The organism is Bradyrhizobium sp. CB82 (assembly GCF_029714405.1).
Taxonomy (GTDB): domain Bacteria; phylum Pseudomonadota; class Alphaproteobacteria; order Rhizobiales; family Xanthobacteraceae; genus Bradyrhizobium.
This window is the reverse complement of sequence record NZ_CP121650.1, coordinates 5,403,697-5,858,124: the sequence shown is the minus strand read 5'-3', so window position 1 is coordinate 5,858,124 and position 454,428 is coordinate 5,403,697. Positions and strand designations below refer to the sequence as shown.

The following is a 454,428-nucleotide window of genomic DNA, read 5'->3' as shown; positions in this document are numbered from 1 at the left end:
TATAGCGCCAGCAAGGAAGAGCGCGGCTATTATTTTGAGTATGCTCATGGTCACCTCCACTCGTGAAAGTACATTTTGACCGGACAACCCTGCGGAACGTGCGCGGTTGCTCAGCTTCTTGGAAATTTTTCCCGACTGCGGGAACGATCATGATGATCCCAGCGCGGGAACCTGTGGCTCGGCGCGTCGCAATGGCGGCACCCCGCGAGGCGGCATGGCCAGCGCGTTCGAGGTTTCGGTATATGCGCACCACCGGGGGCGGACAGTTCGGAATCGTGCTGGGCATTGGCTGCAACCAGCCGGTCACGTGTGCGCTACTCCGCAAGACACGGCGAACAATCGCATCCGCGAAGGTGTGGGCGATGTCAGAATCGCTTCGCCGTCTCGGCGAGGCGGCGATGGGCGGCCTCGCGCGCGGTGCGGATCGACTCGACCGGTCCCGCCGTCGGGCCGATCGGCACGAAGCGCACGTCGTTCACGCCGATGAAGCGCAGCGCTTCGCGCAGATAGGGTGTCGCCATGTCGATGCAGCCGCGGTTCATGCCGGTCGCATAGTCGCTGCCGCTCGCCAGGATCACCAGCGTCGGCCGGTCATTCAGCAGCGGAAAATAACCCTGCGACGGATCGAAGCGGAAGGTCAGGCCGGGCTGGATGATGATGTCGAACCATTGCTTCAGCTTGTAGGGGATGGAAAAATTCCACATCGGCGTCGAGATCAGCACGCGCTCGGCGAGCGAGAAGCGTAGCGCCATCCGCTCGGCCTCGGCAAAGCTGTCGCGTTGCGCGTCGTTGAAGGCCTGCGCCTTCATGCGCGCATACTTGGCCTCGACGATCGGGCCGACGAACTCGGGCATGCGCTCCCGCCAGAGGTCCATCACATCGATGTCCCAATCCGGGTGCGCCTGGCGGAAGCCCTCAAGGAAGACATGCGCGCCGGCGCTCGATTCGGAGTCGGCGCGCGGCGAGCTGGACAGGTGCAGGAGCTTCGCCACCGCTCATCCCAGCGCTCTGATGATGGTCTCGGCCTTGGTGACGACGGCGACGTTCTGCATGGCGAAGTTGATGGAGGCGTTGTGCCAGTCGGCGTTCATGGTCGAGCAGCAATCCTCCGGCACGATCATGAAATAGCCCTTGTCCGCACCGGTGCGGGCGGTGTGTTCAACCGACATGTTGGTCCAGGCGCCGGTGTTGATGATCATGTCGCGCCCCGTCGCCTTGAGGATCGTCTCGAGCTTCGTGCCTTCCCATGCGCTCATGCGCATCTTCTCGACCACGAAATCGCCGGGCCGCGGCTCGAGGCCTGATACGGGCGCGGCGCCCCAGCTCCCGCGCACCATCGCCTTGCTGTCGACCAGCCCCTCGAACAGCGGCGCGTTCATCGTGACGCCGGGCGCGCCCGGCTCAACCACGAACCAGACATGGATGATGACAACGCCACGGGTGCGCGCGGCTTCCGCGAGCCGACGCACGTTTTCGATCACGTTCTGCTGACGTGCATGAACGGGGGCGCCGGACTCGGCAAAGGCGCCGCCATCCATGACGACGTCATTCTGAAGATCCTGGATGATCATGGCGCAGCGCTGTGGGTCAAGCCGCAGCTCGCCGTCGGTCAGGATCGGCGCGGCTGCGGAAGAACTCGCGCCTGGGCCGCCGCGCTTGCCGCTCATATAGGGCTCGTGTCGCGGCCCCGTCTTGGTCGGGATCGCGTAGACCGAATGCGTTGCGGTCAGATAGAGCGTGCGGAAATCCGGCCCGCCCCAGGCGAGATTGGCAACGAGCTCGGGTACGCGGACCTTGCCGAGCAGCTCCCCCCTCGGCGAGTAGGCCCAGATGCCGCCGGGCGCGGTGACCCAAACATTGCCATGCTGGTCGCACTTCATGCCGTCGGGTACGCCGGGTTCGAGCTCCGACTTGATGCCACTCGCAAACACGCGTGGATTGCCGAGCGATCCGTCGGCGCTAACGTCGAACACGCGGATCAGCGCCTGCACTGTGTCGTTGACGTAGAGCAGCTTCTCGTCCGGCGAGAAGCACAGCCCGTTCGGCTGGTCGAACAGGGTGCGCTCGACCACGAGCTGCGGCTCGCCGCCAGGCACGAGGCGATAGACGCCCTGGAAGCCGAGCTGCCGCGGCCGCTCGACGCCGTAGACGGGCATGCGCCCATACCAGGGGTCGCTGAAATAGATCGCACTTGAGGAGTGCACGCAGACGTCGTTGGGGCTGTTGAGCTCCTGACCCCCAAAATGCGAGGCGAGCACCTCGCGCCGGCCATCAGGCCGTTCGCGAATGAGCGAGGACGTCGCGTGCTCGCAGACGATCAGGTTCAGCTCGGCATCATAGGTCATGCCGTTGCATTTGTTCGCGGGGCGTCTGACCTCGACGACGCCGCGCCGCGCGTCCCAGCGGCGGCGCACATCGCCCGGCATGTCCGAAAACAGCAGGTAATGATCGACCGGATGCCAGATCGGCCCTTCCGTGAAGTCAAAACCCGTGGCGACCTGGCCGACCGGCGCATAGGGGTCGATCAGGGTTTCGAATTCGCTGCGCAAGGTGACGTGGGTCATCGCTTGATCCTCGTTTCATCAGGCCGGAAACCAGTTGCGCTGCGGCAGCGACTGCACGATCGGACCGGGCACCTGATCGTGCAGCCGTCCCACGACATTGCCGCCCTCGATCTTGGCGGGCCGGTCGTGTACCGGCAGCAGATAGCGCGAACTACTCAGGAGTTTCTTGATTGCAGCCTTCTCGGCGCGCTTGGTCGTGCCGTGATTGCCGGTCGTGCGCGGCTCCCAGTCGTGGATTTCGCGAAAGGGCGTGACGATCTGGTCGTTGAAATCATAGATCACGTCGCCGCAGATGGTCGCGATGCCGTCGGCAGTGTGGACGATGATGTTCATCGAACCTTCGGTGTGCGCGTTCGCGGCGTCGCAATAGACGCCGGGCATCAGCTCGATGGGACCGGTGATTTCGAGGTCGAGGAAGCGCAGCGCGCTCTTGGTGTGCAGGCGGTCGATCAGGTGCTTGATGTCGGGGGCCGGGTATTGCGGATGCATCAGGCCGGACACCGAATATTCGAGCTCGCGGCGGTTGACGACCACCGTCGTGTTCATCGGGAACAGGTCGTCCTTGCCGGCATGGTCGATGTGCAGATGGGTATGACAGACGAAGCGGACGTCGCCCATGCGCACGCCGTGGCGCGCGAGCTGGTTCTCGATCATGTGCTCGTGATACTGCAAGCCCCGCATGCCCAGCGTTTCCATGATCTGGTTGGAGCGGTAACCGGTGTCGACGACGACCGGGTACGGGCCTCCGAGGATCAGGAAGCCGAGGGTGAGGACGCGGCGGGTGCGGCCGCAGTCGCGGCCGAGCACCAGAAAGCTCGATTCCAGCTCGATATCGCCATAGTCGAGGATCTTGATCTCCAGCGGCATTCGTTCCCCTCCCTGTCTCTGTTCGTTGCGTCGCCTCTGCGCTCAGAGCCGATAGACGCGCACGGCGGTTGTCTCGAAGATTGCGTCACGTTGCCCGGCGTTCAGCGACGCCGCGGCAGCGCGGAAGACGTCGATCAGCTCGCGATAGCTGGTCCACAATTTCTCGATCGGGAAATTCGATCCGAACAGGCAGCGCTCGGCGCCGAAGATCGCGACCGTGTCGGTCAGCACCGCCGCAATATGCGCGGCATCGTTGCGGTGAATGAAGGTGCCGAGCCCGGAGAGCTTCGTTACCGCGTTCGGACATGCGGCGAGGCGCGCCATTCCCGCGCGCCAGGCGGCGCGGCCGGCCGGCGAAAGATCCTCCAGCATGCCCGCGTGCTGGAGGATGAAAGTCACGTTCGGGCAGGTCTCGACGAGCTTGGCTGCATCCGGCATCTGCGGTGTGAACACCTGGAGATCGAAGCTCCAGCCATAATCGGCGAGATATCCGATGTTGCGCCGGATCATGGGGTCGAGACAGAGATCGGGCCGGGCCGCAAAGCGGTAGAGCGGGTTCTCGTGCCAGTGCAGCTGCATGCGCACGCCGCGCACCAGCGGATAGCGCTTCAGGCGGTCGAGCTGCGGGCGGATGTCGTCTGCGGCGAAGTTGGCATAGGCGACGATGGCATGCGGCCAGCCGTGTTCATCGGCGGTGTGCTGCACCCACTTCGTCTCGTCCTCAAAGCGATCAATGGCCCAGTTGGTCTGGACATAGACCGAGCGGGTGACGCCGGTGCCTTTGAGATCCTCGAGATATTCTTGAATTGGATAGTCGCGCCGGATTGGCTCGTAGGCGCCGAAGATGCGCGGCTGCATCGGGCCCGTCAGCCACGGCAGATCAGCCTGGCGCCAGATGTGATGATGGCCGTCGACGATACCGGTCACGCCGCTCTCCTTCGTCCGAACGCCAACACATGCGCGACGATCGACGCGCTCGAACCACCATCGACGAGATCGTCGACGAAGCGTTCGATGGCGACCAGGGCCTCGGTCTGCGGGCGAAACCCGGCACCTGTTGCGAGCGGCGTCAGCCAGCTCACCCGCCAGGCACGCCGCGACAATTTCGCAACGGCGTCGCGCAGCGCGTCGGGCTCGCCGCGCTCCAGCCCATCGGAGACGATGACGACCGCGGCACCACGGGCATAGCCGCCGAAACGTGGCACGGCGAGGAAGGCTTGCAGCGCGTCACCGATTCGCGTGCCGCCGTCCCAGTCGCTGACGAGATGCGCGGCGGCATTGAGCGCCTGCTCCCGGCGCTTGATGCGCAATGCGCGGGTCACGCGGGTCAGCCGCGTGCCGAAGGTGAAGACCTCGATAGTAGGCGCGGCCTGCACCAGCGCGTGCGCGAGCTTCATGTTCTCCTCGGTGCGGGCCTTCATCGAGCCGGAGACGTCGATCAGGAGCAGGAATTTGCGCGGGCGCTGCCGCCGTTTGAGGTGTCCGAGCCGCAAAATCTCGCCATCGCTGCGGACGGTGTCGCGCAACGTGCGGCGCAGGTCCGCAAAGGGCCCGCGGCGCGCGCGCATGCGGCGATGGCCGCGCCGCTTCGGCAGGCGCCTCGGCGCCTCGCGCGCCAAGTGGCGCAGTGCATCGCTGCTCGAGGTGACCGCGAACCGCCGCTCGACCAGGGCCTCGGCGCGTGTGGCGGTCAGCCCGGACTCGCTGGCTTCATCGGACAGCAGCGGTTCCTCGTCGCCGCGGCCTTCCTCTTGCAGCCGCACGCTCTCGTCGTCCTCACCCTCGTCCGTGCGCTCGATCGCCTCGCTGCTGCGGAAGTGCAGATCGAACAGCCGGTCGAATGTCGCACGGCGTTCGGGCGGCGGCGCCAGAGTCGCGAGGGCGGCCTGCCGGATGTCGTCGAGGCTGCGCGGGCCGAGCAGCTCGATCGCGGCGAGGAAAGACGTGGTCTGTTCCGGCGCAACGGCAAAACCGTTGGCGCGCAGAAGCGCCACGAAGGAGATGAAGACACGCACAGCGCGCGGCAATTGCGGTTCGGTGCTCATGCGGAAGCCTCCGCAAGCAGGGCGTCGAGCCGCGGCGAGATGAAGTGCAAATCTTCCTCGTCCTTGAGCGCCACGCCGATCGAGCGCCTGAACGCGTCCGGCCAGCGCGCGCCGCCCTTGTGAAGGAGCGTCGCGGCCTCGGCCCAGTCGACGGCCTCGGCGATTCCCGGCGCCTTGCTCAGCGGCTCGCGCCGAAGCTTGCCGACAGCGGCAACGACCGCACGGGCCGTTGCCTCGGCGACGCTCGAGGCCCGCATCATCACGATGCGCGCCTCGCGCTCGGAGGTCGGATAGTCGATCCAGTGATAGACGCAGCGGCGGCGCAAGGCTTCATGCAGGTCACGCGTGCGGTTCGAGGTGAGCACCACGACGGGCCGCTCGGCCGCGCGCACCGTGCCGCGCTCGGGAATGGAAATCTGGAAATCGGACAGGAATTCGAGCAGGAACGCCTCGAACTCCTGGTCGGCGCGATCGATTTCGTCGATCAGCAGCACGGTGGAATCAGGCGCACGCAGCGCGGCGAGCATGGGACGTTCGATCAAAAACGTCTCGCCATAGATGTCGATGCTCTCGTCGCCGGCCTGACGGATCGCGAGCATCTGGCGCGGATAGTTCCACTCGTAGAGCGCGGCGGACGCGTCGATGCCCTCATAGCATTGCAGGCGGATCAGGCGGCGCCCAAGCACGGCGGCGATCGCTTTCGCCGCCTCGGTCTTGCCGACGCCCGGCGCGCCTTCGAGCAGCAATGGCTTGCCGAGCGCAAGGCCGAGATAGGCCGCGGTCGCGAGCCCCTCGTCGGCGAGGTAATAGGCGGCGCGCAGCGCTTTCTCGAGCGCTTCGGGGCTGTCGATGCCGACGATGGTGCTGCGAACCGCCACGGCAAACCTCAGCGCCGCGCCTGCGGCCGCGCGCCGCCCTGGGCCTTGATCGCGCGCAGCACCTTTTCAGGCGTGATTGGCAGGTCGTCGATGCGCACGCCGACGGCATTGAAGATCGCGTTGGCAATGGCCGGCAGCACCGGATTGGCGCACATCTCGCCGGGGCCCTTGGCGCCGAACGGGCCATCGGGAGCGGGGCGCTCCAGCACGGCGATGTCGTGCGGGCAGATGTCACCGGGCCCGGGCATCAGATATTCGACGAAGTCGCGCGGGCCGTGCACGGGATCGGGATAATAAGGCTCTGGCGTTTCGTAGAGCGCATGGCTGACGCCCATCCAGGCGCCGCCGACGAGCTGCTGCTCGACCAGGCGCGGGTTGAGCGCGCGGCCGAGCTCATAGGCAGAATCCATGCGCAACATCGCGACCTCGCCGGTCTCGTCGTCGACCTCGACCTCGGCCACGAGGCAAGCGTGAGCGTAGCAGGTCGCAGGCGACATCTCGCCGGTCTCCGGGTCGACGCCGGAGAGCGGCACCAGAAAAATGCCGCGGCCGGAGATGGTCTTGCCCTGCCTGAACTGTGCCGCGATGGCGACGTCCTTGGTCGAGATCGAGCGGTGCGGCGCGCCCTTGACGTGGATGTTGCCGCGCCCGTCGGTCTCTAGATCGGCGGCGTTGACCTCGAGCTCCTCGGCGGCGGCCTCCATCATCACGCCTCGCGCCTCGCGGGCGGCGGCCATCACTGCATTGCCGACGCGGTGGGTGCCGCGCGAGGCGAACGAGCCCATGCAATGTGGGCCGGTATCTGAATCAGCCGTGTCAACATAGACGTCCTCAACCGGCACGCCTAACGTCTCCGCGCAGATCTGGCGGGTCACGGACTTCATCCCTTGGCCAAGGTCGATCGAGGACAGCGCCACCGTGAACTTGCCGCTGGGGTTGGAATGGACCAGCGCCTGGCTCGGATCGCCGCCGAGATTCATGCCGATGGGATAGTTGATCGACGCCATGCCGCGTCCACGATGTCGGGTCATCTAGCGCCTCCTGGTGCCGAAGACGGAGGAGAAGCGGGTTGCCCCATGCGAGGGCGCTGTCGGCCGCGGCGAGGGCGGCGGCGGTGTCGGTGGCGGCGGCTCACGCGGCGGTTCGCGGGTGACGGTGGGCGGAAGCCGGTCATAGGTCGTGCGCTGTTGAACCGGGGCTGCCGGTCGCGTGCGCGAATCCGCCGGCGTCGGCGGAATGATGGCGCGGCTGCCGCCGCCGTCCTTACGCGAGGAGGCGCGCCTGAACTCCTCGCGGATCGGCCATTTCGCCTTCTCGGCGGCGACCTGCACGCATTCGATCAGCGCCGTGTTCTTGGCCTCGCGCCGATGCGCCTTCATGTCGCCGTCACGATAGGCGTTGAGGATGCGGAACTCCATCGGATCCATGCCGACGAGATTTGCAAGCTTATCCATCTGGCATTCGATGGCAAAATCCATCGCGGTGACGCCGAAGCCGCGCATCGCGGTTGCCGGCGTGCGGTTGGTGAAGACGCAATAGACGTCGCCATAAACGTTCGGAATGGTGTAGGGCCCCGGCAGATGCGCGGCGCACTTCACGGCAGCATAGCTGGACAGCCGTGTATAGGCACCGCTGTCGAAATAGGCGCGGATTTTTCGCGCGACGATGCGGCCGTCGCGCATCACGCCGTCCTTGATGTAGATGCGCTCGGCGCCGCGCGGCGGGCCATATTGCATCTCCTCCTCGCGCCCGAACACGTAGCGCACGGGGCGCCCGGTCAGCATCGCGCCGAGGATGGCGAGCGGTTCGGTCAACGTATCCACCTTGCCGCCAAAGCCGCCGCCGACGGTGCCGCCGATGAAGTGGAAGGTGTTGGACGGCACATCCAGGATCTTGGCGCATGTATCGACCGAGAAGAACAGCGCCTGGGTTGAGGTGTAGACGATGTAGCGTCCGTTGGTGTCGGGCGCCGCGATCGCGCCGTTGGTCTCAGTTGGCGCATGCTCGATCGGCGACATCTGGTAGCGCTGTTCGAGCACGTGATCGGCGGTGGCGAGCGTTGAATCAGCGTCGCCGAAGCGGAGCCTCTGGTGATCGTAGACGTCGTGGTAAATGAAGGCGTTCTTCGGATAGGTCTCGTTGACCACGGGCGCGCCGGGCTTCAGCGCGTCCTCGACGTCGAATACGGTCGGCAGCGGCTCGTAGTCGATCCGCACCTTGGCAATCGCCTCAAAGGCCTCACGTTCGCTGCCGGCGACGATGGCGACGATCGGCTCGCCCTTGTAGCGGACCTTGTCGACGGCCAGCGAGGGCTCGTCGTCCTTGCCGAAATTGATCAGGCTCAAAAGTGTATTGAGATTGCGCGGCACGTCGGCGCCGCGGATGATCCGGCGCACGCCGGCGGAGCGTTCGGCGTCGGTCGTATCGATGCGGCGGATTCGCGCATGCGCCTGCGTTGACCGGACCACCTTCAAATGCAGCAGGCCCTGGAGCTTGTGGTCGCCGAAATAGGTCGAGGTGCCCGTCACATGGCCGAGCATGTCCTGGCGCTGCGTGCCCTTGCCGATCTCCTTGAGATTGTCGTCGCGCTCGTCGGCGAAGATATCCTTGCGCAATTCCAGCATGACAGATGTCCTCAGGCGCTGGCCCGGCCGCCCGAGGCGGCGAGGATGGCATTGATGATCGGCTCGTAGCCGGTGCAGCGGCAGATGTTGCCGGAGATGGCCTCCACGATTTCGGCGCGGCTCGGCTGCGGATTACGGTCGAGCAGGGCCTTTGCGGCCATCAGCATGCCCGGCGTGCAATAGCCGCATTGGGCGGCGAAATTATCCGCGAAGGCGCGCTGGAGCGGATGCAGGTTCGGTCCCTGTTTCAGGCTGTCGAGTGTCTCGACGGAGCGGCCGGCGACGGTCTCCGCCAGCGTCAGGCATGAGAGATGAAGCTCGCCGTCAACCAGCACGCTGCACGTGCCGCAGCCGCCCTGGCCGCAACCGAATTTCGGCGTCATGTCGCCGATCAGCTCACGCAGCGCCACGAGCAGATTGGTGCCGCCATCGACGAAGATCGCGACGTCGCGGCCGTTATGACGAAATTGCAGGGGCGTCTTGGACATGGCGGTCTATTCCTGACCCGAGAGAAGGCGGCGCAGATGCACGCCGACGATCTCTCGGCGATACCAGGCGCTGCCGAGCGCATTGTCGGACGGTGACGTCCCTTCGCTCGCCGCCGAGGCTGCGGCTGCGATGGTGGCGGCGTCGAGGATGCGTCCCTCCAGTGCGCGCTCGGCAGCGCGCGCCCGGATCTGCGTCGGTGCCATCGATCCCAGCGCGATGCGGGCGCCGGCGATGCGGCCGCCGCTAATGGGCAGATGCGCGGCGAGCGTGATGACGGAGCCGCCCTTGGGCTTGATGCGGGCGATCTTGCGATAGCGAAAGGCGTCAGCGCCGGCGGGCCGGGTGCAGGAAACGGACAGCACCAGCGTGCCGGCCTGCCGCTCGCGCGATTGCAGGAATTCTTCGATCGGGATATCGCGCGCGCCAAAGCCGCCTTGCACGGCCACAGTGGCATCGAGCGCGAGGAGGGCGACCGTGAAATCGCCATAGGGATTGGGCGCGAAGAGATTGCCGCCGACCGTTCCCATGTTGCGCACCGCAGGTCCGCCGATCGAGCGGGCAGGGGTATGCAGGAAGGCAAGTTCGCGCTCGCTCAGAATCCCGGCGAAAGTTACCCCGGCACCTATCGTGATTCGCGGGCCGGATGCGTCGATCCGGGACAACGCCTGGTCGCTCGCGCGCACGACGGTGGAGATTGAAACATCGCCTTCGTTCAATGCGCGCATGACCAGCGTGCCGCCGCCGAGATAACGCGCGCCGCGGTCGGATGACAGTGCGGCCGCTGCCTCGCTGCAATTCGTGAAAGTCTTGACAGTCACAGACATGATTACGCGGCCTCCTTCAGATGCCGGCGGATGGCCTCGAAGCCGGCCTGGTAAATGTCTTCGGCGACCATGTGGGTGATGCGGGCCGCGTCCTCCGGCTTCGTCGTGAAACGCGACTCCCAATGCCAGAACGTGCGGTCGCCGTCGGTGACCGGCAGCAGGCGGACATGGGCGACGTAGTTGAACATGGGAATGGGAGTATCGAGCAGGCAGTAGCTGAAAGTCTGTTCGAGATCGGAGAGCGCCAGCAATTGCTCGCGCAGCTCCGATCCGTCTTGCAGCTTGAACCGCCTGATGCAGCCGATCTTGTCGGAGGGGTGTGCGCGCTCGATCGTCGAGGTCGCGACCGCCGGATGCCAGCGATCGTGGCCGTTGAAATCGCGCAGCACAGCCCAGGCTGCGTCGGTCGGCGCGTTCAGGATCGTGCTTTTGACGATGTGCGGCATGCCGCTAGCCCCCGAACACGCGCTTGAGCGCATCGAACCCGCCCTGGAACACGCCGCCGCCGATATTGTTGACGAGCTCGGTCTCCCGCTCGGGCGCGCAGTCGAATTCGGCAGTCCATTCCATAAAGGTCTGGTCGCCGTCGGTGACTGGCGTAAGGCGCAGCGTCGCGACATAGTTCTCGACGCCCATGGGGGATTCCAGGATCGCGTAGGTACAGAACATGTCGAAGTCGGAGAGGCCGAGCAGCTTCTCGCGGATGCGGTCGCCGTTGCGCAGGCGGAAATCCCTGACGCAGCCGATCTTGTCCGAGGGCTCGCCGCCCTCGATGCGGCTCTCGGCGATTGCCGGATGCCAGTTCGGCATGCCATTGAAGTCGCGCACCCGCGCCCAGACGCGGTCGTTGCGCGCATTGACGACGGTGGAGACATAGACGCGGGCCATGGTCTAGACCTCAGCTCTTCTTCCGCGGGCCGCGCTCGGCCGGCGGCTCGCCTTCAGAGGGCGCAGGCGAGGCGGCCGGTTTGTCGCCGCCTCCACCACTCGCGCCCTTGCGCGAGGAGTCGCGGATGCCCTGCATGTCGCGGGCTTCGCGGATCAGGCCCGGCATTTTTGCGAGGCTGCCGCCTTCGACGCCGATGTCCGACAGGATCGAGTCGATCAGCGGCGCCTGGACGCGGTAGCGCAGCGCCGAGTCGATCACCTCGTCGGTGGCGCTGCGGCCGCCATTGCCGCCGCCATGGCCGTTGCCGTTGAGGCCGTCGACCTGAAGGATACGAATGCCCTCGATTTTCTCCATCGGCTTGACGCTCTCGCGCACGATGCCCTCGATCCGATCGAGCAGCTTGCGACGGAACAGCGAGTAGCGCGCCTGATCGGTCAGTACGTTCTCGGCTTCGTTGAGCATCCGCTGCGCCTCAGCCTCGACGGCCGCACGGACACGTTCGGCCTCGGCGGCAATGCGCGTCTCCTCGGCCTGCTTCTCGGCGAGCAGGACCTCGACCGTCTTGCGCCGCTTGGCGATCTCGCTCTCCCGCGCCGTAACGACGCGTTCGGCGGCTTCGGTCGCCCGCACGCGGGCCTCCTCGGCGGCGGCCCGCGCAGCCGACTCTTCCAGCGACTTCTGATGGATGGCGATCGCCTTGTCCATCAGGACGGTTTCGACCTCCTTCTCACGGTTGACTTCCAGCTTGCGCAGCTCGCGCTCGCGGCCGATGCGGGCCTCGTCCAGGCCACGGTCGGAGGCAATGCGGGCGCGCTCGACTTCCTCGCGGGAGGAAATCTCGGCTTCCTGCAAGGATTGCACGCGGGCGACTTCGAGCTGCTCGATCGCGCGACGCCGCTCGATACGGGCCGCCTCTAGCGCCTGCTCGCGCGAAACATCCGTGGTTTCGACCTCCTTGCGCGCGACGATCTCGGCCTGCCTCACCTGGCGGTCGGCATCGATGCGCTCCGACTTTTTGGTTGAGAGCGCGATGACGCGGTCTTCGTCGGCGATCTCGATTGCTTTCTTCTGCTCGATGTTGAGCACCTCGCGCTTCTTGGATGAGTTGATGCGCTCGGCTTCGAGCGCAAGGTCGACGCCGATGCGCTGGCGCTCGATGGCGTCGCGCCGCTTCAGTTCGGCCGCCTCCAATATGCCGGTCCGCTCGATTTCGAGCGCGCGGGTCTCGCGCTCGGCCTGAATACGCTCGGCAGCAACGGTCTTCTCTTGCGCGATGCGTGCGGCCTCGATCGCCTCGCGGGAGGCGATGTCGGCTTCCTCGACAGCGCGGTTGCGGGCGATCTCGAGCGACCGGACGCGCTCCTCCTGGGCGATACGGGCAGCTTCCGTCGCCTCGCGCGCGGTGACGCCGGCGATATCCAAGGTCTGGTTGCGATCGATCTCCAATTGTCGCGTGTTTTGCTCGGCCGCAATGCGCTCGGCGGCAAGCGTCCGTTCGCGGGCGATGCGGGCGGCCTCGATCGCGCGCTGCGCCTCGATCTCGGCCTCCTGGATGGTGCGCACCTGCTGGATCTCCAGCGCGCGGGTTCGTTCGTCGGAGGAGATGCGCTCCACATTGACCGTCATGGTCTGGGCGATGCGGGCCTTTTCCGTGGCCTCACGTGCCGCGATCTCGGCCTCGTCCACGGCGCGCGTGCGCTCGATCTCACGGCGCCTTGTCTCTTCCTCGTTGGCGATGCGGGCGTCGGTCACGACGCGATCCTGCTGGATGCGGGCCTTTTCGATCGCCTCGCGCGCGGCGATCTCGGCCTCCTCGATAGTGCGCATCCGTTCGATCTCGCGCTGGCGCACCTCGCGTTCGGAGGCGATGCGCGTGGTGTCGATCGAGCGCTGGTTGGCGATCCGGGTCTTCTCGACCTCCTCGCGGGCGAGCAACTCCTTCTCTTCGATGGTCCGGGTCCGCTCGATCTCCTTCTGGCGTGTCTCGCGCTCGGAGGCGATGCGGGCCTCCGCAATCGCCTGATCGTTGGCGATGCGGGCCTTCTCGATGGCCTCACGCGCCGCGATCTGAGCCTGCTCGGCCTCGGTCTCGCGCAGCGCGCGCTCGCGGGCGACCTCGGTGCGCTGAAGCGCGCGGCGCATCTCGATGTCGCGTTCCTGCTCGAGGCGCGCGGTCTCGCTTTCGCGCTCGATCTCGAGTGCCTGCCGCTCGGCCTCGAGATTGCGCGAGCGGATCTTGATCATCGAGTCCTGCTCGATGTCGTTGCGCAGCTTGCGTCTGGCCTCGATGTCCTCCATCAGCCGGGTCAGACCTTCGGCGTCGAAGCGGTTCGAGGGGTTGAAGAATTCGAGGTCAGTCTGGTCGAGATCGGTGATCGCGACCGACTCGAGTTCGAGGCCGTTCTGAGCGAGGGCTTCGGCGGCATTGGTCTTGACGCGCGCGACGTAGTCGCCGCGCCTCTCGTGCATCTCCTCCATGGTCATCTCGGAAGCAACCGAGCGGATCGCGGAGATGAACTTGCCGGCCAGCAGCGTGTGGAGCTGCTCCGGCTCCATGGTGCGGCGGCCGAGCGTGGCGGCCGCGATCGAGACGGCTTCGCGGGTCGGCTGCACGCGGACGTAGAAGTCGGCCTCGATGTCGACGCGCATGCGGTCGCGAGTGATCACGGCGTCCTGCCTTGAACGTACGATCCCCATCGGCAGCACGTTCATGTTGACCGGCGTATAGTCGTGGATGAAAGGCAGCACGAAAGCGCCGCCATTGATCACTACGCGCTCGCCGAGGAAGCCGGTCCGGACGAACGAGACCTCCTTGGATGAGCGATGATACAGCCAGTTCACGATGTAGACGCCAACCACGATCACGATGATCGCGACGATCAGCCAGAGGATCAATTCACCGACCAAAATCCCCGACATCTTTCCCTCCCTCGAACGTTTCGGCGTTAGCGCGCGCCGATCGCCTTGAATTTGCGTACCTGGTCCGTCAGTGCCCGTTCCACGGGCAGGCGCTCCATCGAGGAGGCTCCGTAAAAGCCGTGGCAGTAGCGGGTGTTCTTCATGATGAAATCGGCGTCCGCGGGATCCGCGATCGGACCGCCATGGGCGAGCACCAGAATATCCGGGTTGACGCTGAGCGCGGCGGAGGCCCAGGTGTCGATGTGCGCCGGGCAATCGCCGAGCTTCTGCGCGGTCTGCGCGCCGATCGTACCGCCAGTCGTGAGCCCCAGGTGGCAGACGATGATGTCGGCGCCCGCGATCGCCATCGCGGCCGCCTCCTTTTCGCTGAAGACGTAAGGCGTCGTCAGCATGTCCTTCTCGCGCGCCTTGGCGATCATGTCGATCTCCAGTGCGTAGGACATGCCGGTCTCCTCCAGATTGGCGCGGAAGGTCCCATCGATCAGCCCCACGGTCGGAAAGTTCTGCACGCCGGCAAAGCCGAGTGCCTTGAGCTGGTCGAGGAACACGTCCATGTCGCGGAACGGATCGGTGCCGTTGACGCCGGCGAGCACCGGCGTCTTGCTGACGACGGGCAGCACTTCGCCGGCCATCTCGAGCACGATGGCGTTGGCATCGCCGTAAGCCATCAGGCCCGCGAGCGATCCGCGACCGGCCATGCGATAGCGGCCGGAATTGTAGATGACGATGAGATCGACCCCGCCGGCCTCTTCGCACTTGGCGGAGAGACCCGTGCCGGCCCCGCCGCCGACGATCGGCTCGCCGCGCTTTGCCATCTCGCGAAATCGCTTCAGCAGTGCAGCCCGTTCAAACCTGGCCATCGGTCACCTCGCCATTCTCCGGCGCGCCCCGGTGCGTCCGAACAGGGTTTTGAACGCACTGACGATCGTGGAGGCGAACTCGGAATCGTTGATGTTGTTCTTGACGCGGATGAGCTGGCGATTGCTCGTCTGCCGCACCGTGCGTTCGAGCGCACGGAAGAGCGTGGCATCGGCTTCGGGATCCCAGAACGGCTGTCCCTGCCTATCGAGCGCGGAGACGCCGCCCTCGGATATGAAGAACCGCACCGGCCCGTCCATCTGATTGAGCCGCTCGCCGATCCATCGCCCCATACGCTCGTTCTCGTCCACCGTGGTTCGCATCAGGGTGACCTGTGGGTTGTGGACGTGGAATTTACGGCCGCGATAGCGCTCGGGGATGGTGTCGGGCGCCCCGAAATTGACCATGTCGAGCGCACCCACGGAGCCGACATAGGGCACTCGGCTGCGGATGATCGCACCGAAGCGATCTTCGGTCGCTGGAAATACGCCGCCCATAAGGAGGTCGCAGACTTCCGTGGTCGTGAGATCGATTACGCCGGCAAGCTGGCCGGAGTCGACCAGCTTCTCCATCGAGCGCCCGCCGACGCCGGTGGCGTGGAAGACGAGGCATTCGAAATCATCGCGCAGATCGGTTGTGATCTTCTGCACCGCGGGCGTGGTCACGCCGAACATGGTGATGCCGATTGCGGGCAGGCTTGCGTCCACGGCGCGCTCTTTTGCCTCGCGCTGATCGAGACGTGCCTTGACCATGCCGGCGAGCGCGTTGGCACCGTTGGCGAGCACCGCGCGGGAGATCGAGTTGAGGCCCTGCACGTCAGTGACCGAATACATCATGGTGATGTCGGCCGGCCCGACATAGGGGCCGACATCGCCGGAAGCGACCGAGGAGATGATCAGCTTCGGCACGCCGACGGGAAGGGCGCGCATGCCGGGTGCAACGAGCGAGGCCGCGCCGGAGCCGCCGGCCGAGATGACACCTGCGACGTTACCCTGGCGGCGGAGCCAGTTGGCGAAGGCATCGGCCATCGCGGTCACGGCAGCGCCGCGGTCGGAGCCGAACACGGCTGATCCGCCACGGCCATGGTTCAGCGCGATTTCCTGGGCAGAGACGTCGCAGCTCGTGGGCCTGCCGCTGGTCGAGACATCAACGAGCCGCGTGCGCAAACCGCTTTCTGCGATGACGTCGCGAATGAAGCGCAGCTCCGTGCCCTTGGTGTCGAGCGTGCCGACGACGAGCACGACGGGCGGTCCGGCGGTCTGAGTCGTGACCGGCTCGCGCCTGCGCCGCGCGGTCTCGTCGAGACGCGCCACTTGCGTCGAGAGCGTGCGAGCTGCGGCCTCGATGCGCGCGATCGGAACCGGCTGCGACCAGCGCGTCGGCGGGGTCGGGTTGGAGATGTAGATGCGGATCGGGCCGCTCGGGCGCGCAGGCTGCTGCGCTGGTCTTGTCTCAGCGCCGGCCGCGGGTACATCGACATCAGGCTCGAGCCCGGCGTGCAGCCCGACGCCGAGCAGGCGCTGCTGCAAGTCGCGGTCGGCGGCGAGGCGAACGGAATCGATGATGCGGTTGATGCGACCGTTGACCATGATCGCGACGTTGCGCGAGACCGCGGTGGCAACGCCGATGTTCTGCTCGATGACGAGCACCGACATGTCGCCGTCCTCGCCAAGGCGAAGCAGCATCTCCTCGACCTGGGCGACGATAACGGGCGCAAGGCCCTCGGTCGGCTCGTCCATGATCAAGAGCTGGGGATTGGTGAGAAGCGCGCGCGAGATGGCGAGCATCTGCTGCTCGCCGCCGGAGAGCTGGCCGCCACCATGGCCCTTGCGCTCTGCGAGACGCGGAAAAGTGTCGTAGACGCGCTCGACGGTCCAGGCGCCGCTGCGGATACCGCCGGCAAGCCGCAGATGCTCGTCGACGCTGAGCGAGCGCCAAAGGCGGCGTCCCTGCGGCACATAGCCGACGCCGAGACGCGCGATATGTGCCGGCGGCCGCCTCGTGATGTCTTCGCCCCGAATGCGGATCGAGCCGCCGCTCACCCGCACGAGCCCCATGATGGCCTTGCACAGCGTTGTCTTGCCCATGCCGTTGCGGCCGACGACGGAGAACACGCCCGCGTCGAGCGAGAGTTCGACGCCTTGCAGCGCGTGCGAATGGCCGTAATAGACGTCGAGGCCTTTCACCTCGAGTGCGGCGGCGGTGCGGCGGACCTCATTCATGGCCGCCTCCGAGATAGAGCTCCTGCACCTCGGGGTCGGACTGGATCTCCTGCGGCAGGCCCTCCTTGAAGATGCGCCCGTTGTGCATCATCGTGACGCTCTCGACGACGCGCAGCGCGACATCCATGTCGTGCTCGATGATGATGTAGCCGATATGGGCGGGTAGGGAAGTCAGGATCTCGATCAGCTCCAGCCGCTCGGCGGGCGAGAGGCCCGCGGCCGGCTCGTCGAACAGCACGAAGCGTGGGGCGCCGGCCAGCGCCAGCGCGATTTCGAGCTGACGCTGCTGGCCATGCGCGAGCTCGGCAACGCGCTGGTCCTTCACCGTCGTCAGATGGACGGCTTGCACGAGATTGTCGGCGGCGTGCATCAATGCATCATTCGGGCCAGCGCGCAGGAGCGAGAAGCGCCCGCGCGAGACGCCGCGACAGGCCAGATAGACGTTGTCCTGCACGGTGAGGCCCGGGAAGAGCGCCGAGATCTGGTAGGTGCGCCTCAGGCCGCGGCGGATGCGCTCATAGGGCGGGAAATGCGTGATGTCCTCGCCGAAGAAGCGGATGGTGCCGGAGGAGGGCGGGAAGTCGCCGGTGATGCAATTGAAGAGCGTGGTCTTGCCGGCGCCGTTGGAGCCGAGCACTGCGCGCCGCTCGCCAGGCCGCACGGTGATGGTGACGTCGGTCAGCGCAGCGAGCGCGCCGAACAGCCGCGTCACGCCGCGCAGCTCGAGCGCTGCGCCGGCGCCGACGGCCGAGAGACGATGAGCGACGCTATCCATGACCGCTGCGTCCGCTTGAACGTGGTGCGCCGGTGCGCTGGCGCCAGCGCTGCCAGAGTCCGATGACGCCATCCGACGACCAGAATACGATGGCGAGGAAGCCGAGCCCGATCAGCAGCCGGAAACGATTGCCGTCGAGCCCGATCTTGACCAGAAAGTCGAGCGCAAAGGTGCGCAGCAGCACGAAGATCAGTGCGCCGATGTAAGGGCCGATCGGCCGCGTGATGCCGCCGACGATCGCAATGATGAGAATGTCGATGCAGGCGCCGACGCTGACCGAGCCGGGCGATATCTGCCGGTAGTTCCAGACCTGCAGCACGCCGGCCAGCGCCGCGACGAAAGACGCAAACGCGTAGGCCGCGACGCGATGGGCGTTGACGTTGAAGCCGAGCGCCGCCATGCGGCGCGGATTGTCGCGCACGCCTTGCAAGGCAAGGCCGAATGGCGCCCGCGAGATGTATTCGACCGCGAAATAGCACAGCGCGGCGACGCCGAGCACGACGTAGTAGAAGGGAATGTCGGCGCGCCAGTTGACGCCCCAGAAACGCGGCGTGCCGACGTTGTTGATGCCGGTGTGGCCGTTGAAGATCGCCCAGTTCTGGTTGGTGAAGTAGTAGAAGGCGGCGCCGATCGCGAGCGTGATCATGATGGTGTAGATGCCCTCGGTCCGCACCGCGAGTGCGCCACCGAGCGTGCCGAAGGCGGTGGCGAGTGCGAGCGCCATCGGGACTGCAAGCCACCACGGCCAGCCCAGGCTGATATTGGCGTTGTCGCTGGTGCCGAACACCGCGACCATGTAGGCGGCGAAGCCCCCGATGGTGAGCTGCATCAGGCTGACCATGCCGCCATAACCGGCGAGGAACATCAGGCTCAGCGCGATGGTGCCGAGGATCAGCGTCGTGGCAAAGATCTCGATCAGGAAGAAGCCGTTGGCGATGAGCGGCATGATCAAGAGAATGATGGCGACGATCCAGGTGGCGGGATTGTCGATCTCCGGCCAGCCACGTATCGCCGGTCGCTGCACGCCGGAAGCGGTGCGGACGGGAACGCGTGCGTCGTGGGTGACGGACATGTCAGCGCCTCGCGAGCAGGCCTTGCGGCCGGAGCGCCAGGACCAGCACCATGATCAGGAAGGTCACGACGATCGCATAGGTCGGGATGTAGACCGAACCGAGCTGCTCGGCGAGGCCGATGATCAGCGCGCCGAGGGCGGCGCCGGGGATTGAGCCCATGCCGCCGACGATCACGACCACGAGCGAGGCGAGCAGGAAGCGGATATCCTCGCCCGGCGAGAGCGATTGAAACGTGCCGCCGACGACCCCGGCGATGCCGGCAAGTCCGGCGCCGAGCGCAAAGACGAGCACGAACACGATCTGGATCCGCACGCCGGTTGCGGCGAGGATGTCGCGGTCATCGACGCCGGCGCGGATGATCATGCCGATCCGTGTGCGGTTGAGCGCGAGCCACATCGCGATCCCGATCACCACGGAGGCAGCGAAGATCACGAGCCGCACCAGCGGATAGCGGAGATAGACCGGCTCGCCCGAGGATTTGAGCGCCGTGATCAGCGGCAGCTCGACGGGGCCGATGAGCCAGCTCGGGGTCTGGATCTGGTAGAAGTCGCCGCCGGCTGCCCACAGCATGAGGTCGGCGAACACGATCGAGAGCCCGATCGTCACCATGGTCTGCCGCAGATCCTGGCCTTCCATGCGGCGGAAGACGACGACCTGGAGCAGGATGCCGACCAGCGCCGTCAGAATGAAGGCGACGATGAAGCTCAGGATCCACGAACCGGTTGAGGCGCTGATGGCGTAGCCGACATAGCCGCCGAACAAATAGAGCGAACCGTGCGCAAGGTTGACGTTGCGCATCAGGCCGAAGATCAGCGTGAAGCCGCTCGCGACCAGGAAGTAGAGCCCGCCGAGCGTGACGCCGTTGAAGACGGCGTTGAGGAACACCCGCTTGCGACCGATCGCCTCTTCCAGCCCAGGCGGCCAGACCGCGAAGATCAGCCAGAGCGCGAGCGCAATCGCGATGATGACGACAAGCGCCCAGGCAGGATGGCGTTCGACAAAGCGGGTCATAGCGATCGCTCCACCGCGGAGGCGCCGCGCCGACCATCATCCCGATGCAGGTCAGACAGCCCCGAGCAGGCTGCGTACCACGCCATGGACGTGCATCTCCCTGGGCTCGCGATCCTCTGGCGGGATCGCGTTCCGCGCATCCTAGCGAGGACACAAGGGTGGTGTTTGATCGTCAGTATCTTTTCGCGCGCGGCTTTACGCGCGCAAGACCTTGGCGGCGCGACGATAATCCGTCGGGGCCATGCCGACATTGGCAGCGAAGAAGCGGGTGAAACCGCTCTGCGAGGAGAAGCCGAGATCGAAGCCGATATCGGCGATCGGCGCTTCGCTCGCCACCAGCGCCTCCAGCGCCTGCTCCATGATCAGCGTGTTGAGATAGAGATGCGGGGTGACTCCGGTCTGGGTGCGGAACAGGCGGTAGAAATGCGGTCGCGACAGGCCGGATTCACGTGCGATGGTGTCGAGCTCCATCTCGGCGCCCGGGCTTTCCGACATCAGCTTGATGCATTTGCGAACACGGAAGTCGGTGACGGCGCCGGCTGCGCGGGCGTCGCGCGCAATCTCGGCCTGCTGCCAGCTTTCGTCGTAGCAGATGTCGATCAGCCGCCGCAGCTCCGAGTCGAGGCTCGAGAGCGAGGGGGCGCCGCACACCAGCGCTGCCGTCCTGCGGATGTGCTTGTCGAGCGCTGGCGTGCGCTTGAATTGGGTGCGGCCGAAACGCAGCCGGTCGGCGCCTGGCGCATCGGGCGCGAACCAATCGGCGTTGACGTAGAGCACGAAGAAGATCGCGCCGGCCTCGAGATCGGAGGGCAGGAAATTGTGCGGTTCCCAGGGGTTGACGGCGACGACGGAGGTTTCGTCGAGCTGGAAGCGGTGGTCACAGACATCGATGCATGCCGGCATGCCGCCGACGTGGAAGATCAGATGACCCTCGCGATGCGCATGGATGTTGAAAGGGCGGTTCAATTGATAAACCGTTGCGCGACCGAACCGGCCATGGAAGATGGCGAGCGCCCGGCTCATGCCTTTCCCTCCCGATGTTCTCTTGTTTTGCCGTTAGCGTTCAACAACCGGGGAGAGATTGCAAGGGCGGTGACCTCCGCGCCTCGCAAATCGCTCCCCGGTCGCAGTTGCGAACGTGATTGCGTCAGTACTTCTTACATTCCGGTACTGTACGGCTCGGCAGTCCGATCTTGGCGAACACCGCCGGGTCGTAGCCGAGGGTCTGGTTCACGTTCGGGATCACCTTCACGACCTTCGAGAACAGTGCGCCCTTGCCGTCATCGACGACCTCGGTCACGAAGTTGGTGCCGATCGCCTGGCGGTTGGAGTCGAGCTTGATCTTGCCGTTCGGCGCATCGATCTCGATCTTCGCCAGTGCGGCCTTGAGCTTCGACTGATTGTCGCTGAGATCGCCATTGACCTGGCGCAGCGCGAGAATCAGCGCCATGGTCGAGCCGTAGTAGTTGGTCGCGAGCAGCGACGGGCTCGGGAAGCGCTTGTTCGGCGGGAAGGCGTCCTGATAGTCCTTCACGAATTTCTGCCAGCCTGGATCCTCCCAGGTGTCGGCCTGGCCGCTCGCCGCGATTGTGCCGATCAGAGCGTTTTTGGCGTTGCCTTTGGAGGACAGGATGGTCTGGTCGATCATGATCGAGCCGCCCATCAGATGCGCCTTGCCTCCGGCCTGCTGGTACTGGTTGAGGAAGTTGACAGCGTCGGCGCCGCCGAGGCCGAGATAGATCGCATCGACATCGTCGGGCAGCGCGGCGATCACCGAGGCAAAGTCCTTGGTGCCGAGCGGCACCCATTGCCGGTTGGTGACCTGTCCGCCCATGCCGCAGAAGTCGAGCACGAGACCGAACACCTGGGTGTAGATGAAAGAGTAATCCTCGCCGACCGTCGCGATCTTGCGATAGCCTTTGGTTTCATAGGCGTATTTGCCGAGGCCCACCTGCCACTGCGCGCCGTCCATGTTGTAGCGGAAGAAGTTCGGCGCCGGATCGACGTAAGTGGTTTCCTGCGCGCCGGAGGCCGCGTTGACGAAGGTCAGCTCGGGATGGGTCTTCGCAAAGTTCTTCACTGCGATGCCCTCGTCACCGGAGAGCGGTGAGAGCAGGATTTGCACCTTGTCCTGCTCGATCAGCTTGCGCACGGCGCGCACCGCGGAGTCAGGCGTTGCGTCGGTTGAGGCGACGATGAATTCGAGTTCCTTGTCGCCGACCTTCTTGCCGAGCACGTTGAGTGCCGTCTGGTGACCGCGCATGCCGTCCTCACCGAGCACGGTGTAGGTGCCTTCGAGCGTTGCGGTGACGCCGACCTTGATCTTCTCCTGAGCCAGCGCCGCGCCCGAAAGCAACAGGCTGCTCAGCGCGATAAGTCCCACACTGCCTTTCAACATTGCTCTCCTCCCTGGGGTCGTCATTATTTGCCGTCATTCTTCGCCGGTAGCTCGTTGGCACGAGGCATACGGTTCTTGAAACGAAGGCTAACCGAACTCGGATGCAGCGCACGCGTCGGAGGCATGCGTGGCTTAACGGGCAGTCTCATTTTGAATGTTGCGTCGCAAATGGTTCCGCGGTGCAATAGGCGACAGCGCGCGATCTGGTTGAATCGCGTTTGTCCAGTGGCGGAGCGCCCGCAAATGGTGTTCTTGGTGCTGGCGAGCGGCGCGTCTGTCGCGCCAGGGGACGGATGACAACGAATGAGAAAAGGACCGATGCAATGAATTCGGAAACGGCCAGGATGATACTGACGGCGAAGGACGTTTTGCCTGAGGACGGGACGCGCGGCACGCTGGTCGGTCGCGTCTGGCTGCCGCGGGTCAACGGTCCTGCCGTGGTCGCGGTGCGCAGCGACGGCGTATTCGACATCACGGCGCGGTTTCCGACCGTCAGCGCGCTGTGCGAGGAGGGCGATCCGGCAAAGGCGGTGCGCGAGACCAAGGGCGAGCGCATCGGCGATCTCGAGGCGATTGCGGCCAACACGCCGTCCGATCAGCGCGACCGGCAAAAGCCCTGGCTGCTCGCGCCGCTCGACCTTCAAACCTTGAAGGCCGCCGGCGTGACCTTTGCCATCTCCATGCTGGAGCGCGTGATCGAGGAGCGGGCGAAGGGCAATCCGGCCTCGGCCGAAGCCATCCGCAAGGAGGTGACGCGGCTCATCGGTGACGATCTGTCGAAGCTCAAGCCGGGCTCGGAGCAGGCGATGCGGCTGAAGCAGATCCTGATCGAGCAGAACGCCTGGAGCCAGTATCTGGAGGTCGGCATCGGGCCCGATGCGGAGGTGTTCACCAAGGCGCCCGTACTGTCGTCGGTCGGCGCCGGGATGGATGCCGGGCTGCACCCGAAATCGACCTGGAACAATCCGGAGCCGGAGCTGGTGCTGTTCGTCTCGAGTCGCGGCAAGATCGTCGGTGGTGCGCTCGGCAATGACGTGAACCTGCGCGACTTCGAGGGGCGCTCGGCGTTGCTGTTGTCGAAGGCCAAGGACAACAACGCCTCTTGTGCCATCGGCCCGCTGCTGCGGCTGTTCGACGACACTTTCTCCCTCGATGACGCGCGCAAGCTGGACATCAGCCTCAACGTGAAGGGGCAGGACGGATTTGTGCTCAACGGCCATTCCTCGATCAGCAAGATCAGCCGCGACCCCACCGATCTCGTCGCGCAGACGATCGGCACCGTCCATCAATATCCTGACGGCTTCGTGCTGTTCCTCGGCACGATGTTCGCGCCGGTCGAGGATCGCGATTCGCCGGGGCAGGGGTTCACCCACAAGCGCGACGACATCGTCACGATCGCAGCCCCCGAGCTCGGCAAGCTCACCAACCGCATGCGCACAAGCGACGAGTGCGAGCCCTGGAGCTTCGGCATCGGCGCGCTGATGAAGAACCTCGCGCAGCGCAAGCTGCTGTAGTGCCTGGGGCCGGCATCGGGAAAGACCACGTTCGAAACCGATGTTGGCCTTTGCTTGCACAAAAATATCGAAAACAACCCCATGCAAAGGAGTGCCGCGGATGCTTTGCGAGAAATTTTTGTGATCAGTCATATAGTCAAATAATATGACTATACGGGCCCGAACTTCCGTGAAATAGTGCCTCCCGCCGCCCCAAGGGGCGGACTAGTTGGTGCCATAATACCAATTGGCATCCGAGATAAATATTTTGGGAGACACGCCTGATGATCCTCAAAGCTCTCTTTGCGGCCACCGCCTCGGCCGCGCTGCTGCTTTCGCTGCCGGCCAATGCCGGCCAGCTCACAATCGGTTTTTCGCAGATCGGATCGGAATCCGGATGGCGCGCCGCGGAGACCTCGGTCTCCAAGCAGGAAGCGGCCAAGCGCCAGGTCAACCTGAAGATCGCCGACGCCCAGCAGAAGCAGGAGAATCAGATCAAGGCGATCCGGTCCTTCATTGCGCAGAACGTCGACGCGATCTTCCTTGCGCCGGTGGTCTCGACCGGATGGGACGCGGTGCTGAAGGAGGCCAAGGAAGCCAAGATCCCGGTCGTGCTGCTCGACCGCGACATCGATCCGTCGGGCAAGGACCTCTATCTGACCGCGGTCACCTCGGACAGCGTGCACGAAGGCGCCGTCGCCGGCGAGTGGCTCGCCAAGACGGTCGGCGAGAAGGCCTGCAACGTCGTGGAATTGCAGGGCACGGTCGGCGCCAGCGTCGCCACCAACCGCAAGAAGGGCTTTGACTCAGTCGTCGCCAAGCATCCGAACCTGAAGGTGGTGCGCAGCCAGACCGGCGACTTCACCCGCGCCAAGGGCAAGGAAGTGATGGAGAGCTTCATCAAGGCCGAAGGCGGCGGCAAGTCGATCTGCGCGGTCTATGCGCATAATGACGACATGATGGTCGGCGCGATCCAGGCCATGAAGGAAGCCGGCCTCAAGCCCGGCAAGGACGTCCTGACCGTCTCGATCGACGCGGTTCCCGACATCTTCAAGGCGATGGCCGCTGGCGAAGCCAATGCCACGGTCGAGCTGACGCCGAACATGGCCGGGCCCGCGCTCGACGTCATCGCCGCCTTCAAGGACAAGGGCACCGCTCCGCCGAAATGGATCCAGACGGAATCGAAGCTCTACACCGCCTCCGACGATCCGCAGAAGGTCTACGACAGCAAGAAGGGTCTCGGTTACTGAGGCCTCCCGTGCGCTACCGCGGCTGATGCACCTGCGGTGGCGCGCACCTCTTCGAAACTGCTAAGCGTGGTGAATTGGCTGGACGTCCGCAACCCTACAAGCGGACGCCAGCGGGAGTGACGTCGCAATGGAGACCGGCCCGGATTCTACCCCTTGTCTGCTGGAGGTGCGTGGGATCAGCAAGAGTTTTGGCGCTGTGCGGGCGTTGCAGGACGTCGATTTCATGCTTCGTGCCGGCGAGATCCATGCCCTGCTCGGCGAGAACGGCGCCGGCAAGTCCACGCTGATCAAGGTGGTCACCGGCGTATTCCCGCGCGATGCCGGAATCGTTCGGCTCGGCGGCGCCGAGGTCGCCCCGCGATCGTCGAAGGCGGCGCTGGAAGCCGGGATTGCCACCGTCTATCAGGAAGTAAATTTGTTGCCCAATCTGTCGGTGGCGCAGAATCTTTTTCTCGACCGGCAGCCGATGCGCTTCGGTATCGTCCGCGAAGGCGAGATGCGCCGGCGGGCAAAGGCGTTGCTGGCCGAGTTCGGCCTCGACATCGACGTGGCGGCGCCGCTCGGCAGCTACTCCGTCGCAATCCAGCACGTCACGGCGATTGCCCGGGCTGTCGATCTGTCGGCGCGCGTTCTCATTCTCGACGAGCCGACCGCGAGCCTCGACCGCCACGAGGTCGAGATTCTCTTCAAGATCATGCGCCAGCTTGCCGGCCGCGGCATCGGCATCGTCTTCGTCAGCCACTTCCTCGACCAGGTCTATGAAATCTCCGACCGCATCACCGTCTTGCGCAACGGCCGGCTGGTCGGCGAGCGCGAGACGGCATCGCTGCCGCGGCTCGAACTGATTCGGATGATGCTCGGCCGCGAGCTTGCCGAGACCACCAGCGCCCGCGCGTCCACGAGCGCGCGTCAGGAGCGCGAGGTTTGCGCGAGCTTCGAGGGGTACGGCAAGGCCGGCTACGTCGCGCCGTTCGATCTCGAGCTGCGCCATGGCGAGGTCGTCGGCCTTGCCGGCCTGCTCGGCTCGGGCCGAACCGAGACCGCGCGGCTGGTATTCGGCGCCGAGCGTTCCGATCATGGCCAGGCGAAAGTGGAGGGCGCAGCCGTGCGGCTGCAAACACCGCGCGACGGCGTCCGCCACGGTTTCGGCTATTGCCCAGAGGAGCGCAAGACCGAAGGCATCGTGGCCGAGCTTACGGTGCGCGAGAACATCGTCTTGGCACTCCAGGCCAAGCGCGGCCTGCACCGGCCGCTGTCGCGCCGCGAGCAGGACGAGATCGCATCGCGTTTCGTCAAGCTGCTCGACATCCGCCCGCCCGATCCGGAACGTCCGGTCGGCCTGTTGTCGGGCGGCAATCAGCAAAAGGTGCTGCTGGCGCGCTGGCTTGCAACCTCGCCGCGACTCCTCGTGCTGGACGAGCCGACTCGCGGCATCGACGTCGGGGCGCATGCCGAGATCATTCGCCTGATCCGCGAGCTCTGCGACGACGGTCTGTCACTGCTCGTGATCTCCTCCGAGCTCGACGAGATCGTCACCTATTCGGATCGCGTCGTCGTGCTGCGCGACCGTGCCCATGTCGAAGAGTTGCAGGGCGAAGCGGTCGACGTCTCCAATGTTCTGGCGGCGATCGCCGCCGACGGCAGTGGCGCGGCGCAGGAGGGCAGGCCATGACCGCTCTGCTGCCGCGCCGGGGCCTTGCCCAGATCTTTGCGCTGATCATCATCCTGATGGTCGACCGCGCCGTCTCGCCGCAATTCTTCGATCTGCGCCTGCAGGACGGGCGACTGTTCGGCAGCATGATCGACGTGCTCAACCGCGGCACCCCGGTGGCGCTGCTCTCGCTCGGCATGGTGCTGGTGATTGCGACGCGCGGCATCGACCTCTCGGTCGGCGCCGTCATGGCGATCTCGGGCGCCATCGCGGCGAGCCTCGCCGACAGCCACGGCCTGCCGGTGGTGCTGGCGGCCGCGCTCGGCGCCGGCCTCGTCTGCGGCCTCTGGAATGGTTTTCTGGTCGGCATCCTCGGCATGCAGCCGATCGTGGCGACGCTGATCCTGATGGTCGCCGGCCGCGGCATCGCCCAGCTCATCACCGCGGGGCGCATCGTCACCTTCACCTCGCCCGATCTGGTCTGGCTCGGCAACGGTGCCATCCTCGGCGTTCCCGTGCCGGTCGCGATTGCCCTGGGCATGCTGATCCTCACCGGCGCCGTGGTGCGCGGCTCGGCGCTCGGGCTTTTGATCGAGGCAACCGGCGGCAATGCGCGGGCAAGCGAACTCGCCGGCGTCGGCACGCGCGCCATGATTTTGGCGGTCTATGTCTGGTGCGGCGTCTGTGCGGCGCTTGCGGGCGTGATCGCCGCGGCCGACATCATGGGGGCTGATGCCAACAATGCCGGGCTTTGGCTCGAACTCGACGCGATCCTGGCCGTCGTGATCGGCGGAACCTCGCTGTTCGGCGGCCGCTTCAGCCTCTTGCTCGCCGTGCTCGGCGCGCTCATCATCCAGACGATGAACACGGGCATTCTCTTGTCGGGCTATCCCCCGGAATTCAACCTCCTGGTCAAGGCCGTGGTGGTGCTGGCGGTGCTGCTGTTGCAATCGCCGAAGCTGACAGACCTGTCCGGAATCGTGGCGCGTATCCGGGGGACGAAAGCATGAAGGGCCTGCCGCCCGTCCTCATTACGGCCATCGTGCTCGTTGCCGGCTTTGTGCTTTGCGCGCTGCAATTTCCCAACATTGCCTCGACCCGCGTGGTCTGCAATCTCCTGACCGACAACGCCTTCCTCGGCATCGTCGCGACCGGCATGACCTTCGTGATCATCTCGGGCGGCATCGACCTGTCGGTCGGCTCGGTGATCGGCTTCACCACTGTTTTCGTCGCGCTCGCGATCGAGCGCTGGGGCATGCCGCCGCTGGCCGCGTTCGTGGCGATCCTGGCGCTGTCCGCGGCCTTCGGCGCGGCGATGGGCGCCGTCATCCATCTGTTCGACCTGCCGCCGTTCATCGTCACGCTGGCCGGCATGTTCCTCGCGCGCGGCGCAAGCTTCCTGCTCTCGACGGAATCGGTGCCGATCACCGCGCCGATCTATTCGACGGTCTCGGACTTTGCGCTGCGACTACCGGGCGGCGGGCGGCTGACGGCGGTTGCGATCATCATGCTGGTCATCGTGATCGGCGGAGCGCTGCTGCTGCAGCTCACCCGCTTCGGCGCCAATGTCTACGCGCTCGGCGGCAGCCGCGTCACGGCGAGCCTGATGGGTGTCGCCGTCGGCAAAATGACGATCCGCATCTACATGCTGTCGAGCCTGCTCGCGGGCATCGCCGGCATCGTCTTCTCCTTCTACACCGGCGCCGGCTATTCGCTCTCGGCCGTCGGCGTCGAGCTCGACACCATCGCGGCGGTCGTGATCGGCGGCACGCTGCTCACGGGCGGGCAGGGCTCGGTGGTCGGAACGTTCATCGGCGTCCTCATTCAGGGCCTGATCCAGACCTACATCAATTTCGACGGGACACTGTCGAGCTGGTGGACCAAGATCGCGACCGGCGTTCTGCTGTTCGCATTCATCGTCCTGCAGCAGGTCATGATCGCAATCGCGCGCCGGCCGGCCGTGAGACCCGCGGGAGCCACGTCATGACCTCGCGCATAGTCGTCATCCCGACACGGCGGGCCCATTCCAACCATGCGGAAGTGTCCCGCTCGATCGGGGTCGACATCATCGCAGGTCGCTATGCCGAAGGCACACGGCTGCCTGGTGATGCCGAGCTGACCTCGATGTTCGGCGTCTCGCGACCGGTGCTTCGCGAGAGCGTGAAGACCCTTGTTGCAAAAGGTCTGCTCACCACCAAGGCGCGGGTTGGCACCGTCGTGCGCGAGCGCGGCGCCTGGAACATGTTCGACGCCGACGTGCTGGCCTGGCATCTCGACGCAGGCATCGACAGGCGCTTCCTCAACGATCTCGCCGAGATACGTCTTGCGGTCGAGCCGCGCGCGGCGGCGCTCGCGGCCAAGCGTCGTTCGGAGGAGGACATCGCCGAGCTTCAGCGCAGCATGGACCGCATGCGGCGCGAGGCGTCCGAGTCCGTCGACTTTGCCGAAGCCGACCTCGCCGTGCACCTTGCGGTGGCGCGAGCGTCGGGCAATCCGTTCATGCGCTCCGTCGGTCATGTGATCGAGGCTGCCTTGCGTGCGGCTTTCATGCTCAGTGCACCGGCCGGGTCGGAAGACCGCGAGACTGCTTTGCTCTGGCACCAAAAGATCGTCGATTCGATCGCAGCCAGCGATCCCGATGCCGCGGCCGAAGCCATGGCGTTCGTCATTCACAACGGCATGCGCCGGCATAAGGCAGCGGCGGTCGAAACAGCCCCGGCGGAATCTGCAGGATCTGGAGAAAGTCTGTGACTGAACTTCGTATCGCCATCGTCGGCTTCGGGAAGATCGCGCGCGACCAGCACGTCGCGGCGATCGCGGCGACACCGGGCGCAACACTTGCCGCCATCGCGAGCCGCAACGCCTCGCTGCCGGACCTGCCGCATTTCGCCACCATCGAGGAGCTGCTCGCAAAGGGCCCGCCGATCGATGCTGTGTCGCTGTGCACGCCGCCGCAGGTGCGGCGCGCGCAGGCCTTTGCGGCGATTGCCGCCGGCAAGCATGTGATGCTTGAAAAGCCGCCGGGTCTCAGCGTCAGCGAACTCGATCCACTGGTCGCGATGGCGAAAGATGCGAAGCGGACGCTGTTTGCGACCTGGCACTCGCGCTTTGCCCCCGCCGTCGGCCCGGCGCGGCAATGGCTTTCCGCGCGCCGGATCAAGTCCCTGCACATAAGCTGGAAGGAAGACGTCCGCGTCTGGCATCCCGGGCAGGGCTGGATCTGGGAGCCGGGCGGGCTCGGCGTATTCGATCCCGGCATCAATGCGCTTTCGATCCTGACGCGCATCCTGCCACGCCAGGTTTTCGTGACCGCGGCCGAGCTGTCCTTCCCCGCCAATCGCGACGCGCCGATTGCGGCGAATTTGATGCTCACCGATGCCGGCGGCCTGCCGATCACGGCCGAATTCGACTTCCGACAGACCGGCCCGCAGAGCTGGGACATCGTGGCGGAGACCGATCAGGGCCGGATGATACTGTCGGGCGGCGGCGCCCGCATGGCCGTCGATGGCAAAGTGCTTGCGGAAGAGCCGGAAGCCGAATATCGCGGGCTCTACCGGCGTTTCGTCGAGCTTGCGGCGACGGGGGAGAGCGACGTCGATCTGACGCCGTTCCGTCTCGTTGCCGACGCCTTCATGCTTGGCAAGCGCAACGTCGTCGAACCGTTCGTGGAATGATCATGGCAGGCAGCCGCATCACAAAGGATGTCTTCGGAACGCTGCCGGATGGTCGCGCCGTCGAGCGCGTGGTGCTGCGCGGGCAGGGCGGTTTCGAAGCCCGCATCATCACGCATGGTGCGGTGATTCAGGCGCTGATCGCCCCGGATGCCAAGGGCGCACCCGACGACGTCGTGCTCGGCTTTGACGATTTCGCGGGCTATCTCGCCGAGCGGAAGTTTTTCGGCGCAACGGTCGGGCGCTATGCCAACCGTATCGCTGACGCGCGCTTCGTGCTCGATGACGAGACGGTGCAACTCGCCGCCAACAACGGCCCGAACGCGTTGCACGGTGGTCTGGACGGCTTTGACCGCAAGCTCTGGCAGATCGCCGACCTCGCTGACGGCGCGGAGCCTGCGGTCACGCTCACTTATGCAAGCGAGCACGGCGAGGAGGGGTACCCGGGTCGGCTCGACGTTCGTCTCACCTATCGGGTGATCGGCCCTGCCGAATTGTCGGTCAGCATGGAGGCGCGGAGCGATCGTCCAACCATCGTCAATCTCACCAACCACAGCTTCTTCAACCTCGAAGGCGCGACCTCGGGGACGGCGATCCTCGATCACAAGCTCATGGTCGCGGCCGATCATTTCCTGGCGATCGATCCGGCGGCGATCCCGCTGACCGGGTCGCCGTACGCGGTTGCCGGCACGCCCTTCGACTTCCGTGAGGCCACTCCGATCGGCGCGCGGATACGGCAAAACGATCAGCAATTGCGCAACGGCAAGGGCTATGACCACACGTTCTGCCTTCCGCGGGACGGCAGCTTGCGTCTTGCCGCGCGCCTGGAGGCGCCGCGCTCGGGACGCGTCATGGAGCTGTTCACGGATCAGCCGGGCTTGCAGGTCTATTCCGGCAACTACCTCGACGGCTCGGTGGCGGGCAAAGGCGGCCGGCTGTACCGGCAGTCCGACGCGCTCTGCCTGGAGCCGCACATCTGGCCGAATTCGCCGAACCGGCCGGATTTCCCGAGCCCGCGTCTTGCGCCGGGAAGCGTTTACCAGCACCACACGGTCTATCGCTTCGGAGTGAATTCGCCATGACCGAGCATGTGCCGACCTCTGTCCTTTGCGCCGAGCATTGCCATCTCGGCGAGGGCCCGACCTATGACGTCACCACCGATACCGCGTGGTGGTTCGACATCCGCGAAGGTCGCCTTTACGAAGCCCATCTCGGCCGCGGCAGTATCAGCGTCCACGCGCTCGGCCGGATGGCGAGCGCGCTCGGCCGCATCGACGCCGAGCGGCAGCTGATCGTGGCCGAGGACGGCCTCTACGTCCGCAAGCTCGCTGATGGCGCGATGACGCTCTATCGTGCGCTGGAAGCCGACAACCCGGCGACGCGGTCGAACGACGCGCGCGTGCATCAATCCGGCACGTTCTGGATCGGCACCATGGGCCGCAACGCGGAAGCGGGCGCCGGCGCGATCTACGCGCTCCATCGCGGCAAGATCTCGACGCTGTTTCCCGGCATCAGCATTCCGAACTCGATCTGCTTCTCGCCGGACGGCGCGATCGGATACTTCGCCGACACCGCGCGTCACGTGCTCTATCGCATTCCGCTCAATCCGGCGACCGGATTGCCGCGCGGCGAGCCGGAGGTGCTGGTGCGCCACACCGGCGTCGGCGGTCTCGACGGTTCGGTGGTCGATGCCGACGGATTGATCTGGAACGCGCGCTGGGGCGGCGCCTGCGTCGACGTCTATAGTCCCGAAGGCGAGCGCTTGCGCTCGCTTGCGGTGCCGGCGCAGCAGTCGAGCTGCCCCGCCTTCATCGGGCCCGATCTGTCACGCCTTCTTGTCACTTCTGCATGGCAGGATATGGATGCGGCGGCACGCGCCGCCGATCCGCAGGCCGGCTGCACCTTCATCCTCGAGGCTGCTGCGCGCGGTCGCGCGGAGCCCGACGTCAAGCTTGAATAGGAGACACAAGGCGCACCAACACACCGAGTTCTACTGCAACGACGAAACGTTCCAACCCCCAAGGGAGTGAAGCATGCTGAAACTGAAGACGACCGTACTCGCGCTCGCATTCGCGGGCGCCGCCGCCATGGCCTCATCCGGGCCAGCGATGGCCCAGGACAAGGCAACCGTCGGCATCGCGATGCCGACCAAATCCTCGGCGCGCTGGATCGATGACGGCAACAACATGGTCAAGGTGCTGAAGGAGCGCGGTTACAACACCGACCTGCAATACGCCGAAGACGACATTCCGAACCAGCTCTCGCAGGTCGAGAACATGGTGACGAAGGGCGCCAAGGCGCTGGTGATTGCCGCGATCGACGGCACCACGCTGTCGGACGTGCTCAAGCAGGCCAAGGCCAAGGGCATCACCGTCATCGCCTATGATCGCCTGATCCGCGGCACGCCGAACGTCGACTATTACGCGACCTTCGACAATTTCCAGGTCGGCGTTCTCCAGGCGCAGTCAATTGAAAAGGGCCTCGGCCTGAAGGAGGGCAAGGGTCCGTTCAACATCGAGCTGTTCGGTGGCTCGCCCGACGACAACAACGCCTACTTCTTCTACAACGGCGCGATGTCGGTGCTGCAGCCCTACATCGACAGCAAGAAGCTCGTCGTCGTGTCCGGCCAGATGGGCATGGACAAGGTCGCGACCTTGCGCTGGGACGGCGCCACGGCGCAGGCCCGCATGGACAACCTGCTCAGCGCCTACTACGGCAACAAGAAGGTCAACGCGGTGCTGTCGCCCTATGACGGCCTCTCGATCGGCATCATCTCGTCGCTGAAGGGCGTGGGCTATGGCAGTGCCGACCAGCCGATGCCGATCATCAGCGGCCAGGATGCCGAGGTACCCTCGATCAAGGCGATGCTGCGCGGTGATCAGTACTCGACCATCTTCAAGGACACCCGCGACCTCGCCAAGGTGACCGCCGACATGGTCGACGCGGCGCTGGCCGGCAAGCAGGTCACGGTCAACGACACCAAGACCTATGAGAACGGCGCCAAGACCGTGCCGTCCTACCTGCTCAAGCCGGTCGTGGTCTACAAGGACAATTGGGAGAAGGTCCTGGTTGACAGCGGCTACTACAAGAAGTCGCAATTCCAGTAAGCTGCGCCTGCTCCCTCTCCGCGTTCTTGCGGGGAGAGGGAGCATAGGCGGCCCTTGGGCCGCCGTTATAAAAAGATTGGGGTGAGGGGAAGTCTCCACGGGGCGGTGAGAGCTGCTCTTGCGGAAGCTCCCCTCATTCGATCGCTTCGCGCATAGCCGAGGCTTTGCTTCGGCGTTAAGACGGCCGCCAAAGGCGGCCTATGCTCTCCCCGCAAGCGGGGCGAGGTGGGTTAAAAGACGGGACACGAAGCCATGGCGGCAATGTTGGAAATGCGCGGCGTCAGCAAGAGCTTTGCGGGCGTGCAGGCGCTGCGCGACGTCAATTTCTCGGTTCAGGCCGGGCAGATCCATGCTCTGGTGGGCGAGAACGGCGCCGGAAAATCGACCCTGATGAAGGTGTTGAGCGGGGTCTATCCCCACGGCAGCTATGAGGGAACCATCGTCTTCGACGGCGAGGAGCGCCGCTTCCGCGACATCAACGATTCGGAGGCGCTCGGCATCATCATCATCCACCAGGAGCTGGCGCTGATTCCGTTGATGTCGATCGCGGAGAATATCTTCCTCTCGCATCCGCCCTCGCAGCTCGGTGTCATCGACCGCGACGAGGTCTACCGCCGGACGCGCGAACTCCTGGCCCAGGTCGGCCTCAAGGAATCGCCGGACACGCTGATCACCGACCTCGGCGTCGGCAAGCAGCAGCTCGTCGAGATCGCCAAGGCGCTGTCCAAGCGCGTGCGCATGCTGATTCTGGACGAGCCGACCGCCAGCCTCAACGAGGCCGACAGCGCCGCGCTGCTCGAGCGCCTGATGAAATTCCGCGAGCAGGGCATCGGCTCGATCCTGATCTCCCACAAGCTGAACGAGGTCGCCAAGGTTGCCGACCACATCACGGTGTTGCGCGACGGCCGCACCGTGGATGGCATCGACTGCCGGAGCGAACCGGTCCAGGAGGACCGCATCATCCGCAGCATGGTCAATCGCGATCTCGCCCATCGCTTCCCCGAGCGGGTTGCGAAGATCGGAGACCCCGTGCTCGCCGTCGAGAACTGGTCGGTCTACCATCCGATCCATCCAGAGCGGCAGGTCATCAAGAACGTCAATTTCGGTGTGCGGCGCGGCGAGGTCGTCGGGATCGCCGGGCTGATGGGTGCAGGCCGCACCGAATTCGCCATGAGCCTGTTCGGCCACTCCTGGGGCACCAATATCAGCGGCCGTATCCGGCTCGAGGGCAACGAGATCGTCCTGCCGAGGGTGGCGGCGGCGATCGATGCCGGTCTTGCCTATGTCACCGAGGACCGCAAGCAGCTCGGACTGATCCTGGCCGACGACGTCCGCAAGAATATCACGCTTGCGAGCCTCGACCAGGTCGCCCCCGGCAAGGTGATCGACGACATCGCCGAGCTGAAGGTGGCAAGCGATTACCGCAACCGCATGCGCATCCGCTGCTCCGACGTCTACCAGGAGACTGGCCAGCTCTCGGGCGGCAACCAGCAGAAGGTCGTGCTGTCGAAATGGCTGATGACCGACCCCAAGGTTTTGATTCTGGACGAACCGACGAGGGGTATCGACGTCGGTGCGAAATATGAGATTTACTGTATCATCAACGAGCTGGCGGAGGCCGGGCGGGGCGTCGTGGTGATCTCCTCGGAGATGCCGGAACTGCTCGGCATCTGCGACCGCATCTGTGTCATGAACGACGGTGCTTTCGTCGGCGAGTTCGCCGGCCATGAGGCGACGCAGGAGAAGATCATGCGCGCCATCATGCGCAATGAGAGAAACAATAGGAACGGCGTGCCTGAGGCCGCGGAGATGGGAGGATTGCAGCCATGACCGACAAGACGGTTTCGCTGCCTGAGGAGCGCCGGCATACGGGCTTCATCAAGAACAATTTGCGCAACTACGGCATGCTGATCTCGCTGATCGCGATCATGCTGTTCTTCCAGATCGTGACCGGCGGCACGCTGCTCCAGCCGCTCAACCTCACCAATCTGGTGCTGCAGAACAGCTACATCGTCATCATGGCGCTGGGCATGCTGCTCGTCATCGTCACCGGCCATATCGATCTCTCGGTCGGCTCGGTCGCGGGGTTCGTCGGCGCCGTGGCCGCGCTGCTCATGGTAACGTACAAGGTCGACTACACGGTTGCCTTCATTGCCTGCCTCATCGTCGGCGCGGCCATCGGTGCGGCGCAGGGCTACTGGGTCGCCTATTTCGGCATTCCGTCCTTCATCGTGACGCTCGCCGGCATGCTCGTGTTCAAGGGCCTCGCGCTGGCAGTGTTGCAGGGCCAGTCGCTCGGGCCGTTCCCGCCGACCTTCCAGAAACTGTCGTCCGGCTTCATTCCGGAGTTCTTGCCTGAAGCCGGAACACTGCATCCGACCTCGCTGCTGATCGGTGCCGTGCTGGCGCTCGGGCTGGTCTATGCCAGCGCCAAGAGCCGCTCGCGCGAGCAGTCGCACGGCATCGAGGTCGAGCCTTACGCGTTCTTCCTGGGGAAAAGCGTCGTCTTGGCCTGCGCGGTGCTTTATTTCACCTATTTGATCGCGACCTATCGGGGCCTGCCGAACGTGCTGGTGATCATGAGCGCCTTGATCGCGCTCTATGGCTTCGTCACGCGTCGTACCGTGGTCGGCCGCCAGATCTACGCGGTCGGCGGCAACGCCAAGGCCGCAAAGCTGTCGGGCATCAAGACCGAGCGGCTGACCTTCTTCACCTTCGTCAACATGGGCGTGCTGGCAGCCCTTGCCGGCCTCGTCTTCGCCGCGCGACTCAACACCGCAACGCCGAAGGCGGGCCTTGGCTTCGAGCTCGACGTCATCGCCGCCTGCTTCATCGGCGGTGCCTCGGCCTATGGCGGCGTGGGCCGCGTCGGCGGTGCGGTGGTCGGCGCCATGATCATGGGCGTGATGAACAACGGCATGTCCATCCTCGGCATCGGCATCGACTACCAGCAGGTCATCAAGGGCCTGGTTCTACTCGGTGCGGTCTGCATCGACGTGTACAATCAGCGGCGGTGAGGGGCGCGATCGCGCGTGGAGTGGGCACAGGCGCGTCAGCGCCGTGCCCGTGACTTTCCTCAATCTCGCGCAGGGTCGAGGGCATGCCAACGGGCACGGGCTGGAGCGACTGGTTCGCTATGTCAGGCTGATCCGATAGAGGACTGCTTCATTTTCGCTCTCGCGAAGCGGCTCTGGATTCGGCACCCGCTTCGTCGAAGGCGACAATGGAGCTTTCCCGGAATGGCGCAAAGGCAGGTTGCGGCGCCGACAATTCCTGACAATACATCCGATCGATGTTGCGCTGCATGAGCCCATAGCATTCGCACGCGACCCTCTCCAGCCGCGCTCGGTGGATCTCTACGGAGCCGCGCCGGTCGGACGGGATGGCGCCCGCCGCGCGAAGCTTGCTCATCGTCAGAGTCACGGTCGTCCGCCGCACCCCAAGCAATTGCGCAAGTGCCTCCTGCGTCACGGGAAGAAGATCATCGGGAACGCGGTCATGCAGTTGCAGAAGCCACCGCGCCATGCGGCCATCCACCCGATGCAGCGCGTTGCAGGCGGCCACGTGCTGGAGCTGTAACAACAGTGCGCGGGCGTGGACCTGCACGACATGCCTGATGGCCGCGCTCCGCGCGTAGGCAGCCCGGAACTTCGCCGCTGAAATCAGCGATGCCGTGCCGGCCAAGCGAGCAGTCGCCGTGACGGATGAAAGCGACGGACCGAGCACGGAGAACGAGGCCAAAGCGCCTTCCCGTCCCATCAACGTGGTTGCCACCGTTTGCCCGTCCGGCATATCGAGCATGAAGGCGATCGCGCCGCTATGGGGGAAATAAACCGGGTCGAGTTCATCGCCCGACCGCACCAGGACGGCATCGGGTTCGAACGAGACCTTCTGGAAGTGGGGCGCGAGCAAGGCCAAATCCTCGGGCGGCAAGGCCGCCAGAAGCCGATTCCCAAAGCCGGTGCGGTGAATGGTCACGATGCCTCTTGATGAATGAGCAATCGAGGAACGACGGTGACTAGCATCCATGAAAGTGATTTCGAGTCAACGCAGCGCGCGACGGTCTGGACGTCTTCACGTGCGCGGCAGCCCCGAAACGGAACCCACGGAGCGGTCGAGACAGAGGCAATCAAGAACGCAGCATACAACATTTCGATTGCGTAAAATTCGATTATCCGAAATTTGAAGTGCCGAACCGAATCCATCCAAACAGAGCCGTTGCTGGAGATCAAGCACGGACAATTGCGGGGACCTGTCGCGTCCTCGCCGAGCAAACGCGAGCTTGCGCACTCTGGCCGTTAACCAGGGGGCCGCGGCACGCGGGCCGTCTCCTGTGGGATGGACCGTGCCTGCATCGCCTGGACTGGTCTATTGCGTCGTGACCAGCACCACCGCGATCGCGACCGACAGACAGACCGCAGATATCGTTGCCGCCGTCGACAGCACGCCCATCCGCCGGAGGGCTGCGGCGAACAGGATGATGAGGGGGTTGCGGTCATCAGACCAAGTTGCGTCTCACTCATGGTTGGCCTTCGCGACAATGTTGGAACCTCGACAGTCACCCTACCGACTGCCGCCATCACGGTCGTTGCTGTCGATGTTCAATAATTCGCTGATTGGATCGCGGTGGTCTTGGTAGCCGCAAAGGCTTTGGGAGTATGTCCTGCCAAGGCCTGATGGGGTCTGTGGTTGTTGTAGTAGACGAGGTATTCGATACGCGCATCGGCGCGGCGGTGCGCCATGCTGCGGCTGGCCTCGGCAGCCAGCCGCAGCAGCGCAAGAAGCTGCTGCTCGTTCTGACCGACGGCAAGCCGAACGACGTCGACCACTATGAGGGGCGCTTTGCAATCGAGGACACGCGTAAATCGGTGCAGGAGGCGCCCACCTCGGCATCGCAGTGTTCGGCGTAACGGTCGACGCAACGGCGCAATGCTATTTTCCGACCCTGTTCGGGCGCGGCGGTTACGCGATCGTCGGCAACATCCGACGGCTGCCTGCGGCACTGCCGGCGATCTACCGGCAGGTGGCGCATTAAGATCCAGGAAAGCCCGCCACGCCGTGTTCCAGCCTGAGCTATTGCTCATGCGTTGGGTATATGATCGAATGGCCGGATGCAGAACGGCCGCCCAAAGCCTGATCTGATCATCTTCGACTGCGACGGCGTGCTCGTCGACAGCGAGCTCTTGAGCTGCCGCTGCCTCTCCGAGGTGATGTCCGAATTCGGCATTGCGCTGAGCGCGGAGCAGGCGCTCGAGCTGTTCCTCGGGCGCAGCACGAAGGCGATCGAGCAACATTATCGCGACCTTGGTCGGGTCGTGCCGGATGGCTTCCTGCCTCGCTTCAAGTCCAGGGTGCTGAGCACCTTAGCAGGTGCATTGCAGCCGATCCCTGGGATCGGCGCGGTGGTATCGGAGTTGAACAGGCCGTTTTGCGTCGCCTCGTCGAGCGACATCGACCGCGTCTCGCTCTCCCTCGATGTCACCGGGCTCAGGCCGCATTTCGGCGACCGGCTCTACACGGCGCAGATGGTCAGGTACGGCAAGCCGGCGCCCGACCTGTTCCTCTATGCCGCTGAGAAGATGCGCATCGATCCGGTGCGGGCGCTGGTGATCGAAGACAGCGTCAGCGGCGTGCAGGCGGCAAAGGCCGCTGGCATGACCGTCTGGGGATTTGTCGGCGGTAGCCATTATCGCGGCCGCGACGGCCGCGCTATATTGACCGCCGCCGGAGCCGATCGGGTCTTCGCGCAGATGACCGATTTCTGGAAGGACTCGTGACGCCGGCCATGGCGATGGAGAACGAAAAATCCAGGCTTGACGATGCCGCGCGCGCCGGCTGGCTCTACTTCATTGCCGGTCACACGCAAGACGAGATCGCCAAGATGCTCCAGGTCTCGCGTGCCTCGGCGCAGCGGCTGGTCTCGCTGTGCCTTGCCGAGCGCCTGATCACATTCCGGCTCGAACATCCGATCGCCGCCTGCATGGAATTGGCCGCGCGGCTGAAGGAACGCTTCGAGCTTGCCCATTGCGAGGTGGTGCCGACAGATCCCGCGGCGCCACAGTCGACCGCGGGCATTGCCGAGCGCTGCGCAAACCTTCTGGACTCGACGCTGCGTTCCGAAACGCCTGTCATCGTCGCGCTCGGCACCGGGCGCGCGGTCCGCGCAGCGGTCGAGCGCGTCACCCCGATCGAGCGGCCGAATCACCAGATCGTCTCGCTGGTCGGCAACATCTCCGCCGACGGATCGGCGAGCTTCTACGATACCGTCGGCCGGCTCGCCGACCGCACCGGGGCGCGGCACTATCCGATGCCGCTGCCGTTCCTGATGTCCTCGGAGGACGAGCGCAACAGGATGGGTCGGATCGAGCCGATCGCAAAGGTGAAGGCGATCGCGACCAGGGCCGACCTGCGGCTCGTCGGCATCGGCCAGATGGACCAAAAGGCGCAGGTTCACGTCGACGGTTTCGTCACCCGCGATGAACTGTTCGAAATGATGCGGCTCGGTGCCATCGGCGAGATCACCGGCTGGGCCTATGATGCCAGGGGCCGCCTGCTCAAAGGCGGCACCAACAAGCGCCTCACCAGCATCCCGCCCGAGGTGCCGGTCAAGACCACGACGATCGGGGCGGCGGTCGGCGCGGCCAAAGTGCCGGCGATCGCGGCGGCGCTGAACGGCCGCCTGATCAACGGCTTGATCACCGACGAAGCGACCGCGCGCGCGATCCTTGAGCGGTAGGCAGCTCGTTTTCCAGCATTCTCGCGAGGCGGGCGGTCTCTCCCCGCACAACACCGTCATCATCCGCGAAGGCAGATGATCCAAGTGCGCCGCGGCGTGGCCTGGGGCAAACCAACTTGCCTCACGGCGTTTTTGGATGGCCCCGTCTTCGCGGGGTACATGGCAGCGAGGGTCATGCAAGAGCGCTCGCTGCCGCACCGCAGCACTCAGAAGTTGCTGAAACGCGCGCGGGTCTGCTTGACAAAGCTCCGGCCTTGGGTTGAACATACGCCCAACGCGTGGGCATATGCTCAAAACGCGAGTTTTAGGGAGGTCACCGTGAAAAAGGTTCTAGGCGCCGTCTGCGGCGTGTCTGCACTGCTGCTGTCCGTTCCCTCGATGGCCGAAACGACCCTGACGATCGCCACCGTCAACAACGGTGACATGATCCGCATGCAGGGACTGACCAGCGAATTCACCGCGAAGAACCCCGACATCAACGTGAAGTGGGTGACGCTCGAGGAGAACGTGCTGCGCCAGCGCGTCACCACAGATATCGCCACCAAGGGCGGACAGTTCGATATTCTCACCATCGGCACCTATGAGGTGCCGATCTGGGCCAAGAAGAGCTGGCTGGTGCCACTCGCCAATCTCGGCGCCGATTACGACGTCGGCGACCTGCTGCCGAAGATCAAGGACGCGGTCTCCGTCGACGGCAAGCTCTATGCGGCGCCGTTCTACGGCGAGAGCTCGATGGTGATGTATCGCACCGATCTGTTCGAGAAGGCCGGCCTGAAGATGCCGGAAAGCCCGACCTGGGATTTCGTGATCGACGCGGCCAAGAAACTCACCGACAAGAATGCCGGCGTCTACGGCATCTGTCTGCGCGGCAAGGCCGGCTGGGGCGAGAACATGGCGTTCCTCACCGCCATGTCCAATTCCTACGGCGCGCGCTGGTTCGACGAGAAGTGGGAGCCGCAGTTCAACACGCCGGAATGGAAGAATACGCTCACGACCTATGTCAATCTGATGAAGGAAGCCGGCCCTCCGGGCGCGAGCTCGAACGGCTTCAACGAGAATCTGGCGCTGTTCAACGCCGGCAAGTGCGCAATGTGGATCGACGCGACGGTTGCGGCGTCCTTCGTCACCAATCCGAAGGAGTCGACGGTTGCCGACAAGGTCGGCTTTGCGCTGGCGCCCAATACCGGGCTTGGCAAGAATGCGAACTGGCTGTGGGCCTGGAGTCTGGCGATCCCGGCCGGCTCGAAGAAGACGGACGCCGCCGAGAAGTTCATCGCCTGGGCGACGAGCAAGGACTACACCAAGCTCGTGGCCTCGAAGGAGGGCTGGGCCAACGTGCCGCCGGGCACGCGGACCTCGCTCTACCAGAATCCCGAGTATCTGAAGGTCGCTCCTTTCGCCAAGCCGACGCTGGCCTCGATCGATGCGGCCGATCCGAACCACCCGACCGTGAAGCCGGTGCCCTATGTCGGCGTGCAATATGCAGCGATCCCCGAGTTCCAGGGCCTCGGCACGCAGGTGGGGCAGCAGTTCTCCGCTGCACTGTCGGGATCGACCACCGTCGATGCTGCGCTGTCGGCGGCGCAATCCACGACCGAGCGCGAGATGAAGCGCGCCGGCTATATCAAGTAAGCACCAGGCTCACCCTCCTGAGAGCCTAAACTAGCGGCCATCCAATCCACCTCATAGGAGGGATGGCCGCCTTCTTCCCGGGAGAGGAGAAGCGAGGATGGCAACCAAGCAAACGCAATATCTTGCGCGGTCGCTGCTGACCCCGGCCGTCGGGCTGCTGTTCATCTGGATGATCGTTCCGCTGGCGCTGACTCTCTATTTCTCGACGCTGCACTACAGCCTGCTCGATCCCGGCTCCGAAGTGTTCGTGGGCCTGGAGAACTTCCGCTATTTCCTCACCGATCCCGCGTTTATCGCCTCGCTCGAGAACACGCTGGTGTTGGTCGGCTCGGTGCTTGCGCTGACCATTTTGCTTGGCATTCCCCTGGCGATTCTGCTCGATCAGCCGGTGGTCGGCCGCAACATCGTGCGGCTGATGGTGATCGCGCCGTTCTTCGTGATGCCAACGGTGAGCGCGCTGGTCTGGAAGAACCTGTTGATGCATCCGGTCTCCGGCCTGTTCGCCTGGATCACCACGCGCTTCGGTCTGACGCCGGTCGACTGGTTCAACGACGTGCCGATGTTCGCGATCATCCTGATCGTGGCCTGGCAATGGCTGCCCTTCGCGACCCTCATCCTTCTGACCGCACTGCAATCGCTCGACGAGGAGCAGAAGGAAGCCGCCGAGATGGACGGCGCCAGCGCGCTTTCGACCTTTATCTACATCACGCTGCCGCATCTCGCGCGCCCGATCACCGTGGTGATCCTGATCGAGACCATCTTCCTGCTCACGGTCTTTGCCGAGATCTTCGTGACAACCGGCGGCGGCCCGGGACTACAGACCACCAACATCGCCTTCCTGATCTATTCGCAGGCGCTGATCCAGTTCGACGTCGGCAGTGCATCGGCCGGCGGCCTGGTCGCGGTGGTGATCGCCAACATCGTCGCCTTCTTCCTCGTCCGCATCGTCGGCCGCAACCTGGAGGCTTGAAAAATGGCGCGCATGGCAACGACACGGCGGGTGGCGGTATCGACGGCAGGAGCCTGGCTGGCTGGCTTTCTCATCTTCTTCCCGATCCTCTGGATGATGCTGGCGAGCTTCAAGACCGAGCTCGAGGCCTTCGCCATTCCGCCCTCGTTCCTGTTCTTCCACTGGACACTGGAAAACTACGCGACCGTGCAGGAGCGCAGCGACTACATCCACCACGCGATGAACTCGATCATCATCGCCGGCGGCTCGACGCTGATTGCGCTCCTGATCGCCATCCCCGCGGCCTGGTCGATGGCGTTCTCGCCGACCAAGCGCACCAAAGACATCCTGCTCTGGATGCTCTCGACCAAGATGATGCCGCCGGTCGGTGTGCTCGTGCCGATCTACCTGATCTTCAGGTCCGTCGGCCTGCTCGATTCCCGCATCGGTCTCGTCTTCATCCTGTGCCTCGGCAATCTGCCGATCGTGATCTGGATGCTCTTCACCTATTTCAAGGAGATTCCGCGCGACATCCTGGAAGCGGCGCGGATGGACGGCGCCACCGTCGGCCGCGAGCTCGTCTATGTGCTGACGCCGATGGCGATTCCGGGTCTGGCGTCGACCTTGCTGCTCAACCTCATCCTTGCCTGGAATGAGGCGTTCTGGACGCTCAATCTGTCTACTTCGGAGGCTGCACCGCTCACCGTCTTCATCGCCTCCTATTCGAGTCCGGAAGGGCTCTTCTGGGCAAAATTGTCGGCGGCATCCACGCTGGCGATCGCGCCCATTCTCGTCCTCGGTTGGTTCAGCCAGAAGCAGCTCGTCCGCGGGCTCACCTTTGGCGCGGTCAAGTAACAAAAGGCGCTGTCATGGGTCAGATCACACTTCAGGGCGTACAAAAAGCCTTCGGTCCGGTTCACATCATCAAGGGCGCCGACCTCGATATCGCGGACGGCTCCTTCGTGGTGTTCGTCGGCCCGTCCGGCTGCGGCAAGACCACGCTGCTGCGGCTGATCGCGGGTCTGGAAGACGTTACCGATGGACGCATCCTGATCGACGGCAAGAACGTCGTCGCCGTGCCGCCCGCCAAGCGCGGCCTGTCGATGGTGTTCCAGTCCTACGCCCTCTATCCGCATATGAGCGTGCGCGGCAATATCGGCTTCGGGTTGAAGATGGCCGGCCTGCCCAAGGACGAGATCAACCGCAAGGTCGAGGCGGCTGCCGCGACGCTCAATCTCACCCCCTATCTCGACCGCAAGCCACGCGAGCTCTCCGGCGGCCAGCGCCAGCGCGTCGCGATCGGGCGCGCGATCGTCCGCGAGCCCAAGGGTTTCCTGTTCGACGAGCCGCTGTCCAATCTCGACGCCGCGCTGCGCGTGCAGATGCGGATCGAGGTCACGCGGCTGCAGAAGCAGCTCGGCACCACCGCGATCTACGTGACCCACGACCAGGTCGAGGCCATGACCATGGCCGACAAGATCGTGGTGCTCAACGCCGGCAAGATCGAGCAATATGGCTCACCGCTCGAGCTCTATGAGAAGCCCGCCAACCTTTTCGTCGCCGGCTTCATCGGCTCGCCGAAAATGAACTTCGTCACGGGCGAGTCGGCTCTTCAGCGCGGTGCGGCGACGATCGGCGTGCGGCCCGAGCACCTCAAGATCGAGCGCAACGGCGCCGACGGCTGGCCGGGCACGATCGCGGTCGCCGAGCATCTTGGCAGCGACACTTTCCTTTATGTCGATGCCGGCCAGCTCGGCATGCTCACCGCGCGCTATATCGGCGAGCTGAGCCTGCACGCCGGCGACCGCGTGTCGCTGGTGCCGGACCCTGCGCGCATCCACCGCTTCAACGAGGGCGGCAACGCCATTCGGGGCTGATAAGAAACGGGAAGACCAACATGTACCTGGAAAAATTCAAGCTGGGCGGCAAGACCGCGTTCATCACCGGCGGTGGGCAGGGCATTGGGCTCGCCTGCGCGGAGGCGCTGGCAGAAGCCGGTGCCAGGGTCGTCATCGGCGACCGCGACACCAAGGTCGCCGACAGCGCCAAGGCCAGCCTGAAGGCGAAGGGGTACGACATCGAGACCGCCATTATGGATGTCACCGACACCAAGCGCGTGGCCGAGGTTGCGAACGACCTCGTCGCCCGCCACGGCAAGGTCGACATCCTCGTCAACAATGCCGGCATTGCCCGCAGCGAGACCCCGGCGGAAACCGTGACCGACGAGCACTGGCTTAACGTCATCGATGTCAATCTCAATGGCACCTTCTGGTGTTGCCGCGAATTCGGCAAGCACATGCTGACGGCGAAGAGTGGAACCATCGTCAACGTCGGCTCGATGTCCGGCTTCATCGTCAACAAGCCGCAGGAGCAGTGCTTCTACAACGCCTCCAAGGCCGCGGTGCACCACCTGACCAAGTCGCTTGCCGCTGAATGGGGCGCGCGGGGCATCCGCGTCAACGCGGTGGCGCCGACCTATATCGAGACGCCGCTGAATGCCTTCGTGAAGAGCAATCCCAAAATGTATGACGCCTGGATTGGTGGAACTCCGATGGCGCGGATGGGGCAGGTGGAGGAGATCGCCTCGGTCGTGCTGTTTCTGAGCTCCGAGGCCGCGAGCCTGATGACGGGCAGCATCGTGCTAGTGGATGGCGGTTACACTTGCTGGTAGGCTTGCGTCAAAATTGACGGGAGCGACAATGCCGCAGGCGTATATCGGTGTCGATGTCGGGACGACCAGCACGCGGGCAGGGGTTTTTGACGAGGCCGGCAATCTGCTGGCAACCGCGCGGCATCCGATCAGGATCTGGCATGAGGCCGGCGATATCGTCGAGCAGTCGTCGTCGGACATCTGGGACGCCTGCGCCAAATCCGTCCGCGCGGCCATGGCTGAGGCGGGGGTAGCGCCTGATACCGTGAGAGGCATCGGCTTCGATGCCACCTGCTCGTTGGTCGTGCTCGGTAAGGACGGCGAGCCGGTCACGGTCAGCGCCTCCGGCGACAGCCAGCGGAACGTGATCGTCTGGATGGATCATCGCGCCACGACCGAGGCGCGTCTGATCAATGAGACGCAGGATGACGTGCTGCGCTATGTCGGGGGCTCGATCTCGCCCGAGATGGAGATGCCAAAACTGTTGTGGCTGAAGCGGCATCTGCGCCAGAGTTTCGATGCCGCCGGCCACTTTTTCGACCTTGCGGACTATCTGACCTGGCGCGCGACCGGCTCGCTCCAGCGTTCGACCTGCACGGTGACCTGCAAATGGAACTATCTGGCGCATGATGATGGCGGCGGCTGGAGCGCGCCGTTCTTCCGGCGGATCGGGCTGTCGGACTTCGTCGGAGAAAACTATGCCCGGATCGGCACCGAGATCGTCGCGCCCGGCACGCGGCTAGACTCCGGCCTGACCCGCGCGGCGGCGGCGGATTTGGGATTGAGTGTGGGCACGCCGGTCGGCGCATCGCTGATCGATGCCCATGCCGGCGGCATCGGCGCGATCGGCGGACGTGACGGCTCGGGCGGCACCGCCGATGTCTGCGACCGTCTCGCCTACATCATGGGGACCTCCGCCTGCATCATGGCCACGACCACGCAGCCGTGCTTCGTTCCCGGCGTATGGGGTCCCTATTACTCCGGCATGGTGCCGAATTTCTGGTTGAACGAGGGCGGGCAGTCGGCTGCGGGAGCCGCAATCGACCATCTTCTGAGGTCGCATGCGGGATATGCCGAGGCGAGCACGGCCGCGCGCAAGGACGGGCTCGATATCATCGACTTCCTGGAGAAGCGCATCATCGCGCGCGCGGGCGATGTGAGCCGTGCGGCGCTGCTGGCGCGCGACGTCCACGTGCTGCCGGAGTTCATCGGTAACCGTTCGCCTTACGCCGATCCCGATACGCGCGCGGTGATCGCGGGCCTCGATCTCGATACCGACATCGGCGCGATGGAGCGCCTGTTCGTGGCCGGGCTCTGCGGCCTTGCCTACGGTCTTGCCGAGGTGATCGAGGCCTTTGCCGCGCACGGCGTTCACTCCAGCATCATGATCATGGGCGGTGGGGCGAGCCGCAGTCCGCTGGTGCGGCAGATCATGGCGGACACCACGGGGCTGACCGTCGCCTTGCCGCAGACCAGGGAGCCGGTGCTGCTGGGGGCTGCGATGCTCGGCGCGGTCGCCGGCGGCGCCTTTGCCTCGATCGGCGAGACCATGGCAAAAATGTCGGCGCTCGGCCGCCTCAGCGAGCCGACGGCGCCGGGCATGGCCGAGTTTCACAGCCGCAAGCGAAAGGCCTATAAGATGCTGCGCGAAGTCGACCGCGGCAGCCGCGAGGCGATGGCCGGCTTCGAACTGATGCTGCCGGGATAAGGGCGAGACAAGGGTACGGGTAATGCTGCTCAGTTGTGGCGATGCGCTGATCGATTTCGTGCCAACGCGCGCGGCCGATGGCCGCGAGGCCGTGATGCCCGCGGTCGGCGGCTCCTGTCTCAACGTCGCGATCGGCATGGCGCGGCTGGGCGCGCCGACCGGTTTCGTCGGCGGCGTCTCGACCGACATGTTCGGGCAGATGATCGCGGCGCATGCGCAAGCGTCCGAGGTCGAGCTGCGTTACGCCACACGCAGCGATCGTCAGACCACGCTCGCTTTCGTGCGCATCGTTGCCGGCGAGTCGCATTACGCCTTCTACGACGCCGAGACCGCGACGCGGAACTGGACCTATCGGCGCGGGTCCATTCCGTTCGAGACCATCGAAGCGGTCCATGTCGGCTCGACCACACTGGTCAACGACACCGGTGCGGCCGAGACCCAGGCGCTGATCGCGGACGCGCGGATGTCCTCGACCATCTCGTTCGACCCGAACTGCCGGCCCAACCTCGTCAAGGACAAGCCGTCCTATGTCGCACGCATGGCCGATTTCGCTGCGAATGCCGATATCGTCCGCATGTCCGATGTCGATTTCAGCTATCTCTATGGTGACGAGCCGTACGACAAGAGGGCCGATGCATTGCTTGGACAAGGCGTGAGCCTCGTCGTCATCACCCGTGGCATCGACGGCGCGGTCGCCTGGCACAAGACGACGGGGAAGATTGAAGTCGCCGCGCCCAAGGTGACGGTTGCCGATACGATCGGCGCCGGCGACAGCTTCCAGGCGGCGCTGCTGTTCGCCCTTCACAAGCAGGAGCGCCTTCGCCGGCAACCGCTTGGGGAAATCGGCGCCGATGAGCTGCGCCGGGCGCTGTCCTTCGCGGCCAATTGCGCCGGCTTCACCTGCACCCGCCCCGGCGCCGATCCGCCGCGCCTGAGCGAGATCAACTGGCGCTGGTAGGACCCGCGACCTCGGCGTCGGAGAATGTCCGTCGGCACTGCGGCCATGCGTTCGCGGAAATGGACAGGGAGACCGCAGGCTGGCAAGTTCCGCGTCGCCTTGATGCGAATGTGCCTCCCATGAGCGAAGACCTCTGTTTTCTGTCGGCCGCAGAACTCCGCGCGCGCATTGGGCGCAAGGAGCTATCTCCGGTCGAGGTGACGCGTGCGGTGCTTGCCCGCGCCGAAGGATTGCAACCGAAGCTGAACTGTTTCATCACGCTGTGCGGCGACGAAGCGCTTGCCCAGGCGCGCGAGGCGGAACGCCAGGTGATGGCGGGCGAGCCGCCCGGCCTGCTTCACGGCATTCCCGTTACCATCAAGGACATCGTCAACACCAAAGGGGTGAAAACCACCTTCGGCGCCGTTCCCTACAGGGACAACGTGCCCGGCGAGGATGCCGTTGCCGTGGCGCGGCTGCGCGCCCATGGTGCGATCCTGATCGGCAAGACCACGACGCCGGAATTCGGATCGAAATGCCTGACCGACTCGCCGCTGTTTGGTCGCACCCGCAACGCCTGGAGCGCCGAGCGCTCCTCCGGCGGCTCCAGCGGCGGCGCGGCGGTGGCAGTTGCGAGCGGCATCGCGCCGCTGGCGATTGCGACCGATGGCGGCGGCTCGACCCGGATTCCCGCCGCCTGCAACGGCGTCGTCGGCCTGAAGCAAAGCAACGGCGTGATCCCACATAGCCAGGCGCAGGATGCCTTCGGCAACCAGACCTATGTCACGCCGACCACGCGTACCGTCAGCGACACCGCGTTGATGATGCAGGTCATGGCGGGAGAAGATGCCTGCGATCCCTGGTCGATTGGCATTCCCGCGCCCGATTTCATCGACACGGCCGCGTCGCGCGGCGATCTGCGCGGACAGAAGGTCATGTATTGCCTGTCGCCGCCCGGGCGGCCGGTCTCGGCCGATGTCGCCAGTGCCTTCAAGGCAAGCCTCGAGCGGCTGGCGGGTCTCGGCGCGGAGCTCGAAGAGTTCTCCGGCGAAGGGTTCGACATCGAGCCGATCTGGCGCGCGATCAACCACACCGTCTGGCGGACGCGTTTCTCCAAGCTCGCGGCCGACCACAAGGACGAGTTGAGCGAGGCCTTTCTCAAGCAGCTCGCGCTCGCCACGAAGGTGAGCGGCGTCGACTACCAGGAGGCGATGTTCGCACGCACGGCGTTATTCCGCCGCGTGCAATCGCTGCTCGCGCGGGGCCATCTCCTGGCCATGCCAACCCTGACCCGGACGGCATTGCCGATCGACCAGGACCTGTTCGGCACCATCGAGATCGACGGCAGGAGTTTTGACAGCGTCCGGCCGCACTGGTTCCCCTGGACCATGCTGTTCAACATGACCGGCCACCCTGCGATCAGCCTGCCATGCGGATTCGGCCGGGACGGTCTGCCGATCGGCCTTCAGCTCGTCGGCCGATTCCGCGGTGATGCCGAGCTGTTGCGTGTGAGCGCGCTGTTCGAGGCCTCGCACGATCTCTTGTCCCGCTGGCCCGGCTGAGGTCGGGCACATGCAGCAAGGGGCTTGCGTCCGGCGCCGGGACATGTTGATCGTGCCAAGGGAAGGGAAGCCTGACACCGTGAGCCCTGAACCCGAGAGCACATGAGCGTATTTGTCCTGCGACGGCTTGTGACCTTGCTGGCGACGCTGGTCGGCGCGTCCCTGATTATTTTCCTGGTGCTGGACGCGCTTCCCGGCAACGCCGCGCAGATGCTGATGGGCGCGGATGCTTCGCCGGATGCGGTGCGGGCTCTGACCATCAAGCTCGGCCTCGATCAGCCGCTGACGCTGCGCTATCTGCAATGGGTCAAGGGCATGGCGGTGGGCGACCTCGGCAACAGCTATGTCTACGGCACGCCCGTCGCCGGCCTGATCGCGGAGCGGCTGGTGCTGACCATTCCGCTCGCGATCATGTCCATGGCGATCACGGTGACGCTCGCGCTCGCCGCCGGCATCTACACTGCCGCCAACCACAACAGGCTCGGCGATGTCGGCGTGATGTCGCTGACCCAGGTCGGCATCGCACTGCCGAACTTCTGGTTCGCCATTCTGCTGATCCTGCTGTTCTCGGTGAAGCTGCAATGGCTTTCGGCCGGCGGCTTCGCCGGCTGGGACGATGGCATCTGGCCGGGCGTCAAGTCGCTGCTGCTGCCGGCGATCTCGCTCGCCGTGGTGCAGGCCGCGATCCTCGCGCGCGTCACGCGCTCGGCGGTGCTGGAAGTCCTGCGCGAAGATTTCGTCCGCACCGCGCGGGCCAAGGGGCTCGGCAAGCGCGAGGTGCTCTGGAGCCACGTGTTGCGCAACGCGATGATTCCCGTGATGACCGTGATGGGCCTGCAATTCGCCAATCTGCTCGCCGGCACCATCGTGATCGAGAACGTCTTTATATCTGCCTGGCCTGGGCCGGCTGATCTTCCAGTCGATTGCCAATCGCGACCTGATCGTGGTGCGCAATTGCGTGATGCTGCTGGCGGGCATGGTCGTCATCGTCAATTTCGTGGTCGATGTGCTCTATGCCTTCATCGATCCCCGCATCAAGGTGCATGACCTGTGAGCGACCCGCTGACCGCCGCCGTCGGCCTGCCGACGACATCAGCGCCGTCGCGGCCCGCGACGGGATTCTGGCGCCGCGCGCTGCGTCATCGCAGTTTCGTGCTCGGCAGCGCGCTGGTTTGCCTGGTGATCGGCTCGGCGCTGCTTTCGCTGGTGTGGACGCCCTGGTCGGCTTACGACATCGATATCGCCTCGAAGCTCAAGCCGCCGTCGTTTTCACACTGGCTCGGCACCGACTCCTTCGGCCGCGACATCGTCTCGCTGCTGCTGGTCGGTGCGCGCTCGACCATCCTGGTCGGCATCATCGCGGTCGGCATCGGCCTCACCTTCGGGGTATGCTTGGGCTTGCTCGCGGCTGCGCGAAAAGGCTGGACGGAAGAGCTCATCATGCGCATGAGCGATTTCACCTTTGCCTTTCCCGCCGTGCTGTCGGCAATCATGCTCGCCGCGGTGGTCGGTCCCGGCATGCTGACCTCGATCACCGCGATCGGCATCTTCCAGATCCCGATCTTCGTTCGCGTCACCCGCGGTTCGGCCAACGCGATCTGGGCGCGCGAGTTCGTGCTGGCGGCGCGCGCGTCGGGGAAGGGGGCTTTTCGCATCACCGTCGAGCATGTGCTGCCCAACATCCTGTCGATCCTGATCGTGCAGGCGACGATCCAGTTCGCGCTCGCGATCCTGGCCGAAGCCGCGCTATCGTATCTGGGGCTCGGCACGCAGCCGCCGCAGCCGTCCTGGGGCCGCATGCTGAACGACGCGCAGACGCTGCTGTTCCAGTCGCCGATGCTTGCGGTCTATCCGGGGGCGGCGATCGCGGTCGCCGTGCTCGGCCTCAATCTCCTCGGCGACGGATTGCGCGATCTGCTCGATCCGAGACTGGCGCGGGAGCGGTGACGATGGGCGATCCCGCAAATGCGCCGCTGATCGACGTCGACAATCTCAGCGTCCGTCTCAACACCAGCCGTGGCCCGGCGCAGGCGGTTCGCGGCGTGAGTTTCTCGCTGAAGCGCGGCGAGACGCTGGGGCTGGTCGGCGAATCCGGCTGCGGAAAATCGATCACTGCGCTGGCGCTGATGGGCCTTTTGCCTGATAGCGCCGTCCTCAGCGGCAGCGTCCGCCTGGACGGCCGCGAGCTCATCAAACTCTCCGATGCGGATTACTGCAGGCTGCGCGGCAACCGCATCAGCATGATCTTCCAGGAGCCGATGACCGCGCTCAATCCGATGCACACGATCGGGCATCAGATTGCCGAGCCGCTTCGGCGCCACAAGAATTACCCCGCAAGCCGGGCGCGCGCCGAGGCGATCGCCCTGCTCGACCGCGTCGGGCTCCCGGATGCGGCCAAGCGCGTCGATGCCTATCCGCACCAATTCTCCGGCGGCCAGCGCCAGCGCGTCACCATCGCCATGGCGCTCGCCTGTGAGCCCGACCTGCTGATCGCGGACGAGCCGACCACCGCGCTGGACGTTACCATCCAGGGGCAGATCCTCGACCTCATCGCCGATCTCGTCGAGGAGCGGGGCCTGTCGATGATTTTGATCTCGCACGATCTCGGCGTCATCGCCGAGAACGTCGAGCGCATGATGGTGATGTATGGCGGCACCGTGGTCGAGAACGGACCGACCGACGAGGTGTTCCGCCGTATGGGCCATCCCTACACGCAGGGCCTGTTCCGCGCCCGGCCGCAACTCGGCGCGCGGAAGGGGACGCGGCTGAAGACCATCGCCGGCACGGTGCCCGAGCTCGCCGATCTGCCGTCCGGCTGTATGTTTGCCGATCGCTGCCCGCTCGTGATCGATCGCTGTCGCGCCGCGCTTCCACCGATGGTGGAGATCGGACACGGCCATGGCGTGCGCTGCATCAGGACGGATGTGTCGCTGGCAGAACGCGTCGGGGCGGTGTCCGCATGACCGCCACCGCGCAACCGCTCCTTGACGTGAGCGACCTCGTGCAGCGCTACGCGTTGCCGCGCGAAAGCCTGTTTCGTCCGCCGGGCCATGTGCTGGCGCTCAACGGCGTCAGCGCGCGGATCGAGGCGGGGAAGAGTCTCGGCGTGGTCGGCGAATCCGGCTCGGGCAAGTCGACCTTTGCCCGCGTGGTGATGGCGCTGGAGCGGCCGACGTCGGGGCGGGTGGAGCTGCTCGGCCGCGACCTCAATCAATTGCCCGCCGATGAGCTCCGCCGCGTGCGCCGCGATTTTCAGATGGTGTTCCAGGATCCGTACGGATCGCTCGATCCGCGCCAGACGATCGCGCGCATCGTCGCCGAGCCGCTCACGGCACTGGAGCGCACCGATCGCGCGACGCTGCGTGCGCGGGTCTCTGCGGTGCTGCGGCAGGTCGGCCTGCGCGATGCGGACATGGACAAATATCCGCATGAGTTCTCGGGCGGTCAGCGTCAGCGCATAGCGATCGCGCGCGCGCTGATCACCCAACCGAAACTGATCGTCGCCGACGAACCGGTGTCCGCGCTCGACGTCTCCGTGCAGGCGCAGGTCTTGAACCTGATGCAAGACCTTCAGGAGCAGTTCGGCCTGAGCTACGTCCTGATCAGCCATGACCTCGCGGTCGTGGACTATCTCTGCGACGAGGTCGCGGTAATGTATCTCGGCCGGATCGTCGAGCAGGGCGGACCGGAGGACCTGTTCGCGCATTGCGCCCATCCCTACACGCGCGCGCTGCTGGAGGCCGTGCCGCGCGCTCGCGCCGGGCGTGTGCGCCGCCGCCGCGGCGCGCAGGCGATCGCCTCGCAGTCATCAGCTGCGACCGGATGTCCCTACGTTTCGCGATGTCCGCTGGCCGACCAGCATTGCCGCGAGGCCGCCCCTGCGCTACGCAGGGTTGGAGAGGCACATCTTGCGGCCTGCCACAAGGCCGAGGAGGTCATGGCGCTGCCGGCCGTGGCCGCGGAACCGGGTTAGCACGGGACCGCGGAGTGGCGTAGATTGGTCGGGTGAATGGCCGCGGAGAAGAAAGACATGTTCAAGAAGCTTACCATCGTCGCGCTGACTGCCGCTTTTGCCGCGGCGTCGATGCCGGCTCTGGCGCAGAGCAAGAAGGATAGCGTCGTCATGGGTATGACGCTGGAGCCGCCGGGGCTCGATCCCACCAACGCGGCTGCATCGGCGATTGGCGAAGTCACGCTCTACAACATCTACGAGACGCTGACCAAGATCAACGAGGACGGCTCTGTGTCGCCCCTGCTCGCCGAGAGCTGGACGGCGTCGCCTGACCTGAAGACCTATACGTTCAAGCTGCGCAAGGGCGTCAAATTCCACAATGGCGAGCCGTTCGATTCCGCGGCGGTGAAGTTTTCGTTCGAGCGCAATGCGGCGGCGAACAGCACCAATAAGGACAAGAGCCTGTTCCAGAGCTTCGAGTCCGTGACGGCGCCCGATGCCGACACGATCGTCATCGCGCTGAAATATTCCGAGCCGAACCTGCCGTTCCTGCTCGGGCAGGCGAGCGCCTCGATCGTCGAGCCGAAGAGCGCGCCGACCAACGTGACCCAGCCGGTCGGCACCGGGCCGTACCAGCTCGGCGCCTGGGTCAAGGGCTCCTCGATCACGCTCAACAAATGGGCCGACTATCGCAACGCCTCTGCGATCAAGCTGTCCAAGGTGACGATCCGCTTCATCGGCGATCCCGCGGCGCAAATTGCAGCCCTGCTATCCGGTGACGTCGATGCGTTTCCGCGCGTCACGCCCCGCGGCGTCGCTCAGTTCAAGGGCGATCCGCGCTTCACGGTGCTGGTTGGCGGCTCCAAGGCCAAGACCATCGTCGCCATCAATGAGAAGAAGAAGCCGCTTGACGACGTCCGTGTTCGTCGCGCGATCCTCGCCGCGATCGATCGCAAGGCGATGATTGACGGCGCCGTCGAGGGTTTCGGCACGCCGATCGGCAGCTTCTACACGCCGGGTTCGCTCGGTTACATCGACACCACCGGCATCAATCCTTTCGATCCCGGAAAGGCGAAGAAGCTGCTGGCGGAAGCTGGCGTCACCTCGCCGCTCGAAATCAGCCTGAAGCTGCCGCCGACGCCCTATGCGCGGCAGGGCGGCGAGATTCTCGCGGCCCAGCTCGCCAAGGTCGGCATCACCGCCAAGATCGAGAACGTCGAATGGGCACAGTGGCTGTCGCAGGTGTTTGCTCCCAACGGCCCGCACAATTTCGACCTCACCATCGTCTCCCATGTCGAACCGTTCGACCTCGTCAAGCTGACCGAGCCCGACTATTACCTCGGCTACAACAACGAAGCGTTCAACGCGCTCTACAAGCAGATCGTGACGACGCCGGATGAAGCCGGCCGTGCCAAACTGCTCGGCGATGCCCAGCGCATGTTGGCAACGGACGCCGTCGCCGGATTCCTGTTCCAGCCGCAATGGCCCACCATCGTCAACAAGAAGCTCAAGGGCGTCTGGAAGGAAGTCCCGCAGTTCGAGAACGATTTCTCGGCCTGGTCCTGGGAGTAGGCACCGCGGGTCGATTTAGCGCATAAGGCTTCATGTCGTGACGGCCGGGTTCGAGCCGGCCGTCGTCGCCCTTCGTCAGCCTTTGAACGTCGGCTGGCGCGGATGCACAACATCCTTGAAGTCGGCAAAGTCCTTCCACTTCGGCTCGGGCGCGGCGCATCCGGCCTGCGGCGTATAGATCGAGGGCTCGGCGAGTTGCATCGTCGGAATGTAGCGCGGACAGTTCGGGAAGATCGCGCGCGCGGTAACCCGAACGATGAGCTGCGCGCCGACGGTTTCGGCCAGCAGCGGATCGGAGTCGCTGACTTTCGCCGTGCCGTTGACGCGCAGGCGCTGCGGCTTGCCGTGCATGGCGATGAAGAGCAGGCCGACATCGGCATTGACGACGATGTTGCCGAGACTCTTGAACATGCCGTTGCCGTCATAGTCCGGAAAAGCAATCTCTGACGGCCCGGTCACGCGCATGAAGCCGGGCGGACCGCCCTTGAACGAGCAATCCGGCCGCCCCTTCGCATCCGCCGTCGCCAGGAAGAAATAGGGTAGGCTCTCGATGAACAGCTTGTCGTCTTCGGAAAACTCCCCGCGCGTGAGCTTCTCCTCCAGCCGGTCCGAAATCCGCCGGCTGTCGAACCGGTCCTGCAACTGCCGATTTCCGTCGTGATACATCACGCTCTCTGGCATGTGATCCTCCAGCTCGCGATTACGGCCCGATCGGACTGGCCCACAGGGAGCTTACGCCTTCCACGTCATTTCGGATATGGTCGATCGCGCTCGTACAAGCTGCGTTCAGTCCATTGCCGGAGGCCAACATGCTGCAGCTCTATGGAAATACCAGATCGCGCGCCACGCGCTGTCTTTGGATGCTCGAGGAGATCGGGCAGCCCTATGAGCTGATCGAGAGGAGCACCCGTGCCGATGACCTGCAAACGCCGGACTATCTCCGGCTCAATCCGAATGCACGGATCCCGACGCTCGTCGATGGCGATCTCGTGCTTTGGGAATCGATGGCGATCAATCTCTATCTCGCGCAGAAATTCGACGGGCCGATGCATTGCGGACCAGAGGTTGCGGGGCTCGCCTTTTTTGACGGCAGCGGCACGTTTTCGGGCAAGCAGACCTCGAACGTCAGACGAACAGCCCGGCGCAGGAGAATCTCCAGGGTACGTACACCATCAACGCGGATTGCAGCGGCGCGATGGTCATGGACGGCCAGCCCGGCGGCACCGCGCATCGGGACATTTTTGTCAGCTCCGACGGCAAAAAGGGCCGCATGATCCGCACCGATGCGGGCATCCACGGCGTCCGCACTTTCGAGCAGTGAGAACTGCCGCTGGTGAGGCGGCTTTGCGCGCACGAAACGCCTGAGCTATGAAGAGCCTAGGCGGAGGTGTTGCGCATGGCCGACCATCAGAAGGATTTGCGGGTCGCGATCGCGGGATTGGGCTCGATCGGCGCCAAGATCGCAGCTGAGCTCGATCGCGGCCTCGAGGGCCTTGTGCTGTCGGCGATCGCGGCGCGCGAGCCGGACAGGCATCGCAGCTTCCTGAGCGGCCTGCGCCATTCGCCGGCCATACTGCCGATCGAACAGCTTTCCGAGGCGGCTGACATCGTCGTCGAATGTGCGCCGAGCGGTGTGCTGCGGAGTATCGTCGAACCCGTGCTGAGGCGAGGGAAGGCGGCGGTCGTCGTCAGCGTCGGCGCGCTTTTGGACAATTCCGACCTCATCGATCTCGCCAAGGCCCATGGCGGCCGCATCATCGTGCCGACCGGCGCGCTGATCGGGCTGGACGCGGTGAACGCGGCAGCCGTCGGCACCATCCATTCCGTCAAGATGGTCACGCGCAAGCCGATCGACGGACTGAAGGGCGCGCCGTTCATCGTGCAGAACGGCATCGACATCGACAATTTGCGCGAGCCGCTCATGCTGTTCGCGGGCACCGCGCGCGAAGCGGCCAAGGGCTTTCCAGCCAATCTCAACGTCGCGGTCGCGCTGTCGCTGGCGGGCATCGGCCCCGATCGCACCATCGTTGAGATCTGGGCGGATCCGACGGTGACGCGCAACGTCCACCGCATCGAGGTGGAGGCCGATTCCGCGCGCTTCTCGATGGGAATCGAGAACATCCCCTCCGAGAACCCGAAGACCGGCATGATCACGGCATTGTCCGTGATCGCCTTGTTGCGCAAGCAGCGCGCCACGCTCAGCATCGGGACGTGAGCGCGCTTACGCGCCGGTCACGCGCCAGATGACGTTGCCGACGTCGTCGGCCACCAGCAGCGAGCCGTCAGGCCCGAGCGCGACGCCGACCGGACGGCCGTAGGACTCCTTCTCGTCGGGCGCGAGGAATCCGGACAGGATGTCTCGCGCAGGACCAGAGGGTTTGCCGTTCTCGAACGGCACGAACACCACCTTGTAGCCGCTCAGCGTCGAGCGGTTCCAGGAGCCGTGCTGGCCGATCACCATGCCGTCGGGGAAGCCGGGCAGGCTGCCGGCCGGCATCCAGCAGAGGCCGAGCGAGGCCGTGTGTCCGCCGAGCGCATAGTCCGGCGTGATCGCCTTTGCCACCATCGCGGCATCCTGCGGCACGCGGTCGTCGACCGTCTGGCCCCAGTAGCAATAGGGCCAGCCGTAGAAGCCGCCATCGCGCACCGAGGTCAGGTAGTCGGGCGGCGTCTCGTCACCGAGCCCGTCGCGCTCGTTGACGACGGTCCAGAGCACGCCCGTGTTCGGCTCGAAGGCAAGGCCGACGGGATTGCGCAGGCCGCCGGCGAAGATGCGGCTCGTGCCGTTCACGAGATCGAGCTCGTAGACCGCGGCGCGCCCTTCCTCGACCTCCATGCCCATCTCGGCGATGTTGCTCAGCGAGCCGACGCCCGCATACAGTTTCTTGCCGTCCGCGCTCGGCAGCAGGCTACGGGTCCAGTGTCCGTCCGGCTTGAAAGCGACGAGCTTGCGTCCCGAAGCCTTGATGCTTTCCGCGCCAGCGACATAGGGGAATGCGACCACGCCGTCGGTGTTGCCGACATAGAAGGTGTCGCCGATCAGCGCCATGCCGAACGGCTGGCTCAGTCCTTCCACGAACGTCCCGCGCTGCTCGGCGACGCCGTCGCCGTCCGCATCGCGCAGCCGCGTGATGCGGTTGGCGCTGATGCCGAGGGCCGCGGCGCGTCGCATCGTTGCCTGCATCGCGTAGTGAAACACGCTCCTCGGCGCGCCCGCGATCTGCGTTGCCTCGGCGATCAGCACGTCGCCATTCGGCATCACGTTGATCCAGCGCGGGTGGTCCAGCCCGGTCGCGAACGCGTTGACCTTCAGTCCGGGCGCGGCGACCGGCTCCTCGCCATTGCGCCAGCCCCGCGCGGTCGGCATCTTCAGCGTCGGGATGGCGCCTTGGGGCTTGGCTTCCGGAATCTGGGGCGCGCCGCCCCAGGCCGGTTGTGGCTGGGTCTCCGACATCCGCCGCCAGACGAGCGCAGCTCCGCCAATCAGCGCGACGACGCGCGCGAACACGCTGGAAAAACTCATGAAAATCCCCTGTTGAGCCCGCGGAACCGATCCGGCCTGCGTGGCTGTCGCGATGGTCCTGCGGCCGGCTCGGCTAGCAGCAAGGCAAGACGCAGATGACAGTAGTTATACGATCTTACTGTTTCCAATCGAATCACCGAGATTGCATAGTGCTCCCTTGTCAGGGCGCTTCCTCCCTTAAAAATCCTGCCGCCCTGGTTGGCGGGCCTCTTTTTGGGCCGCCGGGACTCCGGCGCTGTCGCGTGCCTCTCTTCGGAGCGGATGAGCGGTGTGCGCAGCTCATGGCTGACGACGGCCAGGAAGCGCGACTTGGACTCGTTGGCCTGCACGGCGGCGCTGCGCGCGCGTTCGGCGGCATCGTGCTCGGCGAGCGCATGATCGCGGGCCTTTTCGAGCTCGGCCGTACGTTCGGCAACCTTGCGCTCCAGCGTCGCGTAGGACTCGCGTAAGTGAGCGGCCATCACGTTGAACTGGTCGCCGAGCGCCTCCAGCTCGTCATTGGTCTTGATGGCAAGCCGCAGGGAGAGATCGCCGCTGCCGATCCGCTTTGCGCCCTGCGTCAGCATCTGGATGGGGACAGTCATGCGCCGGCTGAGCAGGAACGCCGCCGGAACGGCCAATGCGAGCATGGCGAGCAGCAAGAACGTCGAGCGCCCGATAGAGGCGTAAATCGGCGCATAGGCTTCGTCGATCGGCAGCGCTGATTTGCCTGGCCCGATCGAAGGGAGCCGGGCCCTCGGTTGCACGCCCGGCGGGTTTCTGGTACGTTTGAGGTGCGTGCCTCATTTTTCTTCCTGCAGGCTGAAGTCGGCGGCGCCGCGATCTCCTTGATCCCGGAGCGGGGCTTCGTTGCTTGGGTGGGCGAGAAAACGGGGCGTTTGCTCAATGCCATGAAGAGTCGGCCGCGATCGACGGCCAACCGCTTAAAAGGGAGGGGTATATGCAGCGTCTCTTGGTTGCAGGTGTGTCCGTTGCGTTCGCGGTCGCGTTGGGTCTCGGTTCGGCCAATGCGGCGGACAAGAAGGTTTTGGCCTTCGTCGTCAACGGCGCGTCCGACTTCTGGAAGATCGCCGAAGCCGGCGTGAAGAAGGCGCAGGGCGAACTGCCCAATTACGAGCTTCAGTTCAAATATCCGGAACAGGCCGCAGCCGCCGTGCAGCAGCGCGTGATGGACGACCTCGTCGCGGCGGGTGCCGCCGGCATCATGGTCAGCGCCGTCGATCCGAAGAACCAGACCGAGCAATTGAACAAGGTCGCCTCGCAAACAGTGCTGTTCACCACCGACAGCGATGCGCCGGCCTCGAAGCGCGTCGCCTATATCGGCTCGTCGAACACCGATCTCGGCAAGGAAGCCGGCAAGCTGATGCTGAAGGCGCTGCCGAACGGCGGCAAGTGCGTCGGTTTCGTCGGTCTGCCCGGCGCCGACAACGCCCGCGAGCGCATCGAGGGTGTGAAGGAGACGATCAAGGGCTCGAAGGTCGAGCTCGTCGACGTCCGCGGCGACGAAATCGATCAGACGCGCGCCAAGCGCAACGTCGAGGATATCCTCGCCGCCATGCCCGACGTGAGCTGCCTGGTCGGCTTCTATTCCTACAACACGCCGCGCATCTACGAGGTGCTCAAGGAGGCCGGCAAGCTCGACAAGATCAAGATCATCGGCTTCGACGAGGATCCGATCACGCTCGGCGGCGTCAAGGAAGGCAGTATCGTCGGAACTGTCGTGCAGCAGCCGTTCGAGTGGGGCTATCAGGGCATGAAGCTGATGGCCAGCTATATCGGCGGCGACAAGTCGGGCATCCCGGCGAACGGCATCATCATCGTTCCCGGCAAGGTCATCGACAAGGCGAATGTCGACGACTTCATGGCGTCGATGAAAGCAATGCTCAAGAAGTAGGGGTGTCAGCGCTGCTCGCAGCCGCCAATGCCTGAGCCGTTCCTCGAACTGGTCGACATCAGCAAGACCTATCCCGGCGTGGTCGCCCTCGACCACGTCGACCTCAAGGTCGCGCCGGGCGAGGTGATCGCGCTGATCGGCGAGAACGGCGCCGGCAAGTCGACCCTGATGCGCGTGCTCGGCGGCGTGGTCGAGCCGAGCGGCGGCCTCATCCGGGTCGACGGCGTCGAGCGGGGTTCGCTCAGCGTGACGGAGGCGATCCAGGCCGGTATCGCCTTCGTTCACCAGGAACTCAACCTCTTCGATAATCTCGATGTTGCCGGCAATGTCTTCATCGGGCGCGAGCCTGTGCATAGCGGGCCGTTGCGGCTGATCGACCGCAAGGCACTCTATGCGAAGGTACGTCCGTTGCTCGAACGGCTCGGCGCCGATTTCGAACCCGGCGCGCCGCTCGCCGAATTGTCACTCGCCCAGCGCCAGCTCGCCGAGATCATGAAGGCGCTCTCGCTCGACGCGCGCCTCGTCATCATGGACGAGCCGACCTCGAGCTTGACCTTGACCGAGACGGACCGCCTGATGCGGGTCATCGAGGGGCTCAAGGCCGACGGCGTCAGCATCATCTTCATCACGCACCGCCTCAACGAGGTGATGCAATGTGCCGATCGCGCGGTTGTGCTGCGCGATGGGCGCATGGTCGGCGCGCTGACCCGCGCCGAGCTCTCGCCGGCGGCGATGATCCGACTGATGATCGGGCGCGACCTCAAATCGCTGTATGTTCCGCCGGCAGCTCCTCCCGGCGAGGCCGTGCTCGACATCGTCGAAGCCGTCACCGACACCTATCCGGAGCGCACTGTCAGCCTGTCGGTGCGTCGCGGCGAGATTTTGGGGCTTGCCGGCCTGGTCGGCTCAGGGCGCACGGAGCTGGCGCGGGCCATCTTCGGCGTCGATCCCTTGCGCGGCGGCGCGATCAGGCTCGACGGTGCGCCGATCCGGATCGCCAGCCCGCGCGCCGCGATCGAGCACGGTATTTACCTGGTCCCGGAGGACCGCAAGAGTTCGGGTCTCCTGCTCGACGTCTCGATCGCCGAAAACATCTCGCTGCCGGATTTGTCGTCCTACCTGCGCCTCTGGCTCGTGAACACCGCGCGAGAGACCGAGAACGCCCGACGCCAGCGCGAGCGCCTCAAGATCCGTGCGCCCGACGTCGAAACCGCCGTCGGCTCCTTGTCCGGCGGTAACCAGCAGAAGGTCGTGCTCGCAAAATGGTTGTCGATGCGGCCGAAGGTCTTGATCTTCGACGAGCCGACGCGCGGTATCGACGTGGGCGCCAAGCAGGAGATCTACGACATGTTACGCCGCCTGACCGATGCGGGCGTCGCGGTCCTGATGATCTCCAGCGACATGGAGGAGGTGATCGGGGTGAGCGACCGCATCGCGGTGATGCACGAAGGGGCGATCTCGGGTTTCCTTGATCGCAGCCAGTTCAGCGAGCACAATGTGCTGCAACTGGCCGTCGGCCACACAATTTGAGGCGAGGGGACCTTGAACAAGAAAGATCTGAGCCTCCTGGTCCTGATCCTCGTGGTTGGCGCGGTCGTCACCTTCATCAACCCGCGCTTCCTCCTGGTCGGCAATCTCTCCAACACCGCCAACCAGGTCGGGATGTTCGGCATCTTCTCGATCGCGGAAGCCTTCGTCATCATCATCGGCGGGATCGAGCTTTCGGTCGGCTCTGTCATCGCGCTGCTCGGCGTGCTCTTCATCGACCTCATCGTCAATCACGACGTCAACTGGATGCTCGCCTTTGCCGCGATCATCGCCGGCGGGCTAGCAATCGGGGTGGTCCACGGCACGCTCGTCACCAGGATGCACATCCAACCCTTCGTGGTGACGCTGTGCGGACTTTTGATCTATCGCGGCGCGGCGCGCTACTACACCGAGGATGCCACTGCCGGCTTCGGCTTCGGCGCGAGCTTTCCGACGCTGGAATGGTTGACCGCGGGGCGCACCAATGTGCTCGGCTTTCCCTTGCCACACAGCGTGGTCGCGCTTGCCATCGTCGCCACGATTGCCTGGGTGCTGCTGCATCGCTCCGTGTTCGGCCGTTATCTCTACGCCGTCGGCAAGAACGAGGAGGCGGCGCGCTATTCCGGCATCCGTTCCGATCGCGTCGTGATCTCCGCCTACATCGTCTGCGGCGGGTTGACCGCGTTCGCTGCGATCCTGATCGCGATGTACACCCGCTCGATCTCGCCGGCGGTGCACGGCTCCTTCTACGAGCTCTACGCGATTGCCGCTGCCGTGCTCGGCGGCTGCTCCCTGCGTGGCGGTGAGGGATCGATCATCGGTGTCGTGCTCGGCACCGTGCTACTCCAGGTGCTGCAGAATCTCGTCAATCTCCTGGGCATTCCGAGCTCGTTGAATTTCGCCGTCATGGGTACGGTGATCCTGATCGGCGTGCTCGGCGACCAGTATCTGGTGCAGCGCCGCCGCGCGACGACGGCAATAATGCGGCGGCAGGCTAACGTTGCAGCAGCGCCCCTGGAGCGCGCGAACGCGGAGTGAGGTTGACGCCGCGGCGCGTCAGACCCAGGCGCCATCGACGACGTAGCGTGCCGCGACGGCGCTGCGCGCGTTAAGCGATTCAGCGCGACCCTAGCGATTGCGGTCGTCACGTTTATAACAAAAGGTGAGGCATTTTGAGGGGCGCACCTCAGTCGTGCCACGAAGGAATGGCTTTAGCGGCGGATCGTGACTTCGGTCGAGGGCCGCCGATGTTCCCAGTCGGCCCGCTCGAGCTCGGGACGATCGAAATCAGCCTCGGGATAGCCGACGCAGAGATAGCCGATGAATTTCCAGCTGACGGGCACGTCGAGAATCTCGCGGATGCGGAGCGGGTTGAGGATCGACACCCAGCCGATCCCGATGCCGTCCGCGCGCGCGGCGAGCCAGGCCGAGACGATCGCCGCGACGACCGAATAGTCGAGGGTCTCCGGCATCGTCGCGCGGCCGAGGCCGTGCCCGGTCTCGCAGGCTTTTTCCGCGAACACCGCCAGATGTCCGGGCGCCTCTTCGAGGCCGGCCAGCTTGAACGTGGCATAGCGCGCGGCGCGCTCGCCGGAATAGGCTTTGAGCGCGTCGGCATTGCAGAGCTTGAAGTCGTCGATCACAGCACGCCGACGCGTCTCGTCCTCGACGATCACGAAGCGCCAGGGCTGGCTCAGCCCGACCGATGGCGACAGGCATGCGATGTCGATCAGCCGCTCCAGCGTGCCCTCGGGCAGCGGATCGGTCCGAAAGCGTCGCACGTCGCGGCGCCAGACGAAGAGCTCGCGCAACTGCCGGCGGAAATCGTCGTCAAATGACACCATCAGGAAGCCGCATGAAAGAGCGAGGCGGCCATCAGCAGGATGGCGGTCTCGGCGACTTGCTCGTAAGCACCGAGTATATCACCGGTCTGTCCGCCGAGCTGCCTGATCGCGAACCAGGCCGTCAGCAGTCCGATGAAGGCGAGCAGGATCACGGCAAGGATTGCCTTGCCCGGCCCGAAGCCGATCGCGAGCAGGATGGCACCAAGGCCGAGCGCGATGGCGGCGTTCGGCCCTGCCGGCCGGCCGGCGCCGGCGGACAATCCATCCGTCCGCGCCGGCGGCACCAGCGCCATGAACAGCGGCAGGCCCGCGCGCGCTGCGACATGCGCGAGCAGAAGCGCGATCAGGACCGAGCGCGGCGCGGCGATGGCGGCGAGCGCGCTCCAGCGCAGGCCCAGCGACACGACGAGCGCGCACACGCCAAAACTGCCGATGCGGCTGTCCCGCATGATCTCGAGCTTTCGCGCGCGCGTGCCGCCGCCGAGGCCGTCGGCGGCGTCGGAGAGGCCATCCTCATGCAGTGCGCCGGTAATGATGATCGTGCTCGCAAGCCCCAGCATCGCGGCGGGGCCGGGCGTCACACCGAGCGCAAAAGCGAGAGCATAGACGGCGGCACCGAGGAGGCCGACCAGCAATCCCGCCACCGGCAGCGTCCAGCCCGCACGCGCAATGTCGCCGTCGCCGACCGGCGTCGAAGGGCCGAGCGGAAGTATCGTGGCGAGCGACAGGCCGATGCGCAAATCGGTGACGATGACGGTGAGTTGCATGCGGCTGGTCATGGTCTCACTTGACTTTCATCGGCAGGCCCGCGACCACGAACTCGACCTCGTCGGCGACTTCGGCGATGACTTGGTTCAGCAGGCCGGCGGCATCGCGAAAACTGCGCGCCAGCGCATTGTCGGGCACGATGCCGAGGCCGACCTCGTTGGTCACGAGGATCACCGGGCTCTGTTGCCTGCGAAGTGCAGCAGCGAGCAGGGCCGCTTCCTTCGACCAGTCGCGTCCGGCATGGAGCAGGTTCGAGAGCCACAGCGTCAGGCAGTCGACCAGCCGCGCGCCGCCGCCGTCGGTCGCATCGAGTGCCGCCACGAGATCGAGCGGCGTCTCGCGCTCGATCCAATCGTCGCCGCGGCGGGCGCGGTGGTGCGCGATCCGCTCCGCCATCTCCGCATCAAGCGCCTCTGCGGTCGCGATGTAGACGGGAGGTCCGGGAAAGCTGCGGGCGCGCGCCTCCGCGCGCCGGCTTTTCCCGGACCTCGCCCCTCCCGTGATCAGGACAACCGCCATGAAACCTCCGTTCTGACCCGCACTAACCACCAATCGGGCGCAAAGACAAAGCCGAAATCGGCGGGCAGGGGGCTTGCGCTGCGCCCCAATTCTTGCGCATCAGGGCTGGCGAGAAGGAGATGTGACGTGGGCTTTGCCGGCGCGATGGCGGTAGCGATGACGGTGGACGCGGTCTGGGGATGGCCCGGCGCGCTGTTCACGCGCATCGGTCATCCCGTGACCTGGATTGGCAGGCTGATTGCTCTGCTTGATCGCAACTGGAACAGACCGGCGGATGCGCCGGCCGCGCGGCGTATCGCTGGCGTTGCCGCCGCGTTGCTGGTGATCGCGCTGTGCGCTGGCGTCGGCTGGTTGGTGCAGGGCTGGCTCGTTCCCGGTTGGAGCCGCACCGTCCTGCTCGGGATTTTTGCCTGGCCGCTGGTCGCGCTGCGCTCGCTGCATGATCACGTCGCCGCCGTCGCGCAGCCGTTGCAGTCGGGCGACATCGACGCGGCGCGGCTGGCGGTGGCAGAGATCGTCGGCCGCGATCCCGCGTCGCTCGACGAGGCCGGGATTTCGCGCGCGGCGCTCGAGAGCCTGGCGGAGAACGCATCCGACGGCATCGTGGCGCCCCTGTTTTGGGGCGCGCTGCTCGGCCTGCCCGGAATTTTCGGCTACAAGGCGATCAACACGCTGGATTCCATGATCGGCCATCGCTCTGAGCGTCACCTCTGGTTCGGCTGGGCGGCCGCGCGCATCGACGACGTCGCCAATTTGATTCCGGCGCGGCTGACGGGCCTGTTGTTCGCGGTGGTGACAGCGCACCCTTCAGCGGCCTTGTCCTGCATGTCGCGCGATGCAAATCGCCATCGCTCGCCCAATGCCGGCTGGCCGGAAGCGGCAATGGCCGGTGCGCTCGGCGTGCGCCTGAGCGGCCCGCGCAGCTATCATGGCGCCCTGACCGAGGAGCCCTGGCTGAACGCGGGCGGGCGCGATCCGCTCGCCGCCGATATCGGCCGGGGATTGCGGCTCTATATTCGCGCGATGCTGCTGCTCGGTGGCTTGCTCGCGGCACTGGCGTTGATCTAACGAGGCGGCGATGCGCGAGCATGGTGGCAATCTCGACACTGCGATGCAGCGGTTCGGCGGGCGCATCGAGGACTGGATCGATCTGTCGACCGGCATCAACCGGCAGCCTTATCCGGTGGGCGTGATCGAACAGAGTGCATGGACCGCGCTGCCGTCGCGATCCGAAATCGAAGAGCTGCACGAGGCCGCGCGGCAGACCTATGCAACCCAAGCGCCGCTGCTCGCCATGGCCGGCGCGCAGGCGGCCATCCAGTGTCTGCCGAGTTTGTCGCGTAAGGGCCGGGCGCGCATTCTCGCGCCGACCTACAACGAATACGCCGGGGTGCTTTCTTCCGCTGGCTGGGATGTTGCCGAGGTCACCAATCTCGACGCGCTCGCAGGCGCCGATCTTGCCATCGTCGTCAATCCCAACAATCCCGACGGCCGGCGCCATGAGCGGGCTGACCTCCTAGCACTGCTGCCATGCGTCGGCCGCCTTATCATCGACGAGAGCTTTGCAGATGCGCTGACGCAGCTGTCGCTCGCGCCAGAGGCGGCGGGGCGAGGCGGTCTCCTCGTCCTGCGCTCGTTCGGCAAGTTCTATGGGTTGGCCGGTTTGCGTCTTGGCTTCGTGCTCGGCGCGGAAGGGGACATTGCTACGCTCTCGGCGATGGCAGGGCCGTGGCCGGTTTCGGGTGCTGCTATCGCCGTCGGTCGGCGTGCGCTGCTCGATCGCGAATGGGCCAGCGCAACGACGGCGCGGCTCGGCCACGACTGCGTACGGCTCGACGCCCAGGCGACGGCACAAGGATGGCGGCTGATCGGTGGCACGCCGCTGTTCCGGCTCTACGATGTCGGTGATGCACTTGCTGCACAGGACAAGCTCGCGCGCGGCCGGATCTGGTCGCGCGTCTTCAGCGGGCAGCCGGGGTGGTTGCGTCTGGGTCTGCCGGGCGATGAGGCGGAATGGTCGCGCCTTGCATCGGCGCTCGCCCGCTGACGCTCAGCGCGCCAGCGCGAGCAGGCCTTCGACATCAAGATGGGTCTCGATGTGATCGGCGAGCGCGTCGAGCGCACTCTCGACCCTGGCGCCGTATGGCTGGTCCGTCGCGGGAATGTCGAGCTGCGCGAGGAAGGCCCTGCGAAAACCGTCCGACGTGAACAGGCCGTGCAGATAGCTGCCATGCACACGGCCATCGCTGGAGATCGCGCCTTCCGGCGCGCCGTCGAGCATCGCGAAGGGACGCGCGCGATCCGGTCCATCGGTGTGGCCGATGTGAATTTCGTAAGCGTCGATTGCTTCGCTGGTCCCGCCATGGCGCGCCGTCACGCGCGTGAGCGTTTTCTTGGGCGACATCACCGTCGTCACATCCAGAAGGCCGAGGCCGGCTGTCTCTCCGGCCGGCCCCTCGATGCCCTTGGGATCATCCACACTGCGACCGAGCATCTGATAGCCGCCGCAGACGCCCAGCACATGACCGCCGCGACGGTGGTGTGCGAGGAGATCGATGTCCCACCCTTGCGTGCGCAAGAAGGTGAGGTCGCCGCGCGTCGATTTCGAGCCGGGGATGATGACGAGCCGTGCGTCGCCGGGGATCGCCTCGCCCGGGCGGACCATCACGAGGTCAACATTTGGCTCGAGCTTGAGCGGGTCGAGATCGTCGAAATTGGCGATCCGCGACAGCGCCAGAAACGCGATCTTGCATCGGCCGGGCTTTCGCGCCTCGCCCAGTCCCAGTGCATCCTCGGCCGGCAATTCGCCGGCGCGGGTAAACCAGGGTAGCACGCCAAAACCGCGCCAGGATGTCTTGTCCTGGATCAGCCGGTAGCCGTCATCGAACAGCGCGGGATCGCCGCGGAACTTGTTGATGACAAAACCATGGATCATCGCGGCATCGTCAGGATCGATCACGGTCTTGATGCCGACCAGTTGCGCGATAACGCCGCCGCGGTCGATGTCGCCGATCAGCACGACGGGAACGTCGGCCTTGCGGGCAAAGCCCATATTGGCGATGTCGGCCCGGCGCAAATTGACTTCGGCAGGGCTGCCGGCGCCTTCGACCAGGACGAGGTCGGAACGCGCCTTCAACCGTTCAAAACTTTCGATCACTGCGCCCATCAGTGAAGGTTTCATTGCCGCATAGTCGCGGGCGCGTGCCGTCGCGAGGCGTTTGCCCTGCACGATGACTTGCGCTCCGACATCGGTCTCGGGCTTGAGCAGAACCGGATTCATGTCGGTGTGCGGCTCGACGCCGGCGGCGACCGCCTGGAGCGCCTGCGCACGGCCGATCTCGCCGCCATCGACGGTCACGGCCGCATTGTTCGACATGTTCTGCGGCTTGAAGGGGAGCACGCGCAGGCGCCGGCGCCTCGCAGCGCGCGCAAGGCCCGCAACGACGAGCGACTTGCCCACGTCCGAGCCCGTTCCCTGAATCATCAATGCGCGCGCCATCCGAACTCTCAGAACTCGACGCCGGCTTGCGCCTTGATGCCGGAGCGGAACGGATGTTTTACCAGCGTCATCTCGGTGACGAGGTCGGCGATCTCGATCAGCTCGTCCTTGGCGTTGCGCCCGGTGAGGACGACATGCGTCAGCGGCGGCTTCTGCAATTTCAGAAAGTCAACGACCTCGGTGATATCGAGATAGTCGTAGCGCAGCGCGATGTTGATCTCATCGAGCACGACCATGCGCAGGCGTTCATCCGATATCAGCTCTTTCGCCTTCTCCCAGCCCGCCTTGGCCGCAGCGATGTCGCGGGCGCGGTCCTGCGTCTCCCAGGTAAAACCTTCACCCATGGCGTGGAACTGGCAGAGGTCGCCAAAGTGCCCGGTGAGCAGGCGGCGCTCGCCGGTATCCCAGGCACCCTTGATGAACTGGACCACCGCGCAGGGCAGGCCATGCGCGACACACCGAACGATCATGCCGAAGGCGGAGGAGGATTTGCCCTTGCCCGCGCCGGTATGGACGATGATCAGGCCCTTTTCGCCGCTCTTGGTCGCCATGATCTTGTCGCGGGCGACCTTCTTCTTCGCCATCTTCGCGGCGTGCCGGGCGTCGGTTTCCTCCACCGCTGGGGTATCCGGTTCAGGCGTCATCTGACGTGGTCCTTCGGCTTGACAAGTGGCGGCCATGGGCAAATGGTGGGCCAGCGTTGGTTCCTGTCCTACGACAGGCGAAGAGGGAATGCGATAGGGCTCGAATCGGAAAGATTCGTGTTCGAAAAGCAGCCGCCCCCGCGACCGTGACCGGAGAGATGCCCGAAGCCACTGATCCCCCTTGGGGATCGGGAAGGCGGGGATCGAAGGGAAAAACCCTGCTCCGCAAGCCGGGAGACCTGCCAGCGCGCACGTTTTGGACCGGCGGACGGGGTGTTCCGCGACGGGGAAACGGATCCTCTCCTCGAGCGGTTCGTGCGCCTCATCGCCTCCCGCAGATATCCTGGAAGGGGCGATGGCCGTCACACTTCACGTTTGCATCACCTGCCGCGCTGGCCAGACGCTCGGCGAAGGCGAAACCACGCCCGGCGCGCGGCTGCATGCCGCCATCCTCGACGTCGGTGTGCCCCAGGGCGTCAACCTGGTTCCCGTCGAATGCCTGTCGGCCTGTAGCCAGGGCTGCTCGGTTGCACTCAGTGCGCCCGGTCGATGGTCCTATGTCTACGGGCGCCTGTCCGATGCCAATGCGAGCGACGTCATCGCAGGCGCTTCGGCTTACGCGGCCGCGCCCGACGGCATCGTGCCATGGCGCAGCCGTCCCGAAATCTTCCGCAAGCAATCGCTTGCCCGCATTCCCCCGATTCCCGTCGTGCCGGAGGCCGCCGAATGAACACGCTCGCAAAAGTCCCGGTCACGGTCGTCACGGGCTTTCTGGGATCAGGCAAGACGACACTGATCCAGCATCTGATCACCAATGCCAACGGCAAGAAGCTCGCGGTGCTCGTCAACGAATTCGGCAGCGAAGGTGTCGATGGCGAGATCCTGAAATCCTGTGCGGATGCCAATTGTCCTGAGGAGAACATCGTCGAGCTCGCCAATGGCTGCATCTGCTGCACCGTGGCCGACGATTTCATTCCGGCGATGGAGCAGCTGCTCGCACGTCGGGTGAGGCCGGACCATATCCTGATCGAGACCTCGGGACTGGCCTTGCCGAAGCCGCTGCTTAAAGCGTTCGACTGGCCGGAGATCCGCTCACGGATTACGGTCGATGGCGTGATTGCGCTGGCAGATGCCGAGGCGGTCGCAGCCGGACGCTTTGCGCCGGACCCGGATGCGGTGGAAGCACAGCGCGCGGCGGATGAGAATCTCGATCACGAGACGCCGCTGTCGGAGGTGTTCGAGGACCAGATCGCCTGCGCCGATATCGTGCTCTTGACCAAGGCCGATCTTGCAGGCGCGGCGGGGCTCGAAGCAGCCAGGGCGGCGATCGCCGCGGAGATCCCGCGTCCGGTGCCGATGCTGCCTGTCGTCGACGGCGCAGTCGATCTGCGCGTGATCCTCGGCCTTGAAGCGGCGGCCGAAGACGATCTCGCTGCCCGCCCCTCGCATCATGACGGTGAGGACGAGCACGAGCACAATGATTTCAACTCCGTCGTGATCGATCTGCCTGAGGTCGTCGACGTCGAGGCGCTGATCGCCTCAGTGCAGCGGCTGGCACGAGAGCAGAACGTGCTGCGGGCCAAAGGCTATATCGCCGTCAAGGGCAAGCCGATGCGGCTGTTGCTGCAATCGGTCGGCGAGCGCGTGCGGCACCAGTTCGATCGGCCCTGGGGCGCGCGCCCCCGGCAATCCAAGCTGGTCGTGATCGGAGAGCAGGGCGACATCGACGAGGCCGCGATCAAGGCAGGGCTTGGAATGTCAGGGCTTGGGATCTGATGCACGTCGTCTTCCGCGAGAGCCGCGGTCTGGAGGAGACCGCGACGCCCAGGGACATCGGCCAGGACCCGGCCGATCTCGTGGTACTCTCGTTCTCGGATTCCGATCTCGTCGCGTTCGCGGCCGGATGGCGGCGGGGGCGCGCCGCGCTGCCGTCGCTGCGGCTCGCTAATCTCGCCGAGCTGCGCCACCCGCTGTCGGTCGACACCTATATCGAGCGAACGCTGTCGCGAGCGCGCGGCATTTTGGTCCGCCTGATCGGCGGCGAGTCCTATTGGGCCTATGGGCTCGCGGCCCTCCAGCGACTGGCGAAGGAGCGCGGCATCGCGCTCGCCGTGTTGCCGGCGGATGGCCGCGACGATGAACGGCTCGATGCGTTCTCGACCTTGCCGGTCTCGACGCTCAGACGGCTGAAAGTGCTCTGCGACAAGGGCGGACCGGTCGCCGCACAAGCCGCGATCGCGCAGCTTGCGCTGGCCTCGGGTCTCTATGCGGGGCCCGTGGTTGGTGAGATCGAGGTCCCCGAGATCGGTTTCTACGAGCCGGTGCGCGGTGTTGTCTGGGCGCTGCCCGACCCCGACGGAAGACCTCGCGCACTCGTTACCTTTTACCGCTCTTATCTCACGGCCGCCGATACTGCGCCGGTCGATGCGCTAATCGCAGCGCTCCGCGAGAGAGGCTTCGATGCCTGGGGCGTGTTCGTCACGTCACTGAAGGCGCCCGGCGTCGCCGATTGGCTGCGCGCGCACCTTGCGCAATATCCGCCCGCGGCCATCGTCAATGCGACCGCGTTCTCTGCAGTTGGCGACGACGGCGCGACGCCGTTCGATGCCGCATCGTGTCCGGTCTTCCAGGTCGCGCTCTCCACGGCACGCCGCGAAGACTGGGCCGAATCGGTCCGCGGCCTCTCGCCGGGCGATCTTGCGATGCATGTCGTGCTGCCGGAGGTCGACGGACGCGTGTTTGCGGGCGTGGTGAGCTTCAAATCGGCAGGCGAACGTGATCCTGATCTGCAGTTCGCGCATCTTTCACACCGGCCCGACGATGAGCGTGTCGCCGCCGTCGTTGCGCGCGTGGCGGCATGGCAGCGGCTCGCGCAAAAGCCGGCGGGCGAGAAGCGGCTGGCGATCGTGCTCTCCAACTATCCCGGTCGGCCGCACCAGATCGCCCATGCGGTCGGGCTCGATGCACTCGCCTCTGTTGAAGCGCTGCTCTCTGATCTCAGCGAAGCCGGCTTCATCGTCGAGCCGCAGAGTGCGCTCGGCGATGTCTTGCTGAAACAGGAGTTGACATGGAGTGTCGCCGACTATCGTGGGGCTCTCTCGCGGCTTCCCCGCGCATTGCAAGATGATCTGGCACGCGCCTGGGGGGCGCCGGAGGTCGACCCGAGCTGTCGTGGCGGCGAATTTCACTTCGCGGCGATTCGAAGCGGCAACGCGATCGTCGCGGTGCAGCCGGAACGCGGTGAGGTCAGTCACCGCGACGCTGACTATCACGATCTTTCGCGCACGCCGCGCCATGCCTATGTCGCGTTCTATCTCTGGCTCCGGCAGCAGGGCGTTGACGCTGTCGTGCACGTGGGCGCGCACGGAACGCTGGAATGGTTGCCCGGAAAATCCGTTGCGCTGTCGCCGTCCTGCTGGCCGGAGGCGCTGGCCGGCGAGTTGCCGCTGGTCTATCCGTTCATTGTCAACGATCCCGGCGAGGCGGCACAAGCCAAGCGGCGGACCGGCGCGGTCACGATCGGCCATCTGCCGCCGCCGCTGACCAAGTCCGCCGTGCCTGAGGGCCTGCACAGGCTCGAGCAACTGCTTGACGAATATTCGACCGCCGACGGCCTCGATCCCGCGCGCCGGCAGCGCCTGATTGCCGCCATTCGCGACGAAGCGCGCGCAGCCGGTCTCGACGCCGATCTCGGCCTTGCCGCATCGGCTGCACCCGCGGAAGCGATTCCACGCATCGACCGCTTCGTCTGCGATCTCAAGGAAAGCCAGTTCGGCGACGGCCTGCATGTGTTCGGCCGCGGCAATTGCGGCGAGTCGGAGAGGACGGCGCTCATCGCGGCGTTGTTCGGCCGCCGCGTCGCGCCTGGGCCTGCCGGCTCGCCCTATCGCGGGCGCCAGGACGTCCTGCCTACCGGGCGAAATCTGTTTGCCGTCGATCCCCGCGCCGTGCCGACGCCGTCCGCGCATGCACAAGGCATCAAGCTCGCCGAAGAATTGTTGCGCCGTCACTTGCAGGATCATGGCGACTGGCCGAAGGGGCTGGTGGTCGACCTCTGGGGCTCCGCGACCATGCGTACCGCCGGCGAGGAGTTCGCGATGGCGCTGCATCTCGCAGGTCTCGCGCCGCGCTGGGATCACAGCTCGGGACGCGTGACCGGCTACGACATCATCTCTCCGGCCGAGCTCGGCCGTCCTCGCATCGACGTCACGCTGCGCGTGTCCGGCCTGTTCCGCGATGTCTTCTCGGGTCTCGCACAATTGTTCGATGCGGCCAGCGAAGCGCTGTCGATGCGCGAGACTGAAGGCGACGAAAATCCCTATCGCATACGCCTCGCGCGCGTGTTCGGGCCGCGTCCCGGACAATATGGCGTCGGGCTCTCCTCGATACCGGATGTGTTCACGGCGGACACACGTGAGGCGGCCGGCGAGGCCTGGCTGTCGGCCTCATCCTGGGCGTTGTCGTCCGACGGCGAGATGCGCTCCGATCGCGCCGGCATCGAGACGAGGCTCGCCGCTGCCGACGCTTTCGTCCATGTGCAGGATCTGCCCGAGACGGATTTGCTGCTCGCCGCCGATTATGCCGCGCATGAAGCAGGCGTCGCAGCCGCAGCGGCGAAGCTAGGCGCGGCCGCGCCGTCGCTCTATCACCTCGATGCGACGCGGCCCGACCAACCCCATGCGCGCGTGTTGACGGAGGAGATCTCGCGCGTCGTCCGCGCCCGCGCCGCCAATCCCGACTGGATCGCCGGCATGATGCGCCACGGTTTTCGCGGCGCGGCGGAGATCACCGCGACGCTCGAGCACCTGGCTGCGTTCGCGCATCTGGCGGGCGCCGTGCCGCCGCATCTGTTCGATCTCTATTATGACGCGACCGTCGGCAACGACGATGTCCGGGCCTTCATGGCGCGGGAAAATCCAGCCGCATTGGCAGCGATGGAAACCTGCTTCACCCGACTGCACGAAGCCGCCCTCTGGAAGACGCGCCGCAATTCGATTGCAGCAGCGCTGAAGGAGGCCTCATGAGCGCAATCGCGGTCAAGGGCTGGTGCCCGGGCGCGTTGCGCCCGATGTTGTCGGGCGATGGGCTCGTGGTGCGCGTGCGCCCGCATGGCGGACGGCTGGCGGCGCAGCAGGCGGCCGGCATTGCCGAGCTTGCCGCGCGTCATGGCAATGGTTTGATCGACGTCACCAGCCGGGCCAATCTCCAGATCAGGGGCGTAACCGACGCGGCGCATCTGCCTCTCCTCGACGGCCTCGCGCAGTTGGGCCTGCTCGATTCCGATCCCGAGACGGAATCGCGGCGCAATATTCTGGTGACGCCATTCTGGACCGCTGGCGATGACACCTGCTTGCTCGCCGACGAGTTCGAGCGGGCCCTTGCCGACAGCACGCTCGATCTTCCGACCAAGTTCGGCTTTGCTATCGACGTTGGACAGGAGCGCGTGCTATCCGGCGCGTCCGCGGATATCCGGATTGAACGTCATCGCGCAGGCGGCCTCTTGGTGCGGGCCGACGGCGCGAAACTCGGTCGCGCAGTTTCGCGCCAAGCAGCCGTAACGGCCGCGTTCGCGCTGGCAGAGTGGTTCGTGGCGTCAGGTGGGGCCAAGAACGGGCGAGGGCGGATGGCGGCGCATATCGTTGCCGGCGCGAAATTGCCGGATGCTTTGCGCGGCGACGTTGAGCCTGCCGCCGCGGCGGTTGCGGCCCGTCCTGGTCTTTATCCGCAAGGCGCGATGATGGGTGTGGCCTTTGGGCAGCTGCCGCATTCGGCGCTCACTCATCTTGCCTCCTGCGCGCCAGCGCTGCGGATGACGCCGTGGCGGATGATTTTGGTCGAGGGCATGCACGAGATGCCGAGTGGTGAAGACCTCATCACCGAGGCCGATGATCCGGCGCTGCGCGTGATCGCCTGCAGCGGTGCGCCGCGGTGCCGCGAGGCGCATGCCGATACGCGCGCGCTTGCGTCTGCGCTCGCGCCGCACATTGCACCCGATGCACGGCTTCACGTTTCTGGTTGCGCCAAGGGCTGTGCGCATTCGGGACCGGCAACGCTCACGCTTGTTGCGACCCGCGAAGGATTCGATCTCGTTCGCTTCGGCTCGACGCGCGATATGCCGGTGCTGCGCGGACTGAGCAGCACCGAGATCGTCAAACATCCCTCCCTGCTGATGGGAGGACGCTGATGCCGCACGTGTACGAGACCGACGGCGCGACGATATATCGGCAATCCTTTGCGACCATACGTGCCGAGGCGGATCTCGCGCGCTTCACGGCCGACGAGGAGCAGGTCGCCGTGCGCATGATCCACGCCGCCGGGATGGTGGGGCTCGAGGCGCATATCCGCTTCACGCCGGGTATGGCGCGTGCCGCGCGTGCGGCGCTTCAGAACGGCGCGCCGATCCTGTGCGATGCGCGCATGGTGTCTGAAGGAATCACGCGCGCGCGGTTGCTGGCCAGCAATGCCGTCATCTGCACGCTCGGCGATCCGGCCGTTGCCGCGCTGGCGCAGTCCATGCGCAACACGCGCTCGGCGGCGGCGCTCGAGCTCTGGCGGCCGCATCTGAACGGCGCTATCGTCGCGATCGGCAATGCGCCGACCGCACTGTTTCATCTGCTCAACATGCTGGAGGATCGCGATTGCCCGAGGCCGGCGGCAATCATCGGCTGTCCGGTCGGCTTCGTCGGCGCGGCCGAATCGAAGGCCGCCTTGATGGCGAAGCCGCCGGCGCCGGCATTGACCGTCGAGGGCCGCCTCGGCGGCTCAGCGATCACCGTTGCCGCCGTGAATGCGCTGGCGAGCCGGAGCGAATAGTGATGGGGCGTATCATCTGCTGCGGCCTTGGGCCTGGCGATCCCGACCTGATGAGCGTCCGCTCCGATCGCGAGGTGCGCGCGGCCAGGCATATTGCCTATTTTCGCAAGAAAGGCCGTCCGGGTCAGGCGCGGCGCATCGTCGAGGGCATGCTGGCGGCGGATGTGACCGAATATCCGATGGAATATCCGGTCACGACCGAGATCGCCTTCGACAGCCTGGAATACATGCGGCTGCTCGCCGGCTTCTACGACGAGTGGGCGGAGCGGCTGGCGCGTCTGGCACGCGCGGTCGACGTCGTCGTGCTCTGCGAGGGCGATCCTTACTTCTACGGCTCCTTCATGCATTTGCACGCACGATTGCAGGGGCGTGTCGAGATCGAGGTGATCGCCGGCATTCCGGGCATGGCCGGCTGCTGGAACGCGGTCGGTCAGCCGATTGCGCTCGGCGACGATGTGACGACGGTCCTGATGGGAACGCTCGCCGAGGACGAGCTCGAACGGCGTATGCGCAGCTCCGATGCGCTCGTCATCATGAAGACCGGGCGCAATTTGCAGAAGGTGCGCCGTGCGCTCGCCTCCGCCGGCAGGCTCGACGATGCCTGGCTGGTCGAGCGCGGCACGATGCCGAGCGAGCGCGTTGCGCGGCTCGCCGAGACGGACGAATCCGACTGTCCCTATTTTGCGATCGTGCTCGTGCACGGGCGGGGGCGCCGTATGGACGCGGGCCAATGACGGGAACGCTGACCATTGCCGGACTTGGGCCCGGCGACGATGCGCTGGTGACGCCGGAGGTCTCTGTCGCGCTTGCTGCTGCGACGGATGTGGTTGGCTATGCGCCCTATGTCGCGCGGGTTGCTCCCCGCGACGGGCTCACGCTGCATCCGTCGGACAATCGCGTCGAGTTGCAGCGTGCGAGCGAGGCGCTGCGGCTTGCGGCCGAAGGCCGGCAAGTCGTCGTGGTGTCCTCCGGCGACCCCGGTGTGTTTGCGATGGCCTCTGCGGTGTTCGAGGCGCTCGAAGGCGCGCCGCAATGGCAGAAGCTTCCGATCCGTGTGCTGCCCGGCGTGACCGCGATGCTGGCGGCGGCTGCGCGCGCAGGCGCGCCGCTCGGCCATGATTTCTGCGCGATCAACCTCTCCGACAATCTGAAACCGTGGGCGGCGATCGAGAAGCGCCTTCGGCTCGCAGCGGAGGCCGATTTCGCGATCGCGCTCTATAACCCGCGCTCGGCGAGCCGCCCGGAAGGCTTCGGCCGCGCGCTCGCGGTGTTGAGGGAAGCGGCTCGCGGTGACCGTCTGGTGATCTTCGCCCGCGCGATCAGTGCGCCGGACGAGCGGATCGAGACGGTGACGCTGGACGAGGCGAGGCCCGAGATGGCGGACATGCGCACGCTCGTCATCGTCGGCAATTCGCAGACGCGCCGCGTTGGTCGCTGGGTCTATGCGCCGAGGCAGGTCCGATGACCGAGCCAGGCCAGGACCTCGGCCACACTCTCCACACGCAGTCGCTCGGGCAGTTGCGGCCGCGCGATCATGATGACGGGCAGGCCGAGCGCGCGGCTCGCGTCGATCTTGGCGCGCGCGCCATCGCCGCCGGAATTGCGGGCGACGATCCATGCGATGCCGCGCGATCGCAGCGTGTCAACTTCGCCCTCGAACGTGAATGGACCGCGCGACACGATGACGTCTGCCTTGAACGGCAGCGCTCCTTCGGGCGGATCGACGAATCGCAGCGTGTAGGCATGCTGCGGCTTCTCCCCGAATGGGGCGATATGCTGCCGGCCGATCGCGAGGAAGACGCGCGACGGCGTCTCGGGCAGCGCCACAACGGCGGCTGCGAGATCCGGCACCTCGATCCAGCGATCACCGGGCACTCTGACCCATGGCGCGCGTTCGAGCGCGACCAGCGGCGTTTGGGTGTCCGCGCAGGCCGCGACCGCATTGCGGCTCATCTCCGCTGCAAAGGGATGGGTGGCGTCGATGACATGCGTGATGCCTTCTTGCCGGATATAATCCGCAAGTCCGCTGACGCCGCCAAAGCCACCGCTGCGGGTCGGCAGCGGCTGACCCGTGGGCGCGCGGGTGCGGCCGCCATAGGAATAGATCGCATCGACGCCGGCGCGCGCGATCTTCGCGGCGAGCAAATTCGCATCACTCGTTCCGCCCAGAATGAGCGCGCGCGTCATGGCTGATCCCTGGCTGACGATCATCGGTATCGGCGAAGATGGCCTTGCTGGCCTCTCCGAGGCAAGCCGAAAGGCGCTTGCCGGGGCCGAGACCGTGTTCGGCGGCGAGCGCCATCTTGCGCTCGCAGGCATAGCCGATCGCGGCCGCCCGTGGCCAGTGCCGTTCGATGCCGGCGTTGTGCTGAGCTGTCGCGGCCGACCCACCGCGGTGCTCGCCTCGGGCGATCCGTTCTGGCACGGCGCCGGCGCAAGCCTCGCCGAGCAGCTGGAAGCAGGTGAATGGATCGCGCATCCGGCGCCGTCGACGTTCTCGCTCGCCGCGGCGAGGCTGGGCTGGCGGCTGGAGAGTGTTGTCTGTCTCGGACTGCATGCCGCGCCGTTCGAACGCCTGGTGCCGCATCTCGCACCTAATGCGAGAATCGTCTGCCTCGTGCGCGACGGCAAGGCGGCCGGCGATCTCGCGAAGTGGCTGACGGCGCGAGGCTGGGGCGCCTCAGCACTGTGGACTCTCACCGCGCTCGGCGGCCCGCGCGAAAACGTCAGGGCGCATCGCGCAGACAGCTTCGCGGCGGAAGCTGGCGACATCCTGGTCGCCGTCGCGCTGGAGGCGAGGGGATCACAGGGCATTCCGCGCAGCTCGGGTCTTGCGGACGATCTCTTCGTGAATGACGGCCAGATCACCAAACGCCCGATGCGCGCGCTGGCCTTGTCCGCGCTGGCGCCACGTCCGGGTGAACGGCTCTGGGACATCGGCGCAGGCTCGGGCTCAATCTCGGTCGAATGGGCCTTGTGCCGCGGCGCGGCGATTGCGATCGAGGCGCGTGAGGATCGTGCCGTGAACATCCGCAGCAATGCCGCGGCTTTCGGACTGGCGCATCGGATCGCCGTGATCGTGGGAACTGCACCCGGCGCATTGGCGGGCCTGGAGACACCTGATGCCGTGTTCATCGGCGGCGGCTTCGACGCCGCGATGTTTGATGCCGTCTGGTCTCGCATTGTCCCGGGCACGCGGCTGGTGGCCCATGCCGTGACGCTGGAGACCGAAACTTTGCTGGTCGAGCTAAACCAGCGCCATGGCGGCGAATTGATGCGGGTCGAGATCGCGCATGCGGAGCCGCTTGGCCGCTATCGCTCCTGGGAGGCGGCGCGGCCGGTCGTGCAATGGAGCGTGGTGCGATGAAGGTCGCAGGGCTTGGCTTTAAGCACGACGCCACGCTCGCCGCACTGCGCGAGGCACTTCTCGCCGCCGGCGGTGTGGAAGGTCTCGCGGCTGTTGCAACCGTCAGCGACAAGGCGAACAGCGCAGCGCTGAAGTTGCTGGCGGGCGAATTGAACGTGCCGATCAAGGCGATTTCCGCCGACATGCTCGCCGGCATCGCGACTCCGACCCAGTCAAAACTCATCAAGGACAAGTTCGGCACGGGATCGGTGGCGGAAGCCGTCGCGCTCGCGGCTGCGGGCCGTGACGCGCGGCTGATTGCGACCCGCGTGGTCTCGCAGGACCGGACCGCGACCGCGGCGATAGCGGAAGGAGACGGCGAATGACCGTGCATTTCATTGGGGCAGGGCCGGGCGCCGCCGATCTCCTCACTCTGCGCGGGCGCGATCTGATCGCGGCCTCGCCGGTGTGCCTCTATGCGGGCTCGCTCGTGCCTGAGGGCGTGCTGGCGCACTGCCCGAAGGGCGCGCGGATCGTCAACACGGCGCCGCTGTCGCTCGACGAGATCGTCGTCGAGATCGCCAACGCGCATGCGGAAGGCAAGGATGTCGCGCGGCTACATTCGGGCGACCTCTCGATCTGGTCGGCGATGGGCGAGCAATTGCGCCGCCTGCGCGCGCTCGACATTCCCTTCACCGTTACGCCGGGCGTGCCGTCGTTCTCCGCTGCTGCCGCAGCGCTCGAGGCTGAACTGACTTTGCCGGGGCTTGCGCAATCGGTGGTGCTGACGCGCACGCCGGGGCGGGCGAGCGCAATGCCGGAGGGTGAGAAGCTTGCTGCGTTCGCCGCGACCGGAGCGGTGCTCGCGATCCATCTCTCGATCCATCTGCTCGACAAGGTCGTCGCCGAGCTGACGCCGCATTATGGCTCCGATTGTCCGGTCGCGATCGTCTGGCGCGCGAGCTGGCCCGACCAGCGCATCGTCCGCGCGACGCTCGCCACGCTTGATGCGGCCGTCGGTGCCGAGCTCGAACGCACCGCGCTCATCCTGGTCGGCAGGACTCTCGGCTCGGAGGAATTTTCCGAGAGCCGCCTTTACGCCGCCGACTACGATCGCCGCTACCGGCCGTTCGGTCCTGCGCCGCGCTTTCCGGAGGTGTCGTGATGGCGGCGGGGCTCGTCATCTCGGCGCCGGCCTCCGGCGTCGGCAAGACGACGCTGACGCTGGCGCTCGCCCGCGCCTATCGCGATCGCGGCCTCAAGGTGCAGTGCTTCAAAAGCGGCCCCGACTACATCGATCCGGCCTTTCATGCCGCGGCTACGGGGCGCGCCTCCGTCAACGTCGATAGCTGGGCGATGGATCGCACGACGATCGAACATCTCGTCAGCCGGGGTGCGACCGCAGATCTCGTGCTGGCGGAGGGCTCGATGGGCCTGTTCGACGGTGTCGCCGCGCGCGGCGTCTCGGGCACCGGCGCCACCGCAGACATCGCCGCGATGATGGGCTGGCCGGTGCTGCTCGTGATCGATCCGTCCGGCCAGGCCCAGACGGCCGCCGCGATTGCGACCGGCTTGCGGGATTTCCGTAGCGGCGTGCGCCTTGCCGGCGTCGTGCTCAACCGCGTCGCGAGCCCGCGGCATCAGGATCTCGTACGGCGGGCTTTGGCCGATGCAGGCATTGCCGTGTTCGGCGCGCTGCCGCGCCATGCCGAGATCAGCCTGCCGAAGCGGCATCTCGGCCTGGTCCAGGCGGAAGAGCAGGCGGAGATCGGCGGCCTGATCGCGGAGGCTGCGCGCTTCGTCAGCGAGCACGTCGATCTCGACGCCGTGCTGGGCGCAGCCTGTGCATGGCCGGCGCAACCTGCCCCGAACGGGCTCAACGTCAGGCCGCCGGGCCAGCGCATCGCGCTGGCGCGCGACGCCGCGTTTTCCTTCGTCTATCCGCATATGCTGGAGGCCTGGCATGCAGCCGGTGCGGAGATCCTGCCTTTCGCGCCGCTCGCCGACGAGGGACCAGATGCAACCGCCGACGTGTGCTGGCTGCCTGGCGGCTATCCGGAACTGCATGCCGGCCGGCTCGCGGCGAATACGCGCTTTCGCGAGCGCTTGGGCGCCTTTGCCGAGACGCGGCCGGTCCATGGCGAATGTGGCGGCTACATGGTGATGGGCGCCGCCTTGACCGATGCCGAGGGCGCGCGGCACGAGATGCTTGGCCTCTTGGGCCTTGAGACGAGCTTTGCCAAACGTCGCATGCATCTCGGCTACCGTCTTGCCGAGCTCGCCGCCCCGATGCCGGGACATCAGCCTGGCGTGCGCCTGCGCGGCCATGAATTCCACTATTCGACGATCATTGCGCAGCCCGATACGCCGCTCGCGGTCGTGCACGATGCGACCGGCGCGGTCGTTGCCGAGACCGGATCGCGCCGCGGGCGTGCAACGGGTACTTTCTTTCATCTGATTGCGGAGGACCGGTGAGCGGCTTCGTCTCCTTCGTCTCCGCCGGTCCCGGCGATCCCGAGCTTTTGACGCTCAAAGGCGCCGCGCGGCTGCGCGAGGCCGACGTGGTGCTCTATGACGATCTTGCATCCGGTGCGATCCTCGAGCTCGCCCGGCCCGGCGCCAATCTCGTGGCGGTCGGCAAACGCGCCGGAAGGCCCTCGACCAAGCAGCAGCACGTCAACCGCCTGCTGGTCGATTACGCGGCGACCGGCGCGCGCGTGGTGCGGCTGAAATCCGGCGATGCCGGAATCTTCGGCAGGCTGGAAGAGGAGATCGAAACGCTGCGGGTGGCCGGGATCGGCTACGAGATCGTGCCCGGCGTTACCTCGGCCTGCGTCGCGGCAGCGCAAGCCGGCATCCCCCTGACCCGTCGGAACACAGCGCGCCGGGTACAGTTCGTGACCGGAGCCGATGTGACCGGGCAGTTGCCGCAAAATCTGAACTGGGCGGCGCTGGCCGACCCCGATGCGACGACGGTCGTCTATATGGGCCGGCGCACGTTCCCGGATCTTGCCGCGAAGCTGATCGCGCAGGGGCTTGCTCCGGAGACGCCGGCGCTGTTTGCGGAATCACTTGGCCGCGCCGATGAGCGGCTCGTCCGCACCACGATCGCCAAGCTCGCCGAAGAGCTCGCGCAGGCCGTGCCCGCGGCCACAGCCGCCGTTATCCTGTTTGGCGCACTGGCGGGAGAATCGTCATGATGATGCCCGTTGCAGCCGTTCTGCCCTTGACGCCCGGCTTGCGAAAGAGGCACACAAGAGGGGCATGGTGCTCGATGCGGCGCAAAGCGCCGGAGCATAATCGGGAATGGGGGTGGGCGGACCCAGTTGCGGCGCCCCAAACCCCAGCCGCCCCCGCGACTGTAAGCGGTGAGGGGCTCCGATCCGCCACTGGGCCGCAAGGCTCGGGAAGGCCGGAGATCCCCTTCGATCCGCGAGCCAGGAGACCGGCCCTGCACGTTTGGACGCCAAGGCCGTCGGGTGTGACGGCAGGAAGGACTTGAACCATGCATATCGAACCGGGAATCGTGACGGGCGCCAAGCTCGTGTTGAGTTACGCAACCAGCATCGCCGCCGGCGGCGTTGCGCTGAAGCTCGCGGCCGAGACCGTGCGCGAGCAGGGCATCAGCTCGTTCGCTCTACGGTCGGCTGCAACGACCGCGCTGGTCTTCACCTTCTTCGAGATCCTGCCGCACTTCCCGGTCGGCGTCTCCGAGGTGCACTTCATCCTCGGCTCGACCTTGTTCCTGCTGTTCGGCGCGGCACCGGCGGCCTTTGGTCTCGCGCTCGGCCTCTTGCTGCAAGGCCTGTTCTTCGTGCCGACCGACCTACCGCAATATGGCATGAACGTCACCACGCTGCTGGTGCCGCTGTTCGCCATCCAAGCGCTCGCTACCCGCATCATTCCTCGCAACACCGCCTATGTCGACCTGCAGTATCGCCAGGCGCTGGCGCTCTCGACGGCGTATCAGTCCGGCATCATCGCCTGGGTTGCGTTCTGGGCGATCTATGGCGCGGGCTTTGGCGCTGCGAACCTTGCCAACATCGCAACCTTTGCCGCGTCCTATGCGCTGGTGATCGTGATCGAGCCGCTCGCCGATCTCGCGGTGCTGGCGCTGGCAAAGTCGCTGCGTGGCGTCACCGCGCCCGGTCTCGTCACCCCGCGCCTGCACGACGCAGCGTAGGGATGATTTGAAGGGCGGCCGTCATGGTCGCCCTTCACACTCGTGATGGTCACGCTTTCCCTGATAGGCATCGGTTGCGGCGATCCCGAGCAGCTCACGCTCGCAGCGATCCGTGCCATCAACGCGGCCGATCTCGTTTTGATCCCGCGCAAAGGAACGCAGAAGTCCGATCTTGCCGAACTACGGCGGACGATTTGCGCTGATTTGCTCACCAACAAGCAGACACGTATCGCGGAGTTCGACTTGCCGGTGCGTGACGCCGGCGAGGCTGATTACCGCAAGGGGGTCGATGACTGGCATGATGCGGTCGCCGCGACGTGGTCGCGGGCGATCTCGAGCCATCTCGGACATGATGGCCGCGTTGCGCTGCTGATCTGGGGCGACCCGTCGCTCTATGACTCGTCTTTGAGGATCGCGCGGCGGCTTGATCCTTTGCCCGCGATCGAGGTCATTCCTGGCATCACCTCGATCCAGGCGCTGTGCGCGGCGCATGCGCTGCCGCTGAACGATATCGGCGAGCCTTTCTTGGTGACGACAGGGCGGCGACTGCGCGAGGGCGGCTGGCCCGACCGCGTCGACACCGTGGTGGTGATGCTCGATGGCGGCACGGCGTTTCAGTCACTCGATCCGGAAGGGCTGCAGATCTGGTGGGGCGCCTATCTCGGCATGCCCGATCAGATCGTCATGTCGGGTGCATTGGCCGAGATCGGCCCACGCATCGTCGCGGTACGGCGCGAGGCGCGCGAACGGCACGGCTGGATCATGGACAGCTACATTCTCAAACGCAGTACGTGACACCAGCGCTGTCGCATGAACGGAGGCAGGACGACATGCTCCCCAATTGGGTCTACGAGAAATGCCCGGGTATCTCTGCCGCGCACCGCGAGGCGGCGATGGCGCGGCAGGCGCAACTGACCAAGCCGACAGGCGCGCTCGGCCGGCTCGAGCAGGTCGCGATCGATCTCGCGGGCCTGCAAGAGACGGAGCAGCCGCGCGCCGCGCGCGTGCCGATCATCGTCTTTGCCGGCGATCACGGCATCGTCGCCCAGGGCGTGTCCGCCTATCCCCAGGAAGTCACGATCGCGATGATGTCGAATTTCGCCGCGGGCGGCGCTGCGATCGCGGTCCTCGCGCGTGAATTGGGCTCAAGTCTCGAGGTCGTCGATGCCGGCTCGCTGGCGCAGTCGCCGGTGCCGGGGATCGTCGCGGACAAGCCGCGCTGCGGCACGCGCGATTTCAGTGTGGAGGCTGCGCTGGAACCGGCGGAGCTGGCTTTTGCGTTCGACTGTGGACGGCGTGCAGTCGCACGTGCGGCGGTCGAACAACCTGATCTTCTGATTCTCGGCGAGATGGGCATCGGCAACACCACGACCTCGGCGGCGATCGCGGCGAGCCTGCTCGGCGTGAGCGCCGACGAAATCGCAGGCAGCGGCACCGGTGTCGATGCTGCGGGTCGCGCGCGCAAGGCGCGCGTGATCGACGAAGCGCTCGCCCGGCATGGCCTGACGAAAGCCGGCACATCGCCCGAGCAAACGCTCCGCACGGTCGGCGGCCTCGAAATCGCTGCGATCTGCGGGGCGATCATCGCGGCTGCGCAGCGGCGCATTCCGACCTTGATCGACGGCTTCATCGTGTCGGTCGCCGCGCTGGCGGCCGCGCGCCTCAATCCGTCATGTCAGCCGTTCCTGCTGCCGTCGCATCAGTCGGCGGAGCAGGGCCATCGTCTTGTGCTTCGCGCCCTCAACGTTCAGCCGCTGGTCAGCCTCGATCTCAGGCTCGGAGAGGGATCGGGCGCGGCGATCGCGCTGCCGCTGGTGCGGCTCGCCTGCGCCCTGCACAATGGCATGGCGACGTTTGCGCAGGCCAATGTTCCGGATCGCCCGGCCTAAAACGCGATGAGATTGGATGAATCGTCATCGCGTTTCAGGTTGTTGTTTGCGCATGATCTCCGCGCAAACGCTCCGCGTTTATCGCGAGGGGAAACCGCTTCACAGCTTCATGCTTTGCAACTCAAGCGATCGTCTGATTGACTGAGACGACGCGCCAGCCATTCGCCAGCCGGTCGACGCGGGTGAGGGAGAGCGGATCAATCGCAAAGCGCAAGGCCGCCTGTGGTGCGAGGTCGAGCGCGACGCACAGCGCAGCGCGGATGGTGCCGGAATGGACGACGAGGATCGCTGATCCTCCTTCGATACGATGAAGGCCTTCACGGGTTCTGGCGATTTGATCTTCAAAGCTTTCGCCGCCCGGGGGCTTGGAGCCCGCCGGATCGGCCCAGAATTCGGCGTAGGCGTCTCCACCCGCGGCGGCGAGATCATCGTGACGCCGCCCGGTCCATTCGCCAAAATCCTGCTCGCTGAAGGCGGGCACGAGGATCGGATCAAGCCCGAGCGCGCGCGCGGTGCCGACGGTCCGTCGGGCCGGGCTCGCGTAGCTCGCCGCGCGTCGCGGCAAATGCCGCCGCAGCGCGTCCAATCGCATCCGGTCGCTGAGATCGGCCGGTGCATCTGCGGCGTGGATCGTCCCCGAGACGCCGTCGACGACCGCATGCCTGACCAGCCAGAGGAAGGCGTCCCCTTCCATTCAACATCTCCAAAGACGTTTGCACCGCTGCGACAAAAACGCCGCACCACTTCACATTGACTCCGTCCCGGACTTAATCCTAGATGCTCGTGACGGTTTCCCCATCCGGGGATGAAAAGGGAATGCGGTGCGGGGATTTTCCCAATGCCGCAGCTGCCCCCGCAACTGTAAGCGGAGAATCCTTCGTCACAAGCCACTGGGCTCTCGGTCCCGGGAAGGCGGCGAAGAGGTCACGACCCGCGAGCCAGGAGACCTGCCGTCAGCCGTGGTCACACGCGAATATGTCGGTCGGGGAGTACAGACATTTGGCTTTGCTTGAGGCGCAAGCGCGCTGAGGGTTGAGACTTGGTTCGCTGTGACGTGCCACTGACGTCATACCGAGGTCCGAAACCATGTCTTCCGCCCGTGCTGGCTGCCCGCGCGAATTTTTGCTCGCGTCCAGCATCCTTACGTCATTTGTCTTCGTCGATATCCCCGCAGCCTTGGCGCAAGCGGCTCGCGAACAATTGCCGCCTATCGAGGTCACCCCGCAGGTCGATCAGAACCGCAAGCCGGCTAGCATCCGTGATGGACGGGGGGCCCGCCGTGCGGCACCGAAGAGAGCAGCAGCGGTCGCGACGGCACAGAAGCCGGTCGCGCAAATCGCGGGCCAGACGCCGCTCAACAGCAATGCGGTAGCCGCAAGCGCCTCGCGCCTGGGGCTGACCGCGCGTGAGGTGCCCGCGACTGTCGAGGTGATCTCGGCCGAAACGATCCGCGAGCAGGGTTATCGGACCGTTTCGGACGTGGCCCAAGGCGCGGTCGGCGTGACCGCCGGTGGCAATCCGGCGGAGCCCTCGGCCTTCTCGATGCGCGGCTTCATCAACAGCCAGATCAATACCCTCTACAACGGCATCAAGATTGGTCCGCAGAACATGACGTCGCGCATCATGGACACGGCCAATCTTGAGGCCGTGGAGTTCCTGAAGGGCCCAGCCTCGCTGATGTCGGGCGAGGGGGCCGCCGGCGGCTCGATCAATTTAGTGACCAAGCAGCCGCACACCGGGCCGGTCCAGAACGAGGCATTATTTTCGTACGACTCGCTGAACTCGATCCGCAGCTATTACGGCTCCGGCGGCAGCACCGATGTGCAGGGCCTCGACTACCGGTTCGACGTCAGCCGCTCCTCGCTCAACGGCTTCGCCGATGACGCCAGCACCAAGACGCTCGACGTGTCGAGCCAGCTCAACTACCGCGTCTCGGATAGTCTCAAGCTCTGGGGTGCGATCGAATACCGGGAAGACCGCTCCAAGGCCTATTGGGGCGTGCCGCTGGTGCCGATCGCCTATAGCGGGTCGCACGCGACGATCGGCATCGTCTCCGGCAGCTACGTCTCGAACTACAATGGGTCGAATCTTGGCCCCGTCACGATCGACGACCGCACCTTCAACACCAACTACAATGTGCTCGATAATCGCAATGTGGCGCAGGAGGTGTGGCTGCGCGGCGGCTTCGAGCTCAAGCTCGCGCCCGGCCTGACCCTGAAGAGCCAGGCCTATGGCTATGGCGCGGAACGCAGTTGGTTCAACAACGAGGTCGAGGCGTTCAACGCCAATTCGAACCTGGTCGATCGCGAGCGCTTCTATGTGGTGCACAGCCAGCGTCTCGCCGGCAACATCACCGATCTGACCTGGGATGCGACTGTTGCAGGTTTCGACAATCGCCTGGTGACGACCTTCGCCGCGAGCGATCTCGATTTCGTCCGGCCGGGCGCGGCCAATTTCCCGCACGATCTCGTCACGCTTGTCGATCCTGCGCGCGGTTATTACGGCCTGCTGACGACGCAGCAGCAGACGGCGCGGATCGACAACGAGGCGCTGTCGTTCGAGGACAGGCTGAAGATCGCGCGAAACGTCGCGCTGATCGGCGGGCTTCGCGTCGAGCATATCGGGCTCGACCGCAATTCGACTGACGTGAATGGCGTGGAGAAGCCAAACTTCCCCTTCTCGAAATCCTGGGCGCCGGTGACCGGCCGCATCGGCTACACCTGGGAAGCCGTGCCGGGCCTGACCCTTTATAGCCAGTACGCGACCGGCGCCGATGTCTCGGCCAACAACATCTTCCTGCTCGCGCCCACCCAACCGCTCGACCTGACGACCTCGCGCACCTACGAGACCGGCGTCAAGCACCTTTTCTGGGACAACCGGGCAGAGTGGTCGTTCTCGGCCTATGACATCCTGCGCAAGAACGTCTACGCGGCCGCCGGGGGCATGCAGCTCAACATCGCCGGGCGGCAGGAGTCCAAGGGCGTGGAGCTCGCTGGTGCCGTGCGCGTGACGGACGCCATCCGGTTGTGGGGCAATATCGCCTACGTCGATGCGCGCTATGCCGACTACAACTTCGCCGGCGGTTCGTTCTCCGGCAATACGCCGCCGAACGTGCCGCGCATCGTCGCCAATGCCGGCGCATCCTACCGGTTGTTCACGCCCTGGCCGGTGGAGCTCGGTGTCGTCGGACGTCACGTCGGCGATCGCTACAATACCGATGCGAACACCGTGACTCTGAACGCCTACACGATCGCGGACGTCTACGCCTTCGTCGATGTCCCGAAGTCGGTGTTCTCCGCCGTCGAGCAGACGCGCCTGACGTTCCGCGTGCGCAACATCACCGACAAGCGCTATGCGATCTGGGGCGATCCGTTCTATCCCGATCAGGTCCTGCTGGGCGCTCCGCGCACCTACGAAATCTCCGCCGCATTCAAATGGTGAGGCGCTATAGCATGATGGGCGCGATGATCCTGCTGCACCGCTGGCTCGGGATTGCGTTCTGCCTCCTGTTTGCGATGTGGTTCGCAAGCGGGATCGTGATGCACTTCGTTCCGTTTCCCTCGCTCGGCGAGGCCGAACGTTTTGCAGGTCTCGCGTCGTTGGCACCAGCACGTGAGGCGATCGGTCCGTCGGACGCCGTCGCGGCGAGCGGACTATCCGACGCCGCGCGCGTGCGGCTGATCCGGCGGAGCGACGGTCCCGTCTACGTCGTCGTGGGGCCTTCGCGGTCGCGTGCGATCCGTACAACGGATGGTACTGACGCCGCCGTGACATCGCCTGAGGTTGCACTTGCCATCGCGACCGATCATGCGCGCCGGCGCGGGTTTGATGTTGCCCGCGCGTCAGTCGTTATGCTTGCCGAGCACGATCAATGGAGCGTGCCGAACGGCTTCGATCGGCATCGGCCGCTGTTCCGCGTGGGACTCGCCGACGCTGATGGGACGGAGCTCTACGTGTCGTCGGTCACAGGCGAGATCGTCCTGGATACGACGCGGCGCGAGCGCGGGTGGAATCTCGTCGGTAGCGTCGTGCATTGGATCTATCCGACGGTGCTGAGGCGCAACTGGTCGCTGTGGGACGGGGTGGTCTGGAGCCTCTCGCTGCTCGCATCGATCGCAGCCGTGCTTGGCGCGGCGCTGGGCATCGTGCGGATCAGGGTTCGCAAAGGACGAATGCGCTCGCCCTATCGCCACTGGCATGCCCTGCATCACGTCCTCGGATTGCTGGCGACGACTTTTGTCGTGACCTGGATCTTCAGCGGCTGGCTATCCATGGACCATGGACGCCTGTTCTCGCGCGGACAGTTGACGCAGGCCGAGGCGGACGTCGCCGCTGCCGTGCCTGACTGGCGCACGCTGGCAGCGGTGAACTGGCCGCCGATCGCGCCGTCCGCTCGCGAGGTCGAATGGTTCGCCTTCAATGGGAGATCCTATCGACGCGATCGCGTCGGTCTCGACCAGCAGATCCTGTTCAGGGCAGGGGACGTCGCATCGGATGACCCGTCGGCATTTCTGAGCCCAAGCGATATCGCCGGATTGACGGAGCGCCTTGGGACCGGGTGCGGTCTTCCATCGCTCGTTCATGCAGACGATGACTACCCGGCATCATCTGCGGTACCGAGTGGTCCCGTCTATCGCACGAGATGCGGCGACGTCTGGTTCGACGTCGACGGGTCGAACGGGGTGGTGCTGCAACGACTGGATCGGTCGCGCCGCGCCTATCGCTGGCTGTACAGCGCGCTCCATACGCTGGATTTTCCGATCCTGATGGAGCATCCGTACGTGCGCCGCGCCTCGATCGTCGGCCTGTGTGCACTAGGCTTATTGTTCTCGCTCACCGGCATCGTCATCGGCTGGCGCCGACTGCGGATGACAATCGGCGCCTAGTCGCATTTTGCCTCGCGCTCAGCCTCAGGCATCCGCGGTCTGATTGCGATGCGAGTCTCCAGTCAACGCCTGCTCCGCCAGCCACTCGCGCGCCAGATTGACGTCAAGTTGGGAGAGTTGATGGCCAACCGGCAAGACGCGGCCCTCCACTCGCGCGCCCGATGCGGCGAGCGTCTTGGCAAGGCCCTCGACATTGCCGGGCGGAACGATCGGATCATGCTGGCCGGAGAGCAGCAGCACCGACTTGGCCGCAAGGTCGGCCTGCGGAGGCTTTGCCAAGGGCGCCATCGCGCGCAGCAGCACGGCGCCGCCCAAGGCTTGCGGCCGAAGCAGCAGCATGGCAGCCGCGATGTTGGCGCCATTGGAATAGCCGAGCGCCACTGGTGCTGAGATCCCGTACTCCTTGCGCGCGGCATCGATGAAGTCGGCGAGCTCATGCGCGCGGCGCACCACGTCGGCCTCGTCGAACACGCCCTCGGCAAGACGCCGGAAGAAGCGCGGCGCGCCGCCTTCCAGCACCTGGCCACGCACCGACAGCAGCGCGCGGTCGGGGGCGACCATGCGGCCGAGCGGGATCAGGTCGTTCTCGTCGCCGCCGGTGCCGTGCAGGAGCAGCAGCGGCGCGAGATCGCGCCGCGTGCCCTTCTCGAAGCGGTGGATGAAAGACAGCTTGCTCATCACGCGGCCTCTGCATCGTCCAGCGGGGCCAGCACGCCTTCGATGTCCTTGCGGTGCGGCTCCAGGAAGGACGGCAGCTTCAACGCCTCGCCCAGCGTTGCGAGCGGCTCGTCCACGGCAAAGCCGGGAGTGTCGGTCGCGATCTCGAACAGGATGCCGCCGGGCTCGCGGAAGTAGATCGAGCGGAAATAGTTGCGGTCCTTCTGCTCGGTCGGCTGCATGCCGTGCTCGCTCACGAGCTTACGCGCCATCGCCGCTTCGGTCGCATCGTCGGCGGCACGGAACGCGATATGGTGCACGGAGCCGCGACCCATGCGTCCGGGCAGGAAGCCCTTGGCCTCGTAGATGTCGACGACGCCGCCGACTGCGTTCGGCGAACGGTAGCGGCTGATCGAACCTTCGCGGCCGGCGGCCTCGAAGCCGAGCACATCCGTCAGGATGGCGCCCGTCCTGCCGGCATCATCGAGCAGCAGCGTCACGCCGTGAAAGCCGCGGATCGCATGCTCGGCCGGGACGTCATTATTGCTCCAGGCGGGCTCATTCTCGGCACCGGGCACTCCGACCAAAGCGAGGCTCATGCCGTCGGGATCGGTGAAGGACAGCACGCTCTCGCCAAAGCGCTTCTCCAGCGCCTCGTGGGCAACACCCTTCTCGATGAAGCGATGAGTCCAGTAGCCGATCGAGCGCGCCGGCACGCGGAAGGCGGTCTGCTGGGTCTGGCCGACGCCGCCCCGGCCCGGTGCCGCGTGCTCCCAGGGGAAGAAGGTGAGGATGGTGCCGGGCGTGCCGCTCTCGTCGCCATAATAGAGGTGATAGGTGCCGGGATCGTCGAAATTCACGGTCTTCTTGACCAGCCGCAGGCCTAGGAGCTCCCTGTAGAACTTCAAATTCCTCAGCGGGTTACCGGAGATTGCGGTGACGTGATGAAGGCCGGCCATGATTGTCTCCATTGCATATGAGCCTGTGGGCTCGTCATGCCGGAATATCGTTCTGCCCAATTCTAAAGACAATCTGGCCTTTCATGGCATCACTGTCTATGAATTGGAGACAATTGGACGGGTGCTGAAATGGACAAGCTGGCAAGCCTGCGGGCCTTCGCGAAGGTGGTCGAGCTCGGCAGCTTTTCCGAAGCGGGCCGGGCGCTGCGGCTGTCGCGGTCCGCGGTCAGCAAATATGTCGGTGAGCTCGAGGACGAACTCGGCGTGCAGCTGTTGAATCGCACCACGCGCCGCGTCAGCCCGACCGAAAACGGCCAGGCCTATTTCGAGCGCGTGCTCGGCATCATCGGCGAGCTCGAGGCGGCGGATCAGGCCGTCACCCAATCGCAGGCGGCACCGCGCGGATTGCTGCGGGTCAATGCGCCGATGTCGTTCGGCACGCTGCGGCTCGGGCCGGCGATCGCCGAGTTCATGCAGCGCTATCCCGAGCTTCGGATCCAGCTCGTGCTGAGCGACGAGAATGTCGATCCGCTCCAGGACGGTCTCGATGTCACGTTGCGCATTGCCGATCTGGAATCCTCGAGTCTGATCGCGCGCAAGATCGTGCCGATCGCCCGTGTGATCTGCGCCTCACCGGATTACTTCCAGGGGCATGGCGTGCCGTCGCACCCCAACGATTTGCGTGATCACAACTGCCTCACTTACGGATTCCTCTCCACCGGCAACCAGTGGAAGCTGTCGGGCAAGAACGGCGACCACTGGATCCAGCCGGCCTGGACGCTCTGCGTCAACAATGCCGAAGTACTGCGCGATGCCGCGGTGGCTGGGCGGGGAATCGCCTTGCTTCCTGTCTTCATCGGCGAGGATGCATTGCAGACGGGGCGGCTGCGGACCTGTCTCGATGACTATCATGCGCCGCCGCTGGCGCTATACGCGCTCTATCCGCCGACACGCCATCTCGCACTCAAGGTGCGTCTGTTCATCGATTTTCTGGTGGAACGGTTCGAGAGCTGATACGCCGGACGGGTTTCGATGCAACGCAGCAGGTGATGGCTCGTAGCAGAGCGGCGGCCGTGCGCTAACGTTTGCTTAACGAGTGTTGACGTTCTCCCGCTCGGCACCTCCAAAGGGGCGCCCCTTGAGGCGGGCTACACGCCGGCGAGCAGGACGATCGCGGCCATCAGCATCGTAACGCCGAGCGCCGGGAAGACGAGTGATATGGTTTCGTTGCTCATGCCACTAACTTACTGAATTCGTTTCGCTTCGCCAGCTATACGAAGGCATAGCCGAGCGTACTGAATGGTTCGTCTACTCACCGGAAGATCGGGGATGGATGGCCACCCGGTCTGATCGAGCGCTTCCCTCGTCTTGGGGTGCCCGCTACACTCCACGGTCGAAGCACGTGTCAGGGTGCGCTCGTGGCGGAGCCTGAGGACAAAGATCAACCCGCGACAGTGGTCGTGATCGACGACGATCCGAGCATAAGGCAATCGCTTGGCAATCTGTTGCGGTCGGCGGGATTCCGGGTCAGCCTGATGGGTTCGGTCAGCGAGTTTCTGGATGCGGGGCGGCCGGAAGGACCGACCTGCCTGGTGCTCGATGTACGTCTCCCGGGACAGAGTGGACTCGAACTGCAGCGCGAACTCGGCAGCGGCAAGCGGCAGTTGCCGATCATTTTCATCACCGGCCATGCCGACATCCCGATGTCCGTTCAGGCGATGAAGGGCGGCGCAATCGAATTCCTGACAAAGCCATTTCGCGAGCAGGACCTGCTCGATGCGATCCAGCTTGGCCTCGCCCGCGACCGGGCATGGCTCGAACAGGAGAAGATCGCCGCCGAGCTCAAGGCCCGCTTCGAAACGTTGACGCCGCGGGAGCGCGAAGTCATGACGCTGGTGGTGAGCGGCCGGCTGAACAAGCAGATCGCAGCGGACCTCGGCCTCAGCGAGATCACCGTCAAGGTTCATCGCGGCCAGGTGATGCGAAAGATGCATGCGAAGTCGCTGCCCGAACTGTCGCGCATGGCCGACCGGGTTTTTCTCGCACTGGGAAAATCGAACGGCGGCAAGGTGGCCTGACGGTCACCGGCCTGCTCGAGCCAGGGCGTTACGAATGGCGCCCAGCAGCTCGTCTTCGTTGAACGGTTTGGTGAGCAGGCAATGCACGCCACTCTGCTGTGCGCGAGCCCGCACATTGTCGCTGGGGTAGGCGGTTATGACGACGGTGGGGATCGAATTTCCCCGGCCGCGCAGGGTCTGGTGCAGATCAAGTCCGCTCATGTTCGGCATATTGGCGTCGACGACCAAGCAACTAACCTGATCCATCTTCGCGGAGCGCAGAAAATCCTCCGCAGATGCAAAGACCTCTGCAGGAACACCAACGGAGCGCAGCAGCCCGCCAACTGCGGTACGAACCGAGTTGTCGTCGTCTACGATCGCGACGAGTCGTCCTGCATGTTGCACTTGCACGATCCGTAATCCCGAAAACGGGCAATCGCACGACAATGATGATCCCGTCGACGAGAGCTTAGGTCCAACGGCAAACCGCAGCGAGTATACAAACGTATACTCGGCCGGCGACGGCTTGCCGCGCTCCGCGCGCGCAGGAATCGCTAGTCTAAGGCGCTAGCCGGGCCAGCGTGCCGGCTTGCGCCGCGACGACGGCATCGGCTGCATCCTCGGGAAGGAGCAGGCGGTCGTCGACCATGCGCGCGGTTGCTGCCTTGACCGCGGCAACATAGGCGTCCGGCGTGGGATAGAGCTCCTCGATCGACGGACGGGGATCGCCGGCGGCAAGGCGCTCTGCGCGCGTACCGGCGAAGGCCAGCGTGCCGCCCATCTGGGTACATAGCGTCTGCGCGCCGTCTGCCCCGGCGATCGCATTCCACCCCGTGTAGGTCGCGCGGGCCGCAGCAAGCAATGGCAGCCGGACCCCGGCCAGCGCGTTGCCATCAGCGCCGGCGCGCGGCAAATAGAGCGGGTATTCCCCGCGCACCTTCGGCAAGGGAGCTGCCTGTTCGATCGCCTCTGCGCGCGCATATTGGGCGCGATAACCGAGGCCGGGGATCGGCACTGGATAGACATCGCCGGCTGCTACAAGCGTGTTCTGCGCGAGCGTCGGGTAGCGGCTTGCCGGCGGCGGCACGTCTTCGGTGATCCACGCGCGCAAATCGGTCAGCAGCGCACGAAAGGCGGGGCCGCCATAGACCGGATTGAGCGGGAGCGTGCAGGTTGGCCTATGGGTAACGACGGCGCTCGCGACGTTGCCGTGCGGGCTGCCTGCGACCATGTAGAGCCGCACCTCGGGCGGCGGCTCCAGATTGCGCCCGCGCGTGTCGGTGACGAGCAGACTCGCTTCAGACCCCCAGAACTCGAACTCGGAATCGATCTGCATGATGCGCGGACAGGAGTTGGTCAGGCCGCAACGGAGCAACAGCCCGTCGCGACGGCCCGTGTAGGCATCCTCCGTGACGGCATAGGTGAAGGGGAAACGCAGCACGGGATAGAGCCGGTCGAACTCCGGGCCAGGATTGCGGCCAGGCTCTGCGAAGCGGTCATTGGTGAAGCTGCGCCGCGCGCCGGGGATGATCGGCATCATCGCCTCGAACACCAACCGCCCGGCTTCATCCTCGTTCATTCCAAAATAAAGCACGTCGCGAAGCACGCGGCCGGACTGCGAAATTCCGAGACCAATCGCCCGCGAGATGCCGCTCTGGCCGTCAGCCGCGAGCGGATTGGCCGGGCCACCCTCGCGCCGCAGGAAGGCGGTGACGTCGCGGATCGCGGCAAGTCCCACGCCGGTCACTTTCGGGTCGCGCGCCGTGTAGGTCAGCTCGTACAGCGCATCCGGGATCAGCCCGGGTGGGCGCGTGATTTCGACCGTCGTATCGTCGACGAAGGTGAACTCGAGCTCCGGCGGAGTTTGCCGTTGATCGTCGGCGCGGGCGCGCACTGACAATTGCGCGCTTGCCCGGTCCGCGACGGGATAGCTCAGCGTCGCACGATGCGGGCTGGTCGTGTCGCCAAAGCTCCACTCCTCGCGCACAGGTCCGGTGATGCCGGCAACCACCGGCACCTGGATCCGCAGCATGCCGGTGCCTGTGGGCGCATCCGCCTGCCAGCCGGCCCAGACCAGCGTGTAGCCCTGCGACAGCAGGAAGCCGCGACCTGCATCATCGGCCTGATCGAGACGGACGCTTCCCGGGATCGAGCTGTTGTCGAACCAGGCCGATATCAGCCTGCGCCCGCGGTTCGGTACTTCGAACAGCAGAATGCCGTTCGGATGGGCGGGACGGAGGATGATGACGTCGCTGGTGGCCTCGACCTTGCCGTCGGCATTGCGCGGCGCGCGATCGAGATCGGCGATGACGGCGTTGCGGGGATTGGCCGGATCGAGCGCGATGGTGGCGCTCGCAGTGATCTTCTCGACCTGACCGGCGGGACCGAAGCTGCGGCCGTCAAGGGCGGAGGTGGTGCGATCGAGGACGTTGAAGCGTGTGACCTCTGCACCGGCGGGTGCAGAGCAGGCGAAGGCGATTAGCCCGCTCAACAGAGCGGCGTGGCGAATCATGTCGCGTCTCCTCCCAGAGTCAGGACATGATGAGTAGAGCGTGGCCGGATCGAACTGGCAAGCCGCGCGCGAGCGTCGCGTTCGGAGCGAGCTGCCGCTGCAGATCACGAGTTGCTGCCCGGTGATTGCGCCTGCATCCGCCGAGAGCAGGAACGCCACGCTGGCGGCGACTTCCTCGGGGCGAATGAAGCGGCCGATCGGCGGCAGTTTGGGTACCACATCAGCGCGCGTCGGGTGCTTCAGCATCGGCGTTTCGGTCGCCGCGGGCGCAACGACGTTGACGGTGATGCCGCGGCATGCAAGCTCCTTGGCCCAGGACCGCGCCAACGCGACCAGCGCAGCTTTCGTCGCAGCATATTGTCCCCGGTTGTCTGCGCTCGGCGTACCCGCGGAATGACCTTGGTGCGATGGCCGACGAGGCCCACGCCATCCGCCGCCTTCTCGACAACAATCCGCGCGAGCTTGGTCGCGACGCGATCCTGAAAATGTACCAGGCCGCGTTTTGATTGTTCCTTTGCAAGGTGAGGCGGCGCGGGATATTTGCTGCCTCGCACAACACTAAGTCTCGCGTCCAGCCAGCGACGGCTTGACAGTCGAAACGCTCAGCGCGCACATTCTTACACTAAGTAAGAATGACGATAGGGATGGAAATGTCGGAGCAGCCGAGAAGTCGGCGGCAGACGCGTGCGGCCATTCTTGGGCATCTGCTCAAGTCGGGCGGCATGTTTCGGCCTCCTCTGGCGAGGGCGGTGCGCCTCTCCGAGGCGAGCCTGTCGCGCATCCTGTTTGACCTGAAGGCGGAAGGCCTGATCGAGGAAGTGAGGCGACCTGCGCCTTACTTCGGTGGTCCGACCGGCCTGGTGTCACTCGACAAGTCCGTGGCATTGGCCGCCCTCGAGCTGACCACACAGCGACTGAGCGTCGGCGTCGGCGCGCTTTCAGGCGAGCTGAGCTTCGTCGAGCGTATGCCATTGCCGAATGCGCTCTCCGTCGAATCCGTCGGCGCGGTCTTTCGCGACGCGGGGCAGTTGCTCCGGAGCTGGACGCGACGGCGCGGGGTCGAGCTTGCGCAGATCGGTATTTCGGTTCCGGGGCTCGGCCGGTCGAGCGATAATCCGATCATTCCCTGTGACGTCGCGCTCGTTCGCAACATGTTTGGTGAGATGTTCGCGGACGCGCCGGTCGAGTTCACCAATTCGGTCGTGGCGCATGCCATGTTTCATCGCTGCCGCACCGAAGATTATCCGTCTACGGGCGCCCATCTCTTCGTTTTCGTCGGCCAGGGGGTGGCAGGCGCCTGGGTGGACGACGCGATCGAAGCCACGGCCTTGGTGCCGGTCGAACTCGGCCACATGGTGTTCGGCGAGGGCGGTCCGCGATGCCGCTGCGGCCATCATGGCTGCGTCGAAGCCTATACGTCGCTTCCTGCGCTGGCCGAGCTTCTCGGCGTTGGTGAAACGGATTTGCTCCAGCTCGGCGACGATTGGATAAATGCAATCCCGATTCCGTCGCGCGTGCGCCAGGAGTTGCGACGCCGGCTGTTCCGGCTCGGCCTTGCGATCGGCAATACGCTGAACGTGAAGCCAAGTCCTGGCGTCGTCATCAGTGGCTGGCCGTCCCTTCTCGCCGAGGACGACCGAAAGGCTGTGGTCGAAGGCATCGATGCCAGCCTGCTCGGCGGGCGCAAGCTCGCCGAGGTCTCGCTCGCTTTCGTGCCGCCTTCGAACGGTAACGATCCGAACGCGGCGCTTGCCTTTGCAGCCTGTTGCCTGGTGTGCCGCGGCGGCATGCCCGCCGCATCGACGGAGGCTGCCTGAAATGCCCTGAGCCGTGGCTCGCTCGTGCCAAAAAAGTTCACACCCGGGAGGAACTTGCTATGCCGATTACAACAACAAGGCGTCGTCTGCTCGCTGGATCCGCGGCCACGCTTGCGCTCCCGGCATTCGCTCGCGCGCAAAGCGCGGTCAAGCCGCGGCTGACCGTCATCTCGCAATGGTCCGCAGGCAGCGATGGCGCGGCCATCACGGCGCTCGGCAAGAAATTCGAGGAGAAGGGCGGAGTTTGGCAGCACTCACCCGTCCCCGGGTTCACCACCGAGATGATGAACAAGCTACGTGCCCAGATCATAGCCGGCGATCCGCCGGCCTGCTCGCAACTCAAGGGTCCCGAGATTGCGGCCTGGTCGAAGATTGCTCCGACTGTCAATCTCGACGCCCTTGTTGCTGCTGCCGGCTACGAAAAGGTCGTCGCCCCAGACCTTGCACGATTGCATAAGCCAGGGGGCAAGTGGATTTCGCTGCCGTTGCAAATCTACAGCACCAACATGCTGTTTCTCTCCAAACGCGCGATGGACAAAGCCAAGGCCGACAAGATCCCCGTCACCTGGGCTGACTTCAACGATCTTGCCGAGAAGATGAAAGCGGGCGGTATGGCATATCCCATCGCCAACGGCGGCACCCGCCCCGACGATGGGCAGAAATTCGAGGCCTCTTTCGCCGGCATCAGTCCCGCTGCATACCGCGCCGCGATCATGAATCTCGACGAGAAGACCTTGAAGGGCCCCGAGATAAAGGCTGCCTTCGCACAGGTGCGCAAGATCGCCGACTGGATGGATCCCAATGTCGGCGCCCAACCCTATGCCACCAACCTGAAGCGTTTCGTCGACGGCGACATGGGCATGATGATCCAGGGCGGGTGGGCACAGGGCGTGTTACGCAACGCCGGTTTCAAGTTCGACGACTTCATCATCGCCCCGGGCCCCAGCGACAACACCAAACCGGTATTCCTGTTGAATGCCGATGCCTTCATATTCTGGCAGCGCAGTGAGCCCGATCTGCAGGCCGGTCAGACACTGATGGCCCAGCTCGTCATGGATCCGGCGATCCAGACAATGTATTCGCAGATCACGGGATCGATACCCGTGCGCACCGATGTCGACCTCTCCGGTGCCGGCTGGTCGGACGGCCAGCGGCGAACCGCAAGCGCGCTCAAGGACGCTGTCGCCAACAATCAGACCGTCCTGAGCCTCGCGCACAACATGGCGCAGGAAAACGGCCTGACGGCGGCGATGATCGACGTGATCACGGAGTACGTGAAGAACAAGACGATCAAGCCGGAGCAGGCGGTCACCCGCCTCGCCGAGGCCGTCGAGGGGGCGCGTTGACCTACGCCGTCGCTGCAGCACCGCGAACAGGGCGGCTGACGAAAACCGGCCTGGTGCGCCGGCTGCCCGAGTACCTGATGATCTGGGTGCCGTTGCTATTGTCGGCCGCGCATCTCGTTTCGTTTTCGCTGTGGACGATCTGGATTTCGTTCACGCCATCCACTCTTGTTCCGGTCTCGGGCTGGGTGGGTTTGCGCAACTACACGGCGGTCATCGCGTCGCGGAACTGGCAGATCGCCTTCGACAATCTGCTGCTGTTTGGCAGCGCTTTCGTGCTGCTGAGCCTGGTGACCGGCTTCATGCTTGCGATCCTGCTCGATCAGCGCATTCGCGGCGAGAACGTGCTGCGATCCATCTTCCTCTACCCCCTGGCGGTGTCGTTCGTCGTCACCGGCACAGTCTGGAGTTGGCTGCTCAATCCTGGCATTGGGATCGAGAAGCTCGTCCACGACCTCGGCTGGACCTCCTTCCGGTTCGACTGGCTGGTCGATCGCGACATGGCAATCTGGACGATTGTCATCGCTGCGATCTGGCAATCCTCGGGCTTCGCCATGGCGCTCTTCCTTGCCGGCCTCCGGTCAGTCGACGCCGACATTATCAAGGCCGCGCAGATCGACGGCGCGGGACCGTTCCGAATGTACGGGCGCGTCATTCTGCCGACGCTTTGGCCGATCACCATAACCGTCGTCGTCGTCCAGCTGCAGTTCGCGATTTCAGCCTTCGACCTCGTCCGCGCGCTCACCAACGGCGGGCCGGGAATCGCGACCCAGCTGCCGGCCCTTGTCGTCTACGACCTCATGTTCCAGCGCGGCCTGCTCGGCCGGGGTGCGGCGGCGGCGGTGCTCATGTTGCTTATTCTTCTCGCGGTGTTGCTGCCGTACGCAGCGTGGCGTTATGTCCAGCAACGGCGGGCGACCCATGCGTGACCGAGCCTTCGCGCCGAGCCGAATTTTCATCTATCTCCTCGTTTCATCGATCGCTGCAGCCTATCTCGCGCCACTGGTCGTTGTCGTGCTGAACTCGCTCCGTACCAACGAGGAGATCGCGCAGGCCTCGATGATCGGCTGGCCGAAACATTGGGCCTGGAGTAACTACATCGCTGCCTGGAGCGGTTTCTGCGTCGCTGAGACCTGCGCCGGCATTCGGCCGTACATGCTGAACTCCGCGCTCGTCACGATTCCAGCGACGATTTTCTCGACCATGCTCGGTGCGATCGCCGGCTACGCCGTCTCGCTCTGGCGTTTTCGCGGTGATAGCTGGATCTACGGCATCGTGACCCTTGGCCTCTTCCTTCCCCAGCAGATGCGCCTGCTTCCCTGGACCGTCGTGCTGCGGGACACCGGTCTCATCAACACGCTGACGGGCCTCGTGCTGATTCACACGATCCAGGGGCTCTCGTTCACCACACTGTTCTGCCGAAACTACTATATCGCCATTCCACATGAGCTGATCAGGGCCGCGCGCATCGATGGTGCCGGGTTCTTTCGTATTTTCTGGCGCATCATTCTGCCGCTCTCGTCGCCCATCCTGATCGTCACCGTGATCTGGCAGTTCACGCACATCTGGAATGAGTTTCTCTATGGCGTGACATTCACGACCGGCCAGCAGCAGCCCGTCACGGCGGCTCTCATCGCGTTATCTGCCGCAATCGCAGATATCCCGCAGCATGGCGTGCAGAGCGCCGCGGTGATCATCGCGGCACTGCCTACTTTGTTGATCTATCTCTTCGGCGGCAGGTACTTCGTGCGCGGCCTGACCGCCGGCGCAATAAAATGATGGGGTTGTCATGGCAGCACTGAGCATTCGCGCCCTGTCCAAGCGTTACGCGAATCTGGAGGTGCTGAAGGGGATCGATCTCGACATCGAGAGCGGTGAGTTCACCGTGCTGGTCGGACCGTCCGGTTGCGGAAAGTCCACGCTGCTCAATATCGTTGCCGGACTCGATCGCCCTAGTGCGGGAACGATCGAAATTGGTGGCCGGGTCGTCAACGACGTCCCACCGAAGGACCGCGACATCGCCATGGTGTTCCAGTCCTATGCGCTCTATCCGTCGATGACGGTGCGCCAGAATATCACCTTCGGCATGGAGTGCCGCCACGTCTCGCGGGCTGAGCAGGAGAAAGCGCTTGCCAACGTCGCGCGCCTCTTGCAGATCGAGCCGCTGCTCGGCCGCAAGCCGTCGCAACTGTCCGGCGGTCAGCGGCAGCGCGTGGCGATGGGTCGCGCGCTGGTGCGCGATCCCCTGCTGTTCCTGTTCGACGAGCCGCTCTCCAATCTCGATGCCAAGTTGCGCGTCGAGATGCGGATGGAGATCAAGCGGTTGCATCAGCGCATCGGCGCCACCATCGTCTACGTCACCCATGACCAGATCGAGGCGATGACGATGGCAACGCGGATCGCCGTCATGCACCACGGTGAGGTGCAGCAGTTCGCCGATCCCGACACCGTGTACCGTTATCCGGCCAACCTGTTCGTCGCGCGCTTCATGGGCTCGCCGCCGATGAACACGATGAAGGCGCGGCTCGAAGCGGAGGATGGTGGGCCGGTCGTCGTCATCGGCGCGGGGCGGCCGGATGAGGCCCGCCTGCGGCTGCAAGGATATGACGCGGCCGCCTCCTTTGTCGGCCGCGACATTGTGGTCGGGATCAGGCCGGAATGCATCGCCGAGGGAAGCCGCGGCTTCTCCGGCGCTTCCGGAGCGCCCGTCGTCGTCAATGCGCCGGTCGAGATGGTCGAGCCGACCGGTGCGGAGACCATCGTGTTGTTGCGGCTCGGCGGCGAGTCCGCTTTGGCCCGGATCGCGCCGGACATCCGGCCGGTGCCCGGCGAGCGCGCGGCCTTCGCGCTCGACACGCGTCGCATCTGCCTGTTCGACCCCCAGACGGAACGGCTGATCGCATGACCGAGACGAGTTATCCCTGCCTCGCGGGCCAGGTGGTGTTGATCACCGGAGGCGCCAGCGGCATTGGCGCGGCCTTCGTGCGCGCGTTCGCGGCCCAAAAGGCCCGCATCGCCTTCTTCGATATCGACACGGATGCCGGTGAAGCCTTGGTGCGGGAGGTGACAGACGCAGGCGGCGCGGCGCCGCTCTTCGTGCCGTGCGACTTGCTCGACATCGACGCTCTGCGCGCGGCGTTGGCGCGGGTCCACGGCACGCTTGGCGATGCTGCGGTGCTGGTCAATAATGCTGCCAACGACCAGCGCCAGGTGCTGTCTGAGGTGACACCGGCAGAATTCGACTGGGTGATCGGCGTCAACCTCAAGCACGTCTTTTTCGCGGCGCAAGCCGTCGTGCCGCAGATGCAGGCGCGGGGCGGTGGTTCGATCATCAACATGTCGTCGATCGCATGGATGCGTGGCGCGCCGGCGCTGCCGGTATACGCCGCAGCCAAGGCCGCGATCGTCGGCTTCACAAACTCGCTCGCCCGGCTGGTCGGCCCGGACCGCATTCGCGTCAACGCGATTGCGCCCGGCATGGTGATCACGGAGCGTCAGCGTCGGCTCTGGTATCCCGACGAGCAAAAGATTACCGAGCTTCGCACGCGGCAAGCCATTCCGGACGCAGTGACGCCGGAGGATATTGCGCGGATGGCACTGTTTCTGGCGTCCGACGACAGCAAACGCGTGACGCGCCAGTGCTTCCAGGTCGACGCTGGGCTCGGTTAGAAAAGAACAGCACGCCCGAACTCGGACTGACGACGTTGCCTTCGGTGACCGACGTGCGTCCGATCTTGCCGTCGATCGCTGCGCTGATCACGGTGCGCTCGCTCGCCGCAAGCCGGAGCTGGATGCCGGTATCTACGCCTATGCAAAGGCCGGGTTCGGAGATTACATCGGCTTTGCCTCGGCAGCCGTCGTCTCAAGTCGCTCCATGTGCGCACGGAAGTGCTGATCCTGACGATGCACGAGAATGAGGAACTGTTGACCGAAGCCATCCTGGCGGGAGTGCGCGGTTTCCTGTTCAAGTCGGACGCCAGGAACCACCTGATTTCCGCCATCGAGGCGCTGCTCGACGGCAGGCCTTACTTCACGAGCCTCCTGCTGGAGAAGCTGCTCCACGACTATCAGCTCAACAAGAACAAGTCGGCCACGTTGCTCACGTCGCGCGAGCAGAGCGTGGTTCAGCTCATTGCCGAAGGACATACCAACAGGTCCATCAGCACCATCCTGAAGCTGAGCGTGAAGACGGTCGAGACCCATCGTGCATCGGCGATGCGCAAGCTTGGGATGTCGTCGACGGCTGAGCTGGTCCGCTATGCCATCCGCAAGAGATTGGTGGCGCCGTGAACGGCCGACGTATCGTTCGGGTTGTCCCCGAGACGACCAATTTGGCGGCCTCTGCGGCGCGAAAACTGATATTGCTTCCCGGTTCCAGGCGAATTAGCCATTGACCTGCCTGCCACTTCAGTTCGATCAAAGAGCCATCGCGCGCGGCCGAACCCAACCGCCGCGCCATCCAGATCAACGCCGACCTCGGAAAGCCTGTCATGTCCGTCAAAACCGCCCCTCAGACTCAAGCTCACACCGCCGATCTTGCCGCTGAGGCCGACAGGCTCCTCACCGACCTCGGCGTGAGCCGTGCGAGCTACACGGAGGGCACGCTCGCCGTGCAGACGCCGATCACCGGCAAGATCATCGGGAGGGTCAGGGAAGTCAGCGCGGCTGATGCCGCCGCGCTGATTGCGAAGGCTCATGCGGCGTTCCAGGTCTGGCGGCTCGTGCCGGCGCCGAAGCGCGGTGAGCTGGTCCGGCTGTTCGGCGAGGAGCTGCGCGCCAACAAGCAGGCTTTGGGCCGGCTGGTGTCGATCGAAGTCGGCAAGATCGTGTCCGAGGGTCTCGGTGAGGTCCAGGAGATGATCGATATCTGCGACTTCGCCGTCGGGCTGTCCCGCCAGCTCTATGGCCTGACCATCGCCACCGAGCGCGGCGAGCACAGAATGATGGAGAGCTGGCATCCGCTTGGCGTGACCGGCATCATCTCCGCCTTCAATTTCCCGGTGGCGGTCTGGGCGTGGAACGCGGCGCTGGCACTCGTCTGCGGCAACAGCATCGTCTGGAAGCCGTCCGAGAAAACCCCGCTGACTGCGCTGGCGACGCAGGCGCTGTTCGACCGCGCACTGACGCGCTTTGCGAAGGAAGGCGGCAGCGCACCCGCAGGCCTCGCGGCGGTGCTGATTGGCGGCCGCGACCTCGGCGAGGTGCTTGTCGATCATGCGAAGGTTCCGCTGGTATCGGCCACGGGCTCGACCGCGATGGGCCGGGCCGTGGGGCCGCGGCTCGCCAAGCGGTTCGCGCGCGCAATCCTCGAATTGGGCGGCAACAATGCGGCCATCGTCGCGCCGACGGCCGACCTCGACCTGACGCTGCGTGGCGTTGCCTTTGCCGCGATGGGAACCGCCGGCCAGCGTTGCACGACGCTTCGGCGTCTCTTCGTCCATGAAAGCGTGTATGACGGCTTTGTCCCGCGACTGAAGCGGGCCTACGCATCTGTTACGGTCGGCAATCCCCTGGAGGCCGGCACGCTGGTTGGTCCGTTGATCGACGGCGCGGCCTATCGTGCGATGCAGGGTGCTCTCGAGGCCGCCAAGGCGGCAGGCGCTGCCATTCACGGTGGCGAGCGGGTTGTCGTCGAGGGGGCCGCTGACGCGCACTACGTTCGCCCGGCGCTGGTCGAGATTGCGGCTCAGAAGGGACCCGTCGAGCAGGAGACCTTCGCACCAATCCTCTATGTGATCAAATACAGCAATTTCGATTCCGTCCTCGAACTGCACAATGCCGTTCCGCAAGGCCTCTCCTCGTCGATCTTCACCAATGATTTGCGCGAAGCCGAGACCTTCCTGTCGGCGCGCGGCTCCGATTGCGGGATCGCCAACGTCAATATCGGTCCGTCCGGAGCGGAGATCGGCGGCGCGTTTGGCGGCGAGAAGGAGACCGGCGGCGGACGCGAGTCCGGGTCCGATGCGTGGAAGGCCTATATGCGACGGGCCACGAACACCATCAATTATGGCCGGACGCTGCCGCTGGCCCAGGGCGTCAAGTTCGACGTGGTGTGAGAAGGCACTCGCGTGAACGCTTCCCCGCAATGCAGTCATCGAGCGACGCCCGATGCAGGATGATCCCCGATCGCACGGTCTTTGGGCGCTGACGGCGCCGGCCGCGCCCAAGACCAGGACGCTCGTGAGCGAGCTGGATGTCGACGTCGTCGTCATCGGCGGCGGATATACCGGCATGTCCTCTGCGCTTCATCTCGCGGAGGGCGGCGCGCGCGTCGCCGTGCTCGAAGCGTGCGAAATCGGGTTCGGCGGCTCCGGACGCAATGTCGGTCTCGTCAATGCAGGCATGTGGGTCATGCCTGATGCTCTGACCTCGACGCTGGGGCAGACCTTTGGCGAGCGCCTGATCGATCTTCTCGGTCACGGACCGCAGAAGGTGTTCGACCTCATCGAAAAGCACGGCATCGATTGCGAGCCGGAGCGCGTGGGCACGCTGCATTGCGCCGTCGGAAGCAAGGGCCTGGCCGAGATCGAGGCACGCGCGGAGCAATGGCAGCGGCGCGGTGCCCCCGTCGAAGTGCTCAACGCGGAAGAGGCGCGCCGGAAGATCGGCGGCGGCGACTACGCCGGCGCGCTGCTGGACAAGCGCGCCGGCACCATTCAGCCGCTTGCCTATGTCCGCGGCCTGGCGCGTGTCGCGCTCGGGGCGGGCGCGAAGATCTTTACCCAAAGTCCCGTTCTCGCCGCGCGTGAGGAAGGCGCCAGCTGGAAGATCGACACGAAATCGGGATCGGTCCGCGCGGATTGGGTGATCGTTGCCACCGATGCCTACGCGCAAGGTCCGTGGTCGCAGGTTCGGCAGGAGCAGATTCATCTGCCTTATTTCAATTTTGCCACCGAGCCTTTGTCGGACAATCTGAAGGCGTCGATCCTCCCCGAGCGGCAGGGAGCCTGGGACACCAAGCAGGTGCTCTCGTCGTTCCGTTTCGACCGTGCCGGCCGACTTGTGTTCGGCAGCGTCGGTGCGCTCGAGGGAAGCGGCGCCGCGATCCACAGAGCGTGGGCCATTCGTTCGTTGCGAAAATTGTTTCCGCAGCTTGCCGACATCACCTTCGAGGCCGGCTGGTTCGGGATGATCGGCATGACCTCGGACAATCTGCCGCGGTTTCACAAGCTCGACCGCAACGTCATAGCCTTCAGCGGCTACAACGGCCGGGGCATCGCGCCGGGCACGGTGTTTGGCGGCGTGCTGGCATCCTACGTGCTCGGCCACGTCGCTGAAAAAGACCTTCCGCTACCCGTCGCAGCTTGCGAGGAGCCGCGCTTTCGCTCCGCACAGGAGGCTCTCTATCGCGCCGGGTCCCAGCTCGTACATCTGACCGAAGCACGGCTGTGAATTCGATGTACCATAGATGAAATGAGGGACTCTTGCTACGCTACTACACCGCCGCCGAGGTCGAGGCCGGCCTCGACTATGTCAGACTGATCGACGCGCTGGCCGAATCCTTCCGGCGAGGCGGCGAGGCGATGCCGGTTCGGCAGAGTTACGACGTCGGAACGCCCGACAAGCCCGGCCATCTCCTGACTATGCCGGCCTGGGAACGAGGCAAGGCGCTTGGGGTGAAGCTCGTGACGGTATTCCCCGCGAACGCGTCGCGTGGCCCCGGCGCCGTGTCGTCGCTCTACACGCTGTTCGACGGCACGACCGGCCAGCCGCGTGCGATGATCGACGGCGAGGCGCTGACCAACCGGCGGACGGTTGCAGCTTCCGCGCTTGCCTCGCGCTATCTCTCGCGCCCGAACAGCAAGACTTTGCTCATCATTGGCACGGGTCGCATCGCGGCCTGCCTTCCCGCAGCGCATCGCGCATCGCGGCCGATCGAGCGCGTGCTCGTTTGGGGCCGCAATCTGCAGCGTGCGCAGACCTCTGCGGGCGCGTTCTCCGGGCAGGGTTCGCCACTGAAGCGGTTGCCGATCTGCCCGCGGCGTTGGCCGAGGCAGACATCGTCAGTTGCGCGACGACATCGGTCGAGCCCATCGTCCTGGGCCGATATTTGAGGCCAGGCACTCATCTCGATCTCGTCGGCGCGTTCACGCCCAAGATGCGCGAGAGCGACGACGAGGCCGTCTGCCGTAGCCGCGTTTTTGTCGACACCTACGGCGGCGCGCTCGCGGAAGCCGGCGATCTGCTCCAGCCGATCGCCGCCGGACGCTGGGACGCCGCCCGGATCTGTGGTGATCTGCATGAACTGACCAGCGGCGCGCGGCCCGGTCGTCTGGGGGAGAGCGAGATCACCCTGTTCAAGTCAGTCGGGGCGGCCTCCGAGGATCTCGCGGCCGCGTCCCTCCTCGTCGGCGGATGGGATTCCGGGATTCGCAAGACGGCTTCATAAGCCGATCGTCGTCGAAAGGGAGAGGCGGTGGCAACGGTCGAAAAGCAGCGCTTCTGCACATTGTGCCGGTCGCGCTGCGGCACCGTGAACGTCATCGAGAATGACCGGCTCGCTGCAGTCATCTGGGCCTGGCATGATTCCGCGCCAAGGCGAGGCGCGCTCGGACATGTGGATCGTTTTCCCGCTGGCGAAGCGCCTGGGGCTCGGCGAGCTGTTCTTCGACGGCGACGTCGAACAGGGCTTTGCGCATCTGCTTGCGCCCCTTGGCCTCACCCTAGAGGCCTTGCGCGACAGGCCGGGGGGCATCCGGGTGCCGCTGAAGCACCATCGCAAATATCGCAGTGGCGGATTTGCGACGCAAACCGGCAAGGCCGAGCTCTATTCGGAGCTGTTGCACCGGCATGGCTATCCGGCCGTGCCCCGCTTTGTCGAACCCGCGGAGCGACGGAGCGATCGCTTTCCGCTCACGCTGTTCTCGGCCAATAGAAGAAGGACTCTGTCTAACCTGTCAGGCCATTCCTCTAACCGACGTCGTTCTCGACGCCTGACCGCGTCAGCGATCGGCGGTCAATTGCTGGCGATAGCGCTCGGCGTCCCAGCTCAGCAACGCATGCTCATTCTCCTCGGAAAGATAGCGGACCTCGGCCGTCAGAGGCAAACGGCAGGTCACCAGTCCGAGACAGGTCAGCATCGCTTCGGCGCCATCGCTTGCATCCTTGCGAATGACGCAGCCGAGGCCGGGAACGAGGAGTGCGACCGGAGACGGCAGCCGGTCCGCCTGGGCTCGCAAGGTCAGGGCGCGCAGATCTTCGTCATGTTCCAGGACAGGCAGGCCGCGACCGAGAAAAACGACGTGGTCCGGATAGAGCGAGCCGCTGGTCGCAACGGCACGACTGAAGCGGTCGATCGCGACGCTGTGGCAGAGCGGGTCCTTTGGCGAACGATAGTCTGTGCCTGCGCAGATTGAGCGCAGGGCCTCATCATCGGCAGGGATCGTACTGCGCGGGGCGAGTGCCAGCCGTCTCTCGACCTCGTCCACCAGCGCCTCTGCCGCCGCACAGTTGTCAGCGCCAACCACCAGCCCATGGTTGCCGAGGATCAGGATATCCACGACATCCTGCGCCAGAATATCATTCACGGCCTTTGCCAGCGGCAGTCCCGGATGGTGATAGTCGAGCCAGCGCCAGGCCAAGCCGTCGAGGCGCCTGGCAAGCTCCTCACGCGCGTCGGACCGCACCGCCCAGGCGATCGTGTTGACCGAATGAACGTGCAGCACGACCGGATGCGGCATGAGCGCGTGGAGCGAGGTCTCGATCGAGGCGCGCAGCGTCGTGTTGGCGTCGGGGGCGAGAGGCACCTTTTCGTCGCCTTGCATGAGCGCGGCGCGTGCCGCGCCAAGCGACACCGGCACGAAGATGTCCTTGGCTTCCGCATCCGCAAGCCAGGTGCCGGAAGCCTTCACCCAGAGCACGTCGCCATCCTTGATCGAGGAGTTGCCGCCCGCACCCTGCACCAGCAGGATGTTGTGGCCGACGCGGGCCGACATGTGGCGGAGATCATCGAGTTGTGCAGGCTCCCGCATCGAAAGGCCTCACCAGGTCAAATGAGTCATCAGCCAATCGGGTGTCATCGCTTGCGATCCCGCCAGCATGCGGATCGCCGCCGGCAGATCGGGGGCGCCTGCGAGCGCGTCCCTGTGCACGCCCGCGCCGAGGAGCAGGGTCAGCATTCCCTTGGCCCGCGCGCCGGCGACGTCGTGATCGAGGGAGTCGCCGATCATCAGGACTTGCCTCGGATCGGGATGGCCGAGTTGCTCCAGCGCCGCCTCGAAGATCGGCGCGTGCGGCTTGCCGACGAACGCCACGCCGCCGCCCAGCCTCTCGTAGAACCGCGCCAGGGCGCCCGGCGCCGGGATCAATCCGTTCGCGCCGAACATGGTGTGGTCAGGATTGGCGCACAGCATCGGCAACCGCCGCGCTGCCGCCGTGGCGAAGCGTGCGCGCCAGTGCTCGGGCTCGGCAACGTCGTCGTCGAGCCCGGCAAGCAGAATGAAATCGGCTTCTTCAATCCCGGTCACGATCGAGAGGCCGAGACCATCGACGACGGAATGATCGCCGCCGCGCGTGATGAGAAAACATGATTGGCCGAGATCGGTGAACGGGGTGCGTGAGCGTTGCCGCAAGCCTGCCCAGGTCACCTCGCCTGAGGTCAGGACTCCGTCATAGGCCGTCGGCGGCAGGCCAAGCCTTGCAAGCCGCTCTTCATTGCTGCGCGCGCGCTTGCCGGAGTTCGACAGCACAAGCACGCGCTTGCCCGCGGTCTTGAGCTTCGCCACGCAGTCCCGCGCGGCGGGGAAGACGGCAACGCCTTCATGAAGCGTGCCCCATTGGTCGAGCAGCACGTGATCAAACCGGTCGGCGATCGCGCTCAGCGTATCGATTTCGATGGTGCTGGCTCTCATGACGGGCTGCCCTGCAAGGCCAGCAGCGCCGCACCGTAGCTTGCCTCGGTTTGCTCGGCCGTCGTGACGTCAACACCAAGCGTGCGGCGCCGGATCTCAGTCCATGCCGCGTTCTTCGCACCCCCGCCGATGCTGACGACGCGGCGCAGGGGCGGTGCTCCGAGCGCGGCGAGACGCTGATAGGCGAGGGCTTCAACCGATGCGATGCCTTCGAGCAGCGCCTGGAAGAAGCGATGATCTTCCGCCGGGCGCGGCGTGATGCGTGCGGCCAGTGTCGGATCGGCGATCGGAAAGCGCTCGCCGGGTTTTGGCAAAGGATAGTAGTCGAGCCCGGTTGGTTCTTCGGGCCGCAGTTGCGGTGTCAGCCGTTCCATGTCCGCGGCCGAGAAATGCGCGAGCAGCGCGCCGCCGCCGGAATTGGAGGCGCCGCCGGCGAGCCAGCGCTCGCCAAGCCGGTGCGAATAGACGCCCTGGTCCGCGGCGAAGATCGGCTGCGTCGCAAGCAGCTTGACGACCAGCGTCGTTCCGAGCGAGGTCACGGCATCGCCGGGCGCATCGGCGCGCGTCGCGATGAAAGCGGCGACGCCGTCGGTGGTGCCGGACGTGATGCGCGTCGTTTTCGACAGGCCGAGCTCTGAGGCAATCCCTGGATCGATCTCGGCAAACGGCGTTCCCGGCACCAACACGCGCGGCAGGAGCGAGTGGGGTACGCCGAGCTGATCGAGCCAGGCCGGCCAGCTGCGCGCGACCGGATCGTAGCCGAGCTTGAGAACGTTGTTCTCGTCGCTGACGCCGTGGGTCCCGGCAAGCCGGCCGGCAATCCAATCGGCCTGATGCACGGCAAAGCGCGCGCCTCTCGCTTCGCCGTGGCCTAGCAAATGAAGCAGTTTCGCCAATGCGCTGCTCGCGCCGTGTGCGCCGCTTTCCTTCGGCGCGACCGTTGCAATGCGTCCGGCTTCCTGCGCCGCGCGTGCATCGTTGTACATCACTCCCGGCGTGCAGGGCCGGCCGGCCGCGTCGATCAAGAGCAGTGTGCCGGACGTGCCGTCGACGCAAACGCGCTCGACGGCTTCGAGATCGACGCTGCGTCCAAGCTTGCTGATCGCAATCACCGTCGCGTGCCACCAGGACTCCGGATCCTGATCGATCGCATCACCGTCCTGCCGCGGCGGGGGTAGGGCGGCTGATTCCGTTCCCTGAATGTCGCCGCGCGCATCGACGGCGCAGGCGCGGACCCCGCCGGTTCCGACGTCGATGCCGAGGAAGATACCCGTCATGCACTCTCACCTTCCTTTTCACATTCTAACGCTACCCCGCGATTGCACCGCAGCATGTTTAGGGGATTGACGTCGCGGCCGGCCTCTGCAATTTTTTGCAAGACGTGAAGAAATTTGCAAGCAGGCTTTTTCGCCGTGGTGATGCAACCGGACAGGCTGGCGACGATTGACGGCGAAGCGTCGCTCGCGACCCGCGCGGCCTGGCTCTATTTCGCCGCCGGACTGACCCAGTCGGAGGTCGCCGACCGCCTCAACATCCAGAGCACCAAGGCGCACCGGTTGATCGCGCGCGCCAGCCGCGAGGGCATGATTCGTGTCTTCGTGGAGGGACCGGTCGCCGAATGCGTGGCGCTGGAGAACTCGCTGGCCGATCGCTACGGGCTCTCGTTCTGCCGCGTCGCGCCCGATCTTGGCGAGGACGACCTTCCTCTGAAGGCGCTGGCGCTCGAAGGGGCGAGCCACCTGCGCCAGATCCTCGAGCGCGGGGAGCACAAGATCATCGGTGTCGGCCATGGCCGCACGCTCGCCGCGATGGTGGAACAATTGCCGCAGACGCCGGCGCGCGGCGCGCAATTCGTATCGCTGCTTGGCGGACTGACGCGGAAATTCGCCGCCAATCCGTTCGACGTGATCCATCGGCTCGCCGAACGCACCGGTGCGGAGGCCTATCTTCTGCCGGTCCCCGTGTTCGCCAACTCCGTCGCCGACCGCGCGGTGCTGATGCAGCAATACGGCATCGCCGACGTGTTCGCGCTCGCCCGCAAGGCCTCGCTGCTGTTCGTCGGCATCGGCCAGATCCACGCAGACGGCTTCCTGGTGTCGAGCGGCATGATCAAGCCGGACGAGGTCGTCGAGCTGAAGCGCGCGGGCGCCTGCGCCGACCTGCTGGGCCATTTCTTCAATGCCGAGGGGCAGGTGCTCGATATCGACCTCTCGGCGCGAGCCACCTCGATGGAGGTGGCCGACTTACGGAAACACCGTATCGTCGCCATCGGCGGCGGATTGGCCAAGGTCACGGCGCTGCGCGCAGTGTTGCGTAGCGGCCTCCTGCACGGCCTCATCATCGATGAGGTGACGGCGCAGGCACTCGTTACCGACAAGCCGGAGGCAACATCCGGCAAACCCGGAAACAAGGGTCGGAAGGGAAAGTAAACGCGCACCATGGGAGGTTACTATGTACGACCGCGAGAAGAATCTGTTCGATTCCTACGCCGGCAAACGCATCAGCCGGCGTGATCTACTGGACGGAGCCGCCAAGCTCGGCATCGCCGGCGTGGCGGCCAACGCAGCCTTCGCCTCCGCGATGTCGCGGGCGATGGCCGCGGACTTCAACTGGAAGGCCTATAGCGGCAAATCCGTCAAGCTGCTGCTGAACAAGCATCCCTACGTCGATGCCATGATCGGCGACCTCGAAGCGTTCAAGGCGCTGACGGGCATGAACGTCACCTATGACATCTTCCCGGAGGACGTCTATTTCGACAAGGTGACGGCGGCGCTATCCTCGAAGTCGGATCAGTACGACGCCTTCATGACCGGTGCCTACATGACCTGGACCTACGGTCCGGCCGGCTGGATCGAGGACCTCAACACCTACATCAAGGATCCCGCGAAGACCAACCCAGCCTTTGCCTGGGACGATGTGCTGCCGGGCCTGCGCGCCTCGACCGCTTGGGACGGTGTGGCTGGCTCCGAACTCGGTTCGGGCAAGGCCAAGCAGTGGTGCATCCCCTGGGGCTATGAGCTCAACAATATCACTTATAATCGCAACATATTTGACAAGGTCGGCGTCAAGCCGCCGAAAAACCTCGACGAGATGCTCGAGGTGGCCGCGAAGATCACCAAGGACGCGGGTGGGCCTTACGGCGTCGGCGTGCGCGGCTCGCGTTCCTGGGCGACCATTCATCCCGGCTTCCTCTCGGCCTATTCGAACTTCGGCCAGAAGGACTTTGTGATGGAGGGCGGCAAGCTGAAGGCCGCGATGAACACCAAGGCTTCAAAGGACTTTCACGAAAAATGGGTCAAGATGATCCAGACCTCGGGGCCGAAGAACTGGTCGACCTACACCTGGTACCAGGTCGGCACCGACCTCGGCGCCGGCGCGTCCGGCATGATCTTCGACGCCGACATTCTCGGCTACTTCATGAACGGCGGCGATAACAAGGAGAAGGGCAATCTCGGCTATGCCCCCTTCGCTGCGAACCCGGCCGCCAAGGCGCCGACGCCGAACGTCTGGATCTGGTCGCTCGCGATGTCGAGCTTCTCCAAGCAGAAGGATGCGGCCTGGATGTTCATGCAATGGGCGGCCTCCGTCGAGCACGACCTGTTCGGCGCCCGCAAGATGGACTTCGTCAATCCGGTGCGCGCCTCGGTCTGGAAGGACTCGGAGTTCCGTGACCGCATCGCGAAATCCTATCCCGGCTATCTGGAGCAGCATGACGTCTCGGCCCCGGGCGCCAAGATCTACTTCACGGCGCAGCCGCTGTTCTTCGACCTGACCACCGAATGGGCGGCATCGCTCCAGAAGATGGTCGCCAAGGAGATCACCGTCGACGAAGGCCTCGACAAGCTCGCCGACAGCATCAACCGTCAGCTCAAGCAGGCAGGTCTTGGTTGAAACCTGTCTCGGTTGACGCCCTTCGTGGTGCCTTTATTCCTCCGCGCCACGACAACCCGCCGGTTCGAAACGCCTACCCTCCGTTCCGGGCCGGCGGTGTTGCAGTGAATGTGTGATCCCGTATCATCATGAGCATGGTTCAACTCCTTCAGACCTCCGCGCTTCCGCGCCGCACCACGAGGCTGCGCGGGCGCATGTTGCCCTACCTGCTGAGCCTGCCGGCTCTGCTCGTCTGCATCGCCATCCTCGTGCCGTTCGTGACGGCCGCAGTCTATTCGCTCCAGCGTTACCGGCTGAACCTGCCATACTTGCGCGGCTTCATCGGGGTCGACAACTACATCGACTTCCTCTCCGATCCCGCATTCTGGAATACGCTGCGCATCTCGCTCGTCTATACCGCCTTGACCGTGGTGCTCGAGCTCCTGCTCGGCCTCGGCATCGCGTTGCTCCTGCGGCGGCCGACGCGCTTCCACAACGCGGTGTCGATCGTGCTCCTGCTGCCGCTGATGACGGCACCCGCGATCGCCGCGCTGATGTGGAAGCTGATGACCAATCCGGGCTTCGGTATCCTGTCCTATCTGGTAAGCCTGTTCGGCGTGCACGACTTCAAATGGGCGTCGGACCCGTCGAGCGCGCTGTTCACGGTCGTGCTGGTCGACGTCTGGGTCTACACGCCCTTCATCATGATCCTGTTGCTCGCCGGCCTGCGCTCGCTGCCGCGTCAACCGTTCGAGGCCGCGGCGCTCGACGGCGTTCCGGCAAGCTTCGTGTTCTTCCGCATCACGCTGCCGATGCTCGCGCCCTACATCATCACGGCCTCGCTGTTCCGCCTGCTCGACTCCATCCAGCAGTTCGACATCATCTATGCGATGACGCAAGGCGGGCCTGGCGACCGGCTGATGGTGTTCCAGGTCCAGGCCTATCTCGAATTCTTCCAGTACACCAATGTCGGACGCTCGGCAGCGCTGCTGATGATCCTCTGGCTGATCACCAACATCCTGTCGAACATCTTCATCAAGAACTGGCTGCGGCTGCGCGCGCGCGCCCATGGTCACGCGTAAGGGGCGGGGAGGCGGCGATGGATCATTCCAGTCTCTCAGGTCGCATCTTCCGGGGCGTGGCGCTGGCGCTGGTGCTCGTCTTCTTCATGTTCCCGATCGTCTGGATCCTCATGATGTCGTTCCAGACGAATGAACAGATCCTGCGGATTCCGCCGCACATCCTGTTCGAGCCGACGCTCGCAAACTACCAGGCGCTGATCTCGGGCCAGCTCCGCACGACGGCCGGCAATCTCGAGATCTCATTCATGCGCAACCTCATGAACAGTTTTGTGCTGTCGAGTGCCGCCGTGCTGCTCGCGCTTTTGCTCGGCGTGCCCGCGGCCTATGCCTTCGCGCGGTTCAAGTTCCGCCTGGGCGAGAGCATCGCGTTCACGCTGCTGTCGTTCCGCTTCGCGCCGCCTCTGCTCGTGCTGCTGCCGTTGTCGCTCTACTATCAGCAACTCGGACTCAGCGACACCTATTTCGGCATCGTCTGGGTCTATCAGCTCATCGCGCTGCCCCTGATCCTGTGGATCGTGCGCGGCTATTTCGAGGACATCAGCCCGGATATCGAGCACGCCTATCGGCTCGCCGGACATTCCTGGCGCGAGGCCTTTACCCGCATCGCCGTGCCGCTCGCCGGTCCCGGCATCGCGGCGGCGGGCCTTTTATCCTTCATCTTCTGCTGGAACAATTTCGTCTTCGCGCTGATCCTGGCCTCAGCCGACAAGCAGCCGGTGACGGTCGGCGCGCTCGCCTTCGTGACGGCATCCGGCATCCAGTACGGCCAGATCGCAGCCGCCATCGTGCTCTCGGTGACGCCGACGCTGCTGCTCGCGCTCTATGCGCAGCGCTATCTGGTCGAGGGTCTGTCGCTCGGCGCGGTGAAAGGCTGACACATGGCGCGTCTCGAACTCAATTCCGTCGGCAAGGCTTTCGGCGCGGTGCGCCCTGCCGACAACCTGTCGCTCATCGTCGAGCCCGGCGAGATCGTCGCGGTGTTCGGGCCTTCGGGCAGCGGCAAGACCGTGCTGCTCCGCATGATCGCGGGCATGTTCGAGCCCGATGAGGGCGATATCCTGGTCGGCGGCCGTTCCATCGTCGGCGCACCGCCGGAGCGGCGCGGCATCGGCATGGCCTTTCAGAACTTTGCGCTATTCCCGCACATGAGCGCGCAGGACAACATTGCGAGCGGTCTGCGGGCGAAGGCGGCAGGCGGTGAGGTGACTTCGCGGGTTACGTCGATCAGCCGGCTGCTGAAGATCGAGCACGTGCTCGGCCACATGCCGCGCGAATTGTCGAACGGGCAGAAGCAGCGCACGGCGCTGGCGCGTGCGCTGATCGGCAATCCGGAGGTGCTGCTGCTGGACGATCCCTTGCGCAATGTCGACGCCAAGCTCCGCTACGAGATGCGCCTGGAGCTGCCGAGCCTGTTGCGCCGCAGCTCCGCCGCGGTGCTCTACGTCACCCAGGACTATCGTGAAGCCATGGCGATCGCGGACCGCATCGCGGTGCTGATCGAGGGCCGTCTCGTCCAGGTCGCGCGTCCCGAAGAGATCTACGCCAGGCCGGCGTCGGTTGCGGTGGCGCGCCTGTTCGGCGATCCCAGCATCAACCTCGCCGAGGTCACACCACACGCCGAACAGGGCGCGCTGACGGCCGAAGTGGCCGGTACGCGTGTGCGCCTCGAGTCCCCCGACCGGCAACCGGCCGATTATGGCGCCTGCTGGCTCGGCGTCCGTCCGGACGATCTCACGGTCGCGCGTACCGTCAGCGAGGGCGCGATTCCGGCGCGGATCGTCGCGGTCACGCCGATGCATGAGCGGGCTGTGCTGCTGCTGCGTTTTGCCGACGGCACCGAATGGCTCGCCGCTCTGCCGCCAGACGCTGCGGTGGGAAGTGCCGAAGACAGCGTCTTCGTCCGCTTTGCGCCGGAGTCGGCGCTCCTGTTCGATCGTGCGAGCGGCTTGCGCATCGGCCTGCCGCAACGGCGGCAGGCGGCGTGAGGGGAGCGGACGACCATGGCCATGCTCGAAATCCAGAATGTCGACAAGATCTACCGTAGCCGCGGCAAGGCGCCGGTGCATGCCGTGCGGGCGCTTGATATGGACGTGAAGAAGGGCGAGATCGTTGCGCTGCTGGGATCGTCGGGCTGCGGCAAGACCTCGACCTTGCGGATGATCGCGGGCTTCGAGAGCGTGACTTCGGGCGTGATCGCGCTGTCACAGCGGCGGATCGACGAGCTGCCGCCGGCGAAGCGCAAAGTGGCGATGGCGTTCGAAGGTTATTCCCTTTATCCGCCGCTGACGGTTCGCGAGAACATTGCCTTCGCGCTGAAGGCGCAGCAGCTATCGCGTAGCGAAATCGCGCGCCGGGTCGAAGCGATCGCGCGACTGGTCGAGATCGAAGATATTCTCGACAGCTTTCCACGCGCCATTTCGGGCGGGCAGCAGCAGCGCGTCTCGCTCGCCCGCGCACTGGTGCGCAACGCCGACCTTTATCTGCTCGACGAGCCCATGGGACAGCTCGAACCGCAACTGCGTGCGGTGCTGCGCGGCCGGATCAAGGGCCTGCTGGCCGAACGCGGCATGACGGCGATCTTCGTCACCCATGACCAGACGGAGGCGAGCGCGCTCGCCGATCGCATTGCGGTGATGGAGGATGGCGTCCTTCAGCAATTTGCGAGCGAGAAGGAGTTGAAGAACCGCCCGGCCAATCTGTTCGTCGCCAGCTTCATCGGCGAGCCGCCGATGAATTTGCTGGGGACGGAGGTTGCACCCGCCGATGGCGGCTTCCGCCTGTCGGTCGGCTCCGACATCGCTTTCGCCATTCCAGGCGAAACGCTCGATCAAGTGGCACGGCAGGCGCTTGCGCAGACCAGGCGTGTCCGGGTTGGCATCCGCCCGCAGAAGATCGCTGTCGGGGCGGGCGATGTTCGCGTGCGGGTCGTGTCCAATCAATGGCTCGGCGACCAGTCGCATGTCGCAGGCGAATGCGCCGGCCATCTCCTGATCGCGGTGACGCCGAACCGGATCGCGGCGCGGCCGGGCGACGTCATCGCGTTCGCGCTGGAACCGCGCCACCTCCATATCTTCGGGGCCGACGGCACCTGCATTCGCCATGCAGAGGGAGGCTGACCATGCAGGCCTCGCCGCAGCGCGACGTGATCATCGGCATCGATGCCGGCACGTCTCTGATCAAGACCGTGGCGTTCACGCGCGACGGGCGGCAGCTCGGCGATTTCTCTCTGCCCAATACATACGCGACCTCGCCCGGCGGCCATGTCGAGCAGGACATGTCGCGGACCTGGACCGACACGGTTGCCGCGTTGCGCGGGCTGGTGGCGGCCGTGCCGGATATTTCCACGCGCCTCGCGGCCATTGCCGTCACAGGACAAGGCGACGGCACCTGGCTCATCGACGATGACGGCCGCCCGGTCGCGCCGGCGCTGCTGTGGCTGGATTCCCGCGCCGCCGGCCTCGTGGAAGTGATCCGCTCCAGCGAGCGCAATGCCGCACTCTACCGCCGCACCGGCTCCGGACTCAACGCTTGCCAGCAGGGGCCGCAACTCGCGTGGCTGCAGGCGCATGCGCCAGGGACGCTGTCGCGGGCCAGGACAGCCTTTCACTGCAAGGACTGGCTCTACTTCCTGCTCACCGGCCAGCGCGCGACAGATCCGTCGGAATCGACCTTCACCTGCGGCGATTTCCGCAAGCGCCGTTTCGATGCGGAGACTGCGCGCCTGATCGGCATCGCCGATTGCGCGGCCCTGTTTCCCGAGGTCGTCGACGGGGTCACGACGACACATCCGCTGAGTGCGCCTGCCGCCATCGAGACCGGACTGCCCGAGGGCGTGCCGGTCTCGCTCGGCTATGTCGATGTGGTCTGCAATGCGCTCGGCGCGGGGCTCTACGATCCGGCTCCCGATGTCGGCTGCACCATCATCGGGTCGACCGGTATGCATATGAGGCTCGCGACCAGCGCCGATGCGGTCACGCTGAACGCGGAGGCAACCGGCTACACCATGCCGTTCCCGGTTGCCGGTCACTATACTCAGATGCAGTCCAACATGGCGGCGACGCTCAACATCGACTGGCTGCTCGATCTGGCGCGCGATCTCCTGGCCGCCGAGGGCGTCGCGCGCTCGCGCGCCGATCTGATCCGCCGTCTCGATGAAAGGGTGTTGGCGGCAAAAGCCGGCGAGCTCTTGTTTCATCCCTTCATCTCCGATGCCGGCGAGCGCGGGCCCTTCGTTGCGCATGAGGCTTGTGCCCAACTGATCGGTCTGCGGTCGCGCCACGGCTATTGGGACCTGATGCGCGCCGTGATGGAAGGGCTCGCCTTCGCCGCGCGCGATTGCTATGCCGCGATGGGCGCGTTGCCGGGCGAGGTGCGGATCACCGGCGGCGCTGCGCGCAGCCGCGCGCTCGGGGTCATCCTTGGCGCTTCGCTCGAGTGTGATGTGCGCGTCTGTAGCCGCGGCGAGGCCGGGGCTGGTGGGGCTGCGATGATCGCAGCCGTCGCAATCGGACTTTATCCGGATATGACGGCCTGCGCGGAGGATTGGGTGAGACCGTATTTGAACGAGCTGCAAACGCCGGATCCGGCGTTGGCCGCGCGCTACGCCAAGATGTTCCCGGCCTATCTGGAGGCGAGGCTCGCGGCGCGGCCGGTCTGGAAGCAGCTTGCAGCGTTGCGTGCAGGAGCCGGTCATGTCTAGCATCGCCATCGTCGGTGATCGCTTCATGCTGCCCTCGGTGTTCGCCGAGAAGATCACGGCTGCCTGCGGCAACGGTGTCGACATCCGCCTTCTGGAGCAGCCCTGGCCGGACGAACCGATGGAGCATGGCTATGCCGGCTCGAAGCTCGACGGCCTGAAGGAGTTCATGGGTGATCCGGACGAGGTCGCCAATTTCATCGGCGACGCAGCGCTGCTCGTGACGCACCTCGCGCCGATCTCGCGGTCGATGCTGGAGCGCTTGCCGAACCTGAAATTCATTGCTGTCTCGCGCGGCGGTCCCGTCAATATCGACATGCAGGCGACGCGCGATCACGGAGTGATCGTGGTCAACACCCCCGGTCGCAACGCGAGCGCGGTCGCCGAGTTCACCATCGGCGCGATCCTCGCCGAGACCCGCCTGATCCGTTGCGGGCACGAATCGCTGCGCGGTGGCGAATGGCGCGGCGATCTCTATCGCGCCGACCGTACCGGTCGCGAGCTCGGCGAGATGACGGTCGGGATCGTCGGCTATGGTGCGATCGGCACCCGCGTGGTCAAGCTGCTCAAGGCGTTCGGCTGCAAGATCCTGGTCGCCGATCCCTACGTCCAGCTCAGTGCGCAGGATCGCAATGACGGGGTCGAGCACGTCGGCCTTGCGGACCTTCTGGCGCGCGCCGACGTCATCAGCCTGCATGCCCGGGTCACCAGTGAGACGGCGGGCTTCATCGATCGCGCAGCGCTCGCGCTGGTCAAGCCCGGGGCGTTGCTGATCAACACGGCGCGCGGTCCGCTGGTCGACTACAAGGCGCTTTTCGAGGTGTTGTCTTCGGGCCGCCTTGGTGGCGCCATGCTCGACACGTTTGCGGTCGAGCCGGTGCCGCCGGACTGGCCGCTGCTGAAACTGCCGAACGTCACGCTGACGCCGCACATCGCCGGCGCCTCCTTGCGCACCGTCACCATTGCTGCCGATCAGGCCGCGGAAGAGGTTCGCCGCTATCTCGCCGGCGAGCCGCCGCTCAACCCTTGCTGAAGACGAAAGGTGTTTTGACATGACCCGTGAGGAGCGACAGTTACGCGAAGCGATCATCGCCAAATGCCGGTGGATGAACGCCTCGGGTCTGAACCAGGGGACATCAGGGAATATCTCCGCCCGCTACAAGGACCGGATGCTGATCACGCCGTCGGCGACGCCGTATGACGCGATGAAGCCGGAGATGATCGCCGCAATGCCGCTCGAAGGCGAATATGGCACCTGGGAAGGACCGCTGCAGCCGTCCACCGAATGGCGGTTTCATCTCGATATCATGCGCGGGCGGCCGGATGTCGGCGGCGTCGTCCACACACACTCGACCTACGCAACCGTGCTCGCCATCGCTCGCAAATCGATTCCCGCCTGCCACTACATGATGGCGGCGTTCGGCGGCAACGACATCCGCTGCGCGGGTTATGCGCGGTACGGTACTGCCGAGCTATCCGAACTCGCTCTGCAAGCGCTCGAAGGCCGCAACGGCTGCTTGCTCGCCAATCACGGCATGATCGCGGTGGGTGCCAGTCTCGACAAGGCGATGTGGCTCGCCGTCGAGCTCGAGACCATCGCGCGGCAATACTATCTCTCGCTCGCGCTCGGCGCGCCGCACATTCTGAGCGAGGCGGAGATTGCGGAGACGGCGAAGGGATTCTCGACTTACGGATTGCAGGCGCCCAAGCCCAAATCCAACGCCAAGTCGAGTCCAAAGCCTGCCAAGGCGCGCCCAGCGAAGGCGGCAGCACGGCAACGGGTCGAGAAGAAGCACAGCGGAAAGCGATGACGGGCGCTGCGCCTGACGCGGGCAGGGATCACGGGCTTGTCGACATCGCCATCATCGGCGGCGGCATCAATGGCGCCGGCATCGCCCGCGATGCGGCGGGACGCGGGCTGAAGGTTCTGTTGTGCGAGAAGGACGATTTCGCCGAAGGCACCTCGTCGCGCTCCGGCAAGCTCGTGCATGGCGGGCTGCGCTATCTCGAATACTACGAGTTTCGCCTGGTCCGTGAGGCCCTGATCGAGCGCGAGGTGCTGCTCGCATCCGCCCCGCACATCATCTGGCCGATGCGCTTCGTGCTGCCGCACTCCCCGGAGCAGCGGCCGGCTTGGCTGGTCCGCACCGGTCTGTTCCTCTACGACCATCTCGGCGGCCGCAAGCGCCTGCCTCCGAGCCGCGGGCTCGACCTCGCGCATGCGCCGGAGGGCGCGCCGTTGCGCGCCGAATTTCGCCGCGGTTTTGAATATTCGGATTGCTGGGTCGACGATGCCCGGCTCGTGATCCTCAACCTGATCGATGCCGCAAGCAACGGCGCCAGAATCCTGCCGCGCACCCGCGCGGTGAGCGCGCGCCGGGAAGGGGACGTCTGGCGTCTGGACATGCAGAGCGAGGACGGCGGCTCGCAGATCGTCCGGGGACGCGCGCTCGTCAATGCGGCAGGCCCGTGGGTGCAGGACGTCGTGCAGGGCGTCGCCGGCCTCAACTCCTCCCACAGTGTGCGGCTGGTCAAGGGAAGCCATGTGGTGGTGCGGAAATTCTGGAGCGGGCCGCAGGCCTATCTGCTCCAGAACGAGGATCGCCGCGTCATCTTCGTCAACCCCTATGAGGACGATCTCGCGCTGATCGGCACCACGGACATTCCTTACGATGGCCGCGCCGAGGACGTCGCGATCGACGAGAACGAGATCGACTATCTGCTCAAGATTCTGGGCCGTTACTTCCGGGCTCCGCCGCGGGCCAACGAAGTGGTCCATGCCTTCTCGGGCGTCCGACCGCTCTATGACGACAACGCGGACAATCCGTCCGCCGTGACGCGCGACTATGTTTTCGAGGTTCACGGCACGCCGGACACCCCGCCGCTGCTGTCGATCTTCGGCGGCAAGATCACGACCTATCGCAAGCTCGCCGAGCATGCGCTCGGGCGTCTGGAGGTCTGGCTTCCCAAAATGTCTCCGGCATGGACAGCGCGGGCGCCGCTGCCTGGCGGCGACCTCGGCGGTCCCTTCGATGATTTCGTCGTCAACCTTGCGCGCGAATATCCGGACCTTCCGCGCAAGCTGATTCATCACTATGCGCGCCTTTATGGGACGCGTGCCCATCAGCTCCTGGGCTCGGCACGCATTTCCGCCGATCTCGGACGTCATTTCGGCGGCGACTTCTATGAGCGGGAAGCCGCGTTTCTGCGCGAGACAGAGTGGGCGGAAAGCCCTGCCGACTTCCTGGACCGACGCACCAAGCATGGCCTGCATCTGACGCCGGCCCAGCGGGCCGCGTTCGAGAGCTACATCTAAGCTTGCCCCCTTGTATGATGGTTCGATAGAAAGATCATACCGGGAGTGCGCTGGATGGAGCAGGTCGCGTGACGAAGTGGTCTTGGCAGGAGAACAAATCCGGCACCCTGTTGCTGTTCGCAGCAGGGCTTATCCTCGCCAACATCGCCGCATGGATCTGGGCCTTTGCACGGTTTTCCGACCGGCCCGCGGTGATGGCGACCGCGCTGCTTGCCTGGGTGTTCGGCCTGCGCCACGCCGTCGATGCCGATCACATCGCGGCCATCGACAATGTCGTGCGCAAGCTGATGCATGCAGGCGATGCGCCGAACAGCGCCGGCCTCTATTTCGCGCTCGGCCATTCCACAGTGGTGGTCGTTGCCACGCTGCTGCTCTGGCTCGGCGTGGCAAGCCTCGGCGGCGACGGCCTGCTCAAGACTGTCGGCGGCCTGATCGGCACCTCGGTGTCGGCGCTTTTCCTGTTCCTGATTGCCGCGGTCAATCTCGCCATCTTCATCGGCCTCTGGCGGACGCTGCGCGCAATCCGCCATGGCACCCATGATGCCGAAGGCATCGATGCGCTGCTGGCCGGCCACGGTTTCCTGGCGCGGCTGCTCGCGCCGATGTTCCGTATGGTGTCGAAATCCCAGCACATGTTTCCGCTCGGTTTCCTGTTTGGGCTCGGCTTCGATACCGCGAGCGAGATCGGGCTCTTGAGCATTTCCGTCACGGAAGCCGCGCGCGGCGCATCGCTGTCCGATGTGCTGGTGTTTCCTGCGCTGTTCGCCGCCGGCATGGCGCTGGTCGACACCGCCGATTCGATGCTGATGGTAAGCGCCTATCGCTGGGCCTTCGTCGATCCCATGCGCAAGCTTTGGTACAACCTCACCATCACCGGCGCCTCCGTGCTGGTCGCGCTGTTCATCGGCGGTGTCGAGGCGCTCGGGCTGATCGGCCAGCGTTTCGGCCTCGACGGCGCGCTGTGGACGCTGGTCGAAGGCCTCAACGGCTCGCTTGCCAATTTCGGCCTCGCGGTGATCGCGCTGTTCGTGATCGCCTGGGTCGTTTCCATCGTCAGCTATCGCGTTGCGTTCGCCCGCGCCGGGCCCGGCGTCCTGAAGTGCGTCGATGCCGTCGAGGTGGCCTGAGTTTTTCTCCCCTATACGAGGTTGCCGGGAACCTCGTTCGCCGGAGCGGCGATCATTGATCTGGGTCAACAGGGCCATGCGAGGCCGATCGATATCTTTGCGAAGGCTGCCTTGAGATGAGTGTCCGCCGTGAAGACGCTTCGTCAGCTCTTGTCCGCAGAAGATATCATCCAGCTCCTGATCCGGCTGGGCCTGCTGGCCCTGCTGATCATCTGGACGTTCGTCATCATCCGTCCCTTCGTGTCGATTCTGACCTGGAGCGCCGTCATGGCGGTGGCGTTCTATCCTGCCTTCAGCTGGCTCGCCAAACTGCTCGGCGGGCGTCCCCGGACGGCGGCGGCCATCCTCACGCTCATCGCGTTCGGCATCGTCGTCGGCCCGGCCGCCTGGCTCGGCGTGAGCGCGGTGGAGGGCGTGAAGGATCTGGCAAGCCAGCTCGGCTCCGGCGAGCTCGTGCTTCAGCCGGCGCCGCAGCAGGTCAAGACGTGGCCGTTGATCGGCCCACAGCTCTATGAACTCTGGGATCAGGCCTACACCAACGTGCGGGCGGTGGCGCGCGAGATCGCGCCCTATCTGAAGCCGCTTGCGGGGCCGCTGCTGTCGTTCGCAGGCGATGCCGGTCTCGGCACGCTGCAGTTCCTGGTATCCGTCCTCGTGTCCGGCATTCTCCTTCCCTTCGGACCGCAGCTCGTGGCGGTGACCCGAGGTTTCCTGATCCGGATCGTGCCGGAGCAGAGCGAGCACTTTCTGGAGCTGGCGGGAGCGACGATCCGCGCGGTGGCGCAGGGCGTGATCGGCGTCGCGATCGTTCAGGCGTTGCTGGCTGGCATCGGCTTCAAGCTGGCCGATGTTCCAAGCGCAGGCCTTCTGGCTTTCGTGGTCCTGCTGCTGTCGATCGTGCAGATCGGCCCCCTCATCGTTCTCCTGCCCGTGATCATCTGGATCTGGGTGGACAAGGACGTGACGACGGCGTTGCTCCTGACGGTGTTTCTCGTCCTTGTCGGCTTCCTCGACAACATCCTGAAGCCGCTCGTGATGGGGCGGGGGCTGACCACGCCGACGCTTGTGATCCTGATCGGCGTGATCGGAGGAACGCTCGCGCACGGCATCATCGGGCTCTTCATCGGGCCGATCATCCTGTCAGTGGCCTGGGAGCTCGCCGCGGCGTGGATTCGCATCGACAGCGGGGTGCCGGTGGGAAAGCCGACGAGCGACTGAACCCTAGCCGAACTCAAGGACAAGATGGACCGTCTGCGGGTCTCGGCGCGCGGCCGGCCTGAAGCCGGACCTTTCGAACACGCGTAGCATCGCCGCGTTCTCGGGCAAGACCTCGGCCGTCAACTCCCGCAATCCGCCATCGCGCGCGATCCTGATGAGGTGCTGCATCAGGAGCGAGCCGAGTCCGCGTCCCTGGAACGCGTCGACCACGACGAAGGCCATCTCCGCACGTCCGGGCTCGAACACGATGTATCGGCCACCTCCGACAATCATCTCTCCGTCGCCTCCACGGACAAATGCAGCGAGCGCGACGTGATCCTTGAAGTCGACCTGCATGAAGAAGGCGCGCTCCTTGTCCGAGAAGTGGCGCTTCATGGCAAAGAAGCGACGCTGCAACGATTGCGGGCTGGTCCGCTCGATCGCGGCCAGCATATCCGCCTCGTCCTCGGGACGCAGCGCCCGGATCTCGACCGGGCTCCCATCCTTCAGAAACTCCTGAGCTGAATAGTTCGCCGCCTCTGCCATGGGGTTCCGATACCGCCTCGGCCATGATCGCTGCCGAGCTCCCTATTTCGAGATCGCTTCAAAGGGCCCCCGACGTTGACCTAGATCAACGTTCGCCGCCGGCCGCGCACCTTGAATGACACAGTGCGACAGCGAGGTCGGAACATGTCCATGGACAAAGCACAGCTCCCCGGTGGTCCCATGTCTGGGCTGGTTGCGTCGGCCGTCGAATATCTGGTGGATGCGGGCCAGCGCAGCGTCCTGTTCCTGGACATCATGCGTCAGCGCGGTGACCAGTATCGGGAACATGTCGCGCAGACCGCGCCGCATGTCCTGCACTACGCCGCCGAATTGATCATGGACGGCCGCAAGCTGGACGAACCGGTCAATTATGCGCTGGTGCGCATCATTCCGCCCAAGGGCGTCGACATCGATATGAAGCGGCGGCCGTTCGTCGTGGTCGATCCCCGCGCGGGCCATGGGCCGGGCATCGGCGGCTTCAAGGCCGACAGCGAGATCGGCGTCGCAATGAAAGCGGGCCATCCCTGCTACTTCATCGGCTTCCTTCCGGAGCCGATGCCGGGACAAACCATCGAGCGCATTGCCCGCGCCGAAGCGCTGTTCATCGAGAAGGTGATCAGCCGTCATCCCGAAGCGGACGGCAAGCCCTGTGTGATCGGCAATTGCCAGGCCGGATGGGCGGTCATGATCCTGGCGTCGCTGCGGCCGGAACTGTTCGGACCGCTGATCATTGCCGGCGCGCCGCTCGCTTATTGGGCAGGTGTGCACGGTCAATACCCGATGCGCTATTCGGGCGGGCTGCTCGGCGGAAGCTGGCTGACGGCGCTTGCGAGCGATCTCGGCGGTGGCAAGTTCGATGGCGCCTGGCTGGTGCAGAACTTCGAGAACCAGAATCCCTCGAACACGCTCTGGACCAAGCAATATAACGTCTATTCCAAGGTCGACACCGAGGCGGATCGCTACCTCGAGTTCGAGCGCTGGTGGGGTGGGCACGTCAACCTCAACGCCGAGGAGATCCAGTTCATCGTCGACGAGCTGTTCGTCGGCAACAATCTCGCGGCCGGCAAGATCGAGATGTCCGACGGCCAGAAGGTGGATCTGCGCAACATCCGCTCGCCGATCGTGGTGTTCTGCTCCAAGGGCGACAACATCACCCCGCCACAGCAGGCGTTGCATTGGATCCTCGACTGCTATGCCGATGTCGATGAGATCAGGGCCTATGGGCAGACGATCGTCTATACCGTGCACGAAAGCGTCGGCCATCTCGGCATCTTCGTGTCCGGCGGCGTCGCCAAGAAGGAGCACGCGGAATTCTCCGGCAATATCGATCTGATCGACGTGCTGCCGCCCGGGCTCTATGAAGCGACGTTCGAGGTGAGGGGCTCTGATACCCTCAATGCCGATCTCGCGGCCGGCCAATGGATCATGCGCTGCGAGGCGCGGACGCTGGACGATATCCGCGCCATGGGCGGCAATTCGCCCGAGGATGAGCGGCGGTTTGCCGCCGCCAAACGCGTTTCGGAACTCAATCTTGCGGCCTATCAAAAGTACGTTCAGCCCTGGATCAAGGGCATGGTGACGCCGCAAATGGCGGAATGGGCGCGCAACATGCATCCGCTGCGGCTGCAATATGAGGCCTTCAGCAGCCAGAATCCGTGGATGTCGGTGGTGAAATCGGCCGCCGACGAGGTCGAGGACAAGCGCAAGCCGGTCTCGAACGACAATCCATTCCTGGCGTTCCAGGAACAGATGTCCAAGCAGATCGTTCACGCGCTGGATAGCTGGCGGGATTCGCAGGAGGCGCTGAGCGAAGCCATCTTCCTCAATGTCTACGGCTCGCCGGCCTTGCAGGCGGCGGTCGGAGTGGATCCGAACGCCGCGCCGTCGAGCAGGCGGGAGATGACGGCCGAACACCGAGCGATGCTGGATCGGCGGATCGCCGAGCTGAAGTCGAAGATCGGCGAAGGCGGCCTTCGGGAGGCAGCCATTCGAGCGCTGCTCTATGTCGGTTCCGCCCGCGGCATGGTCGACGAGCGCAGCATCGAGGCCTTGCGCCAGGTTCGGCGCGACCATTCCGGACCCCGGTTGACGCTGGCTGAGTTCAAGATGCTGGTTCGCGAGCAATTCTTCATGTTGCTGCTCGATCGGGACGGAGCCCTGGCTGCGATTCCGAAAATGCTGCCTGACGACGTCAATCAGCGGCGCGCAGCTTTCGCGGCGATGCGCCACGTGCTGTCGGCCGCCGAAGAAATCACGGGCGAGCGGGCAAAGCGCCTGAAGCAGGTCGCTGAGCTCTTCGCTGTAGGTGAGGCAGCGGAGCCCGTGTCGAACGTCGCCCCTTTCGATCCCCAGGCAAGGGCGTCGTAACGCGCATTGACAGGTTTGGGAGTGACATCATGTCGGCTGAAACGACGCAAACGCATGCGGGCAGCAAATACGACCGTTTGATCGCGGCCGCCAAGGCCGTACCGCCCACGCCGACGATCGTGGTCCACCCCTGTGACGAGACATCGCTGCGCGGCGCCATCGACAGCGCGAGCGCGGGCATCATCCGGCCACTGCTGGTCGGTCCGGAGCGGAGAATAAGGGAGACCGCGAGCAGGTTTGGCCTCGACATCGCCGGGTATGAGATCGTCGATGCGCCACATAGCGACGCGGCCGCGGCCAAGGGCGTCGAACTGATCCACGAAGCCCGCGGCGAATTGTTGATGAAGGGCAGCCTGCACACCGACGAGCTGATGCGCGCTGTAACCGCCAAGGTCGGCGGGCTGCGCACCGACCGGCGCATCAGCCACGTGTTCATCATGGACGTGCCTGCCTATGCCGAGACCATTTTTGTGACAGATGCGGCCATCAACATCTTTCCCGATCTCGACGCCAAACGCGACATCATCCAGAACGCGATCGACCTCTACAATCTTGCCGGCTTCGGCAAGACGCCGCGGGTGGCGATTCTGTCGGCTGTCGAGACGGTGACCTCCAAGATTCCCTCGACGATCGAAGCTGCCGCGCTCTGCAAGATGGCCGATCGCGGCCAGATCACCGGCGGCCTGCTCGACGGTCCGTTGGCGTTCGACAATGCCATCGATGTCGAGGCGGCGCGGATCAAGGGCATCAAGTCCGAGGTGGCCGGCCGGGCGCAGATCCTGGTGGTGCCTGATCTGGAGGCCGGCAACATGCTGGCGAAGAATCTCGCCTACTTCGCCAAGGCCGATAGCGCCGGGATCGTGCTTGGTGCCCGCGTGCCGGTGGTGCTGACGTCGCGGGCCGACAGCCCGCGGGCGCGGATGGCGTCCTGCGCCGTGGCCGCGCTCTATGCCTACGCACGGCGCCAAAAGGCGCCGACAGTTGCCGCGTGACCGCCATGGATACCATCCTCGTCATCAACGCCGGCTCCTCGAGCGTCAAGTTCCAGGTCTACTCGATCGACGGCGAGGGCACGCTTCGTCGGCAGATCAAGGGGCAGATGGACGGCATCGGCAGCCGGCCGCGCCTGCGGGCGAGCGGGGCAGGCGGCGATCCCCTGGCCGATCGTGCCTATCCGATCGAGGCGATCCCGGACGTTCCGGCCGCGATGCAGGTCGCGGGCGAGTGGCTGAGAGAAGAGGTTCGTATCCATCCCCTGGCTGTCGGGCATCGTGTCGTGCACGGCGGGCCGGAATTTGAGCGGCCCGTCCTGATCGATCATGGCGTGGTGGCGCGCCTGGAGCGTTTCGTCCCGCTGGCGCCGCTGCATCAGCCGCATAATCTGGCGCCGATCCGTTCGATCCTTGCGAACTTCCCCGCGCTTCCGCAGGTTGCTTGTTTCGACACTGCGTTTCACCGCAGCCATGGGTCGCTTGCCGATCACTACGCGATCCCGCATCAGCTCCATGCCGAAGGCGTGCGGCGCTATGGCTTTCATGGCCTGTCCTACGAATACATCTCGAAGACCTTGCCGCAAATCGCACCCGAGATCGCCAAGAGCCGGGTGATCGTTGCGCATCTCGGCAGCGGCGCCTCGATGTGCGCGATGAAGGGCGGGCGGAGCGTCGAAAGCACCATGGGCTTTACGGCACTCGACGGCCTGCCGATGGGGACGCGCCCCGGCCAGCTCGATCCCGGCGTCGTGCTCTATCTGATCTCCGAGAAGGGCATGTCGGCGGCGAAAGTGCAGGACTTCCTCTACCGCGATTGCGGACTGAAGGGCCTGTCCGGCGTCAGCAACGACATGCGGGAACTGGAAGCGAGCTCGGATCCACGCGCAAAGCTTGCGATCGATTACTTCGTCTATCGGATCGGCCTCAGCGCCGGGATGCTCGCGGCCGCCTTGCAGGGCCTCGACGCCTTCGTCTTCACCGCCGGCATCGGTGAGAACTCGGCCAGCATTCGCGCGCGCGTCGCCGAGCAACTCGGCTGGCTTGGCGTCGTGCTCGATGCGACCGAGAACGCGCGCAACTCGCGGCTGGTTTCGCGACCGAACAGTCTCATTCCCGTCTACGTCGTGCCGACCGACGAGGAACTGATGATCGCGCAGCACACGTTGGCGCTGCTGATGAACGGAAAATCGCAAAACGCCAGATCTGAGAGGGTGTCATGATTCCCGTGTATCCGGAGACGAAGGTTGCGCTGAAGGGAAAGAAAGGCCTCGTTGTTGGCATTGCCAACGATCAGTCGATCGCTTGGGGCTGCGCACGGGCGTTTCGCGCGCTCGGCGCCGAGCTCGCCGTGACCTATCTGAACGATCGCGCCAAGAAGCACGTCGAGCCGCTGGCGCAGGCGCTGGAGGCGCCGATCTTCATGCCGATGGACGTGATGGTCGAGGGCCAGACAGAGCAGGTGTTCGAGCGCATCGCGAAGGAGTGGGGCCAGCTCGATTTCCTGCTGCATTCGATCGCCTTCTCGCCGAAGGAGGCGCTGCATGGGCGCGTGGTCGACGTCGGCCGCGAGGGCTTTCTCAAGACCATGGAGGTCTCCTGCTGGTCGTTCCTGCGCATGGCCCATCTGGCGGAGCCGCTGATGAAGAACGGCGGCACCCTATTCACCATGACCTATTACGGCAGTCAGATGGTCGTGGAGAACTACAACATCATGGGCGTGGCGAAAGCGGCGCTGGAATCGGCCGTCCGCTATGCCGCGGCGGAGCTCGGGCCGAAGGGCATCCGTGTGCACGCGATCTCGCCGGGACCGCTGGCGACCCGCGCGGCGTCAGGCATTCCGGAGTTCGACGAGCTCATGGACAAGGCGCAGTCGAAAGCGCCCTCGCGCAGTCTCGTCAGTATCGATGACGTCGGCAATGCCACCGCGTTCCTGGCGCTCGACGGCGCAAAGCTGATGACCGGCGGCGTGCTCTATATCGATGGCGGCTACCACATCATCGACTGAGGCTTGCCGCTTAGCGGTAGTGCAGGGCGATCAGCTCGGCGACGCAGGCGGGCTTCTTGCCACCTTCGATCTCGATGACGAGATGATAGTTCACGCGCAGGCCGTCCGGCGGCACGTCCTCGGCTTCGGCGACCGTGACGCGGCCGCGCAGCTTTGAGCCGGCCGGGACCGGAGCCAGATAGCGTATCCGGTCTGCACCGTAGTTGAGCGTGTTGCGCAGGCCCTTCAGGCCGATCACAGAGCGGATGAAGAGCGGGGCGAGCGCCAGCGACAACAGCCCGTGCGCGATGGTCTTGCCGCCCGGCATCTCCTTGCTCGCGCGCTCCTGGTCGACATGGATCCACTGCTCGTCGCAAGTCGCCTCGGCGAACTGGTTGATGCGGTCCTGGGTGATCTCGATCCAGTCGCTGGCGCCGATCTCGGTGCCGACCGCGGATTTGATCTCTTTGAAATCGCTGAATATCCGCATGGCCCGGCCTCGTCAGATCTTCATTTCCGGCACGTCGTCGGGAACGGTCAGCTCGGCGTCCGTGACGGCCATGATCTCGCCGATACTGACGCCCGGCGCGGTCTCGAGCAGCGTCGCCTTGCCGTCGGGAAAGCCGATCACGGCCATGTCGGTAACGACCAGGCTCACCGGCCGCGCCGAGGTCAGCGGCAGTGTGCACTTGGCGACGATCTTCGACTTGCCCTTGGCCGCGTGCTGCATGGCGACGATGACGCGCTTGGCGCCGCTGACGAGATCCATCGCCCCGCCCATGCCCGGCACCATCTTGCCGGGGATCATCCAGTTGGCGAGGTGGCCGTGCGCATCGACCTGGAGGCCGCCGAGCACGGTGACGTCGACATGGCCGCCGCGGATCAGCCCGAACGACATCGCGCTGTCGAAGGTGGCGGCGCCGGGCAGGGCGCTGATCGGGCGACCGCCGGCATCCGTCAGCGTCGGATGAGCCATGCCTTGCTCCGGGATCGGCCCGGTGCCGATGAGGCCGTTCTCCGATTGAAAGAACACCTTCAGATCGGGCGGAACGAAGTTCGCGACCAGCGTCGGAATGCCGATGCCGAGATTGACGAGGTCGCCGCTCCTGAGCTCCTTGGCGACGCGCCGGGCGATGATGGTCTGTGCATCCATGATCTCACCCGTTGGTGATGAGGAAATCGACGAGCGGCGCCGGCGTCACGACGTGATCGGGCGCGATGACGCCGACCGGCACGATGTTGTCCGCCGTGACGATGACGGTGTCGGCGGCCATCGCCATCACGGGATTGAAGTTGCGGGAGGTCAGGGCGTAGGCGAGGTTGCCGAGATAGTCGGCGAGAAAGGCATGGACCAGCGCGAACTGCGCCCGCAGCGCGGTCTCGAGCAGGAACGGCTTGCCGTCGACCTCGATCTGTCGCTTGCCTTCGGCGACCAGCGTGCCGACGCCGGTCGGGGTCAGAACGCCGCCGAGACCGCATCCGCCCGCGCGAATGCGCTCGACGAACGTGCCTTGCGGAATGAGATCGACGGCGATCTGGTCCGCCAGCATCTGCTGCTGCGCCTTCGGATTGAGGCCGATGTGGGTTGCGGTGAGACGCGATACCAGCGCGGCATCGAACAGCTTGCCGACGCCTTTGCCGGGCGTGGCTGCGTCATTGCAGATGAGCGAAAGCCTACCCTTCTGCTGCCGGACGACTTCATCGAGCAGGCGCTCCGGTGTTCCGACACCCATGAACCCGCCGACCATGACGCTCGCGCCCGCCGGGATCATTGCAACGGCTTCTTCGACGGAAACGGCCTTCATGGCGGCAACTCCGATGAAACGCGAGGACAGCAGCGAGCGGATGTTTGCCTTCTGTCATCGCCCTCCCTTGATTTGCATCAAGGCTTTTCATCATTTGAATCGCCGACGGCGATGCCGACGCTTTGCAGCATGTCGCGCCACAGCTTACGCACCTCGGCGTGACGCCGTTCGAGGGCCGGGTTGACGGCATCGCGATAGGGAACGAGGCTGGAGCCCTTCAAGAGCAGGATTTGCGCCTGAAGCAGACGGCCGCTTTCGAACTCGATGCGGCGCAGCGCCATCACAAAGGGATCCTCGGGATTTGCTTCCACCGGCAAGAGCGCCGCCGGCCGGATGCCGGCGTGCACGGCATGGGCGAGCGCTGCAAGTCCGGCCGCCACCGCCAGGTGCCAGTCCGAGATCTCATGGATCGGCACCGGATACCACGCGCTTTCCCAGGTCACGGCCATATAGCCCAGGCCCGGATCCGGCACCCAACTGGTCGCGCGCAGCAACAGCGACACGAGTTCGGTCTCGCGGTAAAACTGCGCGTTCAGCTCGGTCTGCCAGGCGGAGTCGAGCGTTGCGGGCAAGGTATACGCGAACTGTCGCGCCAGCGCCCCGTGGGCCGACATGAGAAACGCGGCGACGCGCGTCTGCTGGTGTGGTGGCACGCGGCCATCGGCATCGAGTGGACCGAAGAATTCACTCATGTCGGCGTCCTCAGCACGGGAATCGCACGCAGATGGTCGTAGCCTGCCGGAAACGGCGTGAGCTCGCCACCGGGCTCTTCCGGTGCGACCAAGACCGCCTTGTTGCCCTGCCAGCGTCCGGCGAGCACGTCTTGGGCGAAGCGCGCCAGCAGATCGGCGGTGAGGGCGCCCTTCTCGAGCGTGAAGGCATGATAGGCCCGCGGGATGATCACCAGCGAGTTGTTGGGGATTTCGAGCCGCAGGGTTTCGTGCAGTGCGCGCGGCGTCAGAAAGTCGAACTCGCCATTGAGAATCATGGTCGGGACTGTAATCGACGAGAGCTTCGGCGTCAGCGGCTGGAAGTCGAGAAAGGACTCCATCAGGTTCTGGAGCGCGTAGACGTCATTGACGAGCCAGCCCTGCCGCTTGACGCTGTCGAGCTTGTCCAGGAGCGGCTTCAGCCACTGGTCCGACAGGTTCATCGGCAGCAGCAGATCCTGAAGATAGCCGGTGCCGCCCAGGATCAGGCCGGTGCGCAAGGCGTTGCCGATCAGGAGCAGTTGTGGGGTGAGCTCCGCAAAGCAGCTCATCGGCACCAGGCCGGACAGCCGCTTGCCGTGCTCAATCGCGTAGCGCAGTGCAATGACTCCGCCGAAGCTGATGCCGCTGAGGAAGATCGGTCCATCGCCAAGCTGGCCGATCAGGCGATGAAGCGCGGTAACCTGGTCGTCCTGATTGATGTACAGGGCCGGCTTGTCTGAGCCGCCCTGGCCGAGCAGATCGAAGGTCGCGACGCGGAAATGCCGCGCGACCAGAGCCTCGCGATAGGCGCCCCAGAGCTCGGCATATTGCGTGAGGCCATTCACCAGGACATAGGCGGGGGCGTCCGGCGGCCCTTCGAGCTCATAGCGTATCCGGTATGAGCCGTGATTGAGGAAGGGCATTGCGACGACCGGCTGCCGTTTCTGACGGCTGCGATGTTCAATCTCTGGTCGGAGATTCCATTGAGCTAAATCAAAGCTTCTCCGAGCAACGATCTCTAGCGTTTTCGCAAAACACCGCCAGGAGGAATCCGCCATGACCGGGAGAGACGTCCTCAAACGTTGCTTCGTCAGCCTGATCCTGTTGCTGGTCGGCACAGCGCTCGCTGTCGCGCAACCCTTCACCCGCCGCTCGTCGCAGATGCAGCATGATGGGCTGAAGAAGACCTACGAGATCGCCAACTTCCGCCTCGGCGGCAAATACGATCTGTCCGATCCATCGAAATGGGAGAATGGCGGCGAGGGCGGCGTGACGCTGGAATCGCTCGGCGCCGGCAAGCTGCGCGCCTCGTACATCGCCGTCGGCAAGGCGCGGCGCAATGCCAATGACGAGATCACCAACGCCGTGGTCATCAACTCCTACTATTCGGGCGACTCCACCGACATGTTCGAGCAGTGGGTCAACGGGGCTGCCCTGTCAGGCGGCGTGCCCATCATCGGGCCGGGCCGGCCGATCGACACCGATCGCTATTTCGTCATCATGGTCGATCCGCTCGGCACCTGGGGCGCCAGCAAGCCATCCGACGGACTAGGCGTGAAATTCCCGCAATACAGCTACTTCGACATGGTGCAGGCGAACTACCGCCTGCTGCGCGATCATCTGAAGGTCGCGCGCGTGGCGCTCGTCACCGGCGTCTCCATGGGCGGCACGCAGACCTATGTCTGGGGCGTGATGCATCCGGAATATGTCAGCGCGATCATGCCGATCGGCGGCACCACGCAGTCCGATGCCGGCGACCCCGTCGGCAACTGGACCTTCCAGATGATGACGGCCGCGATCGAGTCCGACCCCGTGTGGCAATCCACGCACGGCGATTACTACAAGCTGCCCAAGGAGGAGCATCCGGTGCCGGGCGTTGCGTTCGGCTGGTCCATCCTTGGAATGACCGGGTACGACTTTGGCTATCGCACGACGCAGAATTTCACCGCGGTCCAGCCCGAGATCTTCTACTGGGATCCGCCAAATGCGAAGGCTGGGTTGAACGTCACCAACCGCGCCAAGCTCTATGATGCCGTCGATCTCGTCTGGCGCAACCGGGTCGGGGAAAAGCACAACATCAATGCCGATCTCGGCCGTATCCAGGCGCGCACGCTGGTGATGCACATCACCAATGACCTCTGGCTGAACTTCAAGCTCGCCCAGAAGGCGGTCGATCGTGTGCCCGGCGCAGACCTCATCGCCGAGGAAAGCCCGGTTGCCCATTATGGCGTCTTCCCGCTCATCAACAACCGCAAGAACGATCCGAAGTTCGTCGCCTTCATGGACGACGTCGCGAGCCTCGATCGTGCGCAACAGTTCGTCGACAAGAACTATCGCGTGCCGGGTGTCGCCGAGAATATCGATCTCAAGAAATCCTTCTGGAAGGAGTTCGTGACCTATCCCTACCCGGTCAAGTTCGCCAACGCCAAGGACAAGAGCGGCAACGCCTGGCAGATCGGCTACATGGATGAATATGCCGGCGCCGCCAAGGATCCGAAGGTTCTCGTCATCATCCATGGCAAGGGCGCGTTCGGCGGGCACTACGGTAACGTCATGCAGTATGCCTTGCGCAGCGGCTTGCGCGTGATCGTGCCCGACCTGCCGCATTATGGCATGTCCGGCCCTGGTAACCTCGACAAGAGCCCAGCCCGCACCATGCAGGACATGCGCGAGGTCATCTACGACCTCGTCGTCAACCAGCTCGGCGTCAAGAAGGCCTATTATCTCGGCCATTCGCTCGGCGGTCAGTTCGTCATGGGCTACGCCCTGACCTGGCCGGATGCGGTGCAGGGGCTCGCGCTAGAGGCGCCGTCCGGCCTCGAGGAATATCCGCGCGACATCACCATCGCCAAGGACAAGAAGGCCCGCCTGTTCGATCAGGCCTTCGACCACGACTTCGACAAGTGGAAGGCGACCTGGGACCAGACCGGTATTCTGGCCGCGGAGAAGGCGCGCGATGAGCAGAACATCCGCGACTTCTTCTATTTCAAGAAGCGTGATCCGAACACCGGCGCGGTGTCCGCGGCCAAGAGCGGGTATTTCTTCAGCGACAGCGAATATGCCCGCTTCCATACCGAGCAGCGCGTCGGGCTGACCAAGGGCAATCCCAAGGAGCTCGAGCAATGGTGCAACGTCTTCATCTACGACATCTACACGATCGGCTCTGAGCTCCAGCAGGATGACCCGAAGAACCTCTACGAGCGGCTCACCCAGATCAAGGCGCCGATCTTCCTCGCGTTTGGCGACAAGGAGCCCTTCATTCCGACGCCTGCCTTCAACGGGCTGACGGATCTGGGACGCGACGTCATCACGCCGTTCATGACGCGGATGACCAACGCCGGCAACCGGCCGATGCTCAAGATCTATCCGGAGACCGGGCACTTCATCCACACGGACAACCCGGTGGAATATTCTGCTGACGTCGTCGACTTCGTGACCAAGGGAACGGTCGACACCTCGTCGCCGCTCGGCACCGATCGCATGATCAAGGGGGCCGTGGTATCGGCCCTGCCGGTGGCGCCGACCCCGGCAGGTGCTGCGCCGACGGCCGGCCTGAACAAATAGGGCCGCTCATGCCAAGGGTGCAGGCGGGAGAGGTTCAGTTGAGCTGGCGAGAATGGGGAGAAGGCAACCTCACCGTCGTCTTCATCCACGGCAATCTCGCCAGCAAGGACTGGATCGAGCTCGCCGCGCCGATGTTTCCCTCTGGCCTGCGCGTGATCGGCATCGACTGGCGTGGCTGCGGCGACAGCGACCGGCCGAAACCTGCGGCCGATTATTCGAACTACTCGATGCAGCAGCATGCGCGGGACATGCTGGCGGCGCTCGATGCGCTGGGCGTCGGCTATTGCCACCTCGCCACGCATTCGACCGGCGGCATCATCGCCGCGCGCATGCTCCTGATGCAGCCGCAACGCTTCGGACGCGTGTTCGCGCTCGATCCGGTAACGCCGCTCGGCATGGCCTTCAATGCCGATCAGATCGGGCTTTTCCGCGCGATGATGGCGAGCAAGGAGCTGACGCGGACGGTGATGGCGACCGCTGCCTCCTCGCTGTTCGTGCCGGAGAGCATGGCGCCAAACGAAGTTCCCCGATTCCGCGACGGCGTAGAGGAAATCAAGGCGCTGTTCGACCGCATCGTCGAGCAGACCTTTGGCGTCTCCGAAGGCATCTGGATCGGGACGCCCGTCAATCTGACCCGGGAAAAGGAGAGCCGGGAGCTGGAGCGACGCATGGGCGAGATCCGGCATCCGCATCTGGTGCTGTGGGGCGAATGGGACGGCTGGATTCCGACCGCCGACCTGCGCGCCATGGCCGAGGCGATGCCGGACTGCCGGCTGGTCGTGGTGCCCCGCGTCGGGCATTCGATGAATCTCGAGCTGCCGGCCCTGTACGCCGGCTATTTCGGCGCCTGGTTTGGGGGACTTGCCGCATAATTGGAAACGAGCACGGGAGCAGAGCCATGGCTGAGATCAATCCGTCCGCCGAGAAATTCCGCACGATGCTGGGCGAAGCGCTCGGACGTCTGCGCAAGGCCAATGCAGAATATTTTGAGCTGCTGGAGAAAGGCCTGAGCTCCTCGCCGCTGCCGATCGCGAGCCAGGCCAAGGAGTTCTGCGATCATATGCAGCGCAACGTCAACGCGACGTTCGATCTCGGCGACAAGCTCATCCAGGCCAAGGATATGCAGGACGCACTCAAGATCCAGTCCGAGTTCTTCCAGGACCAGATGCGCTCGCTGACCGACCAGGCCAGGAACATGGGCGAGTCCGCGATGAAGGCGGCGAGCGGCATGTTCCCGAAGGCATAGATGAAGTCTCTTGCGGCGGAGGCCGGACCCTCCGCCACTTGCCGAAACGGGACAGGATGATGGCGCTTCAATTCCTGGTCGGCACCGTCATCAGCCTCGTCAACATCATGATTCACGCGCTCGTGACCGTCGCCGCCATCGGCATCGCACGCGCGGCGGGGCTACGGCACACGGCGCGGCCGCGATCGCATCTGATGGCCGTGATGGTGGCGACGGCGGCCGCCCTGATGGTGGCCCACACGCTCGAGATTCTCGTCTGGGCGCTCGCTTACCGGTTGGTCGGCGCGGCGCCAGCTGGCAGCGAGCTGCTCTATTTCGCCTTCGTCAACTACACCACGCTCGGCTATGGCGACATCACCCCGGTTCCGCAATGGCGGCTGGTCGGCCCGATGACCGCGATGAACGGCATCCTGCTTTTCGGCTGGTCGACCGCCGTCCTGTTCGAGGTGCTGCGCAAGACCCTGGAGCACCTCGCGGCGCTCAAGGCCAAAGGTTTCAGTTCTGAAGATCGAGGCTAGCGAGTTGCTGGCGGTCCAGGAGAACGATCTGGCGCTGGGTGTTGCCGACGAAGCCGAGGATGCCAAGCCCGTGCAGATGCGATATGGCGCGCGAGACGGTCTCCAGCGTCAGTCCGAGATAGTCGGCGATATCGCGCCGCGACATCGGCAACGCCAGGACGCCTGCGGCAGTTAGCCGCGTATCCATCTCGATCAGGAAGGCGGCGACCCGCTCCAGCGACGTCTTGCGGCCGAGCAGCAGCATATGATCTTCCGCATGCTGTAAATTGGTCGTGGTCATGCGGAGTAGGTTCTTGGCTACCACGACATCGCTCTCGGCCACGGTCTCCAGGCTCTGCCGCTTGATCAGGCGGACGGTGGTGTCGATGACGGCTTCCGCGGTGAAGCGATGGGAGCTGCCGTTCTCCAGCCCGAAGACATCGCCGGCGAGGTGAAAGGCGCCGATCTGACGGCGTCCGTCCGACAGCAGCTTGTAGCTTCGCACCGCGCCGGATTTGACCTGATAGATGTACTCGGCCGGCTCTTTCTCGCCGTAGATTTCATTGCCTTTCTTGTAGGTAAATTCGTTTAAACTGACCAGCGGATTTGAATCGCTTGTCATTCCGAGGTCGCTAAGTGAATGGGGGCGGGGCAGCGGATCAGTCGTGATGCGCACAAACATAGCCAACTCCTCAATCCATTCGCTGAATTGGTCTCAGGCGATCGCTTGCGAGGAATGCGCCGCGCTATCTCACTCCCGCTTGGGTTGAGATACGACGAAGGATGCATTTCCAGCTATTGGCACAAGGGCCATTGTACCAAAGGACAGGCACGGCAATATCTTGCACGGAATGAGAAATAGTGATTGTCGCAAGGTGCATTTTTGAGACTTTCCGCTCTGGCGGTGGGTTGTGGGTAATGCCCGCTATCATCCATATGGATGAGTTCGTCGCCGATTGACCTTGCGCTTCAACGCAACAGAATGCCCAATCGCGATCGTTGCGGCTAAGAGGTGAAATTGCCCGGGCTGGTTCATGTGGTGGATGATGATGCGTCGTTTCGGACGGCGATCGAACGCCGGCTGAAGCTTGCTGGCTACGAGGTCGTGACCTATGCCTCTGCACAAGAGCTGCTGGATCGTTTGCCTGATCCTGACAGGCTGGGATGCGTTCTGCTCGACGTGCAGATCCCGGGACTGAGTGGTCCGGAGCTGCAAACCCGACTCATCGAGCTGGGCTCGACGCTGCCGATCGTCTTCCTCACCGGACACGCCGATACGGCAACGACGGTACGGGCCATCAAGGCCGGCGCCGAGGATTTCCTGACCAAGCCGGTGCCATCGGAGCAGTTGATCGACGCCATCGAACGCGCCATAGCTCGCCATGAAGCCGCGCGCAGCCAGCGCAGCAGACGGGAGTCACTCAGGGCGCTCGTCGCTGCGCTGACGCCGCGCGAGCGGCAGGTGTTCGATCTGATCGTGCGCGGCAAGATCAACAAACAGGTTGCCTACGAGCTCGGAACTACCGAGCGCACCGTGAAGGCGCACCGCCATCAAGTGATGGAAAAGATGCAGGTTCGTTCACTTGCGGAACTGGTCGCGATTGCGGAGCGGCTCGGCGTGCTCGATCCCAAGGGTGGCCCGCGCGGGTAACCGTGATTACGGCAGCGCGCTTATACTCAGGAACAATATGAAATGTGAATGACGGCGTGCTCTATGGAGTGCGTAACTGGCTCTGTTTGGCTTTTCCTCCGGATCATCAGAGGGCCGACCATCTTGTCCATGCGCGCGCCCGTTTTCGTTGTCGATGACGATTTGTCGATGCGCATCAGCATCAAACGCCTGCTGCGCGAACATGGCTTCATGACTTTGCTCTTCGAGTCGGGGGCTGCGCTGTTCGATCACTCCGATCTCCACAACGCCATCTGCATCATCATCGATATCGATCTGAACAACGAATCCGGCATCGACCTGCGGCGGCGGCTCACCGACGAGGGCGTCAGGACGCCGGTCGTCTACATCACCGGTAACGACAATGCGGCCAATCGGTCGGCCGCGATCGAGTCAGGATGTCTTGCCTATCTGACGAAACCGTTCTCGGCCTGGTCGCTCATCGACCCGGTGGAACGCGCCCGGCTGGCGCGGGCTAGCTAGCGCCCCAATCATGGCATTATGCCGGTGATTTGCCCGACGTGTCAAACCATTTCGTAAAATCCGCAAAGCGTCGCGCCGACCATCGTGACTCCTTTGCATGGGGTTGTTTTCGATATTTTGCTACTCGTCGATGTCCTGCTCCAGCGTCTTTGCCGGTGCCCCCTTGTGAACGGCGGCGAATTGCGTCAGCGGCATCGAGGTCGTGAGTGCCAGAAGGTTGGAATCGACGACCTCCAGGACCAGCGTCTCTCCTGCTTCCATCTCCTTGATAATTTTGGGATCTGCGACGTCGGCCGCGATGCAGGCATTGGTGAGGCACCAGCTGTAGGGCAGCTGGTAGGAGCTGCCCTGGTCGACGGTCAGCTTGGCGGGGTGTTGCAGGTACATGCCGACAGGCACGAACAATTGCAGCCGTGCCGTTCGATCGCCTTCGCGCTCGATCAGGTCGAGGCGCACCGCCGTTTGCCCGGTCGGAAACTTGCCGGTGATCGAGGTCCGGCACAGCGTCGGCGTCCCGCCTGCCTTGAAGCAGAGCTTTTGCCAATCTCCGTAGGTGATGTCCTTGGCCTCGCGCTGGCCCCGCGTTGCGGCTTCGGCGGGCTTGTCGATTTTCGCGTTCTGCCGTGCGGCGGCGTCAGGAGTGGTCGTGACGACAGCGATGGCGGCGACCAGAACACCCGCGAGACAATGACGAGCCTTGACCATGGTTTTCGCCTCCCTCGGATCCTTCCGATCATTTCTGTGCGTCAAGAAACTTCGTCACCAGCGGCGACCAGATCGGGACCGCGGCGGGCGAGCCGATGAAGAAGTGTCCTTCGGTGCCGAAGGGTGGCATCAGATGGTACTCGGCCTTGCCGCCGGCGGCGACGAAAGCCTCGTGCATGCGCCTGGCCAGAACCGGGCCGAAATACGTATCGTTCTCGATGTAGATCCACAGCATCGGCACGCGCGCGGTGCGGCCGAATTCACCGGTCTGTGCGACGAGCTTGTCGGGCGCGCAATTGTGGTTCGGCTTGCCGCCGACCCGGCCGCCCCGGCCGCCGGCAAAAACGATCATGGCTTTCACCTGAGACGGGTTCAGGCTCGACAACGCGATCGCGGCCCAGCCACCGGCGGATTGGCCGACGACAATGACGTCCTTCGGCACGATGCGTTTTTCAGCGGCCATATAGTCAATGATCCAGAGATCGACCTGTGCAACGGCGAGCCCGGGATCGCGGAAGTTCGGATTGGTGCATTTGCCGACCTTGGAAAAGAACGGGCCGTAGATCCCGCGTTCGGGGGTATCGATGGCCGAGGCGCCATATCCGGTGCCGACGGGCGCCACCACGAGATAGCCGCTTCGCGCAAACCATTTGGCGGCGTCGCGGAACTCCACCAATGGAAAGAAGCTGCGATCGACCGGGTTGAGCGAGACGCCGTGATTCATGATCGCGAGCGGGAACGGGCCATCCCCAACCGGGCGCACGACATAGGCGAACATCGGAAGCGGCAAAGGGAGGGCCCAGATCTCTTCCTGGATGCGAACCTCGTCCGCGGCACGCGCCGGCACAACGAAAGCGGTGAGAAAGAGCAGGGTTGCCGCAAAATGCCTGATAGTCGCGCCAGCGAGCAGTCGCATCCCGATCTCCCTCAGCCTGCAAAAGTGGCGGCCACGATGATTGGCCCGAGCGGACGCGGTGCCGATGACAGAGGACTGCGTTAGCGCACCGGCGGCTATGCCGGAAGCCGTGCCGGGAGCAAGCTTAAAGCTGAAAGCGAACGCCAGCACGATGATGAGCCCGGTCCCGCCGAGTGTTCATGGACGCATTTCCCGCGGCACGTTTGCCGCGATCTCATGCTCGAAATCCGGGAATTGCTTGATCCAGATCAAACCTCGCCGATGGTAAGGCGCTGCCTATGCGACCATGTGCGAGCTGCGACAGGCGACATCCCGGACATGAGCTCAGTGAACATCGCCGCCGGTTCGTCGATTCGCCGCGATGAAACGGTCGAGATCGTGCTGCTGCTCGCGTTCGCCGGCGGCTATATCGACGCCTATACCTGGACTATCCATGGCGTGATGGCCAACGCCCAGACCGCCAACCTGATCTTCCTCTGGGTCTACGGCATCGCCGGCGATTGGCAAAGAGCGGTTCACTTCGTTCCGCCGATACTGGCCTTTGCGGTCGGGATGGTGATCGCAGCATGGTTGCGGCGCGCCACGGAGGAGCGGGCAAGCGCGATCAGCACGTTGATCGAGATCCTGCTGCTGATCGCGATCGGCATTCTGCACAACAGATTGCCGGATCTTGCCGGCACCCTCGGCATCTCTTTCGTTGCTGCTATGCAGGCCGCGATGTTCACCAAGGTCGAAGGTGTGGTTTGCAGCACGGTGATGATCACCGGCAATATGCGGCAGGGGATCGAGGCGGTGTTTGCCGCGGTTTCAGGCGGCGCACCGCTCGGGACGTTGCGTCGCTCGGGTATATTCGGCGCCTTGTGTGCCGTTTTCGGCTTCGGAGCCGCCGTCGGCGCCTTTGCCACCAAGACGATGCCCAATCTCGCGCTCGCCATTCCCGTGATCGCGCTGTTGGTCGTGCTGCTCCGCTGCGAGGCCGGGCAACCGGAGGCATGCGCATGAATGGACGGGCCGAGCCGCGCGCGGGCAGGATGCGGTTCTTTCCGCCGTCCGGCTGGCTCAAAGCCTATAGCGGCGAGTGGCTCGCCTCGGACGCGATCGCTGGCGTCACGCTCGCCGCCTACGCCATTCCGGTCTCGCTCGCCTATGCTGCATTGGCCGGCCTGGCGCCGCAGGTCGGCGTCTACGGCTATCTGCTCGGCGGCATCGGCTATGCGCTGCTCGGCTCGTCGCGGCAGCTCGCGGTCGGCCCGACCTCGGCGATCTCGTTGATGATCGCCGGCACCGTCGGCGCGCTCGCCGGCGGCGACGCCGTGCGATACGCGCAGATTGCGAGCCTCGCAGCCTTCGCGGTGGCGGTGTTGTGCTTTGTCGCCTGGCTGTTCAAGCTCAGCGTTCTCGTCCGCCTGGTCAGCGACAGCATTTTGGTCGGTTTCAAGGCCGGTGCCGGGCTTACCATCATCATGAGCCAGTTGCCGAGCCTGTTCGGCGTCGCCGGCGGCGGCCACAACTTTTTTGACCGTACCATCAAGCTTGCTGGCCAGCTTGGCGAGATCAATCTCCTCATCCTGGCGATCGGCGCGGTCGCGCTCGTGCTCCTCCTGCTTGGCGAGCGGTTTTTGCCGGGGAGGCCCGTGGGCATTACGGTCGTCGCGCTGTCGATCATCGTGGCGACGCTCCTGGGCTTTCCGTCCCATGGTGTCCCGGTCACGGGCAAGATTCCCGAAGGGCTGCCTGCGATTGGGCTGCCGACATTTGGTCTTCTCGAATTCGACGACCTGTTTCCGCTTGCGGCAGGATGCGTGCTGCTGGCCTACATTGAAGGCGTTTCGGCGGCGCGGAGCTTCGCCGCCAAGTACGGCTATGGCCTCGACGTGCGACAGGAGTTTCTGGGGCTGGGCGCCGCGAACCTCGCTGCCGCCTTCGGGCACGGCTACCCCGTTGCCGGCGGCCTGTCGCAATCCGCGGTCAATGACAGCGCCGGCGCGCGGACGCCATTGGCGCTGGTCATCTGCTCGGTGACGCTCGGGCTGTGCCTGCTGTTCTTCACTGGGCTGCTGACCAACCTGCCCAAGGCGGTGCTCGCGGCCATCGTCTTGGCGGCCGTCTACAAGTTGGTGGACGTCCGCGCGCTCCTGCGGATGTGGCAAGTCAGCCGTATCGACTTCTATGCCGCTGCGATCGCGCTGGTGTCGGTGCTGCTGCTCGGTATCCTGCAAGGCATCCTGCTGGCCTCGATTGCCTCGATCTTCCTGCTGCTGGCGCGCGCGTCGCAGCCGAACGTGGCGTTCCTCGGCCGGCTGCCCGGCAGCGGCCGTTACTCCGACAGCGCGAGACACCAAGGCGTCGAGCCGCTGGTCGGCGTCATCGCGTTCCGGCCCGAAGCCTCGCTGCTTTACATCAATGCCGAGACGATCCTGGATACGGTCCTTATCGCGCTCGAGAGGTCGCCGGACATCCGGCTCGTCGCATGCGATCTCTCGGCGTCGCCCTATATTGATCTCGCCGGGGCGCGCATGTTGCACGATCTCTATGACGAGCTCGCGACCCGCCGCGTCGCCTTCTGCATCGTCGGTGCGCATGCGCAGCTGCGCGATCTGTTGCGCGCCGAAGGGCTCGCGGAGAAGACTGATAGCGGCCAGTGGCTGCGCTCGCTCGACAGCGTTCTTGGCGAAACCAACGCCGCTCAAAGCACGATCTGATCTCGCGACCTGCCTTCCATCGATCACGGCCCCGTGTTGCATCGCGAAGCAAGTTCATGCATCGCCTCCCTCGTGTGCGACCGTTGACTTGGATCAATGGCGCAACCGGCGCTGCTCTCACGATCCGGCGACGCCTTTGTCCTGGGCGATAGAGAGAGATTGTCGCGATGACCTGGCTCAATAGTTTGAGGTCAAACCAAAGGGGAACGAAAGTCATGAGAAAATGTGCCATCCGCGCCGCTCTGGTCGCCGTGCTCGCAGGCGTTGCCGGTTTCAGCACGCCGTCGCGCGCCGAGACAGGCCAGGTCGCCGTCGTTTTCACCAAGGGCGGACTGATCATCGGGGTCGGCGGCGGCGAGGGTGTGCTGACTTTGCGAGGCAAGCACTATCCGTTTACGGTCTCTGGCATGAGCGTTGGCTTCACGGTCGGGGCATCGACGACCAAGTTTGTCGGCCGCGCTCTCAACCTGAAGGGGCCGCAGTCCATCGAAGGCTCCTACGCGGTGGGCGGAGCAGGGGGCGCCGTTGCCGCGGGCGCCGGAGCGGTTCAGCTGCAAAATGCCAACGGCGTGATCCTGCAACTCAGCGGCCCGAAAGTAGGCGCGGAGGTTTCGGCCGCAGTCGGTGGCGTCACGATCCGGTTGAAATAGACGTTGAGGATCCGGCCGCGGATGCGCGGCCGGATCTCGCGCGCATCCGACCGATCAGTCGCGCGGTTCAAAAGCTCCGGTTCCGTTGATTTAGTTAGGTCAAGCCTGAACGGGAAGGGCGCTCGACGCTACCGTCGGGTGCCAATCGCAGTCGCGCGGCATCACCGAAGAGCGAATGACGGCACCCCAATCAATGGAGGAGATGCCATGCTTCGTTATCTTCTTGCTGCTCTTGCTGTCTTCGTTGTTGTCACCGCCAGTCTCATTCCCGACGATGCTCTCGCTCGCCGCGGCGGAGGCGGTGGCGGCTTCCGCGGTGGCGGCGGCTTCCATGGCGGTGGAATGCGTGCGGGCGGCTTTCACGGCGGAGGTTATCGGGGCGGCGCCGTCCATGCGGGTCGTATCCACGGCGGTCGCGGCTATCGCGTCGCCGGAGGTCCGCGGCCGAGTCATCCGATAGCCGGTCGTCCGGGCCGCCCGATCGCGGGCCGGCCAGGTCGTCCGATTGCCGGCTATCCAGGACGTCCGGTCGCAGGCTACCCCGGATATCGTCCCGGCTATGGTTGGGGCGCTGCCGCCGTTGGAGCCGCAGCAGCGGGCGCTTACGGCGCTTACGGCTATTACAACAACAACGGCTGCTATCAGGACGGCTACGGGAACTGGGTCTGCCCGCAGCAATATCCCTATGGCTATTGAGGCACAGGACCTACAGCCTCATCAATCATGTCATCAGGCCGCCTGTTCGGCGGCCTGATCGCCTCAATATCGCTCCGCAACGAAATTCATGCCCTTCAGGCTGGCCTGATCGTTGTAGCGTCCCTTGTTGGAGCGCCTCGGCAGCTTGACCTTGTCTTTCTTGACGCGCTTGTAGGGGATGGCGCTCAGGAGGTGGGCGATGCAATTCAGCCGCGCCCGTCGCTTGTCGTCGGAACGGATGATGTACCAGGGAGCGTGCTCCGTGCTCGTGGCCTTCAGCATGAGGTCGCGCGCCCGCGAATAATCGTACCAGCGACTGTACGAGTGCAGATCCATCGGGCTCAGCTTCCATTGCCGCACGGGATCGTCGATGCGGGCCCTGAAGCGGCGCTCCTGCTCGTCCATCCCGACCTCGAGCCAGATCTTGATCAGGATGATGCCGCCGTCGATGACGTATTGCTCCATCTGCGGGCAGAGCGAAAGGAAGCGCCGGTGCTCGGCAGGGGTGCAGAAGCCCATCACATATTCGACGCCGGCGCGGTTGTACCAGCTCCGGTCGAAGATCGCGATCTCGCCGCCGGCGGGGAACTGCTCCATGTAGCGCTGGAAGAAGAGTTGCGTCTTTTCGCGATCCGACGGGGCCGGCAGCGCAACGACGCGGAAGACACGCGGACTGACCTTCTCGGTGATCGCCTTGATCGTGCCGCCTTTGCCGGCAGCATCGCGGCCTTCGAACAGGACGATGACCCGGAGCTTGTTCGCCCTCACATAGTCTTGGAGATGACACAGCTCGACTTGGAGCTTCTCCAGCTGCTTCTCATAGTCCTTGCGCTTCATTCGTTCCGCAGGTTCGTCCTTGGCCATGCCTGTCCTCTCGCTGCTTCAGCCCCGACGCGGCCAAACGGCCGTCAATCGTCCCCCCAGGAGATGGTGACACCGATGTCGCCGGGGACGCCGCCGGGGAAATCGATGATCTGGTAGGCGATGCGATAGCCGCGCGGCTTCAGATGGTCGGTCCAGAGCTGGAAGATTTCCTTGGGGATGCCGGTCAGGGTGTTTTCCCAACCCTTTTCCCGCTGGTTGATGGCGCGGCCCTTGTCGGTGCACAGCGTGTTGGGAAAGCGATAGACCTGCACTTCGGTCAGGCCGTTTCGTACCGCACGCTGGATGATGGTCGAGGCGAGCTTGATCTTCTCCTCCTCGGTCTTGCCGGACGGCTTGCCAAGCCGCTCGATCAGGGCGCGTTTCTCCGTTTCGGCGGCGGCGGCGAGGCGGGCATACTCCTCGGCCTTCTCGGCTTCCTTGAGGGCGGCTTCCTTGCGGATCTGCGTGGCACTGGGAATGAGATCATCGAGGCCGGGCATGGCGGACGTCTCCTGGATGGTTGCTTGCACGTCGACGTTCGCGGAAGGCTAGGCCGGGCGGGGGGCGTTCCCTTGATTCAAATCAAGCAAAGTCGCATCCTGCTACCCACACTGTCGCACGAGCTCTGCTTCAGGCGGGGCTCCTGACCGGGAGAGACCATTGAGCGACCAGCTGCATCCGATGGCCCCGCACCATCTGCCGTTCTTTCTCGCGCCTGGAAGCGGTGTCGACCCGCTGATGGTGGTGATGGGCATCTTCCTCATTGGTACCATCCTCTGGGTGGGCACGCTGTACTGGAAGCTGCACAGCCTGCCTGAGCGGATGGCGCACAAGTCGCAGAAGCTGCAATTCGAATTCGTTGCAGTGCTCGGCCTGATCTCGCTGTTCACACACATGCATATCTTCTGGGTGGCGGGACTGTTGCTTGCGTTGATCGATATCCCCGACTTTGGCACGCCGCTGCGGAGCATCGCCGATTCCGTCGAGAAGATCGCAGATGCGACGCCGGGCGAAGCCGGCGAGGCGACATCGACCGCACGAGCGGGCGATGCAGTCAGCCTACCGCCGGCAGACAAGTCTGGCGTCGCGAAGGAGAAGGAGCACAGCCATGTTTGAGCTCATGTTCTGTTCGCTCCTGACCATCGTGCCGGACTATCTTTACCGCCGCTACGTCCAGGGCAAGCGCTTCGGCAAGGAGATCACCTTCTTCTCGGTCTGGTATGAGCTGCGCTGGGGCATCACGGGTTGTCTGATGCTCACGGTGTCGCTGATCACCATGATCTTCTATTTCCATCCGGCGACCGACTCGGCAACGCTCTATTTCCGGACCGTGCCGATCCTGCCCGAAGGATCGGGACGGGTTGCGGAGGTCAAGGTCGGCTTCAGCCAGGAGGTGAAGAAGGGCGACGTGCTGTTCACGCTGGACAGCTCCAAGCAACAGGCCGCCTATGAGACCGCCAGGCGGAAGGTCGCCGAGGTCGATGCGGCAATGACCTCGGCGCAGTCGGATGTCGTCAAGGCCGAAGCCCAGATCCAGGAAGCCAAGGCCAATTGGCAGCAGGCCAAGGACGAGCTCGACACCAAGTCCGAATTGCAGCGCCGCAACCCCGGCATCGTGCCGCAACGTGACATCGAGAAGCTCCAGGTGCTGGTCGATCAACGACAGGCCGGGATCGATGCGGCGACCGCCGCAAAGGAGTCGGCGGCCTTACAGGTGTCGACGCTGCTGCCGGCGCAGAAGGCGAGCGCTCAAGCCGCTCTCGAGCAGGCGCAGGTCGATCTCGACAAGACCATCATCCGAGCGGGCGTCGACGGCCGGGTCGAGCAGTTCCTGATTCGCGTGGGCGACGTCGTCAACCAGCTGATGCGGCCGGCGGGCGTCCTTATTCCGGAGGGTGCCGGCAGGAAAGTCCTTCAGGCCGGCTTCGGCCAGATCGAGGCGGGCGTGATGAAGGAAGGCATGGTGGCGGAAGCGACCTGCATATCCAGACCTTGGGTCATCATCCCGATGGTGGTCACGACGGTGCAGGACTACATTGCCGCAGGACAGTTCCAGGCCGGACAGCAACTGCTCGAGGCACAGAACGGTCCAAAACCCGGCACGATCCTCGTATTCCTGGAGCCGCTCTACAAGGGCGGGCTCGAGGGCGTGACGCCGGGGAGCAGCTGCATCGTCAATGCCTACATCAGCAGTCACGAGGAGATTTCTGCCGAACATACCAGCACCGGCCGCGCCATCGCGCTGCACGTCGTCGACGGCGTGGGTCTCGTGCACGCGCTGCTGTTGCGGATCCAGGCACTGCTGCTGCCGATCAAGACTCTGGTGCTAAGCGGCCACTGACGTCGAGGGAGCCCTCGGCAAAGCCGTTGGCCGCTCCCCGTTTTGCGCTAGAATGAGACGAAGGTGCAGCCGATCGAAGCTGCTGAGGAAGAGGATGGGCGGGCGCATCCCCATCATTGCTGCGGTCAGGCGGGGCGGGCCGACTGCGGCCGCGTTGCTCTGGCTGTGCGTGCTGGTCGTGGCCTATGCTGGGCTTGGGCGGGCGTACGCTGCCGATCAGAACGAGCCCAAGCGGGTACTTCTGCTGCATTCCTTCGGACGGGAATTTCGTCCATGGAGCGAATTCGCCCGGGCCATCAAGGCTGATCTCGAGCAGCAGTCGCCGTGGCCGCTGGATATTCAAGAGCACACGCTGTTGACGGCACGGTTCAACAACCCAGGTCCGGAAGAGCCCTTCGTCGACTATCTGCGCTCGCTCTACGAGAGCTGCCCGCCCGATATCGTCCTGAGCATCGGTGCGCCGGCGGCACGATTCGCGCAAAAATATCGCAAACAGCTTTTTCCGGACGCACCGATGGTCTTGACCGCGGTCGAGCAGCGTCTGGTCGATCGCATGGGCCTGACTGATAACGACACCGTCATCTCGGTCCACAACGACTTTCACACTTCTTTCGCCAGCATCCTCCAGGTCTTGCCCGACACGAAGACAATCGCCGTCGTGCTCGGCGCTTCGGCCCTGGAAAAGTTCTGGCTCGAGGAGGTCAAGAGGGACGCGAAGCCTTTCGAGAACAGGGTCTCGTTCGATTGGTATTCGGGGCTTTCGTTCCAGGACATCCTCAAGCGGGCATCAGCGCTGCCGCCGCACACCGTCTTGTTCTGGGGCCTGATGTCGGTCGACGGTGCAGGTGTCGCGCATGAAGGTAACGTCGCCTTGCGCCAACTGCGAGCTGTCGCCAATGCGCCGATCTTTTCCTATCAGGATGCTTTCTTTGATGGCCTGACCGTTGGCGGTCCCATGCATTCAACGGCGGAATCCAGTCGAAAGACCGTCAGTGCGGCTATCCGTATTCTCGGCGGCGAAAAGCCTGGCAATATCCAGATCGAGCCGCTCCAGTTTGCGCCGCCGCGCTATGACTGGCGCGAAATGCAGCGTTGGGGCATCAGCGAGAGCAATCTGCCCCCTGGCAGTGAGGTCCTGTTTCGCGAGCCGAGCGTCTGGCAGGTCTACCGCTGGCAGATGGTGCTGATTGCGGCCGTGATGCTGATGCAGGCCGGCCTGATCAGCCGCCTGCTTCACGAGCGCATGCGTCGCCGCGTCGCGGAGGTCGAATCCCGGCAGCGCCTGGCCGAACTCGCGCATGTCAACCGCTACGCGGCAGCCGGCGAGCTGACGACGTCGATCGCGCACGAATTGAACCAGCCGCTCGGCTCGATCCTGACCAACGCCGAGACCGCCGAGCTCATGCTGAAGGGGGCTTCACCCAATCTTGACGAGATCAGGGAGATCCTTGCCGACATCAGGCGCGACGATCAGCGGGCGAGTGAAGTGATCCGCCGGCTGCGCAGCGTGCTGAAGAAGACGCCGTTCGAGATCGCCGATATCGATCTGAACGAGACGGTCGGCGAGGCGATCGGATTCCTGACCGCCGTGACCGACCGGCACAAGATCGCCCTGAAGTTCACACCCGCCGCGAGCGCGCTGCGCGTCAGAGGCGATCCGGTGCAGCTTCAGCAGGTCATTCTCAACCTGATCATCAATGCGATCGACGCGATCTCGGAGGCGGAGGCGAAGTTGCGGGAGGTGACCGTCACGACGGCGCCGTCCGGCTCCTTCGCAGAAATCAGGATCGGCGACAGTGGACCCGGCATAGCCGCGGGCGATCTCAAGAACGTCTTCAATCCCTTCTTCACCACCAAGCCGCAAGGCATGGGTATGGGACTCGCCATCGCTCGAACCATCATCGAAGCCCATCGCGGACAGATCGTAGCGGAGAACAGGCTGTCGGGCGGCGCGCTGCTTACGATCAAGCTGCCGCTCACGCGTTAGAAGACAATCTCCGCAACGGATTGTCGCGCCGCAGCAACTCGGCAACCGCGTTCTTTGATCTCTGTCAAAGAACGCATCCGCCTCGGCCCGATGCTCCCTGGCGAAATGCCAAGGGAGGGTGTGCAATGTTTCGCTGCGGCAAGACCCTGATCGCGCTCGCGCTGATGATGGCGATGCCCGTCGCCGTTTCGGCGCAGACCCCGGCCGCCCCGAGCACGTCGGCGCAGCCGGCAACCCAGGCACCGCCGGCCGCGGAACTGTTGAAGCCGGAGCAGCTCGAGGCGCTGGTCGCGCCGATTGCGCTTTATCCGGATGAGTTGCTTGCCAACGTGCTGGCGGCCTCGACCTATCCGCTGGAGATCGTGCAGGCCGATCGCTGGCTGAAGGAGCGCAAAAGCCTGAAGGGCGTTGCGCTCAAGGCCGAGGTCGAGAAGCAGTCCTGGGACGACAGTATCAAGGCTCTGGCGAGCACGGCGGATGTCCTGACGATGATGAGCGACAAGCTCGAATGGACCAAGAATCTCGGCGACGCCTTCCTCGCGCAGCAACCGGATGTGATGGACGCGATCCAGCGGTTGCGCAACAAGGCCTATGACAACAAGAGACTGGTGACGACGAAGCAGCAGAAAGTCAGTGTGCAGACGCAGGACAACAAGCAGGTGGTCGTCATCCAGCAGGCCGATCCCGAGACGATGTACGTGCCGTACTACGATCCCGCCACGGTCTATGGCACCTGGCCCTATGCCGACTATCCGCCATACTATTTCGGCTATCCGTCTTATATCGGTGCAGGCGTGGTGGCGGCGGGCCTTGCGTTCGGCACGGCCTGGGCGATCGGTCGCTGGGGGAATTATTGGGGCGGCGGCTGTAACTGGGGCAACCGCAACGTCTACGTCAATCACCGGACCACGAACATCGCAAACGGCTGGCAGCACAATCCGGCGCATCGCCAGGGTGTGCGCTACAACAACACCAATGTGCAGCAGCGCTTCGGCAACAACAACATCAAGGCCGGCGCCGCGGACCGGATGGATTTCCGCGGCCGCGACGGTCAGCAGGTGCTGCGTCCCAATCAGGGCGCTGGAGATCGCGCGGGCGACCGTGCAGGAGATCGTGCCGGTGATCGAGCGGGAGATCGTGTAGGGGCAGGTGATCGCGCTGGAGATCGCGGCGGCGCGCGGGATCGGCCCGGCGGTGGCGATCGGGCAGGGGCCGGCGATCGCGCCAAGGGCGGCGGCGATCGTACCAAGGGCGGTGGTGATCGCGCGAAGGCTGCCAACCGCGGCGGCGCCGGTGCGGGCAATCGGGCCGCCAATGTCAACCGTGGTGGCGGCGGAGCCAGTCGCGGTGGTGCCATGAATGTCTCGTCCGGCCGGGCGGCGGCCGCGGCATCGGCACGCGGCCGCTCGAGCATGGCGAGCATGCCTCGTGGCGGCGGTGGCGCGAGCTTCGCCGGGCGCGGCGGCGGCGGAATGGCGATGCGCGGTGGTGGAGGTGGAGGCTTTGGGGGAGGCGGGCGCGGTGGCGGCGGCGGCCGGCGTTCCGACATCGCGTTGAAGCACGACATCGTCCTGCTCGGCCATCTCGCGAGCGGCCTCGGCTACTACCGCTTCAGCTATCTCGGCAGCCACAAGGCCTATGTCGGTGTCATGGCGCAGGAGGTCGAGAATGTAATGCCGGACGCGGTGACTCGCGGCAGCGACGGATACCTGCGGGTCTATTACGAAAAGCTCGGTCTCAAGTTCCGCACGTACAGCGATTGGCTCGCGGGCGGCGCAAGAATTCCTGAGGAGATGACGCCATGATCGGCCTGAAGTCGCTTCAACGCGCAACCCTGCCGGCCGTCGTGGCGCTCGCGCTGTTCTGCTTGCCATCGCAAGCGCAGCAATCGTATCCGACGCCGGAGGATGCGGCCGCAGCGCTCGCCGCGGCCGTGAAGAGCGGACCTGGCGATATCTTGAAGGTGCTCGGCAGGAACGCCGACGACATCGTCTTCTCCGGCGACGAGGTCGCCGACTCCGATATTCGTCAACGCTTCACCTCGATGTACGACGTCAAGCATGCGATCAAGGTGGAAGGCAACAAGAAGGCCACGCTGATGCTCGGCCCGGACGATTTTCCGTTCCCGATTCCTTTGGTCAATTCCAAGACTGGCTGGCAATTCGACGTGGATGAGGGGCGGATCGAGGTGCTTTATCGCCGCATCGGCCGCAATGAGCTCGATGCGATCCAGGCCGCGCTCGCCTATGTCGATGCCCAGAATGAATATGCCGACAAGGACCGTGGCGAAGGTGTCGGTGTCTACGCGCAGCGCATCGTCTCGACGCCGGGCAAGAAGGACGGGCTGTTCTGGCGCGACGATAGCGATCCAAGTCCGCTCGGCGAATTTGTGGCGGAAGCATCGCGCGAGGGCTACAAGGTGGACGGGCAGGCCGCGCCCTATCACGGCTACTACTTCAGGATACTCAAGGGACAGGGTCCCAACGCCCCGGGCGGAACTCTCGATTACGTCGTCAAAGGCAAGATGATCGGCGGCTATGCGTTGGTCGCCTATCCCGCCGAGTACGGCAATTCCGGCGTCATGACCTTCGTTGTCAATCACGGCGGCACCGTCTATCAGAAGGATCTCGGTCCGCGCACCGAAAACATTGCCAGCCGCATGATCTTGTTCAACCCGGACCAGACCTGGAAGAAAGTCGATGCCGCAAAGCAATGAGACAATAGCGCGGCGCTCCTTTGTCATGTGTCTGGCGGCAATGACGTTGCTCGCCGTCGTCGTCCCAGTGACGCCGTCGTTCGCTCAGGCAGCCGGCCACGTCCGCATCAAGTTCGTGAAAGCGGGCCTCTTGGTCGGCGGCGGCACCGGCAGCGGCGTGCTGACCTGGCGTGGCCGCAACTATCCGTTCAGCGTGTCAGGCCTGAGCTTGGGAATCACGGCCGGCGCAAGTATCGTCAGGCTCGACGGCTGGGCGTCGGACATCCGCGAGGTCGGCGATTTTGCCGGCACCTATAGCTCGGTCGGCGGCGGCTTCGCCCTGGTCGGCGGCATCAACGGCGTCCATTTGCGCAATGAGAAAGGCGTGACGATCGTGCTGCAGGGGCCGAAGGCAGGCCTGGAAGTTGCCGCCAATCTCAGCGCGATCACGATCTCCATGAGATGAGCCCGGACTGAAGACGCCCCAAGACGCCCCATCCGGACTCCATTGAAGCATCCTGCTCGCCAAAGCGCCTCCGACTCTTCCGCATCGTGATGCGCGTTTGCCCGATCCGCGCGCCGGATCCCGCCGATGGCACGTGCGCAATCGACATCGACCGGACCGGCCTCTGGCGCGTTCCCCTCAGAGCGGCATCTCCCCCGCCAATAACATGATGTTAGGTTTATCGCACAACTGGATAATTGTGTTAGTTCCCCGAAAGCGTAATGTGGCACCGATGAAGCCCGTTCACGGGACGCCAGCAAAATGGGTGAGGAAACCTGCAAATGACCACGGCTCGATCGATCCATGACATGGGTCAGTCCAAGAAGGCTGCTGCGAGCGGCTGGATTGGATCGGCGCTCGAATATTATGACTTCTTTATCTACGCGACTGCAGCGTCGCTGATCTTCCCGCAGATCTTCTTCCCGTCTGACAATCCCACCGTTGCCATTGTCGCGTCGCTGGCGACTTACGGCGTCGGATATGTGGCCCGGCCGATCGGCGCCTTCGTTCTCGGCCACTGGGGCGATACCCATGGCCGCAAGACAGTTCTCATCATCTGCATGTTCCTGATGGGCATCTCGACGATGGCCGTCGGCATCCTGCCGACGTACCAGCAGGTCGGCGTCTGGGCGCCAATCCTTCTCGTCGCTCTGCGTCTCGTGCAGGGATTTGCCGTTGCCGGCGAGATCTCCGGCGCAAGTTCGATGATTTTGGAGCATGCCCCATTCGGGCGGCGCGGATTCTATGCGAGCTTCACGCTCCAGGGCGTGCAGGCCGGACAGATTCTCGCGGCGGCCGTCTTTCTGCCGCTGGCGCACTACATGCCCACAGAAGCCTTCAACAGCTGGGGGTGGCGGATACCCTTCCTGCTCAGCTTCTTCGTCATCGTCGCGGGCTACATCATCCGCCGCGAGGTTGACGAGACGCCCGCCTTTACCAGGGAGGATGAGCGCGGAGAAACCCCGCGTGCTCCGATCATCCAGGCCATCAAGCTAAACTGGAAGGACATGCTCAGGGTCATCTGCATGGCGCTGATGAATGTCATCCCGGTCGTCGCGACAATTTTCGGCGCAGCCTATGCCGTCCAGTCTGCCTACGGAATCGGATTCGCGAAGGATGTCTACCTCTGGATTCCGGTCCTCGGAAACATGCTGGCGGTGTTCGTCATTCCCTTCGTCGGCAACCTGTCCGACAAGGTCGGTCGCAAGCCTCCGATCATCGTCGGCTCGCTCTGCTCCGGCCTGCTCGCCTTCGGCTATCTCTATGCAATCAGCATCAAGAATGTGCCCTTGGCGATCCTGTTGTCGCTGCTGATGTGGGGGGTCGTCTATCAGGGCTACAACGCGATCTTCCCGAGCTTCTATCCCGAGCTGTTTCCGACGCGCACCCGGGTTTCGGCCATGGCGATCTCGCAGAATATCGGAACGACGATCACGGCGCTGCTGCCCGCTCTGTTTGCGACGGTAGCGCCTCCCGGCTCGGCCAACATTCCGCTCACGGTGGGGGCAATCGCCTTCGGCATCACGGTCATTGCGGCGCTTGCAGCTGTGACTGCCAGGGAGACATACCGGATCAGCATTGACGATCTCGGCAATCCGGATGCTGTGCCGATGCCAAGGGCGGACTACGAGCGGAGGCGCGGAGGCGACGGGCGGGGCCGCCGCGGCTCTGAGCTGACGGCCGCGGGAGGCGGAGCTCAACGTCACAGCGGTGCATGATCTCGGATGTTGCCGCCGTCCCGCAAATGAAGGAAAGAGCTGCCGCTGCGGCCAAGCCGGCCAGCAGCGGCAGAGCTCCCGGCGATCGCCGAGCCGCATATTGGCTTCCAAGGAGTTGAGAAATGAATCCCGTTGTTGTTGCCGTCGCGATCACCGGTTCCGTTCCGCGCAAGAAGGACAATCCCGCGGTCCCGATCGTGCCGTCGGAGCAGATCGAATCGACGCACGCGGCTTTCGAGGCCGGCGCGACCCTTGCGCATATTCACGTTCGCAACGACGACGAAACACCATCCTCCGATCCGCAGCGTTTCGCGGAGGTGCAGGAGGGCATCAAGAAGCATTGTCCGGGGATGATCGTTCAGTTCTCGACCGGAGGGCGCGGCCGCGATCCGTCGGCGCGCGGCTCGGCGCTCTATCTGAAGCCGGACATGGCGTCTCTTTCGACCGGATCGGTGAACTTTCCGACGATCGTCTATGAGAACAGCGCCGCCCTGGTCGAGCATCTCGCCACCGGCATGAAGGCGGGCGGCATCCGTCCCGAAATCGAGATCTTCGATTTGTCGCACCTGCATGGCGCGCGCCGCCTGATCGAGGCGGGACTGATCGACGAGCATCCCCACGTGCAGTTCGTCATGGGCGTCAAGAACGCAATGCCGGCAGACGAGCATGTGCTCGATATTCTTCTGGCGGAGCTCAAGCGGCTGATGCCGAAGTCGACGTGGACCGCGGCTGGGATCGGGCGTCATCAGGCCGAAGTCATGGGCTGGGCGCTGTCGCGGGGCGCCGATGCAGTTCGCACCGGGCTCGAGGACAACATCAGGATCGACAAAAATCGTCTGGCCAAAAGCAACGCTGAGCTCGTTGCCATTGCCTGCGAGGCGGTCGCGCGCCACGGCCGACGCGTCGCCACGCCAGTGGAGGCAAGATCGGCGCTGAGGATCGCGAGGTAGATCACACGATCAGCCGTCCCCGTCGCGCCGCAATTCCGATCGTCACCTCGGCGCCGGCGTTGAACTCCAGCCGGTCGGCCTCGATGCCGTCGCTGAAGATGACGCCGTTTTCCGGCATCAGCGAGCGGATGCGCAATTGTTCTGCGGAGGTGAGGCGGCCGCAGACGAGACCCACTTGCGAGTTGCGGCTGGGAAAGGGCTCGCGCACCGCGAAGCGCAGCTCGGGCGCGTCCCAGGGCAGGGCGTCGTAGCTGGCAAACGCCGGCGGCTGGCCAAACCGGCCTGCGATCGCAAGCGAGCCGGTGACGATGCTCTTGAACCAGGCGGTCGAGCCGAGCCCCGTCGACACGATCAGTCCGCTCGAAGACTGCCGCTCCGTTGCCCCACCGGTTGCGATCTCGTAGATCGCGGAGACATGCGTGCGCGCGCCGATGAAAAGGTCGTTCACGGCATGAAGCACTTGGCCGTCGGAAAGCCGCGCCTCTGCCATCGTTACTGCCTGACTGTTGCGCTTCCCAGCGGCGACCTCCGGCAGAAGCTTTGCGAGATCGCGCGGCGCGAAGGGCAGGAGGATGCCGTCATAGCGCGACGGGTCCGGGTTGAGTCCGATCAGCGGGTGGCCATCGAGATATTTCATGGTGTTGGCGACGACGCCGTCCTGGCCGAGCGCGACCACGATGTCGGAGGGCGCGAAGATGAAGTTCGGCAAGAAGCTGCGCTCGATCACCTGGTAGCGGCCCCATGGCTCCAGCACCTGCACAATCACGTGCTGCTGCGCGCGATAGATCTCGTGCTCGCGCTCATAGTCGGAGAAGTCGGCGCCGAGATGCTCGACATAGAAGCGCGCCTGCGCCGCGGTCAGGTAACGCGCGATCAGGTCCTCCAGCCTGGTCTTGCGCGTCACCAGCACGATCTTGCGGTCATTGCCGGCGGGCATTGGCGGCCTCCGCCATCTTGGGCTTCTCGATCAACTGGCTGAGCAGGTCCGGCGAGACGTTGAGCTGGCCGATCTTCTCGGCCTTCTCGGCAATGCCGGTGAAGGCCTGCGCGATGAGTTGGCCCGGTTGCATGCCGGCAGCGGCGAGCGCCTGGATCACACGTGTGTCGACGCCCTCGAAAATCTTCATCAGCGCTCCGACACGATAGGCCTCGGCATCCGCGAGCGTGCGGGTGTTCTCGGCGTTGAGCTCGACGAAATCCTTGCGCTTGCCTTCGAGGGCGATGTCCGCCACCATGCCGGCCTGGCGCAATTCGTGGCGCTTGCCGGCGACGCTGGCCTCCGCGTCCATCTGCGTCTCCCGGATCGAGCGCTTCTTCTGCTCGACCGCGATCTCGGTGTCGAGCTCGCTCTCGCGGATGGCGCGCTCCTGCTCGACTGCAAAGTTGCGGCGGGCGAAGATCGCTTCGTCCGCGTTCTTCAGAATCGCTTCGCGTGCTTCCGCCTCCAGCGCTTTCGCGGTGTCCGGCGTCGGCTTGATGCCGCGGATGGAGACGCCGAGGATTTCAAGGCCGAGCGAGGCGATGTCGGCGCGGGCCCGCAGGCCGGTCGCAATGATGTCGGCGATACGGTCGGAGGCCTGCAAGGCTTCCTTCAGCGTCAGCTCCTTCACCGCCTGCTGGGCCAGCACCTCGACCGTGCCGAGGATGCGCTGTGGCAGCTTCTCCGGGTCATCGGTTTCATAGGTCTTGCCGTCGGACTTCAGCGTGAAGTCGAGCATCGAGGCGGCCTTCTTCGGCTCGCTGACGCGATAAGTGACGTGACCCTGGACGGTAAGGGTCTGAAAGTCGCGCGCGATCTGCTGGAAGATGAACGAGGCATCGCGGCTGCCGATGGGCACGGCCACGAGCGAGGTCACCGGTGCGTAATAGAAGGCGGAGAGCCCTGCACCCTCGGCGACGACTGCGCCGGCGCGATACTTCAAGAGGTAGGTGGTGGGCTGGGCTTTGATGAATCTGACACCAAACATGGTCTTCTCCGAATAAGTTGGTCTAGGCAACTAAGTAAGTTGCACTGTACAACTAAGCGGGCTACTGTCAAGCCGCAAATCGGGGAGGTCGCTATGGCGCCGAAAGATCAAGCCCAAGGCAGTGAAAATTCGGGACAGTTGGATTTCCCGCGACCGCTGGCCACGGTCGATGTGGTGATCTTTGCGATCCGGAAGGAGGACCTCCACGTCCTCCTGGTGCAGCGGCCAGCCGGCGCAGGCGAGCCGTTCCCGCTGACCTGGGCACTGCCGGGCGGCTTCGTCGATGTCGCCAAGGACCGCGATCTTGCGGCCTGCGCGGTGCGCAAGCTGAAGGAGAAGACCGGTGTGATCAGCCCCTATCTTGAGCAGCTCGGAAGCTGGGGTAGCGCTGTGCGCGACCCGCGTGGTTGGTCGGCGACGCACGCTTATTTCGCACTGATGCCGGAAGAGGCGGGCCGGGCCGCACTCGCACCCGACGCGCAGTGGTTTCCAGTCTCGGCCGGCAAGATCAAGCCGAAGCTCGCCTTCGACCACGGCGAGATCCTCACGGCTGCCGTCGAGCGCCTGCGCAACAAGGTCGAATACACTTCGCTGCCGGCCTATCTGATGCCGGCGGAATTCACGCTGCCCGATCTTCAGCGGGTCTACGAGATCGTGCTCGATCGTCCGCTGGAAAAGAGCGCCTTCCGTACGCGGATCCTCTCCGCCGACATGATCGAGCCGATCGCCAAGATGCGGCGCGGTCCGAACCGGCCGGCGCAGCTCTATCGCCTGAAGAAGGGCAAGGAGCCGGTGTATTTCGTGCGCACATTCAATCCGCCGGAGTGAGGCGCCGGCTCAAGAAAAAAGCCGACCTGGCGTCGTGACGTCAGGCCGGCAGCAGTTAGGTCGTTTGGCAGTTAGTCGCAGATGCGCCTGCGGACGATCACGTCCTCGCCAAAGCGGTTGATCCGATGGTCAACGACGACCCGGCAGTTTCTGTAGTACTCATTGTAGGCCCCGTAGTAATCGTGGCGGTGCGGACCCACATAGACCCCGCCCGGACCCACGTCGAACTCCAAGGCTCTTGCTGGCGCCACCGCTCCCGCGGTCAGCGTCAACAACGCGGCGAGTGCCAGGATAATTCGCTTCATGATGTACCTCCTCGGGAAGTGACACCTGCTGGCCAACGGCTTGCGTAGGATTTGGTTTCCCATTTTGGCGGTTGCGAGCAGGGGAGGTTCCGCTGTTCCGCGAGGCAACACCGCCGTGAAATCGGTTTCGCCAATATGCGTCAACGGACGACCGGTTCCGGCGTTTGAACCTAGGCGGCACGATCCGGCGCCTGTTGGCGATCTCAGCCGATCGGGGGTCCTGCAAATGGGCGTTGTTTCTGCGGCTCCGGCGGGTCGACGACAAACCCTTCGCAGACGATGAGGCCGTCGATCAGCTTGAACTCGAGCCTGTCGTAGCCGGGCATGCTCTCGCCGGGCTTCGGCGGCAGCAGGGCGATGCGACCCTGAATGCACAGCACGGAGTGCCCGGCGCCATGCATCCTGGGATTCCACATCCTGATCCCGGTCTCCTTCCAGCGCCGGCGAATGAGTGTCTCGCGATCGCAGAGGTCGTCGGATTTCGTGACGGCGGCCGGGGCTATGTCGGCGTTGACCGTGACCGTCTCGACCGGGGCCATTTCGACGGTGTCGGCCTCGACGAGGTCGAGCTCCACCACGTCGGTTTCGACAGCAGTGGCTGCGAAGGTTTCCGCGGCATCGGGATTAACCTCATCGCTCTCGAAAGTTTCGATCAGAGCGGGGGCCGCCTCGACTGCCTCGGGCTCAATCGCATCGGGCTGGCCGGCCTCGCTCTCGGTCTTGATTTCAAAAGGCGCCGTCTCAATCGCAATCGCATCGACCTCGATCATGGCCGTCTCGGCGGACCCGGGCGGGAGAGTATCAGTCTCGGCAACAACAGCCTCGGATGAATCCTCGAGCGGTGCGACGTGAGCCGTAACGTCGTCGGCGCCAAGCGCGACGGTTTCGATTGTCTCGGCCTGTGCCGCGCCGTCCTCGGCGCTTTCGATTGTGACGAGAGGCGTCTGAGCAGACTCGATTTCAGCTATCTCAGTCTCAACCGGAAGATCATCGCTTTCAGTTGTCTCAGTCTCAGGCCGGGAGAGATCGTCGGAGGCCATTGCCGGGGGAACAACATCGCATACGCGTGTCGTGACCGGCTCATCTGCATCGATCTCGGCAGCTCCAGTCTCCGCGGTCGTGGTTTCGGCGACGTCCGTCGCGGCAGCCTCCGTCTCCTCGTCTTCGACAGTGTCAGGTTCGACCGGCTCGGCCGCAGCGGCACCGGTTCCATCGCGAGCCGCCTGCACGGTGTCGGGTTCAACCGTGTCCGCCTCGACCGCACCGCGCGCAACATCGTCCCTCGTGACGTCCGCAGCCGGTGCCTGAAACTCGCTGACAGCCGGTTCGTCATTCGTTCGACCGCGCAGCAGCGACTTGAATTTCGCGTACGCAAATTCGACCACCGGAATCCGGCGCAGCGCTATCGCCAGTCTCGTGAGGACTGGGAGCTGTTTGGGACCATACTCGGCGTGAGACATCAGTGATTCTCGAAACGAGCAAGAGTTGCCCGCGACGCGTGGAGCTGTCAAATCGCGCGCCGATGGCCCGTCGTCGTCATGTCAATGCCATTGTGAGGGTAGCGTCATGCCGCGTTCGCAGTGCAGCGCCGATTGGAGACGGTGTATCCGGGAATGGCCGGATCGATCGGGTCCGGGCTGGGGCGGAATGCGTCACTTGAAATTCGATACGAAGCTGATCGGCGTCATGGCGGTGCTCGCCGTCACCCAACTCCTCGGATGGGGGACGATCGGGCTTCCCGCCATCGTCGGCCGCGATCTCGCAGCCGATCTCAATATGAGCCTTCCGGCGGTATTCGCGGGTACGTCGGTTCTGTACGTCGCCATGGGGCTGTGCGCGCCCTGGCTCGCAAAGTCCTTCACACGTCATGGCGCGCGCCGTGTGATGATGGCGGGCACGGTCGTGACCGCGCCGGGCTTTGTGCTGCTGTCCTTCGCGCAGGAGCCGATGCTTTATTTCGCGGCCTGGATCGTCCTCGGTGTGGCCGGCAGCGCCACGCTCTCGACCGGTGCCTACATCATGCTGAACGAGGCCGCCGGACAGCGCGCGAAGAGCGCGATCGGCGCGCTCATGCTGGTGACCGGCCTTTCCAACAGCATCTTCTGGCCGGCGACGTCGTTCTTGAGCAGCCTCGCCGGCTGGCGCGGAACGTGTCTGATCTACGCGGCCATGATGATCGTCGTCTGCCTGCCGCTCCTGGCCTTCGGTGCACCGCGCCGGCGCAAGGCGAGTGAGGAAGCCGCCGCGAAGGTGCGGGACGTGCCGGCGTCTCAAGTCCGCAGGAGCACCTTCCGCCTCGTGATGTCCGCGGTCGCGCTCAACGCCTTCGTGAACTTCGGCTTGAGTGCCGTCTTCATCGAGCTCCTGAAGGCCGAGGGGTTGTCGCCGGCAGAAGCGGTCGGCTTCGGCTCCATGCTGGGCGTCATCCAGGTCAGCGCGCGCGGCATCGATTTCCTCGGCGGCGGACGCTGGGACGGGATCACGACCGGGCTGGTCGCGGGCACTGCGCTGCCGCTTGCCATGCTGCTCTTGATGGCGGGCAACGGCGCATATTGGGTCGTTGCGCTGTTCATCCTGCTCTATGGCCTCGGCAGCGGCGCGATGGCGGTGGCGCGGGCGACGATCCCGCTCGTCTTCTACGACCAGACCGAATTCGCCAGGGCGATGTCGATGATCGCGCTGCCGGTCAATCTCGCCGCAGCCGTCTCGCCGCCGGTTCTCGCAGCCCTGCTGGTGCATTTCGGCAGCCGCGGCCTGCTCGGTCTGACCATGCTTTGCTCATGCGCAACGGTTTTGATTCTGATTGCACTTGGCCGCCGCCGCCCGCGGGCCGCGACAGCCGCAGCGGCGTGACGTCGAATCCACGAGCGGCCGGCGGATAGCGGCATGCCGCCAGTGCAAGGCTCGCAGGTCCAAAATAGTGTATCGGCAGAGGCGCGCCGCGGCTTTGGCCGCCGCGCCAATACCAGTTCCCGGAGGAAACCTTATGTCGGCCCTGCCGCTCTCAGGCATCAAGATCCTTGACCTCACGCGCGTGCTCGCCGGGCCGTTGTCGGCCCAGATGCTCGGCGACCTCGGCGCGGAGGTGATCAAGATCGAGCGGCCGGGAACGGGCGACGACGCGCGCGCCTTCGGCCCACCTTACCTCACCGACCCCGACGGCAAGGAGAACAACAACAACTCGTTCTACCTCTGCGCCAACCGCAACAAGAAGTCGGTCACCGTCAACATCGCCAAGCCCGAAGGGCAGGAGATCATCCGGCAGCTTGCGAAGCACGTCGACGTCTTCATGGAGAACTACAAGGTCGGCGATCTCAAGCGCTACGGGCTTGACTACCAGACGATCAAGGCGATCAACCCCGGCATCATCTATTGCTCGGTGACCGGCTTTGGCCAGACCGGTCCGTACGCGCCGCGCGCCGGCTATGACGCCATTCTGCAGGCGATGGGCGGCCTGATGAGCGTCACCGGGCATATCGACGGCGAGCCTGGCGAGGGCCCGATGAAGGTCGGCCCGTCGATCGTCGACTACATGACCGGCATGAACACCTCGATCGGGATTCTCTCGGCACTCTACCATCGCGACGCCAATGGCGGAGAAGGACAGCACATCGACGTCTGCCTGTTCGATACCGTCATCGCATCGTTGTCGCACTGGCTACAGATCTACCTCGTCAACGGCAAGACACCGCCGCGCCGCGGCACCTGGGGCAATGGCGGCATGCCGGCCGGCGTGTTCCGCTGCACCGATGGCGAACTGATGCTGGTGGTCGGCAATGACGGCCAGTTCCAGCGCACCTGCACCGTGCTCGGCGAGCCCGAGCTTGCGAGCGACAAGCGCTTCATCAAGAACAACGACCGCGTCGTGCACGGCAAGGAGATCATGGCGATCTTCGCCGGCCTGTTCCTGAAGAAGCCGGTGGCCTACTGGCTGGAAAAGCTGGAGGAGGCCGGCGTGCCGTCAGGTCCGATCAACAATTTCGAGCAAGTGTTCAGCGATCCGCACGTCCAGCAGCGCGGCATGCGGGTGAAGGTCAACCACAAGTTCGAGCCCGAATTGTCTCTGATCCGGAACCCGCTGACGTTCTCGGAAACGCCTGTGACCGACTATCGCGCGCCGCCGCTGCTTGGGGAGCACACCCAGGAGGTGCTCGGCGGACAGCTCGGCTATGATGCGCAGAAGATCGAGACGTTGAAGAAGCAGGGCGCGATTTAGCTTCATCTTATGCTCTCCCCTTGCTGTGGCAGCGGGTGTCATACGCGGCCTTCGACCGCTGTCCTTGATGCGACGGTCGCGAGCTCGGACGAGACGCGCGCCATGCTCGGGCTCGCCCGCCGCCAGCCCCGCTGCTCCCGCCACACGCACTTTGCCGCCTCGCGGAGGTGGCGCGCCAGCCTCCGAACCAGCGTCGGAACTCCTGGCGCACTTCACCGGCGAATTCGCCAATGGCAGCCAGCTACGCCGGTGCGGGGAACATTCCGGCCGAGGCCGGTGAGTGACAGCGAGTGGGGCGATGGGCGGTGTTCCCTTGTCCACAGATCATCCGTAGTTGCCCCGGCTTTCGTCGCAATCCGGACTCGTATTCGATCTCATCATCTGACGAAACTAGAGTTCGGCAGGGAGGGAACGAAAATGTCCTACACGATCGGGTATCAAGTACGGAACCAAAAAGCGGTTCTGGCGACCGAGGCGGCGACGGCCAACCAGGCTGTCGCGATCGTCGCGGCGCTGCAAAAGGCGGCCGACGAAATCAAGTTCATCCGCTCGCCGCAGGAGGGCGACATGGGCATCGAGATGCTGCTGTTGCTGGCGAAGGAAGAGGCCGAGGAGATGCCGCAGAGGATGTAACCAGCAGGGCTCTCGCGAGCACACTTCGATCTTTAGCGAAACGTCGTAGCCTTGAGATGAGGTAGGCTGCCGCCGTTACGTTTACACTCGAGGTGTCTCGTGGAACGCGAAGCGCTGCGCGTCGAACCCATCTCGACCTTCCTCGACCGCTGGAAGGCGCCGACGTCGCCGGCGACGCGCGCCGGCAACATGATCTTCGTCGCCGGCCTGCCGCCATTCGATCCTGACACCGGCGAGATCGCATCCGCGCCGATCGAGCGGCAGAGCGAGATCATCATGGAGCAGATGAAGCTTTGCCTGGAGGCCGCGGGCGCCAGCCTCGACAACGTCATGAAGTGCAACGTCTATTGCATCTCGACCAAGCACTTCGCCGCGTCCGCGGTCTATGCGCGCTACTTCCCCAACGATCCGCCGGCGCGGATCTTCGTCTGCACGCCCGAATGGTTCGGCCCGTTCGATGTCGAGATTGATTGCATCGCAATGATGTGACGGGGGTTCAGCGCGCGGCGACCTTCGCCGGCCTCTTGCCCTCCGCCTTGCCGGCGGACAGCCCCATCACCGCCATCCCCACCACGCGCTCGATGATATCGTCGACGTCGTCGAGGTCACATTGCCCGTCCGACAGCTTGGTCAGCCGTTCGCTCTCGCGGATGGTGTGGTGCGCCATGGCGAGCGCGAAGTGCAGGCCCCAATAGATCTCCTCGTCGCTGCGGTCGGGCAGCGCGCGGCGCATCGCGGCGGCGAATTTCCGCAAGTGGTCGATCTCGCGATTCTTGATGCGGCGGATCGGCGGCACGGATTCGATGGAGGCCCGGATCATGAAGCGCGCCGCGGTGGAACGCTGGTTCGCAGGGCCAAGGCAGCCGCGCAGGGTCGGGCCGACGAGGGCGCGCAGGATCACGTCAATCGGCGCGCGGCCGCCGCCTTGTTCTTCCGCAGCCTTGAGCTCCGCCAGGCGCTCGCGGTTGAGTGCGATGCTCCGCGTCACGAACAGCTCGGCGATCAATTCGTCCTTCGAGCCGAAATGATAATTCACGGCCGCAAGGTTGACGTTGGCCTCGGCGACGATGTCGCGCAGCGTCACGTCGCCAAAACCGCGATCGGCGTAGAGCCGCTCGGCGGCGGCGAGAATGGCAGATCTGGTCTGATCGCTGGCCATGATGGCCTCAAGGACGGAGTTGCAATTCAAACATTTGTATGAAACTATCGTTTGAAGGCCGGGAAAAGTCAATCCGCAATCGGGACCCGTTCGCAGCTGCGACGCCGGGTTCCCGAACGGTTCGCAAGCCCCGCTGTCGCGGCTTGCAGGCCGCGCGAGGCGGGAGGACAGTCCGGCACAAAAGATTGATCAAAGAGAGAGAGAGAGAGAGACGAGGAGCGTCCCATGGATTTCGACATGTCCCCCAAGCAGAAGGAATGGCTCGAACGGGTGCAGTCCTTCATGACCAAGCACGTGCGCCCCGCTGTTCCCATCTATAATCAGCAGGATCACAGCGGCGAGCGCTGGAAAGTCATTCCGGTGCTGGAGGATCTGAAGAAGAAGGCCAAGGCCGAGGGCCTCTGGAACATGTTCTTGCCGCCGTCCAAGGAGCATGACGACGACGAATTCCACGGCGCGGGATTGAGCAATCTCGAATACGCGCTGCTCTCGGAGCAGATGGGGCGTATCTCCTGGGCCTCGGAAGTCTTCAATTGCTCAGCGCCCGACACCGGCAACATGGAAGTCTTGTTCCGCTACGGCACCAAGGAGCAGAAGCGCAAATGGCTGCGTCCGCTGATGGACGGCGAGATCCGCTCCGCTTTCCTGATGACGGAGCCGGCGGTGGCTTCGTCCGATGCCACCAACATCGAGACCCGCATCGAGCGCGACGGCGATCATTACGTCATCAACGGCCGCAAATGGTGGTCGTCCGGAGTCGGCGACCCCCGCTGCAAGATCGCGATCCTGATGGGCAAGACCGATTTCAACGCCGCCAAGCACCAGCAGCAGTCGCAGATCCTTGTGCCGCTCGACACGCCCGGCATCAAGGTCGAGAAGATGCTGCCGGTGTTCGGCTTCGACGATGCGCCGCATGGCCACGCGCAGGTGCTCTTGGAGAACGTTCGCGTTCCCGCATCGAATCTCCTGCTCGGCGAAGGCCGCGGCTTCGAGATCGCGCAGGGCCGTCTTGGTCCCGGCCGCATCCATCACTGCATGCGCACCATCGGCAAGGCCGAGGAAGCACTGGAGAAGATGGTGAAGCGTCTGATGTCGCGCACCGCGTTCGGCAAGAAGATCGTCGAGCATTCGGTGTGGGAGCAGCGCATCGGCGAGGCTCGCACCGACATCGAGATGAACCGCCTGCTGTGCCTGAAGGCTGCCGACATGATGGACAAGGTCGGCAACAAGACCGCGCAGCTCGAGATCGCCATGATCAAGGTCGCAGCCCCCAACATGGCGCTGAGGATCATCGACCAGGCGATCCAGGCCTTCGGTGGCGCCGGCGTCTCCGACGAAGCTGGTCTTGCCAAGGACTATGCGGGCATCCGCACGCTCCGTCTCGCCGATGGTCCGGACGAGGTGCACAATCGCGCCATTGCCAGACTTGAAATCCGGAAGTATGCAAACTCTCCCAAACACTAAAAGGGAGGGCCTGATGGCGCTCCCGAAAAAATGGAGCTTGGTCCCGGAAAAGTGGACACCGGTTTTCCGATAAGGATCATGCTCACTAAAAAGAGAGGGAGCGTTATCGTGGCTGACGGCGTCAGGAAAGACGAGGAGTTCTCGGGCACCAAGCCCGTCGAGGAGCGGCATCGCTTCGACGAGCTGCGGCTCGAGAACTGGATGCGCGAGAACGTCGAAGGCTATCAGGGCCCGCTGGTCGTCCTGCAATTCAAGGGCGGCCAGTCCAATCCGACCTACCGGCTCGACACGCCGGGCCGTTCCTACGTGATGCGACGAAAACCGTTCGGCAAATTGCTGCCGTCGGCGCATGCGGTCGATCGCGAATATCGCGTGATCGCAGCGCTCGGGAAGCAGGGCTTTCCGGTTGCGAAAGCCTATGCGCTTTGCCAGGACGACAGCGTCATCGGCGCTGCCTTCTATATCATGTCGATGGAGGAGGGTCGGGTGTTCTGGGATCCGACGCTGCCGAGCCAGACGGGCGAGGCGCGCCGACAAATCTTCATCAGCAAGATCGAGACGCTGGCGAAACTCCACATGTTCGATCCCGCCGCGATCGGCCTTGGCGATTTCGGCAAGCCCGGCAATTATTTTGCGCGGCAGATCGACCGCTGGACCAAGCAGTATCGGGCATCGGAGACGCAGCACATTCCCGAGTTCGAGAAGGTTGCCGAATGGCTGCCGCGCACCGTGCCGGAGCAGGCGCGCGTCTCGATCGTCCATGGTGACTACCGGCTCGACAACATGATTTTCCACGCGACGGAACCGCGCGTGCAGGCCGTGCTGGATTGGGAGCTGTCCACGCTCGGCGATCCCATGGCCGACTTCACTTATCTGTTGATGCAGTGGATCATGCCGGGGCTGGAAGGCGCCGACCTCAAGGCGCTGAACATCCCGAGCCTCGAAGAGGCGGCGCAGATCTACTGCAACGCGACCGGGATGAGCGTGCCCGATCTCAACTGGTACTTCTCCTACAACCTCTTCCGTCTCGCCGGCATCACGCAAGGAATCGCGGGCCGGATCCGCGACGGCACCGCGGCCAACGCCAAGGCGCTCGAATCCGCCAAGCGCACCGTGCCGCTGTCGAAGGCATCATGGGAGTACGCGCAGAAGGCGGGCGCGGTGTGAACGAGACGAAGGCGCGGCCGATGACCGCGCCTTTTGTGTGTGAGCAGTGCCGACTATGGCTTGCACCAAAAATGGCTTGCACCAAAATGCCAAATGGTCCGCTCGGCGCGAACTTCTCCAGCGGATCCGCATCAGGAGTATATAGAAATCTGAGCAACCCACCCTGCGTGTCAGCTGTTCGCGCAATGCGCGATCAGCTTTGCCACGAAGTCACCGCACTTCTCCAGTTCCGACATCTCCACGAACTCGTCCGGCGTGTGGGCCTGCGCGATTGCGCCGGGACCGATCACGACCGACGGGATATCGGCCATGCTGGCAAACAGGCTCGCTTCGGTACCGAAGGCGACCTTGGCGTGGTCGTTGCGGCCGGCAAGCTTTTTGGCGAGCGTGACGATCGCGTGGTCGGCCCGGGTGTCGAGCGCGGGATAGTCGAGGATCTCCTCGAAGGTGATGCGGCAATCGGGGTGGCGCTTCTTCATTGCGGGCTCGATCTCGGCCTTGGCCCAGGCGACGATAGCGTCCGTCACCTCTCGCGACTCGGTGATCCCGATCCCGCGGCATTCGAACTCGACCGTGCAGGTATCCGGCACGATGTTGAGTGCGGCGCCGCCATGCACGATGCTGGTCAGCAGGGTGGAGTGCGGGACGTCGTAGAGGCCGTCCTGTGATCTCTTCGCCGCAAGCCGCACGGCCCGGCGGCGGATCTCGGTAATCAGCTCGGCCGCATATTCGATGGCGTTGACGCCGTCGGGCGCGATCGAAGAGTGGCGGGCGAGACCCCTGAAGGTCGCGCGCACGCCGTGCTTGCCCTTGTGGCCGATGATGACCTTCATCTCGGTCGGCTCGCCGACGAAGCAGCCGAGCGGCTTGACCTGCTTCTTGGCGACCTCACGCAGCATCGGCCGCACGCCGACGCAGCCGATCTCCTCGTCATAGGAGATCGCGAGGTGAATTGGGGTCTTCAGCACGGCCTCGATCATGTCCGGAACCATGGCGAGGCAAACCGCCACAAAGCCTTTCATGTCGGTGGTGCCGCGTCCGTAGAGGCGGCCGTCGCGCTCGATCAGCTTGAACGGATCGTGGGTCCATGTCTGGCCCGCGACGGGCACGACGTCGGTATGCCCCGACAGCACGAAGCCGGGACGGTCGTTCGGGCCAATGGTGACCCAGAGCGAGGCCTTCTGCCCGGTCTCGTCGATGATTCGCTGTCCACTGATGCCGAGTGATGCGAGATAGCTTTCGATGTAGGCGATCAGGGCAAGGTTCGAGCGATCGCTGACGGTATCGAAGGCAACGAGGTCGGCGAGCAGTTTGCGGATGCGGTCGGGTCTTTGGCTTGGCATTGTCGGGTTCTTGGGAGGGAGGGGGCGGCTCTGCCGCGTGCACGAACCATACCAACGGCGGCGCCCGTTGGGCAAATCACCCCATCGGTCGCCCCGATGGAGCGCAGCGCAATTCGAGCCCGGTTCACGGCGCGATTCCCCCTTTGCATGGGGTTGTTTTTCGAAAAAAAGGGCAAATCACCGTTACGATTTTGCCTGGTCTGGATTGTTCCGGCTCGGCAGCGCATTGCTCTCGCGCCGCGCTGCGTCCGGGGCGAGAGAGCTAAACCGGCTTGCCCGTATACGGCATCGACGCGGTGAGGCCGCCATCGACCGGGAACGCCTGACCATTGACATAAGACGCCTCGTCGCTCGCCAGGAATAAACCCATTGCCGCGAGCTCGTGCGGTTGTCCGGGGCGCTTGAGCGGATTGAGCTGGCCGATCTTGTCGGCGGTGCCACGCTCCTTGGCGCGGTCGAAGATCGGCTTGGTCATGCCGGTTTCGATCAGCCCGGGGCACACCGCGTTGATGCGCACGCCTGTGCCGGAAAGCGAATAGGCCGTGGTCTGCACAAGGCTGATCACGCCGGCCTTGCTCGCGGCGTAGGGATGGCCGCTGGCACCAGCCTTGAGGCCCGCAACCGACGCCGTCAGCACGATCGCGCCCGATTGCTGCTGCACCATGTGCGGCATCGCGTATTTCACCGCGAGGAAGGGGCCGATCAGGTTGACGCGCAACACCTCCTGCCAATGCTCGACCGTCTGCTCGGCGAGCGGCACGAGGCCGCCGGAGACACCGGCATTGGCCCAGATCACGTCGAGCCGACCATGCGTCTTCACCGCCTTGTCGATGACGGCCATGACGTCCATCTCGGAACCCGCGTCGGCCATCACGGCCTCTGCGGTGCCGCCGGCGCGCTTGATCTCCTCGACCGTCTCCTTCACGCCCTCGGTGCGATCGACAGCGATCAGTCTTGCGCCTTCTTTCGTGAACAGCAGCGAGGCGGCACGGCCGATGCCGCTGCCCGCACCGGTGATGATGACGGATTTGCCTTGCAGACGGCCCATACGTTTCTCTCCTCATGTTCGCGCCCGACGCTTGCCGTGCGACGGAATTTCAAACAAGATTTCAAACACGCTGAAGTCTTGAGACGCGTTCGCTCCTGACGTACAGCGACATCAAACGGGATGGAAGGGTTTCGATTGTCCGATACCGACAAGCCAAAAGTCGTCACGACGCGGTGGTGGTGGGTCCGTCACGCGCCGGTGCGCAATGACGGCGGCAACATCTACGGTCAGAAGGATCTCGCCTGCGACACCAGCGACCTGGAGGTATTCGAGGCGGTCGCAAAAATCCTGCCGCGCAATGCGGTCTGGTATTCGAGCAATCTGATGCGCACGCATCAGACGGCGGAAGCGATCTGGGCGGCCGGCTTTCCAAAGCCCGCGACCATGATCTGGGAAGCGGACTTCGCCGAGCAGAATCTCGGGCAGTGGCAAGGTATGAACCGCGCCGCGTTCATCGCGAGCCGTCCCGCGGGCTCGAGCTGGTTTGCCGACATCAACGAGCCCGCGCCCGGCGGCGAAAGCTTCATGGACCTCTACAACCGCACCTGCCGCACCATCGCGCGGATCAACCGCGAGCAGGCGGGACAGGACGTGATCGCGGTCACCCATGGCGGCACGATCAAGGCCGCGCTGGGGCTCGCGCTCGGCGGCGAGCCGGAGAAGGGGTTGTCGTTCGACATCGACAACTGCTCGGTGACGCGGCTCGATCTTTTCGAGACGCCAGAGCGCGCCGTCTGGCGCTTGCCGATGGTGAACCAGCAGCCGTGGATCGCGGACGACAGGCACAACGCGATGCATCAACCGGCAGGGCCGGAAGTCAAGAAGCTCGCGTGAGCCGTTGCCGCCGAGCGCGGCCGCGGCTCAAGCTTGCGATCAAATCAACGTCGTCAAATCTGGGAGAGAAACATGACCTTGTTCGACATGAAGGGAAAAGTCGCCGTCATCACGGGATCGACGCGCGGCATCGGGCTTGCGATCGCCGAACGCATGGCCGAGCACGGCGCCAAGGTCGTGATCTCCTCGCGCAAGGCCGACGTCTGCGAGGAGGTGGCAAAGGGGATCAACGACAGGTTCGGCAAGGGCACGGCGGTCGCGATTGCGGCCAACATCTCCTCGAAGGAAAATCTGCAAAACCTCGTCGACGAGAGCAACCGCGCCTTCGGCAAGATCGACGTGCTGGTTTGCAACGCCGCCTCGAACCCGTACTACGGCCCGCTCGCCGGCATCTCTGACGATCAGTTCCGCAAGATCCTCGACAACAACATCGTCGCCAACAACTGGCTGATCTCGATGGTGGTGCCGCAGATGATCGAGCGCAAGGACGGCTCGGTCATCATCATCTCTTCGATCGGCGGCCTCAAGGGCTCGACCATTCTCGGCGCCTACGCGATCTCGAAGGCCGCCGACATGCAACTCGCGCGGAACCTCGCCTGCGAATACGGCAAGCACAATATCCGCGTGAACTGCATTGCGCCCGGCCTGATCAAGACCGATTTCGCCAAGGCGCTGTGGGACAATCCGGAGAACCTGAAGGCCTCGACCTCGCGCTCGCCACTCCTGCGCATCGGCATCCCCGATGAGATCGCGGGCGCCGCCGTGTTCCTCGGTTCGAAGGCCGGCGACTTCATGACCGGCCAGACCATGGTGATCGACGGCGGCGCGACGATTAGTTGAGACCTCTCGTGTCCCGGACGCGGCGCGGCATGAAATGACGCGACGCTGAGCCGGGACCCAGGAGTCCATGAAGGCATGGGCCCCGGCTCTGCGCCGCAGCGTTTCACGCTGCGTCGCGTCCGGGGCACGGAAGCTCAATCCACCGCCGCGTACACCAGATTCCGCACCAAGGTTCGCGTGTAGTCGCGCTGTCCCGGACCCTGGCTCATGAACACCGCGACCAGATCCTCCTTCGGGTCGATCCAGAAGAAGGTGCCGGCGATCCCGCTCCAGAAGAATTGGCCGACGCTGCCCGGGAACGGCGCGATACCGGGCTCGGTGCGTACGGCAAAGCCAAGGCCGAAGCCGTGGCCCGGGGCGAGCAGCGTGCCGTTGGTCGTCACGTTCGGACCGAGGTGATCAGAGGCCATCAGTTCCAGCGTCTTGCGGCCGATGATGCGCGCGCCGTCGAGCGTGCCGCCATTGCGCAGCATCAGTGCGAAGCGGGCGTAGTCCATGGTGGTCGAGACCAGACCGCCGCCGCCGGATTCCATCACAGGGCGCTCCAGCATGTTGAAGAGGGCGATCTTGTCGCCGGTCCAGGGATCGGCGGGGAAGGGCTCGGCGAGGCGGGCGGCATTGGCCTCGCTGGTCGAGAAGCCGGTCTCGGTCATCTGAAGGGGGCCGAGGACGCGCTCGCTTAGGAAGGCGCCCAGTGACTTGCCGCTGACGACCTCGATGATGCGACCAAGAATGTCGGTCGAGCGGCTGTAGTTGAACTCCGCGCCGGGCTGGCAGACCAGCGGGAAGCTCGCGACCAGGGCGGCGTGCTCGGCGTTGGTGATCTTGCGGCTGCGGACGCGGGACTCCTGATAGAGCTTGTGCACGGGGCCATCGCCCTGATGCTCGTAGGTGATGCCAGAGGTGTGGCGGAGCAGGTCCTGGACCGTGATCGGACGGTACGCCGGAACCAGTTCGAGCTTGCCACCCCTGACGGCGCCTACTTTTGGGTTGGCGAATTCAGGGATGTACTTGGCGAGCGGATCGCCGAGCAGGACGTGGCCGTCCTCGACCAGCGACATGATGCCAACCGACACGATCGGTTTGGTCATCGAGAAGATGCGGAAGATCGAATCATGAGCCATCGGCACCGGAGCCGCCGGGCTCTGCCGGCCCAGCGCCTCGAACCAGCCGACCTGACCGCGGCGCGCCACCAGCAAGATCACGCCGGGAACGGTTCCCTTGTCAATCTCACGCTTGAAGGCGTCCGACATCGCCTGCAGGCGGGGACGCGACAGTCCCAACGTTTCGGGCCGGGCCTCAGGCAAAGGCGGGGTCTGCGTCGGGGTTTGGGGCTTTGAGGCGGTTTGAGCGCTCATGGTCACTTCCGGGTTCTTCTTCTGGTTCAGGATGAACTGTGACCCGGAAGCCGCGGTGTGAACAAGCGCCTCGCTTGCGCTTCTCCCTTGCAAACCGGCCGCCCCTTGTGCTTGAAAGCGGCCTGACCCGTGGCGACGCAGGTCCCGTAGGAGTGTAGCTCAATTGGTAGAGCACCGGTCTCCAAAACCGGGGGTCGCAGGTTCGAGCCCTGCCACTCCTGCCAGCTAATATCGACAGCCAGAACAGGGTCAGAAGCAGGGCGAAGCTCGGCTCGCGCTTCATGCCAGTCCGATAAGCCCTTGATCCGGATCGGGTCTGCGGGAGGCAGCCGTGGCGATCCGATCCGATGCGGCGTGCCGATATCTTGACCTTTGCCCCCATCCGCAGTAGATACCCGCCACCTGCAGCCGGCCCGTTAGACGCGGATCTCCGGCGCGGCCTTGAAATCCCCGAACAATCGAGCCCGGTTTCCGGCTCATCCTTCAAGCGAAGAGGGTTGGGCAGACGGCGGCTGTTCGGATCCCTTTAAATCCTTTCTCGTCTCACGACGGACGTTGGACATCAACGATGGCAGTCAGCCCGTTCAAGTTCTTGCAGGAAGTGCGCTCGGAGACCGCGAAGGTCACCTGGCCGACCCGTCGCGAGACGACGATCACCACGATCATGGTGTTCGTCATGGTTGCCCTGGCGTCGATCTTCTTCTTCGCCGCCGACCAGATCATCCGTTACCTCGTCACCCTTCTTTTGGGCATTCACTGATGGCAACAGCAGCCGCAGCAACTCAATCGTCCGACAAGCGCTGGTACATCGTCCACGCGTACTCGAACTTCGAGAAGAAGGTCGCCGAGTCGATCCGCGAGCAGGCCAAGCAGCGCGGCCTCGAGGAGCTCTTCGAGCAGGTGCTGGTCCCGACCGAGAAGGTCACGGAGGTACGCCGCGGCCGCAAGATCGACGCCGAGCGCAAGTTCTTCCCGGGCTACGTGCTGGTGAAGATGAAGCTGACCGACGAGGCGTTTCATCTGATCAAGAACACCCCGAAGGTCACGGGCTTCCTCGGCGCGGAAAACAAGCCGATGCCGATCTCGGAAGCCGAGGCGATGCGCATCCTGCACCAGGTGCAGGAGGGCGTGGAGCGGCCGAAGGCGTCGGTGTCGTTCGAGATCGGCGAGAACGTGCGCGTGGCCGATGGCCCGTTTGCATCGTTCTCCGGTGTTGTCGAGGAAATCGACGAGGCGCGCTCGCGCGTGAAGGTCGCGGTGTCGATCTTCGGCCGCGCAACGCCCGTCGAGCTGGAATTCGGTCAGGTCGAGAAGGTCTGACCGGGTACGCGTGAGGCCGGTGGCTTCGCGCGAAATGAGGCCGTGGGAGGAGAGGGGCGGTCGCCAGCCGCACCTGATCCCGACCACGAACCTGAAACCGCTGGTCTTCGGGCCGGCACAACAGGAGTGATACATGGCAAAGAAAGTGACCGGATACCTGAAGCTTCAGGTCCCGGCCGGTGCGGCGAACCCTTCGCCCCCGATCGGTCCCGCGCTTGGTCAGCGTGGTCTCAACATCATGGAGTTCTGCAAGGCGTTCAACGCCCAGACCCAGAAGGAAGAGAAGAACACCCCGATCCCGGTGATCATCACCATCTATGCGGACCGTTCCTTCACCTTTGAGATGAAGACGCCGCCGATGTCCTACTTCCTCAAGCAGGCAGCAAAAATCCAGTCCGGCTCGAAGGCGCCGGGCCGTGACAAGGCCGGCAAGGTGACCAAGGCGCAGGTGCGCGAGATCGCCGAGAAGAAGATGAAGGACCTGAATTGCGACACCATTGAATCGGCCATGAAAATGGTCGAGGGCTCAGCCCGTTCGATGGGTCTGGAAGTTGCGGGGTAAGCGGCCATGGCAATCGGAAAGCGTTTGAAGAAGGCCCGCGAGGGAGTTGATCGCGAGAAGCTCTATCCGCTCGCGGACGCCATCAAGATGGTCAAGGAGCGCGCCAAGTCGAAGTTCGACGAGACGATCGAAATCGCGATCAATCTCGGTGTCGATCCCCGTCACGCCGACCAGATGGTCCGTGGCGTCGTGAACCTGCCGAACGGCACCGGCCGCACCCTGCGCGTCGGCGTGTTCGCGCGCGGCGCCAAGGCGGACGAAGCCAAGGCCGCCGGTGCCGACGTCGTCGGCGCCGAGGACCTGGTCGAGAAGGTGCAGAATGGCTCGATCGACTTCGACCGCTGTATTGCGACTCCCGACATGATGCCGCTGGTCGGCCGTCTCGGTAAGGTGCTCGGCCCGCGCGGCCTGATGCCGAATCCGAAGATCGGCACCGTGACCATGGACGTCACCAACGCAGTGAAGGGCGCCAAGGGCGGTTCGGTCGAGTTCCGCGTCGAGAAGGCCGGCATCGTGCAGGCCGGCGTCGGCAAGGCCTCGTTCTCCGAGGAGAAGCTGGTCGAGAACGTCAAGGCGCTGGCCGATGCCGTCGCCAAGGCGAAGCCGGCAGGCTCCAAGGGCACCTACATCCAGCGCGTCGCGGTGTCCTCGACCATGGGGCCGGGCGTGAAGGTCGAGCCGGGCACGATCCTCGGCTAAGGCAAAAGATCAGGATATGCGGGCAGGGGCGGAATTGGGCAACCGGTTCCGCCCCTTCCATTTGTGGGGCGTCGTTCGCGGGAAACAATAACAATGGCTGACAAGGTCCTGATCTACTCGCGCTTCCCGAAGACGATGATGGCGCGTTTCGCCGAGTGGTTTGAATTGCTCGACACCGCCGGCAAGCCGGCGCAGGAGGTGTTTTCGAGCGACGTATTAGGTGGCATCCGCGCGCTGCTCACGGCCGGTGGTACGCCGCTCGGCGGCGGCGAAATGGATCTCTTTCCGAAGCTGGGTGCAATCGTCTGCTACGGCACCGGTTATGACGGGATCGACCTGAAGGCGGCGGCCGCCCGTGCGATCGCGGTCGGCCACAGCCCCGGCGCCAATGCGGCCTCCGTTGCCGATATCGCGATGACCTTGATGCTCGCCGCCACCCGTCGGATCCTGGTCGCAGATCAATACGTCCGCAGCGGCGATTGGGCCGCGTCAAAACCCTCGCCGATGATGCGGCCGCAGGCCGGCATGCCTGGTCGCCGCATCGGCGTCTATGGCATGGGCGAGATCGGGCGCAAGATCGCGGCACGCTGCGCGGCGTTCGAGAGCGAGGTCGGCTATTGCAGTCGCACTCGCCACGACGTGCCCTATCAATATTTCTCCTCGCTCGAGGCGCTTGCCGACTGGTGCAGCGTACTCATGATCGCCGTGCGCGCCGGCGTCGAGACGCATCACGTCGTCAACGCCGACCTCCTTAAGCGGCTGGGCGAGGATGGCTATGTCGTCAACATTTCCCGCGGCTCGGTGATCGATGAGAAGGCCCTCGTGGCGGCGCTGACCGACAAGACGATCGCCGGCGCCGGGCTCGACGTCTATGCGAACGAGCCGCACGCGCCCGATGCGCTGACTGCGCTGCCCAATGTGGTGCTGGCCCCGCATATTGGCGGCCATACCCTTGATTCGCACGTCGCGATGCAGGATTGCGTGCTGGCGAACCTCACCGCGTTCTTTGAAGGGAGGCCGCTGCCTTACGCGGTCAAGCCGGCCTGAATCGACCCTTTTCTTGTCACGGTAGGGGCCAGCGCCGATCGGTTGGAATTTGGTGCGAATTTTGCTCTTGGCAAGGCCGTCAAGAGCGGTTAAACAATCGGCTCCGGACGTGCTGGCCGTAGCTGGCGCGTTCGTGCACGCATTCCGAAATCCCGATAAGATAGGAGATCATTCCTTCTCAGGACGTCCGCAAGGATTTGCCCGAAAAGGAAGGAGGCCTCATCAAGTTGGTGGAATGCGGGCAAAGGTCAACCGGCGTGCCGGCTGGCCTTATCCTGTCCAAGACTGCAGGCGCCCGCGGGAAATCTAGATTTCCCAACGGCTTAATCGCATGGCCTGCATAGACGGGTGAAGACCGGATTTCACTTCGCAGCCACTCCTTGGGTGGTTCGGAATGGGTCTGGTTCGGACCTCGACACCCCGTGGGCCCGACATGGGTTCCGGGAGGGCAGGCTTTGAATTGTCGTCTTGCCCGGCGTGTCCGAAGGGTTTTTGGCCCAGAGGTTCAGGTTTTGGGTGGGACGATGGGTGCAACCCGGCGGTCCCGCTTTTTGCGCGACGACCGCCAACCGGAGAGAGCTTGCTGTGGAACGAGCGGCAAAAAAGGAAGCGGTCGAACAGCTCAATGAGGTCTTCAAGACCACGAGCGTCGCGGTCGTTGCTCAATATTCCGGCCTCACCGTTGCCCAGATGCAGAAGCTGCGCCAGCAGATGAAGCAGGCGGGTGCTTCGGTGAAGGTCTCGAAGAACCGTCTCGCCAAAATTGCTCTTGAAGGCACTGACGTCGTTGCCATCGGCCCCATGCTGAAGGGACCGACCGTGATCGCGACTTCGAACGATCCGGTAGCGGCGCCAAAGGTCGCCATCGATTTCGCCAAGGCGAACGAGAAGTTCGTCATCATCGGCGGCTCGATGGGCAAGACCGTCCTGAATGTCGACGGCGTGAAGGCGCTTGCCTCGCTGCCGTCGCTCGACGAACTGCGCGGCAAGATCGTCGGCCTCATCGTGGCTCCGGCGACCAAGCTCGCCCAGCTCGCGAACGCGCCGGCGGGCAAGCTCGCACGCGTCATTCAGGCTCATGCCTCAAAGGGCGAGGCGGCCTGACGCCCTTCGCAAAACTCAAACCCGAACCAGACTTACACTTAAGGAAACAGAACAATGGCTGACTTGCAGAAGATCGTTGACGACCTCTCGAGCCTCACCGTGCTCGAAGCCGCTGAACTCGCCAAGCTCCTCGAAGAGAAGTGGGGCGTGTCCGCCGCTGCCGCCGTCGCGGTGGCCGGCCCGGCTGCCGGTGGCGCTGCCGCCGCTCCGGCCGAAGAGAAGACCGAGTTCACGGTCGTTCTCGCCGCCGCCGGCGACAAGAAGATCGAGGTCATCAAGGAAGTCCGCGCCATCACCGGCCTGGGCCTGAAGGAAGCGAAGGACCTCGTCGAGGGCGCTCCGAAGCCGCTGAAGGAAGGCGTGAACAAGGAAGAAGCCGACAAGATCAAGGCCCAGCTCGAGAAGGCTGGCGCGAAGGTCGAGCTCAAGTAAGCGCAGGCTACTTGCGCGAGATCCCGGGCGAGCGAATGCGAGACCCGGGATCTTGGCCCGCGAGGTCGATGACCGGTTCCGGTCGCGGCGTACGGGTCGGATGCAAAAGGCGTGCGACGGGACATCCCGACGCAGGCCGAACACGAAAAAGTGTGGGGATTTGAGGGCTTACCCATCGAATCTCCACTATTGTCGCCCCATATCGGGTCGACAGCACGAAAGCACGGTCGGCGTGGAAGGCGCAGTTTCCCGCAAGCCGTTGGGAGAGCAGGCTATTTCGGGCTTTTGCAGTCCGTGAAGACAATCGTTGTGACGGGCGGGTGCGCCTTTGCGCCCCGCGCGTCGTTTTGCGTTTTGAAGGTCTGAAGAACAGTTCAGGACTTTGACAGTCCGAAACTGGATTTCCGATCCTCAAAACGGGTTCGAAAAATTCAACCCGGAAGCGGTGGCAGCCGTGTCCCGGAAGGCGCGCCCAGGGCGGGCGCCGAAATGAGAGGCCACGATGGCGCAGCAGACATTCACCGGTCGCAAACGCGTTCGCAAGTTTTTCGGACATATCAAGGAAGTCGCCGAGATGCCGAACCTCATCGAGGTTCAGAAGGCGTCCTATGACCAGTTCCTGATGGTCGACGAACCCATGGGCGGGCGGCCGGATGAGGGCTTGCAGGCGGTGTTCCGCTCGGTGTTCCCGATCTCGGACTTCTCCGGCACCTCGATGCTCGAATTCGTCCGCTACGAGTTCGAGCCGCCGAAATATGATGTGGATGAGTGTCGCCAGCGCGGCATGACCTTCGCTGCACCCCTCAAGGTGACGCTGCGCCTCATCGTGTTCGATATCGATGAGGAAACCGGCGCGAAGTCGGTCAAGGATATCAAGGAGCAGGACGTCTACATGGGCGACATCCCGCTCATGACGATGAACGGCACCTTCATCGTCAACGGAACCGAGCGCGTCATCGTCTCCCAGATGCACCGTTCGCCCGGCGTGTTCTTCGACCATGACAAGGGCAAGACCCACTCCTCGGGCAAGCTGTTGTTCGCCGCTCGCGTGATCCCGTATCGTGGCTCCTGGCTCGACATCGAGTTCGACGCCAAGGATATCGTCTATGCGCGTATCGATCGTCGCCGCAAGATTCCGGTGACGTCGCTGATGTTCGCGCTCGGGCTCGACGGCGAGGAGATTCTCAACACTTTCTACAAGCGCATCCTCTACAAGCGGACCAAGGAAGGCTGGCGGGTTCCGTTCGACGCCAACCGTTTCCGCGGCTATTCCACGACGAGCGACCTGATCGACGCCGACACCGGCAAGGTCGTGCTCGAGGCGGGCAAGAAGCTCACCGTGCGCGCCGCCCGCCAGCTCCAGGAAAAGGGGCTGAAGGCGCTGCGCATGGCCGATGAGGAGTTGGTCGGCAACTACGTCGCCGAGGACCTCGTCAATCCGAAGACCGGCGAGATCCATGCGGAGGCCGGTGAGGAAATCACCGACAAGCTGATGAAGGGCCTCAACGAGCACGGCTACAAGGAGCTGCCGCTGCTCGACATCGACCACGTCAATGTCGGCGCCTACATCCGCAACACGCTCTCGGCCGACAAGAACATGACGCGCGAGGACGCGCTGTTCGACATCTACCGCGTGATGCGTCCGGGCGAACCGCCGACGCTGGAATCTGCGCAGGCGATGTTCCAGTCGCTGTTCTTCGACGCCGAGCGCTACGACCTCTCGGCGGTCGGCCGCGTCAAGATGAACATGCGCCTCGACCTCGATGCGCCCGATACCCAGCGCACGCTGCGCAAGGAAGACATCCTCTCCGTCATCAAGACGCTGGTGGACCTGCGCGACGGCAAGGGCGAGATCGACGACATCGACCACCTCGGCAACCGCCGTGTGCGCTCGGTCGGCGAACTCATGGAGAACCAGTACCGCATCGGCCTGCTCCGCATGGAGCGCGCGATCAAGGAGCGCATGTCCTCGGTCGACATCGACACGGTCATGCCGCAGGACCTGATCAACGCGAAGCCCGCGGCCGCCGCGGTGCGCGAGTTCTTCGGCTCCTCGCAGCTGTCGCAGTTCATGGACCAGACCAACCCGCTGTCGGAGATCACCCACAAGCGTCGTCTCTCGGCGCTTGGACCGGGCGGTCTGACCCGTGAGCGCGCCGGCTTCGAGGTGCGCGACGTGCATCCGACGCATTATGGCCGCATCTGCCCGATCGAGACGCCGGAAGGTCCGAACATCGGCCTGATCAATTCGCTCGCGACCTTCGCGCGCGTCAACAAGTACGGCTTTGTCGAGACGCCTTATCGGAAGGTGAAGGACGGCCGCGTCACCGACGAGGTCGTGTATCTCTCGGCGATGGAGGAGGGCCGCTATACCGTCGCGCAGGCCAACGTGCCGCTCGACGCCAAGGGCCGCTTCACCGAGGACCTCGTGGTCTGTCGTCACGCCGGCGAAGTTCTGCCGGTGACGCCGGACAAGGTCGACTACATGGACGTGTCGCCGAAGCAGCTCGTTTCGGTCGCGGCGGCCCTGATTCCGTTCCTCGAGAACGACGACGCCAACCGTGCGCTGATGGGCTCGAACATGCAGCGCCAGGCGGTGCCGCTGGTTCGCGCCGAGGCACCTTTCGTCGGCACCGGCATGGAAGGCGTGGTTGCGCGTGACTCGGGCGCTGCGATCGCAGCGCGCCGTTCAGGCGTGATCGACCAGATCGACGCGACCCGCGTCGTCATCCGCGCGACGGAAGATCTCGATCCGACCAAGTCGGGCGTCGATATCTACCGTCTGATGAAGTACCAGCGCTCCAACCAGTCGACCTGCATCAACCAGCGTCCGCTGGTGAAGGTCGGTGACATCGTCAAGAAGGGCGACATCATCGCCGACGGTCCGTCGACCGATCTCGGCGAACTCGCTCTGGGCCGCAACGTTCTGGTCGCGTTCATGCCGTGGAACGGCTACAACTTCGAAGACTCGATCCTGCTCTCCGAGCGGATCGTGAAGGACGACGTCTTCACCTCGATCCACATCGAGGAGTTCGAGGTGATGGCCCGCGACACCAAGCTCGGTCCTGAGGAAATCACCCGCGACATTCCGAACGTCTCGGAAGAAGCGCTGAAGAACCTCGACGAAGCCGGCATCGTCTATATCGGCGCCGAGGTGCGCGCCGGCGACATCCTGGTCGGCAAGATCACGCCGAAGGGCGAGAGCCCGATGACGCCGGAAGAAAAGCTCTTGCGCGCCATCTTCGGCGAGAAGGCCTCCGACGTCCGCGATACCTCGCTCCGCGTGCCCCCGGGCGTGCAGGGCACGATCGTGGAAGTGCGCGTGTTCAACCGCCACGGCGTCGACAAGGACGAGCGTGCGCTGGCGATCGAGCGCGAGGAGATCGAGCGTCTCGCCAAGGACCGCGACGACGAGCAGGCGATCCTCGACCGCAACGTCTACAGCCGTCTTGCGGACCTTCTCGAAGGACGGCAGGGCATCGCGGGCCCCAAGGGCTTCAAGAAGGACACCAAGATCACCCGTGCGGTGCTCGAGGAGTATCCGAAGTCGCAGTGGTGGCTGTTCGCCTCGCCCAACGACAAGCTGATGGCCGAGATCGAGGCCATGCGGAAGCAGTACGACGAGTCGAAGAAGGGGCTTGAACAGCGCTTCCTCGACAAGGTCGAGAAGCTGCAGCGCGGCGACGAGCTGCCGCCCGGCGTGATGAAGATGGTCAAGGTCTTCGTCGCGGTGAAGCGCAAGATCCAGCCAGGCGACAAGATGGCCGGTCGCCACGGCAACAAGGGCGTGGTGTCGAAGATCGTGCCGATCGAGGACATGCCGTTCCTCGAGGACGGCACCCATGCCGACATCGTGCTCAATCCGCTCGGCGTGCCTTCGCGCATGAACGTCGGGCAGATTCTCGAGACGCATCTCGGCTGGGCTTGCGCCGGCCTCGGCAAGCGCATCGGCCAGACGGTCGACGCCTATCTGTCGAAGCAGGACGTGAAGCCGCTGAAGGAGACCTTGAAGAAGATCTACGGCGAGGACGAGACGATCAAGACGCTCAATGACAATGAGCTGCTTGAGCTCGGCCGCAATTTGAGCCACGGCGTGCCGATTGCGACGCCGGTGTTCGACGGCGCCAAGGAAGCCGACATCGAGGAGATGCTGAAGCTCGCCGGTCTCGACGCTTCGGGCCAGTCGACCGTCTATGACGGCCGTACCGGCGATCCCTTCGATCGCAAGGTCACGGTGGGCTACATCTACATGCTCAAGCTGCACCACCTCGTCGACGACAAGATCCACGCGCGTTCGATAGGTCCGTACTCGCTCGTCACTCAGCAGCCGCTGGGCGGTAAGGCGCAGTTCGGCGGCCAGCGTTTCGGCGAAATGGAGGTGTGGGCACTCGAAGCTTACGGCGCGGCCTACACGCTCCAGGAAATGCTGACCGTGAAGTCGGACGACGTCGCCGGCCGTACCAAGGTGTACGAGGCGATCGTGCGCGGCGACGACACGTTCGAGGCCGGTATTCCGGAGTCCTTCAACGTCCTGGTCAAGGAAATGCGCTCGCTCGGCCTCAACGTCGACCTGCACAATTCCAAGATGGGACCGGCGCCGACCTCCGAGGCGGCCGAGTAACGCGACTCTTCATGCCCGGCCGCAAAGGCCGGGCATCGGCGCCTTGTCCCGCGCGGTGAGGGCAGGGCGCTCCGCGATGTGAGATTTTCGAATTTGCTGCCGGCCTCGACCGGCACGCGAGGAGAAGACGATGAACCAAGAGATTATGAATCTTTTTAACCCGACGACGCCGGCTCAGGTCTTCGACCAGATCCGGATCTCGATCGCGTCTCCCGAGAAGATTCTGTCCTGGTCCTACGGCGAGATCAAGAAGCCGGAGACCATCAACTACCGGACGTTCAAACCCGAGCGCGACGGCCTTTTCTGCGCGCGCATCTTCGGGCCGATCAAGGACTACGAGTGCTTGTGCGGCAAGTACAAGCGCATGAAGTACAAGGGCATCATCTGCGAGAAGTGCTCGGTCGAGGTCACGTTGTCGCGCGTCCGGCGCGAGCGCATGGGCCACATCGAGCTCGCCGCGCCCGTCGCCCACATCTGGTTCCTGAAATCGCTGCCCTCGCGCATCGGCCTCTTGCTCGACATGACGCTGAAGGATCTCGAGCGGATCCTCTACTTCGAATACTACGTTGTGCTGGAGCCCGGCCTCACCGCGCTGAAGGACCGTCAGCTCCTGTCGGAGGACGAGTATCTGAAGGCCCAGGACGAGTACGGCCAGGATTCCTTCACCGCCATGATCGGCGCCGAGGCGATCCGCGAACTGCTCAAGGGCATGGACCTCGAGAAGCTCGAGGTGAGCTTGCGTGCCGAGATGCAGGAGACCGACTCCGACATCAAGCACAAGAAGCTCGCCAAGCGCCTGAAGATCGTGGAGGCGTTCCGCCACTCCGGCAACAAGCCGGAATGGATGATCCTCACCGTCGTTCCGGTGATCCCGCCGGACCTTCGTCCGCTGGTGCCGCTCGACGGCGGCCGCTTCGCGACCTCCGACCTCAACGACCTCTACCGCCGCGTCATCAACCGCAACAACCGCCTGAAGCGGCTGATGGAGCTGCGCGCGCCGGACATCATCATCCGCAACGAAAAGCGCATGCTTCAGGAGGCCGTCGACGCGCTGTTCGACAACGGCCGCCGCGGCCGCGTCATCACGGGAGCCAACAAGCGTCCGCTGAAGTCGCTCGCCGACATGCTCAAGGGCAAGCAGGGCCGCTTCCGCCAGAACCTGCTCGGCAAGCGCGTCGACTATTCGGGCCGTTCGGTGATCGTGGTCGGTCCCGAGTTGCGCCTGCATCAGTGCGGCCTGCCGAAGAAGATGGCGCTCGAGCTGTTCAAGCCGTTCATCTATTCGCGGCTTGACGCCAAGGGCCTGTCCACCACCGTCAAGCAGGCGAAGAAGCTGGTCGAGAAGGAGCGGCCCGAGGTCTGGGACATTCTGGACGAGGTGATCCGCGAGCATCCGGTGCTGCTCAACCGCGCGCCGACGCTGCACCGCCTCGGCATCCAGGCGTTCGAGCCCGTGCTGATCGAGGGCAAGGCGATCCAGCTCCACCCGCTGGTCTGCGCCGCGTTCAACGCGGACTTCGACGGCGACCAGATGGCCGTCCACGTTCCGCTGTCGCTGGAAGCGCAGCTCGAAGCGCGCGTCCTGATGATGTCGACCAACAACATCCTGCATCCTGCGAACGGCCAGCCGATCATCGTGCCGTCGCAGGACATCGTGCTCGGTCTCTATTACCTGTCGATCCTGCGCGAAGGCATGCCCGGCGAGGGCAAGGTGTTCGGCGAAATGGCCGAGCTCGAGCACGCGCTGCATTCGAAGGTCATCCACCTCCACACCAAGATCAAGTACCGGTGGGAAGGCATTGGCGAGGACGGCAAGCCGGCCCGCCGCTGGATCGAGACCACGCCCGGCCGCATCATGCTCGGCAACGTGCTGCCGAAGAGCCCGAAGATCTCGTACGACATCATCAACAAGCTGATGACCAAGCGCGAGATCTCCGGCGTCATCGACCAGGTCTACCGCCACTGCGGCCAGAAGGAGACGGTGATCTTCTGCGACCGCATCATGGCGCTCGGCTTCTACAACGCGTTCAAGGCCGGCATCTCGTTCGGCAAGGACGACATGGTCGTGCCGCACGGCAAGTGGAAGATCGTCGACACCACCCGTACGCTCGCGAAGGATTTCGAGCAGCAGTACAATGACGGACTGATCACCCATGGCGAGAAGTACAACAAGGTCGTTGACGCCTGGTCGAAGGCTACGGAAGAAATCGCCAAGGCGATGATGAAGGAGATCTCCGCGACCAAGAAGACGGCCAGCGGTGCGGATGCCGACATCAACTCGATCTACATGATGGCGCACTCGGGCGCGCGTGGCTCGCCGGCCCAGATGCGCCAGCTCGCCGGCATGCGCGGCCTGATGGCCAAGCCCTCGGGCGAGATCATCGAGACGCCGATCATCTCGAACTTCAAGGAAGGCCTCTCGGTGCTCGAGTACTTCAACTCGACCCACGGCGCCCGCAAGGGCCTCGCGGACACTGCGTTGAAGACGGCGAACTCCGGCTACCTGACCCGCCGTCTGGTCGACGTCGCGCAGGACTGCATCATCACGCAGGACGACTGCGGCACCAAGCTGGGCATCAAGATGCGCGCCATCGTCGATGCCGGCACCGTGGTGGCCTCGCTCGGCTCGCGCATCCTGGGCCGCGTGGCCTGCGATGACGTGCGCGACGGCTCGGGCAAGGTGATCATCAAGCGCGGTACGCTGATGGAAGAGAGCCACGTGGATGCGATCCAGCAGGGTGGCGTCCAGGAGGTGAAGATCCGCTCGGCGCTAACCTGCGAGCTCGTCAACGGCATTTGCGGCAAGTGCTACGGCCGCGACCTCGCCCGCGGCACGCCGGTCAACCACGGCGAAGCGGTCGGCGTCATCGCGGCGCAGTCGATCGGCGAGCCGGGCACCCAGCTCACCATGCGCACCTTCCACATCGGCGGTGCGGCACAGCTCAACGAGCAGTCGTTCGTCGAATCCAACTTCGACGGCAAGATCGTGATCAAGAACAAGGCCATCGCCCGCAACAGCGAAGGCCACCTGGTCGCGATGGTGCGCAACATGGTGGTGGCGATCGTCGATGCCGATGGCACCGAGCGTGCGACGCACCGTATCCAGTACGGCTCGCGCCTGCACGTCGACGAGGGCGACATGGTCAAGCGCGGCCAGCGCATCGCCGAGTGGGATCCGTACACCCGTCCGGTTCTCACCGAGGTGGAAGGCACCATCGGCTTCGAGGATCTGGTCGAGGGGCAGTCGATCTCGGAAACGCTCGACGAATCCACCGGTATCGCCAAGCGCGTCGTCATCGACTGGCGCTCGACCCGCGGCGGTGCGGACCTGCGTCCGGCCATCGTGATCAAGGGGAAGGACGGCAAGGTGCTCAAGCTCGCCCGTGGCGGCGATGCCCGCTACATGCTGTCCGTCGACGCCATCCTCTCGGTCGACATCGGAGCCAAGGTCCAGCCGGGCGACATTCTCGCCCGTATCTCGACCGAAAGCGCCAAGACGCGTGACATCACGGGCGGTCTGCCGCGCGTGGCGGAACTGTTCGAGGCACGGCGTCCGAAGGATGCCGCGATCATCGCCGAGATCGCGGGTACCATCCGCTTCGGCCGCGACTACAAGAACAAGCGTCGCATCTCGATCGAACCGATGGACAAGACCGAGGAGGCGCGCGAGTACCTGATCCCGAAGGGCAAGCACATCCACCTTCAGGACGGTGACGTCGTCGAAAAGGGCGACTTCATCGTGGAAGGCAACCCGGCACCGCACGACATCTTGGCGATCAAGGGCATCGAGGAACTCGCGGCCTATCTGGTCAACGAGATCCAGGAGGTCTACCGGCTCCAGGGCGTGCTCATCAACGACAAGCACATCGAGGTGATTGTCCGTCAGATGCTCCAGAAGGTGGAAATCACCGACCAGGGCGAGACCGACATGATCTCCGGCGAGCAGGTCGACAAGATCGAGTTCGACGCGCTCAACGAGAAGGCCAAGGAAGAGGGCAAGAAGCCCGCCACGGGAACGCCGGTCCTGCTCGGCATCACCAAGGCGAGCCTCCAGACCCGCTCGTTCTTCTCGGCGGCCTCGTTCCAGGAGACCACCCGCGTCCTCACGGAGGCGGCGGTCAACGGCAAGATCGACCCGCTCGAGGGTCTCAAGGAGAACGTCATCGTCGGCCGGCTGATCCCGGCGGGCACCGGCGCCTCCATGGCCAAGATCCGCGAAGTCGCCATGAAGCGCGACAAGCTGATCCTCGACGAGCGCGAGAAGCAGGCCTCGATCGTCTCTCCGGCGCCGGAAGCGGAGCCGGTGGCGCTCCCGCCTGCGGAATGATGGTTCATCCGTACGATTACTGAGGACAATGAAAAGGCCGGCTTTTGCCGGCCTTTTTGCTGCTTTGTTTCCTTGCTGCGGTGCAGGGACGACGTTTGTTCATCTTTCCTTCAGCCTGAAAAGCGCTTCTGTTAAGAGAGCTTAGACCGGTGGTCCCGACACGGGGGGCGGCCGGAGACCACGGAACTGACATGCTTGACCTCGCAATCGTAGGCGGCGGCCCCGGCGGGCTGATGAGCGCCTGGTATCTGAAGCGCAAACTCGGCGATCTCTGCCGCGTCACCATCTTCGAGGCATCCGACCGGCTCGGGGGCAAGGTTGTCACGCGCAAATTCGACTCGGCGCCCGCGATGTACGAGGCCGGCGTTGCCGAGATTTACGACTACTCGATGACGGGGCCCGATCCCCTGCGCGAACTGATCCAGCATTTCGGGCTCCAGACCATTCCGATGGATGCCGAGCAGGTCCAGTTCGGCGGCGAGCTCCTGAATGACGTGCCCGGCATGCGCCGCAAATACGGCGCCAAGACCGCGGCCGCCATCGAATCTTTCCGCAAGCGCTGCTCCGATCTGATGTCGCCGATCGAATATTACGAGGGCGTCGGCGCGCACGACAACGAGCATCCCTGGGCCTTCAAGACCGCCGAGCAGGTGCTGGACGAGGAGGTCGACGACGCGACCGCCAAGCGCTTCTTCAAGGTGATGGCGCGCTCCGACATCGCGACCGAGAGCCACAACACCAACGGGCTCAACGCGCTCAAGAACTACCTGATGGATATCGACGGCTATATCGGCCTCTATTCAATCCAGAACGGCAACGAGCAGCTCGTCGAATGCCTGCAGTCGGAGGTCGATGCCGACATCCAGCTCAATCACCGCGTGTTCGCCGTCGGCAAGGCGCCGACCGGGCGCTACCAGCTCAAGATGATGAACGGCAAGGGGCCGGAGACGCGCGACTTCGACCTCGTGCTGGTCTGCCTGCCGCATTCCTGGCTCGCCACGCTCGGCTGGGAAGGTGAGCGGCTCCGCAAGTCGATGGTCAAGCACGTCTCCTATTTCGACCGCCCCGCGCATTACCTGCGCGTCTCGATCCTGTTCGACACGCCGTTCTGGGGCAACAAGATCCCGGGCGCCTGGTTCATGTCGGAAGCTTTCGGAGGCTGCTGCGTCTACAACGAGGGCGCCCGCCACGACGTCGGCAAGCACGGCGTGTTGAACTGGCTCATTCCGGGCTCCGATGCGCTGGCCTTCGCCAATCTGTCCGACCAGGAGCTGATCGACGCAGCGCTGAAATCGCTGCCGGCCTCGTTCGGCGACGCGCGTGCGCATTTCTTGGAAGGCAAAATCCACCGCTGGCTGTCTTCGGTGAACGCGTTACCGGGCGGCTTGCCCGTACGCGACGTCATGACCAATCATCGGCCCGAGCCGAAGGAGCATCCCGGCATCGTCGTGGTCGGCGATTATCTGTTCGATTCGACGCTGAACGGTCTGCTCGATTCCTCGGACGCTGCGACCGACATCATCCTGACCGAGATGATGCGCCTGCGCCGCGCGCGCAGCCAGAACGAGACAACGCTGTCCGACAAGATCGACCGCGACTATTTCGACAACTACCGCGGTCAGGGTCCCTACGGCGAAGCGTGGCGCCAGTTCACCGATCCCGACTACCTGATGAAGCTCATCGGCATCGTCTGGGGCAGCGCGAAAGGCGCCAAGCTGCTGGTCGCGGGCTCTGCCAGCGGCGAGCTCGTCGGCGCGCTGCGCGAGCGCGGGATCGACGCCTTCGGCATCGAGAACAACCGCACCATCCACGCCAGGACGCCGAAAGCGCTGAGGCAGTACAACAAGCTCGGATCGATCGTGGACATGCCGTTCAAGGACGGTGCGTTCGATTTCGTGTTCGAGACCAGCCTCTGCCACGTCTCCGAGAAGCAGGTCGTCCGCGCGATCAGGGAATTGAACCGCGTGGTCAGGACGGGCCTCGTGTTCGGCTCGATCACCTCCGACATGGCGCCTGGCCTGATCGACCGCTACGACCTCCTGCGCGGGGTCAAGAAGCTCGGCACCTGGTGGGAATGGTCGGAGTTGTTCTTCGGCAACGGGTTCGACCTGTCGATGCACCGCAATGACTGCACCGATGCGCTGTGGGCAGCGACGCTGGCCGCCAACAAGGGGCCGGGGCAGTGGTACGCCGACGCCGACAGCTTGCGCTATTCCTTTTTCGACAAGGTCGAGGACGACGATTAAAGCACGATCCGGAAAAAGTGTGCAGCGGTGTTCCGAAATGGTCGTGCGTAGAGCTAAGGCGCGATGACGATTCGCTTGAGCGTCATCGTGCTTGAAGACAGACGAATTCGCCAATTGTTTTGCCGAATTCATTCTGATCGCATAGAATCGCGGGCATAGCGGCTCCCGCTATTTCCCCTCGATTTCTCTGCGGTCATGCCGGCCGTCAGCATCGGTTGGTTTCATGGCGCAAAGGCCTCTCTCGTCGGACAAACCCAAGCTCGCGGCTGCGGATGACGCGGGCGAGCTCAAGAACAAGCTTGCGCCCGCCGGCAAGCCCGACCTCGAGGTGGATGACGACGAAGACGACGAGGAAGACGAGGACGAGCTGTTGGAACTCGACGACGATGAGGACGAGGACCTCGTCGTTTTTACTGCACGTGAAGCCGCGGGCGCCCTTGCCACCATCTGGGGTTTCGTCAAACCTCACCTCGCGAACTACAAGAGAATAGTGGCCTTCGTGTCGTTCGGCGTCCTGATCGAGACGCTGTTCAATGTCATCATGCCGCTCAGCCTGAAGTTCCTGATCGACGACGCGCTCGGCGAGGAGGATTTCCAGGCGCTCTACAAGATCCTGGGCGTGCTCGCCGTCGCCGGCATCTTCACCTCGATCGTCGCGGTCTGGTACGAGCGCTGGGACGCTCGGCTCGCGGCCTGCATCATCTCCGACGTGCGCAAGCGGCTGTTCGATCACGTGCAGGACCTGCCGGCGGCGTATTTCGGCCGCACCAAGCGCGGCGAGATCCTGTCGCGCTTCTCCGTCGATCTCTCGGCCTTCGAAGGCTCGGTCAAGACCTTCGTCAACAGCGCGGCGCTTCCATTCCTGGAGTTGATCGCCGGCATCATCCTGATGCTGTTCTTGAACTGGCAGCTCGCGGTGGTCGCGCTGCTGGTGTTTCCGATCACGCTGATCGGGCCGCGCATTCTCACCCCGAAGGCGGTGCAGGCGAATTACGAGCAGAAGCTCAACGAGAGCGCGCTGCTCGGCATGGTGCAGGAGAACGTGGCGGCACAGGCCGTGATCAAGGCATTCAGCCTGCAGCGCAAGATGTTCGGCTTCTTCGCGTTCCGCAACGACGAGACCCGCAACAGGATCGCGTCGGCCGCGTTCCTGTCGACCATGGTGGAGCGGACGGTCACGATCTCGGTCCTGCTCCTGCACCTCGTGGTGCTCGCGATCGGCGCGTATCTCGCCACCAAGGGGCAGATCACCATCGGTACCTTCGTCACTTTCGAGAGCGCGTTCTGGGAGGTCTCCTACAACATTGCCCACGTGATGCACTTCATCCCGGTGTCAATCTCCTCGGCCGCCGCCGTGCGCCATATCCAGGAGCTGCTGGACGAGCCGACGCGGGGGGGCGATCGCCCGGGCGCGCCGGATCTGCCGCGGATCACCAACGACATCACCTTCGACCATGTCACCTTCCAGTACGAAGGCAGCCAGACGCCGGTGCTGGACAATCTCAGCCTCAAGCTCAACGTCGGCAAGAGCATCGCGATCGTCGGGCCCAGCGGTTCGGGCAAGAGCACGCTGCTCAATCTGATCCTGCGCCTCTACGTACCGGACGAAGGCCGCGTCACCATCGACGGTGTCGATGTGCGGAAAGTGACGCTGGATTCGCTGCGCCGGAGCATGGCCGTGGTGTTCCAGGAGAACATGCTGTTCAACATGTCGATCCGCGAGAACATCCGGCTCGGCAAGGAGGGCGCCACCGACGATGAGGTGGTGGAGGCCGCGAAGAAGGCCGAGATCCACCGCTACATCATGAGCCTGCCGCAGAAATACGACACGCCAGTTGGCGAGCGCGGCGATACGCTGTCGGGCGGCCAGCGCCAGCGCATCGCAATCGCGCGCGCGATCGTCCGCAATCCGTCGGTGCTGCTCTTGGACGAAGCGACCTCGGCGCTCGACCAGACGACTGAGGCTGCGATCAATCGCACCCTGCTTAAGGTCGCCAAGGGGCGCACCATGATCTGGTCGACCCACCGTCTGACCTCTGTCGTCGAGATGGACGAGATCATCGTGATTTCAGGCGGCCGCGCCATCGAGCGCGGCTCGCATGCCGAGCTGCTCGCCAAGAACGGCACCTATCGCAAGCTGTGGGACGACCAGATCCACAAGCCGCGTGGCGAGGCGGCTCAGGTCGATGACGACGACAGCGACGATGATGATGATGACGAGGACGACGAGGAGGATGGCGAGGAGGAGTGACCGAGGAAGTTCGGCTCCAGGTGAACCAGTCGCGCCGCCCGCCGCACCGCACCTTGGGCGAACCAGGCTGCGAAGCGCGCCCAGCGCTGTGCCCTCCAGTAGGGGCTCCTTGCGAGCGACACTTCACGGAAGTCGAATGCCTCGGCCACAGACCAGGCATCGCAGGCGCGCTTGACCGGGTCGTCATAGAAGGCGGCGATCTTGTCCTCGTCCATGCCCTCGGTCGCAAGCCAGGCCGGGATGTGCACCCCGCAGAGCCGTTCGACATCGGTGAACACCTTGTCGGTGCCGGTGCCGGCGACGGGGCAGGAAGTTGCGAAGGCATCGCCGACCAGCACGATGCCGGCCTGGCGGCAGGCCCGGTGCACATATAGATCGACGGGACGAATCTTGATCTCGCTCGCGACGTCGAAGGCGCCGGCAATGCGCGATAGGCGCGGCAGCGCGGCATTGAGGGTCGCGACCGGCGCCTGCCGCAAGTCGCGCAGCCAGGGATCGTCGAAGGCGCGGTAGACGAACAGGTTTGCCCGCATCCGCGTGCCGATCGGGAACAGCGAGATGTAGGGGATGCGGTCGCTCGGTCGTTCGGAGAAATATGTCATTGCCGGAAAATCGAACGCGGTGCGCCCGACCGGCACGACGTCGAATCCGATCGAGATCGAATGGCAGGCGCTGACGACCTCGCGTTCGATGCCGAGTTGATGGCGCAGGCCGACGTTCAATCCATTGGCGAGCACGACGAGGCGGTCGGAGACGACCTCGTGATCGGAGAGCGTGATCCTCTGCCGGTCGGGGCTCGTCGCGATCGACAGCGCCTTGGCGCAGACCCGCGCGACCGCTTCGGGAATTTCCGCGCGGATCGCGTTGACGAAGGACTCGTAGCGGAAGCTGAATTGCCGGCTCGGCGCCTTATCGAGCAGGTGGCCGAATCGCGCGATCCAGTTCTCGCCGCAAAACGTCGCGCGGCGGAGCACTGATTCTGCGATTCCGGTCCGCCAGAAGCGCTCGAGCTGGGCACGACCGCTGATTTTCTCGACCCGGAAGTCGGTGGGTAATCGGTGTGGGGGTCAATGAGGACGGCCTGGATACCGGCGCGACCCAGCATTGCGGCGGCGGCGGAGCCGGCGATCCCTCCGCCGATGATCGCAATGTCGGTGTACCGCGTTGGTGTTTCTCCGCCCGGCGTGGCACCTTGACGCATGAACAGGAAAAAAACCTTAGCGCACGTCACAAAAGTATATTTTACCCGGCTATAAATAGCTTTTCGCCCTGGCGGAGCGCTGGTCCGGAACCTAGATCGGCGAGGGGGCGAGAGGGCCGAACGAGCTAATTCTTTAAGCGCGAGAAGCCCTTCTCTTGCTGTGGTTTCGCCTTGACTCAGGTGATTCCCACTTATAGAAAGCGCGTCACTTAACGACAGGCGGTGAGCATCGCCAACGTCGGAACGGGCCACCCGCCTGATCCTTTTGGGATCGTCAAGTGGGCACCAACCTCGACGAATGCCGCTCAAACGCTGTCGATCATAGCTAGGCAATGCCAGTGCGAATTTAGTTCTCTAGAGCTCGTTCTCTTGAGATCAAACTCGGATGCATGACCTCGGTACACGGCCGTCGGCTTTACGCTGATCGGCCCCAAGACTGCGGTCCTCTGTGGCGTCGAAGCGCTTTCCGCTCGGTAATGGAGCGGTTGGCGCAATTTCGCTTTGCACGGATTGTTCCGGGCAGGGCGGCTCCATCGGGCGGGTAGTCCGAAAGAAGAATTTGCGGGCTCGAAAGGGACCGCGGCAGAAAAAGGGTGAAGGCCAGGATGCCGACGATCAACCAGCTGATCGCACAACCGCGTGAAGTGCAGAAGTCGCGCAAGAAGGTGCCGGCGCTGCAGCAGTCGCCGCAGAAGCGCGGCGTGTGCACGCGCGTCTACACCACGACGCCGAAGAAGCCGAACTCGGCGCTTCGTAAGGTCGCCAAGGTGCGTCTGACCAACGGCTTCGAGGTGATCGGCTACATCCCCGGTGAGGGCCATAACCTCCAGGAACACTCGGTGGTCATGATCCGCGGCGGCCGCGTCAAGGACTTGCCCGGCGTGCGCTACCACATCCTCCGCGGCGTGCTGGATACCCAGGGCGTCAAGAACCGTAAGCAGCGTCGTTCGAAGTACGGCGCAAAGCGTCCGAAGTAAGCGGGAACCTCTTCCATGTCTCGTCGCCACTCAGCGGAAAAGCGCGAAGTTCTGCCGGATCCCAAGTTCGGGAACATCGTGATCACGAAGTTCATGAACTCGGTGATGTACGCCGGCAAGAAGTCGGTCGCCGAAGGTATCGTCTACGGTGCGCTCGGCATCATCGAAACCAAGACCAAGCAGAACCCGCTCGGCGTGTTCGAGCAGGCGCTCGAGAACGTGATGCCCACGATCGAAGTGCGCTCCCGCCGCGTCGGCGGCGCGACCTACCAGGTTCCGGTCGAGGTCCGCTCGACCCGCCGGCAGGCGCTGGGCATCCGCTGGCTGATCGCCGCTGCCCGTGAGCGCAACGAGAAGACGATGACCGAGCGGCTCTCGGCAGAGCTCTTGGACGCATCGAACAACCGGGGGAACGCCGTCAAGAAGCGTGAAGACGTGCACAGGATGGCCGAAGCCAACCGTGCCTTCTCGCATTATCGCTGGTAACGGCGACACCTAACGGACTCGCAAGGAACGACCCATGCCCCGCCAACATGCCATCGAGGACTACCGTAACTTCGGTATCATGGCGCATATCGACGCCGGCAAGACCACGACGACCGAGCGCATCCTCTATTACACCGGCAAGAGCCACAAGATCGGCGAAGTGCACGAAGGTGCCGCGACGATGGACTGGATGGAGCAGGAGCAGGAGCGTGGCATTACGATCACCTCGGCTGCGACCACCGCGTTCTGGGCCGGCAAGCGCCTGAACATCATCGACACGCCCGGCCACGTCGACTTCACCATCGAGGTGGAGCGTTCGCTCCGCGTGCTCGACGGCGCCGTCTGCGTGCTCGACTCGAACCAGGGCGTCGAGCCCCAGACCGAGACGGTCTGGCGCCAGGGCGACAAGTACAAGGTTCCGCGCATCGTCTTCGCCAACAAGATGGACAAGATCGGTGCGGACTTCTTCAAGTGTCTGTCCGATATCGTCGATCGCCTTGGCGCCAAGCCCGTTGCGATCCAGCTTCCGATCGGTGCCGAGAACAACTTCAAGGGTCTCGTCGACCTCGTGAAGATGAAGGGCGTCGTCTGGAACGATGAATCGCTCGGCGCGAAGTTCGACTATGTCGACATTCCGGAAGACCTCGTCGACCAGGCCAAGGAATACCGCGAGAAGATGGTGGAAGCCGCCGTCGAGCTCGACGACGATGCCATGGCCGCCTATCTCGACGGCAAGGAGCCGGACGAGGCGACGCTGAAGAGGCTGATCCGCAAGGCGGTCTTGACCGGTGCGTTCTATCCCGTGCTGTGCGGCTCGGCCTTCAAGAACAAGGGTGTGCAGCCGCTGCTCGACGCCGTCGTCGACTACCTGCCGTCGCCGCTCGACGTGCCCGCTATCAAGGGCACCGACGACAAGGGCAACGAAGTCGTGCGCAAGGCGGACGACAAGGAGCCGCTCGCGCTGCTTGCGTTCAAGATCATGGACGACCCGTTCGTCGGCACCATCACCTTCTGCCGCATCTATTCGGGCATTCTGTCGTCGGGCACCGGCGTCGTGAACTCGACCCGCGAGAAGAAGGAGCGGATCGGGCGCATGCTGCTGATGCATGCGAACAACCGCGAAGACATCAAGGAAGCCTATGCCGGCGACATCGTCGCTCTGGCCGGCCTGAAGGAAGCGCGCACCGGCGACACGCTGTGCGATCCCGACAAGCAGGTGATCCTCGAGAAGATGGAATTCCCCGAGCCGGTCATCGAGATCGCGATCGAGCCGAAGTCGAAGGCCGACCAGGAGAAGCTGGGCGTGGCACTCGCCAAGCTCGCCGCCGAGGATCCGTCCTTCCGCGTGTCGACCGACCACGAGTCCGGCCAGACCATCCTCAAGGGCATGGGCGAACTCCATCTCGACATCAAGGTCGACATCCTCAAGCGCACCTACAAGGTCGACGCCAACATCGGCGCGCCGCAGGTGGCGTTCCGTGAGCGCATCACCAAGCGGGTGGAGCACAGCTACACCCACAAGAAGCAGACCGGCGGTACCGGCCAGTTCGCGGCCGTGTCGTTCATCGTCGAGCCCAACGAAGCCGGCAAGGGCTTCGAGTTCGAATCGAAGATCGTCGGCGGCGCGGTGCCGAAGGAATACATCCCCGGCGTCGAGAAGGGTCTCGAGAGCGTGCTCTCCTCCGGCGTGGTCGCGGGCTTCCCCGTGGTCGACGTCAAGGTGCAACTCGTCGACGGTAAGTACCACGACGTCGACTCGTCGGCGCTCGCCTTCGAAATCGCTTCGCGCGCCTGCTTCCGTGAAGCGCTGCAGATGGGTAAATCCGTACTGCTCGAGCCGATCATGAAGGTCGAGGTGGTGACGCCGGAAGACTACACCGGCTCGGTCATCGGCGACCTGAATTCCCGGCGCGGTCAGATTCAGGGTCAAGACATGCGCGGCAACGCCAACGTCATCAACGCGATGGTGCCGCTCATGAACATGTTCGGTTACGTGAATAACCTGCGCTCGATGAGCCAGGGGCGCGCAACCTTCACCATGCAGTTCGACCACTACGCAGAAGCGCCGGCCAACGTGTCGGCAGAAGTCCAGAAGAAGTTTGCCTGATTGTCGTCGGTCTCGAGCTGACGATTGAACGGAGAGTCAAATGGCCAAAGCAAAGTTTGAACGTACCAAGCCCCACTGCAACATCGGCACCATCGGTCACGTCGACCATGGCAAGACGTCGCTGACCGCGGCGATCACCAAGATCCTCGCTGAAACCGGTGGTGCGACGTTCACGGCGTACGACCAGATCGACAAGGCGCCGGAAGAGAAGGCGCGCGGCATCACCATCTCGACCGCACACGTCGAGTACGAGACCAAGAACCGTCACTACGCGCACGTCGACTGCCCCGGCCACGCCGACTACGTGAAGAACATGATCACTGGCGCTGCCCAGATGGACGGCGCGATCCTGGTCGTGTCGGCCGCTGACGGCCCGATGCCGCAGACCCGTGAGCACATCCTGCTCGCCCGCCAGGTCGGCGTGCCCGCGCTCGTCGTGTTCCTCAACAAGTGCGACATGGTCGACGATCCGGAGCTGCTCGAGCTCGTCGAGCTCGAAGTCCGCGAGCTGCTCTCGAAGTACGAATTCCCCGGCGACAAGATCCCGATCATCAAGGGCTCGGCGCTGGCCGCTCTCGAAGACTCCGACAAGAAGCTCGGCCACGAGGCCATCCTCGAGCTGATGCGCAACGTCGACGAGTACATCCCGCAGCCGGAGCGCCCGATCGACCAGCCGTTCCTGATGCCGGTCGAAGACGTGTTCTCGATCTCGGGCCGCGGCACCGTGGTGACCGGCCGTGTCGAGCGCGGCATCGTCAAGGTCGGCGACGAAATCGAGATCGTCGGTCTGCGTGCGACGACCAAGACCACCGTCACCGGCGTCGAAATGTTCCGTAAGCTGCTCGACCAGGGTCAGGCCGGCGACAACATCGGCGCGCTGCTCCGCGGCACCAAGCGCGAGGAAGTCGAGCGCGGCCAGGTGCTCTGCAAACCGGGTTCGGTCAAGCCGCACACCAAGTTCAAGGCTGAGGCCTACATCCTCACCAAGGACGAAGGCGGCCGCCACACCCCGTTCTTCACCAACTACCGTCCGCAGTTCTACTTCCGCACCACCGACGTGACCGGTGTCGTGCACCTGCCGGAAGGCACCGAGATGGTGATGCCGGGCGACAACATCGCGATGGAAGTGCACCTGATCGTGCCGATCGCGATGGAAGAGAAGCTCCGCTTCGCGATCCGCGAAGGCGGCCGCACCGTCGGCGCCGGCGTCGTCGCCTCGATCATCGAGTAATTACGAGACTAGAGATTGGCGAGTAGCGGATGGCAGCATTCGCTATTCGCTATTCGCCACTCTGATTGAAGAAAGACCACGGCAATGAACGGCCAAAATATTCGCATCCGTCTCAAGGCGTTCGACCATCGTATCCTCGATACGTCGACCCGTGAGATCGTGAATACGGCGAAGCGCACCGGCGCGCAGGTTCGCGGACCCATTCCGCTGCCGACCCGCATCGAGAAGTTCACCGTCAACCGTTCGCCGCACGTCGACAAGAAGAGCCGCGAACAGTTCGAGATGCGCACCCACAAGCGTCTGCTCGACATCGTCGATCCGACCCCGCAGACGGTCGATGCTCTGATGAAGCTCGACCTGGCCGCCGGTGTCGACGTCGAGATCAAGCTCTAAGATTTTTGGATCCCGTTCGCGAAAGCGGACAGAAAGAACAGGAAGCAAGCCGATGCGCTCCGGAGTGATCGCACAAAAGGTCGGGATGACGCGGGTCTTCACGGAGACCGGCGAACATATCCCCGTGACCGTGCTGAAGCTCGGCAATTGCCAGGTCGTAGGCCACCGCACCGAAGAGAAGAACGGTTATGTCGCGCTCCAGCTTGGCGCCGGCACCCGCAAGACCGTGTACATGCCCAAGGCTGAGCGCGGCCAGTTCGCGGTCGCCAAGGTCGAGCCGAAGCGGCAGGTCGAGGAATTCCGCGTCTCCGCGGATGCCATGATCCCGGTCGGCGCCGAGATCCTGGCCGATCATTTCGTCGTCGGCCAATTCGTCGACGTCACCGGCACCTCGGTCGGTAAGGGCTTTGCCGGCGGTATGAAGCGCTGGAACTTCGGCGGTCTGCGCGCCACGCACGGTGTGTCGATCTCGCACCGCTCGATCGGTTCGACCGGCGGCCGTCAGGATCCCGGCAAGACCTGGAAGAACAAGAAGATGCCCGGCCACATGGGTGTCGACCGCATCACCACGCTCAACCTTCGCGTCGTCCAGACCGACGTCGAGCGCGGCCTGATCCTCGTCGAAGGCGCCGTTCCCGGCTCCAAGGGCGGCTGGATCCGCGTGCGCGACGCCGTCAAGAAGCCGCTGCCGAAGGAAGCTCCGAAGCCCGGCAAGTTCAAGGTTGCCGGCGGCGAAGCCGAGGCTGCGGCCCAGCAGGAGGGTGCGTGAGATGGAACTGAAAGTCACGACCCTTGAAGGTAAGGAAGCCGGCTCGGTCCAGCTCTCCGACGCCATTTTCGGCCTCGAGCCGCGCGAGGACATCATCGCGCGCTGCGTGAAGTGGCAGCTCGACAAGCGTCAGGCCGGCACCCACAAGGCCAAGGGCCGCGCCGAGATCTGGCGCACTGGCAAGAAGATGTACAAGCAGAAGGGCACCGGCGGGGCTCGTCACGGCTCGGCCCGCGTGCCGCAGTTCCGCGGCGGTGGCCGTGCCTTCGGTCCGGTGGTGCGCTCGCACGCCACCGACCTGCCGAAGAAGGTCCGCGCGCTCGCGCTGAAGCATGCGCTGTCGGCCAAGGCAAAGGACGGTGATCTCGTCGTGATCGAGAAGGCCGCGCTCGAGGCTGCCAAGACCAAGGCGCTGCTTGGCCACTTCTCGGGGCTCGGCCTGACCAACGCGCTGATCATCGACGGCGCCGAGCTCAACCAGGGCTTCGCCGCGGCTGCCCGCAACATCCCGAACATGGACGTGCTGCCCATCCAGGGCATCAACGTCTACGACATCCTGCGCCGTCAGAAGCTCGTTCTGACCAAGGCCGCCATCGATGCGCTGGAGGCGCGCTTCAAATGACGAAGAACATCGAGGCTCGCCACTACGACGTGATCCTGTCGCCGGTCGTGACCGAGAAGGCGACGATTGCCTCGGAGCACAACAAGGTTCTGTTCAAGGTGGCTGCCAAGGCGACCAAGCCGCAGATCAAGGAAGCGATCGAGAAGCTGTTCGACGTCAAGGTGAAGAGCGTCAACACGCTGGTCCGCAAGGGTAAGATCAAGGCCTTCCGCGGCAATCTCGGCTCGCAGTCGAACACCAAGCGCGCGATCGTGACCCTCGAAGAGGGCCACCGGATCGACGTGACCACAGGTCTGTAAGGTCCTACGACGATGGCACTGAAGACATTCAATCCCACGACGCCGGGCCAGCGCCAGCTGGTGATGGTCGATCGCTCGGCCCTCTACAAGGGCAAGCCGCTCAAGGCGCTCACCGAGGGCAAGCTGTCCAAGGGCGGCCGCAACAACACCGGTCGCATCACCGTGCGCTTCCGTGGCGGTGGTCACAAGAAGACTCTGCGCACCATCGACTTCAAGCGCGAGAAGATCGACGTTCCTGCGACCGTGGAGCGGCTGGAGTATGATCCGAACCGCACCGGCTTCATCGCGCTGATCAAGTACCAGGACGGTGAGCAGGCCTACATCCTGGCGCCGCAGCGCCTGGCCGTGGGTGACACCATCATCGCTGGCAACTATGTCGACGTGAAGCCGGGCAATGTCATGCCGCTCGGCAACATGCCGGTCGGCACGATCATTCACAACATCGAGACCAAGATCGGCAAGGGCGGCCAGCTCGCGCGTTCGGCCGGCACCTACGCCCAGCTCGTCGGTCGCGATCAGGACTACGTGATCATCCGCCTGAACTCGGGCGAGCAGCGACTGGTGCACGGCCGTTGCCGCGGCACGATCGGTGCGGTCTCGAACCCCGATCACATGAACACCTCGATCGGCAAGGCCGGTCGTAAGCGCTGGATGGGCCGTCGCCCGCACAACCGCGGCGTTGCCATGAACCCGATCGACCATCCGCACGGCGGTGGTGAAGGTCGTACCTCGGGCGGTCGCCACCCGGTCACCCCGTGGGGCAAGCCGACCAAGGGCAAGAAGACCCGTACCAACAAGTCGACCAACAAATTCATTCTCCTAAGCCGCCACAAGCGGAAGAAGTAAGGAACGCCGGACATGGTTCGTTCAGTCTGGAAAGGCCCGTTCGTCGAGGCGTCGCTGCTCAAGAAGGCAGATGCGGCGCGTGCGTCCGGCCGTCACGACGTCATCAAGATCTGGAGCCGTCGCTCGACCATCCTGCCGCAATTCGTCGGCCTGACCTTCGGCGTCTACAACGGTCAGAAGCACGTGCCGGTGGCGGTCAACGAGGAAATGGTCGGTCACAAGTTCGGCGAGTTCTCGCCGACCCGGACCTTCCATGGCCACTCCGGCGACAAGAAAGCCAAGAAGGCTTGAGGATTAAGTCATGAGCAAACCTAAGCGCGAACGGAGCCTCGCCGACAACGAGGCCAAGGCGGTCGCCCGGATGCTGCGGGTGAGCCCGCAGAAGCTCAACCTGGTGGCCCAGCTCATTCGCGGCCGCAAGGCGTCTGCTGCGCTCGCCGATCTGCAGTTCTCGCGCAAGCGGATCGCGGTCGACGTGAAGAAGTGCCTGGAATCGGCTATCGCCAACGCCGAGAACAACCACGACCTCGACGTCGACGATCTCGTCGTGGCGCAGGCCTTCGTCGGCAACGGGCTCGTGATGAAGCGCTTTGCCGCCCGCGGCCGTGGTCGCTCGGGCCGTGTCTACAAACCATTTTCGCAGCTGACGATCATCGTTCGTCAGGTCGAAGCCGAAGCGGCCGCTTAAGGGACGCAGGAGAAAACGATGGGTCAAAAGATCAATCCGATCGGTCTGCGTCTCGGCATCAACCGGACCTGGGATTCCCGCTGGTTCGCCGGCAAGCAGGAATACGGCAAGCTGCTGCACGAGGACGTCAAGATCCGCGAGATCCTGCACAAGGAGCTCAAGCAGGCGGCCGTCGCCCGCATCGTGATCGAGCGTCCGCACAAGAAGTGCCGCGTCACCATCCACTCGGCCCGTCCGGGCGTGGTGATCGGCAAGAAGGGCGCCGACATCGACAAGCTGCGCAAGAAGGTGGCCGACATCACCTCGTCGGACGTCGTGATCAACATCGTCGAGATCCGCAAGCCTGAGCTCGACGCGACGCTGGTCGCCGAATCGATCGCGCAGCAGCTCGAGCGCCGCGTTGCGTTCCGCCGCGCCATGAAGCGCGCCGTGCAGTCGGCCATGCGTCTCGGCGCCGAAGGCATCCGCATCAACTGCTCGGGTCGTCTGGGCGGTGCGGAAATCGCGCGCATGGAGTGGTACCGCGAAGGTCGCGTGCCGTTGCACACGCTGCGCGCCGACATCGACTATGGCGTTGCGACCGCGTTCACGACCTTCGGCACCTGCGGCGTCAAGGTCTGGATCTTCAAGGGCGAGATCCTCGAGCACGATCCGATGGCCCAGGACAAGAGAATGGCCGAAGGCGAGGGTGGTGGCAGCGGTGGCGGCCGGCAGCGTCGCGACGCTGCGGCCTGAGCCAGCACAGGAATTTGAGGGCTTAAAGCCATGATGCAACCTAAGAAAACGAAGTTCCGGAAGGCGCATAAGGGCCGCATCCACGGCGTTGCGTCTTCGGGCGCGACGTTGGCGTTCGGCCAGTTCGGCCTGAAAGCGACCGAGCCTGAGCGCGTCACCGCGCGCCAGATCGAGGCCGCCCGCCGCGCGCTGACCCGCCACATGAAGCGCGCCGGCCGCGTCTGGATCCGTGTATTCCCCGACGTTCCGGTGTCGAAGAAGCCAGCCGAAGTCCGCATGGGCTCCGGCAAGGGCTCACCGGAATTGTGGGTCGTCCGCGTCAAGCCGGGCCGGGTGCTGTTCGAGATCGACGGCGTCAATAATCAGACCGCGCGCGAGGCGCTGACCTTGGCTGCCGCCAAGCTGCCGATCAAGACGCGCTTCGTCGAGCGCATTGCGGAGTAATGGCCATGGCCCAGATGAAGATCGAAGACATCCGCGCGATGAGCCCCGACCAGCAGGATGATGCCGTCCTGAACCTGAAGAAGGAGCGCTTCAACCTGCGCTTCCAGCGTGCCACCGGGCAGCTCGAGAACACCTCGCGCCTGCGCGAGGCCCGCCGTGACATCGCCCGGATCAAGACCGTCGCCGCGCAGCAGCGCGCGAAGAAGAAGTAAGAGGCTTACGAAGATGCCGAAACGTACTTTGCAGGGCGTGGTCGTCAGCGACAAGCAAGCCAAGACCATCGTGGTGCGCGTCGATCGCCGCTTCACGCACCCGATCTACAAGAAGACGATCCGCCGTTCGAAGAACTATCACGCGCACGACGAGAACAACCAGTTCAAGCCGGGCGACGTGGTGTGGATCGAGGAATCGAAGCCGATTTCGAAGTTGAAGCGCTGGGTCGTGATCCGGGGCGAACACAAGAAAAGCGCCTGAGCTGCCGGCACTTAGCCGACTGACTTCAGGGAAATGTTGAGCGCTGGCCAGGCTGGCGCAAAAGAGAAAGAGGACGAGGTGCATCAATGATTCAGATGCAGACCAACCTCGACGTGGCCGACAATTCTGGCGCACGCCGTGTCATGTGTATCAAGGTGCTCGGAGGCTCCAAGCGCCGCTACGCCACCATCGGCGACATCATCGTCGTGTCGATCAAGGAAGCGATTCCGCGTGGCAAGGTGAAAAAGGGCGACGTGATGAAGGCCGTCGTGGTGCGTGTCCGCAAGGACATCCGCCGTCCCGACGGGTCGGTCATCCGTTTCGACCGCAACGCCGCCGTCCTGATCAACAACCAGGCCGAGCCGGTCGGTACCCGTATCTTCGGGCCCGTGCCGCGCGAGCTGCGCGCCAAGAACCACATGAAGATCATTTCGCTCGCGCCGGAGGTGCTGTGATGGCTGCGAAGATCCGCAAGGGCGACAAGGTCGTCGTGCTGACCGGCCGTGACAAGGGCCGCACCGGCGAGGTGTTCGAGGTGCGCCCAGACGCCGGCACGGCTCTGGTGCGTGGCATCAACATGGTGAAGCGCCACCAGAAGCAGACCCAGAACCAGGAGGGCGGCATCATCTCGAAAGAGGCGCCGATCCAACTGTCCAACATCGCGTATCTCGGCAAGGACGGAAAGCCGACGCGCATCGGATTCAAGATTCAGGCGGACGGCAAGAAGGTCCGCATCGCCAAGAGCTCGGGAGCTGAGATCGATGGCTGACACAGCTTACGTGCCGCGCCTGCGCGCGGAATATGACGCGAAGATCCGCGTCGCGATGACCGAGAAGTTCGGTTACGAGAACGTCATGGAAGTTCCGCGTCTGGACAAGGTCGTGCTGAACATGGGCGTTGGCGATTCCGTCAACGACCGCAAGAAGGCCGAGACCGCAGCCGCCGAATTGACCCAGATCGCCGGCCAGAAGGCGATTGTGACCTATTCGCGTATCGCGATCGCGACCTTCAAGCTGCGTGAGAATCAGCCGATCGGCTGCAAGGTCACGCTGCGCAAGGCCCGCATGTACGAGTTCATCGATCGCCTGGTGACGGTCGCGCTGCCGCGCGTCCGCGACTTCCGCGGTTTGAACCCGAAGAGCTTCGACGGCCGGGGCAACTACTCGCTCGGCATCAAGGAGCACATCATTTTCCCCGAGATCGACTTCGACAAGGTCACGGAAGCTCGCGGTATGGACATCACCGTCTGCACCACGGCCAAGACCGACGAAGAGGCGAGGGCCTTGTTGACCGCTTTCAATTTCCCGTTCCGGCAGTGAGACGCTGACCTAAAGCCTCTCAAACGCGGATACCCAGGAGCCAAGCATGGCAAAGAAGAGTTCAATCGAGAAGAACAACCGGCGCAAGCGGATGGTGAAGAACGCCGCCGCCAAGCGCGAGCGGTTGAAGGCGATCATCGCCGACAAGAAGCTCCCGATGGAGGAGCGCTTCGCTGCGACGTTGAAGCTGGCCGAAATGCCGCGCAACTCGTCGGCGACCCGCATCCGTATGCGTTGCGAGCTGTCGGGCCGCCCGCGCTCGAACTACCGCAAGAACAAGCTGTCCCGTATCGCGCTGCGTGAACTTGGCTCCAAGGGCATGGTCCCGGGCCTCGTGAAGTCGAGCTGGTAAGGAGGGTCGTTTAGATGTCTACGCACGATCCAATCAGCGATCTGATCACCCGCATCCGCAACGCGCAGATGCGCTCCAAGACCAAGGTCTCGACGCCTGGCTCGAAGATGCGCGAGAACGTTCTCGAGGTGCTGAAGAGCGAGGGCTACATCCGCGGCTACGCCACGGTCGAGCATTCCTCGGGCCGCAGCGAGATCGAGATCGAGCTGAAGTATTTCGACGGCGAGCCCGTCATCCGCGAGATCGAACGTGTCTCCAAGCCCGGGCGTCGCGTTTACGCCTCGGTGAAGAACCTGCCGCGGGTCAACAACGGGCTCGGCATTTCGGTGTTGTCGACGCCGAAGGGGATCATGGCCGACCACAGCGCGCGCGACGCGAATGTGGGCGGTGAAGTCCTCTTCACGGTGTTCTGAGAAGGATTTTTGATCCATGTCACGTGTTGGCAAAAAGCCTGTCCCGGTGCCGTCGGGCGTTACCGCGACCGTCGATGGGCAGACCGTCAAGATGAAGGGGCCGAAGGGCCAGCTTCAGTTCGTCGTCCATGACGACGTCGAGGTGAAGCTCGAGAGCGGCCAGGTCAAGGTGAAGCCGCGGGTCGAGACCAACCGCGCGCGGGCGCTGTACGGCACCGCACGCGCCCAGGTCGCGAACCTCGTCGAAGGCGTCACCAAGGGCTTCGAGAAGAAGCTCGAAATCACCGGCGTCGGTTACCGCGCCGCGATGCAGGGCAAGAACCTGCAGCTCGCGCTCGGCTACAGCCACGACGTGATCTATCCGATCCCGGAAGGGATCACGATCACCGTGCCGAAGCCGACCGAGATCACGGTGACCGGCAGCGACATCCAGCGCGTCGGCCAGGTTGCGGCTGAGATCCGCGCCTATCGTCCGCCGGAGCCCTACAAGGGCAAGGGCGTGAAGTACGTCGACGAATTCATCTTCCGCAAGGAAGGCAAGAAGAAGTAACGGAGCCGGTCATGTCGAAAGCCAAGGTTACGAATGCCCGGCGCAAGCGGAGTGTGCGGCTGAAGCTGCGCCGCTCCGGTGGCGGCCGTCCGCGCCTGTCGGTGTTCCGCTCGTCCAAGCACATCTACGCCCAGGTCATCGACGACCTGAAGGGCGAGACGCTGGCCTCTGCCTCATCGCTCGAGAAGTCGATGCGCGATGGTGGCAAGACCGGCGCCGACATCGATGCGGCGAAGGCGGTCGGCAAGCTGCTGGCTCAGCGCGCCGCGGAGAAGGGCGTCAAGGAAGTCGTGTTCGATCGCGGCAGCTATCTCTATCACGGGCGCGTCAAGGCACTGGCCGACGCGGCGCGTGAGAGCGGGCTGAGCTTCTAACGGATTTTGAGGATTGAGGCGTAAGCCTTTGAAGGATTGGAAAAACCATGGCAGGTGAACGCGAACACCGCGGCGGACGTGAACGCAAGGAGCGCGAGGAGCGCGACAGCGAGTTCGTCGACAAGCTCGTCCACATCAACCGCGTGGCGAAGGTCGTCAAGGGCGGCAAGCGCTTCGGTTTCGCAGCGCTGGTCGTGATCGGCGACCAAAAGGGCCGTGCCGGCTTCGGTCACGGCAAGGCGCGCGAAGTGCCTGAGGCGATCCGCAAGGCGACCGAATCCGCCAAGCGCAACCTGACCCGTGTGTCGCTGCGCGAGGGCCGCACGCTCCATCACGACATCGCCGGCCGTCATGGCGCGGGCCGTGTCTACCTGCGTGCCGCTCCGGCCGGTACCGGCATCATCGCCGGCGGTCCGATGCGCGCCGTGTTCGAGACGCTCGGCGTCCAGGACGTGGTGGCCAAGTCGATCGGCTCGTCGAACCCGTACAACATGGTGCGCGCGACCTTCGACGCGCTGAAGCACCAGGATTCGCCGCGCTCGGTCGCAGCCCGCCGCAACATCAAGGTGTCCACCCTGCAGTCCCGTCGTATCGGCGGCGATGCCGAGGCGGCTGCCGACTAACGGAAGCTTTTCGGAGTTTAAAAAATGGCCAAGGCCGCCAAGACGATCAAGGTCGAGCAGATCGGCAGCGCGATCCGCCGCCATCACTCGCAGCGCTCGACGCTGATCGGGCTCAAGCTCAACAAGATCGGCCGCGTCGCCGAACTGCCGGACACCCCGGCCGTTCGCGGCATGATCGAGAAGGTTCACCATCTCGTCCGCATCGTCGACGGGAAGTAAGAGAAGGGCGTATGATCCCGAAAACCGGGTAGCGTTTTTCGGGCCAGATCATGCGCAAGAAACAAGGAGAAGGGCGATGAAGCTCAGCGATATCGCCGACAACCCCGGCTCGCGCAAGAAGCGCATGCGCGTCGGCCGCGGCATCGGTTCGGGCAAGGGCAAGCAGTCCGGCCGCGGCGGCAAGGGCCAGACCGCGCGTTCGGGCGTGCGCATCAAGGGTTTTGAAGGCGGCCAGATGCCGATGCATCGCCGTCTGCCCAAGCGCGGCTTCAACAACATCTTCCGCGTTGAGTTCGCCGAGATCAATCTCGACCGGCTCCAGGACGCCGTCGATGCCAAGAAGCTCGATACCGGCAGCGTCGTGAACGCCGAGGCGCTGGTGAAGGCCGGTGTGCTGCGCCGCTCCAAGGCCGGCGTCCGGTTGCTCGGCCGCGGCGAGCTCAAGGCCAAGCTCAACATCGAAGTGCACGGCGCCTCGAAGTCCGCGATCGCGGCGGTCGAAAAGGCAGGCGGCTCGGTGAAGATCCTCGCGCCCGCCACCGAGGAAGGCGAGGCGGCGTAACATCTGCGTCATTGGCCCGCTGCGCGCGGGCCTTTACGCATGCGGGACGATGGACTTATCGAAGCCGTGCACCAGATAATGTCCGGCGTCCGCCCAAGTAGCCCGGCCGCGGGCATGACGGCGCAGTAGGCGGCGGGAGAAAGCCCAACATGGTCTCAGCAGCGGAACAACTGGCAGCCAATCTCAACTTCGGCGCGCTTGCCAAGGCCGACGAACTGAAGAAGCGGATCTGGTTCACCCTTGGGGCGCTGCTCGTTTATCGGCTCGGCACCTACATCCCGCTGCCCGGTATCGATCCCAACATCTGGGAACAGGTGTTCCGCTCGCAGGCGGGCGGCATCCTCGGCATGTTCAACATGTTCGCCGGCGGCGGCATCCACCGTATGGCGATCTTCGCGCTGAACATCATGCCGTACATCTCGGCCTCGATCATCATCCAGCTCCTCACCACCGTCTCGCCGCAGCTCGAGGCGCTGAAGAAGGAAGGCGAGGCGGGCCGCAAGACGCTGAACCAGTACACCCGCTACCTCACCGTGATCCTGGCCGCTTTCCAGTCCTACGGCATTGCCGTCGGCCTGGAAGGCGCCGGCAACGTCGTCAGCGATCCGGGCCTGTTCTTCCGTCTCTCTACCGCGATCACGCTCACCGGCGGCACCATGTTCCTGATGTGGCTGGGCGAGCAGGTGACCTCCCGGGGCATCGGCAACGGTATCTCGCTGATCATTCTCTCCGGCATCGTCGCCGAACTGCCCTCGGCGCTCGCCAATATGCTCGAGCTCGGCCGTCAGGGCGCGATGTCGACCGGCCTGATCCTGATCGTCATCATCATGGCGGTCGCCGTGATCGCCTTCATCGTGTTCATGGAGCGCGCGCAGCGCCGCCTCCTGATCCAATATCCGAAGCGCCAGGTCGGCAACAAGATGTTCGAGGGACAGTCCTCGCATCTGCCGCTCAAGCTTAACACCTCGGGCGTCATCCCGCCGATCTTCGCGTCCTCGCTGCTCCTGCTGCCGACGACCGTTGCGAACTTCAACGCGGGCAAGGGGCCGGAATGGTTCCAGTGGCTCACGACGCAGCTCGGCCACGGCCGGCCGCTGTTCCTGATCATGTATCTCGCGCTGATCGTGTTCTTCGCGTTCTTCTACACGGCAATCGTGTTCAACCCGACCGAGACCGCGGACAACCTGAAGAAGCACGGCGGCTTCATCCCGGGCATCCGTCCCGGCGAGCGAACCGCCGAATACATCGACTACGTGCTGTCGCGCGTCACCGTGATCGGCGCGATTTACCTCGCGATTGTCTGTTTGATCCCGGAAATTCTGATTTCCTACGCCTCGGTGCCCTTCTACTTTGGTGGCACGTCGCTGTTGATCGTGGTCAGTGTCACCATGGATACGGTGGCTCAGGTTCAAGGCTATCTGCTTGCCCATCAGTATGAAGGGCTCATCAGGAAATCGAAGCTGAGGGGCCGCCGTAGATGAACCAGGAGCTCGCGCGCCGAATCGCTGTGACGATTGGCGCGCTGCTCCTTTTCCTTCTCGGCACCCACGTCCCTGTCACGGGCATGTGGACGTCGAACGCCCGATGCCCCAAGGCGCGGTGGTTCGCCTGTCGGTCTTCTCTCTCCGCCTCATTCCGTTTTTGAGTGCAGCGATTGTCATTCGACTGCTGTCGGCCGTGTGGCGTGGACTCGGCGCGCTCGAAGGTTCAGGCCACCGCCTACGTCTTCGATCCAGAGCGCACAGCCGATTCGCTTGCCACGCGTGGCGGCGTCATCCCCGGCGTCGCGCCGGGCGAACCCACAGCGGATTACCTCGATCGCGTGGTGTCGTTGACGACGGTGGTCGGAGCCGTCTACCTGACGGTGCTGCAGCTGATTCCGGAGGCCTTCGTGGCCTACGGCAATGCGCTGCCGTATAATATGGGTGGTGGTGCGGCGCTGATTGTGGTTTGCACTATTCTCGATCTTCAAACACAGGTGCGCGACCTATCGCTCACCGATCCGGGGGGCAACGCCAATGAGAATTATCCTTCTGGGACCGCCGGGGTCAGGCAAGGGGACCCAGGCGCAACGGCTGATTGAGCGCTACGGAATCGTGCAGCTCTCCACCGGTGAGATGCTTCGCGCTGCGGTTGCGGCGGGAACGCCGGTCGGACTGAAGGCGAAAGAGATCATGGCGGGCGGCGGCCTCGTGCCTGACGACGTCGTGGTCGGAATCATCGCCGATCGGATCGAGCAGCCCGATGCCAAGAAGGGTTTCATCCTTGACGGCTTCCCGCGCACCGTGCCGCAGGCCGAGGCGCTCGACGAGCTGCTGAAGCACCGGCGCCTCAAGCTCGACGCAGTGATCGAGCTCAGAGTCAACGAGAGCGCGCTGCTCGATCGTGTCGAGACGCGTGTCGCCCAGATGCGGGAGCGCGGCGAGGAAATCCGGGTCGACGACACCCCGGAGGTCCTGACCAAGCGGCTTGCCAGCTACCGCAGCCAGACGGAACCGCTGATTCACTACTACTCCGAGCGGCGCAAGCTTTCGACGGTCGATGGCATGATGACCATCGATGAGGTCACCCGCGCCATCCACCGCCTGCTCCTCGCGCTGGGGGCGGTCGAGCCCAAAAACCACGCTAAGTCGGCCCAGGCCAAGTTCAAGGATAAGACGGCGGCCAAGGCGGGTCCAGCCAAGCCGGGCGCAAAAAAGGCTGCCAAAACGGCCAAAAACTCCGCTAAAGCGGCCAAAAAGTCCGGCAAGGCCAAGAAGGCCAGCGGAGGCGCCAAAAAGGCTGCCAAGAAGACCGTCAGAAGGATCGCCAAAAAGGGTCCGAAGAAGGGTCCAAAAAAGGTCACGAAAAAGCGAGCTAAGCGCTAGCAGCGGTTGACGAAACCCCCCGGAATCCCTTAATAAGCCCCGCATCCAAGTCGGATAGTTTCAGACGATGCCGGGCCCCAGGAAGACCGGGGGTGGGCGTCGTGTTCGCGTTTGTGAACACCTGCCCGAGAAAGCAAGCACTTAAAGCCCGATTCCTGACGAGGGATCGGCAACAGGAGAGAAGGCCGTGGCCCGTATTGCCGGCGTAAACATTCCCACCAACAAGCGCGTGCTGATCGCGCTCCAGTACATCCATGGCATCGGCCCGAAGATCGCCGGTGACATCATGGAGAAGGTGAAGATCCCCGAGGATCGTCGCGTCAATCAGCTCAGCGACCAGGAAGTGCTCCAGATCCGCGAAGTGATCGACCGCGACTATCTCGTCGAGGGCGACCTGCGCCGCGAGGTCGGCATCAACATCAAGCGTCTGATGGACCTCGGCTGCTATCGCGGCCTGCGCCATCGTCGCGGTCTGCCGGTGCGCGGTCAGCGCACCCACACCAATGCGCGCACGCGCAAGGGCCCGGCCAAGGCGATCGCCGGCAAGAAGAAGTAAGTTTTCGAATTCAGTCGCGGCGTGTGGCGAAGCGGGATAGCCCGTTCGCCGCGCGCCTTTCGTTCCACAGGTGTAGCCGCTGGCACTACGGCGGCGTTTGAGATCTCCAGGAAAGGTACTCTATGGGCAAGGAAGCCACCCGCGTTCGCCGTCGTGAGCGCAAGAACATCGCCTCCGGCGTTGCGCACGTTAACTCGTCGTTCAACAACACGACGATCACCATCACGGACGCGCAGGGCAACACGATCGCGTGGTCGTCGGCGGGAACCATGGGTTTCAAGGGATCGCGCAAGTCGACCCCGTATGCAGCGCAGGTCGCTGCGGAGGACGTTTCCAAGAAGGCGCAAGAGCATGGCATGCGCACGCTGGAAGTCGAGGTCGCCGGTCCTGGTTCGGGCCGCGAATCGGCGCTCCGCGCGTTGCAGGCTGCGGGCTTCACCGTCACCTCGATCCGCGACGTGACCACGATCCCGCACAATGGTTGCCGCCCGCGCAAGCGTCGGCGCGTTTGATACGAGGTCGCGGACGCCGTCGTCGTCCGCGATGACTTTGTTTTGCGAAGCCGCAAGCGCGACTTGCGGTCTTTCTCCAACGCCAGTGTCCGCAATGGCAGACTGACTGGCCTGTATGGGTGAAACAGTGACGATCCAGAAAAATTGGCAAGAACTGATTCGGCCGAACAAGCTCCAGGTAACCCCGGGTAGCGATCCGGCCCGCTTGGCGACCATCGTCGCCGAGCCGCTCGAGCGTGGCTTCGGCCAGACGCTCGGCAACGCACTGCGCCGCATCCTGTTGTCTTCGCTGCAGGGCGCCGCGGTGCAGTCGGTGCACATCGACGGCGTGCTGCACGAGTTCTCCTCGATCGCGGGCGTCCGTGAGGATGTCACCGACATCGTGCTGAACATCAAGGACATCTCGATCAAGATGCAGGGCGAAGGCCCCAAGCGTATGGTCGTGAAGAAGCAGGGCCCAGGCGTCGTCACCGCCGGCGACATCCAGACCGTCGGCGACGTCACCGTGCTCAACCCGGACCTCCAGATCTGCACGCTCGACGAGGGCGCCGAGATCCGCATGGAGTTCACGGTCTCGACCGGCAAGGGCTACGTGCCCGCCGAGCGCAACCGTCCCGAGGACGCGCCGATCGGCCTGATCCCGGTCGACAGCCTCTATTCGCCGGTCCGCAAGGTCTCCTACAAGGTCGAGAACACCCGCGAGGGCCAGATCCTCGACTACGACAAGCTGACCATGACGATCGAGACCAACGGCGCGATCACGCCGGATGACTCCGTGGCCTACGCCGCGCGCATCCTGCAGGATCAGCTCAACGTGTTCGTCAACTTCGAAGAGCCGCGCAAGGAAGTCGCCCAGGAGATCATCCCGGACCTCGCCTTCAACCCGGCCTTCCTCAAGAAGGTGGACGAGCTCGAGCTGTCGGTGCGTTCGGCAAACTGCCTGAAGAACGACAACATCGTCTACATCGGCGACCTCGTGCAGAAGAGCGAAGCGGAAATGCTCCGCACCCCGAACTTCGGCCGCAAGTCGCTGAACGAAATCAAGGAAGTGCTGGCCCAGATGGGCCTGCACCTTGGCATGGAAGTGCCGGGCTGGCCGCCGGAGAACATCGACGAGCTCGCCAAGCGCTTCGAGGATCATTACTAAGCGAGTGGCGAGTAGCGAATGGGAATCCATCCTCCATTCGCTACTCGCATCACTGGGCGAACGCAGGCAGCCCACCTGAGCAACATGTCCGACGAACCGTCGCGGCAGTTTGGAAAGTAAGGAATAGACTATGCGTCACGGCAAGGTTCACCGGAAGCTCAACCGCACGGCGGAGCATCGCAAGGCGATGTTCGCCAACATGGCGGCCTCGCTGATCAAGCACGAGCAGATCGTCACCACGCTACCGAAGGCGAAGGAACTTCGTCCGATCGTCGAGAAGCTCGTCACCCTCGGCAAGAAGGGCGGTCTGTCGCTTCGTCGTCAGGCCATCTCGGAGCTGCGCGACGTCGACATGGTCAAGAAGCTCTTCGACACGCTCGCGACCCGCTACAAGGACCGCCAGGGCGGCTACACCCGCATCATCAAGGCCGGCTTCCGCTACGGCGACAATGCCGCGATGGCCGTGATCGAGTTCGTCGATCGCGACGTCGAGGCCAAGGGCCAGGACTCCGGTCCGTCCCAGGCCAAGGAAGCCGAGGCGGCGTAAGCCGGTTCGCATATCGGGTTTGATAAGGCGGCGCTCTCGAGCGCCGCTTTTTCTTTCGGCCGTAGGGTGGGCAAAGCGAGGCGTACCCACCACCTGCGCGCCGTGCGAGAAATGGCGGGCACGGCGCTTGCGCGTCTTTGGCCACCCTACAGCCTAGGGCTCACGCATCGGTGAGGGCCGATTGCGGCTCCTCGTGTCGCGCCCGATATCTCCATCAACATCAATGGAGATATTGCATGAAGATCGACCTTTCCGGAAAGAGCGCCCTTGTCACCGGCTCGACCGCCGGCATCGGCCATGCCATCGCCAAGGGCCTTGCGGCCGCCGGCGCGAGCGTCGTCATCAACGGGCGCAGTCGGGACAAGGTCGATGCGGCCGTCAAGAAGCTGGAAGAAGCGGGCGGCAAGGTGCGTGGCATCGCGGGTGACGTCTCGACGGATGCGGGCTGCAAGGCGCTCGTCGCAGCGCTGCCCGAGGTCGACATCCTCATCAACAATGCCGGTATCTTCGAGCCGAAGGACTTTTTCGAGATCCCGGATGCGGACTGGAGCCGCTTCTTCGAGGTCAACGTGATGAGCGGCGTGCGGCTGTCGCGCGCGTATCTTTCGGGCATGCTCAAGCGCAATTGGGGCCGCATCGTTTTCATCTCATCGGAGTCCGCGCTCAACATCCCCGTCGAGATGATCCACTACGGCATGACCAAGACCGCGCAGCTCTCGGTCGCACGCGGGCTCGCGCAATTGACGCGCGGCACCGGCGTCACGGTGAATTCAGTGCTGCCCGGCCCAACGATGTCGGAGGGCGTCGAAACCTTCGTGAAGGATCTCGCCGAGCAGAACGGCCAATCGGTCGATGAAGCCGCGGCCAATTTCGTCAAGCAGCATCGCCCGACTTCGCTGTTGCAGCGCTTTGCGAGCGTCGATGAGATCGCCAACATGGTGGTCTTCGTCGCCTCGAAGGAGGCATCCGCCACCAACGGCGCGGCGCTGCGCGCCGAGGGCGGCATCGTCAATACCATCGCTTGAGGCTGCGCATGCCGGCCTATGTCATCTCCGAGGTCGAGGTCCGCGATAAGAGTGCGATGGAGGCCTATCGGACGCTCGCCGCAAAGACGATCGCGCAATATGGCGGCCGCTACCTGGCGCGCGGCGGCACGGCCGAGGTCGCGGAGGGCGGACCTTCGCCGAAGACCATCATCATCGTCGAGTTTCCCACGATGGCGCGCCTGCGCGAATGGTATGCCTCGGTCGAATACGCCGAAGCGCTGAAGCTGCGGCGCAACGCGCTGGAACGCCGGCTGATGTTTGTCGAGGGTGTCGAGAACGCCTGACCTCGTCATTTCGAGGAGCTCGCGACAAAAAGCAAAGCAATTTTGCGCTGAAGCGACGAAGCAATCCAGACTGCTCCAGCGGAAAGACTCTGGATTGCTTCGCTTCGCTCGCAATGACGGAGGACTTGGCTGACCGCTTACCACCCCTCCAGCACGATCTTGCCGCGCGACTTCCCGCTCTCCAGCAGCGCATGTGCGCGCTTGAGGTTGGTCGCGTTGATCGTGCCGAAGCTCTGATCGAGCGTGGTGCGAAGCACGCCCTTGTCGATGAGATCGGCGACGTCGTTGAGAAGGTGATGCTGCGCGATCATGTCAGGCGTCTGAAACGAGGAGCGCGTGAACATCGATTCCCAATGCACAGAGATCGCCTTGCCCTTGAACACACTCATGGTGAATTCTGCCGGATCGTCGATCAGGCCGAACCTGCCCTGCGGCGCCATGAAGTCTGCGATCGCCTTGTAGTGCTGGTCGGTGAAGGTGAGGCTCGCCACCAGCGCGACCGGCGGCAGCTTGAGCTTCTCGATCTGCTCCTTCATCGGCTTGCCGTGATCGATCACCGCGTGTGCGCCGAGATCGAGGCACCATTTCCGCGACTCCGGCCGCGTCGCGGTCGCGAGCACCGTGAGGCCGGTGAGACGGCGCGCAAGCTGGACCAGGATCGAGCCGACGCCGCCTGCGGCGCCCGTGATCAGGAGCGTGCGCGGATCGATGCTCTTGCCGGGCACGGCGCCGAGCCGATCGAACAGCAATTCCCAGGCGGTGATGGAGGTGAGGGGAAGCGCGGCGCCTTGCGCGAATGAGAGCGATTTTGGCTTGCGGCCAACGATGCGTTCGTCGACCAGATGGAATTCGGCATTGGTGCCTTGGCGCAGGATCGAGCCGGCGTAGAACACCTCATCGCCCGGCTTGAACAGCGTGACATCAGGCCCGACCGCATCGACCACGCCGGCCGCGTCATAGCCCAAAATCTTGACCTCGCCCTCGGGCGGTGCGGCGCGTTTGCGCACCTTGTAATCGACCGGATTGGCCGAGATCGCCTTCACCGCGACGCGGATGTCACGTCCCTTCGCCTCAGGCTTTGCGGTTTCGAAATCGATCAGGGACTCCTGATCCTCGATCGGAAGCGATTTTTTGTAGCCGACGGCCTTCATGTCTCAAGTCTCCATCAGGTGGTGAGATCGCCTGCCGGGTTAAGTGTCCGGGTAGCTCCGATTTTGCAAGTACTGTAAAAACGGGGATATAGTCCCTGTTTGGATACTATTGGGGGAAACACGCATGAAACGGCGAAATTTTGCCCGTCGTCCGGGCTGCTCGGTCGAGGCCACGCTGGACCTGATCGACGGCAAATGGAAGGGCGTGATCCTCTATCACCTTCAGAGCGGCACGCAGCGCTTCGGCGAATTGCGCCGCCTGATGCCCGGCATCACCCAGCGCATGCTGACAAAACAGCTTCGCGCGCTGGAGGAGGACAAGCTCGTCATCCGCAAGGTCTACGCGGAAGTGCCGCCGCGGGTGGAATATTGTCTCTCTGAGCTCGGCGAGAGCCTGCGGCCGGTGATCGACATCCTGAAAGCCTGGGGCGAGAGCCACCAGGAGCGCCTGTCCTGCGCGCCACCGCCGGTAGTCGTGAGGAAGAAGCGCGCGGCTTGAGAGAAGTCCGGGGGCGGCCGCGCCGCTCCCGGGACGGTTCGCGTCAGAACGCGAACTGCGTACGCATGGCGACCGCGTCGAACTTCGAGCCGACGTCCGCCGTCGAGACCGGCGAGGCCTGCTTGGACACCGTCCCGTGCAGGTAGTCGAGCATGAAGCGGACATTGCCATTGACGTACCAGTTGAGTGCCAGCGTGTAGACGGTCTGCCGACCGCCCGAGATGCCCGTTGCAGTCGCAAGCTGATTGTTGAGGTCGATCGTCGAGAAGCGGCCGGCGACTTCCCACGCACCCCAGCCGCCGCCGTCGAGCGAGAACGGGTGCGCCGGCTTGATGCCGCCATAGGAGGCGGTCGAGGGATTGTAGGCGTGGTTCTCACCGGTCAAGACGTAACCGGCCTGCGCATAGCCGCCCTGGAAATGCAGGCTCGGCGCGCCGATCGGCGGCAGACCCGTGTTGGCGCTGCGATCGACGTTGTACCAGAAATATTCGCCCTGGAGGATCAGCGGTCCATAGGTCGCCGCGGCCTCCATGCTGTAAACCTGCGCGCCCGAGGCATTGGCGATCGCTCCGGTCGAAATCAGTGTCGTCGGATCGATGCGCAGCTCGGGTCGATCGCTCAGCGTCAGCGTCTGGGCGCCCGTGATCATGTTGCGCGGCGGCTGGATCAGCCACTGCGCATCGGCGCCGAGATGCACCGAGTAATCCCTGCCGCTGACGAGCTGGCCCGCGACGCGTGCGACGGCGCCATATTGCTCGCTCGTGCCGGGCGGGTTCACGCTCGATGCGGAGTGGATCGCACCCGTGGCGGGACCGGTGACATAGGCGCCGGCCCAGAACACGTCGTTCCACCAGCGGGTGCCCACGGTGGAGCGGAAGTCGCCGGCGGCGATATTGGTCGCGATGACGCCGGACGAGGCGCGCTCCATGAACAGGATGTCGTTGGAGCTCGTGGCTTCATCGAGCGTGTAGGGGATGTCCATGATGCCGCCCTCGACCGCCATCTTGCCGCCGAAGGGCTTCAGTCCGGTGTAGCTCAGATAGGCATTCTCGATGCCGGACACGCCACCGCCCGGGTCAGATCCCGGCGCTGACCCGCCGAAGCCGTCGGCCGAGCCGCCGAAGTCGTAGACCAGGGCGAAATTCCAGTCGTTGAAGAACTTGCCGGCGACTCCGATGCGCGCGCGGCGGACATTTTCGCCGCTGTCGAGTTTTTGCGGCACCGTCGCCGCGGTGTTGGGACGATAGTCGTAGCCACCGACGTCCCAGTGCACCCGGCTCGTGATCGCGACGCAGTTCTGTTCGTCCGCCGTGCAGATCGTCGGGCGGTTGTTCGGCATGGTCACGACGACGCCGGATGGAGCCACCGGGCCCTTGACTGGAATGGCGGCGTTGGCGTTGGCGATCGCGGCCTTTGCCTCCGACCGCGCCTCGGCCTTGGCTTCCGCCTTGGCGCTTGCGGTCGCGGCGGTGTTGGCGGCCGTCTGCTTCTGAAGCTTGTCGAGCTTCTGTTCGAGAAGCTTCAATTGCTGCTTCAGAAGCGCGATCTCCTGTTCGCTGCTGTTTGCCGATTGGGCATGGCCTTGCGAGGCCACGAGCGCGCCGGCGAGGCCGAGCGCGGCCCTCGCAAATCTTGTCCTGCTCACGTCATCCACTCCTTGCTGATCAACATCCCCACTCACCACGGAGAATCGTAAGAGCGCTTGATGACTGCCCCGCGACGATACGCGTTACGGTTGCCGGTTCCCACTGATGTAAATTCGCTGCAACCGAATCGTGCAAGCGTCCACTCTGGAGGATGATGGACGTCATGCCAATCCCGCGGCGGCGCAAAATGGCGGTTCCTCGCGCAGGACTTGCATGCCGGCGCGGGGAAAAAAGGGGGCGAATAATGGCGGCTGCCGCCCTTCTATTGAGGGGCGAACATGCCTATATTCCGGCGTCTTTTCCGTGAGGTAGGAATGTTTCGATTGATCCGTGCCACCCTTATTGCCGTAAGCTGCGTGACCCTGCTGGGCAGTGTCGATCCCGCGGTCGCGCAGGACCGTCGCGTCCCGTCGTCTCCGGCGGAGCTGAAGCTGTCCTATGCGCCGATCGTGCAGCGGGTTCAGCCGGCAGTGGTCAACGTCTATGCCGCCAAGGTGGTGCAGAACCGCAATCCGCTGCTCGATGACCCGATCTTCCGCCGCTTCTTCGGCGTGCCGGGCCAGCAGCCCGAGCAGATGCAGCGTTCGCTCGGCTCCGGAGTCATCGTCGATCCCTCCGGCCTCGTCGTCACCAACGTCCATGTCATCGAGGGCGCCGACCAGGTAAAGGTGTCACTCTCGGACAAGCGGGAGTTCGAGGCCGAAATCCTGCTGAAGGATTCCCGCACCGATCTCGCAGTGCTGCGTCTGAAGGACGCGAAGGAGAAATTCCCCACCCTCGACTTGACCAATTCCGATGAGCTGATGGTCGGCGACGTCGTGCTCGCGATCGGCAACCCCTTCGGCGTCGGCCAGACCGTGACCCACGGCATCATCTCGGCACTTGCGCGCACGCAGGTCGGCATCACCGACTATCAGTTCTTCATCCAAACCGATGCGGCGATCAATCCGGGCAATTCCGGCGGTGCGCTGGTCGACATGAACGGCAAGCTCGCCGGCATCAACACCGCTATCTACTCGCGCTCCGGCGGCTCGCAAGGAATCGGCTTTGCGATCCCTGCCAACATGGTGCGCGTCGTCGTTGCATCCGCCAAGAGCGGCGGTAAGGCGGTGAAGCGGCCGTGGCTCGGCGCGCGGCTCCAGGCGGTGACGCCCGACATCGCGGAGAGCCTGGGCCTGCGCTCGCCGACCGGCGCGCTGGTCGCCAGCGTCGTGCCGAATGGGCCAGCGGCGAAAGCCGGCTTGAAATCTTCCGACTTGATCATCGCGATCGACGGACAGTCGGTCGATGATCTCAACGCGTTCGACTATCGTCTCGCGACCCGTCCGCTCGGCGGTACGGCGCAGCTCGATGTGCAGCGCGCCGGCAAGCCGGTCAAGCTCACGGTGCAGCTCGAGACCGCTCCTGACACCGGCCGAAACGAGATCGTGATCACCGCGCGCTCGCCGTTCCAGGGCGCAAAAGTCTCGACCATCACGCCTGCAGTCGCCGACGAATTGCATCTCGATGCCGACACAGAAGGCGTCGTGATCACCGAGATCGGCGACGATACGACGGCCGCGGGCGTCGGCTTCCAGAAGGGCGACATCGTCCTCTCCGTCAACAACCAGAAGATCGGCAAGACCGCCGACCTGGAGAAGGTGGCGGGCGCGTCGTCGCGGCTCTGGCGCATCACGCTGGTGCGGGGCGGCCAGCAGATCAACGTCACGCTCGGCGGATGAGCGCGAAGCGACAACAGGAGACGCCAACGCTCTTTGCCGCGGCGGGGCTCGATCACGATGCCCCGCATCCGCTGCCGGATCGCCTGCGCCCGCGTGCGCTGTCGGAGGTCGTCGGTCAGGATCACATCCTCGGCCCCGACGGCGCGCTGACGCGCATGCTGGAGACGCGCACGCTCGGCTCGCTGGTGTTCTGGGGCCCGCCAGGCACCGGCAAGACCACCGTGGCGCGGCTGCTCGCGGATGCCACCGACCTGCATTTCGAGCAGATTTCTGCGGTGTTTTCCGGCGTCGCTGACCTGAAAAAGGCCTTCGACGCTGCGCGCGCCCGCCGCGAAATGGGCAAGGGCACGCTGCTGTTCGTGGACGAGGTGCATCGCTTCAACCGCGCGCAGCAGGATTCCTTCCTGCCAGTGATGGAAGACGGCACGGTGGTGCTGGTCGGCGCCACCACCGAAAACCCGTCCTTCGAGCTCAACGCGGCGTTGCTGTCGCGTGCCCGCGTCCTGGTGTTCCATTCGCTCGACGCCGCCGCGATCGAAAAGCTGTTCGCGCATGCCGAGGCGGTCGAAGGCAAGAAGCTGCCGCTGGACGCGGAGGCGCGTGCCGCGCTCGCACGCATGGCTGATGGCGATGGCCGCGCCGCGCTGACGCTGGTCGAGGAAGTCTGGCGCTCGGCGCGGCCAGGCGAGATCTTCAACGCCGCGCAGTTGCAGGACATTTTGCAGCGCCGTGCGCCGATCTACGACAAGTCCGCCGACGGCCACTACAACTTGATCTCGGCGCTCCATAAATCCGTGCGCGGCTCCGATCCGGACGCTGCGCTTTATTATCTCGCGCGCATGCTGGACGCTGGCGAGGACCCGTTGTTCCTGGCGCGGCGTGTGGTGCGCATGGCGGTCGAGGACATCGGTCTTGCCGATCCGCAGGCGCTCGTGATCGCAAACGCGGCGAAGGATGCCTTCGATTTTCTCGGCCATCCCGAAGGCGAGCTCGCAATCGCCCAAGCCGTCGTCTATCTCGCCACCGCGCCGAAATCGAACGCGGTCTACACCGCCTTCGGTGCGGCGATGCAGACCGCAAAACAGGCCGGTTCGCTGCTGCCGCCGAAGCACATCCTCAACGCCCCGACCGGTTTGATGAAGTCGGAAGGCTATGGCGCGGCTTACGAGTACGACCACGACGCACCCGATGCCTTCTCCGGCCAGGACTACTTTCCGGAAGCCCTGGGGCGCCAGACCTTCTACGACCCGCCCGAGCGCGGCTTCGAGCGGGAGATCAGGAAGCGGCTGGAATACTGGGCGAAGCTGCGGAAGGAGCGTGGCGGCTCGCGCTAAAATCGGCCATTTCGTCGTGACGCAAGGCCGCTTTTGGGCTAGGCAGGCAACCATGAGCCGTCGCATCAAGAGAACCAACCCCAAGCCCCGCTTACGCGTCGAGCGCAAGGAGCCGCGTCCGTTCAAGGCGCGCAGCGCGCATAAAGCGGGACCGCGGCCCGGCGGCAAGCCGGGTGCGAAGCCGCGGGGCTTTGCGTCCGAGCGCGCCGAGCGGCGTGAGCCCGTTCCCGCGCCCAGCAAGCCCGTCGAGGCGTTGCTGCCGACCAAGGTGCAGACCGTCACAGTGACGGCTGACGAGAACAACATGCGCGTCGACCGGTTTCTGGAAGCGCGTTTCCCGGGGCTGTCTTTCTCTCACATCCAGCGCGTCGTGCGCAAAGGCGAGCTGCGCGTCGACGGCAAGCGCGTCGACAGCAAGGACCGGCTGGAGGAGGGGCAGAGCGTCCGCATTCCGCCGTTGAAGCTGGATGCGCCGAAAGCTCCCGGCGCGCTCTCCGAAGCCGCTCAAAAGACACTTCAAGCGCTCAAGGAGATGACGCTCTACGAGGACGACGACGTCCTCGTCCTCAACAAGCCGGCCGGCCTTGCCGTTCAAGGCGGCTCCGGCACCACGCGGCATATCGACCAGATGCTGGAGGTTATGCGCGACGCCAAGGGGCAGAAGCCGCGCCTGGTGCATCGCATCGACAAGGACACGTCGGGCTGCCTGTTGATCGCGAAGACGCGGTTTGCGGCGACCCATCTCACCGGCGCCTTCCGCTCACGTTCGGCGCGCAAGATCTATTGGGCACTGGTGCCGGGTCTGCCGAAGCCGAAGCAGGGCCGCATCTCGACCTTCCTCGCGAAAGAGGAGAGCGAGGACGATACCATCATGCGCATCGCCCAACATGGCGACGAGGGCGCGAGCCACGCGGTGACCTACTATGCGGTGGTCGAGACCGCCGGCAACAAGCTGACCTGGGTGTCGTTGAAGCCGGTGACGGGGCGCACGCACCAGCTTCGCGCCCACATGGCCCATATCGGACATCCCATCATCGGCGATCCCAAATATTTCAACATCGAGAACTGGGAATTGCCGGGCGGCCTGCAAAACCGGCTGCATCTGCTCGCGCGCCGCATCGTGATCCCGCACCCGCGCGGCGGGGTAATCGACGCCAGCGCCCCGTTGCCGCCGCACATGCAGCAGTCGTGGAACCTGCTCGGCCTGGACGCAACAAGATTTGATCCGATCGAGAACGCGCCGGAAGAGTAGTCAGGTTGCGAGACTATCGGGGGCGAACGACATGTCCTCCATGAAGGCTCCGCTGTCCATCCTGGTGGTTCTCGCCACGCTCTCGGTGGGGCAGGGCAGCTTCGCGCAGACGCTGTTGCCGGGCACCTCGCTGCTGTTGCTGCCGCCACCGCCTCCTCCGCCACCACCGCCGAAGATCGAGATACCAAAAGTCCCGCAACTCGATGCACGGCCGAGCTACAATTACAGGCCGGCGCCACGGGCCTCGTTCGGCGACCGCGTCAGCAGATGCCTCGAGGACGCCGCTGGGGCAGGCCTGAGCCCCGCCGATCGTGGCACGTATTCACGCATGTGTGCGAACCAGTAGGGCGCCTCGCGACACTCTCAGCCGTCATCGCCCGGCTTGACCGGGCGATCCAGTACTCCGAGACGGTCGTGATTGAATCGTTAGGCCACGGTGACTGGATGCCCCGGTCGAGCGGGGGCATGACAGCGGCGAGTGCGATAGGGTCGCCGCGCTTCAACTAGTTCCTGAACTGCTCCAGAAACATCCGCAGGCTGTCATGTGGGCTCTCGACGTCGGTGATCAGCCAGCCTTCCGGCCCGTTGACCAGGATGAAGTTCAGCGTCACCCGGCGGCCGTTATTGTCGAACAGCGCGGCGACATAGGTCTTGTCATATTGCTTGCGGAGCACCGAGATCGCGACCGGGCCGAGCGTCCACGTCGGGCTCTGTACCAGGAAATCGTAAGGGTCGCTGCGGAGGCTGCTCCAGGCCTTGCGCAGGCTGGGATCGAAAAACTGGCGCGCGGTGGCGGCATCCCGCGGCAGGCCTTTCGAGAGTTCCGGCGCACCCCGCCCGTAATAGGCATAGACGTTGCGCACCAGCGATTCCGGCGAGCGAAAACCGGCCTCCGCCGCGGCCAGCCAAAACCCGGCGAACAGGGCCAAAATGCCCGTGACTTCCTTCATGCCTGCCGCTCGCTTTATCGGCTGCCGGACTTATCTTAGAAGCCTAGGGCATGATCCGGAAAAGTGTGTAGCGGTTTTCCGAACCAGATCATGCCCAAACAATAGCCCAAAGCGGGATGCTGTATCGCGCTTTGGTGGGATCAGGGTCGAAAACCGAATGCGCGAATTGTTTGACGAGGTTGCGGGGCAGTCCCCGCCCGATCCGCGGGAAGCCGCGCGGGCTGGCTCCCGTGCGCCCCTGCGCAAGCGTTTTTATGCGGAGGCGGGCGTCGCGGAGGCCGAGGGCGGCTTCGCCATCACGCTCGACGGCAAGCCGATCAAGACGCCCTCCGGCCGCCAGATCGTCATCCCCGCGCAGCCGCTCGCCGACGCGGTCGCCGCGGAATGGGCCGGTCAGATGGAGACGATCGATCCCGTGACCATGCCGCTGACGCGGCTCGCCAACAGTGTGATTGAGGGCGTGGTCGATCGCGTCGATCTCGTCAGCGACGACCTCGCAAAGTACCTCCAGTCCGACCTGTTGTTCTATCGCGCCGGCCATCCCGAGGGCCTGGTGGCGCGCGAGGCCGCGCACTGGGACCCCGTGCTGTTCTGGGCGGCCGAGACGCTTGGCGCGCATTTCATCCTGTCCGAGGGCATCATGCATGTCACCCAGCCGGAGCAGGCGATCGCGGCCGCGCGGGCGGCTCTGCCCAAGGATCCCTGGTCGGTCGCGGCGTTGCATGTGATCACGACGCTGACGGGCTCGGCGCTGCTGGCGCTCGCCCTGGCCCACCGGGTGCGTGATGCCGACCAGGTCTGGGCCGCCGCCCATGTTGACGAGGACTGGAACGCCGATCAGTGGGGGGTGGACGAGGAGGCGGCCGGCCGCCGCGCCGCCCGGCTGAAGGATTTTGCGGCGGCGGTGACGGTCCTTGATGCCGTGAACGAGCACCCGACGCAAGGTCCTTAACGGGAGGTTTACGACGGATGGCTAGGGTCGATCGCGTTCCGCGGGCCCTTAAAACATGCCGACGCCGATAAGCTCGATCGTTTCCGTCAGTGCCGCCACCTCCGTGACTGACGCGGCGACGCCCGAGCTCGTGCTCCAGGCAGGCTCCGTCGTCGACGCCAAGGTCATCAGCGTGATAGCCGACAATCTCGTGCGCATCGCGATCGCCAACCTCTCGATCGACGTGATGTCGGAGGTGGCGCTGTCGCCGGGCCAAAACCTCCAGCTCGCGGTGTCACAGAACGATGGCACGGTGCGGCTTGCGATCGTCAACGGGGCAAGCGGGGCGGCGACCGATCAGGTCACGCTGACGCCAGGTGCGCTCGCGCTCACCGATGCGCCCACGCTCGCCCCGTCCGCGACCGCTGGGCGCAATCTCCTGACGCCGCTCGAGCAGATCGCCGTTTCGGTGGCCTCGACTGAGGCCGTGACCAAGCAGGGCAGCCAGGCGCCGCTGTTTGCCAATCTTGCCTCGGTCGTCGCCAGTGACCTGCCGGCCGGGCTGAAGCAGGCCGTGCTGGACGTGCTGGCGCAGCAGACGCCGCTCAGTCCGCAGCTCGACGGTGGCGATATCGAGTCCGCGTTCCAGAAATCGGGGCTCTTCCTGGAGGCCTCGCTGTCGTCGGGGCTGGCGCCTGCAAGCGGCAGCATTCCTGATCTGAAGGCGGCGCTGCTGGTGCTGCGCCAGACGCTGGCGGCGAGCTCGGGCGCGCTTGAAACCACCGTGCCGCAAGTGGCCGCACCGGCGACCGCGCTTCCCGCCGCGCCTGCGGCCGTCGCGCAGGCCGTGACGTCGCTCGAGCAGATCGCAGGCGAAGCCCTCCAGGCGCCGCCGCTGTCACCTGAAGCAGGCCCGCGGCAGACGCTGCAAGTGCCGCATGGTGCCAATATCGCGGCTGCCGCGCTCGCCGAAGCCGTGACCGAAGGCCCGCTGCCGCGCACAATGTCGCCCGGCGTCGCGCTGAGCCTGCTCCAGGAAGCCGTGCAGGAGCTTCCGCGTGCGATGGGCGCCGCCTTCACCACGCCCAAAGCCGCGGTGCCGGACGCGCACAGCCTCGACACGATGCCGCGTGCGGCGACCGCGCCGCCGCCATTCCGCGGCGCGCTGCCATCGCCGCAGGCCATCGCAACGACCTCGCTCGCATCGGATGCGCCGCTGAGTCAGACCGTGCACCGCCTGCTCGACGACACCGACGCCGCGATCGCGCGGCAGACCCTGTTGCAGGTCGCATCGCTTCCGGACCGTGTCGATGCCAGCGGCCATCCTGTTGATCCCTCGGTGCCGCAGTGGAGTTTCGAAATTCCCTTCGCGACGCCGCAAGGCACTGCGATGGCGCAGTTCGAGATTTCGCGCGACAGCGGCGGCAGCGGGGCCGATCCAGCGAAGAAGGCCTGGCGCGCGCGCTTCTCGCTCAACGTCGAGCCGGCCGGCCCCGTGCACGCGCTGATCACGCTCAATGGCGACAAGACCTTTGTGCGGATGTGGGCGGAACGCCCCATCACCGCGCAGCAATTGCGCGAGGGTGCCGGCGAGCTCAGCCAGGCGCTGGCCAAGGCCGATCTCAAGCCCGGCGACATTGTGATCCGCGATGGCACGCCGCCGCAGCCTCAACCGGCCCGCGCCGGACACTTTCTGGATCGTGCGACATGAGCGAGGAGAACAAGCTTGCCATCGCGCTGCACTACGAGACGGGCAGTGGTGCGCCGCGGGTCGTCGCGAAAGGCAAGGGCACGATCGGCGCCAGGATCGTGGAACTGGCCAAGGCCCACGACATCCCGATCGAGGAGAACGAGGTGCTGGCCGGGGCGTTGTCCAAAGTCGAGCTCGGCGACGAGATCCCGCCGGACCTCTACAAGGCCGTCGCCGAAGTCTTGGTGTTCGTGCTGCGGCTCTCGGGCCGGGTGCGCTAAAACCGCGGTGAATGCTGTCATGGTTTCACCACGAAATCGGCTGCACTGTCGCTTCCAGATCATCGAACGGATATCGCCTTTGCTGAACCGTCGCTCCACTCTCGGCCTTCTCGCGGCTAGCGCCATCCTGCCGTCGCGTGCGCTCGCCAATATCGCGCCGCCGCTCAGCGAAGTCCGCGACAGCCTTGCGAGGCGCTTTGCGGATGCCGGCACGGCCGGGACCTTCGTCGGCTACAAGGTGGACGACTACATGATCATCCTGAGCGACAAGGATCGCTCCGCCGAGCCGCGGTTGCCGGCCTCGACCTTCAAGATCCCGAATTCGTTGATCGCACTGGAAACGGGCGTGGTGCAGGACCCCGACAAGGACATCTTCCCCTGGGACGGCGTGAAGCGCGACATCGAGGCCTGGAACAGGGATCACACGCTGCGCAGCGCCATCGCGGTGAGCGCGGTACCGGTTTATCAGGAGATCGCGCGCCGCATCGGCCAGGAGCAGATGCAAAAGTATGTCGACCTCTTCGAATACGGCAATCGCGACATTGGCGGCGGTATCGACCAGTTCTGGCTGACCGGAAACCTGCGCATCGATCCGATGGACCAGATCGACTTCGTCGACCGGCTGCGTCGCCGCGCGCTGCCGATCTCGAAACGCAGCCAGGATCTCGTCTGCGATATCCTGCCGGTAACGAAAGTCGGCACCTCCATCATCCGTGCCAAGTCGGGGTTGACCGGGAAAGAGCAGGGCTCGCTCGGTTGGATGGTCGGCTGGGCCGAGAAGGACGACGCGCGCACCGTGTTCGCGCTCAACATGGATTGCCGCGAGCCGCGCCATATCGCCGACCGGATGACGTTGACGCAAGCCTGTCTTGCCGATATCGGCGCAATTTGACGTAGCAACTCTGGCGTCTGTCGCGCCACTCGACTAGCATCGCTCCCCGCGAATGGGCGCGGCCGCCGCATCGTCGCGACCTATGGGCGTTCGGGGGCGGCCAACGATCGCGCGCTGGATGCCGACACTGTCTTCGAGATCGGCTCGATCACAAAAGTCTTCATCGCCCTGCTGCTGGCCGAGATGGTCGGGCGGGGCGAGGTAGCGCTGGATGATCCCGCGGCCAAATTCTGCCTGAGCGGGTGAGGATGTCGGAGTATCAGGGCGTGCCGATCACGTTGCTGGATCTTGCGACCTACACCTCCGGCTTGCCGCGCGTGCCCGACAATTTTGCGCCGAAGGATCCCACCAATCCGTATGCCGACTACACCGCCGATCGGCTCTACGATTTCCTGTCGAACCACAAGCTTGGCTTTACGCCGGGCAAACACTACGAATACGCCAATCTCGGCTTCGGCCTGCTCGGGCACGTGCTGAGCTTGCTGACGCTGCACCAGAACGGCAAGGACATGCGTGGGCGGGAGGGTCAAACGCCCGGAAACGCGCGGCCGAAGCCAGCCGTTCACGCTTTCCCCATGCGTCCGATCCGCCCCAGATGGGTGAAGCCGAAGCCGGCCTGATATTTAAGCCCGTAGCCCAGCGCCCGGTCGAGGCCGATATGGGCGAGCCAGATCATGGCGATGGAGAGCAGGAGCGGCCATTCCAGCGCAAAACCCACCGTGAGCAGCGCCACGGCGACCATGTAGCTGTGCGCGGCATTGTAGACGATCGCGCCCGACCGGCTGTCGGCGAGGTATGCCAGGAAACTCAGATCGGGCGCCAGGAAGAGCAGGGCGAAGACGGCCCAAGACCCACCCCAGACTACATAGAGCAGCACCATGCCGGTAAACAGCGTCAGCCCCTCCAGCCGGAGCAGGATCTTGATGCCGCCGGTCACCTCGCCGGTCGTTGTGACTGCATCATGCATCTTAATCGCCTCCGATAGGCCCCTGTAATTCCTTGAGCTTTTAGCCGCCTTGGGCGCGGCGGGCATGCGCAAAGCCGCTTCCCGGCCCGCAAAATGCCGTGTTAGAACCGCCGGCAATCGCACCTTAATAACTGGCGGGAGCAAATGAAACATATCCTGGACGCCCTTGAAGAACGTCGCGCCGGCGCCAAGCTCGGCGGTGGCGAGAAGCGCATCGAGGCGCAGCACGCCCGCGGCAAGCTGACCGCGCGCGAGCGCATCGAGCTCTTGCTCGACAAGGGATCGTTCGAGGAATTCGACATGTTCGTCGAGCATCGCTCCATCGAGTTCGGCATGGAGAAGAACAAGGTGCCGGGCGATGGGGTCGTGACCGGCTGGGGCACCGTCAACGGCCGCAAGACCTTCGTGTTCGCCAAGGATTTCACCGTGTTCGGCGGCTCGCTATCGGAGACGCATGCGCTGAAGATCACCAAGCTCCAGGACATGGCGATGAAGGCGAGGGCGCCCATCATCGGTCTCTATGACGCCGGCGGCGCGCGCATCCAGGAGGGCGTCGCGGCGCTCGCGGGCTATTCCTACGTCTTCCGCCGCAACGTCATCGCTTCCGGCGTGATCCCGCAGATCTCCGTGATCATGGGCCCCTGCGCCGGCGGCGACGTCTATTCGCCGGCGATGACCGACTTCATCTTCATGGTGAAGAACACCAGCTACATGTTCGTCACCGGCCCTGATGTGGTGAAGACCGTGACCAACGAGGTCGTCACCGCCGAAGAGCTGGGCGGCGCCTCGGTGCACACCACGCGCTCCTCGATCTCCGACGGCGCGTTCGAGAACGACGTCGAGGCGATCCTCCAGATGCGCCGCCTGATCGACTTCCTGCCTGCTAACAACACCGACGGCGTGCCGGAATGGCCGAGCTTCGATTCCATCGAGCGCATCGACATGTCCTTGGACACGCTGATCCCCGACAATCCGAACAAGCCCTACGACATGAAGGAATTGATCCTGAAGGTCGTGGACGAGGGCGACTTCTTCGAGATCTCAGAGGCCTTTGCCAAGAACATCATCACGGGCTTTGGCCGCATCGCCGGCCGCACCGTCGGCTTCGTCGCCAACCAGCCGATGGTGCTCGCCGGCGTGCTCGACAGCGATGCGTCACGGAAAGCGGCGCGTTTCGTTCGTTTCTGCGACGCCTTCAACATCCCGATCGTCACCTTCGTCGACGTGCCCGGCTTCCTGCCGGGCACCGCACAGGAATATGGCGGCCTGATCAAGCACGGCGCCAAGCTCCTGTTCGCGTATTCGCAATGCACCGTGCCGCTGGTGACCATCATCACCCGCAAGGCCTATGGCGGCGCCTTCGACGTCATGGCGTCCAAGGAGATTGGCGCCGACATGAACTACGCCTGGCCGACCGCCCAGATCGCCGTGATGGGCGCCAAGGGCGCGGTCGAAATCATCTTCCGCTCAGACATCGGCGATCCCGACAAGATCGCGGCAAGAACCAAGGAATACGAGGACCGCTTCCTGTCGCCCTTCATCGCGGCCGAGCGCGGCTATATCGACGATGTCATCATGCCGCATTCGACCAGGCGCCGGATCGCGCGGGCGCTGGCGATGTTGAAGGACAAGAAGACGGAAATGCCGGCCAAGAAGCACGACAATTTGCCGTTGTGAGGCGATGTCGTAGGGTGGGTTAGGCGAAGCCGTAACCCGCCGACACCACCCACCTCGCATCGAGAATTCGGTGGGTTACGCTGCGCTAACCCACCCTACGGACGACGGGCACGATCTCACATCCAATGACCGAAGACGATCCGACCGACGAGATTTCAGACATTGAAGCGCGGATCGAGGCGCTCGCCGAGATCGCGGAACGATGCCGGAAGTTCATTCTGGCTTCGAAGGTCGCCATCGGCGGCGGGGCTGCGCTGTTGTTGATCGCGATCCTCGGGCTATTCGGGGCCGGTCAAACCGCCGCACTCGGATCGATTGCCTTGGTGCTCGGTGGAATCGTATCGCTCGGCTCGAACGTCAGTACGTTGCGACAGACCGACGCCGCCATCAGCGCCGCGGAGGCGCTTCGATCTCAACTGATCAACAGGATCGATCTTCGCGTGGTCGCTGATGCGCCAATGAAGCTGATGTGACGTGGCACTGACTCAGCACGGTTAGCGAAAGGTAGCCCACTATTTTGCCTACATGCGATGGCGGATTACGCTTCGCTAATCCGCCCTGCGAGCTCTGTCCGGGGAAATCCAGCCATGTCCACGCTCTTCGCCGTCCTCCATCATCTCTGCGCCTTCACGCTGGTCTCGGCCGTCGCGATCGAGTTCACGCTGATCCGGCAGGAGATCACGGCCGCCATCGCGCGGCGGCTTCAGGTTAAATTCGCGCTCTTCATCATCATCGGGCTGTTGTCGATCATTCCGACCCGCGAGTTCCTGTCGTGGAATGCGGCGCTGAAGGCGGGGCAGGTGCCGGTGATCGACGCGAAGCGGAAGAGGCTGGTGACGTCGATCATCCACGGCGAGCTTGCCGCCATCGTCATCATCGTGCTCAGCGCGGCCATCATGGCGCGAGGAGGGTGGGTCTAGCGCGCGGGGCCGGCTGTGGGCGAAGCCGTAACCGCCATCCACCTCAGGCCGCTTGCAATCGCCTTCCAGTGGCCTACCATGACTTGCGTGTCTACCTTGAAGGAGCGCAGCCATGGAACTCACCGTGGTGCCCATCATCAAGCCGGACGCCGCCAACTTCATCTTTGGCCAGTCGCATTTCATCAAGACCGTGGAAGACCTCCACGAGACGCTGGTGGGCGCCGTCCCGGGTATCCGCTTCGGGCTGGCCTTCTGCGAGGCCTCCGGCAAGCGGCTGGTGCGCTGGTCGGGTAATGACGAAGCCTCACTCGCCCTGGCGCGCAACAACGCATTGACCATCGGCGCCGGCCACACTTTCCTGATCTTCCTGGGCGACGGATTCTTTCCCGTCAACGTACTGGCTGCGGTGCGCGCCGTGCCTGAAGTCTGCCGCATCTACTGCGCAACGGCCAACCCGACCGAGGTGATCGTCGTGCAAACGGAGCTGGGCCGCGGCGTGCTCGGCGTCGTCGATGGCGCCTCACCGCTGGGCGTCGAAACCGACGCGGACATTGCGTGGCGGAAAGATCTGCTGCGAAAGATAGGCTACAAGCTGTAGTGGCTGGATGCAGCCGAAGTGACGGACCTGCAGCGATATACAGTCGAACCCACAATCGCGAGACGGCCGGCAGGTTCACCGGCGCTCTCAGCTCCAGACCCGAGGAGCAACAACATGAAGCAAAATACCCCCGAAGAATTTTTCACCGGCGTGGTGGATTGGAATAGCTTGGTGTCCACGAGCGGCGCAATACCGCCCCGGGATCCTGATGACGAAGACGAGGACGAGGAGGGAGAAGAGGACGAGGACGACGAGGACGAGGAGGACGACGAACCGGCGGTCGTGCGCGAGCCGGACGAAGACTAGAAAAGTGGATGGCAGTTGGCGTACAATGTCTTCCATGAGTTGGGATGCGAAAGACGTAGCGCTGCTCAAGAAGCTCTGGGTCCAGGGACAGAGTGCCGCGCAGATCGCGCGCCGTCTCGGGTGTAGCCGCAACGCTGTCTGCGGCATGCTCACCCGCTTGGGCCTGAAGCGTGGCCACAAGCCGCCAACGGCAAAGCCCAAGATAAGGTCGGTCCGGAAGCAAGAGCCGGCGTTGTTGGTTGCCTGCGCCCAGCCGGCAGCAAAGAAGGTGTCGCGGAAGACGACAGACAAGCAGCCCAAGGAATTCAGCAAGCGCCAGCTCTACGCCATGCTGGCTGAAGCGGTCAGGAATACGGGCTAGCCGGCTGGCGCGACGTCGTTGTGGTGCGAGCCCAGTCCGACCGCGTTGGGGAGGGGCAATGGGCCATTGGACCCGCTGGTTACCAGGTCTTGACACCCTTCGTCGATATCAAAGGAAGTGGCTCTCGCACGATATCTTCGCTGGGGTCGTACTGGCGACAATGCTGGTCCCGGTTGGCATTGCCTATGCGGAGGCGTCGGGCTTGCCCGGCATCTACGGTCTATACGCAACAATTACACCGCTCCTCGCTTACGCGCTGTTCGGTCCAAGCCGCATCCTCGTCCTGGGACCGGACTCGGCTCTGGCGGCCATTATCGTGGGAGTGGTCGGTCCTTTGTCGGGTGGCGATCCGATGCGCGCCATAACCTTGGCCGGAATGATGGCAATCGTTTCTGGCACGGTATGTATTCTGGCGGGCATTCTACGCCTGGGCGTTGTAACCGAACTTCTCTCCAAGCCGATACGCTACGGTTACATGAACGGAATTGCATTGACCGTATTGATCAGTCAACTGCCAAAGCTGTTCGGCTTTTCGATCGAAAGCGAAGGACCTCTGCGGAGCCTGTTGGCGATCGCCGGTGCAATCCTTGAAGGAAAGACAAACTGGGTCGCCTTTGGGCTTGGGCTCGGCACGCTGACGGTGATCCTTCTGCTCGAGAGCAACAAGCGGCTGCCAGGCATTCTGATTGCCGTCGTCGGGGCAACAGCCGTCGCGGGCGCGCTGGATCTTGGGGCGCGTTACGGCGTGAAGGTTCTGGGGCCTCTTCCCCAGGGCCTGCCGGGTTTCGCCCTTCCCTGGATCGGTGCCGGAGATATCGTCGAGGTGCTGATCGGCGGTTGCGCAATCGCGCTGGTGTCATTCGCCGACACCAGCGTCCTTTCGCGCGCCTATGCTGCGCGATTGGGCGCTCAGGTCGATCCCAACCAGGAGATGGTGGGGCTTGGCGCCGCCAATCTGGCGGCCGGCCTTTTTCAGGGCTTTCCGATCAGCAGCAGCGGTTCGCGCACGCCTGTGGCCGAAGCCGCCGGCGCGTGCACCCAACTCACGAGCGTCATTGGCGCGCTTGCCATCGCCTTCCTTCTGCTGGTGGCACCAAACCTCCTTCAGCATTTGCCCAATGCTGCATTGGCCGCCGTCGTCATCGCCGCCGCCATTGGCTTGATCGAACTCGCCGACCTCAAACGGATCTACCGCATTCAGCAGTGGGAGTTCTGGCTATCGATCGTCTGTTTTGTCGGCGTGGCCGTGCTGGGAGTAATTCCGGGGATAGGTCTGGCCATCGCCATCGCCATCGCCGAGTTTCTATGGGACGGGTGGCGCCCGCACTTCGCCGTATTGGGCCGGGCCCACGGTGTCAAAGGCTATCACGACATCACGAGATATCCGGATGCACGCCAGATCCCCGGGCTGGTGCTGTTGCGGTGGGATGCGCCTCTGTTTTTCGCCAACGCTGAATTCTTCAAGGAGCGCGCTCTGGATGCTGTGGCGAACTCGCCAACGCCGGTGCGCTGGCTGGTCGTTGCGGCCGAGCCGGTCACCAGCGTGGACGTCACCGCCGGCGATACGCTCGCCGAATTGGACGAGGCGTTGCACGCGCGGGATATCGAGCTTTGTTTTGCCGAACTGAAGGATCCCGTAAAGGACAAGCTGAAGAAATTCGGATTGTTGGCCCAGCTTGGCGAGAGCAATTTTTTCCCCACCATCGGCGTGGCCGTTTCCCACTACCTGGAAATCCATGATGTCGAGTGGGAGGACTGGGAGGACGAAGCCAGAACTTAGTCGCGATGGGCCTTGGTGCGCCCTGCGATCGTGGGCGTCCTTTCAGGGCCGATATCGTGCTAGGCTCGACTGCAGCAGGGAGCACCTGCTTCCTGCTTCATAGCGAACGGGAGAACGACATGCCTGAGAGCGTCTACAAGGTTATAGAACTGGTCGGCACCAGCAGCGATTCCTGGGAAAAGGCCGCCGCCAACGCGGTCGAGCAAGCCGCGAAATCTCTTCGGGACCTTCGCGTCGCAGAGGTCGTCAAGCTCGATATGCAGCTGGACGCCAAGGGAAAAGTAGAGGCCTATCGCGCCAAACTCAACGTGTCGTTCAAGTTCGAGGGCACCTGAGCCAAAGCAAAGCCTCGCCTCGCTTGCGGGGCGAGGTCGGATCTTACGCGCAGGGAGCGCGCTCAAGCGGTCGCCGTGAATTGTGTCCCTCTTGGAGGGGGCTCGATCATGAAGGTCTTGCTGCTGCTCGTGTTCGCCATGGGTGTCGTCGCGTGGGAAGCGACCGCACAGGATGCGCCTCAGGACGTACAATGCGTCCGCGAACGCGCCGCCATGGTCGAGACCATCCGGGCCTACGCCCGGTCCGCCGCCGGTGTTTTGGGACAGCAAGGCCTGTCGGAGAGGGTCCTTGAGGCCATGGCGCAAACGAAACGCCATCTGTTCATCCCCGAGCGAACCTGCTCTGTCGCATACGCGGATACGCCGGTGCCGATCGGCCTCGGCCAGACCATATCGCAGCCGTACATCGTGGCCTTGATGACCCAGTTGGCCGAGGTCGCGCCCGATCACACCGTGCTCGAAGTCGGTACGGGTTCCGGCTACCAGGCCGCCATCCTTGCGCACCTGGCGCGAAAGGTCTGCACCATCGAGATCATTCCGCAATTGGCCGAGACCGCCGCGAAAACGCTAAGAGACCTCGCGTATGACAACGTGAGCGTCAGGCTTGGCGATGGCTACGATGGCTGGCCCGAATGTGGTCCTTTTGACGCAGTCGTCGTGACTGCCGCGCTCGGGGAGCCACCGCCGCCGCTGATTGAGCAGCTTAAAGTAGGTGGCCGGCTTGTCATGCCCGTGGGACCCGGTTACAGCACCCAGCAGCTCACGGTCGTCGAAAAAATCGCTCCTGGCAAGACGATGACGCGCGCCGTCGCCCTCGTGCGCTTTGTCCCGTTCACGCGTTCACAGAACTAACGGCCCGCAATGATCCAGTGGATCAGGCGGGTCAGGCGAAGCCATAACCCGCCGCTTCTGTGATTGACCGATCGGGGATTAACTAGTCTAGCGCCAATCCACCCTCCGGGGGCCTACGCTGCCTTGTTTTGCTGCTTCATGGCCGCGGCCGCGCGCTTCTTCAACTCAGCCGGCGATACGTCCTCGATGTGGGTGCCGATGTGCCAGCGGTTGCCAGCCGGATCCTTCACGCCGCCGCTGCGGTCGCCATAGAATTGGTCCGTTGGCTCCATCAATGACGTGCCGCCAGCCTTGATCGCCTTCTGATAGACCGCATCGACGTTGGGCACGTACAGATACAGCATGGTAGATGTGGCTTGTGCGCGCTCCGAGGAGTCCGAAATCATCACGATGGAGTTTCCGATTTTGAACTCCGCATGTCCGACCTTGCCATCGGGGCGCATCAACGGCTCGAAGACCGGTTGGGCACCGAAAGCCTCTTTCATGAAGCGGATGATCTTCTCGGCGCCATCGACGACGAGATAGGGCGTGACGGTGTGGTAGCCCTCGGGAACCGGTTTTACCTGTGTTGCCATGGTTGTCTCCTCTGGTTTGATGGACTCCATGCAGGACGGCCCTACGCGCCCCCGTTTTGTTCGGAATGTTCGATCTTTTCTTTGGACAAAGTATGACCGCCGTTGTGCCATTGCGGCTGCGCGCGTGCAGTGTCAACTGCGCGCAACCTACCTGAACGATAGGTTCAGCCTGAGTTCATTTCGTCGGCTCGACACTTCCTTCGCATCATTCAACGCTGATTGAAGAGGAAGACATCATGGAGCGGCGGGATTTTTTGAAATTCGCGTTCGGTGTTGCGGCAGGTAGCGCCGCGCTGGGGGCCGGTGTACAGGCCGCACCGCTGGCACCACAGCCCATCGAAGGCCCGGTCAACCTGCCGCTCGGCAATCCCGAGGTCCATCCCGCGGTTACCAGCAGCGAGGAGGCCGGCCGGCTCAAGCCCGAGCAGGTGCGCTGGCACGGCCATCACTGGGGCTGGCACCACCACCGTCATTGGGGCTGGCGCCGCCGGCACTGGGGTTGGCATCACCGACACTGGGGCTGGCGGCATCGCTGGCACCGCCGGCGCTGGCGTCATTGGTAGGGCGTGCTGCAAGCCGCCAGTCGAATCAAAAAGGGGATCGCGGTGGCGATCCCCTTTTTCTGGCCGACGATAGCGGCAGGCGTTCAAAAAAAAGATGGCCGCGCGGTGGAGCGCGCGGCCACGCGGCTAGGCAAAATCAGATCAGACAGGGCGGCAGCGGCCGGCCCACCAGCGGAAGCCCCACGGGCAGACGCGCGGGCGAGCGACAACGACCGGAGGGGCCACCACGACCGGCGCTGGCGCCACCATGACCGCACGGCCCATCGGTCGGCAGCCGCCATGGGGGCCGCGATACAAGCCGGGTCCGCAACCGCCGGCAGCACTGGCTGCTTCGCAACCTCTTCGTGCAGATCTCCCGGGCATCCAGGTGCGAGCCGCAATAAACGCGTGGATGGCCGGGTCAAGTCCGGCAAGGACGGGAGCCTTCGTTCACACGCGATTGTGTAACTACTCGTGCCCGTTGCCGAACAGCGCGGCGAACTGCTTCTCGCCGGTACGGGTGAATTTCACCACGCGGCTGCCGGGCGCGGCATCGCGCGCCGCCCATTTCAATTCGGTGAAGCGCTTCATCATGGCCGCGCCCAGCGTGCCGGCGAGGTGATGTCGCCGCTCGCTCCAGTCGAGGCACGCCTTGCACACCGGCCGGCGCGGATGGGCGAGCATATCGGGCGAAATCTGCAAATGCTTGGCAAGGAAGCGTTCGCCCTCGACCGTGAGTGCGATGTCCTGCTTCTTCTGCTTTATAAGGCGCCGCTCGCGCAGGCTGTCGAGCATTTGCACACCGAAGTCGCCGGCGAGATGGTCGTAGCAGATCCGCGCCCGCCGCAGCGCCGGATCCTTGGGCCCGGTGCGCACGCGCATGTGGCCGGCGCGGGCGGCAAGTCCCGCAAGCCCTTCGAGCACGCCGGCAACATCCGGATCGGTGAGGCGATAATAACGGTGCCGGCCTTGTTTCTCCGGCTCGATCAGCCCGCCGGCCTCCAGCTTTGAAAGATGCGAGCTCGCGGTCTGCGGCGTGATCCCGGCCTCCTGCGCGAGCTCGCTTGCGGTCAGCGCGCGGCCGTTCATCAGCGCCGTTAGCATATTGGCGCGGGCGGGGTCGCCGACGAGCGAAGCGACCATGGCGATGTCAGGTCCTGCTTTCATGCTTCGATGATAGCCGAAGCATTGCGGTCGAGCAAGGGCGTAGGCTGTTGCCACGAACACGTCATTGCGAGCGAAGCAATCCAGACTGCTAGCGCGGCGACAGTCTGGATTGTTTCGTCGCTTCGCTCCTCGCAATGACAGTGTGGAAACAGAGGAACCCGCATGTCCATCACCGTCTTCATCCGCTATCAGCTCGATCCCTTCAAGCGCGCGCAGTTCGAGGAGTATTCGAAGCGCTGGCTCACGATCATCCCGAAATGCGGCGGCGATCTGATTGGGTACTTCATGCCGCATGAGGGAACCAACAACATCGCCTTTGCGCTGATCACCTTCGAAAGCCTGGCGGCCTATGAGGCCTATCGCGCGCGGCTGCGCCAGGACGCCGAGGGGATGGCGAACTTCCACTTCGCCGAGGAGAACAGGTTTATTCTCGCTGAGGAGCGGACGTTCTTGCGCAAGGTGGTATTGTAGGCGCAAACCAAAACAAGGGAGGCGCCCATGATCGCCGTGATCTTCGAGGTCTGGCCGAAGCCGGAGCACCGGCAGCACTATTTCGATCTCGCGGCCGATTTGAAGCCGATCCTGCAGACCATCGACGGCTTCATCTCCGTCGAACGCTTCGAAAGCCTAACCGAGAAAGGCAAGATACTGTCGGTCTCGTTCTGGCGCGACGAGGCGGCCGTGGAGGCCTGGCGCAAAACGATGGAGCACCGCCGCGCGCAGGCCAAGGGCCGCGGAGGCTTCTTTGCCGATTATCGCCTGCGCATTGCCAGCGTCGTTCGCGACTACGGCATGACCGATCGCGACGAGGCGCCAAAGGATAGCCGCGCCGTGCACGACGCGCACTAACGCATCCGAGGGCGCGCCACTGGCGCCGCCCTGGGAGAGCGCCTATGTCTGCGCGGCCAACATGGGAGAGAAACATGCACGTCACGACCGCTGACAAGCGCGCGACATTTCGGAAGATGCACGAGAGCGGCTGCTTCATCCTGCCCAATCCGTTCGATGTCGGCAGCGCCAAGGCCTTGCAGCATCTCGGCTTCAAGGCCATTGCCTCCTCGAGCGCCGGCTTTGCCTGGACCATCGGGCGCGCCGACAACCGCGTCACCGTGGACGATGTCTGTCAGCATCTGGCAGCATTGTGCTCGGCGGTCGACATCCCCGTGAATGCGGATTTCGAGGGCGGCTTCGCGGTTGAGCCGGACAAGGTCGCGGAAAATGTCGAACGCGGCGTGCGGACGGGCGTTGCCGGGCTGTCGATCGAGGATTCCACCGGCGACAAGGACAAGCCGCTCTACGATCGCGCGCTCGCAGTCGAGCGCATCCAGTCGGCGCGCAAGGCGATCGGTGATAGCGGCACGCTGCTGGTTGGTCGCTGCGAGGCCTATCTATGGGGCGTCAGCGACCTCAAGCTTGTCATCGACCGGCTCACGGCCTACGCCGATGCTGGTGCCGATTGCCTTTATGCACCGGGCCTGAAGACGCGCGAGGACATCGCTGCCGTCGTGAAGGCGGTGCATCCAAGGCCGTTCAATCTCCTGATCGGCGCCTCCGGCCTGTCGCTGCAAGAGGCCGCCGATCTCGGCGTGCGTCGGATCAGCGTCGGCGGCTCGCTTGCTCGCGTCGCCTGGGGCGGTTTCATGCGCGCGGCAAAGGAGATGGCGGAGAAGGGCACGTTCGCCGAGCTCGGGAGCGGCTATCCCGGCGGCGAGTTGAACAAGTTGTTCGGCTAACGGGTGACAAAAGCGGCGGGACGTTATCGTCCCGCCGCTTTCATGTTTCGCGAGCGTTACTGCGCCTTGCCGGCGTCAGACGGTGCAGCCGGAGCCGGCTGGCTCGGCGCCGCACCCGTGGTCACGCCCGGGGAGGTATTGTTGCGCGGCGTCACGTCGCGCATGCCCGGAGGAGCGGCCGGATTGGCAGGCGTGGTCTGCGCGGTCTTTGCCGGCGGCTCGGTCGTTGCCTGGTTCACGCTGGTATTGTTCAAGCCGTAGAACACTGCGCCGAGCACCACCGCGATCGCGACCGCAAACAGCGCGATCCTGCCGCTGGAGGCGGGGCCTTCGCCGAGCTCGGGATCCGCCTGGAGGTCGGCATCCCGCCGCGCCGCGCGGAGATACTCATCCTCACCGATGGGGCGATAGGGGTCATTCGGAAAACGGTCGTCGGCCATCGCTTGATCTCCTCGAATGGACTGACGAGACAACCCGGGGACGCGAAGTTCGGTTCCGGCGGACCTCATGCTTTCGTCGCATGTTGCCGCGTGCGCGGGAATCGGGAACCTGTCAATTGCGGAACTGCGGACCTAAGTTCCACCCTTAAAACAGGATGACGTCCGATGTGGAGCCTCCCTCCGAGCGACAGCGTGCTGCATTTCCTTTCTCTCGTTGCGGTTGCGGCGCAGGGGATGACGGCGGCGCTTGCCGCAGGCCGGCGCAGCATGGACTGGCTCGGCGTTTGCTTCCTCGGCTGCATCACGGCCCTTGGCGGTGGCACGCTGCGCGATCTCTTCCTCGGCCATTATCCGCTCTCCTGGGTGCAAAACCCCGTCTATCTTGCGCTGAGTGGCGGTGCCGCTTTCATCACGATTCTGTTCGCGCGCCTCGTGCACCGGCTCAAGCTGGCCTTCATCGTGCTCGACGCGATCGGGCTCGTGGTCTTCACCATGGCGGGCTGCGACGTCGCCTGGCAGATGGATGCATCGCTCCCCATCGTGATTGTCTCCGGCATGGTGACGGGCTGCGCCGGCGGCGTGTTGCGCGATATCCTCTGTAACGACGTGCCGCTGCTGTTTCGCTCGGAGCTCTACGCCAGCGTCTCGGTGGTGACGGGCCTGTTCTATGCCACCGCGTTCGGACTTCAGCTCAACGCAGAGCTCTGGACAATTCTCACCTTCGTGCTCGGCATCAGCTTCCGCCTTCTCGCGGTCCGCTACAAATGGGAGATGCCGAAGTTCGTGTTCACGGGCGACGAGCAGTAATTTCACCTCGCCCCGCTTGCGGGGAGAGGTCTGATCGCATCGTCAGATGCGATCCGGGTGAGGTGGATTCTCCGCGCGTCTCTCTGACATGATCTTTGCGGAAGCAGCTCCTCATCCCCAACCCTCTCCCCGGAAGAACGACGGAAGAACGGGGAGAGGGGGTTTTACTGCTACGGTCCCTGGCTCCGCGCCTTCCCGACCTGCGCGGCCGTGACCAGCGGCGCGGCATTGCCCCAGGAGTTGCGGATATAGTTCGTTACCGCTGCGATCTGCTCGTCCGACAATTGCTTGGCATAGGCCGGCATCTCGCCGGTATTGGGGGCGCGCGGCGTCGTCACGGTGTGCGCACCGTCGAGGATCACGCGGAGCGTGGATGACGGATTGTCCGATTGAAGCAGCGCATTGCCGGGCAGCGGCGGATAGATGCGCGGCGCGCCGGAGCCGTCGGCTTCATGGCAGGCGATGCAAAAGCGCGCATAGACGGCCTGGCCCGCCTTCATCTCGCCTTCCGATGGCGGCGTTGCCGTGGGCTCGCTCGGTCCTGGCGGCAGCCCCTTCAGATAGACCGCCATGGCGCGCACGTCGGCATCGCTCATCTTCGAGGTCGAGTTGACGATGACCTCGGCCATCAGCCCGTCGGCATTGCTCTTGGCATTGCGCCCGCTTTGCAGATATTCAGCGATGTCGTCCACACTCCACGATTTCAGCCCGCTTCTCGCGGCGCTATCGAGCCGTGGCGCGAACCAGCCGTCGACCTCGTTGCCCGAGAACGCCAGCTCGCGCTTGTCGGCGCCAAAATAGTTCTTCGGCGTGTGGCAAGCGCCGCAATGGCCGAGCCCGGTCACGAGATAGCCGCCGCGATTCCAGGCGGCGGTCTTGAACTGGTCGGGCTCGAACAGGCCGGGCTTGAAGAACAGCCAGTTCCAGGCGCGCATCAGGGTTCGATAGCCAAACGGCCAGCGCAGCTCCGGCGATTTAACGCGGTTCGCAACAGGCGCCTGCGTGGAAAGATACGCGCGGATCGCGAGCGTGTCGTCCCTGGTCATCCTGGTGAAATAGGGGTAGGGGAACGCCGGATAATAATAGGAGCCATCCGGCGCGATGCCGAAGCGCAGCGCGCGGGTGAAATCGGCCTCCGTCCAGCCGCCGATGCCGGTGTCGCGATCAGGCGTCAGGTTCGGCGCATAGACCCCGCCAAACGGCGTATCGATGCGCTTGCCGCCCGCGAACGGTTTTGCGGGATCGGCGGTGTGGCAACTTGCGCAGTCGCCCGCTTCCACCAGCGCCTTGCCGTGGGCGATTACCTCCGGCGAAGGCTCGCTGGCGGTCGCTGCGACCGCACTGCACAACGTGAGCCCTGACACCAGAGATGCCAGAATCGTCCGCATTCCCGGCCTCCCCCCGCGACCAATCGCCTGGGACGCATTATAGACGTGTTACGTCGTTTCGCGACGCCCCGGGTATGCTGACACAAATTGAAAAGGGCGGGCGGACTTGCCGCCACGAAGTTGCGATTTTCGTGGGTAGCCCGCTTTGGTCCAGATTTGTGATGCGGAGGCTTAAAATTCCGACATAGAGTGGCGCGGGCACCCGGGGCGCCCTAGCTAAAAACAGCGGGTACGCCAACGACTTAAGAGGGCGAAGAGGACAAGAATGGGCATCAACCAGGGTCCGATCAGTCTCGATCAGAAATACACTCAATCCACCGGACACGTCTTCACCACGGGAATCCAGGCGCTGGTCCGCCTGCCCATGGCCCAGATCCGGCGCGACCGCGCCGCAGGGCTGAACACCGCTGGCTTCATCTCCGGCTACCGCGGCTCGCCGCTCGGCGGCTATGACCAGCAACTCTTCGCCGCCCGAAAGCATCTCGAGCAGTACAACATCAAGTTCCAGCCTGGCGTGAACGAGGACCTGGCCGCGACCGCGATCTGGGGCTCGCAGCAGCTCAACCTCTCACCCGGTGCCAAGTACGACGGCGTGGTCGGCATCTGGTACGGCAAGGGTCCCGGCGTCGACCGCTGCGGCGATGTCTTCCGGCACGGCAATGCGGCGGGCTCGGCCAAGAACGGCGGCGTGCTCTGCCTTGCCGGCGATGACCACGGGGCAAAATCCTCGACCGTTCCGCATCAGTCCGACCACGCCTTCATCTCGGCGCTGATGCCGTATCTCTATCCCTCCAGCATCCACGAGATGATCGAGATGGGTCTGCTCGGCATTGCGATGTCGCGCTACTCGGGCTGCTGGATCGGCATGAAGGTGATCACGGAGACGGTGGAGACCACCGCCGAGATCGATCTCACCGACGAGATGAAGCCCTTCATCATCCCCTCGGATTTCGAGCTGCCGCCCGGCGGCCTCAATCTGCGCTGGCCCGACGATCGCTTCGAGCAGGACCGGCGCCTCCAGGACTACAAGGGCTATGCGGCGATCGCCTTTGCCCGCGCCAACAAGGTCAACCGCGTCACGATGGACTCGCCGAACGCCCGCTACGGCATCATGGCGTCGGGCAAGAGCTATGAGGACGTGCGGCAAGCGCTGCGCGAGCTCGGCGTCACCGAGGAGGTCGCAGCAAAGATTGGCCTTCGCCTCTACAAGATCGGTATGCCCTGGCCGCTGGAGCCTGAAGGCGTGCGCCAATTCGCCGTCGGCCTCGAGGAAATCTTCATCATCGAGGAACGCCGCGAGATCGTCGAGAACCAGGTCAAGCAGGAGCTGTTCAACTGGCGCGACGACGTCCGCCCGCGCATCATCGGCAAGATGGACGACCACGACAAGCGCTTCCTCACCTTTGCCGCCGAGCTCAGCGTCGCTTCCCTTGCGAGCTCGATTACCGAACGGCTCCTTCGACTTAATCTCAATCCTGAAATCGCCGACATGCTCCGCGCCAAGGCCGACTGGTTCAACGGCCGCCAGGCAACCCAGATGCAGGCCACCGCGCCCGTTTCCCGTACCCCTTATTTCTGCTCCGGCTGCCCCCACAACACATCAACGAAGGTCCCCGAAGGCAGCCGCGCGCTTGCCGGCATCGGATGCCACTTCATGGCGCTGTGGATGGACCGCTCGACCGAGACGTTTACGCATATGGGCGGCGAGGGCGTGCCGTGGGTCGGCATCGCACCCTTCACCAACGAGAATCACATCTTCGCCAATCTCGGCGACGGCACCTATTTCCACTCCGGCATCCTGGCGATCCGCCAGTCGATCGCCTCCAAGGCCAACATCACCTACAAGATTCTCTACAACGATGCGGTGGCCATGACCGGCGGCCAGCGCCATGACGGTGACCTCTCGCCGCAGCAGATCACCTTCCAGCTCCACGCCGAAGGCATCCGGGAGCTCTATCTCGTCTCGGAAAATCCGGACGCCTATCCCGCTGATACCATCGCGCCCGGCGTGAAGAAGTATCATCGCGACGAGCTCGAGAACGTCATGAAGATGTGCCGCGAGTACAAGGGCACGTCCGCGATCGTCTTCGTGCAGACCTGCGCCGCCGAAAAGCGCCGTCGCCGCAAGCGCGGCCTGATGGAGGATCCGCCGCGCCGCGTGATGATCAACCCGGCGGTCTGCGAGGGCTGCGGCGACTGCTCGGTGCAGTCGAACTGTATCTCGGTCGAGCCGCTGGAGACCGAGTTCGGCCGCAAGCGCACCATCAACCAGTCGTCCTGCAACAAGGACTATTCGTGTCTCAAGGGCTTCTGTCCGTCCTTCGTCACGATCGACGGCGGCGCGCCGCGCCACCGTGCGCCAGCGGAGCCTGTCGATATCGGCGAGCTGCCGGCGCCCGCGTCGCAGCCCTCGCTGGACAAGCCCTACAATATCGCCGTCGGCGGCGTCGGCGGCACCGGCGTGCTCACGATCGGCGCGCTGCTCGGCATGGCCGCCCATATCGAGGGCAAGGCCTCGATGATCCTCGACATGTCGGGCCTCGCACAAAAGGGCGGGGCGGTGCTGAGCCACGTCCGTCTGTCGGATCATCCGGCGGAGGTCACGTGCTCGCGCATCGTCACCGGCACGGCCGATCTCGTGCTCGCTGCGGACGAGGTCGTCGCAGTTGCCAAGGACACGATCTCGCTCTGTGACAGCAGCCGCACGCGCGGGATCATTAACAGCCACGTCATCCCCACCGCCGACTTCATCCTCAATCGCGATTTCAACTTCCAGACCCGTAAATTGAATGCGGTGCTCGAAACCGCGCTGCACAAAGACTCCAGCTTCTTCGACTTCACCAAGCCCGCCGAGCAGCTCCTTGGCGATGCCATCGCCACCAACATGATGATGATGGGCTACGCCTATCAGAAGGGCCTCCTGCCGGTTGGCGCCGAGGCGATCGAGCAGGCGATCGAGGTCAACGGCGTCTCGATCAAGATGAACAAGGAAGCCTTCCGCCTCGGTCGCCTCGCGGTGGCCGATCCCAAGCGGCTCCAGGACATGCTGAAGGGCCAGGACGAGGTGGTCGCGCCGAAGAGCCTTGAAGCGATGACCCTCGACGAGATCATCGAGCATCGCGCCAAGCATCTCACTTCCTACCAGAATGGCCGCCTCGCAAAACGCTATCGCAAGCTGGTCGACCAGGTCCGCGACGCCGCGGTGAAGGGTGGCTATGGCGATGCGCTGCCGCGCGCGGTGGCGATCAACTACGCAAAGCTGCTCGCCTACAAGGACGAGTACGAGGTCGCACGTCTCTTCACAGACGGCCAGTTCGAGCAGCAGCTTCGCGACCAGTTCGAAGGCGACTTCAAGTTCAGCTTCAACCTCGCGCCGCCGATCTTGGCGTCAGGCATTGACGCGCAGGGACGCCCGAAGAAGCGCGCCTTCGGCCCGTGGATGCTGGGCGTGTTCCGTTGGCTGGCAAAATTCCGCTTCCTGCGCGGCACCCCGCTCGACATTTTTGGCTACTCGGCCGACCGTAAGCTCGACCGCGACCTGATCGCCGGCTACGAGAAGGACGTCGCCACCGTGCTCGGCCTCTTGTCGCTGGTCACGCACGACACAGCGGTGGAGCTGTTGTCGCTGCCCGACCGCATCCGCGGCTACGGCCCGGTGAAGGACAAGGCGGTGCAGGCCGCGAAAGCCCGCTACGCCCAGCTCGCCGCCGACCTCGCGAGCCCGCCAGCTGCGCCGCGGCAGATCGCGGCGGAGTAGCTCCATCCCCTCATGGTGAGGAGGCGCGAAGCGCCGTCTCGAACCATGCAGGCCCGGCTCTCACCCGCGGCCAGCCTTCGAGACGACCGCTGCGCGGTCTCCTCAGGATGAGTATTGTGTGTTGCCGATGCTTAGGTGGGCAAAGTCACGAAGCGCCGTGCTCACCATCTCATCCGAACTGCGTGAGAAGAGGTGGGCAGGCTTCCGCCTTCGCTCTTCGAGCTACGGCGGACACGCCGCTTGGCCCATCCTGCAACCCACAACCCATTGTGTTGCCCGACGGGCAAAATGCACTATTGCTGCTTTGCATGGGGTTGATTTCGAAAAAAAAGAAAATCGCTTGTGCCGTCGGGCAAATCACGTTTATGATCTTGCAGATTGCCGATCGCGAATGCGAGTGACTGCCCGGACATCGATTTGAGTCTAGCCGCTACCCTCTCGCCCGACGGAATATTTCCGCGCTTGCCAATACCGGCACGGCGCGTCAGAAAACCAGAGCAAGAAGAAACGCCAGCGGAGACTCGACTTGACCATCAAGGGCAAGGCCTACATTGCCGGGATCTATGAGCACCCGACCCGGCATGCGCCGGACAAATCCACCGCACAGCTTCACGCCGAGGTCGCCAAGGGCGCGATCGAGGATGCGGGGCTCAGCAAGGACGACGTTGACGGCTATTTTTGCGCGGGCGATGCGCCCGGCGGCGCCTGGCCGATGGTCGATTATCTCGGCCTGAATACGAAGAAGCTGCGCCACGTCGATTCCACCGAGACCGGCGGCTGTTCCTACATCATCCATCTCGGCCATGCGGCAGAAGCGATCGCCGCGGGCAAATGCTCGATCGCGCTGATCACGCTCGCAGGCAAGCCGCGCACCGGTCCGATGCCGCCGCGGGCGGCCGGCGCGGAAGCCGATTTCGAGGCTGTGTATGGCGCGACCACTCACAATGCCTATGGCATGTGTGCCATGCGCCACATGCACGACTATGGCACCACCTCCGAGCAGCTCGCCTGGATCAAGGTCGCGGCTTCGCATCACGCCCAATACAATCCGCATGCGATGCTCAAGGACGTCGTCACAGTCGAGGACGTCCTGAACTCGCCGATGATCTCCGATCCGCTGCATCGCATGGATTGCTGCGTCGTCTCCGATGGCGGCGGCGCGCTGATCGTGACGACGCCGGACATTGCCAAGAGCCTGAAGAAGCCGCAGGTGCGCCTGATCGGCCATGGCGAAGCCATGAAGGGGCCGCGCGGCGGCAAGGATCTCGATCTCACTTACTCCGCAGGTGTCTGGTCCGGCCCGCGCGCCTTCGAAGAAGCGGGCATCACGCCCAAGGACATCAAATACGCCTCGATTTACGACAGCTTCACCATCACCGTCTTGATGCAACTCGAGGACCTCGGCTTTTGCAGGAAAGGCGAGGGCGGAAAGTTCGTCGCCGATGGTAACCTGATCTCGGGCGTCGGCAAGCTGCCTTTCAATACTGATGGCGGTGGTCTGTGCAGCAACCATCCCGTCAACCGCGGCGGCATGACCAAGATCATCGAGGCCGTCAGGCAGCTGCGCGGCGAGGCGCATCCGAAGGTCCAGGTCAAGAATTGCGATCTTGCCATCGCCCACGGCACCGGCGGATTGTTGGGCGTCCGCCATGCTGCCTCGACGGCCATTCTGGAGCGCGTGTGATGGTAGATGCAAAAAAATATCCGGCCCCGGTGACCAATGCCGAGACTGCGCCATTCTGGGACGCGGCTCGCCAGGGCAAGTTCATGATCAAGCGCTGCACGTCTTGCGGTGACGCGCACTACTTCCCGCGCGCGATCTGTCCGTTCTGCTTCTCCGACAAGACAGTGTGGGAGGAGAGTTCGGGCGAGGGCACGATCTACACCTACAGCTTGATGCGGAAGTCTCCGACGGGGCCCTATGCGATCGGCTACGTCACGCTGAAGGAAGGCCCGTCGCTGCAAACCAATTTCGTCGACTGCGATCTGACAACGCTGAAGATCGGCCAGAAGGTAAAGGTGGTGTTCAAGCCGACGGATGGCGCACCATTGCCGTTCTTCACGGTCGCCTGACGCGAAGCAAGATGTAACCCTCTCCCCTTGTGGGAGAGGGTGGCAGCCGAAGGCTGCCGGGTGAGGGGTCTCTCTCCACACGAAAAGAGTCATCGCGGAGCCAACCCCTCACCCGAGTGAGTTTGTTGCGAGAGCGGTGCTGCCCTCTCCCACAAGGGGAGAGGGCACATTGACGGGCGCCGCTGCTGGCTGAGAAGAATGCCGGGAGGAAACCAGAAAAATGTCCGCCAGATACGACGAACTGAAGGGCCTGAAAAACCTCGGACAGAGATACGCCTACACCGACCGCGAGGTGATGCTCTACGCCTATGGTATCGGGCTCGGCTCCGATCCCATGGACGAGAAGGAACTCGCCTTCGTCAACGAGGGCACGCTGACGCCGCGGCCGCTCAAGGTGGTGCCGACGTTTGCCTCCGTTGCGGCCTGGGGTTCGGGCCCAGGCGAGATGAATCTGAATCGCGTCATGGTGGTCGACGGTGAGCGCGACATCACGTTCCACCAGCCATTGCCGGCCGCGGCCCACATCACCGCCGACTCCTCGGTGCTCGAGGTCTACGACAAGGGCAAGGACAAGGGCGTGGTGATCAGCCACCAGACGGTTCTCAAGAACGAGAAGGGCGAGAAGCTCGCGACCCTCGTCGCCTCGCGCTTTGCCCGCGGCGATGGCGGTTTCGGCGGGCCGAACCTGACGCAGCCCGACCCGCACAAGATCCCGTCGCGCAACCCCGACAGGACGATCGACATCTCCACGCGCCCCGACCAGGCGCTGGTCTATCGTCTCTGCGGCGATCGCAATCCGCTGCACTCCGATCCCGAGTTCGCGAAGAAGGCAGGCTTTCCGCGTCCGATCCTGCACGGCATGTGCACCTACGGCATCACCTGTCGCGGCGTGCTCCAGACCTATGCCGACTACGATCCAGGTGCCTTCCGCCAGCACATCGCGCGGTTCTCATCACCCGTCTATCCCGGCGAGACCGTGACTATGGACCTCTGGAAGGACGGCAACGTGATCTCCTTCGAGGCGAAGGTGAAGTCGCGCGGCGTCACCGTGATCAAGAACGGCAAGACGCTGCTCGCGTAGCTCTCGTGCCCGGACGCAGCGCAGCGTTTCACGCTGCATCGCGTCCGGGATACGACAAAACAAAAAAGGGAGAAGCCACGATGGGACTACTCGACGGCAAGGTTGCGCTGATCACCGGCGCGGGCGGCGGGCTCGGTGAGGCCTACGCAAAACTGTTCGCGCGGGAAGGGGCAGCGGTCGTCGTCAACGACCTCGGTGGTCCCCGCGACGGCTCCGCCGCCGACAAGTCGATGGCCGAGCATGTGGTCGACGCGATCAAGGCCGAAGGCGGCCGCGCGGTCGCCAACAGCGCCGACATCTCCACCATGGAGGGCGGCCAGTCCGTGTTCGACGATGCTATCAGGCACTTTGGCCGCGCCGACATTCTCGTCAACAATGCCGGCATCTTGCGCGACCAGACTTTTGCCAAGGCCGCGGAAGCCGACTGGGACAGGGTGATCAAGGTGCACCTCAAGGGCACCTTCTGCTGCACATTGCCGGTGTTTCGCTGGATGCGGGAAAATGGCGGCGGCGTCATCGTCAACACCTCCTCAACCTCCGGCCTCATCGGCAATTTCGGCCAGACCAACTACGGCGCGGCCAAGGGCGGCATCTGGGGCCTGTCCAACGTGCTGGCGATCGAGGGCCGCAAATACAACATCCGGATCTGGACGCTGGCGCCGGGCGCGCTGACCCGCATGACCGCAGATCTGCCCCGCTATAAAGAGAACCCCGGTGCGGCGCTCGGGCCGGACGGCATTGCGCCGGCCGTGCTATACATGGTTAGTGATTTGTCGGGCGATCAGACGGGCAAGGTGCTGGGCGTATCCGGGCCCCGCGGCGTGCGCGAAATGCGGATGATGGAGATGGAAGGCTGGAAACCGCCGCACACGGGCTGGAAGGCCCAGGACATCGTCGATCACGCCAAGGAGATTTTCTTCTCCGAGGAGGAGATCAAGAAGTCGGCGCGGCGCTTTTAGCCGAACTGTCATTTCGGGGCACGCGAAGCGTGAGCCCGGAATCCATAACCACCATCGGGGTTATATTCCGGGCCTCGCCCTTCGGGCCATCCTGGAATGACGAAAGAGAGATAGACAAGGACGGAAGATGAAACTCACCGCCGAAGCCAAGGGCACCTTCGCGATCGCGCCGACGCCGTTCCATGATGACGGCCGGATCGACGAGCGCTCGATCGACCGCCTGACCGATTTCTACGAGCAAGTCGGCTGCGACGGCGTGACCGTGCTCGGCATCCTCGGCGAGGCGCCGAAGCTCGATGCCGCCGAGGCCGAGCAGGTGGCGGTGCGCTTCGTCAAGCGCGCCAAGAAGATGCAGGTGATCGTCGGCGTGTCCGCGCCGGGCTTTGCCACGATGCGCTCACTCGCGAAGGCTTCGATGGATGCAGGCGCAGCCGGCGTGATGATCGCCCCGCCGCCCACCTTGCGCACCGACGATCAGATAGTCGGCTATTTCAAGCAGGCTGCCGAAGCGATCGGCCCCGACGTGCCGTGGGTGCTTCAGGATTATCCGCTCACGCTCTCCGTCGTGTTCACTCCCGCGGTGATCCGCAAGATCGTCACCGACAATCCGAGCTGCGTGATGCTCAAGCACGAGGATTGGCCGGGGCTGGAGAAGATCTCGACGCTGCGCAGCTTCCAGAAGGACGGCTCGCTGCGACCCCTCTCGATCCTCTGCGGCAATGGCGGCATGTTCCTCGACTTCGAAATGGAGCGCGGCGCCGACGGCGCGATGACCGGCTATGCCTTCCCCGAGCTGCTGATCGATGTCGTGCGTCTCTCCAAGGACGGCAAGCGCGATGCTGCGCACGATCTGTTCGATGCCCATCTGCCTCTAATGCGCTACGAGCAGCAGCCCGGCGCCGGCCTCGCGGTGCGCAAATACGTGCTCCAGAAGCGCGGCATCATCGCCTCCAGCGCGCAGCGCAAGCCCGGCGCGACCATCACGCCGGCGGCGAAAGCGGAGGTCGAATACCTGCTGTCGCGCGTGGCCCGCGTCGACAAGCGCGCCAATCTCCAACCGCAATCGAGTGCCGCAGGTTAGTTGCATGCCTGAGACCGCCGCATCACGTCCCGCCTCAACGATTCTCCTGCTCCGCGACGGCGCCAAGGAGGTGGAAGTCTTTATGATGGTGCGTCACCATCAGATCGAGTTCAATTCGGGCGCGCTGGTGTTTCCCGGCGGTAGCGTCGATGCCGGCGACAAGGAGATCATTGCGCGGGCCGAGCTTTATTCGGGCGGCGAGGGGCTTTCGGACTCCGATCTCGGCTTTCGGATCGCCGCGATCCGCGAAACCTTTGAGGAGAGCGGCATCTTGCTGGCGCGCGAAAGAGGCTCCGCCGCGCCGGTCGACGCCAAACGTGCCGGCGCTATTGCGGACGCTCATCGCGTTGCGCTCAATGAGCACAAGATCAGTTTCCTCAGTATCCTCTCCGACAACGGCCTCCAGCTCGCGCTCGACGCGCTCTTGCCCTATGCGCACTGGATCACGCCGGAGGGCATGCCGAAGCGCTTCGACACCTGGTTCTTCCTCGCCGCCGCGCCGCCCGATCAGCTCGGCGCCCATGACGGAAGGGAGTCGACGGACTCGATCTGGGTGTCGCCGCGTGAAGCCGTCGAAGGCGGCGAGAGCGGCCGGTTCAAGCTGCCGTTCCCGACTACGCGTAACCTGATCCGGCTTGCCAAGCAGCCGTCGGTGACGTCCGCTCTCGAGCATGCCCGCGGCATGTCCATCGTCACGGTGATGCCGGTGATGACCAAGACCGAAACGGGTCGCCAGCTCCGCATCCCCCGCGAGGCCGGCTATGACGGCGAAGTGTTCGAGGTCGGCGCCCTCGGCTGACACACTTCGAGACAGAGCGAAGTATTATTGGCTGCTGTGCGCTAGGTTCCGACTTGCTGATAGCGAGATGGAGCGCGCGCCATGGACACCTTACGGCGGGAATCGACGGTCACCTTCGAACTCGCACTGCCGCTCCTGCTTGCAGCGCTCTGGGGCGGCTCCTACACCCTCATCAAGCTCGGCGTCGCCACGATTGCACCGATCACGCTGATCGCTGCGCGCACGGCGATCGCGGGCGCGCTGCTGCTGACGGTGATGCGCCTGCACGGCATCGCCATGCCGACTGATCTTGCGATCTGGCGCCGCTTCGCGTTCCAGGCCTGCCTCAACAGCGTGGTCCCCTGGACCCTGATCGCCTGGGGCGAGCGCTATGTCGATGCGGCCCTCGCCACCATCCTCAACTCGGCCGCGCCGATCTTCACCTTCCTGTTCACGGCCCTGATCACCCGGCACGAGGCTACCAACCCGCGAAAACTGTTCGGCGTCATCGCCGGCATGGCCGGGATCTGCCTGATCGTCGGCGTCGATGCATTTCATGACGTCGGCCGCGGCCTCGCCGCCGAAGCTGCGATCGTCGCGGCAACGCTCTGCTATGCCTGCGCGGCCATCTTCAGCCGCGGCTTCAGGGAGCTCGATCCGATGGCGCCCGCCGCGGGCTCGCTGCTCGCTGGCGCCGCGGTCCTGATCCCGGCCTCGCTCGCCATCGAGCAGCCCTGGAGGATGTCGCCTTCGGCAGGTTCCGTCCTGGCGCTGTCGGCTCTCGCCGTGTTTTCGACCGCAGCGGCCTTCGTAATCTATTTCCGTCTGATCCAGACCCTCGGCTCGGTCGGCACCACAGCGCAGGCCTATTTGCGCGTGCCGATCGGCGTCGCCATCGGCGTGGCGTTACTCGGCGAGAGCCTGAGCCGGACAGCGTGGATCGGGCTCGCCTCGGTCGTCATCGGCGTCGCCGCCATGACCATCCCGGGAAGCGCCGCGCGGATGGCTAAAGTATCGTAAAGTCCTGGCGCCCGGCCTTCGAGGCATGTTCCCCCGGGGACGGAATACGTCGTATATTGGGGCCGTATGGAGTCCGGTCCCGACCAAATGCCTGCCGAAGTGACGCCGAATTCGCACCCGAAGCGAGCGTTTTCGCTCTCTATCGGTCAACTGACATTCGGCAGTTTCATCCTGGTGCTGGCCGTGATCATCGTCACCTCGACCGCGAGCGTGATCGCGATCCGCCACATCGATTCGACCTTCGCCGAACTGCAGCGACTGCAAAGCGTGGGCGACCTTGCCGAGGATATCGACCGCCGCATGAACGATCTGCGGCTCGCCGCGCGCGACTTCGTCACCGATCCCGGCGCCGGCATCCAGTTCAAACAGGTTGGCGAAGCGGCCTCGACGCTGAGCGACATCCTAAAGAAGACCCGCATCGAGCTTGCGCCCGAGCAGCAGGACATGATCGACGGGGTAACCGAGCGGCTTGCGACCTATCGCAGCGGCCTCGATCGGATCTCGACCTTGATTGACCGCCGCGCCCAGCTGCTCGCCGGCCTGCCGCCGCTGCGCGACCAGTTCGACGCTGCCGTCGCCGCAACCGCGGATAGGGAACTCGCCTCGCGCCTGTCCGAAGCGCAGAGCCATATCGCGCTGGGGTTGCTCGCGCGCAATCCGTCCGCCGCCGAGCAGGCGGCGCAAGGCATGCGGACAGTGGACATCGCCGATACGAAATTGAAATCGGCGGTCGACGATTATGCCGAAGCCATCATCGCGGTTGCCGTCCGCGAGCGTCAGATCGCCGATATCGACCGTGAGGTGCTGGGTACCGAGGGGCGCCTGATTGGGCGAGTCACCGAGTTGCTGCGCGAGGTCAGCGCGCGGCGCGGGCACGTGCTGTCGCGCGATTTCGCCCGGACGCTGGCGGAGGCGAGGTGGCAGAGCATCGTGCTCGGCACCATCGGCGTGCTGATCGGCATCATTGCTGCCGGGTTCGTGGTGCGCCGGACGGTGCGTCCGCTCGCCCAGATCGCGCGATCGATCCGCGCGCTTGCGGCGGGTGAGAAGAACACGTCCATCCCCTCCGCCGATCTCGACAACGAGATCGGCGACATTGCGCGCGCCGCGGAGGTGTTCCGCCGCGCCCTGGAGGAGGCCGACACCGCGCGCGAAGCGGCCGTCCGCGCGCTCACCGAGCAGCGCCTCGCGGAAGAAAGCTATCGGAAGCTGTTCGAGGGCTCGGTCGATGGCATTTACGTCACCACGCCGGCTGGCGATCTCCTCAACGCCAATCCGGCGCTGGCTCGGATGATGGGGTATGACAGCCCGCAGCACCTCATCGACAGTATCAGCGACATCGCCCACACCATCTACGTCCACGCCGAGGCGCGCGAGGAGTATCAGCGGCTGATGGAGCGCGACGGCATGGTGCGCGAGTTCGAGTACCAGGTACGCCAGCGCAGCGGCAACATCCTGTGGCTGTCCGACAGCGCGACCGGCGTGCGGGACGAGGAGGGCAGGATCGTCCGCTACGAGGGCACGCTGCGCGACATCACCGACCAGAAGCGCGCGGAAGATGCCATTGCCGAAGGCCGGCGGCTGTTGCAGCAGGTCATCGATACCGTGCCGGCCGTCATCAACGTCAAGGACCGCGATCTTCGTTACGTGCTGATGAACCGCTACATGGCCGGCATCTTCGGCATCGAGCCGGGTGACGCGCTTGGCCGCACCACTGCCGACCTCATGTCGCGCTATGGCGCGGCCAAGACCGACGAGAACGACAAGCGGGTGCTGAAGTTCCGCAAGGGTCTCGGATTCTACGAGGAGGAGTACCAGGATTCCTCCGGCAACATGCGGCAATGGCTGGTCAACAAGCTGCCGCTGCTCGACGCAGACGGCGAGATCGAACGGATCGTCACGGTGGCGCTCGACATCGGCGAGCGCAAGCGCGGCGAGCAGGAGATGCGTAAAGCGAAGGAGGCCGCCGAGACCGCGCTGCGCAATCTGCGCGAGACCCAGGCCTCACTGATCGAAGCAGAGAAGCTCGCGGCGCTCGGGCGGCTGGTTGCCGGCGTCGCGCATGAGGTCAACAATCCCGTCGGCATCAGCCTGACGGTGGCGTCCGCGCTGGAGCGTAAGACGGCGGTGTTCTCGGCCGACGTCGAGCGTGGCGAGTTGCGCCGCTCGACGCTCAACGACTACCTCAACACCAGCCGCGATGCATCCTCGCAGCTCGTCGCCAATCTCAATCGCGCGGCTGAGCTGATCCAGTCGTTCAAGCAGGTGGCCGCCGACCGCAACTATTCGGATCAGCGCACGTTTGACCTTGCCGATCTCACCGAGCAGGTGGTGCTGAGTCTGCGACCGGGCCTGCGCAAGCACAATCTGACGCTCAACGTCGAGTGCCAACCCAACCTGATCATGAACAGCTATCCCGGCCCGTACGGCCAGGTGCTGACCAACCTGTTCCTCAATTCCGTCGCACACGCGTTCCCGGACGGGCGGCCCGGGCTGATTGATATCCAGGTGCGCGAATCCGGCAAGGACAATGTCGAGATCATTTTCTCCGACAATGGCTGCGGCATGTCACTTGACGTCCGCCGGCGTGCCTTCGATCCGTTCTTCACAACGCGGCGCGACCAGGGCGGCACCGGCCTCGGTCTGCATATCGTCTACAGCATCGTCACCAACCGGCTGGGCGGGCGGCTCGATCTCGACTCCGAGCCCGGCGCCGGCACGCGCATCCAGATGATTCTGCCGCGCGTCGCGCCGCTGGAGCAGGCCGCGGAATAGCGCGGCTCTAATCTAAAGCACGATGAGATTGGGATGAACCGTCATCGCGCGTTAGGTTATTGTTTGAGCATGATCTCCGCGCAAACGCGTTCCGCGTTTGTCGCGAGGGAATTCACACTTTGCGCTAAGGCGGCCCTTCGGGTCCGGATCATGCTCTAATCGACGTCTGCGAGCTTGCGCAGCGTGGCGCCAAAGATCTGGCTTGCCTTGCCGACCAGCGCGGTTCCCGTCATCTCCGCGCGCGTATCGGTGAAGATGCCGCTGACGCCGATGCCGACCGGCGCCGGACCGCCGAACAGGGGATTGTCGTCGCCGCGGGGAGAGGTGTGCCGCTGCACCAGCACCTCGCCCTTGAAGGTGTTGTCCTTCACCGTGTAGCTGCCGGTGTAATAGAGATAGGCATCGCCACCGAGAATCTGGCCGTCGCGAAACAGGATCACGCCGCTGCCTTTGCCGACGCGTCCATCGAGGAGCGTCACGTGAATCGAATAAAGACCGTTCTTCATGACGTCCCGTGGCCGGCTGCCTTCGCCCTCGGCGCGCCGATGTTTATGCCAAAGCGCCATCCTTCGCGCAACGCGGCAGTTCGCCCGCGCCCCTGGCGCCAAGCCGTAGTTGTCCCGGCTTGCGCATGACAGGGGTATGACGGCCTCATAGTGCAGCGAGGCCCTGCAAAGCGAATCAAGTTGGCCCGCGAAATGCATAAACCCTAATTGCACCGGCCGCGGGGTGCTGGAGCAAGACGAACGTGACCAACTGGATCAATTCCGGCGGCGATGAGCCGCATCTATGCAGTACGCGTGTAGACAATGTCAGTTGTGAAGCAAGTCAGTGGTGGAGCGCGACGCGCTTAAGTAGCGCGCTCGGGCTGAGCTGTGCCTTACTCCTGGTAGCGCTCGCGGCACCTTTGGTGCGCGCGCACGACCACAACCGTCCTGATCTCAGTGACTGGTTCACGAGCCTACATAGCGGTAAGGGTCCATGTTGTGATGGCTCGGATGCCATGTCCCTTGAGGATCCAGATTGGGAAACTCAAAACAAAGCCGGTAGCCACTACCGTGTCCGCGTGCCGCGCTATGGCTTCATGATCAACGGCCAGCAGCAGGAGCTGGTGTGGGTCGATGTCCCGGAAGAAGCCGTGATTTCGGAACCGAACCGGGTCGGGCGCACCATGGTATGGCCGATCTACGGCTACAACGGTGTCACGATCCGCTGTTTTATGCCGGGCAGTATGACGTGACGACGTCCGATCCGGCGCAGCTCGGCGGAGTCACGCCGGATCGATCGGGCGATGCGGCACGTCGCTGGCTCAGGCGTATTTCTTGTCGCGCTCGAGCAGTTCGACCGAAATACCTTCGGGGCCGCGGATGAAGCAAACGCGAACACCGGGCCGGATCGTGGTCGGTTCTCGCGTGAACTCAACGCCTTTCGCCTTCATCTCGGCGGCAACGGCGTCGATGTCCTGCACCGAGACGCCGAAATGGTCGAGGCCCTGATGGGGATGAGGCGGCGGCGGATTCATGGGCTTGCCGGGATCGAGCGGTGCGATGAAGATGTTGGCGCCCCCGAGCTTGACGTCGATGCGTGCCGGGCCGCGCACGATTTCGCCACCTAGCACGTCCCGCAGCCAAGCCGCCGTCGCCTCCGGATCGGGGCTGCGCAGATGGACATGGTCCCAGGTGACTACCGGCATTTCGTTCCTCGCATCGGGCTTTGCGGTGTTGCGGTCATGTTAGCGATCCCCTCGGCCAATGGCCACTTGCGCATTTCTGTTACCCGAGATTCGGCTGCCTACGGGAACCCAAATCTGCCCTGCGGGTTGAAGGGGCGGCCCGGCGGAGCGCCGTAGAACGGCCGTATCGGCGCGTTAGGGCGGAAGACGGCACGCGCGAGACGCCTGTCGTCGCACATTGGGTGACGCATCCATGCTCGCAGAGCTCTTTCGCGTCGATCTCAACGATCTTGTCAAACTCGGTACGTTGCTGAGGCCGGCTTTCTCATTCAAGCGAAGAAGCCCATTGTGGCTTGCCGCAGCGGTCCTCGTCGGCGGCGGCGCCTGGGGGCTGATGTCCGCTTCCGGAGGCAATGAAAGCGACGGGATCGAGTTTGCAACCGTCCAGCCCGAGCCTGCGCAGTCTGTGCCACCAGCAGCCGCAGCGACCCAGGCATCCGTGCCGGTCGAACTGGATCGCTTGCGGATTTCGTCGCAATCCTGGCGCCGTGGCGGGCTTGGATCGCGGGCGCTGGTGACTTTCACGCTGCGAAATGAGAATGACTATGCCGTGAAGGACGTCGAGATCCTCTGCGCTTTCACCCGCCGTGACGGCAGTCATCTTACCGATCGCAGGCGCGTGCTTGCCGAAACCGTGAATATGAAAAGCCGCAAGACTTTTGCGCATGTGCCGATCGGCTTCGTTAACGTGAACGCCAGCCAAGCCAAGTGCTCGCTCACCGCCGCGCGACGCGCCTAAATGGCCACTGTCGCCGTAGCGGAAAAATACCGTTTGTGGTCAATCACGAAAAAAGTTCGCGTTGCCGTTGAACCGGACGGGCGGCACAGGAACCAATTAAAGGATCGCCGGTTAAGGCGAAGGGCCCGCATGCTGCTGTGCGGGTGGAGCGCTGCCAGATGCCCATCCTTCGGTATTTCACGTTTGTCGGTGGCGCATTGCTTGCGCTGCTATTGGCCGTGAATCTCGCGCTGCCCGAAGGCCCGGTCGCCCAGAGCGTCGTGAGCTCGAGCAACGAGGCTCCGCTGATCCGGATTCGCTCGGATCGCAAGCTGCCGGAGCGCGTGGTGCTCGACACCAGCCAGCCGACCATTGCCCCCGCACCGGTTAAGACGGCGGGCGTTGCGCCGCAACCGCCTGCGCAGCCGAACGTATCCCCGGCCCTCGACGATATGTCGGCCAAGGCGCAGGTCCGCGAAACCTTCGCCCAGTTCAATCCGACGGAACCGAAGGGCGATGCGGCGTCGGTCAAGAAGCCGGTCCAGCCGAAGCGCAAGGTGGTCAGGCGATCTCCGGCTCCCTACTACTATGGGCAGCCGACTTATTATGGTTTCGGGCAACCGACATTCGGCGGGCCGATGCGCGTAGCGCAGCAGCCCCATTTCGGCCTCTTCAACACGACTTGGTGAGCGTCCTCCGACCTGCCCTGATCGGGCAGGTGGGGCTTTTGCTCGGTTGACCTGTCTGCTATCCCAATGCATCCGAACGATCGGGAACTAGCCCGACGAACCTCGGAGTTTGCCCGGTCCCGGGCAGGACGCGCTCGTAGCTCAGCTGGATAGAGCATCGGATTTCGATTCCGAGGGTCGGGAGTTCGAATCTCTCCGAGCGCGCCAGACATCTCCCTGAAGGCTAAGCACTTTTTACGATCTCCTGATTTTCATTCTGAACGCAGTCAGATGCCGCGTTCTGAACGTCGAAGGCGTAAACCTGGTCGCGGGTGACGGCGGACTTCTTACCCCTTAGGGCGGACTTTTAGGGTTACGCCCGTCCAGGGATCTGGAACGGCCTTGTCGAACTCGTCCGGGAAGAGCCGATGCACAACCCGCCATGCCTTGCGGCATAGCCTGACCAATTTTTCAGCAGTGCATAGGCGTAGCTTGTCCTTCGGGAGCTACTTACCCATCCCCTGCAAGAACTTGTCGTACGTAGAGCTTGTCAGCCGCCCGAGGGTCTATGGTGGTCACCGGGTGGTCACCGGGCGGTCACCGACCCCGGTCACCGGTCTTTGTCTCGTGATGTCGCAGATCTGCTCCATCGCCCATTCGTAGTCGCTGCGGGACCGTTTAGCGACCTTCTCAAGGTAGGCCTTGCTGATCTGTATCACGGAAGAGCCAATCGACAGTGCCGTATTTCGGGATGTTCACCCCGGTCAAAACCTTTGCGCGCCTGGTCCATTCATCGAATTGACAGTTAGGCATTTCGGCGCGGGCCTTCATCAGGGTATAGTCCGTCCCAAGCGGCTCATTCGAGACGGGACATTTCAGCTTCCGATATTTCGTCGGCACATTGTAGCAATAGCCCGTCGCGCCACTCGCGAGCGGCTTGGGGATTGCGTGGCCACAGCGCGCACTGTCAAGGTCCGCTCCGACTCGACACCGGCGCGGACAGCGGCCTGGGCCCCGCTTTGGTCTCCTCCGAGCCGCAAGTGCTGAGGCCGCTCGGGCAATATCCAATGAAAGGGCCGCTGACGAATAGCGGCCCTTTGGGTTTCAAATCATACGAGATGAAAACAGCCTCAGCCTCCCGGATTTCCTAGTTTTCCCGACCTTCTAGGTTCCGGCGACATCATGTGTGAATCGGGCCCCTTCCGTGCGACAAGAAACTCAAGATGATCTGAGGTTGGCGTTCAAGTTTAGAATAGCCAATCCACGAGCGCGAAGGCCGCCTTGCCGAGCACATACAGCCAAGCAGAGCTGATCATAAGGGCGATGAGGAGAAAGGCGATCTGCCCCAATTCGGACTCTCCGGGAAAATTCGGCAACTGCGCTTGAAGCGCCCCCTAGTTCCTAAGCGTGTCAGGTGCGTTATGCCGCGTGACTGAAAAATGAACGACGAGGAAAGTCCGACCGAGCATCCCGGGACCGTCAGTAACCTCGATGCGCCATTTGTTGTCCTGCCAAAATGGTCCCTCTGGGCCGTCGTTGATGATTTGGCCGCTCAATTCGATCGCCGCGGCTTCCGCAGCTTCGATATCCGGAAGCTCCAGCCCGACATCATCGAAGACAGAGATGCCGTCGTGAACGTGAAAGAAGAAGCGGGGCATCCGCACTACCCCCAAGAGACGGCAGCGAGAGCGCGCACTCTGCCCGCCAAGGTGCGTAAAGGCAAACAAGTAGACCGGCCGTGGACGGCGGAGGACGCTCTTTCGAGGGAGATGTAATGCCTCTTAGGAGGTAGGTGTCTCGTCAGAGCAGGGATGGCCTCCCCAAGAGCGCCATTGCGCGACGTGCCCGTGTACAGCCGGGCAGTGGCAGACAGAATGGTCAAGGAGCGGGGCTTCATCCTCAAGAATAACAAATGACGTCGCGCCGAGGTGATCTTTACTGGGTGGCCGTCGGGGAGGGTGTTGTTGTGGCGGACGGAGCGAGGCATGCCGCGATCAAAGCGGGCTCCGCCGCACCCTCGCAAATTATCGATCTGTGGTGGCTCGTCCCGCTGCCGGACCACTTGATTTCGTGGTGTGGACAACTGGCGCGCCAATGTCGGGCGCCCACCAAATAAAGGAAGCAAGTGTAAACAGACCGATCGCGGCCAGACCCCACGCTAGCAGATGCAACATCCATTGCCGGTAACGCGTCATCGGGGGGCGCTCGGGTTGTCACCCGCAGCACACACAGAGCCCGATTTGGCGAGGTTGAGCTAGATCAAAACATCAGCACTGCGCCGAAAAAGCCACAACTGACGCCACACCGGCAGCAATGACTAGACTAGCGACTGAAACAGACGATCCGTCCCCATCCATATCGCGCTAAAGGGACACACAAAATCCATCGCGCGACGGGTCACCGGTGGCGGTCAAGTCGGCGCAGTGTCGCGACATTTGATTCAACCCCGGACAATTTGCCAGGCCGATTTACATATGCAGGTGCTGGGGACTTCGATAACGCGCACTTTCAACGTCCGCCCCGCCTCGACACGGGTGCGGACAGCGGCCTCGGCTTTGATCTCCTCCCTCTTGCGCAGCTGCTGAGGCCGCTGGGGCTGGCTAGATGGGTCGCCTGTTCCGCAGGGTTTCCGAAACGGTGTTGTGCTGCAATGCACGGGTCATCGCACGATCCTTTGTTTGCGCGTTGCAGCAGGCGTCATTGGCACAAGCCATTTGCAGGCACGCAAGACAATCCAAGGTGCTTCAGTCCGGGCTGACCCCTGCGGTTGCAATCTCGCTTGCGGTCAGCGAACGGTTCTCTAGCTCAACTCATTCTCCGGGGGCTCGTGAGTCTGACGGCCCAAGAAGGTATCCGGGACCGGTAGCGCGAGTATTTTCAGACATTCCGCGATAACCTCGCGCATGTACGCGTTTTGCTTTGCGATCGCAGAAGCCTCATCGTGGATGCGGTGAATAAGGAGGGTGTTTGGCATGGCCGCGCTCCCTGTTGTGCAGGCGGGAGCGCGATCGGTCTCTCAGCCACCGACGCCTACGGACGAGCCTCGGCCGGTGATGGAGGCCAACGGTCGATGGTCAAGATGGTTCCCGCTGTGAAAGAAGCTGCCTTTGGACTCGGTGCTGAAGTCTTCGAGCGTGCGGATTTTTTCGGCGCGCCGGGCCAATTCGAGTCATCCGCCCACAGGGGCTCGTTCCCAGATCGCATCGAGGTCGGAACCATGGTCGGCCGCTCGTCTTGAATCCAGGGCCGTTTTCGAAACTGCATACATGGACCCTTGCGCGAATTGAAAAGGCTTTCCGCATTTGTGGCTCGCCACCTGTCCGGTGGCGCTACCCGCTCCCTATCGCCGGCTCCGAGACGGCAACTTCGTCGGAGGGCGAGATGCACCGATCGAAAATGCCCGCGTCCGATTAGCGGCGGAAAATGACGTTGGTACCGTACAAGCGCATCGGGGAGCCGGAGGACATCGCTCGAGCGGTCGCCTGGCTGGCCGACTATGTCACCGGTGCCACCTTGTTCGTCGACGGAGGGATGAGCCTCTACCCGGGATTCGCGACTGGCGGCTGATCGTCTGCCTGAATTTCCAGGGCAGCCGGCCGCATTCGGAAAGGAAGGAATGCCATGCGGCAGAACCATCAGCAAAGCGAGCGACATCACCGGCGACTGTTCGCATCCATCGCCAACAAGGCCTCTCAGGCGGCCGGCCGGGCATCGACGTTCGTCCTGGCCTGCGCGGTGATCGTCATCTGGGCCGTCACAGGGCCGCTGTTCAAGTTTTCCGACACGTGGCAGCTCGTCATCAACACGGGGACGACCATCGTGACGTTTCTGATGGTCTTCCTGATCCAGAACTCGCAGAACCGGGACAGCGCCGCCATCCAGGTTAAGCTGGATGAGCTGATCCGGACGGGCCTCGTGCAGAACAGTTTTGTCGGAATCGAGCATCTGAGCGCGGACGAGCTCGAAGATCTGCGCGCGCGTTGCGAGGAGCGCGCGAAGGCCGTCGCCGAAGACGCCGTAGAGCGCAAAACGGGAGTGCGCAGCGGGCGCCGCAGTGCAACTGATTAGTGGTTGTTTGCGGCAACAGTCGATCTCATGCCGCGCGATAGAGGACGCGGCGGCGACGCTTGAGATATTCGATGATGCGGGGAAGAGTCATCGCGTTCAAAACCCGGTCCGGCGGCACGCCGCCCTTACGGACCATCTCGACGCCCCAGTGCATGTGATCGAGCTCGCGGATCGAATGGGCGTCCGGATTGATGCCGAACGTGCAGCCTAAATCGAGCGCCGCCTGGTGCCAGCGCCAGTCGAGATCCAGCCGCCACGGATGGGCGTTGATCTCGACCGCCACGTCATGCTTGCGCAGGCCTTTAGCACCTTTTCGACGTCGATTTCGTAGCCCGGTCGGTGCTGCTCCTCGATCTGCTCGACCGAAAGGCCGCCGGCGTAGTGCGCCGACTTCGAGTGATCCGCCACGCCGAAATATTCGAAGCCGCGGTCGCGCGTGGCCTTGGCCATCGTCTCCAGAGTCTCGGTGCCGTCGGACGCGTCCGTGTGGCAGTGTAGAATCCCACGTAGGTCTTCGTCACCGACCAGCTTTGGCTGCCCTTCAGAGCGTGCGAGCACGCGGCGGCTGCGCCGCAGGTCAGAGGCTGTGAATCTTTTTGACTGCTCGCAAGCGGTATAGCCGAAAGCTGGTGCTGTGTGATTCTCTTGCGGTGATGGATTCGCAGGAGGGATGATGGCCGCTGATGAATTGTTTGGGGATCTGCCGGAGCAGGCAAAGCCGCAAGCCGGTGCGGCGCCGCTCGCAGCGCCGCGACTTCGTGAGCCCCAACGCGATCAAATCGAGTTGCGAGCAGTGGATATCGAGAGCCTGATCGGGGAAGACCATCCGGTGCGCCTGATCTGGTCCTATGTCGAGGAACTCGACCTGAGTGAGCTGGAGAACCGGATCAAGGCGCGGGGCGATCGGCCCGGTCACCCCGCGACATCGCCGCGGCTTTTGCTGGCGCTGTGGCTCTATGCCACCAGCGAGGGCGTCGGCAGCGCGCGCGCGTTGGAGCGGCTTTGCGAGAGCCATGACGCCTATCGTTGGCTGTGTGGCGGGGTGTCGGTGAACCATCACACGCTGGCGGACTTCCGGGTCGGTTGCGCCGACCTGCTCGACCGGCTGCTTTGCGAGCATTTGGCGGTGCTGGCGAAGGTCGGCCTCGTCAATCTGGAAACGCTGGCGCAGGACGGTGTTCGGGTCCGGGCCAGCGCCGGGGCCGCTTCGTTCCGGCGGGAGGCGACGCTCGATCGGCACCTGGCCTTGGCTGAGGCGGTGGTGGAAGACCTCAAACGCGAGGTTGACGCTCGTTCGGATGCTAGCAATCAGCGCATGAAGGCCGCCAAGGAGCGCGCCGCGCGTGAGCGCAGAGCGCGCGTCAAAGCGGCGCAGACGGCGCTCGCCGAAATCAAGCAGCAGCGCAAGGAGCGCGAAGAAAAGCGCGGCAACGGCAAGAAGCCGAAAGAGCCGCGGGCCTCCACGACGGACGCCGACGCACGGGTCATGAAGATGGCCGACGGCGGCTTCCGCCCCGCCTACAACGTGCAGGTGACGAGTGCCGCCGGCCAGCCGATCGTCGTTGACATCAAGGTCTGCAACACCGGGTCCGACCGCGGCCTGATGCGGCCCATGCTGGAGCGGCAGCGCGCGCGTCCTGGCGGGTTGCCCAAGGACCATCTCGTCGATGGCGGCTTTGGCAGTGCCGAGGACATCGAGTGGGCGCACGCCGAGGGCATCGATATCTTTTGCCCGCCCACTCAATCCAAGCACGGCACCGATCCCCATCTACCGCGACGCGGCGACGGCCCGGGGGTGTTGGCCTGGCGTGCGCGCATGGCGAGCGAAGAGGGCAAGGCCCGATACAAGCCCCGGTCGATTTGCGAGTGCATACATGCCCGCTGGCGCAACTGGGACCTGCGGCAATTGACCGTGCGCGGCCTCGAAAAGGTCCGCGCCGTCGTGCTCTGGTACGCCCTCGCCAACAACATCCTGCAAGGCAACCGCCTCGCTAGCGCATAGAGGAGCGTTCATCGACATCCCCCAACCTCGCCACAGCCGCCCAGCCCACGCGTTGCCACGACGAGGAACTGCCACATCCTTCGATGACCACGCAAAACGAGAAAGATTGGCAAGCTCTCAGGGTGAGGGACTTCCAGTCACTTGCCTGACGGCCCGCACAATCTGCTCGGGGTCGTAGGGCTTCTGCAGCAACAAACTGCCGCTTACCGGTCGAGGCGCGCTAGGCGAAAATCCTGTCGCGTAGATGACCCGCAGCTCCGGATCGTGTTCGCGGCACCGCTCGGCGATCTGCCATCCGTCGACTTGTCCGGGTAGCTTGACGTCGGTGATGAGTACGTCCGCGGCTCGCCGCAGGCACCATTCCAACGCCTGTTCCCGTCGGCGGAGTGGATCACTTCATGCCCTTCTTCGCGCAACGCCTCGACGACGAACTCGCGGATGAGCGGATCGTCTTCGACGACGAGTATTCGCACCGTCAGCTCCTCTGTGCCATGAAATCTGGTACGAATCTTTGAACGGCCGAAACCTTTGGCTGTTCCGGAGGTGGCCACCGAGGGGACGTGGCGGTTCGATCAGGCGGGACTGTATGGCAAGGAAGCTCAAGACCTTCGAAACTTCTCTCGGCTTCTACGATCTGGCGATAGCGGCTCCCTCAATGAAGGCAGCGCTCTCGGCGTGGGGCGCGGACAGCAATCTCTTCCACCAAGGCGTGGCGAAGGAGAGCGACGATCCGGACGTGGTCGCCGCGACCATGGCCAAGCCCGGCGTCGTTCTCAGACGCCCCGTCGGCTCGCAAGGCCCCTTCCGGGAGCATGCCGATCTACCCACTCACCTGGTCGATGAGGAGCCGACGCGCAGATCAAGAAAGGCCAGTGCAAAGCCGAAGAAGCGGCAGCCGCGTCCACCGGAGGACAAGGCCGCCCGCGCGGCCGCGTTGTCGTTCGAGAAGGAGGAGCGCCGGCGGGAAGCCGAGCGCGAGAGGGAAGAGGCAGTCAGGGAGAAGGAGCGCCAGCGCCAGCGCCGCGCAGTGGCCAAGGCCCAAGAGGCGCTCGATGAAGCTAGGCGGGAGCACGACAAGAGAGCGGCGGCCATCGAGGCCGAGCGCGACGAGCTGGAGCGACGGTCGCAGGTCGAGGATGCGCGCTGGGAGAAGCAGAAGGAAAAGCTTGAGGCTGCCCTGCGACGGGCGCGGGACTAGCTGTTGCGGGCCGCCTCTTACGATTTCGAGACATTGGAATGGCCGAAAAAAATTTGCTACCTCTTGAAACTTCCGGCGGCCTTCTAGATTTTTTTTGGCGTCGCCATGTGCGACCGGAGTGCCTATCGGGCTCCGAAAACTGAGACGGGCGCCGGTCAGGTGTCCAGTGCCGGCTCGTACCCATCTTGCTCTTTGGGGGATTTGGCTATGAGGTATGATTGGACTCCCCTTTGGAGGTCGACCATCGGCTTCGACCGTCTTTTTCGATGTTCTCGACGAGGTCCAGCGGGCCAGCGAAGAGACTTATCCCCCTACAACATCGAACGGACCGGCGAGAACAGCTTCCAGATTTCGGTGGCTCCGGCGGGCTTTGCCCCTGACCACCTGACGTTGACCGTGGAACAGAACGTGCTGACGCTGGAAGGCCGCAGGGCCGAGAAGGACGACAGGCACTTCCTGCATCACGGAATGTCCGCCCGGTCGTTCAAGCGGCAGTTCACGCTCGCCGATCACGTTGAGGTCAAGGGCGCCCGCTACGAGAACGGCCTGCTGATCGTCGAGCTAATGCGCGACATCCCGGAGGCCATGAAGCCGCGGCGCATCGCCATCAGCGGCGCGAGCCCATCGGCGGTGAACCAGATCGAAGCCAAGGTGGCCTGAACGCTGCGCAATCTGTGATCGCTTGGCCACCGTGCCCGTTCCGGCGCGGCGGCGTGACTGAACTCGTCTAAAATTGGAGGCGACCATGCGGCCGACGACCGCGAATGACAACGTTTCCGCGACCTAAGTCGCCGGCATCGGTTAGAAGCCGGCATAGTAGTCGTGTTTCGCGAAGCCGCTCCGAAAGTCGGCGTAGCACCACCGAACACCCGCCATTCTTAGCTGTGCAACGTGCTCAAGGGCGGTGAGACGCGGACGGACAGCCCGTCCGGCTTCGGGACAGGCCTCGGCAACGCCCGGTTCACCAACCGCAACGGCAAGGGCTAGTTCGTTCGGCCGGCCATCCCGTCTTTGACCATTGCTGGACCGAACGGAGCTGCATCGGCTTGCCGCCGGGTGGGTGCCGTCGCCCTGCATCAAGCATGTCTGCAGGTCGATGACGAGTCGCCCGAGTCGGCTCGGCGCGTCAAGCGAGGGCGATCTCAACAACCTCGCTGAGCTTGTTTTCGGCGTCGTAGATCTTGACCTGAAGCCGAGGGTATCGGTGCTTCAGCTGTGTGCCAGCTTCCAGGGCGCTCGCTTTCGCCGCGAAGGTCGCCTTGACATGACCGTCGACGATTAAGGCATAACCGGTTCTCAGGGGTTCAATCGATGCCTTGGTGGTGCGGGCGGACGCCGCTGGCGCTACCAGCCTGCGCTTCTCGCGCATGGGAAAAACTCCGCTTGTCGGGGACTGCTGATCAACTGCCCGGGCTCCCCAAGGTTCCTGCCACTAGATGCGCGCCAACGCGATCGTTTTCGGTCGTCAAAGCATCCGATCTGGTTGAGACGTGTCTCGAGGGCAGACGACAGTTGCGGCACGACAATGGGCAGATCTGCCGCCTGGGCCAAGCCGCTGTAAACGGCGGTGATCGCGTCCGCTGATACGAGCAAGGTAGCTGCGCATCTGGACATGCAGTTCATGGGTGTTTCTCCTGATCGATTGTGCCGCCGGTGTTCGCCGGCATCGTATGATTCACTTCCGTTCGGCACTGCGCCTCGTCACGAGCGCTCCAAATCCATGTCAAGAAGAATGGAGCTCAGGGCCTTTCCATGTGCGTCAAGCGCAAGGGATCTGGTCACGCCACCGCCGAGCGCGCCCGCGATGACGAAATTCAGCGCTCCGAGTTTCGGCAGTTCATATCGAGTCACCTGGCTCGGGTTGAGGCCTGCCAATTGCGTCCGCACCCGCTCGACGGTGACGAGCTCACGAATGAGCGGAAAATCTTCGGGGCGGTAAGCAATCACCGAAATGTTCGAGGTGTTGCCCTTGTCGCCCGTTCTTGAATGGGCGACGTCGCGTAGCTTCATGGTACCACCTCCAGGATCTCGACGTGCGGCTGCGCCCGCTCACGTGGGATCAGGACCGACACCACGCCGATCGAACGGCGGGTCGACTTCGATGCGCCGCCGCCACCAGCCGGGCCGTTGGTGTAGAGGGTCTCCACTTCATTGCCGATGCGCATCGCCTCCGCTTGGCTGTTGGTACGCCCGGCGATCCGGAGCCTCACCTCCGGTGGGTCGGCGTGCGATGCGCCGGGGTAGAGGGAATTGAGCCCAATCAGGTCGGCACGGATGTCGCTCAACGCGACGCCGGTAATAGCCAGTCGCTCGCGCACGATCTCGAGCGCTAAGCGTCCGCGCGCGACGGCACCTGGTCCAGCGTAGGAGATCTCACCTTCGCCGATCCAGCCGTCAAGATAGCCGACCGAAACCTTCAAGGCCCCGTTGTGCTGCCGGCCGCGTCCACCGGCGATCCGCACCCTGTCGGGCGCGATCTCCTCGACAGATGCCTCGCTAAAATCGGCGATCAAGTCGGGCTGGAAATAAGCGGCGGGGTCGTGGATCTCGTACAGGAGCTGCTCCTTGCAGGTGGCAGCGGTGACGGCGCCGCCGGTGCCGGGCAGCTTGGTAATTACGGCTTCGCCATCGTCACGGACTTCGGCGATCGGGAAGCCGAGACGGGCAAGGTTCGACACGTCCTTCTTGCCAGGATCGGCGAAATAACCGCCCGTCACCTGGCCGGCGCATTCCATGAGATGGCCGACAAGTGTTCCCTGGCCGAGGCGATCCCATGCGTCAATGGCCCAGCCGAACTCGTGGATCATTGGCGCGAGGAAGAGCGCCGGGTCAGCAACGCGGCCGGTCAGGACGATGTCGGCTCCCGCGCTCAATGCCTCAACAATGGGAGCCGCACCGAGATAGGCATTGGCGGAGAGGATTCGATTGCCAAGATCCAAGATATGTCCGCCGGTCTCCTCGATGGGCCAGTTGCCGGAGGTGACCACATCCAGTACGTCGTCACCAGTCACAGCGGCCACCTTCAACGCGACGCCGAGCTCCTGGGCGATGCCGCCGATGCGGCGCGCGGCGGCGAGCGGATTGGCAGCGCCCATGTTGGAGATAATCCGCGTGCCGTTGCGCGACGCGACGGGCAGCACCGCGCGCATGCGCTCGTCGAGGAGTGGATCGTAACCCGCATTCGGATCGGCCTGACGTGCTCCCTGCGCCAGCGCAATGGTGCGCTCGGCGAGGCATTCGAAGACGAGATAGTCGAGATCGCCGGATGCGGCGAGGTCCACCGCCGGTTCAATGCGATCACCGGAATAGCCGGCTCCGGCTCCGAGCCTGATGCTGCGCATGCCCTGCTTCGTCTCCTCGCCCGGACTTCGATGGTCCGGCTGACGGCTCAATAAACACCCGATCGATCAATTAGTATAATGAATTTATCGGATCGCAGTGATAGACTATGATTATGGATCTCTCGCTTCGTCAGATCAGGGCTTACCTCGCCGTCGCTCGGACGCTCAGCTTCACTCGCGCCGCGGCAGAGACAAACCTGTCGCAGCCGGCACTTACCGTTCAGATTCGCTCCCTGGAGCAACAGCTCGGTATCAAGCTGTTCGACCGCAACAGCCGTTCCGTCGAATTGACCAGGTTGGGGCGTGAGCTTGTGCCGGTTTTCGAGCGGCTCCTGCGTGAGTTCGACGAGACGGTAACGGGCGTGCGCGATATCGCACGTCACGGTGTTGGCTCGGTTCGGCTCGGAGCACTGCCGTCGTTTGCGGCGGGAATACTGCCAGATGTCATCGTGCGCTTCCGGGCCCGCTTTCCGCGGGTAGCACTGACCATCAAGGACGCGATTGCGAGTCGCGTGATGGATCTCGTAGTCTCAGAGGACGTGGACCTGGGTGTGGTGGGCGGAGAGCCAATTCATGCCGATCTCGATGTCATTCACCGTACCGAAGACCGCCTCAATGTCATCCTTCCCGCGGGTCATCCTTTGTCGCGAAAGAAGCGCATCGGAGTTGAAGAACTGGCGGCCTTTCCGCTGATTCTGATGGACCCCGCCACCAGTGTTCGCGCAACCGTCGACGCCGCGCTCGCTGCCGCAGGCCATCGTGTCGAGGCCGCATGCGAAGTCACCTACATGATGACGGCGGTCGGCATGGTGCGCGCAGGCCTGGGCATTACAATATTGCCCGCGTCGGCTCATGAGATTCGAGCCGAGCCGGACCTGGTTGCCCGAGTTATCGACGACCCGCGCTTTGTGCGCTCCATCGCCGTCGTCCGAAAGCGCCGTCGTACCCTTCCGCCGGCAGCAGAAAACTTCATGGTTGCGTTGGTGGAATACCTCGATAGCCGAGAAACCAAGACGGGCCGAGGTGGTCATCGCAGTGCTCGCGGAAAGGGACGACAGGCCCGTTAGGCAAAGTCGGCATGAATATCGACGTGACATCTCCTAAGTTCGACTGGGTAACGCTGTTCTAGCCGATGCGGACGATCGATAGCGATTGTGGCCGATCGGCGGTCGCTGGGACTTCTTAACTTCGAAAAGCAGGCTAAAGGCGGCGAAGAGCGACGAGGTAGTTTCATAAGAAGCGAAAGCGTTCCACGCACGCGGCTGTTTATTGTGGGAACGAGCCCTGAGAACCGATTGTTGTCATGCTACGGAGGAAATGGCCATGCTTGTATTTTGGTTGCCGATCATAATCTTCGAAGCGATGCTTGAAGCAAGCTCGAACCAGCGCAACGCAGGGGATCCAACGGCGATCGAATAGTGTCTGCGCGCTCGGTGCAAGGCGGACATCCACCGCGCGCCAAGCGAGCCGAGGGCCACAGCTCGGACATGCACGTCCCTATGCATTGCCCTGCGGCGTTTTGTGAGGGCGAACTAGGTTGTTCGACCATGTCTCGGCAATGTGGGGAAGAGTCAGGTCGCGTTTCCGATCGAGCAGAAGTTCGAGGACGCGCGGCGGCGTCAGTGGCAGCTCTTGGATGCGCTTTCCTGTGGCGTTTGCGACCGCGCATGCGACGGCCGCTCCGACATTCAGAATTGGCACCTCGCCGGCACCTTTGGTGCCGAGCGGTCCCACCGAAGGCGCGCCCTCGTAAAGATTGATCTCGACCGGCACGACATCGAGCGCCAGCGGCACGCGATAGGTTTCGAAGCCGCTTTGGCAGACGCGACCGTTGCTGCCGATGGTTACTTCTTCATGCAAGGCATAGCCCAGCCCTTGCACGACACCGCCCTGGATCTGGCCGTGGATCGCGCGCGGGTTCAGTGCGCGGCCGACGTCCTGAACCACACGATATTTCAGCACCTCGACATGCCCGGTCTCCGGATCGACGGCGACCTCGCAATCGTGGACGGCGAAGACGGGGATGTCGATCGCATCGATGAAATGGCCGGCGACGCATCCGGGCATCGCCGGCACGCCTGTGCCCGTGAAAGCGCCGGTCCCGGAGACTGGGCCATCCTTTGCCTGGGCACGAGTCGCGACCTCAGCGACGGTGCGTCCCGAGCCCGGCGCGCCGGCGATCTCAATCCTCCCGTGGCGCATGACAAGATCCTCGGGGGCCGCCTCGATCATCTCTGAAGCAACTTTCAGGAGTTTCGTGCGCACTTCCTGTGCCGCCGAGAGGCTCGCCGCACCAAGCGAGACGGTGGTGCGGCCGCCGCCTACGCCGACATCGTAACCGGCAGCATCCGTGTCGGCGGCGCGCACGATAACGCTCTCCGGCGGAATGCCGAGCGTGCTCGCGACGATCTGCGGCAGACTCTGCATCATCGAGCCGGATCCGATCTCGACGCCCGAGGTTACTAGGGTGGCCGTGCCATCGGCATTCATGTTTACGGTCGCTGCGGACGGTCCGACGAAGACGAACCAAGTGCCGACGGTGGTCGCGCGTCCATAGAGCCAGCCGTCGGTGCGCGCGGGTGGCGATGCAGCGGCATCACGCAGCGTGTCCATCCGGTCGAGCATCGGTCGGAGCACGTCCGCTTCGAACACCTGGCCTGTGGCGCCAAGATCCTTGTCGCCGAGCACGTTGCGGCGGCGGAAGACAAGCGGATCTATACCGATCTTGGCTGCGATCTCGTCGGTATGCCGCTCCAGCGCAAAGGTGTTGTAGACGCCATTGCAGCAGCGAAAGGCACCGTTCGGCGTGGTGTTGGTGTAGACTGCGCGCGAGACCAGACGCACACTGCCGAGTTTGTAATTTCCGCCGAGCGTGTGCGCGGTCATGGTGGTCAGGAAAATCTGCTCGCCGCCATAGGCGCCGCAATCCATCAGCACGACTGCTTCGCGGCCGACAATCTCTCCCTCGCGCGTTACCGCCGATCGAATCCGGATATCGGCATTTTCGCGAAACAGGCAGGTGAGCATTTCCTCCTCGCGCGAATTGACGAGGCGGACCGGCAGGCCGCTGGCGCGGGCGAGGAGGGCGGCAAACGGTTCGATCGCGAGATCGAACTTGAGCCCGAAGCCGCCGCCGACAGGTGGCACCGTAACGCGGACCTGTGATGCCGGCACGCCCAAAAGGCGCGCGGTGGCGTTGCGGATGCCCCAGGGCACCTGTGTCGATGTTTCGATGTGGAACCGCCCATCCTCGTAGCTTGCGACCACCGCACGCGGTTCGAATGCGACGTGGTTCTGCCGACCGACCCGGAAGGAGCTTTCGACGATTTCGACATCTGGCCGGGCAAAGGCGGCATCGACATCACCGCGGACGACAGTGGCCTCCCAGGCGACGTTGCCTTCGCGCGCGCCGCCCTCAAGCAGGACTTCGTAGTCGCGCCAGTTGGGATGAACCAGAGGGGCATCGGGTACGAGTGCGTCCGCCATGGTCAGTACGGCCGGCCGGGACTCGATCTCCACGTCGATCGTTGCGAGCGCCGCTTGTGCTTGCGCCAATGTAACGGCCGCGATCGCAGCGAGCGGTTCGCCATCATAGCGGATGACGTCGCGAGCGAAGAGCGGATGGTCCGCGATGCCGATCCCCATCATGCCGGGTGCGTCTGCTGCCGTTACGATCGCGCGCACGCCTGGCATGCGGGCAGCTCTGGAGGTATCGAGACGGACGATCCGTCCCGATGGCAGGCTGGCGCGCAGCACTGCGGCGTGCAGCATGCCCGGCAGATAACGATCGACTGTGTAGCGGGTGCGCCCGCGCAGCTTGTCTGCAGCGTCGCGCCGGCGGAGATCCATGGTCGCGGAAACATCGGACATGTCAGCGTCTCTCGATTACTTCGTGGCCAATGCGAGCAGCGTCGCCTCGATGATGCGTTCGTAGCCCGTGCAGCGACAGATGTTTCCGGTCAGGGCCGCACGAATGTCCTCGCGCGTGGCGTCGGGTCTGATCGCCAGGAGATGCGTCAGGCTGACCACCATGCCCGGAAAGCACATGCCGCACTGAACGGCGTCGCTGGCTTCGAGCGCGGCCTGGATGCGGTTCAATTGGCCGTGTGTCGCAAGGCCTTCGACCGTGCGGATCTCGCACCCATCGGCGAGCGCGGCCGGCGTCAGGCAGGAAGGGGTGGGCTTGCCATCGATGAGCACCATGCAGGCGCCGCAGAAGCCTTCGCGACAGACTGGCTTAGCGCCGGTCAGATGAAGTTCCTCACGTAGGACATCGACGAGAGGGGTGGCAGGATCGGCTGTGGAGGCGAGTCGGTCGCCGTTGACGGTCAGGCTGAGAGCCATGTGCATCCCCGATGTTCTAGGCGCCAAGCGCGGCAGCCGCCGCGCGGCGAACAAGTCCCGGCAACACGCTGACGCGATACCAGGCTGGCGCGTCAACGCCGTCGCGGCCGACGAAGTCTTCCGCCAGTTCAGCCGCGGTCCGCGCGGCTCCCTCGGCGTCGAGTGGACGCCCAATCAGGGCGGCCTCGAGCCGCTCCCATCGTCGCGCCACCGGTTCGACAGAACCTACTGCAATCCGTGCGGCCTGCACCCGACCCGTCGCATCGATGCTGACCGAGAGGCTGACGATGGCGACCGGATAATCGCCGGCTTTGCGCAAGGGCAGGCGGGCATGAGCCGTCTTGCGCTCACTGCGGGGTACGATGATTTGCGTGACGACTCGGCCAGGTGCCAAGGTCGATCGAATCTGGAGAAAGTGTTCCAGTTTCATCCGTTCGCGACCATCCCGGCCTGCGACCTCGATCTCGGCACCGAGGCAGAGCAACGCCGGTATGCAATCGGCCGAGGCGAAGTCTGGCGTTGCAAGATTGCCGCCGATCGTCGCCATCGCGCGGATCGCCGGGTTCGCAGAGCGACCGGCGGCGGCCGCAAGGACATTGAATTCGGGAAGATCGGCCAAAGCGCCCGCGAGTGCCGCGTGCGTCACCACTGCACCGATCTCGACCACATCGGCCCCAATCCGGACCGCTCCGAGTTCGGCGATCCTGCCTATCGCGACATAGTGTGCCCTCAACGGCTCGTGCCGGATCGGCGATCGCATGATCCACGTGCCGCCGGCAAAGGGGGCGCCGGCCGCGCCGTATTCGCTCAGCGCATCGAGCGCACTCGCAAGCGAAGTGGCGACATGGATTGACGAGGCCGCATCGTGCGCCGCGGCCGGGGCGATCTGCGTGAGAGAGCTGGGGGTCATTGGCTACGCTCCAGTCGCAGGCGATCGAGCAGCACGCCGACGATGACGATCGCGCCCAGCACGACCATCTGGACGTATCCGTCGACGCGGGTGAGATTCATGCCGTTGGACAGGATCGTGATGAAGAGCGCGCCGAGCACGGCGGTGCCGACCCCGCCGCGTCCGCCCGCGAGGCTCGTGCCACCGACCACGGCACCCGCGATTGCCTGCAGCGATAGCGCACCGCCGAGGTTCGGCTCGCCGGAGCCGGTGCGCGCCGTCATCATGATGGCGCCGAGCGCGGCAAGGGCTGAGCACAGCACATAGGTCGCAACCAGGATGCTCTTTACCGGCAGGCCGGCGACCGCGGCCGCGCGTGGATTGGTGCCGATGATGTAGAGCGATCGCCCGAACACTGTGCGCGAGAGGACCAGGTGGAGCGCGATGCCGATGGCGACGGTGATTGCGATGGCCGCTGGCACGCGGAAGATGCTGCCGCCATAGAAAATTTGCGAGAATAGACTCGGCACCCCTTGTACGGGCCGGCCGGAGGAGAGCGTGGTCGCAATCCCGATCGCGATGTTGTAGCTGCCGAGTGTCGCGACGAAGGGATTGACGCCGAGCAGCGCGATGACCACGCCATTGAAAAGACCGCAGGCGACGCCGAGGCCGATGCCAGCGCCGAGCCCAGCGAACAGCACCACGCTGGTGTCGTGACCCGCCGCCGCGGCGCCGGCCATGGCGAGCGCTGTACCGACGCTCACCATCGAGACCGTCGGGCCCAGCGCGAGGTCGAAGCCGCGCGTCAGGATGACCACGGTCTGGGCCATCGCGAACAGAGCGAGGTAGCTAGTCTGCTGGGCAACGTTGAGCAGGTTGGCTGGCGAGAGCACGCCATGGTCGAACGTGGCGAAGCCGAGCAACAGGGCCACCAGTGCAGCCGGCAGCACCGCATTCCAGACCCAGCGGCCTAGCAGCGGTTTGGTGCGATCGGTGTCCCCGGCCATGACAGACAATTCGAGGTCAGACACGGGCGCTCCTCCATCGACCGAGTTCGTCCAGCGCCACGGCCGCCACCATGATCACGCCGAGGAAGACCGGCTGCAGCCGGGAGTCGACGTGCAGAAGGTTGAGTGCATTGGCAAGGATGGTCAGGAACAGCGCGCTGATGGCGACGATCTCGACCCGGCCGACGCCACCACGCAAGCTGACCCCCCCGATGACTGCCGCCGCAATCGATTGCAGCATCATTCGATCGCCGCCAAAACTTGCCTGGCCGGAGCCGACCTGCGCGGTGAGGAGGATGCCGGCCAGCGCCGCAAGCGCGCTCGAGACGACGTAAGTGCCTACGATGTGGCGCTGGATCGACACGCCCGACACCACGGCCGCGTCGACGTTTCCGCCGATCGCATAGACGTAGCGGCCGAACAGGGTCCGTCGCTGCGCGAACACCATCACGAGGATCACGATCAGCGCGACATGGACGGCGGTCGGCAGGCCAAACGCCTGCGCGCGCCCAAAGCCCTTCACAAAGGTGTCGGGCATGCCGTAAACGGGGATGCCGTTCGTGATCATGAGGCCGACACCAGCGGTCGCCGACATCGTGCCCAGCGTCACCACGAAGCCGGAGACCTTGAGTTTTGCCACGCAAAATCCGTTGATGAGCCCGACCACAATCCCGCAGCCGAGACCGGCTGCGACGCCGCTTGCAATGATGAGGGCGGTGTTGCCGGGAAACGCAGCAGCGGTGGTCGCCATTGTCTTGGCGGTCACGACGCTCGCGAGGGCGACGACGGCGCCAACTGACAGATCGAAACCGCCTGCGACGATCACGAGCGCCTGGCCGCTGGCAACGATGGCCAGCAGCGAGGCGTTGCGCAGGATGTTGAGGATGTTGATGATGCCGTAGAACTGGGGATCGACCGCTGCCATGCCGGTCACGAGCAGCACCAAGAGTGCCGGCAGAAGCCCGATCCGGCCGGCGATCGATCGAAGACCGATCGAGCTCTGCGGCTCCGCAGTGATCAGCGCCGTGCTCATGCAACCTCCGTCACGAGATGGTCGCGGAAGAAGCTCGAAAGCACGTTCTGCTCGGTTTTCTCGGTGCCTGTCAGTTCGGCGGCGATGCGGCCGTGATGCATCACATAGAGCCGGTTCGACAACGCCAGCACCTCCGGCAATTCCGACGACACCACGATCACGGCGGCGCCGGCCTCGACCAGACGTTTCATGAAATCGTAGACTTCGAGCTTGGCGCCGACGTCGATGCCGACGCTCGGCTCGTCGAACAGGAACACGGTCAGCTCGCGCGTCAGCGCGCGACCCAGCATCACCTTCTGGCGGTTACCGCCGGACAGAGCGCCGGCAGGGCGTTCGATATTCGGGGGCCTGAGCTGCAACTGCGCCATGACGCCGGCGATCCTTGCGCGCTCTGCGGCCTGTCGTAGCACGCCGAATCGGGCGAAGGCAGGCAGGTCGAGCACCGTCATCGAGGCGTTCTCGCGGATCGGCCGGGACAGCGCGAGCCCTTCGGCGATCCGGTTGGCGGGGAAATAGGCGATGCCGCGCTTCAGGCTGCATCGCGGGGCTGGAAACTCATAAGGCGCGCCGTCGATTCGGATCACGCCGGACGTCGCCGGCTCGATGCCATAGATGGCGCGGATCAGCTCCGACTTGCCGCAGCCGACAAGGCCGGCGATACCGGTGATCTCGCCGGCGCGGGCATAGAGGTTCACATCGCGAACGCTGCCGTCGACAAGCGTCAGGTTTTCGACGTCGACCATCACCTTGTCCGGCCTGTGCGCGATGATCGGGAACAGCAGATCGATCTTGCGACCGGTCATCAACTCCACCAATTCGCCGTCAGTCGAGGTCGCGGCATCGAGCGTGCGGATGTGGCGGCCGTCGCGGAGCACGGTCACGCGGTCGGCCAGCGCGCGGATCTCACGCATGCGGTGCGACACATAGATCAGCCCGACATTCTGGCTCTTGAGCCGGGCGATAAGCTCGAACAGCCGTCCGGTCTCGCGCTCGGTGAGCGAAGCAGTCGGCTCATCGAGGATCAACAGGCGCACCTTGCCGAGCAGCGCCTTGGCGATCTCGGCCATCTGTTGATGGGCGCGGGAGAGGTCATCGACGCGTCGTGAGGGATCGAGGTCAAAGCCGAGCTCGTCGATGAGCGCTTGGGCGCGCCTGCGCATCTCGCGGGCACGCAGGATGCCGTTGTTCGCGATCTCCCGGCCGAGAAACAGGTTCTCTTCCACGGTGAGGCTTGGAACGAGCGAAAATTCCTGAAACACCGGGCTGATGCCGATCGCGCGCGCCCGTTGCGGCGTGAGATGGCTGATCTCCTCATCGTCGAAATGGAACGTGCCCTCGTCGGGCGGAAATGTCCCCGAGACCACGTTGATCAGGGTCGATTTGCCGGCGCCGTTCTCGCCGAACAGGACGTGCAACTCGCCGGCGCGGACATCGAGATCGACCCGGTCGAGCGCGCGTACGCCCGTGAAATGCTTCGAGATACCTCGCAATTGAAGCAGAGGCTCCGGCCTCGGGTCGACGTCGACATCCATCTGCTGCTCCACAGGCGGTTGAGACCAGAGGCGGGAGACGCATCTCCTGCCTCAACAGTGATCCGCAGGTTTACTTGGCCTTGACCGAGTAGACCGGGGTCCAGCTTGCCGGCGCCAGCACGAGGTCCATCTGCAGCTTCGGCACGGTGGTCTTGTCGATCACTGCGGCCGCCGGTTGGACAAGGCTCATCACAGGCTTTTTCTCGATGAGACGCACCGCCTGGTCGATCGCAATCGCGCCTTCGCCGACAGGATATTGGGTTGCGAAGGCGAGAATGTCGCCGCGGTTCAGCGCGTCGAGCATGGCCTGGTTTTCGTAGGACGACACGATCTTCAGGTCGCTCCGACCAGCCTCGGCGACGGCGCCGATCGCGGCCTCGGCCGTTGGCGCGGTGCCCCAGATCACGTTCATGCTGGGATGGGCCTGCAGCGCGTCCTGGATGAGCTGGAGTTGCACCGCGACGCCGGAGTCGCCGAATTTCTCGGACAGAATCTTGGCGTTTGAGTTCTTCGCGATGGCCTTCTTGAAGCCTTCGTTGAACGATTCCGCCCAGCCCGAGCCGGCCGGTCCGGGGAACGTCACGATGTTGAGCTTATCGCCGGGCTTGGTCTGAGCCAGCAGGCCCTCGCCGGTGACCTCACCCATGGCGACGAAGTCGACATAGTTGGCGGCGGGCAGGGCGTTGGGGGGCAGCGGATTGGTGACGCCGACGACCGGAACGCCCTTGGCCTTGGCCTCTTCGAACTTCTTGCTCAGCCCGGCGCCCGAGATGGCTCCCACGATGATGGCATCTGGACCACTCGCCATGCAGTCATCGAATTGCGAGAGCTGCTTGGGCAGGTTCTCGTAACCACCAGCTTCATAGAGGTTCATGTTGACGTTCATCGCTTCCGCTTGCTTCACGATGCCGTAGGCGACGGCGACCCAAAAACTGTCCTTCATGTGGGGAAAGAGGACGCAAAGCTTGTAGGGCTTCTCGGCCTTCGGCAGCGGCGTGTACTCCGCAGCCTTGGGCGTCCCCGATGACGCGTCGTAAACCTTCATCGGGAACCAGGACGTGTCGGCCGCGGCCGGTGTCATCGCCGTGGCGGCAAGTGCGAGAGCAGCCAGGCCGAGTGCGCAGCGGATCGGCCGGAACCGGTTGGAAGAAAGGCATGTCGTGCTCGTCATAACGCAATCCTCAGGGTTCGAATGAAAGGCAAGGACCGACGACTTCGGATCCTCTTTTACGCGCCACGTCGCCCGTGGGCGGCGCGGTTGCCGATGGTGGTCAGGTCCACATCGCGACCGAGCGTCGCTCGAATACGTCGCGGAACTGGCGTGTGGATTCGGGAAGCAACTCTCCGGTCCCCCAGTCGAGGATCACCGCGTGCTTGCGGATCACGTCGAACGCGTCGATCGCGCCGCTGCGATAGCGTTCCGCCACGACTTGCGGGTCCAGCCGGACATTGGCGACGCGCTCGGCCCTGATCTTCGCGCGCAGGGCATCGGTAGCGACCTTGTCGACCTCGTAGCTGCAAAGCTCTGCATCGATCGTGTGAACGATGACGCCATAATCCTTGGCCGCGCGTTCGACCGAGACGTAGTCGTCCTTGATATCCTCGATCACGAGGTTCGGGTCGCGTTCGAGTGGATCGCCGAACCCGCCGCCGCCGGCGGTCGGGCGCGAGAAGATATCGCCTTCGCCGATCGGAACGTCGGAGAAGATCGAGCCGAGCCGCTCCTCGGCCTTGCTGCCCGCGCGCTTCAAGGTCAGGCCGTGCGGCATGGAGGGCAGGCCGCCTTCGATGCCCCAGACCACGGCCCGCTCGCGGTCGCAGATGTAGGAGATGACAGTCTTTTCGGCCTGGAGCATGCGCGACGTCTTCACCACGCCGGCGCCACCGCGCCATTTGCCGGGGCCGGGGGAGTCTTTGAGGATCTCGCATTCGGTGGTCAGGATCGGATTGGCGCGTTCCTGGCCTTCGACCGGTTGCGACATAAGCCCGGTGCCGAAGCAGGCCGTGGTGACGTTGCTGCCGTCCTTGCCGTTGCGGCCGCCCCAGCCGCCCGGAAGCCAGTCGTAGAACATGAAGATCGGCTTGTCGGAGCTGCGCGCATCGAGGCCGCCGGTGAGCAGATATTCGAGATTGAAGGCGCAGGCGAGGCCCCGTTCGGGCATCAGCTTCGACCACATCTCGTAGATCGAGTTCATGATCTTCTCGAACGGCATCAGGAAGCCGGTGACCGCGATCGGCCATCTGGCATCGACGATCGAGCCCTCGGGCGCAATGATCTCGAAGCAGCGGTAGAAGCCGGAGTTCAGCGGCAGGTCGGGGAAGAACGTCTTCATGCCGGCCGCAACGGCCGAGAATGTCGAGCCGAACGCCGAGTTGTAGATCGAGCCGATGGTGGGATGGCTGCCGCTGAAGTCGTAAATCGCACGGTCGCCCTTGATCGTCATCTTGATGCGGATCGGGATCATTCCTTCGCCGCCGGCCGGATCGCGGTCGATGAAGTCGACCGTCTCCCATTCGCCGTCGGGCAGCGCCGCGATACGCTGGCGCGCCGAACGCTCGACATAATCCTGCACGGCGGCAAGTCCGGTCTCGACGGTATCGCGGCCATATTTAGTGACGAGACGCAGGATCTCGCGCCCGCAGACCGCTGTTGCTTCCGCCTGGGCCTGGATGTCGCCGATGATCGAGGCGGGGTCGCGCGTGTTGGAGGCGATGAGATGCGCGACGTCTTTCTTGAGACCGTTCTTATCGAACAGGCGGATCGGCGTGATGCGCAGCCCCTCGCGGAACATTTCGCGCGCGGCGACGTCGAACGAGCCGGGCACGCTGCCACCGACATCCGACCAGTGTCCGTTGGACTGGCTGAAGGCGATGATCTTGCCGTCGGCGAAGATCGGGCGGATCAGACGGACGTCGGAAAAGTGCGTGCCACCGGCATAGGGATCGTTGATGGCGAAGACGTCGCCTTCATGCATGTCGCCTTCGAAATGGCGCATGACGTCCTGGCAGGTAAAGTGCAGCGTGCCGACGTGGACCGCGATATCCTGATTGCCCTGGGCCGCACATTCGCCCTTGGCGTCGTGCAGCGCGCTCGAGAAATCACGGTTATAGATCACAAAGGAGTAGCAGGTCCGCAGCACCTGCTCGCCCATCTGGTCGACGCTGGTGATGAAGGAGTTCTTGAGAACCTCGAAGGTCACGGGGTCGAGCGGGAGATCTCCGGCCATGGTTCACTCCTTCACGCGGATGATGATGTTGAGATATTTGTCGACCTCGGCGCTGGCGCCGGGCGGCACGACGGTGGTCGCATCGACCTGCTCGATGATCGCAGGCCCTTGGAACGAGAAGCCGCAGGGGAGGTCGTCGCGCTCGTAGACGGGGGTGTCGAGTCCGTTGCCGTCGAACCAGACCCTGCGGCGGCCGACCGGCTCAGGGATGACGCCGGTCGGTTCGTGGACGGCAAATTCGGCCTTGGGAACGATGCCCACCGCCTTCAGATTGAGGCGGAAGAAGCTGACCGGCGCGCTGTCGCGGCGGAAATTGTATTCGCGCTGATGCTCGGCATGGAATCTCTGCACGAGTTCGGCGATCGCACCGATCGGGCGCGGTGCGTTGACGGCGAGCGAGCGCCACTGGCCGCGATACATCATGTCGATCGAGCGCTGCAGCACGATGTCCTTCTGGTCGACGCCCTCATGGGTGAGTCGCGCGAGAGCGTCCTTCTCCAGCTCAGCGAACTGCGCCTCGATGTCGACGGCGTTGGCGTCGGAGGCATCGACCATGCAGCTCTGCGAGAAATCGTGCTGCATGTCGACCAGCAGGCAACCAAGCGCCGAAGTCACGCCAGGATTGGGCGGCACGATCACGACGGGGATCGCGAGCTCACGTGCGACGTCGACCCCGTGCAGGGCGCCGGCTCCGCCAAAAGCCACCAGCGCGAAGTCGCGTGGATCGTAGCCGCGGCTGATCGAGATCAACCGGACCGCATCCGACATGTTGGCGTTGGCCACCTTGACGATCGCGTCCGCTGCCTCGTGCAGACCGAGGCCGAACGGCTTTGCAACGCCATCCTCGACCGCCCGTTCGGCCAGTGCGGGGTCGAGCTTCACCTTGCCGCCGGCGAGGCTGGTGCCGAGCCGGCCCAGCGTGACGTTGGCATCCGTGTTGGTCGGCTGGGTGTTGCCGTTGCCGTAGCAGGCCGGTCCGGGGTAGGCGCCGGCCGACTGCGGGCCGTTGCGCAAGGAGCCGGCCGGATCGGTCCAGGCCAGCGACCCGCCGCCGGCGCCGATGGTGAGCACCTCGATCGAGGCAAAGCGGATCGGATAGCCGAACTCGATATGCCAGTCCTTGGTGATGCGCGACTGCCCCTCATAGGCCAGCGACACGTCGGTCGAGGTGCCGCCCATGTCGAGGCCGATCGAATTGGGGAAGCCGCAGAGGCCGGCGACGTAGCGGCTGGCTATGGCGCCAGCGGCAATGCCGGAGCCGGCGAGACGCGCGGCGAAATCCTTCACGCTGGCCGGCGTCATCACGCCGCCGCCGGTGTGAAGCAACAAGAGATCACGGGAGTAGCCTTCATGAGCGAGCCGATCGCCGAGCCGGCTCGTATAGTTCACGACCACCGGACTCACGACGGCATTGGCAACCGTCGTCGAAAACCGCTCGTGCTCGAAGATTTCAGGAAGCACCTGTGAGGAGATCGAGACCGGGACGTCGGGCATTTCCGCAAGCAGGATGTCGCGCATGGCGCGCTCATTGGCGCCGTTGAGATAGGCGTTCATGAAGCACACCGCGACCGCCGCTACGCCCCGGCGCTTGAGGATGCGTGCGACGCTGCGCGCGGCCTCGACGTCGAGTGGCTCGATTACCTTGCCACCGGCGTCGACCCGTTCGGGCACGGTCAGGCGGTCGCGCCTTGGAACATACGGTTTGACGACGTCCTTGTAGGTGTCCCAAAGATCTTCCTTGTTGGCGCGACGAATCTCGATGACGTCGCGAAAGCCTTTGGTCGTCACCAAGGCGGTGCGGGGTAAGCGGCGCGTGATCAGCGCGTTGGTGGCGACCGTGGTGCCGTGCGAGAACAAGGCGACCTTGGACAGATCGATTCCCGCCTTGGACACGCCGCCCATGATGCCTTCGATGGGATCGCGTGTGGATGATGTCTTCTCGATCCGGATGAGGCCGGTCGTCTCATCCATGATGCAGATGTCGGTAAAGGTGCCGCCGACATCGACGGCCACACGAAGGGTCTGCACCATGCGTCTTCCTTTCGAACAAGCGTTTCGCCAATCATAGGCAGATCGGCGGCTTGCCTTCTTGACGCTGAGCGCAGGAAGATTTGTGCGAGAGAGCGACGGGCACGTGTGCTCGGACCGCCGGCGGATTGCCTAAGAATCGGTCATTCGGACGTCAGGTGACGTTTTTTCAGGAATTGGAGGTGCGTGAAGTCGTTCGCGCTTCGCTCGGTGTACGACCGAACCGGCTGCGATAGTTGCGGCTGAATTGTGCCTGGTCGGCAAAGCCCCATTGATAGGCGATTTCCGAAATGCTCTTGCGGCAATTGGGATCGCGCAGCAGGGCATCGCACATCGAAAGGCGCTGGTTGCGGATATAGGCGCAGACGGTCATTCCTTCGCCCTCGAAAATCTGGTGCAGATATCGAAGCGAGATGCCGCAGCCGTCGGCAATCATCTGGGGCGTGAGCCGCATGTCGTCGAGGCGACCGCGGATGAAATGCTCGCAGCGATGCAGATGGCCGTTGCGCACGGACGAAGAGTGGCCGGTCAGCACGCGGTCGTCAGCCTCGATGGCCATCGCCAGGAGCTCGATGAGATGCTTGCCCATCATCGTGCGTGCCGTCTCGTCCATCTCGCCGATACGCTCGCCGGCAAGCCGCAGCGTGTCGACGAACAGCGCGCCGACGCTGCGACTGGCATCGAATTGCAGCGTGGCGAGACGTTCGGGGCGCGTGATGCGGGCGCGCAGCACGGCGCTCGGGATCTTCAGCACCCAGAGCGCCGCAGGATCATGGTGGCTGAATTCGTAAGGCAGATGGCTGCGCTCGATCACGAAGGCGCCAGGCCGGCAGCGCACATCCTTGCCATCTTGCTCGAAGCGGATCTCGGCAAGCTCAGGCACGGTAATCAGGAAGGATTCTTCCCGCTCATTCTGGAGATGCCGTTCATGACGCTTGTAGAGCAGGCCGTTCGCGATGTTTCGGGATACGGAGACTGGCCCCATGGACCAGGCGCCGAGGCTGGCGTTGAAGTCGCTGCGACTCGGAAAACGAAGGTCAAGCGAGAAATAAGTCCTGGACACGACGTCCTGCCAGTACTGACGCCGGGCTTGCAATGGAATGTCAGTGGTCGTGTAGTTGACTTGCATGTCTCACTCCCCGCCGCCGGCTGTGTCTCCCGTCCGTCGTGTCCCCGCACAAGTGTGACGAGGGCAGCCGGACGGCGTCAAGTCGAATAAAACGGAAACAGATATCTTAGATTTCGATCGCCTCCTCGGGCCGGTGCCGATGGTCGAGGCTGACCGGCGGCCTGGCCGGACCGACGCCGGCAACCGCAAAGCGCATGAAATCGAGGAACGCCCTGGCGGCTTCCGACAGTTTGGTGTCGCGCCGCCAGGCGAGGCCCACGTCCATGCTGGGAACCTCATCCTCGATGACGCGGGTCTCGATCCGTTGCCCTTCCAGCGACCAGGGCCGGTAGATCAGGTCGCACAGAATGGCGATACCCATGCCGCCTGCAACCATGGAGCGCACCGCTTCGACCGAGGAGGTGCGGAAGACGGTTTTCGGTTCGAGCGCCGCATGGGTCCAATAGCGCATCGAGGTGTGCTTGGCCTCGTCGACGGTGAGCATGACGTAAGGATAGGCAGCGATCTCCGCGAGATGGACCCGCTCCGCGCGGGTCAGTGGGTGTTCAGGCGCAAGCCACAGCCGGCGCGGCGAGCGCAACAAGGTCTCGCTGACGAGCATGGCATTGTCACGGAGGTTGGAGACCAGCATGACCGCGAGATCGAGCGCGCCGTCGACGAGCGCACGTTCGAGCACGTCGCGCGGGGCCTCGAACAGCTCGATGGTGATGCCGGGAAAGCTCGCCCGGAAACGCATCTGGTGACGCGGCAGGAAATAGCCGGACACCGTGTAGGTGACGCCGATGCGCAACGTCCCGAACAGCGGGCCTGCGGACATATGCGTACTGCGCACCGCTTCGGAGACCGCAGCAAGAATCTGGCGGCCCTGGGACAGGAAGCGACTGCCTTCCAGTATAACCGTCACGCCGTTCGGCGTGCGCTCGAGGAGGCGCGCGCAAACGGTCGCTTCGAGCTGCTGGATCGCCGCTGTCACGGCCGACTGCGAGACGTTGAGGTCAATGGCCGCCTGACCGATACGTCCGGTCTCGGCAGCGGCGATGAAATAGCGGATCTGTTTCAGAGAAACGGACATCGCGGTCGTTCCGATGTTTGCATAGCTCATGTCTGGTGCTTTTCGGCCCCAACGTGTCCGCTGCAACTCTCGTGCCGCTCGAGGAAGTTTGGCAGGACGGCCGTCCGGCGCAGATGTGAGGCGCAAACACACCTATTCGCCCCGACCCGTGCGGTCGGGGTGCCGACAGATCGTGCGGACCTAGGGCAGCTACGCCAAGGCTGTCCGGAGCTTGCCCAGCAGCTCCGCCCGGTTCTTGCGGGCGGCAAGCGCCTGATCCATGCCGACCTTGACGAATTTTACCGGCGTGTTGGGCTGAAGCTGGCCGATCAAATCCATGTCCGCGGCAATGACGGTGCCGACCATGAAATATCCACCGCCCGAGACTGCGTCACGATGCAACACGATCGGCTCGGTGCCACCGGGCACCTGGATCGAGCCGTAGGGATAGCAGGCATCGGTGATGTTGGACGGATCGGAGCCGGCGCCGAACGGCGGCTCGCGCGGAACGAATTCGAGCGATTTGCCGCCCTTGAAACGGTAGCCGATGCGATCCGCTTCCGGGGCGACCTTCCATGTGTCGGAGAAAAAGCCGTTTCCGGCAGCCTCGGTGATGCGGTGCCAGTAGAGGCCCGGCATGGCGCGCAGTTCTGTGGGCACCCCGGCCGGCTGGCCGCGCAGGTCCTTCGCGACCGTGCGGCCATCTTTCACCGCCGCTACGGCCTTGCCGACCGGCAGTTCGTCGCCGGCTTCGAGCTTTCGTCCGTTGAAGCCGCCGAGCGCGCCAAGCGCATAGGTCGAGCGCGAGCCGAGAACGACGGGAACATCGATGCCACCGGCGACCGCGATGTAGCCGCGCGCGCCCTGCTTGAGGAAATCGAACGAGAGGATCTGGCCACGTCTCACCTTGAAGCTGGTCCATGTCTCGCGCGGTTCGCCATCGAGCTTTGGTGGCAGCTCGGCGCCGGTGATCGCCACCGTCGCGTCCTCGGTGAATTCGAGCTCTGGCCCCATGAACACGGCTTCGAGCACGGCCGCACCTTCCGGGTTGCCGACGAGCAAATTGGCCGCCGCGAGCGCGTGACGGTCCATGCCGCCGGATAGCGGGATGCCGATGTGATAGTAGCCGGGACGCCCGAGGTCCTGGACGGTGGTCGCAAGACCCGGCTTCAAAACCTTAATGGCCATGGAGGACTCCATCGAGCTTGCGGTTATAGGCATCAATGTCGCGGTTGAAATCGGTCAGCGAGAACGAGACGTCGCGGATGACCGGCGCGAAGCGGCCGGCATCGACGTCGGCGACCGCCGCGTCATAGGCTGCTCTGTCGATCGGCTTCCACTTCACGATGTCGCCGGGTCTGAACAGGCACATGAAGTCGCGCAGGTAGCTGATCTTCTGATTGGGATCGTAGATCGGCATCGGCGTGATGCCGAACATCTGGTAGCCGCCAGCACCGCGCACTGAATAGATGCAACTGAAGCACCCACCGTGCCCGACGGTGAGCTTCGGCGTGTCCGTGCGGGGCCGCAGATATTTCGGCGCCTGAAGCTGCCGGTTGCGCTCCACCATCTGGTAGAGGAAGGGCAGGCCGGCGACGAAGCCAACCATCGAAACGAACCATGGAGCGCTCGAATGCGCCTTGATGAAGGCATCGACGCTCTCGAGCCCGTTGATGCGCGCGGCGTATTCGAGATCGGTCCCGTTCGGATCCTGATGGCGCTCGCGGAAGCGCATCAAGGTTTCGCGCGTCCAGGGATCGTTGTAGAGCACGGGGATCTCGATGATCCGGGTCTTGATCACCGGCTCGGACTTTTCCGACCCCGTATCCAGCCGCTTGAGTTCGGCGAGGAGATCGTCGGGCTTGATCTGATCAGGGTCGAACTTGACCTGGTAGGACGCATTTGCCGGACAGATCTCGATCACGCCCTTGATCTTGGCGTCGCGCACCGCATTGGTGACGAAGAGGCTTTTGAAAAATGCCTCCAGCGACATCGCTTCGCCGACTTCGGCGAAGATGTGCTCGTCGCCGCCGAAGGAAAATCGGGTTTGCATGACTAGCGGCCTCCTGTTGTTGACGGGGCGGGTTCTCTCGCGATCATGAGCCAACCTTTGCGGTCGGTAACGGTGCCCCAAGCGTCGCGGCATGGGATTCCAGCCATGGCTCGAGCCAGGCGGTGTGAAAGCGTCCGGCCTGCACGTCGGCATCACGCGCAAGTGCCTGATGTAGCGGCTTCGTCGTTGCGAGCCCCTCGACGTTGAGCTCGGCAAGGGCGCGTTCGAGCTTTCGGATTGCGCCCGGCCGGTCCTTGTCGTGCACGATCAGCTTGCCGAGCAGGCTGTCGTAGAAGGGCGGGACCGCGTAGCCCTGATAGAGCATGCTGTCGAAGCGCACGCCGTCGCCGCCGGGCACGCTGAGCGCGTTGACGGTTCCCGGGTTCGGCAGGAAGTTCCTCGCGGGATCCTCGGCATTGATGCGCACTTCGATGGAATGGCCGCTCACGCGCACCTCGTCCTGGCGAACGCGCAGGCGCTCGCCGCCGGCGATCCGGATCATCTCGCACACGAGGTCGATGCCGGTAATCATCTCCGTCACGGGATGCTCGACCTGGATGCGGGTATTCATCTCCAGGAAATAGAATTCGTGCGTTCTGTCGTCGTAGAGATATTCGAGCGTTCCGGCGCCGCGATAGTTGACTGCCTTGGCCAGCGCGACAGCAGAGACACAAAGCTTTTCGCGGACGGCTGGAGCCAGCGAAGGCGAGGGGGCTTCTTCCCAGACCTTCTGGCGGCGACGCTGCAACGAGCATTCGCGCTCGAAGCAATGGATGACGTCGTGCCCGTCGCCGAGCACCTGCACCTCGATGTGCCGTGCGCCTTCGATCAGCTTCTCGACGTAGAGCCCGCCATCCCCGAAGGCGGCGAGCGCCTCGGCCTGCGCCTGCGGCATCAAACGATGAAACTCGTCTGCCGAACGGGCGATCCGGATGCCACGTCCGCCGCCGCCGGCCGCCGCCTTGATCATCACGGGGAAGCCGGTCTTGTCGACCAGCGCGAAGGCGGCCTCTGCCGACTCCAGGCGACCTTGACTGCCGGGGACGGTCGGGACGCCAGCGGAAGCCGCTGCCTCGCGCGCGGCGACTTTGTCGCCCATCAGCCGGATCGATTGCGCGGTCGGGCCGACGAAGATCAACGCCGCCGCTTCGACGGCCGCCGCGAACTCGGCATTCTCTGCCAGGAAGCCGTAGCCGGGATGAATGGCGTCCGCGCCGACATTCTTGGCTGCATCGAGGATGACGGCCTGGTTGAGATAGGATTTGGACGCCTGGGGCGGTCCGATCTCGATCGACTCGTCGGCGAGCCTGACGGCGAGCGAATCCTTGTCGGCCTTGCTGTAGACCTGGACGGTCACAATGCCGAGCTCGCGCGCGGCGCGGATGATGCGCACCGCGATTTCGCCGCGATTGGCTATGAGGAGCTTTTTGATCGCCATGGAGATGCGGTGAGCCTCAAACGTCGATTTCGGCGATCGGCTGGCCGGCCATCACGGGCTCCTCATTCTCGGCGAGGAAACGCAGGATCTTGCCCGCGGCGCCAGCCTTCACCTCGTTAAACGACTTCATCACCTCGATCAGCCCGATCGTGTCGCTATCGGCAACCGGGTCACCGTCGTTCTTGTAGACCGGCTTGTCGGGAGCGGGCCTGCGATAGAAGATGCCCGGAAGCGGCGAGAAGATCTGTTGGGGTGCCATGGGTTCCTCGTTGTTGGCGCGCTGGCTCAGCGCGCAGTGAGATAGGGGCGAACCGCCTCGCGAACGGCCTCTGCGATCGCGACCGCGTTCGGCGTGTCGGAATGGATGCAGATCGAATCCGCGCCGACCGTGATGTCGTTCCCGGCCACCGAGCGTGTCTTGCCCTCGTTCACGGCCCTTGCGCAGCGGCTCGCGGCGTCGACTGGATCCTTGGCTTCATGCTCGCGGGTGATGATGAGACTGCCGTCGGCGTTGTAGTCGAGATCGGCGTAATATTCGGCGACAAAGATGTGGCCGCGCCGCTCATAAACCCTTTGATGCAGCGTTCCCTTCATGCCGAGCAGGGGCACCTTGTAGACGTCGGCGGCATCGGCTACGGCTTCGGCGATCTCCTCGTTGCGCGACGCCATGCCATAGAGCGCGCCGTGCGGCTTGATGTGGTTGAGGGCCATGCCCTCGGCGTCAAGGAACGCCTTGAGCGCACCGATCTGATAGAGCAGGCAGTTGACCAGCTCCTCGCGGCTGATCTTCATCTCCCTGCGGCCAAAACCCTGCAAGTCCGGCAGCGAGGGGTGCGCGCCGACCTTCACGCTGAACTCCTTGGCGAGTTGCACTGTCTTGCGCATGTGATTGAAGTCGGAGGCATGAAAGCCGCAAGCGACGTTGGCGACGTCGATATGGGGCATCAGTGCTTTATCGTCGCCCATCTTGTAGAGGCCGTAGGCCTCGCCCATGTCGCAGTTGATTACGACCATCTCTCCATTTCCTCCCAACGACTTTGCAGACGAAGAAGCAACGCCGTCCGGGGGCGCGACTGGCGTACCCCGGACGGCGCATTGCCGGCTTACTTGGACACCAGATAGTCGAGCGGAATCTTCTCCGAGATCGTCCACTGATCGACCACGCGCGGCTTGCCAGCCTCGGTGTCGACGATCAAGTAACGACCCTGGTTCTGGTGGTGGATGTCCTTGGTGAAGGTGCGCGGCCCGAACAGAGTGGGCTCGTTGTTCATCTTCTCTAGCTCGGCCACGACCGGTGCTGCGTCTGTCGATTTGGCGCGCTCGACCGCCTTGGCCCAGACGTCGATCAGGACGTAGCCGGGATAGACGTACTGGCTGGACGGATCGCCTCCGGTGAATTCCTTGTACTTCTTGTTGAACTCGTTGACCTTCGGATTGGGATCGTCGCCGTAGACCGAGCCCTGCACCGGAACGTAGAAGTTCGATAGATCCGGTGTGGCGTTCAGCCAGTAGCTGCCGTCGACGCCCGAGCCGTTCAGGATCATCGACTTGATGCCGGCGGCGCGGATCTGCTTGATGGCGGAAACGGCGCCCGGCATCATCGTGCAGAGCATGATGGCGTCGGGTTCCCTTGGCAGGCTCTTGATGCGCGTGATCTGCGAGGCGATGGAGGCGTCATCGTTCTTGAAAGTGTCGCTGCCAACGAGCTTGGCCTCCTTCAGGTGCGGCATCTGCCAGTCGAAGCCGTCGCAGATGCCCTTGTTGTAGACGGTCCAGCTATCGAGCAGCCGGTAGAAACTGCGCGCATCTTTCTTGGTATAGGCCCATTCCGCCATGGTGGCGCCTTGTACGGCCGCCAGCACCGAAGCTGAGAACGAGAAGGGGCCGACGCCGGGAATACCGGCCTTGATCGACTCCGCGCAGAGGAAGAAGGAGACTTTGCCGGCGGCTTGCGCCTGGAGCGCCGCGGGTGCGCCGAAATCGTAATCGCAGGAGACGATGACGAGGTCGGCTCCCTGGTCGAGCACCCCAAGACCGGCTTTGGCGCCTTCGGCCTGGTCGGTCTTGGTGTCGGCGAAGACGGGCTTGATCTTCTTACCGAGCAGGCCGCCGGCCTTGTTGATCTCGTCGATCCGGATCAGGGCTGCATCCTGCGCCGGCTTGTCATAGGCCTGCATGAATCCGGATGCCGCGGTCGCAAAGCCGACGACGATCTCGTCGGCCGCCTGGGCGGGCGTGAACCAGAGCGCGGACGCTCCGGCCAGAATGCCAATTACTGTCTTCAAACGCATGAGCCACTCCTCCAATTGAGCAAACGAACATCAGTTCAGTTCCTTCAGCGCCGTCTGGACGGGGCGCGCCAGACGCCGCTGTAACGGCCATCCGCGCCAGGAGAATTCCTGGTTGCGGGTCAGTCCCGTGGGCAAGTACATCAGGATGACGATGGTGATGATGCCGATCGCGATCTCCTGGACGCCGTTCGGCAATGCGACGGTGTGGCCGTTGAGGCTGATGCCCTTCTCGAGATTGCGAAACAGCTCGATCAGCACTGACATCAGGACCACGCCCGAGACGGCCCCACTGAGGCTGTACATGCCGCCGACCACCAGCATCGACAGTGTGACGAAGGTCGTACGCAGATAGAATGCGCCTGGATTGACGATGCTCAGGAAGTGCGCATAAAGCGCGCCGGCGAGCCCAATGATGAAGGCGCTGACGACGAAGGCGATGAGCCGCTCGCGGACTATGTCGATGCCGGAGGCGCTCGCCGCGACCGCCTCGTCGCGCGTGGCGCGGAGCGCAAGCCCCGAGCGCGAGATCGAATAGAGATAGGCGATTGCGATGGCAATTGCCGCACCGAGCCACCCGATCCAGACATTCATGGTCGGCGGAATGCCGACGATCGAGCCCTGTCCGCCCGTCACCGAGTCCCAGTTCGAATAGACGTTGTTGACGACGCCGAGCAGGCCGAAAGTCGCGATCGAGGCGGCTATGCCCGACAGGCGCATGATGATGCGGCCAATGATCAGCGCGAACAGCGCCGCGAACGCGCCCGAGATCGGGGTTGCCGCCCACATGGGCAGTTGGGTATGCAGCAGCCAGGTCGGCAATCCCTTGAGCGTGATCGACTTCATCACTGGTGGGATGGCGAGCCAGGCGGTCATGTAGGCGCCGAGGCACATGAAGCTGATATGGCCGAACGACAGCAGGCCCGAATTGCCGACGAAGACGTAGAGGCCGACTACGACCATGACGTTGATGAACATCTCGACCGCGGTGCGATTGAAGGCGCGGCTGCCGAATTGATAGGTAAGGGCGGCCATGATGAGCAGCGCGATGATCAGGATGGTCGGTGTCACGATCGTCTGCCGGATGACGGATGGCCGCTTCGACATTCGATCAAACTCTCTGCTTGGCGGATTTCGGTGCGAACAGCCCCTGGGGCCGCACCAGGAGCACGACGATGACTGCGCCGTAGACGAAGGCGTCGCGGAACACGCGGGCGTCGTGCGGCAAGGTCGCCTGGAACACGACGCTCGCCGCGCCGATCAGGAAGCCGGCAGCAACGGCGCCGGGGATGCTGCCGAGGCCACCGATCACGGTCGCGATGAAGGCGATCAGCATCACGTTGGCGCCCATGCCGATATCGGCAGTGCCGGAGTTGGTGGCCAGGATCAGGCCGATCGCCGCGGCCATCATGCCGCTGATGGCGAAGGCCAGCAGGATCACCCCATTGGCACGGACCCCGAGCATGCGGGCCATGGTGAAATTCTCGGCCGCCGCGCGCATCTCCAGCCCATAGCGCGTTTGCTTGAGGAACAGGACGAGTACGATCAGCACGACAAGCGTTATGATGATGGTCACGACCTGGAGCATCGGGATGTGGGCGCCGAGGAGTTCGACCGGCAGGCCGAGGCTCGGCCACAGCGTGATCGATTTGGGCCGGCTCGAATACAGCATCAAGAGGAGATGCCGGATGACGAAGCCGAGCGCGAAGGAGGCGATCATCATCGTCGCCGGATTAGTGTTGCGGAAACGACGGAAGACGATGATCTCGGACAGGATCGACAGTACCGCGCCGATCATGAGCAGAAGCGGGATCAGCAGGTAGAACGGCAGTTGGCCGACAAACACGATCGCTGCCGCGTCGACCGAGGGCCACAGCATTGCAAACACGCAGAAGGCGATGAAATCGCCATGGGCAAAGTTGACAAGCCGCATGACGCCGAAGATCAGGGCGATGCCGAGCGCACCCAGGGCGTAAAGGCTGCCGAGGCTCAGCGCGTCGAAGACGATCTGCAGGACCTCCGTCATCTCAGTGATCTCCGAAGCCGAAATAGGCCTGCTTCAGGCGATCGTCCCTGATCATGTCGGCGGCGGCACCCTCCAGGACGATGCGACCGCCGCGGATCAGGACCATCCTTCCACCGGTCATCATGGCGCGCGTCGAGCTTTGCTCGACGATCAGGAGCGTGAGCTTGCGCTGTGCCCGCAGCCGTACCAGTATCTCGTAGACTTGGTCGATGATCTTTGGCGCGAGGCCGAGCGACGGCTCGTCGATCGCCATAATGCGCGGCGCGGCCATCAGTGCGCGACCGATGACGAGCATCTGCTGCTGGCCGCCGGAGAGCATGCCGGCCGGGGTGTGACGACGCTCGGCCAGCATCGGGAATTCCTCGTAGACGGACTCCAGATCGTCGGCGGTCTTCTTCCGGTCGCGCCGCATGCCGGTGCCGACCTTGAGATTCTCCTCGATCGTGAGCGCGCCGAAGACGTTGCGCCCCTCCGGCACCAACGAAAATCCACGTCGGGCGATGTCTTCCGGCGAGGTGCCCGTGACCTTCGCACCGTCGATCATGATGGAGCCCGAGCCCGCCGGCACGACGCCCGCGATCGCATTGAGCAGGGTTGACTTGCCGGCGCCGTTCGGACCAGTCACGAACAAAACCTCGCCTTCGTCGATTTTCAGCGTGACCCCACGCAGGGCCGTCAAGCGGCCGTAGCTGACGGTGATGTCGTCGACGGCGAGCAGTGTCATGACGCGACCGCCTCTTCAGCGACGATTGGCGGAATCAACTCGTCACGCTGCGTGCCCATATAGGCGTGTCGCACGGCATCGCTGTCGCGGATCGCTGCGGGTTCACCGACTTCGATGATTTCGCCGGAATCGAGGACGAAGATGCGCTCGCAGAGTTCGAGAACGAGGCCGATATTGTGCTCGATCAGGAGCACGCCGACGTTGAGCTCATCCGCGATCCGCCGGATGATGGCGGCCAGATCGTGGCTTTCATGTTCGGACATGCCCGCGGCGGGCTCGTCGAGCAGCAGATAGCGCGGCGTGCACATGATGGCACGGCCGATGGCGACACGCCGCTCGTCCGTGTAGGGCAGGGCACCCGCGATGGTATTGGCCAGATGTGAAATGCCGAGCCAGGCCATGACGCGCTCGGCCTCCGTGATCGCGTCGCGACGGGCCTGGCCGAGGCCGACGCCGGTCACCTCCAGGTTGTCCACCACCGGCAGGTCGCGGAAAAGTCGTCCAGACTGGAAGGTTCGCGCCACACCTTTGCGTCGCAGCTTGTGCGCCGCAGTGCCGCTGAGCGGCTCGCCTTCCAGCTCAACGATGCCGGCGCCGACCGGCTGGAAGCCTGTCAGGACATTGATAAGGGTGGTTTTGCCGGCGCCATTTGGGCCGATTAGTCCAGTGATGCGTCCCCGCGGTACGGCCAGCGTAACACCGGACAATGCTTTCAAGCCTTCGAATTGGACGCTGACATCGCGTGCGACCAATTCCAAGCCACCGGACATCATCTCAAGGCCTTCTCACTGCGAACCGATGGATTGATTTTTCCGTTCCACCGGGCGATTGTAAAATTCGAAATATCGTTCGCTGATATCGGAAATTTTGATGTCTCTGACGTTCCGTCAGGTTCGGCATTTCATCGCCACGGCCGAAAGCGGACGCGTTTCGGCGGCCGCGGCCGCTCTGAATGTGACGCAGTCGGCGGTTACGGCCTCGATCAAGGCGCTGGAAGCCGAGCTCGGCCGCAAGCTGTTCGACCGGCACTCGAACGGCGTCACGCTGACTTTCGACGGACAGGAGTTTTTGCAACGCGCCCGCGCGATCGAGGCGAGTGTGTCAGATGCGATGCGCGGTCCGCATCGCTGGGGAACGCAGGTTGACGGCACAGTCGACGTGGCCGTCAGCTATACTGTCGCCGGATATTTCTTGCCGCCGCTGTTGTCTCGCTTCTGGCGTTCCTTTCCAGGCATAACGGTACGTCTGCACGAATTTCAGCGCGAAGCGATCGAGCAGAGTCTGATCAGCGGCAGCGTCGATGCGGCGGTCATGCTCGTCTCGAACCTGCATGACCGGCATTCCATTCGCTCGCGCCTGTTGCTGCGTTCGCCGCGTCGCTTGTGGACTTGCGCCAATCATCCGCTCCTCCGGAAAGACAGCATCAAGCTGGCGGATCTGACGAGCGAACCCTATCTGATGTTGACCGTCGACGAAGCCGAACGCTCCGCAATGCGTTACTGGCAGCGCACGACGCACGTTCCAAACGTTATCTTCCGCACTTTGTCGGTCGAGGCCGTTCGCAGCATGGTTGCGACCGGCATGGGAATCACCATCCTGTCGGACATGGTCTATCGTCCCTGGTCGCTCGAGGGACATCGCATCGATCTCAAGACGCTGGATGACGATGTCCACACCATGGATGTTGGGCTTGCTTGGAAGAGCAAGGCGAAGTTTTCTCCGGCGGCTCGCGCATTCTGCGAGTTCGTCGCTCATTCCTATCCCGGATCTGAGCCGGTCCAATTCGACTAGCGACCCGCTCGGCCCTGCAACGAAGTGACGCGCTTTTGGGTGTGGTTCGGCGCTGTTGTACGGGCACATCAGGCGGCAGATCGCCGAGGCGGTCCTCGTGGCGGAGAGGGCCTGGTCATCGGCGAAGAGGCATACAGCTGAAAGGGACGCGATCCTCAGATCGAACTCAGCATGATGCTGGTCTCCGTATCGAGGATCTCATCGATCATGCGCACCTTGCGGAGGACGCGGTCAATGACGATCATGCGCCATTCGCCACAACCTCAGGACCGAGGCGCCTCTTCGTCCGTCTCAATGTAGACTGCCTCGCGGCCGGTCGTAGCAAGGAACTTCGCAAAGGCCTCTTGAGAGAGAGACGTGGTGCGTTCGTTGCTAAGCGGGTGGCAATTGATTGCTGTCGTATTGGTTAGCTTGCGATCGAGCACAAGCTTAACGCGACCTTGTTCGTCATTCACGATGGCTAGAACAGAAACGGCACCAGGGCGTATGCCAAGCATTTCCAGCAAAGCGTCCGGCGAACCGAACGACAAGCCGCCTTTCGCTCCGATCCTTCGGGCCAGCTGCTTGAGATTTATGGTCGCGTCCTCATCCGTCACAAAGAGATAGTAGTTCTTCTTCACATCACGAAGAAATAGGTTCTTGGTGTGCAGGCCCGGTATGTCTCCACGGAGAGACTTCGATTCTTCGACCGTGTGAACGGCAAGGTGTTGGAATGTGTGGGCTTTGATCCCGTTATTTTTCAGATACGCCAAAAGCGCGTCACTCTCGGTCATAGGTGGCATCTCAAGCAGTCCAGTTCAGTTCCGTTTCACACATCGTACAAAGAAATGTCCGGTAGTGCAGCTATCCGTCTTGGGGAGCGTGGCCGAGGTCTGGATCGAGGAGCGATCCGCCATATCAGCACTCCGGAAGATTGACGGCGAGGCCGCCGGTCGAAGTTTCCTTATACTTCGCGCTCATGTCGATTCCAGTCTGGCGCATGGTCTCGATGCAGGCATCGAGGGGCACGACGTGGGTGCCGTCGCCGCGAAGCGCGAGCGACGCGGCCGCGACCGCCTTGATGGCGCCGAGACCATTGCGCTCGATACAAGGCACCTGGACGAGGCCGCGTGCCGGATCGCAGGTCATGCCGAGGTGATGTTCGAGCGCGATCTCGGCGGCGTTCTCGACCTGGGCGTTTGTCCCGCCGAGCGCGGCACAGAGGCCGGCTGCGGCCATGGCGGCGGCGGAGCCGACCTCGCCCTGGCAACCGACCTCAGCGCCGGAGATCGAGGCGTTGGTCTTGATGATTCCGCCGACGGCGGCGGCGGTCAGCAGGAAGTCGCGGATGCCTTGCTGAGACGCGCCGACGCAATGGTCGCGGTAGTAGCGGATAACTGCGGGCACCACGCCGGCGGCGCCGTTGGTGGGGGCTGTGACAACTCGGCCGCCAGCGGCATTCTCCTCGTTCACCGCCATCGCGTAGATCGACAGCCAGTCGTTGACCGTATGCGGTTGGATCGTGTTGCTGCCACGCTCGGCAAGCAGCGCCTGGTGAATGGCCCTGGCGCGGCGACGGACCTTGAGACCTCCAGGGAGGGTGCCATCGCCTGCGAGGCCGCGATCGATGCAGTCGTCCATCACCGCCCACAAGCGGTCGAGGTCGGCGTCGAGGGTCGAGCGCCCGCCCGCCGTCTCATTCGCGCGCTTCATCGCAGCGATGGGCAGGCCCGAAGCCTCGCCCATTGCCAGCATTTCGGCAGCAGTTGCGAAGGGGTAGGGGCGGGTGGTCTTGGCGTCGTGCCCCCTCAGGCTCGCGCCCTTCATCTCGTGCTCGGTCAAGACGAAGCCGCCGCCGATTGAATAATAAGTCTCGGCCAGGTGAAGATTGCCGGCGGCGTCGAAGGCGCGCAAGACCATGCCGTTGGCGTGGCCCGGCAGCGGGGGACCATAGTCGAAGATGACGCCGTTGTCGGGATCGAAGAGCAGCAGGCCGAGGCCGGGGACTTCGATCTGGCCTGTCGCCCTGAGAGTTGCCTCGCGGCGCACGGCCTCATCGGGATCGAGGGTTTCTGGGCGAAAGCCGAGAAAGCCGAGGACAACAGCGCGGTCGGTGGCGTGGCCCTTGCCGGTGAAGGCGAGGCTACCGTGCAACGATGCCTCCAGCCGGGCGGGGTGTCCCGAACCGGAAGCGCGACCGCTGCCCTCGCGCAGAGCGTCGAGGAACCGTGCTGCTGCAAGCATCGGCCCCATCGTGTGCGAGCTCGAGGGGCCAACGCCGATCTTGAAGATATCGAAGACGCTCAGGAACATCGGATTATCGCAGGGCGCTGGCGCCGTGCCTCTACAGCCCGCGGCGCCGGGGAACGATGGAGAACTTCAGCCGACGTAAATCGGATGAGCGGCGCAAAGCCGATGGACCTCGGCCAGCACCTCGGCCTCGACCGTCGCGTCGCCTTGTGGCCCGTTGGTTGCGAGGGCGTCGACAACCCTCAGCGACAATTCGCCGACGCGGATGAACTCAGCCTCCCTAAAGCCACGGGTCGTGCCGGCAGAGGTACCCAGTCGAACGCCAGAGGTGACGAACGGCTTCTCTGGATCGAACGGAATGGCGTTCTTGTTGCACGTCAGCCCTGCACGTTCCAGCGCGCGCTCGGCGTCGCGACCCTTCACCCCCTTCGGGCGCAGGTCGACAAGCACCATGTGGCAGTCGGTGCCCCCGGAGACAATGTCGAGACCACCGGCCTTCAGCGCCGCAGCGAGCGCTCGGGCATTGGCGATGATGCTTGCGGCGTAATCGCGGAATGACGGCTGCAGCGCCTCGCCGAAGGCGACCGCCTTGGCGGCGATCACGTGCATCAGCGGGCCCCCCTGGTTGCCGGGGAAGACGGCGGAGTTGACCTTTTTTGCGAGCTCCGCGTCGTTGGTCAGGATGATGCCGCCGCGCGGGCCGCGCAGGGTCTTGTGGGTGGTCGAGGTGGTGACGTGGGCGTGCGGCACCGGATTGGGGTAAAGGCCGGCCGCGATCAGACCGGCATAGTGCGCCATGTCGACCATGAGAAAGGCACCGACTTCGTCGGCGATAGCCCGGAAGCGCGCGAAGTCGATTTTGCGCGGGTAAGCCGAGGCGCCGGCCACGATGAGCTTCGGCCGCGTCTCGAGCGCGCGCGCGCGGACGGCGTCCATGTCGATCAACTGATCAGACTCGTGAACCTGATAGTCGACGACGTCGAACCATTTGCCGGACATGGTGACGGGCGACCCGTGGGTGAGATGGCCTCCGTGTGCGAGGGACATGCCCATGATGCGGTCCCCGGGTTGGAGGAGCGCAAGGAAGACGGCCTGGTTGGCCTGGGCGCCGGAGTGTGGCTGAACATTTGCGAAGGCTGCGCCGAACAGTTGCTTCACGCGGTCGAGGGCGATGGTCTCGACCTCGTCGACAAATTCGCAGCCGCCGTAGTAGCGCTTGCCGGGATAGCCCTCGGCATACTTGTCGGTCAGGACCGACCCTTGAGCGATCAGCACATCGCGGGAGACGATGTTTTCCGAGGCGATCAGCTCGATCTGATTCTGCTGGCGGCCGAGCTCGCGGACGATGGCGGCCGCGACGGATTCGTCGGAGAGGCGGGATGCTGGCGTGTTACTCATGACGGTTCCTTTATGGTTCAGAGGCCGACAGCGAGCTCGCGTGCGGCGATGTCGAGGAGGGCTCGGACATGGGGGGCAAATGACCGCCAGACCGTCAGATGAAAGCAGTCCTCACCCTCGCGGGTCAGCACCACTTGAGCGGTATCGAATATGGTCCGGGCGCCGGAGCCGACCGGCATCTGCGCGAGGTCGCGTGCGCAGCCGGTGGCAAGCAGGTCGAGAACAGCAGGGCCAGCGAGGCCCAACGTCAACTCACGGTCGGAAATCTCAACGGCGCTGAGCGGCATCCGCGCCGCGAGGTCGGCGAGGGCCGTGGCAAGCATCGCGCCTTCCGCCTCCGGCGCCTCGAGAACCCATTCGTCGGGGCCGAGGCAGAGCACGGTGCGGGCGCCCGCGGCGGCGCGGACGCCGACCTTTGCCGGGAACTCGAGGCCGAGGGCGGCGCCAACGTCCGCAGGGTCGGCGGTGCGCAGCGAGATCCGCGCGGTCGGCGGCAGTTCGGTAATCGTCGCCGGGGCGAGCGAGGCAGTCATGATGTTCATGGCGTTTCCTCTCAGGCGCTGAGGCGCTTGCCTTCGGGGTCGTAGAAGACCGTGTTCTTGATGACCCGGGCCGTGATTGTGCGGTCCGGAATGGGGATGTGCAGCGTCTGGCCGTCGCGGGCGCGACCGTCTGCGATGACCGCAAGCGCGATCGAGCGGCCGAGTGCCTCGCTCCAGTAGGCGGACGTGACGTGGCCGAGCATGGTCATCGGCTTCGGCTGATTCGGATCCGCGACGATCTGGGCCCCTTCCTGCAGCACGATCTTCGGGTCATCGGTCAGCAGGCCGACGAGCTGCTTGCGGCCCTTCGCCACCATGTCCGGGCGGGAAAGCGAGCGCTTGCCAACGAAATCGGGTTTGGCCTTGCCAATCGCCCAGTTGAGGCCGGCGTCGTCGGGGGTCAGCGTGCCGTCGGTGTCCTGGCCGACGATGATGTACCCCTTTTCCGCGCGGAGCACGTGCATCGTCTCGGTGCCGTACGGACAGATGTTGTACTGCTGCCCGGCTTCCCAGAGCTTTTCCCACAGCGCGCGGCCGTGACGGGCGGGAACGTTGACCTCGAAGCCGAGCTCCCCGGTGAAGGAGACGCGGAAGAGCCGCGCCGGAAAGCCCGCGACCTTGCAGGTCGCTACCGACATGTGCGGGAAGGACGCCTCGGAAAGGTCGAGGCCCTCCACGAAGGGCTCGAGCAGCTTGCGGGCGTTCGGCCCCTGCAGAGCGATGACCGCCCACTGCTCGGTTGTGGAAGTGAGCCAGACCTTGAGGTCAGGCCATTCGGTCTGGAGGTAGTCCTCCATCATATTGAGCACGCGTGCCGCTCCGCCGGTCGTCGTAGTGACGTGGAAGCGGTCCGCTGCCAGCCGGCCGATGACGCCGTCGTCGCGGATGAAGCCATCCTCGCCGAGCAGCAGGCCGTAGCGGCACCTTCCGACCCCGAGCTTCGCCCAGGCGTTGGTGTACATACGTTCCATGAACGTGACGGCATCCGGGCCGACAACCTCGATCTTCCCCAGCGTCGAGGCATCAAAGATACCGACGGAGGCGCGGGTCGCGCGGCATTCGCGGCCGACGGCGGCGTGCATATCCTCGCCCGATTTCGGGAAGTACCAGGCGCGACGCCAGAGAGCGACGGGCTCAAAGGCGGCGCCGTGAGCCTCCGCCCAGGGGTCGATCGGAGTCTTGCGCGTGAGCTCGAAGGTCGAGCCCTGATGGTACCCCGCGAAGGTGCCAAAGGTTGTCGGCGTGTAGGGGGGCCGGAAGGTGGTGAGGCCGACCTGCGGCGGCTCCTTGCCGAGCGCGTCGGAAGCGATCATCAGGCCGTTGATGTTCGACATCTTGCCCTGGTCGGTCGCCATTCCATTCGTCGTGTAGCGCTTGACGTGCTCGATCGAGCGCATGCCCTCGCGGACCGCGAGGCGGATGTCCTTGGCAGTGACGTCGTTCTGGAAGTCGATGAAGGCCTTCGCTGTTGCAGGGTTGCGATCGGTCGAAAGCTCCTTGAGCGTGACGCCCCGGCCGGTGCGGTCGGCGGCGGCGGCGTAAGCCTGTGCGCTCGCGTCGCGGCCGATGGCGCGGGCGGCTTGCGCGCCTGCGGTCGCGCCGTCGTTGAGCGCGGCGGCAATGCCCCAGAGCCCACGGCCGGCGCCGGCGATGTGGACAGCCTCGGTCTTCTTGCCCGGCAGGAACGCCTTGAGCTTGTCGTCCCAGGAAAGGCTGCCCTTGGTGTGGCTGAAGAGGTGAAGGCTTGGCGTCCAACCGCCGCACATCAGCACCGCATCGCAGGAGAGGCTGCGCGGCGCACCCACCTTGCCGCTCTCCAGCCTATTGACGCGCAGCGACTTGACTCGCAGGCGGCCGGACGTGCTCGTAACGGTGTGGCCGAGTAGGGTCTCAATTCCGAGGGCACGAGCCCGGTCGGTGAGAGCCCGGTCGACGGTCGGGCGGACGTCGACAACCGCCACGACCTTGGCGCCAGCCTCTGCGAGGTCGAAGGCAGCGAACCACGCCGAGTCGTGCGCAGTGACGATGGCAGGTCGGTCGCCGACCTTGACGCCGTAGCGGTGGAGGTAGGTCTGGGCGGCGCCGGCGAGCATCACGCCCGGGCGGTCATTTCCGTCGAAGATCAGAGGCTTCTCCAGGGCTCCCTGGGCAAGCACCACCTCGCGCGCACGGACGCGCCAGAGACGCTCGCGGGGGGCGCCGTTGGGTGGGGCGGCAAGATGGTCGGTCAAGCGCTGCGCGAGCCCGACGAGGTTTTGGTGGTAGTAGCCAATCGCCGTCGTCCGGGTCATCACGGTGACGTTCGGGAGGGAGGCGAGCTCGGTGATGGCGGCTGCGAGCCAGTTCCAGCTCGGCTTGCCGTCGATCGTGATTGAGGGTTCAGACAGGAGGCTGCCGCCGCACTCCGTGGTCTCGTCGACGATCATGACGGACGCGCCGGAGCGGCCGGCGGCGAGCGCCGCGGCAAGGCCAGCTGGGCCGGCGCCGATGACGAGCACATCGGTGTGAGCGAAGCGGCTGGCGTAGCGGTCGGCGTCAGGTTCGGTCGGGGAAACGCCGAGGCCCGCGGCGTTGCGGATGATGGGTTCGTAGACACGATCCCAGAAGGCGCGGGGCCACATGAAGGTCTTGTAGTAGAAGCCCGCGGAAAAGAGAGAGCCCAGGCGATCGTTGACCGAGCCGAGATCGAAGGCGAGGCTGGGCCAGCGGTTCTGGCTTGTGGCCTCAAGGCCGTCGCGAAGTTCCTGGATGGTCGCTCGGGTGTTCGGCTCGAAGCGGCCCGGGCCACGGCTGGTGCCCATCAGCGCGTTCGGCTCGTCCGACCCGGCCGAGACCACGCCGCGGGGGCGGTGATACTTGAACGAGCGGCCCATCAGGTGCACGCCATTCGCGAGCAGTGCTGACGCAAGGGTGTCGCCGGCGAGCCCATCGTATGACTTACCATCGAATGTGAAGCGGACGGTCTTGTTGTGATCAACGCGGCCGCGGTTCGGAAGGCGGTAACTGGTCATTCGGCGCCTCCCGTCAGGCCGGAAATGTCGGGACGGGGCTCGCCCGCCTTGTAGGTGATGAGGAAGCGGTCGGAGACGGTCTCGCGCGCCGCGTTGAAGTATCGGCCGCAGCCGTTGATGTGGCGCCAGCGCTCGAAATGGACGCCTCGAGGGTTCGAGCGGATGAAGAGGAAGTCGCGCCATTCCTCATCCGTAAGCTTCGAAGGATCCTGCGGCCGCGCGATGTGGGCTTCGCCGGCATAGGCGAACTCGAGCTCGGGCAGCTCCTGCTCGCAGTAGGGACAACGGATCAGCAGCATGGCAAGACCTCAGTGCGCGACGGCGGCAGCGGCCGCCTCATCGATCAGCCGGCCGGTGGTGAAACGCTCGAGCGTGAATGGGGCGTTGATCGGGTGTGGCTGGTCGCGGGCGATGGTATGGGCGAAGACGTGCGCCGAGCCTGGCGTCGCCTTGAAACCGCCGGTGCCCCAACCGCAATTGACATAGAGGCCGGGCACGGGCGTCTTGCCGATGATCGGCGAACGGTCGGGTGTCACATCGACGATGCCACCCCACTTCCGTAGCATTCGCATGCGCCGGAAGATTGGGAAGATCTCACAGATCGCCGCCAACGTGTGCTCGATCAGCGGCAGGCCGCCCCGCTGGGAATAGCTCACATACTGGTCGGTGCCGGAACCGATGACGAGCTCGCCCTTGTCGGACTGGCTGATATAGGCATGCACCGAGTTCGACATCACGACGCACGGAAAGATCGGCTTCACAGGCTCGGAGACCAGGGCCTGCAACGGGTAGGATTCGAGCGGCAGCCGAACGCCGGCTGTGTCCATCACGACCGAAGTGTGACCTGCGGCGGAGACCGCGACCTTCTTCGCGCCGATGAACCCTTTCGCCGTCTCGACGCCAGTTACCCGCCCGTCAGGGCCACGCCGGATCGCCGTCACGGGGCAGTTTTGGATGATGTCGACGCCGCGCGCGGCGGCGCCGCGGGCGTAACCCCAGGCAACAGCGTCGTGCCGCGCCGTGCCCGCGCGGCGTTGCAGCGCTGCTCCAACGACCGGGTAACGGGCAGAAGGCGAAATATCGAGCGGCGGGCAGAAGAGCTTCGCCTCCTTCGCAGTCAGCCACTGGTTGTCGACGCCATTCAGGCGGTTCGAATGGACGTGGCGCTGGAAGGATTGGATATCGTGAACGTTGTGCGCGAGCATCATCACGCCGCGCTTGGAGTACATGACGTTGTAGTTCAGATCCTGGGACAGCGTCTCCCAGATATCGAGCGCGTGGTCATAGAGACGGGCGCTCTCGTCGTAAAGGTAGTTCGAACGGATGATGGTGGTGTTGCGGCCCGTGTTGCCACCCCCGAGCCAGCCCTTGTCGATTACCGCGACATTGGTGATCCCATGCTCCTTCGCCAGATAGTAGGCCGCACCAAGGCCGTGTCCGCCGGCACCGACGATCACCACGTCGTAGGCGGCCTTCGGTTGGGCATCCGGCCACTGCGGCGTCCAGCTCTTCTGGCCCGTCAGCGCGCCCTTGATGACCTGGGCGAAGGAGAAGTGCGTCATGCTTGTCTCCCGAAATATATTGTCGAACTGAATGCCGGAATTAAGCAAAGCTTGGTTGTATGAATCCGCCAGAAATGCTGTATGCTAGCGACACGGAGGCCGGATTTGGCAAAACTGACGGTCGGATTCATCCTTGCGCGGCGGTTCACGCTGTGCGCGTTCGCGACCTTCGTCGACGTCTTGAGGTTGTCGGCGGACGAGGGCGATCGTTCACGGCCTATTCTTTGCGCGTGGCGCGTCCTGTCGCCGACCATGGAGGCGATCACCTCGAGCTGCGGCATCGCCGTCCAGCCGGAGGAGCGTCTGGGCGACCCGACGCGATTCGATTATCTCGTGGTCGTCGGCGGCCTGGTCGACGAGGTCGAGAATCTGCATCCCGACACGGTGAGCTTCCTCAGACGTGCAGCAGCCCTCGGGGTGCCGCTCGTCGGAGTCTGCACGGGCGCCTTTATCCTCCACCAGGCGGGATTGATGCAAGGATATCGCGCTTGCGTCAGCTGGTTCCACCACGAGGACTTCGTAGAGCGCTTCGACGGCCTCGAGCCGGTCTCGGACCAGATTTTTGTCGTCGATCGCGACCGGCTTACCTGCTCGGGCGGGGTGTCCTCCGCCCATCTCGCCGCCTTCATCGTCGAGCGCCATCTCGGGCGCGCGCGAGCGGCGAAGAGCCTTCACATCATGATCATCGATCACGCGATGGCGGCGGAGGAGCCACAACCGGGCATGCCGCTGGCGCTTGCGGCCGAAGACCCGTTGGTGCGCAAGGCCCTGCTTTTGATGCAACAGTCGATCGACGCCCCCCTTTCGATCGGACGAGTGGTGGAGCGGCTCGGCGTGAGCCGGCGCAAGCTCGAACGGCATTTTCGCGAGACTCTGGCCATGACGCCACTCGAGGCGGACCGGCTGATCCGGGTCGAGCAAGCGAAGCACCTGCTGAAAACGACCGGACGGTCGGCGACCCAGATCGCGGCAGACACCGGCTTTTGCGATCTGCCCCACCTCATTCGTGTATTTCGGGCCGCCGAAGGGATGACGCCGGACGCGTTTCGGCGGATGGGGAGCCCAGCCCGCTAATTGGCGCTGCGACCGGCGATCGTCAGCACAGGCGTTTCGAAGGCGGCTGCAATCGGTGTCTGAGCGGGTGTCAACTAGCCGTTGCCCATCCACTCGGTGTTCTCGGTGACGACTGCTGTGGCATAGAGGAATAGGCCACTGTAGCCGATCGAGGTGATGTCGGTGGAAATGTTGACGATACGCCCCGCGTCGTCGGCCAGCACTTGGCACACCACATAATTGTCGAGAGCGATCGGCGACGGCGTTCAGGCGGACGGCCCTCGCAAATGACTCATGCTTGACGAATTCTCCGCAAGCGTACGGCACCGTCATTAATGTGGGCATTGCCCCGAAGGGCTGCTGACCAGCATGCACAATCTGCGGTTCGAGCAACCGCTGTCGGTATGGAGTGACGACGCGGTTCACCGCGTCGCTCCCTTGCCGTGCTCGCGAAGTCGCGAGCCTACAATCGCGCTGAGAGGGCAACCGGACGGAGACAGAGGTCCATCATCCCAAAAGGGGTAGCCCTAGGTTGTGCTGGATCGAATGATCCCTCGGGCGTAATGCGATCTTGTTCTGATGCCGTCCCTTTGTTTGGCGCGTGTGCAATGGGCCCAGCCCCGGCAGGGCTCGGGGGGTGTGAATTGAGGAGCGTTAATTTTGCCCGAAAGGGCGGATTGCCAATTGCTTGGTCCGAAGTTGAACGCCAGGAAATTTCGAATTCGCCTCCTTCGTTTCGATGCGAGCCTTCGATCGAGCCATCCAGCAAGTTCACAGATGACGCGCCGGTTGAAATCGATCAGCTGGCTTGCGAGCGAGCGCGCGACGACGATGGCTCCTTGCCGATCGCCAAGCACGATCCATTCGCTGGGATGCTGGTCAGGTTTGACCGCCATTCGATCCAAACAAGCTGGCATTTGTCGAAGGTTATCAGAGTGCGAGCTCGTTCCGGTCGTTCAATTTCAGTGGAGAGTTCATCCATGATCGCCACCAACAAGCGCGAGATCGTCTTCATAGACCAGGGCGTCGATGACCTCGGGACCCTGCTTGATGGTATCCGGTCAGACGTTGAACCGCTCCTGCTCTCTAGCGATGAACCGGCCGTCCGCCAGATGGCACGCGCGGTTAGAGGCAGGAAAGGACTGCAAGCAGTCCACATCATTGCTCACGGACAACCGGGTGAGGTAGCTTTCTCGGCGGGACGGCTTTCGCTTGACACGATTGATCGAGACGCCGGTGAGCTGGCTGTTCTAGGCGGAGCAATCGGACAGGGCGGAGAACTTCTCATATGGAGCTGCGCAGTGGCGCGAGGCGAGCGCGGCGCAGCGTTCGTCAGCGCGATCGCAGACGCTACTGGAGCCAAGGTAGCGGCGTCAGAGCGGCGCATCGGCGCCGCCGCGCACGGGGGAAGCTGGGAGCTCGCCCCGATCGGAATAATAGGTTCCGGCCGGCCGCCTATCACGGCCGTCGGGCGACGCACCTATGCGGGCGTGCTTGACACGAGCAACACCACCATTTCCGGAAATAACAGCACCAACACGCTGAACGTCACCGGAAGCAATGACAAGATCAGCGATGGCAACGGAACTAATTCCGTTGCCGTGACGGGCAATAACAACACCATCTCTGACGGCAATGGGACCAACACCGTCACCGTAGCCGGAAGCAACAACACGGTTAGTGATGGCAACGGCACCAATACCATCACGGTCACGGGCAATAACAATACCATCAGCGATGGCAACGGCTCCAATGCGATCATCGCCAGCGGCAGCAACGCGACTATCAGCGATGGCAATGGCGGCAACCTGATCTATGCGGCCGGCACCAGCGGCACCAACAGCATCAGCGATGGCAACGGGACCAACGTCATCGTCGGTGGCAGCGGGGCAGATACGATCACAAGCGGGAACGGGACCAATATTATCTATGGCGGAGCCGGAAACGACACGATCAAAGTCGGCAATGGCGGCGACGTCATCATGGCGGGCGCCGGTAGCGACACGGTCACCGCCGGCAACGGCAACGATCTCTTTATTTATGCGCTGTCGGACCATTACACGGTCGTAAGCAGCGGCACGACCGCAACGCTGCATAGCATCGCCAATGACGTTGACAATTACGTTGCCGGGGGCGGCACCGATACGCTTCGTATCGCCGTAACCGCCGACGAATACTCGCTGATCAATACCAAGCTTACCGCCTATGCTAATTGGCTTGCCGCGAACAAGGGGAGCAATGCGACCTATTCGTTCAATTTCGCTACCGATGCGAGCGGAGGTGCGCTATCCGTCAACGGCTTTGAGACGTTGCAGATTCAGATCGTCAATTCCAAAGCGATCAATCTGGCGGCCAACGCGAACTCAAACAGCGGGTCGCTCAACAGCCTCAATCTGTTCAGCAACACGATCGGCACGAGTTCGACCAACTTCACCGACACGTTCAAAATCGTCGGCGTCGCCTCCGGCACCGTCGGATCGAGCGCAACGACGCTGGACCCATCGATCACCGTCGCAAAATACCTCGACGGTACCGCCACCCTGCCGACCTCCTATACCGTGAACGGCACCGACGGAACCCTGACGGTCAATGCCGACGGAACCTACACCTACACGGTGACGTCCCACACCGCTCTCACCGACACTTTCACGCTAACGACGCTCGACCAGAACGGGTTCGTCACCTCGACAACGCTGACGTTTGGCGTGCCCGATCAACCCCCCGTGGTGAGTGGTCCGGTGACCGGGATGGCAACCGAGGACGGCGTGACCAGCACCTTGAATGCGCTCGCCAACGCCTCCGATGCAGACGCCAACACGACTCTGGTTGTGACCGACGTTCCGGCTTCGCTGCCTGCGGGCGTCAGCTATAACGCGGCAACTCATAGCTTCACGCTGGATCCGTCGAATGCGGCGTATCAGTCGTTGGCGCAGGGCCAGACCATTACGGTGAGCGTCACCTACAATGTGTCCGACGGCATTATCAAGACGACGGCCTCGGTGAGCTGGACCATCACCGGGACCAACGACGCGGCCATTATCAGCGGCACGACGACCGGCGCCGTGGTCGAAGCCGGCGGCGTCAACAATGGCACCGCCGGGACGCCGACCGCGACCGGCACGCTGACCGACACCGACGTCGACAACGCCGCCAACAGCTTCCAGGCGGTTGCCGCGCCGACGGCGGGCGACCACAACCACGGCACCTACACGGTCGATGCCTCCGGCCACTGGAGCTACGCGCTCGACAATTCCAACAGCGCCGTCCAGGCGCTCAACGACGGCCAGCAGCTGACCGACACGTTCACGGTCAAGACCGCCGACGGCACCGCGCAGCTCGTCACCATCACCATCACCGGCACCAACGACGCCGCCGTGGTTTCCGGCGACATCACCGGCGCCGTCATCGAAGCCGGCGGCGTCAACAATGGCACCGCCGGGACGCCGACCGCGACCGGCACGCTGACCGACACCGACGTCGACAACGCCGCCAACAGCTTCCAGGCGGTTGCCGCGCCGACGGCGGGCGACCACAACCACGGCACCTACACGGTCGATGCCTCCGGCCACTGGAGCTACGCGCTCGACAATTCCAACAGCGCCGTCCAGGCGCTCAACGACGGCCAGCAGCTGACCGACACGTTCACGGTCAAGACCGCCGACGGCACCGCGCAGCTCGTCACCATCACCATCACCGGCACCAACGACGCCGCCGTGGTTTCCGGCGACATCACCGGCGCCGTCATCGAAGCCGGCGGCGTCAACAATGGCACCGCCGGGACGCCGACCGCGACCGGCACGCTGACCGACACCGACGTCGACAACGCCGCCAACAGCTTCCAGGCGGTTGCCGCGCCGACGGCGGGCGACCACAACCACGGCACCTACACGGTCGATGCCTCCGGCCACTGGAGCTACGCGCTCGACAATTCCAACAGCGCCGTCCAGGCGCTCAACGACGGCCAGCAGCTGACCGACACGTTCACGGTCAAGACCGCCGACGGCACCGCGCAGCTCGTCACCATCACCATCACCGGCACCAACGACGCCGCCGTGGTTTCCGGCGACATCACCGGCGCCGTCATCGAAGCCGGCGGCGTCAACAATGGCACCGCCGGGACGCCGACCGCGACCGGCACGCTGACCGACACCGACGTCGACAACGCCGCCAACAGCTTCCAGGCGGTTGCCGCGCCGACGGCGGGCGACCACAACTACGGCACCTACACGGTCGATGCCTCCGGCCACTGGAGCTACGCGCTCGACAATTCCAACAGCGCCGTCCAGGCGCTCAACGACGGCCAGCAGCTGACCGACACGTTCACGGTCAAGACCGCCGACGGCACCGCGCAGCTCGTCACCATCACCATCACCGGCACCAACGACGCCGCCGTGGTTTCCGGCGACATCACCGGCGCCGTCATCGAAGCCGGCGGCGTCAACAATGGCACCGCCGGGACGCCGACCGCGACCGGCACGCTGACCGACACCGACGTCGACAACGCCGCCAACAGCTTCCAGGCGGTTGCCGCGCCGACGGCGGGCGACCACAACTACGGCACCTACACGGTCGATGCCTCCGGCCACTGGAGCTACGCGCTCGACAATTCCAACAGCGCCGTCCAGGCGCTCAACGACGGCCAGCAGCTGACCGACACGTTCACGGTCAAGACCGCCGACGGCACCGCGCAGCTCGTCACCATCACCATCACCGGCACCAACGACGCCGCCGTGGTTTCCGGCGACATCACCGGCGCCGTCATCGAAGCCGGCGGCGTCAACAATGGCACCGCCGGGACGCCGACCGCGACCGGCACGCTGACCGACACCGACGTCGACAACGCCGCCAACAGCTTCCAGGCGGTTGCCGCGCCGACGGCGGGCGACCACAACTACGGCACCTACACGGTCGATGCCTCCGGCCACTGGAGCTACGCGCTCGACAATTCCAACAGCGCCGTCCAGGCGCTCAACGACGGCCAGCAGCTGACCGACACGTTCACGGTCAAGACCGCCGACGGCACCGCGCAGCTCGTCACCATCACCATCACCGGCACCAACGACGCCGCCGTGGTTTCCGGCGACATCACCGGCGCCGTCATCGAAGCCGGCGGCGTCAACAATGGCACCGCCGGGACGCCGACCGCGACCGGCACGCTGACCGACACCGACGTCGACAACGCCGCCAACAGCTTCCAGGCGGTTGCCGCGCCGACGGCGGGCGACCACAACTACGGCACCTACACGGTCGATGCCTCCGGCCACTGGAGCTACGCGCTCGACAATTCCAACAGCGCCGTCCAGGCGCTCAACGACGGCCAGCAGCTGACCGACACGTTCACGGTCAAGACCGCCGACGGCACCGCGCAGCTCGTCACCATCACCATCACCGGCACCAACGACGCCGCCGTGGTTTCCGGCGACATCACCGGCGCCGTGGTCGAAGCCGGCGGCGTCAACAATGGCACCGCCGGGACGCCGACCGCGACCGGCACGCTGACCGACACCGACGTCGACAACGCCGCCAACAGCTTCCAGGCGGTTGCCGCGCCGACGGCGGGCGACCACAACCACGGCACCTACACGGTCGATGCCTCCGGCCACTGGAGCTACGCGCTCGACAATTCCAACAGCGCCGTCCAGGCGCTCAACGACGGCCAGCAGCTGACCGACACGTTCACGGTCAAGACCGCCGACGGCACCGCGCAGCTCGTCACCATCACCATCACCGGCACCAACGACGCCGCCGTGGTTTCCGGCGACATCACCGGCGCCGTGGTCGAAGCCGGCGGCGTCAACAATGGCACCGCCGGGACGCCGACCGCGACCGGCACGCTGACCGACACCGACGTCGACAACGCCGCCAACAGCTTCCAGGCGGTTGCCGCGCCGACGGCGGGCGACCACAACCACGGCACCTACACGGTCGATGCCTCCGGCCACTGGAGCTACGCGCTCGACAATTCCAACAGCGCCGTCCAGGCGCTCAACGACGGCCAGCAGCTGACCGACACGTTCACGGTCAAGACCGCCGACGGCACCGCGCAGCTCGTCACCATCACCATCACCGGCACCAACGACGCCGCCGTGGTTTCCGGCGACATCACCGGCGCCGTCATCGAAGCCGGCGGCGTCAACAATGGCACCGCCGGGACGCCGACCGCGACCGGCACGCTGACCGACACCGACGTCGACAACGCCGCCAACAGCTTCCAGGCGGTTGCCGCGCCGACGGCGGGCGACCACAACCACGGCACCTACACGGTCGATGCCTCCGGCCACTGGAGCTACGCGCTCGACAATTCCAACAGCGCCGTCCAGGCGCTCAACGACGGCCAGCAGCTGACCGACACGTTCACGGTCAAGACCGCCGACGGCACCGCGCAGCTCGTCACCATCACCATCACCGGCACCAACGACGCCGCCGTGGTTTCCGGCGACATCACCGGCGCCGTCATCGAAGCCGGCGGCGTCAACAATGGCACCGCCGGGACGCCGACCGCGACCGGCACGCTGACCGACACCGACGTCGACAACGCCGCCAACAGCTTCCAGGCGGTTGCCGCGCCGACGGCGGGCGACCACAACTACGGCACCTACACGGTCGATGCCTCCGGCCACTGGAGCTACGCGCTCGACAATTCCAACAGCGCCGTCCAGGCGCTCAACGACGGCCAGCAGCTGACCGACACGTTCACGGTCAAGACCGCCGACGGCACCGCGCAGCTCGTCACCATCACCATCACCGGCACCAACGACGCCGCCGTGGTTTCCGGCGACATCACCGGCGCCGTCATCGAAGCCGGCGGCGTCAACAATGGCACCGCCGGGACGCCGACCGCGACCGGCACGCTGACCGACACCGACGTCGACAACGCCGCCAACAGCTTCCAGGCGGTTGCCGCGCCGACGGCGGGCGACCACAACTACGGCACCTACACGGTCGATGCCTCCGGCCACTGGAGCTACGCGCTCGACAATTCCAACAGCGCCGTCCAGGCGCTCAACGACGGCCAGCAGCTGACCGACACGTTCACGGTCAAGACCGCCGACGGCACCGCGCAGCTCGTCACCATCACCATCACCGGCACCAACGACGCCGCCGTGGTTTCCGGCGACATCACCGGCGCCGTCATCGAAGCCGGCGGCGTCAACAATGGCACCGCCGGGACGCCGACCGCGACCGGCACGCTGACCGACACCGACGTCGACAACGCCGCCAACAGCTTCCAGGCGGTTGCCGCGCCGACGGCGGGCGACCACAACTACGGCACCTACACGGTCGATGCCTCCGGCCACTGGAGCTACGCGCTCGACAATTCCAACAGCGCCGTCCAGGCGCTCAACGACGGCCAGCAGCTGACCGACACGTTCACGGTCAAGACCGCCGACGGCACCGCGCAGCTCGTCACCATCACCATCACCGGCACCAACGACGCCGCCGTGGTCAATGCCAATGGCGGCTCGCTGTCCTACACAGAAAACCAGGCGGCAACGCCGATCGATATCGCGCTGACGCTGTCGGATGTTGATAGCGCAAACCTGACCGGCGCAACCGTCTCGATTACGGGTAACTTCGCCTCGGGCGAGGACGTACTTGGCTTCACTAATCAGAACGGCATCACCGGCAGCTACAACGAGGTTACCGGTGTGCTGACACTGAGCGGTACTGCGACCGTGGCCCAATATCAGGCGGCGCTGGACTCGGTGACGTACTTCAACTCGAGCGATAACCCGTCGGGGGCGACCCGTACCATCAGCTACCAGGTTGACGACGGCCAGTCGGCAAACCACGCCAGCAACATTGTGACATCGACTGTAACCGTTACCCCGGTCAACGACGCGCCGACGGCGGCTGCGCCGGCGAGCTACAGTGCGACCGAGCAGGTAGCGGTCTCGCTGAAGAGTGCCAGCCTTTTGGTCAGCGATGTCGACGGCGGCAGCGGCAGCGAAACCCTGACGTTGTCGGTCGGCGAGGGTACGTTGACGGCGACCGCCGGCAACAGCGGCGCCACGGTCTTGGGCAGCGGCAGCTCGTCGCTGACGATCTCCGGCACGCTGGCGCAGATCAACTCGTTCCTGGGCAGCGGCACGGCCAGCACCAGCACGCTGAGCTATACGGACAATACGGACACCCCGAGCGGGTCGACCACGCTGTCGCTGTCGATCAACGACAACGGCAACACCGGGACGGGCGGGGCGAAGACGGGCAGCGCCTCCTCGACCATCAACATCACGGCGGTCAACGACGCGCCGACGGCGGCTGCGCCGGCGAGCTACAGTGCGACCGAGCAGGTAGCGGTCTCGCTGAAGAGTGCCAGCCTTTTGGTCAGCGATGTCGACGGCGGCAGCGGCAGCGAAACCCTGACGTTGTCGGTCGGCGAGGGTACGTTGACGGCGACCGCCGGCAACAGCGGCGCCACGGTCTTGGGCAGCGGCAGCTCGTCGCTGACGATCTCCGGCACGCTGGCGCAGATCAACTCGTTCCTGGGCAGCGGCACGGCCAGCACCAGCACGCTGAGCTATACGGACAATACGGACACCCCGAGCGGGTCGACCACGCTGTCGCTGTCGATCAACGACAACGGCAACACCGGGACGGGCGGGGCGAAGACGGGCAGCGCCTCCTCGACCATCAATATCACGGCGGTGAACGACGCGCCGACGGCGGCTGCGCCGGCGAGCTACAGTGCGACCGAGCAGGTAGCGGTCTCGCTGAAGAGTGCCAGCCTTTTGGTCAGCGATGTCGACGGCGGCAGCGGCAGCGAAACCCTGACGTTGTCGGTCGGCGAGGGTACGTTGACGGCGACCGCCGGCAACAGCGGCGCCACGGTCTTGGGCAGCGGCAGCTCGTCGCTGACGATCTCCGGCACGCTGGCGCAGATCAACTCGTTCCTGGGCAGCGGCACGGCCAGCACCAGCACGCTGAGCTATACGGACAATACGGACACCCCGAGCGGGTCGACCACGCTGTCGCTGTCGATCAACGACAACGGCAACACCGGGACGGGCGGGGCGAAGACGGGCAGCGCCTCCTCGACCATCAATATCACGGCGGTGAACGACGCGCCGACGGCGGCTGCGCCGGCGAGCTACAGTGCGACCGAGCAGGTAGCGGTCTCGCTGAAGAGTGCCAGCCTTTTGGTCAGCGATGTCGACGGCGGCAGCGGCAGCGAAACCCTGACGTTGTCGGTCGGCGAGGGTACGTTGACGGCGACCGCCGGCAACAGCGGCGCCACGGTCTTGGGCAGCGGCAGCTCGTCGCTGACGATCTCCGGCACGCTGGCGCAGATCAACTCGTTCCTGGGCAGCGGCACGGCCAGCACCAGCACGCTGAGCTATACGGACAATACGGACACCCCGAGTGCGTCGACCACGCTGTCGCTGTCGATCAACGACAACGGCAACACCGGGACGGGCGGGGCGAAGACGGGCAGCGCCTCCTCGACCATCAATATCACGGCGGTGAACGACGCGCCGACGGCGGCTGCGCCGGCGAGCTACAGTGCGACCGAGCAGGTAGCGGTCTCGCTGAAGAGTGCCAGCCTTTTGGTCAGCGATGTCGACGGCGGCAGCGGCAGCGAAACCCTGACGTTGTCGGTCGGCGAGGGTACGTTGACGGCGACCGCCGGCAACAGCGGCGCCACGGTCTTGGGCAGCGGCAGCTCGTCGCTGACGATCTCCGGCACGCTGGCGCAGATCAATTCGTTCCTGGGCAGCGGCACGGCCAGCACCAGCACGCTGAGCTATACGGACAATACGGACACCCCGAGCGGGTCGACCACGCTGTCGCTGACGATCAACGACAACGGCAACACCGGGACGGGTGGATCACTAACGGGCAGCGCCTCCTCGACCATCAATATCACGGCCGTGAACGACGCTCCCGTTAATACCGTCCCTGGGCTTCAATCGATCGGCAAAAACAACAGCAGTGTCGTCTTCTCGACTGCAAACGGCAACGCCATCTCCATCAGCGATGCCGATGTTAACGGCGGAAACGGCACGCATAAAGAAACGGTGACTCTATCCTTATCTCCGGTATTCGGGTCGCTAACATTGCACCAAACAACCAATCTAACATTCTCGACCGGAGATGGAACTTCAGACGCAACTATGACTTTCACGGGGACAATCGCGGATATCAACGCCGCCTTGAATGGATTGACGTATAACCATCCAAACGGGTCTGATACTACCGTGACCCTGACTATCACCACAAATGATAACGGAAACTCGGGGTCAGGAGGGGCGCAACAAGACGTTGATTCGGTCCAAATAAAAATTGGATCTGGACCCTCGGGCATCGCTGGGGAGCCGATCAACCTCGGTCTGCCTTATCCGTCGGACGATCATAGCGCGACTATCGACCTAACCATTTCGAATCTCCCCGCTGGCTGGACAATCAATGAAGGTACTGATCTCGGAAACGGTAGTTGGCTTGTCAAGAATGGCGACATCGCAACGCTCTCGGTCGTCGCGCCTAGAGATTTTGCTGGCGCGCAAGTTTTTAATGTCAACGAGACTTGGACTAATGCGGATGGAAGTACCGGAGCATTAGCGCTTGAAAGTAATGTTGAAGTTTACCGGAGTGATAATCCGATTTTCGCCCTTTCAGGTGATGACACGCTGACGGCCTCGAGCGGACATGATCTGTTCGTGTTCTCGCAGCCGATCGGCAATGACATCGTACACAGCTTTGAGGTGTCGTCCGACGTGATCGACCTGATCAGCTACGGCTGGCAGAGCTTCGCGGACGTCCAAGCCCACACCGCTGACGACGCCAACGGCAACGCGGTGATCACGCTGACCGACGGCCAAACCATCACGCTCGACGGCGTGCATGCGGCGGACCTGAGCGCGGCGAACTTCGAGTTCGACGTGACGCCCACCACGGAAAACCCGGGTCCAATGACCATCGGCGACGGCGCGATGCTGCCGCTGTCGGGCATCATCCACAACACCGGCGAGATCGACCTACAGGCCTCCGGCGACGACACGCTACTGCAGCTGATCCAGACCGGCATCACGCTCAACGGCGGCGGCCAGGTGATCATGTCGGACGATGACCACAACATCATCGCCGGCACGGCACCGAATGTGACGCTCGACAATGTCGACAACGTGATCTCCGGTGCCGGTCAGTTGGGGCAGGGCGACCTGACGCTGAGCAACGAGGGCAGCATCATCGCCACCGGCGTCCATGCCTTGGTGCTCGACACCGGCTCGAATGTGATTGCCAATGCCGGTACGCTGGAGGCGACCGGCGCCGGCGGGCTCGTCCTCGGGAGCGGCGTCGCGAACAATGGGCTCATCTGGGCCAATGGCGGCGCGGTAATGGCTGAGGGCGCGGTGACCGGCAGCGGCACGGCCCTGATCAGCGGAGCTGGCACGATCGAGTTCAGTGCGGACTCGACGGCGAACACCACCTTCGACGTGGGCGCATCCGGTCACTTGATCCTGGACGATGTCTTTCACTTTACGGGCACGGTGAGCGGTCTCGGTGCCAACGATGACATCGACCTCAAGGGGATTGGCTTCAGCGCCGGCACGACTGTGAACTTCACTGAGAACCAGGCGGGGACCGGTGGCACATTGACGGTATCGGACGGAGCGCAGACGGCGAGTATCGTCCTGCTTGGGCAATATGATCCGACCGGCTTTACCGAGAAGGCCGACATGACGAACGGAACGGTGATCAGCTATGACCCACACCATATCGCCTGAGCGGCCCGACCGGCGTACGCCGGGGGTGGATTTCGTTCTGTCTCATCGAGGTCGCGAGCGTGAGTACCGTGGGTAAAAGAGCAGACGAGTTCGGGAAACTCCTTCGGGAATCCCAAGGCCACTTTGTCACCGCCGCCATCTTTAGCCTGGCCATCAACCTGCTCTACCTGGCCGGTCCGCTCTATATGTTGCAGGTCTATGACCGCGTCATCTCGAGCTCCAGCGAGATCACCCTGCTCATGCTCACGATCGCACTGTTGCTGGCATTTGCCGCGCTTGCGGGTCTCGATGCCGTGCGCGCGCGCGTGCTGACGCGCACGAGCCTCCGGCTCGACCGAAGGATTGCCCCGCGAGTCATGACCGCCATCGTCGATCGTTCGGCAAAGATCGGTGGAGCACGCAGTCAGTTGCTGCGTGACTTCGACAGCTTCCGCCAGTTCATCACCGGCACCGGCATTCATGCTATCTTCGATGTTCCATGGGCGCCGATCTATATTGCGGTGATTTTTTGTCTGCACCCATTTCTGGGCGCGTTTGCGCTGGCGAGCTCGGTCCTTCTGATCGCGACGGCTTTTCTCAATGAATGGATTGTCAAGCCGCCGCTCTCGGAGGCCAATGACGCAGCCAGCCGCAACTACGGCTTCACGGAGATGAGCCTGCGCAATACCGAAGTGGTACGCGCGATGGGGATGACCGCTGGTTTGTTGCGGCGCTGGAGCCGTGACCGCAACCGGATGCTCGAGCGCCAGGTCACGGCAAGCGATCGAGCGGCCACGATGCAGAGCCTGATCCGTTTCCTGAGGCTTTCGATGCAGTCTCTGATCCTCGGTCTTGGCGCATATCTGGTGATCGAGCGGCTGACGACCGCCGGCGCGATGTTTGCCGCCAGCATCCTGCTTGGCCGCGCGTTGCAGCCGGTGGAGCAGATCGTTGGATCGTGGCGCAGTTTGGTCGCCGCCCGCGGCGCTTTCCTGCGCGTGCGCGAGCTGTTGCACGTCAATCTGCAATATGAAGCCGGACTGACGTTGCCGCGACCTGAAGGTCGCATTTCGGTCGAAGCGCTATCCTATGCTCCTCCGGGCTCACCAAAGCCGGTTCTGCGTGGCGTCACGTTCCGGATCGAGCCGGGTGAGGTGCTCGGCATCATCGGTCCCTCCGGCGCCGGAAAGTCCACGCTGGCGCGTCATATCGTGGGTGTGCAGGCGCCATCGGCAGGGGCCGTTCGCCTTGATGGCTCCGATGTCTCGACCTGGATCCAATCGTCGCTCGGTCAGTATCTTGGCTACTTGCCGCAGGACATCGAGCTGTTCGCCGATACCGTCGCTGCCAATATCTGTCGTTTCAACGACGGTGAGGACCACGACATCATCCAGGCGGCGCGCGTTGCCGGGGTGCACGAGATGATTGTGCGGCTTCCCCGAGGTTACGAAACCCAAGTCGGGGAGGGAGGTGCGATCCTGTCGGGCGGCTATCGACAGCGCATTGGCCTCGCCCGCGCCGTCTACGGCAATCCGAGCCTCGTTGTCCTCGATGAGCCGAGCTCCAATCTCGATGCGGAGGGCGATGCTGCGCTTGCCGACTGCATTATGGAGCTGAAGAAGCGTGGAACAACGGTGATCATCATTTCCCATCGGCCCGTCACCATCGGCGTGGTCGACAAGCTATTGGTGTTACGCGAAGGCGTAGCAGAGATGTTCGGACCGCGCAGCGAGATTCTGGCCCGGCTAACACGGCCCGTGCCGGTCCATGCGGTCCAGGGAGCCGCCAGCTAGGAAGAGTCAGATGACGGTGCTGGATGATGCAAATCGATCGAGACGTGGAATTTCGGTCCCGAACCGGACAATCGGTGTGACGAGGGGCAGCATGCCGAACGACTCCATCCGCCACGTTGCCGCCGCAGGATGGCTGATCATCGCGCTATTTTTCGGCGGGATCGGAACCTGGGCAGTAACCGCGCCGCTCAACGGCGCGGTGGTCGCCAACGCGGTCGTCAAGGTCGACGGCAACCGCAAGAGCGTCCAGCACCTCGATGGGGGCATCGTCAAGGAACTGCACGTCAGGGAAGGCGAGCGGGTGCTCGCCGGCGACTTGTTGATCGTGCTCGACGAGACTCAGGCTCGCGCCGAGTACGACGTGCTTAGCCAGCAATATGTCGTGCTTCGCGCAACCGAGGCGCGGTTATTGACTGAGCTCGATCACGGATCTGAGCTGGTGATGCCGAACGATCTCAGGGCTCGGTCCGAGGACCCGTACCTGAAGAGTGTCTGGAATGGCCAGGTCAGCCAGTTCGAAAGTCGTTGGAAGGCGCTCGACGGCCAGCGAAGTGTGATCAGGGAAAAGATCAATCAGCTTGGCTCCCAAATCGTTGGAGCGAATGCGCAGGTCAAATCGTTTACGGATCAGATCGAATCCGTCCGCAATGAGGCAAGGGACATTGCGCCACTCGTCGAACGCGGCCTGATCGCACGTCCGCGTATTCTGCAGCTTGAGCGCACCGCTTACGGTCTGGAAGGCCAGATCGCCGATACGAATGCCAATATCGCCAAGGCCCGGCAGGCGATTGCCGAGCAGGAGCAGCAGACTGCCCAACTCGACAACGATCGAATGACCGACGTCACCAAGGATCTGCGCGATACCCAGGCCAAACTGTTGGAGGTGATCCCGAAGGCGCTGAGCGCCAAGGCCGTGTTGAGCCGTATGGAAATTCGCGCGCCATATAGCGGCCGGGTGGTGGGACTCAACGTGTTCTCGGTGGGAGGCGTGATCCAGCGCGGCGACAAGATCCTGGACATCGTGCCGGATGAGGATTCACTCACGATTGAGGCGCAGGTTTCCGTGGAAGATATCAGTGACGTGCATCCGAACACTCGCGCCGAGGTGCACCTTACCGCCTATAAGCAGCGCATCGTGCCGATCATTCATGGCGATGTCATTCAGGTCTCGGCTGACCGCTTGACCGATCCCAAGACCAACAACCCCTACTACTCGGCATTCGTTCGCATCGATCAGGAGGAGCTAGCGGCCATGCCCAACATCCGGCTCTATCCCGGGATGCCTGCGACCGTGATGGTTCCAACCGTGCAGCGAACAGCTTTTGAATACATCGTCGGGCCGCTCGCGATGTCGTTCAACCAGGCGTTCCGGCAAAAGTGAGAGTAGATAGCGAAGATCAGGGCACGAGAGGTCAAGCGGCGATCGGGTCAACGACCGATCAGGCCGATCTGTGCCGTCCAAGCGTCACGATACGCGGCTAGGCCGGCGATCGGGGCTATGGGGATGGGCGTCGGCGCCGCGATGGGGTAGGGGGGCGGCCATTGCGCAAGCATTGCGGCGCCGCGTGCCGTGCCTGCGGCGTCTTCCGCCGCAAAGACGCGCTGCGTCTGTCGTAACGCGCCGAGCGTCTGACAGAAGGGAAGATTGCCGGCGAAGGTACCCTCCACGATGAGATCGCCGCTGGCTGCTCCCATGCGCGTCAGCATCAGATCGCTGACCAGAGCGCAATAGAGCGTTGCAAGCGCGGTTCGATCGCACGCGGCGACTTCGCCGCGGATCACGCCTTTGGTCGTCGCATAAGGTCCGCCATGGCCGCAGAAGCAGGGTAGGGCAATCGCGCCCGAGGCGATGACGCGCTCGATCGCGTCAAGATCGGGATTGCCGCCGCCACCCGCGATGGCGGCGTATTCGCGTCCGCCCATGAAGCGTCCGCAGGCGATGGGTCGGCCCAGCGCGTCGACGTTGGCGAGCGTGTCGTCGCGAGGATCGAGCTGATCGAGCGAAAGGCCCACGCACATCAGGATCACCCAGGTGCCGGTCGACAACACGGTGAACGGCGCCTGGCGCGAGACGAGGTAGGGCAGAAGCGAAGCATTGGAATCGTGGATACCGCAGAAGACTTGCGTTTCGGGCGCAAGTCCAGTTACGGCGGCGATTTCGCCCTTAATCGGACCAAGCGGATTGAAGGCGCGCCGCAATGGCGGCAGCAGGTGGTCGACGCCGAGCGCTTTGACGAGGCTCGAGACCTGACCCTGCCGCGGCGCCCAGAGATCAGTATGGGCGCCGAGGGTAGTGACTTCAGAGACAGCGGCGCCAGCCAGGCGCCAGGTCCAATATTGCGGATAGCCAACGAAATACCTCGCTTTGGCGAAGAGGTCCGGACAACGCCACTTCTGATAGGCGAGCTGCCGGCCGAGATTAAGGCCGGCCGGTAATTTCGGCGACAGGCTCTCCGAGAAAGGCGGCCGTAGCCTGGCATAGTCGGGCTCGATCACTTCTACGCCGGTGAATTCGTAGTCCATGACCGGCGCGGCGAGTTCGCTCTCGCTGATCAAAGCGCCGGCAGCGCCATGTGCGGTTGGAACGATCGCACTGATCCGATGCGTGCGTGCGGCCTCACGAAGCGCATCGAGGAAGAAGTTCCACGCGCTCTCAACATCTTCGTGCGGATAGGGCGGGCTCGGCAGAACGTGGTTGGGTGCCGACTTTTCCCAGAGAAGTCGGCCGTCGTCGAACAAGGCAAGCTTTACGTTGGTCTTGCCGATGTCAAGGACTGCGACCGTCTGGCTCATGGTCAAGCTCAAGGCAGATTATCTCGACAAGCAACTCACCACCGACTCATGGCCGGCTTCACGGCAACGACAACGAGTGCCAGAAGTGTGTCGCCCGGCCGTGTTCTGCGGCCGGGCGACGAGTCCAAATCAGAAATCGAAGTCCTTGATGTTCTGCTTCGTGAAGACGAAGGGTGAGCCAAGCAGGATCTCGCTGCCATTCACCACGGTCAGCTTGCCGAGCTTGCCCGCGTCCACCGAGGTCGCGCCGGGCTTCAGGCTGCCGTCGACGACGGCACGCATCACGTAGGTCGCGGCATAGCCGAGATCGACCGGATTCCACAGCACGACCGACTTGACGCAGTCCGCGTTGACATACGGCTTCATCGCGTTGGGCGTGGCGAGGCCAACCACCGCGACCTTGCCGCAGAGCTTGGCCTTGGTCACGGCTTCCGCCGAAGCAGGTGTCGCGACCGATGTCATGCCGAACAGGCCAGCCAGCTTGTCGCCATGCTTGTTGATCAGTGTCGTCGCCTGGTTGAAGGACAAATTGTTGTCTTCCTGCGCCTCGACCGTTTCGAGCCATGTCAGCTTGGGGTGACACTTCTGCGCGTACGCCCACATTTCGGCGATCCAGCGTGCCTGGTTCGGCGTCGTGAAGGTCGAGGTGACGATCGCGAAGCTCTTGTCCTCGCCGGCCTCCTTGGCCATCGAGTCGATCATCGCCTTGGCGATGCCGTTGAACTCGGCCTGGTTGACGAACCATTCGCGCGCATCCGGCGTCGAGTTGGCGTCATAGCCGACGACATGGATGCCCTTCGACAGCGCCTTCTTCAGGACCGGCGCGATCGCCACCGGATCGTTGGCGGCAAAGAGAATGCCGTCGACGCCGCTGGTGATGTAATTGTCGATGAACTTGATCTGCTCATCGATCTTGGCTTCGGTCGGTCCGTCGGTCTTTACCGTGACATTGCCGAGCGCCTTGGCGGCGTCCTGCATGCCTTTCGATGTCGCGTTGAAATAACCGATGCCGATCAACTTCGGCACGTCGACCAGCGTGATCGGTTTGCCGGCCTTGTCGGCCGCATTGGTTGGCCGGCCGCCGTCATAAGGCTTGGCCGCGGGCGCGGCGTTGGTCTCGCCAGCCGAACAGGCAAGCGGATTGACCGGCAGGTCGTCCGCGCCGTCCCATCTCTTGTCCGCCGCCGAGGCCGTTCCGGCCAGCAGTGTCACGCCGAGAAATGTAGCAGCTAATCCGAGTTTCATTTTGTTTTCCTCCCATGTTGAAGGCCGCTTTTTCGCGGCCAGACATTCATCAAACGCCCTCACGTCGCCGCTGGAGCGTACTCGCCACAAGAGTTGAAAGGATGAGCACCGTGCCGATGACTACGATCGTCGCGTCGCCCTTGACGCCAGTCAGGGCCAGCCCGTTTTTCAAGAGCTGGATCATCGCCAAGCCGACCACTGTGCCCCAGATCGTGCCGACGCCTCCAAATATGCTGGTGCCGCCGAGCACCACCGCCGCGATCACGTCGAGTTCATAGCCGATCCCCATGTCCGAGCGGGTCGTGGTCACGCGCGAGACGAGAACACAGGCGGAAAGGCCGGCCAAGAGGCCCGATAGCGTGTAGATGATCAGCTTCACGCGATCGACCGGCAAACCAGAAAAGCGCGCGGCGGTCTCGTTGTTGCCGATAGCATAGAGCGTCCGGCCGAAAGTGGTGCGGTCGAGAACGATTGCCGAGACCACGATCGCGATCAGCAGGAGCCAGAGCTGAGCCGGCACGCCGAGGAGGTTTTCCTGTCCGATGAAGTAGAACCATTCCGGGTAGCCGCGCACCGAACGCGCCTGGCTGATCCCCTCGGCGAGCCCGCGGTAGAGGGCGAGCGTCGCGATCGTCGTGATCAGCGGAGGCACTTTCACCCTGGTGATGACGATCCCGTTGAGGAGCCCCGCCGCGGCGCCCACGAGCAGCGAGAAGCAGACCGCCATCGGCAAGGGAAAGCCGAAATTCTTCCAGGAATAGCCGAGCAGGATCGCGCAGAGCCCGACGATCGAGCCGACCGAGAGGTCGATGCCGCCGGTGATGATGATGAATGTCATCGGCAGCGCGATCAGCCCGACCTCGGTCGTCAGCCTGCCTTGATTGAGCAGATTGTCGAGCGTGAGGAAGCGGCTGTTCAAGCCGCCGAGCACGATTAACGCAATTAGCAGGATCACCGCGAGCATGGTCTCGTGGCGCAGCAGCCACCAGGGCACGACACGCTTGGCGCTGCTGGGAAGAGGGATTTCGCTCATGGCGCTCATGCTCCGGCCATGCGCCGGCGCCGCAGAATATCGGCGATCACGGTCACGAGGATGAGCACGCCCTGGACCGCGCGGATCCAGTAGGGCGAGACGTCGATGAAGACCAGCGCGCTGGCGATCTCGGCGATCAGTACGGCGGCAAGGGTCGAGCCGACCACCGTGCCGACGCCACCGAGGATGCTGACGCCTCCGACGACCGACGCGGTGATGATCGTCAGCTCGAGATTGGGCGGCACGGTCGACTGGATGACGCGCAACTGCGTCGCGTAGAGCAGGGCGGCCGCCCCGGCGAAGAAGCCGTGCAGCGCGAAGACCATCACGATCGTGCGCGGATGCGAAATGCCGCAGAGGCGCGCCGCTTCGGCGTTGCCGCCGACGGCGTAGATGGCGCGGCCCGGCGCCGAATAGCGCATCCACAACGCAGCCAGGATCGTCACCAGGATCATGAGAAAAACCGGAAACGGCAGCACACCGAAGAGTTCGATATCGGCGAGATGGAAACTGTCGGGCAGGTCGGTGATCCATTTGCCTCCGGTGACGCTGATGAGGCCGCCTTTGAGGATCGACAACATGCCCAGCGTAACCACGATCGCGGGAATGCGCAGATAGGCGATGATCACGCCCTGCAACGCCATCACGAGGATGCCGGCAACGAGCGCTGCCAGCCAGGCTATCACGATCGGCGCGCCGTGCACGGCCAGAGTGCCGCTGATCGTCGCCAGGACGCCGATCAGCGCGCCAACGGAAATATCGATGTTGCCGGAGACGATCACCATCGACATGCCGACTGCAGCGACCGCGATATAGGCGTTGCCGAGCAGCACATCGGACAGGTTGCGCGCCGCCAGAAAGCGCGGATTGTAGAGGCCGACGACGATGGCTAGGCCGATCACCGCAATCGCGAGCAAAGCCTCCTGCGAGGCAAGGACCCTCAACCACCGCCGCGGATCAGCCTCGGCACCTGCTAAGGTCACCGCCGTCATGCCGCTTTCTCCGCGTTTTCATGACTGCCCATCATCGCTGCGCCGATCGACTGCTGGGTTGCTTCTTCGCGCTGGAATTCGGCAACGATACGGCCTTCGCGCATCACGAGCACGCGGTCGCTCATGCCGAGCACCTCTGGCAGCTCGCTCGAAATCATTAGGATGGCGAGCCCCTGGGCCGCAAGCTCGCCCATCAGCCGATGGATCTCCGCCTTGGCGCCCACATCGATGCCGCGCGTCGGCTCGTCGAGGATCAATAGCTTCGGCGCATTGGCGAGCCATTTGCCGAGCACGATCTTCTGTTGATTGCCGCCGGAGAGCTTGCCCGCGGTCTGCTCGAGCGAGCTTGCCTTGACCGCAAAGCGCTTGACGCCGTCGCCAGCGAGCTTGCGCTCGGCGCCACGATCGATGAAGCCGCCGAATGCGACCTTGCCCAGCGCGGCGAGGCTGAAATTCTCGCGCACCGTCATCGGCCGCACCAGGCCCTGTGTGCCGCGATCCTCGGGAACATAGGCGACGCCTAAGGACCGTGCCTGCGCCGGCGAACGAATGTCGACCTTCTGTCCGGCGATCCGGATTTCGCCGCCATCGGCCGGTGTGACACCGAAAATGGTCTGCGCCAGCTCGCTGCGACCGGAGCCGACGAGACCAGCAAGGCCGACGATCTCGCCGGCGCGCACCGCGAGCGAGACGTTCTTCGTCAGCGGCCGTCGCTCGAGGTCCTTCACCTCCAGAACCGGCTTGCCGATCGGAACCGTGATTTTCGGGAACAGGCTTTCGATCCTGCGCCCGACCATCAGTTGCACGAGCTCGGGCGCGTCCGAGTCAGCGACGCGCTTGGTCGCGACATGTGCACCGTCGCGCAGCACCGTGACACGATCGGCAATCGCGAAAATCTCATCGAGCCGATGGCTGATATAGATCACGGCGACCCCGCGAGCCTTCAGCTTGCGCACGATATCGAAGAGCCGAGTCACGTCGTACTCGGTCAGGGCCGCGGTCGGCTCGTCCATGATCAGTATGCGGGCGTCCTGCGACAGCGCGCGCAGGATTTCGACGCGCTGGCGATTGCCGACGCTGAGGGAACCGACGACTCGGTCGGCTTGCAGGTCATGAATCTCAAGCGAAGCGAGCAGCGCATTCGTCCTTTCCTGCATCGCCCGCCAGTCGATCCGGCGGAGGCCCGTGCGCGGCGCGTGGCCCATGAAGATGTTCTCCGCGACGGTGAGCTCCGGAAACAGCAGCAGCTCTTGATAGATCGTGGCAATGCCTGCGCGCCGGGCATCGTCAGGCCGCGCGAGGTCGACCGCCTTGCCGTCCACGAGCACCTCGCCGCGATCGGGCGGAAACACGCCGGAAACGATCTTGATCAGCGTCGACTTGCCGGCGCCGTTCTCGCCGAGCAAGGCGTGGACCTCGCCCCTGGCGGCATCGAACGAGACGCCTGACAGCGCCCGCACGCCTGGAAAGGACTTCTCGATCGCGCGCACCGACAGAAGCGGCGCCGCGGAAGTTTCACAGTGCGCATCCGTTGTCATGGTCACGCCGCCGCATTGGTTTGAGCGCCCGCATCGACCACGACGACGCGGACACCGTGGCTGCGCAGCATGTCGAGTGCGTCGCCGGGCGCATCGGAATCGGTGATCAGAGTGTCGATGCGCGCGAGCGGGCAGACGACGAGGCTGCCGCGCGAGACGAATTTCGAGGAATCGGCCAGCACGATCAGCTTGTCGGCACGCTTCAGCAGTTTGGATTCGGCGCGCGCAAGCAGGGGGTCGCCCTCGATCACGCCGAGCGGACCGATCGAGATCGCACTCATGAACATCCGCGTCGCCGAATAATGCTGGATTGCATCCTCTTCAAAGGGCGAGACGATCATGCCCTGCTCACGATAGACCTCGCCACCCGGCAAGGCGACGCGGCATTTCGACGTGTGGATCAGCGCGTCGGCGAGCAAATAGGAATTGGTCAACACCTTAAGACGGCGCTCGCGCAGATAATCGCCCATCTGGTACGTCGTGGTGCCGCCATTGATGATGATCGTCTCACCATCGGTGCAGAGGGCGACCGCCGCTTTCGCAATGGCGCGCTTGGCGTCGATATTGAGCGTCTGGCTGACGTCGAAGGAGCGGGTGGCAAGGGAGAGCACGTCGCCCGGTGCGTTGGCGGTTTCCGGCAGGGCTTCGAGTCCGCCGTGCACCCTTATCGCGACGCCTTGCTCGGCGAGCCTGGCGAAATCGCGCCGGATCGAGGCTTCGGAGACGCCGGTCGCGCGACAAGCGTCGGCGATGCGCACCAGCGTCCGTTCCCGCAAGAGTGCCTTGATGACCTGCCAGCGTTCCCGCTCGTGCACGTCGCCCTCCCTTTTGCTTTTGCCCGTAAATAGGTCACGCCCTCGACCAGCGGTCAACTGCAAACCGTCAAATTCGCTCAATATCGCGCCGCATCAATCATATTGCGTCGCGATGATGAGCGTGGATGATTGACCGTGATTGAATGCCTGACGTAAGCTGCCTGAAGATAAAGCACAGGGAGAATGCCTAATGAGCGAGGTCGTCGCGGCCGCGCCCCTGCCAAATCTGTGGGAGGACGCGCTCGCCGCCGAGCTGGATGAGGCAGGCCAGTTGCTATACCGCTCGAACCTGCTCGGGGCCGATCTGCGCATCACCAATTTCGGCGGCGGCAACACCTCGGCCAAGATCGAGATGAAAGATCCGCTGACGCGCGCGAAAATGCGCGTGCTTTGGGTCAAGGGGTCAGGCGGCGACCTCGGCTCGATGAAGCGCGACGGTTTCGCGACCTTGTACCTCGACAAGCTCGAGAGCTTGAAAGGCCTCTATCGCGGCCTCGCTCATGAGGACGAGATGGTCGTCTTGTTCAATCACTGCACCTTCGATCTCAATCCGCGCGCGAGTTCGATCGATACGCCCTTGCACGCCTTCGTGCCGCACCGGCATGTCGATCACGTCCATGCCGACGCGGTCATCGCCATTGCCGCCTCAGTCGACGCTGAGCGTCTGACCCGCGAAGTGTTCGGCGGCAAGCTCGGGTTTCTGCCGTGGCAGCGGCCGGGCTTCGATCTCGGCCTGAAACTCGGCGAGATGGCCGCTCGCCATCCCGACTATGTCGGCGTCGTTCTCGGCGGCCATGGGCTCTTCACCTGGGCCGAGACATCGAAAGCCTGTTATGAGATGACCTTGCGCGTGATTCAGCAGGCTGCCGATTGGCTTGCTGCGCATGAGCAGAAGCCGGCCTTCGGCGGCGCCAAGGTCCAAACGGCCTCGCCGGAAAAACGTCGTGCGGTCGCGGCCAGGCTGATGCCGCTGATCCGCGGCAAGATCTCCGCGGACGAGCGCAAGATCGGCCATTTCACCGATGCTCCGGAGGTGCTGGAATTCGTCAACTCCAGCGCGCTGACGAAACTGGCGCCGCTTGGCACCTCCTGTCCGGATCACTTTCTTCGCACCAAGATCCGGCCGTTGCTGCTGCCCTACGACCCCGTGCGCGACAATCTCGATGAGGTGATCACCGGTCTCGACCACGTGTTCGCCGCTTACCGGCAAGACTACGCCGCCTATTACGATCGCTGCAAACATCCGGACTCGCCGGCCATGCGTGATCCCAACGCGGTCGTGTATCTTGTGCCGGGGATCGGCATGTTCACCTTTGCCAAGGACAAGGCGACGGCGCGCGTTGCGGCCGAGTTCTACGTCAACGCGATCAACGTCATGCGCGGCGCCTCGGGCGTCAGCGCCTATGTCGGTCTCGCCGAGCAGGAGGCCTTCAATATCGAATATTGGCTGCTGGAAGAGGCCAAGCTCCAGCGCATGCCAAAGCCGAAATCGCTCGCCGGGCGGATCGCCTACGTGACCGGCGGTGCCGGCGGCATTGGCGGGGCGACTGCGCAGCGGCTGCTGGGCGAAGGCGCTTGCCTCGTCGTTGCCGATATCGACGAGAAGGCGCTCAGCGAGCGCGTTGCGGCGATTACGACGCGCCACGGCCGCGACGCGGCGATCGGCGTGAAGCTCGATGTGACCGACGAGGCAGCGGTGGTCGCCTCGTTCGAGGAGACCTCGCGTGCCTTTGGCGGCGTCGACATCGTCGTCTCGAATGCCGGCATCGCTTCGGCTTCGCCTGTCGAGGATACGAGTCTTGGACTGTGGCAGAAGAACATGGACATTCTCGCCACGGGCTATTTCCTCGTCTCGCGCGAGGCGTTCCGGCTGATGCAGCGCCAGAACATCGGCGGCGCCATCATCTTTGTTGCCTCGAAGAACGGCCTTGCCGCTTCGGCAGGCGCCTCGGCCTATTGCGCCGCCAAGGCGTCGGAAATCCATCTCGCCCGCTGCCTGGCGCTGGAGGGCGCGGCGCATGGCATCCGCGTCAACACGGTCAACCCGGATGCGGTGCTGCGCGGCTCGAAGATCTGGGAAGGCGAGTGGCGCCAGCAGCGTGCGGCGTCCAACAAGGTTGCGGAAGACCAGCTTGAAGAAGTCTACCGTCAGCGTTCGATGCTCAAGCTGTCGGTTTTTCCCGAGGATATCGCCGAGGGTGTTTACTTCTTCGCATCCGACCTTTCAGCCAAATCGACCGGCAACATCCTCAATGTCGACGCCGGCAACGCCCAGGCCTTCACGCGATGAGCACGCCCTTCTCGATTAGCGCGGAGTTCATCGCCGACCACAACGCGCGGCTCGAAAGCGCGACCACCGAAGACTACGACGGACTGAAGCGCGCACTGGCGCGGCACGGGATCGACGCCGACGCTCTGGTGCAGAAGGTCATGTCCTTCGGCGTCGCCATTCCGACCTGGGGCGTCGGCACAGGGGGTACACGGTTTGCTCGCTTTCCGGGGCCTGGCGAGCCGCGCAGTGTCTACGAGAAGATCGACGATTGCGCCGTGATTCAGCGATTGGCGCGGGCGACTCCGGCCATCTCGCCGCACATTCCGTGGGACAAGGTCGACGACTATGCCAGCTTGCGCGAACAGGCCGCGACGCACGGCCTCGCCTTCGACGCGGTCAACTCCAACACGTTCCAGGATCAACCGGGGCAGGGGCTATCATACAAGTTCGGCTCGCTGTCGCATACCGATGCGCGTGTGCGCGCTCAAGCGGTCGCACACAATCTCGAATGCATTGAGATCGGCCGCAAGCTCGGCTCCAAAGCGTTGACCGTCTGGATCGCCGACGGCTCGAACTTTGCCGGCCAATCGAATCTGACCAAGGCGCTCGACCGCTATATCGACGCAATGCGCGAGATCGTCGCGGCACTGCCTGCCGACTGGCGGGTGTTCATCGAGCACAAGCTTTACGAGCCGGCATTCTACTCGACCGTGATCCCCGATTGGGGCACGAGTTTCTCCGTCGCGCAGGAGCTCGGGCCCAAGGCGTATTGCCTTGTCGATCTCGGCCATCATGCGCCGAACGTGAATATCGAGCAGATCGTCGCCCGGCTCGTTCGCTTCAAGAAGCTCGCGGGCTTCCATTTCAATGATTCAAAATATGGCGACGACGATCTCGACAGCGGCTCGGTCGAGCCGTTCCGGCTGTTTCTCGTCTTCAACGAGCTGATCGACGCCGAGCGACGCAAGGCGGAAGGCTTCGCGCCCGCTTATATGATTGATCAGTCGCATAACGTGACCGATCCGATCGAGAGCCTGATGCAATCGGCGATCGAGTTGCAGCGCGCCTATGCGCAGGCTCTGATCGTCGATCGCGCGGCACTCGAAGCGGCGCAAGAGGCCAATGACGCACTCGGTGCCCATCTCGAATTGAAGCGCGCCTTCACGACCGACGTCTCGCCGCTGCTCGCCATCGCCCGCCTGCGTGCCGGTGGTGCGATCGCGCCGATCTCGGCGTATCGCGCATCCGGCTATCGGGCGCAAAAGGCGAAGGAGCGTCCTGCCATCGCCGGGACGTCGGCAGGAATTGTGTAGAGCATGATCCGGAGAGTGTGAAGCGGTTCTCCCTCGCGACAAACGCGGAACGCGTTTGCGCGGAGATCATGCTCAAACAACAGTTTCCTTTCTTCCGCGGTCAGAGCTTCCGCAGCGCCAGGCCGCCATCGATGTGGATGACGTCTCCCGTGGAATAGCCGAGTTGGCCTGTCGCCAGAGTGGCGACGGCCTTTCCGATATCCTCGGGCTCGCCCCAACGCTTGATAGGCGTGAGACCCTCGCCAATGAGCCGGTCGTACTTGTCCTTGGCAACTGCGGTCATCTGCGTTCGAATGATCCCTGGCCGAAGCTCGTAGGAGCCGATGCCGTGATCGGCAAGCCGGATAGCGAAAAGCCGGGCCATCATGGACAAACCCGTCTTGGAGACGCAGTACTCGCCGCGGTCAGTCGAGGCGAATTCGGCATTGATCGACGAGATCGTGATGATGCTGCGAAAGTGCTGCGATTGCGCGCCGATCATCCTCCGCGCGACCTCCTGGGTCAGGAAGAGGGGGCCGCGCAGGTTGATCCTCATCACGCGGTCATAGCTTTCCGGCGTCATCTTCAAGAGATCGTCGCGGACGCTAACGGATACACCAGCATTGTTGACGAGGCAGTCGATGCCGCCAAAGGCATTCCATGCTTCGTCTACGAATTGCTGGTGCTGCTCGAGCTGCGAAATATCCATCGCGATGGCGCTTGCATCCCCGCCTGTTTCGCGGATGGCGGCCACCGTCTCGTCGAGATCTTTCGAGCCAGGAAGATCATTCACGATGATCGAGAAGCCGGCTTGCGATAACGCGAGCGCGATGGCGCGGCCGATGCCGCGCCCCGCCCCCGTCACCAAGGCGCTAGGTCGTCGCTGATCGCCCATATCGGTTTCCTCCCATGCGCTCGAGCCCGGTGAACGGGCATCAGTTTCATTTGGAACGTTCTATAGTATGAAGGTTAGGACGTTCGAGACCAAGATTCCGCATTCGCCACAATTTCAGCCCTTGCGTGTTGGGAAGAATGGGAGTATTGGAACGTTCCAAAATATCGGAGGTTCGCGAAGGACATGGCGCGTGCGGGGCACAAGGCTCGTGCGGTGACGATCCTCGACATTGCCGAGTCGGCAGGCGTGTCGAAGTCGACGGTATCGCTTGTGCTCAAGAGAAGCCCTCTCGTCAAAGAGGAGACGCGCCAGCGCGTGGCAGGGGCGATGGACGCCCTCGGTTATGTCTACAATCGCGGTGCTGCGAGCTTGCGGCGCGCGAGGGCCGACATTGTGGGGATGGTCATCAACGACCTGTCGAATCCGTTTTTCGCGGAGCTTGCCATCGGCATCGAGCGCGCCCTGCAAAACTCCGGCTTTGTTCCGTTCATCGCCAACACCGCCGAGAGCGTCGTCCGGCAGGCTGAGGTGGTGCGCTCGATGCGGGAGCATGGCGCCGCCGGCCTGATCCTCAGTCCGGCGCTCGATACCGACGTGGCGGAAATCTCGCGGCTCGAGGCGCGCGTGCCCATCGTGCTTGCGATCCGGCGGATCATCGGGGCCCGGGCCTCGCTGGTGGTTTCCGATAATCTGGCCGGTGCAACGCGGGCGACCGAGCATCTGATCGAACTCGGCCACCGCGATATTGCTTTCGTTGGCGGCGTTGGCCGGATGGTCGTCTTCCAGGATCGTGTCGCCGGGTTTTCGGGCGCCATGGAGAAGGCGCGACTTGCCGTCGAGCCCGCGCGGATCATCGAGAGCATGCCAACGAAGGATGGCGGCTTCGACGCCATGAAGCGCTTGCTGTCGACGGAGAGGCGGCCAACGGCGCTGGTTTGCTTTAACGACGTCGTGGCCATCGGCGCGATGTTGGCGATTGCACGACAGGGGCTGGCCGTCGGACGCGACGTTGCCGTCGTCGGTTTCGATGATACCGCCGAGGCCCGTCATGTCTCTCCCGCCCTGACCACTGTGTCGGTCGATGCCGGCAGTCTCGGAGAGCGCGCCGCGCAGATGCTGCTGAGGCAGATCAACGAGGGCGAGCGCCGTCTCGAGAGTTACGTGGGCGAAGCGCGGCTGGTCGTGCGAGAGAGCTGTGGAGCGACATTCAAACGGAGGATCGCATCTTGAGTGGCCTGCGTTGGGGATTGATCGGTGCTAGTACAATCGCGCGCGAGTGGATGATCGAGGCCATACGCGGAGCTGGCGGCGAGGTGGTGGCTGTGATGAGCAGCGACGCCGAACGGGCGCAGCGATTTGCCGGCGAAAACGGGATCGCGACAGCAATGTCGGATCTCGAGGCGCTGCTCGGGAGCGATATCGATGCAGTCTACATCTCGACAACGAACGAGCATCATTGTTCGCAGACGCTGGCCGCAGCTGCGGCCGGCAAGCACGTGCTGTGCGAGAAGCCGCTCGCGCTGAACTTGGCGGACGCAAGGCGGATGGTCGCGGCCTGCACTGCGGCAGGGGTGCAGATGGGAACGAACCATCATTTACGCAATGCGGCCACCCATCGCGCAATCCATGCGGCGATCAAGGCGGGCCACATCGGCAAGCCGCTGTTCGCCCGCGTGTTTCATGCGGTCTATCTTCCGCCCCACCTGCAGGGCTGGCGGATTGAGAGGCCGGGGGCGGGTGGTGGCGTCGTGCTCGATATCACCGTCCATGACGCCGACACCATGCGTTTTGTGCTCGACGAGAATCCTGTCGCCGTGACCGCGATGATGTCGCGGGGTGGCATGGGCCAGGCAGGTCTCGAAGACGGCGTTATGGGCGTGGTCCGTTTCGAAAGCGGGCTGATCGCCCAGTTCCACGACGCCTTCACGACCCGATACGCGGTGACCGGCTTCGAGGTCCACGGCGAAGAGGGGTCGCTGATCGGGACCGACTGCATGACCCAGCAGTCCAAAGGTGAAGTTCTGCTGCGGACGAAGGACGGCGAGAGGCAGCTCTCGATCGCGCACGAGAATCTCTATCTGCGGGCAGTGCGCCTGTTTGGCGACGCGGTGGCCGGCCGTGGGGCACCTTCTGCTACGGGCGAGGACGGGATCAAGTCCCTGAGCGTTGCGCTGTCGACGCGTGAGGCCGCGCGAACGGGGCACGAGATTCCCATCGATCTGGCGACCTGAGGCGAATATGGCACGAACGAAGGTCTTGACCGCTTCGGAGGCGGCCCATCTGATCCCCGACGGCGCCGTCGTGACGGTCTCTTCGTCGTCCGGGCTCGGCTGCCCGGATGCGGTGCTCGCCGCCATTGGCGCAAGATTTGATGCCGAGGGCCACCCGCGCAACTTGACGACGCTGCATCCGATCGCTGCCGGCGATATGTGGGGTGTCAAAGGCATCGATCACATCGCAAGGTCTGGATGCCTCAAGAAGGTCCTGGCAGGCTCTTATCCGTCCGGTCCTTCTTCAGCCGCTCCCCCTGCGATCTGGGAGATGATCTCGGGGAACGCCATTCCCGCCTACAACGTGCCGTCGGGAATCCTGTTCGACATGCATCGTGAAGCTGCTGCGAAGCGCCCGGGCGTGCTGACCAAGATCGGCATGGACACCTTCGTCGACCCGATGCGTGAAGGCTGCGCGATGAACGCCAAGGCCTCTGCCGAGCCGATCGTCAGTCGGGTGAACTTTGCCGGCGAGGACTGGCTATTCTTCCCGAGCATTATTCCGCAGGTTGCGATCATTCGCGCCACCACTGCGGACGAGCGCGGCAACCTTTCCTATGAGCACGAGGGCGGCATTCTCGGGCCGCTCGACCAGGCGCTGAGTGTGCGCAACAACGGCGGCCTCGTCATCGCGCAGGTCAAGCGCCTCGCGGCTGCTGGCACCTTGCGTCCTCACGACGTTGTCGTGCCCGGCGTGCTCGTCGACGCGATCGTCGTGGCACCTGACCAGCTCCAGACCACGAACACGCCCTATGAGCCCGCGATTTCCGGCGAGATCTTTCGGCCAATCGCCTCGTTCGAGACGCCAAAATTCGACGTCGGCAAGGCCATCGCGCGGCGCGTCGCGATGGAGCTTCGCGACGGCGACGCCGTCAACATCGGATTCGGCATTTCGGCCAACGTCCCGCGTATTCTGATCGAGGAAGGCCAGCACGGTGCGGTCACCTGGGTGATCGAGCAGGGCGCCATCGGCGGCATTCCGCTGCTCGATTTCCAATTCGGCTGCGCGTCCAATGCCGAGGCCATTGTCCAGTCGCCGCATCAATTCACCTATTTCCAGGGCGGGGGCTTCGACATGTCGCTGCTCTCCTTTTTGCAGATCGACCGCTCGGGGTCGGTCAATGTTTCGAAGCTCGGCCTTCGTCCCCATGTGACGGCCGGCGCCGGCGGCTTTGTCGACATCACGGCGCGAGCCAAGCGGATCGTGTTCTCCGGTTACTTCACCGCGGGCGCAGGCCTGGAGATCGCCGACGGCTCATTGCGGATTGCCAGGGAAGGGAAGGTCAGGAAGCTCGTCAACGAGGTCGAGCAGGTGTCCTTCTCGGGCAGGCGGGCGGTCGCGCAGGGGCAGGAGATCGTGTACGTCACCGAACGCTGCGTCTTGAGGCTCGAGCCCGAGGGCGTCAGCGTCGTCGAGATCGCGCCCGGTGTTGACTTGCAGCGCGACGTGCTTGCACAATCGGAATTCCCACTAAGAGTGGCGAGCAATCTGAAGTTGATGCCAGCCGTGCTGTTCCGTCCCGAACCGATTGGCCTCGAATTGCGGAGGGCAGCTTGAGCCCATTTGTCGAATTGACCTTCCAGGGATCGATCGCCCGTCTCGGCCTCAGGCGCCCCGACAAGCTCAATGCGCTTGATCGCGAGATGGTCGAGGCGCTCGGCGAGGCGGCGCGGGCCATCGAGGCTTCGCGTGAGACCCGGGTGGCGATCCTGTTCGGGGAGGGCAAGGCATTTTGCGCCGGCGGCGATATTGCGGCCTGGGGCGACTTGCCCGCGCTCGACATGTGGCGCGATTGGACGCGCGCAGGCCATCGCGCGTTCGAGGCGCTGGCGCGTCTGCGCGTGCCGCTCATTGCAGCACTCACCGGCCACGCCTTCGGCGGCGGACTTGAACTCGCCGCGGTGGCGGACGTGCGCATCGCCGAGCGGGGCATCAAGCTCGGACTTCCGGAGACTGGACTGGGCATGGCGCCAGGCTGGTCGGGAACGCAGCGTCTGGTTCGCCGCTTCGGGGCCTCGGTGGTGCGCCGCATGGCGCTCACGGGCCGTCTGTTCACGGCCGAAGAAGGCTGCGAGATTGGGCTGGTCGATGAAGTGACCGACGGCGGCCAAGCACTGGCGCGCGCCGAAAGCCTGGCGTCCGATGTTGCCTCGCGCGGCCCGCTTGCCGTGCAGATCGTCAAGGCCATGATCAACGCGGCGGAAGGGGAGGACAGTGATGCCCCCATTGAAGGGCTTGCCGGCGCGCTCACTGCCACGACCGATGATCTCGCCGAGGGCGTTACCGCCTTCAGGGGCAAGCGCGCCCCCCGTTTTGTTGGACACTAGGAAAGGAGCCTTGAAGGCGGGCCGCTGCTAGTGGGTTGGGCGGCAACCGCGGGACGACAACAAGAATAGAATTCAAGAGCCTCTCGAACAGGCTTCTCGAAACGGTGCCGGACCGCTTCCGGCAGGAAACGACCAAAAAGGGAAGGGACACGCGCATGAAGTTCCGCGCATTTCTGATCTCGACGGCCTTGACTGCCGTCACTATCAGCTATGGGACGCTGGCGCACGCGGCGGACGTCAAGGAAGTGCAGATGCTGCATTGGTGGACGTCAGGCGGCGAGGCAGCCGCGCTCGACGTCATCAAGCAGGCCGTCGCCAAACAGGGTTATGCCTGGAAGGATGTGCCGGTCGCCGGCGGCGGTGGTGGTGCGGCAATGACCACGCTGAAGGCCAATGTCGCCGCGGGTAATCCGCCGACGGCATCGCAGATCCTCGGCTACTACGCGCTCGAGTACGCCGAACAGGGTTCGCTCGCCGACATTTCGTCGCTTGCGAACAAGGACGGCTGGGACAAGGTCGTACCGGTTGCATTGCAGAAGTTTGCCAAGACCAACGGCAAGTGGGGTGCCGTTCCGATCAACATTCATTCCGTCAACTGGATCTGGCTAAACAAGGCCGTGATGGAGAAGATCGGCGGTACGGAGCCGAAGAGCTTCGATGAGTTTGTTGCGCTGCTCGACAAGGCCAAGAAGGCAGGCGTCATTCCGCTCGCACTTGGTGGCCAACCCTGGCAGGAGGCGACGATGTTCGATTCGGTCGTCGCGTCAACCGGCGGCACCGATTTCTACAAAAAGGCGTTCGTAGACCTCGACGAGGGCGCGCTCAAGTCCGACACGATGAAGAAGGCATTCGACAATCTTGCCAAGCTGCGTGACTACGTCGACCCGAACTACACCGGACGAGACTGGAACCTCGCGACCGCCATGGTGATCAAGGGCGATGCGCTCGTGCAGGTGATGGGCGACTGGGCCAAGGGCGAGTTCGCGGCAGCGCACAAGGAGGCTGGGAAGGACTACCTCTGCTACCGTTTCCCGGGCACGGACGGCTCGGTGTTCTATAACTCCGACATGTTCGCCTTCTTCAAGGTCCCGGCGGATCGCCAGGCGGCGCAGCTTGCACTCGCGCAGGTGACGATGAATCCTGACGTCCAGTCGGCGTTCAACGTCATCAAGGGCTCCGTCCCGGCGAGAACGGACGTTTCCGACGCCGCCTTCGACATATGTGGCAAGAAGGGCATCGCGGACGTCAAGGCGGCCAACGCAAAGGGAACGTTCTTCGGCTCGCTCGCCCAGAACTACGCCCAACCGCCGGCCATCGCGACGGCCTACTACGACGTCGTGACGAAGTTCATGCACGGTGGGATCAAGACGTCGGACATCGCTGTGACTGAGCTGGTGAAGGCAATCAACGCCGCCAAGTAGTGGCTCGGCGGCTCCTCTCCCGTTTGCGCTGCTCTGCAAACGGGAGAGGCTGTCGAAATGGAAGTCATCGCTACGCCTGCGTCGCCTTGGACTCGTCGCGGCGACGGGGCATGGCTTTCGGAGGATCATCATGACCGCAATGACCGAACGCGAGGCGGCAGCCGCGATGACCCGGCGCAAGCTCGGCCCGTCGCTGCGCGGGTGGTTCCAGGACTGGCTGCCACGGCTTGTGCTGGGGCCGTCATTCCTGCTCGTGCTGATCTTCGTCTATGGCTTCAACCTCTGGACCCTGTTCTTGTCGTTCACGAGTTCGAAGGCGTTTCCGACCACAAACCTCATCGGCTTTACCAACTACATGAGGCTGTGGGACTGGACCTTCGAGACCGATCCGCCGTCGAACTGGTACACCGCGCTCGTCAACATGGGTCTGTTCGGCGGCCTCTACATCTTTTTCTGCCTGTTCCTCGGCCTGTTGCTGGCGATCCTGCTTGATCAGAAGATTCGCGGCGAAGGCATTTTGCGGCCGATCTATCTCTATCCGTTGGCGCTGTCGTTCATCGTCACCGGCACGGCCTGGAAGCTATTCCTGGATCCGCGCATCGGACTCGAAAACGCCCTGCACGATTGGGGATGGAAAAGCTTCCATTTCGATTGGGTCGTCGATCCGAAGATGATGATCTATTGCGTCGCGATCGCCGGCATCTGGCAGAGCTCGGGCTTCGTCATGGCGATGTTTCTTGCAGGACTGCGCGGTGTCGACGGCGAAATCCTCAAGGCCGCGCAGATCGACGGCGCCTCCACCTACCAGACCTATCGCCGCATCGTCATTCCGATCATACGCCCGGTCTTCTTCTCGGCCCTGATCGTCCTGGCTCACATGGCGATCAAGTCGTATGACCTCGTGCTGTCGGTGACGGGCAAGAACCCCGGAGGGGCCGCCGAGCTGCCGTCAACCTTCATGTACTCCTATACATTCACCCGCAACCAGATGGCGATCGGATCGGCCAGCGCGGTGATCATGCTGATGACGATCGCGGCGATTATGGTCCCCTACATCTACTCGGAAACCAGGGAGCAGAACCGATGAGCGCCGCCGATCTGGTCACGTCAGCGCCAGCGCGCCGTGGTCCCGGCCATTCTCGGACGACTCGCATCGTCATCTATGGCCTGCTCCTGCTGTTTGCGCTCGTCTACCTCGTGCCGCTCCTCGTCATGGTGATGACGTCCCTCAAGCCGCTGGACGAGGTCACCGGCGGCAACATGTTCGCTCTCCCGCGGCACCTGACGTTCGCGCCCTGGTCCGTGGCATGGGGCGAGGCACGCATCGGGGTATCGGACACGCGCGGGATCAGCGGCTATTTCTTCAACTCGGTGAAGATGGTCGTGCCGGCCGTCCTGATCTCGACTCTGCTCGGTGCATTGAACGGCTATGTCCTCACCAAGTGGAGCTTTCCTGGCCACAAGCTTGTGTTCGGGATGATGCTGTTCGCATGCTTCATCCCGTTCCAGTCGGTCATCATCCCGATGGCCGTGATCCTCGGTATGCTCGGCCGCGTCGGTGTCGATCTGGCTGACTTGACAGGCTGGTCGTTCGGTCTCGGCAACGCGACGGTCAATCTGGTGATCGTGCACGTCATCTATGGCCTGGGATTCACGACCCTGTTCTTCCGCAACTATTACGCGGCGTTTCCGTCCGAACTTATCAAGGCCGCCATGATCGATGGCGCGAGCTTTTTCCAGATCTTCCGCCGGATCCTGCTGCCGAACTCCACGCCGATCATCATCGTCACCGTGATCTATCAGTTCACCAATATCTGGAACGATTTCCTGTTCGGCTCGACCTTTGCGGCCGGCGATACCGCGCCCATGACGGTCGCGCTCAACAATCTCGTCAACACCTCGACCGGCGTGGTCGAATACAACGTCAACATGGCGGCTGCGATCATCGCCGCCGCACCGACGCTGCTCGTCTATGTCATTGCCGGTCGATATTTTGTCCGCGGCCTGATGGCTGGCGCCGTAAAGGGATGAAGAGATGGCCACGCTCGAGATCAACTCGCTTCGTAAACGCTTCGGGACGATCGAGGTTCTGAAGGGGATCGACATCACGCTCGAGAAGGGCGGTTTTCTGGTGCTGGTCGGCCCGTCGGGCTGCGGTAAATCGACCCTGCTCAACACCATTGCGGGTCTGGAGGGGATCTCTTCGGGCGAGATCCGCATCGGCGGTGCCGTTGTCAATGATCTACACCCGTCGAAGCGGGACATCGCAATGGTGTTCCAGTCTTATGCGCTCTACCCGAACATGTCGGTCGCCGAGAACATCGGGTTCGGCATGGAGATGCGCGGTGTTCCGAGAGCGGAGCGCGACCAGGCGGTTGCTTCGGTCGCAAAGACCTTGCAGATCGAACATCTCCTGGCGCGCCGGCCGAGCCAGCTTTCCGGCGGACAAAGACAGCGGGTCGCCATGGGACGGGCACTGGTCAGACGACCCAGTGTCTTTCTGTTCGACGAGCCGTTGTCGAATCTCGACGCCAAGCTGCGCGTTGACATGCGGGTCGAGATCAAGCGTCTGCATCAGACGACCGGCACGACGATCGTTTATGTCACGCACGATCAGATCGAGGCCATGACGCTGGCGACGAAGATCGCCGTGCTGAAGAATGGCGAACTGCAGCAGGTGGGGAGCCCGAGCGAGATCTATAATCGTCCCGCCAACATGTTCGTCGCGGACTTCATGGGATCGCCGGCGATGAACCTGCTGGAGGGCACGGTTACGCAGGCGGATGGCCAGCAGCGGATCGCGCTCGTGCGCATGGATGGGTCATCAATCATGCTGCCCGTGCCGGCGAGTGCCGATGCTGCCGGATTGAAGGACGGCGCGAAGGTAATCTTCGGCATTCGCCCCGAGGCTGTGAACGATGACGAAAGCATGGACCGCAATGCCAGATCGGTTGTCAGGTTCGATGCCAAGGTGGAGATCATCGAGCCTGCCGGATCGGACACCTATGTCGTCATCCGGGTCGCGGGCAAGGAGGTGACCGCCCGCATGCGTGCCGATACTGACGTTCGGCTCGGACAGCCGCACACGTTCGCGTTCAACCTCGACAAGGCGGTGCTATTCGATCCAGCAACGACGCGCCGTATCTGACCGACGATCGAGCGCTGCGAGAGCCGCATGAAGATCACGGAGACAGCCGATGTCCTCGTCATCGGATCGGGAATGGGCGGTGCGACCTTTGCCGCCGGCCTCGCGGCTACGGGTGCAGGGATTGTGATTCTCGAGCGCGGCCAGCGTCTCCGCGACTGCGACGCCGCGCGGGACGCGAGGGCGATCTTTCAGCGCGGAGTGTTCCGACCGCAGGAGTCCTGGCTCGATGGCGCAGGGAAGGCCTTCAACCCCGGCAACTACTATTACGTCGGCGGCAATACCAAGCTCTACGGCGCGGTGCTGATCCGCTACCGCGCGGAGGACTTCGCGCCCATCGCGCACCGCGATGGAACGACGCCGGGCTGGCCGTTCAGCTATGGCGAGTTGGAACCGTGGTATAGCCGCGCGGAGCAACTCTATAACGTGCGCGGCGCGCTCGGGGACGATTCCTCGGAGCCCTTTCACTCGGCGCCTTATCCGTTCGGCCCGGTGCCGGATGAGCCGGCGATATCAGCGGTGCGGCAGCGGCTCAAGAAGATCGGGCTCAATCCGTTTTCACTGCCGCTCGGCATCGACATCGAGCCATGGCTCAAACGTGCCAAGACGCCCTGGGATGCATTCCCGGACGCCGGGCACGGCAAGATGGATGCCGAATCCTGCGGGCTTGCCTGTGCCCTCGCTCATGACAATGTCGAACTGCGCGAAGGTGCGCAGGTCGAGCGGCTTGTCGTCGAGCCGGACGGCAAACGCATCGCCGGCGTTGAGGTCATTCGGGCCGGTGAGCGGAGCATGATCGGCGCTGGCATCGTCGTGCTCGCGGCGGGCGCCGTCAATTCGGCCGCGCTACTTCTGCGCTCGTCACAGGCCGGCATCGCGAATAGCTCCGATGCGGTCGGACGCTATTTCATGAATCACAATTCCTCGGCTGTGCTGGCGATCGACCCGCGCGTCGTGAACGACTCGATCTACCAGAAGACGATCGGCATCAACGATTTCTATCTCGATGATGGGCACGGCGGACCGCCACTCGGCAACATCCAGTTGCTTGGACGTGTCACGGCGCCCATTCTGAAGGCCAACATGCCGCTCGCACCGGAATTGGCGCTTGGGCTGATGAGCCGGCATGCGGTCGACTGGTACGCGATGAGCGAGGACCTGCCGAGCGCCGAGAGCCGCGTGACGGTCGATGGTGCGAACATCCGGCTCGACTGGCAGCGTTCGAACTGGACGACCCATCTGACGCTGGTGGCGACGTTGAAGGAGCGGCTGCGTGCTGCGGGTTATCCGATCGTATTGTCAAAGGCGTTCGACCGACGCACGCCCTCACATCAGTGCGGGACGGTGCGCATCGGTCTCGATCCCGCGACATCACCGCTCGATCCGTTCTGCCGCGCCTTTGATCACTCCAATCTGTTCGTCGTCGATGCGTCGTTCCTGCCAACCTCGGCGGCGGTGAACCCGTCACTGACGATCGCCGCCCAGGCGTTGCGCGTCGCAGATCATGTTGCGAGGACCGATCTTCGAACTCATGGGGACATGAGATGACGATCTACGATTACATCATCGTCGGCGCCGGCTCCGCCGGCTGCGTGCTCGCCAACCGCCTGAGCGTCGATGCGTCGACCAGGGTGCTCCTACTCGAGGCAGGCGGCAGCGACAACAACCCGCTGTTCAGCATGCCGGCGGGTTTTGCCAAGATGACCAAGGGCATCGCCTCGTGGGGATACTCGACAGTGCCCCAGCGCCACCTTGGCGGGCGGGCTCTGCGCTACACCCAGGCAAAGGTGCTCGGCGGCGGCTCCAGCATCAACGCGCAAGTGTACACCCGCGGAAATGTCCGCGACTATGACGGCTGGGCGGCGGACGGCGCGACAGGCTGGAGCTACGCGGATGTCTTGCCGTATTTCAAGCGCGCCGAAGACAACCAGCGCTTCGTCGACGCCTACCATGCGCGCGGCGGTCCCCTGGGCGTCTCGGTGCCCGTCAATCCGCTGCCGATCAGCGAAGCGTTTCTGCGAGCCGCGCAGGAATATGGAATTCCCTATAATCCCGATTTCAACGGCGCGCGGCAGGAGGGCGTCGGCCACTATCAGGTGACAGTGCGAGATGCGCGGCGTAGCTCGACCGCTACGGCATATCTAAAGCCAATCCGTGGCCGACCGAATCTCACCGTCCTGACGGGCGCCTACAGCACGCGGATCGCGGTCGAGAATGGGCAGGCTGTCGGACTGGAGATGGTGCGCGGAGGGCAGCGGGAGATCGTTCGGGCCGAGCGGGAGGTCATCCTTGCGTCGGGTGCCGTCGGATCGCCTCGCCTTCTGCTGCTATCGGGGATCGGTCCTGCCGACCATCTGAATTCAGTCGGTGTCAAGCCGGTCCACGATTTGCCCGGTGTAGGCGAGAATCTTCAGGACCACCTCGACCTCTATGCGATTGCCGAGTGCAGGGGCGACTTTACCTACGATAGCTATGCGAAGCTGCACCGCACGATCTGGGCAGGGCTGGAATATCTGTTGTTCAAGCGTGGGCCGGTCGCGTCGACCCTGTTTGAGACCGGCGGCTTCTGGTACGCCGAGCCGGCGGCGAGAGCACAGGAATGGCCGGACGTGCAATTCCATCTTGGCCTCGGCTCGGGAATCGAGGCGGGCGTGGAGAAACTTAAGCATGCAGGCGTCACTCTCAATTCTGCATTCCTGCGGCCCGGCTCGCGTGGCACCGTGCGGCTCGCAAACGGCGATCCCTCCGCGATGCCCATGATAGACCCGAACTACTGGTCTGACGCGCGCGATCGCTCGGCAGCGATCGAGGGGTTGAAGATGGCGCGTGAGATTCTCCGGCAACCCGCGCTCGAGCCATTCGTCATGCTCGAGCGGATGCCCGGTGTGGCCGCCACCAGCGAAGCCGCTCTCGCCGACTATGCGTTCAGGACCTGCAAGACCGATCATCACCCCGTCGGCACCTGTCGGATGGGTACTGACCATCTGGCGGTGGTCGATCCGTCGCTGAAACTTCGTGGAGTCGATGGTCTGCGGATTTGCGACGCTTCCGTGATGCCACGCATCACGTCATCCAACACGAACGCGCCCACCATCATGATAGCGGAAAAGGCGGCAGACATGATTCTTGGGAAGACGACGTTCTCTGCGCCACAACTGGCGAGCACTGAACGCAACGTGTTGAAAGATCCGCTCAGTTGCCCTGCGAGATGAGCGCTCATCTTGCGAGAATGCGCCGGCAGGCGTCCACGAACACTTGGGCGCCGGTGACGATATCAGCGTCGGCCGTGTTCTCGGTCCAGTGATGGCTGATGCCGCCGATCGAGGGCACGAACAGCATCGCGGCGGGCATGATGGTGGCGAGAACCTGGGCGTCGTGGCCGGCGCCGCTGGGCATGCGGACGGAGCGTCCACTTGCAAAGGCCTTGCTCGCAGCTTCGATCGCCTCCTGGAAGGGCTGATGCATTCTGGCGGGGACGCCGGTGCGCAGCCGTTCCAGTGTTGCGTGACAGGGGCCGTTCGCATTGGCCTCATCGATCATCGTCCGCAGCAGGTCCTCCAGCCGGGCGATCACGGCCGGATTGTCGTCGCGGATCTGAAACAGCATCTCGGCGCCGCCCGGAATGATGCTCGGTGCCCCCGGATCCAGCATGATGCGGCCCGTTGTCCACACGGTGCGCGAGCCGGCCACGGCCGGAAAGCGCGCGTCGATTGCCACGCAGAATTTGGCCAGCGCCAGGCCCGCGTCCTTGCGCGCGGCCATGCGGGTCGTGCCTGCGTGGTTCTGCTCGCCGACGAAGTTGATGCGGTACTGCCAGATACCCACGATGGAGGTGACCACGCCGATCGCAAGGCCGCTCGTCTCCAGCGCGTCACCTTGCTCGATATGTGCCTCCAGATATCCGATGTGACGTCCCGGTTCGGCCGTGATACGCGCCCGGCCGGCGAGGCCCGCATCGCGCAGCGCCTCGCGCATGCTCTGCCCGGTGGTGCGGTCGCGCGCCGCGTCGATGTCGGCTTCGCTGACGCCGCCGACATAGGACCGCGAGCCGAGGAAATGGCCGAAATGCCCTTCTTCATCGCACCACGCCGCGACCTCGACGGCGCCGTGCAGCGACGGATCGGAATTGATGACGCGAGCGGCCTCCAGCGCATAGACGACGCCGAGCGGACCATCGAGCCAGCCGGCATAGTTCTGGCTTTCGAGATGAGATCCGGCCAGCAATTTGGGTCCCGAGCGCGTGCTGGTGCCGAGGATGTTGCCGATACCGTCAATCGTACCGGTGAGCCCCGCTTCGGGAAGCTTTTCGACCAACCATGCGAGCGAGTGGCGATGCGGCTCGGACAGGGTCGGCTTGTGCACGCCGGTCTTGTAGGCGCCGATGGCACGGAGTGCATTGAGGTCGGCGAGCACGCGCTCGCCGTTGGCGACGGAACGATCAGGCATGTTCAGCAACCTTCAACGCCTCGGTGCGGATTTCCTCGACGAGGCGCTCCTTGAGATGGACGAATTCCGGCGTGGTCTTGATCTTGTAGGAGCGCGGATGCGGCAGGTCGACCGTAATCTCGGCCTTGATGCGGCCTGGCCGTGCGCTCATGACGACGACGCGGCTGCCGAGGAAGATCGCCTCCTCGATGTCGTGCGTCACGAACAGCACGGTCTTCTGATCACGCTCCCAGATTCCGAGCAGCATCTCCTGCATCAGGGCGCGGGTCTGGTTGTCGAGCGCGCCGAAGGGTTCGTCGAGCAGCAAAATCTTTGGATCATTGGCGAGCGCGCGTGCGATCGCGGTTCGCTGCTGCATGCCGCCCGACAATTGCTTCGGCCAGTGATTTTCAAAGCCGGACAACCCCACCTGGCGGATGAAGGCGTCAGCGATCTCGCCACGCTCGCTTTGCGAAATCCCGCGCTCGCGCAGGCCGAAAGCGATGTTCTCCCGCACGGTAAGCCAGGGAAACAGCGTGTAGGACTGAAACACCATGCCGCGATCCGCGCCGGGACCGCTCACCTCGCGCCCGTCGAGAAGGACGCGGCCGCTGGTCGGCCGGTCGAGACCGGCGACGATGCGGAGCAGGGTGGATTTGCCGCAACCGGACGGACCGAGGATGGTGACGAAGTCGTTATCGCCCACGTCCAGGCAGGTCGGCTCGAGCGCCTTCGTCGGGGCGTGGCCCGCCCGCGCAGGAAAGGTTCGTGAGACCTGATCGATACTGAGCGTGGTCATGCGAGCTTCCACGGAAACAGCCACGCATTGAACCCCTTGAACAGGAAGTCGGAGACGAGGCCGATCAAGCCGATGACGATGATGCCGAAGATGATCTGCCCGGTGTTGAGCAGGGCTTGGCTGTCGGTGATCATATGGCCGATGCCGGACGATGAACCAATTAGCTCGGCGACGATGACGTAGGTCCATGCCCAACCGAGCACCAGCCGCAGGATTTCGGCGATCTCGGGCGCTGAGGAGGGCAGCAGCACGCGGCGGATAATGCCGCGGTCGCTGGCGCCAAGCGTATAGGCCGCCTCGACCAGATCGCGCCGCGTGGCTCCAACGGTCACGGCGACCATCAAAATGACCTGAAACACCGAGCCGATGAAGATGACGAGCAGCTTTTGCAATTCGCCGATGCCGGCCCACAGGATCAGGAGCGGGATGAAGGCGGAGGCCGGCAAGTATCGCGCGAAGGACACGAACGGCTCGAGAAAGGCCTCGATCGGCTTGTAGGCGCCCATCAGCACGCCGAGCGGCACGGCAATGACGGCGGCAAGCGCAAAGCCGCCGACCACACGCCAGACCGTCATGCCGATGTCGAACACGAAGCCGTGCCGGGTCAGGAGCTCGAAGCCTTCCTGCACCATGGTCAGCGGGTTCGCGAGGAAGGTCTTCGACACATGGCCGCCGAAGGTTGCCCAGGACCACAAGGCAACGAACAGCACGAAGAACGCGAGGCCGTAAGCCGTACGTTGCTTCGCAGTCACGGGATCGAGGGGACGCATCACGGGCGAGGTTTCCAGACGGGGCGAGATCATGCGCCGGTTCGCCTCGTGCGAAGCGAACCGGCTTGGCGCTGGCGGTGATTACTTGATGAAACTCGCGTCGAAGAGATCCTCAACCTTAGGCGCGACCTTGATGATGCCGATCTCGAGCAGCAATTCCGCAGCATCCTTATTGAAGGCCAGGAACTCGCCGCCGAAGAACTTCTGGTTCGCGGCCTTGTCCTGCCAGCGCAGGTACTTTGCCGAGTTGCCGAACTGCTCGCCGGTCTGCTTCACATCGCTGCCCATGATCTCGTAGGCCTTGGCCTGATCCTTGGCGATCATGTCCAGCGCCTCGAAATAGCTGTCGGCCAGCGCCTGAGCCGCCTTGGGATTCTCGCTCAGGAATTTCGGCGTGCAGCCGAACGTGTCCATCACCATCGGATAGTCGAGCGTGGTGGCGATGATCTTGCCCTTGTCGGGCGCGGCGCGCACCGTCGAGAGATAGGGCTCGTACGTCATCGCGGCATCGTTCTGGCCGGAGACGAAGGCCTGCGCGGCTGCGGCCGGCTCCAGGTTCACCACCGTGACGTCCTTCACCGACAAGCCGTTCTTTTTGAGCATCCATGCGAGCGCGAAGTAGGGCGAGGTGCCCGGCGCGGAGGCTGCGACCGTCTTGCCCTTCAAGTCCTTGATCGCAGCTACGTCGTTGCGCACGGCCATGCCGTCGGCACCATAGCTCTTGTCGAGCTGGAAGATCTGCTTGGTCGCGACGCCGTTGGCGTTCCAGGAGATCCAGGTCTCGACCGTCGTCGCAGCGCATTGGATGTCGCCCGATGCGATAGCGAGATGACGATCCTTCTGCGGAATTTTCTTGATCGTTACATCGAGGCCGTTCTTCTTGAAGATGCCGGCCTCCTTGGCAAGCGTCAGCGGTGCAAAGCCGGTCCATCCGGAGATGCCGACGCCGACCTTAACGTCGTCAGCAAGCGCCGGTGTCGCCACTGCGAGAGCAATGATGGCTGCGAATGCTTTCGAATTACGCATGATAGTCGTCCTCTTGTCGATCGATGGATTGAACCCGAATGACTTCGTTGTGTTGCATGAATTGTGCCGCGACATCGCCGCTCAACCTCCCTTGAAGCGGGCGACGAGGCGGTGGGACTCGCCCGGATAGAGCAGCCGCACCGCGGTCAGCGTCCGCGCGCTGCGCCAGGTGTAGCGGTCGATCACGAGGCAGGGCGCGCCGACGGCGATGCCGAGCGCGTCCGCGGTGCGATCATCCGCAATGACGGCACTGATCGTGTGCTCGGCTTCTGTCCATGGGACGTGATGAAGCAGCCACGAACCGGGCGGCTCGGCCGCAAAGTCGGCCCTTGCCGCTTCCGGCACGGCCTCGAGATCGATCAGCCCGTCCTCGAGCGCGAACGGCACGTTATCGGCGCTGTGGCGGCAGGTGATCGCGATCACCTTGCCCGTCTTTCGCACCCCGAGGCGGGCGCGATCCGCGGCACTTGCGGCGCGGCGTGCGCACTGAATGAGCTGGTAGCCATAGCCGCGGCCAAGCGCGGTGATCTCCGCGCGAATGTCCGCGATCCTGAGTACCGCGGACAGATGCTGCGGACGGCGAACGAACGTGCCCGCACGCCGCCGCCGCTCGATCAGATCGGCCTGTGCGAGCTCCGACAACGCCTTGTTCACCGTCATGCGCGAGCAGCGATAGCGCGCCATCAATTGATGCTCGAACGGGATGCGATGACCCGGTGGCCACTCGCCGGTCAAAATCCTGCTCTCGATGTCGCGCCTGATCTGCCTGTAAAGCGTCGGCTTGTCGTCGAGCTTGTCGGTGGCGAGGCTCATGCGATGAGCCTCCGAACGGTCGTGTTGAAGCGTTCCCGCGCCGAGTGGCGCAGCGTATGCCGCCCGCCTTCGACGATCTTCCTGCCGCCGGCCCACACGCAATCGATCGCACTTGGGCCCGCCGCAAAGATCCAGCCGTCGAGAACGGCGTCGCCGCGGCGGCCGGCGAGCGAGGGGTGGATGGTGTCGAGGGTGACGATGTCGGCACGCGCGCCGGCTTTGAGTCCCGCGACGGCTTGCGCGAGTGCCTGCGCACCGCCTGCAAGGGCGCCGTCGAGCAGGGTGCGTCCGGTCGAGACGCCGGGTCCGTTCGACAGCACGTTGCGCTCGCGGTGCTTCAGCCGCTGGCCATATTCGAGCTGGCGCAATTCGTCGGCAATGCCGACCAGGACATTGGAATCGGTGCCAACGCCGAACCGGCCCCGGGCATCGAGGAATTCGCGCGCCGGAAAAATGCCGTCGCCGAGGCTTGCCTCGGTCACGGGGCAGAGGCCCGCAACCGCGCCGGTTTTCGCGAGCGAGGCGACTTCCGTCGGCGTCGTATGGGTTGCATGAATGAGGCACCAGCGCCGATCGAGAGCAGCATGTTCGAGCAGCCATTCCACAGGGCGCTTGCCGGACCAGGCAAGGCAATCCTCGACTTCCCTGATCTGTTCCGCGGCGTGGATATGAACCGGCTCGCCATCCGCAAGCGGCATGATCGCGGCCAGTTCGTCTGGCGTCACGGCACGGAGGCTGTGCGGCGCAATGCCGATATTGGCGCCGGGCAACCTGCCGACGGCCTCGCGCGAAGCGGCAAGCAATCTTGCAAACTGATCGACGGAGCAGATGAAGCGGCGCTGGCCCGCATGTGGCGCCACGCCGCCGAACGTGCCGTGCGCGTAAAAGCTCGGCAGCAGGGTGAGGCCGATACCAGCAGTCTCGGCGGCTTGTGCGATGCGCGTCGCCATCTCCGCCGGATTGGCGTAGGGCGCGCCGTCATGATCGTGATGCAGATAATGAAACTCGCCGACGCGCGTAAAGCCCCGCTCGAGCATCTCGACATAGAGCAGGGTGGCGACGCTCTCGACGTCATCGGGCGTCATTGCAAGCGCGAAACGGTACATCGTCTCGCGCCAGGTCCAGAACGTGTCGGCGGTGTTGCCGCGCGTCTCGGCGAGGCCCGCCATGCCGCGCTGGAACGCGTGGCTGTGCAGGCTTGCGATGCCGGGAATGGCGAGGTGATGGCGCTCGTCTCCGGCTGCAGGCGCGACGCCCGCTGCGACTTCGGCGACGGTGCCATCGGTGACGACGACCTGCACGTCGTCGGCCCAGCCCGAGGGCAGCAGCGCGGATGCGAAATGCAGTCGTGTCATGTTTCCTGCCGGCTGGACAGAACCGCGCCACGATTATATGTCTAGACATATAAGTCAAGCGTCCGGCAGCGAAGGAATACCTGCATGGCAGAGCGCTTCGATCGGATCTGGCACAATGCCCGCCTCGCCACGATGCGAGATGATCTGCCCGATCTCGGCGAGACCGCGCACGGTCTGATCGCGGCGTGCGATGGCCGCATCGTGTTTGCGGGCAGTCATTCCGATTTTCCGGCGGATGCCGATGCGGCGGAGTGGATCGATTGTGCGGGGCGGTGGATCACGCCCGGTCTCGTCGATTGCCACACGCATCTGGTCTATGGCGGCAACCGCGCGCACGAATTCGAACTGCGGCTCAAGGGTGCGAGCTATGAAGAGATCGCGCGCGCCGGCGGCGGCATCGTCTCGACGGTCGCGGCGACGCGGGCCGCGAGCGAGGCGGAGCTCGTTGCGAGTGCGCTGCCGAGGCTCGACGCGCTGATCGGCGAGGGCGTAACGACCCTGGAGATCAAGTCCGGCTATGGCCTCGATACGGAGACCGAGCTGCGGCAGCTCAGTGCCGCGCGTGCGCTCGCACGCGTCCGGCCCGTTGCGATCCGCACGAGTTTCCTCGGCGCGCACGCGCTTCCCGTTGAAGCCGGCGGCGACAAGGATCGCTACATCGATCGGGTCTGTCGCGAGATGCTGCCCGCGGTGGCGCAGGTCGGGCTTGCCGACGCGGTCGATGCGTTCATGGAAGGCATCGGCTTCTCGGCCGAGCAGACTGCGCGCGTGTTCGCGGCGGCGAGGGCGCTCGGCCTGCCGGTGAAGCTGCACGCCGATCAACTGTCCAATCTCGGCGGTGCGGCGCTCGCCGCGAAATTCTCCGCTCTTTCGGCTGATCATCTTGAGCACACGGATGAGGCCGGTGTTGCAGCGATGGCGCAGGCGGGGACAGTGGCGGTCCTCTTGCCCGGCGCCTTCTATTTCATCCGTGAAACGCAGAAGCCGCCCCTCGAGCTGTTACGCAAGCATGGCGTCAGGGTCGCGCTCGCGACCGATTGCAATCCCGGCAGCTCGCCACTCACTTCGCTTCTGCTCACGATGAACTTGGGGGCGACGTTGTTCCGGATGACGGTCGTCGAATGTCTCGCCGGCGTGACCCGCGAAGGGGCGCGCGCGCTGGGCATGCTTTCGGAAGTCGGCACGCTAGAGGCCGGCAAATGTTGCGACCTCGCGATCTGGGATGTCGAGCGGCCGGCCGAGCTCGTCTACCGGATCGGCTTCAATCCGTTGCACCGCCGGGTCTGGAGAGGCGAGTGAGCGAAGCGGCGACACCGATCGTGGTCGCACCCGGCCGCGTCAACCTCGGCGATCTCGCGCAGGTGCTTGCGGGCGCGACCGTAGAGCTCGATCCGTCGTTCTGGCCAGCGGTCGACGCGGCGTCGGCGATCGTGGCCGCGGCTGCGCAGGCACCTGCACCGGCCTATGGCATCAATACCGGGTTCGGAAAGCTCGCCTCGAAGCGTATCTCTCCGGACCAGACGGCGACGCTTCAGCACAATCTGATCGTCTCGCACTGCTGTGGCGTGGGGCCGCCGACGCCGGAGCCGGTGGTGCGGCTGATGATGGCGCTGAAGATCATCTCGCTGGGGCGTGGCGCATCAGGGGTGCGGCGCGAGGTTATCGCGCAGCTCGAGGCGATGCTGGCGCGTGGCGTCGTGCCGCTGGTGCCGCAGCAGGGCTCGGTCGGCGCCTCCGGCGATCTGGCGCCGCTCGCGCACATGGCCGCGGTCATGATCGGCGAGGGGCAGGCACTGGCGGGCGGAGCGACCATGCCGGGCCGCGAGGCCCTAGCCCGCGCTGGTCTGGCGCCATTGACGCTTGGTCCCAAGGAAGGCCTTGCACTCATCAATGGCACGCAGTTCTCCACGGCCTATGCGATGTCCGGCCTGTTGCGTGCGCATGCGCTGGCCTGCGCGTCGCTGGTGACGGGCGCTCTGTCCGTCGATGCAGCGATGGCCTCGACGGTGCCGTTTCGCCCAGAGATCCACGCGCTACGCGGCCATCCCGGACAGATCGCCGCCGGCGCGACGCTGACGGCCTTGCTGGAGGGCAGCGATATCCGCCAGTCGCATCTCGAAGGCGACGAACGGGTGCAGGACCCCTATTGCCTGCGCTGCCAGCCGCAAGTCGCCGGTGCCGCGCTCGACGTGCTGGCGCAGGCCGCACGCACTTTGATGATCGAGGCCAATTCCGTCACGGACAATCCGCTGGTGCTGGTCGAGACCGGCGAGATCGTGTCAGGCGGCAATTTCCACGCCGAGCCGGTCGCCTTTGCGGCCGACGGAATCGCGCTCGTGCTGTCGGAGATCGGCGCCATCAGCGAACGGCGCATCGCAACCCTCGTTGATCCCGCGCTGAATTTCGGCCTGCCGCCATTCCTGACGCCCGATCCCGGCCTGAACTCCGGCTTCATGATCGCCGAGGTCACGGCGGCGGCGCTCTATGCCGAGAACAAGCAGCGCGCTGCGCCATGCTCGATCGATTCGACGCCGACCAGCGCCAACCAGGAAGACCATGTGTCGATGGCCGCGCATGCCGCGCGACGGCTCTCCGACATGGCGGACAATCTCGCCTCCATCCTCGGTATCGAGCTGTTGGTCGCGGCGCAAGGCATCACGCTACGCCTGCCGCATTTGACCAGCCCCGCGCTTGCAGCCGTCATCGCCACCCTGCGCGAGGAGGTGCCGGCGCTCGGGCCCGATCGCTACATGGCCGACGACCTCGCCAAAGCCAAGGCGATGGTCGAGGCCGGCGCGCTGCCGCGCATTGCAAGCGCGGCGCTCGCGAAAGATCCGTTTCCATTGCTTGCCTCAGAGGTCGCCTCATGAACCGCCGACTGGACAATGAACGCACGATCCGCGCTCCCCGCGGCTCCGACATCAGCGCCAAGAGCTGGCTGACGGAAGCGCCGCTGCGTATGCTGATGAATAATCTCGATCCCGATGTGGCCGAACGGCCGGGCGAACTTGTCGTCTATGGCGGGATCGGCCGTGCGGCGCGCGACTGGGAGAGCTTTGACCGGATCGTTGCTTCGCTGCGCAAGCTCGAGGGCGACCAGACGCTGCTCGTTCAGTCGGGCAAGCCGGTCGGCATCTTCCGCACCCAAGCGGATGCGCCGCGGGTGCTGATCGCGAACTCCAACCTCGTGCCGCACTGGGCGACGCTCGATCACTTCAATGCGCTCGACAAGGCCGGCCTGATGATGTTCGGCCAGATGACGGCCGGCTCGTGGATCTATATCGGCAGCCAGGGCATCGTGCAGGGGACCTACGAGACCTTCGTCGAGGTCGGGCGGCGCCATTACGGCGGCAGCCTTGCCGGCAAATGGATTTTGACGGCGGGTCTCGGCGGCATGGGCGGCGCGCAGCCGCTGGCGGCGACGATGGCCGGTGCTTCCCTGCTCGCGATCGAGTGCCAGCCGAGCCGCATCGAGATGCGCCTGCGGACCGGCTACCTCGACTGTCAGGCGAACTCGCTGGATGAAGCACTCGCACTGATGGCTGATGCCGCGCAAACCAAAAAGGCGATCTCGGTCGGCTTGCTCGGCAATGCCGCCGACATCTTCCCCGAACTCGTGCGGCGCGGCGTCAAGCCCGACATCGTGACCGACCAGACCAGCGCCCATGATCCAATCAACGGGTACTTGCCGAAGGGTTGGACGCTTGCGGAGTGGGAAGCCAAGCGCAGGGACGATCCCAAGGCTGTGGAGCTCGCGGCAAAGTCTTCCATGGTCGACCACGTCAGGGCGATGCTGGAATTCCATGCGCAGGGCATTCCGACGCTCGACTACGGCAACAACATCCGCCAGATGGCGAAGGACATGGGGCTGAACAATGCATTCGATTTCCCGGGCTTCGTACCGGCCTATATCCGCCCGCTGTTCTGCCGCGGCGTCGGGCCGTTCCGCTGGGCGGCGCTGTCGGGCGATCCCGAGGACATCTTCCGCACCGACGCGAGGGTGAAGGAGCTGATGCCGCACGACAAGCACCTGCACAACTGGCTGGACATGGCGAAGGCGCGTATCAAATTCCAGGGGCTACCGGCGCGGATCTGCTGGGTCGGTCTCGGCGACCGGCATCGGCTTGGGCTCGCTTTCAACGCGATGGTGGCGCGCGGCGAAGTGAAGGCGCCGATCGTGATCGGTCGCGACCATCTTGACAGTGGCTCGGTGGCAAGCCCGAACCGCGAGACCGAGGCAATGCGCGACGGTTCGGACGCTGTGTCGGACTGGCCGCTGCTCAATGCGCTGCTGAATTGCGCCAGCGGAGCCACCTGGGTATCGCTGCATCACGGCGGCGGCGTCGGCATCGGCTATTCGCAGCATGCCGGCATGGTGATCGTCGCCGACGGCACGGCGGAGGCCGCCCGCCGCCTCGAACGCGTGCTGTGGAACGATCCGGCGAGCGGCGTCATGCGTCACGCCGATGCAGGCTACGAGACCGCGATCGACTGTGCCCGCGCAAACGGGCTCGATCTGCCGAGCCTGGGAGGCTAAAGCGGGATGGGGTTAGCTTGAATCGATTTGGGATTCCCAAATCAGTGTGTTTCTGATTCACCATGCTGGCTGGACTGGAGGCCAGCATGGATGGGCAAGCCTTATTCTCTGGATCTTCGCAAGCGGGTCGTGGCGGCAATTGAGAGCGGGATGTCCCGCAATCAGGCCGCCAAGCAGTTTGGGGTAGCGATCAGCACGGCCATTGGCTGGATGAAGCGGGTCGATGAGACCGGCAGCGTTGAGCCCAGTCAGATGGGCGGCTACAAGCCGAAGGCGATTTCGGGCGAGCATGCGGCCTGGCTGTCGCAGCGGATCAAGGACGGCGATTTCACCATCCGTGGTCTCGTTGCCGAGCTTGCCGGCCGCGGCCTGAAGGTCGACTACCACTCGGTGTGGGACTTCGTACATGCCGAGAAGCTCAGCTTCAAAAAAAAGCGTGGCGGCTGGCGAACGCGATCGTCCCGAGGTCGCGCGGCGGCGAGCCCAGTGGGCAAAGTATCAAGGTCGCGTCGAAGCTGAGCGACTGGTCTTCATCGACGAGACCTGGACCAGGACTGATATGGCCCCCTTGCGGGGATGGGCGCCGCGCGGGCTCAGACTTCACGCCAAGGTTCCTCACGGCCGCTGGAAGACCATGACCTTCCTGGCGGCCCTGCGCCATGACCGGATCGATGCGCCATGGTTCCTCGAGGGGCCGATCGATGGCGTGAGCTTCCGCACCTACGTCGAGAAGATCCTCCTGCCGACCCTTCAGCCCGGCGATATCGTCATCTTGGATAACCTCGGCAGCCACAGGAGCAAGGCAGTTCGCCAGCTCATCCGTTCGGTCGGCGCCAAACTCTTCTTCCTGCCAAAATACTCGCCCGACCTGAACCCGATCGAACAGGTCTTTGCCAAGCTCAAGCACTTGCTCCGCAAAGCTGCCGCGCGAACCGTCGATGCGGTCTGCGCCGCTATCGGCCACGCGCTCGACGGCTTCACCTCCGAGGAATGTGCCAACTACCTCAAAAATTCAGGCTATCGAACTTAATGCCATCACGCTTTAGCGGGACGCCTTCGGGACGCGCGTTGAGTGCAATACGCGGAGCGGCTCAGCGATTCCGGCTCATCGGCTGTCCGGACACCAGATCGATGAAATGGACGCGCGCGCAGGCGGGGCAGGTGAACGCCTCGAAACTCTGCCCCTCCGCGCCCTGCTGCTTTTCCAAGTGAGTTTGCACATTCATGCCCGTCTGGGGGCAACGAAAAACGATCAAATCGGCCATGAGTGAAACATGGCCGTGTGACCTGCCTTGTCCTTGATCTAGATCAGTTTTGGAATTGTTACAGTCTGCCCGCATCATCTCGCATATGCGAAGGGGCCCCGAAGGGCCCCCCGAAATCTCACCAACGGCGCCAGCCGTAATAGCGCGGGCCATAGTAGCGGGGCCCATAATATCTGGGAGCATAATACGGCGCGTAACCGTAGCCATAATAGTAGCTCGGCTGCCGCCAGCAGCGTCCCCAGGCGTCGCAGACCAAGCGAACCTGCTCGGCGCCCGACGAGACCTGCGGGGCAGGTGCCAACGGCATGGCCGACGCGGCCGGCGATGCTGCGATAGCAGCGAACAATGACGCGGCAACGAGGCCAATTCTAAGCTTCATGATGTGTCTTTCCTCTGCTTACCGGAGCCAAGATATCGAACAGGTTCCGATCAAATTGTGACGGTGCCAAAATGTAATGCTGATGAACAGATCCTCAGCCGGGCGGCCACGTCTCAATTCCAACCGGCCCAGGCGCATTGACTCCCGTGCAGCGCCGCTTTGATACTTGATCTTGCGCAATTCGCGCAGGCCCGGGCGCCTCTAATCTGCATCTCGTGGGAATGGCGACGCGCCGGTCCCTCAAGGAGGTGGACCCACCATGCCGGCAATTCCCAACCTGGCGATCTCGCCCGAGAAGGTCTTCTTCATCATCGCGAAGTCGCGCCAGTCCGACAGCGGGGCGGACGGTGGCGGCGTCATCTTGGACAGCGGCGACGACGACATGAGCTACGGCCGCAGCGGCCGGGGAGACGCGACTGACCGCGCGGAGCTGGCCGGCTTCATCCGCGACCTCAATGTCGACGAGCAGATTGATCTGGTGGCGCTGACGTGGCTCGGCCGCGGCGACGGCGACCTTTCGACTTGGCGTGAACTGCAGGCCCAGGCCGCCCAGGCCCACAACGACCGTACCGCCTCCTATCTGATCGCGACGCCAATGCTCGCGGACTATCTGGAGGAGGCAATGACGCAGTTCGGCAAGTTCTTCGAGGAGTTCGAAGGGCATCTCTGACCGACCTGCATAGTTTTTGCGCGGATAGCCATTCGTGGCGCCCGCGCGCAGCACAGTCGAGCAGACCGACTGGCGTGACGAGGCGGAGCGAGCGTTCCTGAAGAGCCTCGCCGGCCGACTCGATAGCGCCGTCACATCGGGCGAGACCACGGCGCTGACAATGGTGGCCTCAACCCGCGCGCTCGGCATGATCCGGGCCGATTACTCGGCCGCAGTACGCAAAGCCTTGCATGGCGAGGTCGGCAAGGACCTCGTCAAGCTGCCGGTCTATGAGATCGAGAAGCAGCTCCTGGCGATGGGCGCACCGCGATAGGTTTGCCGCCGGCAGCGCGTCGGCGTCCCTCAATAGCAGGGATGCCGGCGTCCATCCTGGCCGACATAGGCGGCCGAGCTCTGGTAACACTGGTTGGTCGACGGTCCGTCGTAGTAGGCGAACCTGCCGGGTGCGACCCCCGGCCCGTAATTGTGGATGTAGCTGATCGGGTAGGGCAGCGGATTGGCGTAGTGGCGGTGGTACCGGTGATGGACCCGCGCCTCGGACAGGCTCGGGGCGAGCGTCACCACTGACAGGGCGGCGACCGCCGCAAGGCACTTCAACTTGCTCATCTTGATTCTCCGGAACCCGACCTAACGGACAAAGATCTTATAGCAATTTGCGACCCGTAGGGCACCCGGTTTGCAGCCATAAACCTGGTGAAATTCCACCGATTCACGCGTTGGTGCCGCCGGGATCGCCCGGCCGGCCCAAAGGCCTGCCCATTTTTGGCCTTTTCCGGATGCTTAACGAATTCCCAACACAGTTTGGCCAAGAGTTCGTTCGCATCCGGTGGCCGGCCCCTTAGGGGGCTCTTTGAGGTCGGCTCACTTCAAACAAGGCTTCAGCCGTTACTCTGCAATGCGCATCACGCCCATCAGCCTGCTGTTGCTGTCCTGCGTCGCCGCGGCGCCTGCGCGTGCGGATTTGCACATCACGCGCGATCACGGCGGTTATGTCGAGGAATACAAGGCCAAGTACAAGCGCATCCGCGACCGGGGCGAGCGGGTCATCATCGACGGCATCTGCAATTCGGCCTGCACTCTGGTCCTCGGCATCGTGCCCATGAACAAGATCTGCGTGACGCCGCGCGCCAGCCTCGGTTTCCATCAGGCCTATTACGACAAGGCGTTCACCTTCGGCATCAAGGTGACCAGCGCCGAGGGCACGTCCGACCTGATGTCCTACTACCCGGGCACGGTGAAGGACTGGATCCAGCGCAATGGTGGGCTCACCACCGAGATGAAGAAGATCAAGAACGGCGTCGATCTCTGGAAGATCGTCGACCCCTGTCCCGACGAGTGGTGAGCGGACGCGCCGCCTGACGTCGCTCCCGACGCGGCTTGCGTGTCCCTCGCGCAGCGCAGCATCAGCCCCGCCCAAATTCGCATTGCCGCGTTGCCCGCGGTCGGGCAATGACAGCGGCAATGAATCATAATCAAGAAAATTGGGCCGCACGCGCGGCGCCGGTCCTCTTCGTCGTGCTGTGGAGTACCGGGTTCATCGCCACCAGATCCGTCGTCAACAACGCCGATCCCTTGACCTACCTCGCCATCCGCATGGCGATCGTGGTCGGGTTGATGGCGATCATCGTAGCAATCGCACGTCCCAAATGGCCGGATAGGGCCGGCATCGTCCACAGCGCGGTCGCGGGCATTCTCGTCCACGGCTTCTATCTCGGCGGCACCGCGATTGCGATCGCGCATTCGATTCCCGCCGGTCTCTCCGCGCTGATCCCGGGCCTCCAGCCGATCCTGACCTCGACCATTGCCAATCGTTGGCTCGGCGAGCGGGTGACGCCGCTGCAGTGGGGCGGGCTCTTGCTCGGTCTCGGTGGCATGGTGCTGATCCTGCACAATCGTCCGATGACGGGGGAGGCGGGCCTCGGATGGCTCGCCTCGGTGGTCTCGCTGATCAGCATCACGCTCGGCACGCTCTACCAGCGCCGCTACTGCAACCACCTCGACTGGCGCGCCGGCAATCTCGTGCAATATGTCGCCGTGACGCTGTTCTTTGCGATCGGCGCCTTCGCCTTCGAGGACCGCGTGGTGCATTGGACGCGAGAGTTCATACTGGGGCTGGCCTGGCTCGCGGTGGTGCTCTCGATCGGATCGATTGGCCTGTTGTACTGGCTGATCCGGCATTCGGCCGCGACCGCGGTTGCGAGCCTGTTTTATCTGGTGCCGGCGGTCACGGCGCTGATGGCCTATCTGCTGTTCGACGAAAGGCTCGATGGGGTGGCAGTTGCCGGCATGGCGATCTGCGCGGCGGCGGTATTCCTGGTCAACAGGCGGTTCTAACCGCGCGGCCGGACTTCGACGCGGCGGGCGAGAAGGGCGTGCGGAGCCGCCGGACGCTGGGCATCCGGAGGCCTGGTCTTTAGGTCCACGATCAGCGCTTGGCTTTTTTCTTTTTCTTGGCGGCTTTCTTCATGGCCTTCTTGGGAGCCTTCTTCGCGGCTTTCTTCTTGGAGGCCTTCTTCTTGGGAGCCTTCTTGGCCTTCTTCGCTGTCTTCTTCTTCGGCGCTACTTTCTTTGCGACCTTCTTGGCGGCTTTCCGGGCCTTCTTCGGCGCGGGCTTTGCAGCCTCTTTTGGCGGTTCGGCGACGGGCATCGCTTCGATCGCTGACTCAATGACGGGTGTGTCGTCGTTCATGTCGTCCCCCAAGGTTTTGAACAGCGCGATGACGATAGCGGGATTCGACACCCTGTCAAAGCAACGCTCAACCTCTGCGGATCGTCGCATAAGCTGCGAGCGCGCGCTCGCGCCCCTTGGTATGATCGACGAACGGACGCGGATAGCTGCGGCCGAGTTCGACGCCTTCGCTCGCAAGCTCTATCGGTGTCGCCCGCCATGGCTGGCGTATCAGCTTCACCGGCAGATCCTTCAGTTCCGGCGCCCAGCGCCGCACATAGGTGCCATCAGGATCGAACTTCTCGCCCTGGAGCACGGGGTTGAAGACTGGGAAATAGGGCGCGGCATCGGCGCCGCAGCCGGCGACCCACGAAGCGCAGATGCGGTGACAGCCCTCGGGTGCCCGGCAGGTCGGGCCGGCTCGCTTGCATAGTTGCGCGCGGTGGTCTTGAGGAAATCGCGCAGCCTGGCGCGGGCCTGGGTCTCGCCGCGACCTTCGACCTGACGGTGCTTGCGCCGCTGAGGCATTGGAGCTGGCCGGTCGCGCTGGTCGACATCGGCTGGGGTGCAGTGGTGACCGCGGTCTCATCGACCGCGGGTCTGTTGGTGGCGGAGCGTGCGAACAGGTAAGCCGTTAGTTCGGCTGCGGCACGATCCGGATGTAAGGCTTCGGCTCCTTCCAGCCCTGCGGCCAGATCGTCTTGGCTTCGTCGTTGGACACCGAACCGGCGATGATCACGTCCTCACCCTGCTTCCAGTCGGCCGGCGTGGCGACGCGGTGCTTCGCCGTCATCTGCAGCGAGTCGATGGAGCGCAGAATTTCCTGGAAGTTGCGACCGGTGGTCATCGGATAGACCATCACCAGCTTGATCTTCTTGTCCGGGCCGATGACGAAGACGTTGCGAACGGTCTGGTTGTCGGCCGGCGTCCGGGTGAGGGGATCGCCCGAGGTCGAGGCCGGCAGCATCTCGTAGAGTTTCGAGACGTTGAAGTCGGTGTCGCCGATCATCGGATAGTTCGGCGCTGCGCCTTGCGTCTCCTTGATGTCCTCCGACCACTTGGCGTGGCGATCCACCGGATCGACGGAGAGGCCCATCAGCTTGACGCCGCGCTTGTCGAACTCGGGCTTCAGCTTGGCGAGCGCCCCGAGCTCGGTGGTGCAGACCGGGGTAAAATCCTTGGGATGCGAGAACAGGAGGGCCCAGCTATTGCCGATCCAGTCGTGGAATCTAATTTTCCCCTCGGTGGTTTCGGCTTCGAAGTCGGGCGCAGTGGTGCCGATCGGAAGTGGCATGGTTCTACCTCATCTCATTGAAGTTGCTAGTAAATTCGTTTTGGAGGTGACCCCTCCAATATAGAACGGACAACGCCTCAAGTGAACCCGTTCAAGTAAAATGTGAAATCATTCTCTCAAGGCGCCGATCTTCTACCACCTTCTTGCCGCCGCTGCGGCGAAATATCCGCTGCGGGAAGGGAGTGGATTGCCGCGATATTGCCTTTTATGACCCTCAACACGCTCGCCCGACTTTTGATGGAACCAAATTAGTCCTGACAGCGACCAATCAGCAACCATCTAGAAAAGTCGCGACCCCCGTATCGAATCGTTAACCACTCGTTTAGGCCCGCATGAAAATGCTGGTCGATCAGAAGAAATCTGGAAGTGAACTATGTCTGCCGCTGCCAAGTCCGTTGAGTCCCCGTCCCTCGAACCGTCCTGCCGCGATACCGCGGCTCATGCGCTCACCATCGTGCGCGACGGCGTGATCACCGGCGAGGGTCCCACCACCAAGGGCCGGGTGCATTTCTCCCGCTCGCTCGATGCCGATGACGCCGCCTGGTGTGCGCGCATCCTGACCGCCGTCGCCGTCAACGACCAGCCCGTCAGCCGCGCCGAAGCCGAGGCGCTGTTTGAGATCAACGAGGCCGCGACCGAACGCACCGATGCTGGCCAGTTCGACGACCTCCTGGCGAAAGCCGTCGCGCATCACGCCGCGAGCGCCTCCGGCCTGCCGGTGCCGCCGCGCAGCATCGCGCTGTCGCCCGAGACCGATATCGAGAGCTGGGCGCCGGCCTATGCCTCGAAGGTCAAGACCGAGATGCTGGAATGGATTGCTGGCCAGATGCGCGGCAAGCGCCACGGCAACCGTCGCCTGATGGCGATGGTGGCAACCTTCCTGGGGGCCACCGCGCTGCCGCTGGCGGGCCAATTGCCGAACGTGTTCGACATTGGCATGTGACCTGGGCTTGGGCATGTGATTTCGCGCACGTCTTCACGATGCGCTCGTGAGCGGCGGGGTTATTTCCCCGCCGTTTTTTGTTTGTCGCTGTCCGTTTCGAGCCCAAGCGTGCGGCCCGGGAAGCCGGCCGTGTCGAAATAACGCTGGCTGCCGACGCGCTGGAAGTTCAGGACGGTGCGCAGGCCGTTCTCGGCAGGCTTCGACCTGATCGAGCCGGTATAGGCCATCGGTGTCTCGCCGTTCGGCATCGCCTCCGTCATCACGCGTCCGACCAGGGTGCCCTTGGGCTTGGTCGTGAAACCCATCAACCTGGCTGCGGTGGCGCCGACGTCGGCGTTGCTGACGGGGAGGGCGTCGGCATAGCCCGCTTTGAAGTCCGGCCCGATCGCCGCCATGAAGTTCATGGTGTCGCCGCGGCTGAAGCTGCCATGCATGCCCTGGCCCTGGCGCAGCACGGTGTCGGCGACTTGCACCGAGCAGTTGGTCGGCGCCTCGCCGCAATTGCTGGCATAGGAGCGGAAGTTGACGACGATGGAAGGCGTCGGCGTCGCGGCTTTGCCCTTCAGGCTCAGCCGTGACATCGGCAGCGTGCCAGGGAAATTGCCGAGGTTGTCGTCGACGAAGATGCCACTGACATAATCCTGATCGAGCAGCGCGCCGATCACGCGCCTGGCGAGCTTGCGATCGCTGTTCGGCAGATACAGAAGATCCGATCCGCCGTTGGTCGCAACCACGACCTCGGGCTTGGTGGGATCTTTGCCGAGCACGCCATTGCCGGCCTTCGGATGCTTGTTGCCGTCGACCTTCGCGTTCTTGTCGTTCGGATCGAACAGCGGCAGGTCGAGCGCCTTGGCGAGGTCGAGTGCCAGGAAGCCCATCGGCAGGAAGTCCTTGGGCGTATCGTCGTAGCTGACCTTGGCCGAGGGACTGGTCTTGCTTTCCTTCGAGATCGTGGAGAAGCCGTGGTCGGCGGATACGATGATGTTGGTGCTTGCCGCCAGGCCGAGTTCGTCCAGCGCCTTGCGCAACTGGGCGAGGTTGTTGTCGGCGTTCTTGATGCCCGCCATCGAGGTCGGCCCGTTGATGCCCGGCATGATCTGGTTCAGGCTGTCGCCGGTATTATGCTGGCTGCCGTCGGGATCGCGTGACCAGAACACCAGGACGAACGGCTTGTTGCGCGCCTTGAACATCGGCAGCACCACCTTGGTGGCGACGTCGGCGAGATAGGCCTGTTGCGCAGTGTTGGGTACCGTAGTGCCCGGTGTCTTGGCATCGCCCGCCTTGGCGTTGTCACCGCGCGAGGGGGTAGCGAGCGGCAGACCGGCCTTGGTCAGCGCCGCCTTCATCTCCTCCGACAGCGGCACGCCGCCCTTGCCGCCCGTGGAGTCGTCGAGCACGATCGAGTGAAGGCCGGCTCCGTCGGGATGATCGGTATGGTCGAACTGGAAGGTTGGCCCGAGCTTGCCCAGCGCCGCCGTGCTGAAGCCCTTGTCGCGCGCCATCTTCAAGATGGTCTCTTCATTGAGGTAGTTGCCGGCGAAATGCTCATCGATGTCGCCGAGCACGGCGTCGTTTTCGATGAAGGGGACCACGGTGTCGCCGGCAGGAGCTGAGGTGTAGCCGGTCCAGATCGTGTTGGAGAACACGCCGGTGTCGCCGAGATAGTGTCCGGTCGACATAGCCGAGCCGTTTGCCATGGTGAAGGTCGGGAACAGCGAGTGCGAGTTCTTGAAATTGACGCCCTTGTCGCGGATTTCGGCCATCGCGGGCGCGGTCTCGGGGCTGACTTTGAGTGCGCGCAGGCCGTCCGGGATGAACAGGATCAGGTTACGGGGCGTGTTGTTCTGCGCGGACGCAAGTCCGGTGGACAGCATGGTCAGTCCGGCGGACAGCAACAGCAGTGAACGGCGCATCAAATCTCTCCCAGCGGTGAAGCGGCTTGCCGGCAGATAGCGGCCGCCGCTTTCGTTTAGTTTTTCTGCATGACGGTTTTGTTACAAGGGGGGTGTTTGTGCAAGGATGATGGGGAGGGCCGCTCGGTGTCGTCCTCTGCTTTCGCCGAGACAGCGTTGGGCGAGTTACCCGTGCTGTCTCAACGCTGTCGTTGCAAGAAGCTCTTCCGACGAAGGAATCCAGAATCCCACCGCGGCGATAGTCTGGATTGCTTAAGGGCGGGTCGGCCCTCGGCCGGTGCTCAACTCGCCATGACGGAGCAAGGTGCAGAGACATCATTCTCCAACCGACTCCGGGTGAGGCGAGGCGAAGATATGATAATTCCGAATTTCGCTGATCGATCGAAGCGGCGCGAATTGCCGCGACTTGCCTGCGCCGGGCGCCAGCGCTGCCCGGCCGGCCAACTGATCGGCGCAGCCACTCGATTACTGCGATACCATGCTGCCGCGGTCTTTCCGGGCAACCCGCGTTCCGTCTTCATCGGGCTAATCGCGCGAGTTCCGCCAGCCGTCATGTACGATATCCCCACTTTGCACTACGTCACCTCCCCGACATACGAGAGTTTGTATTGACATTCGGGAAAAAAATCCCGGCGAGAGTCGCAAATCGAACGGACGGCCTTATCGTCGTTAGGCATAGTTGCCGTGCGGGCTGGATGAAGCTCATCAAGATGGCTGATCGATACGGAAGCGAGAGCAAGCCTCGTATCCGTGGACTCATGGCGCAATGCATGCGTCGTGGGACATGACTTTGCTTGACTAGAGGGTAGAGCGCAGTGAGTGAAAGTGAAACGAAAGCCGAAGTGAAAGAAACGAATGGTTTCGGAATGTCCCCGTTCGGATTGCCGAAGGTCGCGTGGCAGACCATGTTCGAGGAGCTTGCCGAGCAGCGGGCCGCTCGCACGCAGGAAGGTTGCGAGAAAATCAAGACCGCTTCGCAGGATCTGGCGGAGGCGCTTCGCGAGACCTATTCGAACAGCGCCAGGACTGCGACCGACTACGGGCTGAAGGTCATCGAAATCTCGAATGCGAATGCCAGTTCTGCAATCGATTTCTTTGCTCGTATCGCGAGCAGCAAATCGATGACCGACGTCTTCGCCACGTCGGCGGCGGAAGCGCGCAGGGTCTTTGATGCCGCCTCGGCGCAGAACACGCAATTGTGGGAGCTTACGCAGAGGCTTGCAACGCAATCGGGCGAGCCAATCAGACAGCACGTCGCCAAGGTTTTCCAAAAGGCCAGTTGAACGTCCGCGGCTCGCAGAGGAGGGCAATCCGGCCGGTTGGAACAAGCCCCGCCATTCGCATGGCCCCACACCATGCCCGATCAGACAAATGGCCAGGTGCGCGATGCCCCCCCCAATGCAGCGCACCGAGAGAAGAGGCGCAATCCAACCGGCCGGTTTCCTGCTCCACCAATAAAGTCGATTTCCGAGGAGGAGGAAGAGATGGGTATGCTCATGGTCAAATGCCCGCAAACCGGACGCGCGATTCCGACCGGCATCGCGGCGGATCGCGAGCGCTTCCGGTGCAGCGCGGTGTTTTTCGGACGTACGCGCTGTCCGATCTGCCACGTCGATCACGCCTGGTTCGCACAGGAAGCTTGGGTTGACGAGCCGACTCTCCGTGTGCGGCGTCGCGACACGGGTGCTTGGGCCTGATCATCGCTCGCTGTCATCGATGATTGTGATAGGGGCCTACCATGGCGAACAGGAACGTTTCCGGTGAAGTGTCCGCACTGCTGCTGCAAGCAAAGGATTTTCTCGAAGAAGCGCGACGGCTGAAGCCGGGCCCGGCGCGCAATGAATTGCGAGAGGTGGCCAAGGTCCTGCACGAGCTTGGCAAGCTGGAGACGCAATCCAAATTTGCGCCGGATCAGACACGAGATAGCCGACGCTGAAATCAAAATCGAGGTACAGACGCGCCGCGCGGCAACACTCAAACAGCCTTGTCGGTGTCCGTTGCATTGACCGGTATGGCCCAAACGCGAGACCGGGGCGCGCTCGTCGAGAAGATCTCCGCAATCTGGCGGCGCATGCTGGCGTGGCATTCGCATGCGGCCGCGGCGAGTCGCGGCCGATCAACCTCGATTTTGCCCCGTCGATCGGATCGGATGGCCCCAGACTCGCGCAGATTGCGCATCAGGAGCGTGACCGTGGTTCGTCGCACACCGAGCATCTGCGACAGTGCCTCCTGAGTGAGCGGGAGGACGTCGCTATCGCTGCAGTCGCGCAATTGTAGCAGCCAGCGGGCCATCCGGGCGCCCACCGGATGCAGCGCATTGCAGGCCACGCCAAGTTGAAACTGCGTCAGCAACGACGTGATGTGAACCTGGACCGCCTGCCGGATTGCGGGACTCCGGCTAAAGGCCGCATGAAATCGCGCTGCCGGAATCCGCGAGGCGGTTCCCGCCATACGAACGCTGGCGGTTATGACCGAAAGCGACGGTCCGAACACGGAGAGTATGCCGATTGCGCCTTCGCGCCCGATGGCCGCGGTCGCAACCGTCTGTCCGTTTGCCATCTCGATCATGAGCGAGATCGCGCCGCTATGAGGGAAGAAGACATGCTCCATCCGCTCGCCCGCTTGCGAGAGGACTACATCCTGGTTGAGCGCAACCTTCTCGAGCTCGGGCGCGAGCAGATCGAAGTCAGCTTGCGGCAATATTCCCAGAAGGCGGTTGCCCATTCCCCTAGGGCTTGTCACTGCAAGTGACTCGCCGGAAGGCGCCCGCCACACCTGCGAACGGTTTCGAACGGCCACTCTAGCACATGTTCGGATCTTCTCTCTCGACGGATGTCGGCTTCCAACTCACATGCAAACGCCTTCATCACAACAAAACCAGAGGCTCAACTGTGTTCTCACGAGTCTGATTTTCTGCTCGGAGCACTTTCGTAATCAACCTGCAATTACGTTGAAGCAGATAAGTCGTCTGAAACAAATTGCAAAACGGGAATGGGTATCACCATACGGAGCGCGTACTCCGCGAGTCCAATTTCCGCATGTTGAAAATAACGGCACCATCTGAAATTTGGAGGATGCGAGGGGGTTGTTCCTGCTGGTTCCGCGGGAGGGAACTCGCGGGAGCCGAGACCCGACGCGCAGAGTCGCAGCCGTTCCAAAACTTGTGCGAGTCATGTCGGGGCCGCTTTAAGCCTGCATCCCAAATCTGCTCCATCTACACAACTCGGGATTTACGCACCGTCGTTCTCGCGATAGCGCAGCGCATCGACCAGCAGCGCGAAGGCCGGTGAGAGTTGGCGGCGGCTCGGATCGCCGTCCGGGACGGTCGCGATGCTGCCGATCATCGTGGCGATCTTTACCGGCTATCTGGTGATCGCACGTCGCCATCCAGGAATCCGTCGACCGCAAGAATGTCGACTGGCTGGAGCATGTGAGCGAGGCGCAATACCGAAGGCGACGGGAGGTCCGTACCGGCCGCACCAGTGGCGCACAGGAACCGCCCTGTTAATCCCGTGCCTTAACCAACAATTAATTATAGATTTGCCGGGGGCCGACGGCCCGGCCTAGCGTGCTGGCGGGGAGCTGCATCGCAGGCCAAACGAGTTGGTGCGTACCATGACCTATAGATCATATGGGGCGTTGCTCGCCTCGCTGAGCGCAGCCGCGCTGCTTCTAGCCACCAGCAATGGTTTTGCGAGATCGGGCGGCGTCGCCCCCCGTGGCGTGGTCGGGGCACCGGCGGCTGTCCACCCGCCGATTGCGCCGTCGGCGCGGTTCCATCGCCGGAATTCATTTGTTTCTTGGCCGGGCGGCGGCGGCTTCTTCTATGAGCCTCCCCCGGGCGACTCCTATGCGGATATGGCTCAACCACTCTCCAACGACGTCCGCTACACCTATACCTATGATGTGCCTTGGGACTGGGCACATCGTTTTCCGCCGAACGTCGCGCCGTCGGATCGGCCCTACGTGCCGAGTTGCCCTTCGGAGACCGTGACGGTGCCCGGCCGCGGAGGCGAGCAGACCGTCAATATCATGCGCTGCTATTAAAGCATGATCCGGAAAAGCGTGAAGCGGATTTCCCTCGCGACAAACGCGGAACGCGTTTGCGCGGAGATCATGCGCAAACAACAACCTGAAGCGCGATGACGATTCATCCTATCTCACCGCGCTTTAGCCTTACTGCGTCATAAACGCTCTAACTCCTCATCCTGAGGAGCTTGCGAAGCAAGCGTCTCGAAGGATGTGGGCCACAGGCGGGGCCTCATGGTTCGAGACGCGCTTCGCGCTCCTCACCATGAGGGTTAGTGACACAGTAAGGTTAGAGCATAACCATCAGAGAATGCGGCGGCCGCGGCGTGGTCGCGCTGCTGCTATCTGACAATCGCGAGCTCCTTGTTACAGATCGCGAACTGGCCTGTGTTCGGGCAGATCCCGAACTGGCCGCAGACTTCGCGATACTCGCAATGATCCGCGTGAGCCGGGCCTGCGCCTCCTCGCACATCACGGGCCCGAGATGAAGAGAGTGGGCAGTCCGGAGGCCACCACCGCCATACTCGTTCCGCGAGCCGCGGAGATGTGAAACAGTTTACGCTAGCACCGATTTCGCGACCTCGATCGCGCCGGTGATGATGATCTGGACGCCGACGCAGAGCAACAGGAACGCCGAAAGCCGCGTCACCACGCTTGTGCCTTCCTCACCGAACAGCCGGGCCATGGCGCTCGACTTGCTATAGGCATGATAGATCGTGGCCGTAACCGCGACGGCGACGATGAGCTGAACGATGGACGAAGCGAAGAGCCCGTCGAGATCGTCCGGCCGGTTGGTGCCGATCGCGATCGCGGTCGCGATCGTGCCCGGACCGGTGGTCAGCGGGATCGCCAGCGGGAAGAACGCCATGCGCTTAATCGTCTGGTAGCTGGCGGTGGACGTTGCCTGTCCGCCGGGCGCAGCCGGCGTCGCATGCAGCATTGACCAGCCGGAGACGGCCACGACGAGACCGCCGGCGATCCGCAAGGCCGGCATCGAGATGCCAAAGATCTTGAGAACCTGGCTGCCCACGAAAAGCGAGCCGAGCAGCACGGCAAAGGCATAGGCCGCGACGCGAAGCGCAATGCGCGCGCGTTCGCGCTCCGACAGGCCCATGGTGCGGTCGAGGAAGATGAAGGCGAGCCCATAGGGATTGATGATCGCAAACAGTGCCCCGAACCCGAAGAGGAAGTCGCCGATCCAGCGCGAGGTGAAAAACTCGGTCATGTCGCTTCAATCCGCTGGGCTAGCCGAGCTCAAAGCTGGTTACACCGAACAGACGGTCGAGCCGCAGTGGCGGGATCGGCCCGGTGTACATGCGCGCCGTCTCGAAGGTCGGCGTGAGGCCAAAACTTTCCGCAAGCGCGACCGCCTCGCGATTGACGCCGGGCACGTCGAGAAAAACCTCGCCGCCGCCTGCGCCAGCCAGCAGCGCCCGCATGATGACCTCGGCGCCGGCGCGGTCGTCGGCGACCAGCGGACCGATCTTGTGGCCGTGCCGGCAGGGGCGGATCACGCCCCATCCGGCGAGCTTTCCATCGCGCATCAGCGCGCGGCCGATATGGCTGGCTGTTCCGATCCAGGCGCGCAGGAAGGCGCTGCGCGGGGCCGGGAAGACGGTGGCGTCATCCGCCTCTATCAGCGCCAGCGGAATCGTCTCGAGCGCGACGACGCCAAACGGCTGCGCCGGTGCCGCGACGATCCCGCCATAGCGGATATTGGCGTAGGCGAGCGTAAAGCCGGACTTTCTGTAATTGTCTTGCTGCGCGACGACACCGTCAAGCCCGATCACGCGCGCGCCCGCATGCGCAATCGCCGCGTTCCAAATGCGCAAGCCGTAGCCGCGGCCGCGCAGGTCGTTGCGCACGATGTAGAAGCCGAGGAAGGCGAAGTGATCGTCGTAATTGACGCAGGAAACGGTGGCGCCCGGCTCGCCGGCGATTTCGCCGATGAGAAAGCCCAAGGGGTCGACGACGGCGAAGCAGCCGGCATCCGAAAACCCCGGATTCCAGCCTTCGGCCGCCGCCCAGTTGGCGGCGAGCGCGATGTCGTCAGCGCGCATGGTGCGGATTTGCAGATCACCCATGGTCAATCATCGTGTCCAGGCCCATGTTCGGACTATACGTCCGGACAGGCGGCGCATAAACCTGCCACCAAGTCATGCCAACAGCTGGGGATCGATATGGCAGCAGAGAAAGTCGCACTCGTCACCGCAGGCGGCAGCGGTATGGGGGCGGGCGCCGCGCGGCGTCTTGCCGCCGACGGCTTTCGCGTCGCCATCCTGTCCTCCTCCGGCAAGGGCGAGGCGCTTGCGAACGAACTCGGCGGGCTCGGCATCACCGGCTCGAACAAGTCCAACGAGGATCTCAAGCGCCTGGTCGATGGCGCCATGGCGAAGTGGGGTCGCATCGACGTGCTCGTCAACAGCGCCGGCCACGGGCCGCGCGCGCCGATCGTGGAGATCACGGACGAGCAGTGGCATACGGGCATGGATACCTACCTCTTGAACGTGATCCGCCCGACGCGGCTGGTCACGCCGATCATGCAGGCGCAGAAGCAAGGCGCGATCATCAACATCTCGACCGCCTGGGCGTTCGAGCCGAGCGCGATGTTTCCGACCTCGGCGGTGTTCCGCGCCGGGCTTGCCGCCTTCACGAAGATCTTCACGGATACCTATGCTGCCTTGAATATCCGCATGAACAACGTGCTGCCGGGCTGGATCGACAGCCTGCCGGCGACGGAGGCGCGCCGCGACAGCGTGCCGATGCGGCGCTATGGCAAGGTGGAGGAGATCGCCGCGACGATCTCGTTCCTCGCCTCCGACGGCGCCGCCTACATCACCGGGCAGAACATCCGCGTCGACGGCGGGCTGACGCGCTCCGTCTGAGGCGGCGGCCTCCAGTTCGAGTTCACCTGCGGTCTCTCGGCCTTCGCCGGATTGTCGCCGCAGGCTTGGTGCGATTGGCGTAGGTATCGTCCGAGCCAAGTTGAACTATCAATGCGGTGGCACGGTTGTCGTATTCACCGCGACGCGACCACTCGCGCCAGCGCCGGCAGGATCTTGTAGCGCGCGATCTCGTGCGGATACTCGCCGCGATTGGCGAGCAGGACGATGCCGAGCCTCCGGGTGGGCACGAGGCCGATATAGCCCGAGGCATTGTTGAGGCCGCCCGGCTTGTCCAAGACCGTCACACCGTCCAGATGCACGGTCTCCCAGGCCATGGCTTGGCCGAATTTCTCGTCGACGCGAAAGCTCTCGTGCTGCGTCATCCGGATGGCCTCGTGCAGCTCGGGCTCGATCGACCTGCCGTCCGTGTAGGCCGCGACGAAGATCGCGAGGTCGCGCGCTGACGAGAACATCTGGCCGGTGCCTGGAAAGTCGAAATAGCTTTGCTGATAGCCGGGCGGCCCGATCGGTGTGCCCTGATCGGAATAGCCTTGCACGGCACGCGCCATCTGCGCATCACTCAGCATTACGCGGTTGTCGGGCGCGCGCTCCGGCACGAATGTCGAGGTCATGCCGAGCGGATTCAGGATGCGATTTGCGATCAGCTCGCGGATCGAGACGCGATAGCGGCGCTCGAGCACGAGCTGGAGCAGCACATAACCCGCATGGGTGTAGATGCGCTGCTTGCCGGGTTGCTCGCCCGAGGGCGGCGTGAAGGCGTTGAGCATGTCGAGGAACTCGCGGAGGCTCAACGGATCATTCGGCCACGGCGGATGATCGGTCGATAGCAGCAGTCCGGACGTATGCGTGACGAGCTCGCCGACCGTGACGTGGCGGATGTAGCCGCCGTTGAGCTCGGGCAAGTACGTCGCCACACGCTCGTCGAGCCGCAATTCGCCGCGGCGCACCCCGAGCGCGACCAGGGTCGCCTCAAAGGTCTTTCGCAAGGAGGCGAGGTTGAACAGCGTGTCCGATGTCACGGGGCGCCTGGTGGCGTCATCGGCGAGGCCGTAGTTGAAGAAGTCGACGTGACGGCCCGCATAGAGCGCGGCGGCAAGGCCGCCGGGATGATCCGGCGTCGCCGTCGGCGCAAGCTCCGCAGCCATGATGTCCCGCATCATCGGTATCATGTCGGAGTCCGCGCGGGCAGGACGAGCAAGACCAAATGCGAGCGGCAGCAGCGCGGCCTTGCCAAGGGACCGGCGGCTGATGACAGGGCGCGGTGAGGGAACAAGAGGTTGCACGCGGTCTGACGATCAATTCGAAGCGCCCCCATTTCACTCTTATCGGTAAATGTCGCGCATCCCAATTCACGATTGCGCGGGAGGGTTCTGCCCGCGGTGGCAAAGAAACTAAGCTAGTCGGCTAACGATCATTGACAGCGCTCAGCATCCCATCTATAGTTAACCAAATGGCTAACCAATTATCCCGACTCGACCAGGTCTTCGGCGCGCTGTCCGATCCGACGCGCAGGGCGATCGTGATGCGGCTGTGCGAGGGCGAAGCCTCGATCGGCGAGCTCGCCGATCCCTTCGCTATGGCGCTGCCGAGCTTCATGAAGCACATACGCGTGCTCGAGGAGAGCGGCCTCGTCGAGTCCGAAAAGTCCGGACGCGTGCGCACCTGCCGGCTGCGGCCGGAGGCGATGGCGGGCGCGGAGCATTGGTTCCAGCAGCAGCGGGCGATCTGGGAAGCGCGCCTCGACCGGTTCGAGGCCTATGTGATGATGCTCAAGAAAACAACGAAGGGACGGGGCGTGAGGCGCTCGCCGTCCACAACCAAGGGAAAGGTCTTGCGTGATGACTAGTTCTGCCAACGCCGCTCTGTCGCATTGGTCGCTCGATCGCGAGATCGTGCTGTCGCGGGTGATCGACGCGCCGCGCGAATTGGTGTTCGAGGCGTGGTCCGACCCAAAGCATCTGCCGCAATGGTTCGGGCCGGCAGGCTTCCGGATCGAGAGCAAGGAGATCGACGTCCGCGTCGGCGGCGTCTGGCGTTTCGACATGATCGGGCCCGACGGCACGGTCTATCCGAACCGCATGCGTTTCCTGCGCATCGACAAGCCGCGGCTGATCGAGGTCGATCACGGCGCGGACAAGGACGAGGATCCCGGCATGTTCCGCGTCACCGTCACCTTCGACGCTCACGGCGACAAGACCGTGCTGACGCTGCGACAACTGCACCCGACGGCCGCGCAGCGCGAGACCGTGATCGGCTTCGGCGCCGTCGAGTTCGGTTACCAGACGCTGGACAAGCTTGCCGCCCATGTGACGACCCTAAAGGGTTGATGTCACTCGCAATCCACCGCTCGCGCCGGCCGGACTCGCGCCCGGCCCGGATCGAATCAGGCACACGCATTTTTGTCGTGACCGGCTGGTCATTTGTAACAGAATTGCTACGGTTGAGTGTCGGTTCGGTTACAGGCGGAGCGGTCGATGCGGTTGATGTTGCAGGCGAGGTCAAATCCCCTGGCCTGGTGGTGGGGTTCTCTGACGCTGGTCAGCAACGCCAACATCCTCGTCTGGTTCATGCTGTATCGCGCATTCTACCAGACGCCGGCGGACGACCTCGGCAGCGTGTCGGGTGTCGGATTGATGCTGCTGCTTTGCGCCGGCTACGTGTTCGGCTGCGCGTTCCGCTCCTTCCTGCCGCGCGCCGACGTGCAGCGCATCTGCCTGTTCGACACCTGGCTGTCGAGCGTGTTCGTCGGCCGCTCGGTCGCGACGGTCGCTGAGCTCTGCTTCGCCGCGCAATGGGCGATCATTCTCGCCCAGCTCGGCGGCATGGCGGGGGCGCAGACCACCGCGAACATCGCGCTTGTGATCGTGCCGGTGATCATCATCGCCGAATGCTTTTCCTGGTACGCGGTGCTGACCACCAACTACCTCTACAACGCCGTCGAGAATTCGCTGTGGGCGGTGGTCTTTTTCCTGGTCGGCATCGCGCTGTGCCGCCTGCTGCCCGAATTCCAGGGGCCGGTGCGCTGGGCCCTCATTGCCGGCATCGTCGGCATCGCCTGCTACCTCGCCTTCCTCGTCACCGTCGACGTGCCGATGTATCTGAGCCGCTGGCGGGCAGGGCATCCCGAAGGCGGCAGGCTGTTGGGCCTGCTCGAAGGCCTTCATGACGTCGCCACCCGCTGGGTCGTGACGCACGACGTCGCGCATTGGAAGGGGGAACTCGCCTGGATGGCGCTCTATTTCAGCGCGGCGGTGTGGTCGAGTCTTGCGCTGTGCGCGCTCTACGCGATGGAAGGCTACCTGACGCGCTACCTCGTTTGAGCCGCGGCGCTTCAGGCCTCGCCGAGATCGACCTGGGTCAATATGCCCTGGCGCAGCGCGAGCCTGACGAGCTCGATATCCGACTCGACGCCGAGCTTGCCCTTGATCAGGGAGTGCAGGTTCGCGACCGTCTTGGGACTGACGTGGAGCGTCTCGGCGATCTCCTCGGTGGAGCGTTCGGCGAGCAAGAGCCTGAGCACCTCGAATTCGCGCGCCGTCAGGACGTCGGTGGCCGAGCTCTCGCCGGCGAGTCGGCTCAGTGCGAGCTCGTGGTCGATGTCGGGGCTGATGGCGACCCGCCCCGCAAGCACGTCCATCACCGCGCGCACCAGCGTCTCCGGCGGGCTGGTCTTGGTGACGTAGCCCCTTGCACCGGCGCGGATCGCCTGCACGGCGAAGCCCGCGTTCTGATGCATGGTGAAGACGAGGATTTTTGCGGCCTTGTCCCACTGCCTGATCCGCCGGATCGCCTCGAGGCCGCCGATACCGGGCATGCTCAGATCCATGATGATCAGATCGGGCGCGCTCTCCTTGTACAGCCGGTAGGCTTCCGCGCCATCCGAGGCCTCGGCGACGACGCGCAGTCCCGGCTGCTTCTGCAAGACCGAGCGATAGCCCTCGCGGACGACGGCGTGGTCGTCGACCAGCATGATGCCCCAGCCGGCCTCGCTCATGCCGCGTCCTCCAGAGCTTCAAGCGGCCCGTCGGCGGGACTGACCGGAATGACGACACGGAGGGCGGAACCGCCGTCCGGTCCAGCCGAGAAGCTGAGCCGGCCGCGCATCGCCGCGACGCGCTCGCGCATGCCGAGCAGGCCCATGCCGGATTTGACGACGGCATCGTTCGGCCGGCCGTCGTCGTCGATGGCCAGCGCGATCTCACTCGCGCCAGGCTTCGCGCACATCTCCAGATGCAGGCTGACCTTCGTGGCGCCGGCGTGCTTGGCCGCGTTGGTAAGCGCCTCCTGCACGATGCGGTAGAGATTGGCGCTGATGGAAGCGGGCAGATCCTCGAAGGCACCCTCGAAGCGGATGTCGAAGCGTGTCTGGCCGCGGCTACGGCCGTTCCACCCCGACACCAGGCCTTCGAGGCTCGCGACGAGGCCGAGCTCATCGACATCGGGGGGCCGCAACCGGAACAGCGCGCCGCGCAGCGTCTCCATCATGCCGGTCGCGGTCCGGGCAATGCTGTCGCATTCTCCCAGCAATTCGGGGCAGTCCTGTACCGCTGTCTGGCGGGCGGATGCGGCGAGCGCACGGATTGCGGCGAGCGACTGGCCGAACTCGTCGTGCAGCTCGCGCGCGAGATGGCGGCGCTCCTCGTCCTGGAGCGCGATCAGCCTGCGCGTCAGTTCGCTGCGCTCGGATAGCGCCGTGGCAAGACTCGCAGCGAGATGATTGAAGACGTCGCGGATCGCCGACAGCTCCGCGAGGTCGAAGGGCGGCAGCCGCGCATCGAGGTCATTGGCGGCAATGCGTTCGAGGCCGGCGCGAACGAGCTGTGTCGGACGCAGCGCGCGCGCCAGCGCTGCGTAGACCAGGGCGCACAACAGCGGCAGCGTGATTGCAAGCACGGTCATCAGGCGACCGGCCTCGTGCCAGGCCTCCGCGGTCTGCATGGCCGGATCGAACCAGACTGCGGCGTCGCCGAGCTTGGCTCCGCGCGCGATCACGGGCCGTACCGCTTCGCGGCCGGGGTCGAACAGGCTGCGATAGAAGGCCGCGAACGCCTGCGGTGGCGCGCTCGCCGGGGTCGGCGCGCCGCTGCAGAATCGCTGGAGCAGCTCGCCGCTCGGGCCACGGAATGCGAGACACAGGCCGGGTGTCATCACAAAGGTCGCGACAGGATCAAGGTTCGGAAAGTCCGAGCGCGGGCTGTTCACCCACTGGACTTTCCCCTGTTGCAGCTCCAGCGTCTTCGCCACGATGGCCGCGATACCGTCGATGCGCGCATGCACCGCGCGGTCGGCCGTGATGAGGAAGTAGGCGGAGATCGCGGCGAAGCAGGCGGCCGATATGGCGGCCACGCGCAACGTCAGACGGACCTTGAGATCGAACCTCGGGCGGTTCCACATCGGCGGGCACCTGGCGCGGACGGCATCCGCATTAAACGGCAGAACGCAAGCGGCGGAAAGCGCCCGCAGCCGTCCCGGATCAAAGTCGTGAAATTTTCCCGGCGCGCGCCGGGACGGGCACGGCTGCGCGGCCTGTGGCTGCCGGCCTAGCATCGCGGGCCGCTCCGTCATACGAGGCCCGCTCATGCACCGTTTCCGGCTGATCCTCTCTGCCTTTCTCCTCGCAGTGCTTCCAACCGGCGCGGTCGTCGCGCGCGGCGACAGCGGGTTGCGCATGGGTGCCGACTATTCCTGGAATCGCGGCGCGGTGCGGCTGGTCGGCGATCACCTGATCGATAGCCAGTAGGCGACCTGCGTCTCTAGAACGTCAGCTGCACCTTCATCGACTGAGACCGGTCGCTGGCGAGCTCGAAGGCGGCGACCGCGTTCTCGAACGGCAGCGAGGCCGAGATCAGTGGCTTCACGTCGATCAGGCCTTCGCCCATCAACCGCACCGCAAGCTCGAATTCCGGATCGAAGCGGAAGGTGCCGCGGAACTGCAACTCCTTGGCGACGATGGAATTGATCGGCAGCGTCATCTCGCCGCCGAGGCCGAGCTGCACGATGGTCGCGCCGGGGCGGAGCAAGTCGAGCGCAGTACGCAGCGCCGCCTGGTTGCCGGAGGCTTCGAACAGCGTGTCGAACACGCCCTTGCCGGCGCGCCAGGGATTTAGCGCCTCGGCGTTCGAGGCGACGTTGATGGCGTGCGTGGCGCCGAGCTTTTTGGCGATTGCGAGCGGCGCGTCGGCCACGTCAGTCACCACGATTTCGGCCGCGCCGCCGAAGCGTGACACCAGGATCATCAGCGCGCCGATCGGTCCGCAGCCGGTGATCAGCACGCGCTTGCCGAGCAGGGGGCCTGCCTGCCGGCCGGCATGCAGGCACACCGCGAGCGGCTCCGCCATCGCGGCTTCCGCCAGCGACAGTTTTTCGGCGATCGGCACGGCTTGCGCGGCATCGACGGTGACGTACTCGCGAAAGCCGCCCTGGACGTGGGGATTGCGCATCGCGCTGCCCATGAAGCGCATGTCGAGGCACTGGTTGCGCATGCCTTCCTGGCAATGCAGGCACTGGCCGCACGGCTTGCTCGGATTGACCGCGACACGCGTGCCCGGCTTCAGATGTGCAACACCGTTGCCAACAGCGGCGATCACGCCGGCGATCTCATGCCCAAGCGCCATCGGCTGCTGTATCCGCACTGTGCCGAAACCGCCATGGTGATAGTAATGCAGGTCGGAGCCGCAGATGCCGCCATTGGCGATCTTGACGCGGACTTCGCTCGGGCCGGGCGCTGCATCCGGATAATTGTCGATCCGCAGGTCCTTCGGCGCGTGAATGACGACGGCACGCATGGGCTCTACTCCTTCAGCTCGTTCAGCGGCAGGCGCGCTTACATCGCGGCGATCATGCCGCCATCGACGTAGATGATCTGACCGTTGACGTAGGTCGAGGCGTCGGAGGCGAGGAAGATCGCGGCGCCCACCAGCTCGTCCGGCTTGCCCCAGCGCTTCGAAGGGACGCGCGACATCAGCCAGGTGTTGAAGTCAGGGTTGGACATCAGCGCCTCGTTCATGTCGGTCAGCATGTAGCCGGGTCCGATCGCATTGGCCTGAATCCCATGTTGCGCCCATTCGACCGCCATCGAACGGGTGAGGTTCTTGATGCCGCCCTTGGCCGCGGTGTAGGGCGCGATCGTCGGCCGCGCCAGCTCGCTGCCGAGCGATCCGATGTTGATGATCTTGCCGCGCTTGCGCGGGATCATCCGCTTGGCGGCTTCGCGGCCGATGACGAAGGCGCTGGTCAGATCGGTCTCGATCACCTTGCGCCATTCGTCGGTGGTGAACTCGACCAGCGGCTTGCGGTGCTGGATGCCGGCATTGTTGACGAGGATGTCGACCGCGAGCCCCTCGCGATCGAAGCGCTCGAAGCTGGCAACAATTGCGGCTTCATCGGTGACGTTGAAGGCGGCGCCTTCGGCCTTGTACCCGGCGGCGCGGAACTCGGCGACCGCCTGCTCGACCCGCTTGGGATCGACGCCGTTGATGATCAGTGTGGCGCCGGCCTTCGCCAGGCCCTCCGCGATCGCGCGGCCGAGCCCGCGGGAGGAGCCGGTGACGAGCGCGGTGCGGCCGGAGAGATCGAACAGGGTGGTGCTCATCTTAGGAATCCTCAAACGTTGGAGCGGCGCGCGGCGAGATCGGACCGATCGAATACCGCAGGCAGGAGATCGACGCCAAGGCCTGGCCCGTCCATCGGGAAGACGTAGCCGTCCTTGATCACGGGCATGGTGGTGACGAGTTCATTGTACCAGCCCTTGTAGAAGGCGCGTACCGATTCCTGGATCAACGTGTTGGGCTGGCTGAACGACATGTGGATCGCGGCGATGAAGCCGACCGGGCCGATGCAATCATGCGGGGCAAAGGGGCGGTGATAGGTCTCGGCCATCGCGGCGATCTTGCGGCCTTCGGTGAGGCCGCCGGTCCAGCACAGATCTGCCATCACCACATGCATGGCGTCGCGGTCGAGCATGTCCTTGTAGGGGAAGCGCGAACCGAGCGTCTCGCTGGCGCAGACCCAGACATCGGTCGAGCGCGCATATTCGGCAAGCGCCTGCGGCGAGTTCATCCGGATCGGGTCTTCGTACCAGGTCGGCTTGTACGGCTCGAGCGCGCGGGCGATCTGCTTTGCGGTCGGCAGATTCCAGAGCGAGTGGAGCTCGACCATGATCTCCATCTTGTCGCCGACGGCCTTCCTGATTTTCTCGAATGGTTCGATCGCCTGCTTCATCTGGGCCGCGGTGATGAAGAGGCCGTTGTTCTCCTGCGCGGCCGGATCGAACGGCCAGATCTTCATGGCCGAGATGCCGTTTTCCAGGAGATTTTCGGCAAGTGCGTCGGCCCGGTTCATGAAGGCGTCGAGGTCCTCATATGGGCTTTGCACCGCGCCGAGATTCCAGTTCGAGACCGGGCGGATGTTGGTGGAGCGGACATATTTGGTGCCGGCGCAGGTGTTATAGATGCGCTGCTTGTCGCGGCAGAGCCCGCCGAGCATCTGGTGCACGGGCTGGCCGCAGACCTTGCCGAAGATGTCCCACAGCGCGATGTCGATGGCTGACGCCGCACGATATTCGACGCCGGTCGAGGACTGCGCCATCGGCAGGTTGAGCATGTCGCGGTGGATCGCCTCGATGTGGAGGGGATTGCGGCCGAGCAGGCGGCCGGCAAAGGTGTCGTGGATCTGTGCTTCGACGGCGCCTGCGCCGTAAAAGGTCTCGCCGAGGCCGATCACGCCGGCATCGGTGTGGACGCGCACCCAGATCACATTGGCGAACTCCTCGGTGCGCAACGTCTCGATTGACGTGATCTTCACGGCAACATCCTCCCGGTTCGAAGCGCTGGGCGCCCGTCTTGTTGTTGTTTCGCACCGCCAGAGGCGGCAGATCGATGCGCGCAGTCGTACTCCCACTTGTAATATATCACAACATGTTTTACGAATATCACAAATAGGGCCGCGCCCGACGGGGAAGAGGCGGGCCGACGGGAGGATGGGATGGCGCGGCGTAAGCGCACGCTGGAGGTTGTGCGACCGGAGGGCGAGGACAGGCCCGGTCGGCGCAACCGCGTCAATTTCTTCGAACTGGCCTATCAGAAGATCGAGGATCTCCTCGTCAGTTGCGAGCTCAGGCCCGGTCAGTTCCTGACCATGCTGGAGCTCCAGCATTTAACCGGTTTCGGCCGTACACCGATCCACCATGCCATCAACCGTCTCTCTGCGGACACGCTGATCATCATCCGCCCGCGTCATGGCCTCCAGGTCGCGCCGATTGACCTGGCGCGCGAGCGTATGCTCTTGGGCCTGCGCCGCGACATGGAGCGCTTCGTGATCCGGCTGGCGGCCGATCGCGCCAGCCTCTCGCATCGCAACCAGGCGCTGCATATCGAGCGCGTGCTGCGCGAGCGCCGGGCCAAGCTGACGCTCGACGAGTTCAACAGCCTCGACCGGCGCATCGACGCGCTGATCCTTGAGGCCGGCGGCGAGCCGTTCCTGGCGCATACGATGCGGCCGCTGCACACGCTCTATCGCCGCATCGGCTTCATTCATCACCGCCACATGCCGGGGCAGACCGACTTGTCCGGCACCATCGATCGCCATCTCGACATCCTGCACGCCATCGCCAACCGCCGCGTTGATGCGGCGGTGGCAGCGAGCGATGCACTGATCGACTTCATGGACTCGATGTTCGCAGGAATGGAAGCGGGGATAGATCCGCGGCTGCTCGATTGCAGCATCGAGCCGCTGTTCGGCGCGTAACAATTTTTAGGGAGAGGAACTTAGATGCAAACAATGGCCCTGCCACCACAGACCGCGATGGACACCGCGGTCCGCCACCTCATCACCAATTACAGTCCGAAGGGCAACAAGGTCGGCTGGCTGATGATGGCCTCGATCCTTGTCGAAGCCTGGGACCTCTATTCGATCGCCTTCGTGCTGATCTTCATTCGCGAGCAGTACAATCCAGATCCCCTGATGCTCGGCCTTGCCGCGGCGGGAACGCAGGGCGGCGCCTTGATCGGCGCGCTGATCGGCGGCTGGCTGTCGGACAAGATCGGTCGCCGGGTGATGTTCCTTGTCACCATGGTCATGTTCATCGTGCTGGCGCTGGCGCAGGCCTTCGTGCCGGGCGTCGGCTGGCTCGTCGTGATCCGATTCCTGCTCGGCATCCCGCTCGGTTCCGATATCTCGACCGGCTACACCTACATCATGGAATCCATGGCCAAGGGCGAGCGCGAGGTCATGGGCAATCGCTGGCAGTTCATGTTCGCGATCGGCGAGGTGCTGACGCTCGCGGTCATCATTGCCTTCCTGCTGATCGACATGCACCACGAGACCTTGTGGCGCGTGACGCTTGGCCTCGGCGCGCTGCCGGCGCTGATCATCCTGGTGATGCGCCATGACGTGCCGGAGACGGCGGTGTGGCTGGTGCAGAAGGGACGCTTCCGTGAGGCCAAGCAGGTCGCCCGGGAAATGTTCAACGACAACCTCGACATGCTGCCGGATCAGGACGTGGTGATGCCGAAGGCGCGCACGAGCGCGTTCCTCGCCGATCTGCGCAAGGACCCGATCCGCTGGCGCGCCACGCTTTATGGCTGGATCGCCTGTTTCGTTCAGGCGAGCGAGTTCTCGACCTTCGCGTTCTATCTGCCGGTGTTGTTTGCGATGGTCGGCGTGTCCTCGATCCTTGGCAACAATCTGGTGACGATGGCGCTGTTCTCCTTCGCAGCCCTGTCCGGCTGGGTCGGGCCGCTGCTCACGCCGAAGATCGGCCATCGCGGCATCGCGATCGCGGGCTTCTCCATCGTGCTCGTGTCGCTGCTGGTCGCCGCGTTCGCGCTTTACACCGACAACAAGGTGCTGTTGCCGTTCGCCGCCGCCGGCATGCTCTGGGGCCACTATTGGGATGCGTCGAACTGCATGACGATTCCGACCATGGTCGCAAAGCCGCTCTATCGCGGCACCGCGAGCGGCTTCGCCTACATGTTCGTGAAGCTGCCGTCGTTCCTGGCGATCTTCCTGTTCCCATCGCTGTTCGCGGCAATCGGGCAGGCCAATGCGACGCTGTTCGTCACGATCTTCCCGGTGATCGGCTTGCTCGCCGCGATCTTCATCCTGCCGGAGGTCTACGGCTACGAGAACGACTGATGAGGCGTGGGGCGGCGAAACGGCCGCCCCGCCTTTGCACCGTCTCGTCAGGCGGCGCGGACCGAACCCAGGAAGCGGGCCGACCTCGAGCTTCAGCCGGTTGCTGTCCGCCGAGAGTGATTTCGCGGCGGAGAGAACCTGCGAGGATGCCGATGTCCGGCCGAGCGGCTGCGGCTATCGGATAGCTGCCGCAAGCGCCGCGATCAGGGCCGGCGGCGTCACGAGCAGGCCCAATTTAAGGAACGGCCAGGCGCCGACCTCGATCTTCTCGCGGCGGAGCGCCACCAGCCACAGGATGGTCGCGAGCGAGCCGGTGATCGAGAGATTCGGTCCGAGGTCAACGCCGATCAGGATGGCGCTGACGACGGATGTGGGCAGGTGATCGCTGGCCACGATCGACCCGGCGACGAGGCCAACCGGCAGATTGTTGGCGATGTTGTCGGCGATCGCAGTCGCAATCCCGACGCTCCAGCCGGCCATGGGCACGGACTGTGCGACCGCCTCGTGCAGGAGTGCGCTGAGATGGCCGATCACGCCGGTCTTCGCCAGCGCTTCCACCATCACGAAGAGCCCGCCGACCAGCGGCAGCACGCTCCATGACACGTGCTTCAGCACCGGCAGGGGCGACTGGCGGCTGATCAGCAGAACGAGGCCGGTCGTCACCACGCCGCAGATGAAGGTCGGCAAGCCGAGCTGCTTGTCGAGCGCGGAGCATGTAACCAGCACGGCGCCGATCGCGGCAATGCCGATCGCGGTCAGCTTGCCACCGCGGCTGAGCACCTTGTGCGGCACGCGGCGCTCGATGGTCTCCTCCTTCAGCGCGCGATGCTGGGTGAAGCGCAGCACGACATAGGTGAGCACGATCGACGCGAGCGAGGGCAGGGCGAACTGCCGCAGCCATTCGGTCAGATGCGGCATGCGCGAGCCGAACACCACGAGATTGGCGGGGTTCGAGATCGGCAGCACGAAGCTTGCGGCGTTCGCAATGAAGGCGCAGACGAACAGATATGGTAGCGGCTGGGCGCCGGCCGCCCGTGTCGCCGCGTAGACCGCCGGCGTCAGCACGATCGCGGTCGCATCGTTCGACAAGAGCACCGTGACCAGCGTGCCGACGAGGTAGATCAGGAGGAACAGCCGTTGCGGCGAGCCGTGGGCATGCTCGACGGCAAGGGCGGCGAGATAGTCGAACAGGCCTTCGAGCCGGGCGAGCTCGGCGATCAGCATCATGCCGATCAGGAAGAGATAGACGTCGATGCCTTTCTCGACGCCGGTCAGCGCGTCATCCCAGCTCAGGAACCCGAGCAGCACCAGCGCCGCGGCGCCTGCCACCGCCCAGATCGCCTCGGGCAGGCGAAAGGGGCGGATGATGACGCCTGCGGTCGCAAAACCAGTGATGCTCCAGGCCCAAATCATGTCATGCTGCGCGATCGGCACTATCGGTCCTCGTTCGATGGTTATTCCGCAGCGATAGCCGAAGCGGGCCGCGTTGTCTTCCATGGCGAATGCGGCGCTGTATCGGCTATTTGCCGTGTCTCGGGGAGGGCGAAGGCACAGAAGACGGCGCCGATCGCGGCCACAGTGCCGAGCGTGAGAAACGCCGCACTATAGCCTGCGCCGACCACGACCAGGCCCGCGAGCGTCGTCGACAGGGCTGCACCGATGCTTTGCGCCGTGATAATCGCGCCTTGCGCGACGTTGAAGCGCCCGGTGTTGCGCATGAGGTCAGCGACGATGACGGGGAGGATCGCGCCAAAGATGCCGGCGCCGACGCCGTCGAGAAGCTGCACGCCGACCAGCCAGAGCGGGTTGTCGGAGAGGATATAAAGCGCGCCACGGATGGGCAGGATCAGGAGTGCGGCGAGGAAGAAGCGCTTGTGGCCCCAGCGGTCGGCCCTGACGCCGACCAGCATCGCGAACGGCACCATCACGATTTGCGCGGCGACGATGCAGGCCGACATCAGGCTGGTGCCGAGACGCTTGTCCCCGAGCGCAAGCTTTTGGCCGACGAGTGGCAGCATCGCCGCGTTGGAGAGGTGGAACAGTACGACGCAGATCGCGAAGACGAGCAGCGGCCGGCAGGTGAGGAGGATGCTGAGGCCCGACGGCTGCTCGCGCGCTTCGCATGCCTTGCTGTCGTGCAGGCCACGGGCGAGATCGTGGTCGATGGCGCTTTCCGGGATGCAGAGAATGCTGACGAGGCTCGCGAGCGCCATGGCGGCGAGAAGGTAGAAGACGACGCTCGGCCCGAACCAGTAGGCTGTAACGCCTGCGATGGCGGCGGCGACCGCATTGCCCGCATGGTTGAAGGTTTCGTTGCGTCCGATCCGCGCCGTGAAGGCGCGGTGGCCGAAGATGCCCAGCGAGACGGCGGCGATCGCAGGCGGAAATACCACGGCCGCGGCCTGTGCGATGCCTTGCGAGATCGCGACCGGCCAGAAGCTCGGCCAGACCGGAAGCAGGAGCGAGGATGTCGTCACGAGGATGGCTGCGGCGACCATCACCAGCCGTTTCCCCCTGGTCGCATCGATCAGCGCGCCCGCCGGCGTCTGCGCGACAATTCCCGCGATCGTCGCGATCGACATCAGGAGGCCAATCCGGGCTTCGTCCCATCGTTGCTCGGTGAGGAGATAGACGGCAAGATAGGGACCGAGCCCGTCTCGGACGTCGGCGAGGAAGAAATTGGCCGCGTCCAGCGCGCGATCGGCGCCTCGCTGGTCAGCATTCTCGGACATGGGCGTCCTCCGAATCCAGGCGGTTTGTTCCTCGCGAGTGTCGTGGCTAGGCCGTGCCGGCGGCATTTTCATGCTTCGGTTTCTTGTCCTTGGGCTTCGGCTTCCTGATCGGCTTCAGCTTGTCGGGATCGGCGCCAGCCTCCGTTGCATGGATCACCCGCCCGTGCCTGGTCTGGAGGCCATCCCCGTGCACAGCGAGCTTTGCATCCGGAGCGAGAAGGGCTGCGACCTGTTCGGCCTCCTTTGGGCCGATGCGGACCACTGTGCCGTCAGAGAGCAGCGCACCGCGCAACTCGCCCTTGGGCCCGAACAGTGACATCTGCACGGTGCCCTCGGCGGACATCGGCTTGTGTCTCACGTTCGCATGCTTGCGGTTGTGGTTCGGACCGTTGTCGACGATCTGCCGCCCGTCGGTCGCGATGACGGCGACCGCGGCCAGCAGCATCGCGCCACGTGGACGCACGCCGCGCACGCGGATCCTGTCGCCCGCCGAGAGCCGATTTGTGAGCTCGCCGTCCATATGCGGCGGCGTGTGAACCAGGATGGCGGCCTGCCTGTCTGTCATGACGAAGCCATCGACCTCGCCGTGAGGGTTGATCACGAAGCGCTCGAAAGTGCCTGCGACTTCCGGCAGGTTGTCGGGATCGATCCAGTGCATGCTGGTTTCCTTCTTTCCGATGACCAAGAGGAGCTTCAGCCGCGCGGCGGCGGTCCGAAACCCGGAGGTGGCGGCGGGCCGCGACGATCCGGACCATTCTTTGGGCCAGGCGGACGCGGGCCGCGCAGTTCGGTCATCTGCTCAGGTGAGGCGCCAATGGCCTGCACATCGAACACCCTGCCGAGCGCAGTGTCGAGGATCTCGCCGCGCGCAGAGATGGCCTGACCCGGACGCAGCCAGCCCTCGAGGCGCTCGGCTTCCGGCGGCGGGAGGCGGAGCACGGTGCCGTCCTCGAGCAGCACGCCGTTCACCTCACCGCGCTTGCCGTGCAGCGAAGTCGAGATCTTGCCGTTGATCACCTGTTCGTCACTTCCGGCGCGCCGGTCCGGCGGTCCAGTGTCAATGACGCTCTTGCCGGTCTCGACGTTGGTGATCGAGGCCGCGTCGACCAGCGGCAAGGCGCGGGCGCGCAAGCCGCGCACCGAGACTGCGTCTCCGGGATGGATTGCAAAGACTGTCTGGGCGGTAAGATGCGGCGGCAACTTCACCTCGGTGCCGTCTGTAAGGATGATGCCGTCGACGTCGCCCCGCGGCGTCAGCGTGTACTGCTTGACGATTCCGCGTGACTCCGGAAGCTGCGACGAATCCCACATCGGGCTCATCGCCTGCGAATAGGCGGCACTGCTGCCGATCACGGTTGTGGAGAGCGGCGAACAGAACAGTGCGCGCCTGCTTGTCATCTTCATGCAACAACTCCCTTCGATTTCGCGACGAGCTCGCTTGGCTGTGCTTTAGCAAGCGATGTGCCAGTCGTGAGACCGTTGATTTCAAAGGGTTGTTGCAATGATCCCGAGGTCAGTCGTCGGCTTTATTGACACCGCCTGTCAGGTTTTCTGACGCCTCGACGGCAATGCCGTAGCGCTGCATCTTGGTGTAAAGAAGCTGACGATTGATGCCGAGTCGGCGCGCCGTTTCCGTCCGGTTGCCGTCGCAGGTATCCAGCGCGCGCAGGATCATCATCTTCTCAAGCTGCGCGACGGCGGCGGGAAGATCGGCATCATGAGGGGAATCGGCCGACTCTATTTCGGCGCCGCTGGTGTCGATGTCGGCGGGCCCGATCACGTCGGAGCGGGTCAGGATGTAGGCGCGCTCGATCACGTTGCGAAGCTCGCGGACGTTGCCCGGCCAGCCATGCTGCTGCAACTTCTCGATCGCCCCAGCGTTGAGGCGCTTGTGCCGTCCGCTTGAGGCGGCGACGCGCACTAGGAAGTGCTCGGCGAGCGGCACGATATCCTCTGCGTGCTCGCGTAGCGGCGGAATCGCGATGGGCACCACGTTGAGCCGGTAGTAGAGGTCCTCGCGAAATTCATTCGCGGCTACAAGTTTTGCGAGATCGCGATGGGTGGCGGCGATGATGCGCGCGGTGGTACGCTCCGGCTTGCCGCCGACGGGAGTAACTACCTGCTCCTGCAAGGCGCGCAGGATTTTAGCCTGCATGGAAAGCGGCATGTCGCCGATCTCGTCGAGGAACAAAGTGCCGTGGGCGGCGTCGCGGAACGCGCCGGCCCGGTCAGCAGTCGCGCCGGTGAAGGAGCCCTTCACGTGGCCGAACAATTCGCTCTCGAGCAGGTCTTCGGGAATAGCCGCGCAATTGACCGCAACGAACGGAGCGTCCTTGCGCTTGCCGTATATGTGAAGCGCGCGAGCCACCAGCTCCTTGCCGGTCCCGGTTTCACCGAGGATCAACACGATCGCATCGCTGTCGGCGGCAAGCCCAATCGCCTTCTGGACACGGCGCATTCCTTCGCTCGACCCGATCAAGCTGTCGCCGGCCTCGCGTACCGGTTCCACGATCGAATGCGCACGTTCCGGAAGGCGATTCAGCAGCGCCTTCAGGTCCTCGCGTCCGATCGGCTTGCTGAGATGGTCGAAGGCACCTACCCTCATAGCCTCGATCGTGTTCACGGCGCTGGCAAAGGCCGTCAGCACCACGACCGGCGGCGCATTGCGCGCCGACCGGATTCGGCGCAGCACTTCGATGCCGTCCATGCCACCCGGCATACGCAGATCGAGCAGCACGGCGTCGACATCGTCGCTGAGCGCGGCGAGGCCCTCGCGGCCGGACGCCGCCAGGCGAGGTGTGTGGCCGAGATCAGTCAGCGCCTCGGCGAGACCGTCGCGCAACGCCGCATCGTCATCGACAATCAGGATGATCGCCATGGCACCTCGATTTCGAACGTCGCGCCGCGCGGGGACGGCACAAGTCGCGCCTCGCCGCGATGATTTCGCGCGATCTCGCGCACGATAGCAAGGCCGAGCCCAGTGCCATCGGCGCGTCCGGTCACGAACGGCTCGAACAGGCGTTCGCAAAGGTCCTCAGAAATCCCGGCGCCGGTGTCGGCAACCCTTAGCAGCAGGCTGTCGTTCCGGTGCCGTGCGTCGACCATGACAGAGCCGCCGGGCGGGCAGTTCTGGATGGCGTTGAGGATCAGATTGTCTAATGCACGCTGCATCTGGTAGGGATCGAACTGGGGTAACTCCCGGCATACATCTTCGGTTCCAGCCGTGACGACCAAACCCTTGGCGGCTGCGAACTCGCGATGGGCCTCCACGGTTCTTTGGAGGAAGGATGTGAGATCGACCTCCGACAGCTTCGGCTCATGCGCCTGGGTCATATCGAGCAAATCCCGCAACAGGACATCGAGTCGATTGACCTGTTGCACGATGATGCTCAGAGCCGCGTTGCTGCGCGAGCCATCGGCGACCGCCAGCGCGTTCTCGGCCTTCAGGCGCATGGCGGCGATCGGATTGCGAATCTCGTGGGCCAAGCCTGCCGACAGGCGACCGAGTGCCGCGAGCCGCTCTGCGGCGGCTGCGCGTCGGCGCTCCAGCGACAGACGCTCGCCCGTCGCGTTCAACGCATCCACCAGGCGGTCGAGCTCGGGTGCACCGGTTCGCGCAAGTTTCGGCAGGTCGACCAGGCCGTCCCGCCGAACATCGAGCTCGCGCTCGATCCGCGCGATCTTGCGCGACCACGCGTAGAGCACGCAAGCGAGCCAAGCGGCCGATCCGAAGATGGTCAGCGCCAGGACCATGAGGCCAGCCAGCAACTGATTGTAGGCAGGTCCCTGGGCGGTAAAGACCCGCGTCATGGTCCAGCCGGTGACGCCTTGCATGGGGCCGCGCAACGGGCACGCATGCACTATGAGGACCTGTGAACGGCCGGCTTGCCGGACCGACGCCGGGCGACCAAACCGCAAGGCCTCGGCGTTGACGTGGCGAATTGTGTTCTGTTCGGCGGCCGGCAGGTCGATTTTCGGCCCGGTCCCTTCATAAGTCGGGAATGCATAGGCCAGCGAGCCGGCGTCGGCTTGCCAGATCCCGCCTTCCACACCGGTCGCGCCAGCAAGAGCGGCTTGGGTCACGCCGGTCAGCTCGCCTTTGAGTCGATCGTCAATCGGCCCGCCGCCCCAGCCCGAGACGAAAAATTGATAGCGGTCAGCGAGATCGCGGCAGGCGCGGGCGACCAGCTCTTCGGAGCGCGCCTGTCGCGCATTGGCGGTCTGCTGGAATGACTCGAACAGCAGGTAGCCGCTCGCAATGCCGGAGACGACCAGCATGATCCAGAGAGCTAGCAGCCGGGACCGAAGAGAGCGCATTGCCGCGTCCTGACATTTGTAATCTGATCAGTATCTTACAGCTTCACCGCCAGCAGCACTGCGCCGGCGCCGATCATGGCGATGCCGAGCCAGCCCTGGGCGCTCGGACGCTCGCCGAGAAAGGCGAACGCGAACAGCGCCACCAGCACGACGCTGAGCTTGTCGATCGGTGCCACCAGCGTCGCCGGCCCGAGCTTCAGCGCGCGGAAATAGCACAGCCAGGATGCCCCGGTGGCGAGGCCAGACAGGATCAGGAACAGCCAGGTTCTTGACGAGATTGCCGACGGCACCGCGAATTGGCCGGTACCGAACAACAGCACTGAGAAAGCCAGCAGCACCACGATGGTGCGGATGAAGGTCGCAAGATCCGGGTTGATGTTCTCCACGCCAACCTTGGCGAATATCGCGGTCAGCGCGGCAAAGCAGGCGGAGAGCAACGCCCAGGTCTGCCAGGCGGAGAGGAGGGTGGATTTCATCGAAGACCTACGGGTTGGGACGGCGCGCTAGCACCGTCATTGCGAGGAGCGCAGCGACGAAGCAATCTGGAATCCTTCCCGCGGAGGCAATCTGGACTGCTTCGCTGCGCTGGCAATGACGAAGTGTGCTCACCGCGCCACCGGCAGCTTTTCCGCCATCGCCTTGCGCAGGATGCGTGACAGGGATTCGACTGAATACGGCTTCTGGATCAGCTCGAAGCCGCGATGGGCGCTTTCGGCGAGCACGTTGCTGTAGCCGGAGGTGAGCACCACCGGCAGGCCCGGATAGCGCTCGCGGATCACGCCGGCGAGCTCGACGCCGTTCATGCCGGGCATGATGACGTCGGAGAACACGAGATCGACGGCGAATTCGTTCTCGCCGAGGATCGCCAGCGCGGCGTTGGCGTTGGCGACACGGCGCACGACGTAGCCGAGGTCTTCGAGCAGCTCTGTGGAGAAGCGGCCGACGTCGTCATTGTCCTCGACCACCAGCACGCGGTAGCCACGCCCCGTGGTAGCGGGCTCGCTCAACAGCGATACTGCTTCCGCGGTCAGGGTGGGGCTCGGCGCCTGCGGCAGATAGATCGTGAAGGTCGCGCCGTGTCCGACGCGGCTCTCGACCGCGATGTCGCCTTCGGACTGCTTTGCGAAGCCGAAGGCCTGGCTGAGGCCGAGTCCGGTGCCCTTGCCGACCTCCTTTGTTGTGAAGAACGGCTCGAAGATCGCCTCGAGATTCTCTTGCGCGATGCCCGAGCCGGTGTCGTGGACCGAGATCGCGACGAAATCGCCGCTGCGGGCCGATTGCGTGCGCAAGGCAGGGATGCCCTTGAGCTTGCGGACCGCGATGGTCAGGCGGCCCTCGTCCTTCATCGCATCGCGTGCGTTGATCGCGAGGTTGATCAGCGCGGTCTCGAACTGCGCGATGTCGGCGATGGTGAAGCAGTCGGGATCGTGCACGTCGACCGCAATCTCGATGCGGCCGCCGACCAGCGGCCGCACCAGTTGCGCCACACTGTCGACCTGCGTGCCGACGTTGAAGACCTGCGGCTTCAAGGGCTGCCGCCGTGCAAAGGCCAGCAGCTGTGCCGTCAGGTTCGAGGCGCGCTCGACCGTCTCGGAGATCGCATCGACGTAGCGCCGCCGCCGTTCCTCTGGCAGCTCGCGCCGGCGCAAAAAATCGGTGGCCGAGCGGATGATGGTGAGGAGGTTGTTGAAATCATGCGCGACGCCGCCGGTGAGCTGGCCGATCGCCTCCATCTTCTGCGACTGCCGCAGCGCCTCCTCGCCGCGGCGCCGCTCGGTGATGTCGACGGCTTCGGGCACGGCGCCGGAGATCTTGCCGTGCTGGTCGAGCAGGGGGCGGATGCTGAAATCGAACCAACGCTCGCCGATGGGGAGGCGGAGCAGCATCTCCATCCGCACCGCTTCGCCCGTCAGGACCGTATCGAAGGCGTTGCGGACCATCCTGGACATGCCTTCGGTCGCGGCGAACCACGGCGTGTCCCAGAACGGCTTTCCGATGACGTCTCGCGGCGCGGCGCGGATGCCGGCGAGCGCCGTCGTATTGGCGTAGAGCACGTCGCCTTCGAGGTTGAGCAGGCCCTGGTACTGGTTGCTGGTTTCCAGGATCGCGCGCAGCCGGGCCTCGTTGGCTTCGAGCTGTGCGGTGCGCTCGGTGATGCGCTCTTCCAGCGTTTCGTTGAGCTGCCTGAGCTCGATCTCGGCTTGCTTGGCGGCGGTGATGTCGTGGGCGACGCCGATGAAGCCGATATGCTTGCCGTTGGGGTCCCAGCGCGGCTGGGATTCAGAGCGCAGCCAGCGCCACTGGCCGTCGGCGCGCCTGTAGCGCGCTTCCAGTACGAAGGGCTTTAGCGAGGCTTCGCCCTGCACGGATTGCTGCAGCACCTGGGGCAGGTCGTCCGGGTGCAGCACCTTGCGCCAGTCGAAATCGATCGCCTCCTCGAAGGGCAGGCCGAGGAAGTCGACATAGGCCCGGTTGGCGAAGGAGCGCTTGCGGTCGAGCTTGGTGACCCAGATCGGCACCGGGGCGCTGTCGGCGATCAGGCGGAAGCGTTCCTCACTCTCCCGTAACGTCGCCTGCGCCAGCATCTGGTCGGTGACGTCGAGGTCGGCGCCGACCAGCCGCACCGCGCGGCCGCTCGCATCGCGCTCGATCTTGCCGACGACGCGGATCCAGCGCACCTCGCCGTCGCTGGGGCGATTGATGCGGTAGGTGTCGGAATAATCTTCGCTCTCGCTCTTGAGAATGCCGAAGAGGTGCTGGACCGTCCGCTCGCGGTCGTCCGGGTGGATGCGACCGACCCAGTCTTCGTAGGTCTCGCTGGCCGCCTCCGGCGCCAGGCCGTGGATCAGCAGATATTCGGGGGTGCGGCGATTCCTGACGCCGCGGCGGAAATCGATCTCAAGGCCGCCGACGCCGGCAATGCGCTGGATGCGCGCAAGCTCGGCCTCGCGCTCCTGCAAGGCGCGATAGGCGTTGTCGCGCTCGCGGGCGATCTCCTCCAGATGCTGGCGCAGCCTTTCGGCGGCGATGGTTTCGGGCAAAGGATCGTTCAAGGCGTCGGGCCGGTGGTCAGGCGTGTGCGTGCCGGCGCCATACTCACATAGTCGCGGCGCCATGGCTATTGTTCCGGACGGAGAGAACACACAAAGACGTGCCCGCCCGGCCGCTTTGGTCGACCGTGCAAGATGCGACGGCCCGCCTTCGGGGCAATGCGGGCCACGCCGGCAACGTGCTGGTCTGGCAATTTGTTCCGGGAAGAGGAACGATCGTGATGCGGAGGCGTCGTCGCGGGCGTTGCGTTCTCATTGAAGAAAGAGGTTGGACCTTGAAGCTATTTGTCTGCCAGGCTTGCAGCAACGTCCTCTATTTCGAGAACCGCGCCTGCGAACGCTGCGGCCACCGGGTTGCCTTCCTCCCCGAGAAGGAGATGCTCTCCGCGATCGAGCCTGACGGGACGGCCTGGACGACGCTCGCCGACAAGGGCAGGGGCCGCATGCTGTGCGCCAATGCCGAGTTTGACGCCTGCAACTGGCTGACCGAGCCCGGCAGCAGCGATCTCTACTGTCGCGCCTGTCGGCACAACGGCACGGTGCCCGACCTGTCCGATCCAGCGCAGCTCGCCGGCTGGCGCGAACTCGAGGTGGCCAAACACCGGCTATTCTATTCGATTCTGCGCTGGAAGCTGCCGCTGACGACGCGGGCAGAGGATCCCGCGCACGGGCTGATCTTCAACTTCCTTGCCGATGATCCCTTCAGCGGCCAGCTGATCATGACCGGCCATGACAACGGCCTGATCACGATTGCGCTGACGGAAGCCAACGACATCGAGCGTGAGCGGCGCAGGCTCGAGATGGGCGAGCCATACCGGACGCTGCTCGGGCATTTCCGCCACGAGGTCGGGCACTATTTTTGGGACGTGCTGGTGCGGGATGGCGGCAAGCTCGACGAATTCCGCGCGATGTTCGGCGACGAACAGGTCGACTATAGGCAGGCGCTCCAGCGCCATTATGCGGAAGGGCCGCCGGCCGACTGGCAGCAGAACTATGTCTCCGCCTATGCGGCCACGCATCCTTGGGAGGATTTCGCAGAGACCTGGGCGCACTACCTCCACATCGTCGACACCCTGGAGATGGCCGCCGAGTTCGGCATGGAGGTGCGTCCCAGGATCGATCGGGACGGCGAGCTGACGGCGCGGATTCGCTTCAACCCCTATGCGGCGGCTGATGTCGAGAAGCTCGTCAACGCATGGCTGCCCTTCACCTTCGCCATCAACAGCGTCAACCGGGCGATGGGCGCCCGCGACCTCTATCCCTTCATCCTGTCACCGGCGGTGATCGGGAAGCTGGGCTTTGTCCACGAACTGGTGCGGGGCGCGGCCAAAGCCGGCAGTCCATAGGGGATCGATAAGGCAGGCTTTGGCATGGCGATAAGGCCGGCCGGTGTCGCTGGCACGCCAGGCGGAGTGCGGATTTAGACCGTTGCCTCCGGCCCATTTTGCTGTACCACGGACACATCACGGCCCGTCCCATCGGCCCGAACGGGCGAGGGAGGGGTCCCGCCCAAGGTCGAACAACCAAGAAAAGCATGTTCAAGCGCATTCTGATCGCCAATCGCGGCGAAATCGCCTGCCGGGTCATCAAGACTGCCCGCCGGATGGGAATTGAGACGGTCGCGGTTTATTCCGAGGCCGATCGCGATGCCCTGCATGTCGAGATGGCCGACGAGGCGGTCCTGATGGGTCCACCGGCCGCCGCGGAGAGCTACCTGGTGATCGAGAAGATCGTCGAGGCCTGCCGCAAGACGGGCGCGCAGGCAGTGCATCCCGGCTACGGCTTCCTGTCCGAGCGCGAGGCGTTTCCGCGCGCTCTGGAGGCGGCCGGCATCGTGTTCATCGGCCCGAACCCCGGCGCGATCGCGGCGATGGGCGACAAGATCGAATCCAAGAAGGCGGCCGCCAAGGCAAAAGTCTCGACCGTGCCCGGCTATCTCGGCGTCATCGAGGACGACAAGCACGCGGTGCGCATTGCCGACGAGATCGGCTATCCCGTGATGATCAAGGCGTCCGCCGGCGGCGGTGGCAAGGGCATGCGCATCGCGCATTCCAAGAGCGAGGTCGCCGAAGGCTTCAATCTGGCCAAAGCCGAAGCCAAGGCCTCGTTCGGCGACGATCGAGTGTTCGTCGAAAAATTCATCGTCGATCCCCGCCACATCGAGATCCAGGTGCTGGGCGACAAGCACGGCAACGTCATCCATCTCGGCGAGCGCGAGTGCTCGATCCAGCGCCGCAACCAGAAGGTCATCGAGGAGGCGCCGTCGCCGCTGCTCGACGAGACCACCCGCCGCAAGATGGGCGAGCAGGCGGTCGCGCTGGCGAAGGCGGTGAATTATGATTCCGCCGGCACCGTCGAATTCGTCGCGGGCCAGGACAAGAGTTTCTACTTCCTGGAGATGAACACCCGCCTCCAGGTCGAGCACCCCGTGACCGAGCTCGTCACCGGGATCGATCTCGTCGAGCAGATGATCCGGGTGGCCGCCGGGGAAAAGCTTGCCATCGCGCAGAAGGACGTTGCGCTCACGGGATGGGCGGTGGAATCGCGTCTCTACGCCGAAGACCCCTTCCGCAACTTCCTGCCCTCGATCGGGAGGCTCGTGAAATACCGCCCGCCGGCGGAGCTCAGTAAGGACGGCATCACGGTGCGCAACGACACCGGCGTGCAGGAGGGCGGCGAGATCTCGATCCACTACGATCCGATGATCGCCAAGCTCGTCACCCATGCGCCCTCGCGCGCCGCCGCCATCGAGGCGCAGGCGACCGCGCTCGATGCGTTCTATGTCGACGGCATCCGTCACAACATTCCCTTCCTCTCCGCGCTGATGAACCATCCGCGCTGGCGCGAAGGGCGGTTGTCGACCGGCTTCATCGCCGAGGAGTTTCCAAAGGGTTTTTCGGCGCGCGCGCCTGAAGGCGAGGTCGCGCGGCGGATCGCCGCCGTCGGCGCCGCCATCGATCACGTGCTCGGAGAGCGCAAGCGGCAGATTTCCGGCCAGCTCGGCGGCCGCGTCGTGCAGCGCGAGCGCCGCCGCGCGGTGTGGCTCAACCGCGAGGACATCGCACTCGAGATCGCGCGCGAAGGCGAGGCGATCGCGGTGCGTTTCCTCGATGCCGAGGGCAAGGCAGGGAGCGCCCACCTCCTGGAGTCGCCGTGGAAGCCGGGCGAGCCGGTCTGGCAGGGCACGATCGACGGCCACTTCATCGCCGTGCAGGTGCGTCCCATTCCGAACGGTGTTCGGCTCGCCCATCAGGGCGTCGAGGTACCGGTCTATGTCTGGACCGAGACGGAAGCATCTTCCGCGCGGCTGATGCCGGTGACCACGGCCTCCGACACCGGCAAGAAGCTGCTCTGTCCGATGCCCGGGCTCGTCGTCTCGATCACCGTCGCTGAAGGGCAGGAGGTCAAGGCCGGCGAGACGCTTGCGGTCGTCGAAGCCATGAAGATGCAGAACGTGCTGCGCGCCGAGCGCGACGGCACGGTGAAGAAGATCCACGCCAGCGCCGGCGCCACGCTGGCGGTGGACGCGCTGATCCTGGAGTTTGCATAGCGGCCCGGTAAAGGCGCTAGACCCTCACCTGAGGAGCGCGCTCTCAGCGCGCGTCTCGAAGGGCGAGGCCGAGAGCCGGGCCTCCATCCTTCGAGACGCGCGTTCCGCGCTCCCCAGGATGAGGGGACGGCATTCTGGATTGCTTCGCTTCGCTCGCAATGACGGAGTATGTTGCAGCGGCGTCGCAACAGTTGAGACAGCACCATGGCCTTTCGTTCCCGCCGCGAAAAACTGCGATCGATCCTCGCGGGGCAGGGCTGCGTCCGCCCCGGCTCGGTCTATGACGCGATCTCGATCCGCATCGCCGAGGATCTCGGCTTTCCCCTTGGCATGTTCGGCGGCTCGGTGGCCTCGCTCGCCGTTCTCGGCGATCCCGACATCGCGCTGATCACGCTCACGGAACTTGCCGAGCAGATGCGGCGAATGTCGCGGGCCTCCGCGCTGCCGGTGCTGGTGGACGCCGATCACGGCTATGGCAACGCCCTCAACGTCCGCCGCACGGTGCAGGAGCTGGAGGCAGCGGGCTGCGCCGGCCTCACCATCGAGGACACGCTGCTGCCGCCGGCCTTTGGCGAGGCGAAGACGCAGCTCATCTCTCTGGAAGAGGGCGTCGGCAAGATGAAGGCGGCGCTCGATGGCCGCAGCGATTCCTCGCTCGTCATCATGGGCCGCACGGGTGCTGCCGCGATCACCTCGCTCGAGGACACCATCAAGCGTGCGCAGGCCTATGAGGCAACCGGCGTCGACGCGCTGTTCTTCACCGGCATCAAGTCGCGCGCCGAGCTCGAGGCGATCGCAACGGCGACGCGCCTGCCGATCGTGCTGGGCGGTGCGCCGGACGAAGTGAACGCTCTCGACTATCTCGCCGGCCAGCGCATCCGCATCGCGCTGCAAGGCCACGCGCCGATCGCTGCGGCAACGCAGGCGGTCTACGACACGCTGAAGGCGCTGCGCGAGGGGACACCGCCGAAAAACCTCAGAGGTCTCGCATCGCCAGAGCTGACGGGCCGCATCACGCGCGAGGCCGACGTGAAAGCGCGCAGCGCCGATTTGCTCGGGTTGAAGCAATGACCCGGGCCATCCTCCAGGTCATGATCCGCGGCCGCGTGCAGGGCGTCGGCTATCGCGCCTGGGTCGAATACCAGGCGAGCGCGAGCGGGCTGGAAGGCTGGGTGCGCAACCGGCGCGACGGCAGCGTGGAGGCGCTGTTTGCGGGAGCGCCGACCCGCGTCGCCGAAATGGTGGCGTTGTGCCGGCACGGTCCGCCGTCCTCGCGCGTTGACGACGTCACCAGCGAGACCGCGGACGAGGACGACTTGAACCTGCGGCGGGCAGGGGAGGCGTTCTCGGTGCTGCCGACCGTGTAGGTGTGCTCCCTCGCCCTTTTCTTACGTCGTCCTACGGGGAGAGGGCTGGGGACGAGGACGTTGACGAATCGCTTCGCGATCGACGACTTCTCCTCGCAAGCGGGGCAAGGTGAAAAGAAGTCACCGCGGCAGCTTGGCGATGGCGTCGCTGAGCTCGTGGATCTCGTAGGGCTTGCGCAGGATCGGAAAATCGCCGCGTACGTCGGCGGCGGCGTCGCTGTAGCCGGTCGCGAGCAGGATCGGCAGGCCGGGGCGAATCTGGCGCAGACGATGGGCGAGGGTGAGGCCATCCATCTTGCCGGGCATCACGATGTCGGAGAACACGAAATCGACGCCGTCTTGCTCGACCTCGCGCAGCGCCTCCTCGGCATCCGCCACGCGGCGCACGCGATAGCCAAGTTGCTCCAGCAGCCCGGTGCTGACCAGGGCGACGTCCGGATTGTCCTCGACCAGCAGCACGGTTCCGCTGCCGCGCGAGGGCGCGATGGCCGCTTCGCGTTGTGGTTCACTCATCTCGCGCGGCAGAAGAATGGTGAATGTCGTGCCCCTGCCGAGCTCGCTGTCCACCTTCACGGTGCCGCCGGCCTGGTGGGCAAAGCCGTGCACCTGCGACAGGCCGAGCCCGGTGCCCTTGCCGACCGGCTTGGTCGTGAAGAACGGCTCGAAGATCTTATCGAGCACGTCGGAGGGCATGCCGAGGCCGGTGTCGGCAACTTTGATGGCCACGAACTCGCCGACGAGGAGCGGTTCGGACAGCACCACGTTGTGCGCGCCGATCGTCACGGTGCCGCCGTCGGGCATCGCGTCGCGCGCATTGATCACGAGGTTGAGTAGCGCCGTCTCGAGCTCGGACACGTCGGCCCTGATCGGCCAGATATCGCGGTCGATGTCGAAGGTGAGCCGCACGGGGCTGCCGACGCCGGCATGGAGGACCTCGCGGATGGCCTTGATCCGCTCGCCGAAATGGATCGCTTGGGGATTGACGCTCTGCCGCCGGGCAAAGGTCAGCAGCTGGGCCGTCAGCGCGGCGCCGCGCTTCGTGGCCGTATCGATTGCAGAAATCGCACGCTCCCGCTTGGCGTCCTGCTCGGTGCCCCGTTTGAGAACGTGAAGGCTGCCGCTGATGATCATCAGCAGGTTGTTGAAGTCATGCGCGACGCCGCCAGTGAGCTGGCCGAGCGCGTCGAACTTCTGGGACTCTGCGAGCTGCTTCTGCATCGCCTCGAGCTTGAGCTGGGCATTGCGGCGTTCGGTGATGTCGCGGGTGATCTTTGCAAAGCCGATGAGATTGCCGTCCTCGTAGATCGGATCGATCACGACGCTCGCCCAGAAGAAGGTACCGTCCTTGCGGACGCGCCAGCCTTCCTCCTCGTAGCGGCCCTGTTCCCGTGCGATTCTCAGCGCGCGCGCGGGCTTGCCGTTGGCGCGGTCGATTTCGGTGTAGAAGCGCGAGAAATGCTGGCCGACGATCTCCTCGGGCGAATAGCCCTTGATGCGCTGACCGCCGATGTTCCAGCTGGTGATGATGCCGGTGGGGTCGAGCATATAGAGGGCGTAGTCCGCAACCCCCTCAACCAACAGCCTGAAACTACGTTCGCTATCGAACAAGTCTCTCTGCTGTTTGAACTTTTGCGCCATTCTGGACCCCGCCTCGACGGGGACAAACGCCTCGCGCCGACCTTTGTTCCGCCGCCTGAGCTCTTTTTAGGCAGACGTCGGGAACAGTATGCAAGAGCAGAGACGCTCAGGCGACCCTTGCAGGCGACAGCTGCGCCGAACTTTTCAAGGAGAATTCCCATGCCCCTGATCGCCGTGTCCTATGCGACCTCCCGCCAGTCGCCCTCGCTCAAGGCCGACATCGCGAATGCCGTGTCCGAGCTCACCGCAAAGGTCCTGCACAAGGATCCCAAGGTCACGGCCATCATCGTGAAATCGGTCGACGCCAACGACTGGTTCGCCGGCGACAAGTCGCTCGCCGAGCAGCAGCTCGCAAGCTACTGGATCGACATCCATGTCTCCGAGGGCACCAGCACAAAGGACGAGAAGGCCGCCTATCTCGCCGCGATGTTCGAGCGCATGGCCGAGATTTTGGGCCCGCTGCACCACGAGACGTACCTGCATGTTGACGAGGTGAGGGGCGATGCCTACGGCTTCGGCGGCCTCACCCAGGAGCGCCGCTACATCGCGGGCAAGCTCGCGGTCGCGCCGGACCGTGTGGCGGCTTAGAGCATGATCCGGAAAAGTGTGAAACGGTTTTCCCTCGCGACCAACGCGGAACGCGTTTGCGCGGAGATCATGCTCAAACAATAACCTCAAGCGCGATGAGGATTCATCTCAATCCCATCGCGCTTTAGCGCTTGTTTCGCACACCAGGGTCGCGGGTGAACGGCTCACCCGCGACCTGAACCGGGATCTTCAGCCCGCCGCCCGGAATTGAACTTCGGCATTGTTCAGGAAGCACGTCTTGTCGAACAGCATCAGGTCCAGCGGGTTCGGAGGCGTGGGCGGCACCGCAATCAAGCATAGCTGAATCGTCGCTTGCGGAGAACAAGCGCGGCCGGTGCAGCGCGCAGCCGCCTAAACGGTTGCCTCCGGCAGCAGCGCCGCGGTCGGCCCGAACAGCTCCTCAAAAGCCTGCCGCAGCGCGACGTCGACGTCGGTCATCGTGACGAGGTGGCCGAGGTCGACCAGCGAGGTGACGCCGTAGCGGGGATCGACGACGCCGCAAGGCACGATCCCCGAGAAATGCGACAGGTCCGGCTCGACGTTGATGGCGATGCCGTGGAACGACACCCAGCGCCTCAGCCGCACGCCGATCGCGGCAATCTTGTCCTCATGGCCCGGTCCCTTGTCCGGCCGCTTCACCCAGACGCCGACCCGGTCCTCGCGCCGCTCGCCGCGGACGTTGAAGGCATCGAGCGTGCGCAGGATCAATTCCTCCAGGCTCGCGACATAGGCCCGAACGTCCGGCCGGCGGCGCTTGAGGTCGAGCATCACATAGGCCACCCGCTGGCCGGGCCCGTGATAGGTCACTTGCCCGCCGCGCCCCGCGGCGAAGGCGGGAAAGCGCGGATCGAGCAGGTCGGAGGCCTTGGCGGAGGTGCCGGAGGTATAGAGCGGGGGGTGCTCCAGGAGCCACACCAGTTCCGGCGCTTCGCCGGCGGCAATCGCCGCAACCCGTGCCTCCATGGCCGCCACAGCCTCGGGATAGGGCACCGGGGCGTCCGAGATCCGCCACTCCACGGGCTGGCCCGAGGAGGCGGAAAACGGCGTCAAATCGAGGTCTTGGCGGTTGTTTTCGGGCCCGTTAACCATTGGCTAACCATAACGTGGTGATCATCGCAGGCGCAAATGCGAAAGTCTCTAGTTGCGGCGGTGCTGACGTGCCCACTCTCGATAAAGTCTCCGTGGATCTCATGGTCGTCCTCGGGACGACAACCATGCCGATCCATCAGGTATTACGTCTTTCCCGCGGCGCCATCATCGAACTGGACGCAACCGAGGCCGACGAGGTCAAGGTTTTGGCCAATAATCTGCCGGTGGCCAGTGGCGTCGTGCTGGTCGACCGCAACCGGATCGCGGTCGAGGTCAAGCAGATGCTGCCGCGCTCGCCCGGGACCCGGTGACCGGCCGGGCGAGGGGCGAAACTTTCCTCAGAAGCTTGTGGAATTTGCGGCCTCTGCAGGCTTGTACCCCCCTGATGGATTTGTTAGATCGGCGCCGGTTGATCCGGCCGGCGCGAGCCCAAAGCCGGCTTCTTAAAGCGCTCGTGGCGGAACTGGTAGACGCGCTGCCTTGAGGTGGCAGTTCTTAACCGAGTGGGGGTTCGAGTCCCTCCGAGCGCACCAACCCTTGTTTCCCAGTTTCTAAGACCATTGGGAGCTGGCACGGGCCTTCAGGCGGTGCTCAGCCATATTCGTCGCCGACCCCATACTCCTTGTAGATCTCGAGCGGATCGATGTCGGGGAACAGGCGGCATTTGGCTTGGGCGAGGTGCAGGCTGACGGTCGCCGGCTCCTTGCCGCTGGCGAGTATCTTGCGGATGTCGTCCATATGCGCGCGGGGCTGGTGCTTTGGCGCGAGCTGCTCCAGCGCGACCAGCGCGGTTGCCAGCGCCTCGGTGAGCACCCATTCGTCGTGGCCCGTGATTCCCTTCTTCGGCATCGGCAGACCCCACATCATCTAGAGCGTCATCCGGAAAAGTGTGAAGCGGTTTTCCCTCGCGACAAACGCGGAACGCGTTTGCACGGAGATCATGCTCAAACAACAACCCCAGGCGCGATGACGATTGATCTTGATCGGATCGCGCTTTGGCAAAGTATGGTGGCAAACGTAGTGTAACGCGACTTCTGCTGAATCTCCATTGGGTCGATGCGACCGCCATCGTCGGCGCGCGGCTTCGCGGCAAGCCGCCTTGCGCTCTCTTGCATTATGGCCAAGCGCAGCTAAAAGGCGCACTCGCGCCTCCCCGGCCAGCGCCCGCGCGGGCACTCTTAATCTTGGCAACGCAATGTTGGCGTAGACCAGCACCCACCGCGTTCCAGGCCGGCCGTTCCGGCTTGCCTCAACTTCTCTGCAATTCGCAACGTCGCACGGTCGCGCCGCCCTTCGCTGGAGCCAGCATGGTCTTTCTAAGCTTCGTCTATCGCTTCGTGACCAACTTCGCGTTCCTGGCGATGGTCTATTTCAGCCTGAACTTCATGGAGAAGTACCCGAACCGCGCGATCCTCGCGATTCTCGTGCTGGTCTACACCGGCATGCGTGCGGCCTCGACGCTGCGCGCGTTCTATTTTTATCAGAAGATCGAGAAGCTGGAAGGCGAGACGCGGCGCCTGCAGGCGCCGATCAATGACGGCAGCGGCGGAACCAATGCGCGCAAGCAGATCGTCATCGACGTGGCGCGGCTGCGCCGCGACGGCGAGCTCAAGTCCTATATGGACCTGTTCTTCCTGGCGCTGATCGTGCTGCTGTGCGTCGCCGCCATCATGCGACAGTAGGCGACGTGTAAGACTTACTGCTGCCGCTTCTTCAGGCTCGCGAGCTTTGTCGGGCGCGCCGCGCTTGCCATGGTCTGCCCATGCTTGCCACCATGCGCGGCGACCGCCGCGGCCCGGCCGCGAGTCCTTGCACCCCTTGACGAGATCGCATCGGCGGCGTTGGCGTGCGCCAGCCGCGTCGCGACATGACGCGAAGCCGTCGTGGCCAGCAGCACCTCGAGCGAGCCTTCCTTGATCTCGAAAAGGTCCCGGCTCGGAACGGGCAGGCTTTCCGCGCCGGCCTTCGCGACGCCCCAGTGCGACACGGTCGCCTGGCTCGGCAGCTCGGCATTCAGATCCGACAGCAGCGGGGTCCGCAATGTTTCGCTCCGTGCGAAGACGAAGCTCGGAATCGCCGGCCAGCGCACTGCGGCCACGTTCTCGCTCGGCCGATGCAGCAGCCACTCGACCGGCTCGGTCGGCGTCGCCGGTCGGTCGGCAGTGGCGGGGACTACGTGCACGATGCGATAGCCGCGCGCCTTCAACTCGCGGATGATCTTGGGCAGCGCCGCGACCGTGCGTGGCTGGATGTCGTGCAGGAGCAGGATGCCCTTGCCCTTGGCCTCCAGCCGCTGGATGGCAAGCTGGTAGACGCGCTCGGGCGAGACATGCCGCCAGTCGTCGGCCGGAAAATCGGCGCTCCAGACCTGGATGCCGCGCGAGGCGAGCAGGTTCTCCACGCCCTCGGCGCGGAGCAGGCCGGGAATGCGGAAGAAGGGGGCGAGCGCGGATGGATCGGTCATCGCCGCGGTGACCGAGGCGATGCCGGCATCGATCTCGGCCTGCGCCTTCTCGATCGGCATCTTCTCGAAGGTGAGCGGATGACTAAAGCTATGCGTGCCGACGGTGTGGCCGGCGGCGACCAGCTTGCGCACGCCTTCAGGGTTTGCCTGGGCCTGCTTGCCGATCGTGAAGAAGGTTGCCTTGATGCACTCATTGGCCAGGATCTGGAGCACCTGGTTCGAGTATTTCGGCAGCGGCCCGTCGTCGAAGGTGAGGACCACCTCGTGGTCCCTGAGCGGCAGTGTTTCCCGGTACTGCATCGTGCCGATGCGCGGATGTTCGCGGGGGTCGACCACGATCGTGCGCGAGGTGCCGAGCGCGTCGGGATGGCCGGGACAGTCGGCCCCGAGCGCAGCGGCGGGGGCAGCGGCCAAAAGTCCGAGGCAGACGATCCATGGCCGCGTCCGGCTGGAAACTTGACGACCGATCATTTCTCCGTCTGCCCTCGTACGCGGTCCGCGACTTAAGGAAAAATCCACGCGCTCCGAACATTGGTCGGAGCCTGCCTGAAACGGTTCAGGCGCGGCCCACAGCCCATTTTTGCATGGCCTAGCATGAACGGAGGCTTAATTGCCCCGCGATCACCCCATTTTGGGCCGCCGTGACATTCCGGCATCAATGCGCATCGGCGCTCTTTTGGGCCGCCGCTGGAACAATGTGAACGACGTGGTAGCCATTGTCGTGCAAGTAGCGCAGGAAGGCGGGCATCATGGCCGCGGTTCGCGCCTGCGCGTCGTGCAACAGGATGATACCCTTCTTGGCGGTCTCGAGCCGCTCCGTGACCTTCTTCAATTCCTGTTCCGGGGTTATGTCCTCCCAGTCACTGGCCCAAAGGTCTGCCCCGAACACGGCAATCCCGCGCGATTGCAGGAGATCGAGCGTCGCGGGCGTCGAGTCGAAATAGGGAAAACGAAAGAACGGCGTCGATGGCGTGCGGGTCGCCACGCCGTTGAGCGCCTTCTCGTCGGCCTCGATCCCGCGGTCGATATCCTCTTTTGCTCGTTCGAACGAGATCTTCGACGACATTGGATGCGACCAGCTGTGATGAGCCACCGTGTGGCCCTCAGCAGCGATCCGCTTGACCAGCGCCGGAGACTCCGCCGACGATTGGCCGACCAGGAAGAAAGTGGCGCGCACGCACTCGTGCGCCAGCGCCGCCAGCACCTTCTGCGTGTGGGGAGGCCGGGGGCCGTCATCGAAGGTCAGCACGACCTCATGGTCGGCGAGCGGCAGGGTCTGCGGAAAGCTCTTCAGCCCGACCCGCGGATAGATCTTGGCATCGACGCCGAGCACGCGCGCGGTGCCGAGCGCATCATGGCGCGGGCAGTCGGCAGCATTCGCCGCCGTGATGCCGGCAAGCATCGCCGTCGCGGCGGCGAGCAGGGGCCATTGGTGCAGACACATCTTTGTCATTGCGCTCGATGTTGCCTTGTGACTATTGCCTGAACTCCAGCTCAGACCAATTGATCCATCCTGTCAAACGGCGAGGCGCGCCATGGACGAACAAATGGACGTTGCCGCATCCGCTGAGGCCTCGGTCCTCGACCATGTTCCCATGCGCAACGAAGATGGCGAAATTCGTCACGAATTCGTCGCGGAGATCGCACGGGCCATCGAAGCCTCAGACAGCGCACCACTGCGGGCCATCGTCGCGGAACTGCACGAGGCGGACCTTGGCGACCTCATCGCGGCCCTCGAGCCCGATGACCGCGTCCGGCTTGTCGAGCTGACGGGGCGCGATTTCGACTTCTCTGCCCTGAACGAGGTCGACGAAGCCGTACGCGATGAGATCCTCGAGGAGCTGCCGCCGGAGACGGTCGCCGAGGGTGTCCGCGAGCTCGAATCCGACGACGCCGTCGAGCTGCTCGAGACCCTCGATGAGGCGGATCAGGAGGAGATCCTGGAGAAGCTGCCGCTGCCCGAGCGCGTCGCGCTCGAGCGCAGCCTGCTTTATCCGGAAAACTCCGCTGGCCGGCGGATGCAGACCAAGTTCATCGCGGTGCCCCAGGATTTCACCGTGGGCCAGGCGATCGACTACATGCGCGAGACGCCCGATCTGCCGGACCGCTTCTACGAGATCTACGTCGTCGACAAGGACCAGCACTGGCAGGGCGCTGTTCCGCTCGACGTGCTCCTGCGCGCCCGCCGCCCGGTGCCGCTCACGGACCTCTGCGACGAGGATCGCCGCCGCGTCTCCGTCCTGGAGGACCAGGAGGAAGTGGCGCGCATGTTCGGCAAGTACAATCTGGTTGCCGCGCCCGTCGTCGATACCCAGGATCGCCTGGTCGGCGTCGTCACCGTCGACGACGTCGTCGACGTTATCGAAGAGGAGGCGGACGAGGACCTCAAGGCGCTCGGCGGCGTCACCAGCGACGAGGAACTGTCCGACAGCGTGCTGACCATTGCACGCGCCCGATTCAACTGGCTCCTGGTCAATCTCGCCACCGCCTTCCTCGCCTCTTCCGTGCTAGGCCTGTTCGAGGGCCAGCTCGAAAAGATGGTGGCGCTCGCCGTGCTGGCGCCGATCGTGGCGAGCCAGGGCGGCAACGCCGCGACCCAGACCATGACGGTCGCGGTGCGGGCGCTCGCCACCCGCGAGCTCGGCTCCTCCAATGCCTGGCGCGTGGTGATGCGCGAGATCTTCGTCGGTCTCGTCAATGGCCTCGCCTTTGCGGTGATCACGGGTATTGCCGCGGTGGCCTGGTTCAAGATCCCGGGCCTCGGCATGGTCATCGGGCTTGCGATCATCTGCAACCTCGTCGCTGGCGCGCTCGGCGGCATTCTGATCCCGATGGGGCTCGAGCGGGTGCGGGCCGATCCCGCGGTCGCCTCCGGCACTTTCGTCACGACGGTGACCGACGTCGTCGGCTTCTTCTCCTTCCTCGGCATTGCGACCTTGTGGTTCGGGCTGAAATAGGCCGCGCCCGCGGGGCTATCGTTAATCCGAACTTAAGCCGCTTCACCCATGATTGCCGTGCTTGGGGATGAACATGCGGTTGCGGCTGAAAGCGGACGGACGGATCGTCGAGTTGCGGGACGGGCAGGAGTTTCCACTCCAGCACGAAACCGGCCCGCTTGCCGTGCGTGACCTGCGCCGCCGCGCCTGTCTCACCCAGATGGAGTTCGCCGCAAAACTCGGCGTGCCCGTCGAGACCATCCGCAACTGGGAGCAGGGTAAGCGCGCGCCGCGCGGACCTGCACGGGCGCTGCTCGCGGTGATCGCGCATGCGCCCGACACGGTGTTCCAGGCGCTCGCCAAGGTCTGAGAATAAGTTGTTGCCAAGGGCCGGTTGAGCTCACCTCGGTATCGCCGGTTGCCTCGGTTGGCAGCTGCGTGCGCGGGGTCCATAATTCGACCGGGGCGAGCGAGAGGATTCCTCATGCTGTTCGTCGAGGCCAATGGTGCAAGCATTCCGGCGCTCGGGCTCGGGACCTGGGAGCTGAGCGGCCGAACCTGCGCGCGCGTGGTGGAGCAGGCGCTGCGGCTCGGCTACCGCCATGTCGATACAGCGCAGGTCTACGACAATGAGCGCGAGGTCGGCGACGGTGTTCGCGCCTCCGGTGTGCGCCGCGACGACGTCTTCATCACCACGAAGGTCTGGACCAATCATTTCGCGCCTCACGATCTCGAGCGCTCGGTCAAGGAGAGCCTGGTCAAGCTGCGGCTGCCGTCGGTCGATCTGTTGCTGCTGCACTGGCCCAATCCGCACGTGCCGCTTAGCGAGACGCTCGGCGCGCTGGCGCATGCCAAGCGGCTCGGGCTGACGCGGAATATCGGCGTCTCCAACTTCACGGTGGCGCTGATCGAAGAGGCGGTCGCCGCCTGTCCCGAGCCGCTGGTCTGCGATCAGGTCGAATTTCATCCCTATCTCGATCAGACCAAGGTGAGGGCGGCCTGCGAGCAGCACGGCCTTGCGCTCGTCGCCTACAGCCCGATCGCCAAGGGGCGCGTTAAGGGCGACGAGACGCTGGGCAAGATCGGACGGGCCCATCGGAAGACGGCCGCGCAGGTTTGCCTGCGCTGGCTGGTGCAGCAGAACGTCGTCGCGATCCCGCGCACGTCCCGCGTCGAACGCCTGTCGGAAAATATCGAGATCTTCGATTTCGAATTGTCGGCCGAAGAGATGAGCCAGATTGCCGCCCTCGCCAGCCCTAGGGGCCGGCTGACCGATTTCGGCTTTGCGCCGAAATGGGATTGAGGAGCCGCGCCCATATGCTAGAGCATGATCCGGAAAAGCGCGAAGCGGTTTTCCCTCGCGACAAACGCGAAGTGTTTGCGCGGAGATCAGGCTCGAACAACTACCCAAAGCGCGATGACGATTCATCCCAATCTCATCGCGCTTTAGCCTTACTGCGTCATAAACGCTCTAACTCCTCATCCTGAGAGCTTGCCAATCTTTCTCGTTTTGCGTGGTCATCGAAGGATGTGGCAGTTCCTCGTCGTGGCAACGCGTGGGCTGGGCGGCTGTGGCGAGGTTGGGGGATGTCGATGAACGCTCCTCTATGCGCTAGCGAGGCGGTTGCCTTGCAGGATGTTGTTGGCGAGGGCGTACCAGAGCACGACGGCGCGGACCTTTTCGAGGCCGCGCACGGTCAATTGGCGCAGGTCCCAGTTGCGCCAGCGGGCATGTATGCACTCGCAAATCGACCGGGGCTTGTATCGGGCCTTGCCCTCTTCGCTCGCCATGCGCGCACGCCAGGCCAACACCCCCGGGCCGTCGCCGCGTCGCGGTAGATGGGGATCGGTGCCGTGCTTGGATTGAGTGGGCGGGCAAAAGATATCGATGCCCTCGGCGTGCGCCCACTCGATGTCCTCGGCACTGCCAAAGCCGCCATCGACGAGATGGTCCTTGGGCAACCCGCCAGGACGCGCGCGCTGCCGCTCCAGCATGGGCCGCATCAGGCCGCGGTCGGACCCGGTGTTGCAGACCTTGATGTCAACGACGATCGGCTGGCCGGCGGCACTCGTCACCTGCACGTTGTAGGCGGGGCGGAAGCCGCCGTCGGCCATCTTCATGACCCGTGCGTCGGCGTCCGTCGTGGAGGCCCGCGGCTCTTTCGGCTTCTTGCCGTTGCCGCGCTTTTCTTCGCGCTCCTTGCGCTGCTGCTTGATTTCGGCGAGCGCCGTCTGCGCCGCTTTGACGCGCGCTCTGCGCTCACGCGCGGCGCGCTCCTTGGCGGCCTTCATGCGCTGATTGCTAGCATCCGAACGAGCGTCAACCTCGCGTTTGAGGTCTTCCACCACCGCCTCAGCCAAGGCCAGGTGCCGATCGAGCGTCGCCTCCCGCCGGAACGAAGCGGCCCCGGCGCTGGCCCGGACCCGAACACCGTCCTGCGCCAGCGTTTCCAGATTGACGAGGCCGACCTTCGCCAGCACCGCCAAATGCTCGCAAAGCAGCCGGTCGAGCAGGTCGGCGCAACCGACCCGGAAGTCCGCCAGCGTGTGATGGTTCACCGACACCCCGCCACACAGCCAACGATAGGCGTCATGGCTCTCGCAAAGCCGCTCCAACGCGCGCGCGCTGCCGACGCCCTCGCTGGTGGCATAGAGCCACAGCGCCAGCAAAAGCCGCGGCGATGTCGCGGGGTGACCGGGCCGATCGCCCCGCGCCTTGATCCGGTTCTCCAGCTCACTCAGGTCGAGTTCCTCGACATAGGACCAGATCAGGCGCACCGGATGGTCTTCCCCGATCAGGCTCTCGATATCCACTGCTCGCAACTCGATTTGATCGCGTTGGGGCTCACGAAGTCGCGGCGCTGCGAGCGGCGCCGCACCGGCTTGCGGCTTTGCCTGCTCCGGCAGATCCCCAAACAATTCATCAGCGGCCATCATCCCTCCTGCGAATCCATCACCGCAAGAGAATCACACAGCACCAGCTTTCGGCTATACCGCTTGCGAGCAGTCAAAAAGATTCACAGCCTCTGAGGAGCTTGCGAAGCAAGCGTCTCGAAGGATGTGGGCCACAGGCGGGGCCTCATGGTTCGAGACGCGCTTCGCGCTCCTCACCATGAGGGTTAGTGACACAGTAAGGTTAGGACCATGGGTGACAACCGAAGTTGGGCCATGGATTGGCAGCGGATCATACGGACGGACATTGCGGCCTCAGCCGTCATGCACCTGACGCTGGTTGCGCTGATCGTCCTGATCAGCGAGGTGCATCCGTTCCAAGCCCCGCTGAGCGACACGGTCGCCGTCGACATCGTCACGCCGGAGGAGCTGAAGCAGAAGGTGCCCGAGCCGACTCCGTCGCCGCAGCTTTCGCTGCCCGAACTGACCGCGAAGGACAAGGCGGAGGTGTCAGCGCCGCCGTCACCTCCACAGCCGCAACCAGCACAGCAGCCATCGCCACAGCCGGCGCCACAGGCCTCGCCCCGGCCGCAGCCTTCACCGCAGCCGGCGCCGGCCAAGCGCGAGGCGAATGCGCGGCCTCCGCCACAACCCACGCCCCAGGCGCCGAGCTACACGCCGCCGGAGCCCGACGTCACCATCAAATACGGTGTGATGCTGGGGCTGCCGGCTGAATTGTCGCCTTCGCCGAAGGACGCCTCCAAGGACAATGCGGGCGGCGCGGCGGATTCCGAGGCGGCCAAGCTTCCGGCCAGCGTCATCGCCGAATTCCGCCGTCACCTGCGAAGTTGCGCAAAGCTGCCTGATACGATCGCGCCGTCCGACAACGTGCACATCAAGATGCGCACCTTCATGACGACCGACGGCCAGCTCGCCACCGTCCCCGCGCTGATCGAAGCCAGCGCATCGCCCGCCAAGGGCCTTGCCCTGATGCAGGCCGCCAAGGCCGCGCTGCAGGCCTGCCAGCCCTACACCATGCTGCCGGCCGACAAGTACGAGGAGTGGAAGGTGTTGGACCTCACCTTCACGCCGAAGGATTTTGGAGCGCCGTAATTTTGTCGGCGCGCGACAACTCCATCTCTCCGTGGTTCAACCGGCCGATCGGATCGCAACCAAACGCCTCAAGTGACGGGATTCGTCTCGAACAGCGACCCGCCATCCAAAAGTGCTCGCTGTTCCGCGTCACTCAGGCGCAACGCGTTAAGACCGCGCCGCGTCGCTTATCAAGCTGGACTCTCAGCTGAGGGGCTTGTGAAAAGCACAAGCGTCGAAAGCAGCTGACCCGGGTAGTTCGCTGAGCTGGGCCTACTTCGCACGGGCGCAAATGGCTGCCCTGCACATCGCGCCATGATCGTCTTTTACACCTGATTTGCCCGACGTGTCAAATAATTTCGTAAAATACGAAGGGCATCGTCGGCCGTCCCCGACTCCTTTGCATGGGGTTGTTTTTCAAATTTGCTGCCGGCAGCCGTCCGCGCGCGACGTTACGCTCGCAATGATGGGGTGGCGAGGGGCGTCCTTAAAGATTAGAGAGGACGCTTGAGCGCATCCTTGTCTCCGACAGTCTCCGGCGCCATCGCGGCCCACGCGCTGGATGCAAATTGCCGCCGCCACGTCACGATCACCACTGCGGCCGTCGTCACGAACAACACCCAGGGGCTGACGAACCAGCCGAGATAGCCGAGCGCGAAGAAGAAGGCGCGCTGGCCGCGATTGAAGTGACGCCCGGCGGCCTCGAACAGGCGCGTGGTGCGGATCACATGGGCTTCGGCCTCTCTCGTATCGCGCTGGGAAGCCGGCGGCATGCTGCCGAACAGGATCGCGACATAGTTGAACAGGCGATAGGCCCAGGCGAACTTGAAGAAGGCGTAGACGCAGATCAAGACAAGGCCGACGCATTTCAGCTCCCACAGCGCGGGCGAGGGACTGAGATCGACCGGCAGGCTGCTCAGGATGACGAGCGCATCATTGGTCGCGCGCAGCAGCGCCAGCGCGCCGCCGATCGCGAACAGGCTCGTGGAGGCGAAGAAGGCGGTGCCGTTCTGGAGCGAGGCCATGATCTGCATGTCGACCATGCGCGCCTCGCGGTCGAGCAGGCGGCGCACCCAGACTTCGCGGTAGCGGTTCATGCGTGCCGACAAGCTGTCGCGGCCGTAGGCCGAGTGCTCCAGCGTGATGCCGTAGACCAGCCATTCAAACACGAAGAAGCCGACCGCGGCGACGTCGACCCAGTATCCGCTCATTGTGATCCCCTCGTTGCCGGCAGGATTGCCATGCATGTTCGGCCGCGGCAACGATTGATTGCGTGCAAGCGATGGCGTTAAAAGCAGCGGACTTAATGGACCAGCATTGGGAAGGACCAGTCTCATGGCGCTGAAGCTCGCGATCGGCAACAAGAATTACTCGTCATGGTCGATGCGGCCCTGGCTCGCGCTGCGCGCCAACGACATCCCGTTCGAGGAGGTCGTGATCCCGCTCTACACCGACAATCCCGCCGACAAGCAGCGGATTATGTCGTTCAGCCGCGCCGGCAAGGTGCCGGTGCTGGTCGACGGCGACGTCACGGTGTGGGATTCGCTCAGTATCATCGAATACATCGCCGAACGCTTTCCGGAAGTGAAGCTGTGGCCGGACGACGTCGCGGCGCGCGCGCATGCCCGTTCGGTGTGCGCCGAGATGCATTCCGGTTTTGTGCCGCTGCGGAGCGAATGCGGCATGAACATACATCGCCCGATACGTCCCGTGACGCTCTCGGCGGATGCGCAAGCCAACGTCGCGCGCGTGCAGCAGATCTGGCAGGAATGCCGCGAGCGTTACGGCGCCGGAGGGCCGTTCCTGTTCGGCCGGTTTGGAGCGGCGGATGCGATGTTCGCACCCGTCGTGCACCGCTTGCGCACCTATGCGATCGAGGTCACGCCGCAGTCGAAAACCTATATGGAGACGATGCTGGCGCAGCCCGCATTCGCGGAATGGACGCGCGACGCGCTCGCCGAAACGCTCATCATCGAAAAGTTCGAGACCGCATAGACGGGATCGCGCAGACGGGATTGTGATTGGGCCTGGCTTGACGGCGGCCCGGGCGCCGGCGCTCAATCGCATCCGGAGCAGCGCATCTGGCGCAAGGGGAGGGACTGGCCATGGGAATTCTGGACTCGCTGGAAAACAACCCTGCGTTCCGCAGCGCGCTCGGCCAGCTCGGCGCCGCGGTGCTGCCTGCCGTGCTGAATGAGGTGCTCGGCAGCAACAATCAGGGCGGGCTCGGCGCCATCGTCGCCAAGCTCGAGCAGGCGGGGTTCGGTGATCAGGTGAGGTCCTGGCTTGGCAACGGTCAGAACCTGCCGATCTCGGCCGACCAGCTCCGCCAGGTTCTCGGCAACGACACGGTCAGGCAGCTTGCCGCGCGCTACAACATCCCGGTCGACCAGCTCAGCCAGATCCTGGCCCAGGAGCTGCCCAAGGCCGTGGATCAGGCGAGCCCCGACGGAAAGCTGCCCCACGGCGCCTGAGGCCGTCGGCGATTCGCGATTCCGGACGGTATCACTGGCGGGCGCTCTGACCGCTATCGTGCTGAAAGGATTACCAAAATCATACGTTTGCCACAGTGGCATAGCGCTGGCCAAGAAGGCCGGCCGCGTGCTATATACCGCGCCGGGTTTCCGGCCGGCCGCCGCAGCGGGACACGTGGGCGCGGCAGGCGTTGTTTGAGTGATGGAGAGGGTGTTGAAGCACAAATTCCCCGTGGGCGCGCGCGTCCTTTTCACGGCCAGCAATATCGCGCGCCCGGCTGCCAGTGGTACCTACGAGGTCATCCGCCTGCTGCCGACCGAAGGCGACGATTGTCAGTATCGGATCAAGAGCTCGACCGAAGCCTTCGAACGGGTTGCCAAGGAAAGCCAGCTCGCCCTGTCCTGACGGTACGCAAGGGTGGGATGATGAATTGGATGTCGTCTCGCCGTCAAAAGGCCCGGTACAAGTCAACATGGTGAGCGGGCTGCTCCCGCTTCGCGGGCAGTTACCATCACTGAATTTGATCTCGGCTCGCGTGAGGGGACGTCGCGCATGAACTGGGCATGGGCCAATTCGCTCGACCAAATCTGGCGCTCGCCGGGCTTTCCGATGTGGCTGACGCTGGCGGCTGCCGGCTTCTTCGGCCTGATCCTTTTGATCACGCTGCTGCGCGCCGAGCGATCGGTCGCCAACGGGGCGCTGACCGTCATCACGCTGCTCGCGATCGGCATCGCAGGTGCGGCGACCATTCGCGCCTACGGACCTAGTGCGGAAGGTCCCGCGAGCGAAACCCGCGCACAGCCAGTGACGACCGCCGCGCTGCCCGCGCTGTCCTGCATCGACGATCTGGCCGGCGACACCGTTCTGGCCGCCTGCGAGAAGGCGCTGTTCGGCTCGCCTGAAGCGGTCGCCGCCGCGGTTTCCTACACCGCGGCCCAGATCAGTCGGCTGACCGCGCTCGGCGATGTCGCTGCTGTCGGCAAGAGCCCGACCCCGGAACTCAAGGCGTTGCGACGCGCCATCGAGCGCGATCGCTATGGCCTCGTCGCGCAGGTGCTGGTTGCCCGCGAAGGCTGCACACAATTCGACTGCGCCGCGTTCCGCTCGCTGACGGATCAGCAACAGATCGCCGCCAATATGGATGGCCATGTCTATGACGGGCTGGTCGCGCGCTATGCCCCCACCTGGAATGCGCCGCCAACGCCGATGCCCGGCGCAATCGCCGGGCTGCCGTCGTCGGTTCCGACCGGCAAGCCGACCAATGCCGAATTTCCGAGTGCCGCATCGACGCCGGCCGTGAGCATCATGGCGCCGGAACCGCCCGCACGCTCGGCGCCGTCCGGAACCACCGCAGCGCCGGCTGCACCGCGCGCACCTGCTGCTGCGACCTCGGCGCAGGCCTCCGCGCCTTCGCCAGCGGCGAAGAAGCAGCCGGCTCCGAAGGCTGCGCGCGTACCTGCGCCGGTTCAAATCGCGCCGGTCGCCCAGCCTGCACCGGCGCCGGCCCCGGCCCCCGCAGCTGCGGATAACAACTAGTTGAGCATTCCAAATGCGCGGCCGGCCCGCTAATGCTGGGGCATGCCACTACATCTGATCAAGCTCGCCGTCGGCTGCGACTCCGTCAAGGAATTGAAGGAGTGGATCGCCGAACGGATGCAGGCCGCCAAGAAGAAGGGCCTGCCGCAACACCACGTCCACGTCACCCGCATGGTGCCCAAGCGCGGCGACGAGATCCTCTCGGGCGGCTCACTCTACTGGGTGATCAAGGGCGAGATCGCCGCGCGCGAAAAGATCATCGGCATCGAGCCGTTCCGCGACAAGGACGGCATCGGTCGCTGCCGGATCGTGATGCAGCCCAAGGTGACGGCGGTGTCGCCGCGGCCGATGCGGCCGTTCCAGGGCTGGCGCTATCTGACGGACGATGCCGTGCCGCCCGATCTCGGCAAGGCTGCCGCCGGAACCATCGCGGCGATGCCTGAGCCGATGCGGCGCGAGTTGCGCGACCTCGGCTTGCTGTAGATGGCCGCTGGAGCAACGATCCGGAAAAGTCTGAAGCGATTTTCCCCCGCGGCAAAGGCGGAGATCATGCTCGAACCATAACCTAAAGCGCGATGACGATTCATCGCGATCTCATCGCGCTTTGGGCGTCCTAAACCGCGATATTGTCGATCAGGCCAGGTGGTGCCGAGCCGCGCCGCCACCAGAATGCACAGCGCCCTCCTTGCGCGAGATGACCGGCGCCAGCGTCTCGGCATAGCGGGCTTCAAAATAGTCGAGCGCAAAACCGGCCTCTTCGATCATCCCTGAGATGATGCGGCTGGCGCGGGCGGTCCGCAGGGCCGGGGGCTTACGTTAACAAGCGGCACGGGTGGAGGCCATGCAACCCGATGCGTCGGAGAATGTCTCGAGCGGCGCGACGATGTGGGCTGCACCACGGACGCGAAGCACGCGCGCGATTCATGATTAAGAACACGCGTTGCGATTTGCATTTCCTGTCACGCATTTCACTTGACCGCAGACCCGGTCAACTTGAAGATATTTGTAGGGGCGTTGAGGATTCCTAAATGCTTGTGCAGGCTAGCCAAGGCCAATCGGGCTCGGCGCACGTCGTCGTGCTCGGCAACGAGAAGGGTGGCTCTGGGAAATCCACCACTGCCCTGCACATCGCGGTTGCGCTGCTCAAAGCCGGCCAGCGCGTCGCCACGATCGACCTCGACTGCCGCCAGCAGAGCTTTACCCGCTACATCAGCAACCGTTCCGCATGGGCGCGCCGCACCGGCCTCGCCCTCGAGTTGCCGGTACATCGCTGCATCAAGCTCGGCGATACCATGCAGATCGCCGAGAACGAGAACTCCGAGTTCCTGCAATTCATGGAGGCGGTCTCGGCGGTCGAGAGGGACTTCGATTTCATCGTCATCGATACACCCGGCACCGACAGCTACTTGATGCGGCTCGCGCACTCGATGGCGGACACCCTGGTCACCCCGATCAACGACAGCTTCCTCGACTTCGACGTGCTCGGCACCGTCGATCCCGCCAACTATGCGGTGACCGGCGAGAGCCACTATGCAGAGATGGTCCGCGACACCCGCCGCAAGCGCCGCCAGCTCGACGGCTCGACCACCGACTGGATCGTCGTGCGCAACCGCCTGTCGATGCTGGGCTCACGCAACAAGCAGCTCGTCGCCGACGGGTTGAAGGAATTGTCGCTGCGGCTCGGCTTTCGTTATGTCGACGGCTTTGCCGAGCGTGTCGTCTACCGCGAATTCTTCCCGCGTGGCCTGACAGCCCTCGACGATATCGATGAAGCGACCCTCGGCATGCGGCCCAGTCTCGGCCACGTCACCGCCCGCGAGGAGGTCACGAGCCTGTTGCGCCAGCTCAAGCTGCCGCTCGACGAGCGCGGCCGCCGCCGCGCCGCCAACCGCGCCGAATGGTTCAGCCAGGTCGACAAGCCGCTCGAGCTCCACGACATCCTCAGCGCCTGAAGGGCGCGGTAAGAAACTACTTCAATCGAATATTTCGATCGAGCCGCTGGTTCCACGGGAACCGGGCGGCGCGATCGCGATTGAACCGGCCAGACGGGCTGCGTCTGAAGGGCAAGAGTACCTAACATAGTGGTCTTTAAATACCGTGCCCACAAAGTGAGTGCAGCGCACAATGAAAGAGCTGCCAGTTCACAATATTTGGTCTTCCTGTCACGTCGCTGTGACATATATTAGGGAATAACCGACAAGGGGCCCAAGAGCCTTCAAGCAACACGATTTCAACTGGGATTTCGGGCCAGAAAGGCCTGAGGCTGAGGACGAAAATGAAGCGTGGAATTGCCGTACTGGTTTCGGTCACCGCCCTTGCAGGCCTCGCTTATTTCACGGCGAGCAAATGGGCCATCAAGAACGAGACGATCACCTTCTATGACGCCTCGCGCGACAACCGCCCGGTGCCGGTTGATATCGCCGTCCGTCGTGACCGGGAGATGCAGGCGGATAGCGGCATGATCACGCTGCCGGTCGCAGTGATCAACCACGGCAACACCGTCAAGAACACCGAGTACGGCTTCCTTGCCAACGTCTTTGCGATGCGCGGCTATCTCGTGGTGAGTCCGCAGCACGACCTGCCAACCGATCCGCCCATGGTGACCAAGCCGGGCGAGCTTTACGTCGGCCGCCTGCCGCAGATCCTGCGCGGCGTTGCCAACATTCACCTGGCGCTCCAGGAAATGAGGAAGGTCCAGCCGAATGCCGACTACACGAAGGTCAGCATGGTCGGCCATTCCATGGGCGGCGACATCACGATGTATTTCGCCAAGCAGTACCCGGATGAGGTCAAGAAGGTCGTGACCCTGGACAATCTGCGCGTGCCCTTCGTCACCGCCGGCAAGTTCAAGATACTGTCGTTCCGCTCACGCGATCCGCAGTTCAAGACCGATGCAGGCGTGCTGCCGAGCGACGAGGAATGCGAGAAGGCCGGCATCACCGTCGTGAAGACGGACTTCCAGCACAACGACATGCGCGACACGGGTCCCGACGTTGCGAAGAACTCGATCCAGGGCATGCTCGACAAGTTCCTGAGCGATACCGACAGTGTGGTGGCGCCGGTCGATACCCTCAGCGCGCCGCCCAAGGTCCTCGAGCCCGGTCCGGTCGCACTAATGGCACCCGCCAAGAGCTGACCGCCCAACAGCTGACCGCCCAAGAGCTGACCGCACAAGAGCTGACCCCCTCGGTCCACCTCGAATTTTGTCCCTGCCAGGCCTCCGCTGCTGACCGCCGCGGAGGCCTTTGCACATTGACCGATCACAGCGCGCTCGCCACATAGGGGTCGTGTAGCAAGTGTGCGAGCAGGGATGTCTGGCGAACCGACCAAACCACGCAGCGGCGATGCCGTGTCGGCGCGGACCGGGGCCGATGGCAGGTTGCCGCAGGCCAAGACGTCCACCAGCGACGACATCGCGGCCTTCGTCGCCAAGGCGCGCGCGATGTCGCCGCATGCGCCGGGCGCGAAGGGCCGATTGATCTTCGCGCTCGACGCCACGATGAGCCGGCAGCCGACCTGGGACATGGCCTGTGCGCTCCAGGCCGACATGTTCCGCGAGGCGGCGGCGCTCGGCAGCCTCGATATCCGGCTTGTCTACTACCGCGGGTTCAACGAGTGCCGTGCGACAGGATGGATCTCCGACAGCACCAAGCTCGCGAGCCTGATGAGCAAGATCGATTGCCGCGGCGGCGACACCCAGATCGGCAGGGTGCTTTCGGAGGCGCGGCGCGAAGCGGCATCCTCCGGCGTGCGCGCGGTGGTTTTCGTCGGCGACGCCATGGAGGAGAAGGTCGACGAGCTCTGTGCCAAAGCGGGCGAGCTCGGTATGCTCAAGGTCCCGGTCTTCATGTTCCAGGAAGGTCATGATGCGACCGCCGAGCAGGCGTTCCGCGAGATCGCACGGCTGACCGGCGGGGCCTGGTGCAGATTCGATCCGGGCGCGGCGGCGCAGCTGCGCGAGCTCTTGCGCGCGGCAGCGGCCTACGCCGCCGGCGGCCGCGAGGCTCTGCTCAGGCTGGCCAAGACGACAAGCGGCGCGGCCAGGCTGATCGGGCAGATGAAGTGAAGTATTGGCCGTCCACATTGAAGCGCGGCCGCATGCTTTTTGTGACCGAGGCGACTATATTGCGCTCATGCCGACCCTGATCGCAGGCGCTGTCGCCGTCGTTACCCTTTACCTGCTGCTGCAGATGTTCCGTTCCGCCAATCCGGCGGTGCTCGCGCGCGCGATCAAGGTCGGCGGCGGGGTCGTGGCGCTGGCGGTCGCGGCTTTCACGGGCCTGCGGGGCGAACTCGCGGTCGCGATCCCCCTCGGTATCTTCGGTGCCGGCCTGCTCGGGTGGACACCGCTCGCGAACTCCGGCTTCGGCAATATCGGCGGGTTGTTCGGCGGTGCGACGCGTTCGCCGGGGCAGACCTCGCACGTCCGCTCACAATTTCTGGACATGCGGCTGGACCACGACTCGGGTCAGCTTGCAGGCGAGATCGTCGCCGGGCCTTACGCCGGGCGTTCGCTCGACGAGTTCGATCTTGCCGCGCTGCTTGCGATGTGCCCTGGCTTCGACGCGGAGAGCGTCGCGTTACTCGAAAGCTATCTGGACCGCCGGTTTCCCGCCTGGCGTCAGAACGCGCAGGGCGATGCGGCAGGGCGGCAGGGCCGCGCGGCGCCGAGCGGCAAAATGACGGTGGAGGAAGCCTATCAGATCCTTGGCCTGCAGCCGGGAGCGGGGCGCGACGAGATCGGCCGGGCCCACAAGACCCTGATGAAGAAACTGCATCCCGACCAGGGGGGCTCGACGTATCTCGCTGCCCGGGTAAACGAGGCCAAGGATACCCTGCTTCGCACGCATAACGGCTAACTCCGGCAACCAACGCTACAAACGCTCGTACCGCGTCAGCTCCGCTTGCTCTGTCTGCCGTCGCCCCGTGCCGCCCGCCATTGTCGGCGTGGTCGATCCCTTGAGCAAAGTCTTAACCGTAAATCCTTGACGAGAGGTTGTCGCGGAAGGCTCTTCGCGTCCGCCGGAAACGATAATGCCCGCGCGGAAGGCGCGGGCATTGGGATCGGATCGATCTGAACGGAGTCAGTTGCGGACGGTGATGCAGGAGATCTCGGCGCGTTTCAGCGTGCGGCAGACGGCTTCCGCCTGATCGCGCTCCAGCCCGGCAAAGCGGGCGCGGAACAGCTTGCGATTGTCCTTGGCAACGACCTCGGTGAAGGGGTCGGCCTTGCTGAGGAGGCCGCGAGCCGAACTGCGGGCGGCTTCGATACGCTGCTGCGCCTCGTTCTCGCTCTCCAGCGCGCCGACCTGAACGATCCAGCCGGTGTGCGTGACGACCGGCCTGGTCGTCGCGCTCATCTGGATCGGCTGCGGGGCCGGCTCGCCCGAGCCGAGTTTTGCGGCGGGCGCCGCCGTGGGGGCCGAGGCGCCGGAAGCCGGCAGGACGCCGAGGATGCCGTTGCCGGTGCCAAAGCCCGGCGGCTGCGGCGGCAGCTCGCTGCGGGCGACTTCAGGCTTGACGACTTCAGGCCTGGCGACGACGTCCGGCTTGCTGACGACGTCGGCCTTGGCGACGACGGCGCCGGAGGTTTCCGCGACTTCAGCACGCGCGCTGGAGATCGTGTTGGTGATCGGCGGCGCTGGTTGCGACGGGGCGGCGGAAGCGACCTTCACGGTGCCGGCCTTGACCTGAACCGTCTTCACTCTGACCGGCTTCATCGGCTCGGACGAGCCGGGGATGGTCGAGAGCGGTTGGCTCGAGATCACGCCATTGGTCAGCGGCGCGGGTTCGATCTTGGACTCGACCGTCTTGGGCTCCGGCTTGGCGCCCGGAGGCATCGCCGCGGTGGCGGCGGCAAGCGTGGCGAGGCGCGAGGCGGGGCGCGGCGCGGGTGCTTCGGGAGCGGGGGCTGCGGCCGCCTGAACCTGTGGAGCGGGGCGCACCGGAGTGTCCGATGCATCGGCGACGTCGGTGTTGGTGTCGGCACCATTGCGCTCGGTGATGGCTGCCACGGTGCGGGTGCCCGCGCCCTTCTCGAGGTTCTCCGCGAGCAGGTTGCGCATGATGGCATCGCGCGAGCCGCCGCTGCGGCCGCCCAGGACCACGCCGACCAGGAAGCGGTTGCCGCGGTGAATTGAGCTGACGAGATTGAAGCCGGAGGCGCGGGTGTAGCCGGTCTTGATGCCGTCGACGCCTTCAACGCTGCCGAGCAGGTGATTGTGGCCGGTGATGGTGCGGCCACGGAAATTGAAGGCCGTGGTCGAGAAGTAGCGATAGTAGCGCGGGAAGCGATCCTGGATCGCGCGGCCGAGCGTAGCCTGGTCGCGCGCTGTCGTGTTCTGTTCGTCGTTGGGAAGGCCCGACGCGTTGCGATAGACCGTCCTGGACATGCCGAGCGCGTGCGCTTTGCGCGTCATCATGCTGGCAAAATCGTCTTCGGTACCGCCGATATATTCGGCGATGACGACCGCGGCGTCATTCGCGGAACGCGTGACGAGGCCCTTGATCGCGTCCTCGACCCGGATGGTCTGGCCGGGGCGCAAGCCCAGCTTGGTGGGATCCTGATCGGCGGCGTGTGCGGACACCGGCATCTCGGTGTCGAGCTTGATCTTGCCGGACTCCAGTCGCTCGAACAGCAAATAGAGCGTCATGATCTTGGTGAGGGAGGCGGGGTGACGAATCCCGTCCGGGCTCGTCGCTTGCAGCGTCGCACCGGAGTTGCCGTCGACGATGATCGAGGCGAACTGTGGGCTGTAGCTCTCGCCGGAGTCGCGATGCACGCGGTGTGCGTAGTGCCGACCGCGGTGGCGCCGCGCTTCGGCAGCGTCAGTCGTGAAGATGACCGCGGTGGTGACAGTAAGAAGCCCGAAGACTCCAGCCCGCGCCAAGCGCGAGGAAGACCAGTTCTTACGAAGCATGAAACCCCGTCCCCGTTTCTGACTTGATCACCGGCTCGTGAGGCAAAATTGTGCCCTCCAGATCCGGGACCATGACCTGCTTGAACCGCCAATCCGCCGGCGCTGATCGTCAGCGATCGAAGCTCAAGCCGCTGTTCTGGCTAAGGCAATGTTCTCAAACGGCTTTTGACCGCCTGTCGGAAGCTGAACACGTCCAGGGAATCAGGGTAGGGGCGCTCGGTTTCCAAAAGCTTAAGGAACCCTTGCGTAGATCTCCGAGAATCGCCTCAAGTTGCGTGTATTTGTGCGTCGCACAAGGATTCTTGACTTTTTTGTGCGTTGCACTAATTATGGGCAGCGTCAGGTGGCCCCAAGGTTTTGAAGATCCAGGCTTCCGGACGAGAGCCAGGAAAAAAGGATTCCATGATGTTCAAGGTTGAAGACTTTCAGAACTACGGGAAAGAGCAGTTCGAGCAGTGCGTCGCCTCCGCGAGTTCGGTGCAGAACGGCCTCCAGGCGATCGCCAGCGCCTATGGCGACTACACCAAGAAGTCGTTCGAGGACACCAAGTCCTTCGTCGAGAAGCTTTCCGGCGTGAAGTCGCTGGACAAGGCGCTGGAAGCGCAGACCGATTTCGCGCGCTCCGCCTACGAGACGTTCGTTGCAGAATCGCAGAAGATCGCCGGCCTCTACAACGATCTCGCCAAGCAGGCGTTCAAGCCGGTCGAGACCATCGTCTCGAAGTTCACCCCGGCCGCCCAGTAACTCTTCGTCAAGTCCTGGAATCGGAAAGGCCCGGCTGGTTCAGCCGGGCTTTTTTCGTGAGCGCGTTCGCGAGGGTTATTGCGAGCCCATCAGCGTGCTGAGCGCAGTGCCGATCGTTTTGCAGGTCGGCACGATCTGGTCGAGCTTGTCGGCATGAAGAACCGGCGGGTCGATCCAGTCGATCCAGCTCTTGCCATCCTTGCTGGACTTCACGTTGTCGGTCTTGGCGAAGGGAATGATCGAGAAGAATACATCGCCGTTGGTGGAGCGCCGTCTGCATCGACGTGTACGCGAGCGGGGTCCGCAAGTTAACGCCGGGTTCCTGGTTAAGGACGGGGGAAACTTGTTGATCGGATTTTTTTGTCAAACTGGTCCGGATTGACTAACCTTGGTCGGGATCGCCAGGGACCGGGACCAGGGACCGGGAATCGGGACCGCCGCGGCCGGACAGGTCGAGCCTTTGCACGCTTGCGGCGGGCCGGGGGCAGGCCCATATTCATCGATGCCGTTCCGGTGAGGACCGGACCGGTCGGGAGCGGCGATCGAACAAGACGCGCGCCTATGCGAGGCTCCGAACGGCGGAGCAGCGCGGCGGGCTGCTATATGCTTCCGTGGGGATTTTGAACGCCTGTGCCATGCCGCAACTAACTTCCAGCCTCGATCTGCCCGCGTCAGCCGTCGCTCATGCTCCCCGGATGGGCAATGACGACAACCGTTCTAATGGTCCGTCCGGCCCGAGCACCTCGGTCATCACCAAGGTCAAGCCCAAGACCAAGCGGCCCAACCTCTACCGGGTGCTGATCCTGAACGACGACTACACGCCGATGGAGTTCGTGGTTCTCGTGCTGGAGAAGTTCTTCAACAAGGACATCGAGGCAGCGACCAAGATCATGCTGCATGTCCACCATCACGGCATCGGCGAATGCGGCGTCTTCACCTACGAGATCGCCGAGACCAAGGTCACGCAGGTGATGGATTTTGCCCGCAAGCACCAGCACCCCCTGCAATGCGTGATGGAAAAGAAGTAGGCGCGTCCCGCGTTCTGCCTTTCTGACATTCGCGTCACCCGGTTCGCTATCCTCACGGCCGCCACGGCCGGCGAACTACGGGGAGGGGACCCCGCCCAAATCGGAACGGGTTTTGCATCGAAAATACCGCGCGCGAGTCCAGTGTCGCGGAACCGGTCTTTTGCCGCGATCTTGTATAACTATATGTGACAAAGGTTGTTGTTGCCTGACCGGGCGATGGCGATCATGATGGTGGGGGCCACAGAGGACGCGAATGCCGACTTTTTCCCAAAGCCTTGAACAATCCCTGCATCGTGCACTGGCGATCGCAAATGAGCGTCATCACCAATACGCGACGCTTGAACATCTGCTGCTGTCGCTGATCGATGACTCCGATGCAGCAGCCGTGATGCGGGCCTGCAGCGTCGATCTCGACAAGCTGCGCACCAGTCTCGTGAACTATCTTGAGACCGAATTCGAAAATCTGGTGACGGATGGCGCCGACGACGCCAAGCCGACGGCCGGTTTCCAGCGCGTGATCCAGCGCGCGGTGATCCATGTGCAGTCATCTGGTCGCGAGGAAGTGACCGGTGCGAACGTTCTGATCGCGATCTTCGCCGAGCGCGAGAGCCATGCTGCGTATTTCCTGCAAGAGCAGGACATGACGCGCTACGACGCGGTCAACTACATCAGCCACGGCATCGCCAAGCGGCCGGGCGTCTCGGAGGCGCGCCCCGTTCGCGGCGTCGACGAGGAAACCGAGACCAAGGGCAACGAGGACTCCAAGAAAAAGGGCGAGGCGCTGGAGACCTATTGCGTCAACCTCAACAAGAAGGCGCGCGACGGTAAGATCGATCCGGTGATCGGGCGCAATTCCGAGATCAACCGCGCCATTCAGGTGCTGTGCCGCCGGCAGAAGAACAACCCTCTGTTCGTGGGCGAGGCCGGCGTCGGCAAGACCGCGATCGCGGAAGGCCTTGCAAAGCGCATCGTCGACAGCGAGGTGCCGGAGGTTCTGGCGGCTGCGACCGTGTTCTCGCTCGACATGGGCACGCTGCTCGCGGGCACGCGCTATCGCGGCGACTTCGAGGAACGCCTGAAGCAGGTGCTGAAGGAGCTCGAGGCGCACCCCAACGCCATCCTGTTCATCGACGAGATCCACACCGTGATCGGTGCGGGTGCGACGTCGGGCGGCGCGATGGACGCGTCGAACCTGCTCAAGCCGGCGCTCGCCTCGGGCACCATCCGCTGCATGGGCTCGACCACCTACAAGGAATACCGCCAGCATTTCGAGAAGGACCGCGCGCTGGTGCGGCGCTTCCAGAAGATCGACATCAACGAGCCGACGGTGGAGGACGCCATCGCGATCCTCAAGGGGCTGAAGCCGTACTTCGAGGACTACCACCGGCTGAAATACACCAACGAGGCCATTGAAGCGGCGGTGCAGCTCTCTTCGCGCTACATCCACGACCGCAAGCTGCCGGACAAGGCGATCGACGTGATCGACGAATCCGGTGCGGCGCAGATGCTGGTTGCCGAGAACAAGCGCAAGAAGACGATCGGCATCAAGGAGATCGAGACCACGATCGCCTCGATGGCGCGGATCCCGCCGAAGAGCGTTTCGAAGGACGATGCCGAGGTGCTCAAGCATCTCGAGCAGACCCTGAAGCGCGTCGTGTTCGGCCAGGACAAGGCGATCGAGTCGCTCTCGGCCTCGATCAAGTTGGCGCGTGCCGGCCTGCGCGAGCCGGAGAAGCCGATCGGCTGCTACCTGTTCTCGGGTCCGACCGGCGTCGGCAAGACCGAGGTTGCAAAGCAGCTTGCCTCCAGCCTCGGCGTCGAGCTGCTGCGCTTCGACATGTCCGAATACATGGAGCGGCACACCGTGTCGCGCCTGATCGGCGCGCCTCCCGGCTATGTCGGCTTCGACCAGGGCGGCCTGCTCACCGACGGCGTCGATCAACATCCGCATTGCGTGGTGCTGCTCGACGAGATCGAGAAGGCGCACCCCGATCTCTACAACGTGCTGCTCCAGATCATGGACCATGGCCGGCTCACCGATCACAACGGCAAGCAGGTCAACTTCCGCAACGTGATCCTGATCATGACCACGAATGCCGGCGCGGCCGATCTCGCCAAGCAGGCGTTCGGCTTCACCCGCTCCAAGCGGGAAGGCGACGACCATGAGGCGATCAACCGGCAGTTCGCGCCGGAATTCCGCAACCGTCTCGACGCCATCGTCTCCTTCGCCCACCTCAATGCCGACGTCATCGGCATGGTCGTGGAGAAGTTCGTGCTCCAGCTCGAAGCGCAGCTCGGCGACCGCGACGTCACGATCGAGCTGTCCGAGGAGGCCAAGGCCTGGCTGATCAAGAACGGCTATGACGAGCAGATGGGCGCGCGGCCGATGGCCCGCGTGATCCAGGAGCACATCAAGAAGCCGCTCGCCGACGAGGTGCTGTTCGGCAAGCTCAAGGGCGGCGGTCATGTCCGCGTCGTGCTGGTCAAGGACGAGGCCGACGAAACCAAGGACAAGATTGGCTTCGAGTTCGTCGAGGGCCCGGTCACGCCGAAGCAGGAGAAACTGCCCGGCGCCCGCAAGCGCCCGCCGTCAGGCAGGTCCAAGCCGGGTGGTCCCGGCGGCCCCTCCAAGGGGCCGACCTCCAAGGGGCCGCTGGTCAAGGTTTGATCGGGAGCGTCATGAACTGAAAAGAGGCCGGCTGCGAAGCCGGCCTCTTTTTGTCGAATGTCTTTCGCGGCACGGCGTCAGGTGCCTGCGTCGGGTGCCCGCGGTGGGCGCGGCTTTCTCGCAACCGGCGCCTGCGGCGGCGGGCCGAGGGCTGCATCGTGACGATGACAGGATTGGGTTTGTGGTCAGTCGCCGCGCCCGTTGCGGCGTCGACGCCCATGCCCACGATACCTCCCAGCAGCGGATTTCCCGGCAAGCGGCAGATATGCCAAATGGTTAAGCCACGCACAGGTTGTGCCGCGGACCGAGCGGCTGGACGGGACGCTCTCGCTATCGAAGCGGAAGGTCGGCATGACGCGGCGAACACTGCCATAGCCGTCCTGCGGGCACTGCACGACGTCGAGGCTCTTTCCAAGGCCGCAGCGCGGCTCGGCGGCACGCGCACGAGGAGGACGACGTTGCCGAGGCCAACGAGCGCCAGTCCGGTGATCGACCAGGGCGACCAGCGATAGCTGCGGCCTCAGCAGTCAGAGCCACTTCACGCAGCGCTTCCGCGCCTTGAGTGGCATGACGCCGCGCCAATACACGCGCTTGCTGCGCGGCTGAGTGCCGGCAGAGAGGGCGCTACCAGCGCGACGTTGCCTTGCCGAAGACATAGAGCGCGATCAGGCCCGCCGTCACCACGGACGAGAAGATCAGGACGTTGCGATCCCAATCGGTCCGCTTCCTCTCTTCTCTGTTGAAACTGAGGGCGGTGAACAGTGCCTTCATGGCAAATCGGCGCATCGACGATCCTCGCGCGTGCACGATGGCACGTCGCGGGAAGATCGGCTTGATACACGTCAATGCGCGGCGCGCATGCAACTGGGCGAGAGGACGGCCGCCCGCGACGTTCGCTAGCCGCCCCAGTTCTTGTAGGGACTGTCAACCATCGGATCCGGCTGGTCGCTTGGCACGGCCAAATAGGGGGCCCTCCCTCGGGGCGGCGCATAGCCAAAGCTTGACATGGGATCCGTGATCACGCGAGGGGCAGGGGCAACATGCTGCCGGTGCGTGCGATGCACCGGCGCGGCGTTGGCAGTACTCGACAGCGCGATCAGAAGGCTCAAAAGCAAGATGGGACGCATTGCGTTCTCCCCGATGGAACCTGACCCGGACCTTAGGTGAGGTTCGCCTTGCGGCGCCGCAATCTGGCCCGGCTTCACGTTCGGTCACATCGGCGGCATCGGACGGCCGACCCTGCTGTGCGCATATTGGAGAAAATTCTGCCGAAATACGAATGCAGCGTCGCGCCGCCTCGCCGGCCTAGTGCTTGCCGAACCACTCGTCGTAGATACGCTGATAGGCGTCACTTTCGCGCAGTGCCAGAAGCGCCTCGTTGACATGCTTGCGCAACGGGCTGCCGGTCGGAAAGACGATTCCGTAGTCTTCCCGATGGAAGACGCGGCCGACGGTCCGCGCCAATCCCCTGCCGTCATGCGCCGTGTAATAGAGCAACGCAGGTGAATCGAAGACGACCGCGTCGATCTCCTGATCCAGCAGGGCCTTGTAGAGGTCATTGACTTTCTCGAACTCACGGACCTGCGCCTTGGCCTCGTTCAGATAAAGGGTGGCCGTGCTTCCCCGTGTCGTGCCGACGCTCTTGCCGACGAGATCCTCAGGACTGTTGATCGGGCCCCTGATCTGCTGGACCGTCAGCGATGCCGTCAATTGCGCGGTGTAGAAGGCCACGAACACTACGCCCGTGAACATCCACAGCACCGCCACGATGCGGGCGATCCAGTGCCGGGGCATTTGATCCGCCTGGGTCGCCAGTGTGCCCGCGGCCCAGAACATGGCATGGAAGATTCCCGGAAAATACCGCGTGGTCGGAATGATGCCGTTGCGATGATGCCGCTCCACCAGAAAGATCAGATGCGCCGGAACGAGGATCAGCAGCAGCGCAATGCCCAGCCAGACCAGAAGAGTTCGGGAGAAGAACAACTGCATCAGCTCGCTCAGGGGATTGGGCTCGACATTGGCGGCGGTGCCACGCACCATGATCTGCAGGCCCGAATTCATGATCGGTTGAGAGAAGTCGAACCTGTCCTCGCGCTCGGACGTGATGGAGATGGCGGAGATCCCGAGATCGGCCCGTCCGCTCTCCACAGCATCGAGCAACTCGCCGACATCGGACGTGATGATGTACTCCGTCTCGCGGTGCAGGCGCTGGCCGATGTCGTTCCAGAGCTCGATGCTGAAGCCGCTCAGAACGCCGTTCTTCTCGATGACCATGGGCGGCACGATGCGCGTCGCTACCCGAAGCTTGCCAGTCCCGGCCTGGGCCATGGAGCAGGAGATGCAAACAAAGAACGCCAGCGCCAGCCCGAGGGCGGCGTCGCGCGCGAGCATAAGGAGCAGGCGGGCGGTCGTTGAGCGAAGGCAGACCGGGAGACTGGCACGAGGCATCAAATCGTTCCCCAACCATGCGCCTCGTTGTCGGCGACTGCTTGTCACGTCGTCTGGTTGCGGAACGGCGACCTGTCTAATGCCGCAACTGGCTCTGCCGGAAATCACGTGGCGACATTCCGAAATGCTCGCGGAAGACGCGGCCGAAATGCGAGAGGTCGTTGAAACCCCAGGCGAAGGCGATCTCGCCGACGTGGCGATGCGCGAGCACGGGTGAGGCGAGATCGCGCCTGCTTTGGGCAAGACGCTCTGCGAGCACATAACGCTGGAACGAGGTGTGCTCCTGGCTGAGGAGATCGTTGACGTAGCGCGGCGAGATTCGAAGCGCGGCCGCGGTGTTCGACAGCGATAGATCGGGATCGGCGAGGTGACTGCGGATATGCGCCTTCAGCCGGTAGAGCAGGGCCGAGCGATGGGTCGAGGAGGGCAGCGACGTCTTGCCTAGCCGTTCGCTGAGCGCCATCGCGACGAGATCGACCGCCTGCTCGGAGAGCGCGACGGCGTGCTGCGGATCGATCTGATCGGCGCTGTGGCAAAGCTTGAAGACGAAATCGTAGGCGAGCTTTTGCAGCGGTGCGTCCGCGCCAAACGATATCGCGGTCAGCGCCTCGGTGGCCCCCAAGCGCCGCTGCAGCATCTCGCGCGGCACTTTGAAGATGGTCTGCGTGAAGGCATGATCGAACTTCAGCTCATAGGGGCGCGTGGTGTCATAGAGCGCAAACTCGCCGGGATGGATCACGGTCTCGCGGCCATCCTGCACCACGCCGCCGACGCCCTGATTGCCAAGCGCGACGAGCACGAAGTCGAGATCCGAGCGGGCGATTCGCGACGGCGTGCGGAAGACGTGCTGGCGGTCCGAGCAGACATCCGAACAGACCGCACGTCCAAGGGAGGCTTGCGTCACCGAGCCGCGGAAGGCGCTGCCGAGATCCGACTTGCAGTCGAGCTCGACGAAGACGTCGCAGACGATGTCCTGCCAGAGCGCGAGGCGCCGGTGGCCGGGGCTGCCGTCCGTCGTGAACTGGATGGTCATTGGCAGGCCTCCCTTTCACACTCCGAAAACTGCATGCAAGATCCAGCCTCAGCGCAGGCAATTTCCGCACCGCCATCGCCATTTGCCTTGCCAGTCGAATTTTCGTGCCGTGGCGGTCGAGCAAAAGTCATCCGGCTGTGGCCCAATCGAGTGCATCGGAAGACTGCATCGGACCTGGGCCTTCGATCAACTGGGAAGCGGCCCTGTCCCACCAAGGATGGAGGCGGGAATGGGTATCGAACATCCGAAATACCGGGTTGCGGTGGTGCAGGCGGCGCCGGCCTGGCTCGACCTCGATGCTTCGGTCGACAAGTCGATCGCGCTGATCGAGGAGGCCGCAAGGAAGGGCGCGAAGCTGATTGCATTTCCCGAGGTGTTCATCCCCGGCTACCCCTGGCATATCTGGCTGGACTCGCCGGCCTGGTCAATAGGCCGGGGTTTCGTGCAGCGCTATTTCGACAATTCGCTCGCCTACGACAGCCCGCAGGCGGAGAAGCTGCGGCAGGCCGTGTGCAAGGCCGGCCTGACGCGGTGATCGGGCTGTCCGAGCGCGACGGCGGCAGCCTCTACATCGCGCAATGGCTGATCGGGCCGGACGGAGAGACCATTGCAAAGCGCCGCAAGCTGCGGCCGACCCATGCCGAGCGCACCGTCTATGGCGAGGGCGACGGCAGTGACCTTGCCGTGCACGACCGCCGCGACATCGGACGGCTCGGCGCGCTGTGCTGCTGGGAGCATCTCCAGCCGCTGTCGAAATATGCGATGTACGCCCAGAACGAGCAGGTGCATGTGGCGTCCTGGCCGAGCTTCTCGCTCTACGATCCCTTCGCGCCCGCCCTGGGTGCAGAGGTGAACAACGCCGCCTCGCGCGTCTATGCGGTAGAGGGCTCGTGCTTCGTGCTTGCGCCTTGTGCGACCGTCTCGCAAGCAATGATCGACGAGCTCTGCGACCGCCCGGACAAGCATGCGCTGTTGCATGCCGGCGGCGGCTTTGCCGCGATCTACGGCCCCGACGGCAGCCAGATCGGCGACAAGCTGGCGCGGGATCAGGAAGGGCTGCTGATCGCGGAGATCGATCTCGGCGCCATCGGCGTTGCCAAGAACGCAGCTGATCCCGCCGGGCACTATTCGCGGCCCGACGTCACGCGGCTGCTGCTCAACAAGAAGCCCTACAAGCGTGTCGAGCAGTTCGCGCTGCCGGTCGACAGCGTCGAGCCCGCGGACATCGCGGCGGCAGCCAGCTGACCTGATTGCCGCTACGCAACAAGTGTCGAGCAGTGGGCAAGCAGATCGGAGTGCGCAGCGCAGACATGATGTGCGCCGGCGTCCCTGAGCTCGCTCTCGCTGCCATAGCCATAGAGCACGCCGATCGCGGTCATGCCGTTCTTCCGCGCGCCGACCACGTCGTGGCTGCGGTCGCCGACCATCACGGCGCTGCGCGGATCCACTTTCGCGGTCTCGAGGGCGTAGCGCAGGAGATCCCCCTTATCGACGCGCGTGCCGTCTAGTTCAGAGCCGAACACCACCTCGAAATAGCGCCGCAGCCCGAAGTGGTCGACGATGCGGTTCGCGTAGACGGCCGGTTTGCTGGTCGCGACGAACATGCGCGCGCCCGTCGCCGAGAGCGTGGACAAGGTCTCCTCGATCCCGCCATACGCCTCGTTCTCGAACAGGCCGACGTCGGAAAACCGCTCGCGATACAGCAGCAGCGCCCGGTCGGCGAGCTCGTCGGTTCCGGTGAGCTTTTTCAGGCTCGCGTGCAGCGGCGGCCCGATGCACCAGGTCAATTCGTCCTCGCCTGGGACATGCTGTCCCAACCGTTCCAGCGCATACTGGATCGAACGGGTAATCCCCGGCTTCGGATCGGTCAGCGTGCCGTCGAGATCAAAATAGATTGTTGCCATTCCGCTCCGGCCTGCGTTGATTGTACCGCCAGTTGCTAGTTGCCTTGGCCGTGGAGTTCAAGGCCGATTTGTCCGATATCGCCCGGTACCCTGCCAATGACACGAGCCCGACATGTGCTCTGCCAGGCCGCCGCTGCGCTGCTGTTGCTCGCGCCGGCACTGGCCGAGGATGCGCCGAGCCGGGTCGTGCATCCGAGTGTCGAGGAGCTCGCGATGCCGCCGGCGAAGTCTGCTGAGGCGGCACGCGAGAGCGACACACGGGAATCGATCTGCCTGATCATCGAAGCGGCTGCGCGCGATGCCAGCCTGCCGCTCGAATTCTTTGCCCGCGTGATCTGGCAGGAGAGCCGGTTCCAGAGCGACGCGGTTGGGCCGGTGACGCGCAGCGGCGAGCGCGCGCAGGGCATCGCGCAGTTCATGCCGGGCACCGCCAGCGAGCGCGGGCTCCTCGATCCCTTCAATCCCGTGCAGGCGCTGCCGAAATCGGCGGAATTCCTGAACGAGCTGCGCAACCAGTTCGGCAATCTCGGGCTTGCGGCGGCCGCCTACAATGCGGGTCCGCGCCGCGTCCAGGAATGGCTCGCCGGCACCGGCGGCATGCCCGAGCAGACCCGCAACTACGTCGTCGCCGTCACCGGCTCGACAGTCGAGAACTGGGCCGCGGCCGGGCGAGGTGGCAAGGCACCGCCAAGTGCGCCGCCGACCAGCTGCCGCGAGTTGATGGCGCTGCTCAAGCGTGCGCCCAACCCGTTCGTCGCCGGACTCGAGCAGCACGTCGAGCTTGCCGCCGCAAAGATCTGGGGCGTGCAGCTCGCTGCCGGCTTCGACCGCAACAAGGCGCTCGCGATGTATTCCCGCGCCGTCACGCGCCTGAGCTCGGTGGTCGGCGACCGCGACCCGAGCCTTCTGAGCTCGGTGATGCGCAGCCGCGGCACGCGCACCTTCTATCAGGTGCGCATCGGCGCCGACACGCGGCCCGAGGCGGATGATCTCTGCAACCGCATCCGCAAGGCAGGCGGCGCGTGTTTCGTGCTGAAGAATCGGGGCGTGAGCGGGTAGGGCTATGGCGTGGTGGTCGCAGGCTTCATCGTCGTCATGCTGACCCGTCGCTCGATCTTCGCCGGCGTCGTCACCGGCGAGCTCTTCATGCTGGTCGGCAAGTGGTGGCTGGGCTAAAACCCTCGCGAACAGTAGGGAACTGGAAAAATGGTTCGCGAAAATGAGCTCCGCGAAGGCGAGGTGGCGATCGAGCTGCCGGCGACGCAGGATGCTGGCCTCGTCTACATCGGCCGGATCCGCACACCCTGGACCTCGCGGCTGGAGACGCCGCGGCAGGGACGGCATGACGGCCCGGTGTGCCGTCTGGAGATTTTCGAGCCCTTCGTGCCGGCGATCAAGGGCGTCGACTTCTACAGCAATCTCGAAGTGCTCTACTGGCTCGACCGTTCCCGTCGCGACATCGTTTTGCAGAGTCCGAAGAACAACCAGAACACCCGTGGCACCTTCTCGTTGCGCTCGCCGGTGCGCCCCAATCCGATTGGCACCTCGATCGTCAAGCTGGTCGGCATCGAGGGCAACACCATCCTGGTGCGCGGCCTCGACTGCATCGACAATACGCCGCTGATCGACATCAAGCCCGACCGCTGCGAGTTCACACCACTGGCCGCGCCGCAGGCTGGGGATTTTCAGACAGAGTGAAGGGTCTCTCCTCCGTCATTGCGGGGAGCGAAGCGACGAAGCAATCCGGGATGCCTCCGCGGAGGCAGTCTGGATTGCTTCGCTTCGCTCGCAATTGAGGGGAAAGAGTTACCCCGCCTTCAACGCCGCGATCAGCTTCGCCGCATGCTCTTCCAGCATCTTGCCGTCTTCCTTGCGGCTAGCCGGCGGCAGCAGCGCGACACCGTCGTGGCGCGGCATCACATGCATGTGCAGGTGAAACACGACCTGGCCACCGGCGGGTTCGTTGAACTGCTGCACCGTGATGCCATCGGCGTTGAACGCCTTCATCGCGGCCGACGCGATTCTGTGCGCGCCGCGCGCGACATGGGCGTAGTCGTCGGGTTTGATGTCGAGGATGTTGCGGGCATGGGCTTTAGGGATGACAAGCGTATGACCGGGCGAGCGCGGCATGATGTCGAGGAAAGCGAGTACGTGCTCGTCCTCATAGACCTTGTAGCAGGGGAATTCGCCGCGCAGGATTTTCGCGAAGACATTGTTGGGATCGTAGGCGGTCATGCGGCTGCTCCTGAAGTTGCGGCCTTACTGTCATCACCTCGAAGAAGCCGTCAAGGCGCCTCTTCGGCGTCCTTGCGGAACGGGCCGAGTTCGGTAAGTTCGCGGCCGGCTTCCGCGACATAGGCGCGCTCGCGCTTGAGGTAGTCGTCGATGGCTCGGCGCAGGCCGGGATCGGCGATGAAATGCGCCGAATGCGTCGTTCGCGGCAGGTAGCCGCGCGCGATCTTGTGCTCGCCCTGCGCGCCGGCCTCGACATGCTTCAGGCCGTGTTTGATCGCAAAATCGATCGCCTGGTAGTAGCAGACCTCGAAATGCAGGAACTGATGATGCTCGATCGCGCCCCAGTTGCGGCCGAACAGCGTGTCCGAGCCGATGAAGTTGATGGCGCCCGCGATCCAGCGGTGATTGCGGCGGGCCATCACCAGGAGCACGTCGTTGCTCATGGTCTCGCCGATCAGCGAGAAGAATTCTCGCGTCAGATACGGCCGGCCCCATTTACGCGAGCCGGTCTCCATGTAGAAGTCGAAGAACGCGTCCCAGGCCTCTTCGGTGATGTCGCTGCCGGTGAGCCAGTGGATGGTGATGCCGGCTGCAAGCGCATCGCGCCGCTCGCGCTTGATCGATTTGCGGTGGCGCGAATTCAGGGTGGCGAGGAAGTCGTCGAAGGTTGCAAAGCCCTCGTTGTGCCAGTGGAACTGCTGGTCGGTCCGTTGCAGGAAGCCGTGCTCGGCGAGCAGCTCCCATTCGGCCTCGCGCGCGAAGGTGACGTGCACCGATGAGGCCTTGCTCGCCCCGCACAGCGCGATCAGCCCGCTTGCCAGCGCAGACGCAACGCGCTCGCGGTCGACGCCGTCGCGGATCAGAAGGCGCGGGCCGGTTGCCGGCGTGAAGGGAACCGAGACCTGGAGCTTCGGATAGTAGCGCCCGCCGGCGCGTGCATAGGCATCCGCCCAGCCGCGGTCGAACACATACTCGCCTTGGCTGTGCGATTTCAGATAACAGGGTACGACGCCCGCGACGCGGCTATCGAGCTTGGCAATGAGATGCCGCGGTCCCCAGCCGGTGCGTGCGGTGGCCGAACCCGAATTCTCCGCTGCCGACAAAAAGGCATGGGAAACAAAGGGGTTATAGACCGGTCTTAAGAGTACCGTGGAGTTGCCTACCAGTCTGGATGAGGTTCCCTTGCCACTCCCATTGCAGGCGCTGCCGGGATTGGCGCAGGTGTCCCAGTCTTCCGGTGATACCTCGCCGATGGAAGGTACGGCCTCGAGCGTGATTTCGGATGATGCCATCGCGTGTCTTGAAGAACCCTGCATGAAAGATCGTGCATTGCAGCAGCGACTTCAAGGGGGGCGAAGCGAAGCGGAACGCGCCTCGTCCGCCCTTTGCATGGGGTTGTTTTCAGGATTCTAGTTGGCGCCGCGTGCCCTACGGCACGAACCCCTCGAAGATCATCTGATCTGCATGTTGCCCTGCCCGCGTCCGCTGCTCGGGCGTGCGGACCGTCCAGCCGAGCAGCGCGCAGCCGAACACATTGCGCGCGATCCATGGCGCCGGCGCCGGCAGATGGTCGACCTTGAAGGCGACGAAATGCGGCTGGGTTTGAAAGCCGTGGCGCAAGTACAGCATGCTGTCGCGCTGGGCTTGCGTCAGCTTCGCCCAGGACTCGTCCTCGTAGGTCCGCTGCGCGACGATGCCGCGTGGGCGCGACGGCAACAGTTCGCGTAGCGCCAGCACCTGTTCCGGATCGAAGGACATGCCAACGGCAGGGCCCTTATAGGATGCCAGCACCTCTGCCATCCGCCTCACGAGCTTGCGGTCGCCGGTAAAATGGCTCTTCACCTCGATCACCAGTGGAACACGCCCGGCGACGGTGGCGCAGAGGTCGGACAGCGACATCATCCGCTCGGACGTGTTCTTGAATTTGACAGCCCTGAGCTCGGCCGCGGTCTTCTCGATCAGTTCGCCCTCGCCCTCCGTGAGCCGGCCGAGCGCGTGGTCGTGATGCACCATGGCCTCGCCATCGGCGGTGAGCTGGATGTCGACCTCGATGGCGAAATTGCCTGCGATCGCAGCCTGCACCGCGCCCGGCATGTTCTCGACGACACCACGTGAAATGTCATGCAGGCCGCGATGGGCGACCGGCCGTGCCGTCAGCCACTCCGGAGCACGCACGTCTCTTGCTCCCCCATCAGGCGACCTCGAACACGCCTTCGACCTCGACGGCGGCGTCCGCAGGGAGCGAGGCGACGCCGACGGTGGTGCGCGCGTGGCGGCCCTTGTCACCGAAGGCCGCGACCATCAGGTCGGAGGCGCCGTTCAGGACCTTCGGCCCGTCGACGAAATCCGGCGCCGAGTTGATGAAACCGCCGAGCCGCACAACGCGCACGACCTTGTCGAGATCGCCGAGCGCCGCCTTGACCTGAGCCAAGAGGTTGATGGCGCAGCCGCGCGCCGCCGCCGCGCCTTCTTCGATGGAGACGCCGGCCCCTAGCTTGCCCTTGGCGATCAGCTTGCCGGCAGGATCGAAGCACACCTGGCCCGAGACGAAGAGGAGGTTGCCGGTCCGCACGAACGGCACGTAATTGGCCACGGGAGTGGGGGCCTCGTGGAGCTTGATGCCTTGTTCCGCCAGTTTCTGTTCGACCGTGCCCGCCATGTTCCGACCTCGATGTCATCTGGAAATTCTGTCCGGCCTCAGGCCAGCCAGCGCGCCTGTTTCGCCGATTGTGCGGTTACATGCAAGGCGGCGAAGCGGTGGCGCGGGCGCCCGGCAGGGTTGCATCTTTACCGAGGCACAACAGCGATTTTCTGCGAAAAAGCGCAACTTTCCGTGAAGTGGCCGCAGTTGCGACGCAATGCGACGGTCATTAAAATGACGAATCTCGATTTCCCCAAGGAATATTCATGGTGCATTTTTTCCGGACGTCGCTCGGTGTCATGGCGCTCGCGGCTGTCGCTGTTGGCGTTTCTGGCGGGGCTGAGGCCGCGAATGGTCCGTTCCTCTCGCACCAGGCCCTGTACGAGCTGAGCCTGGTCAAGTCGCGTACAAGTTCGATCAACAGCGCGCGCGGACGCATCCTCTATAATTTCGCCGGTAATTCCTGCGAGGGCTACACATCGGAATTCCGCCAGGTCTCCGAGCTCGACAGCGGCGAGGGGAAGATCACCCTCAGCGACCTCCGCTCCAATTCCTGGGAGGACGCCGCCGGGAAAAGCTATCGCTTCAAGATCGAGACGCGGATGAACGATACCGCCTCGAGCCAGGTCGACGGATCGGCCGAGCGCGATGGCGACCACATCAACGTCAAATTGAAGCTGCCGGCGCCGAAGAATTTCACGCTCGACGGCACGACGGTGTTTCCGACCGAGCAGATCCAGCGCATCATTGCCGCCGCCAAGGAGGGCAAGTCGCTGCTCGAGCTCTCCGTCTATGATGGCTCCGACAATGGCGAGAAGGTCTACAACACGCTGACCGTGATCGGTCAGCCGATCCCGGCCGACCGCGCGGCATCCTCGCCCGATCCGTCGACTTCGGACGAGCACATGAAGTCGCTGACGCGCTGGCCGGTCACCGTCAGCTATTTCGACCGCGAAGCCCAGCAGAAAGAGGGCGAGCAGACGCCCGTCTACGCGATGTCGTTCGAGCTCTACGAAAACGGCGTCTCCCGCGCGCTGGTGCTCGACTACAACGATTTCGTCATATCGGGTGCGATGGGCAAGTTCGACGTCAAGGATACGAAGCCCTGTAATTGACGGCTGGCATTGAGCGCCCACCCTCGCTACGCTCCTTCCCAAGCACAAACGTCTGGGAGGCACACATGCCGAAGATCGACCATCTCCGCCCGAGCGGCCTGCACCACAATCCGGCCTATTCCCACGTCGTCACGGCCTCTGGCGCGCGCACCATCTACATCTCGGGGCAGGTCTCCGTGGACGAGGAGGGGCGGGTGGTCGGCGAAGGCAATCTTGCCGCGCAGACGACGCAGGTGATGCAGAATCTTGGCCTGGCGCTGAAAGCCGCCGGCGCGAGCTACGCTGACATCGTGAAGATCATGACCTTCGTCGTCGGCTACAAGCCGGAACTCCGTCCCATCATTGGCAAGGCGCGCTCCGCCTTCTTCGAAGGCATGGAGCCGCCGGCGAGCACGCTGGTCGGTGTGTCGGCGCTCGCTGCACCGGAGTGGCTGATCGAGATCGAGGCGGTGGCCGTCGCGGATTGATGGCTTCGCTGCATCCTCGCTACGGGTGTGTCTTGGTTTTTGCCAGGACGACATCGAGCGGGTGGGCGTCAGGCGACGGCCACAGCCAGAGGTGCCGACCATCACTCCGGCTGCGCCTTCTCCGGTCCGTTATACGCAATCCCGCGGATCACGGCGGCGCTGCCGAACTTCTTGCGCAATCCGTCGATGGCTCGTTCGGCATGGGCGGCGCGGCGATCGAGCATGTCGGTGTCGTCGGCGGCCGATCCTGCACGTAGCGCGCTGACGCCGGCGCCCATCAGGCGGAAGGCCGTGCCGTCGATCTCCTTGGCCAGCATCTCGCGGCAGATCGAAAAAATCTTTGCGGCGAGCTGCGTCGGCGCGTTGATCGACTGCGAGCGCGTGCGCTGGCGGAAGTCTAATGTCTTCAGCTTCAGCGTGATGGTCGAGCCTGCAAGCTCGCCGCTCTTGAGCCGCGACGAGGTCTTCTCGCATAGCCGCCACAAGATCTTCTCCAGCGTCGCGAAGTCGCGGATGTCGCTCTCGAACGTGGTTTCGCTGGAAATCGTCTTGGCGCCGCGATCGGGCTCGACGCGGCGATCGTCGATGCCGCGGGCAAGCCGCCAGAGTCTCCGGCCATCGCTCGGAAACTGCCGCATCAGCTCGATCTCGTCGGCCTTTTGCAGATCGGCGATGATGCGGAAACCCCGCTGCACCAGCCGCTCCTGCGTCGCCGGCCCGACGCCGAAGATGAAGCCGACCGGCTTCTCGGCCAGCATCGAGCGCGCTTCCTCCTGGTCGAGGCTCGCAAAGCCGCGCGGCTTGTCGAGATCCGAGGCGATCTTGGCCAGGAACTTGTTGCAGGAGAGCCCGACCGAAACGGTGATGCCGATGTCGCGCTCCACGTTGCGGGCAAAGCGCGCCAGCACCTTTGCCGGGATCATGCCGTGAACGCGCTCGGTGCCGGAGAGATCAAGAAAGGCCTCGTCGATCGAGAGCGGCTCGACCAGCGGCGTCAGCGCCTGCATGGCGTGACGCACCTCGCGGCCGACGCGGACGTATTTGGCCATGTCGGGGCGGATCACGGTCGCATGCGGGCAGGCCTCCAGCGCCTTGAACATCGGCATGGCCGAGCGCACGCCGAAGGTGCGCGCGATGTAGCAGGCGGCCGACACCACGCCACGCTTGCCGCCGCCGATGATCACGGGCTTGTCGGCGATGTCGGGATTGTCGCGCTTCTCGACCGTCGCGTAGAACGCGTCGCAGTCGATATGGGCGATCGTCAGCGAGGCGAGCGCGCGGTGGCGGACGAGGCGCGGCGAGCCGCAGGCCGAACAGCGTCGCGCCGGCATGCCTTGGTCGGCCAGACAATCCCGGCAGAAGCAGCGGGGCCCGGCCGGGTCGGGGGTGTTCACGGCACGTCGCGCTCCCAGTGCGGGTCGCCCAACGCATCTCCAAGCACTTGCCGGGCCGCGGCAATGTTGGTCGGATGGAGTTCCGAGGCGCTGGCAAAGGCCTTCACGGTTGCATCGTCACGCAGCACAAAATCGAGCACGCTGATCAGGAAATTCGGGTCGGAGGCCGCGTTCCGCAGGGTCTCCGGGCCGATGCCCGTCTCAGCCAGGAACAGGCCCAGCCGCTCCGCATCGCCCGCGACAAAAGACAATGCCTGAATCGCAACGATTTCAGCTACTTCGCGAGGGTTTTGAACAGGCTTTTTCAAGCGAACAGTTTGCCTTTCCGTTAACTTTCGGTCTCTAATTTGGAATCATCATGCCCGAGTCTCAGGCACCCAGACAAGCAACTGAAAACCACATCGCGGAAAGTTGGCCCTTGGGTTTAACGAAACTAGAGCGAATCTGAGGCTAGTTTGAATCCAGTTTTCGAAGCGCCGGCGGAAGGCGCCTGAGGCGTCACATGTCGAACAGGTCTCCTGAGAATGGGGAGGGACGGGATGGCTAAAACCGTCCTGATCGTGGAAGACAACGAGCTCAACATGAAGCTCTTCCGCGATCTGTTGGAAGCGCACGGGTACCAGACGTCGGGCACCAGCAACGGCTACGAGGCGCTCGATCTCGTTCGTAAGATGCGTCCCGATCTCGTGCTGATGGATATCCAATTGCCGCAGGTGTCGGGGCTGGAGGTCACGCGCTGGATCAAGGACGATCCGGAACTGCGCAACATTCCCGTCGTCGCGGTGACTGCGTTCGCGATGAAGGGTGACGAAGAGCGTATACGCGAAGGTGGATGCGAGGCGTATCTTTCCAAGCCGATCTCGGTCGGCAAGTTCATTGAGACGGTCCGGCGCTTTATCGGGTAGGGAGTGATTTCAGGTGTCCGCGCGTATCCTCGTCGTCGATGATGTCCCTGCCAACGTCAAGCTGCTGGAAGCAAGACTCTCCGCGGAATATTTCGACGTGATGACGGCCTCGAACGGCAATGAAGCGCTGGCGATCTGCCGACGCGCCGAGTGCGACATCATCCTGCTCGACGTCATGATGCCCGACATTGACGGCTTCGAGGTTTGCCGCCAGCTCAAGACCGACCCGGCGACGCACCACATTCCCGTCGTGATGGTGACGGCGCTCGACAGCCCTGCCGATCGCGTGCGCGGCCTGGAAGCCGGGGCCGACGATTTCCTCACCAAGCCCGTGTCCGACGTCGTGCTGATCGCGCGCGTGCGCTCGCTGACGCGTTTGAAGATGATGACGGACGAGCTGCGCATGCGCGCGATCACCTCGCTCGAGATCGGGGTGCAGGCGCCCGAGCGCAGCGCGGTGACTGACACCGGCAAGGGCGGCCGCATCCTCCTGGTCGACGACCGGCAGTCGTCCTACGAGCGGCTGGCGACGCTGCTTTCGGCCGAGCACACCGTCGACGTCGAGCCCAATCCGACGGAGGCGCTGTTCCATGCCGCCGAGGGCAATTACGACCTGCTGATCGTCTCGCTCGACCTCAACAATTTCGATGGCCTGCGGCTGTGCAGCCAGGCGCGTTCGCTCGAGCGCACCCGCCATGTGCCGATCCTCGCCATTGCGGACGCCGAGAGCGGCACGCGGCTGCTGCGCGGGCTCGAGATCGGCGTCAACGACTATCTATTGCGCCCCGTCGACAGGAACGAGCTGCTCGCGCGCGCGCGCACGCAGATCCGCCGTCGCCGCTACACCGATCATTTGCGCGACAACGTGCAGAACTCGATCGAGATGGCGATCACCGACGCGCTTACCGGCCTGCACAATCGCCGCTACATGGAAAGCCACCTGGGGACGCTCGCCGAGCAGGCCTCGACGCGTGGCAAGCCGCTCGCACTGATGATTCTGGACATCGACTACTTCAAGGCGATCAATGACAATTACGGGCATGATGCCGGCGACGACGTCTTGCGCGAGTTCGCGGTGCGCGTGCGCAAATCGATCCGCGGCATCGATCTCGCCTGCCGCTACGGCGGCGAGGAATTCGTCATCGTGATGCCGGAGACCGATCTGCACGTCGCCGGAATGGTCGCCGAGCGCCTGCGCCGCTCGATCGCGGGCGCGCCGTTCTCCGTCCACAAGGGCACCAAGCGCATCGAGGTCACGATCTCGATCGGCCTGACCACGCTGGAGCGGAAGGGAGAAGCTGTCGCCGACGTGCTCAAGCGCGCCGACACCGCGCTGTATCGCGCCAAGCACGATGGCCGCAATCGCGTGGTGTCGCAGGCGGCGTGATCTAATTCACGTTGACGCCCGCATCCGCAGCAGCACCTTCGCGGCCTCCTTCGCCGCGCGCGCCATGGCCGGATGTCGCGCACCAGGTCCTGCGCGATCGAGCCGTCGACGAGCAACACGAGCTGGGTTGCAAGCGCCAGTGACGCCGAGCTCGTTCAGGCGGTCGCGAAACCAGAGCCGGCGGCCTTCCTTGAACGCCCGCTGTTGCGAACGGCATAGGCATTGTCAGCCTCTGCTCATTCGTTGGGCGGCGCGCCGCTGCGTGAAGCAGCGCATCGCGCGCTTGTCGCAAAGCAGCAAACGGGAATCGAAGCGCATTCAGTGGGTTGCATGGAATCGAGTCAATGGTGCGAATTTTGCATCACTGTTCGACTAGCAGTTGGAACCGTCACTGACGCTTTCCGATCTGGCGACAAGGGAAAGGCCGATAAGCCATGAGGCTGGTCGCCGCCAGTCTCCAGCCAGCGACGCTCGACGACCTCATCGCGCCGAGTCGTGATCATTGTGTCGCAAAAATCCGAGCTGATCGCGCTGGCGCCGTTGTGCCGGCGCGAATGGTCATCTCAACGGTTCCACTCAAAGCCATGGCACTCTTGCGACTTGGGAGAACGGTGATGGAATCAAGAACATCCACGCGCCAAAGGCTCGTGACGTTGGTGGTCGCGCTCTTGGGAATTGCACTTCTTTATCTCGCCCTCGGCGACGTTGCGCTCGCCGAGGACGCGGGGCCGCCGGCTTGCGGCGGCAAGATCCTGGAGAAGTGCACGCCCAATCCCGGCGACACCGCCTGGATGCTCACCTCCGTGGCGCTGGTGCTCATGATGACGGTCCCTGGGCTTGGGCTGTTCTACGGCGGCATGGTGCGCAAGAAGAACGTGGGCGACACCGTGATGACGAGCTTTGCGGTGACCTGCCTCGTCACGATCCTGTTCGCGATCCTGACCTACAGCCTGGCCTTCCGCGCCGGCACGCCGTTCGTCGGCGGGCTCGACCGCATGTTCCTGAGAGACATCCTCAGCGATATCGGCAAGGGCGGGATCGGCAATCCCAATCCGCTCGCGGCGACGATTCCCGAAAGCGTCTACATCTGCTTCCAGATGACGTTTGCGATCATCACGCCGGCGCTGATCGCAGGGGCTTTCGCCGAGCGAATGAAGTTTTCAGCAATGCTCTGGTTCATCGGCCTGTGGGCGATCTTCGTCTATGCGCCTATCGCGCATTGGGTCTGGGGACCTGACGGAATCTTCGCCTCCGGCAACGACGCCGCCTGGGTCAAGGTGCTCGATTTCGCCGGCGGGACCGTCGTGCATATCAATGCCGGCGTGGCAGGCCTGATGTGCGCCATCATGCTCGGCAAGCGCAAGGAGACCGGACCTGCCCACAACATGGTGCTGACCTTCATCGGCGCCTCGCTTCTCTGGGTCGGATGGTTTGGCTTCAACGCGGGCTCGGCGGTGACGGCAGGCATGCAGGCTGGCATGGCGATGCTGGTGACGCAGATCGCGACGGCCGTTGCCGGCTTCACCTGGATGCTGGTCGAGTGGTCGCTCAAGGGCAAGCCGACGGTCGTCGGCATCTGCTCGGGCGCGGTGGCGGGCCTCGTCGCCATCACGCCGGCGTCCGGTTTTGTCGGCCCTGTGGGCGCCTTCGTGATCGGCATCGCGGCCGGCGTCCTCTGTTACTGGGGGTGCACCGGGCTGAAGGCGATGTTCAGCTATGACGACGCGCTCGATTGTTTCGGCGTCCACGCCGTCGGCGGCATCGTCGGCGCACTGCTCACCGGCATCTTCGCTGTCGAGCAATATGGCGGCACCGCGGGGGCCTTGGAAGGAAACCCCGGCCAGTTCATCAACCAATGCATCGGCGTTGCCACGGTCTTTGTTTACGACGCCGTCGTCAGCCTGATCATCCTGTACGTGGTCAAGCTGTTCGTCGGTTTGCGGGTGTCGGAGGATATGGAGCGCGATGGTCTCGACCTCGCACTGCATGGCGAGGTCGTGCACTAGATCGCCGACAGCAACGTTGAACCACTCCGGCCATCCGCGCTTGCCCCGCGGATGCGCCGGCACGGGAGAAGCCACGATGACCGAGATCTTTGCGCAAGGTGACCTGCTGATCGAGCGGGTACCCGATGTAGCGCCATCGGGAACGCTCGCCGAAACCGCCGAAGGTGTGCCTCTCGTCCTGCTGGAGGGCGAGGCCACCGGACATTGTCACGCGATCCGCGAGCGCGCGACGCTGTTTCACGACGACGATCTGGCGCGCGACATTCCGACCGGGCTCTATCTCGGACATCTCCTGATCGCCTCGGCCTATGCACGGGTGACGCATCAGGAGCATGCGCCGCTGACGCTGCCGCGAGGGACCTACCGGGTGCGCCGCCAGCGTGAGCTTGGGCCACGGGATGCGCGCGTCCTTGCCGATTGAGCAGGCGTTGACAGCGGAGCAGACGGCGGCGCTCGGGGAGTATCGCGCGCGGTGGGCCGCGGTCCGGCGCTCGACGGTGCCTGCCGATCGCGGCATCGCGGAGCAGGGTGTGCGGCTTGCCTATCAGGCCGCAGGATTGGAGCAGCCGGCCCGCATCGTTTGGTGCGACGGCCCGCTTGCGCTGGCCGGGTTGGCTGGCCGGACGTCGTGCGAAGACGGCCGCAACGTTCGCTTTCGTCTCGTCGATCATCTTCGCCGGCGAATAGCTTCGCTGGTCGAGATGCGGGTGCATCGAAAGGTGCTCGCCGCGATTGACAGTGCAGTCAATCCTGCTGACCCGCTGATCGGCGCTGCGGCCGAAGCGGTGACGCGGAGCGTGCCGGAGCAGAATATATCGATGCTGGGCCATCTGCGCCGAACCGGACTGTCCTTGACGGGCATGCTGCGGGCGCTTGCTGCTCCGCGGAGCTTTTCGACCTGCGCAGCGGGGCCGCACGATTTGTCATGGCTTGGTGCTTACGACTATCTCCGCGAGGTGCTCGGTCTGCGCGCCGAGACGGAGCCGCTGCACGGCCTGATGCAGCTTGCGACGAGCGTCGGCTGGCTACAGCCGCATGAGCGCACCTGTTGGCTCTCAGAGCGACCGAACCTCTTGTGCGGTGATGCGCGCGACCGGCTGCATCACGCAAGCGGCCCGGCGCTGCGTTATCCCGACGGCTGGTCGATCTGGGCCTGGCGCGGGGTGGAGGTGCCGCGCTGGATTATCGAACGCAAGGACCGGATCACGCTCGCCGCGATCGACGACCAGATGGACGTTCAGATCCGCCGCTGCATGATCGAGATCATGACGCCGGAGCGTTACGTCGCGCTCGGCGGCGCGACCCGCATCGCCGAGGACGAGACCGGAATCCTGTGGCGCCGCAACTGGCTCGCAGCCGATGCATGGGCCGCGGTGGAAGTCGTCAACGCCACGCCTGAGCCGGACGGCACGCGCAGGCATTTCTTTCTCCAGGTGCCGGCCAACCTACGCACGGCGCGCGAGGCGGTGGCGTGGACCTACGGAATGAGGGCCGAGGCCTATGCGCATCTCGTGCACAGGACGTGACGCAGACCGGCCATCCGCCTAGCTGCGATAGTAGCGCCACATCCGCAGGAACGTGCGATGGATCATGTCCGGAGGCTGATCGAACGGTTCGACATTGATCCGCACCATGTTGGTGTGACTCATCCGCCAGGGCAGACGCATCAACCAGCGCCAGGATGGCTGCTTGCGCCAGTCGGCCACCAGCGCGCTGGTAAGCGGCGCGTTCAGCACGATCTGGAGCTCATGCACGGTCATGGCGCGCTCGGCGATCTCGACGAGATCGATGCGCTCGATGGCGCGCCACCGGATCAGGCCGAAGGCCTGGATGAAGATGCCGTACTGGTTGGCGCCGATGGTGGGCCGGCCGGTCTCGAGCAGCGGGATGTTGTAGTAGGTGAAACCGGCCGCGAGCGCTGCGAGCGCAAGCCAGTAGAGCGCGCCGGTGAGAAGCGCGGCGGTGCAGAAGATCGCGGCCAGAGCGGCCGTGACGTAGACCGGGAAATAGGTGTCGTCGCGGCCATAGGCGACCGCGTAGCCACCGACATGTCCCTCGTCCAGGGTTGCGATCATGGACGTGGAGGCTACGACCATCGGCCGCAAATAAAAACGGGGCCGCGAAGGGCCCCGTCAAGGTCGTTCAGCGTGATCCCCGATCTTACTTGATCTTGGCTTCGCGGAATTCGACGTGCTTGCGCGCGACCGGGTCGTACTTCTTCTTGACCAGCTTCTCGGTCATGGTGCGCGAATTCTTCTTGGCGACGTAGTAGAAGCCGGTGTCAGCCGAGGACACGAGCTTGACCTTGATGGTGACCGCTTTCGCCATGTTCAGGACCTCTGAGAATTAGGGGATTGAGGAGCCGGCCACACGGCCCGCGTTGGCCGGCAACCTAGCCACAAACCGACCAAAGTCAAGGTTTTGCGGCCAGAAACTCGCTCAAATCGGCCCAATTAACCCTCGAAGAACCGGTTTTTCGGTCGCGGCAGGCCCAGATTGTCCCTCAAAGTGGCCCCTTCATACTCTTTCCGGAAAATCCCGCGCCGTTGCAGTTCCGGGACGACCTTGTCGACGAAATCGTCCAGGCCTGCGGGCAGGAACGGGAACATGATGTTGAAGCCGTCGGAGCCGCGCCCCACCAGCCATTCCTCCATCTGGTCGGCGATGGTCTTGGGCGTGCCGACGAAGGCGAGCCCGCCATAGCCGCCGACGCGCTGGGCGAGCTGGCGCACCGTGAGCTTGTCGCGCGCCGCGAGATCGACCATCCGCTGCCGGCCGCTCTTGCTGGCGTTTGTCTCTGGGATCGGCGGCAGCGGCCCGTCCGGGTCGAAGCCGCTCGCGTCCGTGCCGAGAATGACCGAGAGCGAGGCGATGGCGCTGTCGTAGTGCACGCGGCTGTCGAGCAAGGCACGCTTCTCCTTGGCTTCGTCCACGCTATCGCCGACCACGACGAAGGCGCCCGGCAAAATCTTCAGATGCTCGGGATCGCGGCCGATCTTCTCCATTCTCCCTTTGATGTCGGCATAGAGCTTCTGCCCATCGGCAAGACTGCCGCCGCCCGTGAACACGGCCTCTGCCGTCTCCGCCGCAAGCTGCTTGCCATCCTCGGATGCGCCGGCCTGCACGATCACCGGCCAGCCCTGGACGGGGCGAGCGATGTTGAGCGGGCCGCGCACCTTCAGATACTTGCCCTGGTGGTCGAGCACGTGCATTTTCGACGGCTCGAAGAACAGACCATCTTCGACATCGCGCACGAAGGCGTCGTCGGCGAAGGAATCCCAGAGGCCGGTGACCACGTCATAGAATTCTCTCGCGCGCTTGTAGCGCTCGGCATGCTCCATGTGGTCGTCGAGACCGAAATTCAGCGCCGCGTCCGGATTCGAGGTGGTGACGATATTCCAGCCCGCGCGACCGCCGCTGATATGATCGAGCGAAGCAAAGCGACGCGCGACGTGATATGGCTCATCAAATGTGGTCGAGCCCGTCGCGATCAGGCCGATGCGCTCGGTCACGGCGGAGAGCGCTGACAGAAGCGTGAAGGGCTCGAACGACGTCACGGTGTGGCTGCGCTTCAAGGCATTGATCGGCATGTTCAGCACGGCGAGGTGGTCGGCCATGAAGAAGGCGTCGAACTTGCCGGCCTCGAGCTTCCTGATGAGCTGCTTGATATGGCCGAAATTGAAATTGGCGTCGGGCCAGGCGCCAGGATAACGCCAAGCGCCGGTGTGGATTGAGATCGGGCGCATGAATGCCCCGAGCTTGAGTTGCCGTTGTGCCATCGCCCCGTTTCCGTGCTGGGTGTCGTTCGAGAAAACATAGGTGTGCTGCGGAGCTCCGCCATCGGCGGCGGCGGGAAGATTCTTTCGTTTTTTGATGCGCTCAAAGCACGTCATTCCGGGGCGCCGCGTGAGCGGCGAGCCCGGAATCCATCGGGCCGCGGGGATCGCTGAGACGTGGAATTCGGGGCTTGCGCCAAGAGGCGCGCTCCGGAATGACGGAGGAGCATGCGGCACCCTTCGAAACGATCAGCCATCCCGGCCGACAAAGTCTTGCTCACGGGAGACGAGGACCCATGCCCATGGCCGGCGCGACCATATTGGATGGCACAATTCGCATCGATCGCCCGATGCCCTGGATCGGCCGACTGCTGTCGCTGCCGCTGCTTGCGGCGATTGCCTACCTGCTTTGGAACGTCGGCCTTGGGCTGCGACAGGACTTGTTCGGTTTCGGACGGCTGGCGGATGATTGGGTGCCTGTGCTGGTCTTCACGGGGCTTGGCCTCGCGGTCGGCATTCCCGGCCTCATCCTGCTGACATTCCGCTATTTCATCGTCCTGAACGAGACGCTGCGCCAGGTCGTCATCACCAGACAGTTCGGCCTGCTGAACATCCGCTCCTTGCGCGATCTGTCGGACTACCACCTCATCAGCATCACCGATGACGGCGACACGGAGCTGACGATGTACGACGTCAACCTCTGTGGCAACAAGGGCACTACGCCGATCACGCTGTCGAGCTTCACCAAGCGCGAAGACGCAAACAGCTTTGCAAACGAGCTCGGCCGCGCGCTAAAACTTCCGGCACGCGACTATGTCGGAACGGAGCCCGACGCGGACGAGTGATTTGTCTCAGGTCAGCTCAAAACATCCTTCTGCATCTTGCCGCCATAGAAATGGAAGAACGGTACCGGCGCGTCATGACGGAGCGGCCCGGTGGCAAGCCGCTTGTCCAGCTCGTTGAGCACGTTCCGCGTCATCGGATGCAAATCCGCGAGCGGCTGTGAGCCGAGCTCGACCCAGACCAGCTCGACCAGTTCGGCATCGGCATGCACCACGCCCTCGACGCGATGGGTGATGGCGGAGGCATCCGCGGTGAAGAAGCGCGTGTCGAAACGCTTGACGCGACCGGGCGGCGTGATGGCGCGCGCGATCAGGAACAGGCCGGAGGGATCGGGCAGCGGGCCCGCATCGGCAAACGGTTTCCAGGGGCCGTCGAGCTTCGGCGCCTTGCGCTCGTGCCGACGCCCAAGGCAGAGACCGGTCTCCTCGCAGGCCTCGCGGATGGCGGCGACCGCAAGCGATTTTGCACGCGAAGCCTCCGTCTTCGGGCTGCCCTTGAACAGATTGGCCTGAAGCTCCGGCGTGATCGGCGCCGCGCAGGGCACGCGATAGTCAGCCTTGTCGACGCGACCGCCGGGGAAGACGAACTTGCCCGGCATGAACACCACCTTGTCGTGGCGCTTGCCGACCAGCACTTTTGGAATGTGGCCGCTGCGATCGACCAGGATCAGGGTGGCAGCATCCTTCGGCCGAAAATAAGGATGGTGATCGGCTTCCTTTTCCTCGTGGACCTTTTCCGGTGCCGCTTGCGCCACGTCCGTCATCTCCAACCCCAAACCTTCTTGTTCATTGTTGTTACACCGGCGGAATACCATCCGGCGGATTGTCGTCAAAGCCGTGCATGCGGAGAGCCCATTGCAGGCCGACCACGGCGCCTTTCACCGGTTGCAGCAGCGCGAGCGACGCGACGAAAGTGAAGGGCAGATAGGCGGCGAAGCTGATCCAGGCCGGCGTCGTGTAGTTGGTCTCGATCCAGAGGATGGTCGGCACCACGATGTGGCCAACGATGACGATCACGAGATAGGCCGGCAGATCGTCGGCGCGATGCGGCGTGAAGTCGAGCCCGCAGCCAGAGCAGTTGTCTGCGGTTTTCAGGAACGCCCGGAACAGCTTGCCCTGGCCGCAACGCGGGCAGCGGCCGCGAAAGCCGCGCTTCATCGCATCCCAGACGTCGCGCTTCTCGACGAGGCCGGTCTCGCGCGTCCAGATCTTTGGCGCGGTGCTCATCGCTTCCATGCCTTGTTCTTTCCCTTGTCCTGCTTCCCCTTGCCGGACTTCCTCTGTTTCTCCGGCTTGCGCTTCTTCTCGGGACTGCGTCCGGGGCGCGCCTTCGCTGATTTACGCTGCGGACGAAAGTCTCTGCGGCCGCGCGCCGCAGTCTCGCCGGCCGACAACAACTCGAAGCGCAGCGCCCCGGCGATGGGAGCAGCTTCTACCAGACGGACGTCGACGACATCACCCAACTGGTGCATGGCACCGCTGCGCGAGCCGACGAGGGCGTGGCGGCTCTCGTCATAGTTGAAATATTCCGTGCCGAGGGATCGGATCGGGATCAAACCGTCGGCGCCGGTGTCGTCGAGCTTGACGAACAGGCCGGCGCGCGTGACGCCCGACACGCGACCCTGGAACGTCGCGCCGATGCGATCGGCGAGATGATGCGCAATGAGCCGATCGACGGTCTCGCGCTCGGCCTTCATCGCGCGGCGCTCGGTCAGCGAAATATGCGCGGCGACCTCGCCGAGACTTTCCGGCGTCTCGCTGTCGGGCAGCGCGCCTTCGCCCAGGCCCAGCGCTCGGACCAAGGCGCGGTGCACGACGAGGTCGGCATAGCGACGGATGGGCGAGGTGAAATGCGCGTAGCGGCGCAGGTTCAGGCCGAAATGGCCGTAATTCTCCGCGCTGTATTCGGCCTGCGCCTGAGCGCGCAGCACGACTTCACTCACGAGCAGGTAGTAGTCGTGGCCCTCGAGCTGAGCCAGCACGCGGTTGAACATCGTCGGGCGCAGGGCGCCGGTCTTTGCAAACGGCACGTCCAGCGTCTGCAAAAATTCCTGGAGGGCGTGGACCTTCTCCAGCGTCGGCTCGTCATGTACGCGGTAGATCAGCGGCAGCGACCTCTTCTCCAGCGTCTCCGCTGCGGCGACGTTGGCGAGGATCATGAACTCCTCGATCAGCTTGTGCGCATCCAGCCGTTCCGGCACGATGACGCGGTCGACGGTGCCGTCGCTCGTCAACAGGATCTTGCGCTCGGGCAGATCCAGATTGAGCGGATCGCGCTCGTCGCGGGCGCGCTTGACGCAGGCATAGGCGGCATAGAGCGGCTTGAGGATCGGATCGAGCAACGGGCCGGTGGTGTCGTCTGGCCGGCCGTCGATCGCGGCCTGCGCCTGCGCGTAGTGCAGCTTCGCCGCCGAACGCATCAGGATGCGATGGAAGGTGTGCGAGCGCTTGCGCCCGTCCGGGCCGATCACCATCCGCACCGCCAGTGCGCCGCGCGACTCGCCCGGCACCAGCGAGCACAGATTGTTGGAGATGCGCTCGGGCAGCATCGGCACGACGCGGTCGGGAAAATAGACGGAATTGCCGCGGTCGATCGCGTCGCGGTCGAGCGCAGTGCCCGGCCGGACGTAGAAGCTCACATCCGCAATCGCGACGTTGACGATGAAGCCGCCCCTGTTGTTCGGATCCGGATCGGCCTCCGCATGCACCGCGTCGTCATGGTCCTTGGCATCGGGTGGATCGATGGTGACGAGCGGGACATCGCGCCAGTCCTCGCGCCCTTTCAGGTTTGCCGGCTCCGCCGCTTCGGCCTCGCGCTCGGCGGCGGGGGAGAATTGCAGGGGGATATCGTGGGCGTAGATCGCGATCAGGCTGATCGCCTTCTCCGACTTGACCGAGCCGAGCTTTTCTCTCACCCGGCCCGAGGCGAGGCCAAAGCCGCGCGAGCGCACGATGTCGACGCTGACGAGGTCGCCATCCTGGGCTCCTTGCGTCTCGGTCTTCGCAATGTTGAGTTCGCGGTCGGCGAACTTCTTGTCGACCGGTACGAGTCGTCCGCCGCCCTCGGGCAGGCTGCGGAAGACGCCGAGGATGCGGCTCTTGGCCTTGTCGATGACCTTGATGATGCGGCCGTGCCAGGCGGGACCTTCGGTCTCCTCGGAGCGCTCGATACGAAGCAGGGCGCGGTCGCCGACGCCGGCAGCCGTGCCCGGCTGTGCGCGGCGCGGCATGTGGATGCGGATCTTTGGCGGTTCGCCGCTTTCGACCTCGTCCCATTCGGCTGGAGAGGCGATCAACTCGCCGTCCGAGTCGCGGCCGGTGATATCGGCGAGGAGCGTCGGCGGCAGGCTTTCGGGTTCCTGGACCTTGCGGCCGCGTTTCTTGATGACGCCGTCGTCGGCGAGCTCGCGCAAGATGCGCCTGAGCTCGGCGCGGTCGGCGTTCTTCAGGCCGAACTCGCGCGCAATTTCGCGGGTTCCGACCTTTCCGGGATTTGCCTTGATGAAGGCGACGATAGCGTTCCGGTCGGGAAAGCCATGGTCATTCTTACGTTTCACTTAACCTCTAATTCTTGCCGGCACTCTTCTTGGCCAGTGCCTTGGCCGCGGCAGATGCCTTGGTCGGCGACGTCTTGGCCGTCGACGACACGGCTGCGCGTGCCTTGCTGGTTGATTCAGATTTCGGTTTGGCCGCGGCTTTTTTCACGGCCGGTTTCTTTGCGGTTTTCGCCTCGGCCTCGCCATCAGCCGACTTGGCAGCCTTGGTCGCCTTCTTTGCCGTCTTGCCGGTCTCGGCCTTGCCACCGCCCTTGGCCGCGCGCTCGTCGATCAGCGCGATCGCCTGGGGCAGCGTGATCGCGTCCTTTTCGATCTCGCTCGGGATCGTGGCGTTGACGCCGCCCGCAGTGACGTAGGGGCCGTAGCGGCCGCTCTTCACGGTGACGGTGCCGAGCGTCGGGTGATCGCCGATCGCCTTGCCGGGATCGGCGCCAAAGCGGCGGCTCGGGCCCTTGGCCGCCTTCTCCGCGATCAGCGTCACCGCGCGGTTGAGGCCGATGTCGAACACCTCGTCACCGGCTTCCAGACTCGCATAGGTCTTGTCATGGCGCACGAATGGCCCAAAGCGACCGAGGCCGGCCGTGATCGGCAGACCCGTCTCCGGATGCTTGCCGATCTCGCGCGGCAACGACAACAGTTTTAGCGCAAGCTCGAGCTCGACATCGCCGGGCGAGATGCCCTTCGGGACGCCGGCGCGTTTCGGCTTCTCGCCTTCCGCATAGTCCTTCTGCTCGCCGAGCTGGATGTATGGCCCGAAGCGGCCGGCCTTGACCCAGACCTCGAAGCCGGTGTCGGGATCCTGGCCCAGCGAACGGTCGGCGCTGGCTTCACCGTCGGCGGCGAGCTGGCGGGTGTAGCGGCATTCCGGATAGTTGGAGCAGCCGACGAACGCGCCGAACTTGCCGGCCTTCAGGTTGAGCCGGCCGCTGCCGCAACTCGGGCACTGCCTGACGTCGCCGCCATCGGCGCGGGCGGGGTAGATGTGCGGTCCGAGCATCTCGTCGAGCACATCGAGCACCTGCGCGACGCGCAAGTCCTTGATCTCGTCGACGGCGCCGATGAAGTCGCGCCAAAAGTCCTGCAGCACCTGTTGCCAGGAGATCTCGTTGTTGGAGATGCGGTCGAGCTGCTCCTCGAGATCGGCGGTAAAGTCGTATTCGACGTAGCGGCTGAAGAAGCTCTCCAGGAACGCGACCACGACGCGGCCCTTGTCCTCGCCATGCAGACGCTTCTTCTCGAGCTTGACGTAGCCGCGATCCTTGAGGACCTGGAGGATCGAGGCATAGGTCGAGGGCCGGCCGATGCCGAGCTCTTCCATGCGCTTGACCAGTGAGGCCTCGGAGAAGCGCGGCGGCGGCTCGGTGAAATGCTGGGTGACGGAAAGCGACTGCCGCTTTACGGCCTCGCCCTCGCTCATCGCGGGCAGGCGGCGAGAATCCTCGTCCTCCTCGTCGTCGCGGCCCTCCTGGTAGAGCGCCAGAAAACCGTCGAACTTGATGACCTGTCCAGTGGCGCGCAGCTCCAGCGTGCGGGAACCTGCCTTCGCCGTGATGTCGACGGTGGTACGCTCGAGCTCGGCCGCTTCCATCTGGCTTGCGATGGTGCGCTTCCAGATCAGCTCATAGAGCTTGGCCTGATCGGCATCGAGCTTGCGGGC

At 64.2% G+C, this 454,428-nt stretch carries 428 protein-coding genes, 3 tRNA genes, 14 pseudogenes and 3 riboswitches (2 of these 448 cut by a window edge); of the genes and pseudogenes, 273 read left to right on the top strand and 172 right to left on the bottom strand.

Going from position 1 to position 454,428, the window contains the following annotated elements; all coding sequences use genetic code 11:
• From QA640_RS28570 to QA640_RS28470, 21 genes are all read right to left on the bottom strand, one after another.
• Positions 1-48 carry the beginning of a hypothetical protein gene (locus tag QA640_RS28570; protein WP_283036208.1) on the bottom strand. It extends 414 nt beyond the left edge of the window, so the window shows 48 of its 462 coding nt (coding positions 1-48); its start codon is at positions 46-48; the stop codon falls past the left edge of the window.
• 317 nt (positions 49-365) lie between these two features.
• Entirely contained in the window at positions 366-992 is a 627-nt protein-coding gene (locus QA640_RS28565) for an NAD(P)H-dependent oxidoreductase (RefSeq protein ID WP_283036207.1), read from the bottom strand.
• Positions 993-995: 3 nt separating this feature from the next.
• Entirely contained in the window at positions 996-2,564 is a 1,569-nt protein-coding gene (locus tag QA640_RS28560; RefSeq protein ID WP_283036206.1) for an isochorismatase family protein, read from the bottom strand.
• A gap of 18 nt (positions 2,565-2,582) precedes the next feature.
• Entirely contained in the window at positions 2,583-3,431 is an 849-nt protein-coding gene (locus tag QA640_RS28555; protein WP_283036205.1) for an MBL fold metallo-hydrolase, read from the bottom strand.
• A 42-nt stretch (positions 3,432-3,473) separates the two neighbouring features.
• Entirely contained in the window at positions 3,474-4,358 is an 885-nt protein-coding gene (locus tag QA640_RS28550) for an amidohydrolase family protein (RefSeq protein WP_283036204.1), read from the bottom strand.
• Positions 4,355-5,476 (bottom strand): VWA domain-containing protein, encoded by a 1,122-nt coding sequence (locus QA640_RS28545; RefSeq protein ID WP_283036203.1) that lies wholly within the window; start codon positions 5,474-5,476, stop codon positions 4,355-4,357. The genes QA640_RS28550 and QA640_RS28545 overlap by 4 nt, the downstream gene beginning before the upstream one ends.
• Positions 5,473-6,354, bottom strand: coding sequence for a MoxR family ATPase (locus QA640_RS28540; RefSeq protein WP_283036202.1), 882 nt, complete (start codon positions 6,352-6,354; stop codon positions 5,473-5,475). The genes QA640_RS28545 and QA640_RS28540 overlap by 4 nt, the downstream gene beginning before the upstream one ends.
• A gap of 8 nt (positions 6,355-6,362) precedes the next feature.
• On the bottom strand, positions 6,363-7,385 hold the full coding sequence (locus tag QA640_RS28535; RefSeq protein WP_283036201.1) for a molybdopterin cofactor-binding domain-containing protein: 1,023 nt from the start codon (positions 7,383-7,385) through the stop codon (positions 6,363-6,365).
• On the bottom strand, positions 7,386-8,978 hold the full coding sequence (locus tag QA640_RS28530) for a molybdopterin cofactor-binding domain-containing protein (protein WP_283036200.1): 1,593 nt from the start codon (positions 8,976-8,978) through the stop codon (positions 7,386-7,388).
• Between the two features lie 11 nt (positions 8,979-8,989).
• Complete coding sequence (locus QA640_RS28525; RefSeq protein ID WP_027521176.1) at positions 8,990-9,466, bottom strand: (2Fe-2S)-binding protein; 477 nt, start codon at positions 9,464-9,466, stop codon at positions 8,990-8,992.
• A 6-nt stretch (positions 9,467-9,472) separates the two neighbouring features.
• On the bottom strand, positions 9,473-10,291 hold the full coding sequence (locus tag QA640_RS28520) for an FAD binding domain-containing protein (protein ID WP_283036198.1): 819 nt from the start codon (positions 10,289-10,291) through the stop codon (positions 9,473-9,475).
• A gap of 2 nt (positions 10,292-10,293) precedes the next feature.
• Positions 10,294-10,737, bottom strand: a complete 444-nt coding sequence (locus QA640_RS28515; RefSeq protein WP_283036197.1) for an SRPBCC family protein — start codon at positions 10,735-10,737, stop codon at positions 10,294-10,296.
• Positions 10,738-10,741: 4 nt separating this feature from the next.
• Positions 10,742-11,179: an SRPBCC family protein gene (locus QA640_RS28510; RefSeq protein ID WP_283036196.1), complete on the bottom strand. Its 438-nt coding sequence runs from the start codon at positions 11,177-11,179 to the stop codon at positions 10,742-10,744.
• A gap of 10 nt (positions 11,180-11,189) precedes the next feature.
• Positions 11,190-14,099, bottom strand: coding sequence for a flotillin family protein (locus tag QA640_RS28505; RefSeq protein WP_283036195.1), 2,910 nt, complete (start codon positions 14,097-14,099; stop codon positions 11,190-11,192).
• Between the two features lie 26 nt (positions 14,100-14,125).
• Positions 14,126-14,959, bottom strand: coding sequence for a phosphoenolpyruvate hydrolase family protein (locus tag QA640_RS28500; protein WP_283036194.1), 834 nt, complete (start codon positions 14,957-14,959; stop codon positions 14,126-14,128).
• Positions 14,960-14,962: 3 nt separating this feature from the next.
• On the bottom strand, positions 14,963-17,179 hold the full coding sequence (locus QA640_RS28495) for an ABC transporter permease (protein ID WP_283036193.1): 2,217 nt from the start codon (positions 17,177-17,179) through the stop codon (positions 14,963-14,965).
• A complete protein-coding gene (locus QA640_RS28490; RefSeq protein WP_283036192.1) occupies positions 17,172-17,954 on the bottom strand; it encodes an ABC transporter ATP-binding protein in 783 nt (260 codons plus the stop codon). The genes QA640_RS28495 and QA640_RS28490 overlap by 8 nt, the downstream gene beginning before the upstream one ends.
• Positions 17,947-19,026 carry a branched-chain amino acid ABC transporter permease gene (locus QA640_RS28485; RefSeq protein WP_283036191.1) on the bottom strand — a complete coding sequence of 360 codons (1,080 nt, stop codon included), beginning with the start codon at positions 19,024-19,026 and terminating at the stop codon, positions 17,947-17,949. Before QA640_RS28485 ends, QA640_RS28490 begins: the two co-directional genes overlap by 8 nt.
• Before the next feature lies 1 nt (position 19,027).
• Positions 19,028-20,038, bottom strand: coding sequence for a branched-chain amino acid ABC transporter permease (locus tag QA640_RS28480; protein ID WP_283036190.1), 1,011 nt, complete (start codon positions 20,036-20,038; stop codon positions 19,028-19,030).
• A gap of 195 nt (positions 20,039-20,233) precedes the next feature.
• On the bottom strand, positions 20,234-21,061 hold the full coding sequence (locus QA640_RS28475; RefSeq protein WP_283036189.1) for an AraC family transcriptional regulator: 828 nt from the start codon (positions 21,059-21,061) through the stop codon (positions 20,234-20,236).
• A gap of 124 nt (positions 21,062-21,185) precedes the next feature.
• The gene (locus tag QA640_RS28470; protein ID WP_283036188.1) at positions 21,186-22,436 is read right to left on the bottom strand and encodes an ABC transporter substrate-binding protein; all 1,251 of its coding nucleotides are present in this window, start codon (positions 22,434-22,436) and stop codon (positions 21,186-21,188) included.
• Positions 22,437-22,780: 344 nt separating this feature from the next.
• Between QA640_RS28470 and QA640_RS28465 the strand changes: the two genes are divergently transcribed.
• The 12 genes from QA640_RS28465 to mmsB all read left to right on the top strand — a co-directional run bounded on the left by QA640_RS28465 (position 22,781) and on the right by mmsB (position 36,625).
• The gene (locus tag QA640_RS28465) at positions 22,781-23,950 is read left to right on the top strand and encodes a fumarylacetoacetate hydrolase family protein (RefSeq protein ID WP_283042916.1); all 1,170 of its coding nucleotides are present in this window, start codon (positions 22,781-22,783) and stop codon (positions 23,948-23,950) included.
• 263 nt (positions 23,951-24,213) lie between these two features.
• On the top strand, positions 24,214-25,179 hold the full coding sequence (gene ytfQ / locus QA640_RS28460; RefSeq protein ID WP_283036187.1) for a galactofuranose ABC transporter, galactofuranose-binding protein YtfQ: 966 nt from the start codon (positions 24,214-24,216) through the stop codon (positions 25,177-25,179).
• A gap of 127 nt (positions 25,180-25,306) precedes the next feature.
• A complete protein-coding gene (locus QA640_RS28455; RefSeq protein WP_283036186.1) occupies positions 25,307-26,851 on the top strand; it encodes a sugar ABC transporter ATP-binding protein in 1,545 nt (514 codons plus the stop codon).
• Complete coding sequence (locus QA640_RS28450) at positions 26,848-27,840, top strand: ABC transporter permease (RefSeq protein ID WP_283036185.1); 993 nt, start codon at positions 26,848-26,850, stop codon at positions 27,838-27,840. Before QA640_RS28455 ends, QA640_RS28450 begins: the two co-directional genes overlap by 4 nt.
• The gene (yjfF, locus tag QA640_RS28445; protein WP_283036184.1) at positions 27,837-28,817 is read left to right on the top strand and encodes a galactofuranose ABC transporter, permease protein YjfF; all 981 of its coding nucleotides are present in this window, start codon (positions 27,837-27,839) and stop codon (positions 28,815-28,817) included. Before QA640_RS28450 ends, yjfF begins: the two co-directional genes overlap by 4 nt.
• Complete coding sequence (locus QA640_RS28440) at positions 28,814-29,581, top strand: FadR/GntR family transcriptional regulator (protein ID WP_283036183.1); 768 nt, start codon at positions 28,814-28,816, stop codon at positions 29,579-29,581. Before yjfF ends, QA640_RS28440 begins: the two co-directional genes overlap by 4 nt.
• Positions 29,578-30,504: a Gfo/Idh/MocA family oxidoreductase gene (locus tag QA640_RS28435; protein ID WP_283036182.1), complete on the top strand. Its 927-nt coding sequence runs from the start codon at positions 29,578-29,580 to the stop codon at positions 30,502-30,504. The genes QA640_RS28440 and QA640_RS28435 overlap by 4 nt, the downstream gene beginning before the upstream one ends.
• A gap of 2 nt (positions 30,505-30,506) precedes the next feature.
• Positions 30,507-31,583, top strand: a complete 1,077-nt coding sequence (locus QA640_RS28430; protein WP_283036181.1) for an aldose epimerase family protein — start codon at positions 30,507-30,509, stop codon at positions 31,581-31,583.
• The gene (locus QA640_RS28425) at positions 31,580-32,461 is read left to right on the top strand and encodes an SMP-30/gluconolactonase/LRE family protein (RefSeq protein WP_283036180.1); all 882 of its coding nucleotides are present in this window, start codon (positions 31,580-31,582) and stop codon (positions 32,459-32,461) included. Before QA640_RS28430 ends, QA640_RS28425 begins: the two co-directional genes overlap by 4 nt.
• A gap of 73 nt (positions 32,462-32,534) precedes the next feature.
• Entirely contained in the window at positions 32,535-33,608 is a 1,074-nt protein-coding gene (chvE, locus tag QA640_RS28420; RefSeq protein WP_283036179.1) for a multiple monosaccharide ABC transporter substrate-binding protein, read from the top strand.
• A 252-nt stretch (positions 33,609-33,860) separates the two neighbouring features.
• Positions 33,861-35,438: a multiple monosaccharide ABC transporter ATP-binding protein gene (gene mmsA, locus QA640_RS28415; protein ID WP_283036178.1), complete on the top strand. Its 1,578-nt coding sequence runs from the start codon at positions 33,861-33,863 to the stop codon at positions 35,436-35,438.
• Complete coding sequence (mmsB, locus tag QA640_RS28410) at positions 35,435-36,625, top strand: multiple monosaccharide ABC transporter permease (protein WP_283036177.1); 1,191 nt, start codon at positions 35,435-35,437, stop codon at positions 36,623-36,625. Before mmsA ends, mmsB begins: the two co-directional genes overlap by 4 nt.
• Positions 36,626-36,773: 148 nt before the next feature.
• On the opposite strand, the gene QA640_RS28405 is transcribed toward mmsB, so the two are convergent.
• On the bottom strand, positions 36,774-37,586 hold the full coding sequence (locus QA640_RS28405; protein WP_283036176.1) for a Crp/Fnr family transcriptional regulator: 813 nt from the start codon (positions 37,584-37,586) through the stop codon (positions 36,774-36,776).
• 737 nt (positions 37,587-38,323) lie between these two features.
• Here QA640_RS28405 and QA640_RS28400 point away from each other — a divergent pair.
• From QA640_RS28400 to QA640_RS28325, 16 genes and pseudogenes are all read left to right on the top strand, one after another.
• Positions 38,324-38,643, top strand: a pseudogene (locus QA640_RS28400) (protein norD); the annotation flags it as partial.
• A 76-nt stretch (positions 38,644-38,719) separates the two neighbouring features.
• Positions 38,720-39,385 (top strand): HAD family hydrolase, encoded by a 666-nt coding sequence (locus QA640_RS28395; protein WP_283036175.1) that lies wholly within the window; start codon positions 38,720-38,722, stop codon positions 39,383-39,385.
• Positions 39,386-39,393: 8 nt separating this feature from the next.
• Positions 39,394-40,344 carry a sugar-binding domain-containing protein gene (locus tag QA640_RS28390; RefSeq protein WP_283042915.1) on the top strand — a complete coding sequence of 317 codons (951 nt, stop codon included), beginning with the start codon at positions 39,394-39,396 and terminating at the stop codon, positions 40,342-40,344.
• A gap of 318 nt (positions 40,345-40,662) precedes the next feature.
• The gene (locus QA640_RS28385) at positions 40,663-41,976 is read left to right on the top strand and encodes a sugar ABC transporter substrate-binding protein (RefSeq protein WP_283036174.1); all 1,314 of its coding nucleotides are present in this window, start codon (positions 40,663-40,665) and stop codon (positions 41,974-41,976) included.
• Between the two features lie 97 nt (positions 41,977-42,073).
• Entirely contained in the window at positions 42,074-42,946 is an 873-nt protein-coding gene (locus tag QA640_RS28380; protein ID WP_283036173.1) for a sugar ABC transporter permease, read from the top strand.
• 3 nt (positions 42,947-42,949) lie between these two features.
• Positions 42,950-43,780, top strand: coding sequence for a carbohydrate ABC transporter permease (locus tag QA640_RS28375; protein WP_283036172.1), 831 nt, complete (start codon positions 42,950-42,952; stop codon positions 43,778-43,780).
• 14 nt (positions 43,781-43,794) lie between these two features.
• Complete coding sequence (locus QA640_RS28370; RefSeq protein ID WP_283036171.1) at positions 43,795-44,802, top strand: ABC transporter ATP-binding protein; 1,008 nt, start codon at positions 43,795-43,797, stop codon at positions 44,800-44,802.
• Between the two features lie 20 nt (positions 44,803-44,822).
• A complete protein-coding gene (locus tag QA640_RS28365; protein WP_283036170.1) occupies positions 44,823-45,596 on the top strand; it encodes an SDR family oxidoreductase in 774 nt (257 codons plus the stop codon).
• Positions 45,597-45,624: 28 nt separating this feature from the next.
• Positions 45,625-47,283, top strand: coding sequence for an FGGY-family carbohydrate kinase (locus QA640_RS28360; protein WP_283036169.1), 1,659 nt, complete (start codon positions 45,625-45,627; stop codon positions 47,281-47,283).
• A 22-nt stretch (positions 47,284-47,305) separates the two neighbouring features.
• A complete protein-coding gene (locus QA640_RS28355; RefSeq protein WP_283036168.1) occupies positions 47,306-48,241 on the top strand; it encodes a carbohydrate kinase in 936 nt (311 codons plus the stop codon).
• A 119-nt stretch (positions 48,242-48,360) separates the two neighbouring features.
• A complete protein-coding gene (locus QA640_RS28350) occupies positions 48,361-49,782 on the top strand; it encodes an amidase (RefSeq protein WP_283036167.1) in 1,422 nt (473 codons plus the stop codon).
• A gap of 102 nt (positions 49,783-49,884) precedes the next feature.
• Positions 49,885-50,836: pseudogene (locus QA640_RS28345) on the top strand (ABC transporter permease).
• 8 nt (positions 50,837-50,844) lie between these two features.
• A complete protein-coding gene (locus tag QA640_RS28340) occupies positions 50,845-51,729 on the top strand; it encodes an ABC transporter permease (protein ID WP_283042914.1) in 885 nt (294 codons plus the stop codon).
• Between the two features lie 2 nt (positions 51,730-51,731).
• A complete protein-coding gene (locus QA640_RS28335; RefSeq protein WP_283036166.1) occupies positions 51,732-52,745 on the top strand; it encodes an ABC transporter ATP-binding protein in 1,014 nt (337 codons plus the stop codon).
• Positions 52,742-53,755, top strand: coding sequence for an oligopeptide/dipeptide ABC transporter ATP-binding protein (locus QA640_RS28330; protein ID WP_283036165.1), 1,014 nt, complete (start codon positions 52,742-52,744; stop codon positions 53,753-53,755). Before QA640_RS28335 ends, QA640_RS28330 begins: the two co-directional genes overlap by 4 nt.
• 57 nt (positions 53,756-53,812) lie before the next feature.
• Positions 53,813-55,306, top strand: a complete 1,494-nt coding sequence (locus QA640_RS28325; protein ID WP_283036164.1) for an ABC transporter substrate-binding protein — start codon at positions 53,813-53,815, stop codon at positions 55,304-55,306.
• 75 nt (positions 55,307-55,381) lie between these two features.
• Here QA640_RS28325 and QA640_RS28320 read toward each other — a convergent pair whose 3' ends face one another.
• On the bottom strand, positions 55,382-55,987 hold the full coding sequence (locus QA640_RS28320) for a pyridoxamine 5'-phosphate oxidase family protein (RefSeq protein WP_283036163.1): 606 nt from the start codon (positions 55,985-55,987) through the stop codon (positions 55,382-55,384).
• 128 nt (positions 55,988-56,115) lie between these two features.
• Between QA640_RS28320 and QA640_RS28315 the strand changes: the two genes are divergently transcribed.
• Together QA640_RS28315 and QA640_RS28310 are read left to right on the top strand one after the other, a co-directional pair.
• Positions 56,116-56,580, top strand: coding sequence for a glutathione S-transferase N-terminal domain-containing protein (locus QA640_RS28315; protein ID WP_283036162.1), 465 nt, complete (start codon positions 56,116-56,118; stop codon positions 56,578-56,580).
• 122 nt (positions 56,581-56,702) lie between these two features.
• A complete protein-coding gene (locus QA640_RS28310) occupies positions 56,703-57,521 on the top strand; it encodes an aspartate dehydrogenase (RefSeq protein ID WP_283036161.1) in 819 nt (272 codons plus the stop codon).
• Between the two features lie 6 nt (positions 57,522-57,527).
• Here QA640_RS28310 and QA640_RS28305 read toward each other — a convergent pair whose 3' ends face one another.
• Together QA640_RS28305 and QA640_RS28300 are read right to left on the bottom strand one after the other, a co-directional pair.
• Entirely contained in the window at positions 57,528-58,829 is a 1,302-nt protein-coding gene (locus QA640_RS28305; protein ID WP_283036160.1) for a sorbosone dehydrogenase family protein, read from the bottom strand.
• Between the two features lie 263 nt (positions 58,830-59,092).
• Positions 59,093-59,527: pseudogene (locus QA640_RS28300) on the bottom strand (HAMP domain-containing protein); the annotation flags it as partial.
• Between the two features lie 242 nt (positions 59,528-59,769).
• On the opposite strand from QA640_RS28300, the gene QA640_RS28295 reads away from it, so the two are divergent.
• The 3 genes from QA640_RS28295 to QA640_RS28285 are packed head-to-tail and all read left to right on the top strand — an operon-like array spanning position 59,770 to position 63,288.
• Positions 59,770-60,723, top strand: coding sequence for a sugar-binding protein (locus QA640_RS28295; protein WP_283036159.1), 954 nt, complete (start codon positions 59,770-59,772; stop codon positions 60,721-60,723).
• 27 nt (positions 60,724-60,750) lie between these two features.
• Positions 60,751-62,253, top strand: a complete 1,503-nt coding sequence (locus QA640_RS28290; RefSeq protein WP_283036158.1) for a sugar ABC transporter ATP-binding protein — start codon at positions 60,751-60,753, stop codon at positions 62,251-62,253.
• Positions 62,254-62,265: 12 nt separating this feature from the next.
• On the top strand, positions 62,266-63,288 hold the full coding sequence (locus QA640_RS28285) for an ABC transporter permease (protein WP_283036157.1): 1,023 nt from the start codon (positions 62,266-62,268) through the stop codon (positions 63,286-63,288).
• A 173-nt stretch (positions 63,289-63,461) separates the two neighbouring features.
• On the opposite strand, the gene bluB is transcribed toward QA640_RS28285, so the two are convergent.
• Genes bluB through cobU form a run of 3 tightly spaced genes read right to left on the bottom strand, consistent with a single transcriptional unit; the run spans position 63,462 to position 65,381 of the window.
• Positions 63,462-64,094, bottom strand: coding sequence for a 5,6-dimethylbenzimidazole synthase (bluB, locus tag QA640_RS28280; protein ID WP_283036156.1), 633 nt, complete (start codon positions 64,092-64,094; stop codon positions 63,462-63,464).
• Entirely contained in the window at positions 64,094-64,873 is a 780-nt protein-coding gene (locus QA640_RS28275; protein ID WP_283036155.1) for an adenosylcobinamide-GDP ribazoletransferase, read from the bottom strand. Before QA640_RS28275 ends, bluB begins: the two co-directional genes overlap by 1 nt.
• 4 nt (positions 64,874-64,877) lie before the next feature.
• Positions 64,878-65,381 carry a bifunctional adenosylcobinamide kinase/adenosylcobinamide-phosphate guanylyltransferase gene (gene cobU / locus QA640_RS28270; RefSeq protein ID WP_283036154.1) on the bottom strand — a complete coding sequence of 168 codons (504 nt, stop codon included), beginning with the start codon at positions 65,379-65,381 and terminating at the stop codon, positions 64,878-64,880.
• 126 nt (positions 65,382-65,507) lie between these two features.
• Here cobU and cbiB point away from each other — a divergent pair, with 126 nt between their 5' ends.
• Together cbiB and cobD are read left to right on the top strand one after the other, a co-directional pair.
• Positions 65,508-66,449, top strand: a complete 942-nt coding sequence (gene cbiB, locus QA640_RS28265; RefSeq protein ID WP_283036153.1) for an adenosylcobinamide-phosphate synthase CbiB — start codon at positions 65,508-65,510, stop codon at positions 66,447-66,449.
• A 10-nt stretch (positions 66,450-66,459) separates the two neighbouring features.
• Positions 66,460-67,428, top strand: a complete 969-nt coding sequence (gene cobD / locus QA640_RS28260; protein ID WP_283036152.1) for a threonine-phosphate decarboxylase CobD — start codon at positions 66,460-66,462, stop codon at positions 67,426-67,428.
• A gap of 3 nt (positions 67,429-67,431) precedes the next feature.
• Here cobD and QA640_RS28255 read toward each other — a convergent pair whose 3' ends face one another.
• Both QA640_RS28255 and cobO read right to left on the bottom strand, forming a co-directional pair.
• The gene (locus tag QA640_RS28255) at positions 67,432-68,880 is read right to left on the bottom strand and encodes a cobyric acid synthase (protein ID WP_283036151.1); all 1,449 of its coding nucleotides are present in this window, start codon (positions 68,878-68,880) and stop codon (positions 67,432-67,434) included.
• An 8-nt stretch (positions 68,881-68,888) separates the two neighbouring features.
• Positions 68,889-69,524: a cob(I)yrinic acid a,c-diamide adenosyltransferase gene (gene cobO / locus QA640_RS28250; protein ID WP_283036150.1), complete on the bottom strand. Its 636-nt coding sequence runs from the start codon at positions 69,522-69,524 to the stop codon at positions 68,889-68,891.
• Between the two features lie 40 nt (positions 69,525-69,564).
• Positions 69,565-69,786: riboswitch (cobalamin riboswitch) on the top strand.
• A 93-nt stretch (positions 69,787-69,879) separates the two neighbouring features.
• On the opposite strand from cobO, the gene QA640_RS28245 reads away from it, so the two are divergent.
• From QA640_RS28245 to cobJ, 7 genes are read left to right on the top strand one after another with little or no spacing between them, the layout of a single operon-like run.
• On the top strand, positions 69,880-70,254 hold the full coding sequence (locus QA640_RS28245) for a DUF1636 domain-containing protein (RefSeq protein WP_283036149.1): 375 nt from the start codon (positions 69,880-69,882) through the stop codon (positions 70,252-70,254).
• The gene (cobW, locus tag QA640_RS28240; protein ID WP_283036148.1) at positions 70,251-71,300 is read left to right on the top strand and encodes a cobalamin biosynthesis protein CobW; all 1,050 of its coding nucleotides are present in this window, start codon (positions 70,251-70,253) and stop codon (positions 71,298-71,300) included. Before QA640_RS28245 ends, cobW begins: the two co-directional genes overlap by 4 nt.
• Positions 71,300-74,548: a cobaltochelatase subunit CobN gene (cobN, locus tag QA640_RS28235; RefSeq protein WP_283036147.1), complete on the top strand. Its 3,249-nt coding sequence runs from the start codon at positions 71,300-71,302 to the stop codon at positions 74,546-74,548. Before cobW ends, cobN begins: the two co-directional genes overlap by 1 nt.
• Positions 74,545-75,708, top strand: coding sequence for a precorrin-3B synthase (gene cobG, locus QA640_RS28230; protein WP_283036146.1), 1,164 nt, complete (start codon positions 74,545-74,547; stop codon positions 75,706-75,708). Before cobN ends, cobG begins: the two co-directional genes overlap by 4 nt.
• A complete protein-coding gene (locus QA640_RS28225) occupies positions 75,708-76,337 on the top strand; it encodes a precorrin-8X methylmutase (RefSeq protein ID WP_283036145.1) in 630 nt (209 codons plus the stop codon). Before cobG ends, QA640_RS28225 begins: the two co-directional genes overlap by 1 nt.
• Positions 76,338-76,339: 2 nt before the next feature.
• Complete coding sequence (locus QA640_RS28220) at positions 76,340-77,071, top strand: precorrin-2 C(20)-methyltransferase (RefSeq protein WP_283036144.1); 732 nt, start codon at positions 76,340-76,342, stop codon at positions 77,069-77,071.
• Positions 77,068-77,802, top strand: a complete 735-nt coding sequence (gene cobJ / locus QA640_RS28215; protein WP_283036143.1) for a precorrin-3B C(17)-methyltransferase — start codon at positions 77,068-77,070, stop codon at positions 77,800-77,802. The genes QA640_RS28220 and cobJ overlap by 4 nt, the downstream gene beginning before the upstream one ends.
• Here cobJ and QA640_RS28210 read toward each other — a convergent pair.
• Positions 77,778-78,524, bottom strand: a complete 747-nt coding sequence (locus tag QA640_RS28210; protein WP_283036142.1) for a cobalt-precorrin-6A reductase — start codon at positions 78,522-78,524, stop codon at positions 77,778-77,780. The two genes, cobJ and QA640_RS28210, sit on opposite strands and share 25 nt — an antisense overlap.
• Between QA640_RS28210 and cbiE the strand changes: the two genes are divergently transcribed.
• The 8 genes from cbiE (at position 78,523) to cobT (ending at position 85,755) form a co-directional block, all read left to right on the top strand.
• On the top strand, positions 78,523-79,704 hold the full coding sequence (cbiE, locus tag QA640_RS28205; RefSeq protein ID WP_283036141.1) for a precorrin-6y C5,15-methyltransferase (decarboxylating) subunit CbiE: 1,182 nt from the start codon (positions 78,523-78,525) through the stop codon (positions 79,702-79,704). The two genes, QA640_RS28210 and cbiE, sit on opposite strands and share 2 nt — an antisense overlap.
• Positions 79,701-80,069 carry a cobalamin biosynthesis protein gene (locus QA640_RS28200; RefSeq protein WP_283036140.1) on the top strand — a complete coding sequence of 123 codons (369 nt, stop codon included), beginning with the start codon at positions 79,701-79,703 and terminating at the stop codon, positions 80,067-80,069. The genes cbiE and QA640_RS28200 overlap by 4 nt, the downstream gene beginning before the upstream one ends.
• On the top strand, positions 80,066-80,848 hold the full coding sequence (gene cobM / locus QA640_RS28195; protein WP_283036139.1) for a precorrin-4 C(11)-methyltransferase: 783 nt from the start codon (positions 80,066-80,068) through the stop codon (positions 80,846-80,848). Before QA640_RS28200 ends, cobM begins: the two co-directional genes overlap by 4 nt.
• Positions 80,848-82,158 (top strand): cobyrinate a,c-diamide synthase, encoded by a 1,311-nt coding sequence (locus tag QA640_RS28190; protein WP_283036138.1) that lies wholly within the window; start codon positions 80,848-80,850, stop codon positions 82,156-82,158. The genes cobM and QA640_RS28190 overlap by 1 nt, the downstream gene beginning before the upstream one ends.
• Entirely contained in the window at positions 82,155-82,883 is a 729-nt protein-coding gene (gene cobA, locus QA640_RS28185) for a uroporphyrinogen-III C-methyltransferase (protein ID WP_283036137.1), read from the top strand. The genes QA640_RS28190 and cobA overlap by 4 nt, the downstream gene beginning before the upstream one ends.
• Before the next feature lie 48 nt (positions 82,884-82,931).
• Positions 82,932-83,152, top strand: a riboswitch (cobalamin riboswitch).
• A gap of 36 nt (positions 83,153-83,188) precedes the next feature.
• Positions 83,189-83,866 (top strand): energy-coupling factor ABC transporter permease, encoded by a 678-nt coding sequence (locus tag QA640_RS28180; protein ID WP_283036136.1) that lies wholly within the window; start codon positions 83,189-83,191, stop codon positions 83,864-83,866.
• A gap of 45 nt (positions 83,867-83,911) precedes the next feature.
• Positions 83,912-84,661 carry a precorrin-6A synthase (deacetylating) gene (gene cobF / locus QA640_RS28175; RefSeq protein WP_283036135.1) on the top strand — a complete coding sequence of 250 codons (750 nt, stop codon included), beginning with the start codon at positions 83,912-83,914 and terminating at the stop codon, positions 84,659-84,661.
• 35 nt (positions 84,662-84,696) lie between these two features.
• Positions 84,697-85,755, top strand: coding sequence for a nicotinate-nucleotide--dimethylbenzimidazole phosphoribosyltransferase (gene cobT, locus QA640_RS28170; RefSeq protein ID WP_283036134.1), 1,059 nt, complete (start codon positions 84,697-84,699; stop codon positions 85,753-85,755).
• A gap of 121 nt (positions 85,756-85,876) precedes the next feature.
• Here cobT and QA640_RS28165 read toward each other — a convergent pair whose 3' ends face one another.
• A complete protein-coding gene (locus QA640_RS28165) occupies positions 85,877-86,449 on the bottom strand; it encodes a histidine phosphatase family protein (protein WP_283036133.1) in 573 nt (190 codons plus the stop codon).
• 76 nt (positions 86,450-86,525) lie between these two features.
• Positions 86,526-86,725, top strand: a riboswitch (cobalamin riboswitch).
• Positions 86,726-86,841: 116 nt separating this feature from the next.
• Between QA640_RS28165 and QA640_RS28160 the strand changes: the two genes are divergently transcribed.
• A complete protein-coding gene (locus QA640_RS28160) occupies positions 86,842-89,196 on the top strand; it encodes a TonB-dependent receptor (RefSeq protein WP_283036132.1) in 2,355 nt (784 codons plus the stop codon).
• A gap of 11 nt (positions 89,197-89,207) precedes the next feature.
• A complete protein-coding gene (locus QA640_RS28155; RefSeq protein ID WP_283036131.1) occupies positions 89,208-90,641 on the top strand; it encodes a PepSY domain-containing protein in 1,434 nt (477 codons plus the stop codon).
• A 24-nt stretch (positions 90,642-90,665) separates the two neighbouring features.
• Here the strand turns inward: QA640_RS28155 and QA640_RS28150 are convergent, their stop codons facing one another.
• Positions 90,666-91,319, bottom strand: a complete 654-nt coding sequence (locus tag QA640_RS28150) for an alpha/beta hydrolase (protein WP_283036130.1) — start codon at positions 91,317-91,319, stop codon at positions 90,666-90,668.
• Positions 91,319-92,257 (bottom strand): ring-cleaving dioxygenase, encoded by a 939-nt coding sequence (locus tag QA640_RS28145; RefSeq protein WP_283036129.1) that lies wholly within the window; start codon positions 92,255-92,257, stop codon positions 91,319-91,321. Before QA640_RS28145 ends, QA640_RS28150 begins: the two co-directional genes overlap by 1 nt.
• Before the next feature lie 129 nt (positions 92,258-92,386).
• On the opposite strand from QA640_RS28145, the gene QA640_RS28140 reads away from it, so the two are divergent.
• The gene (locus QA640_RS28140; RefSeq protein WP_283036128.1) at positions 92,387-93,271 is read left to right on the top strand and encodes a LysR family transcriptional regulator; all 885 of its coding nucleotides are present in this window, start codon (positions 92,387-92,389) and stop codon (positions 93,269-93,271) included.
• Between the two features lie 404 nt (positions 93,272-93,675).
• Entirely contained in the window at positions 93,676-94,335 is a 660-nt protein-coding gene (locus QA640_RS28135) for a response regulator transcription factor (protein WP_283036127.1), read from the top strand.
• A gap of 3 nt (positions 94,336-94,338) precedes the next feature.
• On the opposite strand, the gene QA640_RS28130 is transcribed toward QA640_RS28135, so the two are convergent.
• Positions 94,339-94,725 carry a response regulator gene (locus tag QA640_RS28130; RefSeq protein WP_283036126.1) on the bottom strand — a complete coding sequence of 129 codons (387 nt, stop codon included), beginning with the start codon at positions 94,723-94,725 and terminating at the stop codon, positions 94,339-94,341.
• A gap of 148 nt (positions 94,726-94,873) precedes the next feature.
• Positions 94,874-97,153, bottom strand: a complete 2,280-nt coding sequence (locus QA640_RS28125) for an SDR family oxidoreductase (RefSeq protein ID WP_283036125.1) — start codon at positions 97,151-97,153, stop codon at positions 94,874-94,876.
• Positions 97,154-97,190: 37 nt separating this feature from the next.
• Here QA640_RS28125 and QA640_RS28120 point away from each other — a divergent pair.
• The 11 genes and pseudogenes from QA640_RS28120 to QA640_RS28070 form a co-directional block, all read left to right on the top strand.
• Positions 97,191-97,332: pseudogene (locus tag QA640_RS28120) on the top strand (alcohol dehydrogenase); the annotation flags it as partial.
• A gap of 138 nt (positions 97,333-97,470) precedes the next feature.
• Entirely contained in the window at positions 97,471-98,643 is a 1,173-nt protein-coding gene (locus QA640_RS28115; protein WP_283036124.1) for an ROK family protein, read from the top strand.
• 59 nt (positions 98,644-98,702) lie between these two features.
• Positions 98,703-99,989: an ABC transporter substrate-binding protein gene (locus QA640_RS28110; protein ID WP_283036123.1), complete on the top strand. Its 1,287-nt coding sequence runs from the start codon at positions 98,703-98,705 to the stop codon at positions 99,987-99,989.
• Positions 99,990-100,066: 77 nt separating this feature from the next.
• Positions 100,067-100,915, top strand: a complete 849-nt coding sequence (locus QA640_RS28105) for a sugar ABC transporter permease (RefSeq protein WP_283042913.1) — start codon at positions 100,067-100,069, stop codon at positions 100,913-100,915.
• The gene (locus QA640_RS28100) at positions 100,908-101,765 is read left to right on the top strand and encodes a carbohydrate ABC transporter permease (RefSeq protein ID WP_283036122.1); all 858 of its coding nucleotides are present in this window, start codon (positions 100,908-100,910) and stop codon (positions 101,763-101,765) included. Before QA640_RS28105 ends, QA640_RS28100 begins: the two co-directional genes overlap by 8 nt.
• Before the next feature lie 10 nt (positions 101,766-101,775).
• Positions 101,776-102,891, top strand: coding sequence for an ABC transporter ATP-binding protein (locus tag QA640_RS28095; RefSeq protein ID WP_283036121.1), 1,116 nt, complete (start codon positions 101,776-101,778; stop codon positions 102,889-102,891).
• Positions 102,888-103,655: an SDR family oxidoreductase gene (locus QA640_RS28090; RefSeq protein WP_283036120.1), complete on the top strand. Its 768-nt coding sequence runs from the start codon at positions 102,888-102,890 to the stop codon at positions 103,653-103,655. Before QA640_RS28095 ends, QA640_RS28090 begins: the two co-directional genes overlap by 4 nt.
• 255 nt (positions 103,656-103,910) lie before the next feature.
• Positions 103,911-104,276 (top strand): response regulator transcription factor, encoded by a 366-nt coding sequence (locus QA640_RS28085; RefSeq protein WP_283036119.1) that lies wholly within the window; start codon positions 103,911-103,913, stop codon positions 104,274-104,276.
• Positions 104,277-104,476: 200 nt separating this feature from the next.
• Positions 104,477-106,042: an aldehyde dehydrogenase family protein gene (locus QA640_RS28080; protein WP_283036118.1), complete on the top strand. Its 1,566-nt coding sequence runs from the start codon at positions 104,477-104,479 to the stop codon at positions 106,040-106,042.
• A gap of 52 nt (positions 106,043-106,094) precedes the next feature.
• On the top strand, positions 106,095-107,378 hold the full coding sequence (locus QA640_RS28075; protein WP_283036117.1) for an FAD-binding oxidoreductase: 1,284 nt from the start codon (positions 106,095-106,097) through the stop codon (positions 107,376-107,378).
• Between the two features lie 32 nt (positions 107,379-107,410).
• A pseudogene (locus QA640_RS28070) lies at positions 107,411-108,375 on the top strand (ornithine cyclodeaminase family protein).
• 553 nt (positions 108,376-108,928) lie between these two features.
• On the opposite strand, the gene QA640_RS28065 reads toward QA640_RS28070, so the two are convergent.
• From QA640_RS28065 to QA640_RS28055, 3 genes are read right to left on the bottom strand one after another with little or no spacing between them, the layout of a single operon-like run.
• On the bottom strand, positions 108,929-109,957 hold the full coding sequence (locus tag QA640_RS28065) for a class II aldolase/adducin family protein (protein WP_283036116.1): 1,029 nt from the start codon (positions 109,955-109,957) through the stop codon (positions 108,929-108,931).
• 9 nt (positions 109,958-109,966) lie between these two features.
• Positions 109,967-110,836 (bottom strand): TIGR01459 family HAD-type hydrolase, encoded by an 870-nt coding sequence (locus QA640_RS28060; protein WP_283036115.1) that lies wholly within the window; start codon positions 110,834-110,836, stop codon positions 109,967-109,969.
• Positions 110,833-112,113, bottom strand: coding sequence for an FGGY-family carbohydrate kinase (locus QA640_RS28055; protein WP_283036114.1), 1,281 nt, complete (start codon positions 112,111-112,113; stop codon positions 110,833-110,835). The genes QA640_RS28060 and QA640_RS28055 overlap by 4 nt, the downstream gene beginning before the upstream one ends.
• Before the next feature lie 141 nt (positions 112,114-112,254).
• Here QA640_RS28055 and QA640_RS28050 point away from each other — a divergent pair, with 141 nt between their 5' ends.
• The 12 genes from QA640_RS28050 to QA640_RS27995 all read left to right on the top strand — a co-directional run bounded on the left by QA640_RS28050 (position 112,255) and on the right by QA640_RS27995 (position 126,145).
• Positions 112,255-113,265, top strand: a complete 1,011-nt coding sequence (locus tag QA640_RS28050; protein WP_283042912.1) for a sugar-binding transcriptional regulator — start codon at positions 112,255-112,257, stop codon at positions 113,263-113,265.
• A gap of 22 nt (positions 113,266-113,287) precedes the next feature.
• A complete protein-coding gene (locus QA640_RS28045; protein ID WP_283036113.1) occupies positions 113,288-114,727 on the top strand; it encodes an extracellular solute-binding protein in 1,440 nt (479 codons plus the stop codon).
• Between the two features lie 134 nt (positions 114,728-114,861).
• Positions 114,862-115,788 (top strand): sugar ABC transporter permease, encoded by a 927-nt coding sequence (locus QA640_RS28040; RefSeq protein WP_283042911.1) that lies wholly within the window; start codon positions 114,862-114,864, stop codon positions 115,786-115,788.
• 17 nt (positions 115,789-115,805) lie between these two features.
• The gene (locus QA640_RS28035; RefSeq protein WP_283036112.1) at positions 115,806-116,663 is read left to right on the top strand and encodes a carbohydrate ABC transporter permease; all 858 of its coding nucleotides are present in this window, start codon (positions 115,806-115,808) and stop codon (positions 116,661-116,663) included.
• Between the two features lie 3 nt (positions 116,664-116,666).
• Positions 116,667-117,773, top strand: coding sequence for an ABC transporter ATP-binding protein (locus tag QA640_RS28030; RefSeq protein WP_283036111.1), 1,107 nt, complete (start codon positions 116,667-116,669; stop codon positions 117,771-117,773).
• 21 nt (positions 117,774-117,794) lie between these two features.
• The gene (locus QA640_RS28025; protein WP_283042910.1) at positions 117,795-118,904 is read left to right on the top strand and encodes an ABC transporter ATP-binding protein; all 1,110 of its coding nucleotides are present in this window, start codon (positions 117,795-117,797) and stop codon (positions 118,902-118,904) included.
• 2 nt (positions 118,905-118,906) lie between these two features.
• A complete protein-coding gene (locus QA640_RS28020) occupies positions 118,907-120,487 on the top strand; it encodes an FGGY-family carbohydrate kinase (protein WP_283036110.1) in 1,581 nt (526 codons plus the stop codon).
• Positions 120,480-121,517, top strand: a complete 1,038-nt coding sequence (locus tag QA640_RS28015; RefSeq protein ID WP_283036109.1) for a 2-hydroxyacid dehydrogenase — start codon at positions 120,480-120,482, stop codon at positions 121,515-121,517. The genes QA640_RS28020 and QA640_RS28015 overlap by 8 nt, the downstream gene beginning before the upstream one ends.
• A gap of 19 nt (positions 121,518-121,536) precedes the next feature.
• The gene (locus tag QA640_RS28010; RefSeq protein ID WP_283036108.1) at positions 121,537-122,295 is read left to right on the top strand and encodes a class II aldolase/adducin family protein; all 759 of its coding nucleotides are present in this window, start codon (positions 121,537-121,539) and stop codon (positions 122,293-122,295) included.
• Complete coding sequence (locus QA640_RS28005; protein WP_283036107.1) at positions 122,292-123,800, top strand: glycerol-3-phosphate dehydrogenase; 1,509 nt, start codon at positions 122,292-122,294, stop codon at positions 123,798-123,800. The genes QA640_RS28010 and QA640_RS28005 overlap by 4 nt, the downstream gene beginning before the upstream one ends.
• A gap of 68 nt (positions 123,801-123,868) precedes the next feature.
• On the top strand, positions 123,869-124,927 hold the full coding sequence (locus tag QA640_RS28000; protein WP_283036106.1) for a HoxN/HupN/NixA family nickel/cobalt transporter: 1,059 nt from the start codon (positions 123,869-123,871) through the stop codon (positions 124,925-124,927).
• A 129-nt stretch (positions 124,928-125,056) separates the two neighbouring features.
• Positions 125,057-126,145: an AI-2E family transporter gene (locus QA640_RS27995; RefSeq protein WP_283036105.1), complete on the top strand. Its 1,089-nt coding sequence runs from the start codon at positions 125,057-125,059 to the stop codon at positions 126,143-126,145.
• Between the two features lie 3 nt (positions 126,146-126,148).
• Here QA640_RS27995 and QA640_RS27990 read toward each other — a convergent pair whose 3' ends face one another.
• A complete protein-coding gene (locus QA640_RS27990; protein ID WP_283036104.1) occupies positions 126,149-126,670 on the bottom strand; it encodes a GNAT family N-acetyltransferase in 522 nt (173 codons plus the stop codon).
• A 144-nt stretch (positions 126,671-126,814) separates the two neighbouring features.
• Here QA640_RS27990 and QA640_RS27985 point away from each other — a divergent pair, with 144 nt between their 5' ends.
• The 4 genes from QA640_RS27985 to fabI are packed head-to-tail and all read left to right on the top strand — an operon-like array spanning position 126,815 to position 132,034.
• Positions 126,815-129,037, top strand: a complete 2,223-nt coding sequence (locus tag QA640_RS27985) for a DUF3141 domain-containing protein (protein ID WP_283036103.1) — start codon at positions 126,815-126,817, stop codon at positions 129,035-129,037.
• A 29-nt stretch (positions 129,038-129,066) separates the two neighbouring features.
• Positions 129,067-130,029, top strand: a complete 963-nt coding sequence (locus QA640_RS27980; protein WP_283036102.1) for a phosphate acetyltransferase — start codon at positions 129,067-129,069, stop codon at positions 130,027-130,029.
• A gap of 5 nt (positions 130,030-130,034) precedes the next feature.
• The gene (locus QA640_RS27975) at positions 130,035-131,249 is read left to right on the top strand and encodes an acetate kinase (protein ID WP_283036101.1); all 1,215 of its coding nucleotides are present in this window, start codon (positions 130,035-130,037) and stop codon (positions 131,247-131,249) included.
• Positions 131,246-132,034, top strand: a complete 789-nt coding sequence (gene fabI, locus QA640_RS27970) for an enoyl-ACP reductase FabI (RefSeq protein WP_283036100.1) — start codon at positions 131,246-131,248, stop codon at positions 132,032-132,034. Before QA640_RS27975 ends, fabI begins: the two co-directional genes overlap by 4 nt.
• Before the next feature lie 10 nt (positions 132,035-132,044).
• Here the strand turns inward: fabI and QA640_RS27965 are convergent, their stop codons facing one another.
• The 5 genes from QA640_RS27965 to QA640_RS27945 form a co-directional block, all read right to left on the bottom strand.
• Positions 132,045-132,503 carry a MaoC family dehydratase gene (locus QA640_RS27965; protein WP_283036099.1) on the bottom strand — a complete coding sequence of 153 codons (459 nt, stop codon included), beginning with the start codon at positions 132,501-132,503 and terminating at the stop codon, positions 132,045-132,047.
• A gap of 12 nt (positions 132,504-132,515) precedes the next feature.
• The gene (locus QA640_RS27960) at positions 132,516-133,166 is read right to left on the bottom strand and encodes a 3-oxoacid CoA-transferase subunit B (RefSeq protein ID WP_283036098.1); all 651 of its coding nucleotides are present in this window, start codon (positions 133,164-133,166) and stop codon (positions 132,516-132,518) included.
• 4 nt (positions 133,167-133,170) lie between these two features.
• Entirely contained in the window at positions 133,171-133,818 is a 648-nt protein-coding gene (locus QA640_RS27955) for a 3-oxoacid CoA-transferase subunit A (RefSeq protein ID WP_283036097.1), read from the bottom strand.
• Between the two features lie 77 nt (positions 133,819-133,895).
• Positions 133,896-134,510, bottom strand: a complete 615-nt coding sequence (locus tag QA640_RS27950) for a hypothetical protein (RefSeq protein ID WP_283036096.1) — start codon at positions 134,508-134,510, stop codon at positions 133,896-133,898.
• On the bottom strand, positions 134,507-135,433 hold the full coding sequence (locus QA640_RS27945; protein WP_283036095.1) for an alpha/beta hydrolase: 927 nt from the start codon (positions 135,431-135,433) through the stop codon (positions 134,507-134,509). Before QA640_RS27945 ends, QA640_RS27950 begins: the two co-directional genes overlap by 4 nt.
• 133 nt (positions 135,434-135,566) lie before the next feature.
• Between QA640_RS27945 and QA640_RS27940 the strand changes: the two genes are divergently transcribed.
• From QA640_RS27940 to QA640_RS27925, 4 genes are read left to right on the top strand one after another with little or no spacing between them, the layout of a single operon-like run.
• A complete protein-coding gene (locus tag QA640_RS27940) occupies positions 135,567-138,074 on the top strand; it encodes an alpha/beta hydrolase (RefSeq protein ID WP_283036094.1) in 2,508 nt (835 codons plus the stop codon).
• A gap of 8 nt (positions 138,075-138,082) precedes the next feature.
• A complete protein-coding gene (locus tag QA640_RS27935) occupies positions 138,083-138,946 on the top strand; it encodes an alpha/beta hydrolase (protein ID WP_283036093.1) in 864 nt (287 codons plus the stop codon).
• A gap of 26 nt (positions 138,947-138,972) precedes the next feature.
• Positions 138,973-139,320: a phasin gene (locus QA640_RS27930; RefSeq protein ID WP_283036092.1), complete on the top strand. Its 348-nt coding sequence runs from the start codon at positions 138,973-138,975 to the stop codon at positions 139,318-139,320.
• Positions 139,321-139,379: 59 nt separating this feature from the next.
• Positions 139,380-139,838, top strand: coding sequence for a potassium channel family protein (locus QA640_RS27925; protein WP_283036091.1), 459 nt, complete (start codon positions 139,380-139,382; stop codon positions 139,836-139,838).
• Here the strand turns inward: QA640_RS27925 and QA640_RS27920 are convergent.
• Entirely contained in the window at positions 139,816-140,499 is a 684-nt protein-coding gene (locus QA640_RS27920) for a helix-turn-helix domain-containing protein (protein ID WP_283036090.1), read from the bottom strand. The two genes, QA640_RS27925 and QA640_RS27920, sit on opposite strands and share 23 nt — an antisense overlap.
• Positions 140,500-140,835: 336 nt before the next feature.
• On the opposite strand from QA640_RS27920, the gene QA640_RS27915 reads away from it, so the two are divergent.
• Both QA640_RS27915 and QA640_RS27910 read left to right on the top strand, forming a co-directional pair.
• Positions 140,836-141,468 (top strand): response regulator transcription factor, encoded by a 633-nt coding sequence (locus QA640_RS27915; RefSeq protein ID WP_283036089.1) that lies wholly within the window; start codon positions 140,836-140,838, stop codon positions 141,466-141,468.
• Between the two features lie 168 nt (positions 141,469-141,636).
• Complete coding sequence (locus QA640_RS27910) at positions 141,637-141,969, top strand: response regulator (protein ID WP_283036088.1); 333 nt, start codon at positions 141,637-141,639, stop codon at positions 141,967-141,969.
• Positions 141,970-142,089: 120 nt separating this feature from the next.
• Here the strand turns inward: QA640_RS27910 and QA640_RS27905 are convergent, their stop codons facing one another.
• The gene (locus tag QA640_RS27905) at positions 142,090-142,674 is read right to left on the bottom strand and encodes an invasion associated locus B family protein (protein WP_283036087.1); all 585 of its coding nucleotides are present in this window, start codon (positions 142,672-142,674) and stop codon (positions 142,090-142,092) included.
• Between the two features lie 28 nt (positions 142,675-142,702).
• Positions 142,703-143,590 (bottom strand): dienelactone hydrolase family protein, encoded by an 888-nt coding sequence (locus tag QA640_RS27900; RefSeq protein ID WP_283036086.1) that lies wholly within the window; start codon positions 143,588-143,590, stop codon positions 142,703-142,705.
• Positions 143,591-143,908: 318 nt separating this feature from the next.
• Between QA640_RS27900 and QA640_RS27895 the strand changes: the two genes are divergently transcribed.
• The 4 genes from QA640_RS27895 (at position 143,909) to QA640_RS27880 (ending at position 147,638) form a co-directional block, all read left to right on the top strand.
• Entirely contained in the window at positions 143,909-144,592 is a 684-nt protein-coding gene (locus QA640_RS27895) for a YoaK family protein (protein ID WP_283036085.1), read from the top strand.
• A complete protein-coding gene (locus tag QA640_RS27890) occupies positions 144,589-146,292 on the top strand; it encodes a SulP family inorganic anion transporter (protein WP_283036084.1) in 1,704 nt (567 codons plus the stop codon). The genes QA640_RS27895 and QA640_RS27890 overlap by 4 nt, the downstream gene beginning before the upstream one ends.
• Positions 146,293-146,507: 215 nt before the next feature.
• Positions 146,508-146,942: a hypothetical protein gene (locus tag QA640_RS27885; protein ID WP_283036083.1), complete on the top strand. Its 435-nt coding sequence runs from the start codon at positions 146,508-146,510 to the stop codon at positions 146,940-146,942.
• Positions 146,943-147,149: 207 nt separating this feature from the next.
• On the top strand, positions 147,150-147,638 hold the full coding sequence (locus QA640_RS27880) for a hypothetical protein (RefSeq protein ID WP_283036082.1): 489 nt from the start codon (positions 147,150-147,152) through the stop codon (positions 147,636-147,638).
• Positions 147,639-147,701: 63 nt separating this feature from the next.
• Here the strand turns inward: QA640_RS27880 and ppk2 are convergent, their stop codons facing one another.
• Both ppk2 and QA640_RS27870 read right to left on the bottom strand, forming a co-directional pair.
• Positions 147,702-148,502, bottom strand: coding sequence for a polyphosphate kinase 2 (ppk2, locus tag QA640_RS27875; RefSeq protein ID WP_283036081.1), 801 nt, complete (start codon positions 148,500-148,502; stop codon positions 147,702-147,704).
• Between the two features lie 44 nt (positions 148,503-148,546).
• Entirely contained in the window at positions 148,547-149,002 is a 456-nt protein-coding gene (locus QA640_RS27870; protein WP_283036080.1) for a hypothetical protein, read from the bottom strand.
• Positions 149,003-149,183: 181 nt separating this feature from the next.
• Between QA640_RS27870 and QA640_RS27865 the strand changes: the two genes are divergently transcribed.
• From QA640_RS27865 to QA640_RS27830, 8 genes are all read left to right on the top strand, one after another.
• On the top strand, positions 149,184-149,618 hold the full coding sequence (locus QA640_RS27865; protein WP_283042909.1) for a hypothetical protein: 435 nt from the start codon (positions 149,184-149,186) through the stop codon (positions 149,616-149,618).
• Entirely contained in the window at positions 149,611-150,843 is a 1,233-nt protein-coding gene (locus QA640_RS27860; protein ID WP_283036079.1) for a biotin/lipoyl-binding protein, read from the top strand. The genes QA640_RS27865 and QA640_RS27860 overlap by 8 nt, the downstream gene beginning before the upstream one ends.
• 94 nt (positions 150,844-150,937) lie before the next feature.
• A complete protein-coding gene (locus tag QA640_RS27855; RefSeq protein ID WP_283036078.1) occupies positions 150,938-152,830 on the top strand; it encodes an ATP-binding protein in 1,893 nt (630 codons plus the stop codon).
• 125 nt (positions 152,831-152,955) lie between these two features.
• Positions 152,956-154,635: a DUF3300 domain-containing protein gene (locus QA640_RS27850; RefSeq protein ID WP_283036077.1), complete on the top strand. Its 1,680-nt coding sequence runs from the start codon at positions 152,956-152,958 to the stop codon at positions 154,633-154,635.
• Positions 154,632-155,546 (top strand): DUF2950 domain-containing protein, encoded by a 915-nt coding sequence (locus QA640_RS27845; protein WP_283036076.1) that lies wholly within the window; start codon positions 154,632-154,634, stop codon positions 155,544-155,546. The genes QA640_RS27850 and QA640_RS27845 overlap by 4 nt, the downstream gene beginning before the upstream one ends.
• Entirely contained in the window at positions 155,530-155,991 is a 462-nt protein-coding gene (locus QA640_RS27840) for a hypothetical protein (RefSeq protein ID WP_283036075.1), read from the top strand. The genes QA640_RS27845 and QA640_RS27840 overlap by 17 nt, the downstream gene beginning before the upstream one ends.
• Positions 155,992-156,311: 320 nt before the next feature.
• The gene (locus QA640_RS27835) at positions 156,312-157,748 is read left to right on the top strand and encodes an MFS transporter (RefSeq protein ID WP_283036074.1); all 1,437 of its coding nucleotides are present in this window, start codon (positions 156,312-156,314) and stop codon (positions 157,746-157,748) included.
• 122 nt (positions 157,749-157,870) lie between these two features.
• Complete coding sequence (locus QA640_RS27830; protein ID WP_283036073.1) at positions 157,871-158,698, top strand: 3-keto-5-aminohexanoate cleavage protein; 828 nt, start codon at positions 157,871-157,873, stop codon at positions 158,696-158,698.
• A gap of 1 nt (position 158,699) precedes the next feature.
• On the opposite strand, the gene QA640_RS27825 is transcribed toward QA640_RS27830, so the two are convergent.
• Positions 158,700-159,635: a sugar kinase gene (locus QA640_RS27825; protein WP_283036072.1), complete on the bottom strand. Its 936-nt coding sequence runs from the start codon at positions 159,633-159,635 to the stop codon at positions 158,700-158,702.
• A complete protein-coding gene (locus QA640_RS27820; RefSeq protein WP_283036071.1) occupies positions 159,619-160,665 on the bottom strand; it encodes an SPFH domain-containing protein in 1,047 nt (348 codons plus the stop codon). Before QA640_RS27820 ends, QA640_RS27825 begins: the two co-directional genes overlap by 17 nt.
• 93 nt (positions 160,666-160,758) lie before the next feature.
• Between QA640_RS27820 and QA640_RS27815 the strand changes: the two genes are divergently transcribed.
• Complete coding sequence (locus tag QA640_RS27815; protein WP_283036070.1) at positions 160,759-161,493, top strand: NUDIX domain-containing protein; 735 nt, start codon at positions 160,759-160,761, stop codon at positions 161,491-161,493.
• Between the two features lie 71 nt (positions 161,494-161,564).
• On the opposite strand, the gene QA640_RS27810 is transcribed toward QA640_RS27815, so the two are convergent.
• A complete protein-coding gene (locus tag QA640_RS27810) occupies positions 161,565-161,798 on the bottom strand; it encodes a hypothetical protein (protein WP_283036069.1) in 234 nt (77 codons plus the stop codon).
• Positions 161,799-162,001: 203 nt separating this feature from the next.
• Positions 162,002-163,258, bottom strand: coding sequence for a hypothetical protein (locus QA640_RS27805; RefSeq protein WP_283036068.1), 1,257 nt, complete (start codon positions 163,256-163,258; stop codon positions 162,002-162,004).
• A 187-nt stretch (positions 163,259-163,445) separates the two neighbouring features.
• Between QA640_RS27805 and QA640_RS27800 the strand changes: the two genes are divergently transcribed.
• The 4 genes from QA640_RS27800 (at position 163,446) to QA640_RS27785 (ending at position 167,136) form a co-directional block, all read left to right on the top strand.
• The gene (locus QA640_RS27800; protein ID WP_283036067.1) at positions 163,446-164,651 is read left to right on the top strand and encodes an MFS transporter; all 1,206 of its coding nucleotides are present in this window, start codon (positions 163,446-163,448) and stop codon (positions 164,649-164,651) included.
• Positions 164,652-164,784: 133 nt separating this feature from the next.
• A complete protein-coding gene (locus QA640_RS27795) occupies positions 164,785-166,014 on the top strand; it encodes a CaiB/BaiF CoA-transferase family protein (protein WP_283036066.1) in 1,230 nt (409 codons plus the stop codon).
• A 417-nt stretch (positions 166,015-166,431) separates the two neighbouring features.
• On the top strand, positions 166,432-166,647 hold the full coding sequence (locus QA640_RS27790) for a hypothetical protein (RefSeq protein ID WP_283036065.1): 216 nt from the start codon (positions 166,432-166,434) through the stop codon (positions 166,645-166,647).
• 99 nt (positions 166,648-166,746) lie between these two features.
• Entirely contained in the window at positions 166,747-167,136 is a 390-nt protein-coding gene (locus QA640_RS27785) for a RidA family protein (protein ID WP_283036064.1), read from the top strand.
• Positions 167,137-167,143: 7 nt separating this feature from the next.
• Here QA640_RS27785 and QA640_RS27780 read toward each other — a convergent pair whose 3' ends face one another.
• A complete protein-coding gene (locus QA640_RS27780) occupies positions 167,144-167,806 on the bottom strand; it encodes a TetR/AcrR family transcriptional regulator (RefSeq protein ID WP_283036063.1) in 663 nt (220 codons plus the stop codon).
• 225 nt (positions 167,807-168,031) lie between these two features.
• Between QA640_RS27780 and QA640_RS27775 the strand changes: the two genes are divergently transcribed.
• Both QA640_RS27775 and QA640_RS27770 read left to right on the top strand, forming a co-directional pair.
• On the top strand, positions 168,032-169,270 hold the full coding sequence (locus tag QA640_RS27775; RefSeq protein ID WP_283036062.1) for an acyl-CoA dehydrogenase family protein: 1,239 nt from the start codon (positions 168,032-168,034) through the stop codon (positions 169,268-169,270).
• A gap of 108 nt (positions 169,271-169,378) precedes the next feature.
• Positions 169,379-170,437 carry a phosphotransferase family protein gene (locus QA640_RS27770; protein WP_283036061.1) on the top strand — a complete coding sequence of 353 codons (1,059 nt, stop codon included), beginning with the start codon at positions 169,379-169,381 and terminating at the stop codon, positions 170,435-170,437.
• Positions 170,438-170,607: 170 nt separating this feature from the next.
• Here the strand turns inward: QA640_RS27770 and argE are convergent, their stop codons facing one another.
• Together argE and QA640_RS27760 are read right to left on the bottom strand one after the other, a co-directional pair.
• On the bottom strand, positions 170,608-171,780 hold the full coding sequence (gene argE / locus QA640_RS27765; RefSeq protein ID WP_283036060.1) for an acetylornithine deacetylase: 1,173 nt from the start codon (positions 171,778-171,780) through the stop codon (positions 170,608-170,610).
• 262 nt (positions 171,781-172,042) lie between these two features.
• The gene (locus tag QA640_RS27760) at positions 172,043-172,828 is read right to left on the bottom strand and encodes an SDR family oxidoreductase (RefSeq protein WP_283036059.1); all 786 of its coding nucleotides are present in this window, start codon (positions 172,826-172,828) and stop codon (positions 172,043-172,045) included.
• A 135-nt stretch (positions 172,829-172,963) separates the two neighbouring features.
• Between QA640_RS27760 and QA640_RS27755 the strand changes: the two genes are divergently transcribed.
• Both QA640_RS27755 and QA640_RS27750 read left to right on the top strand, forming a co-directional pair.
• Positions 172,964-173,662 carry a histidine phosphatase family protein gene (locus tag QA640_RS27755; RefSeq protein ID WP_283036058.1) on the top strand — a complete coding sequence of 233 codons (699 nt, stop codon included), beginning with the start codon at positions 172,964-172,966 and terminating at the stop codon, positions 173,660-173,662.
• 72 nt (positions 173,663-173,734) lie between these two features.
• The gene (locus tag QA640_RS27750) at positions 173,735-174,502 is read left to right on the top strand and encodes an SDR family oxidoreductase (protein WP_283036057.1); all 768 of its coding nucleotides are present in this window, start codon (positions 173,735-173,737) and stop codon (positions 174,500-174,502) included.
• A gap of 134 nt (positions 174,503-174,636) precedes the next feature.
• Here the strand turns inward: QA640_RS27750 and QA640_RS27745 are convergent, their stop codons facing one another.
• Positions 174,637-175,860, bottom strand: a complete 1,224-nt coding sequence (locus QA640_RS27745; RefSeq protein WP_283036056.1) for a serine hydrolase domain-containing protein — start codon at positions 175,858-175,860, stop codon at positions 174,637-174,639.
• Positions 175,861-176,008: 148 nt separating this feature from the next.
• On the opposite strand from QA640_RS27745, the gene QA640_RS27740 reads away from it, so the two are divergent.
• From QA640_RS27740 to QA640_RS27685, 12 genes are all read left to right on the top strand, one after another.
• Positions 176,009-176,084 (top strand) — tRNA-Trp (locus QA640_RS27740).
• Between the two features lie 344 nt (positions 176,085-176,428).
• Positions 176,429-176,620, top strand: a complete 192-nt coding sequence (secE, locus tag QA640_RS27735; RefSeq protein WP_027520978.1) for a preprotein translocase subunit SecE — start codon at positions 176,429-176,431, stop codon at positions 176,618-176,620.
• Positions 176,620-177,180 carry a transcription termination/antitermination protein NusG gene (gene nusG / locus QA640_RS27730; RefSeq protein ID WP_283036055.1) on the top strand — a complete coding sequence of 187 codons (561 nt, stop codon included), beginning with the start codon at positions 176,620-176,622 and terminating at the stop codon, positions 177,178-177,180. Before secE ends, nusG begins: the two co-directional genes overlap by 1 nt.
• 133 nt (positions 177,181-177,313) lie before the next feature.
• On the top strand, positions 177,314-177,742 hold the full coding sequence (gene rplK, locus QA640_RS27725) for a 50S ribosomal protein L11 (protein WP_011088164.1): 429 nt from the start codon (positions 177,314-177,316) through the stop codon (positions 177,740-177,742).
• Between the two features lie 6 nt (positions 177,743-177,748).
• Complete coding sequence (rplA, locus tag QA640_RS27720; RefSeq protein WP_283036054.1) at positions 177,749-178,441, top strand: 50S ribosomal protein L1; 693 nt, start codon at positions 177,749-177,751, stop codon at positions 178,439-178,441.
• A gap of 93 nt (positions 178,442-178,534) precedes the next feature.
• On the top strand, positions 178,535-179,488 hold the full coding sequence (locus QA640_RS27715) for a 2-hydroxyacid dehydrogenase (protein ID WP_283036053.1): 954 nt from the start codon (positions 178,535-178,537) through the stop codon (positions 179,486-179,488).
• A gap of 585 nt (positions 179,489-180,073) precedes the next feature.
• Positions 180,074-180,592 (top strand): 50S ribosomal protein L10, encoded by a 519-nt coding sequence (gene rplJ / locus QA640_RS27710; RefSeq protein ID WP_283036052.1) that lies wholly within the window; start codon positions 180,074-180,076, stop codon positions 180,590-180,592.
• Between the two features lie 54 nt (positions 180,593-180,646).
• The gene (gene rplL, locus QA640_RS27705; RefSeq protein ID WP_283036051.1) at positions 180,647-181,024 is read left to right on the top strand and encodes a 50S ribosomal protein L7/L12; all 378 of its coding nucleotides are present in this window, start codon (positions 180,647-180,649) and stop codon (positions 181,022-181,024) included.
• Between the two features lie 502 nt (positions 181,025-181,526).
• On the top strand, positions 181,527-185,645 hold the full coding sequence (rpoB, locus tag QA640_RS27700) for a DNA-directed RNA polymerase subunit beta (RefSeq protein ID WP_283036050.1): 4,119 nt from the start codon (positions 181,527-181,529) through the stop codon (positions 185,643-185,645).
• Positions 185,646-185,775: 130 nt separating this feature from the next.
• A complete protein-coding gene (rpoC, locus tag QA640_RS27695; protein WP_283036049.1) occupies positions 185,776-189,972 on the top strand; it encodes a DNA-directed RNA polymerase subunit beta' in 4,197 nt (1,398 codons plus the stop codon).
• A gap of 191 nt (positions 189,973-190,163) precedes the next feature.
• Positions 190,164-192,218 carry an FAD-dependent oxidoreductase gene (locus QA640_RS27690; RefSeq protein ID WP_283036048.1) on the top strand — a complete coding sequence of 685 codons (2,055 nt, stop codon included), beginning with the start codon at positions 190,164-190,166 and terminating at the stop codon, positions 192,216-192,218.
• 223 nt (positions 192,219-192,441) lie between these two features.
• Positions 192,442-194,469, top strand: a complete 2,028-nt coding sequence (locus QA640_RS27685) for an ABC transporter ATP-binding protein (RefSeq protein WP_283036047.1) — start codon at positions 192,442-192,444, stop codon at positions 194,467-194,469.
• On the opposite strand, the pseudogene QA640_RS27680 reads toward QA640_RS27685, so the two are convergent.
• Positions 194,397-195,670, bottom strand: a pseudogene (locus QA640_RS27680) (FAD-dependent monooxygenase). The gene QA640_RS27685 and the pseudogene QA640_RS27680 overlap by 73 nt on opposite strands.
• Positions 195,671-196,275: 605 nt before the next feature.
• Between QA640_RS27680 and rpsL the strand changes: the two are divergent.
• From rpsL to QA640_RS27510, 34 genes are all read left to right on the top strand, one after another.
• Positions 196,276-196,647: a 30S ribosomal protein S12 gene (gene rpsL, locus QA640_RS27675; protein ID WP_007603006.1), complete on the top strand. Its 372-nt coding sequence runs from the start codon at positions 196,276-196,278 to the stop codon at positions 196,645-196,647.
• A 15-nt stretch (positions 196,648-196,662) separates the two neighbouring features.
• Positions 196,663-197,133 carry a 30S ribosomal protein S7 gene (rpsG, locus tag QA640_RS27670; protein WP_063701818.1) on the top strand — a complete coding sequence of 157 codons (471 nt, stop codon included), beginning with the start codon at positions 196,663-196,665 and terminating at the stop codon, positions 197,131-197,133.
• 34 nt (positions 197,134-197,167) lie between these two features.
• Positions 197,168-199,240: an elongation factor G gene (gene fusA, locus QA640_RS27665; RefSeq protein ID WP_283036046.1), complete on the top strand. Its 2,073-nt coding sequence runs from the start codon at positions 197,168-197,170 to the stop codon at positions 199,238-199,240.
• Between the two features lie 40 nt (positions 199,241-199,280).
• Complete coding sequence (gene tuf, locus QA640_RS27660) at positions 199,281-200,471, top strand: elongation factor Tu (RefSeq protein ID WP_283036045.1); 1,191 nt, start codon at positions 199,281-199,283, stop codon at positions 200,469-200,471.
• 84 nt (positions 200,472-200,555) lie between these two features.
• Positions 200,556-200,864, top strand: coding sequence for a 30S ribosomal protein S10 (rpsJ, locus tag QA640_RS27655; RefSeq protein WP_002712302.1), 309 nt, complete (start codon positions 200,556-200,558; stop codon positions 200,862-200,864).
• Positions 200,865-200,916: 52 nt separating this feature from the next.
• Positions 200,917-201,633: a 50S ribosomal protein L3 gene (gene rplC, locus QA640_RS27650; protein WP_027520964.1), complete on the top strand. Its 717-nt coding sequence runs from the start codon at positions 200,917-200,919 to the stop codon at positions 201,631-201,633.
• 1 nt (position 201,634) lies between these two features.
• Positions 201,635-202,255 (top strand): 50S ribosomal protein L4, encoded by a 621-nt coding sequence (gene rplD / locus QA640_RS27645; protein ID WP_283036044.1) that lies wholly within the window; start codon positions 201,635-201,637, stop codon positions 202,253-202,255.
• Positions 202,252-202,554: a 50S ribosomal protein L23 gene (locus tag QA640_RS27640; protein WP_283036043.1), complete on the top strand. Its 303-nt coding sequence runs from the start codon at positions 202,252-202,254 to the stop codon at positions 202,552-202,554. Before rplD ends, QA640_RS27640 begins: the two co-directional genes overlap by 4 nt.
• Positions 202,555-202,566: 12 nt before the next feature.
• The gene (rplB, locus tag QA640_RS27635) at positions 202,567-203,400 is read left to right on the top strand and encodes a 50S ribosomal protein L2 (RefSeq protein WP_283036042.1); all 834 of its coding nucleotides are present in this window, start codon (positions 202,567-202,569) and stop codon (positions 203,398-203,400) included.
• A gap of 12 nt (positions 203,401-203,412) precedes the next feature.
• The gene (rpsS, locus tag QA640_RS27630) at positions 203,413-203,691 is read left to right on the top strand and encodes a 30S ribosomal protein S19 (protein WP_008963465.1); all 279 of its coding nucleotides are present in this window, start codon (positions 203,413-203,415) and stop codon (positions 203,689-203,691) included.
• Positions 203,692-203,701: 10 nt separating this feature from the next.
• Complete coding sequence (gene rplV / locus QA640_RS27625) at positions 203,702-204,088, top strand: 50S ribosomal protein L22 (protein ID WP_008549264.1); 387 nt, start codon at positions 203,702-203,704, stop codon at positions 204,086-204,088.
• 18 nt (positions 204,089-204,106) lie between these two features.
• Positions 204,107-204,823, top strand: coding sequence for a 30S ribosomal protein S3 (gene rpsC / locus QA640_RS27620; RefSeq protein ID WP_027520959.1), 717 nt, complete (start codon positions 204,107-204,109; stop codon positions 204,821-204,823).
• 30 nt (positions 204,824-204,853) lie between these two features.
• Positions 204,854-205,267 carry a 50S ribosomal protein L16 gene (gene rplP / locus QA640_RS27615; RefSeq protein ID WP_027520958.1) on the top strand — a complete coding sequence of 138 codons (414 nt, stop codon included), beginning with the start codon at positions 204,854-204,856 and terminating at the stop codon, positions 205,265-205,267.
• 5 nt (positions 205,268-205,272) lie between these two features.
• On the top strand, positions 205,273-205,479 hold the full coding sequence (rpmC, locus tag QA640_RS27610) for a 50S ribosomal protein L29 (RefSeq protein WP_027520957.1): 207 nt from the start codon (positions 205,273-205,275) through the stop codon (positions 205,477-205,479).
• Between the two features lie 13 nt (positions 205,480-205,492).
• Positions 205,493-205,741: a 30S ribosomal protein S17 gene (gene rpsQ / locus QA640_RS27605; RefSeq protein ID WP_027520956.1), complete on the top strand. Its 249-nt coding sequence runs from the start codon at positions 205,493-205,495 to the stop codon at positions 205,739-205,741.
• A gap of 86 nt (positions 205,742-205,827) precedes the next feature.
• Complete coding sequence (gene rplN / locus QA640_RS27600; RefSeq protein ID WP_027520955.1) at positions 205,828-206,196, top strand: 50S ribosomal protein L14; 369 nt, start codon at positions 205,828-205,830, stop codon at positions 206,194-206,196.
• Positions 206,196-206,510 (top strand): 50S ribosomal protein L24, encoded by a 315-nt coding sequence (gene rplX / locus QA640_RS27595; RefSeq protein WP_027520954.1) that lies wholly within the window; start codon positions 206,196-206,198, stop codon positions 206,508-206,510. The genes rplN and rplX overlap by 1 nt, the downstream gene beginning before the upstream one ends.
• Positions 206,503-207,060: a 50S ribosomal protein L5 gene (gene rplE, locus QA640_RS27590; RefSeq protein ID WP_283036041.1), complete on the top strand. Its 558-nt coding sequence runs from the start codon at positions 206,503-206,505 to the stop codon at positions 207,058-207,060. Before rplX ends, rplE begins: the two co-directional genes overlap by 8 nt.
• 46 nt (positions 207,061-207,106) lie before the next feature.
• On the top strand, positions 207,107-207,412 hold the full coding sequence (gene rpsN, locus QA640_RS27585) for a 30S ribosomal protein S14 (RefSeq protein WP_283036040.1): 306 nt from the start codon (positions 207,107-207,109) through the stop codon (positions 207,410-207,412).
• Positions 207,413-207,426: 14 nt separating this feature from the next.
• Positions 207,427-207,825, top strand: coding sequence for a 30S ribosomal protein S8 (gene rpsH, locus QA640_RS27580; protein ID WP_280970306.1), 399 nt, complete (start codon positions 207,427-207,429; stop codon positions 207,823-207,825).
• Positions 207,826-207,841: 16 nt separating this feature from the next.
• Entirely contained in the window at positions 207,842-208,375 is a 534-nt protein-coding gene (rplF, locus tag QA640_RS27575) for a 50S ribosomal protein L6 (protein WP_283036039.1), read from the top strand.
• An 11-nt stretch (positions 208,376-208,386) separates the two neighbouring features.
• Positions 208,387-208,749 carry a 50S ribosomal protein L18 gene (gene rplR / locus QA640_RS27570; RefSeq protein WP_027554160.1) on the top strand — a complete coding sequence of 121 codons (363 nt, stop codon included), beginning with the start codon at positions 208,387-208,389 and terminating at the stop codon, positions 208,747-208,749.
• A 47-nt stretch (positions 208,750-208,796) separates the two neighbouring features.
• Positions 208,797-209,372 (top strand): 30S ribosomal protein S5, encoded by a 576-nt coding sequence (gene rpsE, locus QA640_RS27565; RefSeq protein ID WP_027520948.1) that lies wholly within the window; start codon positions 208,797-208,799, stop codon positions 209,370-209,372.
• A gap of 24 nt (positions 209,373-209,396) precedes the next feature.
• On the top strand, positions 209,397-209,591 hold the full coding sequence (rpmD, locus tag QA640_RS27560) for a 50S ribosomal protein L30 (protein WP_140982241.1): 195 nt from the start codon (positions 209,397-209,399) through the stop codon (positions 209,589-209,591).
• 76 nt (positions 209,592-209,667) lie between these two features.
• Complete coding sequence (gene rplO / locus QA640_RS27555) at positions 209,668-210,153, top strand: 50S ribosomal protein L15 (protein ID WP_283036038.1); 486 nt, start codon at positions 209,668-209,670, stop codon at positions 210,151-210,153.
• A 149-nt stretch (positions 210,154-210,302) separates the two neighbouring features.
• A complete protein-coding gene (gene secY, locus QA640_RS27550) occupies positions 210,303-211,634 on the top strand; it encodes a preprotein translocase subunit SecY (RefSeq protein ID WP_283036037.1) in 1,332 nt (443 codons plus the stop codon).
• A gap of 203 nt (positions 211,635-211,837) precedes the next feature.
• Positions 211,838-212,236 (top strand): hypothetical protein, encoded by a 399-nt coding sequence (locus QA640_RS27545; RefSeq protein ID WP_283036036.1) that lies wholly within the window; start codon positions 211,838-211,840, stop codon positions 212,234-212,236.
• Positions 212,172-213,020, top strand: a complete 849-nt coding sequence (locus QA640_RS27540) for an adenylate kinase (RefSeq protein ID WP_283036035.1) — start codon at positions 212,172-212,174, stop codon at positions 213,018-213,020. Before QA640_RS27545 ends, QA640_RS27540 begins: the two co-directional genes overlap by 65 nt.
• A 187-nt stretch (positions 213,021-213,207) precedes the next feature.
• The gene (gene rpsM / locus QA640_RS27535; protein ID WP_283036034.1) at positions 213,208-213,576 is read left to right on the top strand and encodes a 30S ribosomal protein S13; all 369 of its coding nucleotides are present in this window, start codon (positions 213,208-213,210) and stop codon (positions 213,574-213,576) included.
• 122 nt (positions 213,577-213,698) lie between these two features.
• Positions 213,699-214,088: a 30S ribosomal protein S11 gene (rpsK, locus tag QA640_RS27530; protein WP_007603045.1), complete on the top strand. Its 390-nt coding sequence runs from the start codon at positions 213,699-213,701 to the stop codon at positions 214,086-214,088.
• A 115-nt stretch (positions 214,089-214,203) separates the two neighbouring features.
• A complete protein-coding gene (locus QA640_RS27525) occupies positions 214,204-215,235 on the top strand; it encodes a DNA-directed RNA polymerase subunit alpha (protein ID WP_283036033.1) in 1,032 nt (343 codons plus the stop codon).
• A gap of 130 nt (positions 215,236-215,365) precedes the next feature.
• A complete protein-coding gene (rplQ, locus tag QA640_RS27520) occupies positions 215,366-215,782 on the top strand; it encodes a 50S ribosomal protein L17 (RefSeq protein WP_283036032.1) in 417 nt (138 codons plus the stop codon).
• Positions 215,783-216,018: 236 nt separating this feature from the next.
• Positions 216,019-216,807, top strand: a complete 789-nt coding sequence (locus QA640_RS27515; protein ID WP_283036031.1) for an SDR family oxidoreductase — start codon at positions 216,019-216,021, stop codon at positions 216,805-216,807.
• Between the two features lie 8 nt (positions 216,808-216,815).
• The gene (locus QA640_RS27510; RefSeq protein ID WP_283036030.1) at positions 216,816-217,112 is read left to right on the top strand and encodes a DUF1330 domain-containing protein; all 297 of its coding nucleotides are present in this window, start codon (positions 216,816-216,818) and stop codon (positions 217,110-217,112) included.
• Between the two features lie 137 nt (positions 217,113-217,249).
• Here QA640_RS27510 and QA640_RS27505 read toward each other — a convergent pair whose 3' ends face one another.
• Positions 217,250-218,263, bottom strand: a complete 1,014-nt coding sequence (locus QA640_RS27505; protein WP_283036029.1) for a zinc-binding alcohol dehydrogenase family protein — start codon at positions 218,261-218,263, stop codon at positions 217,250-217,252.
• A 124-nt stretch (positions 218,264-218,387) separates the two neighbouring features.
• On the opposite strand from QA640_RS27505, the gene QA640_RS27500 reads away from it, so the two are divergent.
• On the top strand, positions 218,388-218,762 hold the full coding sequence (locus QA640_RS27500; RefSeq protein ID WP_283036028.1) for a helix-turn-helix domain-containing protein: 375 nt from the start codon (positions 218,388-218,390) through the stop codon (positions 218,760-218,762).
• Positions 218,763-218,805: 43 nt separating this feature from the next.
• On the opposite strand, the gene QA640_RS27495 is transcribed toward QA640_RS27500, so the two are convergent.
• Positions 218,806-220,407: an OprO/OprP family phosphate-selective porin gene (locus QA640_RS27495; protein ID WP_283036027.1), complete on the bottom strand. Its 1,602-nt coding sequence runs from the start codon at positions 220,405-220,407 to the stop codon at positions 218,806-218,808.
• A gap of 315 nt (positions 220,408-220,722) precedes the next feature.
• Here QA640_RS27495 and QA640_RS27490 point away from each other — a divergent pair, with 315 nt between their 5' ends.
• Genes QA640_RS27490 through QA640_RS27475 form a run of 4 tightly spaced genes read left to right on the top strand, consistent with a single transcriptional unit; the run spans position 220,723 to position 225,061 of the window.
• Positions 220,723-222,129 (top strand): DegQ family serine endoprotease, encoded by a 1,407-nt coding sequence (locus tag QA640_RS27490; RefSeq protein WP_283036026.1) that lies wholly within the window; start codon positions 220,723-220,725, stop codon positions 222,127-222,129.
• A complete protein-coding gene (locus QA640_RS27485) occupies positions 222,126-223,463 on the top strand; it encodes a replication-associated recombination protein A (protein ID WP_283036025.1) in 1,338 nt (445 codons plus the stop codon). The genes QA640_RS27490 and QA640_RS27485 overlap by 4 nt, the downstream gene beginning before the upstream one ends.
• Before the next feature lie 52 nt (positions 223,464-223,515).
• Positions 223,516-224,715 carry an RluA family pseudouridine synthase gene (locus QA640_RS27480; protein WP_283036024.1) on the top strand — a complete coding sequence of 400 codons (1,200 nt, stop codon included), beginning with the start codon at positions 223,516-223,518 and terminating at the stop codon, positions 224,713-224,715.
• Positions 224,716-224,746: 31 nt separating this feature from the next.
• Positions 224,747-225,061 carry a hypothetical protein gene (locus QA640_RS27475; protein ID WP_283036023.1) on the top strand — a complete coding sequence of 105 codons (315 nt, stop codon included), beginning with the start codon at positions 224,747-224,749 and terminating at the stop codon, positions 225,059-225,061.
• Between the two features lie 157 nt (positions 225,062-225,218).
• Here the strand turns inward: QA640_RS27475 and QA640_RS27470 are convergent, their stop codons facing one another.
• Entirely contained in the window at positions 225,219-225,665 is a 447-nt protein-coding gene (locus tag QA640_RS27470; RefSeq protein WP_283036022.1) for a hypothetical protein, read from the bottom strand.
• A 157-nt stretch (positions 225,666-225,822) separates the two neighbouring features.
• Between QA640_RS27470 and QA640_RS27465 the strand changes: the two genes are divergently transcribed.
• The 5 genes from QA640_RS27465 (at position 225,823) to QA640_RS27445 (ending at position 230,079) form a co-directional block, all read left to right on the top strand.
• Positions 225,823-226,617 carry an ATP12 family protein gene (locus QA640_RS27465; protein ID WP_283036021.1) on the top strand — a complete coding sequence of 265 codons (795 nt, stop codon included), beginning with the start codon at positions 225,823-225,825 and terminating at the stop codon, positions 226,615-226,617.
• Positions 226,618-226,672: 55 nt separating this feature from the next.
• Complete coding sequence (locus QA640_RS27460) at positions 226,673-228,307, top strand: flagellar hook-length control protein FliK (RefSeq protein WP_283036020.1); 1,635 nt, start codon at positions 226,673-226,675, stop codon at positions 228,305-228,307.
• Positions 228,304-228,567: an EscU/YscU/HrcU family type III secretion system export apparatus switch protein gene (locus QA640_RS27455; RefSeq protein ID WP_283036019.1), complete on the top strand. Its 264-nt coding sequence runs from the start codon at positions 228,304-228,306 to the stop codon at positions 228,565-228,567. The genes QA640_RS27460 and QA640_RS27455 overlap by 4 nt, the downstream gene beginning before the upstream one ends.
• Before the next feature lie 79 nt (positions 228,568-228,646).
• Positions 228,647-229,459 carry a class D beta-lactamase gene (blaOXA, locus tag QA640_RS27450; RefSeq protein WP_283036018.1) on the top strand — a complete coding sequence of 271 codons (813 nt, stop codon included), beginning with the start codon at positions 228,647-228,649 and terminating at the stop codon, positions 229,457-229,459.
• Between the two features lie 248 nt (positions 229,460-229,707).
• Positions 229,708-230,079: a serine hydrolase gene (locus QA640_RS27445; RefSeq protein ID WP_283036017.1), complete on the top strand. Its 372-nt coding sequence runs from the start codon at positions 229,708-229,710 to the stop codon at positions 230,077-230,079.
• On the opposite strand, the gene QA640_RS27440 is transcribed toward QA640_RS27445, so the two are convergent.
• Positions 230,022-230,426 (bottom strand): DUF4260 domain-containing protein, encoded by a 405-nt coding sequence (locus tag QA640_RS27440; protein WP_283036016.1) that lies wholly within the window; start codon positions 230,424-230,426, stop codon positions 230,022-230,024. The genes QA640_RS27445 and QA640_RS27440 overlap by 58 nt on opposite strands.
• A gap of 144 nt (positions 230,427-230,570) precedes the next feature.
• Here QA640_RS27440 and QA640_RS27435 point away from each other — a divergent pair, with 144 nt between their 5' ends.
• The 9 genes from QA640_RS27435 to QA640_RS27395 all read left to right on the top strand — a co-directional run bounded on the left by QA640_RS27435 (position 230,571) and on the right by QA640_RS27395 (position 237,255).
• Entirely contained in the window at positions 230,571-232,103 is a 1,533-nt protein-coding gene (locus QA640_RS27435; protein WP_283036015.1) for an acyl-CoA carboxylase subunit beta, read from the top strand.
• A 125-nt stretch (positions 232,104-232,228) separates the two neighbouring features.
• Entirely contained in the window at positions 232,229-232,576 is a 348-nt protein-coding gene (locus tag QA640_RS27430; protein ID WP_283036014.1) for a hypothetical protein, read from the top strand.
• Between the two features lie 114 nt (positions 232,577-232,690).
• Positions 232,691-233,023, top strand: a complete 333-nt coding sequence (locus QA640_RS27425) for a DUF2214 family protein (RefSeq protein WP_283036013.1) — start codon at positions 232,691-232,693, stop codon at positions 233,021-233,023.
• 112 nt (positions 233,024-233,135) lie between these two features.
• A complete protein-coding gene (locus QA640_RS27420; protein ID WP_283036012.1) occupies positions 233,136-233,621 on the top strand; it encodes an adenosine-specific kinase in 486 nt (161 codons plus the stop codon).
• 114 nt (positions 233,622-233,735) lie between these two features.
• On the top strand, positions 233,736-233,927 hold the full coding sequence (locus tag QA640_RS27415) for a hypothetical protein (RefSeq protein WP_283036011.1): 192 nt from the start codon (positions 233,736-233,738) through the stop codon (positions 233,925-233,927).
• 34 nt (positions 233,928-233,961) lie between these two features.
• Positions 233,962-234,288 (top strand): GcrA family cell cycle regulator, encoded by a 327-nt coding sequence (locus tag QA640_RS27410; RefSeq protein WP_283036010.1) that lies wholly within the window; start codon positions 233,962-233,964, stop codon positions 234,286-234,288.
• Between the two features lie 58 nt (positions 234,289-234,346).
• Complete coding sequence (gene sulP, locus QA640_RS27405) at positions 234,347-236,068, top strand: sulfate permease (RefSeq protein WP_283036009.1); 1,722 nt, start codon at positions 234,347-234,349, stop codon at positions 236,066-236,068.
• A gap of 119 nt (positions 236,069-236,187) precedes the next feature.
• Positions 236,188-236,403, top strand: coding sequence for a dodecin domain-containing protein (locus QA640_RS27400; RefSeq protein WP_283036008.1), 216 nt, complete (start codon positions 236,188-236,190; stop codon positions 236,401-236,403).
• 108 nt (positions 236,404-236,511) lie between these two features.
• Positions 236,512-237,255, top strand: a complete 744-nt coding sequence (locus QA640_RS27395; protein WP_283036007.1) for a protein-L-isoaspartate(D-aspartate) O-methyltransferase — start codon at positions 236,512-236,514, stop codon at positions 237,253-237,255.
• Positions 237,256-237,368: 113 nt separating this feature from the next.
• Here QA640_RS27395 and QA640_RS27390 read toward each other — a convergent pair whose 3' ends face one another.
• Positions 237,369-237,830 carry a VOC family protein gene (locus QA640_RS27390; protein ID WP_283036006.1) on the bottom strand — a complete coding sequence of 154 codons (462 nt, stop codon included), beginning with the start codon at positions 237,828-237,830 and terminating at the stop codon, positions 237,369-237,371.
• 236 nt (positions 237,831-238,066) lie between these two features.
• On the opposite strand from QA640_RS27390, the gene QA640_RS27385 reads away from it, so the two are divergent.
• Entirely contained in the window at positions 238,067-238,393 is a 327-nt protein-coding gene (locus QA640_RS27385) for a twin-arginine translocation signal domain-containing protein (protein ID WP_283036005.1), read from the top strand.
• A 141-nt stretch (positions 238,394-238,534) separates the two neighbouring features.
• On the opposite strand, the gene QA640_RS27380 is transcribed toward QA640_RS27385, so the two are convergent.
• Positions 238,535-238,756 (bottom strand): hypothetical protein, encoded by a 222-nt coding sequence (locus QA640_RS27380; protein WP_283036004.1) that lies wholly within the window; start codon positions 238,754-238,756, stop codon positions 238,535-238,537.
• 84 nt (positions 238,757-238,840) lie between these two features.
• Entirely contained in the window at positions 238,841-239,539 is a 699-nt protein-coding gene (locus QA640_RS27375) for a winged helix-turn-helix domain-containing protein (protein WP_283036003.1), read from the bottom strand.
• Positions 239,540-239,701: 162 nt separating this feature from the next.
• On the opposite strand from QA640_RS27375, the gene QA640_RS27370 reads away from it, so the two are divergent.
• From QA640_RS27370 to QA640_RS27360, 3 genes are all read left to right on the top strand, one after another.
• Complete coding sequence (locus tag QA640_RS27370; RefSeq protein ID WP_283036002.1) at positions 239,702-240,010, top strand: NIPSNAP family protein; 309 nt, start codon at positions 239,702-239,704, stop codon at positions 240,008-240,010.
• Between the two features lie 27 nt (positions 240,011-240,037).
• Positions 240,038-240,388 (top strand): antibiotic biosynthesis monooxygenase, encoded by a 351-nt coding sequence (locus QA640_RS27365; protein WP_283036001.1) that lies wholly within the window; start codon positions 240,038-240,040, stop codon positions 240,386-240,388.
• Positions 240,389-240,462: 74 nt separating this feature from the next.
• Complete coding sequence (locus QA640_RS27360) at positions 240,463-241,272, top strand: isocitrate lyase/phosphoenolpyruvate mutase family protein (protein WP_283036000.1); 810 nt, start codon at positions 240,463-240,465, stop codon at positions 241,270-241,272.
• Positions 241,273-241,328: 56 nt separating this feature from the next.
• Here QA640_RS27360 and QA640_RS27355 read toward each other — a convergent pair whose 3' ends face one another.
• On the bottom strand, positions 241,329-241,712 hold the full coding sequence (locus tag QA640_RS27355; protein WP_283035999.1) for a hypothetical protein: 384 nt from the start codon (positions 241,710-241,712) through the stop codon (positions 241,329-241,331).
• Between the two features lie 165 nt (positions 241,713-241,877).
• Between QA640_RS27355 and QA640_RS27350 the strand changes: the two genes are divergently transcribed.
• Positions 241,878-242,519 carry a trimeric intracellular cation channel family protein gene (locus QA640_RS27350; RefSeq protein ID WP_283035998.1) on the top strand — a complete coding sequence of 214 codons (642 nt, stop codon included), beginning with the start codon at positions 241,878-241,880 and terminating at the stop codon, positions 242,517-242,519.
• Between the two features lie 170 nt (positions 242,520-242,689).
• Here the strand turns inward: QA640_RS27350 and QA640_RS27345 are convergent, their stop codons facing one another.
• Positions 242,690-243,907: a c-type cytochrome gene (locus QA640_RS27345; protein WP_283035997.1), complete on the bottom strand. Its 1,218-nt coding sequence runs from the start codon at positions 243,905-243,907 to the stop codon at positions 242,690-242,692.
• Positions 243,908-244,172: 265 nt separating this feature from the next.
• Between QA640_RS27345 and QA640_RS27340 the strand changes: the two genes are divergently transcribed.
• The 9 genes from QA640_RS27340 to QA640_RS27300 all read left to right on the top strand — a co-directional run bounded on the left by QA640_RS27340 (position 244,173) and on the right by QA640_RS27300 (position 257,431).
• A complete protein-coding gene (locus QA640_RS27340) occupies positions 244,173-247,664 on the top strand; it encodes an indolepyruvate ferredoxin oxidoreductase family protein (protein WP_283035996.1) in 3,492 nt (1,163 codons plus the stop codon).
• A gap of 526 nt (positions 247,665-248,190) precedes the next feature.
• Complete coding sequence (locus QA640_RS27335; RefSeq protein ID WP_283035995.1) at positions 248,191-249,348, top strand: thiolase domain-containing protein; 1,158 nt, start codon at positions 248,191-248,193, stop codon at positions 249,346-249,348.
• A complete protein-coding gene (locus tag QA640_RS27330; protein ID WP_283035994.1) occupies positions 249,348-249,737 on the top strand; it encodes a Zn-ribbon domain-containing OB-fold protein in 390 nt (129 codons plus the stop codon). The genes QA640_RS27335 and QA640_RS27330 overlap by 1 nt, the downstream gene beginning before the upstream one ends.
• 220 nt (positions 249,738-249,957) lie before the next feature.
• Entirely contained in the window at positions 249,958-250,818 is an 861-nt protein-coding gene (locus QA640_RS27325) for a MaoC family dehydratase (RefSeq protein WP_283035993.1), read from the top strand.
• Positions 250,819-250,898: 80 nt separating this feature from the next.
• Positions 250,899-251,777, top strand: a complete 879-nt coding sequence (locus QA640_RS27320; RefSeq protein ID WP_283035992.1) for an SDR family oxidoreductase — start codon at positions 250,899-250,901, stop codon at positions 251,775-251,777.
• 127 nt (positions 251,778-251,904) lie between these two features.
• On the top strand, positions 251,905-252,858 hold the full coding sequence (locus QA640_RS27315) for a dihydrodipicolinate synthase family protein (protein WP_283035991.1): 954 nt from the start codon (positions 251,905-251,907) through the stop codon (positions 252,856-252,858).
• Between the two features lie 4 nt (positions 252,859-252,862).
• The gene (locus tag QA640_RS27310) at positions 252,863-253,657 is read left to right on the top strand and encodes an NUDIX hydrolase (protein ID WP_283035990.1); all 795 of its coding nucleotides are present in this window, start codon (positions 252,863-252,865) and stop codon (positions 253,655-253,657) included.
• Between the two features lie 81 nt (positions 253,658-253,738).
• Positions 253,739-254,656, top strand: a complete 918-nt coding sequence (locus tag QA640_RS27305; protein ID WP_283035989.1) for an EamA family transporter — start codon at positions 253,739-253,741, stop codon at positions 254,654-254,656.
• A gap of 87 nt (positions 254,657-254,743) precedes the next feature.
• Positions 254,744-257,431 (top strand): PAS domain S-box protein, encoded by a 2,688-nt coding sequence (locus tag QA640_RS27300; protein WP_283035988.1) that lies wholly within the window; start codon positions 254,744-254,746, stop codon positions 257,429-257,431.
• A gap of 155 nt (positions 257,432-257,586) precedes the next feature.
• Here QA640_RS27300 and QA640_RS27295 read toward each other — a convergent pair whose 3' ends face one another.
• A complete protein-coding gene (locus QA640_RS27295) occupies positions 257,587-257,937 on the bottom strand; it encodes a GrlR family regulatory protein (RefSeq protein WP_283035987.1) in 351 nt (116 codons plus the stop codon).
• A 242-nt stretch (positions 257,938-258,179) separates the two neighbouring features.
• On the opposite strand from QA640_RS27295, the gene QA640_RS27290 reads away from it, so the two are divergent.
• Positions 258,180-258,671: a hypothetical protein gene (locus QA640_RS27290; RefSeq protein WP_283035986.1), complete on the top strand. Its 492-nt coding sequence runs from the start codon at positions 258,180-258,182 to the stop codon at positions 258,669-258,671.
• Positions 258,672-258,740: 69 nt separating this feature from the next.
• On the opposite strand, the gene QA640_RS27285 is transcribed toward QA640_RS27290, so the two are convergent.
• Positions 258,741-259,124 (bottom strand): VOC family protein, encoded by a 384-nt coding sequence (locus QA640_RS27285; protein WP_283035985.1) that lies wholly within the window; start codon positions 259,122-259,124, stop codon positions 258,741-258,743.
• A 232-nt stretch (positions 259,125-259,356) separates the two neighbouring features.
• Here QA640_RS27285 and QA640_RS27280 point away from each other — a divergent pair, with 232 nt between their 5' ends.
• The 7 genes from QA640_RS27280 (at position 259,357) to QA640_RS27250 (ending at position 264,617) form a co-directional block, all read left to right on the top strand.
• Positions 259,357-259,902: a hypothetical protein gene (locus tag QA640_RS27280; protein WP_283035984.1), complete on the top strand. Its 546-nt coding sequence runs from the start codon at positions 259,357-259,359 to the stop codon at positions 259,900-259,902.
• Positions 259,903-260,060: 158 nt separating this feature from the next.
• Entirely contained in the window at positions 260,061-260,570 is a 510-nt protein-coding gene (locus QA640_RS27275) for a hypothetical protein (protein WP_283035983.1), read from the top strand.
• A gap of 130 nt (positions 260,571-260,700) precedes the next feature.
• Positions 260,701-260,777: transfer RNA gene (locus QA640_RS27270), tRNA-Arg, on the top strand.
• A gap of 1,211 nt (positions 260,778-261,988) precedes the next feature.
• Positions 261,989-262,324, top strand: coding sequence for a hypothetical protein (locus QA640_RS27265; protein ID WP_283035982.1), 336 nt, complete (start codon positions 261,989-261,991; stop codon positions 262,322-262,324).
• 1,295 nt (positions 262,325-263,619) lie between these two features.
• Complete coding sequence (locus QA640_RS27260; RefSeq protein WP_283035981.1) at positions 263,620-263,787, top strand: hypothetical protein; 168 nt, start codon at positions 263,620-263,622, stop codon at positions 263,785-263,787.
• A gap of 185 nt (positions 263,788-263,972) precedes the next feature.
• A complete protein-coding gene (locus QA640_RS27255) occupies positions 263,973-264,116 on the top strand; it encodes an SDR family oxidoreductase (RefSeq protein WP_283035980.1) in 144 nt (47 codons plus the stop codon).
• Between the two features lie 54 nt (positions 264,117-264,170).
• Entirely contained in the window at positions 264,171-264,617 is a 447-nt protein-coding gene (locus tag QA640_RS27250; RefSeq protein WP_283035979.1) for a low affinity iron permease family protein, read from the top strand.
• Positions 264,618-264,642: 25 nt separating this feature from the next.
• On the opposite strand, the pseudogene QA640_RS27245 reads toward QA640_RS27250, so the two are convergent.
• A pseudogene (locus QA640_RS27245) lies at positions 264,643-265,151 on the bottom strand (DNA polymerase/3'-5' exonuclease PolX); the annotation flags it as partial.
• A 136-nt stretch (positions 265,152-265,287) separates the two neighbouring features.
• Here QA640_RS27245 and QA640_RS27240 point away from each other — a divergent pair.
• Complete coding sequence (locus QA640_RS27240) at positions 265,288-266,619, top strand: IS1182 family transposase (RefSeq protein WP_283035864.1); 1,332 nt, start codon at positions 265,288-265,290, stop codon at positions 266,617-266,619.
• Positions 266,620-266,736: 117 nt separating this feature from the next.
• Here the strand turns inward: QA640_RS27240 and QA640_RS27235 are convergent, their stop codons facing one another.
• Positions 266,737-266,985, bottom strand: coding sequence for a response regulator (locus QA640_RS27235; protein WP_283035978.1), 249 nt, complete (start codon positions 266,983-266,985; stop codon positions 266,737-266,739).
• Positions 266,986-267,205: 220 nt separating this feature from the next.
• On the opposite strand from QA640_RS27235, the gene QA640_RS27230 reads away from it, so the two are divergent.
• Both QA640_RS27230 and QA640_RS27225 read left to right on the top strand, forming a co-directional pair.
• A complete protein-coding gene (locus QA640_RS27230; RefSeq protein ID WP_283035977.1) occupies positions 267,206-267,817 on the top strand; it encodes a cell envelope biogenesis protein TolA in 612 nt (203 codons plus the stop codon).
• A 105-nt stretch (positions 267,818-267,922) separates the two neighbouring features.
• Positions 267,923-268,477 carry an Hsp20 family protein gene (locus QA640_RS27225; protein ID WP_349253642.1) on the top strand — a complete coding sequence of 185 codons (555 nt, stop codon included), beginning with the start codon at positions 267,923-267,925 and terminating at the stop codon, positions 268,475-268,477.
• 466 nt (positions 268,478-268,943) lie between these two features.
• Here QA640_RS27225 and QA640_RS27220 read toward each other — a convergent pair whose 3' ends face one another.
• The 3 genes from QA640_RS27220 to QA640_RS27210 all read right to left on the bottom strand — a co-directional run bounded on the left by QA640_RS27220 (position 268,944) and on the right by QA640_RS27210 (position 271,158).
• On the bottom strand, positions 268,944-269,186 hold the full coding sequence (locus QA640_RS27220; RefSeq protein WP_283035975.1) for a hypothetical protein: 243 nt from the start codon (positions 269,184-269,186) through the stop codon (positions 268,944-268,946).
• Positions 269,187-269,518: 332 nt separating this feature from the next.
• Complete coding sequence (locus QA640_RS27215) at positions 269,519-269,827, bottom strand: hypothetical protein (RefSeq protein WP_283035974.1); 309 nt, start codon at positions 269,825-269,827, stop codon at positions 269,519-269,521.
• Positions 269,824-271,158, bottom strand: a complete 1,335-nt coding sequence (locus QA640_RS27210) for an acyclic terpene utilization AtuA family protein (RefSeq protein ID WP_283035973.1) — start codon at positions 271,156-271,158, stop codon at positions 269,824-269,826. Before QA640_RS27210 ends, QA640_RS27215 begins: the two co-directional genes overlap by 4 nt.
• A gap of 107 nt (positions 271,159-271,265) precedes the next feature.
• Between QA640_RS27210 and QA640_RS27205 the strand changes: the two genes are divergently transcribed.
• A complete protein-coding gene (locus QA640_RS27205; RefSeq protein ID WP_283035972.1) occupies positions 271,266-272,225 on the top strand; it encodes a LysR family transcriptional regulator in 960 nt (319 codons plus the stop codon).
• 430 nt (positions 272,226-272,655) lie between these two features.
• Here the strand turns inward: QA640_RS27205 and QA640_RS27200 are convergent, their stop codons facing one another.
• From QA640_RS27200 to QA640_RS27100, 21 genes are all read right to left on the bottom strand, one after another.
• On the bottom strand, positions 272,656-275,028 hold the full coding sequence (locus QA640_RS27200; RefSeq protein ID WP_283035971.1) for a xanthine dehydrogenase family protein molybdopterin-binding subunit: 2,373 nt from the start codon (positions 275,026-275,028) through the stop codon (positions 272,656-272,658).
• Between the two features lie 15 nt (positions 275,029-275,043).
• Positions 275,044-275,502, bottom strand: coding sequence for a (2Fe-2S)-binding protein (locus QA640_RS27195; protein ID WP_283035970.1), 459 nt, complete (start codon positions 275,500-275,502; stop codon positions 275,044-275,046).
• Between the two features lie 16 nt (positions 275,503-275,518).
• On the bottom strand, positions 275,519-276,412 hold the full coding sequence (locus tag QA640_RS27190) for an FAD binding domain-containing protein (protein ID WP_283035969.1): 894 nt from the start codon (positions 276,410-276,412) through the stop codon (positions 275,519-275,521).
• On the bottom strand, positions 276,409-277,422 hold the full coding sequence (locus QA640_RS27185; RefSeq protein WP_283035968.1) for an ABC transporter permease: 1,014 nt from the start codon (positions 277,420-277,422) through the stop codon (positions 276,409-276,411). The genes QA640_RS27190 and QA640_RS27185 overlap by 4 nt, the downstream gene beginning before the upstream one ends.
• Positions 277,415-278,431 (bottom strand): ABC transporter permease, encoded by a 1,017-nt coding sequence (locus QA640_RS27180; protein ID WP_283035967.1) that lies wholly within the window; start codon positions 278,429-278,431, stop codon positions 277,415-277,417. Before QA640_RS27180 ends, QA640_RS27185 begins: the two co-directional genes overlap by 8 nt.
• Positions 278,428-279,963: a sugar ABC transporter ATP-binding protein gene (locus tag QA640_RS27175; protein WP_283035966.1), complete on the bottom strand. Its 1,536-nt coding sequence runs from the start codon at positions 279,961-279,963 to the stop codon at positions 278,428-278,430. The genes QA640_RS27180 and QA640_RS27175 overlap by 4 nt, the downstream gene beginning before the upstream one ends.
• 70 nt (positions 279,964-280,033) lie before the next feature.
• Positions 280,034-281,134, bottom strand: coding sequence for a TMAO reductase system periplasmic protein TorT (torT, locus tag QA640_RS27170; protein ID WP_283035965.1), 1,101 nt, complete (start codon positions 281,132-281,134; stop codon positions 280,034-280,036).
• Between the two features lie 100 nt (positions 281,135-281,234).
• On the bottom strand, positions 281,235-283,190 hold the full coding sequence (locus tag QA640_RS27165; RefSeq protein WP_283035964.1) for a hydantoinase B/oxoprolinase family protein: 1,956 nt from the start codon (positions 283,188-283,190) through the stop codon (positions 281,235-281,237).
• 3 nt (positions 283,191-283,193) lie between these two features.
• Positions 283,194-285,218 carry a hydantoinase/oxoprolinase family protein gene (locus QA640_RS27160; protein WP_349253753.1) on the bottom strand — a complete coding sequence of 675 codons (2,025 nt, stop codon included), beginning with the start codon at positions 285,216-285,218 and terminating at the stop codon, positions 283,194-283,196.
• Positions 285,219-285,387: 169 nt separating this feature from the next.
• Positions 285,388-286,347 (bottom strand): helix-turn-helix domain-containing protein, encoded by a 960-nt coding sequence (locus QA640_RS27155; protein WP_283035962.1) that lies wholly within the window; start codon positions 286,345-286,347, stop codon positions 285,388-285,390.
• 106 nt (positions 286,348-286,453) lie between these two features.
• Positions 286,454-287,419, bottom strand: a complete 966-nt coding sequence (locus QA640_RS27150; protein ID WP_283042908.1) for a LysR family transcriptional regulator — start codon at positions 287,417-287,419, stop codon at positions 286,454-286,456.
• 189 nt (positions 287,420-287,608) lie between these two features.
• Positions 287,609-288,586, bottom strand: coding sequence for a biotin-dependent carboxyltransferase family protein (locus tag QA640_RS27145; protein WP_283035961.1), 978 nt, complete (start codon positions 288,584-288,586; stop codon positions 287,609-287,611).
• Positions 288,576-289,451: an allophanate hydrolase subunit 1 gene (locus tag QA640_RS27140; protein WP_283035960.1), complete on the bottom strand. Its 876-nt coding sequence runs from the start codon at positions 289,449-289,451 to the stop codon at positions 288,576-288,578. The genes QA640_RS27145 and QA640_RS27140 overlap by 11 nt, the downstream gene beginning before the upstream one ends.
• Positions 289,452-289,494: 43 nt before the next feature.
• Entirely contained in the window at positions 289,495-290,889 is a 1,395-nt protein-coding gene (locus tag QA640_RS27135) for an acetyl-CoA carboxylase biotin carboxylase subunit (protein WP_283035959.1), read from the bottom strand.
• Between the two features lie 16 nt (positions 290,890-290,905).
• Positions 290,906-291,148, bottom strand: coding sequence for an acetyl-CoA carboxylase (locus QA640_RS27130; protein WP_283035958.1), 243 nt, complete (start codon positions 291,146-291,148; stop codon positions 290,906-290,908).
• Positions 291,149-291,174: 26 nt separating this feature from the next.
• Entirely contained in the window at positions 291,175-291,903 is a 729-nt protein-coding gene (gene pxpA / locus QA640_RS27125; protein ID WP_283035957.1) for a 5-oxoprolinase subunit PxpA, read from the bottom strand.
• An 89-nt stretch (positions 291,904-291,992) separates the two neighbouring features.
• Entirely contained in the window at positions 291,993-293,180 is a 1,188-nt protein-coding gene (locus QA640_RS27120; RefSeq protein ID WP_283035956.1) for an ABC transporter substrate-binding protein, read from the bottom strand.
• Positions 293,181-293,210: 30 nt separating this feature from the next.
• Positions 293,211-294,284, bottom strand: a complete 1,074-nt coding sequence (locus tag QA640_RS27115) for a branched-chain amino acid ABC transporter permease (RefSeq protein WP_283035955.1) — start codon at positions 294,282-294,284, stop codon at positions 293,211-293,213.
• 4 nt (positions 294,285-294,288) lie between these two features.
• The gene (locus tag QA640_RS27110; protein WP_283035954.1) at positions 294,289-295,203 is read right to left on the bottom strand and encodes a branched-chain amino acid ABC transporter permease; all 915 of its coding nucleotides are present in this window, start codon (positions 295,201-295,203) and stop codon (positions 294,289-294,291) included.
• A gap of 1 nt (position 295,204) precedes the next feature.
• On the bottom strand, positions 295,205-295,927 hold the full coding sequence (locus tag QA640_RS27105) for an ABC transporter ATP-binding protein (RefSeq protein WP_283035953.1): 723 nt from the start codon (positions 295,925-295,927) through the stop codon (positions 295,205-295,207).
• Entirely contained in the window at positions 295,924-296,700 is a 777-nt protein-coding gene (locus QA640_RS27100; protein ID WP_283035952.1) for an ABC transporter ATP-binding protein, read from the bottom strand. The genes QA640_RS27105 and QA640_RS27100 overlap by 4 nt, the downstream gene beginning before the upstream one ends.
• A gap of 97 nt (positions 296,701-296,797) precedes the next feature.
• Between QA640_RS27100 and QA640_RS27095 the strand changes: the two genes are divergently transcribed.
• A complete protein-coding gene (locus tag QA640_RS27095; RefSeq protein WP_283035951.1) occupies positions 296,798-297,718 on the top strand; it encodes a LysR substrate-binding domain-containing protein in 921 nt (306 codons plus the stop codon).
• Positions 297,719-297,981: 263 nt separating this feature from the next.
• Here the strand turns inward: QA640_RS27095 and QA640_RS27090 are convergent, their stop codons facing one another.
• From QA640_RS27090 to QA640_RS27060, 7 genes are all read right to left on the bottom strand, one after another.
• The gene (locus QA640_RS27090; protein WP_283035950.1) at positions 297,982-298,491 is read right to left on the bottom strand and encodes a prolyl-tRNA synthetase associated domain-containing protein; all 510 of its coding nucleotides are present in this window, start codon (positions 298,489-298,491) and stop codon (positions 297,982-297,984) included.
• Positions 298,492-298,615: 124 nt separating this feature from the next.
• A complete protein-coding gene (locus QA640_RS27085) occupies positions 298,616-300,010 on the bottom strand; it encodes an L-serine ammonia-lyase (RefSeq protein WP_283035949.1) in 1,395 nt (464 codons plus the stop codon).
• 66 nt (positions 300,011-300,076) lie between these two features.
• Positions 300,077-301,345 (bottom strand): serine hydroxymethyltransferase, encoded by a 1,269-nt coding sequence (gene glyA / locus QA640_RS27080; RefSeq protein ID WP_283035948.1) that lies wholly within the window; start codon positions 301,343-301,345, stop codon positions 300,077-300,079.
• 17 nt (positions 301,346-301,362) lie between these two features.
• Positions 301,363-301,887 carry a sarcosine oxidase subunit gamma family protein gene (locus QA640_RS27075; protein ID WP_283035947.1) on the bottom strand — a complete coding sequence of 175 codons (525 nt, stop codon included), beginning with the start codon at positions 301,885-301,887 and terminating at the stop codon, positions 301,363-301,365.
• Positions 301,888-301,898: 11 nt separating this feature from the next.
• A complete protein-coding gene (locus QA640_RS27070; protein ID WP_283035946.1) occupies positions 301,899-304,898 on the bottom strand; it encodes a sarcosine oxidase subunit alpha in 3,000 nt (999 codons plus the stop codon).
• Positions 304,895-305,197, bottom strand: a complete 303-nt coding sequence (locus QA640_RS27065) for a sarcosine oxidase subunit delta (protein ID WP_283035945.1) — start codon at positions 305,195-305,197, stop codon at positions 304,895-304,897. Before QA640_RS27065 ends, QA640_RS27070 begins: the two co-directional genes overlap by 4 nt.
• Positions 305,198-305,206: 9 nt before the next feature.
• Positions 305,207-306,460 carry a sarcosine oxidase subunit beta family protein gene (locus QA640_RS27060; RefSeq protein WP_283035944.1) on the bottom strand — a complete coding sequence of 418 codons (1,254 nt, stop codon included), beginning with the start codon at positions 306,458-306,460 and terminating at the stop codon, positions 305,207-305,209.
• A gap of 81 nt (positions 306,461-306,541) precedes the next feature.
• Between QA640_RS27060 and QA640_RS27055 the strand changes: the two genes are divergently transcribed.
• Positions 306,542-307,534: a GlxA family transcriptional regulator gene (locus tag QA640_RS27055; protein ID WP_283035943.1), complete on the top strand. Its 993-nt coding sequence runs from the start codon at positions 306,542-306,544 to the stop codon at positions 307,532-307,534.
• A gap of 74 nt (positions 307,535-307,608) precedes the next feature.
• Here QA640_RS27055 and QA640_RS27050 read toward each other — a convergent pair whose 3' ends face one another.
• The gene (locus QA640_RS27050; protein ID WP_283035942.1) at positions 307,609-307,749 is read right to left on the bottom strand and encodes a hypothetical protein; all 141 of its coding nucleotides are present in this window, start codon (positions 307,747-307,749) and stop codon (positions 307,609-307,611) included.
• Between the two features lie 327 nt (positions 307,750-308,076).
• Here QA640_RS27050 and QA640_RS27045 point away from each other — a divergent pair, with 327 nt between their 5' ends.
• The 3 genes from QA640_RS27045 to QA640_RS27035 all read left to right on the top strand — a co-directional run bounded on the left by QA640_RS27045 (position 308,077) and on the right by QA640_RS27035 (position 322,392).
• Positions 308,077-319,239, top strand: coding sequence for a VCBS domain-containing protein (locus tag QA640_RS27045; RefSeq protein WP_349253641.1), 11,163 nt, complete (start codon positions 308,077-308,079; stop codon positions 319,237-319,239).
• 59 nt (positions 319,240-319,298) lie between these two features.
• Positions 319,299-321,011 carry a type I secretion system permease/ATPase gene (locus QA640_RS27040; RefSeq protein WP_283035940.1) on the top strand — a complete coding sequence of 571 codons (1,713 nt, stop codon included), beginning with the start codon at positions 319,299-319,301 and terminating at the stop codon, positions 321,009-321,011.
• Between the two features lie 91 nt (positions 321,012-321,102).
• The gene (locus tag QA640_RS27035; RefSeq protein WP_283035939.1) at positions 321,103-322,392 is read left to right on the top strand and encodes an HlyD family type I secretion periplasmic adaptor subunit; all 1,290 of its coding nucleotides are present in this window, start codon (positions 321,103-321,105) and stop codon (positions 322,390-322,392) included.
• 47 nt (positions 322,393-322,439) lie between these two features.
• Here QA640_RS27035 and QA640_RS27030 read toward each other — a convergent pair whose 3' ends face one another.
• The 6 genes from QA640_RS27030 to QA640_RS27005 form a co-directional block, all read right to left on the bottom strand.
• The gene (locus QA640_RS27030; RefSeq protein WP_283035938.1) at positions 322,440-323,804 is read right to left on the bottom strand and encodes a sugar kinase; all 1,365 of its coding nucleotides are present in this window, start codon (positions 323,802-323,804) and stop codon (positions 322,440-322,442) included.
• Positions 323,805-323,933: 129 nt separating this feature from the next.
• Entirely contained in the window at positions 323,934-325,049 is a 1,116-nt protein-coding gene (locus QA640_RS27025; RefSeq protein ID WP_283035937.1) for a substrate-binding domain-containing protein, read from the bottom strand.
• 49 nt (positions 325,050-325,098) lie between these two features.
• On the bottom strand, positions 325,099-326,091 hold the full coding sequence (locus tag QA640_RS27020; RefSeq protein WP_283035936.1) for an ABC transporter permease: 993 nt from the start codon (positions 326,089-326,091) through the stop codon (positions 325,099-325,101).
• The gene (locus QA640_RS27015) at positions 326,088-327,074 is read right to left on the bottom strand and encodes an ABC transporter permease (RefSeq protein ID WP_283035935.1); all 987 of its coding nucleotides are present in this window, start codon (positions 327,072-327,074) and stop codon (positions 326,088-326,090) included. The genes QA640_RS27020 and QA640_RS27015 overlap by 4 nt, the downstream gene beginning before the upstream one ends.
• Positions 327,071-328,612, bottom strand: coding sequence for a sugar ABC transporter ATP-binding protein (locus QA640_RS27010; RefSeq protein WP_283035934.1), 1,542 nt, complete (start codon positions 328,610-328,612; stop codon positions 327,071-327,073). The genes QA640_RS27015 and QA640_RS27010 overlap by 4 nt, the downstream gene beginning before the upstream one ends.
• 2 nt (positions 328,613-328,614) lie before the next feature.
• A complete protein-coding gene (locus QA640_RS27005; protein WP_283035933.1) occupies positions 328,615-329,427 on the bottom strand; it encodes a DeoR/GlpR family DNA-binding transcription regulator in 813 nt (270 codons plus the stop codon).
• 190 nt (positions 329,428-329,617) lie between these two features.
• Here QA640_RS27005 and QA640_RS27000 point away from each other — a divergent pair, with 190 nt between their 5' ends.
• Positions 329,618-331,717: a bifunctional rhamnulose-1-phosphate aldolase/short-chain dehydrogenase gene (locus QA640_RS27000; RefSeq protein ID WP_283035932.1), complete on the top strand. Its 2,100-nt coding sequence runs from the start codon at positions 329,618-329,620 to the stop codon at positions 331,715-331,717.
• Positions 331,714-333,012, top strand: coding sequence for an L-rhamnose catabolism isomerase (gene rhaI, locus QA640_RS26995; RefSeq protein ID WP_283035931.1), 1,299 nt, complete (start codon positions 331,714-331,716; stop codon positions 333,010-333,012). The genes QA640_RS27000 and rhaI overlap by 4 nt, the downstream gene beginning before the upstream one ends.
• Positions 333,013-333,112: 100 nt before the next feature.
• Here rhaI and QA640_RS26990 read toward each other — a convergent pair whose 3' ends face one another.
• On the bottom strand, positions 333,113-333,886 hold the full coding sequence (locus QA640_RS26990; RefSeq protein WP_283035930.1) for a 3-ketoacyl-ACP reductase: 774 nt from the start codon (positions 333,884-333,886) through the stop codon (positions 333,113-333,115).
• 183 nt (positions 333,887-334,069) lie between these two features.
• Between QA640_RS26990 and QA640_RS26985 the strand changes: the two genes are divergently transcribed.
• From QA640_RS26985 to QA640_RS26940, 10 genes are all read left to right on the top strand, one after another.
• Entirely contained in the window at positions 334,070-335,116 is a 1,047-nt protein-coding gene (locus tag QA640_RS26985; protein ID WP_283035929.1) for a LacI family DNA-binding transcriptional regulator, read from the top strand.
• 50 nt (positions 335,117-335,166) lie between these two features.
• On the top strand, positions 335,167-336,117 hold the full coding sequence (locus QA640_RS26980) for a Gfo/Idh/MocA family oxidoreductase (RefSeq protein ID WP_283042907.1): 951 nt from the start codon (positions 335,167-335,169) through the stop codon (positions 336,115-336,117).
• A 7-nt stretch (positions 336,118-336,124) separates the two neighbouring features.
• Complete coding sequence (locus QA640_RS26975; RefSeq protein WP_283035928.1) at positions 336,125-337,714, top strand: acyl CoA:acetate/3-ketoacid CoA transferase; 1,590 nt, start codon at positions 336,125-336,127, stop codon at positions 337,712-337,714.
• The gene (locus tag QA640_RS26970; RefSeq protein ID WP_283035927.1) at positions 337,711-338,484 is read left to right on the top strand and encodes an enoyl-CoA hydratase/isomerase family protein; all 774 of its coding nucleotides are present in this window, start codon (positions 337,711-337,713) and stop codon (positions 338,482-338,484) included. Before QA640_RS26975 ends, QA640_RS26970 begins: the two co-directional genes overlap by 4 nt.
• 155 nt (positions 338,485-338,639) lie before the next feature.
• Positions 338,640-339,905 (top strand): ABC transporter substrate-binding protein, encoded by a 1,266-nt coding sequence (locus QA640_RS26965; RefSeq protein ID WP_283035926.1) that lies wholly within the window; start codon positions 338,640-338,642, stop codon positions 339,903-339,905.
• A gap of 139 nt (positions 339,906-340,044) precedes the next feature.
• Positions 340,045-340,992 (top strand): sugar ABC transporter permease, encoded by a 948-nt coding sequence (locus QA640_RS26960; protein ID WP_283042906.1) that lies wholly within the window; start codon positions 340,045-340,047, stop codon positions 340,990-340,992.
• Complete coding sequence (locus tag QA640_RS26955) at positions 340,989-341,936, top strand: carbohydrate ABC transporter permease (protein ID WP_283035925.1); 948 nt, start codon at positions 340,989-340,991, stop codon at positions 341,934-341,936. Before QA640_RS26960 ends, QA640_RS26955 begins: the two co-directional genes overlap by 4 nt.
• Positions 341,937-341,940: 4 nt before the next feature.
• Positions 341,941-343,053 carry an ABC transporter ATP-binding protein gene (locus QA640_RS26950; RefSeq protein ID WP_283035924.1) on the top strand — a complete coding sequence of 371 codons (1,113 nt, stop codon included), beginning with the start codon at positions 341,941-341,943 and terminating at the stop codon, positions 343,051-343,053.
• A 27-nt stretch (positions 343,054-343,080) separates the two neighbouring features.
• Entirely contained in the window at positions 343,081-344,598 is a 1,518-nt protein-coding gene (locus QA640_RS26945) for a GMC family oxidoreductase (RefSeq protein ID WP_283035923.1), read from the top strand.
• A complete protein-coding gene (locus tag QA640_RS26940) occupies positions 344,595-346,262 on the top strand; it encodes a GMC family oxidoreductase N-terminal domain-containing protein (RefSeq protein ID WP_283035922.1) in 1,668 nt (555 codons plus the stop codon). Before QA640_RS26945 ends, QA640_RS26940 begins: the two co-directional genes overlap by 4 nt.
• A gap of 4 nt (positions 346,263-346,266) precedes the next feature.
• Here QA640_RS26940 and QA640_RS26935 read toward each other — a convergent pair whose 3' ends face one another.
• The 6 genes from QA640_RS26935 to QA640_RS26910 all read right to left on the bottom strand — a co-directional run bounded on the left by QA640_RS26935 (position 346,267) and on the right by QA640_RS26910 (position 352,238).
• A complete protein-coding gene (locus tag QA640_RS26935) occupies positions 346,267-347,496 on the bottom strand; it encodes a Zn-dependent hydrolase (RefSeq protein WP_283035921.1) in 1,230 nt (409 codons plus the stop codon).
• A complete protein-coding gene (locus QA640_RS26930; RefSeq protein ID WP_283035920.1) occupies positions 347,489-348,274 on the bottom strand; it encodes an ABC transporter ATP-binding protein in 786 nt (261 codons plus the stop codon). Before QA640_RS26930 ends, QA640_RS26935 begins: the two co-directional genes overlap by 8 nt.
• Positions 348,271-349,044 (bottom strand): ABC transporter permease, encoded by a 774-nt coding sequence (locus tag QA640_RS26925; protein WP_283042905.1) that lies wholly within the window; start codon positions 349,042-349,044, stop codon positions 348,271-348,273. The genes QA640_RS26930 and QA640_RS26925 overlap by 4 nt, the downstream gene beginning before the upstream one ends.
• 81 nt (positions 349,045-349,125) lie before the next feature.
• A complete protein-coding gene (locus tag QA640_RS26920) occupies positions 349,126-350,070 on the bottom strand; it encodes an ABC transporter substrate-binding protein (protein ID WP_283035919.1) in 945 nt (314 codons plus the stop codon).
• Positions 350,071-350,151: 81 nt separating this feature from the next.
• Entirely contained in the window at positions 350,152-350,883 is a 732-nt protein-coding gene (hutC, locus tag QA640_RS26915) for a histidine utilization repressor (protein ID WP_283035918.1), read from the bottom strand.
• Positions 350,880-352,238: a formimidoylglutamate deiminase gene (locus QA640_RS26910; RefSeq protein ID WP_283035917.1), complete on the bottom strand. Its 1,359-nt coding sequence runs from the start codon at positions 352,236-352,238 to the stop codon at positions 350,880-350,882. Before QA640_RS26910 ends, hutC begins: the two co-directional genes overlap by 4 nt.
• 84 nt (positions 352,239-352,322) lie before the next feature.
• On the opposite strand from QA640_RS26910, the gene hutI reads away from it, so the two are divergent.
• The 4 genes from hutI (at position 352,323) to QA640_RS26890 (ending at position 357,805) form a co-directional block, all read left to right on the top strand.
• Entirely contained in the window at positions 352,323-353,537 is a 1,215-nt protein-coding gene (hutI, locus tag QA640_RS26905; RefSeq protein ID WP_283035916.1) for an imidazolonepropionase, read from the top strand.
• Positions 353,534-355,108: a histidine ammonia-lyase gene (hutH, locus tag QA640_RS26900; RefSeq protein ID WP_283035915.1), complete on the top strand. Its 1,575-nt coding sequence runs from the start codon at positions 353,534-353,536 to the stop codon at positions 355,106-355,108. The genes hutI and hutH overlap by 4 nt, the downstream gene beginning before the upstream one ends.
• On the top strand, positions 355,105-356,775 hold the full coding sequence (gene hutU, locus QA640_RS26895) for a urocanate hydratase (RefSeq protein ID WP_283035914.1): 1,671 nt from the start codon (positions 355,105-355,107) through the stop codon (positions 356,773-356,775). Before hutH ends, hutU begins: the two co-directional genes overlap by 4 nt.
• 90 nt (positions 356,776-356,865) lie before the next feature.
• Positions 356,866-357,805 (top strand): IS630 family transposase gene (locus QA640_RS26890; RefSeq protein ID WP_283035913.1). Its coding sequence is split into 2 segments (ribosomal slippage): positions 356,866-357,212 and positions 357,211-357,805, totalling 942 coding nucleotides; the frame shifts between segments, so codons are not numbered across the junction.
• 61 nt (positions 357,806-357,866) lie between these two features.
• Here QA640_RS26890 and QA640_RS26885 read toward each other — a convergent pair.
• Complete coding sequence (locus QA640_RS26885; protein ID WP_283035912.1) at positions 357,867-358,040, bottom strand: hypothetical protein; 174 nt, start codon at positions 358,038-358,040, stop codon at positions 357,867-357,869.
• 118 nt (positions 358,041-358,158) lie between these two features.
• Complete coding sequence (locus QA640_RS26880) at positions 358,159-358,419, bottom strand: hypothetical protein (protein ID WP_283035911.1); 261 nt, start codon at positions 358,417-358,419, stop codon at positions 358,159-358,161.
• 259 nt (positions 358,420-358,678) lie between these two features.
• On the opposite strand from QA640_RS26880, the gene QA640_RS26875 reads away from it, so the two are divergent.
• Together QA640_RS26875 and QA640_RS26870 are read left to right on the top strand one after the other, a co-directional pair.
• Entirely contained in the window at positions 358,679-359,089 is a 411-nt protein-coding gene (locus QA640_RS26875; RefSeq protein WP_283035910.1) for a DUF3775 domain-containing protein, read from the top strand.
• A gap of 43 nt (positions 359,090-359,132) precedes the next feature.
• Positions 359,133-359,402 (top strand): annotated as a pseudogene (locus QA640_RS26870) (host attachment protein); the annotation flags it as partial.
• Between the two features lie 29 nt (positions 359,403-359,431).
• On the opposite strand, the gene QA640_RS26865 reads toward QA640_RS26870, so the two are convergent.
• On the bottom strand, positions 359,432-359,695 hold the full coding sequence (locus tag QA640_RS26865) for a hypothetical protein (RefSeq protein ID WP_283035909.1): 264 nt from the start codon (positions 359,693-359,695) through the stop codon (positions 359,432-359,434).
• Positions 359,696-359,984: 289 nt separating this feature from the next.
• Between QA640_RS26865 and QA640_RS26860 the strand changes: the two genes are divergently transcribed.
• Positions 359,985-360,431 (top strand): hypothetical protein, encoded by a 447-nt coding sequence (locus QA640_RS26860; RefSeq protein ID WP_283035908.1) that lies wholly within the window; start codon positions 359,985-359,987, stop codon positions 360,429-360,431.
• A gap of 119 nt (positions 360,432-360,550) precedes the next feature.
• Positions 360,551-361,423 carry a DMT family transporter gene (locus tag QA640_RS26855; RefSeq protein ID WP_283035907.1) on the top strand — a complete coding sequence of 291 codons (873 nt, stop codon included), beginning with the start codon at positions 360,551-360,553 and terminating at the stop codon, positions 361,421-361,423.
• A gap of 91 nt (positions 361,424-361,514) precedes the next feature.
• Here the strand turns inward: QA640_RS26855 and QA640_RS26850 are convergent, their stop codons facing one another.
• Entirely contained in the window at positions 361,515-361,778 is a 264-nt protein-coding gene (locus QA640_RS26850; RefSeq protein WP_283035906.1) for a hypothetical protein, read from the bottom strand.
• A gap of 67 nt (positions 361,779-361,845) precedes the next feature.
• Positions 361,846-362,139, bottom strand: coding sequence for an FAD-binding domain-containing protein (locus QA640_RS26845; protein ID WP_283042904.1), 294 nt, complete (start codon positions 362,137-362,139; stop codon positions 361,846-361,848).
• Between the two features lie 17 nt (positions 362,140-362,156).
• Between QA640_RS26845 and QA640_RS26840 the strand changes: the two genes are divergently transcribed.
• A complete protein-coding gene (locus tag QA640_RS26840; RefSeq protein ID WP_283035905.1) occupies positions 362,157-362,387 on the top strand; it encodes a DUF2177 family protein in 231 nt (76 codons plus the stop codon).
• Positions 362,388-362,391: 4 nt separating this feature from the next.
• Here the strand turns inward: QA640_RS26840 and QA640_RS26835 are convergent, their stop codons facing one another.
• On the bottom strand, positions 362,392-363,051 hold the full coding sequence (locus tag QA640_RS26835; protein WP_283035904.1) for a peroxiredoxin: 660 nt from the start codon (positions 363,049-363,051) through the stop codon (positions 362,392-362,394).
• Between the two features lie 373 nt (positions 363,052-363,424).
• Between QA640_RS26835 and QA640_RS26830 the strand changes: the two genes are divergently transcribed.
• Entirely contained in the window at positions 363,425-363,994 is a 570-nt protein-coding gene (locus QA640_RS26830) for a hypothetical protein (protein WP_283035903.1), read from the top strand.
• Positions 363,995-364,053: 59 nt separating this feature from the next.
• Here QA640_RS26830 and QA640_RS26825 read toward each other — a convergent pair whose 3' ends face one another.
• Positions 364,054-365,907 (bottom strand): nucleotide pyrophosphatase/phosphodiesterase family protein, encoded by a 1,854-nt coding sequence (locus tag QA640_RS26825; protein WP_283035902.1) that lies wholly within the window; start codon positions 365,905-365,907, stop codon positions 364,054-364,056.
• Positions 365,908-366,773: 866 nt separating this feature from the next.
• Between QA640_RS26825 and QA640_RS26820 the strand changes: the two genes are divergently transcribed.
• The 3 genes from QA640_RS26820 (at position 366,774) to QA640_RS26810 (ending at position 367,843) form a co-directional block, all read left to right on the top strand.
• Positions 366,774-367,190 (top strand): phasin family protein, encoded by a 417-nt coding sequence (locus QA640_RS26820; RefSeq protein ID WP_283035901.1) that lies wholly within the window; start codon positions 366,774-366,776, stop codon positions 367,188-367,190.
• A 201-nt stretch (positions 367,191-367,391) separates the two neighbouring features.
• A complete protein-coding gene (locus QA640_RS26815) occupies positions 367,392-367,604 on the top strand; it encodes a hypothetical protein (RefSeq protein ID WP_283035900.1) in 213 nt (70 codons plus the stop codon).
• A 41-nt stretch (positions 367,605-367,645) separates the two neighbouring features.
• Positions 367,646-367,843, top strand: coding sequence for a hypothetical protein (locus tag QA640_RS26810; RefSeq protein WP_283035899.1), 198 nt, complete (start codon positions 367,646-367,648; stop codon positions 367,841-367,843).
• A gap of 38 nt (positions 367,844-367,881) precedes the next feature.
• On the opposite strand, the gene QA640_RS26805 is transcribed toward QA640_RS26810, so the two are convergent.
• Positions 367,882-368,706: a Crp/Fnr family transcriptional regulator gene (locus QA640_RS26805; protein WP_349253640.1), complete on the bottom strand. Its 825-nt coding sequence runs from the start codon at positions 368,704-368,706 to the stop codon at positions 367,882-367,884.
• Between the two features lie 816 nt (positions 368,707-369,522).
• Here QA640_RS26805 and QA640_RS26800 point away from each other — a divergent pair.
• Positions 369,523-369,954 carry a hypothetical protein gene (locus tag QA640_RS26800; RefSeq protein WP_283035898.1) on the top strand — a complete coding sequence of 144 codons (432 nt, stop codon included), beginning with the start codon at positions 369,523-369,525 and terminating at the stop codon, positions 369,952-369,954.
• Between the two features lie 538 nt (positions 369,955-370,492).
• Here the strand turns inward: QA640_RS26800 and QA640_RS26795 are convergent.
• Both QA640_RS26795 and QA640_RS26790 read right to left on the bottom strand, forming a co-directional pair.
• Positions 370,493-371,161 carry a MarC family protein gene (locus QA640_RS26795; protein WP_283035897.1) on the bottom strand — a complete coding sequence of 223 codons (669 nt, stop codon included), beginning with the start codon at positions 371,159-371,161 and terminating at the stop codon, positions 370,493-370,495.
• A 19-nt stretch (positions 371,162-371,180) separates the two neighbouring features.
• The gene (locus QA640_RS26790; RefSeq protein ID WP_283035896.1) at positions 371,181-372,020 is read right to left on the bottom strand and encodes a GNAT family N-acetyltransferase; all 840 of its coding nucleotides are present in this window, start codon (positions 372,018-372,020) and stop codon (positions 371,181-371,183) included.
• A gap of 96 nt (positions 372,021-372,116) precedes the next feature.
• Here QA640_RS26790 and QA640_RS26785 point away from each other — a divergent pair, with 96 nt between their 5' ends.
• Positions 372,117-372,821, top strand: a complete 705-nt coding sequence (locus QA640_RS26785; RefSeq protein ID WP_283035895.1) for an SDR family oxidoreductase — start codon at positions 372,117-372,119, stop codon at positions 372,819-372,821.
• Between the two features lie 134 nt (positions 372,822-372,955).
• Here the strand turns inward: QA640_RS26785 and QA640_RS26780 are convergent, their stop codons facing one another.
• A complete protein-coding gene (locus QA640_RS26780; protein ID WP_283035894.1) occupies positions 372,956-374,011 on the bottom strand; it encodes a serine hydrolase in 1,056 nt (351 codons plus the stop codon).
• Positions 374,012-374,292: 281 nt separating this feature from the next.
• On the opposite strand from QA640_RS26780, the gene QA640_RS26775 reads away from it, so the two are divergent.
• The 3 genes from QA640_RS26775 to QA640_RS26765 all read left to right on the top strand — a co-directional run bounded on the left by QA640_RS26775 (position 374,293) and on the right by QA640_RS26765 (position 376,162).
• On the top strand, positions 374,293-374,688 hold the full coding sequence (locus QA640_RS26775) for a metalloregulator ArsR/SmtB family transcription factor (RefSeq protein ID WP_283035893.1): 396 nt from the start codon (positions 374,293-374,295) through the stop codon (positions 374,686-374,688).
• Positions 374,681-375,169, top strand: coding sequence for an SRPBCC family protein (locus QA640_RS26770; protein WP_283042902.1), 489 nt, complete (start codon positions 374,681-374,683; stop codon positions 375,167-375,169). The genes QA640_RS26775 and QA640_RS26770 overlap by 8 nt, the downstream gene beginning before the upstream one ends.
• A 147-nt stretch (positions 375,170-375,316) precedes the next feature.
• Entirely contained in the window at positions 375,317-376,162 is an 846-nt protein-coding gene (locus QA640_RS26765; RefSeq protein ID WP_283035892.1) for a hypothetical protein, read from the top strand.
• Between the two features lie 11 nt (positions 376,163-376,173).
• On the opposite strand, the gene QA640_RS26760 is transcribed toward QA640_RS26765, so the two are convergent.
• Positions 376,174-376,836 carry a response regulator transcription factor gene (locus tag QA640_RS26760; RefSeq protein WP_283035891.1) on the bottom strand — a complete coding sequence of 221 codons (663 nt, stop codon included), beginning with the start codon at positions 376,834-376,836 and terminating at the stop codon, positions 376,174-376,176.
• Positions 376,833-378,236, bottom strand: a complete 1,404-nt coding sequence (locus tag QA640_RS26755; RefSeq protein WP_283035890.1) for a histidine kinase — start codon at positions 378,234-378,236, stop codon at positions 376,833-376,835. The genes QA640_RS26760 and QA640_RS26755 overlap by 4 nt, the downstream gene beginning before the upstream one ends.
• A 184-nt stretch (positions 378,237-378,420) precedes the next feature.
• Between QA640_RS26755 and QA640_RS26750 the strand changes: the two genes are divergently transcribed.
• Complete coding sequence (locus QA640_RS26750) at positions 378,421-378,582, top strand: hypothetical protein (protein ID WP_283043130.1); 162 nt, start codon at positions 378,421-378,423, stop codon at positions 378,580-378,582.
• A 13-nt stretch (positions 378,583-378,595) separates the two neighbouring features.
• Here QA640_RS26750 and QA640_RS26745 read toward each other — a convergent pair whose 3' ends face one another.
• Genes QA640_RS26745 through QA640_RS26735 form a run of 3 tightly spaced genes read right to left on the bottom strand, consistent with a single transcriptional unit; the run spans position 378,596 to position 381,644 of the window.
• Positions 378,596-379,627: an L-idonate 5-dehydrogenase gene (locus QA640_RS26745; RefSeq protein ID WP_283035889.1), complete on the bottom strand. Its 1,032-nt coding sequence runs from the start codon at positions 379,625-379,627 to the stop codon at positions 378,596-378,598.
• Positions 379,628-379,665: 38 nt separating this feature from the next.
• Positions 379,666-380,433 carry an SDR family oxidoreductase gene (locus QA640_RS26740; protein ID WP_283035888.1) on the bottom strand — a complete coding sequence of 256 codons (768 nt, stop codon included), beginning with the start codon at positions 380,431-380,433 and terminating at the stop codon, positions 379,666-379,668.
• Positions 380,434-380,444: 11 nt separating this feature from the next.
• On the bottom strand, positions 380,445-381,644 hold the full coding sequence (locus QA640_RS26735) for a mandelate racemase/muconate lactonizing enzyme family protein (RefSeq protein ID WP_283035887.1): 1,200 nt from the start codon (positions 381,642-381,644) through the stop codon (positions 380,445-380,447).
• A gap of 180 nt (positions 381,645-381,824) precedes the next feature.
• Here QA640_RS26735 and QA640_RS26730 point away from each other — a divergent pair, with 180 nt between their 5' ends.
• Complete coding sequence (locus tag QA640_RS26730) at positions 381,825-382,586, top strand: GntR family transcriptional regulator (protein ID WP_283035886.1); 762 nt, start codon at positions 381,825-381,827, stop codon at positions 382,584-382,586.
• Positions 382,587-382,610: 24 nt separating this feature from the next.
• A complete protein-coding gene (locus QA640_RS26725) occupies positions 382,611-383,975 on the top strand; it encodes an MFS transporter (protein WP_283035885.1) in 1,365 nt (454 codons plus the stop codon).
• Between the two features lie 174 nt (positions 383,976-384,149).
• Here the strand turns inward: QA640_RS26725 and QA640_RS26720 are convergent, their stop codons facing one another.
• From QA640_RS26720 to QA640_RS26685, 8 genes are all read right to left on the bottom strand, one after another.
• Complete coding sequence (locus tag QA640_RS26720) at positions 384,150-385,388, bottom strand: arsenic transporter (RefSeq protein WP_283042901.1); 1,239 nt, start codon at positions 385,386-385,388, stop codon at positions 384,150-384,152.
• A 41-nt stretch (positions 385,389-385,429) separates the two neighbouring features.
• On the bottom strand, positions 385,430-386,707 hold the full coding sequence (locus tag QA640_RS26715; RefSeq protein WP_283035884.1) for an MFS transporter: 1,278 nt from the start codon (positions 386,705-386,707) through the stop codon (positions 385,430-385,432).
• A 46-nt stretch (positions 386,708-386,753) separates the two neighbouring features.
• Positions 386,754-387,365 carry a hypothetical protein gene (locus tag QA640_RS26710; protein ID WP_283035883.1) on the bottom strand — a complete coding sequence of 204 codons (612 nt, stop codon included), beginning with the start codon at positions 387,363-387,365 and terminating at the stop codon, positions 386,754-386,756.
• A 35-nt stretch (positions 387,366-387,400) separates the two neighbouring features.
• A complete protein-coding gene (locus QA640_RS26705) occupies positions 387,401-388,111 on the bottom strand; it encodes a hypothetical protein (protein WP_283035882.1) in 711 nt (236 codons plus the stop codon).
• A gap of 109 nt (positions 388,112-388,220) precedes the next feature.
• Positions 388,221-389,585 (bottom strand): sigma-54 dependent transcriptional regulator, encoded by a 1,365-nt coding sequence (locus QA640_RS26700; protein WP_283035881.1) that lies wholly within the window; start codon positions 389,583-389,585, stop codon positions 388,221-388,223.
• Positions 389,570-391,024: a HAMP domain-containing sensor histidine kinase gene (locus QA640_RS26695; protein WP_283035880.1), complete on the bottom strand. Its 1,455-nt coding sequence runs from the start codon at positions 391,022-391,024 to the stop codon at positions 389,570-389,572. The genes QA640_RS26700 and QA640_RS26695 overlap by 16 nt, the downstream gene beginning before the upstream one ends.
• A 35-nt stretch (positions 391,025-391,059) precedes the next feature.
• Positions 391,060-391,500, bottom strand: coding sequence for an EamA family transporter (locus QA640_RS26690; protein ID WP_283035879.1), 441 nt, complete (start codon positions 391,498-391,500; stop codon positions 391,060-391,062).
• Positions 391,501-391,629: 129 nt separating this feature from the next.
• Positions 391,630-394,140, bottom strand: a complete 2,511-nt coding sequence (locus QA640_RS26685; protein ID WP_283035878.1) for a PAS domain S-box protein — start codon at positions 394,138-394,140, stop codon at positions 391,630-391,632.
• Positions 394,141-394,349: 209 nt separating this feature from the next.
• On the opposite strand from QA640_RS26685, the gene QA640_RS26680 reads away from it, so the two are divergent.
• The 4 genes from QA640_RS26680 (at position 394,350) to QA640_RS26665 (ending at position 398,991) form a co-directional block, all read left to right on the top strand.
• The gene (locus QA640_RS26680; RefSeq protein WP_283035877.1) at positions 394,350-395,420 is read left to right on the top strand and encodes a putative zinc-binding peptidase; all 1,071 of its coding nucleotides are present in this window, start codon (positions 394,350-394,352) and stop codon (positions 395,418-395,420) included.
• A gap of 188 nt (positions 395,421-395,608) precedes the next feature.
• Positions 395,609-397,624 (top strand): acetyl/propionyl/methylcrotonyl-CoA carboxylase subunit alpha, encoded by a 2,016-nt coding sequence (locus tag QA640_RS26675; protein ID WP_283035876.1) that lies wholly within the window; start codon positions 395,609-395,611, stop codon positions 397,622-397,624.
• A gap of 204 nt (positions 397,625-397,828) precedes the next feature.
• Positions 397,829-398,695 carry an isocitrate lyase/PEP mutase family protein gene (locus QA640_RS26670; RefSeq protein WP_283035875.1) on the top strand — a complete coding sequence of 289 codons (867 nt, stop codon included), beginning with the start codon at positions 397,829-397,831 and terminating at the stop codon, positions 398,693-398,695.
• Positions 398,692-398,991: an acylphosphatase gene (locus tag QA640_RS26665; RefSeq protein WP_283035874.1), complete on the top strand. Its 300-nt coding sequence runs from the start codon at positions 398,692-398,694 to the stop codon at positions 398,989-398,991. Before QA640_RS26670 ends, QA640_RS26665 begins: the two co-directional genes overlap by 4 nt.
• Before the next feature lie 120 nt (positions 398,992-399,111).
• On the opposite strand, the gene QA640_RS26660 is transcribed toward QA640_RS26665, so the two are convergent.
• A complete protein-coding gene (locus QA640_RS26660; protein ID WP_283035873.1) occupies positions 399,112-400,629 on the bottom strand; it encodes a PAS domain-containing sensor histidine kinase in 1,518 nt (505 codons plus the stop codon).
• 159 nt (positions 400,630-400,788) lie between these two features.
• Here QA640_RS26660 and QA640_RS26655 point away from each other — a divergent pair, with 159 nt between their 5' ends.
• Positions 400,789-401,217, top strand: a complete 429-nt coding sequence (locus tag QA640_RS26655; protein ID WP_283035872.1) for a 4-oxalocrotonate tautomerase family protein — start codon at positions 400,789-400,791, stop codon at positions 401,215-401,217.
• 189 nt (positions 401,218-401,406) lie between these two features.
• Here QA640_RS26655 and QA640_RS48375 read toward each other — a convergent pair.
• Positions 401,407-401,487, bottom strand: a pseudogene (locus tag QA640_RS48375) (DNA helicase); the annotation flags it as partial.
• Positions 401,488-401,568: 81 nt separating this feature from the next.
• Positions 401,569-402,306 (bottom strand): lipoyl(octanoyl) transferase LipB, encoded by a 738-nt coding sequence (lipB, locus tag QA640_RS26650; RefSeq protein WP_283035871.1) that lies wholly within the window; start codon positions 402,304-402,306, stop codon positions 401,569-401,571.
• A gap of 68 nt (positions 402,307-402,374) precedes the next feature.
• Here lipB and QA640_RS26645 point away from each other — a divergent pair, with 68 nt between their 5' ends.
• Together QA640_RS26645 and QA640_RS26640 are read left to right on the top strand one after the other, a co-directional pair.
• Positions 402,375-402,617: a FliM/FliN family flagellar motor switch protein gene (locus tag QA640_RS26645; RefSeq protein ID WP_283042900.1), complete on the top strand. Its 243-nt coding sequence runs from the start codon at positions 402,375-402,377 to the stop codon at positions 402,615-402,617.
• A 137-nt stretch (positions 402,618-402,754) separates the two neighbouring features.
• Positions 402,755-402,839 (top strand) — tRNA-Leu (locus QA640_RS26640).
• 58 nt (positions 402,840-402,897) lie between these two features.
• Here the strand turns inward: QA640_RS26640 and QA640_RS26635 are convergent.
• The gene (locus QA640_RS26635) at positions 402,898-403,170 is read right to left on the bottom strand and encodes a hypothetical protein (protein ID WP_283042899.1); all 273 of its coding nucleotides are present in this window, start codon (positions 403,168-403,170) and stop codon (positions 402,898-402,900) included.
• Between the two features lie 443 nt (positions 403,171-403,613).
• Here QA640_RS26635 and QA640_RS26630 point away from each other — a divergent pair, with 443 nt between their 5' ends.
• On the top strand, positions 403,614-403,988 hold the full coding sequence (locus QA640_RS26630; RefSeq protein ID WP_283035870.1) for a hypothetical protein: 375 nt from the start codon (positions 403,614-403,616) through the stop codon (positions 403,986-403,988).
• Positions 403,989-404,002: 14 nt separating this feature from the next.
• On the opposite strand, the gene QA640_RS26625 is transcribed toward QA640_RS26630, so the two are convergent.
• Both QA640_RS26625 and QA640_RS26620 read right to left on the bottom strand, forming a co-directional pair.
• Positions 404,003-405,241: a polysaccharide deacetylase family protein gene (locus QA640_RS26625; RefSeq protein WP_283035869.1), complete on the bottom strand. Its 1,239-nt coding sequence runs from the start codon at positions 405,239-405,241 to the stop codon at positions 404,003-404,005.
• Positions 405,242-405,425: 184 nt separating this feature from the next.
• Positions 405,426-406,223, bottom strand: coding sequence for a polysaccharide deacetylase family protein (locus QA640_RS26620; protein WP_283035868.1), 798 nt, complete (start codon positions 406,221-406,223; stop codon positions 405,426-405,428).
• 82 nt (positions 406,224-406,305) lie between these two features.
• On the opposite strand from QA640_RS26620, the gene mgtE reads away from it, so the two are divergent.
• The 3 genes from mgtE (at position 406,306) to QA640_RS26605 (ending at position 409,009) form a co-directional block, all read left to right on the top strand.
• Positions 406,306-407,727 carry a magnesium transporter gene (gene mgtE, locus QA640_RS26615; RefSeq protein ID WP_283035867.1) on the top strand — a complete coding sequence of 474 codons (1,422 nt, stop codon included), beginning with the start codon at positions 406,306-406,308 and terminating at the stop codon, positions 407,725-407,727.
• A 67-nt stretch (positions 407,728-407,794) separates the two neighbouring features.
• The gene (locus QA640_RS26610; protein WP_283035866.1) at positions 407,795-408,076 is read left to right on the top strand and encodes a helix-turn-helix domain-containing protein; all 282 of its coding nucleotides are present in this window, start codon (positions 407,795-407,797) and stop codon (positions 408,074-408,076) included.
• A 114-nt stretch (positions 408,077-408,190) separates the two neighbouring features.
• Positions 408,191-409,009: an aldo/keto reductase gene (locus QA640_RS26605; protein ID WP_283035865.1), complete on the top strand. Its 819-nt coding sequence runs from the start codon at positions 408,191-408,193 to the stop codon at positions 409,007-409,009.
• Between the two features lie 302 nt (positions 409,010-409,311).
• On the opposite strand, the gene QA640_RS26600 is transcribed toward QA640_RS26605, so the two are convergent.
• On the bottom strand, positions 409,312-410,643 hold the full coding sequence (locus QA640_RS26600; RefSeq protein WP_283035864.1) for an IS1182 family transposase: 1,332 nt from the start codon (positions 410,641-410,643) through the stop codon (positions 409,312-409,314).
• A gap of 231 nt (positions 410,644-410,874) precedes the next feature.
• Here QA640_RS26600 and QA640_RS26595 point away from each other — a divergent pair, with 231 nt between their 5' ends.
• Positions 410,875-411,711, top strand: coding sequence for a hypothetical protein (locus QA640_RS26595; RefSeq protein ID WP_283042898.1), 837 nt, complete (start codon positions 410,875-410,877; stop codon positions 411,709-411,711).
• Between the two features lie 473 nt (positions 411,712-412,184).
• On the opposite strand, the gene QA640_RS26590 is transcribed toward QA640_RS26595, so the two are convergent.
• Positions 412,185-412,901, bottom strand: a complete 717-nt coding sequence (locus QA640_RS26590) for a DUF599 domain-containing protein (RefSeq protein ID WP_283035863.1) — start codon at positions 412,899-412,901, stop codon at positions 412,185-412,187.
• A 124-nt stretch (positions 412,902-413,025) separates the two neighbouring features.
• On the opposite strand from QA640_RS26590, the gene QA640_RS26585 reads away from it, so the two are divergent.
• From QA640_RS26585 to QA640_RS26565, 5 genes are all read left to right on the top strand, one after another.
• On the top strand, positions 413,026-413,685 hold the full coding sequence (locus QA640_RS26585) for a glutathione S-transferase family protein (RefSeq protein ID WP_283035862.1): 660 nt from the start codon (positions 413,026-413,028) through the stop codon (positions 413,683-413,685).
• Between the two features lie 110 nt (positions 413,686-413,795).
• Positions 413,796-414,164, top strand: coding sequence for a YidB family protein (locus QA640_RS26580; RefSeq protein ID WP_283035861.1), 369 nt, complete (start codon positions 413,796-413,798; stop codon positions 414,162-414,164).
• A gap of 202 nt (positions 414,165-414,366) precedes the next feature.
• Positions 414,367-414,570: a hypothetical protein gene (locus tag QA640_RS26575; RefSeq protein WP_156944292.1), complete on the top strand. Its 204-nt coding sequence runs from the start codon at positions 414,367-414,369 to the stop codon at positions 414,568-414,570.
• A gap of 147 nt (positions 414,571-414,717) precedes the next feature.
• On the top strand, positions 414,718-415,701 hold the full coding sequence (locus QA640_RS26570; RefSeq protein WP_283035860.1) for a hypothetical protein: 984 nt from the start codon (positions 414,718-414,720) through the stop codon (positions 415,699-415,701).
• Between the two features lie 42 nt (positions 415,702-415,743).
• Positions 415,744-416,184, top strand: coding sequence for a DUF1489 domain-containing protein (locus tag QA640_RS26565; protein ID WP_283035859.1), 441 nt, complete (start codon positions 415,744-415,746; stop codon positions 416,182-416,184).
• Between the two features lie 130 nt (positions 416,185-416,314).
• On the opposite strand, the pseudogene QA640_RS26560 reads toward QA640_RS26565, so the two are convergent.
• Positions 416,315-416,463: pseudogene (locus QA640_RS26560) on the bottom strand (pantoate--beta-alanine ligase); the annotation flags it as partial.
• Positions 416,464-416,729: 266 nt separating this feature from the next.
• On the opposite strand from QA640_RS26560, the gene QA640_RS26555 reads away from it, so the two are divergent.
• The 4 genes from QA640_RS26555 to QA640_RS26540 all read left to right on the top strand — a co-directional run bounded on the left by QA640_RS26555 (position 416,730) and on the right by QA640_RS26540 (position 420,560).
• Positions 416,730-417,653, top strand: coding sequence for a division plane positioning ATPase MipZ (locus QA640_RS26555; protein WP_283035858.1), 924 nt, complete (start codon positions 416,730-416,732; stop codon positions 417,651-417,653).
• Between the two features lie 323 nt (positions 417,654-417,976).
• The gene (locus QA640_RS26550; RefSeq protein ID WP_283035857.1) at positions 417,977-418,837 is read left to right on the top strand and encodes an alpha/beta fold hydrolase; all 861 of its coding nucleotides are present in this window, start codon (positions 417,977-417,979) and stop codon (positions 418,835-418,837) included.
• Positions 418,838-419,011: 174 nt separating this feature from the next.
• Positions 419,012-419,767 carry a VWA domain-containing protein gene (locus QA640_RS26545; protein ID WP_283035856.1) on the top strand — a complete coding sequence of 252 codons (756 nt, stop codon included), beginning with the start codon at positions 419,012-419,014 and terminating at the stop codon, positions 419,765-419,767.
• A gap of 67 nt (positions 419,768-419,834) precedes the next feature.
• Complete coding sequence (locus QA640_RS26540; protein WP_283042897.1) at positions 419,835-420,560, top strand: DnaJ domain-containing protein; 726 nt, start codon at positions 419,835-419,837, stop codon at positions 420,558-420,560.
• 225 nt (positions 420,561-420,785) lie between these two features.
• Here the strand turns inward: QA640_RS26540 and QA640_RS26535 are convergent, their stop codons facing one another.
• Entirely contained in the window at positions 420,786-422,621 is a 1,836-nt protein-coding gene (locus tag QA640_RS26535; RefSeq protein WP_283035855.1) for a D-alanyl-D-alanine carboxypeptidase, read from the bottom strand.
• A gap of 405 nt (positions 422,622-423,026) precedes the next feature.
• On the opposite strand from QA640_RS26535, the gene QA640_RS26530 reads away from it, so the two are divergent.
• Positions 423,027-423,365, top strand: coding sequence for a phasin family protein (locus QA640_RS26530; RefSeq protein ID WP_283042896.1), 339 nt, complete (start codon positions 423,027-423,029; stop codon positions 423,363-423,365).
• Positions 423,366-423,440: 75 nt separating this feature from the next.
• On the opposite strand, the gene QA640_RS26525 is transcribed toward QA640_RS26530, so the two are convergent.
• The gene (locus tag QA640_RS26525) at positions 423,441-423,578 is read right to left on the bottom strand and encodes a hypothetical protein (protein WP_283035854.1); all 138 of its coding nucleotides are present in this window, start codon (positions 423,576-423,578) and stop codon (positions 423,441-423,443) included.
• Positions 423,579-424,060: 482 nt separating this feature from the next.
• Here QA640_RS26525 and clpS point away from each other — a divergent pair, with 482 nt between their 5' ends.
• Positions 424,061-424,393, top strand: a complete 333-nt coding sequence (clpS, locus tag QA640_RS26520) for an ATP-dependent Clp protease adapter ClpS (protein ID WP_283042895.1) — start codon at positions 424,061-424,063, stop codon at positions 424,391-424,393.
• 253 nt (positions 424,394-424,646) lie between these two features.
• Positions 424,647-427,061, top strand: a complete 2,415-nt coding sequence (gene clpA / locus QA640_RS26515) for an ATP-dependent Clp protease ATP-binding subunit ClpA (RefSeq protein WP_283035853.1) — start codon at positions 424,647-424,649, stop codon at positions 427,059-427,061.
• A gap of 77 nt (positions 427,062-427,138) precedes the next feature.
• On the opposite strand, the pseudogene QA640_RS26510 reads toward clpA, so the two are convergent.
• The 5 genes and pseudogenes from QA640_RS26510 to QA640_RS26490 all read right to left on the bottom strand — a co-directional run.
• Positions 427,139-427,311: pseudogene (locus tag QA640_RS26510) on the bottom strand (translation initiation factor 2); the annotation flags it as partial.
• Between the two features lie 374 nt (positions 427,312-427,685).
• Complete coding sequence (locus QA640_RS26505) at positions 427,686-427,847, bottom strand: hypothetical protein (protein ID WP_283035852.1); 162 nt, start codon at positions 427,845-427,847, stop codon at positions 427,686-427,688.
• A gap of 110 nt (positions 427,848-427,957) precedes the next feature.
• Positions 427,958-428,188 (bottom strand): hypothetical protein, encoded by a 231-nt coding sequence (locus tag QA640_RS26500; RefSeq protein ID WP_283035851.1) that lies wholly within the window; start codon positions 428,186-428,188, stop codon positions 427,958-427,960.
• Positions 428,189-428,366: 178 nt separating this feature from the next.
• Complete coding sequence (locus QA640_RS26495; RefSeq protein WP_283035850.1) at positions 428,367-429,509, bottom strand: transporter substrate-binding domain-containing protein; 1,143 nt, start codon at positions 429,507-429,509, stop codon at positions 428,367-428,369.
• A 76-nt stretch (positions 429,510-429,585) separates the two neighbouring features.
• Positions 429,586-430,542, bottom strand: a complete 957-nt coding sequence (locus QA640_RS26490; RefSeq protein ID WP_283035849.1) for a helix-turn-helix domain-containing protein — start codon at positions 430,540-430,542, stop codon at positions 429,586-429,588.
• Positions 430,543-430,771: 229 nt separating this feature from the next.
• Between QA640_RS26490 and QA640_RS26485 the strand changes: the two are divergent.
• A pseudogene (locus tag QA640_RS26485) lies at positions 430,772-431,787 on the top strand (carbon-nitrogen hydrolase family protein).
• Positions 431,788-431,798: 11 nt separating this feature from the next.
• Here the strand turns inward: QA640_RS26485 and QA640_RS26480 are convergent.
• Complete coding sequence (locus QA640_RS26480; protein ID WP_283035848.1) at positions 431,799-432,446, bottom strand: HAD family hydrolase; 648 nt, start codon at positions 432,444-432,446, stop codon at positions 431,799-431,801.
• Positions 432,447-432,542: 96 nt separating this feature from the next.
• On the opposite strand from QA640_RS26480, the gene QA640_RS26475 reads away from it, so the two are divergent.
• The 3 genes and pseudogenes from QA640_RS26475 to tsaA all read left to right on the top strand — a co-directional run bounded on the left by QA640_RS26475 (position 432,543) and on the right by tsaA (position 434,144).
• Positions 432,543-433,505, top strand: a complete 963-nt coding sequence (locus QA640_RS26475) for a transglycosylase SLT domain-containing protein (RefSeq protein WP_283035847.1) — start codon at positions 432,543-432,545, stop codon at positions 433,503-433,505.
• A 3-nt stretch (positions 433,506-433,508) separates the two neighbouring features.
• Positions 433,509-433,622 (top strand): annotated as a pseudogene (locus tag QA640_RS26470) (AzlD domain-containing protein); the annotation flags it as partial.
• A 30-nt stretch (positions 433,623-433,652) separates the two neighbouring features.
• Positions 433,653-434,144, top strand: a complete 492-nt coding sequence (gene tsaA, locus QA640_RS26465) for a tRNA (N6-threonylcarbamoyladenosine(37)-N6)-methyltransferase TrmO (protein WP_283035846.1) — start codon at positions 433,653-433,655, stop codon at positions 434,142-434,144.
• A gap of 108 nt (positions 434,145-434,252) precedes the next feature.
• On the opposite strand, the gene QA640_RS26460 is transcribed toward tsaA, so the two are convergent.
• The 4 genes from QA640_RS26460 to QA640_RS26445 all read right to left on the bottom strand — a co-directional run bounded on the left by QA640_RS26460 (position 434,253) and on the right by QA640_RS26445 (position 437,340).
• Positions 434,253-434,681, bottom strand: a complete 429-nt coding sequence (locus QA640_RS26460; RefSeq protein ID WP_283035845.1) for an HIT family protein — start codon at positions 434,679-434,681, stop codon at positions 434,253-434,255.
• 50 nt (positions 434,682-434,731) lie between these two features.
• Positions 434,732-435,973, bottom strand: a complete 1,242-nt coding sequence (locus QA640_RS26455; protein ID WP_283035844.1) for a GNAT family N-acetyltransferase — start codon at positions 435,971-435,973, stop codon at positions 434,732-434,734.
• 136 nt (positions 435,974-436,109) lie between these two features.
• Positions 436,110-436,856: a glycerophosphodiester phosphodiesterase gene (locus tag QA640_RS26450; RefSeq protein ID WP_283035843.1), complete on the bottom strand. Its 747-nt coding sequence runs from the start codon at positions 436,854-436,856 to the stop codon at positions 436,110-436,112.
• Positions 436,857-436,872: 16 nt separating this feature from the next.
• Positions 436,873-437,340, bottom strand: a complete 468-nt coding sequence (locus QA640_RS26445) for a RidA family protein (RefSeq protein WP_027523006.1) — start codon at positions 437,338-437,340, stop codon at positions 436,873-436,875.
• 248 nt (positions 437,341-437,588) lie between these two features.
• On the opposite strand from QA640_RS26445, the gene QA640_RS26440 reads away from it, so the two are divergent.
• Together QA640_RS26440 and QA640_RS26435 are read left to right on the top strand one after the other, a co-directional pair.
• Positions 437,589-438,437: a cell envelope integrity EipB family protein gene (locus QA640_RS26440; RefSeq protein ID WP_283035842.1), complete on the top strand. Its 849-nt coding sequence runs from the start codon at positions 437,589-437,591 to the stop codon at positions 438,435-438,437.
• A 65-nt stretch (positions 438,438-438,502) separates the two neighbouring features.
• Positions 438,503-438,904 carry a RidA family protein gene (locus tag QA640_RS26435; protein WP_283035841.1) on the top strand — a complete coding sequence of 134 codons (402 nt, stop codon included), beginning with the start codon at positions 438,503-438,505 and terminating at the stop codon, positions 438,902-438,904.
• A gap of 101 nt (positions 438,905-439,005) precedes the next feature.
• Here QA640_RS26435 and QA640_RS26430 read toward each other — a convergent pair whose 3' ends face one another.
• Complete coding sequence (locus QA640_RS26430; protein ID WP_283035840.1) at positions 439,006-440,298, bottom strand: DNA polymerase IV; 1,293 nt, start codon at positions 440,296-440,298, stop codon at positions 439,006-439,008.
• Positions 440,295-440,606 (bottom strand): DUF3572 domain-containing protein, encoded by a 312-nt coding sequence (locus tag QA640_RS26425; protein WP_283035839.1) that lies wholly within the window; start codon positions 440,604-440,606, stop codon positions 440,295-440,297. Before QA640_RS26425 ends, QA640_RS26430 begins: the two co-directional genes overlap by 4 nt.
• 231 nt (positions 440,607-440,837) lie before the next feature.
• Here QA640_RS26425 and QA640_RS26420 point away from each other — a divergent pair, with 231 nt between their 5' ends.
• Positions 440,838-441,203, top strand: coding sequence for a response regulator (locus tag QA640_RS26420; RefSeq protein ID WP_027523000.1), 366 nt, complete (start codon positions 440,838-440,840; stop codon positions 441,201-441,203).
• 13 nt (positions 441,204-441,216) lie between these two features.
• Positions 441,217-442,590 carry a PleD family two-component system response regulator gene (locus QA640_RS26415; protein ID WP_283035838.1) on the top strand — a complete coding sequence of 458 codons (1,374 nt, stop codon included), beginning with the start codon at positions 441,217-441,219 and terminating at the stop codon, positions 442,588-442,590.
• Position 442,591: 1 nt separating this feature from the next.
• Here the strand turns inward: QA640_RS26415 and QA640_RS48370 are convergent.
• A pseudogene (locus tag QA640_RS48370) lies at positions 442,592-442,788 on the bottom strand (TetR/AcrR family transcriptional regulator); the annotation flags it as partial.
• 416 nt (positions 442,789-443,204) lie between these two features.
• Here QA640_RS48370 and QA640_RS26410 point away from each other — a divergent pair.
• The 3 genes from QA640_RS26410 to QA640_RS26400 all read left to right on the top strand — a co-directional run bounded on the left by QA640_RS26410 (position 443,205) and on the right by QA640_RS26400 (position 446,122).
• On the top strand, positions 443,205-444,596 hold the full coding sequence (locus QA640_RS26410; RefSeq protein ID WP_283035837.1) for an ammonium transporter: 1,392 nt from the start codon (positions 443,205-443,207) through the stop codon (positions 444,594-444,596).
• Between the two features lie 76 nt (positions 444,597-444,672).
• Positions 444,673-445,017, top strand: coding sequence for a hypothetical protein (locus QA640_RS26405; protein WP_283035836.1), 345 nt, complete (start codon positions 444,673-444,675; stop codon positions 445,015-445,017).
• A 7-nt stretch (positions 445,018-445,024) separates the two neighbouring features.
• Positions 445,025-446,122 carry a DUF6745 domain-containing protein gene (locus QA640_RS26400; RefSeq protein WP_283035835.1) on the top strand — a complete coding sequence of 366 codons (1,098 nt, stop codon included), beginning with the start codon at positions 445,025-445,027 and terminating at the stop codon, positions 446,120-446,122.
• Between the two features lie 18 nt (positions 446,123-446,140).
• Here the strand turns inward: QA640_RS26400 and QA640_RS26395 are convergent, their stop codons facing one another.
• The 3 genes from QA640_RS26395 to QA640_RS26385 all read right to left on the bottom strand — a co-directional run bounded on the left by QA640_RS26395 (position 446,141) and on the right by QA640_RS26385 (position 448,375).
• The gene (locus tag QA640_RS26395; RefSeq protein ID WP_283035834.1) at positions 446,141-446,671 is read right to left on the bottom strand and encodes a hypothetical protein; all 531 of its coding nucleotides are present in this window, start codon (positions 446,669-446,671) and stop codon (positions 446,141-446,143) included.
• 85 nt (positions 446,672-446,756) lie between these two features.
• Complete coding sequence (gene rpmG, locus QA640_RS26390) at positions 446,757-446,924, bottom strand: 50S ribosomal protein L33 (RefSeq protein ID WP_283035833.1); 168 nt, start codon at positions 446,922-446,924, stop codon at positions 446,757-446,759.
• 125 nt (positions 446,925-447,049) lie between these two features.
• Entirely contained in the window at positions 447,050-448,375 is a 1,326-nt protein-coding gene (locus QA640_RS26385) for an LLM class flavin-dependent oxidoreductase (RefSeq protein WP_283035832.1), read from the bottom strand.
• Positions 448,376-448,668: 293 nt separating this feature from the next.
• Here QA640_RS26385 and QA640_RS26380 point away from each other — a divergent pair, with 293 nt between their 5' ends.
• Entirely contained in the window at positions 448,669-449,217 is a 549-nt protein-coding gene (locus tag QA640_RS26380) for a hypothetical protein (protein WP_283035831.1), read from the top strand.
• A gap of 11 nt (positions 449,218-449,228) precedes the next feature.
• Here the strand turns inward: QA640_RS26380 and QA640_RS26375 are convergent, their stop codons facing one another.
• The 4 genes in view from QA640_RS26375 to topA are tightly spaced (at most 31 nt apart) and all read right to left on the bottom strand, a layout consistent with a single transcriptional unit that may run on beyond the window.
• A complete protein-coding gene (locus QA640_RS26375) occupies positions 449,229-449,978 on the bottom strand; it encodes an NUDIX hydrolase (RefSeq protein ID WP_283035830.1) in 750 nt (249 codons plus the stop codon).
• A 31-nt stretch (positions 449,979-450,009) separates the two neighbouring features.
• Positions 450,010-450,450, bottom strand: a complete 441-nt coding sequence (locus tag QA640_RS26370; RefSeq protein ID WP_283035829.1) for a DUF983 domain-containing protein — start codon at positions 450,448-450,450, stop codon at positions 450,010-450,012.
• A complete protein-coding gene (gene rnr / locus QA640_RS26365) occupies positions 450,438-452,771 on the bottom strand; it encodes a ribonuclease R (protein ID WP_283035828.1) in 2,334 nt (777 codons plus the stop codon). The genes QA640_RS26370 and rnr overlap by 13 nt, the downstream gene beginning before the upstream one ends.
• A 7-nt stretch (positions 452,772-452,778) precedes the next feature.
• Positions 452,779-454,428 carry the 3' portion of a type I DNA topoisomerase gene (topA, locus tag QA640_RS26360; RefSeq protein ID WP_283035827.1) on the bottom strand. It continues 1,095 nt past the right edge of the window, so 1,650 of the gene's 2,745 nt are visible here — the last part of the coding sequence; its start codon lies beyond the right edge, outside the window — the gene reads right to left on this strand; its stop codon occupies positions 452,779-452,781.

Bases quoted from the DNA above. Each gene is read 5' to 3' on its own strand.
- QA640_RS28560 (WP_283036206.1), bottom strand. From the start codon at position 2,564: ATGACCCACGTCACCTTGCGCAGCGAATTCGAAACCCTGATCGACCCC.
- QA640_RS28555 (WP_283036205.1), bottom strand. From the start codon at position 3,431: ATGCCGCTGGAGATCAAGATCCTCGACTATGGCGATATCGAGCTGGAA.
- QA640_RS28545 (WP_283036203.1), bottom strand. From the start codon at position 5,476: ATGAGCACCGAACCGCAATTGCCGCGCGCTGTGCGTGTCTTCATCTCC.
- QA640_RS28535 (WP_283036201.1), bottom strand. From the start codon at position 7,385: ATGACCCGACATCGTGGACGCGGCATGGCGTCGATCAACTATCCCATC.
- QA640_RS28530 (WP_283036200.1), bottom strand. From the start codon at position 8,978: ATGCTGGAATTGCGCAAGGATATCTTCGCCGACGAGCGCGACGACAAT.
- QA640_RS28525 (WP_027521176.1), bottom strand. From the start codon at position 9,466: ATGTCCAAGACGCCCCTGCAATTTCGTCATAACGGCCGCGACGTCGCG.
- QA640_RS28520 (WP_283036198.1), bottom strand. From the start codon at position 10,291: ATGTCTGTGACTGTCAAGACTTTCACGAATTGCAGCGAGGCAGCGGCC.
- QA640_RS28515 (WP_283036197.1), bottom strand. From the start codon at position 10,737: ATGCCGCACATCGTCAAAAGCACGATCCTGAACGCGCCGACCGACGCA.
- QA640_RS28510 (WP_283036196.1), bottom strand. From the start codon at position 11,179: ATGGCCCGCGTCTATGTCTCCACCGTCGTCAATGCGCGCAACGACCGC.
- QA640_RS28505 (WP_283036195.1), bottom strand. From the start codon at position 14,099: ATGTCGGGGATTTTGGTCGGTGAATTGATCCTCTGGCTGATCGTCGCG.
- QA640_RS28500 (WP_283036194.1), bottom strand. From the start codon at position 14,959: ATGGCCAGGTTTGAACGGGCTGCACTGCTGAAGCGATTTCGCGAGATG.
- QA640_RS28495 (WP_283036193.1), bottom strand. From the start codon at position 17,179: ATGAATGAGGTCCGCCGCACCGCCGCCGCACTCGAGGTGAAAGGCCTC.
- QA640_RS28490 (WP_283036192.1), bottom strand. From the start codon at position 17,954: ATGGATAGCGTCGCTCATCGTCTCTCGGCCGTCGGCGCCGGCGCAGCG.
- QA640_RS28485 (WP_283036191.1), bottom strand. From the start codon at position 19,026: ATGTCCGTCACCCACGACGCACGCGTTCCCGTCCGCACCGCTTCCGGC.
- QA640_RS28480 (WP_283036190.1), bottom strand. From the start codon at position 20,038: ATGACCCGCTTTGTCGAACGCCATCCTGCCTGGGCGCTTGTCGTCATC.
- QA640_RS28475 (WP_283036189.1), bottom strand. From the start codon at position 21,061: ATGAGCCGGGCGCTCGCCATCTTCCATGGCCGGTTCGGTCGCGCAACG.
- QA640_RS28470 (WP_283036188.1), bottom strand. From the start codon at position 22,436: ATGTTGAAAGGCAGTGTGGGACTTATCGCGCTGAGCAGCCTGTTGCTT.
- QA640_RS28465 (WP_283042916.1), top strand. From the start codon at position 22,781: ATGATACTGACGGCGAAGGACGTTTTGCCTGAGGACGGGACGCGCGGC.
- ytfQ (WP_283036187.1), top strand. From the start codon at position 24,214: ATGATCCTCAAAGCTCTCTTTGCGGCCACCGCCTCGGCCGCGCTGCTG.
- QA640_RS28455 (WP_283036186.1), top strand. From the start codon at position 25,307: ATGGAGACCGGCCCGGATTCTACCCCTTGTCTGCTGGAGGTGCGTGGG.
- QA640_RS28450 (WP_283036185.1), top strand. From the start codon at position 26,848: ATGACCGCTCTGCTGCCGCGCCGGGGCCTTGCCCAGATCTTTGCGCTG.
- yjfF (WP_283036184.1), top strand. From the start codon at position 27,837: ATGAAGGGCCTGCCGCCCGTCCTCATTACGGCCATCGTGCTCGTTGCC.
- QA640_RS28440 (WP_283036183.1), top strand. From the start codon at position 28,814: ATGACCTCGCGCATAGTCGTCATCCCGACACGGCGGGCCCATTCCAAC.
- QA640_RS28430 (WP_283036181.1), top strand. From the start codon at position 30,507: ATGGCAGGCAGCCGCATCACAAAGGATGTCTTCGGAACGCTGCCGGAT.
- QA640_RS28425 (WP_283036180.1), top strand. From the start codon at position 31,580: ATGACCGAGCATGTGCCGACCTCTGTCCTTTGCGCCGAGCATTGCCAT.
- chvE (WP_283036179.1), top strand. From the start codon at position 32,535: ATGCTGAAACTGAAGACGACCGTACTCGCGCTCGCATTCGCGGGCGCC.
- mmsA (WP_283036178.1), top strand. From the start codon at position 33,861: ATGGCGGCAATGTTGGAAATGCGCGGCGTCAGCAAGAGCTTTGCGGGC.
- mmsB (WP_283036177.1), top strand. From the start codon at position 35,435: ATGACCGACAAGACGGTTTCGCTGCCTGAGGAGCGCCGGCATACGGGC.
- QA640_RS28395 (WP_283036175.1), top strand. From the start codon at position 38,720: ATGCAGAACGGCCGCCCAAAGCCTGATCTGATCATCTTCGACTGCGAC.
- QA640_RS28390 (WP_283042915.1), top strand. From the start codon at position 39,394: ATGGCGATGGAGAACGAAAAATCCAGGCTTGACGATGCCGCGCGCGCC.
- QA640_RS28380 (WP_283036173.1), top strand. From the start codon at position 42,074: ATGGCAACCAAGCAAACGCAATATCTTGCGCGGTCGCTGCTGACCCCG.
- QA640_RS28375 (WP_283036172.1), top strand. From the start codon at position 42,950: ATGGCGCGCATGGCAACGACACGGCGGGTGGCGGTATCGACGGCAGGA.
- QA640_RS28370 (WP_283036171.1), top strand. From the start codon at position 43,795: ATGGGTCAGATCACACTTCAGGGCGTACAAAAAGCCTTCGGTCCGGTT.
- QA640_RS28365 (WP_283036170.1), top strand. From the start codon at position 44,823: ATGTACCTGGAAAAATTCAAGCTGGGCGGCAAGACCGCGTTCATCACC.
- QA640_RS28360 (WP_283036169.1), top strand. From the start codon at position 45,625: ATGCCGCAGGCGTATATCGGTGTCGATGTCGGGACGACCAGCACGCGG.
- QA640_RS28355 (WP_283036168.1), top strand. From the start codon at position 47,306: ATGCTGCTCAGTTGTGGCGATGCGCTGATCGATTTCGTGCCAACGCGC.
- QA640_RS28350 (WP_283036167.1), top strand. From the start codon at position 48,361: ATGAGCGAAGACCTCTGTTTTCTGTCGGCCGCAGAACTCCGCGCGCGC.
- QA640_RS28335 (WP_283036166.1), top strand. From the start codon at position 51,732: ATGGGCGATCCCGCAAATGCGCCGCTGATCGACGTCGACAATCTCAGC.
- QA640_RS28330 (WP_283036165.1), top strand. From the start codon at position 52,742: ATGACCGCCACCGCGCAACCGCTCCTTGACGTGAGCGACCTCGTGCAG.
- QA640_RS28325 (WP_283036164.1), top strand. From the start codon at position 53,813: ATGTTCAAGAAGCTTACCATCGTCGCGCTGACTGCCGCTTTTGCCGCG.
- QA640_RS28320 (WP_283036163.1), bottom strand. From the start codon at position 55,987: ATGCCAGAGAGCGTGATGTATCACGACGGAAATCGGCAGTTGCAGGAC.
- QA640_RS28315 (WP_283036162.1), top strand. From the start codon at position 56,116: ATGCTGCAGCTCTATGGAAATACCAGATCGCGCGCCACGCGCTGTCTT.
- QA640_RS28310 (WP_283036161.1), top strand. From the start codon at position 56,703: ATGGCCGACCATCAGAAGGATTTGCGGGTCGCGATCGCGGGATTGGGC.
- QA640_RS28305 (WP_283036160.1), bottom strand. From the start codon at position 58,829: ATGAGTTTTTCCAGCGTGTTCGCGCGCGTCGTCGCGCTGATTGGCGGA.
- QA640_RS28295 (WP_283036159.1), top strand. From the start codon at position 59,770: ATGCAGCGTCTCTTGGTTGCAGGTGTGTCCGTTGCGTTCGCGGTCGCG.
- QA640_RS28290 (WP_283036158.1), top strand. From the start codon at position 60,751: ATGCCTGAGCCGTTCCTCGAACTGGTCGACATCAGCAAGACCTATCCC.
- bluB (WP_283036156.1), bottom strand. From the start codon at position 64,094: ATGGTGTCATTTGACGACGATTTCCGCCGGCAGTTGCGCGAGCTCTTC.
- QA640_RS28275 (WP_283036155.1), bottom strand. From the start codon at position 64,873: ATGACCAGCCGCATGCAACTCACCGTCATCGTCACCGATTTGCGCATC.
- cobU (WP_283036154.1), bottom strand. From the start codon at position 65,381: ATGGCGGTTGTCCTGATCACGGGAGGGGCGAGGTCCGGGAAAAGCCGG.
- cobD (WP_283036152.1), top strand. From the start codon at position 66,460: ATGCGCGAGCATGGTGGCAATCTCGACACTGCGATGCAGCGGTTCGGC.
- QA640_RS28255 (WP_283036151.1), bottom strand. From the start codon at position 68,880: ATGGCGCGCGCATTGATGATTCAGGGAACGGGCTCGGACGTGGGCAAG.
- cobO (WP_283036150.1), bottom strand. From the start codon at position 69,524: ATGACGCCTGAACCGGATACCCCAGCGGTGGAGGAAACCGACGCCCGG.
- QA640_RS28245 (WP_283036149.1), top strand. From the start codon at position 69,880: ATGGCCGTCACACTTCACGTTTGCATCACCTGCCGCGCTGGCCAGACG.
- cobW (WP_283036148.1), top strand. From the start codon at position 70,251: ATGAACACGCTCGCAAAAGTCCCGGTCACGGTCGTCACGGGCTTTCTG.
- cobN (WP_283036147.1), top strand. From the start codon at position 71,300: ATGCACGTCGTCTTCCGCGAGAGCCGCGGTCTGGAGGAGACCGCGACG.
- cobG (WP_283036146.1), top strand. From the start codon at position 74,545: ATGAGCGCAATCGCGGTCAAGGGCTGGTGCCCGGGCGCGTTGCGCCCG.
- QA640_RS28225 (WP_283036145.1), top strand. From the start codon at position 75,708: ATGCCGCACGTGTACGAGACCGACGGCGCGACGATATATCGGCAATCC.
- QA640_RS28220 (WP_283036144.1), top strand. From the start codon at position 76,340: ATGGGGCGTATCATCTGCTGCGGCCTTGGGCCTGGCGATCCCGACCTG.
- cobJ (WP_283036143.1), top strand. From the start codon at position 77,068: ATGACGGGAACGCTGACCATTGCCGGACTTGGGCCCGGCGACGATGCG.
- cbiE (WP_283036141.1), top strand. From the start codon at position 78,523: ATGGCTGATCCCTGGCTGACGATCATCGGTATCGGCGAAGATGGCCTT.
- QA640_RS28210 (WP_283036142.1), bottom strand. From the start codon at position 78,524: ATGACGCGCGCGCTCATTCTGGGCGGAACGAGTGATGCGAATTTGCTC.
- QA640_RS28200 (WP_283036140.1), top strand. From the start codon at position 79,701: ATGAAGGTCGCAGGGCTTGGCTTTAAGCACGACGCCACGCTCGCCGCA.
- cobM (WP_283036139.1), top strand. From the start codon at position 80,066: ATGACCGTGCATTTCATTGGGGCAGGGCCGGGCGCCGCCGATCTCCTC.
- QA640_RS28190 (WP_283036138.1), top strand. From the start codon at position 80,848: ATGGCGGCGGGGCTCGTCATCTCGGCGCCGGCCTCCGGCGTCGGCAAG.
- QA640_RS28180 (WP_283036136.1), top strand. From the start codon at position 83,189: ATGCATATCGAACCGGGAATCGTGACGGGCGCCAAGCTCGTGTTGAGT.
- cobF (WP_283036135.1), top strand. From the start codon at position 83,912: ATGGTCACGCTTTCCCTGATAGGCATCGGTTGCGGCGATCCCGAGCAG.
- cobT (WP_283036134.1), top strand. From the start codon at position 84,697: ATGCTCCCCAATTGGGTCTACGAGAAATGCCCGGGTATCTCTGCCGCG.
- QA640_RS28165 (WP_283036133.1), bottom strand. From the start codon at position 86,449: ATGGAAGGGGACGCCTTCCTCTGGCTGGTCAGGCATGCGGTCGTCGAC.
- QA640_RS28160 (WP_283036132.1), top strand. From the start codon at position 86,842: ATGTCTTCCGCCCGTGCTGGCTGCCCGCGCGAATTTTTGCTCGCGTCC.
- QA640_RS28155 (WP_283036131.1), top strand. From the start codon at position 89,208: ATGATGGGCGCGATGATCCTGCTGCACCGCTGGCTCGGGATTGCGTTC.
- QA640_RS28150 (WP_283036130.1), bottom strand. From the start codon at position 91,319: ATGAGCAAGCTGTCTTTCATCCACCGCTTCGAGAAGGGCACGCGGCGC.
- QA640_RS28145 (WP_283036129.1), bottom strand. From the start codon at position 92,257: ATGGCCGGCCTTCATCACGTCACCGCAATCTCCGGTAACCCGCTGAGG.
- QA640_RS28140 (WP_283036128.1), top strand. From the start codon at position 92,387: ATGGACAAGCTGGCAAGCCTGCGGGCCTTCGCGAAGGTGGTCGAGCTC.
- QA640_RS28115 (WP_283036124.1), top strand. From the start codon at position 97,471: ATGGAAATGTCGGAGCAGCCGAGAAGTCGGCGGCAGACGCGTGCGGCC.
- QA640_RS28110 (WP_283036123.1), top strand. From the start codon at position 98,703: ATGCCGATTACAACAACAAGGCGTCGTCTGCTCGCTGGATCCGCGGCC.
- QA640_RS28105 (WP_283042913.1), top strand. From the start codon at position 100,067: ATGATCTGGGTGCCGTTGCTATTGTCGGCCGCGCATCTCGTTTCGTTT.
- QA640_RS28100 (WP_283036122.1), top strand. From the start codon at position 100,908: ATGCGTGACCGAGCCTTCGCGCCGAGCCGAATTTTCATCTATCTCCTC.
- QA640_RS28095 (WP_283036121.1), top strand. From the start codon at position 101,776: ATGGCAGCACTGAGCATTCGCGCCCTGTCCAAGCGTTACGCGAATCTG.
- QA640_RS28090 (WP_283036120.1), top strand. From the start codon at position 102,888: ATGACCGAGACGAGTTATCCCTGCCTCGCGGGCCAGGTGGTGTTGATC.
- QA640_RS28080 (WP_283036118.1), top strand. From the start codon at position 104,477: ATGTCCGTCAAAACCGCCCCTCAGACTCAAGCTCACACCGCCGATCTT.
- QA640_RS28075 (WP_283036117.1), top strand. From the start codon at position 106,095: ATGCAGGATGATCCCCGATCGCACGGTCTTTGGGCGCTGACGGCGCCG.
- QA640_RS28065 (WP_283036116.1), bottom strand. From the start codon at position 109,957: ATGCGGGAGCCTGCACAACTCGATGATCTCCGCCACATGTCGGCCCGC.
- QA640_RS28060 (WP_283036115.1), bottom strand. From the start codon at position 110,836: ATGAGAGCCAGCACCATCGAAATCGATACGCTGAGCGCGATCGCCGAC.
- QA640_RS28055 (WP_283036114.1), bottom strand. From the start codon at position 112,113: ATGACGGGTATCTTCCTCGGCATCGACGTCGGAACCGGCGGGGTCCGC.
- QA640_RS28050 (WP_283042912.1), top strand. From the start codon at position 112,255: ATGCAACCGGACAGGCTGGCGACGATTGACGGCGAAGCGTCGCTCGCG.
- QA640_RS28045 (WP_283036113.1), top strand. From the start codon at position 113,288: ATGTACGACCGCGAGAAGAATCTGTTCGATTCCTACGCCGGCAAACGC.
- QA640_RS28040 (WP_283042911.1), top strand. From the start codon at position 114,862: ATGGTTCAACTCCTTCAGACCTCCGCGCTTCCGCGCCGCACCACGAGG.
- QA640_RS28035 (WP_283036112.1), top strand. From the start codon at position 115,806: ATGGATCATTCCAGTCTCTCAGGTCGCATCTTCCGGGGCGTGGCGCTG.
- QA640_RS28030 (WP_283036111.1), top strand. From the start codon at position 116,667: ATGGCGCGTCTCGAACTCAATTCCGTCGGCAAGGCTTTCGGCGCGGTG.
- QA640_RS28025 (WP_283042910.1), top strand. From the start codon at position 117,795: ATGCTCGAAATCCAGAATGTCGACAAGATCTACCGTAGCCGCGGCAAG.
- QA640_RS28020 (WP_283036110.1), top strand. From the start codon at position 118,907: ATGCAGGCCTCGCCGCAGCGCGACGTGATCATCGGCATCGATGCCGGC.
- QA640_RS28015 (WP_283036109.1), top strand. From the start codon at position 120,480: ATGTCTAGCATCGCCATCGTCGGTGATCGCTTCATGCTGCCCTCGGTG.
- QA640_RS28010 (WP_283036108.1), top strand. From the start codon at position 121,537: ATGACCCGTGAGGAGCGACAGTTACGCGAAGCGATCATCGCCAAATGC.
- QA640_RS28005 (WP_283036107.1), top strand. From the start codon at position 122,292: ATGACGGGCGCTGCGCCTGACGCGGGCAGGGATCACGGGCTTGTCGAC.
- QA640_RS27990 (WP_283036104.1), bottom strand. From the start codon at position 126,670: ATGGCAGAGGCGGCGAACTATTCAGCTCAGGAGTTTCTGAAGGATGGG.
- QA640_RS27985 (WP_283036103.1), top strand. From the start codon at position 126,815: ATGTCCATGGACAAAGCACAGCTCCCCGGTGGTCCCATGTCTGGGCTG.
- QA640_RS27980 (WP_283036102.1), top strand. From the start codon at position 129,067: ATGTCGGCTGAAACGACGCAAACGCATGCGGGCAGCAAATACGACCGT.
- QA640_RS27975 (WP_283036101.1), top strand. From the start codon at position 130,035: ATGGATACCATCCTCGTCATCAACGCCGGCTCCTCGAGCGTCAAGTTC.
- fabI (WP_283036100.1), top strand. From the start codon at position 131,246: ATGATTCCCGTGTATCCGGAGACGAAGGTTGCGCTGAAGGGAAAGAAA.
- QA640_RS27965 (WP_283036099.1), bottom strand. From the start codon at position 132,503: ATGCGGATATTCAGCGATTTCAAAGAGATCAAATCCGCGGTCGGCACC.
- QA640_RS27960 (WP_283036098.1), bottom strand. From the start codon at position 133,166: ATGGATGCACAGACCATCATCGCCCGGCGCGTCGCCAAGGAGCTCAGG.
- QA640_RS27955 (WP_283036097.1), bottom strand. From the start codon at position 133,818: ATGAAGGCCGTTTCCGTCGAAGAAGCCGTTGCAATGATCCCGGCGGGC.
- QA640_RS27950 (WP_283036096.1), bottom strand. From the start codon at position 134,510: ATGAGTGAATTCTTCGGTCCACTCGATGCCGATGGCCGCGTGCCACCA.
- QA640_RS27945 (WP_283036095.1), bottom strand. From the start codon at position 135,433: ATGCCCTTCCTCAATCACGGCTCATACCGGATACGCTATGAGCTCGAA.
- QA640_RS27940 (WP_283036094.1), top strand. From the start codon at position 135,567: ATGACCGGGAGAGACGTCCTCAAACGTTGCTTCGTCAGCCTGATCCTG.
- QA640_RS27935 (WP_283036093.1), top strand. From the start codon at position 138,083: ATGCCAAGGGTGCAGGCGGGAGAGGTTCAGTTGAGCTGGCGAGAATGG.
- QA640_RS27930 (WP_283036092.1), top strand. From the start codon at position 138,973: ATGGCTGAGATCAATCCGTCCGCCGAGAAATTCCGCACGATGCTGGGC.
- QA640_RS27925 (WP_283036091.1), top strand. From the start codon at position 139,380: ATGGCGCTTCAATTCCTGGTCGGCACCGTCATCAGCCTCGTCAACATC.
- QA640_RS27920 (WP_283036090.1), bottom strand. From the start codon at position 140,499: ATGTTTGTGCGCATCACGACTGATCCGCTGCCCCGCCCCCATTCACTT.
- QA640_RS27910 (WP_283036088.1), top strand. From the start codon at position 141,637: ATGCGCATCAGCATCAAACGCCTGCTGCGCGAACATGGCTTCATGACT.
- QA640_RS27905 (WP_283036087.1), bottom strand. From the start codon at position 142,674: ATGGTCAAGGCTCGTCATTGTCTCGCGGGTGTTCTGGTCGCCGCCATC.
- QA640_RS27900 (WP_283036086.1), bottom strand. From the start codon at position 143,590: ATGCGACTGCTCGCTGGCGCGACTATCAGGCATTTTGCGGCAACCCTG.
- QA640_RS27895 (WP_283036085.1), top strand. From the start codon at position 143,909: ATGAGCTCAGTGAACATCGCCGCCGGTTCGTCGATTCGCCGCGATGAA.
- QA640_RS27890 (WP_283036084.1), top strand. From the start codon at position 144,589: ATGAATGGACGGGCCGAGCCGCGCGCGGGCAGGATGCGGTTCTTTCCG.
- QA640_RS27885 (WP_283036083.1), top strand. From the start codon at position 146,508: ATGAGAAAATGTGCCATCCGCGCCGCTCTGGTCGCCGTGCTCGCAGGC.
- QA640_RS27880 (WP_283036082.1), top strand. From the start codon at position 147,150: ATGCTTCGTTATCTTCTTGCTGCTCTTGCTGTCTTCGTTGTTGTCACC.
- ppk2 (WP_283036081.1), bottom strand. From the start codon at position 148,502: ATGGCCAAGGACGAACCTGCGGAACGAATGAAGCGCAAGGACTATGAG.
- QA640_RS27870 (WP_283036080.1), bottom strand. From the start codon at position 149,002: ATGCCCGGCCTCGATGATCTCATTCCCAGTGCCACGCAGATCCGCAAG.
- QA640_RS27865 (WP_283042909.1), top strand. From the start codon at position 149,184: ATGGCCCCGCACCATCTGCCGTTCTTTCTCGCGCCTGGAAGCGGTGTC.
- QA640_RS27860 (WP_283036079.1), top strand. From the start codon at position 149,611: ATGTTTGAGCTCATGTTCTGTTCGCTCCTGACCATCGTGCCGGACTAT.
- QA640_RS27855 (WP_283036078.1), top strand. From the start codon at position 150,938: ATGGGCGGGCGCATCCCCATCATTGCTGCGGTCAGGCGGGGCGGGCCG.
- QA640_RS27850 (WP_283036077.1), top strand. From the start codon at position 152,956: ATGTTTCGCTGCGGCAAGACCCTGATCGCGCTCGCGCTGATGATGGCG.
- QA640_RS27845 (WP_283036076.1), top strand. From the start codon at position 154,632: ATGATCGGCCTGAAGTCGCTTCAACGCGCAACCCTGCCGGCCGTCGTG.
- QA640_RS27840 (WP_283036075.1), top strand. From the start codon at position 155,530: ATGCCGCAAAGCAATGAGACAATAGCGCGGCGCTCCTTTGTCATGTGT.
- QA640_RS27835 (WP_283036074.1), top strand. From the start codon at position 156,312: ATGACCACGGCTCGATCGATCCATGACATGGGTCAGTCCAAGAAGGCT.
- QA640_RS27830 (WP_283036073.1), top strand. From the start codon at position 157,871: ATGAATCCCGTTGTTGTTGCCGTCGCGATCACCGGTTCCGTTCCGCGC.
- QA640_RS27825 (WP_283036072.1), bottom strand. From the start codon at position 159,635: ATGCCCGCCGGCAATGACCGCAAGATCGTGCTGGTGACGCGCAAGACC.
- QA640_RS27820 (WP_283036071.1), bottom strand. From the start codon at position 160,665: ATGTTTGGTGTCAGATTCATCAAAGCCCAGCCCACCACCTACCTCTTG.
- QA640_RS27815 (WP_283036070.1), top strand. From the start codon at position 160,759: ATGGCGCCGAAAGATCAAGCCCAAGGCAGTGAAAATTCGGGACAGTTG.
- QA640_RS27810 (WP_283036069.1), bottom strand. From the start codon at position 161,798: ATGAAGCGAATTATCCTGGCACTCGCCGCGTTGTTGACGCTGACCGCG.
- QA640_RS27805 (WP_283036068.1), bottom strand. From the start codon at position 163,258: ATGTCTCACGCCGAGTATGGTCCCAAACAGCTCCCAGTCCTCACGAGA.
- QA640_RS27800 (WP_283036067.1), top strand. From the start codon at position 163,446: ATGCGTCACTTGAAATTCGATACGAAGCTGATCGGCGTCATGGCGGTG.
- QA640_RS27795 (WP_283036066.1), top strand. From the start codon at position 164,785: ATGTCGGCCCTGCCGCTCTCAGGCATCAAGATCCTTGACCTCACGCGC.
- QA640_RS27790 (WP_283036065.1), top strand. From the start codon at position 166,432: ATGTCCTACACGATCGGGTATCAAGTACGGAACCAAAAAGCGGTTCTG.
- QA640_RS27780 (WP_283036063.1), bottom strand. From the start codon at position 167,806: ATGGCCAGCGATCAGACCAGATCTGCCATTCTCGCCGCCGCCGAGCGG.
- QA640_RS27775 (WP_283036062.1), top strand. From the start codon at position 168,032: ATGGATTTCGACATGTCCCCCAAGCAGAAGGAATGGCTCGAACGGGTG.
- argE (WP_283036060.1), bottom strand. From the start codon at position 171,780: ATGCCAAGCCAAAGACCCGACCGCATCCGCAAACTGCTCGCCGACCTC.
- QA640_RS27760 (WP_283036059.1), bottom strand. From the start codon at position 172,828: ATGGGCCGTCTGCAAGGCAAATCCGTCATCATCACCGGTGCGGGCAGC.
- QA640_RS27750 (WP_283036057.1), top strand. From the start codon at position 173,735: ATGACCTTGTTCGACATGAAGGGAAAAGTCGCCGTCATCACGGGATCG.
- QA640_RS27745 (WP_283036056.1), bottom strand. From the start codon at position 175,860: ATGAGCGCTCAAACCGCCTCAAAGCCCCAAACCCCGACGCAGACCCCG.
- secE (WP_027520978.1), top strand. From the start codon at position 176,429: ATGGCAGTCAGCCCGTTCAAGTTCTTGCAGGAAGTGCGCTCGGAGACC.
- nusG (WP_283036055.1), top strand. From the start codon at position 176,620: ATGGCAACAGCAGCCGCAGCAACTCAATCGTCCGACAAGCGCTGGTAC.
- rplK (WP_011088164.1), top strand. From the start codon at position 177,314: ATGGCAAAGAAAGTGACCGGATACCTGAAGCTTCAGGTCCCGGCCGGT.
- rplA (WP_283036054.1), top strand. From the start codon at position 177,749: ATGGCAATCGGAAAGCGTTTGAAGAAGGCCCGCGAGGGAGTTGATCGC.
- QA640_RS27715 (WP_283036053.1), top strand. From the start codon at position 178,535: ATGGCTGACAAGGTCCTGATCTACTCGCGCTTCCCGAAGACGATGATG.
- rplL (WP_283036051.1), top strand. From the start codon at position 180,647: ATGGCTGACTTGCAGAAGATCGTTGACGACCTCTCGAGCCTCACCGTG.
- rpoB (WP_283036050.1), top strand. From the start codon at position 181,527: ATGGCGCAGCAGACATTCACCGGTCGCAAACGCGTTCGCAAGTTTTTC.
- rpoC (WP_283036049.1), top strand. From the start codon at position 185,776: ATGAACCAAGAGATTATGAATCTTTTTAACCCGACGACGCCGGCTCAG.
- QA640_RS27690 (WP_283036048.1), top strand. From the start codon at position 190,164: ATGCTTGACCTCGCAATCGTAGGCGGCGGCCCCGGCGGGCTGATGAGC.
- QA640_RS27685 (WP_283036047.1), top strand. From the start codon at position 192,442: ATGGCGCAAAGGCCTCTCTCGTCGGACAAACCCAAGCTCGCGGCTGCG.
- rpsL (WP_007603006.1), top strand. From the start codon at position 196,276: ATGCCGACGATCAACCAGCTGATCGCACAACCGCGTGAAGTGCAGAAG.
- rpsG (WP_063701818.1), top strand. From the start codon at position 196,663: ATGTCTCGTCGCCACTCAGCGGAAAAGCGCGAAGTTCTGCCGGATCCC.
- fusA (WP_283036046.1), top strand. From the start codon at position 197,168: ATGCCCCGCCAACATGCCATCGAGGACTACCGTAACTTCGGTATCATG.
- tuf (WP_283036045.1), top strand. From the start codon at position 199,281: ATGGCCAAAGCAAAGTTTGAACGTACCAAGCCCCACTGCAACATCGGC.
- rpsJ (WP_002712302.1), top strand. From the start codon at position 200,556: ATGAACGGCCAAAATATTCGCATCCGTCTCAAGGCGTTCGACCATCGT.
- rplC (WP_027520964.1), top strand. From the start codon at position 200,917: ATGCGCTCCGGAGTGATCGCACAAAAGGTCGGGATGACGCGGGTCTTC.
- rplD (WP_283036044.1), top strand. From the start codon at position 201,635: ATGGAACTGAAAGTCACGACCCTTGAAGGTAAGGAAGCCGGCTCGGTC.
- QA640_RS27640 (WP_283036043.1), top strand. From the start codon at position 202,252: ATGACGAAGAACATCGAGGCTCGCCACTACGACGTGATCCTGTCGCCG.
- rplB (WP_283036042.1), top strand. From the start codon at position 202,567: ATGGCACTGAAGACATTCAATCCCACGACGCCGGGCCAGCGCCAGCTG.
- rpsS (WP_008963465.1), top strand. From the start codon at position 203,413: ATGGTTCGTTCAGTCTGGAAAGGCCCGTTCGTCGAGGCGTCGCTGCTC.
- rplV (WP_008549264.1), top strand. From the start codon at position 203,702: ATGAGCAAACCTAAGCGCGAACGGAGCCTCGCCGACAACGAGGCCAAG.
- rpsC (WP_027520959.1), top strand. From the start codon at position 204,107: ATGGGTCAAAAGATCAATCCGATCGGTCTGCGTCTCGGCATCAACCGG.
- rplP (WP_027520958.1), top strand. From the start codon at position 204,854: ATGATGCAACCTAAGAAAACGAAGTTCCGGAAGGCGCATAAGGGCCGC.
- rpmC (WP_027520957.1), top strand. From the start codon at position 205,273: ATGGCCCAGATGAAGATCGAAGACATCCGCGCGATGAGCCCCGACCAG.
- rpsQ (WP_027520956.1), top strand. From the start codon at position 205,493: ATGCCGAAACGTACTTTGCAGGGCGTGGTCGTCAGCGACAAGCAAGCC.
- rplN (WP_027520955.1), top strand. From the start codon at position 205,828: ATGATTCAGATGCAGACCAACCTCGACGTGGCCGACAATTCTGGCGCA.
- rplX (WP_027520954.1), top strand. From the start codon at position 206,196: ATGGCTGCGAAGATCCGCAAGGGCGACAAGGTCGTCGTGCTGACCGGC.
- rplE (WP_283036041.1), top strand. From the start codon at position 206,503: ATGGCTGACACAGCTTACGTGCCGCGCCTGCGCGCGGAATATGACGCG.
- rpsN (WP_283036040.1), top strand. From the start codon at position 207,107: ATGGCAAAGAAGAGTTCAATCGAGAAGAACAACCGGCGCAAGCGGATG.
- rpsH (WP_280970306.1), top strand. From the start codon at position 207,427: ATGTCTACGCACGATCCAATCAGCGATCTGATCACCCGCATCCGCAAC.
- rplF (WP_283036039.1), top strand. From the start codon at position 207,842: ATGTCACGTGTTGGCAAAAAGCCTGTCCCGGTGCCGTCGGGCGTTACC.
- rplR (WP_027554160.1), top strand. From the start codon at position 208,387: ATGTCGAAAGCCAAGGTTACGAATGCCCGGCGCAAGCGGAGTGTGCGG.
- rpsE (WP_027520948.1), top strand. From the start codon at position 208,797: ATGGCAGGTGAACGCGAACACCGCGGCGGACGTGAACGCAAGGAGCGC.
- rpmD (WP_140982241.1), top strand. From the start codon at position 209,397: ATGGCCAAGGCCGCCAAGACGATCAAGGTCGAGCAGATCGGCAGCGCG.
- rplO (WP_283036038.1), top strand. From the start codon at position 209,668: ATGAAGCTCAGCGATATCGCCGACAACCCCGGCTCGCGCAAGAAGCGC.
- secY (WP_283036037.1), top strand. From the start codon at position 210,303: ATGGTCTCAGCAGCGGAACAACTGGCAGCCAATCTCAACTTCGGCGCG.
- QA640_RS27540 (WP_283036035.1), top strand. From the start codon at position 212,172: ATGAGAATTATCCTTCTGGGACCGCCGGGGTCAGGCAAGGGGACCCAG.
- rpsK (WP_007603045.1), top strand. From the start codon at position 213,699: ATGGGCAAGGAAGCCACCCGCGTTCGCCGTCGTGAGCGCAAGAACATC.
- QA640_RS27525 (WP_283036033.1), top strand. From the start codon at position 214,204: ATGGGTGAAACAGTGACGATCCAGAAAAATTGGCAAGAACTGATTCGG.
- rplQ (WP_283036032.1), top strand. From the start codon at position 215,366: ATGCGTCACGGCAAGGTTCACCGGAAGCTCAACCGCACGGCGGAGCAT.
- QA640_RS27515 (WP_283036031.1), top strand. From the start codon at position 216,019: ATGAAGATCGACCTTTCCGGAAAGAGCGCCCTTGTCACCGGCTCGACC.
- QA640_RS27510 (WP_283036030.1), top strand. From the start codon at position 216,816: ATGCCGGCCTATGTCATCTCCGAGGTCGAGGTCCGCGATAAGAGTGCG.
- QA640_RS27505 (WP_283036029.1), bottom strand. From the start codon at position 218,263: ATGAAGGCCGTCGGCTACAAAAAATCGCTTCCGATCGAGGATCAGGAG.
- QA640_RS27500 (WP_283036028.1), top strand. From the start codon at position 218,388: ATGAAACGGCGAAATTTTGCCCGTCGTCCGGGCTGCTCGGTCGAGGCC.
- QA640_RS27490 (WP_283036026.1), top strand. From the start codon at position 220,723: ATGTTTCGATTGATCCGTGCCACCCTTATTGCCGTAAGCTGCGTGACC.
- QA640_RS27485 (WP_283036025.1), top strand. From the start codon at position 222,126: ATGAGCGCGAAGCGACAACAGGAGACGCCAACGCTCTTTGCCGCGGCG.
- QA640_RS27480 (WP_283036024.1), top strand. From the start codon at position 223,516: ATGAGCCGTCGCATCAAGAGAACCAACCCCAAGCCCCGCTTACGCGTC.
- QA640_RS27475 (WP_283036023.1), top strand. From the start codon at position 224,747: ATGTCCTCCATGAAGGCTCCGCTGTCCATCCTGGTGGTTCTCGCCACG.
- QA640_RS27470 (WP_283036022.1), bottom strand. From the start codon at position 225,665: ATGAAGGAAGTCACGGGCATTTTGGCCCTGTTCGCCGGGTTTTGGCTG.
- QA640_RS27465 (WP_283036021.1), top strand. From the start codon at position 225,823: ATGCGCGAATTGTTTGACGAGGTTGCGGGGCAGTCCCCGCCCGATCCG.
- QA640_RS27460 (WP_283036020.1), top strand. From the start codon at position 226,673: ATGCCGACGCCGATAAGCTCGATCGTTTCCGTCAGTGCCGCCACCTCC.
- QA640_RS27455 (WP_283036019.1), top strand. From the start codon at position 228,304: ATGAGCGAGGAGAACAAGCTTGCCATCGCGCTGCACTACGAGACGGGC.
- QA640_RS27445 (WP_283036017.1), top strand. From the start codon at position 229,708: ATGTCGGAGTATCAGGGCGTGCCGATCACGTTGCTGGATCTTGCGACC.
- QA640_RS27440 (WP_283036016.1), bottom strand. From the start codon at position 230,426: ATGCATGATGCAGTCACAACGACCGGCGAGGTGACCGGCGGCATCAAG.
- QA640_RS27435 (WP_283036015.1), top strand. From the start codon at position 230,571: ATGAAACATATCCTGGACGCCCTTGAAGAACGTCGCGCCGGCGCCAAG.
- QA640_RS27430 (WP_283036014.1), top strand. From the start codon at position 232,229: ATGACCGAAGACGATCCGACCGACGAGATTTCAGACATTGAAGCGCGG.
- QA640_RS27425 (WP_283036013.1), top strand. From the start codon at position 232,691: ATGTCCACGCTCTTCGCCGTCCTCCATCATCTCTGCGCCTTCACGCTG.
- QA640_RS27420 (WP_283036012.1), top strand. From the start codon at position 233,136: ATGGAACTCACCGTGGTGCCCATCATCAAGCCGGACGCCGCCAACTTC.
- QA640_RS27415 (WP_283036011.1), top strand. From the start codon at position 233,736: ATGAAGCAAAATACCCCCGAAGAATTTTTCACCGGCGTGGTGGATTGG.
- QA640_RS27410 (WP_283036010.1), top strand. From the start codon at position 233,962: ATGAGTTGGGATGCGAAAGACGTAGCGCTGCTCAAGAAGCTCTGGGTC.
- sulP (WP_283036009.1), top strand. From the start codon at position 234,347: ATGGGCCATTGGACCCGCTGGTTACCAGGTCTTGACACCCTTCGTCGA.
- QA640_RS27400 (WP_283036008.1), top strand. From the start codon at position 236,188: ATGCCTGAGAGCGTCTACAAGGTTATAGAACTGGTCGGCACCAGCAGC.
- QA640_RS27395 (WP_283036007.1), top strand. From the start codon at position 236,512: ATGAAGGTCTTGCTGCTGCTCGTGTTCGCCATGGGTGTCGTCGCGTGG.
- QA640_RS27390 (WP_283036006.1), bottom strand. From the start codon at position 237,830: ATGGCAACACAGGTAAAACCGGTTCCCGAGGGCTACCACACCGTCACG.
- QA640_RS27385 (WP_283036005.1), top strand. From the start codon at position 238,067: ATGGAGCGGCGGGATTTTTTGAAATTCGCGTTCGGTGTTGCGGCAGGT.
- QA640_RS27380 (WP_283036004.1), bottom strand. From the start codon at position 238,756: ATGCCCGGGAGATCTGCACGAAGAGGTTGCGAAGCAGCCAGTGCTGCC.
- QA640_RS27375 (WP_283036003.1), bottom strand. From the start codon at position 239,539: ATGAAAGCAGGACCTGACATCGCCATGGTCGCTTCGCTCGTCGGCGAC.
- QA640_RS27370 (WP_283036002.1), top strand. From the start codon at position 239,702: ATGTCCATCACCGTCTTCATCCGCTATCAGCTCGATCCCTTCAAGCGC.
- QA640_RS27365 (WP_283036001.1), top strand. From the start codon at position 240,038: ATGATCGCCGTGATCTTCGAGGTCTGGCCGAAGCCGGAGCACCGGCAG.
- QA640_RS27360 (WP_283036000.1), top strand. From the start codon at position 240,463: ATGCACGTCACGACCGCTGACAAGCGCGCGACATTTCGGAAGATGCAC.
- QA640_RS27355 (WP_283035999.1), bottom strand. From the start codon at position 241,712: ATGGCCGACGACCGTTTTCCGAATGACCCCTATCGCCCCATCGGTGAG.
- QA640_RS27350 (WP_283035998.1), top strand. From the start codon at position 241,878: ATGTGGAGCCTCCCTCCGAGCGACAGCGTGCTGCATTTCCTTTCTCTC.
- QA640_RS27345 (WP_283035997.1), bottom strand. From the start codon at position 243,907: ATGCGGACGATTCTGGCATCTCTGGTGTCAGGGCTCACGTTGTGCAGT.
- QA640_RS27340 (WP_283035996.1), top strand. From the start codon at position 244,173: ATGGGCATCAACCAGGGTCCGATCAGTCTCGATCAGAAATACACTCAA.
- QA640_RS27330 (WP_283035994.1), top strand. From the start codon at position 249,348: ATGGTAGATGCAAAAAAATATCCGGCCCCGGTGACCAATGCCGAGACT.
- QA640_RS27325 (WP_283035993.1), top strand. From the start codon at position 249,958: ATGTCCGCCAGATACGACGAACTGAAGGGCCTGAAAAACCTCGGACAG.
- QA640_RS27320 (WP_283035992.1), top strand. From the start codon at position 250,899: ATGGGACTACTCGACGGCAAGGTTGCGCTGATCACCGGCGCGGGCGGC.
- QA640_RS27315 (WP_283035991.1), top strand. From the start codon at position 251,905: ATGAAACTCACCGCCGAAGCCAAGGGCACCTTCGCGATCGCGCCGACG.
- QA640_RS27310 (WP_283035990.1), top strand. From the start codon at position 252,863: ATGCCTGAGACCGCCGCATCACGTCCCGCCTCAACGATTCTCCTGCTC.
- QA640_RS27305 (WP_283035989.1), top strand. From the start codon at position 253,739: ATGGACACCTTACGGCGGGAATCGACGGTCACCTTCGAACTCGCACTG.
- QA640_RS27300 (WP_283035988.1), top strand. From the start codon at position 254,744: ATGCCTGCCGAAGTGACGCCGAATTCGCACCCGAAGCGAGCGTTTTCG.
- QA640_RS27295 (WP_283035987.1), bottom strand. From the start codon at position 257,937: ATGAAGAACGGTCTTTATTCGATTCACGTGACGCTCCTCGATGGACGC.
- QA640_RS27285 (WP_283035985.1), bottom strand. From the start codon at position 259,124: ATGCCGGTAGTCACCTGGGACCATGTCCATCTGCGCAGCCCCGATCCG.
- QA640_RS27280 (WP_283035984.1), top strand. From the start codon at position 259,357: ATGCTCGCAGAGCTCTTTCGCGTCGATCTCAACGATCTTGTCAAACTC.
- QA640_RS27275 (WP_283035983.1), top strand. From the start codon at position 260,061: ATGCCCATCCTTCGGTATTTCACGTTTGTCGGTGGCGCATTGCTTGCG.
- QA640_RS27265 (WP_283035982.1), top strand. From the start codon at position 261,989: ATGAACGACGAGGAAAGTCCGACCGAGCATCCCGGGACCGTCAGTAAC.
- QA640_RS27260 (WP_283035981.1), top strand. From the start codon at position 263,620: ATGGTCAAGATGGTTCCCGCTGTGAAAGAAGCTGCCTTTGGACTCGGT.
- QA640_RS27255 (WP_283035980.1), top strand. From the start codon at position 263,973: ATGACGTTGGTACCGTACAAGCGCATCGGGGAGCCGGAGGACATCGCT.
- QA640_RS27250 (WP_283035979.1), top strand. From the start codon at position 264,171: ATGCGGCAGAACCATCAGCAAAGCGAGCGACATCACCGGCGACTGTTC.
- QA640_RS27240 (WP_283035864.1), top strand. From the start codon at position 265,288: ATGATGGCCGCTGATGAATTGTTTGGGGATCTGCCGGAGCAGGCAAAG.
- QA640_RS27230 (WP_283035977.1), top strand. From the start codon at position 267,206: ATGGCAAGGAAGCTCAAGACCTTCGAAACTTCTCTCGGCTTCTACGAT.
- QA640_RS27225 (WP_349253642.1), top strand. From the start codon at position 267,923: ATGTGCGACCGGAGTGCCTATCGGGCTCCGAAAACTGAGACGGGCGCC.
- QA640_RS27220 (WP_283035975.1), bottom strand. From the start codon at position 269,186: ATGCGCGAGAAGCGCAGGCTGGTAGCGCCAGCGGCGTCCGCCCGCACC.
- QA640_RS27215 (WP_283035974.1), bottom strand. From the start codon at position 269,827: ATGAAGCTACGCGACGTCGCCCATTCAAGAACGGGCGACAAGGGCAAC.
- QA640_RS27210 (WP_283035973.1), bottom strand. From the start codon at position 271,158: ATGCGCAGCATCAGGCTCGGAGCCGGAGCCGGCTATTCCGGTGATCGC.
- QA640_RS27205 (WP_283035972.1), top strand. From the start codon at position 271,266: ATGATTATGGATCTCTCGCTTCGTCAGATCAGGGCTTACCTCGCCGTC.
- QA640_RS27200 (WP_283035971.1), bottom strand. From the start codon at position 275,028: ATGTCCGATGTTTCCGCGACCATGGATCTCCGCCGGCGCGACGCTGCA.
- QA640_RS27195 (WP_283035970.1), bottom strand. From the start codon at position 275,502: ATGGCTCTCAGCCTGACCGTCAACGGCGACCGACTCGCCTCCACAGCC.
- QA640_RS27190 (WP_283035969.1), bottom strand. From the start codon at position 276,412: ATGACCCCCAGCTCTCTCACGCAGATCGCCCCGGCCGCGGCGCACGAT.
- QA640_RS27180 (WP_283035967.1), bottom strand. From the start codon at position 278,431: ATGAGCACGGCGCTGATCACTGCGGAGCCGCAGAGCTCGATCGGTCTT.
- QA640_RS27175 (WP_283035966.1), bottom strand. From the start codon at position 279,963: ATGGATGTCGACGTCGACCCGAGGCCGGAGCCTCTGCTTCAATTGCGA.
- torT (WP_283035965.1), bottom strand. From the start codon at position 281,134: ATGACGAGCACGACATGCCTTTCTTCCAACCGGTTCCGGCCGATCCGC.
- QA640_RS27165 (WP_283035964.1), bottom strand. From the start codon at position 283,190: ATGGCCGGAGATCTCCCGCTCGACCCCGTGACCTTCGAGGTTCTCAAG.
- QA640_RS27155 (WP_283035962.1), bottom strand. From the start codon at position 286,347: ATGCAAGTCAACTACACGACCACTGACATTCCATTGCAAGCCCGGCGT.
- QA640_RS27150 (WP_283042908.1), bottom strand. From the start codon at position 287,419: ATGTCCGTTTCTCTGAAACAGATCCGCTATTTCATCGCCGCTGCCGAG.
- QA640_RS27145 (WP_283035961.1), bottom strand. From the start codon at position 288,586: ATGGCCATTAAGGTTTTGAAGCCGGGTCTTGCGACCACCGTCCAGGAC.
- QA640_RS27140 (WP_283035960.1), bottom strand. From the start codon at position 289,451: ATGCAAACCCGATTTTCCTTCGGCGGCGACGAGCACATCTTCGCCGAA.
- QA640_RS27135 (WP_283035959.1), bottom strand. From the start codon at position 290,889: ATGGCGATCAAAAAGCTCCTCATAGCCAATCGCGGCGAAATCGCGGTG.
- QA640_RS27130 (WP_283035958.1), bottom strand. From the start codon at position 291,148: ATGGCACCCCAACAGATCTTCTCGCCGCTTCCGGGCATCTTCTATCGC.
- pxpA (WP_283035957.1), bottom strand. From the start codon at position 291,903: ATGGTCGTAATCAACTGCGACATGGGCGAGGCCTACGGCCTCTACAAG.
- QA640_RS27120 (WP_283035956.1), bottom strand. From the start codon at position 293,180: ATGCGTTTGAAGACAGTAATTGGCATTCTGGCCGGAGCGTCCGCGCTC.
- QA640_RS27115 (WP_283035955.1), bottom strand. From the start codon at position 294,284: ATGTCGAAGCGGCCATCCGTCATCCGGCAGACGATCGTGACACCGACC.
- QA640_RS27110 (WP_283035954.1), bottom strand. From the start codon at position 295,203: ATGACGGAGGTCCTGCAGATCGTCTTCGACGCGCTGAGCCTCGGCAGC.
- QA640_RS27105 (WP_283035953.1), bottom strand. From the start codon at position 295,927: ATGACACTGCTCGCCGTCGACGACATCACCGTCAGCTACGGCCGCTTG.
- QA640_RS27100 (WP_283035952.1), bottom strand. From the start codon at position 296,700: ATGATGTCCGGTGGCTTGGAATTGGTCGCACGCGATGTCAGCGTCCAA.
- QA640_RS27095 (WP_283035951.1), top strand. From the start codon at position 296,798: ATGTCTCTGACGTTCCGTCAGGTTCGGCATTTCATCGCCACGGCCGAA.
- QA640_RS27090 (WP_283035950.1), bottom strand. From the start codon at position 298,491: ATGACCGAGAGTGACGCGCTTTTGGCGTATCTGAAAAATAACGGGATC.
- QA640_RS27085 (WP_283035949.1), bottom strand. From the start codon at position 300,010: ATGTTCCTGAGCGTCTTCGATATCTTCAAGATCGGCGTTGGCCCCTCG.
- glyA (WP_283035948.1), bottom strand. From the start codon at position 301,345: ATGAGTAACACGCCAGCATCCCGCCTCTCCGACGAATCCGTCGCGGCC.
- QA640_RS27075 (WP_283035947.1), bottom strand. From the start codon at position 301,887: ATGAACATCATGACTGCCTCGCTCGCCCCGGCGACGATTACCGAACTG.
- QA640_RS27070 (WP_283035946.1), bottom strand. From the start codon at position 304,898: ATGACCAGTTACCGCCTTCCGAACCGCGGCCGCGTTGATCACAACAAG.
- QA640_RS27065 (WP_283035945.1), bottom strand. From the start codon at position 305,197: ATGCTGCTGATCCGTTGTCCCTACTGCGAGCAGGAGCTGCCCGAGCTC.
- QA640_RS27060 (WP_283035944.1), bottom strand. From the start codon at position 306,460: ATGACGCACTTCTCCTTCGCCCAGGTCATCAAGGGCGCGCTGACGGGC.
- QA640_RS27055 (WP_283035943.1), top strand. From the start codon at position 306,542: ATGCTAGCGACACGGAGGCCGGATTTGGCAAAACTGACGGTCGGATTC.
- QA640_RS27045 (WP_349253641.1), top strand. From the start codon at position 308,077: ATGCGATCTTGTTCTGATGCCGTCCCTTTGTTTGGCGCGTGTGCAATG.
- QA640_RS27035 (WP_283035939.1), top strand. From the start codon at position 321,103: ATGCCGAACGACTCCATCCGCCACGTTGCCGCCGCAGGATGGCTGATC.
- QA640_RS27030 (WP_283035938.1), bottom strand. From the start codon at position 323,804: ATGAGCCAGACGGTCGCAGTCCTTGACATCGGCAAGACCAACGTAAAG.
- QA640_RS27025 (WP_283035937.1), bottom strand. From the start codon at position 325,049: ATGAAACTCGGATTAGCTGCTACATTTCTCGGCGTGACACTGCTGGCC.
- QA640_RS27020 (WP_283035936.1), bottom strand. From the start codon at position 326,091: ATGAGCGCCATGAGCGAAATCCCTCTTCCCAGCAGCGCCAAGCGTGTC.
- QA640_RS27015 (WP_283035935.1), bottom strand. From the start codon at position 327,074: ATGACGGCGGTGACCTTAGCAGGTGCCGAGGCTGATCCGCGGCGGTGG.
- QA640_RS27010 (WP_283035934.1), bottom strand. From the start codon at position 328,612: ATGACAACGGATGCGCACTGTGAAACTTCCGCGGCGCCGCTTCTGTCG.
- QA640_RS27000 (WP_283035932.1), top strand. From the start codon at position 329,618: ATGAGCGAGGTCGTCGCGGCCGCGCCCCTGCCAAATCTGTGGGAGGAC.
- rhaI (WP_283035931.1), top strand. From the start codon at position 331,714: ATGAGCACGCCCTTCTCGATTAGCGCGGAGTTCATCGCCGACCACAAC.
- QA640_RS26990 (WP_283035930.1), bottom strand. From the start codon at position 333,886: ATGGGCGATCAGCGACGACCTAGCGCCTTGGTGACGGGGGCGGGGCGC.
- QA640_RS26985 (WP_283035929.1), top strand. From the start codon at position 334,070: ATGGCGCGTGCGGGGCACAAGGCTCGTGCGGTGACGATCCTCGACATT.
- QA640_RS26980 (WP_283042907.1), top strand. From the start codon at position 335,167: ATGATCGAGGCCATACGCGGAGCTGGCGGCGAGGTGGTGGCTGTGATG.
- QA640_RS26975 (WP_283035928.1), top strand. From the start codon at position 336,125: ATGGCACGAACGAAGGTCTTGACCGCTTCGGAGGCGGCCCATCTGATC.
- QA640_RS26965 (WP_283035926.1), top strand. From the start codon at position 338,640: ATGAAGTTCCGCGCATTTCTGATCTCGACGGCCTTGACTGCCGTCACT.
- QA640_RS26960 (WP_283042906.1), top strand. From the start codon at position 340,045: ATGACCGAACGCGAGGCGGCAGCCGCGATGACCCGGCGCAAGCTCGGC.
- QA640_RS26955 (WP_283035925.1), top strand. From the start codon at position 340,989: ATGAGCGCCGCCGATCTGGTCACGTCAGCGCCAGCGCGCCGTGGTCCC.
- QA640_RS26950 (WP_283035924.1), top strand. From the start codon at position 341,941: ATGGCCACGCTCGAGATCAACTCGCTTCGTAAACGCTTCGGGACGATC.
- QA640_RS26945 (WP_283035923.1), top strand. From the start codon at position 343,081: ATGAAGATCACGGAGACAGCCGATGTCCTCGTCATCGGATCGGGAATG.
- QA640_RS26940 (WP_283035922.1), top strand. From the start codon at position 344,595: ATGACGATCTACGATTACATCATCGTCGGCGCCGGCTCCGCCGGCTGC.
- QA640_RS26935 (WP_283035921.1), bottom strand. From the start codon at position 347,496: ATGCCTGATCGTTCCGTCGCCAACGGCGAGCGCGTGCTCGCCGACCTC.
- QA640_RS26930 (WP_283035920.1), bottom strand. From the start codon at position 348,274: ATGACCACGCTCAGTATCGATCAGGTCTCACGAACCTTTCCTGCGCGG.
- QA640_RS26925 (WP_283042905.1), bottom strand. From the start codon at position 349,044: ATGCGTCCCCTCGATCCCGTGACTGCGAAGCAACGTACGGCTTACGGC.
- QA640_RS26920 (WP_283035919.1), bottom strand. From the start codon at position 350,070: ATGCGTAATTCGAAAGCATTCGCAGCCATCATTGCTCTCGCAGTGGCG.
- hutC (WP_283035918.1), bottom strand. From the start codon at position 350,883: ATGAGCCTCGCCACCGACAAGCTCGACGACAAGCCGACGCTTTACAGG.
- QA640_RS26910 (WP_283035917.1), bottom strand. From the start codon at position 352,238: ATGACACGACTGCATTTCGCATCCGCGCTGCTGCCCTCGGGCTGGGCC.
- hutI (WP_283035916.1), top strand. From the start codon at position 352,323: ATGGCAGAGCGCTTCGATCGGATCTGGCACAATGCCCGCCTCGCCACG.
- hutU (WP_283035914.1), top strand. From the start codon at position 355,105: ATGAACCGCCGACTGGACAATGAACGCACGATCCGCGCTCCCCGCGGC.
- QA640_RS26885 (WP_283035912.1), bottom strand. From the start codon at position 358,040: ATGGCCGATTTGATCGTTTTTCGTTGCCCCCAGACGGGCATGAATGTG.
- QA640_RS26880 (WP_283035911.1), bottom strand. From the start codon at position 358,419: ATGAAGCTTAGAATTGGCCTCGTTGCCGCGTCATTGTTCGCTGCTATC.
- QA640_RS26875 (WP_283035910.1), top strand. From the start codon at position 358,679: ATGCCGGCAATTCCCAACCTGGCGATCTCGCCCGAGAAGGTCTTCTTC.
- QA640_RS26865 (WP_283035909.1), bottom strand. From the start codon at position 359,695: ATGAGCAAGTTGAAGTGCCTTGCGGCGGTCGCCGCCCTGTCAGTGGTG.
- QA640_RS26860 (WP_283035908.1), top strand. From the start codon at position 359,985: ATGCGCATCACGCCCATCAGCCTGCTGTTGCTGTCCTGCGTCGCCGCG.
- QA640_RS26855 (WP_283035907.1), top strand. From the start codon at position 360,551: ATGAATCATAATCAAGAAAATTGGGCCGCACGCGCGGCGCCGGTCCTC.
- QA640_RS26850 (WP_283035906.1), bottom strand. From the start codon at position 361,778: ATGAACGACGACACACCCGTCATTGAGTCAGCGATCGAAGCGATGCCC.
- QA640_RS26835 (WP_283035904.1), bottom strand. From the start codon at position 363,051: ATGCCACTTCCGATCGGCACCACTGCGCCCGACTTCGAAGCCGAAACC.
- QA640_RS26830 (WP_283035903.1), top strand. From the start codon at position 363,425: ATGTCTGCCGCTGCCAAGTCCGTTGAGTCCCCGTCCCTCGAACCGTCC.
- QA640_RS26825 (WP_283035902.1), bottom strand. From the start codon at position 365,907: ATGCGCCGTTCACTGCTGTTGCTGTCCGCCGGACTGACCATGCTGTCC.
- QA640_RS26820 (WP_283035901.1), top strand. From the start codon at position 366,774: ATGTCCCCGTTCGGATTGCCGAAGGTCGCGTGGCAGACCATGTTCGAG.
- QA640_RS26815 (WP_283035900.1), top strand. From the start codon at position 367,392: ATGGGTATGCTCATGGTCAAATGCCCGCAAACCGGACGCGCGATTCCG.
- QA640_RS26810 (WP_283035899.1), top strand. From the start codon at position 367,646: ATGGCGAACAGGAACGTTTCCGGTGAAGTGTCCGCACTGCTGCTGCAA.
- QA640_RS26800 (WP_283035898.1), top strand. From the start codon at position 369,523: ATGACCTATAGATCATATGGGGCGTTGCTCGCCTCGCTGAGCGCAGCC.
- QA640_RS26795 (WP_283035897.1), bottom strand. From the start codon at position 371,161: ATGACCGAGTTTTTCACCTCGCGCTGGATCGGCGACTTCCTCTTCGGG.
- QA640_RS26790 (WP_283035896.1), bottom strand. From the start codon at position 372,020: ATGGGTGATCTGCAAATCCGCACCATGCGCGCTGACGACATCGCGCTC.
- QA640_RS26785 (WP_283035895.1), top strand. From the start codon at position 372,117: ATGGCAGCAGAGAAAGTCGCACTCGTCACCGCAGGCGGCAGCGGTATG.
- QA640_RS26780 (WP_283035894.1), bottom strand. From the start codon at position 374,011: ATGATACCGATGATGCGGGACATCATGGCTGCGGAGCTTGCGCCGACG.
- QA640_RS26775 (WP_283035893.1), top strand. From the start codon at position 374,293: ATGGCTAACCAATTATCCCGACTCGACCAGGTCTTCGGCGCGCTGTCC.
- QA640_RS26770 (WP_283042902.1), top strand. From the start codon at position 374,681: ATGACTAGTTCTGCCAACGCCGCTCTGTCGCATTGGTCGCTCGATCGC.
- QA640_RS26765 (WP_283035892.1), top strand. From the start codon at position 375,317: ATGCGGTTGATGTTGCAGGCGAGGTCAAATCCCCTGGCCTGGTGGTGG.
- QA640_RS26760 (WP_283035891.1), bottom strand. From the start codon at position 376,836: ATGAGCGAGGCCGGCTGGGGCATCATGCTGGTCGACGACCACGCCGTC.
- QA640_RS26755 (WP_283035890.1), bottom strand. From the start codon at position 378,236: ATGTGGAACCGCCCGAGGTTCGATCTCAAGGTCCGTCTGACGTTGCGC.
- QA640_RS26750 (WP_283043130.1), top strand. From the start codon at position 378,421: ATGCACCGTTTCCGGCTGATCCTCTCTGCCTTTCTCCTCGCAGTGCTT.
- QA640_RS26745 (WP_283035889.1), bottom strand. From the start codon at position 379,627: ATGCGTGCCGTCGTCATTCACGCGCCGAAGGACCTGCGGATCGACAAT.
- QA640_RS26740 (WP_283035888.1), bottom strand. From the start codon at position 380,433: ATGAGCACCACCCTGTTCGATCTCTCCGGCCGCACCGCGCTCGTCACC.
- QA640_RS26730 (WP_283035886.1), top strand. From the start codon at position 381,825: ATGGCGCGGCGTAAGCGCACGCTGGAGGTTGTGCGACCGGAGGGCGAG.
- QA640_RS26725 (WP_283035885.1), top strand. From the start codon at position 382,611: ATGCAAACAATGGCCCTGCCACCACAGACCGCGATGGACACCGCGGTC.
- QA640_RS26720 (WP_283042901.1), bottom strand. From the start codon at position 385,388: ATGATTTGGGCCTGGAGCATCACTGGTTTTGCGACCGCAGGCGTCATC.
- QA640_RS26715 (WP_283035884.1), bottom strand. From the start codon at position 386,707: ATGTCCGAGAATGCTGACCAGCGAGGCGCCGATCGCGCGCTGGACGCG.
- QA640_RS26710 (WP_283035883.1), bottom strand. From the start codon at position 387,365: ATGCACTGGATCGATCCCGACAACCTGCCGGAAGTCGCAGGCACTTTC.
- QA640_RS26705 (WP_283035882.1), bottom strand. From the start codon at position 388,111: ATGAAGATGACAAGCAGGCGCGCACTGTTCTGTTCGCCGCTCTCCACA.
- QA640_RS26700 (WP_283035881.1), bottom strand. From the start codon at position 389,585: ATGGCGATCATCCTGATTGTCGATGACGATGCGGCGTTGCGCGACGGT.
- QA640_RS26695 (WP_283035880.1), bottom strand. From the start codon at position 391,024: ATGCGCTCTCTTCGGTCCCGGCTGCTAGCTCTCTGGATCATGCTGGTC.
- QA640_RS26690 (WP_283035879.1), bottom strand. From the start codon at position 391,500: ATGAAATCCACCCTCCTCTCCGCCTGGCAGACCTGGGCGTTGCTCTCC.
- QA640_RS26685 (WP_283035878.1), bottom strand. From the start codon at position 394,140: ATGGCGCCGCGACTATGTGAGTATGGCGCCGGCACGCACACGCCTGAC.
- QA640_RS26675 (WP_283035876.1), top strand. From the start codon at position 395,609: ATGTTCAAGCGCATTCTGATCGCCAATCGCGGCGAAATCGCCTGCCGG.
- QA640_RS26670 (WP_283035875.1), top strand. From the start codon at position 397,829: ATGGCCTTTCGTTCCCGCCGCGAAAAACTGCGATCGATCCTCGCGGGG.
- QA640_RS26665 (WP_283035874.1), top strand. From the start codon at position 398,692: ATGACCCGGGCCATCCTCCAGGTCATGATCCGCGGCCGCGTGCAGGGC.
- QA640_RS26660 (WP_283035873.1), bottom strand. From the start codon at position 400,629: ATGGCGCAAAAGTTCAAACAGCAGAGAGACTTGTTCGATAGCGAACGT.
- QA640_RS26655 (WP_283035872.1), top strand. From the start codon at position 400,789: ATGCCCCTGATCGCCGTGTCCTATGCGACCTCCCGCCAGTCGCCCTCG.
- lipB (WP_283035871.1), bottom strand. From the start codon at position 402,306: ATGGTTAACGGGCCCGAAAACAACCGCCAAGACCTCGATTTGACGCCG.
- QA640_RS26635 (WP_283042899.1), bottom strand. From the start codon at position 403,170: ATGTGGGGTCTGCCGATGCCGAAGAAGGGAATCACGGGCCACGACGAA.
- QA640_RS26630 (WP_283035870.1), top strand. From the start codon at position 403,614: ATGGTCTTTCTAAGCTTCGTCTATCGCTTCGTGACCAACTTCGCGTTC.
- QA640_RS26625 (WP_283035869.1), bottom strand. From the start codon at position 405,241: ATGATCGGTCGTCAAGTTTCCAGCCGGACGCGGCCATGGATCGTCTGC.
- QA640_RS26620 (WP_283035868.1), bottom strand. From the start codon at position 406,223: ATGACAAAGATGTGTCTGCACCAATGGCCCCTGCTCGCCGCCGCGACG.
- mgtE (WP_283035867.1), top strand. From the start codon at position 406,306: ATGGACGAACAAATGGACGTTGCCGCATCCGCTGAGGCCTCGGTCCTC.
- QA640_RS26610 (WP_283035866.1), top strand. From the start codon at position 407,795: ATGAACATGCGGTTGCGGCTGAAAGCGGACGGACGGATCGTCGAGTTG.
- QA640_RS26605 (WP_283035865.1), top strand. From the start codon at position 408,191: ATGCTGTTCGTCGAGGCCAATGGTGCAAGCATTCCGGCGCTCGGGCTC.
- QA640_RS26600 (WP_283035864.1), bottom strand. From the start codon at position 410,643: ATGATGGCCGCTGATGAATTGTTTGGGGATCTGCCGGAGCAGGCAAAG.
- QA640_RS26595 (WP_283042898.1), top strand. From the start codon at position 410,875: ATGGATTGGCAGCGGATCATACGGACGGACATTGCGGCCTCAGCCGTC.
- QA640_RS26590 (WP_283035863.1), bottom strand. From the start codon at position 412,901: ATGAGCGGATACTGGGTCGACGTCGCCGCGGTCGGCTTCTTCGTGTTT.
- QA640_RS26585 (WP_283035862.1), top strand. From the start codon at position 413,026: ATGGCGCTGAAGCTCGCGATCGGCAACAAGAATTACTCGTCATGGTCG.
- QA640_RS26580 (WP_283035861.1), top strand. From the start codon at position 413,796: ATGGGAATTCTGGACTCGCTGGAAAACAACCCTGCGTTCCGCAGCGCG.
- QA640_RS26575 (WP_156944292.1), top strand. From the start codon at position 414,367: ATGGAGAGGGTGTTGAAGCACAAATTCCCCGTGGGCGCGCGCGTCCTT.
- QA640_RS26570 (WP_283035860.1), top strand. From the start codon at position 414,718: ATGAACTGGGCATGGGCCAATTCGCTCGACCAAATCTGGCGCTCGCCG.
- QA640_RS26565 (WP_283035859.1), top strand. From the start codon at position 415,744: ATGCCACTACATCTGATCAAGCTCGCCGTCGGCTGCGACTCCGTCAAG.
- QA640_RS26555 (WP_283035858.1), top strand. From the start codon at position 416,730: ATGCTTGTGCAGGCTAGCCAAGGCCAATCGGGCTCGGCGCACGTCGTC.
- QA640_RS26550 (WP_283035857.1), top strand. From the start codon at position 417,977: ATGAAGCGTGGAATTGCCGTACTGGTTTCGGTCACCGCCCTTGCAGGC.
- QA640_RS26545 (WP_283035856.1), top strand. From the start codon at position 419,012: ATGTCTGGCGAACCGACCAAACCACGCAGCGGCGATGCCGTGTCGGCG.
- QA640_RS26540 (WP_283042897.1), top strand. From the start codon at position 419,835: ATGCCGACCCTGATCGCAGGCGCTGTCGCCGTCGTTACCCTTTACCTG.
- QA640_RS26535 (WP_283035855.1), bottom strand. From the start codon at position 422,621: ATGCTTCGTAAGAACTGGTCTTCCTCGCGCTTGGCGCGGGCTGGAGTC.
- QA640_RS26530 (WP_283042896.1), top strand. From the start codon at position 423,027: ATGTTCAAGGTTGAAGACTTTCAGAACTACGGGAAAGAGCAGTTCGAG.
- clpS (WP_283042895.1), top strand. From the start codon at position 424,061: ATGGGCAATGACGACAACCGTTCTAATGGTCCGTCCGGCCCGAGCACC.
- clpA (WP_283035853.1), top strand. From the start codon at position 424,647: ATGCCGACTTTTTCCCAAAGCCTTGAACAATCCCTGCATCGTGCACTG.
- QA640_RS26505 (WP_283035852.1), bottom strand. From the start codon at position 427,847: ATGCGCCGATTTGCCATGAAGGCACTGTTCACCGCCCTCAGTTTCAAC.
- QA640_RS26500 (WP_283035851.1), bottom strand. From the start codon at position 428,188: ATGCGTCCCATCTTGCTTTTGAGCCTTCTGATCGCGCTGTCGAGTACT.
- QA640_RS26495 (WP_283035850.1), bottom strand. From the start codon at position 429,509: ATGCCTCGTGCCAGTCTCCCGGTCTGCCTTCGCTCAACGACCGCCCGC.
- QA640_RS26490 (WP_283035849.1), bottom strand. From the start codon at position 430,542: ATGACCATCCAGTTCACGACGGACGGCAGCCCCGGCCACCGGCGCCTC.
- QA640_RS26480 (WP_283035848.1), bottom strand. From the start codon at position 432,446: ATGGCAACAATCTATTTTGATCTCGACGGCACGCTGACCGATCCGAAG.
- QA640_RS26475 (WP_283035847.1), top strand. From the start codon at position 432,543: ATGACACGAGCCCGACATGTGCTCTGCCAGGCCGCCGCTGCGCTGCTG.
- tsaA (WP_283035846.1), top strand. From the start codon at position 433,653: ATGGTTCGCGAAAATGAGCTCCGCGAAGGCGAGGTGGCGATCGAGCTG.
- QA640_RS26460 (WP_283035845.1), bottom strand. From the start codon at position 434,681: ATGACCGCCTACGATCCCAACAATGTCTTCGCGAAAATCCTGCGCGGC.
- QA640_RS26455 (WP_283035844.1), bottom strand. From the start codon at position 435,973: ATGGCATCATCCGAAATCACGCTCGAGGCCGTACCTTCCATCGGCGAG.
- QA640_RS26445 (WP_027523006.1), bottom strand. From the start codon at position 437,340: ATGGCGGGCACGGTCGAACAGAAACTGGCGGAACAAGGCATCAAGCTC.
- QA640_RS26440 (WP_283035842.1), top strand. From the start codon at position 437,589: ATGGTGCATTTTTTCCGGACGTCGCTCGGTGTCATGGCGCTCGCGGCT.
- QA640_RS26435 (WP_283035841.1), top strand. From the start codon at position 438,503: ATGCCGAAGATCGACCATCTCCGCCCGAGCGGCCTGCACCACAATCCG.
- QA640_RS26420 (WP_027523000.1), top strand. From the start codon at position 440,838: ATGGCTAAAACCGTCCTGATCGTGGAAGACAACGAGCTCAACATGAAG.
- QA640_RS26410 (WP_283035837.1), top strand. From the start codon at position 443,205: ATGGAATCAAGAACATCCACGCGCCAAAGGCTCGTGACGTTGGTGGTC.
- QA640_RS26405 (WP_283035836.1), top strand. From the start codon at position 444,673: ATGACCGAGATCTTTGCGCAAGGTGACCTGCTGATCGAGCGGGTACCC.
- QA640_RS26395 (WP_283035834.1), bottom strand. From the start codon at position 446,671: ATGATCGCAACCCTGGACGAGGGACATGTCGGTGGCTACGCGGTCGCC.
- rpmG (WP_283035833.1), bottom strand. From the start codon at position 446,924: ATGGCGAAAGCGGTCACCATCAAGGTCAAGCTCGTGTCCTCGGCTGAC.
- QA640_RS26385 (WP_283035832.1), bottom strand. From the start codon at position 448,375: ATGGCACAACGGCAACTCAAGCTCGGGGCATTCATGCGCCCGATCTCA.
- QA640_RS26380 (WP_283035831.1), top strand. From the start codon at position 448,669: ATGCCCATGGCCGGCGCGACCATATTGGATGGCACAATTCGCATCGAT.
- QA640_RS26375 (WP_283035830.1), bottom strand. From the start codon at position 449,978: ATGACGGACGTGGCGCAAGCGGCACCGGAAAAGGTCCACGAGGAAAAG.
- QA640_RS26370 (WP_283035829.1), bottom strand. From the start codon at position 450,450: ATGGAAGCGATGAGCACCGCGCCAAAGATCTGGACGCGCGAGACCGGC.